This window comes from Clostridium sp. KNHs216 (genome assembly GCF_006714885.1).
Classification (GTDB): Bacteria; Bacillota; Clostridia; order Oscillospirales; family Acutalibacteraceae; genus Caproiciproducens.
In genome coordinates this window covers 516,537-977,909 of sequence record NZ_VFMF01000001.1, presented here as the reverse complement: position 1 = coordinate 977,909, position 461,373 = coordinate 516,537, and the positions used below count along the sequence as shown (strand labels likewise).

General features: G+C 50.8%; 443 protein-coding genes, 10 tRNA genes, 3 rRNA genes and 2 pseudogenes (2 of these 458 running past the window's edge). 293 read left to right on the top strand and 165 right to left on the bottom strand.

Translation table 11 applies throughout. The annotated features are described in order from the left end of the window. Positions 1-650: the 5' portion of a helix-turn-helix domain-containing protein gene (locus LY85_RS04855; protein WP_185741106.1), read on the bottom strand. It extends 799 nt beyond the left edge of the window; only the first 650 of its 1,449 coding nucleotides appear in the window; the start codon lies at positions 648-650; the stop codon falls past the left edge of the window. A gap of 259 nt (positions 651-909) precedes the next feature. Here LY85_RS04855 and LY85_RS04850 point away from each other — a divergent pair, with 259 nt between their 5' ends. From LY85_RS04850 to LY85_RS04775, 16 genes are all read left to right on the top strand, one after another. Further along, complete coding sequence (locus tag LY85_RS04850; RefSeq protein ID WP_141825693.1) at positions 910-2,844, top strand: FAD-dependent oxidoreductase; 1,935 nt, start codon at positions 910-912, stop codon at positions 2,842-2,844. 16 nt (positions 2,845-2,860) lie between these two features. Then, entirely contained in the window at positions 2,861-3,700 is an 840-nt protein-coding gene (locus tag LY85_RS04845; RefSeq protein ID WP_141825692.1) for an SDR family NAD(P)-dependent oxidoreductase, read from the top strand. A 13-nt stretch (positions 3,701-3,713) separates the two neighbouring features. After that, on the top strand, positions 3,714-4,580 hold the full coding sequence (locus tag LY85_RS04840; RefSeq protein WP_141825691.1) for an SDR family NAD(P)-dependent oxidoreductase: 867 nt from the start codon (positions 3,714-3,716) through the stop codon (positions 4,578-4,580). A gap of 14 nt (positions 4,581-4,594) precedes the next feature. Further along, positions 4,595-5,125 carry a hypothetical protein gene (locus LY85_RS04835; protein ID WP_141825690.1) on the top strand — a complete coding sequence of 177 codons (531 nt, stop codon included), beginning with the start codon at positions 4,595-4,597 and terminating at the stop codon, positions 5,123-5,125. Positions 5,126-5,520: 395 nt separating this feature from the next. Further along, positions 5,521-5,874: a hypothetical protein gene (locus LY85_RS04830; protein WP_141825689.1), complete on the top strand. Its 354-nt coding sequence runs from the start codon at positions 5,521-5,523 to the stop codon at positions 5,872-5,874. Between the two features lie 90 nt (positions 5,875-5,964). Further along, a complete protein-coding gene (locus tag LY85_RS04825; RefSeq protein WP_141825688.1) occupies positions 5,965-6,249 on the top strand; it encodes a hypothetical protein in 285 nt (94 codons plus the stop codon). Positions 6,250-6,577: 328 nt separating this feature from the next. Beyond that, on the top strand, positions 6,578-7,723 hold the full coding sequence (locus tag LY85_RS04820) for an ABC transporter substrate-binding protein (protein ID WP_141825687.1): 1,146 nt from the start codon (positions 6,578-6,580) through the stop codon (positions 7,721-7,723). Between the two features lie 44 nt (positions 7,724-7,767). Next, complete coding sequence (locus LY85_RS04815) at positions 7,768-8,595, top strand: lactate utilization protein (RefSeq protein WP_141825686.1); 828 nt, start codon at positions 7,768-7,770, stop codon at positions 8,593-8,595. A 33-nt stretch (positions 8,596-8,628) separates the two neighbouring features. Continuing rightward, complete coding sequence (locus LY85_RS04810) at positions 8,629-9,915, top strand: radical SAM protein (protein ID WP_243122486.1); 1,287 nt, start codon at positions 8,629-8,631, stop codon at positions 9,913-9,915. A 2-nt stretch (positions 9,916-9,917) separates the two neighbouring features. Next, a complete protein-coding gene (locus tag LY85_RS04805) occupies positions 9,918-10,406 on the top strand; it encodes a hypothetical protein (protein WP_141825685.1) in 489 nt (162 codons plus the stop codon). A 35-nt stretch (positions 10,407-10,441) separates the two neighbouring features. Further along, positions 10,442-11,485, top strand: a complete 1,044-nt coding sequence (locus LY85_RS04800) for an ABC transporter substrate-binding protein (protein ID WP_141825684.1) — start codon at positions 10,442-10,444, stop codon at positions 11,483-11,485. 61 nt (positions 11,486-11,546) lie between these two features. Continuing rightward, a complete protein-coding gene (locus LY85_RS04795; protein ID WP_185741105.1) occupies positions 11,547-12,428 on the top strand; it encodes an ABC transporter permease in 882 nt (293 codons plus the stop codon). A gap of 32 nt (positions 12,429-12,460) precedes the next feature. After that, positions 12,461-13,228 carry an ABC transporter permease gene (locus LY85_RS04790; protein WP_141825682.1) on the top strand — a complete coding sequence of 256 codons (768 nt, stop codon included), beginning with the start codon at positions 12,461-12,463 and terminating at the stop codon, positions 13,226-13,228. An 87-nt stretch (positions 13,229-13,315) separates the two neighbouring features. Beyond that, on the top strand, positions 13,316-14,107 hold the full coding sequence (locus tag LY85_RS04785; protein ID WP_141825681.1) for an ABC transporter ATP-binding protein: 792 nt from the start codon (positions 13,316-13,318) through the stop codon (positions 14,105-14,107). A gap of 99 nt (positions 14,108-14,206) precedes the next feature. Continuing rightward, positions 14,207-14,722, top strand: coding sequence for a hypothetical protein (locus tag LY85_RS04780; RefSeq protein ID WP_141825680.1), 516 nt, complete (start codon positions 14,207-14,209; stop codon positions 14,720-14,722). A gap of 102 nt (positions 14,723-14,824) precedes the next feature. Then, a complete protein-coding gene (locus tag LY85_RS04775) occupies positions 14,825-14,986 on the top strand; it encodes an ArsA-related P-loop ATPase (RefSeq protein ID WP_141827972.1) in 162 nt (53 codons plus the stop codon). A gap of 120 nt (positions 14,987-15,106) precedes the next feature. Here LY85_RS04775 and LY85_RS04770 read toward each other — a convergent pair whose 3' ends face one another. Continuing rightward, positions 15,107-16,771, bottom strand: coding sequence for a hypothetical protein (locus LY85_RS04770; RefSeq protein WP_279230989.1), 1,665 nt, complete (start codon positions 16,769-16,771; stop codon positions 15,107-15,109). A 718-nt stretch (positions 16,772-17,489) separates the two neighbouring features. On the opposite strand from LY85_RS04770, the pseudogene LY85_RS19485 reads away from it, so the two are divergent. Continuing rightward, positions 17,490-17,819 (top strand): annotated as a pseudogene (locus tag LY85_RS19485) (lysozyme family protein). On the opposite strand, the gene LY85_RS04755 reads toward LY85_RS19485, so the two are convergent. Next, entirely contained in the window at positions 17,707-18,285 is a 579-nt protein-coding gene (locus tag LY85_RS04755; protein WP_243122640.1) for a TetR/AcrR family transcriptional regulator, read from the bottom strand. The pseudogene LY85_RS19485 and the gene LY85_RS04755 sit on opposite strands and share 113 nt — an antisense overlap. 172 nt (positions 18,286-18,457) lie before the next feature. On the opposite strand from LY85_RS04755, the gene LY85_RS04750 reads away from it, so the two are divergent. The 27 genes from LY85_RS04750 (at position 18,458) to LY85_RS04610 (ending at position 49,759) form a co-directional block, all read left to right on the top strand. Further along, positions 18,458-20,476 (top strand): sensor histidine kinase, encoded by a 2,019-nt coding sequence (locus tag LY85_RS04750; RefSeq protein ID WP_185741102.1) that lies wholly within the window; start codon positions 18,458-18,460, stop codon positions 20,474-20,476. Then, positions 20,466-21,182, top strand: a complete 717-nt coding sequence (locus LY85_RS04745) for a response regulator transcription factor (protein WP_141825675.1) — start codon at positions 20,466-20,468, stop codon at positions 21,180-21,182. Before LY85_RS04750 ends, LY85_RS04745 begins: the two co-directional genes overlap by 11 nt. 224 nt (positions 21,183-21,406) lie before the next feature. Further along, complete coding sequence (locus LY85_RS04740; protein WP_185741101.1) at positions 21,407-26,734, top strand: S-layer homology domain-containing protein; 5,328 nt, start codon at positions 21,407-21,409, stop codon at positions 26,732-26,734. Next, positions 26,731-28,371: a MobP3 family relaxase gene (gene mobP3, locus LY85_RS04735; RefSeq protein WP_141825673.1), complete on the top strand. Its 1,641-nt coding sequence runs from the start codon at positions 26,731-26,733 to the stop codon at positions 28,369-28,371. Before LY85_RS04740 ends, mobP3 begins: the two co-directional genes overlap by 4 nt. Beyond that, complete coding sequence (locus LY85_RS04730) at positions 28,359-29,294, top strand: SEL1-like repeat protein (protein ID WP_141825672.1); 936 nt, start codon at positions 28,359-28,361, stop codon at positions 29,292-29,294. Before mobP3 ends, LY85_RS04730 begins: the two co-directional genes overlap by 13 nt. Positions 29,295-29,421: 127 nt before the next feature. Beyond that, complete coding sequence (locus LY85_RS04725; RefSeq protein WP_141825671.1) at positions 29,422-30,252, top strand: DUF3991 and toprim domain-containing protein; 831 nt, start codon at positions 29,422-29,424, stop codon at positions 30,250-30,252. Positions 30,253-30,506: 254 nt separating this feature from the next. Next, complete coding sequence (locus LY85_RS04720) at positions 30,507-31,172, top strand: hypothetical protein (RefSeq protein WP_141825670.1); 666 nt, start codon at positions 30,507-30,509, stop codon at positions 31,170-31,172. Between the two features lie 466 nt (positions 31,173-31,638). Continuing rightward, the gene (locus tag LY85_RS04715) at positions 31,639-32,166 is read left to right on the top strand and encodes an ECF transporter S component (RefSeq protein WP_141825669.1); all 528 of its coding nucleotides are present in this window, start codon (positions 31,639-31,641) and stop codon (positions 32,164-32,166) included. A 172-nt stretch (positions 32,167-32,338) separates the two neighbouring features. Then, positions 32,339-32,680: a hydrogenase maturation nickel metallochaperone HypA gene (locus LY85_RS04710; RefSeq protein ID WP_141825668.1), complete on the top strand. Its 342-nt coding sequence runs from the start codon at positions 32,339-32,341 to the stop codon at positions 32,678-32,680. Positions 32,681-32,738: 58 nt separating this feature from the next. After that, positions 32,739-33,383 (top strand): hydrogenase nickel incorporation protein HypB, encoded by a 645-nt coding sequence (hypB, locus tag LY85_RS04705; protein WP_243122485.1) that lies wholly within the window; start codon positions 32,739-32,741, stop codon positions 33,381-33,383. A 751-nt stretch (positions 33,384-34,134) separates the two neighbouring features. Beyond that, entirely contained in the window at positions 34,135-34,620 is a 486-nt protein-coding gene (locus tag LY85_RS04690; RefSeq protein ID WP_141825665.1) for a hypothetical protein, read from the top strand. Positions 34,621-34,772: 152 nt separating this feature from the next. Beyond that, positions 34,773-35,903 carry an NERD domain-containing protein gene (locus LY85_RS04685; protein ID WP_141825664.1) on the top strand — a complete coding sequence of 377 codons (1,131 nt, stop codon included), beginning with the start codon at positions 34,773-34,775 and terminating at the stop codon, positions 35,901-35,903. Positions 35,904-36,086: 183 nt separating this feature from the next. After that, on the top strand, positions 36,087-37,031 hold the full coding sequence (locus LY85_RS04680) for an RluA family pseudouridine synthase (protein WP_243122484.1): 945 nt from the start codon (positions 36,087-36,089) through the stop codon (positions 37,029-37,031). Positions 37,032-37,193: 162 nt separating this feature from the next. Continuing rightward, on the top strand, positions 37,194-37,937 hold the full coding sequence (locus LY85_RS04675; protein WP_141825663.1) for a restriction endonuclease: 744 nt from the start codon (positions 37,194-37,196) through the stop codon (positions 37,935-37,937). 170 nt (positions 37,938-38,107) lie between these two features. Further along, entirely contained in the window at positions 38,108-39,259 is a 1,152-nt protein-coding gene (locus LY85_RS04670) for a hypothetical protein (RefSeq protein WP_141825662.1), read from the top strand. 219 nt (positions 39,260-39,478) lie between these two features. Continuing rightward, the gene (locus tag LY85_RS04665; protein WP_141825661.1) at positions 39,479-41,749 is read left to right on the top strand and encodes an ATP-binding protein; all 2,271 of its coding nucleotides are present in this window, start codon (positions 39,479-39,481) and stop codon (positions 41,747-41,749) included. A 70-nt stretch (positions 41,750-41,819) separates the two neighbouring features. Then, on the top strand, positions 41,820-42,161 hold the full coding sequence (locus LY85_RS04660; protein WP_185741099.1) for a hypothetical protein: 342 nt from the start codon (positions 41,820-41,822) through the stop codon (positions 42,159-42,161). Further along, a complete protein-coding gene (locus LY85_RS04655) occupies positions 42,130-42,522 on the top strand; it encodes a hypothetical protein (protein ID WP_141825659.1) in 393 nt (130 codons plus the stop codon). Before LY85_RS04660 ends, LY85_RS04655 begins: the two co-directional genes overlap by 32 nt. Beyond that, positions 42,522-43,574, top strand: coding sequence for a radical SAM protein (locus tag LY85_RS04650; RefSeq protein WP_185741098.1), 1,053 nt, complete (start codon positions 42,522-42,524; stop codon positions 43,572-43,574). The genes LY85_RS04655 and LY85_RS04650 overlap by 1 nt, the downstream gene beginning before the upstream one ends. 112 nt (positions 43,575-43,686) lie before the next feature. Beyond that, on the top strand, positions 43,687-44,124 hold the full coding sequence (locus tag LY85_RS04645) for a GNAT family N-acetyltransferase (RefSeq protein ID WP_141825657.1): 438 nt from the start codon (positions 43,687-43,689) through the stop codon (positions 44,122-44,124). Between the two features lie 445 nt (positions 44,125-44,569). After that, a complete protein-coding gene (locus tag LY85_RS19475) occupies positions 44,570-44,773 on the top strand; it encodes a hypothetical protein (RefSeq protein WP_243122483.1) in 204 nt (67 codons plus the stop codon). A gap of 107 nt (positions 44,774-44,880) precedes the next feature. Further along, positions 44,881-45,348: a GNAT family N-acetyltransferase gene (locus LY85_RS04635; RefSeq protein WP_141825656.1), complete on the top strand. Its 468-nt coding sequence runs from the start codon at positions 44,881-44,883 to the stop codon at positions 45,346-45,348. A 219-nt stretch (positions 45,349-45,567) separates the two neighbouring features. After that, complete coding sequence (locus tag LY85_RS19470) at positions 45,568-46,212, top strand: nucleotide-binding protein (RefSeq protein ID WP_243122482.1); 645 nt, start codon at positions 45,568-45,570, stop codon at positions 46,210-46,212. A 131-nt stretch (positions 46,213-46,343) separates the two neighbouring features. After that, on the top strand, positions 46,344-47,102 hold the full coding sequence (locus LY85_RS19670) for a type IV secretory system conjugative DNA transfer family protein (protein WP_141825655.1): 759 nt from the start codon (positions 46,344-46,346) through the stop codon (positions 47,100-47,102). Then, on the top strand, positions 47,071-48,150 hold the full coding sequence (locus tag LY85_RS04620; protein ID WP_141825654.1) for a type IV secretory system conjugative DNA transfer family protein: 1,080 nt from the start codon (positions 47,071-47,073) through the stop codon (positions 48,148-48,150). Before LY85_RS19670 ends, LY85_RS04620 begins: the two co-directional genes overlap by 32 nt. 68 nt (positions 48,151-48,218) lie before the next feature. Continuing rightward, a complete protein-coding gene (locus LY85_RS04615) occupies positions 48,219-49,442 on the top strand; it encodes a helix-turn-helix domain-containing protein (protein WP_141825653.1) in 1,224 nt (407 codons plus the stop codon). Then, a complete protein-coding gene (locus tag LY85_RS04610; RefSeq protein ID WP_141825652.1) occupies positions 49,439-49,759 on the top strand; it encodes a hypothetical protein in 321 nt (106 codons plus the stop codon). Before LY85_RS04615 ends, LY85_RS04610 begins: the two co-directional genes overlap by 4 nt. Positions 49,760-50,872: 1,113 nt before the next feature. On the opposite strand, the gene LY85_RS19465 is transcribed toward LY85_RS04610, so the two are convergent. From LY85_RS19465 to LY85_RS04550, 13 genes are all read right to left on the bottom strand, one after another. After that, positions 50,873-51,538, bottom strand: a complete 666-nt coding sequence (locus LY85_RS19465) for a hypothetical protein (protein WP_243122481.1) — start codon at positions 51,536-51,538, stop codon at positions 50,873-50,875. Between the two features lie 372 nt (positions 51,539-51,910). Then, the gene (locus LY85_RS19185) at positions 51,911-52,081 is read right to left on the bottom strand and encodes a hypothetical protein (RefSeq protein ID WP_185741097.1); all 171 of its coding nucleotides are present in this window, start codon (positions 52,079-52,081) and stop codon (positions 51,911-51,913) included. Positions 52,082-52,186: 105 nt separating this feature from the next. Next, positions 52,187-52,522, bottom strand: a complete 336-nt coding sequence (locus LY85_RS19765; protein WP_347562408.1) for a hypothetical protein — start codon at positions 52,520-52,522, stop codon at positions 52,187-52,189. A 31-nt stretch (positions 52,523-52,553) separates the two neighbouring features. Continuing rightward, a complete protein-coding gene (locus tag LY85_RS04595; protein ID WP_141825651.1) occupies positions 52,554-52,835 on the bottom strand; it encodes a hypothetical protein in 282 nt (93 codons plus the stop codon). 13 nt (positions 52,836-52,848) lie between these two features. Then, positions 52,849-53,688, bottom strand: coding sequence for a GH25 family lysozyme (locus LY85_RS04590; RefSeq protein WP_141825650.1), 840 nt, complete (start codon positions 53,686-53,688; stop codon positions 52,849-52,851). After that, positions 53,685-53,825 carry an XkdX family protein gene (locus LY85_RS04585; RefSeq protein ID WP_141825649.1) on the bottom strand — a complete coding sequence of 47 codons (141 nt, stop codon included), beginning with the start codon at positions 53,823-53,825 and terminating at the stop codon, positions 53,685-53,687. The genes LY85_RS04590 and LY85_RS04585 overlap by 4 nt, the downstream gene beginning before the upstream one ends. Next, entirely contained in the window at positions 53,825-54,190 is a 366-nt protein-coding gene (locus tag LY85_RS04580; protein WP_141825648.1) for a M3 family oligoendopeptidase, read from the bottom strand. The genes LY85_RS04585 and LY85_RS04580 overlap by 1 nt, the downstream gene beginning before the upstream one ends. Before the next feature lie 8 nt (positions 54,191-54,198). Continuing rightward, positions 54,199-55,299: a DUF6273 domain-containing protein gene (locus tag LY85_RS04575; RefSeq protein WP_141825647.1), complete on the bottom strand. Its 1,101-nt coding sequence runs from the start codon at positions 55,297-55,299 to the stop codon at positions 54,199-54,201. Continuing rightward, positions 55,296-55,775, bottom strand: coding sequence for a hypothetical protein (locus LY85_RS04570; RefSeq protein ID WP_141825646.1), 480 nt, complete (start codon positions 55,773-55,775; stop codon positions 55,296-55,298). Before LY85_RS04570 ends, LY85_RS04575 begins: the two co-directional genes overlap by 4 nt. Positions 55,776-55,778: 3 nt before the next feature. After that, positions 55,779-56,177 carry a hypothetical protein gene (locus LY85_RS04565; protein ID WP_141825645.1) on the bottom strand — a complete coding sequence of 133 codons (399 nt, stop codon included), beginning with the start codon at positions 56,175-56,177 and terminating at the stop codon, positions 55,779-55,781. After that, positions 56,177-57,907, bottom strand: coding sequence for a hypothetical protein (locus LY85_RS04560; protein WP_141825644.1), 1,731 nt, complete (start codon positions 57,905-57,907; stop codon positions 56,177-56,179). The genes LY85_RS04565 and LY85_RS04560 overlap by 1 nt, the downstream gene beginning before the upstream one ends. Before the next feature lie 15 nt (positions 57,908-57,922). Then, on the bottom strand, positions 57,923-58,306 hold the full coding sequence (locus LY85_RS04555; RefSeq protein ID WP_141825643.1) for a hypothetical protein: 384 nt from the start codon (positions 58,304-58,306) through the stop codon (positions 57,923-57,925). Next, complete coding sequence (locus tag LY85_RS04550; protein WP_141825642.1) at positions 58,306-61,017, bottom strand: hypothetical protein; 2,712 nt, start codon at positions 61,015-61,017, stop codon at positions 58,306-58,308. The genes LY85_RS04555 and LY85_RS04550 overlap by 1 nt, the downstream gene beginning before the upstream one ends. A gap of 130 nt (positions 61,018-61,147) precedes the next feature. Here LY85_RS04550 and LY85_RS04545 point away from each other — a divergent pair, with 130 nt between their 5' ends. Then, on the top strand, positions 61,148-61,777 hold the full coding sequence (locus LY85_RS04545; protein WP_141825641.1) for a hypothetical protein: 630 nt from the start codon (positions 61,148-61,150) through the stop codon (positions 61,775-61,777). Positions 61,778-61,795: 18 nt separating this feature from the next. Here LY85_RS04545 and LY85_RS04540 read toward each other — a convergent pair whose 3' ends face one another. The 19 genes from LY85_RS04540 to LY85_RS04450 form a co-directional block, all read right to left on the bottom strand. Continuing rightward, positions 61,796-62,344, bottom strand: a complete 549-nt coding sequence (locus LY85_RS04540) for a Gp15 family bacteriophage protein (protein ID WP_141825640.1) — start codon at positions 62,342-62,344, stop codon at positions 61,796-61,798. Next, positions 62,337-62,765, bottom strand: a complete 429-nt coding sequence (locus LY85_RS04535; protein WP_141825639.1) for a hypothetical protein — start codon at positions 62,763-62,765, stop codon at positions 62,337-62,339. The genes LY85_RS04540 and LY85_RS04535 overlap by 8 nt, the downstream gene beginning before the upstream one ends. Before the next feature lie 19 nt (positions 62,766-62,784). Next, positions 62,785-63,276, bottom strand: a complete 492-nt coding sequence (locus tag LY85_RS04530) for a hypothetical protein (protein WP_141825638.1) — start codon at positions 63,274-63,276, stop codon at positions 62,785-62,787. 1 nt (position 63,277) lies between these two features. Continuing rightward, positions 63,278-63,589 (bottom strand): hypothetical protein, encoded by a 312-nt coding sequence (locus LY85_RS04525; protein WP_141825637.1) that lies wholly within the window; start codon positions 63,587-63,589, stop codon positions 63,278-63,280. A gap of 140 nt (positions 63,590-63,729) precedes the next feature. Continuing rightward, entirely contained in the window at positions 63,730-64,146 is a 417-nt protein-coding gene (locus LY85_RS04520; RefSeq protein ID WP_243122480.1) for a minor capsid protein, read from the bottom strand. Next, complete coding sequence (locus tag LY85_RS04515; RefSeq protein WP_141825636.1) at positions 64,125-64,511, bottom strand: DUF6751 family protein; 387 nt, start codon at positions 64,509-64,511, stop codon at positions 64,125-64,127. Before LY85_RS04515 ends, LY85_RS04520 begins: the two co-directional genes overlap by 22 nt. Positions 64,512-64,629: 118 nt before the next feature. Continuing rightward, positions 64,630-64,986 carry a hypothetical protein gene (locus tag LY85_RS04510; protein ID WP_141825635.1) on the bottom strand — a complete coding sequence of 119 codons (357 nt, stop codon included), beginning with the start codon at positions 64,984-64,986 and terminating at the stop codon, positions 64,630-64,632. 15 nt (positions 64,987-65,001) lie between these two features. Continuing rightward, positions 65,002-65,277, bottom strand: coding sequence for a hypothetical protein (locus LY85_RS04505; protein ID WP_141825634.1), 276 nt, complete (start codon positions 65,275-65,277; stop codon positions 65,002-65,004). A 10-nt stretch (positions 65,278-65,287) separates the two neighbouring features. Continuing rightward, positions 65,288-66,325 carry a coat protein gene (locus tag LY85_RS04500; RefSeq protein ID WP_141825633.1) on the bottom strand — a complete coding sequence of 346 codons (1,038 nt, stop codon included), beginning with the start codon at positions 66,323-66,325 and terminating at the stop codon, positions 65,288-65,290. 13 nt (positions 66,326-66,338) lie between these two features. After that, the gene (locus LY85_RS04495) at positions 66,339-66,959 is read right to left on the bottom strand and encodes a phage scaffolding protein (protein ID WP_141825632.1); all 621 of its coding nucleotides are present in this window, start codon (positions 66,957-66,959) and stop codon (positions 66,339-66,341) included. A 359-nt stretch (positions 66,960-67,318) separates the two neighbouring features. After that, positions 67,319-68,494 (bottom strand): phage minor capsid protein, encoded by a 1,176-nt coding sequence (locus LY85_RS04490; RefSeq protein ID WP_141825631.1) that lies wholly within the window; start codon positions 68,492-68,494, stop codon positions 67,319-67,321. Further along, a complete protein-coding gene (locus tag LY85_RS04485; protein WP_141825630.1) occupies positions 68,494-69,897 on the bottom strand; it encodes a hypothetical protein in 1,404 nt (467 codons plus the stop codon). The genes LY85_RS04490 and LY85_RS04485 overlap by 1 nt, the downstream gene beginning before the upstream one ends. Before the next feature lie 12 nt (positions 69,898-69,909). Next, positions 69,910-70,236, bottom strand: coding sequence for a hypothetical protein (locus LY85_RS04480; RefSeq protein WP_141825629.1), 327 nt, complete (start codon positions 70,234-70,236; stop codon positions 69,910-69,912). A gap of 4 nt (positions 70,237-70,240) precedes the next feature. After that, a complete protein-coding gene (locus LY85_RS04475) occupies positions 70,241-71,575 on the bottom strand; it encodes a PBSX family phage terminase large subunit (protein WP_141825628.1) in 1,335 nt (444 codons plus the stop codon). Further along, positions 71,553-72,446, bottom strand: a complete 894-nt coding sequence (locus tag LY85_RS04470) for a terminase small subunit (RefSeq protein ID WP_141825627.1) — start codon at positions 72,444-72,446, stop codon at positions 71,553-71,555. The genes LY85_RS04475 and LY85_RS04470 overlap by 23 nt, the downstream gene beginning before the upstream one ends. Before the next feature lie 742 nt (positions 72,447-73,188). Next, the gene (locus tag LY85_RS04465; protein WP_141825626.1) at positions 73,189-73,398 is read right to left on the bottom strand and encodes a helix-turn-helix transcriptional regulator; all 210 of its coding nucleotides are present in this window, start codon (positions 73,396-73,398) and stop codon (positions 73,189-73,191) included. Next, a complete protein-coding gene (locus tag LY85_RS04460) occupies positions 73,395-73,883 on the bottom strand; it encodes a class I SAM-dependent methyltransferase (RefSeq protein ID WP_185741096.1) in 489 nt (162 codons plus the stop codon). Before LY85_RS04460 ends, LY85_RS04465 begins: the two co-directional genes overlap by 4 nt. Then, positions 73,880-74,131: a hypothetical protein gene (locus LY85_RS04455; RefSeq protein WP_141825625.1), complete on the bottom strand. Its 252-nt coding sequence runs from the start codon at positions 74,129-74,131 to the stop codon at positions 73,880-73,882. The genes LY85_RS04460 and LY85_RS04455 overlap by 4 nt, the downstream gene beginning before the upstream one ends. After that, positions 74,131-74,544 (bottom strand): Lar family restriction alleviation protein, encoded by a 414-nt coding sequence (locus tag LY85_RS04450; RefSeq protein ID WP_141825624.1) that lies wholly within the window; start codon positions 74,542-74,544, stop codon positions 74,131-74,133. The genes LY85_RS04455 and LY85_RS04450 overlap by 1 nt, the downstream gene beginning before the upstream one ends. 201 nt (positions 74,545-74,745) lie before the next feature. Between LY85_RS04450 and LY85_RS04445 the strand changes: the two genes are divergently transcribed. Next, a complete protein-coding gene (locus tag LY85_RS04445; protein WP_141825623.1) occupies positions 74,746-74,958 on the top strand; it encodes a cold-shock protein in 213 nt (70 codons plus the stop codon). A 118-nt stretch (positions 74,959-75,076) separates the two neighbouring features. Then, complete coding sequence (locus tag LY85_RS19180; protein ID WP_185741095.1) at positions 75,077-75,232, top strand: hypothetical protein; 156 nt, start codon at positions 75,077-75,079, stop codon at positions 75,230-75,232. A gap of 35 nt (positions 75,233-75,267) precedes the next feature. Here the strand turns inward: LY85_RS19180 and LY85_RS04440 are convergent, their stop codons facing one another. The 18 genes from LY85_RS04440 to LY85_RS04375 form a co-directional block, all read right to left on the bottom strand. Beyond that, complete coding sequence (locus LY85_RS04440) at positions 75,268-76,659, bottom strand: DEAD/DEAH box helicase (protein ID WP_347562407.1); 1,392 nt, start codon at positions 76,657-76,659, stop codon at positions 75,268-75,270. A gap of 644 nt (positions 76,660-77,303) precedes the next feature. Beyond that, complete coding sequence (locus LY85_RS04435; protein WP_141825622.1) at positions 77,304-77,588, bottom strand: VRR-NUC domain-containing protein; 285 nt, start codon at positions 77,586-77,588, stop codon at positions 77,304-77,306. A 467-nt stretch (positions 77,589-78,055) separates the two neighbouring features. Beyond that, complete coding sequence (locus LY85_RS04430) at positions 78,056-80,461, bottom strand: virulence-associated E family protein (RefSeq protein WP_141825621.1); 2,406 nt, start codon at positions 80,459-80,461, stop codon at positions 78,056-78,058. 7 nt (positions 80,462-80,468) lie between these two features. After that, positions 80,469-81,245: a DNA adenine methylase gene (locus LY85_RS04425; protein WP_141825620.1), complete on the bottom strand. Its 777-nt coding sequence runs from the start codon at positions 81,243-81,245 to the stop codon at positions 80,469-80,471. A 491-nt stretch (positions 81,246-81,736) separates the two neighbouring features. Then, complete coding sequence (locus LY85_RS04420; protein ID WP_207705544.1) at positions 81,737-83,746, bottom strand: DNA polymerase; 2,010 nt, start codon at positions 83,744-83,746, stop codon at positions 81,737-81,739. Beyond that, on the bottom strand, positions 83,743-84,024 hold the full coding sequence (locus tag LY85_RS04415) for a hypothetical protein (RefSeq protein ID WP_141825619.1): 282 nt from the start codon (positions 84,022-84,024) through the stop codon (positions 83,743-83,745). Before LY85_RS04415 ends, LY85_RS04420 begins: the two co-directional genes overlap by 4 nt. A gap of 74 nt (positions 84,025-84,098) precedes the next feature. Then, positions 84,099-84,842, bottom strand: coding sequence for a DUF2815 family protein (locus LY85_RS04410; RefSeq protein WP_141825618.1), 744 nt, complete (start codon positions 84,840-84,842; stop codon positions 84,099-84,101). Continuing rightward, on the bottom strand, positions 84,835-85,230 hold the full coding sequence (locus LY85_RS04405; protein ID WP_141825617.1) for a hypothetical protein: 396 nt from the start codon (positions 85,228-85,230) through the stop codon (positions 84,835-84,837). Before LY85_RS04405 ends, LY85_RS04410 begins: the two co-directional genes overlap by 8 nt. Next, complete coding sequence (locus LY85_RS04400; RefSeq protein WP_141827956.1) at positions 85,227-86,429, bottom strand: DUF2800 domain-containing protein; 1,203 nt, start codon at positions 86,427-86,429, stop codon at positions 85,227-85,229. The genes LY85_RS04405 and LY85_RS04400 overlap by 4 nt, the downstream gene beginning before the upstream one ends. Next, positions 86,429-87,013 (bottom strand): hypothetical protein, encoded by a 585-nt coding sequence (locus LY85_RS04395; protein WP_141825616.1) that lies wholly within the window; start codon positions 87,011-87,013, stop codon positions 86,429-86,431. Before LY85_RS04395 ends, LY85_RS04400 begins: the two co-directional genes overlap by 1 nt. A gap of 12 nt (positions 87,014-87,025) precedes the next feature. Beyond that, on the bottom strand, positions 87,026-87,208 hold the full coding sequence (locus tag LY85_RS04390; RefSeq protein WP_141825615.1) for a hypothetical protein: 183 nt from the start codon (positions 87,206-87,208) through the stop codon (positions 87,026-87,028). 442 nt (positions 87,209-87,650) lie between these two features. Then, positions 87,651-87,806, bottom strand: coding sequence for a hypothetical protein (locus tag LY85_RS19175; RefSeq protein WP_156103906.1), 156 nt, complete (start codon positions 87,804-87,806; stop codon positions 87,651-87,653). A 169-nt stretch (positions 87,807-87,975) separates the two neighbouring features. After that, positions 87,976-88,149 carry a hypothetical protein gene (locus LY85_RS19170; protein ID WP_185741094.1) on the bottom strand — a complete coding sequence of 58 codons (174 nt, stop codon included), beginning with the start codon at positions 88,147-88,149 and terminating at the stop codon, positions 87,976-87,978. Next, positions 88,136-89,224: a phosphoadenosine phosphosulfate reductase family protein gene (locus tag LY85_RS04385; protein ID WP_141825614.1), complete on the bottom strand. Its 1,089-nt coding sequence runs from the start codon at positions 89,222-89,224 to the stop codon at positions 88,136-88,138. Before LY85_RS04385 ends, LY85_RS19170 begins: the two co-directional genes overlap by 14 nt. Then, on the bottom strand, positions 89,221-89,349 hold the full coding sequence (locus LY85_RS19665) for a hypothetical protein (RefSeq protein WP_279230988.1): 129 nt from the start codon (positions 89,347-89,349) through the stop codon (positions 89,221-89,223). The genes LY85_RS04385 and LY85_RS19665 overlap by 4 nt, the downstream gene beginning before the upstream one ends. A gap of 192 nt (positions 89,350-89,541) precedes the next feature. Further along, complete coding sequence (locus tag LY85_RS19165) at positions 89,542-89,700, bottom strand: hypothetical protein (RefSeq protein WP_185741093.1); 159 nt, start codon at positions 89,698-89,700, stop codon at positions 89,542-89,544. A gap of 144 nt (positions 89,701-89,844) precedes the next feature. Further along, positions 89,845-90,048: a helix-turn-helix domain-containing protein gene (locus tag LY85_RS04380; protein ID WP_141825613.1), complete on the bottom strand. Its 204-nt coding sequence runs from the start codon at positions 90,046-90,048 to the stop codon at positions 89,845-89,847. Positions 90,049-90,178: 130 nt separating this feature from the next. Then, positions 90,179-90,415, bottom strand: a complete 237-nt coding sequence (locus LY85_RS04375) for a helix-turn-helix transcriptional regulator (protein ID WP_185741092.1) — start codon at positions 90,413-90,415, stop codon at positions 90,179-90,181. 168 nt (positions 90,416-90,583) lie between these two features. Here LY85_RS04375 and LY85_RS04370 point away from each other — a divergent pair, with 168 nt between their 5' ends. From LY85_RS04370 to LY85_RS04355, 4 genes are all read left to right on the top strand, one after another. Continuing rightward, the gene (locus tag LY85_RS04370; protein ID WP_141825611.1) at positions 90,584-90,931 is read left to right on the top strand and encodes a helix-turn-helix transcriptional regulator; all 348 of its coding nucleotides are present in this window, start codon (positions 90,584-90,586) and stop codon (positions 90,929-90,931) included. An 18-nt stretch (positions 90,932-90,949) separates the two neighbouring features. After that, positions 90,950-91,372 (top strand): ImmA/IrrE family metallo-endopeptidase, encoded by a 423-nt coding sequence (locus LY85_RS04365; RefSeq protein ID WP_141825610.1) that lies wholly within the window; start codon positions 90,950-90,952, stop codon positions 91,370-91,372. A gap of 360 nt (positions 91,373-91,732) precedes the next feature. Then, positions 91,733-92,257 (top strand): 3'-5' exonuclease, encoded by a 525-nt coding sequence (locus LY85_RS04360; protein ID WP_207705543.1) that lies wholly within the window; start codon positions 91,733-91,735, stop codon positions 92,255-92,257. A 127-nt stretch (positions 92,258-92,384) separates the two neighbouring features. Next, complete coding sequence (locus tag LY85_RS04355) at positions 92,385-93,638, top strand: site-specific integrase (RefSeq protein WP_141825608.1); 1,254 nt, start codon at positions 92,385-92,387, stop codon at positions 93,636-93,638. Positions 93,639-93,751: 113 nt separating this feature from the next. Here the strand turns inward: LY85_RS04355 and LY85_RS04350 are convergent. Next, positions 93,752-93,828, bottom strand: a tRNA-Pro gene (locus LY85_RS04350). A gap of 27 nt (positions 93,829-93,855) precedes the next feature. Further along, positions 93,856-93,929: transfer RNA gene (locus LY85_RS04345), tRNA-Gln, on the bottom strand. Positions 93,930-94,134: 205 nt separating this feature from the next. Between LY85_RS04345 and LY85_RS04340 the strand changes: the two genes are divergently transcribed. From LY85_RS04340 to LY85_RS04330, 3 genes are all read left to right on the top strand, one after another. After that, positions 94,135-94,662, top strand: coding sequence for a nitroreductase (locus LY85_RS04340; protein ID WP_185741091.1), 528 nt, complete (start codon positions 94,135-94,137; stop codon positions 94,660-94,662). A 268-nt stretch (positions 94,663-94,930) separates the two neighbouring features. Beyond that, positions 94,931-95,326, top strand: a complete 396-nt coding sequence (locus tag LY85_RS04335; RefSeq protein ID WP_185741090.1) for a transcriptional regulator — start codon at positions 94,931-94,933, stop codon at positions 95,324-95,326. A 69-nt stretch (positions 95,327-95,395) separates the two neighbouring features. Further along, the gene (locus LY85_RS04330) at positions 95,396-96,769 is read left to right on the top strand and encodes an MATE family efflux transporter (protein WP_141825605.1); all 1,374 of its coding nucleotides are present in this window, start codon (positions 95,396-95,398) and stop codon (positions 96,767-96,769) included. Positions 96,770-96,840: 71 nt separating this feature from the next. Here LY85_RS04330 and gatB read toward each other — a convergent pair whose 3' ends face one another. From gatB to LY85_RS04300, 6 genes are all read right to left on the bottom strand, one after another. Beyond that, positions 96,841-98,271: an Asp-tRNA(Asn)/Glu-tRNA(Gln) amidotransferase subunit GatB gene (gatB, locus tag LY85_RS04325; RefSeq protein ID WP_141825604.1), complete on the bottom strand. Its 1,431-nt coding sequence runs from the start codon at positions 98,269-98,271 to the stop codon at positions 96,841-96,843. After that, complete coding sequence (gene gatA / locus LY85_RS04320; protein ID WP_141825603.1) at positions 98,268-99,731, bottom strand: Asp-tRNA(Asn)/Glu-tRNA(Gln) amidotransferase subunit GatA; 1,464 nt, start codon at positions 99,729-99,731, stop codon at positions 98,268-98,270. The genes gatB and gatA overlap by 4 nt, the downstream gene beginning before the upstream one ends. Before the next feature lie 9 nt (positions 99,732-99,740). Then, entirely contained in the window at positions 99,741-100,019 is a 279-nt protein-coding gene (gene gatC / locus LY85_RS04315; protein WP_038324946.1) for an Asp-tRNA(Asn)/Glu-tRNA(Gln) amidotransferase subunit GatC, read from the bottom strand. Between the two features lie 41 nt (positions 100,020-100,060). Then, positions 100,061-101,779: an aspartate--tRNA ligase gene (gene aspS, locus LY85_RS04310; protein ID WP_141825602.1), complete on the bottom strand. Its 1,719-nt coding sequence runs from the start codon at positions 101,777-101,779 to the stop codon at positions 100,061-100,063. Between the two features lie 154 nt (positions 101,780-101,933). Further along, on the bottom strand, positions 101,934-103,151 hold the full coding sequence (pepT, locus tag LY85_RS04305) for a peptidase T (protein WP_141825601.1): 1,218 nt from the start codon (positions 103,149-103,151) through the stop codon (positions 101,934-101,936). Positions 103,152-103,260: 109 nt separating this feature from the next. Next, the gene (locus tag LY85_RS04300) at positions 103,261-104,637 is read right to left on the bottom strand and encodes a PLP-dependent aminotransferase family protein (protein WP_141825600.1); all 1,377 of its coding nucleotides are present in this window, start codon (positions 104,635-104,637) and stop codon (positions 103,261-103,263) included. Positions 104,638-104,755: 118 nt separating this feature from the next. Here LY85_RS04300 and LY85_RS04295 point away from each other — a divergent pair, with 118 nt between their 5' ends. From LY85_RS04295 to LY85_RS04280, 4 genes are all read left to right on the top strand, one after another. Beyond that, on the top strand, positions 104,756-105,283 hold the full coding sequence (locus LY85_RS04295; RefSeq protein WP_141825599.1) for a TIGR04002 family protein: 528 nt from the start codon (positions 104,756-104,758) through the stop codon (positions 105,281-105,283). A 28-nt stretch (positions 105,284-105,311) separates the two neighbouring features. Continuing rightward, complete coding sequence (locus LY85_RS04290; RefSeq protein ID WP_141825598.1) at positions 105,312-105,887, top strand: ECF transporter S component; 576 nt, start codon at positions 105,312-105,314, stop codon at positions 105,885-105,887. A gap of 88 nt (positions 105,888-105,975) precedes the next feature. Then, positions 105,976-107,289 carry a polysaccharide biosynthesis C-terminal domain-containing protein gene (locus tag LY85_RS04285; RefSeq protein WP_141825597.1) on the top strand — a complete coding sequence of 438 codons (1,314 nt, stop codon included), beginning with the start codon at positions 105,976-105,978 and terminating at the stop codon, positions 107,287-107,289. Positions 107,290-107,439: 150 nt separating this feature from the next. Further along, a complete protein-coding gene (locus tag LY85_RS04280) occupies positions 107,440-108,168 on the top strand; it encodes a hypothetical protein (protein ID WP_141825596.1) in 729 nt (242 codons plus the stop codon). Between the two features lie 201 nt (positions 108,169-108,369). Here the strand turns inward: LY85_RS04280 and LY85_RS04275 are convergent, their stop codons facing one another. The 5 genes from LY85_RS04275 to LY85_RS04255 all read right to left on the bottom strand — a co-directional run bounded on the left by LY85_RS04275 (position 108,370) and on the right by LY85_RS04255 (position 113,659). Beyond that, positions 108,370-109,119 (bottom strand): amino acid ABC transporter ATP-binding protein, encoded by a 750-nt coding sequence (locus tag LY85_RS04275; protein WP_141825595.1) that lies wholly within the window; start codon positions 109,117-109,119, stop codon positions 108,370-108,372. Next, positions 109,107-109,919 carry an amino acid ABC transporter permease gene (locus tag LY85_RS04270; RefSeq protein WP_141825594.1) on the bottom strand — a complete coding sequence of 271 codons (813 nt, stop codon included), beginning with the start codon at positions 109,917-109,919 and terminating at the stop codon, positions 109,107-109,109. Before LY85_RS04270 ends, LY85_RS04275 begins: the two co-directional genes overlap by 13 nt. A 37-nt stretch (positions 109,920-109,956) precedes the next feature. Further along, positions 109,957-110,844, bottom strand: coding sequence for a transporter substrate-binding domain-containing protein (locus tag LY85_RS04265; protein ID WP_141825593.1), 888 nt, complete (start codon positions 110,842-110,844; stop codon positions 109,957-109,959). A gap of 453 nt (positions 110,845-111,297) precedes the next feature. After that, a complete protein-coding gene (locus LY85_RS04260) occupies positions 111,298-112,221 on the bottom strand; it encodes an AEC family transporter (RefSeq protein ID WP_141825592.1) in 924 nt (307 codons plus the stop codon). A gap of 118 nt (positions 112,222-112,339) precedes the next feature. After that, positions 112,340-113,659 carry an HAD-IIB family hydrolase gene (locus tag LY85_RS04255; RefSeq protein WP_243122478.1) on the bottom strand — a complete coding sequence of 440 codons (1,320 nt, stop codon included), beginning with the start codon at positions 113,657-113,659 and terminating at the stop codon, positions 112,340-112,342. Between the two features lie 255 nt (positions 113,660-113,914). On the opposite strand from LY85_RS04255, the gene LY85_RS04250 reads away from it, so the two are divergent. Next, positions 113,915-116,512, top strand: coding sequence for a heavy metal translocating P-type ATPase (locus LY85_RS04250; RefSeq protein ID WP_141825591.1), 2,598 nt, complete (start codon positions 113,915-113,917; stop codon positions 116,510-116,512). Between the two features lie 19 nt (positions 116,513-116,531). Continuing rightward, positions 116,532-116,795, top strand: a complete 264-nt coding sequence (locus tag LY85_RS04245) for a metal-sensing transcriptional repressor (RefSeq protein WP_141825590.1) — start codon at positions 116,532-116,534, stop codon at positions 116,793-116,795. A gap of 197 nt (positions 116,796-116,992) precedes the next feature. Here LY85_RS04245 and LY85_RS04240 read toward each other — a convergent pair whose 3' ends face one another. The 3 genes from LY85_RS04240 to LY85_RS04230 form a co-directional block, all read right to left on the bottom strand. Continuing rightward, complete coding sequence (locus LY85_RS04240) at positions 116,993-117,406, bottom strand: GNAT family N-acetyltransferase (RefSeq protein WP_141825589.1); 414 nt, start codon at positions 117,404-117,406, stop codon at positions 116,993-116,995. A gap of 67 nt (positions 117,407-117,473) precedes the next feature. After that, positions 117,474-117,863, bottom strand: coding sequence for a pyridoxamine 5'-phosphate oxidase family protein (locus LY85_RS04235; RefSeq protein WP_038324925.1), 390 nt, complete (start codon positions 117,861-117,863; stop codon positions 117,474-117,476). Between the two features lie 137 nt (positions 117,864-118,000). After that, complete coding sequence (locus tag LY85_RS04230; protein ID WP_141825588.1) at positions 118,001-118,378, bottom strand: helix-turn-helix domain-containing protein; 378 nt, start codon at positions 118,376-118,378, stop codon at positions 118,001-118,003. A 435-nt stretch (positions 118,379-118,813) separates the two neighbouring features. Between LY85_RS04230 and phnD the strand changes: the two genes are divergently transcribed. From phnD to LY85_RS04175, 11 genes are all read left to right on the top strand, one after another. Further along, the gene (phnD, locus tag LY85_RS04225; RefSeq protein WP_141825587.1) at positions 118,814-120,700 is read left to right on the top strand and encodes a phosphate/phosphite/phosphonate ABC transporter substrate-binding protein; all 1,887 of its coding nucleotides are present in this window, start codon (positions 118,814-118,816) and stop codon (positions 120,698-120,700) included. 148 nt (positions 120,701-120,848) lie between these two features. After that, positions 120,849-121,829 carry a CAP domain-containing protein gene (locus LY85_RS04220; RefSeq protein WP_243122477.1) on the top strand — a complete coding sequence of 327 codons (981 nt, stop codon included), beginning with the start codon at positions 120,849-120,851 and terminating at the stop codon, positions 121,827-121,829. A 189-nt stretch (positions 121,830-122,018) separates the two neighbouring features. Next, positions 122,019-122,309 (top strand): hypothetical protein, encoded by a 291-nt coding sequence (locus LY85_RS04215; protein WP_141825586.1) that lies wholly within the window; start codon positions 122,019-122,021, stop codon positions 122,307-122,309. A 211-nt stretch (positions 122,310-122,520) separates the two neighbouring features. Further along, a complete protein-coding gene (locus tag LY85_RS19760; protein ID WP_347562406.1) occupies positions 122,521-123,792 on the top strand; it encodes a hypothetical protein in 1,272 nt (423 codons plus the stop codon). 242 nt (positions 123,793-124,034) lie between these two features. Then, complete coding sequence (locus LY85_RS04205) at positions 124,035-125,552, top strand: ParB/RepB/Spo0J family partition protein (RefSeq protein WP_141825585.1); 1,518 nt, start codon at positions 124,035-124,037, stop codon at positions 125,550-125,552. A 302-nt stretch (positions 125,553-125,854) separates the two neighbouring features. Beyond that, the gene (locus tag LY85_RS04200; RefSeq protein WP_141825584.1) at positions 125,855-126,208 is read left to right on the top strand and encodes a hypothetical protein; all 354 of its coding nucleotides are present in this window, start codon (positions 125,855-125,857) and stop codon (positions 126,206-126,208) included. Continuing rightward, a complete protein-coding gene (locus LY85_RS04195) occupies positions 126,201-126,905 on the top strand; it encodes an antirestriction protein ArdA (protein ID WP_141825583.1) in 705 nt (234 codons plus the stop codon). The genes LY85_RS04200 and LY85_RS04195 overlap by 8 nt, the downstream gene beginning before the upstream one ends. A 48-nt stretch (positions 126,906-126,953) precedes the next feature. After that, positions 126,954-127,751: a DUF6674 family protein gene (locus tag LY85_RS04190; RefSeq protein WP_141825582.1), complete on the top strand. Its 798-nt coding sequence runs from the start codon at positions 126,954-126,956 to the stop codon at positions 127,749-127,751. A 75-nt stretch (positions 127,752-127,826) separates the two neighbouring features. Continuing rightward, complete coding sequence (locus LY85_RS04185) at positions 127,827-128,300, top strand: PcfB family protein (RefSeq protein WP_141825581.1); 474 nt, start codon at positions 127,827-127,829, stop codon at positions 128,298-128,300. After that, positions 128,290-130,122 carry a VirD4-like conjugal transfer protein, CD1115 family gene (locus tag LY85_RS04180; RefSeq protein ID WP_141825580.1) on the top strand — a complete coding sequence of 611 codons (1,833 nt, stop codon included), beginning with the start codon at positions 128,290-128,292 and terminating at the stop codon, positions 130,120-130,122. Before LY85_RS04185 ends, LY85_RS04180 begins: the two co-directional genes overlap by 11 nt. A 101-nt stretch (positions 130,123-130,223) precedes the next feature. Beyond that, positions 130,224-131,597, top strand: coding sequence for an IS1182 family transposase (locus LY85_RS04175; RefSeq protein ID WP_141825576.1), 1,374 nt, complete (start codon positions 130,224-130,226; stop codon positions 131,595-131,597). Positions 131,598-131,709: 112 nt separating this feature from the next. Here LY85_RS04175 and LY85_RS04170 read toward each other — a convergent pair whose 3' ends face one another. Together LY85_RS04170 and LY85_RS04165 are read right to left on the bottom strand one after the other, a co-directional pair. Then, positions 131,710-132,147: a hypothetical protein gene (locus LY85_RS04170; protein ID WP_141825579.1), complete on the bottom strand. Its 438-nt coding sequence runs from the start codon at positions 132,145-132,147 to the stop codon at positions 131,710-131,712. Positions 132,148-132,149: 2 nt separating this feature from the next. Beyond that, positions 132,150-132,980 carry a hypothetical protein gene (locus tag LY85_RS04165; protein WP_141825578.1) on the bottom strand — a complete coding sequence of 277 codons (831 nt, stop codon included), beginning with the start codon at positions 132,978-132,980 and terminating at the stop codon, positions 132,150-132,152. Between the two features lie 234 nt (positions 132,981-133,214). On the opposite strand from LY85_RS04165, the gene LY85_RS04160 reads away from it, so the two are divergent. From LY85_RS04160 to LY85_RS04145, 4 genes and pseudogenes are all read left to right on the top strand, one after another. After that, the gene (locus LY85_RS04160) at positions 133,215-133,427 is read left to right on the top strand and encodes a Maff2 family mobile element protein (protein ID WP_011988858.1); all 213 of its coding nucleotides are present in this window, start codon (positions 133,215-133,217) and stop codon (positions 133,425-133,427) included. An 11-nt stretch (positions 133,428-133,438) separates the two neighbouring features. Next, positions 133,439-133,852, top strand: a complete 414-nt coding sequence (locus LY85_RS04155; protein WP_279230987.1) for a VirB6/TrbL-like conjugal transfer protein, CD1112 family — start codon at positions 133,439-133,441, stop codon at positions 133,850-133,852. A 72-nt stretch (positions 133,853-133,924) separates the two neighbouring features. Beyond that, entirely contained in the window at positions 133,925-134,872 is a 948-nt protein-coding gene (locus LY85_RS04150) for an IS30 family transposase (protein WP_141825577.1), read from the top strand. Positions 134,873-134,893: 21 nt separating this feature from the next. Next, positions 134,894-135,391: pseudogene (locus tag LY85_RS04145) on the top strand (CD0415/CD1112 family protein); the annotation flags it as partial. A gap of 99 nt (positions 135,392-135,490) precedes the next feature. Here LY85_RS04145 and LY85_RS04140 read toward each other — a convergent pair. After that, positions 135,491-136,864 carry an IS1182 family transposase gene (locus LY85_RS04140; RefSeq protein WP_141825576.1) on the bottom strand — a complete coding sequence of 458 codons (1,374 nt, stop codon included), beginning with the start codon at positions 136,862-136,864 and terminating at the stop codon, positions 135,491-135,493. A 103-nt stretch (positions 136,865-136,967) separates the two neighbouring features. Between LY85_RS04140 and LY85_RS04135 the strand changes: the two genes are divergently transcribed. The 3 genes from LY85_RS04135 to mobC all read left to right on the top strand — a co-directional run bounded on the left by LY85_RS04135 (position 136,968) and on the right by mobC (position 138,031). Further along, positions 136,968-137,336 carry a cysteine-rich VLP protein gene (locus LY85_RS04135; RefSeq protein ID WP_141825575.1) on the top strand — a complete coding sequence of 123 codons (369 nt, stop codon included), beginning with the start codon at positions 136,968-136,970 and terminating at the stop codon, positions 137,334-137,336. 171 nt (positions 137,337-137,507) lie between these two features. Beyond that, on the top strand, positions 137,508-137,690 hold the full coding sequence (locus LY85_RS04130) for a DUF4316 domain-containing protein (protein WP_141825574.1): 183 nt from the start codon (positions 137,508-137,510) through the stop codon (positions 137,688-137,690). After that, positions 137,687-138,031 (top strand): plasmid mobilization relaxosome protein MobC, encoded by a 345-nt coding sequence (mobC, locus tag LY85_RS04125; RefSeq protein ID WP_141825573.1) that lies wholly within the window; start codon positions 137,687-137,689, stop codon positions 138,029-138,031. Before LY85_RS04130 ends, mobC begins: the two co-directional genes overlap by 4 nt. A 54-nt stretch (positions 138,032-138,085) precedes the next feature. On the opposite strand, the gene LY85_RS04120 is transcribed toward mobC, so the two are convergent. Genes LY85_RS04120 through LY85_RS04105 form a run of 4 tightly spaced genes read right to left on the bottom strand, consistent with a single transcriptional unit; the run spans position 138,086 to position 141,098 of the window. Then, the gene (locus LY85_RS04120; RefSeq protein WP_141825572.1) at positions 138,086-139,276 is read right to left on the bottom strand and encodes a hypothetical protein; all 1,191 of its coding nucleotides are present in this window, start codon (positions 139,274-139,276) and stop codon (positions 138,086-138,088) included. Next, positions 139,273-140,124, bottom strand: coding sequence for a serine/threonine-protein kinase (locus LY85_RS04115; protein ID WP_141825571.1), 852 nt, complete (start codon positions 140,122-140,124; stop codon positions 139,273-139,275). Before LY85_RS04115 ends, LY85_RS04120 begins: the two co-directional genes overlap by 4 nt. Then, the gene (locus tag LY85_RS04110) at positions 140,121-140,861 is read right to left on the bottom strand and encodes a hypothetical protein (RefSeq protein WP_141825570.1); all 741 of its coding nucleotides are present in this window, start codon (positions 140,859-140,861) and stop codon (positions 140,121-140,123) included. Before LY85_RS04110 ends, LY85_RS04115 begins: the two co-directional genes overlap by 4 nt. A gap of 27 nt (positions 140,862-140,888) precedes the next feature. Further along, the gene (locus LY85_RS04105) at positions 140,889-141,098 is read right to left on the bottom strand and encodes a helix-turn-helix domain-containing protein (RefSeq protein ID WP_141825569.1); all 210 of its coding nucleotides are present in this window, start codon (positions 141,096-141,098) and stop codon (positions 140,889-140,891) included. A gap of 233 nt (positions 141,099-141,331) precedes the next feature. On the opposite strand from LY85_RS04105, the gene LY85_RS04100 reads away from it, so the two are divergent. The 20 genes from LY85_RS04100 (at position 141,332) to LY85_RS04000 (ending at position 164,980) form a co-directional block, all read left to right on the top strand. Then, complete coding sequence (locus LY85_RS04100) at positions 141,332-141,631, top strand: CD1845 family protein (protein ID WP_141825568.1); 300 nt, start codon at positions 141,332-141,334, stop codon at positions 141,629-141,631. An 80-nt stretch (positions 141,632-141,711) separates the two neighbouring features. Beyond that, positions 141,712-143,112, top strand: a complete 1,401-nt coding sequence (locus LY85_RS04095; protein WP_141825567.1) for a relaxase/mobilization nuclease domain-containing protein — start codon at positions 141,712-141,714, stop codon at positions 143,110-143,112. A gap of 282 nt (positions 143,113-143,394) precedes the next feature. Then, positions 143,395-143,868 carry a MarR family winged helix-turn-helix transcriptional regulator gene (locus tag LY85_RS04090; protein ID WP_141825566.1) on the top strand — a complete coding sequence of 158 codons (474 nt, stop codon included), beginning with the start codon at positions 143,395-143,397 and terminating at the stop codon, positions 143,866-143,868. A gap of 65 nt (positions 143,869-143,933) precedes the next feature. Continuing rightward, a complete protein-coding gene (locus tag LY85_RS04085) occupies positions 143,934-144,185 on the top strand; it encodes a hypothetical protein (RefSeq protein WP_243122476.1) in 252 nt (83 codons plus the stop codon). A gap of 66 nt (positions 144,186-144,251) precedes the next feature. Beyond that, complete coding sequence (locus LY85_RS04080) at positions 144,252-144,650, top strand: metal-dependent transcriptional regulator (RefSeq protein WP_141825564.1); 399 nt, start codon at positions 144,252-144,254, stop codon at positions 144,648-144,650. 188 nt (positions 144,651-144,838) lie between these two features. Further along, the gene (locus LY85_RS04075) at positions 144,839-146,182 is read left to right on the top strand and encodes an MFS transporter (protein ID WP_141825563.1); all 1,344 of its coding nucleotides are present in this window, start codon (positions 144,839-144,841) and stop codon (positions 146,180-146,182) included. Between the two features lie 499 nt (positions 146,183-146,681). Further along, the gene (locus LY85_RS04070) at positions 146,682-147,107 is read left to right on the top strand and encodes a sigma factor-like helix-turn-helix DNA-binding protein (protein WP_141825562.1); all 426 of its coding nucleotides are present in this window, start codon (positions 146,682-146,684) and stop codon (positions 147,105-147,107) included. 585 nt (positions 147,108-147,692) lie between these two features. Next, entirely contained in the window at positions 147,693-147,956 is a 264-nt protein-coding gene (locus tag LY85_RS04065) for a DUF6870 family protein (protein ID WP_141825561.1), read from the top strand. 84 nt (positions 147,957-148,040) lie between these two features. Beyond that, positions 148,041-149,714 carry a recombinase family protein gene (locus tag LY85_RS04060; protein WP_141825560.1) on the top strand — a complete coding sequence of 558 codons (1,674 nt, stop codon included), beginning with the start codon at positions 148,041-148,043 and terminating at the stop codon, positions 149,712-149,714. An 823-nt stretch (positions 149,715-150,537) separates the two neighbouring features. Then, the gene (locus LY85_RS04050; protein ID WP_279230986.1) at positions 150,538-152,757 is read left to right on the top strand and encodes a collagen-like protein; all 2,220 of its coding nucleotides are present in this window, start codon (positions 150,538-150,540) and stop codon (positions 152,755-152,757) included. A 548-nt stretch (positions 152,758-153,305) separates the two neighbouring features. After that, positions 153,306-154,493 (top strand): exosporium glycoprotein BclB-related protein, encoded by a 1,188-nt coding sequence (locus LY85_RS04045; RefSeq protein ID WP_347562405.1) that lies wholly within the window; start codon positions 153,306-153,308, stop codon positions 154,491-154,493. A 97-nt stretch (positions 154,494-154,590) separates the two neighbouring features. Continuing rightward, a complete protein-coding gene (locus LY85_RS04040) occupies positions 154,591-155,700 on the top strand; it encodes a glycosyltransferase (protein WP_141825558.1) in 1,110 nt (369 codons plus the stop codon). 9 nt (positions 155,701-155,709) lie between these two features. Then, positions 155,710-156,798 (top strand): glycosyltransferase, encoded by a 1,089-nt coding sequence (locus tag LY85_RS04035; protein ID WP_141825557.1) that lies wholly within the window; start codon positions 155,710-155,712, stop codon positions 156,796-156,798. Positions 156,799-156,916: 118 nt separating this feature from the next. Further along, a complete protein-coding gene (rfbF, locus tag LY85_RS04030; RefSeq protein ID WP_141825556.1) occupies positions 156,917-157,690 on the top strand; it encodes a glucose-1-phosphate cytidylyltransferase in 774 nt (257 codons plus the stop codon). Further along, entirely contained in the window at positions 157,672-158,775 is a 1,104-nt protein-coding gene (rfbG, locus tag LY85_RS04025) for a CDP-glucose 4,6-dehydratase (RefSeq protein WP_207705542.1), read from the top strand. The genes rfbF and rfbG overlap by 19 nt, the downstream gene beginning before the upstream one ends. A gap of 18 nt (positions 158,776-158,793) precedes the next feature. Further along, positions 158,794-160,560 (top strand): thiamine pyrophosphate-binding protein, encoded by a 1,767-nt coding sequence (locus LY85_RS04020; protein ID WP_141825555.1) that lies wholly within the window; start codon positions 158,794-158,796, stop codon positions 160,558-160,560. Further along, positions 160,547-161,242 carry a GNAT family N-acetyltransferase gene (locus LY85_RS04015; RefSeq protein ID WP_185741089.1) on the top strand — a complete coding sequence of 232 codons (696 nt, stop codon included), beginning with the start codon at positions 160,547-160,549 and terminating at the stop codon, positions 161,240-161,242. Before LY85_RS04020 ends, LY85_RS04015 begins: the two co-directional genes overlap by 14 nt. Positions 161,243-161,255: 13 nt before the next feature. After that, positions 161,256-162,365, top strand: a complete 1,110-nt coding sequence (locus tag LY85_RS04010; RefSeq protein WP_141825553.1) for a DegT/DnrJ/EryC1/StrS family aminotransferase — start codon at positions 161,256-161,258, stop codon at positions 162,363-162,365. Position 162,366: 1 nt separating this feature from the next. Next, complete coding sequence (rfbH, locus tag LY85_RS04005) at positions 162,367-163,692, top strand: lipopolysaccharide biosynthesis protein RfbH (protein ID WP_207705541.1); 1,326 nt, start codon at positions 162,367-162,369, stop codon at positions 163,690-163,692. A gap of 31 nt (positions 163,693-163,723) precedes the next feature. Continuing rightward, on the top strand, positions 163,724-164,980 hold the full coding sequence (locus LY85_RS04000) for a glycosyltransferase (RefSeq protein ID WP_185741088.1): 1,257 nt from the start codon (positions 163,724-163,726) through the stop codon (positions 164,978-164,980). Positions 164,981-165,034: 54 nt separating this feature from the next. On the opposite strand, the gene LY85_RS03995 is transcribed toward LY85_RS04000, so the two are convergent. After that, positions 165,035-165,400 (bottom strand): phage holin family protein, encoded by a 366-nt coding sequence (locus tag LY85_RS03995; RefSeq protein ID WP_141827946.1) that lies wholly within the window; start codon positions 165,398-165,400, stop codon positions 165,035-165,037. Positions 165,401-165,605: 205 nt separating this feature from the next. On the opposite strand from LY85_RS03995, the gene ytaF reads away from it, so the two are divergent. Further along, positions 165,606-166,223: a sporulation membrane protein YtaF gene (ytaF, locus tag LY85_RS03990; protein ID WP_141825551.1), complete on the top strand. Its 618-nt coding sequence runs from the start codon at positions 165,606-165,608 to the stop codon at positions 166,221-166,223. A gap of 14 nt (positions 166,224-166,237) precedes the next feature. On the opposite strand, the gene LY85_RS03985 is transcribed toward ytaF, so the two are convergent. Continuing rightward, entirely contained in the window at positions 166,238-166,903 is a 666-nt protein-coding gene (locus LY85_RS03985; protein ID WP_141825550.1) for an undecaprenyl diphosphate synthase family protein, read from the bottom strand. A 159-nt stretch (positions 166,904-167,062) separates the two neighbouring features. Between LY85_RS03985 and LY85_RS03980 the strand changes: the two genes are divergently transcribed. The 19 genes from LY85_RS03980 to LY85_RS03890 all read left to right on the top strand — a co-directional run bounded on the left by LY85_RS03980 (position 167,063) and on the right by LY85_RS03890 (position 185,945). Beyond that, positions 167,063-168,634 (top strand): spore germination protein, encoded by a 1,572-nt coding sequence (locus tag LY85_RS03980; RefSeq protein ID WP_141825549.1) that lies wholly within the window; start codon positions 167,063-167,065, stop codon positions 168,632-168,634. Continuing rightward, entirely contained in the window at positions 168,627-169,769 is a 1,143-nt protein-coding gene (locus LY85_RS03975) for a Ger(x)C family spore germination protein (RefSeq protein WP_141825548.1), read from the top strand. The genes LY85_RS03980 and LY85_RS03975 overlap by 8 nt, the downstream gene beginning before the upstream one ends. A gap of 18 nt (positions 169,770-169,787) precedes the next feature. After that, a complete protein-coding gene (locus LY85_RS03970) occupies positions 169,788-169,997 on the top strand; it encodes a hypothetical protein (RefSeq protein ID WP_141825547.1) in 210 nt (69 codons plus the stop codon). Between the two features lie 42 nt (positions 169,998-170,039). Beyond that, positions 170,040-171,140 carry an endospore germination permease gene (locus LY85_RS03965; RefSeq protein WP_141825546.1) on the top strand — a complete coding sequence of 367 codons (1,101 nt, stop codon included), beginning with the start codon at positions 170,040-170,042 and terminating at the stop codon, positions 171,138-171,140. Positions 171,141-171,572: 432 nt separating this feature from the next. Next, positions 171,573-173,651 (top strand): NAD(P)/FAD-dependent oxidoreductase, encoded by a 2,079-nt coding sequence (locus LY85_RS03960; RefSeq protein WP_141825545.1) that lies wholly within the window; start codon positions 171,573-171,575, stop codon positions 173,649-173,651. Continuing rightward, on the top strand, positions 173,644-174,624 hold the full coding sequence (locus tag LY85_RS03955) for a polyprenyl synthetase family protein (protein WP_141825544.1): 981 nt from the start codon (positions 173,644-173,646) through the stop codon (positions 174,622-174,624). Before LY85_RS03960 ends, LY85_RS03955 begins: the two co-directional genes overlap by 8 nt. A gap of 5 nt (positions 174,625-174,629) precedes the next feature. Next, on the top strand, positions 174,630-175,532 hold the full coding sequence (locus tag LY85_RS03950) for a UbiA family prenyltransferase (RefSeq protein WP_141825543.1): 903 nt from the start codon (positions 174,630-174,632) through the stop codon (positions 175,530-175,532). Between the two features lie 14 nt (positions 175,533-175,546). Beyond that, a complete protein-coding gene (locus tag LY85_RS03945; protein WP_141825542.1) occupies positions 175,547-175,936 on the top strand; it encodes a NusG domain II-containing protein in 390 nt (129 codons plus the stop codon). A 12-nt stretch (positions 175,937-175,948) separates the two neighbouring features. Beyond that, complete coding sequence (locus LY85_RS03940; RefSeq protein WP_141825541.1) at positions 175,949-176,494, top strand: Gx transporter family protein; 546 nt, start codon at positions 175,949-175,951, stop codon at positions 176,492-176,494. 21 nt (positions 176,495-176,515) lie between these two features. After that, positions 176,516-177,583 carry a hypothetical protein gene (locus LY85_RS03935; protein ID WP_141825540.1) on the top strand — a complete coding sequence of 356 codons (1,068 nt, stop codon included), beginning with the start codon at positions 176,516-176,518 and terminating at the stop codon, positions 177,581-177,583. 78 nt (positions 177,584-177,661) lie between these two features. Next, positions 177,662-178,705, top strand: coding sequence for an FAD:protein FMN transferase (locus tag LY85_RS03930; protein ID WP_347562404.1), 1,044 nt, complete (start codon positions 177,662-177,664; stop codon positions 178,703-178,705). 44 nt (positions 178,706-178,749) lie between these two features. Continuing rightward, positions 178,750-180,450, top strand: a complete 1,701-nt coding sequence (locus LY85_RS03925; protein WP_141825539.1) for a menaquinone biosynthesis decarboxylase — start codon at positions 178,750-178,752, stop codon at positions 180,448-180,450. Then, positions 180,437-181,306 carry a UbiA-like polyprenyltransferase gene (locus LY85_RS03920; RefSeq protein WP_141825538.1) on the top strand — a complete coding sequence of 290 codons (870 nt, stop codon included), beginning with the start codon at positions 180,437-180,439 and terminating at the stop codon, positions 181,304-181,306. The genes LY85_RS03925 and LY85_RS03920 overlap by 14 nt, the downstream gene beginning before the upstream one ends. 11 nt (positions 181,307-181,317) lie before the next feature. Next, positions 181,318-181,905, top strand: coding sequence for a UbiX family flavin prenyltransferase (locus LY85_RS03915; protein WP_141825537.1), 588 nt, complete (start codon positions 181,318-181,320; stop codon positions 181,903-181,905). After that, complete coding sequence (locus tag LY85_RS03910; RefSeq protein ID WP_141825536.1) at positions 181,895-182,863, top strand: MetQ/NlpA family ABC transporter substrate-binding protein; 969 nt, start codon at positions 181,895-181,897, stop codon at positions 182,861-182,863. The genes LY85_RS03915 and LY85_RS03910 overlap by 11 nt, the downstream gene beginning before the upstream one ends. Positions 182,864-182,875: 12 nt before the next feature. Beyond that, a complete protein-coding gene (locus LY85_RS03905; RefSeq protein ID WP_141825535.1) occupies positions 182,876-183,679 on the top strand; it encodes an ATP-binding cassette domain-containing protein in 804 nt (267 codons plus the stop codon). Further along, a complete protein-coding gene (locus LY85_RS03900) occupies positions 183,660-184,415 on the top strand; it encodes an ABC transporter permease (RefSeq protein ID WP_243122475.1) in 756 nt (251 codons plus the stop codon). The genes LY85_RS03905 and LY85_RS03900 overlap by 20 nt, the downstream gene beginning before the upstream one ends. Positions 184,416-184,746: 331 nt before the next feature. Further along, positions 184,747-185,307 (top strand): GNAT family N-acetyltransferase, encoded by a 561-nt coding sequence (locus LY85_RS03895; RefSeq protein ID WP_141825533.1) that lies wholly within the window; start codon positions 184,747-184,749, stop codon positions 185,305-185,307. Positions 185,308-185,396: 89 nt separating this feature from the next. Then, complete coding sequence (locus LY85_RS03890) at positions 185,397-185,945, top strand: flavin reductase family protein (RefSeq protein WP_141825532.1); 549 nt, start codon at positions 185,397-185,399, stop codon at positions 185,943-185,945. A gap of 12 nt (positions 185,946-185,957) precedes the next feature. On the opposite strand, the gene LY85_RS03885 is transcribed toward LY85_RS03890, so the two are convergent. After that, positions 185,958-186,542 carry a nitroreductase family protein gene (locus tag LY85_RS03885; protein WP_141825531.1) on the bottom strand — a complete coding sequence of 195 codons (585 nt, stop codon included), beginning with the start codon at positions 186,540-186,542 and terminating at the stop codon, positions 185,958-185,960. Between the two features lie 39 nt (positions 186,543-186,581). Further along, positions 186,582-187,106, bottom strand: coding sequence for a nitroreductase family protein (locus tag LY85_RS03880; RefSeq protein WP_141825530.1), 525 nt, complete (start codon positions 187,104-187,106; stop codon positions 186,582-186,584). 144 nt (positions 187,107-187,250) lie between these two features. Here LY85_RS03880 and LY85_RS03875 point away from each other — a divergent pair, with 144 nt between their 5' ends. The 11 genes from LY85_RS03875 (at position 187,251) to LY85_RS03825 (ending at position 197,721) form a co-directional block, all read left to right on the top strand. Continuing rightward, the gene (locus LY85_RS03875) at positions 187,251-187,634 is read left to right on the top strand and encodes a helix-turn-helix domain-containing protein (RefSeq protein ID WP_038324888.1); all 384 of its coding nucleotides are present in this window, start codon (positions 187,251-187,253) and stop codon (positions 187,632-187,634) included. Between the two features lie 195 nt (positions 187,635-187,829). Continuing rightward, a complete protein-coding gene (locus LY85_RS03870) occupies positions 187,830-188,558 on the top strand; it encodes a LytTR family DNA-binding domain-containing protein (RefSeq protein ID WP_141825529.1) in 729 nt (242 codons plus the stop codon). A 106-nt stretch (positions 188,559-188,664) separates the two neighbouring features. Continuing rightward, a complete protein-coding gene (locus LY85_RS03865) occupies positions 188,665-189,882 on the top strand; it encodes a sensor histidine kinase (RefSeq protein WP_185741085.1) in 1,218 nt (405 codons plus the stop codon). Between the two features lie 130 nt (positions 189,883-190,012). Continuing rightward, positions 190,013-190,168, top strand: coding sequence for a cyclic lactone autoinducer peptide (locus LY85_RS03860; RefSeq protein WP_141825527.1), 156 nt, complete (start codon positions 190,013-190,015; stop codon positions 190,166-190,168). After that, a complete protein-coding gene (locus tag LY85_RS03855) occupies positions 190,168-190,761 on the top strand; it encodes an accessory gene regulator B family protein (RefSeq protein ID WP_141825526.1) in 594 nt (197 codons plus the stop codon). Before LY85_RS03860 ends, LY85_RS03855 begins: the two co-directional genes overlap by 1 nt. Positions 190,762-190,771: 10 nt before the next feature. After that, a complete protein-coding gene (locus LY85_RS03850) occupies positions 190,772-190,972 on the top strand; it encodes a hypothetical protein (protein ID WP_038324883.1) in 201 nt (66 codons plus the stop codon). A gap of 306 nt (positions 190,973-191,278) precedes the next feature. Beyond that, on the top strand, positions 191,279-192,982 hold the full coding sequence (locus LY85_RS03845) for a histidine kinase (RefSeq protein ID WP_243122474.1): 1,704 nt from the start codon (positions 191,279-191,281) through the stop codon (positions 192,980-192,982). Continuing rightward, complete coding sequence (locus tag LY85_RS03840) at positions 192,975-193,751, top strand: response regulator (protein ID WP_141825524.1); 777 nt, start codon at positions 192,975-192,977, stop codon at positions 193,749-193,751. Before LY85_RS03845 ends, LY85_RS03840 begins: the two co-directional genes overlap by 8 nt. Before the next feature lie 131 nt (positions 193,752-193,882). Then, on the top strand, positions 193,883-194,956 hold the full coding sequence (locus LY85_RS03835; protein WP_141825523.1) for an ABC transporter substrate-binding protein: 1,074 nt from the start codon (positions 193,883-193,885) through the stop codon (positions 194,954-194,956). 34 nt (positions 194,957-194,990) lie between these two features. Beyond that, complete coding sequence (locus tag LY85_RS03830) at positions 194,991-196,079, top strand: ABC transporter ATP-binding protein (protein WP_141825522.1); 1,089 nt, start codon at positions 194,991-194,993, stop codon at positions 196,077-196,079. Next, a complete protein-coding gene (locus tag LY85_RS03825) occupies positions 196,066-197,721 on the top strand; it encodes an iron ABC transporter permease (RefSeq protein WP_141825521.1) in 1,656 nt (551 codons plus the stop codon). The genes LY85_RS03830 and LY85_RS03825 overlap by 14 nt, the downstream gene beginning before the upstream one ends. Positions 197,722-197,850: 129 nt before the next feature. On the opposite strand, the gene LY85_RS03820 is transcribed toward LY85_RS03825, so the two are convergent. The 4 genes from LY85_RS03820 to LY85_RS03805 all read right to left on the bottom strand — a co-directional run bounded on the left by LY85_RS03820 (position 197,851) and on the right by LY85_RS03805 (position 202,637). After that, positions 197,851-200,274: a hypothetical protein gene (locus LY85_RS03820; RefSeq protein WP_141825520.1), complete on the bottom strand. Its 2,424-nt coding sequence runs from the start codon at positions 200,272-200,274 to the stop codon at positions 197,851-197,853. 315 nt (positions 200,275-200,589) lie between these two features. Next, positions 200,590-201,183, bottom strand: a complete 594-nt coding sequence (locus LY85_RS03815) for a lactate utilization protein (protein WP_141825519.1) — start codon at positions 201,181-201,183, stop codon at positions 200,590-200,592. A gap of 198 nt (positions 201,184-201,381) precedes the next feature. Further along, complete coding sequence (locus LY85_RS03810; protein ID WP_141825518.1) at positions 201,382-201,891, bottom strand: pyridoxamine 5'-phosphate oxidase family protein; 510 nt, start codon at positions 201,889-201,891, stop codon at positions 201,382-201,384. 179 nt (positions 201,892-202,070) lie between these two features. Further along, positions 202,071-202,637, bottom strand: coding sequence for a GrpB family protein (locus tag LY85_RS03805; protein ID WP_141825517.1), 567 nt, complete (start codon positions 202,635-202,637; stop codon positions 202,071-202,073). A 298-nt stretch (positions 202,638-202,935) separates the two neighbouring features. Between LY85_RS03805 and LY85_RS03800 the strand changes: the two genes are divergently transcribed. Together LY85_RS03800 and LY85_RS03795 are read left to right on the top strand one after the other, a co-directional pair. Then, the gene (locus LY85_RS03800; RefSeq protein ID WP_185741084.1) at positions 202,936-203,580 is read left to right on the top strand and encodes a TetR/AcrR family transcriptional regulator; all 645 of its coding nucleotides are present in this window, start codon (positions 202,936-202,938) and stop codon (positions 203,578-203,580) included. Positions 203,581-203,583: 3 nt separating this feature from the next. Then, positions 203,584-204,831, top strand: a complete 1,248-nt coding sequence (locus tag LY85_RS03795) for a glycosyltransferase (protein ID WP_141825515.1) — start codon at positions 203,584-203,586, stop codon at positions 204,829-204,831. 153 nt (positions 204,832-204,984) lie between these two features. Here the strand turns inward: LY85_RS03795 and LY85_RS03790 are convergent, their stop codons facing one another. The 6 genes from LY85_RS03790 to LY85_RS03765 form a co-directional block, all read right to left on the bottom strand. Further along, positions 204,985-206,007 (bottom strand): hypothetical protein, encoded by a 1,023-nt coding sequence (locus tag LY85_RS03790; RefSeq protein WP_141825514.1) that lies wholly within the window; start codon positions 206,005-206,007, stop codon positions 204,985-204,987. 251 nt (positions 206,008-206,258) lie between these two features. After that, on the bottom strand, positions 206,259-207,746 hold the full coding sequence (locus LY85_RS03785; protein ID WP_141825513.1) for an MBOAT family O-acyltransferase: 1,488 nt from the start codon (positions 207,744-207,746) through the stop codon (positions 206,259-206,261). Positions 207,747-207,934: 188 nt separating this feature from the next. Then, complete coding sequence (locus tag LY85_RS03780) at positions 207,935-208,699, bottom strand: GNAT family N-acetyltransferase (RefSeq protein ID WP_141825512.1); 765 nt, start codon at positions 208,697-208,699, stop codon at positions 207,935-207,937. An 86-nt stretch (positions 208,700-208,785) separates the two neighbouring features. Further along, positions 208,786-209,583 (bottom strand): glutamate 5-kinase, encoded by a 798-nt coding sequence (gene proB, locus LY85_RS03775; RefSeq protein ID WP_141825511.1) that lies wholly within the window; start codon positions 209,581-209,583, stop codon positions 208,786-208,788. A gap of 255 nt (positions 209,584-209,838) precedes the next feature. Further along, the gene (locus tag LY85_RS03770) at positions 209,839-210,060 is read right to left on the bottom strand and encodes a hypothetical protein (RefSeq protein WP_141825510.1); all 222 of its coding nucleotides are present in this window, start codon (positions 210,058-210,060) and stop codon (positions 209,839-209,841) included. A 29-nt stretch (positions 210,061-210,089) separates the two neighbouring features. Continuing rightward, on the bottom strand, positions 210,090-210,542 hold the full coding sequence (locus LY85_RS03765; RefSeq protein ID WP_141825509.1) for a GNAT family N-acetyltransferase: 453 nt from the start codon (positions 210,540-210,542) through the stop codon (positions 210,090-210,092). Between the two features lie 484 nt (positions 210,543-211,026). Here LY85_RS03765 and LY85_RS03760 point away from each other — a divergent pair, with 484 nt between their 5' ends. The 12 genes from LY85_RS03760 (at position 211,027) to LY85_RS03705 (ending at position 222,682) form a co-directional block, all read left to right on the top strand. Beyond that, positions 211,027-211,668, top strand: coding sequence for a GntR family transcriptional regulator (locus LY85_RS03760; RefSeq protein WP_141825508.1), 642 nt, complete (start codon positions 211,027-211,029; stop codon positions 211,666-211,668). Between the two features lie 128 nt (positions 211,669-211,796). Beyond that, a complete protein-coding gene (locus tag LY85_RS03755; RefSeq protein WP_141825507.1) occupies positions 211,797-212,705 on the top strand; it encodes a dihydrodipicolinate synthase family protein in 909 nt (302 codons plus the stop codon). A 53-nt stretch (positions 212,706-212,758) separates the two neighbouring features. Next, positions 212,759-213,958 (top strand): ABC transporter substrate-binding protein, encoded by a 1,200-nt coding sequence (locus tag LY85_RS03750; protein ID WP_141825506.1) that lies wholly within the window; start codon positions 212,759-212,761, stop codon positions 213,956-213,958. A gap of 89 nt (positions 213,959-214,047) precedes the next feature. Then, positions 214,048-214,911, top strand: coding sequence for a branched-chain amino acid ABC transporter permease (locus LY85_RS03745; protein ID WP_141825505.1), 864 nt, complete (start codon positions 214,048-214,050; stop codon positions 214,909-214,911). Between the two features lie 35 nt (positions 214,912-214,946). Next, positions 214,947-215,936: a branched-chain amino acid ABC transporter permease gene (locus tag LY85_RS03740; protein ID WP_243122473.1), complete on the top strand. Its 990-nt coding sequence runs from the start codon at positions 214,947-214,949 to the stop codon at positions 215,934-215,936. Continuing rightward, on the top strand, positions 215,929-216,744 hold the full coding sequence (locus tag LY85_RS03735; protein WP_141825504.1) for an ABC transporter ATP-binding protein: 816 nt from the start codon (positions 215,929-215,931) through the stop codon (positions 216,742-216,744). The genes LY85_RS03740 and LY85_RS03735 overlap by 8 nt, the downstream gene beginning before the upstream one ends. Continuing rightward, a complete protein-coding gene (locus LY85_RS03730; protein ID WP_141825503.1) occupies positions 216,737-217,447 on the top strand; it encodes an ABC transporter ATP-binding protein in 711 nt (236 codons plus the stop codon). Before LY85_RS03735 ends, LY85_RS03730 begins: the two co-directional genes overlap by 8 nt. A gap of 21 nt (positions 217,448-217,468) precedes the next feature. Next, positions 217,469-218,584 carry an iron-containing alcohol dehydrogenase family protein gene (locus LY85_RS03725; protein WP_141825502.1) on the top strand — a complete coding sequence of 372 codons (1,116 nt, stop codon included), beginning with the start codon at positions 217,469-217,471 and terminating at the stop codon, positions 218,582-218,584. Positions 218,585-218,659: 75 nt separating this feature from the next. After that, on the top strand, positions 218,660-219,607 hold the full coding sequence (locus tag LY85_RS03720) for a ribokinase (protein WP_347562403.1): 948 nt from the start codon (positions 218,660-218,662) through the stop codon (positions 219,605-219,607). 4 nt (positions 219,608-219,611) lie between these two features. Further along, positions 219,612-221,066 (top strand): NAD(P)/FAD-dependent oxidoreductase, encoded by a 1,455-nt coding sequence (locus LY85_RS03715; RefSeq protein WP_141825500.1) that lies wholly within the window; start codon positions 219,612-219,614, stop codon positions 221,064-221,066. 18 nt (positions 221,067-221,084) lie between these two features. Further along, entirely contained in the window at positions 221,085-222,326 is a 1,242-nt protein-coding gene (locus tag LY85_RS03710; protein WP_141825499.1) for an FAD-dependent oxidoreductase, read from the top strand. Next, positions 222,323-222,682, top strand: coding sequence for a DUF1667 domain-containing protein (locus LY85_RS03705; RefSeq protein ID WP_185741083.1), 360 nt, complete (start codon positions 222,323-222,325; stop codon positions 222,680-222,682). Before LY85_RS03710 ends, LY85_RS03705 begins: the two co-directional genes overlap by 4 nt. Before the next feature lie 255 nt (positions 222,683-222,937). On the opposite strand, the gene LY85_RS03700 is transcribed toward LY85_RS03705, so the two are convergent. From LY85_RS03700 to LY85_RS03690, 3 genes are all read right to left on the bottom strand, one after another. Continuing rightward, positions 222,938-223,324 carry a hypothetical protein gene (locus LY85_RS03700; RefSeq protein ID WP_141825497.1) on the bottom strand — a complete coding sequence of 129 codons (387 nt, stop codon included), beginning with the start codon at positions 223,322-223,324 and terminating at the stop codon, positions 222,938-222,940. 18 nt (positions 223,325-223,342) lie between these two features. Further along, positions 223,343-223,876, bottom strand: a complete 534-nt coding sequence (locus LY85_RS03695) for a hypothetical protein (RefSeq protein WP_141825496.1) — start codon at positions 223,874-223,876, stop codon at positions 223,343-223,345. A gap of 156 nt (positions 223,877-224,032) precedes the next feature. Beyond that, a complete protein-coding gene (locus tag LY85_RS03690; protein WP_141825495.1) occupies positions 224,033-224,386 on the bottom strand; it encodes a helix-turn-helix domain-containing protein in 354 nt (117 codons plus the stop codon). 191 nt (positions 224,387-224,577) lie between these two features. On the opposite strand from LY85_RS03690, the gene LY85_RS03685 reads away from it, so the two are divergent. Beyond that, on the top strand, positions 224,578-225,225 hold the full coding sequence (locus LY85_RS03685) for a flavodoxin family protein (protein ID WP_185741082.1): 648 nt from the start codon (positions 224,578-224,580) through the stop codon (positions 225,223-225,225). Between the two features lie 229 nt (positions 225,226-225,454). Here the strand turns inward: LY85_RS03685 and LY85_RS03680 are convergent, their stop codons facing one another. The 11 genes from LY85_RS03680 to LY85_RS03630 all read right to left on the bottom strand — a co-directional run bounded on the left by LY85_RS03680 (position 225,455) and on the right by LY85_RS03630 (position 236,308). Further along, positions 225,455-225,988 carry a hypothetical protein gene (locus tag LY85_RS03680; protein WP_141825493.1) on the bottom strand — a complete coding sequence of 178 codons (534 nt, stop codon included), beginning with the start codon at positions 225,986-225,988 and terminating at the stop codon, positions 225,455-225,457. Positions 225,989-226,287: 299 nt separating this feature from the next. Continuing rightward, a complete protein-coding gene (locus LY85_RS03675) occupies positions 226,288-226,974 on the bottom strand; it encodes a hypothetical protein (RefSeq protein WP_141825492.1) in 687 nt (228 codons plus the stop codon). A 467-nt stretch (positions 226,975-227,441) separates the two neighbouring features. Further along, positions 227,442-227,528: transfer RNA gene (locus LY85_RS03670), tRNA-Leu, on the bottom strand. A 126-nt stretch (positions 227,529-227,654) separates the two neighbouring features. Beyond that, positions 227,655-228,449 (bottom strand): RnfABCDGE type electron transport complex subunit B, encoded by a 795-nt coding sequence (locus LY85_RS03665; RefSeq protein WP_141825491.1) that lies wholly within the window; start codon positions 228,447-228,449, stop codon positions 227,655-227,657. 11 nt (positions 228,450-228,460) lie between these two features. Continuing rightward, positions 228,461-229,069 carry an RnfABCDGE type electron transport complex subunit A gene (locus LY85_RS03660; RefSeq protein WP_141825490.1) on the bottom strand — a complete coding sequence of 203 codons (609 nt, stop codon included), beginning with the start codon at positions 229,067-229,069 and terminating at the stop codon, positions 228,461-228,463. Beyond that, positions 229,066-229,755, bottom strand: a complete 690-nt coding sequence (locus tag LY85_RS03655) for an electron transport complex subunit E (RefSeq protein ID WP_141825489.1) — start codon at positions 229,753-229,755, stop codon at positions 229,066-229,068. Before LY85_RS03655 ends, LY85_RS03660 begins: the two co-directional genes overlap by 4 nt. Position 229,756: 1 nt before the next feature. After that, complete coding sequence (locus LY85_RS03650) at positions 229,757-230,311, bottom strand: FMN-binding protein (RefSeq protein ID WP_141825488.1); 555 nt, start codon at positions 230,309-230,311, stop codon at positions 229,757-229,759. Further along, positions 230,301-231,254, bottom strand: coding sequence for an RnfABCDGE type electron transport complex subunit D (locus tag LY85_RS03645; RefSeq protein ID WP_141825487.1), 954 nt, complete (start codon positions 231,252-231,254; stop codon positions 230,301-230,303). Before LY85_RS03645 ends, LY85_RS03650 begins: the two co-directional genes overlap by 11 nt. Next, the gene (rsxC, locus tag LY85_RS03640; RefSeq protein WP_141825486.1) at positions 231,254-232,594 is read right to left on the bottom strand and encodes an electron transport complex subunit RsxC; all 1,341 of its coding nucleotides are present in this window, start codon (positions 232,592-232,594) and stop codon (positions 231,254-231,256) included. Before rsxC ends, LY85_RS03645 begins: the two co-directional genes overlap by 1 nt. A gap of 175 nt (positions 232,595-232,769) precedes the next feature. After that, positions 232,770-233,819 (bottom strand): FAD:protein FMN transferase, encoded by a 1,050-nt coding sequence (locus LY85_RS03635; protein ID WP_141825485.1) that lies wholly within the window; start codon positions 233,817-233,819, stop codon positions 232,770-232,772. A gap of 230 nt (positions 233,820-234,049) precedes the next feature. Further along, the gene (locus tag LY85_RS03630; RefSeq protein WP_141825484.1) at positions 234,050-236,308 is read right to left on the bottom strand and encodes a diguanylate cyclase; all 2,259 of its coding nucleotides are present in this window, start codon (positions 236,306-236,308) and stop codon (positions 234,050-234,052) included. 486 nt (positions 236,309-236,794) lie between these two features. Here LY85_RS03630 and LY85_RS03625 point away from each other — a divergent pair, with 486 nt between their 5' ends. The 17 genes from LY85_RS03625 to LY85_RS03545 all read left to right on the top strand — a co-directional run bounded on the left by LY85_RS03625 (position 236,795) and on the right by LY85_RS03545 (position 252,993). Beyond that, positions 236,795-237,286, top strand: coding sequence for a YbaK/EbsC family protein (locus LY85_RS03625; RefSeq protein WP_347562402.1), 492 nt, complete (start codon positions 236,795-236,797; stop codon positions 237,284-237,286). 12 nt (positions 237,287-237,298) lie between these two features. After that, positions 237,299-237,961, top strand: coding sequence for a tRNA (guanosine(46)-N7)-methyltransferase TrmB (trmB, locus tag LY85_RS03620; RefSeq protein WP_141825483.1), 663 nt, complete (start codon positions 237,299-237,301; stop codon positions 237,959-237,961). A 96-nt stretch (positions 237,962-238,057) separates the two neighbouring features. Continuing rightward, entirely contained in the window at positions 238,058-239,071 is a 1,014-nt protein-coding gene (locus tag LY85_RS03615; RefSeq protein ID WP_038324781.1) for an ATP-binding cassette domain-containing protein, read from the top strand. Beyond that, positions 239,061-239,723, top strand: a complete 663-nt coding sequence (locus LY85_RS03610; protein WP_038324779.1) for a methionine ABC transporter permease — start codon at positions 239,061-239,063, stop codon at positions 239,721-239,723. The genes LY85_RS03615 and LY85_RS03610 overlap by 11 nt, the downstream gene beginning before the upstream one ends. Before the next feature lie 40 nt (positions 239,724-239,763). Next, entirely contained in the window at positions 239,764-240,630 is an 867-nt protein-coding gene (locus LY85_RS03605) for a MetQ/NlpA family ABC transporter substrate-binding protein (protein WP_038324778.1), read from the top strand. 162 nt (positions 240,631-240,792) lie between these two features. Then, the gene (locus tag LY85_RS03600) at positions 240,793-241,698 is read left to right on the top strand and encodes a CorA family divalent cation transporter (RefSeq protein WP_185741081.1); all 906 of its coding nucleotides are present in this window, start codon (positions 240,793-240,795) and stop codon (positions 241,696-241,698) included. 252 nt (positions 241,699-241,950) lie between these two features. Further along, positions 241,951-242,946 carry a LacI family DNA-binding transcriptional regulator gene (locus LY85_RS03595; RefSeq protein ID WP_243122472.1) on the top strand — a complete coding sequence of 332 codons (996 nt, stop codon included), beginning with the start codon at positions 241,951-241,953 and terminating at the stop codon, positions 242,944-242,946. A gap of 15 nt (positions 242,947-242,961) precedes the next feature. Further along, on the top strand, positions 242,962-244,131 hold the full coding sequence (locus LY85_RS03590) for a phosphopentomutase (protein ID WP_141825481.1): 1,170 nt from the start codon (positions 242,962-242,964) through the stop codon (positions 244,129-244,131). A 13-nt stretch (positions 244,132-244,144) separates the two neighbouring features. Then, on the top strand, positions 244,145-244,855 hold the full coding sequence (gene deoD / locus LY85_RS03585) for a purine-nucleoside phosphorylase (protein WP_141825480.1): 711 nt from the start codon (positions 244,145-244,147) through the stop codon (positions 244,853-244,855). Positions 244,856-244,988: 133 nt separating this feature from the next. After that, the gene (locus tag LY85_RS03580) at positions 244,989-246,071 is read left to right on the top strand and encodes a BMP family ABC transporter substrate-binding protein (RefSeq protein ID WP_141825479.1); all 1,083 of its coding nucleotides are present in this window, start codon (positions 244,989-244,991) and stop codon (positions 246,069-246,071) included. Positions 246,072-246,169: 98 nt separating this feature from the next. Further along, positions 246,170-247,720: an ABC transporter ATP-binding protein gene (locus tag LY85_RS03575; RefSeq protein ID WP_141825478.1), complete on the top strand. Its 1,551-nt coding sequence runs from the start codon at positions 246,170-246,172 to the stop codon at positions 247,718-247,720. Next, a complete protein-coding gene (locus LY85_RS03570) occupies positions 247,695-248,822 on the top strand; it encodes an ABC transporter permease (protein ID WP_141825477.1) in 1,128 nt (375 codons plus the stop codon). The genes LY85_RS03575 and LY85_RS03570 overlap by 26 nt, the downstream gene beginning before the upstream one ends. Beyond that, complete coding sequence (locus LY85_RS03565; RefSeq protein ID WP_038324769.1) at positions 248,812-249,732, top strand: ABC transporter permease; 921 nt, start codon at positions 248,812-248,814, stop codon at positions 249,730-249,732. Before LY85_RS03570 ends, LY85_RS03565 begins: the two co-directional genes overlap by 11 nt. A 39-nt stretch (positions 249,733-249,771) precedes the next feature. Then, positions 249,772-250,437, top strand: coding sequence for a deoxyribose-phosphate aldolase (gene deoC, locus LY85_RS03560; protein ID WP_141825476.1), 666 nt, complete (start codon positions 249,772-249,774; stop codon positions 250,435-250,437). A 176-nt stretch (positions 250,438-250,613) separates the two neighbouring features. Continuing rightward, positions 250,614-251,033: a cytidine deaminase gene (locus LY85_RS03555; RefSeq protein ID WP_141825475.1), complete on the top strand. Its 420-nt coding sequence runs from the start codon at positions 250,614-250,616 to the stop codon at positions 251,031-251,033. Position 251,034: 1 nt separating this feature from the next. After that, entirely contained in the window at positions 251,035-251,661 is a 627-nt protein-coding gene (locus LY85_RS03550) for an HAD family phosphatase (RefSeq protein WP_141825474.1), read from the top strand. Between the two features lie 12 nt (positions 251,662-251,673). Further along, entirely contained in the window at positions 251,674-252,993 is a 1,320-nt protein-coding gene (locus tag LY85_RS03545; protein ID WP_185741080.1) for a pyrimidine-nucleoside phosphorylase, read from the top strand. A gap of 134 nt (positions 252,994-253,127) precedes the next feature. Here the strand turns inward: LY85_RS03545 and LY85_RS03540 are convergent, their stop codons facing one another. From LY85_RS03540 to LY85_RS03525, 4 genes are all read right to left on the bottom strand, one after another. Beyond that, the gene (locus LY85_RS03540) at positions 253,128-253,697 is read right to left on the bottom strand and encodes a TlpA disulfide reductase family protein (RefSeq protein ID WP_141825473.1); all 570 of its coding nucleotides are present in this window, start codon (positions 253,695-253,697) and stop codon (positions 253,128-253,130) included. 10 nt (positions 253,698-253,707) lie between these two features. After that, the gene (locus tag LY85_RS03535) at positions 253,708-254,379 is read right to left on the bottom strand and encodes a cytochrome c biogenesis protein CcdA (RefSeq protein ID WP_141825472.1); all 672 of its coding nucleotides are present in this window, start codon (positions 254,377-254,379) and stop codon (positions 253,708-253,710) included. A 271-nt stretch (positions 254,380-254,650) separates the two neighbouring features. Then, a complete protein-coding gene (locus LY85_RS03530; RefSeq protein WP_141825471.1) occupies positions 254,651-256,390 on the bottom strand; it encodes an ABC transporter ATP-binding protein in 1,740 nt (579 codons plus the stop codon). Between the two features lie 27 nt (positions 256,391-256,417). Then, a complete protein-coding gene (locus LY85_RS03525; protein ID WP_141825470.1) occupies positions 256,418-256,933 on the bottom strand; it encodes a peptidylprolyl isomerase in 516 nt (171 codons plus the stop codon). Positions 256,934-257,189: 256 nt separating this feature from the next. Between LY85_RS03525 and LY85_RS03520 the strand changes: the two genes are divergently transcribed. Further along, entirely contained in the window at positions 257,190-257,966 is a 777-nt protein-coding gene (locus LY85_RS03520) for an exodeoxyribonuclease III (RefSeq protein ID WP_141825469.1), read from the top strand. A 3-nt stretch (positions 257,967-257,969) separates the two neighbouring features. Next, the gene (locus tag LY85_RS03515; RefSeq protein ID WP_141825468.1) at positions 257,970-259,574 is read left to right on the top strand and encodes an MBL fold metallo-hydrolase; all 1,605 of its coding nucleotides are present in this window, start codon (positions 257,970-257,972) and stop codon (positions 259,572-259,574) included. Positions 259,575-259,652: 78 nt separating this feature from the next. On the opposite strand, the gene mscL is transcribed toward LY85_RS03515, so the two are convergent. Genes mscL through LY85_RS03500 form a run of 3 tightly spaced genes read right to left on the bottom strand, consistent with a single transcriptional unit; the run spans position 259,653 to position 264,259 of the window. Continuing rightward, positions 259,653-260,060 carry a large-conductance mechanosensitive channel protein MscL gene (gene mscL, locus LY85_RS03510; protein WP_141825467.1) on the bottom strand — a complete coding sequence of 136 codons (408 nt, stop codon included), beginning with the start codon at positions 260,058-260,060 and terminating at the stop codon, positions 259,653-259,655. Next, complete coding sequence (locus LY85_RS03505) at positions 260,057-261,355, bottom strand: 2-hydroxyacyl-CoA dehydratase (RefSeq protein WP_141825466.1); 1,299 nt, start codon at positions 261,353-261,355, stop codon at positions 260,057-260,059. Before LY85_RS03505 ends, mscL begins: the two co-directional genes overlap by 4 nt. A gap of 9 nt (positions 261,356-261,364) precedes the next feature. Beyond that, complete coding sequence (locus LY85_RS03500) at positions 261,365-264,259, bottom strand: acyl-CoA dehydratase activase-related protein (RefSeq protein WP_141825465.1); 2,895 nt, start codon at positions 264,257-264,259, stop codon at positions 261,365-261,367. Positions 264,260-264,599: 340 nt separating this feature from the next. Here LY85_RS03500 and LY85_RS03495 point away from each other — a divergent pair, with 340 nt between their 5' ends. From LY85_RS03495 to LY85_RS03485, 3 genes are read left to right on the top strand one after another with little or no spacing between them, the layout of a single operon-like run. Next, a complete protein-coding gene (locus LY85_RS03495; RefSeq protein ID WP_185741079.1) occupies positions 264,600-265,208 on the top strand; it encodes a flavodoxin family protein in 609 nt (202 codons plus the stop codon). A gap of 38 nt (positions 265,209-265,246) precedes the next feature. Next, positions 265,247-265,987 (top strand): YebC/PmpR family DNA-binding transcriptional regulator, encoded by a 741-nt coding sequence (locus tag LY85_RS03490; protein ID WP_141825463.1) that lies wholly within the window; start codon positions 265,247-265,249, stop codon positions 265,985-265,987. 48 nt (positions 265,988-266,035) lie between these two features. Further along, positions 266,036-267,736, top strand: a complete 1,701-nt coding sequence (locus LY85_RS03485) for a PASTA domain-containing protein (RefSeq protein WP_042081969.1) — start codon at positions 266,036-266,038, stop codon at positions 267,734-267,736. Positions 267,737-267,788: 52 nt separating this feature from the next. Here LY85_RS03485 and LY85_RS03480 read toward each other — a convergent pair whose 3' ends face one another. Further along, complete coding sequence (locus LY85_RS03480) at positions 267,789-268,895, bottom strand: DUF3810 domain-containing protein (protein ID WP_141825462.1); 1,107 nt, start codon at positions 268,893-268,895, stop codon at positions 267,789-267,791. Between the two features lie 161 nt (positions 268,896-269,056). Between LY85_RS03480 and LY85_RS03475 the strand changes: the two genes are divergently transcribed. The 6 genes from LY85_RS03475 to LY85_RS03450 all read left to right on the top strand — a co-directional run bounded on the left by LY85_RS03475 (position 269,057) and on the right by LY85_RS03450 (position 275,340). Beyond that, a complete protein-coding gene (locus LY85_RS03475; RefSeq protein WP_141825461.1) occupies positions 269,057-269,548 on the top strand; it encodes an LURP-one-related family protein in 492 nt (163 codons plus the stop codon). A 129-nt stretch (positions 269,549-269,677) separates the two neighbouring features. Continuing rightward, positions 269,678-272,302, top strand: coding sequence for a valine--tRNA ligase (locus tag LY85_RS03470; RefSeq protein ID WP_141825460.1), 2,625 nt, complete (start codon positions 269,678-269,680; stop codon positions 272,300-272,302). Between the two features lie 168 nt (positions 272,303-272,470). Then, on the top strand, positions 272,471-273,763 hold the full coding sequence (locus LY85_RS03465; protein WP_243122471.1) for a folylpolyglutamate synthase/dihydrofolate synthase family protein: 1,293 nt from the start codon (positions 272,471-272,473) through the stop codon (positions 273,761-273,763). A 156-nt stretch (positions 273,764-273,919) separates the two neighbouring features. Then, positions 273,920-274,252, top strand: a complete 333-nt coding sequence (locus LY85_RS03460; RefSeq protein ID WP_038324753.1) for an STAS domain-containing protein — start codon at positions 273,920-273,922, stop codon at positions 274,250-274,252. Beyond that, complete coding sequence (gene spoIIAB / locus LY85_RS03455) at positions 274,239-274,688, top strand: anti-sigma F factor (RefSeq protein ID WP_038324752.1); 450 nt, start codon at positions 274,239-274,241, stop codon at positions 274,686-274,688. The genes LY85_RS03460 and spoIIAB overlap by 14 nt, the downstream gene beginning before the upstream one ends. 1 nt (position 274,689) lies before the next feature. Next, positions 274,690-275,340 (top strand): sigma-70 family RNA polymerase sigma factor, encoded by a 651-nt coding sequence (locus tag LY85_RS03450; RefSeq protein WP_038324751.1) that lies wholly within the window; start codon positions 274,690-274,692, stop codon positions 275,338-275,340. A 52-nt stretch (positions 275,341-275,392) separates the two neighbouring features. Here LY85_RS03450 and metA read toward each other — a convergent pair whose 3' ends face one another. Continuing rightward, complete coding sequence (gene metA, locus LY85_RS03445; RefSeq protein ID WP_038324749.1) at positions 275,393-276,316, bottom strand: homoserine O-succinyltransferase; 924 nt, start codon at positions 276,314-276,316, stop codon at positions 275,393-275,395. Between the two features lie 423 nt (positions 276,317-276,739). Between metA and LY85_RS03440 the strand changes: the two genes are divergently transcribed. The 10 genes from LY85_RS03440 (at position 276,740) to LY85_RS03395 (ending at position 283,712) form a co-directional block, all read left to right on the top strand. Next, a 16S ribosomal RNA gene (locus LY85_RS03440) occupies positions 276,740-278,301 on the top strand. A gap of 257 nt (positions 278,302-278,558) precedes the next feature. After that, positions 278,559-278,634: transfer RNA gene (locus LY85_RS03435), tRNA-Ala, on the top strand. Between the two features lie 128 nt (positions 278,635-278,762). Beyond that, positions 278,763-278,839 (top strand) — tRNA-Ile (locus LY85_RS03430). 332 nt (positions 278,840-279,171) lie between these two features. After that, positions 279,172-282,003 (top strand): 23S ribosomal RNA (locus LY85_RS03425). Between the two features lie 135 nt (positions 282,004-282,138). Further along, positions 282,139-282,214: transfer RNA gene (locus LY85_RS03420), tRNA-Lys, on the top strand. 61 nt (positions 282,215-282,275) lie between these two features. Beyond that, positions 282,276-282,350, top strand: a tRNA-Glu gene (locus LY85_RS03415). Between the two features lie 220 nt (positions 282,351-282,570). After that, a 5S ribosomal RNA gene (rrf, locus tag LY85_RS03410) occupies positions 282,571-282,687 on the top strand. The 16S, 23S and 5S rRNA genes sit together here with 6 tRNA genes alongside, the layout of an rRNA operon. A gap of 7 nt (positions 282,688-282,694) precedes the next feature. Beyond that, positions 282,695-282,770, top strand: a tRNA-Asn gene (locus LY85_RS03405). A 385-nt stretch (positions 282,771-283,155) separates the two neighbouring features. Further along, positions 283,156-283,232 (top strand) — tRNA-Ile (locus tag LY85_RS03400). A 210-nt stretch (positions 283,233-283,442) separates the two neighbouring features. Continuing rightward, entirely contained in the window at positions 283,443-283,712 is a 270-nt protein-coding gene (locus LY85_RS03395) for a PfkB family carbohydrate kinase (RefSeq protein WP_141825459.1), read from the top strand. A gap of 878 nt (positions 283,713-284,590) precedes the next feature. Here LY85_RS03395 and LY85_RS03390 read toward each other — a convergent pair. From LY85_RS03390 to LY85_RS03340, 11 genes are all read right to left on the bottom strand, one after another. After that, positions 284,591-284,779: a XapX domain-containing protein gene (locus LY85_RS03390; protein ID WP_279230985.1), complete on the bottom strand. Its 189-nt coding sequence runs from the start codon at positions 284,777-284,779 to the stop codon at positions 284,591-284,593. 94 nt (positions 284,780-284,873) lie between these two features. Continuing rightward, positions 284,874-286,556 carry a phosphoenolpyruvate--protein phosphotransferase gene (gene ptsP / locus LY85_RS03385; RefSeq protein WP_243122470.1) on the bottom strand — a complete coding sequence of 561 codons (1,683 nt, stop codon included), beginning with the start codon at positions 286,554-286,556 and terminating at the stop codon, positions 284,874-284,876. Positions 286,557-286,582: 26 nt separating this feature from the next. Then, a complete protein-coding gene (locus LY85_RS03380) occupies positions 286,583-287,989 on the bottom strand; it encodes an aminopeptidase P family protein (protein ID WP_141825458.1) in 1,407 nt (468 codons plus the stop codon). Positions 287,990-288,043: 54 nt separating this feature from the next. Further along, entirely contained in the window at positions 288,044-288,361 is a 318-nt protein-coding gene (locus LY85_RS03375) for a PTS sugar transporter subunit IIB (protein WP_141825457.1), read from the bottom strand. 51 nt (positions 288,362-288,412) lie between these two features. Continuing rightward, positions 288,413-289,432 (bottom strand): Gfo/Idh/MocA family oxidoreductase, encoded by a 1,020-nt coding sequence (locus LY85_RS03370; RefSeq protein ID WP_141825456.1) that lies wholly within the window; start codon positions 289,430-289,432, stop codon positions 288,413-288,415. Positions 289,433-289,492: 60 nt separating this feature from the next. Then, positions 289,493-290,200: a purine-nucleoside phosphorylase gene (gene deoD / locus LY85_RS03365; RefSeq protein ID WP_141827937.1), complete on the bottom strand. Its 708-nt coding sequence runs from the start codon at positions 290,198-290,200 to the stop codon at positions 289,493-289,495. A 68-nt stretch (positions 290,201-290,268) separates the two neighbouring features. Then, positions 290,269-292,041, bottom strand: a complete 1,773-nt coding sequence (locus LY85_RS03360; RefSeq protein WP_141825455.1) for an adenine deaminase C-terminal domain-containing protein — start codon at positions 292,039-292,041, stop codon at positions 290,269-290,271. Beyond that, positions 292,038-293,306 carry a PTS transporter subunit EIIC gene (locus LY85_RS03355; protein ID WP_141825454.1) on the bottom strand — a complete coding sequence of 423 codons (1,269 nt, stop codon included), beginning with the start codon at positions 293,304-293,306 and terminating at the stop codon, positions 292,038-292,040. Before LY85_RS03355 ends, LY85_RS03360 begins: the two co-directional genes overlap by 4 nt. Before the next feature lie 37 nt (positions 293,307-293,343). Next, positions 293,344-293,637, bottom strand: a complete 294-nt coding sequence (locus LY85_RS03350) for a PTS sugar transporter subunit IIB (protein ID WP_141825453.1) — start codon at positions 293,635-293,637, stop codon at positions 293,344-293,346. A gap of 32 nt (positions 293,638-293,669) precedes the next feature. Then, positions 293,670-293,972 (bottom strand): PTS lactose/cellobiose transporter subunit IIA, encoded by a 303-nt coding sequence (locus LY85_RS03345; RefSeq protein WP_141825452.1) that lies wholly within the window; start codon positions 293,970-293,972, stop codon positions 293,670-293,672. Between the two features lie 50 nt (positions 293,973-294,022). After that, positions 294,023-294,280: an HPr family phosphocarrier protein gene (locus LY85_RS03340; RefSeq protein WP_141825451.1), complete on the bottom strand. Its 258-nt coding sequence runs from the start codon at positions 294,278-294,280 to the stop codon at positions 294,023-294,025. Positions 294,281-294,593: 313 nt separating this feature from the next. On the opposite strand from LY85_RS03340, the gene LY85_RS03335 reads away from it, so the two are divergent. After that, a complete protein-coding gene (locus LY85_RS03335) occupies positions 294,594-296,468 on the top strand; it encodes a PTS sugar transporter subunit IIA (protein WP_185741077.1) in 1,875 nt (624 codons plus the stop codon). Positions 296,469-296,909: 441 nt separating this feature from the next. Beyond that, entirely contained in the window at positions 296,910-299,579 is a 2,670-nt protein-coding gene (locus LY85_RS03330) for a calcium-translocating P-type ATPase, PMCA-type (RefSeq protein ID WP_141825448.1), read from the top strand. A gap of 159 nt (positions 299,580-299,738) precedes the next feature. Here LY85_RS03330 and LY85_RS03325 read toward each other — a convergent pair whose 3' ends face one another. Further along, positions 299,739-300,302, bottom strand: coding sequence for a TetR-like C-terminal domain-containing protein (locus LY85_RS03325; RefSeq protein WP_141825447.1), 564 nt, complete (start codon positions 300,300-300,302; stop codon positions 299,739-299,741). Between the two features lie 255 nt (positions 300,303-300,557). On the opposite strand from LY85_RS03325, the gene LY85_RS03320 reads away from it, so the two are divergent. From LY85_RS03320 to LY85_RS03270, 11 genes are all read left to right on the top strand, one after another. Continuing rightward, positions 300,558-301,568, top strand: a complete 1,011-nt coding sequence (locus LY85_RS03320; RefSeq protein WP_141825446.1) for a zinc-binding dehydrogenase — start codon at positions 300,558-300,560, stop codon at positions 301,566-301,568. A 257-nt stretch (positions 301,569-301,825) separates the two neighbouring features. Next, positions 301,826-302,194: a metalloregulator ArsR/SmtB family transcription factor gene (locus tag LY85_RS03315; protein ID WP_141825445.1), complete on the top strand. Its 369-nt coding sequence runs from the start codon at positions 301,826-301,828 to the stop codon at positions 302,192-302,194. A gap of 174 nt (positions 302,195-302,368) precedes the next feature. After that, positions 302,369-303,901, top strand: coding sequence for an ABC transporter substrate-binding protein (locus LY85_RS03310; RefSeq protein WP_141825444.1), 1,533 nt, complete (start codon positions 302,369-302,371; stop codon positions 303,899-303,901). Between the two features lie 16 nt (positions 303,902-303,917). Beyond that, positions 303,918-304,457: a pilus assembly protein PilX gene (locus tag LY85_RS03305; RefSeq protein WP_141825443.1), complete on the top strand. Its 540-nt coding sequence runs from the start codon at positions 303,918-303,920 to the stop codon at positions 304,455-304,457. Continuing rightward, the gene (locus tag LY85_RS03300) at positions 304,454-306,148 is read left to right on the top strand and encodes an FAD-binding protein (protein WP_141825442.1); all 1,695 of its coding nucleotides are present in this window, start codon (positions 304,454-304,456) and stop codon (positions 306,146-306,148) included. The genes LY85_RS03305 and LY85_RS03300 overlap by 4 nt, the downstream gene beginning before the upstream one ends. Further along, the gene (locus LY85_RS03295; RefSeq protein ID WP_141825441.1) at positions 306,133-306,840 is read left to right on the top strand and encodes a 2Fe-2S iron-sulfur cluster-binding protein; all 708 of its coding nucleotides are present in this window, start codon (positions 306,133-306,135) and stop codon (positions 306,838-306,840) included. The genes LY85_RS03300 and LY85_RS03295 overlap by 16 nt, the downstream gene beginning before the upstream one ends. A gap of 180 nt (positions 306,841-307,020) precedes the next feature. After that, positions 307,021-307,308, top strand: coding sequence for a DUF4491 family protein (locus LY85_RS03290; protein WP_141825440.1), 288 nt, complete (start codon positions 307,021-307,023; stop codon positions 307,306-307,308). A gap of 127 nt (positions 307,309-307,435) precedes the next feature. Continuing rightward, positions 307,436-308,155 carry a sulfite exporter TauE/SafE family protein gene (locus LY85_RS03285; protein ID WP_141825439.1) on the top strand — a complete coding sequence of 240 codons (720 nt, stop codon included), beginning with the start codon at positions 307,436-307,438 and terminating at the stop codon, positions 308,153-308,155. Between the two features lie 291 nt (positions 308,156-308,446). Beyond that, positions 308,447-309,016, top strand: coding sequence for a TetR/AcrR family transcriptional regulator (locus LY85_RS03280; protein ID WP_038324729.1), 570 nt, complete (start codon positions 308,447-308,449; stop codon positions 309,014-309,016). 75 nt (positions 309,017-309,091) lie between these two features. Next, positions 309,092-311,455: an endopeptidase La gene (gene lon, locus LY85_RS03275; protein ID WP_141825438.1), complete on the top strand. Its 2,364-nt coding sequence runs from the start codon at positions 309,092-309,094 to the stop codon at positions 311,453-311,455. Between the two features lie 175 nt (positions 311,456-311,630). Further along, positions 311,631-312,443, top strand: a complete 813-nt coding sequence (locus tag LY85_RS03270; RefSeq protein WP_141825437.1) for an alpha/beta hydrolase — start codon at positions 311,631-311,633, stop codon at positions 312,441-312,443. Between the two features lie 253 nt (positions 312,444-312,696). Here the strand turns inward: LY85_RS03270 and nifU are convergent, their stop codons facing one another. The 3 genes from nifU to rnhA all read right to left on the bottom strand — a co-directional run bounded on the left by nifU (position 312,697) and on the right by rnhA (position 314,911). Next, positions 312,697-313,131, bottom strand: a complete 435-nt coding sequence (gene nifU / locus LY85_RS03265; protein ID WP_038324724.1) for a Fe-S cluster assembly scaffold protein NifU — start codon at positions 313,129-313,131, stop codon at positions 312,697-312,699. A 42-nt stretch (positions 313,132-313,173) separates the two neighbouring features. Further along, positions 313,174-314,376 (bottom strand): cysteine desulfurase NifS, encoded by a 1,203-nt coding sequence (gene nifS, locus LY85_RS03260; RefSeq protein WP_141825436.1) that lies wholly within the window; start codon positions 314,374-314,376, stop codon positions 313,174-313,176. Between the two features lie 97 nt (positions 314,377-314,473). After that, positions 314,474-314,911, bottom strand: a complete 438-nt coding sequence (gene rnhA / locus LY85_RS03255; RefSeq protein ID WP_141825435.1) for a ribonuclease HI — start codon at positions 314,909-314,911, stop codon at positions 314,474-314,476. A 386-nt stretch (positions 314,912-315,297) separates the two neighbouring features. Between rnhA and LY85_RS03250 the strand changes: the two genes are divergently transcribed. From LY85_RS03250 to LY85_RS03190, 13 genes are all read left to right on the top strand, one after another. Continuing rightward, entirely contained in the window at positions 315,298-317,346 is a 2,049-nt protein-coding gene (locus LY85_RS03250) for a ribonuclease J (protein ID WP_243122469.1), read from the top strand. Between the two features lie 26 nt (positions 317,347-317,372). Continuing rightward, positions 317,373-319,340, top strand: a complete 1,968-nt coding sequence (locus LY85_RS03245) for a DHH family phosphoesterase (RefSeq protein ID WP_141825434.1) — start codon at positions 317,373-317,375, stop codon at positions 319,338-319,340. Positions 319,341-319,370: 30 nt separating this feature from the next. After that, positions 319,371-319,820, top strand: coding sequence for a 50S ribosomal protein L9 (gene rplI / locus LY85_RS03240; protein ID WP_038324720.1), 450 nt, complete (start codon positions 319,371-319,373; stop codon positions 319,818-319,820). Positions 319,821-319,863: 43 nt separating this feature from the next. Next, a complete protein-coding gene (dnaB, locus tag LY85_RS03235) occupies positions 319,864-321,231 on the top strand; it encodes a replicative DNA helicase (protein WP_141825433.1) in 1,368 nt (455 codons plus the stop codon). After that, positions 321,221-322,603 carry a tRNA lysidine(34) synthetase TilS gene (gene tilS / locus LY85_RS03230; protein ID WP_141825432.1) on the top strand — a complete coding sequence of 461 codons (1,383 nt, stop codon included), beginning with the start codon at positions 321,221-321,223 and terminating at the stop codon, positions 322,601-322,603. Before dnaB ends, tilS begins: the two co-directional genes overlap by 11 nt. Then, the gene (gene hpt / locus LY85_RS03225) at positions 322,600-323,175 is read left to right on the top strand and encodes a hypoxanthine phosphoribosyltransferase (RefSeq protein ID WP_042081954.1); all 576 of its coding nucleotides are present in this window, start codon (positions 322,600-322,602) and stop codon (positions 323,173-323,175) included. The genes tilS and hpt overlap by 4 nt, the downstream gene beginning before the upstream one ends. 7 nt (positions 323,176-323,182) lie before the next feature. Continuing rightward, a complete protein-coding gene (ftsH, locus tag LY85_RS03220; protein WP_141825431.1) occupies positions 323,183-325,081 on the top strand; it encodes an ATP-dependent zinc metalloprotease FtsH in 1,899 nt (632 codons plus the stop codon). A gap of 156 nt (positions 325,082-325,237) precedes the next feature. After that, positions 325,238-327,217, top strand: a complete 1,980-nt coding sequence (locus LY85_RS03215) for a toprim domain-containing protein (protein WP_141825430.1) — start codon at positions 325,238-325,240, stop codon at positions 327,215-327,217. A 49-nt stretch (positions 327,218-327,266) separates the two neighbouring features. After that, positions 327,267-329,495, top strand: a complete 2,229-nt coding sequence (locus tag LY85_RS03210; RefSeq protein WP_141825429.1) for a DNA topoisomerase (ATP-hydrolyzing) subunit A — start codon at positions 327,267-327,269, stop codon at positions 329,493-329,495. A 219-nt stretch (positions 329,496-329,714) separates the two neighbouring features. Beyond that, positions 329,715-329,963: a preprotein translocase subunit SecG gene (gene secG, locus LY85_RS03205; RefSeq protein ID WP_141825428.1), complete on the top strand. Its 249-nt coding sequence runs from the start codon at positions 329,715-329,717 to the stop codon at positions 329,961-329,963. A gap of 95 nt (positions 329,964-330,058) precedes the next feature. Further along, positions 330,059-332,206, top strand: coding sequence for a ribonuclease R (rnr, locus tag LY85_RS03200; RefSeq protein WP_243122468.1), 2,148 nt, complete (start codon positions 330,059-330,061; stop codon positions 332,204-332,206). A gap of 122 nt (positions 332,207-332,328) precedes the next feature. Next, positions 332,329-332,601, top strand: coding sequence for a DUF2508 family protein (locus tag LY85_RS03195; RefSeq protein ID WP_141825426.1), 273 nt, complete (start codon positions 332,329-332,331; stop codon positions 332,599-332,601). 2 nt (positions 332,602-332,603) lie between these two features. Further along, positions 332,604-332,867 (top strand): pro-sigmaK processing inhibitor BofA family protein, encoded by a 264-nt coding sequence (locus tag LY85_RS03190; RefSeq protein ID WP_038324712.1) that lies wholly within the window; start codon positions 332,604-332,606, stop codon positions 332,865-332,867. Positions 332,868-332,943: 76 nt separating this feature from the next. Here LY85_RS03190 and LY85_RS03185 read toward each other — a convergent pair whose 3' ends face one another. Together LY85_RS03185 and LY85_RS03180 are read right to left on the bottom strand one after the other, a co-directional pair. Continuing rightward, on the bottom strand, positions 332,944-333,543 hold the full coding sequence (locus tag LY85_RS03185; protein WP_038324710.1) for a DUF4364 family protein: 600 nt from the start codon (positions 333,541-333,543) through the stop codon (positions 332,944-332,946). A gap of 157 nt (positions 333,544-333,700) precedes the next feature. Then, positions 333,701-334,060 (bottom strand): helix-turn-helix domain-containing protein, encoded by a 360-nt coding sequence (locus tag LY85_RS03180; RefSeq protein WP_279231011.1) that lies wholly within the window; start codon positions 334,058-334,060, stop codon positions 333,701-333,703. 275 nt (positions 334,061-334,335) lie between these two features. Between LY85_RS03180 and LY85_RS03175 the strand changes: the two genes are divergently transcribed. The 17 genes from LY85_RS03175 to LY85_RS03095 all read left to right on the top strand — a co-directional run bounded on the left by LY85_RS03175 (position 334,336) and on the right by LY85_RS03095 (position 349,280). Continuing rightward, a tRNA-Thr gene (locus LY85_RS03175) sits at positions 334,336-334,410 on the top strand. Positions 334,411-334,738: 328 nt separating this feature from the next. Continuing rightward, on the top strand, positions 334,739-335,989 hold the full coding sequence (locus LY85_RS03170) for a [Fe-Fe] hydrogenase large subunit C-terminal domain-containing protein (protein ID WP_038324707.1): 1,251 nt from the start codon (positions 334,739-334,741) through the stop codon (positions 335,987-335,989). A 192-nt stretch (positions 335,990-336,181) separates the two neighbouring features. Beyond that, complete coding sequence (locus tag LY85_RS03165; RefSeq protein WP_141825424.1) at positions 336,182-336,769, top strand: hydrolase; 588 nt, start codon at positions 336,182-336,184, stop codon at positions 336,767-336,769. A 164-nt stretch (positions 336,770-336,933) separates the two neighbouring features. Next, positions 336,934-337,302 carry a GntR family transcriptional regulator gene (locus tag LY85_RS03160; protein ID WP_038324705.1) on the top strand — a complete coding sequence of 123 codons (369 nt, stop codon included), beginning with the start codon at positions 336,934-336,936 and terminating at the stop codon, positions 337,300-337,302. Continuing rightward, a complete protein-coding gene (locus LY85_RS03155) occupies positions 337,302-338,000 on the top strand; it encodes an ABC transporter ATP-binding protein (RefSeq protein ID WP_141825423.1) in 699 nt (232 codons plus the stop codon). The genes LY85_RS03160 and LY85_RS03155 overlap by 1 nt, the downstream gene beginning before the upstream one ends. Continuing rightward, positions 337,994-338,794: a hypothetical protein gene (locus LY85_RS03150; protein WP_141825422.1), complete on the top strand. Its 801-nt coding sequence runs from the start codon at positions 337,994-337,996 to the stop codon at positions 338,792-338,794. The genes LY85_RS03155 and LY85_RS03150 overlap by 7 nt, the downstream gene beginning before the upstream one ends. A gap of 327 nt (positions 338,795-339,121) precedes the next feature. Next, positions 339,122-339,376 carry an NAD(P)H-dependent oxidoreductase subunit E gene (locus LY85_RS03145; RefSeq protein ID WP_347562401.1) on the top strand — a complete coding sequence of 85 codons (255 nt, stop codon included), beginning with the start codon at positions 339,122-339,124 and terminating at the stop codon, positions 339,374-339,376. Positions 339,377-339,404: 28 nt separating this feature from the next. Next, positions 339,405-341,117 carry a [Fe-Fe] hydrogenase large subunit C-terminal domain-containing protein gene (locus LY85_RS03140; RefSeq protein ID WP_141825421.1) on the top strand — a complete coding sequence of 571 codons (1,713 nt, stop codon included), beginning with the start codon at positions 339,405-339,407 and terminating at the stop codon, positions 341,115-341,117. Further along, a complete protein-coding gene (locus tag LY85_RS03135; RefSeq protein WP_141825420.1) occupies positions 341,114-342,292 on the top strand; it encodes a SpoIIE family protein phosphatase in 1,179 nt (392 codons plus the stop codon). Before LY85_RS03140 ends, LY85_RS03135 begins: the two co-directional genes overlap by 4 nt. 13 nt (positions 342,293-342,305) lie before the next feature. After that, the gene (locus LY85_RS03130) at positions 342,306-343,757 is read left to right on the top strand and encodes a 4Fe-4S dicluster domain-containing protein (protein WP_141825419.1); all 1,452 of its coding nucleotides are present in this window, start codon (positions 342,306-342,308) and stop codon (positions 343,755-343,757) included. Positions 343,758-343,779: 22 nt separating this feature from the next. Then, a complete protein-coding gene (locus tag LY85_RS03125; RefSeq protein ID WP_141825418.1) occupies positions 343,780-344,688 on the top strand; it encodes an ABC transporter ATP-binding protein in 909 nt (302 codons plus the stop codon). Continuing rightward, on the top strand, positions 344,685-345,482 hold the full coding sequence (locus LY85_RS03120; protein ID WP_141825417.1) for an ABC transporter permease subunit: 798 nt from the start codon (positions 344,685-344,687) through the stop codon (positions 345,480-345,482). The genes LY85_RS03125 and LY85_RS03120 overlap by 4 nt, the downstream gene beginning before the upstream one ends. A gap of 83 nt (positions 345,483-345,565) precedes the next feature. Continuing rightward, complete coding sequence (locus LY85_RS03115) at positions 345,566-346,405, top strand: PHP domain-containing protein (RefSeq protein ID WP_038324695.1); 840 nt, start codon at positions 345,566-345,568, stop codon at positions 346,403-346,405. 21 nt (positions 346,406-346,426) lie between these two features. After that, a complete protein-coding gene (locus tag LY85_RS03110) occupies positions 346,427-346,684 on the top strand; it encodes a TIGR03905 family TSCPD domain-containing protein (protein WP_243122633.1) in 258 nt (85 codons plus the stop codon). 352 nt (positions 346,685-347,036) lie between these two features. Beyond that, positions 347,037-347,531 (top strand): UvrB/UvrC motif-containing protein, encoded by a 495-nt coding sequence (locus tag LY85_RS03105; protein ID WP_141825416.1) that lies wholly within the window; start codon positions 347,037-347,039, stop codon positions 347,529-347,531. Further along, entirely contained in the window at positions 347,524-348,546 is a 1,023-nt protein-coding gene (locus LY85_RS03100) for an ATP--guanido phosphotransferase (protein ID WP_243122466.1), read from the top strand. Before LY85_RS03105 ends, LY85_RS03100 begins: the two co-directional genes overlap by 8 nt. A 71-nt stretch (positions 348,547-348,617) precedes the next feature. After that, positions 348,618-349,280 (top strand): hypothetical protein, encoded by a 663-nt coding sequence (locus tag LY85_RS03095; protein WP_141825414.1) that lies wholly within the window; start codon positions 348,618-348,620, stop codon positions 349,278-349,280. Between the two features lie 115 nt (positions 349,281-349,395). Here the strand turns inward: LY85_RS03095 and LY85_RS03090 are convergent, their stop codons facing one another. After that, entirely contained in the window at positions 349,396-351,153 is a 1,758-nt protein-coding gene (locus LY85_RS03090; protein ID WP_141825413.1) for a methyl-accepting chemotaxis protein, read from the bottom strand. A 441-nt stretch (positions 351,154-351,594) separates the two neighbouring features. Between LY85_RS03090 and LY85_RS03085 the strand changes: the two genes are divergently transcribed. Beyond that, positions 351,595-351,960 carry a helix-turn-helix transcriptional regulator gene (locus LY85_RS03085; protein ID WP_141825412.1) on the top strand — a complete coding sequence of 122 codons (366 nt, stop codon included), beginning with the start codon at positions 351,595-351,597 and terminating at the stop codon, positions 351,958-351,960. A 42-nt stretch (positions 351,961-352,002) separates the two neighbouring features. On the opposite strand, the gene LY85_RS03080 is transcribed toward LY85_RS03085, so the two are convergent. Beyond that, complete coding sequence (locus tag LY85_RS03080; protein WP_141825411.1) at positions 352,003-352,932, bottom strand: S1 RNA-binding domain-containing protein; 930 nt, start codon at positions 352,930-352,932, stop codon at positions 352,003-352,005. Positions 352,933-353,094: 162 nt separating this feature from the next. On the opposite strand from LY85_RS03080, the gene LY85_RS03075 reads away from it, so the two are divergent. Next, complete coding sequence (locus tag LY85_RS03075; RefSeq protein WP_038324686.1) at positions 353,095-353,970, top strand: peptidylprolyl isomerase; 876 nt, start codon at positions 353,095-353,097, stop codon at positions 353,968-353,970. 190 nt (positions 353,971-354,160) lie between these two features. Then, positions 354,161-355,774, top strand: coding sequence for a CTP synthase (locus tag LY85_RS03070; RefSeq protein WP_141825410.1), 1,614 nt, complete (start codon positions 354,161-354,163; stop codon positions 355,772-355,774). Between the two features lie 288 nt (positions 355,775-356,062). Here LY85_RS03070 and LY85_RS03065 read toward each other — a convergent pair whose 3' ends face one another. The 5 genes from LY85_RS03065 to LY85_RS03045 all read right to left on the bottom strand — a co-directional run bounded on the left by LY85_RS03065 (position 356,063) and on the right by LY85_RS03045 (position 362,654). Then, positions 356,063-358,009, bottom strand: coding sequence for a DUF2207 domain-containing protein (locus LY85_RS03065; RefSeq protein ID WP_185741076.1), 1,947 nt, complete (start codon positions 358,007-358,009; stop codon positions 356,063-356,065). Positions 358,010-358,037: 28 nt separating this feature from the next. Then, positions 358,038-358,595, bottom strand: coding sequence for a LemA family protein (locus tag LY85_RS03060; protein ID WP_038324681.1), 558 nt, complete (start codon positions 358,593-358,595; stop codon positions 358,038-358,040). A 195-nt stretch (positions 358,596-358,790) separates the two neighbouring features. Then, positions 358,791-359,432, bottom strand: a complete 642-nt coding sequence (locus LY85_RS03055; RefSeq protein WP_141825409.1) for a redox-sensing transcriptional repressor Rex — start codon at positions 359,430-359,432, stop codon at positions 358,791-358,793. A gap of 27 nt (positions 359,433-359,459) precedes the next feature. After that, a complete protein-coding gene (locus LY85_RS03050) occupies positions 359,460-360,668 on the bottom strand; it encodes an NADP-dependent isocitrate dehydrogenase (RefSeq protein ID WP_141825408.1) in 1,209 nt (402 codons plus the stop codon). A 51-nt stretch (positions 360,669-360,719) separates the two neighbouring features. Continuing rightward, the gene (locus LY85_RS03045) at positions 360,720-362,654 is read right to left on the bottom strand and encodes an aconitate hydratase (protein ID WP_141825407.1); all 1,935 of its coding nucleotides are present in this window, start codon (positions 362,652-362,654) and stop codon (positions 360,720-360,722) included. Between the two features lie 244 nt (positions 362,655-362,898). On the opposite strand from LY85_RS03045, the gene LY85_RS03040 reads away from it, so the two are divergent. The 5 genes from LY85_RS03040 to LY85_RS03020 all read left to right on the top strand — a co-directional run bounded on the left by LY85_RS03040 (position 362,899) and on the right by LY85_RS03020 (position 369,374). Further along, positions 362,899-363,735, top strand: coding sequence for an ATP-dependent Clp protease proteolytic subunit (locus tag LY85_RS03040; protein ID WP_141825406.1), 837 nt, complete (start codon positions 362,899-362,901; stop codon positions 363,733-363,735). Positions 363,736-363,859: 124 nt separating this feature from the next. After that, the gene (locus tag LY85_RS03035) at positions 363,860-366,358 is read left to right on the top strand and encodes a DNA translocase FtsK (protein ID WP_038324675.1); all 2,499 of its coding nucleotides are present in this window, start codon (positions 363,860-363,862) and stop codon (positions 366,356-366,358) included. Between the two features lie 5 nt (positions 366,359-366,363). Further along, positions 366,364-368,238: a YgiQ family radical SAM protein gene (locus tag LY85_RS03030; RefSeq protein ID WP_141825405.1), complete on the top strand. Its 1,875-nt coding sequence runs from the start codon at positions 366,364-366,366 to the stop codon at positions 368,236-368,238. After that, positions 368,205-369,128, top strand: coding sequence for a ComEC/Rec2 family competence protein (locus tag LY85_RS03025; protein WP_141825404.1), 924 nt, complete (start codon positions 368,205-368,207; stop codon positions 369,126-369,128). Before LY85_RS03030 ends, LY85_RS03025 begins: the two co-directional genes overlap by 34 nt. A gap of 24 nt (positions 369,129-369,152) precedes the next feature. After that, on the top strand, positions 369,153-369,374 hold the full coding sequence (locus LY85_RS03020) for a DUF3006 domain-containing protein (RefSeq protein WP_038324672.1): 222 nt from the start codon (positions 369,153-369,155) through the stop codon (positions 369,372-369,374). Positions 369,375-369,440: 66 nt separating this feature from the next. Here LY85_RS03020 and LY85_RS03015 read toward each other — a convergent pair whose 3' ends face one another. The 3 genes from LY85_RS03015 to LY85_RS03005 form a co-directional block, all read right to left on the bottom strand. Beyond that, positions 369,441-370,589 carry an FtsW/RodA/SpoVE family cell cycle protein gene (locus LY85_RS03015; RefSeq protein WP_141825403.1) on the bottom strand — a complete coding sequence of 383 codons (1,149 nt, stop codon included), beginning with the start codon at positions 370,587-370,589 and terminating at the stop codon, positions 369,441-369,443. Between the two features lie 128 nt (positions 370,590-370,717). Then, a complete protein-coding gene (locus tag LY85_RS03010) occupies positions 370,718-372,754 on the bottom strand; it encodes a HAMP domain-containing sensor histidine kinase (RefSeq protein ID WP_141825402.1) in 2,037 nt (678 codons plus the stop codon). After that, positions 372,729-373,430 carry a response regulator transcription factor gene (locus LY85_RS03005; RefSeq protein WP_141825401.1) on the bottom strand — a complete coding sequence of 234 codons (702 nt, stop codon included), beginning with the start codon at positions 373,428-373,430 and terminating at the stop codon, positions 372,729-372,731. The genes LY85_RS03010 and LY85_RS03005 overlap by 26 nt, the downstream gene beginning before the upstream one ends. A gap of 266 nt (positions 373,431-373,696) precedes the next feature. Here LY85_RS03005 and LY85_RS03000 point away from each other — a divergent pair, with 266 nt between their 5' ends. The 5 genes from LY85_RS03000 to upp are packed head-to-tail and all read left to right on the top strand — an operon-like array spanning position 373,697 to position 377,631. Beyond that, positions 373,697-375,364, top strand: coding sequence for a formate--tetrahydrofolate ligase (locus LY85_RS03000; RefSeq protein ID WP_141825400.1), 1,668 nt, complete (start codon positions 373,697-373,699; stop codon positions 375,362-375,364). Positions 375,365-375,383: 19 nt separating this feature from the next. Continuing rightward, positions 375,384-375,809, top strand: a complete 426-nt coding sequence (gene tsaE, locus LY85_RS02995) for a tRNA (adenosine(37)-N6)-threonylcarbamoyltransferase complex ATPase subunit type 1 TsaE (RefSeq protein ID WP_038324666.1) — start codon at positions 375,384-375,386, stop codon at positions 375,807-375,809. Then, the gene (gene tsaB / locus LY85_RS02990) at positions 375,806-376,516 is read left to right on the top strand and encodes a tRNA (adenosine(37)-N6)-threonylcarbamoyltransferase complex dimerization subunit type 1 TsaB (RefSeq protein WP_038324664.1); all 711 of its coding nucleotides are present in this window, start codon (positions 375,806-375,808) and stop codon (positions 376,514-376,516) included. Before tsaE ends, tsaB begins: the two co-directional genes overlap by 4 nt. Continuing rightward, positions 376,513-376,956, top strand: a complete 444-nt coding sequence (gene rpiB, locus LY85_RS02985; RefSeq protein WP_141825399.1) for a ribose 5-phosphate isomerase B — start codon at positions 376,513-376,515, stop codon at positions 376,954-376,956. Before tsaB ends, rpiB begins: the two co-directional genes overlap by 4 nt. A gap of 42 nt (positions 376,957-376,998) precedes the next feature. Then, positions 376,999-377,631, top strand: a complete 633-nt coding sequence (gene upp / locus LY85_RS02980) for a uracil phosphoribosyltransferase (RefSeq protein WP_038324660.1) — start codon at positions 376,999-377,001, stop codon at positions 377,629-377,631. A gap of 145 nt (positions 377,632-377,776) precedes the next feature. Here upp and LY85_RS02975 read toward each other — a convergent pair whose 3' ends face one another. The 3 genes from LY85_RS02975 to LY85_RS02965 all read right to left on the bottom strand — a co-directional run bounded on the left by LY85_RS02975 (position 377,777) and on the right by LY85_RS02965 (position 381,431). Next, a complete protein-coding gene (locus tag LY85_RS02975) occupies positions 377,777-379,069 on the bottom strand; it encodes an MFS transporter (RefSeq protein ID WP_141825398.1) in 1,293 nt (430 codons plus the stop codon). Between the two features lie 210 nt (positions 379,070-379,279). Next, the gene (locus LY85_RS02970; protein ID WP_141825397.1) at positions 379,280-380,215 is read right to left on the bottom strand and encodes a hypothetical protein; all 936 of its coding nucleotides are present in this window, start codon (positions 380,213-380,215) and stop codon (positions 379,280-379,282) included. A 16-nt stretch (positions 380,216-380,231) separates the two neighbouring features. After that, entirely contained in the window at positions 380,232-381,431 is a 1,200-nt protein-coding gene (locus tag LY85_RS02965) for a nucleotidyltransferase family protein (RefSeq protein WP_141825396.1), read from the bottom strand. Between the two features lie 129 nt (positions 381,432-381,560). On the opposite strand from LY85_RS02965, the gene LY85_RS02960 reads away from it, so the two are divergent. Further along, positions 381,561-382,814, top strand: coding sequence for an acetate kinase (locus tag LY85_RS02960; RefSeq protein ID WP_141825395.1), 1,254 nt, complete (start codon positions 381,561-381,563; stop codon positions 382,812-382,814). A gap of 52 nt (positions 382,815-382,866) precedes the next feature. Here LY85_RS02960 and LY85_RS02955 read toward each other — a convergent pair whose 3' ends face one another. The 11 genes from LY85_RS02955 to LY85_RS02905 form a co-directional block, all read right to left on the bottom strand. Beyond that, a complete protein-coding gene (locus LY85_RS02955; RefSeq protein WP_038324656.1) occupies positions 382,867-383,481 on the bottom strand; it encodes a V-type ATP synthase subunit D in 615 nt (204 codons plus the stop codon). Between the two features lie 22 nt (positions 383,482-383,503). Continuing rightward, entirely contained in the window at positions 383,504-384,919 is a 1,416-nt protein-coding gene (locus tag LY85_RS02950) for a V-type ATP synthase subunit B (protein WP_141825394.1), read from the bottom strand. A 45-nt stretch (positions 384,920-384,964) separates the two neighbouring features. Next, positions 384,965-386,725 (bottom strand): V-type ATP synthase subunit A, encoded by a 1,761-nt coding sequence (locus LY85_RS02945; protein WP_141825393.1) that lies wholly within the window; start codon positions 386,723-386,725, stop codon positions 384,965-384,967. Between the two features lie 32 nt (positions 386,726-386,757). Beyond that, positions 386,758-387,354, bottom strand: coding sequence for a V-type ATP synthase subunit E family protein (locus tag LY85_RS02940; RefSeq protein WP_141825392.1), 597 nt, complete (start codon positions 387,352-387,354; stop codon positions 386,758-386,760). Between the two features lie 33 nt (positions 387,355-387,387). Further along, complete coding sequence (locus LY85_RS02935; protein ID WP_141825391.1) at positions 387,388-387,696, bottom strand: V-type ATP synthase subunit F; 309 nt, start codon at positions 387,694-387,696, stop codon at positions 387,388-387,390. 27 nt (positions 387,697-387,723) lie between these two features. Continuing rightward, positions 387,724-388,167 carry an ATP synthase subunit C gene (locus tag LY85_RS02930; RefSeq protein ID WP_141825390.1) on the bottom strand — a complete coding sequence of 148 codons (444 nt, stop codon included), beginning with the start codon at positions 388,165-388,167 and terminating at the stop codon, positions 387,724-387,726. 50 nt (positions 388,168-388,217) lie between these two features. Continuing rightward, positions 388,218-390,161: a V-type ATPase 116kDa subunit family protein gene (locus LY85_RS02925; protein ID WP_141825389.1), complete on the bottom strand. Its 1,944-nt coding sequence runs from the start codon at positions 390,159-390,161 to the stop codon at positions 388,218-388,220. Positions 390,162-390,164: 3 nt separating this feature from the next. Further along, on the bottom strand, positions 390,165-391,235 hold the full coding sequence (locus tag LY85_RS02920) for a V-type ATPase subunit (RefSeq protein ID WP_141825388.1): 1,071 nt from the start codon (positions 391,233-391,235) through the stop codon (positions 390,165-390,167). A gap of 6 nt (positions 391,236-391,241) precedes the next feature. Next, on the bottom strand, positions 391,242-391,553 hold the full coding sequence (locus LY85_RS02915; RefSeq protein WP_141825387.1) for a hypothetical protein: 312 nt from the start codon (positions 391,551-391,553) through the stop codon (positions 391,242-391,244). 207 nt (positions 391,554-391,760) lie between these two features. Then, positions 391,761-393,119 (bottom strand): PFL family protein, encoded by a 1,359-nt coding sequence (locus LY85_RS02910; protein ID WP_038324644.1) that lies wholly within the window; start codon positions 393,117-393,119, stop codon positions 391,761-391,763. Between the two features lie 39 nt (positions 393,120-393,158). Next, positions 393,159-393,428, bottom strand: coding sequence for an ACT domain-containing protein (locus LY85_RS02905; RefSeq protein ID WP_038324643.1), 270 nt, complete (start codon positions 393,426-393,428; stop codon positions 393,159-393,161). A gap of 339 nt (positions 393,429-393,767) precedes the next feature. On the opposite strand from LY85_RS02905, the gene LY85_RS02900 reads away from it, so the two are divergent. The 29 genes from LY85_RS02900 (at position 393,768) to LY85_RS02760 (ending at position 426,779) form a co-directional block, all read left to right on the top strand. Further along, a complete protein-coding gene (locus LY85_RS02900) occupies positions 393,768-394,580 on the top strand; it encodes a histidinol-phosphatase HisJ family protein (RefSeq protein WP_141825386.1) in 813 nt (270 codons plus the stop codon). A gap of 29 nt (positions 394,581-394,609) precedes the next feature. After that, positions 394,610-395,095, top strand: coding sequence for an Lrp/AsnC family transcriptional regulator (locus tag LY85_RS02895; protein WP_038324641.1), 486 nt, complete (start codon positions 394,610-394,612; stop codon positions 395,093-395,095). Next, positions 395,088-396,257: an aminotransferase class I/II-fold pyridoxal phosphate-dependent enzyme gene (locus LY85_RS02890; protein WP_279230984.1), complete on the top strand. Its 1,170-nt coding sequence runs from the start codon at positions 395,088-395,090 to the stop codon at positions 396,255-396,257. Before LY85_RS02895 ends, LY85_RS02890 begins: the two co-directional genes overlap by 8 nt. Before the next feature lie 23 nt (positions 396,258-396,280). Further along, positions 396,281-397,147 carry a 4-(cytidine 5'-diphospho)-2-C-methyl-D-erythritol kinase gene (ispE, locus tag LY85_RS02885; RefSeq protein ID WP_141825384.1) on the top strand — a complete coding sequence of 289 codons (867 nt, stop codon included), beginning with the start codon at positions 396,281-396,283 and terminating at the stop codon, positions 397,145-397,147. Between the two features lie 56 nt (positions 397,148-397,203). Then, positions 397,204-398,088, top strand: a complete 885-nt coding sequence (locus LY85_RS02880; protein WP_141825383.1) for a fumarylacetoacetate hydrolase family protein — start codon at positions 397,204-397,206, stop codon at positions 398,086-398,088. 127 nt (positions 398,089-398,215) lie between these two features. Further along, complete coding sequence (locus LY85_RS02875; protein WP_141825382.1) at positions 398,216-398,725, top strand: GAF domain-containing protein; 510 nt, start codon at positions 398,216-398,218, stop codon at positions 398,723-398,725. 25 nt (positions 398,726-398,750) lie between these two features. Next, positions 398,751-399,092 (top strand): ArsC/Spx/MgsR family protein, encoded by a 342-nt coding sequence (locus LY85_RS02870; protein ID WP_141825381.1) that lies wholly within the window; start codon positions 398,751-398,753, stop codon positions 399,090-399,092. A 103-nt stretch (positions 399,093-399,195) separates the two neighbouring features. After that, the gene (spoIIR, locus tag LY85_RS02865; protein WP_243122465.1) at positions 399,196-399,798 is read left to right on the top strand and encodes a stage II sporulation protein R; all 603 of its coding nucleotides are present in this window, start codon (positions 399,196-399,198) and stop codon (positions 399,796-399,798) included. Positions 399,799-399,975: 177 nt separating this feature from the next. Then, positions 399,976-403,326, top strand: a complete 3,351-nt coding sequence (locus LY85_RS02860) for a PD-(D/E)XK nuclease family protein (RefSeq protein ID WP_141825379.1) — start codon at positions 399,976-399,978, stop codon at positions 403,324-403,326. After that, entirely contained in the window at positions 403,323-406,856 is a 3,534-nt protein-coding gene (gene addA, locus LY85_RS02855; protein WP_141825378.1) for a helicase-exonuclease AddAB subunit AddA, read from the top strand. The genes LY85_RS02860 and addA overlap by 4 nt, the downstream gene beginning before the upstream one ends. Before the next feature lie 185 nt (positions 406,857-407,041). Further along, positions 407,042-407,581, top strand: a complete 540-nt coding sequence (gene infC / locus LY85_RS02850; protein ID WP_038324629.1) for a translation initiation factor IF-3 — start codon at positions 407,042-407,044, stop codon at positions 407,579-407,581. A 22-nt stretch (positions 407,582-407,603) separates the two neighbouring features. Further along, a complete protein-coding gene (rpmI, locus tag LY85_RS02845) occupies positions 407,604-407,801 on the top strand; it encodes a 50S ribosomal protein L35 (protein ID WP_038324618.1) in 198 nt (65 codons plus the stop codon). A gap of 47 nt (positions 407,802-407,848) precedes the next feature. Further along, on the top strand, positions 407,849-408,202 hold the full coding sequence (gene rplT / locus LY85_RS02840) for a 50S ribosomal protein L20 (protein WP_038324616.1): 354 nt from the start codon (positions 407,849-407,851) through the stop codon (positions 408,200-408,202). A gap of 57 nt (positions 408,203-408,259) precedes the next feature. After that, positions 408,260-409,069, top strand: a complete 810-nt coding sequence (locus tag LY85_RS02835) for an RNA methyltransferase (RefSeq protein ID WP_141825377.1) — start codon at positions 408,260-408,262, stop codon at positions 409,067-409,069. A gap of 2 nt (positions 409,070-409,071) precedes the next feature. Further along, positions 409,072-410,226, top strand: coding sequence for a DNA-processing protein DprA (gene dprA, locus LY85_RS02830; RefSeq protein WP_141825376.1), 1,155 nt, complete (start codon positions 409,072-409,074; stop codon positions 410,224-410,226). A gap of 138 nt (positions 410,227-410,364) precedes the next feature. Next, positions 410,365-412,446 (top strand): type I DNA topoisomerase, encoded by a 2,082-nt coding sequence (gene topA, locus LY85_RS02825; RefSeq protein WP_038324611.1) that lies wholly within the window; start codon positions 410,365-410,367, stop codon positions 412,444-412,446. Then, positions 412,443-413,759 (top strand): methylenetetrahydrofolate--tRNA-(uracil(54)-C(5))-methyltransferase (FADH(2)-oxidizing) TrmFO, encoded by a 1,317-nt coding sequence (gene trmFO, locus LY85_RS02820; protein WP_141825375.1) that lies wholly within the window; start codon positions 412,443-412,445, stop codon positions 413,757-413,759. The genes topA and trmFO overlap by 4 nt, the downstream gene beginning before the upstream one ends. Positions 413,760-413,783: 24 nt before the next feature. After that, positions 413,784-414,818: a phosphate acyltransferase PlsX gene (plsX, locus tag LY85_RS02815; protein ID WP_141825374.1), complete on the top strand. Its 1,035-nt coding sequence runs from the start codon at positions 413,784-413,786 to the stop codon at positions 414,816-414,818. Between the two features lie 31 nt (positions 414,819-414,849). Further along, entirely contained in the window at positions 414,850-415,524 is a 675-nt protein-coding gene (gene rnc / locus LY85_RS02810) for a ribonuclease III (protein WP_141825373.1), read from the top strand. Beyond that, a complete protein-coding gene (locus tag LY85_RS02805; RefSeq protein ID WP_141825372.1) occupies positions 415,521-416,519 on the top strand; it encodes a radical SAM protein in 999 nt (332 codons plus the stop codon). The genes rnc and LY85_RS02805 overlap by 4 nt, the downstream gene beginning before the upstream one ends. A 13-nt stretch (positions 416,520-416,532) precedes the next feature. Beyond that, entirely contained in the window at positions 416,533-420,111 is a 3,579-nt protein-coding gene (smc, locus tag LY85_RS02800; RefSeq protein ID WP_141825371.1) for a chromosome segregation protein SMC, read from the top strand. 16 nt (positions 420,112-420,127) lie between these two features. Further along, complete coding sequence (gene ftsY, locus LY85_RS02795) at positions 420,128-421,048, top strand: signal recognition particle-docking protein FtsY (protein WP_141825370.1); 921 nt, start codon at positions 420,128-420,130, stop codon at positions 421,046-421,048. Continuing rightward, a complete protein-coding gene (rdgB, locus tag LY85_RS02790; RefSeq protein ID WP_141825369.1) occupies positions 421,045-421,629 on the top strand; it encodes an RdgB/HAM1 family non-canonical purine NTP pyrophosphatase in 585 nt (194 codons plus the stop codon). The genes ftsY and rdgB overlap by 4 nt, the downstream gene beginning before the upstream one ends. Next, positions 421,626-421,931 (top strand): YhbY family RNA-binding protein, encoded by a 306-nt coding sequence (locus LY85_RS02785; RefSeq protein ID WP_038324602.1) that lies wholly within the window; start codon positions 421,626-421,628, stop codon positions 421,929-421,931. The genes rdgB and LY85_RS02785 overlap by 4 nt, the downstream gene beginning before the upstream one ends. Positions 421,932-421,955: 24 nt before the next feature. Beyond that, complete coding sequence (gene nadD, locus LY85_RS02780) at positions 421,956-422,567, top strand: nicotinate (nicotinamide) nucleotide adenylyltransferase (protein WP_141825368.1); 612 nt, start codon at positions 421,956-421,958, stop codon at positions 422,565-422,567. Beyond that, positions 422,560-423,132 carry a bis(5'-nucleosyl)-tetraphosphatase (symmetrical) YqeK gene (gene yqeK / locus LY85_RS02775; RefSeq protein WP_141825367.1) on the top strand — a complete coding sequence of 191 codons (573 nt, stop codon included), beginning with the start codon at positions 422,560-422,562 and terminating at the stop codon, positions 423,130-423,132. The genes nadD and yqeK overlap by 8 nt, the downstream gene beginning before the upstream one ends. A 17-nt stretch (positions 423,133-423,149) precedes the next feature. Beyond that, positions 423,150-423,506, top strand: a complete 357-nt coding sequence (rsfS, locus tag LY85_RS02770; protein ID WP_038324597.1) for a ribosome silencing factor — start codon at positions 423,150-423,152, stop codon at positions 423,504-423,506. Between the two features lie 24 nt (positions 423,507-423,530). Beyond that, a complete protein-coding gene (leuS, locus tag LY85_RS02765; protein ID WP_141825366.1) occupies positions 423,531-425,939 on the top strand; it encodes a leucine--tRNA ligase in 2,409 nt (802 codons plus the stop codon). A gap of 375 nt (positions 425,940-426,314) precedes the next feature. After that, complete coding sequence (locus LY85_RS02760; RefSeq protein WP_141825365.1) at positions 426,315-426,779, top strand: hypothetical protein; 465 nt, start codon at positions 426,315-426,317, stop codon at positions 426,777-426,779. Between the two features lie 589 nt (positions 426,780-427,368). On the opposite strand, the gene LY85_RS02755 is transcribed toward LY85_RS02760, so the two are convergent. Beyond that, on the bottom strand, positions 427,369-427,641 hold the full coding sequence (locus tag LY85_RS02755; RefSeq protein WP_038324592.1) for a DUF1294 domain-containing protein: 273 nt from the start codon (positions 427,639-427,641) through the stop codon (positions 427,369-427,371). A 14-nt stretch (positions 427,642-427,655) separates the two neighbouring features. Beyond that, positions 427,656-428,021: a zinc ribbon domain-containing protein gene (locus LY85_RS02750; protein WP_141825364.1), complete on the bottom strand. Its 366-nt coding sequence runs from the start codon at positions 428,019-428,021 to the stop codon at positions 427,656-427,658. 135 nt (positions 428,022-428,156) lie between these two features. Here LY85_RS02750 and LY85_RS02745 point away from each other — a divergent pair, with 135 nt between their 5' ends. Further along, positions 428,157-429,440, top strand: coding sequence for a family 10 glycosylhydrolase (locus LY85_RS02745; protein ID WP_141825363.1), 1,284 nt, complete (start codon positions 428,157-428,159; stop codon positions 429,438-429,440). Between the two features lie 78 nt (positions 429,441-429,518). Here the strand turns inward: LY85_RS02745 and mtaB are convergent, their stop codons facing one another. Beyond that, positions 429,519-430,835: a tRNA (N(6)-L-threonylcarbamoyladenosine(37)-C(2))-methylthiotransferase MtaB gene (gene mtaB / locus LY85_RS02740; protein WP_141825362.1), complete on the bottom strand. Its 1,317-nt coding sequence runs from the start codon at positions 430,833-430,835 to the stop codon at positions 429,519-429,521. A 129-nt stretch (positions 430,836-430,964) separates the two neighbouring features. On the opposite strand from mtaB, the gene LY85_RS02735 reads away from it, so the two are divergent. Continuing rightward, a complete protein-coding gene (locus tag LY85_RS02735; protein WP_038324589.1) occupies positions 430,965-431,204 on the top strand; it encodes an HPr family phosphocarrier protein in 240 nt (79 codons plus the stop codon). 38 nt (positions 431,205-431,242) lie between these two features. Here the strand turns inward: LY85_RS02735 and abc-f are convergent, their stop codons facing one another. Further along, entirely contained in the window at positions 431,243-433,141 is a 1,899-nt protein-coding gene (abc-f, locus tag LY85_RS02730; protein ID WP_141825361.1) for a ribosomal protection-like ABC-F family protein, read from the bottom strand. Positions 433,142-433,229: 88 nt separating this feature from the next. Continuing rightward, a complete protein-coding gene (locus LY85_RS02725; RefSeq protein WP_141397600.1) occupies positions 433,230-433,661 on the bottom strand; it encodes a hypothetical protein in 432 nt (143 codons plus the stop codon). A 183-nt stretch (positions 433,662-433,844) separates the two neighbouring features. Here LY85_RS02725 and LY85_RS02720 point away from each other — a divergent pair, with 183 nt between their 5' ends. Together LY85_RS02720 and nrdR are read left to right on the top strand one after the other, a co-directional pair. Further along, on the top strand, positions 433,845-434,630 hold the full coding sequence (locus LY85_RS02720) for a sugar phosphate isomerase/epimerase (RefSeq protein WP_141825360.1): 786 nt from the start codon (positions 433,845-433,847) through the stop codon (positions 434,628-434,630). Positions 434,631-434,711: 81 nt separating this feature from the next. Continuing rightward, a complete protein-coding gene (gene nrdR, locus LY85_RS02715; RefSeq protein ID WP_038324582.1) occupies positions 434,712-435,170 on the top strand; it encodes a transcriptional regulator NrdR in 459 nt (152 codons plus the stop codon). A 51-nt stretch (positions 435,171-435,221) separates the two neighbouring features. Here nrdR and LY85_RS02710 read toward each other — a convergent pair whose 3' ends face one another. The 3 genes from LY85_RS02710 to LY85_RS02700 all read right to left on the bottom strand — a co-directional run bounded on the left by LY85_RS02710 (position 435,222) and on the right by LY85_RS02700 (position 437,743). Next, positions 435,222-435,602, bottom strand: coding sequence for a DUF4363 family protein (locus tag LY85_RS02710; RefSeq protein WP_038324581.1), 381 nt, complete (start codon positions 435,600-435,602; stop codon positions 435,222-435,224). Next, on the bottom strand, positions 435,599-436,276 hold the full coding sequence (locus LY85_RS02705) for a DUF421 domain-containing protein (protein ID WP_038324623.1): 678 nt from the start codon (positions 436,274-436,276) through the stop codon (positions 435,599-435,601). Before LY85_RS02705 ends, LY85_RS02710 begins: the two co-directional genes overlap by 4 nt. 213 nt (positions 436,277-436,489) lie before the next feature. Further along, positions 436,490-437,743: a glycosyltransferase gene (locus tag LY85_RS02700; RefSeq protein ID WP_141825359.1), complete on the bottom strand. Its 1,254-nt coding sequence runs from the start codon at positions 437,741-437,743 to the stop codon at positions 436,490-436,492. Between the two features lie 136 nt (positions 437,744-437,879). Here LY85_RS02700 and LY85_RS19650 point away from each other — a divergent pair, with 136 nt between their 5' ends. From LY85_RS19650 to LY85_RS02690, 3 genes are read left to right on the top strand one after another with little or no spacing between them, the layout of a single operon-like run. Beyond that, positions 437,880-438,005, top strand: coding sequence for a hypothetical protein (locus tag LY85_RS19650; RefSeq protein WP_279230983.1), 126 nt, complete (start codon positions 437,880-437,882; stop codon positions 438,003-438,005). Positions 438,006-438,007: 2 nt separating this feature from the next. Beyond that, positions 438,008-439,072, top strand: a complete 1,065-nt coding sequence (locus tag LY85_RS02695; protein WP_038324577.1) for a glycosyltransferase family 2 protein — start codon at positions 438,008-438,010, stop codon at positions 439,070-439,072. After that, complete coding sequence (locus tag LY85_RS02690; protein WP_141825358.1) at positions 439,072-440,262, top strand: glycosyltransferase; 1,191 nt, start codon at positions 439,072-439,074, stop codon at positions 440,260-440,262. Before LY85_RS02695 ends, LY85_RS02690 begins: the two co-directional genes overlap by 1 nt. Before the next feature lie 80 nt (positions 440,263-440,342). On the opposite strand, the gene LY85_RS02685 is transcribed toward LY85_RS02690, so the two are convergent. Continuing rightward, positions 440,343-441,707 (bottom strand): radical SAM protein, encoded by a 1,365-nt coding sequence (locus LY85_RS02685; protein WP_141825357.1) that lies wholly within the window; start codon positions 441,705-441,707, stop codon positions 440,343-440,345. A 335-nt stretch (positions 441,708-442,042) separates the two neighbouring features. Between LY85_RS02685 and LY85_RS02680 the strand changes: the two genes are divergently transcribed. The 10 genes from LY85_RS02680 (at position 442,043) to LY85_RS02635 (ending at position 453,804) form a co-directional block, all read left to right on the top strand. Further along, complete coding sequence (locus tag LY85_RS02680) at positions 442,043-443,497, top strand: UDP-N-acetylmuramoyl-L-alanyl-D-glutamate--2,6-diaminopimelate ligase (RefSeq protein ID WP_141825356.1); 1,455 nt, start codon at positions 442,043-442,045, stop codon at positions 443,495-443,497. A 14-nt stretch (positions 443,498-443,511) separates the two neighbouring features. After that, positions 443,512-444,864, top strand: a complete 1,353-nt coding sequence (gene murF, locus LY85_RS02675) for a UDP-N-acetylmuramoyl-tripeptide--D-alanyl-D-alanine ligase (RefSeq protein WP_243122464.1) — start codon at positions 443,512-443,514, stop codon at positions 444,862-444,864. 433 nt (positions 444,865-445,297) lie between these two features. After that, complete coding sequence (locus LY85_RS02670) at positions 445,298-446,737, top strand: peptidoglycan-binding protein (RefSeq protein ID WP_141825354.1); 1,440 nt, start codon at positions 445,298-445,300, stop codon at positions 446,735-446,737. A 370-nt stretch (positions 446,738-447,107) separates the two neighbouring features. Continuing rightward, on the top strand, positions 447,108-448,241 hold the full coding sequence (gene potA, locus LY85_RS02665; RefSeq protein ID WP_141825353.1) for a spermidine/putrescine ABC transporter ATP-binding protein: 1,134 nt from the start codon (positions 447,108-447,110) through the stop codon (positions 448,239-448,241). 2 nt (positions 448,242-448,243) lie between these two features. Continuing rightward, positions 448,244-449,062, top strand: coding sequence for an ABC transporter permease (locus LY85_RS02660; RefSeq protein ID WP_141825352.1), 819 nt, complete (start codon positions 448,244-448,246; stop codon positions 449,060-449,062). Further along, positions 449,059-449,877 (top strand): ABC transporter permease, encoded by an 819-nt coding sequence (locus tag LY85_RS02655; RefSeq protein WP_141825351.1) that lies wholly within the window; start codon positions 449,059-449,061, stop codon positions 449,875-449,877. Before LY85_RS02660 ends, LY85_RS02655 begins: the two co-directional genes overlap by 4 nt. Then, positions 449,874-451,076: a spermidine/putrescine ABC transporter substrate-binding protein gene (locus LY85_RS02650; RefSeq protein ID WP_243122463.1), complete on the top strand. Its 1,203-nt coding sequence runs from the start codon at positions 449,874-449,876 to the stop codon at positions 451,074-451,076. Before LY85_RS02655 ends, LY85_RS02650 begins: the two co-directional genes overlap by 4 nt. A gap of 219 nt (positions 451,077-451,295) precedes the next feature. Next, positions 451,296-452,528: a SpoIVB peptidase gene (spoIVB, locus tag LY85_RS02645; protein WP_243122462.1), complete on the top strand. Its 1,233-nt coding sequence runs from the start codon at positions 451,296-451,298 to the stop codon at positions 452,526-452,528. A 120-nt stretch (positions 452,529-452,648) separates the two neighbouring features. Next, entirely contained in the window at positions 452,649-453,434 is a 786-nt protein-coding gene (gene spo0A, locus LY85_RS02640) for a sporulation transcription factor Spo0A (RefSeq protein WP_038324417.1), read from the top strand. Between the two features lie 103 nt (positions 453,435-453,537). Next, entirely contained in the window at positions 453,538-453,804 is a 267-nt protein-coding gene (locus LY85_RS02635) for a hypothetical protein (protein WP_141825350.1), read from the top strand. Positions 453,805-453,814: 10 nt separating this feature from the next. Here LY85_RS02635 and LY85_RS19160 read toward each other — a convergent pair whose 3' ends face one another. After that, the gene (locus LY85_RS19160) at positions 453,815-453,985 is read right to left on the bottom strand and encodes a hypothetical protein (protein ID WP_185741075.1); all 171 of its coding nucleotides are present in this window, start codon (positions 453,983-453,985) and stop codon (positions 453,815-453,817) included. 132 nt (positions 453,986-454,117) lie between these two features. Then, positions 454,118-454,597: an acyl-CoA thioesterase gene (locus LY85_RS02630; protein ID WP_141825349.1), complete on the bottom strand. Its 480-nt coding sequence runs from the start codon at positions 454,595-454,597 to the stop codon at positions 454,118-454,120. Between the two features lie 305 nt (positions 454,598-454,902). Between LY85_RS02630 and ispD the strand changes: the two genes are divergently transcribed. From ispD to LY85_RS02590, 8 genes are all read left to right on the top strand, one after another. Beyond that, complete coding sequence (ispD, locus tag LY85_RS02625) at positions 454,903-455,610, top strand: 2-C-methyl-D-erythritol 4-phosphate cytidylyltransferase (protein ID WP_141825348.1); 708 nt, start codon at positions 454,903-454,905, stop codon at positions 455,608-455,610. Continuing rightward, positions 455,607-456,077 (top strand): 2-C-methyl-D-erythritol 2,4-cyclodiphosphate synthase, encoded by a 471-nt coding sequence (gene ispF / locus LY85_RS02620; protein ID WP_141825347.1) that lies wholly within the window; start codon positions 455,607-455,609, stop codon positions 456,075-456,077. The genes ispD and ispF overlap by 4 nt, the downstream gene beginning before the upstream one ends. Positions 456,078-456,137: 60 nt before the next feature. Further along, positions 456,138-456,365 (top strand): DUF3343 domain-containing protein, encoded by a 228-nt coding sequence (locus LY85_RS02615; protein WP_243122461.1) that lies wholly within the window; start codon positions 456,138-456,140, stop codon positions 456,363-456,365. Beyond that, entirely contained in the window at positions 456,362-457,498 is a 1,137-nt protein-coding gene (locus tag LY85_RS02610; RefSeq protein WP_141825346.1) for an aminotransferase class V-fold PLP-dependent enzyme, read from the top strand. Before LY85_RS02615 ends, LY85_RS02610 begins: the two co-directional genes overlap by 4 nt. A gap of 85 nt (positions 457,499-457,583) precedes the next feature. Next, positions 457,584-458,468, top strand: coding sequence for a diadenylate cyclase CdaA (gene cdaA / locus LY85_RS02605; RefSeq protein WP_141825345.1), 885 nt, complete (start codon positions 457,584-457,586; stop codon positions 458,466-458,468). After that, a complete protein-coding gene (locus LY85_RS02600) occupies positions 458,465-459,742 on the top strand; it encodes a CdaR family protein (protein WP_141825344.1) in 1,278 nt (425 codons plus the stop codon). Before cdaA ends, LY85_RS02600 begins: the two co-directional genes overlap by 4 nt. Before the next feature lie 219 nt (positions 459,743-459,961). After that, complete coding sequence (hprK, locus tag LY85_RS02595) at positions 459,962-460,927, top strand: HPr(Ser) kinase/phosphatase (protein WP_038324404.1); 966 nt, start codon at positions 459,962-459,964, stop codon at positions 460,925-460,927. 33 nt (positions 460,928-460,960) lie between these two features. After that, positions 460,961-461,373, top strand: the 5' portion of a protein-coding gene (locus LY85_RS02590) for a phosphatase (RefSeq protein WP_038324403.1). 328 nt of this gene lie beyond the right edge of the window; the window shows 413 of its 741 coding nt (coding positions 1-413); its start codon is at positions 460,961-460,963; the stop codon falls past the right edge of the window.

Genomic DNA, 461,373 nt, shown 5'->3' with positions numbered 1-461,373 from the left:
TCCGTCAGCGTTCTGCTGATGATGGACAGCATTTCGTAACAGTCCGCGCCGAATTCGTTGCTTGGCTGAATCATGAAGATATAACCGAAAATCATATCGTTTTTCGTGATCTTACTGCAGAGGTAAAAAAGCTGCATCTCTTCGCAGATACGGACATAGGGATCGGACCCCGGCTGTTTTCCGTTCTCGCGCCGGAGCGTACGAATATGCTCCATAAATTCAGTCGGGCAATAGCCCTGCTTTACGCTCTGTGTCCAAAGCGGGTTCTGCAGGCGGAAGGGGAACGAATGTGCCAGAATTTTCCCGCTCATGTCGATCATTACGATGGAGCTCTCCGCTCTGTCGGCAATATCACTCAGGATACCGGAAATGCCTTTCCCGTCCAGAATCATCTGCAGCGTTGATGTGTACAGGGCCTGCATCCGGTAAGCCCTGTTCAGGATATCGCAGACAAGGGTCACTGCCGCCTGATAGCTGCCGGCTTCGATCTGCGCGGAGTTGACAAAGGACCCGCATACTTCGTCGGATGCGCATTCCGTATAGATGAGATTCTGCGGAACGGGGTTCGTTAAATTGGATGCATCACGCACAAAGTACAGAATGTCATTTTTACATTTGCTCAGATCGGATTTTAAATCCAGCTCTTTCAATTCGTAAATTTGTAAGTTGTTACTAATTGTTGATTGCAGTATTCTCAAATTTCCAGATAATATCTCGACTATTTTGCTGAACAGCAAATCCATCACCTCAACTATATTTTAGTCATCAGGCACAAAAAAGGCAAGGGTTTTGTGTGAGAGGTCCATATCTTTTCCCAATTGAGTATGTTATATTATTAACAGAGAGTTTGCCAAAGCAAAAAAGTACGTGCCGGAAAAGTCAAACTTTAAGGAAGAAAGGGCTGATTTCATGAAGTACACAAAGCTTTTTGAAAAAGGAAAAATCGGAAAACTGGAACTGAAAAACAGAATCGTCATGCCTGCGATGGGGACCGGGTTTGCGTCCTCAACAGGAGAAGCATCGGACGAAATCATCCGGTATTATGCCGACCGGGCGAAGGGAGGCTGCGGGCTGATTATCACCGAAATCTGCCGGATCGACGAGGAAACGGGAATCGGCACAAGCAACCAGCTGTGCGCGACGGATTCCAAACACATCCCCCGTCTTGTCCGGCTGGCGGAGGCGGTGCATGCGTACGATACGAAAATTTTCCTTCAGCTCCACCATCCGGGAAACGAGACAATGAGCAGGCTTCTGCACGGAAAGCAGATTGTCGCTCCCTCGCCGGTGATGTGCAAAATCATAGGCGAAATGCCGCGGGAGCTTACCACAGAGGAAGTCACGGCAATGGCGCAGAAATTTGTGAAGGGCGCCGTGATCGCTAAGACTGCGGGATTGGACGGGGTGGAGGTCCACGCCGCCCACGGGTATCTGGTCAACCAGTTCTTAAGCCCGCACACCAATCGTCGTACGGATAAATACGGCGGTGATTTCTTCAACCGTATGCGTTTTATTACCGAGATCGTCGTCGGTATCCGTTTTGCCTGCGGCCCCGATTTCCCGGTCTGCGTCCGCATTGACGGCAGCGAATTCATTGAGGACGGCCTCGATGAAAAGGAATGCATCCGTATCGCGAGATATCTTGAAAGTCTGGGAATCGCTTGCCTGAATGTGAGCTGCGGAACCTATGAGTCCGGCGCAACGATCATTGAACCGTCCTGCTTTGCGGAGGGCTGGAAAAAGCACCTGGCAAAAAATATTAAGGCGAATGTCAGAATCCCGGTGATCGCCGTCAACACGATCAAGCATCCGGCCTTTGCCGAAGCGCTTCTGGAGGAGGGCGTCTCCGATTTCGTGGGCGTTGCGCGCGGACAGCTTGCCGACGCCGAGTGGGCCAATAAAGCAAAATGCGGGGAAGACGTCCTGATCCGCAAATGCATCGGCTGTATGAACTGCTTCCTTGTGGCCAATCAGGGCAGGCCGGTCGAATGCACGGTCAACCCGATTCTCGGGCGGGAGCTGACCCATGGGGACGACCGTCTTGTAAAGGACGGAAACGGGCGCACGGTGGCCGTTGTCGGCGGCGGACCGGGCGGTATGCAGGCCGCGCTGGTGCTGGCCAAGAGAGGGTTCAAAACGGTGCTGTTCGAAAAAAGCGGCAGACTGGGCGGAACCATTAAATTCGGTTCGGTTCCTCCTCATAAGGAACTGCTTGCTGAACTGATCGACACTCAGGAAGCGGAACTCAAAAAATGGGGCGTGGATGTACGCCTGAATACACAGGGCACCGTGGAAGAGTGCAGAAAAGCCGGGGCGTGCGGAGTGTTCCTTGCCCAGGGCGGGAACCCGATCGTTCCCAAAATCCCCGGCGTTGAAAAAGCGGTTCTGGCGGAACAGGTTTTATCAGGCGAGGTGAAGCTCAGCGGAAAGAATATCGCCGTCATAGGCGGCGGTGTCACGGGGCTGGAAACAGCCGAGTATCTGAGCCCGGACAATCAGGTCACCGTGGTGGAAATGATGAATGCCGTCGGCACCACTCTTTATCCGAGTGTCCTGCACTACCTGATGGAACGCCTCAATAAAAATAAGGTTGAAATTTTGACGGGCCACGCCATCAAGGCGGTCGGGGACGGAGAGATCACGCTTACTGTCACGGCCAGCGCCGTTGAAGTTGCCCGCAGGGCCGACGTCGTCGTTCTGGCGCTTGGCGTAAGGTCGAACCGCGCGCTGTACGAGGAGATGGAAGCCGCGTTTGACAGGGTGGTACTGGTCGGCGATACGGAAAAGCCGGGTACGATTGTCAGCGCCATGCATTCCGCGAACGACAAGGCATTCGTATTTTAAGGGAGGGGAACAGAAGATGAAAGAGTTTAAAGGCAAGGTTCTGGTTGTTACAGGCGGCGGAAGCGGTATCGGAGAGGCGATTGCCAAAGAAGGCGCGCTGCGCGGCATGAAAATAGTGATCAACGACATTGACGCTCCGGCGGTGGATCGTGTTGTAAACGAGCTGCACGGGATGGGAGCCGAGGCGGTGGGACAGAAGGCGGACATTTCCCTTCTTGAAAACGTTGAAGGGCTTTTAAAGCTGACTCTGGATGCCTTCGGGCAGGTGGATATGCTTGTCAACAACGCCGGGGTTTCGGTATCCGGCCCTGTTTGGGAGATTCCGGTGCAGGATATCCACTGGATTACCGAGGTCAACATGCTGAGCCATCTTTACGGGATGAAGGTCTTTATTCCTCAAATGATCCGGCAGGGGACCGAAGCGGTCATTATCAACACCGAATCCACAGCGGGACTGATGACCTCCGGAAACGCCGTGATGTACCATGCCACAAAATTCGCGGGGATCGGGGCTTCGGAGGGTACCTACCTTGCCCTGAAGAATCGCGGCCTCGGGCGCATTCAGGTCCATTGCCTGGTACCCGCCTTTGTGCAGACGGGCATTCATCTGGCGGATACTCACCGGCCGGAACGTTACGCCATCAACGACGATCCTTATTATCAGGGGCAGGAGTTTAAGTCGGGTTTTGTGCGCAGCGAGCGCCAGGTAACGACGGGCATTCCCATCGATTATGTGGGAACCTGTGTTTTTACCGCTGTCGAGGATGAGAAATTCTATATCTTTACCCACCCGGAATCCCAGGTTGTCGCCGGGATGAGGATTCAGAATCTGGTTAACGGAAAAAATCCGCAATAAGGAGGGCGCCGATATGATTGAAAACTATAAAGGGAAAGTGCTGGTAATCACGGGCGGTGCCAACGGCATCGGACGCGCGCTGGCACTGGGCTGCGCGAAACGGGGGTCCGATGTGCTGATCGCCGATATCCACGGGGAGGAAGCGGAAGCGGTCGCCGATGAAATCAGGGCGATGGGCCGCAAAGCGGTTGCCGTACAGGCTGACGTTTCCCTTTCGGAAGAATGCCAGAAAATATTTGACCGGACCATGAAAGAATTCGGCCGCTGCGATATCCTTATCAATGACGCGGGCGTATCCAACGGTGCCGATCTTTTGGACATCAGGGAGCAGGATATCAAGTGGGTGACGGAAGTCAACGTTTATGCCCACTGGTTTATGATGCAGCGGTTTATTCCGCAGATGCTCACGCAGGGCACGCACTGCCAGATTTTAAACGTCTGCTCCATCGCGGGACTGATCACCTTAGGCTCCGCTCCGGTTTACTTCAGCACGAAGCATGCGGCTGTCGCTCTGTCGGAGTGTGTGTACAAGTCCCTCAAAGCGTCGGGCGCCGACATCGATGTTTCCGTGTTCTGTCCCGGTTTTGTACAGACGGAGATGCATCTGACGGACCGGCACCGTCCGGAACGGTTTGCCGTACCAAAGGACGATCCTTATTACTCGTCGGAAAAATATCAGAAATTCATAGAATTCAATAAGAAGATTCTTGACAACGGCGCTCCTCTGGAGCCTACGGTTGAGAAAGTATTCGAATCCCTCGCGAAGAAACAGTTTTATATCCTGACCCATGAAAATTATGATGAGCTCTTAAAGCAGCAGGGAATTTATCAGGCAAACAGAACAGAGCCTGTGGATCCTTCCCTCCTGACAAAACATTAAGGAGAAAAAGAACCATGAATGAAACAGTACAGAAGCGCTTTCTGCTCTACTTCCGCCTGTCTCTGCTCCTCTGGATCCTGATTGCAAACGCAATTCTCAATGTCATGAATTTTCAATACGGCTGGCTGATCTTTATCAGCAATATTATGCTGTTTACAATGGAAGGGGATATCAGGGACAGACTGATTTCCGTTGAGGTGGGCGGTCTTGTCGGCCTGGTGCTCACTGTTGTGGCACTTTTGGCTATTTCGGCACTGACACCGGTTCTGGGCGGCCTTTTCGGTTTTCTGATTCCTCTGGCTGTCGTCCTTTTTATCCTGATCGTCCTGCATCCGTATGCTCCAAAGGCCCTCAACAACGTCGGGTTTGCGTACTTAACCTGTGCCTGTATCGATGTAAATGCGTTTTCGTCGAATATCCCGCTTTTTTTCGGCACTTTTATTGTTGGTAGCCTCATTTTTAACGGGGTTTGCGTTCTTCTTATGAGGCCGTGTAAAAAACTGGCTATGAGAAGCGAAGCACAGGGTGAAAAGAAAGCAGTGTAATTGCAGCAATGTTATCAAGTTTATAAACGTTAACCCCTAAGCATACTGTTGCTTAGGGGTCGTTTTTTTGACTGAGAGGTTTAAAATTATATAAAAGTTCTTTATGAAGCGAATGGTGAAGTAATTAAAATTAATAATTAAATTGCAGGATTACCCTGACATAGACCCAAATTCCATAGAATTTCCGACCGAAATTTGTATTGTCTATGTAGTCTGCAGAAAAGAATGTGGAAACAGAGAATTTCTGATTGATAGTCAAACAGATATATGTGAATATTGCGGACACCATATGCTTCACACGGTAGGCAGAAAATATATTTTAGCAAAAGAAGAAACTTAACCTATTTAGTTAGAGAAACTTATCATTAATTTTTAGAGCGCAGATGAGGAATCATTTGCGCTTCTTTATTAAAGGAAGCAAACCCGACGATCGGGAACGGGTCGGAACTTATTTCATACGCTGCGGAAGTGGGTTTGGATTTGCCGTTGACCTTAGAAAAGCAAAAAATCTGATTGAATATGTCGGGAAGCGTCCCGGAGTTGACCGTATTGGGGAACACGGTCTTTTTTCTTCTGAGCCGAATGTGGATATCCGGAAAGCTCAGGAGGAAGTCGCAAGCTGCAAGGGAAATATCTGGACGCATGTTATCTCCCTGCGGCGGGAAGATGCCGATGCGCTGGGGTATGACCATCAAAAGCCTTCGCGCGATCTGATCCTGCAGAAAGTTGATGTTATTGCGAAAGCGTAAAGCAATGAATGGAGATATAAAGGCCAAATATGAGCTTACAAAGAAATACTTCTATGGGAACGGCGTGAGCGGGATTATGAGCAGGCTCAAATGTGCTACGGACTCGCAACTGCGGCCGGACATTCCTTTGCAAAATACGAGCTGGGAAAAATGGACCTCTACGGCATCGGTATTGAACAGAATCAGGAATTAGGCACGGAGTACTGTTTGGATGCCTACTGGGATTTCCGGGCCTCGGTTGAGAAAAGCTATGGCTTTGATGTGGGAAGTTCCGTGTATGTGGAAGCTCTGTCCGAAGAGATTCGGGAGCAGCTGCGGCGACCTTATGATGTGAGTATTTTGAAGTCTGTCAAAAAGATTGGAATGATGATTTGAAAGAAAGGTGAGAAGCAGTATTCAATAAAATCGCATTACGATGAAGAAACGAGGTGATGTCACAGAATACAAAAAATTGTCCCTTTAAGAGCTAAAGATTTTAGCTTGTGCTTTTCAGTTGGATTCGTATAATATACTTAATAAACATATATGTTTAATTAAAGAAATCCGCCGACAAGCTTCACTGAAGAAAATGCGGAGAAAAGGCTGTGTTTTTCTGGATGCGGCGCTGACGAAGATGCTTTTGTATCGATTCGAACGTTGCCGGTGAAACATGGTCTTTATATAAATCAATTTTAAATGTGTGTGTTAAAAGGAGACAGGGAGTATGAACAGAGTAAAAAAGACAAAAAAATTCGCATCCGGGCTGCTGATTGCTTCGCTGCTGCTGTCGATAGCCTTTAGTGGCTGCAGCAATAATCTGTCGGTTTCCTCCGGCAGCGCTCCCGCAGGCAAAGCGGGTTCGGCTGTGGAATCCGCCGCGGCCTCTTCGGAGAAGCCGGACGTGATCCGGGTGGGAACGGCTTTTACCGCGGGCAACAGCAACAAGGCTTCGCTGATGACTTTCGGCGTGCTTTATGAGCACCATCTGCTGGAAGAGGAATTTGAAAAAGATGGCATCAAAATTGAATGGAATTTCTTTAAAGGGGTCAGCCCCGCAGTGAACGAGGCATTTGCCAGCAACACCATCGACTTTGCCGCCACAAGCGACCTGGGGGCTATTGTCGGTAAGTCGAACGGGCTGAATATCAAGCTGATCGCCTCGCAGTCGAGAGGCGGAGAGTCCTATCTCGGCGTGCCTGCTAAATCGACGGCCACAAAGATCGAGGATCTTGCTGGAAAGAAGCTTGCCACCACAAATGGGACCACTTTTCAGGTGACTCTGGCTAGAATTCTGGCAAAACGCAATCTGACGATCAAGGATTTTGAATTCTTCAATCTTGCGCCCGCGGACGGTGTCGCGGCCCTGGTAAGCGGAAACATTGACGCCGCCGTCTATGGGGGACCGGGGCAGCTGTTCCCGCCCAGGGACAAAGGGCAAGTCAAGATTCTGTACACAACCGCTGACGATCCGGAATTCAAGGCGGATGAAAAGCCGCAGACCAGCGTGTTCGTTTCCGACAGCTTCCTTGAAAAGTATCCCGACATCACGGAGCGTTTCCTGAAAGCTTATCTGAAGGCGGCGCAGTGGATTTCAAAAGAAGAAAATCAGGAGGATTACTACGTGATCGCTTCCCACACTGGCCAGTCCGTGGATGGTCTTCGCGAAGGCGCGAAGGGAACGGATCCGAGCTACATCTATTCGCCCTTAATTGACGATTCGGTTGTGAATTATTATTCGGGAACCATCAGCCTTATGAAAGATCTGGGTCTGATTAAAAATACCTTCGATGCGAAGGACCTCATCGTCGAAGAGCCTTTGAAAAAAGCTTTAGCGGAGACAAAGCTGCAAGACAACTGGAAGAAATATTGACATGGATGATTCTTTCCTCAAAACGAAGATTAAGGAGCTAAAATATGAGCACAAAATTACTGGATATTGACTACTCTTCCATTAAAGACGAAGACATCGTCGCCGTTCTTAAAGCGTTTAAGAACCGCCATTTCAATGTCTATTACGCTCCGGACGCGGAGGCGGCCCGGGCAATTGTAACCGAATTGATTCCCTCCGGCGAGAAGGTGGGGACCGGCGATTCAACCTCGGTAGCGCAGCTCGGCATCTACGCGGCGCTGGAAGCGCAGGGAACAACGGTCTACACAGGGCACGCAAGGGGAAAGACCTTTGCGGAAACCAGACGCCTCAGCGCCTTGTCCTACAGTTCGGAGTGCAGGTATTTTTTGACGGGAACCAACGCCGTAACGCGCGACGGGAGGCTTGTCAACGTGGACGCTCTCGGTAACCGCGTGGCCGGCATGTTTTACGGGCACGAGAATTCGGTTCTGATCGTCGGCCGCAACAAGATCACAAAGGATCTGGACGAGGCCTTCAACCGGATCCGGTATCAGATTTCCCCGCAGCACGTGAAAATACGCAGCACGGATCTTGGAGGCCGGCCCTTTAAGACCGGGTGCGTCAAGACCGGGCGCTGCGTGGACTGCAGGGGCGAGGACCGCACCTGCAACGTATTCACGGTGATTGAGCATAAGCCCAAAGGCACCAATATCAACGTCGTGTTCGTCAATCAGGACCTCGGTTTGGGATGGGATGACTCCTGGCCGAAAGAGCGCATCGAAAACATCATCGAAGAGTACAAAAAGCTGGTGTGGATCCCGCCGCAAAGGCAGGAGCTGTCCGGCCCGAAGGTTCCCGAACAGGCTGCTCCCGGGGAAAAAGCGGGCGGCTGACCGGCCAAACGAACAAGGAGACCCCATATCACAATGAATGAAGGAAGCGGAGAAATGAGCATCCAAACGACGGAATCTGCAAGATCGGCGTTTGAAAAAGCGGTTGCCGATTACCCCGACGTGCCGTTCCATATTATTTTGAAACTCGACCTGCTGCGGCGCGGCGCATATTTAACGGAAGAGGCGCTCGATGCGGTCCAAAACGATGAATATCGTTTTGGACCCATGAGGATTTTCTATTCTCACGGAAACACGAAAGGAACGGACAGGGAGATTCCTGGTTCCATCCTTTTGCGCGACGCGACCACCGCATCCGTGTCTTTTGACGAGGACTACCGGGAGCCCTATCGGATCGAAAGGGAAAATGGTGCCTTTGCTCTTTATGACGGAGATGAGTTTATCGACACGATCGACTTCACGCCTCGGCCGAAATATTACGGAAAGAAAACAAGCCGGGGGGTGCCGATGGAAAGCATCGCCAGCGCCCGCGCGCAGCGGCTGATCATCAACACCTACAAGCACTGCCATCTGTGGGACACGGGAGACCAATGCCGGTACTGCGCCTTCTTCACGGATCTGATCCGGGCGAAGCAGGCCGCCCAGGAGGATCGCGCCGCCAAAGAGGTGGACGCCGAGGATATTTACGAAACAGTCCGCGAGGTTTTGAAAGAGCCCGGACGCATATCGGAGATTTACCTCACCGGTGGGATGGACTATAGCGGGGAGGTTCTGTTTGAGAACGAAGTGAACCGTTATATCCGTATTCTGCAGGCCATCGGGCGCAATTTCAAAGGACGCTTTTCCAGCCAGATCATGGCGCCTGCCTATAGCAGGGAACAGCTCAGGCGCATCTATCAGGAAACCGGTCTCACCTCCTACTGTCCGAACGTCGAGGTGTGGGACGAGGAGATTTCAAAACACATATGTCCCGGAAAAAACCGCTGGCCCGGAAACACGGAATGGATTCGGCGGACAGTCGATGCGGTTGAAATTTTCGGGAAGGGCAATGTGTATACGCAGGTGGTGGCCGGCGTGGAGATGGTGCAGCCATATGGCTTTCCGACTGTTGAGGAAGCTCTGGAATCCAATTTTCAGGCGTGTGAATTTTTCGCAAAGCATGGTGTCGTCTTTTTGAGCACCGTCTGGCATCCGCATAAACATGCGTCCCTAGGCGAGCATCCGGTCCCGCCGCTTGACTATTATGTAAGGCTGGTGCGCGGCCTTCATGAAATCCGCAAGTCATATGGGCTGACGTCAGATAATGACGATTATAAGCACTGCGGGAATCACGCGGACAGCGATTTGGAAAGGGGGGACTGACCGTGCACACATTTTCTCAGCCGGTCGGGATTCCGGAAAAACTTTTGAAACTGCTTCAGGAGCCGGCCGCCGTAAAAACGGTCGGAACAGTAAACGCCGACGGCTCCCCGTATATCAGCGTAAATACTACGCTGATAAGTCTGGACGGAAAATCGCTGATTTTGAGCGAGGATCTGGAAAAATCCATCAGCAATGTCAATCTCGTGAACAGCGTCTGGTTCGACAGGGCCGCAGCCGTGACGGTTTCATACGGAGAAGACTCCTTTGCAATAAAAGCGCAGGTGCACCGTTGCCTGATCGTAGGAAAAATATTTGAACAGATGCTCTCGCGCAAACGAAATGCGTATGGGGATGACGCTGATATTTCAACGGTCTGGGAGCTTCTCCCTCTGGAGATAAGCGAAACGTCCCCGGCGGTCCTGCGACGGCTCCAGGAAAAAGAACATCCCTATTTCGACCGCCACCTCGACCGATCAAGCATCAAAGCCTGAGAAAGACCTGTTATACCGAGAACTGGAGGGAAACCATGACCATAAAAAGAGAAGTATTTTATACTATTTGCCCGCTGATCGTCGCGTCCCATATCGCCGTTGAGAAAGGCTGGCTTGCGGAAGAACTTGAGAAGGCAGGTGCTGCGCCCCGCTTCCTGCGCGAGCAACCCAAAAGCGAGTGGCTGGCGCATTTCACGTCGATCCATCCAAATCTTTTCCGCGATGGCGGGTGCATTCCGCCGCTTTGGGCAAGATCCCTTTCCCCGGTAAACAAGCTGATCGCCACCACTTCGTTTAGCCGGTCCGGCGGACAGCTTGTCGTGAGGGCAAGGGACGGGATACATACGATCGCGGATTTGCGGGGAAAACGGATCGGCCTTTCTCTGCGCGCGAAGCCGGACCGGGTAGACTTCGCGCGCGCAACGGCGCACCGCGCTATCCTCCTGACCCTGCGGCTCGACGGGCTGAGAGAGGACGAGGTGACGCTCGTCGACCTGCCGGAATCCGAGGGAAAAGCCGGGGACCCCTCGTGGGAAAAGCTGGAGCCTGCCAAAAATCCCGTTGCCCTTTGGGGCGGGGGCAAGCTGAGGACGCAGGTCTGGCGGGACGGGCAGTCCCTGCTGGACGGACGCGTGGACGCGATCTACGCAAGGCCGGGGCAATCGAAGCCGCTTGAGGAGAAGGGGCTGGTGACGGTCATCCATCGCATTGCCGATCATCCCGACTGGACGCTGCAGGTTGCCAACACGCCGACGGTGGTGACTGTCAGCACCGAGGTTGCCGAAAAATATCCCGAGATCCCAATAGCATGGCTTCGGGCATCCGTGAAAGCGGGAAAGTGGATCAGGGATAACGCCCGCGAAGCCGCCGAAACGTTTTTTGAAGTGACCGGCGAATCCAATCTTGAAAATATCGTGCGGAAATTAAAGGAATACGACTTCGTGCCGAACCTGTCTCCAAAAAGACTTGCCGCCCTTGAAATTCAGAAGGAATTCTTATTAAAGCATGGATATATCGAAAAGGATTTCTCCCTTGAGGAATGGGTCGACGACCGGTTCCTCAAACAGGCGCTGCAGTGAGTCCGAACCCAGGGCCGTCGGAAAATCCGCGGAAAAAAAAGGGAAAGGAAGGGAATCGAACATGAGTACCAACCAGAGAAACGGGCAGGCTTCCCCGCCTGCGCCGGCGTTCGAGCATATTACAGAAAAAATTCATAAGACGGTGCGGCAAAGGGGAACGCCGGACGTGCCCGAATCTTGGATCAAACGGATCCTGCCGGGCTTTCTTTTACCGGCGTTGGTTTTGGCGGTATGGGAGGTCACGACGATTTTTTCCCTGGTTCCTCCCCAACTGCTTGTGCCGCCCGAAAGCGTGTTACAGTGCCTTATCAGACTGGCCGTAAGCGGAGTTCTGTGGGAGAATCTGAGGGTCAGCCTTTCTCTCGTCCTTCTGGGATTCACCTGGGGGGTTCTCGGAGGAATCGCGGTCGGTGCCCTGATGGCGACTTTCCGGACCGTCGACCGCCTTGTTCATCCGCTCATTCAGGCGATACGCCAGATTCCCCTTTTCGGGTGGCTTCCCTTCTTGATTCTGCTTTTTGGCATCGGCCGAGAATTCAAGATTGTTTTTATCGGCCTGAGTACGTTTTATGTGATGGTGGTCAATGCCTATGACGGCGTAAAGAGCGTTTCGCCGGAGCATCTGGAGGTGTCCAGAATTTTTGGCGTCGGTTATTTCCGTAGGTTTACTGAGGTCATTATTCCGGAGGCGATGCCTTCGATTTTCACCGGTCTGAAAACAGGGCTAAGCCTTTCGTGGATGACCGTGGTGGGCGCGGAAATGGTGGCCGCCAGCCTGGGAGTGGGGTATCTGATGAATTATTCGCGCACCATGTTTGAATATGACGTTGTGTACACGATGGTTTTTGTCATCGGTATCATAGGTTTCCTGATGAACCTGGTCGTGAACCGGATCGAGCGGCATGTCCTTCGCTGGCGTACCACATATCGCTCCTCCGAATAAAGCATCGGAATTATGAAAGGGGGTACAATCCTTTGAAGCATAGCCAATTCATCCGCAAAACGGCAATGGGACTGGTGCTGCCGTTCCTGATCGTACTGGCGTGGTTCCACGCGTCGCCAGGCAGCAGCCTGGTGTCTTCTCCGAGAGAGGTTTATGATACGATCGTGGAATCCCTTCAGAACGGATTTTTGTTGGAAAATCTTCTGGTGAGCTTCAGCCGCGTGATGCAAGGTTTTCTCTACGGGTCGCTGGCGGGGCTCTTTCTGGGCATTCTGACCGGCGTTTCCGCGCGGGCAGACCGGATCATTTCACCGTTTTTCCATGCCGTGCGGAATGTCCCCATTGTGGGATGGATTCCGCTTTTTATCATTTGGTTTGGATTCGGCGATTTGTCGGAAATCATGCTGATCGCGGTCGGCGCGTTTTTTCCCGCAGTATTGAATACCTATCAGGGAATCCACAGCGCCGGCCGGAACTTTGTTGAGGTAGGCCGGATATTCAATTTAAAAAATTCTCAGATTTTCAGACGGATTGTCTTTCCCTCCGCGCTGCCGTCCATTGTTACGGGAATCCGCATCAGTCTTTCCAATTCGTGGATGTTCGTTGTGGTCGCCGAAATATTCGGCGTCACTTCCGGAGGCATCGGCAATATGATGAATGACGCGCGAGAAGCGTTTCGCATGAACATCGTGATCATGGGAATCATCGCAATCGGAATCGTAGGTCTCCTGTTAAACCAGGTCCTCTCGCTGCTTGAGCGGCACATTCTGGTCTGGCGCCTTACGGAGCGAAAGCAGTGAGAGTGAACAGGGCCACCGGGCCGGGGCCCGCCGCCATAACCGGCGGCGGAAAATCCCGGTTACAATTAAACGAAAGGATAAACCGTCATGCCACAGAATAACACAGATCCTCTTATACAGGTGGATCATTTGCATAAGGAGTTTACGATTGACGGGCAGCAGATGGAAGTGCTGCGGGATATCAACATCGGCTTTGAGGATGGTCAGTTCATCAGTATTGTCGGAACCAGCGGGTGCGGAAAAAGTACGCTGCTGCGCATTATAGCAGGTTTGGAAAGCACGACGCAGGGCAGCGTCCGTCTGGACGGAAAGGAAATCACCGATTCCTCCGGGGACTGCGGTTTGATCTTTCAGGAGTCCAGGCTGTTTCCCTGGCTTACCGTTGAAAAGAATGTCGGGTTTGGAATTTCGCGTAAAACGGTGAGTAAGAAGGAAAGAAAGGACCTTGTGCAGCGCCATATTGAGCTGGTCGGCCTAAAGGGGTTTGAAAAAGCCTTTCCCGCGCAGCTGTCGGGCGGCATGCAGCAGCGGGCCAGCATTGCGAGAAGCCTGGTGACCGATCCGAAGGTACTGCTTCTGGACGAACCCTTCGGCGCACTGGACGCCATTACCAGGATGGGAATGCAGAACGAAATTCTGCGCATCTGGAAGGCGGAAAAAAAGACAATGGTGCTGGTGACCCACGACATTGATGAAGCGATTTACCTCGGGGACAAGGTAGTGGTGATCTCCAGCCGGCCTGGAGAGATCAAACGGGTGTTCCACGTTGACCTTCCAAGACCGAGGAGCCGGAACAAAGAGGATTTTTTTAATATCAAGAAAGAAATTTACACCCAGTTGTTCAGCGAAAAAACCTACGAGCTGGAATATTACCTGTAACCGCCGCCCGTAATATGACAACCTGACACGCGTGGATTCTCCTGTCGATTATGTGGAGGAACTGCGCCATAAGAAGCTGGCGCTGCCGAGGTCGAATTTGTGGAAATTCCGGCCAGCGAGTCCGATATCAATATTGGTGTTCGTGCCCTGCGTCTGATGTTGTCAGGAAAATTCAAGACAATTTTTGAGTTTGGTGCGCACCCTGGTTCGATTTCTACCGTCTGCGGCGAATACCCGCATATCTTGACGGTCAGCAAACAACTGGCGGACGAAAATCCGGAAATAGTTGTAGAGTATCTCAAACAAACAATTTTGGCCGCAGAATGGGCGAAAACAAACCTTTCCGGAACTCTGGCGCTCTTTTCCAAGCAGCTTCACGCGACACCCGGTGAAATTGCAACAGCGCTGCCGCGTGATTTTCACAAGCATCTGATGCCCGGATTTTCCAAGGAAGGTATGTTGGCGTTGGAAGGCCAGAAAAGATTTCTTTATGATCACGGTTATATAGGGAAAGACTTTCCTATTGAAAAATGGGTGGACAAAAGCTTTCTTCGTGTCGCACTGTCCGATCTTGAAAAAAAGAGACCTTCCAATAATGCACGCTCTACGCAGTGAGGCCCTCAATGACTACGCCAGTATCAAAGCCGATGTGATCATTCAGGTAACGCTGAAAAGGCTTTCGGAAAGGATGTATATGGAAGATTTGTCCGACCATATATTTGCAGGTGCCTTTTTCACACCGGAAAAGACGGTGTTGGTAAAACCAGTATTGCCTGTGCCACCGCAGTATCATTCACAGACGATGGAAAGCGGGTACTGCTGATTCAGCGCCAATCCGTCCTCAAACTTACAACAGCCGGTTTCACGTTCTGCGTGTAGTTCCCTGTAAACTGACTTATTATATTAAATATAATAGCGAATTGCCAGCCCTGAAAAGGCTGGCAATTCGCTTTTTGTGATGAATACGTTTAGTGGTATTCTATATTCATAAATGGTTTATTAAGTGATAGCAATTGATACATTCATACATGAAACGAATGACGCTGAACCTGAAGTTGAACTATTACTCAGTGATACTATGACAGCAATCATATCAGACGCGCTAACAGCGACAGGTGGGTCTATCGTCTGTGTGCTTGACATAACACTATTCTCGGTGACAGAACCGGGGAGTGACATCGAAACAGCCGCCCCCGATGCTGTAAAAGTTGTACTCCCAGGTGATGCTATATAGACCTCCGCTCTCACAGCAGAGTCTTCGCCGAGGGTTTTATTTTCTGTAACAATATAATATGCTGCAACCGAACTGATTAAGCCGTCACGTGGAACTGGCAGCACTAAATAGGACTCAATTGTAATTGGCGAAAGCGTCCCGCCTGGGGAAAGATATTGAGAAGCATTTAGCCCTAACAAGCCAATTTGTGACGGCTCACCACTTGAGTTGGTTTCAAGAGTATAGCCACCAGCGCTTGTAACAGCCATAATTGCGTTTCCCGGGCCGGTGTCACCCGTAGGTCCGGTTGGGCCAGTCGGGCCGGTTGGGCCAGTATCGCCGTCTGCGCCTGCGGCCCCTGCCGCGCCGGTTGGGCCAGTATCCCCGGTTGCTCCTGCCGCACCGGTCGGACCGGTATCCCCGGTCACACCTGTGGCTCCAGTCGGGCCAGTCGGGCCGGTATCCCCGGTCGCTCCCGCGGCTCCAGTTGGGCCAGTCGGGCCGGTTGGGCCAGTATCGCCGTCTACGCCTGCGGCTCCTGCCGCGCCAGTCGGACCGGTATCCCCGGTCACACCTGCGGCTCCAGTCGGGCCAGTCGGGCCGGTATCGCCGGTTGCACCTGCGGCTCCTGCCGCACCGGTCGGACCGGTATCCCCGGTCACACCTGTGGCTCCAGTCGGGCCGGTTGGGCCAGTATCGCCGGTTGCACCTGCGGCTCCTGCCGCACCGGTCGGACCGGTATCCCCGGTCACACCTGTGGCTCCAGTCGGGCCGGTTGGGCCAGTATCGCCGTCTACGCCTGCGGCTCCTGCCGCGCCAGTCGGACCGGTATCCCCGGTCACACCTGCGGCTCCAGTCGGGCCAGTCGGGCCGGTATCGCCGGTTGCACCTGCGGCTCCTGCCGCACCGGTCGGACCGGTATCCCCGGTCACACCTGTGGCTCCAGTCGGGCCAGTCGGGCCGGTATCGCCGTCTGCGCCCGCGGCTCCCGCCGCGCCGGTCGGGCCGGTGGCACCGTCTGCACCTGCGGCTCCTGCCGCACCGGTTGGGCCGGTATCGCCGGTCGCGCCTGTGGCTCCCGTCGCGCCGGTCGGGCCGGTATCGCCGTCTGCACCTGCGGCTCCCGCCGCACCGGTTGGGCCAGTGGCGCCGTCTGCACCTGCGGCTCCCGCCGCACCGGTTGGGCCGGTATCCCCGGTCACACCTGCGGCTCCAGTCGGGCCAGTTGGGCCAGTGGCGCCGGTCGCTCCCGCGGCTCCTGCCGCACCGGTTGGGCCGGTCGGGCCGGTATCGCCGGTTGCTCCTGTCGGACCAGTCGGGCCGGTAGGCCCGCCTGAAGATAAATCATCTTCAACTATGACAAGAGTCGCCTTAATTGGAACGGGTGGGGATAAGAATATTGTGCTTGTGCTCGAATTGACTAAAGATAATGTGGCTGGCGCCGCGGTCACATCAATAATACCTACTCCAACAACTTCATCTGTCTTATTTGGCGAATTACCTACCAGGAAATCGCCCTGTGATGATGATAATGCAAAAACCATACCGTTTGTTGATTGCGACGATTGAGTGGCAACCCACCAATCGACAACATAGCGGCCTGGTTCATTAAAAGTTATTACACCCGTCGCTGGATTATAGCTTATATCTCCGGAAGAGTAAACTACTGAATCAAAAATAACATTGCCGGAAACAGCAATGGAACCATCTAAAGTACGCTCTATTTGTAAAGCAATATCGGACATTTTATATCCTCCATCTTTCGTAATTGGAATCTATGAGGCGCTGTGCTAAATCTAGGCTATGGAACTAGATAGATCAAAGAAATCCTGTTTCATCATATGTTTCATTTGTTGCTGAAGTGAAGAAGCTTAATTTCATGTTTGATCTTCATCACTATACATTTGGCAGCGACATACTGTTGTTTCCTATGATTCAGTCTATGGAGCAACTGGCTGTTTCTGCTTGCCATTCGCTTTGCCCATACAAAAAAGGGCCCGCATCTGCGGACCCTTTTTCCATGGTCGAGGTGACGGGATTCAAACCAGCGGCCTCTACGTCCCGAAGCTCCGGAAGCGGTATCTTCGGCTACCGTTCCGACCCGACAACACAGGAGACGGTTATGGCGGCTATGGAAACATAGTTGTTATTCAGAACTCCTCGTCCACGGTGTCGGAACAGGTAACAGCTTATGAAGGACTGATTGTCCAATACTGCTCTCAATACGGCATTCCTCAGTATGCTTCCCTCGTAATGGCCGTCATGCAGAACGAGAGCGGAGGGACCGGCAACGACCCCATGTAGTGCAGCGAGAGTCCTCTGAATACGGAGTACCCGCAAAGGCATAACGGAATCACTGATCCGGAATATTCCATCAACATCGGAATCAAATACTTTGAAAGCTGTCTGAGAGCCGCGAAATGCAAGTCACCTGATGATGTATGGCCCCAAACTGCGCCAAAAAGTTCTCTCTCGATTTTTTCAGGATATAATCATTGACAATGCTGTTGAGTAGAAAAGCCACTCCAACCGCCGTTTCTTCACTCAGCCCCCGTTTTTCCCGAAGTACTTCAGCAACCTGCATGATGTGCGCCGTCACCCGCTGCCCGGTTTCCTCCATCATGGCACAGTAGGTCGGGTGCGCCATCACCTGCAATAAAAAGCGGCAGATGTCAATCACACTGTCCACATAGTCCAGTATCACGCCGGGCATTTCCTCCGGCCGGTCGATAGAGCCGATAATCACGGCGGTAAGCTCCTGCTGTATCCGCTCATGGTAATGGGCGGTGCTTTGCCGGATGATGTCGTCCTTGTTCTCAAAATATTGATATAGAAGCGCCAGTGATACACCGGAGGCGGAGGCCAGCTTGCGCATAAAAGCGCCGTCCAGTCCCTGCTCACAGAACACCTTCATGAAGCAGGGAATCATCGACAGCTTTTTTACTTCTCTTGTTTTCTCATCCATTTTACTCACGCTTACACCTCCTTTATTTTCAAATTGTAGCATAAACCACATAGGAAATCTATGGATGCAAAAGGTTGACTGAAATTGGTATTTCACTGTATAATAAAATCATATAAACGATCGTTTAATGCAGCTTGGCTGCATGCGGTATCAGTGGGGAGGTGAAGTCACTGTGAGCACTGGACAGAAAAATCATGCAAAACAATATCAATGGCTGCTTTCCGTGACGGTATATCTGCTGGCGGCTGTGCTGGTATGTGTGCTCGTCACCCGACTTTGCACGGTAAACTTTGAGGTTGTAAACGCACAGCAGCCGGGGCTTACCGATCTGACAGAGTTTGATTTTGACAATACGGTTGCGCAGGTCGCTACGGAATCCACCAGTTCTATAACCATATACGCGGGAGTATTTTATACCCCGCAGGATTTCACCGCTGGGAATATTTCTGTGGACGGCGTACTCTACGACAGAACGGACGGTGCACAGGGAGACTACGGCACACTCCGGATGCTGCTGAAACTCCCGTCCGGCGAGGTATACGCCATCGCCGCAAAGAACCCTTCCTATGCCCAGCGCCTGTTCATCGACGGAAAGGAATACACCGCCGTCGGCGTTCCCGGTGACAGCGCAGAAAATGCTGTGCCCAAGACAGCGCGCTTTGTGGAAGCGTTTATGCCGCAGGGGGAAACAACCGAGATCATCTTCCACTATTCCAACTTCGTCCATGCGGACGGCGGGGGCCTGTACCCGGTGGATATCGGGCATGTGGGCAACATCGTGCGAAACGAGCAGCTGGACATCATCCGCACCACTGCGGTGGCCGCTGCGCTGACTGTGATTATGCTGTTTTTCTTCGGGCTGTTTCTGTTCTTCAAAAGCTACAGATACCTGCTTTGGTTTTCGCTGGTCTGCGCCTGTATCGCTTTTCGCATCGTAAGCCCCGGTATTTTACCAATATTGCTGCCGGAACTGAGCTGGGCTTTGGAAATCCGGCTGTCTTACATAGACACCTGCCTGATGGCCTTGTCTGCATCCCTGTATATCGCCAGCCTGTTCCCCGGTGCGGCAAGCAAATGGGCAGTGCGCGGTTTCCTTGCGTTTTGCGGCGGCTGTGTTTTGTTTATCAGCCTTGCCCCAACTACCGTATTTACCCGGTATCCCGTAGAGCTTTCGCTGGCCTATATCAGCTTCGTTGGCTATCTGCTGCTCACGGTGCTGTGGCGCTTCCTGCGGGGAACGCTGTCCTCCGCACTGTCAAGGCCGGAGCGGAGGCTTCTGCTGATTGGCCTCTTGATCTTTGCCGCGCTTTCAGCGGCGGATATTTTCGCCCACCAGCGGGCGCTGCTGCTGTTCGGGCTGCCGTATCAGGCGGTGGGCATGACGGTGTTTTTGTTCGTCAATATGCTGGCGCTGGTCATGGGTTTTTCCCGCACAGAGCAGGAACTGAGTGCTGTTCGGGAAAGCGAGCGGGAAATCCGGGAAACCAACCGAATGCTGGAGCGGCTGAACCGGGCCAAAACCGACTTTTTGGGCAATATCAGCCATGAAATGAAAACGCCCCTTGCCGTCATCAGCAACTGCGCGGGCACAACCTTGATACAGCTTCATAAAAACAGCCTGGATGAAAATACGGAGCGCAACCTCGATGACATCCAGCAGGAGGCGGTGCGGTTGGGCCGTCTGGTGGAACAGCTGATGGCGGTGGCGATCGAAAAAGAACGGCAGCTTACCCTGACGGATACCCACGCGGGGACACTGCTGGAACGGGCGGCGGCTTTCTGCGAACCCATCTGTCGGGGGCACCGCAACCAAATCACCGTGGAATGCCGCCCGGCTCACATTCCCTTGCGGGTGAACACGGACGCCATTTTTCAGGTGCTGCTGAATCTGATTACCAACGCCAACCGGCAGGCGCACAATCAGGTGATTGCTGTTTTGGCAAGGGTTGACAGGGAACATGACTGCGCCGTGTTTGAGGTCACCGACAGCGGCAAAGGGATACCGCCCGACCTGCTCCCCCATGTATTTGAGCGGGGTATTTCGGGAAACGGCGGCACCGGTCTTGGTCTTGCCATCTGCAAGGAGATTGTACAGGAGCATGGCGGCAGTATGACGATACAGAGCGGCAGCGGCGGAACCACAGTGTGTTTCACTTTGCCGGTCGGGAAGGAGAACCCAAGTGAGGAATGACGCAACGATTTTAATGATCGAGGATAACCCCGCCATTCTGCGCACCAACCGTATGGCGCTGGAGTCGGAGCGTTACCGTGTGCTGGAGGCGGATACGCTGGAGGCAGGCCGCGCGCTGGCGCAGCGGGAAATCCCCGATCTGATTCTGCTGGATATCATCCTGCCGGACGGTAGCGGACTGGACTACTGTCGGCAGATATTCGGGCAAAGCGCCCCGAGAATTCTGTTTCTCACCGCCATGAACACTCCGGAGGATATCGTTGCGGGGCTGCGGGCAGGCGGTGACGATTACATCACAAAGCCCTATCTGATTGCGGAGCTGCTGGCGCGGGTGGAGGCAATCCTGCGCCGCCCCAAAATGACACAAACGGAGCCGAAGTCTCTGCGCCTTGGCTCGCTGGAGCTGAACCCCGCCGCCGGGCGGGCATATCTTGCCGGGCAGGATTTGCTGCTGACGCCCAAAGAGCTGTCCCTTTTGGAAACCATGCTTTCAAGGCCGGGGCAGTTTACAACCAGCGCGCAGCTCTATGAGCTGGTATGGGGTATGGAGGCGGTGGACACCCGGCCGGTACGCCAGCATATCCGTAAGCTGCGGGAAAAGCTGGGTGAAAACGCACCTGTTTTCATCGAGTCGGAGCAAGGCAGCGGCTATCGTCTTGTGGAAGCGCCGCCAAAGAGTAGCCAAAATATAACCCTTGATAAATGATTCGTTTCTCCAAATCTATGTTAAAATGAATTAGCGACAGGCAAACCTGCGAAAAACCGGCTGAATCAGCGAGATTCAAGCCGGTTTCACCTTTTTTTGGAGGACTTGCGGGGACATGAGCCGCGCAGCCCCTGTGGCGGCGGGGAGCAGTTGCCGCAGAACCGGATGATATGGCAAAAACAAACGGCGCAAAGCGCCTTGAACGAAACGGAGGAAACGAACAAATGAACATAACAAAGAATAAGCCCGGCAAACGGTTGGCGGCTTTTGGGCTGGCAATGCTACTGGCGCTGGGAACGCTGCCGCAGACGGTGTTTGCGGTGGGCGAAAACGGGGGCGGCACAATCACCGCTTTTGAACCGCTGGAGGACAGCGTGGCAAACCAAACAAAGCCCATCGGCACCACTTTGAAGAACTTAAATCTTCCAGCCACCCTGATGGCGACGGTAGAGGTGGAAACCGCCGCAGAGCAGGCTGGCAGCGATTCCGGCAGCGCGCAGGATTCCGGAACACCGGCACAGGAGAATACTGCGGACACTAATTTGCAGGACGGCGATACGACCGGTGAGGATTCCGTCAGCGGCAACAATGCGCCCGGCTCCGCTGCGGACACACAGCAGAACGGGACGCCGTCTGACGCACAGCCGTCTGACCATGGGGATTTGTTGCGGGTACAATCCGCTACAGGCTCCGCCCTTGCCTTGGGCAACAGCGGTGCGGACGATACCTGCAGCACATGGAAAACGGTATCTGTACCGGTGCTGGAGTGGACTTCGGGACCATCCTATGACCCGGAGACCATGGGAACCTATGTCTTTACGCCGGTGCTGGAGAAAGCCTACACGCTTGCAGAGAGTGTAGAACTACCGGTTGTCACCGTGGAGATTACTACTCCTGACATGCCTGTTGCCCTGAACGCGGCGATACAGGGCGGAACCCCGAATTTTATATTGAACGGAAATGATGTCAGTGTTATCGGCTTTGGCGGGCACGAGTGGTTGGTCATCGGGGACAAAGAGAATGGTGTAAAAACCGATAATGCCGATATTATCACGCTGCTGCTGAAAAACGGCGATGCGGGCGGCGGTTACGGCACCACACAATTCCATGACAGCAGCAACCACTACAGTGGCTCTGACCTGCAAGACGCGATGGATGCGGCCTATGGCAATCTGTCACCCGGGGAACAGGCGCTGGTTATTGATCGGGATTTGGAGGGTGATGCATGGTACAATGATAACTCCGACAAAGTTGCCGGAGATGATGTACCCAACGCTCACTTTTGGCCTTTGTCGGTAAACGAAGCAAACCGGTTGGACGAAGGCATACGCAAATATAGCGGCTATTGGTGGCTGCGGTCGCCGGGTAGCACTGTTAACGACGCGGCGGTCATCGACCACAGCAGCTCCGTCAACGCGCACGGCTTCGGCGTATTTGGTAACCTCTGTGCCATTCGCCCCGCTTTTCATTTAGATCTGACATCTGTCCTCTTCGCATCTGCCGCAAGCGGAGCAAGCGCAAAGCCCACGACGGTGAGCGCATCTTTGTCGGCTGCGGAGCAGCCGACTGGCGCGGTGAAATTTACGATGGAGGATACGAACACAAGCAACCTGAATTTGAACGTTACCAATAAAGACTCCATCAACGCAGCACCGGGCGGAACGGTGAACATCCCCTACACCGACGCGAAAACCGGCGCCAACAAATATGTTTCCGCCGTGCTGACCGATAGCAGCGATGAAGTGCTGTACTATGGCAAGCTGGTTGATTTGGAAACGGGCGGTGGGAGCAGTACTGCCAGCTTTACCGTGCCGGGCGATATTGAGCAAGGCGACTACACCCTCAAGCTGTTCAACGAGGAATACAACGGCGATAACGAAACCGACTTTGCCAGCACGCCGGTGGAGATTCCGCTGACAGTGACAAGCGGCGGCTCCGGCGGCGAAGAAAGCGACTGGGTGGGCAAAACCGTTTACTACGGCAAGAACACACTGATAGCTACTGGTAGTAGCTACAATATCAATACAACAGATCTAGCAACCTTACAAAGTCGTCTCTCGAGCGTGGCAACAGTTCAGGAAAGTGACGGCATCATCACGGTGACACTCACAAATGATGTGAACGGCATGCTTCTTTTTGAAGGGCCGCAGGGAACAACATATATTCTGGACGCCGCTAGTCATACCATAGACGGCAGCGGTCAAAATGAAGCAGTTCAGCTTACAGATTATAATCAGGCAACTGTCCTGCTGAAAGGGAATGGTACGTATCAGCCGGGGAGTAACAATACCGTTTATGGAGGGAATGGAAAACTTATGATCGAAAGCGGCACATTTTATGCACCCGCTTCCGGAAGTTATATCATTCGAGCCACCACTTTCTTTCCAATTGCAGAAGGATATGATTATTATACCGTAACCACAAATAACGGTGATTTACTCTCTTCTCACAACAGAAAAGAGAAAAGTTGTGACTATATCTCAAAAAATGCAGGACAGCTGACCGTTTTGCAGTGTAACGGTGAAATTCCTTCCTATAGTATAGAAGCCTTAACAACTGTGAACGGCAGCTATACCGTGCAGGTTCATGGTGAGGATGTGACCTCGGCAAAGGTGGATGATCCGGTTACTGTAACATTTTATCCGAATACAAATTACAGGTATACTTCTTTAGTTGTCAGAGGAACAAATACTGGAAGCAGTTACTTAAATACTTCAGGAGGAAGCGGAAGCAGTCGTGAATTTAATATGCCGGATGGTAATATTTCCATTACTGTAAGTTTTACATGGTATAATCAGATTACGACACAGCCAACCTCGGAAAATCCCACCGTGGTCACAAATAATCCTGAGGGTGTACAGAGCTATCAGTGGTACAATGTTTCTGTTGAAGACCTCACTGTAGTAGGCGGAAATGCAGGAACGGAGGAGGTTTCAGCAGCTTATGCTTTTGGTGGCACCTATGACACAGCATCAAAAAAATGGTCCGTCGATGATAATTTATTACTATACTACTATGGTTTTGGAGCAGGGGATCAGCTGATTTTCTCTCAAATAACAGGTGATATTCAATACTGCGATGGAGTCCTGCAGGGGGATGGTTCCTATGTTTGGACCAATCCTTTGTCTCAGGTATATATTTCTTTTCGTAATTCCGGGGGAAGCTTTAAACTAACATTGAAAAAAATGGTTAAAACCGCTGTTGAGGGGCAGACAAGTGACACCTACACGGGTCCGGAGGGCAACGTGTATGCACAGGTGAAATTTACCAATGGTTACGTGCTGGTTTCAGATACCATTTCTTACACTCCGGGCACATCATACGTCATCACCTTTGACGCAAACGGCGGCAGTGTTTCCTCCACAACCATGCCGACAGGCAACGACGGAAAACTTTCTGTTTTGCCTACCCCGACACGCAGCGGAAGCTATTCCTTTGTCGGCTGGTTCACAGCCGCAAGCGGAGGAACGCAGATCAGCACAAGCACCGTGTTCCCAGGCGATGATACCGTATATGCTCACTGGACATATACAGGCGGCAGTAATTCCGGAGGCAATGATTCCGGCAGAAGCTCCACCCCAACCGTTACCATTCCCGCAACTGTACAGCCGAACCAGCCCACCGTCGGCAGCGTAACGGGCAAGGTGGCGGGAGCAAATACGCAGAAAACCTTCACCGTTACCGACAGCCTTGTGAAAGCCGCTCTCGAACAAGCGCAGACGGACGCCAAAGCGCAGAGTCGCTCCGCTTACGGCGTAGGTGTAAGGCTTTCGCTGGATACTCCCGCAGCCGCAGGGATGACCTTTACGCTGGAGCGCGCCGCTCTGAACCGGCTGGTAAGCGCGGGCGCAAAGCAATTTGAACTTACGGGCGCATCCATTTCTCTGAATTTTGATGCGCAGGCACTGGCGGGGCTGCAAAAGCAGGGCACGGGAAATGTAACCCTTACGGCGAAGCCGGTGACGGTTAAAGGCGTTCGCAATTCCTACGACATTATGCTGACCACCGTGAAGGATGGAAAAACCGTGAATATCATAAGCCTCGGCAACGGCAGCGCGGCACTTTCCATTCCCACGAAGCCGGGCAAAAACGAGGCGGAAGGCTATCTCTATGCCGTGTACGTGGATGCTAAGGGTAATCTCAACCATATCGCCGATTCCTTTTATGACGCAAACAGCGGGAGAGTGATATTCAGTACCAATCATTTCTCGGTGTACGGCGTGGGTTACACGGCTCCGTCGGCAAAATTTACGGATGCAGAGAAGCATTGGGCAAAGGAGAGCATTGACTATGTGGTCGGGCGCGGTTTATTCGGCGGCAATGCAGAGGGCAAGTTCTCGCCCGACGCCGCTATCACGCGCGGTGATTTTGTCACCGCCCTCGGCAGGCTGGCAGGCGTGGATACCAAAGCCTACGCCGTCAGCAGCTTTACTGATGTGAAAGCAGATTCTTACTGTTTGCCCTATATTGAGTGGGCATACAGCAAGGGCATTATTCAAGGCGTCATTGGCAACCAGTTTACCCCTGACGGGGCAATCACCCGGCAGGAAATCGCGGTGATTCTGCAAAATTATGCAAAAGCCACTGACTACATCCTGCCGATAACCCGCACTGCCGTCACTTTTGCGGATGCAAAAGAGATCGGCAGGGCTTATGCAAAAGCGGTCACGGTCATGCAGCAGGCGGGCATCGTAATGGGCAAACAGAACAATCAGTTCAATCCCACCGCAAACGCTACCCGTGCCGAGGCCAGTGCCATGCTCCACCGCTACATTAAGCTGACCATTGAACCTGCGACTGCGCAGGGGTGGGCTAAGAATGACGACGGACAGTACCTCTACTACAAGGACGGCAAAGCTGTCACTGGCACACAGACCATTGATAACGTAAAGTATTTCTTTAATACGGATGGAACGCTGAAAACCGGCTGGGTAAAGGACGATGCAGGAAACTGGCACTTCTATTCCGGCAACCAGATATTGGTTGGCTTTTGGGATTTAGGTGCAGACGGCAACAACAAACGATATTACTTTGATACCTACGGCAATATGATTGCAGGAAAATGGCTTCAGCTTGACGGCAAGTGGTATTACTTCTACGCGGATGGCTCACTCGCCAGAAGCACTAAGCAGCAGTTCATGGACGAAAAAGGTCTGGACCTCAGTATGGTCTTAAACTCTCGCTACTTTCACATTGCCCGAGCCGGTGAGAAAGCGGACGGAAAACATGCCATGACGAAGGATGCCGCCATGGGCCTTGTCAATTACGTTGGTACGCGGGAAAATGTGGAGCTGAATGTAAATCAGACTACCATGAACGGCGAAGAAGTTACCGCTTTAAACCTTGATCCGCTGGAGCTTAGTGCCGAGGTTGCCGCACGGCCCGCGACCGGCAAGCAGATGAAAACCATTGCGAATCTCTTGTGGGAAATACCGGAAGCAAAAAAGAGTCCGGAATATCAGGACTTCAAAGCTAACCCTACGATCGGAAATGCGTCGGAACTCATTTCATACGCTGCGGAAATAGGTTTGGGTTTGCCGTCGATCTTGTGAAAGCAAAAAATCTTATTGAATATGTCGGGAAACGTCCCGGAGTTGACCGTGTTGGAGAACACGGTCTTTTTTCTTCTGAGTCGAATGTAGATATCCGGAAAGCCCAGGAGGAAATTGCAAGCTGCAAAGGAAATATCTGGACGCATGTTATCTCCCTGCGGCGGGAGGATGCCGCCGCGCTGGGGTATGATCATCAAAAGCCCTGGCGCAATTTTGTCCTGCAGAAAATCGATGTCATTGCAAAAGCGTCCAACATCCCCGTGTCTGATCTTCACTGGTACGCGGGGATGCACAGCACAACCCATCATCCACATATCCACCTTTTTGTATTTACCAATGATCCGAAAGTCGGCCACCTGAATGTGTCCGGCATTAACGAAATGAAAGCCGCTTTTTCAGAGGTGATTTTCGCCGATGAAAGGCGGCATATTTATGAGCATAAGACGGAGATCCGGGACAGCCTGAAACAAAAGATCGACGATATTCTATCGGATATCCGTAACGGCTCCTCCGATCAGCTGAACAGGAAGCAAATAGACTCCCTTTGCGAAAAGCTTCTCCATTTGGGTGATCAGCTGAAGGACAGGCCCGGAAGGCCGCAATATGGCCGGATAAAAGACCTTGATATCCGGAAAGAAGTAAAAGACATCATGTCCAGGCTTGCGGAAACTCCGGCCATCCGGCAGCTTTATGAACTCTATTGTGAAGATCACAAGGACCTGCAAAGGATGTACCGGAACGACCCGAAAGATATCGGCCCGATCATCAAGAACCGTGAGTTTGACAGCATTAAGAATAAGATTATCCGCGCAGCGATCTCGCTCAGTAAAAACGCTCCCGAACTGGACGGATCTTTGATTACCATAACAGCCCCGAGTGACCTGCAGGTTACCGGTGAGAATCGGCAAAGCTCTATGACGAGTGCCGAAGATTCCATTTCCGACGATGCATCCTTTTTCCTGTCTGCTCCGGATGAGCGGCTCGATTGGATGCCGCCCCAGAACGAAGAAAATCCTTTTGAACCGGACTCCGCATCCGCTGCTATGGTTTCCGATGCCGGCAATGACAAAGATTGGGAAAGAAGAAAGCCATCTAAAAATAAGGTTGTGGACAGCTTTGAAGAGTGTTTCGGTAAAGCAATGAATGGGGATGTAAAGGCCAAATATGATCTGGCGAAGAAATACTTCTATGGGAACGGCGTGGAGCAGGATTATGAGCAGGCACAAATGTGGTACGGACTTGCAGCTGCGGCCGGGCATTCCTTTGCAAAATACGAGCTGGGAAAAATGTACCTCTATGGCATCGGTATTGAAAAGAATCAGGAATTAGGCAAGGAATACTGCCTGGACGCCTATTGGGATTTCCGGGCATCGGTTGAAAAGAGCTATGGCTTTGATATGGGCCGTTCCGTCGACGACGGAACGGTCGAACAGGCAGGATTCTCAGGAAGGAAAGACGCCGCTTTTCTGATGTACACTTTGGGGAGGATAGAATACGCCGGTCAAGGGGTTCCCCGGGATTACGGGAAAGCATATCAATGGCTCTGGCTTTCCGCTGACGGAGGGCATATCCAAATACCGTTTGGGAAAAATGTTTTACGCGGGAGAAGGTATCCAGCAGGATTATGCGGTTGCTGAGTCCTATTACAAGGCGGCACGCGCTGGGGAAAATGCACCGGGGTGGTATTGGCGTGGAATTGAACAGCGAAAAGGCTTATCAATACTTTTTGGCGGCGGCAAAGCTGGAGCATGAATTCGCTCAGTTTGCGGCCGCCAATGCTTTGTTATCAGGAACCGGCGTGGAAAAGAACGTACAAGGCGCTGTTGATTGGTTCCGTAAATGCGCCGAGAAAGGGAATCCCTTTGCAGCATATCAGCCGGGCGTGCTTTTTTCAGCGGGACAGGAAATTTCCATAGATGATTCACTGGCACAGAAATTCTACTCGATAGCGATTTCCGGATTTATTTCTCTCGATCTTAAGCAGCCGAATGCAGGCATAGAACGCAAAATTGCACAGATGTTTTGCTCCAGGAACGGCACGGCTCAGAATTATGCCGCCGCGGTGCAATGGTTTTCCATAAGCGCGGCGAAAGGCGATCCTTATTCTCAGTTTCAGTTCGCCCGTATGATACAGAAAGGGGAAGGAACCCCTGTTGATGAACTCAAGGCTCAGCTGATCTATGCAGCCGCCATTTCCGGATTTCTGAAAATCCTGCAGGAAAAGCCTGACGCGGATCTGCTGTATAAAGTTGGGATGATGTATGAAGCCGGTCTGGGAACAAAACGCAAGCTCTCTTCTGCCAAACAGTATTACACGGAAGCGGCGGCCGAGGGCAATGTTCACGCGCAGCTCCGTCTGAATCAGATTCAGGCTTATCAAAATCAAGCGGCCGTCAGCGCGGTTATGGGACTGTTTAACGCCTTTGCATACAGTCTGGGCGATAACATCAAGGACAGCACGACACGCAAATATCGGCACGACCGCAAGCTGATACAAAAACAAAAGGTACTGAAAGAAGTCCACGGCCATCAATACGATGACCATGAAGAAATGATGTAAGGGGGAAATTCACTTGTCAAAATTCATTCCGTTTACGGAACAAGAAATCTATCTGGCCGCGCATACGGAGATCAAAAGCATTCTGGACGCGAAGGGAGAAAAGTCCGAGCGGAGCGGTACAGAATGGATGTGGGCGGCGAACCACAGCGTCAAGTTTCGAGGACATATTTTCTATGACCACTCCACCGGCGACAAAGGGACTGCAATTGATTTTCTCTGCACCTTTTTCAATATGCGGTTCCAGGATGCTGTCTGTACGCTGAACTGCAGGGATTATAACGGGATTGAGTTTGAGAGATCCACGCTGAAAAAGGAAAGAGAACGGCGCTCGTTCGTGCTGCCGGGTAAGAGCCGCAACATGAAACGTGTTTATGCTTACTTGATGCAGGAACGCCGCATTGATTCAGAAGTCATTTCTTTCTTTGTACATAACCGCAGCCTCTATGAGAGTGCCAACACACATAATGCCGTCTTTGTCGGGTACGATTTCACAGGCAAGGCGCGGGCGGCTTTTCAAAAGGGAACGCTCACCGAAAAACCGTACCGGGGCGATGTTGATGGATCAGATAAAGAATTTTTCTTTAATTACCACGGCGGGTCAGAGCGAGTCTATGTCTTTGAAGCGCCTATAGACATGCTGTCCTTTATTAACCTTCATAAAGAAAAAGGCTGGCAAAAACATAACTACTTGGCTTTGGGCTGTACAGCTCTCCCTGCCTTGCTCCGCTTCCTGTCAGAGTATCCAGGCATCCATCAAGTAGTTTTGTGCCTGGACAATGACCACGCCGGTATCAAAGCCGACGCAATCATTCAGGAAACGCTGCAAAGGCTTTCCCAAGGGATGTATGTGGAAGATCTGTGTGAAGAAATGCGGGAGAAGCTGCTGCGGCCTTATGAAGTAAGTATTTTAAAGTCAGTCGGAAAGGATTGGAATGATGATTTGAAATATAGGAAATAGATATGATCTTAATTCATGATTTGGTTGATATAGACGAAAAATGTTAGTATAATGGAGAAAAAGATTATACTTGATCTGTATTGATATTCAGATTATAGCAATTGTAGGACTGTACTCTATTCCTTTTTGATTTTTTAGAGTCGCAGAAAGAATGAATGTTGAATAGAAACTACTTAAAACAATGAAAGAATTCTTAACTTCATGGAAATTAAAACAATTATGCAAACTGATCGTTTTAGAGGAGAATATATGAAATGTCTGAAAATAGAACAGCTAAGGGATTCCATCTTTTTTTATTTTCATTAGCCGCATTAGCCGGCCTTGCGTCAGAGGGCCTTTACGCGTATCTGCTCGAACCGGCTATTTACGGGCGATCAATGGGACAATGGGACGTAACCCAAAATATTTGCCATTGGATAATAACCAGTGTTACTTGGGGGCTAATTGGATTTTTTATCGTAAAATATGCGAATAAATATGATACTAGCTTTTTTAAAAATAAAGGAAATATAAAAGCATGGCAATGGCTTGTTACTGCAGCATGTATCATTCTTGTATTGGCATCTCAATTTATAGATTGGAACGGTTTTAAAGTTATTCAGGAATTCTATGCCAAAGGAATAATTAAATTTGTTTTCCAGTATATCTACTATTTTTTTGAAACGTTTTTGTTTATGCTGATTATTATTTTTGGGCAAAGGGCATGCGAGTTATGGTTTAAGAGGGAAACCATCCCTTATGGTGGCGTTATCGTTGCACTTACCTGGGGGATGGCACATTGGGCTACAAAAGGGCTTCTGGCAGGAATTGCTCTTGGCCGCTTCCGGCTTCTGTTATGGTGTAGTCTACCTTCTTCTAAATCGAAATATAAAAATTACATATTTGGTGCTGTGCATTATGTTCGTTTTGTAACGATCTGAAAGACATTAATCATAAGCATAAAAGTGTAATTCTCAATTATTGAAATTCCCCTAATTTACTTAAATAAGTACAGAATACTTGGAGTTTTATAGGCAGTTAATTTTGTATTCATCATTGACAGCTAAGCTGGTTGGGAAGAGCAACTAAAATAGAATATTCGCATGATTGGCCAGTAGAATGCCTATAAGGAAAAATGCAATTTGGTTAGCGGTATTAGTGCCTAAGCAACTTGGTACCTTTCCAGAGCTTCATATAGTTATCTGAAGATTGACTTTTTCTATATTTTATGTTAAAACAATAACTAATAAAGTCATGAAGGCTTTTAGAATTCTTAACTTATTTTTATCAACACACAGCCATGAAGGGATGCCGTAAGAAACGGCTCTTTTCATGGTGTTTTTATTTAGGAGGCTTGTATTGTAGAGATCCCTTTAGTACAATTAAAAACTTGTTAAGGAGACTATCATGAAAAAAACAATGACAGTAAATCTTACCGGAACTGCGCTTTGCATCGCGCTAGGAATTCTACTTCCTACCTTTTTTCATATGATTGGTGCTGGACCAACCTTCTTACCAATGCATATTCCCGTTTTACTTTGCGGATTTATATTTGGATGGCCGTATGGCGCAGTATGCGGATTCATCGTACCGCTCTTTTCTTCTGTTCTGACCGGTATGCCTCCCATCTTTCCGACGGCTGCAGCCATGATGCTCGAATTATGCGCTTATGGTGCATTAACAGGATTGTTTTATCAAAAGCTTCGTTGGAATGTCTACCCAGCACTTATTTGTGCAATGCTTGGCGGACGGACAGTATCCGGCTTGGCAAACGCTGTGTTTATGAACATGGCAAGTAAGCCTTACGGCTTTGCCGCGTTTCTTTCCGCTTCCTTTGTTGTGGCATTGCCGGGCATCGTTATCCAAATCATTCTCATTCCGATCTTTATCCTGGCTTTGGAAAAATCTAAAATGATACATAGGCAAAGAGCGTGACGCCCATGTGAATGAATATTTAAACATTGAGACGAAATAAAACAGTTTTTTGATGAAAGTGCGGAAAATTAGGACAATTCTTGCTTTGTTATTTTAATATTAATATGTTAATCTATACTCCGAAAATCTACCTCATGCGGGCACAAAAAATACAACTCAGGAGGACTAAGTTATGCACGAACTTCCGGTTGTACTCGACATTGTAAAAGTGATGGATGAAGAAGCAAAGAAAAACGCATTCCAAAAAATCACTCAAATTCATTTGGTAATCGGCGAGCTTTCCTCCATTATCGGCGAGTCGGTGCAAATGTATTTTGAAGCGATTGCAAAAGATCATCCCTGTGAAAATGCGAAATTAATATTTGAGTTTAGACCAGCCATATTGAAATGCCGGAACTGTGGGGAGGAATTTCCACACGACAAAGATTTTCAGTGCCCGAATTGCGGCGGTGACGCGGTGCTGGTCAAAGGAACCGGGCATGAGTTTTATATCCGGTCATATGAGGGTCAATAAAATATAATAATTGCATACAAACAAATAGGAAAGGTGAATTACAATGGAAGTTATTATTATGAAAGAATTACTTGAGGGAAATGAAAAATTAGCGGAAGAAAACCGCAGGTATTTTGCCGATCGGCACATCTTGGCTATTAATCTGATGGGCGCTCCCGGGGCTGGCAAAACGACACTGATTTCCGCCATTGCGAAAGAACTGGGAGATATTCCAGTGGGCGTAATCGAAGGCGATATCGCTTCGTCCATTGATGCGGAAAATCTTGAAAAGCAGGGCATCCATTCCTCACAGATCAACACCTGCGGCGAATGCCACCTGGATTCCCGTGTAATCAGGGACGGTGCGGATCAAATTGACATGAGAGATGCAATCGTATTTATTGAAAATGTCGGCAATCTGATCTGTCCTGCGGAATTCGATCTGGGAGAGAATATTCGCTTTCTTGCCGCAAGTGTTCCGGAAGGAGACGACAAACCGTTCAAGTATGTCCCTATGTTCAGCTATGCCGATGTCGTAGTATTGACCAAATGTGATCTGAAAGAAGCGGTTGGCTTCGACAATACGAATTTTCTAAAGGGTCTTCAAGCCATTTCGCAGGCGCCTGTTTTTGATGTCAGTTTGAAAAAAGGGACTCTACCGTCGGGGATTTCTGCCGTCGCTGGTTATTTAAGGAAAAAATACGAAGAATTATCTTTATCATAAAACAAGCCTAAATCGATAATTGGCTGATGGGCGAAGATTACAGCCTGTAACCATCGGCTATAAGAGATTAAATATTACAATATATCTGTTCAGCACCTCTTCGAAGGTGCTATTTTTATAACATTTTCGAGTCGCCACTGTGGATCAACTCACTTAAAAGCTTTATCGTGGTGATATTGACGGATCAGAAAAAGATTTCTTCTTCAATTACCACGGCGGGTCAGAGAGACTCTATGTCTTTGAAGCGCCTGTAGACATGCTATCCTTTATCACCTTACATAAAGAGAAAGGTTGGCAAAAACATAACTACCTTGCTTTAGGCTGCACAGCTCTCCCTGCTCTGCTCCGCTTCCTATCACAGTATCCAGATCCATCAAGTCGTTTTATGCCTGGACAATGACAACGCCGGTATCAAAGCCGACGCAATTATTCAGGAAACACTGCAGAGGCTTTCCGAAGGGATGTATGTGGAAGACCTAACCGAAGAGATGCGGGAGCAACTGCGGCGACCTTATGAAATAAGTGTTTTGAAATCGGTCAAAAAAGATTGGAATGATGATTTGAAATATGGGTAATAAATATGATCTTTAATTCATAATTTGGTAAAAATTAGTTGAATTAGACGAAAAATAAAAGTATAATAAAGAATAAAGATTATAATGGATTGACAATCTAATTTGTTTTGATATTCGGGAAATAGCAATTAGGCGCAGCTCGCAAAATTAGAAATTGTTTAGATGAGGTGAATTGAATGGGTTTGCAAGCAACAAATGCTGGAATTGATTTTCAGCAAAGAGTATCTGCATATATGATGATACTGATGGAATTTGATATGAATATTTCATTAGCTTTGCAGTTGAATAAAAGTGATAAGATAGTAGGCTTGAATTTTGAGGCGTGTAAAAGTATAGATGATTTAGTAATTACCCTAGATTCTGAAAAAAATATCTATTTTCAAATGAAAAGAACCATCTCGCTTAGTGATAGTGAGACTTCAGAGTTTTACGGCGTATGTGAACAGTTTGTAAAACAGTATCTTAAACAAAATCAAAATGACATAGCTTATATATTAGCCACAAGATCTGAATCATCAAAGGCAATTATAGTAAAATTAAAAAGAATACTAGATGGAATACGTTTAGCCAATAATTTGCAAGTAATTAAAGATTTAAACAGGGAAGAAAAGAATATTTTCGATAAGGTATGTTATAATATAAAAAAGTTTATCGGGATTTAAAAAAGGAAGATATTACAGAAGAATGCTTATTAAATATTTTATTACGTATATTTGTTGAAATATGATAAAAGGGGTTCACATGCATTTGATGTGGGAGTTTCAACAAGAGCATGCTAAAAGAGGTGAAAATATTACTAGCGGTGAAATGACAAATGACAACCCGCAACTGGTATAGAATACATTGCAGGCGTTATAAATTCAAATTTAGAATAAAAAGTGATTCCAATATATATTCTAGTTTATCTAATTTCCCATTATGTTTAAACTTCTCAGATACTTTTGATGAATGGATGGAATCAGAGATGGGACTATTTGATAAGATCAAAGAACCAGTTATCCTTAAGAAGGAAAGTAGCGCCAACGCTCAGCTCGAGCAACTACAGCAGATGCTCGGTGTAGCTACCGATGCGAAAGTTAAAGCTGCACTGGAACAAGAGATAAAGCTAATAAACGCTGGAATTTTTGGCGAAAGCACCATTCTGTTTGAGCTTCAAAATAGTCATATACCTATGTTTGTTTTGCATGACCTCTATTTGGAATACAATGGGCTTTCGGCACAGATTGACTTTTTGGTAATAACCAGAGGGCGATATTTCATCATTGAATGCAAGAACCTATACGGAGACATTACCATCAATAATTCCGGAGATTTTATTCGGACGGCATGGAACTGGAAAGAAGGTATTTATTCCCCAATCACGCAAGGCCAAAGGCATTTAGAGCTTATTAAGCAGATCCGCAGCAATGAAAAAGGGAACTTCTTAACTAAAGCTCTTTTTGAACGTAATTTTTATGAGAATTACCGTTCCGTTGTAGTATTGGCGAATCCAAAGACCGTGCTCAACGACAGGTACGCGCCAAGAGAAATCCGTGAGCACGTGATTCGCGGGGATCAGCTTATCCATTACATAAAGAAGGTCAATTCTGAATCAGGGACAGTCTTTTCCAGTGAAAGCGACACCAAAGAGATGGCATACTTCTTTCTAAACCAACACAAGGCCAAAGAAACAGATTATCTTGAAAAATACCGAAATATGGTTTCATCCGCTGAGCTTACTGTTGAAATAGCCACAGAATCTTCTGCGAAATCTTCAACAGAAATGGAAACAGTCCGAAAGGAAATTCAGCCAACGTCAACCACTGCAGAAATGCCAGAGACTCCCATATGCCCAAAATGTGGGTCGCCCATGGTTAAGCGAAAAGCTGCCAAAGGAGAAAAAGCTGGAACTGAGTTTTGGGGCTGCTCCCGATACCCTCATTGCCACGGCATAATCAATATTTAGCATTTAAAGCAGTCATAATGCGTTATCTTTTCTCTGCTTTGAACTGCTCATTATGTTTAAACTGAATGGCGGAAATAAGATCGATTATTAATTTATCTTTGCAACCGGGGCGTCAAGCGTATTGTAGGGTCGCCTAAATGAAGCGGATCGAATAAGGAAAGCATCGAACAAGAGGAGAAGTTTGTGAATAGACAAAAACGAATCTTTGGGCAGCAAGAAATTGTCTCAAAACCCGATTTGGAATTTGTGGTATCTGAGTCATGTGGGTTGTTGGATTTCTTATTGCTCAAGTTATCTAATAAATCCAGAAATCATGTAAAGTCTTTACTGACACATAGAGAAGTTTTAGTGAATGGCACTGTGATAACTCAGTACGATGCTGTGTTGCACAAAGGACAAAAGATACAAATCAAACGATCAATCATTGAAGGAAAAAAACAGAAAAGTGTATTGGATATTCTATATGAAGATAGTGATATCATTGTAATTAATAAACCGGCTGGGCTGCTATCAATCGCTTCTGATAAAGAGAAGGAACTTACAGCATATCACTTATTGACAGATTATGTGCGAATGAAAGATCCCAGAAATCGTATTTTTGCAGTACATCGACTTGACCGTGATACTTCCGGTGTATTGATGGTTGCAAAAAACGAGAAGATGAAACTGGCCCTACAGGATAGCTGGGCGGATTTAGTGTCTGAACGAGGTTATGTGGCAGTTGTCGAAGGACAACTAAAAGAAAAATGCGGCAGAATTCAATCTTGGCTTAAAGAGACAAGAACATTTCTTGTGTATTCAAGCTCGCGTGCCGGTGATGGCTTGGAGGCCATAACTGATTATCAAGTCTTAAATGAAACTACAGAATACTCTTTGCTGAATATTAACTTAGAAACGGGCCGCAAAAACCAGATTCGTGTGCATATGAAAGATATAGGACATAATGTCGTGGGGGATAAAAAGTATGGAGCAAAAACAGATCCATTGAAGCGTTTGGGTTTGCACGCATACAAATTAGAGTTTAAGCATCCTTTTTCTGATAAAGTCATGTGCTTTCAAACGCAGTCCCCCCGAAGTTTTACTTCTCTTTTTGTGAAGTCAGGTCCAAATAATATGCAGAATGGTTGACCTTTCTGGCTCTGTCGTAATCGCCCTGCGAACTTCGCATAATGTTTATGTTGGACAAGTAAATTGCAGCAATCAAGAAAAAATTATTATTCGTATGACATTTATTCAAAGACGCTGATACAATATTTTATATTTGGAGCTTATGGAAGGGGAGTAAATTGAATTTTACAGATAAAGTTCCAGAAACATGGAAGGAACTTCAAGGATGTTTGCCAATTCTTCATTCAGGCTGGATATCATGCCATAAGTCCCCATACGATAACCACGGTTCGTGGTTCTGTCGAAGTTGATGTTTTGGTTGAAGCACCCGACGAATTGGTTAAAAGTATTATTTGCGAATGCAAATTTTGGAATAAAGCGGTTCCAAAAGAGAAAGTGCATGCGTTTCGCATAGTTGTAAATGATTCTGGTGCTTCACTTGGATTGCTTATCTCAAAGGCTGGCTTTCAGTCAGGTGCAATCGAAGCAGCAAAATTGTCAAATGTAAAGCTTCTTACATGGAAATATCTTACAGAATTAATTGAAAATAAGTGGATTATCAACCAATTGAAATCAATTAAAAGGGAATCTATTCCAATTTCAGAATATACAAATCCACTTCATTTCCCGTATGAAAAGTTAAAGGAGTCTGACAAAGCAGAATACCATAAAGCGTGTAATATGTATGCACCTTTACGTTGGACATGTTGGATGATTGCCAAATCTGATTTGTTAAAAAACACAGTGTCCTCAAACTGGTATGAAATAGCTCAGTATTCAAGCATTGAAAGCTATATTACCTTTTTATCAAACCAGTTAGTTGTTGCACGGGATACATTTAAGAAAATCCTTGACAGCTCTGGAATTGTTTTGCCGCAAGAAAGGTTTGAGAAATTAGAAGGATATACATATATGTTCTTGAATTGATATCTCCGATTTCCCATTATGTTTAATTGGTCGAAGGGCTTGGGTCGAAGGGCTTGGCAAAGCAATTAGTGAGGCTTCACCGCGCCTTCCCATAAAATAAATACTGGGAAAACCCGAAAAAATATCAACCTGCATGTTGGTTATTGTAGAAGAAATGGTGGAAATGAAAAATGGTTAAGGGAATTATCAATTATCGTGATGGGCGAATTCCATTTGTGATTGAAGATTATAAGATGGAACTGTTCACGGATGATGACCTTCTTAAAGACTTTTCCGCAGAGCACAACAGAAAATCAAACTATATTCTTTTCGGGCAATGTTTTGGAATGGGCGGTTTTCAACCCCAAAAGGTTTCAATCTTGGTGGATTATTCAATGGGCAATACATGCTATTTGCTTTGCTATTTAATCAACCGCATGGGTTCAAATGATGACTTCGACACTATTGGATTCCAATCTCCATTTTTAGATGATATTTTCAGATATCGATACAACTATTTGGACGAAGTTAGAGCAGGTAGCAATCTTTCGGCAACTCCAAAAGATATATACACAATTCCATTTTGTTTTGATAAGCACGATTATGACTTGATCTTTAGAATCGGTCACGATGAACGGATGGGTCTACTTGGGGATATTGACAAAAAAGGCGAAATAATAGTTCACCTTTATTTTAAAAGCATTCAAGAATGTTATACACTTTCTCGGATTTTTCAATGTTTTGCTACATTTATGGTTTCACATACAGATGTTTCTTTCAAACGGATAACGTTATATAAAGGCAAATTGGCAACCGGATGGCTCTACAGCAAATCAGTTCTTGAAGATGCCGTGTCCTGCTGTGATGTAATTTTTTGTGAGTTTGATGTAGAAAAATATGTCCCTAAGATTCTTAACAACATATCATTGGATTCTGGAAACAGAATCACTAACAGCGTTCCTTTGGGGCATTTAGAACGTGCTGACTTTCCATATACACCACAAAGATTCATTGAACAAGTAATTGCGTTTGAGTATTTATTTGAAAAGCTGGAGCCCCAAAAAGCAAAAGACAGAGCCTTTCCGTTGAAAGAAGAACTTAAGTGTATGTTTGATATTTTTGCTGATGTAGTATCAAACGGTAAAATATCCTCCGGTGATATCAGCGAGAGAATAAAGGAAGTCCGGCGAAATATTACACATGGCTATTCGTACTATTACGACTTTAAAGATGACTCAACGCTACAATATATGATTATCCAATTAGACAGGCTGATTAAAGCAATGAGTATGAAACTCATTGTTTTTTCTCACAAAGAAATTTCAGATTTTGTTCGTTTCTAATAAAGTGCATAATTCCGAATAGTGGGAAATGATCAGATGCTATAATAAATAATTTTGCCTTTACATGAGTTTCGCAGTTTGTTTACTTGATTCCGTATCAGCCAATCGCAGTGCTACATATAAGCGGAATAATGGACAACTCAGTCCATAGTCGATCTTAGCAATAACATGTTATTAAGAAATAAATTGTTTTGGCATGATTTAGAGAGGAGCAAATGAATGAATTTGGTAACACAGTCAAGTATGATCCTTTTACCTAAAACAGTATCAGAGGCAACCGATGCTCCATCTTTTTCTTCTACCGTTGATTCGGCCAGCAAGCTGAGTGATACCATACAGAATTTATGGTGGCTTGCTGTAGTGATATTCACTGCACTCATCCTCATTGTTGCCCTTTTTTCAATTCGGAGAAAGACGATCAAGTATACAAGAACTCAGATTAATCGGTTAATTAAAAACAGAAAATATATTCCGGGCATCTTTGTTGAGTTAAATGAAAGCAAAGAGGTGTTGCGGTATTTCGTATACAGCAGAAAGTGGAAGGAACGGCTGATTAAAAGTTTCAATTTTTTATATGACAATGCTTATGGCGATATTCTAAGAAAAGCTTGCAATGATCCTTCTGCCTGTTTTCATCTAAGAAAGACTGCTACGCTTGAAGAAATTGAGAAAGCAGTGACGTCAGCTCTTGATTTACATAATAGATTTAGACATGCAAAGGAGGAGCTTAGACCAGACTATAGCCAGTCGCAGTATCTTTTTGAAATAAATTACTCCACTTATATGGAGACGTTGGAAGCTTTACAGCAATATATTGAAGCGGCGAATGGGAGATATCTTATACTTACTGGCAGTGCAGGCAATGGCAAGACAAATCTGCTGTGCAGCATCAGCGAACTCTTGATCAAACTTAAGGAAGCCGTTGTACTCCTAAATTCCAGAGACATCGAAGGAGATGTTTTAGGATTCTTATTCAATGAACTGAAGCTTCCAGAGATATATAAGAAACACACAGGGTTATATCTCTCGCTAGTAAATTTGCTGCTGACTATTCAGCGTAAGCATCTCTTTATAATTATTGATGCCATCAATGAAAATGATAACGATGGATTTGGCAATCGGATCGTTGCATTCTGTAATGAAGCCTTTAAGTATAGTCGTGTAAAAGTTATTGTCTCCTGCAGAAATGAATATTATCAGGAGCGCTTCCAGGAATACCTTGTGGAGAAGGTTGATACATCTGCATTTGAATTTGATTTGAAAGAACAACGTTATACATCTGCTGCAATTGATCGCATCATTAAGGCATATAGTAAATATTTCAATTATGATGGGACCATTTCTCCTGCAGTGCAGAATGTACTCAGTGAACAGTTGTTGCTTCTGCGAATTTTCTTCGAGGTCAATAAGGACGGTAATATTGACGTGCTTTCTGTTCGGAAACATGAGATTTTCGCACAGTATATTGAAACGGCAAAGAAGAACGGTGGAGAGAACATAGAAAATCTACTTGACACATTAGCGGATGCTATGCTGGCAAACAACAATTTCGATGAAATCAGTCTATTAGAGTTGGAAAAAGCAGGTATTAGTCCTAAAATGATTAAGGAGACAGTGGATAGCAGTATTCTAATCAGCAAGAAATTGGTTTTTCACGAGGGAACGATTGCCAGAAACGAGACAGAGGTTGTGTATTTTGTTTTCGATGAAATGCGTGATTATTATCTTGCGAGACGAATTCTGTTGAAGAATATAGCTGCAGGCAGTATGGATGGGAACGCTATTCTTACGAAATTAAAGGAATTGAAAGAAGCAGGAGTGTCTTGTACAGAAGGAATTATTCATTACACTTACGTTTTTTTCAGAACAGATGCGACAGTTGTAGGATCTAGCGAGACGGAAAAGCTATGTAATGCAATTCTTGATATCTATCGTATTCACGATGGACGAGAGACTCAGTCATATTGGAAAACTCATCATAGAGAAGAGTTCCAGAATCTTGGATTGAGAATTATTCTAACATCTGGTCTTCCTATGACCGATTTTGAGGTTTCTTACATTCAGGATTGTCTAAGAAAAGATCCGTATGAGGACGGTGGGGTGTTTTTCGACACAATGTTAGACGGAACGATTTATGAGGGAATATATGATCTTGATACCTATTTGGACATCCTGCTTGGAATGAAAGATAAGGATGCGATACTTAACGCTTTCAGTAAGATTACGGCACGCAATGGAATTGAAAATAGATTTCTTCCCGCCGATTTAGTCAAGGATCATAAGAAACTAGCAGATATAGCTCCAGCCAGTGCTTTACAGATTCAGAAAGTTGCAGAATTGTTTCTATGTTGCTTTAAATTGAATGACACAGATGTGCAGGATCAGCTTATAGGTTACTTCTATACTCTACCTGCGCATGATAAAGTGCAGCAAGAGATGATTTCCAGAATTAGAAAGGCTTGTGGCTTAGAGGTGAATGATTATGAGTGAACTTTCATGCTATAAGAAAGATGGAGTAATATACTTTCGAAAGAATAGCATACCACGGAAATCACAGTTGATGAAAAAGTTGGGAGTTAAGAAGAATACTTTTGCTGGAAATATGATTTCCAGAGTATACGATTATTATTTTGATGGGGCTTTGAACTTCAGAAGAGAATATCGGAGATATTATCTGAAAGAATTCGGCTCAGTTGAGGAGTTTATAGAAGAACATTTTAATATTAAGCACAATGAGGCAATAAGACTTTCTGCAGATAATTATTCACTGAAAGATTGTTCTTATAAATCCATCGAGAGAAACATAGAGACACTAAATTATGATGAAAGCTTTAAAAAAGCTTTTTCGGAAGTATTAGGAGGACTGGAAGATGAAGATCAGGACGGGATTTATTACGAATAGCTCTTCTACTAATTTTCTAATCATATCGAAAGAGGAGTTAACAGAGAATTATTTGTTTGAAAAACTTGGTTTTGTAACAGGCGGTGCACTAGAGAAGCAGGGGCGAGAACTGTGCGGGAACATCATGTGTGCCCTCGAGGGTGGGTTGAGATACTATGATTATGACAAACCCGACTATGAGAGAATAAAGGAAATTTTCGGAGATAAATCTGCAAAGCTGTATGATAGAAATAAAGGCTACCATGCGTATTGGGGATATACGAGCAGCGATGACCCTCCGATAACACAGTTTTTCACCACGGATAGCTTTGAAATAGAAAATAAGGATTTCTATCTGAATGGTAGAGCATGTGTGTGGTAATGATTATTTATAAAGATGAAGTTTTTGGCTTTTTTGAAATTTTTAATGAAGAGAATGGCACTTTGATCCGAAGCGATGTAAGTGGTGTTGATCCGGTAATGCGGTCATTCCCAGAATTGCTAGATGTCGGAATCATGGGACATTGCGATAGTGGAGAATATTGCAGAGATGCAGGAGTCGATTGCTACCAGGGAGGTCACAAAATATATGCTCCGAACATGACAATAGAGAATTTTTTAAAAATTGCAAAACAGGCAGCAGGTAAGACATTTCAGATTGCGTTAGGAGGAGCAGGAGATCCCAATAAGCATCCACAATTTGAGGAAATAATGAAAATATGTAGAGCGTTTCGAATTGTTCCAAATATGACTACAAGCGGTTTTCTTCTGACAGATAGCGAAGTGGAATTAATCAAGAAATACTGTGGAGCGGTTGCAGTATCCTGGTATTCACGATTGAACAACGGAAGAGAAAATAATCCACAAACAATAAAGGCCGTAGAACGAATGCTTGAGGCTGGTTGCACAACGAATATCCATTATGTTGTCTCGAATGACACAATTGATGAAGCTATCATAAGATTGGAACAGAATTTGTTTCCGGGTGGAATCAATGCAGTTGTCTTTATTCTGTATAAGCCGGTAGGTAACGGTGTTACAGAGAAAGTATTGAAGAACATGGATGTCCGGCTTGAGAAGTTCTTTTCTCTCGTGACAGAGAAGAAATATCCATATAGAATTGGATTTGATACTTGCTTCACACCAGCAATCTTGTGTTGGACAAACACCATTCCGACAGCCAGTATTGATGCCTGTGAGGCTGCAACCTTTTCAATGTATATAGATAGCCAGATGAATTGTTATCCGTGTTCATTTGGCTTATGGGATAAGCGCATGTCCGAGTCGCTGGATGATAAGACGTTACGACAGATCTGGTTGGGAGAAAAGTTTACTGACTTCAGAGCGCGGAAGAAAGCAAAATGCATCAACTGCAGGCATAGACAGCTTTGTCAGGATGGTTGTAGGCTTGGAATAGATATAGATTTGTGTTGAGGAGAGTATGATGTACATATCGAGGTAAAAGTTAAGTTTAGCAACTACCCATAAGCGGAATAATGAAGATTTTATAAGAATTCATATTTATATATTTAATGAGGTGCTTTTAATGATTATTAGAAAAATTAAGTCCAATGAGCAAGAACAGGCTTTAAAACTTGTTATGAAAACTTTTTTGCAATATGAAGCACCAGATTATTCTGCTGAAGGCGTTGAAACTTTTCGTAAATCGGTTATTGAAAATGATGCTTATCGTAATGAATTGATTTTATATGGTGCATACGATGATAGTAACCTTTTAGGTGTAATAGCAACGAGGAGTAATGGCAGTCATATTGCATTGTTTTTCGTTGATGGTATGTACCATAAACAAGGCATTGGAAGAAGACTATTTCAAACAGTTGTTAAAAATAGCAGCGCAGACGAAATAACAGTAAACTCTTCACCGTATGCCATTGAGGTATATCATCATTTGGGGTTTGCCGATACTGCAAGGGAACAAGTGACAGACGGTATGAGATATACACCTATGTTTTATAAAAAATAAGTAAAAATGATGTTTGCTTAGCTTCGCATAATGTTTACTCTACGATGATTACCAGCTCTAATTTGAGTTTTATATTGCAGGAGATGACAATTGAATGTTACCGACTAAAGAGGAAGCAGAGCGTCTGTCACAAGAAGTTTCGTAATGAATCCAGGCCCTTGGATGGAGCATAGCCGGTTCGTTGCTGATTGTGCCAAAAAGGTTGCGATGAATTGTGACGATCTCGATCCATGTAAAGCCTACATCGTTGGTTTGCTTCATGATATTGGCCGTAGGTTTGGTGTAACAAATCTAGCTCATGTAATTACGGCTATCATTTTCTAAAAAACCTGGGCTATGATGAAGCTGCTAAAATCTGCATTACACATTCATTTGCGATAAAAGATATACATACATATATCGGAATTGCGGATGTTCCTAAAGAGGAATATGATGAAATGACAGGTTGATTCAATTATATGACAGCATAGCAATGGTTAATGGAATAGCAGACTTAAAAGCACGGATGGACGATGTGGAAAAACGATATGGTTACTATCCGGAAAATAAAAGAAAAGAGCATTTCAAAATCAAAGATTATTTTGAAAACAGAATGGGAATTAGCTTGACACAAGCAATCAACAAAAATGAAAAAACGAGTGATAAGTAGGCATATAAAGATGAGTAAAATGGCTAGCGCAATTCATCCTTCGAACTTCGCATAATGTTTATGATATTAGGAGTATACAATTATTTAGATAGCAAGGATTGATAATTATGGATTTAGAAAGCATTATCATATCGGCAGAAAGCCCATTTTCCTCTGATGCCATATCATTAATGGATGAGCTTTCGAAATATCTTCAGGACATTACAGGAGATAGCGGCAAAAACTCATTTGACGCAAATGATGTTTGCAACGATAGAGCCAAATTCGTAATTGCCAAGAATCAAAGTGGTAAAGCGATTGAATGTGGAGCTTTCAGACCTTTAAATGAAGCAACTGCAGAAGTTAAAAGAATGTATGCTAAGGAAAAAGGTATAGGAATTGGCAATAAGCTTCTTTCCTATCTTGAGCATCAGGCATATGACATGGGCTATAAAACTCTCCGCCTTGAAACGCGTATTGTTAATGCTAAAGCAGTTTCGTTTTATGAACGAAATGGATACAGGAAAATACCAAACTACGGAAAATACGCAGGGAGAGCAAATTCTATTTGCTTTGAGAAGAATTTGTTCTTTTGATTATTTATGTGCAGTATCGCTTTCCTTTGAGCTTCGCATAATGTTTACTTGATTCAGTATCAACCAATCACAGTGCTACATATAAGCAGAATAATGGGAACTTTAGGGTAACAACTCTTAAGAGAAGTATTATAAACTTGTTATAGTGTTGATGGTTTAGGAAAAAGATTTATTAATAATGCTACATTTTTGACATGGGACCAAGGAGTTCAACTTGAATTGCAAGAAATCTATGACCAAACAAAGGATAAGTTTATTGGGGATACACTTGAACTAATACAAAAAGGTTTTAATGGCTGGAACGACGAAAGGTCATTTAACAAATTACGTGGGAGCCTTCTTGCAATCAAAAAGAACATAGATAAGTACTATGTTAATACTATTCCCAAAATAGAAAGGAATGAAACTCAAAAATTGAATAAGATCTTTATTGTACACGGTCACGATGATGCTGCAAAATCGGAAATGGCAAGGACACTTGAAAAGGCCGGCTTTGAAGCTATTATTCTTCATGAGCAAGCAAGTGCTGGAAAAACGGTTATTGAAAAAATTGAAGCAAACACCGATGTTGCATTTGCAGTAGTTTTATACACACCATGTGACGTTGGGCGCACCAAAGAGGAAATGGTCGATCAAGAAAGAAGTCGTGCTCGTCAAAATGTCGTATTTGAGCATGGATACTTAATTGGGAAACTAGGGCGTGAATATGTTTGTGCCCTTGTAAAGGGAAAAACTGAAACACCAGGTGACATTGATGGTGTTGTTTACATACCAATGGATGATGCCGGAGCATGGAAAATGGCACTTGCTAAAGAAATGAAAAGTGCTGGACTTTCAGTCGATTTAAATAGATTTTATTCCTAAATATTTCATGAATCAACTTCGCATAATATTTAAACAGTGCAAAATAATTGTATTGAGCAGTACATTAATTACATCAGTTTAGCACCTCTTCGGAGGTGCTTTTCTTACATCATTTTTAAGGAGGAAAATTTATGCCAAGTACAATTGCCATTATTATGTCTATAGCGGCTATCGCTTTTCTGGCTGCTCTCTTTATTTCAGAAGCAGTACACGGGAACCTGAATATCAAGGCCCGAACCGTCGGTGACGGCCAATACGGTACCGCACGATGGGCCACTAAACAGGAAATTCAGGAAACCTATGATGACATCCCCTTCGAACCGCGACTGTGGCGTAAAGGCAAGCATCTTCCGGATGAACCGGACGGCGCTTCTGTTCTGGGAATGTTGGAAGGACGCGGAGATGTACGCGCAAGGATAGACAACTCAGACAGCCATACTTTGATTCTCAGCACAACCGGCGGTCGTAAGACTACCGGTTTTCTTTATCCCAATCTGGAATTCATCTGTGCCTGCGGCTGCAGCTTTTTGGCCACCGACACCAAGGGAGACGTTTTCCGGGATTATGCAGGGATCGCTCAGAAGTATTATCACTATACCCCGTACGTCATCGACTTGCGCAATCCCACACGCAGCCATGGATTCAACCTTCTCCATTTGGTCAACAAATACACGGATCTCTTTAAGGAAACCGGCGACATTACCTGTAAGGCCCGGGCAGAGCGGTACGCAAAGATCACCGCGAAAACCATTGTCCGGATGGAAGGTTTTGACGGCGGCGGACAGAATGCTTATTTCTATGACGCAGCCGAAGGCCTGATAGCGTCCACCATTTTGCTTGTAGCGGAGTTTTGCGGATATGGGGAGCGGTCATATCGTAAGCGTGTTTAAAATCGTACAGGAGCTTCTACAGACGAAAACACAGCCCCAAACCCAAAGTGATAAGGCAAATAATGTGAAGCCGAAGAACGAATATCAGAGATTGATCGAACTGCTGCCGGCAGAGCACAAGGCGCGATGGCTTGCCGGCGCTGCACTCAACACTGCGGAGTCCAGTATGCACAGCGTTATGAGTACGGCCATGAGCCGTCTGCTTTCATTCATTGATTCCGAACTGGAACAGATACTATGTTTTGATAGTGATGTAGATGCGGAGCAGTTCTGCAATGGCCACACTGCTGTTTTTATTGTATTCCCGGAGGAAGATGCCACAAAGCATTTTCTTGTTTCTCTGTTTGTTTCTCAGCTTTACAACGAATCCCTGGTGGTAGCAAACCAGGATGGTAAAAACAAGATGGACAAGCGCGTCTATTTCTATCTGGATGAGTTTGGCACCCTCCCGAAATTCGATAATGCCGAGCAGATGTTCACAGCCGGTAAATCGAGAAACATTCTATTGTTTCCAATGATTCAATCCATGGAGCAGCTGCACAAGAATTACGGCCGGGAAGGTGGAGAAATCATCATTGACTGCTGCACCAACGCCTTATTCGGAGGGTTTACCCCTTTGTCCAAGGGAGCGGAGGATGTCTCCCGGGCGCTGGGCAACCAGACCGTAATGTCCGGAAGCACTTCCCGCAGCGGCAGCTTTGAACGTGACAGTTCCACAAAAAGCCTGCAGATGATTCAAAAGCCGCTGATGACTGCGGAGCAAATCAGGACAATGCCGGAAAATCAATGGATATTAACGAAAACCCGGACTCATCCTTTAAAAACCGTCCTAAAGCGGTTCGACGAGTGGGGGATAAAGCTGGACACTCCGTTTGCAATGCCTGAGAACGCGACGCGTACAGTCAGGTATGCAAGCCGGGAAGAATTGAAAGCGGCCGTGCTGGCAAGATTTCCGCATAAAGAGAGAATGGAACCGCTTGATATTACTTCTCTCGGCTCCGAAAAATCGGCCAGAAGAAGAATTACTTTTGAAGAAGAAGATATTTAATATAAATTTTTCAGGGCGGAAGGATAAACACTCCCGCTCTTTTATTATGAATATTTAGGGGGAGCAACATGAAGGGATACTTTGTATCGAATATGATGAAGATCGTCCGGAAATTGGAGCTGACAGCCAAAGCAATGCATGTCTATTCCTATTTAGCGGAGTGCAGCAACATCAACGGCGAATGCTGGCCGTCTAAAAGGACGATTGCACAGGCTTGTAGGGTCAGTGTAGCGACGGTAACGCGGGCTTTACGGGAACTGGAAAAGGCGGGCATGGTCATTTCCGAGCCGCGTCACCGTCTCAATAACGGGCAGACTTCTAACCGTTACACGGTATTCACTGAGCCGCAAATTGCGGGACCTTCAGCTCAGTCTGCAGGCATGGACAAAAAAGAAGACACAAAACAAGATATAAAAGACCTCCCACAGGTGGAGGGAATCTTTGAACAGCTTGAAATTTCCGAATACATACCCGATGTGCCGGCGGAAATTCCGGCCGGCGAGAATCACATGGAAAGCACGGTACCCGGCAGACAGACGAAAAGCTGTCGGCATGAAATCCCGCGCCGGCAGAAAAGCATTTCTGCAAAGCCGTTACCCAAGTCCCGTCTGCTAAAGCTGCGGCTGTTCTGCCGCCTCCTTTTAAGCCAATTTGATATGGCCCCCCGTATCAATATGACACCCCAAGGAACTAATTACACAACGAAGGTTACGTTAAAGCAGAGAAAAAAAGACTTTATCTCTAAGATAGCTAAGTGGAAGCTTCTGCATAAAGAGAATATGGCAGTGATAAATCTGGTGATGGGTAAAATGCAGCAACAAATAACTCTTAATAAGCAATGCCCGCCCTCTTTTTTCTCTGCTTTGGAAGCATGGGGAACCACACAGAAAAAACAAGAGCAGATCAGGAATAATCCTGGTCTGCTCTTGTTTTATGAATGGAGATTAGAAATGAAATATCTAAAAATTATCGGCCTGCCGGCAATCGTTTCAGCAAGGCATCGTATCGTGATCGACAAAAGCATACGCAAGCTTTATGGCATCCATGAAACGTCAGCAGTCTACATGCAATGCAATAAGAACCTGTTGATAATTACTCCTGCCCACCATCGAAATCCGAGTAGGGAGCTAAAGGAGCTTAGCATCGGCCGGTTTAATCTTCCGGTTGAATGGGCGCGGTCAAACCACATCCAGATCGGGGACTGTGTTTACCTTGTGGCCACAACCGAAGGGATTATTATCTGTCCGAAAGGGACCGAGTTTTTGTGTATAAAAGGGGAGAGAAGCTGTTGAATATTTTAGGATGCCCATTAAAAATATCAGCAACGAAGCAAATTTACTTTCCTAGGCTCTACATCCAGCATTTTGGAATATCACCTGATAAGTCGGTCACAGTCATTCGGGAAAATCACAAAGACTATTTTGTTTACCGGATTGATGTTGGCCATGATCTACATGAAAATGAAACCCGTGTGGTTATTCGTAATGGATTCACAACCATACCGACAAAATTTATAAGGAGCAATGGATTAGAGCCAGGGAAAGACAATTTATTCTTGCTGGGCATCGAGAACGGGCTAAAGGTCAGCGTGAAGAAGGATATGCTGTAAAAAGCGGAAGTACTTCCGCTTTTCGCGGGGAGAGGAACTATCCTTCTCCTTTGCGCATGTCGGTATAAATCAGATTGCAGAAGTACGATATATGAGACATTTTTGGAAATCAATGCTTAAAGACGAGGACAAAATAAAAAAGCGGAAGCACTTCCGCTTTTCGCAAAACAGCGAAAGGGGAGTCTCCCGTAAAAAGGCTGCTTAAAAATAATTAAGCACTTGCAAATTGCTAAAATTTGGTATATAATTCAGCTTGTGGAAAATAAAAAAGCATCCACAGGCGAAAAACTGTCTGCAAAACAGTTAATCGCCTTGCGCCATAAATGGGCAACGACCCCATTATGACTTGTGAATGCCGTTTATGCGGTGTTATTTTAACACGCATTTCGGATACATGTCAAGGTCTGTACCCTTATGTGGCCATTAGGGTGCAGACTTTTGTTTTTCTCATCTCTCCACAATGACAAGCATTGTGTACCTCATCGTGACCGATGCAGTCACACGCGAGGTTGGCGCTCCTTGACAATTAGTAAGCCAAGACCAACATTTGAATTCCATCTTCAAATGTTCGTGTCGGCTTGCTATTATATGCTTGCCGGAAGAGTAATACCGGAGTTTATTGGACCGAACCAAAGTTAAGCTACGCAACGATGAGCGAAAATATGAAACGAGGTGGTACAAAGCTCGGAGCGAGCCTCTGAACTCCCTGAAAACGCGATTGAACTTATCTGCACCAGAAATGTGGATATGCGGCGGTACCGGCTTCTGGATACCAAGCAATCAATTTATGATCATATCTCTCTGGCTATGTGGTCAGCGTAACTGGAGAGTTATCATAAAAATATATATTCTGGATTTTTATTTGAGAATACATATTTTTATGATAACAGGGGCAAAAGCGTTTGCTTTTACCCTCATATCATAAAGCTGGTCGAGGTGACTGGATTCGAACCAGCGGCCTCTACGTCCCGAACGCGCTTGAAAAACAGGCGCGGCGCTTAGAGCTAAGCGGGTTTTAAAAATTGACCGTGCCACACGAGTGCCACATGGGCAATTACTTAATGAAAACAATATAGCACAGGCGAAAACAGATGTCAAGCATTGAAAAGCCGATCATTGCGGGGGATTGCATACTGAGCAAGGATCGTAACCTTCGGCCTGTGCATCATCCAATGAGATTGCGATTTTGCTTTGCCTCAAATATCGGCAACCGTCGCGGTGATACTTTTTACCTGTTTTTGTAATATACACGGTCACGCTCTGTGGGGTCTGTACGGGGTGCGTCTCAGCTTGTACAACAACAGGTTTTGATGAAACTGGTGCTTTAGATGGTGTTTTAACGGCGGGAGTCTTTGAGGATACCGGCGGAGCCGACGATAATACTGGAGAAGAAGCAGTCGATTGTGTAGAAGACACCGCAGATGAAACGGCACTGGACGGCTCAGACGATACGGTGCTAATTACTTGGCTTGATTGAGCGATACTGGCCGGCGGCGTTGCGTATGAATTTTGCGCCAAACTGGGCGGATTCGCCGAAGCCGCCACTATGCCTATCAAAATGAGCGGTACTATTACAGAGCATGTTTTTACCCAACGTTTGTTAATAAATTCGAACCGTTCCCTAAGATAATCTCCGGATTTCGGATTGAAAAGTAATGCCGGGATAATCAAAAAAATTAACGACCATTCACCAGACTGTGGAACGAGTATACCGCAGAGTGCCACTAATGCAAGGAATATTGACAATAACCACATCCCAACTCGTTTATAGCTCTTCATTATTTTCCCCTCCTTCAATTTATAATTTTATCATAACACTATTTTCTTCTTTATCAATACAAAATTTTACAATTTTAGATTGTTTATTGACTATTTAGTATTAATTGTATAAAGTGGGTAGGGTAGGGGAGGGAAGTTTCATGACCCGCGAAATAATGATGCTCATAATGATTATTTCCGCCGTACTGCTCGCTATCGGTCTGTCCCGTATCGTAATATGGGTATCACATCGGGTCCGTAAGCCTGAATCGGCCTGTATGATAAGTGCGCTACTTGGAGTGGTCTTGTCTATAATCCTGGTGATTCTGGCGTGCTGGGTGCTGCCGGCGGTGAGTAGGGCGACGATGTGCCGGGAGTGGCGGTGTAAATGCTCTATCTTTTCCACTTCCACGCCATGTACTGTTCCATCAGATCATGGGTGGACAGGTTGTTTTCCTTTGCCCACTCTATCATAAGTTTGCGTAGCTTCGGGAAGCCGCTGCCGAACGGATCGACAATTAGCCGTACTCGTTTATCATAGCGTTTCCAATCTTCAGCATTCACGTTATAACCACCTTATCAATATTCTTTTGATAATATTATACTACAGAATTTGACAAGGCTGTGTGAAAAAAGCCCACCGGTTAATCCGATGCCCTTTCGTTAAGTCTATTCTGTTTTCTCGCTCCCGGACAGCGCCGCATCCGTCTTAACCTCCGCGGCCTGATCTGCTCCGGTCTGTGCGGCTTCAGCGGGTGCGGGGTCAACCGTTCCAATAATCGGCGCACTGAGCTGCGTGATCGATGCCGCCCCGGCGCTGGCAGCATCCACGAGGCCCTCACCGATGATGTAGGCTACGACGGTTGCACCGGCCATAATCAATGCAGTGATCTGCGTCGCCTGCGCCTCGGTGCCACCCAGGGCGACGACAAGCAACGCGGCAAACGATACGATTGCCGCCCACAGTTTCCGGGATGTAAGTTTCCGTTTCCAATCGATTTTCATATGTATCCTTCTTTCCTGCCGGGTTGACCGGCTATTTTAATATAAGTGCCAGTATTGCAGTTACCAACCCTCCGGCCAGTGTCGTAATAATCGCTTTTGTAAGCCAGTCCCATTTTTGCCCGGGCTGAGCGGTGATAGCTTTGACGTCTGATTTTATCTCTTTGACGTCGCTGTCCAGCCCGTCCACCTTTGTGCTGACTGTCGCTACTGCTGCCGTCAGGCTGCGGATGTCTTTGATTTCCTGCTCCATGCCATCAATACGGTGGTGAGCTGATTTCGCGCTGTCCAATGCCTCCTGTGCAATATCCGTCATGTTTTACCCTCGCTTATATAATATTCACCACAAACTGCTTGTCACCGTTAACATAGATTCCCGTGCCTGTACCCGGCTCACCCACGGCCACAATGTAGTACAGCCAATCGTCGCCCTGGGTAACACGGTGCAGAATTGTTACGACGCCCGGCGTACCGTCGGTAACACGTGGGGCTTCTTTTGTTGTGATTTTGACCTGATACGCCTTCCCGTGCTCAAGAGTAATTGGCATTGTGGTGTCGCAAGTGTAAGATTTGACCCCAAAGTCCCGATAAGACACATCCATATCAAGTCCATTGCTGGTAACACCGTCTGCCTCGCCATCACTCGCATACTGCCACATGTCGCACAGCGCGGACCGGTCGGTATTGTCCGGCGTCGCCTTGCTGTACCATGCCATCCAGATCGGGATGCCTGCAGCCTTGATACGGGCGACGTCAAGATACTTGGCAACGTACAGCCAATTGTAATTGCTGTAGATCATTGGCTGGTATCCGGCAGCCTTAATCCTCGCGCAGAAGTCAAGCACCATGTCGGTCAGCTTGTCCCGGCCCATTGAAAGCAGATCGTTGTGCTCCACGTCCACGGCGACCGGCCACGTAATCCGATATGGCTTAATTGCTGCCAGACAATCCCGTACCTGATCGGATACGCTCCCCGTGCGGAGGAAGTGATATACCCCGATCGGCAACCCTGCGGAAATCGCGGCCGCAGCGTTGGCCTTGAAACATGGGTCTATGTAGTTGACTCCCTCGGTCGCCTTGAGCATCACATACTGGATACCGGCTGCCTTGACGCGCTTGAAATCAGGACTCCCCTGATACCTGGCAATGTCAATTCCTTTTATCATCATGCGAATTCCTCCCCTGTAATCGTCTGAAACTGCTCCGGTGTAATCTGGCCGTATGGATTGCTGTCAGTCTTTACGGCCTGCCGGAGCTGATCGATCGTTACCCACTTGCGGGTAAAAGCAAGTGACCAAAATGCCATCAGGATGCACCTCCTTTCGCCGCGATATTTTCAAGTTGTAACTGCGCCACGGTCGCGCCCAGCGTGTCTACTGTGGAATTAAGCTGCATATTATCCAGCTGGAGCTGTGCGGCTGTCTGACCTAAGATATCATTCTCGGCCTGTAATTCATTGATTTTTTGCAGCAATTCCGGGTTGATAATCTCGATTGAATTGATGATGAACCAGTAATGGTACTTGCTATCCTCCTGCCACTCCCGGAATGGCGACACGTTGTACCGCTTATCGCCGTCCTCAATGACAGAGCCGTAAGATCGCTCCGTGTCGCTCTGAATCATAAGGACTTCCGTCCACACGTTGTTAAGATTAATATAATTAGTTATCATAATTCACCTCACAGTACGGTATAACAGCCGTTACCATCGACCGATAGCGAGCAGAGGACGGAAGAATCAAGGACGCAGAGCGGGCGAACGCCATATGTCCCACCGTTGTACGCATCGACATACGACTGTGCACCAGCGGTATTTACGGCCCTAACTATGCTTGTATAACTGGTCGATGTGGAACTGTGCGGAGTGCGGAGCAAATAGTTTGCTACTGGACTTGAAATCCGACTCGCATCATCTGAAAAGGCTGAAAGCTGTGTCCCTTCCGTATATCCAAATCCCGTATATCCAACCTCGGTTCCAGATGGTAGCCATATCCTTGCGGTGATCGTTTCGGTCCCGCCGCCGTCTAACGAAGGGATTCCGACCGTGACCGTTTTGGTTTTAAGGTAGTTTTTTTCTTTTGTACTGAATCCGTTGAGGAAGCCCGCCTTCGAGCTGTAGGGGTTCGCCGAAACAACGCTTGTGCTATCTGGGGCTTGATCTGCTGAGTGTTGCGCAGTGTACCATGAGCCAGCACCCGCATCAGAGTTAAGCCATTGATGGATATTGCTGTACTTATATCTATTGTTTCCTTTACTTTGACGGTTGGAATCGCTATTCAAAGGTTCCATCGCGTCAAAAGCATATGTACCCACCACTCCGTTTGAAATCAGAGTGATATCATTACCCGATTTATTGACTATCTTTTGTACAATCGGGTTTCCGGACGGATTTCCGGAAACAGAACCAAACTTAATTTTTGTTCCGACCGGAAAACTCCCCAGCGTATATCCGGCTTGCGGCGTCATGGTCGCAACACAATACTCGGTCTGGTATTCGTGCTTGCTGTTATACGAAAACGCACGATAATAATACTGTGTGCCGTTCTCCAAACCAGTGTCGGTGTACGTCTGCGCAGTTCCTTGATATATCTTCGTACCGTCACCCGGCTTCGCAGGATAACTGCCGGTCTTGCGGACAATCAGCACACCGGCGAAATTTTCATCAGCCGGGTTGCTCCATGTGAGTTTTACGGACGCGGCTCCAATAGTTGCATAAAAATTGCTTATTTGGGCGGGAAGCGTTCCGTAGCCGCCCCCGCCCTGCGCTGTATTAATAATCAAGATACATCCCCCCTGATGGTTACTGCAATCGGTATGTCAATCTCAGGCTTATCTCCGTCCGCCAGCAATGTAATGCTGTCCGTACCCTGCCCGCCACCACGTATCAGAGCAGCCCGCCACGCCGCCCACTGCGCCGCTGTTGCATCCGTTGTCGGCTGGACCTCTATGCGAGTCGGCTCCGGCTTCGCGCCCGCTACAGTGACCGTGATGCTATACGGGGATTCGGTGCCTGTCCAACCTGAGGCCGGGAGGGGTGCGGTGGCGAGGGTGGATTTATCAACAGTATCGGCGAATCCGGCTGCAATTCGCCCTTCAAGATCATTCATTTCCGTAGCATTGAATTTATTTCCCTCGGCGGTTATGGCACCTTCTGCGCGGGTCACGTTGTATGTATCTGTGATCCCCGTACTATCCAAACGGCGGCGGTTTGGGAATTCAGAAAGCCGGTCAACCCATGTTTTTATGCTGAATGCCATATCTTAAATCACTCCAATCAGCTGGCCGGAATAAGCTTCTCCGGCATACATCACATTGCTCTTGTTTGCGTCGTACAGCGCTTTCAGGTCGTTCAGAATCCGTTCTATGTCGTTTGCCTTATGGTATTCGTTCAGCGGCACAGGCGGCGTGTTGGGGGTTGTCTGATACACTATGTAGGCCGTCCGGAGTGTTTCAATGTTGCTTCTGATTCTCTCCATTTCGGAAACGGTGGGGAAGTCGGTACGAGCCCATTCCCGGGTACTGATGGTGACACCAAAGATGCCGGCCAAGTATTCACAATCCTGCTCAATGCGGTTCAGGTCGTCGGCGTTGTAGTGGCCTTTTGCCGTTTTATTCGCTGTGTCCGATTCTGTCCTATCGTAAATTGGTTGTATCCACATCACAGCACCCCCATATTCTGCCCGGCGTAAAGCTCACCGGCATAATAGGCCAACACGATATCTTTCCCGTTGCTGAGGGTGGTGATCTGCGCTGTAAATCCTCCAGTCAAATCGATTACCATCTTTTCGATTGCGTCCATCGTATATCCGGTGCCGGTAGGACGCTGCAAGGCAACCTTTTCGCCGGACTTCTCTTGATCAAGAATGATTTCAACCTCGGTCTGGAATCGGAGCTGGTAGTAGTCAAACAGCGACTTTGCGATATCCGCAGCATTACCGCCGGATATCAGCGTAGCCTGTTCGATTTTAATCGGGTTACGAATTGCGCCCGCCGGCAGCTTATCCACACCGTAGTTATAGACGTACGTCTGATCAGTATATTTTTTGCCAGTGAGCGTTACATCTCCGTCAGCCAGGACAGAAATAATCGCGTAATTCGTATGCTGCTCCGTAATCGTTGCGCCGGTCGCGGACAACTCCGCGTATGCCGCATCGAAATCAATTTCGTACTGGCCGGCCGGATACGTTCCGTTGATGATCTGACTTGATTCCGCGCTCAGAACATAATTATGAGCGGTCATTTTTACGTCTGAAACATAAGAAAGCAGTTTGGTTGACCCGCCGTCGAATTTACGGCTGCGCGGAATGATTCTGCCGAATGACTGAGTGCCCCTATAAATCCGGATTGTATCGCTGCGGCTGTCGTCCACAATGGCACCAAGTGCAAACGCGACCTGCTGCAGCGCTTCGCGGTGTGTGCAGATTTTGATCCACCCTGAGAGAGGGATGGATTTCAGCTCCTCCGCGATTCCGTATTTTGTGAATCCAGCGGAGGCCATGATTTCGTCAATGATGTTTTCTGCTGGCTCGTTGTTGTAAATCCTGCCGCCTCTGAATGTAGTTTTATCGATCTTTCCAACGGAATCGTAAGCTGTGAATTTCCCGCTATTTGAATCCGCACTGTCCCAGGTATCAAGGAAGAATGTCCCAAACTGTGTTGTTCCGGCATCGTCTACACGCCGTATATTAAGCTCCTGAGACTGCTGAAATAATTTGAACATACCTTGCGGGTTTATCAGATCAAACGCCCCTGCGGAGCTGTGGAGCGTAAAATCAGCGGTGTTGATCGATATTGTGTTTGACACCGGATCGACTTCCTCGGTGATTGTACAGTCAATTACGTCCTCATCGATAAAATCTTTAATCACACCGTATTTGATATCTGCCAGTTTGATGTAGCGGTACGGGTGCAACGTGTGGATGAACTCAATTTCGATCTTTCCGAAGTCCTCCACGCTGCTGTCACAGAAGTAATAGAGCGCATCCGGGTGGAATGTCTGAGATAAAACCATTTCTCCCGTCAGTGTAAACCACCGAACTTTTATTTCATCTGGGTAATCATCAAGGAATGTCAGAGTCAAACCGGCCGCGGTGTGCTGCTCGGTAAAGTTGATTGTGATTTTGGGGTTTTCCGTAAAGTTCCCGTTTTCATCAGACTGCGAATTGCTCCAATACCCCATGCTCTGGGATCCCGGAGCGTCCGGGAAGGGGGGGAACGATCCATCAAGCAGGAAAAAGTTATCTTCCAATGTGGCGTATTTCGGAATGGACATATCGTTATTTTTCAGCTGTGCCATGTCCACAAAGCTTTGCTTATCATCCGAGGACAATTCGCTTTCTTCTTTTGCAGTCACGTCGAGCAGTTTCAATGTAATAGCGGTATATTCCATTCCGATCACTTCCTTTTATGGTTTCCGCGCCGGTGACTTCGCGGTGAATTTGACGGTGAGATTTTGCCAATAACTGCGTTCGTTGTAAATCCGGAGCAGCTCGTCACCAAGGCTGGAAAAATACGAGATGAACTGATAATTTCCGGTTTCATCCGGGACGATTACCGTGTGAAATTCAACCGGTTCGGAGAGTTTTTCCCACAATCGCGCGTACTCTTCATGATCTGTGGTGACTCCAAATTTCACAGTGTAATTAAAATACACGCCAATTAATTTGCGCTGCAGGTCGCCGTCTTCGGTGCGCTTTGCGTATTTGTCCAGAAAATCGCCGGTCCGTTTCACGCTGATAACAGGGACATTGAACGTGATGCCGTCAAGGATAACGTATTTGCTTATCATCAGCGTCCGCCTCCTGTTACCATCGATACACCTACACGGTTTTGTTCCCTTGTTATTTCAGGATTGAGAACGCGGACCAGGGCGCCCATAGTGCCGCCAAAATTAACATTGATATTCTGGTTTGCCACGACTTCGGCAACAGCCTGCTTGATTGTTTCAAGCGGGGCCTCGATATTCGTGCCGTGTTTCTGATCTCCTACCATGGCAAGATACTGATTATTTGGCGGAATCACTGCGCCGTTGGCAAGACGAGGAATAGAAAGCCGGCCCATTTTTGGAATATCAAACCCGAAAGACTGCCCCCTCATATCCCCAAAAATATCCCAATCTGGAATGTCAATATGAATACGGTTCAATAAGCTAATGATAGCGTTAATTCCATCAATAAAACCGTTGATGAATCCTTCAACCAGCCCAATCATAAAATTAATTGAGGATTTAAACCCGTCTTCAAGGGGGGTAAGCACATTATCCTGAAACCATTTTGCAGATGAATTCCATGCATTTTGAATCCATGCCCATGCTGCGGCGCCAGCTTCTTTAACTTGATTCCAGTGTGTAATCAACAGCACCACAATGGCGATGATTGCGGCAATGGCGAGGATCACAAGACCGATAGGGGAGGTAAGGAAAGCGACAGCCGCACCGAAAGCAGTGGTTACGGTAGTGGCAATAACGCAGATTGCGTTCCATGCGGTCACTGCAGCCGTAGCCGCCCATTGTGCAACGGCATCGGCTATTTTGGCGGCGGTTGTAACTGCCCACTGGGCTGCGTTGGTAAGCAAGGCCGCGGTACTCTGCGCTACACTGACTACGAAATCTTTTGCATACATGGCGGTCAGTGCAATTGTTTCAGCCTTGTCTGTTAATTTGGCAACAGTCCCGGCAACTACGGCTCCAGTGATACCCGTCAGAGCAGCGATTACTCCGCCAGACATTTGAACAAAAGCTAATACTTCCGTGAGTTTCCAGGCTGCAAAGAACAGACCAACCGTCACTGTCATCCCTTGAACAAGTCCTTGATTTTTACTAATCCAATCAGAGATATTACTGAGCGCATTCTTAATGTCAGTTAACACCGTGGTGATGACTCCGCCTGTCCATTCAGCAAGAGGCTTTAAAAATTTATCAAAGAGCCAAAGAGCAAGGGGCTGCAGAGCTGTTATTATACCATTTAGAATGCTAATTCCACTTGCTAAAATATCGAGAAACGCAGGAACCACGTTGTTATCTTCCCAAACTCCGATAGGCATTAGAACGTTTTCATAGAACCATAGTAGACCCCCGCCAACGTTGATTGCGAAAGGTGTGAGTGCTTCCCAAACATTATGCAAAGCAGTATTAATTTTACCCCAGTCAATTTTCGACAATCCATCTTTCCAGGCGTTAATAAATCCAGGCAGACCAACGCCAAGCGTCCATTTCCCGACTGGTACTAAAAAACTGTTATAGAAATCAAGTAAACCCTGCCACGCAAACCCACCAAGTCTCTCAAACTCTGTCCACAGCCCTGCTAAAGCAGCTTTCGTAGGCTGAAATGCGGCAGCAATATTATTCAGAATTCCCATAATAGTATCAGCTGCCGTCTGCACTGCAGGGCTGACGGTAACACCTGCGCCAAGTTCTCCACCGGTTGAGATATCTCCAGTTCCTGTACCGACCCCGCTTGCCGCGTCTGCTGCGTCAGCCGCACTGGAAGCTGTGTCTTTTTGTAGTACATCCAAATCATCGAACGAGGCCGTCGCGCTATCTGCAGCTTTTGACTGCTTTTTTAGCGCATCGGCTGTTTTATCGGTTGAATTTGCAAGGCTATTCTGTGCCTTCGCAGCTGACTTAGTGGAATCCGCAATAGCGTTTGTCTGTGTAACCTGTTTGCCGAATATTGCGGTAGTAACCTGCGCAAACAGGTTAAATACTTTGGTGAGGGCATTGATTATCGCATTCAAGCTGGGTAAAACTGCTTGAGCAATCGGGATCAAAGCATTACCGAGAGCAATTTTGAGATTGTTGAAATTATAGGTAAGTTTTAAAACTTCGCCAGAATAGGTATTGGCAATTTTCGCAGCGTCGCCGGTCTGGAAACGTGTTTCCTGCATTATTCCGGTTACTTCGGCCTGAATTTTTTGCTGTTTTGTTAGGTTCTGTACGCCTACGCCAATACTGGCAGCATAATCAGCCCACATAACAGAAACATTCTTAGTTACACCGGCATTGTCGACCAGAATAGAGTTTTCGTTTTTTAAACCCTCGGTTGCAGAGGATACCGCTTGGCCAAGAGTAAGGCTCGCTTGCCTGCCAAATGCCGCGCTGTCTTTCAGGGCGGTTAAGGTAGATTGAATCTGCGGGTCAGTGTACCCGCGCATTGCGAGATTCTTATATGCGGTAACTGCATCAGTGGCGGGAATAAGACCATCAGAAATGTAATTCTGCAAGAATTTGTTTGCTTCCGCAAAGCTGCGCCCTTGACCATCTACGATGCTTTTCAGCCCGATCATGGCATTTGATAGGTCTGTGGACGCTTTTACAGAAGCCTTTCCGAAGTTGATGAGTGCTACAACACTAAAAGCTATTCCAATGGCAGAGGCAAGCCCCATCATAGAATTTTTGATCGCATCCAGTCCCGAGGTAACAGATTTTATCCCCTTAGTCATGCCGGACGAATCCAGTCTGGTATTTATTCTGATTGAGCCGTCATATCCGCCGCTTGACAATAGTACCACCACCTTATAAGTCAACTTTACCGCATATATACAGGCGGTTGTCCGCAAGATCATTTATTTGGATATTTGAAATTCAGAATAAAAGTGGTATTATATGGTAAAAGAGTAGGGAGGGGATATCTTGGATAAGACGCTAAAAGGAACTTTTAGGTCAATTACGATGTCTGATAAATCTGTAGTCATATCTAAAAACAGCGGTTCGATAATCAATGAAATTGAATTTTCTGATATGGCAAACTTTATTTTTGAAAAAGGGACCGCTTTTAAGTATGGCAGGTTGACTATCTGCACTTTGGATGGTCATGGGTACAATGTTAATCACGGAAAAGCGGCATCCGATAAAAACAGCATCGCGTTTAATTCATCCGATGCAAATGAGTTTGAATTGTTATATTTAGAATTGAGAAATAAAGTCGATTTAAAAACGTATGAAGACTTAAAGCCAAAAACGGTTGACACTCCAGAGATAAACCCGATAAATTCTGAAACTCCCAAAAAAGAAAAGAGTTTTTGGCAGCGCGCAGCAGAAGAGGGCAGAGAGCATAATGCGGCTAAGGCAGCACAGCCCAAACAGCTATCAAAAAAAGAACGCATTAAAGAAAACAAGGCCAACGGTATTGCCTGTTGCCCTAAGTGTGGCTCTACGTCGCTCAGTGCAAACCGAAGAGGATGGAAATTAACCACAGGATTATTGGGGAGTAGCAAGATCATTGTTACCTGCATGAACTGTGGTCATCACTGGAAACCATAAAACAAAAGCTCGCGCCAATCAAAGCGCGAGCTTTTCCATAAATTCTTTTTCGTCTTCGCTCTCCGGCTGTGGAAGGGCGAACCGGCGCTTCATTTTGTTGTACGCCGCTCTTGTTTTTTTGTCCATCCCGGAAGTATCCGCCGAACGGTACCCGACGACCTGTGTAAATGCGCATTCGCCTAAATCTGCCATCATAGCGACAAACCGGAACCAGTGCATACGCTCACGGTCAATGTCAATTCCGTACATACGCCGGAATCCAGAATATAACCGACCGGAATCATACTCAAATGAGTAATACGAAATTCCATCGGACTCTTCCTGGTCTTCGCTCTGCTCTGTCGAGTCAGCTCCGCAGCGCATGAACCACTGCAAAGCCTCATATGCCGTTTTATAATCCGGAAGTCCGTTGCCGAAAAGCAGATTAAACGCAATTTCGAGCCGCTCGTATGGATTCAGCTCTTCGTCGGCCAGCGCCTGAGATATCTGAATCCCGATGCGGTAATCAGTGCGGATAAGATACCCTTCGTATTCCTCTGGCAGCCGGTCAAGCAGGATGTTAAACATTCCCGCGCCGCCCCGCCGAATACTTCTTCATCTTCGCCGCACGCTCTTTTCCGTATTTTTCGAAATACGGCTTCAGCTGGTCAAAAAATTCGGCGTACAGCTCGATACCGGGAACGATATCGCCAAATACTTTTCGGCAGGTATCCGGCCCAAAAATGCGGTCGACCTCAGACCGGAAATATTGATGGATTTCAAGATTAAGCTGCGTACCGGCCTTTGCTCTGGCCGATTCCGAGTCGGTGCTGTTGTCGATTTCTTCGGCACGTTTTTTATAGTCTTCCTGCCGCGTTTCGAAATCTTCCATCATGGAAAAGAATCGTGTCGGAAAGGTTTGATCACCGAACGGCAGCGTAATGTAATCTCCGTCGTCGTTCACTTCGATTTTGATCGCACCGGTATTTACTCTGATACTGTTAGGCATGAGTTCCATCCCTCCTCAATTAGGTTGCAGTGAAAGTTTTTGTGGTCGGATTGAATGTGCCCATGGTCCGTTCCCCGGTAAAATGAAGCGTGCAGGGAGCATTTACACCCTTCGTGTCGCCGCCGAACCCGGTCAATTCCACAACCGCGGTCTGCTCCCACGCGACATAAGAATTCTCGCCGTCGGTTTTGTACATCTTGACAAAGAGAAATGTACCGACCACGTCGTCAAGGATTGCGTTGGTTTCTTCCAGATTGTCGAGGAATTCCGGGAACTTCTCGCCGCCGTGGATATAAATCGGGTCGAGGTCCATAGACTTTTCATAGCCACTCAGTGTGGTTTCCGCCGCGCCGGTAATATCGTTTACGGTATCCACGGTTGCGTTTGGATTGATGCTGGCGTCTTCAATACCTTTGCCGATCAGCTCGTAGGCCGGGGTTTCACCAGGCGTTTTGAAGAACACAGCAAAATCTTTTCTTTTTGCTTTTCCTGCAACATAAGTAACTGCCATATTATCCCTCCTGTTCATATTTCAGGACATATAAGCCCTGATAATCTTCGTTTCCCGCGTCGTCGCGGTATGCAAGTCCGGGCGTGCTCGTCCGGGATACTTCTGTTACGATCCGCCCGGCACCGATATTCGGAAACGCTGCTTGCTGCTCCATCCATTCGCCAAAATCGTTCAGAATCGATTGAGCATTCAGACGGGCGTTGTCGTCTTTCGGCAGAACACGGTAGACAATTGCAAACGGGTATTGCGCTTCGTAGCTGCCGTCTATGTATTCCGCCGTCTTAACCGCTCCGGCCAGACCGCCCATGCTCATTGCAGGGCCGGCTTTAGGCAATGACTGGAAGGATAGCTTTTTAACGCCCGCAGGAAGCTCAGGAAATGAATTAAGCCAGATAATCAACGCTCTGGATATTTGCGTCTGTTCCGCTACACTGAGCGGCGTAGGCTCTACCATCATCCACCTCCTGCGAGTTTTTTCGCACCGTTAATCCAAGTCTGTTTATGCACTGCTTTGGCCGCTTCAAACCACTGCGCTTGCGCCTGTGGATGACTGCTGCGGTCAAAATCGAAACTCAACCCGTAGTACATTTTACGAGCGTATGGAGCGATATAATCGACTTCTCCGCTGCCAATATCCGTACCCAGCTTTGCAGATAGATCCAACTCCCCGGTGCGGAACGGCACAAACGGATCACAGTCTTTTATAACCTCGTTGTCAAGCCATTTCTGCGCTGCCGAGTATTGCCCGTTAAAGCGCATTATTTGTGGATTCCATTCAATTTTGACGGTCCCGGCTTTTGTTTGTACAATGGAACCGCGGGGAGTGGTAAGAAGAGGATTGTCCGCCATCAGTTCGCACCAACTTTCCAATGTTGCAGGCCGCCGAAGTCGAAAGTATCAACCGTAGTAATCTGGTACACGTCGCTGTATTTTGTTTTCAGCGTTTCCGGGTCGATATCCTCATCAGTTACAGCGCCTTTCACCACAATGTCACCCTCACGCAGCGTCCAGTGACCGGCGCGGTTTTTATCCCAGTCAATGAGAGAGAGATAGCCGGTATGTCCGTCAAAAGGAATTGTAATCCTTACGGTGTCCGCGTCTTTCAGACCGGTTGTGTCCACGTTGGTGCCTTTGGAAGAAACGAACAGCACGTCGGTTAATACGGTGCGCTGGTACCCGGAAGTGTAATCATCGGATTCGTACTTGTTGTATAGCGTGATTGTGTGGGGAAACATTACGTGTTCCTCCTTTTGAAATAGAAATAAGCTATAAAAGCCGCAATCCCTATTAAAAGAGAAATCGATCCCGTAATTATTTTGTAGTGGATATACCACACAATTAAATCATTCATGTTCACCACACCCCCGCATAAAGCAATCCGGTTCCGTAAAAATACGGTTCAATTGCTTCCAGAATCCGCGCATTGTCAGATTGGTTCATACTCTCAGATCGGAAATAACTTTTAGACCACGAATCAACTGATTCTGATGTAACCGTCTGCCCTGAGTGCTCACGTTCGATCTGCTGAATTACCTCGGCCGCCGCGCAGGTTGCGTCTTTCACGTCGGTGTTATCGGCTGTCGCACGGTCATGGGTAGCGCCCCGGATAAACCGGGATGCCTTTAAAGCCAGACCGGGGAAGTCGGCCTCACTGACGGCGCTGCCGTGATATGTACCTGTGTAGTATGCATAATCGACATACGCCGTCATGAGCCGTTACCTCCTTTATTCTGCAGGTTCGTAGGTTTTCTCAAAAATATCAGGCTTGCAGGGATAAAGCTCACCATTTACGCCGCAGATGATGAAATCCCCGGTGCTGGCTGTCATTATCCCTTCAAGTGTTTTTATTTTGAGAGTTCCATCTTCTCCGTAAAAAAGCTTTCCGCTTTGCCTTCCATTGATTATAAAATCAGGTGCTCCGTTTAATACGTTAGGCTTATACAGCGGAACGTTGTACTTAAAAGCCTCAATCACAACTGGCCTTTTTCTGTACTTAGCCATGAGGGCCTCCTTAACCGTTTGTGATAAGAGCCGCCATCGGGATTGCTTTCGGGTCAAACTTGATCGCCCAGTTTGCCGCGGCTGTGAGCTGTGCATCTGTGGGGGAGCCGCTGAAACCGGAAGAAGGAGGAGTAAAGCTAAATCCGTTCGGGTGGAAGGTCTTCCGGGTACGGGTGTAAAGCGTATCCTGTCCGCCGTTGGTCTTAGGATCGCGGAACACTTCGGAAGGATGGTCAACACGACCGGGAGCCGTGCGGATTACACCGCCGCCCAGCAGATAGGTAGTGTACTTCACAAGGTCCTTGTTTTCGCCGCTGCCGCCAACGGGAGCTGCCGGAACGCCGTCATCGATAATAACGGTATAGCCGTTCGCGTTGGCAATCGCAAGCGAGCGCTGTACACCGTTTGCGTCGGTCTGCTTCCAGTATTCAAGCACCTGCAGGTTTTCAAGCGTCTTTGCGACGTTAGAGTGCATAATTGCGAGGCTGAACAGAGATTTGTTATCACCCATGGCCTCAGTTGCGAGGTCGTTCAGATCGGTAACACCGATCTTATACGGTGTAGCGGTTGCGGAACCAAGATCAACAACATGGTTATCGTGCCATTTCTTAGCGTTACCGGACGCACCGGTCACGGCAAACACACCGGCCAGAATCTGCAGCAGACGGATTTGATCCTGCTTCTGCCAGTAGGTGGCGATATTGCGGGTAATGTTACCCATCGGGTCAGAACCGGTCAGTTCGGCCACAAAATTGCGGGCCGTGAACCCCTTGGCGCGCCCGAACACAACGCCGGACTGCGAATCGCCGGAAGTCTCGGCGGTGTTAATATCCGTCTGGCCGTCGTAATTGTCAGGGTCACCGCTCAGCACATTGTAGAACGGGATCGTGTAGAAATTACCGTCATTCTGAATCATGGACGCAATCTGTGAATCTTCCACAAGGGCGCCACTGTTCAGCATGGCGGTTTTTACGGGATCGGGTGCTTCGCTCCAAGTTTGATTAAAGAGCTCCTCGTCAAACGGGAAGCCAAGAAAAGTACCAGGCATATGTTGTTACCTCCTATTTTTGTACCAGCCCTTTGTAGATTTCGGGCTGCTCTGTTTTGAGTTTCAGTTTTTCCATGTAGGTCATTTTTGTGAACGCTTCTTTCGTGATTTCCGGCAGCGGCTTTCCAGTGATCGGGTCCGTAAACTTCGGCGCCGGTTTATCACTTGCAAAAGCGCTGGGGTCGTCAGCCTGTGCCTGTTTCAGAACATCATCAAATCCAACCAGTTTCCCGTCATCCAGTTTCAGCTGCTTTTCTTTCAACAGAGAGAGGAAAGCGGTCTTTGCGGCCTTGGAAGTGAATTTCACATCGGCCAGGGCTGATAAAGCGGCATCGTTGTAATCACGATCGGCAAGCTTCTTCTGATAATCCGCTTCGGAGGTCTCGTATTTTGCTTTCCAATCATCTGCGGCCTTTTTGATTCCATCCACATCAAGACCCTTAAACTGCTCGATCTGCTTATTCGCATCGTCAAGCTGCGCCTTGTACGTCTCGGCGGCTGTCTTATGCTTTTGTACGTCCGCGTTGTACACTTCGGCAGGCTTGAATTGCTTCGGAAATTCTGCGGTCAGCTTGGTTTCCTGCTCTGCGGTCAGTTCGATTCCGCAGCCGATCAATAATTCTTTGATGTTCATAAATACCCTCCATACATTTTTATACAGGTCTGTGCCTGTCAGATTGGCAGTATATACCGACTGCGGCGGTTCTTATATTTACAGTGTAGCGCGGAAATACAGGCGGTTGTCCGCAACATTAACATAGGAAGGGAGCATTACTATGCCGAATCAGACAACACGAAATTTTTTATTGCTGTTCAAAAGGGGAGAAAGGATAAGCGATATTTTTTTATTAAGAAAAGGGTTTACCCACAATGAAATCAAAAAATATAAATCTTGCGGATATATCGCCCAATGTGGGATAAATTCATCCAGAAATAACTTATATGTCATTACCGACTTAGGAATATCCGCCAGAGACAGTTAAAAGCAGAGGGCTAGCCCTCTGCTTTTTTTCTTGCCGCCGCCGTCGCCCTGCTTGCCTCGCTCCGGCTGAATCCGGGTATCTGTGTCCGTTCAGCCTGTGTTTTGAGCCTGTTTTCGCGGCAGAACGTTTCATATTCGATGCGCTGCCGTTTCAGTTTTACGGCCTGATTCTGATAGTCTTCTTTCAGCTTGGCAGCCACGTCACTCGACGCCGTCTTACTGGCCACGTCGGTAGCGTTCAGCTCACGCTTTGTGTTCCTGATCCGGCGCTCCATGCCGCGCTGCTTTTGCGATAGGTCATAAGCCTTTTTGACTTCCTCGGGGTTATACTGCGTTTCATTAGGTTCAGATATTCCCAAAATGAACGGAGAAAATGAATGTCTGCAATTTGCCCCACACAATCCGGTTACTGTTCCGTATCCAGTGGCATCAGAGAGCTTACGGTATTTTGTGCTTTTGCCACTTAAACTATATATTCCGCCTTGCCATCTGGCATGATCTGGACGAGCATTTGCATGCTTTGTTGTTTCCACAAGATCACAGCCCATTTCATCCGCACGCGCTTCGGTCAGCTTTGCGGCACCCTGATTAACGCCGGTCAACACTGCACGGCGTACCCCGGCTTCAACACTGATACGGGAACCGCTGGCATAATCAATGACCTGTATACCGTCTGTTGCGGTCTCTCTGACAGAACGAGAAATAGCAGATATGTAATCACTCATACCGCTTGATATTTCCATGTATGCCTTGTCCGACGAGGCAAAGAAGGTCTTTTGAGAATCGAGGGCAATTGATCGTGTGAATTTCTGCAGTTCTCCGTTTGTCTGCCGGTATAAGGCTTCAAGCACAGAGAGCATTTGCGGCGATTGGCTGATCGGAATGGGATTGAGCCCGGCGCATTTATAGATTGAATCATCGAATTTTAAGGATTGCGTACCGGCTTCTTCAAACAGCCGTTTAACTTCTGCCTGTGACATACCGGTCAGCTTTGAAACGCGCTTTAAGATTTCCTCGTAATGTAATCCGGCTTGCTGCGCCTGCCAGATTTGGAATTGCGCGGTATCGGTAATGGTGCCCATCTTTGCGATTCGTCGCGCTATGTCGGTCACTGCGAATGTCTGAAGCTGCTCATAAATTTCAACAATGCGGTCGGTGCAGTTGAATAAGTAATCGGGGGTGAGCATTATTCCTCACCCTCTCGGTCATCTAAATTCAAGCCTCTCGCCGCGCTTTCCTCCTGAGCTTCCCGGTACAGCTTGCGGGCCTCGTCCTTACTCATGCTCTCGTAGTTCATTGCGTACCAGTAAAACGGCACTTTGCCCTGCAGGACCATCTGCCACGCTCTGGCGCGGTCTTCGGTGACATTGACGGACAGATCCCGCATAGAGTAGTTTTCTTCATATGCTCCAGCCGGCGCCAGATTGTACAATGAAGCGTATGCATCCAGTCCATAGGCAAGTCCGCTTAGTGCGGTTTTCAGTGCTTTCTGGATATCCGTTGCCGTGGAAATAGTGCGCTGCTGGTCAGCTTCTACCTGTGTCGCTGTGACCATGCCTGTTTTTTCGTCAAAGCTAAAATATCCGTTGGAAAAGCCACATTGATTGCCAGCAATGTTGAGAAATGTCTGCATACTTTGGCGGTACTGCTCGATACGGATTTCGGGATTGAATTCGTGGTAGGTGCTCTTTTCATCGATATTGTATTCGAGTCCCTCAATCAGATCAGGAATAGGATTTCGAATCACTCTCCCTTTATCGTCGCGGCGCAGAATCTTGTCTGACACGAACACCTTCCGATCCGCTGTCTTAATTTCATGTCGCAGGCCGCGGGCAGTAAAATCAATGTCCTGAATCGTATCAATTGCTTTTGAGAAGATCGAGCAGCCGAGTGGGGAAGAACTGTCAACCTGATTTGCCCAGGGCATTTTCAAGTATGCGAACAGAGGACGTTCCAGATTGTCGATGCTGACTTCCGGCTGAATGTTCGCCCATTCCCGCACAGCGGCCAACGCCACCGGGCGGCCGATAGTTTCGGGGCTGTCACTGACGAAAGCTTTGTTGCTGATTTTGTAAACGCCGTTCTCAAACCGCTGGTACTCAAAGCGTGTAAAATACTGATTTCCAAGCTGTTTTGCAGAGGGGAAGATAGCACCGGTAATATCGCCGTTGCTGTCCAGATCAACCGGGATAAATTCACCCTGCTTTATGAAGTCCACGCCGTCACCGTTCGGTTTAAGCACCATACCGCCGAGTGCGCAGGCATATTCCAATTGGGTGCGGATCTTGTCCTGGAGAATAGACATACGCTGCTGCAGATAATCGGCGCGGGCAGAGCCGGTAATTTCGAAACTGAGTTCTATGGTTGCAAGGCGGGCGGCTTCACTGGATACAATAGCCGCGAACTGGGCAGAGCGCATTTCCGGATCGTCAGCCAGCCAACAGGCACGGCCCTCATAGATATCCTTCCAGCTTTCAACGGCCCCCATCATCACAGAGGATGCCGCAGGCTGGACATTGAAAATTTGATAGACTTCTTCAGGCGTAAACATTCTTCGCAGCATCCCCTTTATCCAGTTAATCAGGCCCATGGTATCACCGCCCTACAATACATCGATTGACTTCATTGCTTTGACCATTTTGGGTAATTGAATAGCCATCCAATCCACCATTTCCTCATTCTTTGCCCAACTGCAAGTATCAAGGCCGCTTTCGTTGAGAAATGCGTGGATTAATTCATGGCGGACAACGGAATCGCGGTATAATCGGATATCTTCTTTTTGCCGCGGATCATCTGTTTTATCCATGCGGTCAATTACGCATTTGTGAGTAGAGCTATCTGAATACCCATCGCAGTCTTTCAATTTTGGCTGTTCCTTGATGGTTGAATATTCAACGCTGTACTCTTGCCCTAATACATTGACTGTCATGTGATTACCTCCACTTGTCCAGATACCATTCGTTCCTCAGAATGGTCTGAACAAAATATCTTGTGTCGTCCATTGCATGGTCAAATTCTTTGATAACCGTATCCTCCGGTTTATCTGGGTCCCACGAATAAGACTCAAACTCCCGGATACAGTCGGTGCAGTTCTCACAAATCTGAATCTTCCCGGCAGAGAGTAGGGAAGAGACGTTCGCAATGCCGGGAATCACGTCATTGTTTGCTTTGTCCACTGGAAACCGCCCGTGCCGGTAAACCGTTTCGATGAAACTGCTGGCGGACGGGTCGACCACCACGCGATCTATGTATCGGTCGCCAGCCAACTTCTCGACCTCGGCATAATGCTCCTCGTCGGTGCGCTGCTGCTTCGTTTTGCGGCCGTCATAATAATACTCAGAGATTCGTGTCGCCACGCCGTCACGGACGCACCACAGCCCAGCAGAAAAAGGGTTAAGAATACCGTAGTCGATGGATATCCAGTACCGACCAGAGCCGCAGAATTTGGAAATGACATTCTTTTCCCGGCTGAACATGGGGTAGACGAGGCCAGTTGCCAGGCACCACATCCCGAGAATAAAGCGATTATAAAATACTCCGACATACTGGCTGCGATATCGGGCTTTGATGTCCTCTGCCAGTGAAAAGTTATCGTCCATTGTGAAGTGAAGATACAAAAGCCGGCGCTTTTTGCACCTCTGAATCCAATTCGTGTAAAACCAGTGCTGCGGCCCTTCCGGGTTGCAGTTGAACCAGAACTTCGACCCCGTCACAGAGCAGCGGGCGGTAGCTTGATTGACGAAGCTCTCTGGCATAAGCGCGACTTCATCGAAAAGAACACCGGCCAGCGTAATGCCCTGAATCAAATCCTGCGACCGTTCGTCTTTGCCGCCAAATTGATAAAAGTAATTCAATCGGTCACCACGGCGGACAACCATTAGGTTTTCTGCGCGGCGGTCCTGAACGGTATAGCCGCGGGATCGGAGCATCAGCCGCAGCCAAAACATAACATTGCGGCGCAGTGAACCGATCGTCTTGCCACAGATCGCGAAGTTTTGCCCATCAAAGGCCCCCATTGCCCACATGACATACGATAGGGACATGCAGAGCGTTTTACCCGATCGGATTGAACCGTCTGCAATAATGCCCTCTGAATCTTTTACCGGACTGCTGGGGCACCACCAGGTAAGGACCATCTTTTGTTTTGGAGAAAACGGTTTGAACTTGAAAAAACCCTGCTTAACCTGGTGCCTGAGCTTTACGACGTTGTTGGACAGCGCTTTGCGATACGCCGCGATCTGTTCATCAATCTTTGTCCAGGTCGTCATTCTGCTCCTCCCAGTCAGGGTTTGCATTATCTCCATCCTGCCAGACGTCGGCAGCCTGACTATTCAGGGCCTCCGCGAAACCATCATCTGGAATGGTGCTTTCGCCTGTGTCCTTTATGGATGATTGCGCTTTAAGCAACTCGATTTCCAGACGGCGTTTATCAATCTCCTGCTTATGCTTGTCAGCGGGGTTCATTTCAAAATAATCAGACAACCATTTTAAAGCATCCATACGGCTTTCAAGCTTTATAGCCATGCCTTGCTGCGTCTGTCGAACCTCTTTAATTACGCCTCCGTCAACCATCTGCGAATCACGGAATTGTAAAAAATCTCGCTCAGTTGAACCGGCTACTTTACCCTCACCGTCAATAATCGGAATGACTTTGGTTCCATAGTCCACAAAGTCGGTCATGTCGGCAAATGCAATATGCATGAAACGCTCGACTATATCGATGGGCTGCAGATTCATAGCTTCACGCTGACATTTCCGCAGATAGTTGAGGTAGGCTTTAATCTTGGGTTTTCTGAGGTTATCATAAGCGCTTGTCATAGCCGAGTTATAAGTGCAGCCGTACACCTTCAAATAAGCCTGAGTCGCATTCTTATTTCTGCTGTAAACCTCGCAGAACAGGCGTTCATTTTCTGTCAACGGCTCTACCAATTCAGCGGGAGGCGTTTCGGGTTTAGTTTCTTTCGTTGCGTTGCAGCGTTTTTTTGCAACGTTGCGTTGTGTTGCAACATTGCTGCCCCAGCCGCCGCGGCTTTTCCAACTGCGGACAGTTCCGGGGGATATGCCTAAAATTTCGGCGATTTCGGAAAGAGACTTTCCTTGTTTCTCAAATAATTCTCGCGCCTGTTCTTTTTTATCCAAAACCACCACCTGCCTGTGTTGGAATAATGGTGCATCACCGAGGATTTGAACCCCGCCACACTCAACGGCTATTTCCGAACCTGTGCACAGGTATAGTCGTGAGTAACGTTCCCCGAGTCACGTCAAAGTGCGATGCACATTGCCCAGCGCCCTGGGCTTGGATGATTCATTCGCTGTAATAGGCACTTTAAAAAATCATTTGGCCTTTTGGTGCCAGTGTCCGGCTCTGACCCGGTAAGCCCTCGGCGGTTGCCGTGCTCACTGGCATATAGCGCCCGGAGAAAGAGAAAAGCCGGGCGCCTTAAAAAGGGAGGATAGGGAAGGAAACTCACCCTGATTTTATTATAAATCCAAGTTGCCCGCCGTTGTGCGCGACCTGCCGGAAGAATTTACCCCGTAACCGGTTAAGCTGAGACACGCTTATGTAATAGTCAATCGATACCTTTTTTGAGTTGTCGGTTATCAAATAAGCAAGCAGCGCCTTTGAATTATACTTATCCGGCCAACATACTTCCTCGCACAATGACTGTATTTTTTCTTGCGTTTCCCGCGGAAGGTTCCGGTAATTCCTGCAGGCGTAATAGATGAGTCCCTGCTTTTCTTCCGACATATACCGTCGCATTTTTCCAAGAGACATTTGATCACCCCTTGCGTATCGTGTCAATAACTACTTTTACGATGATTACGGAAACACCACAGCAACTAATTGCCGCCATGAATAAAAACGAATCGCACAGAAACGTCAACATTTCTTATCGCTCCTTCCCAGTAAATAATCCGTCGTAACGTGGAAATAGTCGGCCAGGCAGCACAGTATGAACGATCTTGGGTCCGCTTTTCCCCGCTCGTACAGTCTCAGGGTATTCTCGTGGATGCCGACTTTTATCGATAGTTGCGGGATGGTAATTTTTTGGGCTGTGCGGAGGTGGTGGAGGCGGTCGGGGAAGGTCATGGGGCGTCAATTCCTTTCATAAAGCACAACCAGTGTGTTTTGTTTCCGCGCTTACGACAGCGGTTTCCGAATAACGGTTCTTGGCTAAACAGTGGAAGTACTTCTGACAACGGAATCCGTATCTCACTCCACTTGAATACAAGCGTTCCGTTTGGTTTCAATACTCTCATACATTCATTAAATCCCTTTGACAGCATTGTTTTCCAGTCGCCTTTGAGGCACCCGTATTTCAGCGCCATAATTGAGGTATCACCTGCATCCGGTAAATGCGGCGGGTCAAATACAACCAGATAAAAAGCATTGTCCGGAAACGGAAGATGTGTAAAGTCGCATACGGTATCTGGGGCGATCTCTATGTATCTGCCGGGATAGTATTCGTGGTACGGTACAACACGGTTATCGCAGTATTCAACACTTGGATTGTGTTTGTCAAACCAGAACATTTTGCTGCCGCAGCAGGCATCAAGTATCTGTTTTTGTTTCATGTTCTTCCCTCCTGTTCCGGCTTGCGGGCGTAGCTGGCCTTTTCCAGCACGTTGAGCGATATAAAATCGTTCGGCGCAAATTGTGAATACACACCGCAATCATCCCGAAAATGAAGACCGTTATCGCCTCTTACAAACTTGCCTTTTGAGAGCCAATACCATCCATTCCCGACCGAGCCGGTAATAATGATCTCTTTACCCCACGGTATTTCGCTGAATCTATTAATTTCTCCGACTTTTTTATACATTACACTCTCCCTTCCGGCTTGCGGGCGTAGGCAAGCAAGTCGTTTCCATACCCTTCAAGGCTTTCCCACACGTCATCTGTAAAATAAGCGCCAATATCACCATCCTCGTCAGGCTCTTGATCGATTCCTTTCAGGATTTGCCATCCGTCCATTTCTGGCACATTGGGATATACAAGATACACCGGTTCCCCGGCCATCTGCCTAAGATGTTCCAGCTTCAGCGGCTTGTTTTCCGGAGCGGTGCGGCGGTTCCATGCGGTAACAGCTTCTTCTTTGGTTCTGGCAATTCTTGGAGTTTCCACCCCACACACGCCACATGCAACGAAAAACTTTGGTCTTGACTGACTTGTTAAGGCCGTTCGGCGTATTTCAGCTTTATACCCGCAAAACGGGCACGGTTTTAATTCATCCATTTTTGATTTCCCCCCTTGATTTTTCTGAATTGTAAAATTCTTCTTGACATTTTTGTAAACCCATGATATAGTAAACAGGTATTCTAAGTGTACGAATTGTCTCACATTTTTTGTAAGCCATTCACATTGTGATGATTTACAAAAGGTGTGAGTTTTTTTATACAACAATGGATGCTAATAAATTTATGGAGGTACCTGTTTATGAATAACGGTACGGTAAAATGGTTCAACGAATCAAAAGGTTTTGGATTTATTTCCAACGATAATGGAAGTGAAGATGTCTTTGTGCATTTTTCCAGTATCATTAGCGACGGCTTCAAGAGTCTGATGGAAGGTCAAAAGGTTTCCTACGACGTTGAAACCGATCCAAAGGACAGTCGCAAACTGCGTGCTGCTAACGTACGTGTAGCCTAAATTGCTAATCCTTTCCCGGCCGCCCTATCGTGGGCGGCCTTTTTTGCTGCTAGCGCGTTCACACCTAGTACACACTTTTGCTGTATTATGTAAACAAATAAGTTTAAGGGAGATCAATATGAACCAAAACACTATGACCGTTCTGAAAAGTAAGCTTGCCGTATATAGGGTCTGCTATCAGGAGGCCAAGAAATCAAAGGATTTGAAACGCATGATTCTTCTCGGCCCTATTATCAGCGATCTTCGAGATGAAATCGGAATTCTGGAAGAATAATCTGCGGCTTCTGCTTCACGGTGGGAGTCGCTTTTTTATTTCTCCTCCTTTGCTTTCTCAATTCTTACCCGCAATGCTTTCAAAAGACTCTCCTGCGTTGTGCTTTTTCCTTGCAGCGCGTCCATGACATCCTCGTCCATACTGCCTTGTACAATCAGGTTATGTATAAATACCCGTTCTTTCTGGCCTTGCCGGTGAAGCCTTTTATTCGCCTGCTGGTAAAGCTCCAATGACCAGTTCAGCCCGAACCAGATAATGTGATTCCCGCCATCCTGCAGGTTCAATCCGTAGGCGGTGCTGGCCGGATGCGCCAGAAGGATATCGATTTTATGGTTGTTCCAGTCTGCTTCATCCTGCGCATCTTGGTACACCCGGACCCGTAAACCGGATTTAGAAAGTGCCGCAATCAATCGGTCCCGGTCATGCTTGAAATTATAAAATACAAGTGCCGACTGGCCCTGTAATGCCTCAACGACTTCCAGAAAGGCTTCGATTTTGCACTGATGGATTTCTACCGCTTTATGGTCCTCGCCGTACACGGCACCATTGCCAAGCTGCAGCAGCTTATTCCCGAGTACTGCCGCGGTGGTGGCCGTGATCTCGTCCTCGTCGACTTCCAGCAGCATGTCCCGTTCCAGCTTTTTGTACGCCGTCTTTGCTTTGGAATCCAGTTCCACTGGAATATCGTCATAAATGCAATCCGGCAATTCCAAATAGTCGGACGCTTTCATGCTTATGCAGATATCACTGATTTTGTCCTGAATGGTATCCCCGGCGCCATCCTTCGGTTTGTATGAAAACACCTGCTGTGCGTTGCGCTGATCCGGATCAAAATACCGCTGACGGAACCCGCCGATTGTTTTGCCTAACCGTTCGCCGCCATCCAGTAAGTACACTTGCGCCCACATGTCAATCAGCCCATTCGGTGCCGGTGTACCAGTCAGCTCCACTATACGGGAGATCTTACTGCGGACCCAGGTAAGGGACTTAAACCGCTTTGCCTGGTGGTTCTTGAAGCTGCTGCTTTCATCGATCACCACCATATCGAAAGGCCAGTCATTCCGGTAATAATCTACCAAAAAGGAAATATTGTCCCTATTTATCACCCAAATATCCGCGGGCGTATTCAGCGCCTTTATTCTCTGCTTCGCTGTCCCAAGGACAGTGGAAACCCGTAAGAGTTTTAGATGCTCCCATTTTTGTATTTCTTTCTGCCATGTAGCTTCTGCAACCCGTTTTGGCGCAATAACCAAAACCTTAGAAACGGTAAAACGATTGTATTTTAATTCTTTGACAGCCGACAAGGTTATAACACTTTTGCCGAGACCCATCTCAAGATACAGGCCTAATCCGGGGCCGTGGATTGGCATATTTACAATACGGTCAATACAATACGCCTGATACCCATAGGGCTTAAAAATTGCCACTAACCTCGCCCCCAGTACTTATTTTCCGCGAAATGCCTTTCTTGGGTTGCAATTTCTAAACTGGAGTAAGTGCCAATGCGGTGGCTTTTCCCGTCCGCATAAATCTGTGCTATGAAATTACCATTCGGGGACTGGACAACCCCTCTGACTCCTACAGGTGAGTCCTTCCGGACACGCTTATTGTGTTCCTGAGTTTCAACTACTGCCCAGCGGCAATTACTTGGTTCATAATTGCCATTGACATCTATCCGGTCTATGCTGTGTCTATCTGTTGGGCGTTTACCCATATCGGCTAAAAAATTAAGAAAACTACTCCGCCATCGCGGGCAGACTCGGATTCCTCGGCCCCCGTATTCAGCATAAGAAACATCGTTTTTATATTCGCATCGTTTGATCATGTTGTAGTAAGTCCTGTATTCAGGTGTCCCGGACATTCCGTGTTTTGTACAAACTGCTTTGTTATAGCAGCCACAGGAGATAATCTTACCGGTGGTCAAATGCGTCCCCCGTATGGTTTTTACATTTCCGCAATCGCATTGACAAACCCAGCGGGCCTGTCCGGATTCTGTGTTTTCTGCCCGGTTTAAAACCAGAAGCCTTCCGAATCTTTGCCCAGATAAATCGCGGACTTTACTCATTCGGCATCACCTTCTTTCTCTACAATCCATGATAAAACTGTCTACCATACCCTTGCTGTCTATAACCCATACCTGAAAACCAAGGGTTTGTAGTTTTCCATGTTGGAACATCTGCATCTTCGTGGGCGTCTTTCCCGGTGCCTTAGTCTCTACGAACACCACGCGCCCACCGGGTAGACAAACCAGCCGGTCCGGCACCCCATCGTTACCCGGCGAAACGAATTTGTATGCCTTGCCGCCCAGTTCCTTCACCCGGTCGCGGAGATACGCTTCTATCGTTGATTCTCTCATCACTTAATCCTCCAAATCCCATAGCCAGTCGTTTCCGTTATGCTTAGACACAATACCTAAATTCTTTTTTGCTTTGTGCAATTGCGACTTTGTAAATCCAATCTCGAGAGCTTTCTTTTTTACGGTTTTGTAGGCAATCGGACCATGTAGGAGTAGTTGGGTCCATAGCCATTGTTTGCAGTTCAAAATTAATTCCTCCTTGATCGCTGACAAAGTTGACAGCGTTTTCTATATGTATATACACATTAGGCGCGTTAGGCGGGTGGGTATCTGCCTAATTCTCTATTTAATAATTAATATTAGGAAGATTGTCACATTGTCACAAATGGGGTTTTACTTAGGAATAATGTGGGTTCTTTTGTAGACAAACATTGTCACAGCTTTGTCACTTTGTCACCACTAAAATTTATACCCTCGTTTTTGTCACGGCATTATCACGCGTTTGTCTACAACTTTGTCAACAGAATTTAAGGGGTCTTTTCGAAACCTCTTTGCCATTTGCAGTATCCAAACCGCGCTGCGTTTTTCATTCTCCTCCAACTTTTTTGCATGGCGATTATGGCGTTGATTTCAGCGGAATCTGAGTTCTTGATTACCCGGATATCGTTTCCCAGCGCTTCGCACCAGATTTCCAAAGCGCATACTCGGTGCCGCTCTACAAGCCGCAGATCACCTTTTTCGCCGTTGTTCCAAAACATCAGCCGCCTTTGTAAATCCCATGTATCCCAGTCTGCGGGCACCTGTTGATCGAGGAAGTCACGGATAAGCCCCTCACGGGTACTGTGTTCCCGGTGGCTCTCCTGCTCTTCCTTTGCCGCGGCTTCCAGCTCGCCGGATAAATAAAGGGGTTCCCCGAGCTTCCAGCGGGTGACAGCCTCCGCCCATAGCTGGTCTATTTCATCATCAAGGTCTTTGAATACGTTTTTTGTTGGCTGCATGACCGCCAGATCAACCGGCCAGAACCGCCGGCCACCAGTTGGGTCCCTCAGGTATTCACCATTATTAGACGTACCGAAGAACACGCAGCACCGCGGGCACTCCTGCACATGCCGTCCATAGGCCGCGCGGAACCGGTCTATGCGCTGGCTGAGGAATTGCTTAATCCGTCCGACTTCTGATTTATTGAAGGCTTCCAGTTCGCCTATTTCGACGATCCAGACACCTTGGATCAGTTCGCAGGCTTCTTTCCCTTCGAAGGTTTTCAGGCCGTCCGTGAACCACTTGCGGCCCATCTTATTAAGCAGAGTGGATTTCCCGAGGCCCTGCGGGCCCGTCAGAATCGGCATTGTATCGTATTTGCATCCGGAGTCCAGAGCGCGGGCGACGGCGGCAGTGAAGGATTTACGGGCAACGGCACGGACATAAGGCGTATCAGCTGCGCCCAGGTAATCAATGAAAAGGGTATCCAGCCGTGGAACCCCGTCCCATGAAAGACTGTTCAGATAGTCCTTGACCTCGTTATATGCATGGTTATTTCCACAAAGGCCGAGTGCGTCGGTGACCTTGTCCCTGCCAGTAATGTTATAGATTTTCTCCATGTACCAGCGGGCACCCTTGTCGTCGTTGTCGTTCCAGACACGAAATCCGGGATGGGTTAGGTCCCATGGCATGGTCTCCGAGACAATACCCCTTTTGGCGAATTCATCATAGAGGATTCTGCCTTTCAGCAGCGGATCGTTTTCGAGGATGACCAGCACATTGTCGGCCGTCTTTGCGGGAACGCCCGTCTGTGGGCTGACCTGCAGCAGTTTCATCCAATCCTTGGGCGCGGGGTCCAATTCTCCTGGCGCGGTGAAATCTTTGGTTGCTTCCTCATAGCGCTCGCGGTTCAGCAACGCGGCGACTTCGGCGTCCGCTACGGCCAGCTCGCACATAGCCGTATAGGACGGCAGGCGGTTGGTCGGTGTGCCCGGCTGCGCCGCGTCGTCTTTGTCCGCGAACAGGTGGTAGCGGACCAGGTCAAAGGCGTTGCAGAGCTTCCCGCCCGCAGGATCGGTGGCGTGGTGGCTGAATATGAAGTTACCATTGTCGTAAACCACCGCGCCGCCGGTCGTGCTGCCGCCGGTGAAGGTGTAGCGGTCGGACCCGTTGTCTACCGGCTCATAGATGCCCGGCAGGAATTTGTCCATGGCGGCATAAACGTTGTATGTACGGCAGAACGCACCGACTACGCCGCTTTTCTGTGTTGGGTCGCCTTGCTTTGCGGCAAGGCGCTTGTGAGCGTCCTGGATGCCCGGCACCTGCGGCCATGCAGTGTAATCGTGCCAGTCCGGATACAGGCCCAGAACGCCGTCAGCAGATAGAAACGGCTTGTCACCGAAAGTGTATATGTACTGGCTGTCAGAGCAGCAGGACGGCCAGTACATGAGTCGCGACGGCTCGAAGGTGGACGGGTCGCACATTTCTATGCCGATCAGCTTCGCGGCCATCCGGGCAATCGGCTCATACTCGTCGGCTGTGCAAGTGCGGTCCAGTGGCAGGATGATACGGAGCCGGGGTGCGTCCGGGGAGTGCTTGCGGGTAGAGTACACGGCATACCCGCAGCCGAGCCCGTCCACCCGGCGCAGTACGTCGTCTGTCCCGCCGGCGGGGATGTGGTCGAGATCGAGAGTGAGAATGTCCCGCCCGTCGATAGCGTTTCCCTTGCGCCGGCCGCCGCCATGGACGATGCCGCCCACGAACCCGCCGACGTCCTTCAGGCTATCCTGCTGTGGTTTATTCAGCCGCAGGTAGGCCGTGAGGGTTTCGGTACTGCGCAGAGGGGTGCGGAGTTTATCGTATAGATCAGATATGTAAAGAGACTGTGCCGGCCAGCGGGTGGCGTTGCGGCTGCCGGCGGCGCTGATGGTTATTTGTCGGTCATAATTTAGCATGGAGCGGTCACTCCTTAATCCAAAGTGTTTCTGTACGATGTTTTCCTTTTTCAGCGGTGGTTATAATCTGATCCTTCTGCCAACCCTGCAGCATGTCGTTGTATAGTTCGTTATCATACCCAGAGAGAAGGACAGGCCCCTGATGCTGTTTTAGTACTGTCAGTAATTCGACGTGATCGGCATCTGTCATTTCATAGGCATATTGCTTCTTCATCTTCCTGGTGCTGAGCAGATAAGGTGGGTCAGCGTAAATTAATACGTTCGGGCGGTTAAAACGTTCGATCAGCTCGGGTGCGGGCTTACATTCAATTTGTACCTCTTTCAGCCGGGCGACGATATTCATGATCCATTCCGGCAAACGGTTCCAATAATTGACTGCATAGCTGTTTTCGCGTCCAGCAATATCATTTTTCCAGCCGGAACGGCAATATGTACGGAAACCATGGCCCATCCATGTTTTCATCAGGAAAAGGCGGGCTCGCTCATATGGTTCTTCCGGGGATTCCGTGAAGGCGGAGTAATACTCTTCGCGGGCGTATGGCGTGGTTTCAACCAGCATAGCCAGCTTTTCAGCATCCTCTCGGATGCATCGAAATAGGTTTACCACGTCCTCGTCAATGTCGTTAATTGTTTCAATTTTGGCAGGAGCCTTGCGGAAAAATACCGCTCCGCTTCCGAAATAAGGTTCAAGATAGCTTTTATGTTCTGGCATATGGCTGATAATCCAATCAGACAAGCGCCATTTTGCACCGGGGTATTTTACAACGGTTCGGAGTTGTTGCATTAAATCAGTCCTTTACAGAATGAAGAATATGGAATAAAATGGAGAAAATGATTTTGAACCCGCTAATCTTAAATCATTTTTGAATGGGAATCTCATTGATCTAAATAGGACGGGAGCCGATATCCTCAATGTACCCGATATTAGATCCCAATATCATTCCTATATAAAGAATCATAACTTGATATTATTTTCCTTTATAAATGTTGGATTAGGTACAGCGGTATCTTGTAATATTTTTCAAGGTAAACCTAAAGACTCAGAAGAAAATGCGGGGCCTCTAAATAGTTTAAGAGTTAACCAAGAGTTTAAGGTTTATCTGCTATTCCCAACTAGCGGGGCAGAATATGACATGTTTATTCGATTTAAGGATATGCAAGGGCGTAAATACGAGCAAAATTTTATTCTAGAATATCATTGCACACACGGAGACACGAAAGAAGGGGTTGTGGTGGGAGAACTAAGTACTCCGAAATTAATTTAGCCCTATAAAATCAATCCTTAGTGTAATAGTCTCCAACCCACCCATCGGCCTTTAGGGGCAGCCCGGGCGCCCATGGTATCGGTTGGCCCATGATTTGGCAGACCGCGTCAAGGTCTGCCTTTTCGTTTTCTACGTCGATCACCACTTCGTCGTGGACATGGAACACAACGGGGTATCCGGCAGCTTCCAGCCGTTCGATGTTCTCTGCTAAACAGTCGCGGGCAATGGCCTGTACGCAGTTTTCAACGAGTTTCCCGCCGTATGTATCGACGACTTCCCATTTTTTCGTTGTCTGGTTCATTCCATAATAATGCAAGGAATCGTTGCCCCACTGGTTCGGGGATAGGAAAGGTTTGGCGTAGTAGAGCTTCCGACCGGACGGCAGCGTGATTGTTAGAAAATATTGATCGGTGCCATGGTCTCCTTCCAAAGCAAACATCAGGCCGTGTACTCCTGCGGGCCGCCCTGTCTGCACGACACCGATTGCGGTGTTCTCGACCGAATACCAAAGATCAACAATGCGCCGGTTGCTGTCCCGCCAGCGGCGGACGATATCGGGAAGGTCCTCTTCGGGGATTCCCATTTTCAGAGCACCCATGTTGATCAGTGCTCCGGCCGCGCCCTGATATCCCAGTGCGAGGGTTGCAACCTTACCTTTCTGCCGCAGGGCATATTCCGGTTCGCCTTTCACGATTTTTTCAATCGGGACTCCGAACATGTTGGAAGCGGTCGCTTCATAGATTTTGCCGTGACCGCGGAATACGTTCAGTACCCAGTCCTCACCGGCCAGCCAGGCAATCACGCGGGCTTCAATGGCGCTGAAATCCGCGTCGACGAATTTATGCCCCAGTGCCGGAGTCAGTGCAGTGCGGATGAGCTGGGAAAGGGTGTCCGGCACGCTGCCGTAAATCAGCTTCAGAGTATCAATCTTCCGGCCTTTCACAAGATCGCGGGCAAGATCGAGCATACCGCCGTAAATATGGGTCTGTGGAAGGTTTTGTGGTTGGATAATTCGCCCCGCCCAGCGCCCGGTACGGTTGGCACCATAGAACTGTAATAATCCTCGTACACGTCCATCGTCGCACACAGCGTCGGTCATGGCCGTGTATTTTTTTACGCTGGTCTTGCTGAGCTCCTGCCGGATTTCCAGAGCCCGGCGAGCATCGTCACTTTCAAGGTCGCCGCCCAGCATTGTTTTTACAGTGTCTTTCCGCAGGTCGGCAATATTTTCTCCGGTTTCTTTGGCCAACCAATTGGAGAGCTGCGCGACGCTGTTCGGATTATTTAAGCCGGTAAGCTGTACGGCCTCTTCGGTCAACGCGGAGGTTACCGTATCGGAGCATTCCAGCGCTCCATGGATCAGGTCGAGGTCAACGGCCACACCTCGGGCATTAATGCGCAGATCGGTTTCCCACTGGCGCTGCACAAAATCCGGTACGGGGAACAGCGACAGGCGGCGCTGTATCTCTTGTTCAGTGACAACGTCCTGCCGATTGTATTCTTTGAACAGTTTCCACTTCTGCGGCTCGTGGTGCGGCAACGTGCGGGTTCTGCCACCATTCCGGGCCGTGGGCATTGTGGGGGTACAGAACAGTTTAATCAGGGCTTTACCGGTTGCCAGCTTGCGCTTGTCCTCCGGCAGCCCCAGTGCTTTTCCCGTTGCATCCAGACCAGCGGTATATCCACAATACAGACCGTGGAGCATTGTGCAGCGCCACTGCTTTAGATTTTCAAAAGGATCACCGGCTATGAGATGGTTATTCCCTCGCGAGAGGCAGTACCATTCGAATGCGGCATTGTATGCGTGTTTAATGCACTCAGGATCATGTAAGGCACGGAATAGCCATCCGGGAATTTTATCGCCTTGCGTCAAATCAAGCACAACTGGCGGCGCACTATCGAGCGAATAGCCAAACAGCAGGATTTGAAAATCCGGGGACTGTACATATCTGTACAGTCCCGCTTTGCCGATCGGAACGGAAGAAAAAGTTTCGAGGTCAACGTTCAGATGATGAATCATGAGCGCGCCACCTTTGCCAGCTCCTTTTCAAGTTGATCAATTTTTCTGAGAAGACGCCGGTTTTCGGTATTGACGCGGACAATTTCGTCCGTAAGACGTTTTGAAGTCGATTCTTTGTTGTATTTATAGTTTGAAACGATTTCGCAGAGATAAACCGACTTTTTGGTATCTGTAAAAGTACTGTCAGTCTTTTCAATCTGCAAAATTACATCCGAGGTGTCGCGGATATCATCAAGAGATTTGAGGCCGAATCTGCTGTCAGGATGTGTCTTAACCATTAAATTTTCCTCCCTTAAAAAGATTTTCGGGGCGGGGCCTTGTACGATGACCCCGCGAGGAACGGGCTGCGGTGTTATCTGGTGAGTGGTGCGCCGGTGATCGGGTCAACGGCGGGATACTGCGGGTAACCCTGTGGCATATCGGGGTATGGCTGCGCCGGTGCCTGTGCGTACTGGGGGTATGCAGGGGCGGCAGGCTGCTGTGTATATTGCGGATACTGGGGGGCCGCCGGAGCTTGCGGGTACGGAGGAATATACGGAACGGATACTTGCGGTTCGGCTCCGCCGAAGTCATCTTCTGCACTGGCGCGCTGGCTACCGAGGGGCTCACCGTCTGCTGTTTTCTGGACGTTGTCGAGGGCTACGCCGATTCCCTTGTTCTGCGGGGCATTGTAACCGAAGAACGTAACGCCGACATTGGCGTACATACCGGAATAAATCTGTGTGGCGTCCAAGATGTCCTGCAGATTGAGGTCTACAATCTTGACCGGGGTTTTACTGGACGCGGTAAACACCCAGCAGCCTTTGCACTCGTCGCCGAATGGCTGGCCGTCAGAAGGCCGGACGCCGTCGCCATCGTGTACGCTGACTTTCGGCATCGCGGGGAACGCCTTGCCGTATTTCTCGATTGCTTTCTGTGTGGCCGCGGCGGCTGCAGCGTCGATCAGTGCTCTGTTGTTGGCAGGATTCTTCGGTACGAGGACAGTCGCCGAATATTTGGGTTCCTGCCCCGGCTGTGAGGCGTAGGGCTTATCAAGGTGCGTGTAGGACAGACGGACATTTCTCAGGACAATGTGCGCGGTATTAGTGTTAGACATAATATTTCTCCTTTGTTTCATTAAAAATTAACTGGATTTTCATAAGTCGTTCATAGCGAGTCTTCGCGTTTTTTACGGCAGAAAGTAGGGGCCGGTTGGTGCTGAGCTTAGATATTGCCTTAATGGATTCCGCATTAGGAATTGTGTACCCGGGTAAGGACACATGCTTGTGTTCATACTCGGCACTCGCGAAGTGCCACTCGATTCCTGCTTCCCGTATTTCCTCTTGAAGCCAGTCACCGATAGTTTGAATAGTTTCACAGTTCTCCCATGAACAGCGGAACATTAGCTGAAATAACTTGCGAATGTTGGTGATTGGAAGATTCGGCAGGACATCCAGCATGACTTCCGCATGGTAGGAATCGGCGCGAATCTCAGCCGTTGTCATGACGTCCCCACCTCTGCAAAGTCTTCTTCTGCACTGGGCTTCAGGGTGATTGCTTCGCGTTTGTCGGATTCCGGCGCAAGGGCAGGCTTACCGGGAGATTTCACTACATGGGTACCAACGAGGTCATTGAATGTCTTTTTGCCAAGATCTTTTTCAATCTGAGCCAATGTGTACGGTTCACGGTGCCAGAGCATTGCTTCATCGATTCCTCCTGTTGAAAGAACATTAAATGCTTCATCCTGGTTATCCCATGACCGAGAGCTTCGTCCTTCGACGGCTTTCCAGCCGGGTATCTCTTTACCTTCAAGACAAGCGGAGAGAGCATACTCTTTTAGACCTTCTACCCATTTATCAAGAGCAATGGCTCTCTGTAAAACCTCGCCAACTTCTGCATCAGAGAGCAGGGGCGGCACCGGCAGCTTGCCTATTTCAGTCTTGCTGTTCGGGCTTCCGAAGTCTTCCAGCGCGGTATACTGCCCGGCGCGAGCTCTGCAGGTGTTTCGTGCCCGGCAGAACTGGCACCAGTCACCGCCGCAGAATTCCCCTTCACCGGCGAAAGCCATTTCCGCTACCGGCCGGACGGTGAATACACCCCAGTCAAGCAGCTTGTCCCGGTCGATCGTCCACTCTTTGATCGAATCACCGTCAGCTCTCGGCTGTACAACCGTCAAGGCAACATGCTTAATGTTGTAAAGGACGTTGTAGGCTTCCAGTGCGCCGAGACCGTAAAGCATGAGTTGTGGATTGTTCTCAACTTCGACCACCACACCCTTGCCGTGCTTGTAATCGATGACGTGCAAAGTATCACCGCCGATGATGATACAGTCACCGGTGCCGAATCCCTCGGGAACATACCGGGAAAAGTCGAGGCGGCGTTCAACCGCTATGTAAGGGCGGGTAGGATAGGACATCGCAATGCCGGTGATGTAGTCCAGGTATTCGTCGGTGGTTGTCTGCATTTCCGGGTTATAGAGTGGATCGGCTTCCAGCTTCTTCATTTTGGAGTTATAACTACGGGTGCTCATTGCCTCGACGAACTTTTTTCGGACCTTCAGCTCTGCGATACTATGCGCAAGTGTTCCCTCTGCAGCATACTCGCTGGTGCTGTCCGGCAGGGTTTCTTCTAACCGCGCCGATGGTGTGCAGTGCATCCACCGGTGTGCTCCGGAAGCTGTCAGGAGGGCGTGTTGGGTAGGCATCACAATTTCGCCCCCATTTGACGGAGCTTGGTAGCGAACGCGCCGAACTGTTCCGGTTGCAGCTGTGTAAGAGCTTGTACCTTAAACTGTGCCAGCAGATTAAGCAGGTCCTGCTGCTTTCCTGCGTCCATGAGCTGCGCCGCCGCTCTGGCGAGATCATCGGATTGGTATGCCGGGGCTGCCGCGACGGGTGCCTGGTTAATTGAGGGGGCAATAGGGGCAGGCGGTACAGGTGCAGGAGCGGCAGCGGGAACCGTGTTGACCGCACCCGTCGTCCGGTTGGTCTGGATCGGGGCGGTGGGAATAGGGTTTACCGGCGCAGTGGGTTGGTACACTTGCGGTGGCACCGCGTATTGGGGTTGCTGAGCTGTCGGAACGGCGGGCGGCGCGTAGGCAGGTGCAGGAGAAGGTGCGGGGACTACCTGCTGCCGTACTGCCTGTTCGACAGGAGTCTGCGGGAGCTGCACTGGGGCGGGGTTATTGACTTTAAATGCGCTGTTGGTTGCGTTGACTAATGCACCGGCCAAATGATTAAGGGCAACCACCAGCTCGGGAGCAGTGATTTCGATAGATAATGACGCCATGATGTTTCCTCCTTATTTATTAGGCTTGTACACATTCAAGCCGATTTTGATATCTTCAGTGCCGGGAACGGTTTTGTTCCCCTCGGTAGTTGCTACGGTGACAGACTTGCCGCTGGATGAAGGGCCGAAGCTCTGTGAAAGATCAACTTCGATCAGCAGCTTGTTATTGGTGACGGACATCTTTACGTTTTTCATGGTTTTCTCCTTTCTTAGCCGGGCTGCCACAATGCTGACAGTGGCCGGCGATAATATCGATGCTTCCGCAGATCGGGCAATAATCAGGCATATTGACAAATCCCTTCAGTGTGTTATACTGTTGGTGTTTGATACGGTTGGCCGTTTCGAGTGTTCGCAGCACTTGAGGCGGCTTTTTTCTGTTTTCTCTGCTCCGCTAATGCAGCGAGATACGTTGTACGATTACGCTGATACCATTCACGGCGAAGCCGGTTATACAGACCCCGGTGCGTCTTCTGGTAAGCTTTTTCATATTCCCGTTTGTTCTTCGCAGCCCGGGGACTGAGACGGGGTGATTTCTTAGGCAGATAAGCGGCTGTATTCTCGGGGGCCACATGATCGAGTGCCTCAATCTCCGCGTCATACCGGGCCATGTCAGCGAGTTCTTCGGGTGTCCAGTGAATCACTTTTTTCTCACCGCCTTTGCAATGGAGTCAGATCGCTGTGCATAGGCTGATTTTCTGCCGAGCTCTGCAACGGCGATTTTATGTAAGGTGCAGAACTGCTTGCAGACTTCTTGCCGCAGGATGCACGGGCAGCGCTCGCATGGGTCATACAAGGCTTGCCCCTCCTTTCTGTATGGTTAAATCCTATCGATCCAATTCCCGCAGCAACGGTGCAGATTAATGCAGCGAGCGCGCACGGGAGAAGCGGTTGGACTTCGGCAGCCCCGGCAGATATGTACAGACCGAACAGGCCGATGATGAACAGGGCAGCGTAAAAATGCTTCATGGGGTGTCCTCCTGTTCCGGTTGATTCAGCCAATTCAACAGGCACTGGCAACAATTTTTATCGTCAGAGTGATCGCATTCGATTTCCGCCATGCCCATTTCATTGGGACACATCAGCGTTACCGCAAGTTCTTCGTTGCTCATGCCGCGAATTCTATCACCGTTGCTCATGGCTTTTCGCCTCCTTACTTCGCCTAAGAGCCTTGTACTCGTTATATTGCTGGCGGTATCGATAACTGGGCCCAAAGACATTCCATGCGGCTTTTACCAGATTTGGTTCGTAGGGGCGAATCTTTTCTAAGTCCTCTACCGCTTTTGCCGATATGGAGCATCCACAACAGCCCGTACGTGTTAGGCCATACACCTCATAGGCGTCAGAATAGCGGATTCTGTAGTAGTCCTTGTACCATTGCTTGTCCGCATCCGATACATAAAACAGAGGTCGAAGCCTGTATTTTCCGTCTGCTGATTCTGAAAAGCACATTGATGTGTTATCCTTGCGCGGGACTGACCTCATGCCGCCCTCGTCTCGGCGTTCTCCGGTGATTACCATGTCAAATGATTTTTGCACGCTATGCGCAAGTTGCTTTTTGCAACAGTCGCAGCATTTATTACTGACTTTAAACGGGATCGGATTTTCTTTTATGAAGTCCAGCATATATTTTGAGGAATTTATGACCAGTTGAATATCGGGCCTAGGTTCCCCCTTTGAATTGCAGCAGCATAGAAAATTAATCGTTGTTTCGCACCCTGGATATCGTTTTTTAAGTTCCAGGCGCTTTGCCACCTTATCCTCTGCGTTTGCGTATTCTTCAGCGATTGACAACGGGATGCTCTTTTTCTGGATGCCCTCCAACCCGGCCGACATAATTTTTGAAACAAACGGCTGGCCATACCTCCGTGTGGCACTTACTATGTCATAGCCTTTCTTGGGCCGATACTCCGTAATTGTGACACCGTATTGCTTGCTCATTTCTTTGACGTGGCGCTTAATTGCCTCCATCTCCAGCCCGGTGTTAAAAAAGCAATATTGAACGGGAGGCAGGTTAAAGGCTTTGCGTACCGACTCGATCAGGTGCAGCAGTATATCGCTGTCACTTCCGCCGGAATAGGAGCATATCGCGTTCGGGTGCTCGACCAGGCGCCGCGCAATAATACTTTTAATAGCTTCAAATTTTGCCGAAGAGTCGAAATCTGCATACGCTGGCCGGTCTGTGTATACTTTGCTTTTATATGTATTTTTCATTTGGCAAACTGCCTTTCCAGTTCAAATATCGCCCAGCGGAGTACGGCGGCGGTATCCGGGTCCTTGCGCTCGATTTGGTGTAGCAGCTTGTACAACTTATCAATGCGTTTTTCTTCTAACGACATGTTTGGCTCTCCTTTACTTGAAATATTTTCCTTTCCGCTGTAGAATTATGTCGGAAGGGAGGTGATTCGATTGAGGCTTAATGAATCTCACGCTATGGAATACGCCTTAAAACTGGTAGAGAAAAACATTGAAAGCACCCCGCGCTGGATAGAAGCAGAAGAAGTAACGCAATTTCTGCAAACCGTTTATTCTTATTTATCAAGTGAAGTAAAAGCTAGCGACGAATCCATGTAGCGGACAATCTCAATCATTGCGTAAGTTAATGCTGGCAAATCCGCTCCGGGTTCCTCCGAGCGCTCTGAAAGTAGCTGTAACTGCTTTTGGAGCGTTTCTTTAATTTCTGCATCCATCCCGTTCCCCTCCTTCCACTTTAATAATCCCCGCCCTAACCAGCCTGTCCCTCACGGCACAGTGCGGGCATATGTAACCGCTCCGGGGTATGCGCTGCAAGATACTGATGATCCAGCGCTTGCCGCAGCGGGCGCATAGGGCGGTCATGAGGCTACCTTTTGGCGGTCAATGTAATCGAGCATATCAGCCTTGTTAACACGCCAGAGCTTACCGATTTTAAATGCCGGAAACTCTCCACGCTGGGCAAGCTTGCGTATCCTGTCCAGACTGACGTTAAGCAAAGTCGCGGCATAGGGGAGATCAAATACTACCGGAACACGCTCCCATGCGGTTTCATGTTTTTGCATTCCTGGCTCCTTCCACGCAGTACCATAAACGGGGCTGCGAAAATTTGATGGGTTGTAAAACAGAACATTTGTGCTATACTGTTTTTACACAGTGATCGGTCAGGCTTCATGATCTGCTCTGCAGTTTGTGCTACGATTTAATTTGTTGCTCATTTGGTGACTTACAGCGTAAAAAAATTTGAGCTATTTCTCCGACGGATTTGTTAAGCGCTTTTGCCAGAACGCTTAATTCATCTATGTCTGGTTCCTTAGTTCCGTTAGTAATTTTGTTGACTCGCTGTCTGGGCCACCCAATGGCCTTTGCAAACTCGGTTTCAGAATCAAATTGACTATAGATAAGACCACGAAGTTCTCTAACTTTTTGCACCAGTGCACTTCCTTTCTGTCAATCATTTGGTGACTAACGCAATAATATCACCTGTCATTTAATTTGTCAATACTTTGGTGATTTATTTTTGAAAATAATAATTTTTGTCTTGAAATTGGTGACAAACTATGCTTTAATATAAGCATCAAAGAAAAATAGGTGATAACAATGAACAATAAATTTGGTGACCGTTTAAAGCAAATTCGATTAGACCGTAATATGTCTCAAGAGGAATTGGCTCAATTGTTGGGCACATCAAAACAGGTAATCAGCAGGTATGAAAAGAATCAGAGGACTCCGAAAATTACTGTCGCAAATGAATATGCAAATAAACTTGATGTGCCGTTAAATACATTGCTCGGAGACGATTCTGTCCAACCTGACAAGGATATCACTTTTGACGATTTTACTTATGCACTTCACGCGGAAACACAGGATCTAACAGAAGAGAACAAGCAGAAGCTTTTGGAAATGGCTCGATTGTTTAAATTGAGCCAAGAACATAAAGATAAGTAGTAAAATGGGGGACGGGGAATGGTCGAATTGTCGGCTATGTATAAAGATATTGAAAACAAGGGCATACAGTTATTTACCCGAGATATTGGTTTTGCAGATGCTGCGACTATCGAAATAGATGGAGAATATGGAATATTTTTAGATTTATCCTGTTTTGACTCTGTTTCAAAGTACAAAGGTATATTGGCGCATGAATTGGGCCATTGTGCTACCGGTTGCACGCAAAAGGTTAGTAGTCCGCTGGACCTGATTGAGAAGCATGAATATAAGGCCAACCGATGGGCGATTGAGAGATACGTACCGTTTGAGGCTTTAAAAACTGCTATGGAGAATGGATATTCTGAACGCTGGCAACTCGCCGAATATTTTGATCTGCCGGAGCCATTTATTGAAAAAACTCTGGATTACTACACCGTTGCGAAGCAAAGAATGTTGGCGTAAGAAAATCCCGCCCACTACTGCGAATAGCGGGCGGGACAGAGATAGAAAATTCCGGCAGGAACCTTCCAAATATATTGTATCATATTGGAATAATATGTCAATTATTAGGAGGGGATTCAATTGGGAGGGTGTATAAAGCTTATTGGGTATATTATTTTCTTTCCATTTGTCGTGCTTTATTTAATTTATAAGGCGATCAAAAAAGAGCCGGTTCAAACTAAACGGAAGAAAGTCAGTTATGACAATCGTCCATCAAGGAACAGGATGATACGGCAGGATTATTGCATAGACTCAAACATCTGTTATGATAAGCAGTCAAAAATAGTAAGCCTTTTCACGCAAAAATGGCGGACGATTTGCATGAATGAATATGTAGCCCTTGACTTTGAGACCACTGGACTCGACAAAGCTTTTGACCGTATCATTGAGATCGCTGCTATTAAGTATGTAAATGGGTCGGAAACTGATAAATATGTTACGCTGGTCAACCCACAAAGACCGATACCAGCCGAAGCACAGGCTGTCAATCATATATCTAATCGAATAGTTGCGAATGCTCCGACTGAAGATATAGCAGTGCCGCAATTAATTGATTTTTTAGGCGATAGTTTAATCGTTGGCCACAATATCAATTTTGATTTGGGGTTCTTAGAAATTGCCGCGCAAAGGTGTGGGCAGAATGTGGAGTATCATTATATTGATACTATTTCAGTATCAAAGAAGATATCCCCCGGATTGGAAAATTACAAACTCGAAACAATAGCCAAATGCATGCGATTTGATACAAGTAAATTACATAGGGCAGAAGCCGACGTAAGAGTTTGTGCCGAAATCATAACGGTAGCTTTGGACAGTTTAGAAGCGCGAAGCGCTATAAATCAATAAAAAACCGCCCGCCCCGGCTGGTACCCGGAACGAGCGGCTCACCATCAGCGGGGCTGACAGTACGATATAATTCGCAACCATATTGTACCAGTTCAGCCCTCCAAAATCAATACAGGAGGGTATTTTTATGCCTAAAAAGGAAAAGAAACCGGCTAAACCGGTTAGAAAACGCGTTTACCTCGGTAAGGATGGCGGCAGACCGGTCTATAAATCGGTTACCGGAAAGACAGAAGCGGAGGCCGCCGAAAAGGCCCTACAAATTAAAATCGCCCGGAGGAAGGGGATAGATGTCACCGCAGACCGTGATACATTTAAAAAGTGGGCCGACCGCTGGCTGTTGCTAAAAAAGTCAGACGTTTCAAATGGTCGCTACAATATATATAGTTATGCAGTTAATAAACTTGAAAATCTCTGGTTTATGCCGATCATAAAGGTACAGACCGGAGATATACAGGATATTATCAATGCGCTGGCCGAGAGAAATCCCCGGACCGGGAGGCCGACTGCAAAGAAAACCCTGATTGACGTCAAGAGCGCTGCGAAACAGATATTTCAAATGACGATTGAGGCCAGGGTGATCGAATACAATCCGGCAGAAGCCGTTAAAATACCCAAAAAGGCGCCACAGAGCGAGCGCAGGGCATTGACCAAGGAAGAACAACAATGGATTATCAATACGCCTCACAGGGCACAGCGTGGGGCTATGATAATGATGTACGCTGGTCTTCGCCGCGGGGAGTTGATTCCGCTGCTTTGGTCGGATATTAATCTCAAGGCGAAAACGATCGATGTAAACAAATCAGTCGAGATCATCGACGGGAAGAGTATATTAAAGGATGGGGAGGCTAAAACAGAAGCGAGCATCCGTACAATCGATATCCCGCAGCAACTTGTTGATTTCCTGACATTTGAACGGGCGCGCGATGGAATCTCCGGGGAAACGGGGGACACTCTCGTCATACGGTCAGCAAAAGGGAATATGCTCACTGAAAGCGGGTGGAAGAGGTTATGGGATGCATACTGGAATGTCCTGAACCTAAAATATGGGGACTTTACAGTGTATAAGAAAGCACACCCGGAGATTGATTTCGAGAAGCCTGAATCCGTACATAATCCTCACGGAGTGCCCCCAATGATCCCACCGATCACTGCTCATTGGCTGCGGCACACCTTTGCGACTTTGCTGTATCTGGCCGGTGTTGACGTGTTGACTGCGCGGGATCAGCTTGGACATGCCGATATCAAAACCACATTGGAGATATACACGCACCTTGATAAGGTATATAAGCGCCGCAGCATGGACAAGCTGAGCCGGTATATTTCGGGCGAAAAGTCAGAAAAGGAATCATGCGTAGATACCATGAGTTCAAGTGCCACATAGGCGCCACATTGTTTATGTTTTTATCTGTTTTTTCGTGTTTTTTACGCGCGAATAAGAAATAAAAAATCCCGCCTGAATTACTGGAAAATCCAGTATTCATGCGGGTTTCTTCATGGTCGAGGTGACTGGATTCGAACCAGCGGCCTCTACGTCCCGAACGTAGCGCTCTACCAAGCTGAGCCACACCTCGAAAAATGCGGCCCCAAAATTGGGGCCATGGCTGCGGAAGAAGGATTCGAACCCTCACAAACAGAGTCAGAGTCTGTCGTGCTACCTTTACACAATTCCGCATCAAAATATTTCAAACAGCAAGAATTATTATACCAAAAACCAGAAATTTGTCAATCCTTTTTTAAAAATAAATCTTTAAGTTTTTTAATTTGTATTTAACACAAATGGATTGATAAATAATCGAAGGTAAGATATAATTGAAACAATTTATATTAAAATGGATTGTATGCCGAACGGCATACGAGTGATTAAGGAGGAATTCACAGTGATACTCAACCATACCATAGAGGCTTTGCTCGACAGGCGGGCGGTTCGCGCTTATCGGCCTGAGCAGATTTCAGAGGAAGAGCTGACAGATATTTTACTCGCGGCAAAATTTGCCCCGTCAACCATGGGGATGCAGGCAAGGCATTTTACCGTGATTCAGAATAAACAGCTGCTTGCGGATATTGTCTCCGTCGCTGTGGAAAACGGCGCGAAATTCGTTCCGGGCCATGTGCCGTTCTACAACGCTCCCACCGTCATTGTTTTGTCGGCCCCGGAATCGGCGAAATATAACCGCGAGGATTGTTCCTGCGCGATCATGAATATCATGCTTGCCGCTCAGGCATACGGGCTTGGAAGCTGCTATATCTGTTCGGTCAACGACGGCCTGCGCGACGATCGCATCAAAAAGCGTCTCAAGCTGCCGGATCAGTGCATTCCGTTCGGCTGCGTTACCGTGGGGTATCCGAGCGAAAATGCACCGGCTCCCAAAGAGCGCCGTGACGATGACATCAGCTACGTAAGATAATTGTATTATTATATGAAAATGTTGGCGATGCATACGGGCAAAATCCGCTTGCTTCAACGACAGCCATAACATTTTGATAGAACCCTTCCTGTTGCCGGAGAGAAGCAGCTTAGCTCCTCCTTTAAACAGGGAGGGTTTGTTATTTACGGCTTTTTAGCCTTTTCTCGATTTTCAAAACTCCTTGACAATAGGGTTTAGCAGGTATACAATTGAGAACATGGAAAAGCAATACGATGCGCAGAAAATCTCAAGGTGTCTCCTGGATGCTGTGGAACAATTCAATAAATACGATAGAAGATCCCGCACCTTTGGCACGGATCATGAGCTTTTTATTGCCGAAATACATTTGATTGATTTTATCGGAAGCAACGAAAGTTACTGTATCTCCGATATTGCCAAGTCCATTCGGGTGACAAAGGGCGCCGTTTCTCAAATGGTAAAGAAGCTTGAGGAAAAAGGGTATCTGATGAAGGCGGCGGATTCCGGTAATAAAGCGAGGGTCATTGTGCGTCTGACGCAAAAGGGCCAAAAGGCTTTTGAAGAGCATCGCCGCTATCACAAAGAGCTGGACGGGAAAGTTTTTGACGTAGTGCAAAACTATGACGGGCAGAAGCGCGCGCTAATCTGTGAGTTTTTAGAGGAGATTCAGAAAAAATGGGAATAGTGCTGCAAAGCGCTATTTTTTTTGCAAAATAGTATAGCAGCTAAACGGATTAGGAAGGGGCAATTTTCAATGAATAAAAGATTGGCTATGATGGAGAGCGGGAAAGTGAATACCGCTTTGCTGTACTTAGGAATGCCGACGATCGTCGGGCTGCTGATGACGGGGTTTTACAATTTTATCGACAGCTTCTTCGTGGCGCAGCTGGGTACCGCGGCGATGGGGGCGATTTCCATTGCCTATCCGCTCGTCACGTTCATTCCCGGAATCGGGCTGCTCTTTGGAAACGGGGCGGCGGCGTATATCTCCGAGCTTCTCGGGGCGGGTGAAAAGAAAAAAGCGGAAATCGTGCTTTCGTCGACTCTTTTTTACTGTGTTCTTGCAAGCGTAGGGTTTCAGTTCGTCCTGCTGTTTCTGCGCCCGCTGCTCAGGGCAATGGGCGCCTCCGCCGAGGTGATGCCCTATGCGATGGATTATACGGGAATCCTGATTGTCGGCTTCCTGTTTCAGATCCCGTCCATCTGCCTGATGAATCTCGTACGCGCCGAAGGTGCGGTAGCGCTCAGTACGTGGTCCCAGATCGTGGGTTCCGTGGTAAACATCATTTTGGACCCGATCTTTATCTGGCCGCTGAAGATGGGAATTGTGGGCGCCGCCGTGACCGATGTCATCGGGCAGTTCATCAGTGTTGCGATTCTGCTGCCGTATTATTTGAGAGGAAAAAGTTACTTGACCCTTTCCGTCAAAAATATCCGCTTTCAATCGTGGTTTATAAAACCAATTCTCAAAACGGGGATTCCCATCTTTACGATCAACCTTTTTCAGAGCCTGTCCATCAGCGCGGCAAACGTTGTGGCGGCTCCGTACGGCGACAACACCATTGCCGCGCTAGGAATCGCCAACCGCATGGTGGGGATGACCACGTTTGCCATTACCGGATTTTCAAGAGGGTATCAGACCTTTATTTCCTATAATTACGGCGCGCGGCATTTTGACCGTATTAAAGAGGCCACCCGGAAGGCATATCTGTGGGCGATTTCAGGCGGCGTGATTCTGGCGGTTCTGCAAATTCTGTTTGCGCAGCCGATTGTTGCCGCGTTTTCCAGGGACCCCGCCGTTATTAAGCTGGGCATACGGGCAATGATCGGGGCAAGCGTTTTGTTCTTCACCTATGGCTTTCAGGCGATGGCGATCGTATATCTGCTCTGCATCAAATACAGTAAGTCCGGATTTGTATTCAGTATTTCCAGACAGGGGATCATCTATCTTCCGATTCTGATCCTGATGGAACGTCTGTGGATGGAAAACGGGATTTACTACGCGCAGGCGGTCGCCGATCTGATTACAACTTTTGTGATGCTGGTCTTTTTTGTGTGGACCAGACAGAAACGGGCGGACGCTTTGCGGGAAATACCCGCTGCGGATGACGGGGAAGGGAAGAGCTGAGAACAAAGAAAATGCCTTGATCGGATTATCAAAGCCGATCAAGGCATTTTTTATGCATGGTTTCTTTTTGATTATTTGGCGTTGGCGCCCTGTATCAGCTGAATCAGGAGCTTTTCTGCTTCCGTCGCGTCCGCGCGGCCCCGTGTCGCTTTCATAACGGAGCCCAGAATGGCCTTGAGCGCCTTTTCCTTGCCGGAGAGGTAATCCGACACCGCGTTGGGATTGGAGGCGATAGCCTGCTCGCAGGCGGATTTAAGAGCATCCGCATCCACACCGCCCATATCGGCCTCACTGATCAGCTCGCCCGGAGCTTTCCCGGTGTCGAGCATTTTTTCAAGCGTCGCCTTCAAAAGGTTCATTTTGATTTTGCCTGCGTCCAGCAGCTTTACAAGCGCGTTTAAGTTTTCGGGCGTTACGTTCGCCTGAAAGCTTTCTTTCGCGCTGTCGCCGTCCAGACGGCTGAACATCTGTCCGATCATGCAGTTCGCGACGACCTTTGGATTCTGAACGCCGTCAATGGCGGCTTCAAAATATTCCGCAATCCGGCGGTATTTGATCAGCTGCTGTGCGTCGGCTTCGGGAATGCCGAATTCGGCCCGATAGCGCTCCAGCCTTTGATGGGGCAGCTCCGGCAGCTTTTCCCTTAATTGGGCGACCGTCTCTTCGGAAACCTGAATGGTCACGAGGTCCGGCTCGCGGAAATAGCGGTAATCGTGGGCGTCTTCCTTGCCTCGCATGCTTTCGGTGCAGTCGTCCTCCTCGTTGTAGCGGCGGGTCTCCTGTACGACCTTTTCGCCGCTCTGCAGCAGGTCGATCTGGCGGTTCACCTCGTATTCCATCGCCTTGGCCATGTGGGCAAAGGAGTTCATATTTTTGATTTCGGTCCTAGTGCCGAATGCTTCGGTCCCCTGCGGACGCACGGAAACGTTCACGTCGCACCGCATGGAGCCCTCCTGCATTTTACAGTCCGAAATACCGAGAAAGCGCATGACGAGCTGCAGCCTTTCCAGATATTCCCTCGCTTCGTCAATGCTGCGGATATCGGGCTCGGTAACGATTTCAATCAGCGGCACGCCGCCGCGGTTGTAATCCACATAGGTGCTGCCGCGCTGGTGGACCAGTTTGCCGGCGTCCTCTTCAATATGGATGCGCAGGATACGGACCTTTCTGCCGTTGCTCAGTTCCACATATCCGTTTTTGCACAGCGGCATATCGTACTGTGAAATCTGGTACGCCTTCGGAAGGTCGGGGTAGACGTAGTTTTTGCGGTCCATTTTGGAAATCGGGCTGATTTCGCAGTTTGTCGCCAGACCGGCCATGACGGCGTATTCGACCACTTTTTTGTTCAGCTTGGGCAGCGTGCCCGGCAGCCCGATGCAGACAGGGCAGCAGTGGGTGTTCGGGTCGCCGCCGAACTCCGTGGTGCAGGAACAGAAAATTTTCGTTTTGGTGGATAATTCAATATGAGTTTCCAGTCCGCAGACCAGCTCGTAATTGCTCATAGCTTCACCCCCATGTCCGCGCAACGGAAGACCGTGTTTCCCACGGCCGATTCATACTGATGCGCAATATTCAGGATGACCGCCTCGCTGAAGCTGCTGCCGATCAGCTGCATGCCGATGGGCAGGCCCGCGGCGTCAAAGCCGCAGGGGATGGAGATGGCGGGCAGGCCAGCGATGTTCACCGGCACGGTGCAGATGTCCGTCTGATACGTTTCCACCGCGTCCTGTGCGGTGAAATTCAGTGGGAAAGCCGTCATGGGGACGGTGGGGGCGAGAATCGCGTCGCATTTTCCGAAAGCGTCCTGAAACGCTTTGACCAGCGTGCCGCGCAGGTTCTGTGCCTTTTTATAATACGCGTCGTAATACCCCGCGCTCAGCACGTAGGTGCCCAGCAGGATTCTGCGCTTGACTTCCTTGCCGAAGCCCTCGCTGCGCGTTTTGCAGATCATTTCATTGCGGTCGCCGTAGTGCGGGGTGCGGTAGCCGTAGCGGATGCCGTCGTACCGCCCGAGGTTGGAGGAAGCCTCCGCGCACGCCAGAATATAGTACACCGGCAGGCTGTATTTTAAAGCGGGCATATCGAAATAGACGATCTCGGCGCCGAGCGACTCGTAGACCTTCAGCGCGTTCTGTACCGCGCCGTTCACATCGTCGCGGATGCCGTCGAAGTATTCCTTCGCAATTCCGATTTTCATACCCCGGATGCTGTTGTTCAGGCTTTCGCCGACCGGTTTTCCGGTGTTGCCGCGGCAGGTCGAATCCTTTTCGTCGTACCGGGAAATCGCGTCGTAAACCAGCGCGGCGTCCTCTACCGTTGCGGTGATCGGCCCGATCTGGTCAAAGCTGGAAGCGTAGGCGATCAGCCCGTAGCGGGAAACGGCGCCGTAGGTCGGTTTTAAGCCGACCAGACCGCAGAAGCTCGCGGGCTGACGGATAGAGCCGCCCGTGTCGGAGCCAAGCCCGTAAACGGCAAGGTTGCCGCCGACCGCGGAGGCGACGCCTCCGGAGCTGCCGCCCGCCACGCGGGAAAGGTCGTGGGGATTCAGCGCCCCGCCGAAGCACGAGGTCTCGCAGGAGGACCCCATGGCGAACTCGTCCATATTTGTTTTTCCAAGCAGCACGGCGTTCTGCCGCTGCAGAATGTCCCACACCGTCGCATCGTAAATCGGGTAGTAGCCCTTCAGTATATTGGAACAGCAGGTGGTTTCGATCCCTTTGGTGGAGATATTGTCCTTGAGGGTCATCGGAATTCCCGCAAGGGGGGAAAGCTCTTCATCGGAAGCGATTTTTTTGTCCACCGCCTTCGCCGTTTCCATTGCCAGCTCCGCCGTGGGGTTGACATAGGCGTTGATTTTTCTGTTGTCGCGTTCCATCGCGTCGATATAGTTCTGTGTAAGCTCCTGACAGCTGATTTGCCGGGACTGCATCAGCCCGTGCAGCTTTTTGATCTGACTTTCCATCCGTACCTCCTACACGCGTTTTTTGACCAGAAAATATCCGTCGTCCCGGCTCTCGGCATTTTTCAGTATCTCTTCCCGGTCGTAGGAAGGGACGACGGTGTCCTCCCGGAAGACGTTGGAGAGGTTATTGATGTTGTCAAAATCGGAAGCGTCGGCGCTGGCGGCGTTGATCGTGTCGGCAAAGCCGATAATTTCGCTCATATCCTTCGTCAGCTCGTCCAGCTCTTCGTCACTGACGGAAAGCTTCGCCAGATTGGCGATATTCAATATTTCCTCATGGGTAATCATGAAAGCCCTCCTTTGGGCCGGGCCAAAAACAGGCTCCGGGCTTATTTTCTCAGCTTAATGTGAACCTCGCGCAGCTGCTGCTCGGTGACTTCTCCGGGGGAGCCCATCAGCACGTCCTGCGCGTTGGAGTTCATCGGGAACGCGATCACTTCGCGGATGTTATCCTCGCCGGTCAGCAGCATCAGCATGCGGTCCACGCCCGGGGCCATGCCCGCGTGCGGGGGCGCGCCGTACTGGAACGCGTTGTAGAGCGAGGTGAATTTGGTTTGGATATCCTCCTCGGTGTAGCCAGCGATTTCAAACGCCTTGACCATCACGGCGATGTCGTGGTTGCGCACCGCGCCGGAGGAAAGCTCCACGCCGTTGCAGACGATATCGTACTGGTAAGCCAGAACCTCCTCTGGCTTTTTGGCCGTCAGCGCCTCCATTTCGCCCTGCGGCATGGAGAACGGGTTGTGGGTAAAGACATAGTTTCCGGTGTCCTCGTCGATCTCGTACATCGGGAAATCCACAATAAAGCACAGCTCGAACGCGTCCCTGTCGATCAGGTCAAGCCTTTCGCCGAGCTCCGTGCGGATCTGTCCCGCAAGCTTCGGGGCCGTCTCGCGGTCGTCGGCGATGAAGAAGATCACGCAGCCGGGCTTCAGCCCCGCGCGGCGGGCCAGCTCCTCGCGTTTGTCGTCCGGCAGATATTTGTTGATCGGGCCCTTGTACTCGTTTTCAGCGGTGACGCTGATATAACCGAGGCCCTTCATGCCGATTCCTTCCGCGAATTTCAGCATGTTCTCGAAGAAGCTCTTCGGCTGGGAAACACAGTCCGGAACGTTGATCGCGCGGACGGTTTTGCCTTTGAACGGGGTAAAGGCGGTATCTTCAAACAGGTCGGTAATATCGATAATGTTCAGCGGGTTGCGCAGGTCGGGCTTGTCGGTGCCGTATTTCAGCATGGTTTCCTCGTAGGGAATGCGCACAAACGGCGCTTTGGAGACCCGTTTATCGGAAAATTTCTCAAAGGTCTCGCCCAGCACTTCCTCCGCGACCGAAAAAACGTCCTCCTGTGTGGCGAACGCCATCTCAAAGTCGAGCTGATAGAACTCGCCCGGAGAACGGTCGGCCCTCGCGTCCTCATCGCGGAAACAGGGGGCAATCTGGAAATAGCGGTCGAAGCCCGACACCATCAGAAGCTGCTTGAAAATCTGCGGAGCCTGCGGCAGGGCGTAGAATTTGCCCGCGTGTCTGCGGCTGGGAATCAGATAGTCGCGCGCGCCCTCCGGAGAAGAGGCGCTGAGAATCGGCGTCTGGATTTCCAGAAAGCCCATGTCCGTCATCTTGCTGCGCAGAAAAGAAATCAGCTGGGAGCGCAGGACAATATTCTCGTGTACCTTCGGGTTGCGCAGATCGAGAAAGCGGTATTTTAAACGGACATCTTCCTTGGTTTCCTTCGACAAATCCACTTCAAACGGCAGGCTGTTCAGTGTTTTGCCCAGCACGGTGAGGGCGGAGACCTTTACCTCCACCGTGCCGGTATTAATTTTGGGATTAACAGTGTCTTCGTCGCGCAGTATAACGGTGCCGGCGGCGGTAATGGTGCATTCTTTCGTTACATTTTCCAGCAGGCTTTCGTCGTAAACAACGATCTGAACCACGCCGTAGTGGTCGCGGATGTTTTCCACCCAGCCGGCCACGCGCACTTCGCTGCCAATGTCCTTTTCGCTGACTTCCCCGCACAGATGGGTGCGGTACTGGTTCACACAAATCATAATTCCGTTAATCCCCTTTAAGCACTTTCTTAATTTAAAGCATAATTATACCATAAAATGCATTTTTCGGCAACGGGAACTCCGCCGTTTTTCCGCCGATTTGCACTTTATCACTTTACTATATCATATTTTGCAGGGAAATGCGATACAAAATTCATTCCGCCTTTACAATATTCAGGAGTACGTCCGCCATGCTGTCCATGGACTGGACCGGGATATATTCGAACCGGCCGTGAAAATTGTGGCCGCCGGTGGAAAGGTTGGGGCAGGGAAGACCCATATACGAAAGCCTTGCGCCGTCCGTGCCGCCGCGGATAGCCACGATCTCCGGCTCCACGCCCGCGTCCTTCATGGCCTTTTTTGCCTTTTCAATGATAAACATATGCGGCTCTATTTTTTCCTTCATATTATAATAGGAATCCTGAAGGGTGAGCTCAACGGTATTGTCCCCGTATTTTTCGTTGAGATAGCGGGCGGCTTTTTCAAAACGGGCTTTTTTCTCCGTAAACTGGTTCATGTAGTGGTCGCGGATAATATAGCGCAGAACGGTTTTTTCCTCGTCGCCCTCCATGTGGCTCAGGTGGTGGAAACCCTCGTAGCCCTCGGTACAGGCTGGAATTTCGTTCGGGGGAAGCATGGAGTTGAATTCAATGCCCATCAAAAGCGCGTTCTTCATTTTGTTTTTCGCGTCTCCCGGATGAATGTTCACCCCGTTTACCGTGACTGTCGCGGCCGCCGCGTTGAAGTTTTCGTATTCGATTTCTCCCAGCCTTCCGCCGTCCACCGTATAGGCGTAATCCGCTCCGAAATGTTCGACGTCGAACCTGTCGGCCCCACGCCCGATTTCCTCGTCCGGAGTGAAGCCGACCGCGATTTTTCCGTGCTTTACCACGCCGCCACTCAATTTTTCCAGGAGGGTCATGATCTCCGCCACACCGGCTTTGTCGTCGGCTCCCAGCAGGGTGGTGCCGTCGGTGACGATTAAATCCTTGCCCTTGTAATCGCGCAGGCTTTCAAATTTCGCGGGGCTCATCACGATCTGTTTTTCCTGATTGAGGACGATGTCCCCGCCGTCGTAATTTTCCACGATTTTCGGCTTGATCCCGGCGCCGCTTGCGGACGGGCTGGTGTCCATGTGGGAAATCAGCCCGATCACCGGCAGCTTTTCCTCACAGTTTGCGGGAAGCGTGCCATAGACGTAGCCGTTTTCGTCCATGTGGGCGTCGGAAAGGCCCAGACCCTTCATTTCCTCCACCAGAAACTTTGCCAGCGCCTTCTGTTTTTCGGTGCTGGGGCAGACGTTTTCCGGGGCGTTTTCGTCGGAGGTGGTGTCAAAGCCGACGTATTTCAGAAATCTTTCATATGCTCGCATGTTATGCTTCTCCTTTATCCGATGGAAATCCGCCGCATCGGCGGGATGCGGACTGATTCCATTATTTGTTAATGTACCCTATTTTACTACGATAACCCGGAAAAAACAATCAGGTACCGACGGACCACGCGCTTTTCAGGCAGTCCACCGCCGCGCCGATTTCCCCGAAGGGAATCCCGGCAAAGCCGAGCCTGATTCTGGAGGTCCCCTCCTGCGGCGGCATGGTCCGAACGCCCTTCTCCGCCGCAAGGGCACAGAGCTCCTGTGACATCAGCCCGGTTTTCACGTCCAGAATCAGATACAGAAACGTCTCCTCCAGCAAAATATCGACGCTGTCGCCGAAAGCGCTTTTCAGGGCTTTGATCAACGCGGTGCTCTTGGCGGCGTACAGCTTTCTCAGCCGGCGCAGATGGCGCTCCAGCTGTCCGCTTTTCACGTACCCGCTCAGAGCCAGCTGTTCGATTTTGGAGGCGGTCTGGTTGTAGCGGCTGGCCCGAACGCGGTAGCGCTCCAGAAGATTCTCCGGCAGCACCATATAGCCGATACGCACCGAAGGAAGAAGAAGCTTGGAAAAGGAGCCGATGTAAACGATGCTTTCTCCGCCGGCCATGCTCTGCATGGCCGGAATCGGGCGCGCGTTGTAGCGCAGCTCGCCGTTGTAGTCGTCCTCAATGATGATCGCGCCGGTTTCCCGCGCCCAGTTCAGCAGCTCGGACCGCCTGCCCATGGGCAGGCTTGTTCCCGTGCGGACCCGGTTGGAAGGACTGACAAACAGCAGCCTTGCGCCGCTTTTTTCCAGCGCGTCCATCCGAATGCCGTTTTCGTCCGCCGGCAGCTGCAGGACGGACAGTCCGCAGTCGGAGAAAATCTGCTCGGCCTGCAGAAACCCCGGCTCCTCCATGGCAACGCGCGTATCATCCCTGTTTAATAATCCGCATAATATGGTTAACAGCGGCTGCGTGCCCGCGCCGATGACGATCTGCTCCGGGGAAGCAACCACCCCCCGGACGCTGTAGCTGTAGGCGGAGAGCGCCTCGCGAAGAGCGCGTTCCCCCTGATGCTCGCCGTATCCGGCGATGACCTCCTGACGGTTCAGCACGTCGCGGATATGACGCCGCCAGGCCTTGATGTCGATATTGTCGCTGTCCACACAGTCGCTGCCGAAATTGTAGCGGATGGGAGGGGCGCTCGGCAGAGGGGTTCCGACGCGGCGGGGCTTCTGGCGCCCGTCGTCGTGCGCCACGGTCAGGACAAAATAGCCGCGCTGCGGCCGGGACTGGATATAGCCTTCCACGCAAAGCTGCTGATACGCGTTTTCCACCGTAGTGCAGCTCAGCTTTAAATCCTCCGCCAGCTTGCGGATGGAGGGAAGACGCTCTCCCTTCGCGAGATGTCCGGCCTCAATGGCGGCTTTCATAGTGAGGTAAAGCTGCTGATAAAGCGGGGTGCCCGAATCGGCGTCCAAAATCAGATAATCGTAGGTCATGGGCTTCCTCCAAAAACTGTACTGATCATTTTTTTATTAACTGTATATTTTAATACGAACAGTTATACGCTATTATTATAGCACAGCTTTAAAGCAAATCAATCATTGGAGTGTTTAGATGATGAAAACGAACCGGTCTTCTGCGACGGGAACCTATGTCATGACGGCGCTTTTTGCCGCGATGATCTTTGTGGTTACGGCCTATGTCCTTCATATCCCTACGCCCGCGACGGGCGGATATATCCATCTGGGGGATTCCATCCTCTATCTTGCGGCCAGCATTCTGCCCGCGCCGTTTGCCATTGCCGCCGGGGGAATCGGCGAAGCGATGTCCGACGCGCTGACGGGGAGCGTAGCGTACGCGCTGCCGACCTTCCTGATTAAATCGGCCATGGTCCTCTGTTTTTCCGCGGCGGGCAAAACGATCCTTCATAAGCGCAATGCCGCGGCGGCCGTCGCCGCCGGGGTGATCTGCATCGCCGGGTACTATCTGACGGAGGTCGTTTTCCTGCACAGCTTTGTTTCTCCGCTGGCAGAGATCCCGGCCAATCTGGTGCAGGCAAGTGCCAGCGCGGTGGCTTATTTCCTGCTGGGCAACGCGCTGGACCGGCTGAATATCAAAAACCGTATCGGCGTCCTTAATTAAGAATCATTTATAGTTTGGGGGTATCATCATGAAATTCAATACAAATCAGCAAAAGACGACGGTCAATGTCGCGCTGACCGGCCTGATGGGCGCGCTTGTGCTGGTGGGAACATACTTGAACGTTCCGATTCCCGTGCTTGGAGACAAAACCATGATCGGTCTCGGCAACGTGTTCTGCATCCTGTCCGGCCTGCTTTTGGGGCCGGTTTACGGCGGCGCGGCGGCGGGAATCGGTTCGTTTATCTTTGACCTGATCGGAGGCTGGGCCTCCAGCGCGCCTTTTACGCTGGTCTTTAAGTTTATAATGGCGTTTGTCTGCGGCACCATCGCCTGGGGCGGGAACAAGTCCGCGAAAAAGCTTTCCCGCCTGATTCTTGCGGCGGTCGCGGGTTCCTTGAGCTACTGCGCCCTGTACCTCGGCTATTCCTATGTGAAGGAGCTGCTCATCGGCTCCGCGGTGCAGGTCGTCAATATTAAAATCGCGACCAAAGCCGCCGCAACCCTCACGAACGCGGTGATTGCGGACGTGGTGGCCGTACCGCTGTTCCTCACCATTCGGAAGGCGCTCGACAGAAACCATGTCGGAGGAAAACTTCAGGAATAACCACTGCAATATTGTTAATTTTTTGCGATCATGCTATAATATACTCCTTGTTAAAAAGTACAGCGGCAGATATTGGAGTATAGGATAGATGAAAGAAAAAAAAGACCGTAAAATCAGAAGTTCCATCGTGCGCGACGCACTCAGCACCTTTGGAACGACCGCATTCGGTGCGGTAATGGGGTTTATTTCCTCCCTCGTGATCACGGGGGTTCTGGACCCGGCTTCCAAGGGATATATTACACAGCTGCAGTACGTGGGAACGCTTCTGGTCACCTTCCTTTCCCTGAGCGTCAGTTCCGCGGTGATTTACTATACGTCGCGCTATGGGCTGAAGAACGTGAAAAAAGCGCTGACAAAAATCTGCGCCGGAATCGTTGTCTTAATCGTCGTCATCGGCCTTGCAAGCGTGTTTGTACTGCGCGACAGCTATTTTGCGGACACTCCTCTTTTATACAGCGTGCTTGCGGTGGTTTACGGCGTGTTTTCCTTTTTATCCACCGTCTACACCTGCATTCTGCGCGGCGAAAACAAGTTCAGCGCCTATAATATCATAACCCTGATTCAGCGCGTGCTGACCACCGTGTTTGCGTTCAGCGTGTTTTTCTGGAAAACGCCGCTGGTGATTATTCTTTCCAGCATTCTGATTATGGTGGCCATGATAGGGATGTGTATTTCCGTGCTGCGCAGAGGCCCGGAACAGGCGGTAAGCGAAGAGGACGATGTGCTGGTCGGCGCCGGTACTATGGTGAAGTACAGCTTGAAATCCCATATTTCCAACATGCTGACCTATGTGAATACTTATGCTGCCAATTTCATTGTCAAAGGATATTATAAGGTTGCCGCACTCGGCGTGTACTCCTTTGCCTCCACACTGATGGAGCAGGTCTGGCTTTTGCCGAATGCCGTCAGCATGGTCATCATGTCAAGGATCGCCGGGATGAAGGTACAGGAAGATAAAGTCAAGCTGACGCTGATGTCCTGCAAAATCGTTACCTACATTACTTTTGTGTGCGCGTTCCTGCTGACCTGGATGGCGCAGATTTTCGTACCGGTTGTTTTCCCGAAATATATAGAAGCCATTCCGGCGCTGCGCATCCTGATTATCGGGTCCATCTTTATTACTTACGCGAAGGTGCTGGCAAACTCGATTGCGGCTTACGGAAAGCCGGAGCTGAATATCATTTCCACGGTAATCGGCGTGGCGTTCAACATTGTCCTCAGCTTTGTCCTGATTCCCGGCATGGGCATCAACGGCGCGGCGGTGTCGACGTCCGTTTCGCTGACGGCGCAGGGACTGACCTCGATTATCATTTTCTGCAAGTTTACCAGAACGCCTTTCTACAGGCTCCTGATTCCAAGCAAAGAGGAAATCTCCATTGTACAGAAAATTATCAAACGATAATGTGATAATAGAAAAAAGCCTGTGGGCCTCGGCCCGCAGGCTTTTTTCATTCAGCTTTAAAATAAAGAACATACAACCGTCACATTGCGCCAATATAATAACCATACGTCAGGAAGATATTTCCAATTTTTTAGAATGGAGATGCAAATCATGAAGGATCGTATGGTAAAACGGGTGGAAGCGGTGCTGCTGGCCGCCGTTTGTACTGTCGGACTTGCGGCATGTTCCTCACAGACAACGACCGCGTCCGCAACGGCGGCACAGTCGGCTTCCCAGCAGGGCGCGGACAATCAGACGACCGTGTACGGCAAGGTGACGGCGGTTGACGGCAGTAAAATCACTCTTGCTCTGGGGACCTTGAACCGCGGAGAGGGCGGCGGGCGTCAGGAAAGCGGGAAAGGCCAGGGCGGCGCTTCCGGCAGCGAACAAAAGGGCAATCCTCCGTCGAAAGACAATACTGCGTCTGGCGGCGACAGTTCCGAAGGGAAAAATCAAAGGCAGCAGGGTTCCGGCGGCGAAGGCGGATTTGAAATGCTGACGCTCACCGGCGAAACAAAAACCATTACCATCTCCGACGAAAGCATCCTTACCAGACAAAGCATGCGGGGAAACCGACAGACTCCGGACGGAAAGACGGAACAGGGGACGGGTTCCACTGCTTCTTCCGCAGGGGATACAAGTGATACATACAGTACAAAAGGAGTAAAAAATACAAATGGTAATGAAAGCGGAGAGTCTGCTTCCCTCAGCGACATCACCGTCGGCAGCGTGTTAAAGGTCACCAGCGAAACAGGAACCGATCAGCTGGTTTCCGTACAGATTCTGGGCGGGGGTACGCGCGAAAAACCGGAAGAGTCGAGCAGTTCAAGCCAGTCCTGAGGAAGGGGGCATAAAAACTGCCTGCCGGAAGCAATATTCCCAGCCGCAAAGAACCTCTGAAAACAAAAAGCACTTTGATACGGCCCTGAAAAGGACTGCTCAAAGCGCTTTTTTCATACAGTAAATTAAAGAAGGACTATTCGGCGACAGCCTCAGAACGGGGGACAAAGGCACGACTTGTTGCAGTCTGCCGCCTGAGTGTTATTGATTGCGGAAACGGGACAGAAACTCCTTAGTGCTCTCCTGCTGAGGATTGGAAAAGAGCTCTTCAGGCGTGTTTTCTTCCGCCACCACGCCGTCCGCCATAAAGACCACACGGGAGGAAACATCGCGGGCAAAAGCCATTTCATGGGTCACGATCACCATGGTCATGCCTTCCTGCGCGAGATCGCGCATAACCTGCAGCACTTCGCCGACCATCTGGGGGTCCAGCGCGCTGGTCGGTTCGTCAAACAGCAGCATTTCGGGCTCCATAGCCAGCGCGCGCGCAATGGCGACACGCTGCTGCTGTCCGCCGGAAAGCTGGTGGGGCTTTGCGTTGATGTATTCGCCCATACCGACCTTCGTCAGGTATTTCATAGCGGTTTCTTCCGCGGTTTTCTTATCTTTCTTGAGTACTTTCGTTGTACCGGCCATGCAGTTCTGGAGCACGGTCATGTTGTTGAACAGGTTAAAGGACTGGAACACCATTCCCACCTTGGAACGGTACACGTTCACGTTGCTCCCCTTGGAGGTGATGTCCCTGCCGTGAAAGAAAATCTGGCCGGAGGTCGGCGTTTCCAGCAGGTTGATGCAGCGCAGGAGCGTGGACTTGCCGGAACCGGAAGCGCCGATAATGCAGATGACGTTCCCGTGATAGGTTTCAAAGTCGATGTCCTTCAGCACCTGATGGTCTCCGAAGCTTTTGCTCAGATGGTTTACCCGCAGGATCGGGGCGTTTACTTCTTCCATGTTTGGTTGCCTCCGTGCTTCTTAACAGGATTGTGGCCGCAGGGGTCGGCCATCATGTCGATCTCTACCAGAGAGTAATAGCCGGAGCCGTCGATTTTGCGCTCTATCCAGCGCAGCAGGCGGGAGCAGGTAAAGGTCATGATGAAGTAGATCACACAAATGATAAAGAATACTTCAAAATACCGGAAGTAGGCGCCGGCGGCGGAATTTCCGGAGAAGAACAGTTCCGTGACGGAAATGATGTTCAATACGGAGGTATCCTTGATGTTGATAATCAGATTGTTGCCGATCTGCGGAAGGATGTTGCGCAGGGTCTGCGGCATAATGACGCTTACCATGGTCTGCCAGTGCGTCATGCCGATCGCCTTTGCGGCCTCCGTCTGACCCACGTCGATGGAGTCGATGCCGCCGCGCACGGTTTCCGCCATATATGCGCCGGTGTTGATGGATACGATGAAAAACCCGGCGAACATCGCGCTCATATCCACGCCGAACATCTGCTTGGAGCCATAATAGAGCACCATGGCCTGAACGATCATCGGGGTTCCGCGAAAGACTTCTATGTATACGGCTAAAATAAACTGCAGGACCTTATACAGAATTTTGACGACCGGATTGGCTTTTTTATTGTAGGGCAGGGTCCTTAATACGCCGACCAGAAGGCCAATCAAACATCCGATCAGGGTGCCGACCAGCGCCAGCATCAGCGTTACGCCCGCTCCGCGCAGAAAAATCATTCCGTATTTGTCGAGCAGATACAGTACCCAACCGAAAAAATCGGCTTCGTTGGGGAGATTCATAGATTACACTCACTTCCTGCCTGAACGCAGTCAATCATTATTGAGCCATCGGCTGTTTTGAAATCGCATCCTGCATGATTTTGTCGCGGTCGGCTTCGCTGACTTCCCCGAGAGCTTTATTAATGGCTTCTTTTAAGTCCGTGGCGGATTTTGAAACCGCAATGCCGAGATTGACGTCTTCGTCAGACGCCTTGAAATCGTCTCCGCCGGCGGAAAAGTCGAGCATGACAAGATTTTTATTCGTAGAGGAGGCGGCCAGAGCCGTCGGCTTGTCTGTGACAAAAACCTCGGTCTTGCCGGAGGTCAGGGCCACAATCAGCGCCGGAACATTCTTCATGGCCGGCTGGATTTTCGCGTCCGGGATCTGCTTGAGCATATCGTACCAGATGGTGTTCTGCTGGGAAGTGCAGGAAGCACCCTTCAGGTCGGCCACACCCTTGGCGGAAGCGTATTTGCTGTCGGACTTTACAAGAGCATAAATGGAGGCTTTGTAGTAAACATCCGTGAAATCGACGGTCTGCAGACGCTCCTTTGTAATGCTCATGCCCGCGATCGCCGCGTCCAGCTTACCGGAGGAAACACCGGGGGCAAGACCGTCCCATTCGGTCTTGACGATTTGCAGGTCGTATCCGATTGCGTCGGCAATCTTCCTGGCCATCATAACGTCGTAGCCGTTGGCATACTCGCCGCTGCTGTTGGAAATCGGGACCGCGCCGTTGGAATCATCCGCCTGCGTCCAGTTGTACGGGGCAAACGCGCACTCCATACCGACCTTGAGCACCTTTTTTGCAGCGGTGCTTTCCGCGCCGGATGCGGCGGGAGCGGGGGACTGTGCATCACTTTTGGAACAGCCCGCCAAAGAAAACAGGCTGATCGCCATCGCCGCACAGAGCACGGCGGATAAAATCCTTTTTGTCTTTTTCATAATAATACCCCTTCCGTTAAAAAAGCAATACCGGCAAACCGCCGGTGAAATCCTAAATGAAGCAGATTGATATGCAGGAAAAATGGATGAAGACTGCAAAAAAACGCCGCTTTATCTGTTAAACCTGCTGAATTATTGCAAATTATAATATGATTATAGTGAAATGTCAATGGCTGTTTTTTGAAAAATCATGCATCAGCTTGGGCTGTTTTATGCATTTTGCACCTTGTTAGAGCGTTAAAGCAACATCCTCTGAAAAAATATCTTTATGCTGACCGTTCAACCCTTTTTCCTGAAACTGCATCGTCAAAAAACAGCGCGGGAAAATACGCTTTGCCGGGGCTTTCAAAAGCCTGTTCGGGGCGCGTTTTTTCGCGTCTTAGCATTCCGATTTATTCCATTTGTGTCATAAATTCATTTTGCGGCAGCTCTTTCATTATGTAAAGCGGATTTTCAGAACAGCTGCTTTGCCAGAACGCAGAAGAAAGGCATTGTCGCCACAGAAAACAGGGTCGTCAGCGCAACGGACTTGGAGGCGAGTTTTGCGTCTCCGCCGAACTGGACCGCAAACATCGCGGTGGCGGTAGCCGACGGAGCGGCGCAGAGCAGTAAAACGGTTGAGGCCACGGTTTTGTCAATGCCGAACGGGAGCATCAGCAGAAGGGTCAGACCCGGGAGCAGGACCAGCCTCAAAGCGGAAAGCAGGTAAAGGTTACTGTCCGTAAACAGCTCCTTCAGGTTGATTCCGGAAATGTAGATTCCCACCACGATCATGGCAAGCGGCGTGTTCATCGAGGCCAGGGAGCCGATGGGGGACTCCAGAATTTCCGGCAGCCTGATGGAGAACGCAAAAAGCGGAAAGGCAACCGCCAGCCCGATGATTCCCGGGTTGGTGGCGATCTTCTTCCAGCCCGGAGCGCGTTTGCTGCTGACGCTGGTATAACCGTGCGTCCACATAAAAAAACTGAACACGGCGTTGTACATGGAAGCGTAGGCGACTCCTGCGCTGCCGAAGACGGCTTCCACAAGCGGGATTCCCATATATCCGCTGTTGGAGTAAGCGGCCGCGAAGCGCAGGATCTTTTTCTGGTAATCGGGGTTTTTCCGAAAGAAGAGCATGCTGGCGAGAATCGCCAGGCCCATGGCAAAAGCCGACCAGAACACGGCGGAAATCAGCTCTTTGATCCCGATCTGTCCGATGATGCTCTGCAGCGAGGCGATAATCAGGCACGGCGTTACCACATACAGCAGAATAGAAGTAATCTGCTGCGCGCCGCGCTTCGTAACCATCCCGGTTTTCCCGCAGAGATAGCCGATGAAAATCATGATAAACAGAATCACGACCTTCTCAAAAATGGTCAAAAAGGAAATAAGCATCAGAAATCCGCCCCGATCTTTGTCAGATAGGTCTTTGCGCGGGCCGGGGATAATTTGATGGTGTAGAAATGATTCAATTCAAGCGTCCTTTCCGCAGAGATATTATATTGAGAGGGGGTTAAGGGAGCTTTCTGGCATGGAAGAGCTTTTCTATGGTCCTGACAACCGCGTCGCTGTCCTGACTGCCGATGATCTGCGGGGCCGCTTTCTTCAGGCTGTCCGCCGCGTTGGCGACCGCATAGCCGTAGTCCGCCGCCGCGATCATGCCCGCGTCGCTTTCGTCGTCGCCGAAAGCGGCGACCTTTTCCATCCCGTAGCGCCTTTTCAGTTCCAGTACGGCGTTTTCCTTGGAGGCTTCCACGCTGTAGATTTCCAGAAAATAGTGTCCTTCGTTGTTCCGGTCGGGGTAATAGACCGCGCTGATTTGCCCGGCGCAGCTCAGGCTCAGAATTTCTTCGCGCAGCTTCCGGATGGTTTCCAGCCGGTCAACCGCCATGATATAGACCACGTCGCGGTTTTCGGGCAGCGGGTTGCAGATATAATTTTTTAAGGGCCGCAGCTTATGTTCGTGGTAAAAGCGCTCCTCCGCCGCGTTGGTAAAATCGCCGTAATAAATATGAAGGATATCGTTGATGATCGTGTGCACAAAGCAGTTCAGCCCGTATTTGTCAAATACCCCCAGCACTTCCTTCGCCGTCGCGTAAGGGATGTTTTTGCTGTAAAGATAGGTTTTTTTCCTGATATCATACAGTGCTGCGCCGTTCATGGCGATCACCGGAAGCGAAAAAGAGATTCCTTTCAGGATCGGCTCCATGGAAGAGGACGAGCGTTTGCTCGCCACCGTAATCATAGCGCCCCTTTGCAGGAGCTGATTCAGCTTGAAACGGGTGAAATTGCCGATCTGCCCGCCGGAATTGGTCAGTGTGCCGTCCAGGTCGCTTACGAACAGCAGATCGCCGTTTTTTCTGCGGGGAAGATGGAAGGCGTTCACGCCCAGCGACACGAAAATGCCGATCAGCGTGTCTAAAATTCTGTTCAGCGCGAAAAAATAAGGACTCGCATCCTGGCCGTGAGAAACGGTAATGCTCATAAAGACAACGCAGGTAATATAGGAAGCGGAGGTCTTTTTCGCGAGTACGGTAATATAGATCAGCGGGATAATTACGGCGGAAATCAGCAGATATTTCAGCACCGGCACATCCGGCGGGATAAAGCTCCTTTCCGCCATCATGACAAGCATGCCGGCGGTCCCTCCGATAAAGGTGCCGATAATGCGGTTAAAGGCTACCTTTCGGCTGTTGGAGACATACGGCTGCATACACAGAATTGCGGCGATTGCGGAATAAAACGGAATTCCGTCTCCGCGGACAAGATAGATCGCGAAGCAGAGGAAAACCGCCACAGAGGATTTGATGATTCGCATTCCGATTTTGGGCATTTGCAAGAACTCCTAAAACAATATTCGTTTTTATTAGTTTACCACAATGCCGTAAAATTGCAATTCATCTTCCGCAAATTTGCTTTCTTTCTGTTTCCCGGGAAAAACCCGTTGATTTTTCGCGTTACATCCGGCTGGCGGCCGGGGCGGCGGCAGAGGGAAGAAACAGAGCAGAATTATTTTTTACCTATTGACAAAAACTAAAAATATGTTTATAGTAATAATACACCCCCCAGGGGTGGAGTGAGGTGAAGCATGAATAAAAAATTTAATGTAACGGGCATGACCTGTTCGGCGTGCTCGGCCAATGTGGAAAAAAGCGTCCGGAAGCTGAACGGAGTCAGCTCCGTCAACGTCAATCTGCTTTCAAACAGCATGACGGTGGACTACGACGATACGGTTGCCAATGACGCTGAGGTGATCCGGGCGGTGGAAAACGCGGGGTACGGCGCTTCCGTATATTCCCGTAAGGCAAATACAAACGCGAAAAGCCAGCCGCAGGAAAATCCGGTCCAAAAAGAACTGCAGTCGATGAAAATGCGTTTGATCGTTTCTTTTACATTTTTGATTCCTCTTTTGTATCTTGCCATGCATCATATGCTGAAGGAATGGATCGGCCTGCCGGTGCCGGAATTTATCAAAGCGGCCTTCCACGGCCCGGAAAACGGCGTGGTGTTCGCGTTTGCGCAGTTCCTGCTGCTTTTGCCGATCGCCTATGTCAACCGCAAATATTTTCAGGTCGGATTCAAAACGCTGGCAAAACGCGCGCCCAACATGGACTCCCTGATCGCCATCGGTTCCACGGCGGCGATCGTTTATGGAATCTTCGCTATTTTCAAAATCGGCTACGCGCTGGGACACGGCGACATGGAGACGGCGGATCATTTTCTGATGGACCTTTATTTTGAATCGGCGGGAACCATTCTGGCACTGATTACGCTCGGGAAATACCTGGAGGCCAGATCAAAGGGCAAAACCTCGGAAGCGATTACCAAGCTGATGGATCTGGCGCCGAAAACCGCAGTGGTGATCCGCGACGGCGCTGAGGTTGAAATTCCGGTGGAAGAGGTCGTTGTCGGCGATATCCTGCCGGTCCGCCCGGGCCAGAGCATCCCGGTGGACGGAATCATCGTGGAGGGCTCTTCCTCCATCGACCAGTCCGCGCTGACCGGCGAGAGCATTCCTGTGGAAAAGCATGTCGGCGATAAGGTCATTGCCGCAACCATCAATAAAACAGGATATTTCAAGTTTGAGGCGCAGAAGGTCGGCGACGACACAACGCTGGCGCAGATCATCGATCTGGTGGAGGAAGCAAGCTCCTCCAAGGCGCCGATCGCAAAGCTTGCGGATAAAATCAGCGGCATCTTTGTTCCGGTCGTGATCTGTATTGCCATTGTGTCGGCGGCCGCGTGGCTGATCGCCGGCCAGTCGTTTGAATTCGCCCTCTCCATCGGCATCGCGGTGCTGGTTATTTCCTGCCCGTGCGCGCTGGGCCTGGCGACACCCGTCGCCATTATGGTCGGTACGGGCAAAGGCGCTTCCAACGGCATCCTGATTAAATCCGCGGAGGCTTTGGAAACGGCGCATACCGTGAATACGGTGGTTCTGGATAAGACCGGCACCATCACGGAGGGCAAGCCGAAGGTGACGGATATCCTGACCACAGGTCTGGCTGCGGAGCGGGAACTGCTCACAATTGCGGCTTCCATGGAAAAACCCTCGGAGCATCCGCTTGCGGACGCCATTGTGGAAAGGGCGTCCGAACTGGGGCTGGAAATCAAAGCGGTCGACCAGTTTGACTCCGTTTCCGGCCAGGGCGTTGCCGCGGTGCTGGACGGCAAACAGTATTTTGCCGGAAACCGTGCGATGATGGAAAACAGAAAGGTGGATATCTCCTCCCTGCAAAGCGCCTGTGACGCGCTGGCGGAGGACGGAAAAACGCCGCTGTATTTTGCGCAGGGGCAGAATCTGCTGGGCGTCATCGCGGTGGCGGACGTTGTGAAGCCGACCAGCCGTCAGGCAATCGAAGAATTTAAGGCAATGGGTATTGACGTAGTCATGCTGACGGGCGATAATAAAAGAACAGCAGAAGCGATCCGCCGCCAGCTTCACATTGACCGCGTAGTGGCGGAAGTCATGCCGCAGGACAAGGAAAGCGAGGTCCGCAGGATTCAGGACGGCGGCAAAAAGGTCGCGATGGTCGGCGACGGCATCAACGACGCACCCGCGCTCGCAAGAGCCGACGTCGGGATCGCCATCGGGGCGGGAACGGATATCGCCATTGAATCGGCCGACATTGTGCTGATGAAAAGCGATTTGCTCGACGCCGTGACTGCGGTGCAGCTGAGCAAGGCCGTCATCCGCAACATCAAGGAAAACCTGTTCTGGGCGTTCTTCTACAACAGCATCGGCATCCCGCTTGCGGCCGGCGTGTTTTTCTCCCTGCTGGGCTGGAAGCTGAACCCGATGTTCGGCGCGGCGGCTATGAGCCTGAGCTCCGTGTGCGTTGTTTCCAACGCGCTGCGGCTAAAGCTGTTTAAACCGCGCAGAATATCTGCGGGACAAAAACAGAACGAAATTGAAAACCCAATCAAAATAGAAGCGGAAGGAGATCTTTCTGAAATGAAAAAAGTCATTACCATTAACGGCATGAGCTGCGAACACTGCAAGGCCAGGGTAGAAAAGGCGCTGAATGCCATTGGCGGCGTGGAAGCAAAGGTGGACCTGAAAAAGAACAACGCCACGGTTTCACTGAAAACGGAGGTTTCCGACGAAGCGCTGAAGAACGCCGTGCAGGAAGCCGGTTATGAGGTAGTTTCCGTAGAGGAAAAGAAGGGCCTGTTCGGCAAATAATTTTACACGGAGGGCTGCCATGAAAGCAGACAAAGAAAAGGTGACCCGGCTGCTGAAAACCGCACGGGGACAGCTTGACGGACTTTTGAAAATGGTGGAAGAGGACCGCTACTGCATCGACATCTCCAACCAGCTGATGGCCACGCAGGCGATCCTGAAAAAAGCCAACATTGAAATTATCCACGCGCACCTTGGCTGCTGTGTCAAGGAGGCGTTTGAACAGGGAGACGCCGAAGAAAAGATAGACGAAATCCTGACTGTCATGGATAAGCTTTCAAAATAGCGGAATATCAGCGCTCTGAGCGGCTTTCCAAACCGTTTCGGGGCGCTGTTCTTTTATTGTAATACGAAAAACGGCAGCTTTGATTTTATTTCAAAGCCGCCGTCAGGCTGTTTTTCCTGTCTAGGCGTATCAGTATCCGCCGCCGAACAAGGTTTTTTTGTTACGGCAGCATGATGTTTCCGTAACAAAAAACGATATCAATTTTTATGGGAATAATTCGCAAGCAGCATGGCTGTTCCTTCAGGCATAACCTGAAATCCCAACTTTTTATAAAATGAAACATTTTTCTTTTCTTCCGGCATAAGCTCAATATATAAAAAGTTTTTGTATTTGTCTTTGACCCGATTCAGCAGTTCTTTGGCAATTCCGTGCCCCTGAAATTCAGGATGCACCAGAACATAGTGGACATAAGCGACCAATTCGCTGTCGTCCAATGCCCTTGCCAATCCGACAAGTCTGTCTTCATTCCAAGCGGTTATTACAGTGGATGAATTCCGGAGCGCTTTATGGAGCCGGTCCGGATATTGTCCGGACACCCAATCGACAGACAAAAATAGTTCTTGCACCTGATCCCTGGTGAAATTTTTTTCTTCCGTATATCGAATTTTCATAAATTTCCTTTTTAAAAATGAGAGGCCAGCGCATTTTGACCTCTCATTTACATTTTTGCGAGATTTGTCAGATGGATTTGCCGATGTCGGGGCCCGGCGTACAGACGATGACCTCTCGAATCTTGAGGCTGACAGCGCCCTTGGTGGTCAGCTGAAAGCCGGAGGTAATACTGTTGCCTGCGGCAACCAGAGTGGCGTCAGTAGTATAGGCTGCGTCACCTTTTATCTGGTACCCTTCCAGTGTCTCGTCATTATAGACGGAGATGGCTGCCTCGCCGCTTTTCTTGATGTTTGCGATCGTCGTGTCCATAAACACGTCGAAGAGCACCAATTCATCGTCTCCCACGACCTTCTTAAAGAGAATCGGCACTGCGTTGGGAGTTTCGCCCTGGGTAGCAATTACCCACGTTTTCGCTGATTCAAGCAGCTTTTTGACCGCGTCATTTAATTTTGGCATCTTTCATCGCTCCGTTTCTTTATTGTACCTTATTGGCTCCGAATGGGTCAACCATAACCGCAGTATAACAGAGCAGCTTGAAAGAGTACATATATTAGGAAATTTATAAGTAACTAATAAATTTATTAGTATCAAAATTACAGTTGGTTGCAGGTTCTGCAAGGGGGTAATTTTTTGCCCAAGGCTTCTAATGTATGGCTCCTCGACCACTGACAAATACTTTGAAGAATTGGGAGTACGGATTTTCCTTTTGAGGTAAGAGAATATTCTACCTTAGGCGGGATCTCATTGTATTGAGTGCGATCAATCAGTTCATCCGCAATCAGTTCCTTTAATGTCGCGGCAAGCACCGCGTCAGTAATATTACCGAGTTCCTTTTTTATTTCGTTATAACGCAAAACATCGTTTGCGGATAACACACATAGAATCCTCGATTTCCATTTGCCGCCGAAAATGTCAAGGCCATATTCAATAGGGCACATAATTTCTTTTTCGAGTTTTAATTCGTATTTCATTTTTATTCTCCCCCAATCTCGCTTTCCTGCCGCGATTAACTATATCAAATAAAAGTAACTATGTCAAAAGGAAGCGAAGCCACTCCTAATCTTTCCCGCTTTTCGCATGAATGAAATAGGTAGCTTTCATAAAACGGGAGGGGGCAGGGGGGTGAGAGGTGCCGCTGCAAGTGTGAGAAAGCTGCAAGCGCTCCGGGGCGCCGCCGATAAAATAGGGCTTTGCCCGCACAGAAAGAATCCCGGCTCTGCCGCCGTCCTGATTGCAGGCTGAAAATTTGAAAAAAGAAGATTTTTGCTGGAATATGGATAACATTGACAGATTATAAGATTTGAAATATAATAATATTGTGTATAAAAGAGACATGGAATGAAAGTAAAGAAGTAAAATTTTATCAGTTTTGAACTGAATTTTTTGATTGCTGAGGCGGTAGAAAAATGAATTTTACATCGAAACGGTCTGTCTTTATTTCTGCAATTGCGATCCTCATTCTTCAGGCGGCAGGACTTTTGTTCCAATTCCACGGAGTGGGCGGCTTTCTCTATTCCGTGATCGGGAGCATCCTGATTCTGGCTGCCGCCGACGCCCTGTTTGGAAAAACCGGCGGGGAACCCCACCCCGTAAAGCAAAAGGACCATGAGCAGGACGAGCTGGGGGAAAGGCTTTTTCAAGTCGCGGAAACCATGGGCTTTGACTCCCAGCAGCTGATCTGGCTTTCCGGGGACAACATGAAAACCTTTGAAAAGGTTGCAAAGATTTCTTATGAGATTGAAAAGCTCAGCGAACAGAATGCGGCCAGTTCGGAAGAAATCAATGCAAGCATCAATGAGCTTGCCGGAGCATGTACCAATCTGAATTCCGGGATCATAAAAATCGAGGATCATTCCAAAACCTCCATTGAAATGCTGAACAAAAATGAGCGGACCATCCGGAGCATCGGCAGTTTCATCCTCGACCTTACGTCGGTCATCAGGGTCGCTTCCGACAGCAACCTGGAGCTTCAGGAATCCTCTGCGAAAATCAATGAAATTGTGGACTATATCAGAAAGATATCCAGCCAGACCAATCTGCTGGCGCTGAACGCCGCCATAGAAGCCGCGCGGGCGGGGGAGGCCGGCAGGGGCTTCTCCGTTGTCGCCGGGGAAATCCGGCGGCTGGCGGTGCAGACGGACGACGCGATCTCCGTCATTGAGGGCGTGGTCAGGAATATTGTCGATAAAATACAGACCTCCAACACGGCCATGACCGAAATCGGCGACAAGATGAAAAATGTGGACGGCATTGTCACGGAATCCTCCCAGATCATTCAGGAAATCAACTCGATCCTGAAGGACGTCCAAAACGCGATTTCCGGCCTTACCCAGGAGTCGCTGATGCAGAAGAATACGGCGGCTGAAATTGAAAAGGCAGTGGAAAATGTCGCGGAGGCGGTACAAAAGACCCACGATGTTTCCTGCTCCGCCATTGAAATGGTTAACGTCCAGCAGAAGAAAAACGAAACCATTCTTTCCTTCTGCAACAAGATCGGCGAAACCGCGGAAATGCTGCAGCAGGACGCCATGGCTTTCAAAAAGCAGGACGAGATCATCTTCGGCGTCAATCCCTTCGTCGAGCCCGACCGTATCCGGAAAACCTACGTGCCCATCCTTGAGCGGGTATGTGCCAGCGTGGGCTTAAAATGCCGCACCCTGATCGTCAGAAGCTATGACGCGCTCAGTGAAAGCGTGGAGAAGGGCATCATCGACGTCGGCTGGTTTTCTCCGTTTGCGTATGTCAACGCGCATGAGAAATGCGGGGCGAATGTGCTGGTTACGCCGAAGGTCCAGGGACGCTGCTCCTACAACGGGTACGTTGTGGCCCGCAAGAACGGCAGGGTGCATTCCCTCAATGACTTAAAGGGAAAGACCTTTGCCTACGTCGATGAAAAAAGCGCGTCGGGGTATCTGTATGCCCGCGATATGATGAAGCAGAACCATATGGACCCCGATACCATTTTTGAAAAGGTCGTCTTTTTGGGCAACCACAATAATGTCGTCAACGCCGTTCTGGCTGGGGAGGTGGACGCGGGTGCGACCTATGACGAGGTTTACAATCAGGCGCACGCCGACGGGCTTTTCACGGACGAGCTGATTATCGTCGCCCGTACGGAGGAAATTCCGAAGGATGCCCTGGCCGCCGGGAAGGACATGCCCGCGACACTCGCGGAAAAGCTCAGCGGCGCCTTCGTGGACTTCAGTGATTACAGCGGGATCGATACGACGGTTCAGGGCTTTGTCAGGAATGAAGACAAGGCGTATGATATTATCAGAAGATTAAACAATTAATTTTAAAATTCATAATTTTTCCAGTATCTTCATTAGTTTACATAATTTTCAGTATTGTTTTCTTCATGCATCGGTGTTACGATAAGTGCAAGAAAAGTTACAAACCTGTAACAATTCAAAATCGAGAAGCATGAAAAGGAGATAATACATGAAAACGAAAATACTTGCGTTAATTGCATGTGTGCTGATGTCAGGTACGGCCGGCGCGATTGTAAACAGCGGCAATGCCGCGGCTGCACCAAGCGAAAGCACCACCACAAGTACCGTTTCTGTCGATTCTCAGGCGGAAGCCGTGGAAGTAACCAGCGAAGCACCGGCGGCGGACACACAGGAAACAGGCAACACTGTTGCCGATATCGTTAAATCCGGTACATCCAGCGTTTGTCCCAAAACTTCCGCTTCCAGCGGAACCGTGGCGGGAACCGATTCCACCAACTGCAAGGTTGGCAACAGCTGTGCCAGCAACCAGATCTGCAGCGCGGCAAACGGCTGCACCAACAATTCCAACTGCAAAGCAGGAACCACCTGCACAGTCAATTCCAACTGTCTGACCAATTCCTCCAACGGAAACAAATATCAGATCACGATTGGCGGAAAAACATACACCTGCCCCAATACGAACACAAGCTCTAAGCCGAGCTCCAGTTCAAAACCGAGCTCAAGCTCCAAACCCAGCTCCAGTTCCAAGCCGAGTTCCAGCTCTCAGGGCAGCACTTCCAGCACACCGGCCACCACGGGCGGAAGCTACGCTTCCTTCCAGAATCAGGTAGTTCAGCTTGTCAATCAGGAAAGAGCCGCAAACGGACTCAAGCCTCTTACCGTCAATTCCTCTTTGACAAATACCGCGACCTTAAAGTCGCAGGATATGGCAAAACTGAACTATTTTGACCATCAGTCTCCTACCTACGGTTCTCCGTTTGATATGATGAAGCAGTATGGAATCAGCTACAGAGCTGCCGGCGAAAACATCGCCATGGGCCAGACATCCCCGCAGCAGGTTATGCAGGGCTGGATGGATTCCCCCGGACACAGAGCAAACATCCTGAATGCTTCCTTTACCCAAATTGGCGTGGGCATTGCCCAGAACGCACAGGGCCGTTATTATTGGACCCAGCAGTTCATCGGTTAACTATTTCATTTCCTTTCAAATTATGTAAAAGAAGGCTGCCGTTTATCGGCGGCCTTCTTTTTTTGCTGCCATGGAACGTGTCAGAAAACGTTGGAACAAGATGGAGCGCACCGTCATAAAGTGTTTACTGGAGGCCTGGACAACAAACCACACAGGTTGTTGAGAAGGCCTTCGACAGGAGGAATGAGTATGAATAACTTTTTTACCTGGGAAACGCTGGCTACCTTTGCAGGATGCGCCGCCGCGACTGCGGTAATTACCCAGTTCGTGAAAAGCGCATCGTTTTTTAAAAACATTGCTACCCAGTGGGTGTCCTATTTCGTTGCGATCATTTTATTACTGGGGGCAACGTATTTTACCGGCGCGCTGACATGGTCGTCGGGCGCATTGATACCGTTTAACGCGGTCATCATTGCTCTTAGTGCCAATGGGGCGTATTCCGCTGTATTAAGGGCCACCGGGACCAAAGAAAACAAATAGACGAAGTAACGTTCCGCTGTGGAAAGGAATGTCCTTCCGGCCATCCGGCCGGAAGGATGTTCTGAAAATCCATGTGGTTCCTGGGTGTACCCGTTCCCATTACACAGGCATATACTGCACTTTTCGCGGGTCACCACATATTATATTAAAAAGCGTAAAGTGTTTGTTCATGCTAATTCGTAAACAAATTTGATACATGGGAGTTTTGATTATGTCAAATAGCAGAAGATGCCCGCCTTATGATGCGGGTGACGGGTTTAATCCAGAAATGACAATTTATCATAACGGATGCCTGGATAACTGTTGCAAAGACCCGTGCGGTTGCGGCTGCCCGGGTCCCACCGGCCCGAGAGGCCCGCGGGGCCCTGCCGGACCCATGGGCCCTATGGGCTTTAGCGGTCCCACCGGCCCAACCGGCGCCACAGGCCCTATTGGTCCGTCTGGCGGCCCAACGGGAGATACAGGTCCGACCGGCCCGACCGGACCGACCGGTCCGACGGGTGCGGCAAGCACTGTGACCGGCCCGACAGGCCCAACGGGAAATGCAGGCCCGACCGGCCCGACCGGCCCAACGGGTGCGGCAAGTACCGTGACCGGCCCCACCGGCCCAACGGGAGATCCAGGCCCGACCGGCCCGACAGGCCCAACGGGTGCGGCAAGTACCGTGACCGGTCCCACCGGCCCAACGGGAAGTACGGGTCCGACAGGCCCGACAGGTCCAACAGGTGCGGCAAGCACCGTTACCGGCCCAACTGGTGACACAGGTCCGACCGGCCCAACGGGAAGTACGGGTCCGACTGGCCCGACAGGTCCAACAGGTCCAACAGGTGCGGCAAGCACTGTGACCGGCCCAACTGGTGACACGGGTCCGACCGGCCCAACGGGAAGTACGGGTCCGACTGGCCCTACCGGCCCAACGGGTGCGGCAAGCACTGTGACCGGCCCAAGCGGCCCAACAGGTGATACAGGTCCCACTGGCCCGACAGGCCCGACGGGTGCGGCAAGCACTGTAACCGGCCCGACCGGAGATACAGGTCCTACCGGCCCGACGGGAGATACGGGTCCCACAGGCCCGACAGGTCCAACAGGTGCGGCAAGCACTGTAACCGGCCCGACCGGAGATACAGGTCCTACCGGCCCAACGGGAGATACGGGTCCCACCGGCCCCACCGGCCCAACAGGCGCGGCGAGCACTGTGACCGGCCCAACAGGCGACACAGGTCCGACCGGCCCGACCGGAGATACAGGTCCCACAGGCCCCACAGGTCCAACGGGTGCAGCAAGCACTGTGACTGGCCCAACGGGAGATACAGGTCCGACCGGCCCCACCGGCCCAACGGGTGCGGCAAGCACCGTTACAGGTCCGACTGGCCCAACAGGTCCAACAGGTCCGACGGGAGATACAGGTCCCACAGGCCCGACCGGAGACACTGGTCCGACGGGTCCCACAGGCCCCACAGGTTCTACAGACCCCGTGATTTAAGGAAAACTGCAAAAAACCTTATTCCATGCGGAATAAGGAGATACCAAAATAAAATATGAGCTATCACATTACACAGGATACCGCCTAATTGGACAAGATAGGCGGTATTTTTGTATCTGGATAGCAGAACTTCGGGACATGTTGGCCCGAAGTGGAAAGGAGGGATTGCAAATATCCCGTGGGGCTTGATTAAAAATCAGGCCCTTTTTTCATGCCATAAAACAGACAAGGAGGAAAAACGTATGGCAAAAAATGAGCCAAACAGGCTGGACGAAATAAAAACCTCTCCGGCACAGGAAGCAACAGCAGAAGAAAAAAATACGCCAGCTCCCATGCCGAAGATTGGCGGCGAAGCTCCTACCTCGGAAAAGACTGCCGAAGAAACAGCGGCACTTCCCCATGAGGACGAAGCTGTTCTGCTTGAAGCCGATAAGGACAGGCCGAAAGAACCTACGCCCATTGACATTCCCGCCCCCGGTGATGTGGTAGTTTCCTTTGACAAAATCAATGAGATTGTTTCCGGGAAACAGGCGATGGTAAAGGAAACAGAACAGACCGCCCCTGAAAAACAGGAAACGAAAAAATCAGTGCCTGCCGAAAAAAAGGCAGAACCAGAAAAAATTAGCACGGATAAGAGAACGGAGAACGAGCCGAAAATGGCTGACAGCAAGCCCAAATCCCGTTCACAAAAAGTAACTGAAAAAGCGGACAAAAAGCCTACTCGCCCTGCCAAACAGGAAAAAGCCCCAAAGGCTGTAAAATCGGAGAAGCCGCAGAAACCGAAACAAGCCGCAGAAATTGGCGGTGGGGTTTCTGCTTCCCCGCAAGTTACGGAGCAGGCACAGCAGGAAACACCGCCCCCTGTCCCGGAACAGCCGCTCGAACCGAGGGAAGCACCCCGGCCCGGCGAACAGGAACAGATTGTTTACCTTAGTCTTTCCGAGCTTTTCGCTTTTAAAGACCACCCGTTTCAAGTCCGAAATGATGAAGAAATGGCGGCTATGGTAGAAAGCGTTAAGGACAAGGGCGTTACCCAGCCGGCTATTGTGCGCCCCCGCGAAGATGGCGGCTATGAAATCGTATCAGGCCACCGCCGCCAGAAAGCCAGTGAATTAGCCGGATTTGCGGATATGCCTTGTATTATCCGAAACATGACGGACGAGCAGGCCATCACGCAGATGGTAGAGGACAACACCAATCAGCGTGAGAATATCCTGCCCAGCGAACGAGCCAAAGCTCTGCAAATGCAGTTGGAAGCCATTAAAAAGCAGGGCGCACGAACCGGCAACGGACAACGCTCCAACGAGGTCGTAGCCGAGCGCAACAAAATGACGGTCAAGCAGGTTCAGCGATATATCAAGCTCAATGAGCTGGTTCCCGACCTCATAAAAATGGTGGACGAAAAGAAAATCGCGTTTACTCCCGCCGTGGAGCTTGCGTTCATTACACCTAAAAGTCAACGGTATATTGCTATCGCTATTGAGGGTCAGCAATCAGCCCCCTCACTGTCACAGGCACAGCGTATGCGTGACCTTGACCAAAAGAAGCTGTTAAACCCCGATGTAATTGACGGAATTATGCTAGAAGAAAAAAAGGAGGCAGACAAAGTGATTATTTCAAGTCAGGAACTTTCCCAATATTTCGGCAAGGAGAAAACACCCCGCGAAATGAAGGATACCATTATGAAGCTGCTTGAGGAAAACAAGGCAAAGCTGAAAGAAGTTTCGGCTCCCCAAAAGAAAGCCGAACAGGAGAAATAGGCACTTCGGGTCAAGTTGGCCCGAGGTAGATGTTTGCGGGGTTTTGCCCCGCGCCCCAAAGCTCTAAGGATATGAATATATTCCCCGTCGCCGCTAGTTGGGTAGCATAGCCGGGAAAATCGGTCAAGAGCTTGCCGCCGTAGGCGGTGCTTCGCACTCTTGACGGATTTCTCCCGGTTATGCTTTAAAGCAGTCAAGCGACGGGGATATAGATTCCTTTGAGCCGCCCCCTTTTCATGAGTGGAAAGGGCGGGGGGATAGGTTGACACATTCAGCGCAACAAGAACGGAGGTGCTTTTATAATGAAACGACCTTTAGCTTACATTACCGCCGCATGGTGCGGCAATCACGATACAAATACCAAACAGGCGGCACAGTATTGCCGGGCAGTCTATGAAGCCGGGTTTTCCCCGATTTGCCCGACCCTGTATCTTCCGCTTTTTCTCAATGACGCAATCCCGGAGGAACATAAAAGCAGCATTGATATGAGCCGGGATCTCCTGCGCCGCTCTCATGTGCTTGTCGTATGCGGAAGCGATATTGACGAGGACGTAAAGAACGACATTGCCGTTGCCGGGCGGCTGAACATCACGGCAACCACTCTGGATGGGATTCTGACCGTGAAAACGCAGGGACAGGAAAAAGACCATGCTTGAAGCCTTTGTTACTAATCTTGGACGGTATAACGAAGGATATTTGGACGGGGAGCCCTTGAAGCTTCCCGCCACTACCGAGGAAGTGCAGGCTCTTTTGAAGCGAATCCATGTGGACGGTATACGGTATGAGGAAATTTTCATTACCAATTATGAAACCGACATTCCCGGCCTGCGTGACTGTTTGGGCGAATATGAAAGCATTGACGAGTTGAACTATTTGGCAGCCTTGCTGGACGATATGCCTGAATGGGAAGTCGAAAAGTTTGCCGCCGCCGTGGACTTCGGGGAGTACAACAGTGTACCCGCCCTAATTAACCTCACGCAAAATCTTGATTGTTTTGAGTTTTACGCCGGAATTGAGAATGAGGAAGATTTGGGGCGCTTCTATATCGAAGAAATGTGTACGCTGGAAATCCCGGAGCATTTAGCAAACTATATTGATTACGAAGCCTACGGGCGGGACATGAACTTGGACGAGGACGGGCGCTTTACCGAGGGCGGCTATGTGATACGGACAGGCGACAGCTTCACCGAGCATTACAGTGATCGGAGCGATATACCGGACGAATACAGGATTTTCGCTTATCCCGAACCGGAAAAATCCATCAAGAAAACGCTGGAAAGCTACGGGAAGATGATAGGCGAAACCGTCACCGCCGTCCATGAGCGCCCCCACCCCGCCAATGCGGAACGATAACAGACTTCGGGCCAACTTGCTCCGAAGTCAGAAAGGAGATAAAAGCCTATGGCAAAATCGAAAACCACTACCCAACCAATTATCGAAAATGACCATGTAAAGGAGCTTTTGGCGATATTGCGGGAAAACACTTCCCCGTCCACAAAGGATTTTCTTTCGGTTCTAAATCAGGTCAGTGCAATGGAAAAACAGCTTGACGCCGCCGTAAAAGAGCTTTCCGCTATGCGACAGGAATTGAAAACAGCGCAGGAACAGAACCACCCCGTCAAGACCACTTTGCAAAAGGCGGTCATTGTTATGCAAGGGCAGGTACTTGACTTGCGAGATAAACTAGCGGAGTTGAAGCAAAGCGTCATAGATGGTTGCAGGAACGCCGTTGTCGCTTTTAAGGAAACCGGAATTTCTGCTCTGGATAACGTAGCTCGATTCTTCAAGGTTCGCCCCATCTTAGAAACCATACAGGACACACTAACGAAAAATATCACATATGACGACAAGACTATCGCTAAAATCGAATCCATCAGCACCGAATATCATCAGGCTGGGCGACACTTAAAAAATATGGGCCGTACCATGCTTGGCAGAGACACGGTACAGGAGGTAAAACAGACCGGTAAACTGGCGGTGCTCATATCCGCTCCATTCCGTGCGGAGCGTTTCCATTTTTCCAATATAAAAGGCCATGTAGAAAAATCTTTGAATATGCTGGCACGGTTGGAAGAACGGGCGGCAGAGAAAAAGCCTTCTATCCGGGAAGCCCTTGCCACCCACAATGAAAAAATCGCACAGGCACAAAAGGACACTCCCACCGTAGAACGGCCCAACCCTGCCAATGCGGAAAGGTAGGCTACTTCGGGCCAACTTGGCCCGAAGTCCTCCCGCCTGTGCGATTGTCCTATCTGGCAGGAAAGGAGGAATTTCATGCAGGAAGATATTGAACGCCGGACGGTTGCCCTATCCGTCAATGCCACAAAGCTGACGGGCCGGACGCTGGCAAAGGCGTTGGCGGCAGCACTCCGGCAGATACAAAAGAGCCATCAGAAACGGCAGACACCACAGGGCAGGCAGAGCGTAAAAAAGCTGATGAACCACGGCGTTTCTACGAACAGCCTTGATTTGTCCGGGGATACGAAGCTGTTTGACCGTGTGGCCCGGAAATACAATGTAGATTATGCTTTTCACAAAACCGCGCCGGACAAATATTTGTTATTCTTCAAAGCCGGGCAGGCAGACGCAATTACCGCCTGTTTTGGCGAATACACAAAACTGGTGCTGAACCGGGGCAAGAGCCGCCGCCCCTCTATTCTGAAACAACTGAAAAACTTTGCCGACAGGGAGCGTACCAAACCGCACCAAAAGGAACGAAAACGGGAGGTGATGCGGAATGAACGATAAAATCCGTAAATATGTGATTCCCAATGTTCCCTATCTGTTCGTGCTGTGGTTCTTTCTAAAGCTCGGCACAGCCTACCGCCTTGCGGCAGGTGCAGACTTCGGAAATAAGCTGGTTGGCATGATAAAAACCATAAGCCCGGCGTTTGCTTCATTTGCGCCGGGCTTTGTGCTGTCCGATTGGCTCATTGGCCTTGCCGGGGTGGTCATACTCCGGCTGGTGGTATGGTATAAGGTAAAAAACGCAAAAAAGTTTCGGAGGGATGTGGAATATGGCTCGGCCCGGTGGGGAACGGCAAAGGACATCAAGCCCTTTATCGACCCAAAATTCAGCAACAACGTCATTCTGACCGGCACAGAGCTTCTTACCATGAACACCCGCCCGGCAAATCCCGCCAACGCCCGAAACCTTAATTGCTGTATTATCGGTTCGTCAGGTTCGGGAAAAACAAGGTTTTGGCTGACCCCACAGCTTTTACAGGCTCATTCGTCCTATGTGGTGGTTGACCCAAAGGGCGGCATTTTAGAGCAGGTCGGTTCTTTTCTGAAAAAGCAGGGCTACAAAATCAAGGTATTCAACAGCATAGATTTTTCAAAATCCATGCACTATAACCCGTTGGCCTACTTAAAGACGGAAAGCGATATTTTGAAGTTTGTAAATGCTCTGATTGAAAATACAAAAGGAGACGGCAAAGAAGGCGATCCGTTTTGGACGAAAGCGGAAACGCTTTTGTACTGCGCTTTAATCGGTTATATCGTCTTTGAGGGGCCGGAGGAAGAATGCCATATCAATACTCTTGTGGATATGCTGAACAGCATGGAAACACGGGAAGATGATGAAAATTTTAAGAACGCCGTGGACTATATGTTCCTTGGCTTGGAAAAGCGCAACCCCAACCATTTTGCGGTGCGCCAGTATAAAAAATTCAAGCTCGCCAGCGGGAAAACCTCAAAAAGTATCCTAATTTCCTGCGGAGCCAGACTTGCTCCATTTGATATTGGACAGCTCCGGGAGATTATGAGCTATGATGAAATGAGGCTTGACCGCATGGGCGATAAGAAAACCGCCACCTTTTTCATCATCAGCGACACCAATACGACCTACAACTTTATTGTTGCCCTTGCTTTTTCGCAGATGTTCAACCTTTTATGCGAACGGGCCGACAGCAAGTATGGTGGCAGGCTCCCCCATCATGTAAGGGTATTATGGGACGAAGCCGCCAATACGGGACAGGTTCCGCAACTGGAAAAATTGGTTGCCGTTATCCGCTCCCGCGAAATATCCTTATGCCTGTTTTTACAGGCGCAAAGCCAGCTCAAAGCCTTATATAAAGACCACGCTGAAACCATTATGGGGAATATGGACAGCGTGATTTTTCTTGGTGGGCGGGAACATTCCACCATCAAGGAGCTATCGGAGGTTTTGGGGAAAGAAACCATTTCCATGCAGACAGAAAGCCGGACGCGGGGCCAGTCGGAAAGCTACGGACAGAATATGCAACGGCTCGGCAAGGAGCTTATGACAATGGACGAATTGACCACTATGCCGGGCAATAAATGTATTTTACAGCTTCGCGGCCTGCGTCCATTCCTTTCCCCCAAATACGATTTAAAACAGCACCCCAATTACAGGTATATCGCCGAAGCCGACAAGCGCAACGCTTTTGACGCTTCAAAGCTGGTAAACCGCCGCATAAAAAAGCTCAATCCCAATGAGCAGTATACCGTTTATGAAGTAAGTCCCGACGAGGAAGCCGCCGCCATAGACGAGAGCGAGGACATTCTCAACTATGATGATGTGGACGACCCGGAAGCATTTGCATAAAAATAACTTCGGGCCAAATTCGAGGTGTTGACAAAGTACCAAAAGGAAAGGCAAAAATGGTATAATGTAGGCAAAGAAAAAGCAGTAGGATGTGTTTAGGGATGCTGACAGAGCGAGTGGGGGTACAAATAAAAATACACTGTGTCACCATCGAGGATCTGGTGCCACAGGAGCATTTTTTGCGCAGGCTGGAAAAGGCCGTGGATTTCAGCTTCATCTACGACGAGGTTCGGAATTTGTACTGCCCGGATAACGGCAGGCCCGGAATCGATCCGGTAGTTCTGGTAAAGTATCTGCTGGTGGGCTACCTGTACGGCATCGAATCGGAACGGCGCATTGAGCAGGAGATACAGGTGAATATGGCCTACCGGTGGTTTCTGGGGCTGGATTTGAATGATCGGGTACCCGATCACTCCACCATCTCACAAAACCGGCGCAGACGGTTTCACGGGGGAAATCTGTTTCGTCGCCTGTTCGAGCATATTCTGCATCTATGCATGGAAAAAGGACTGGTGGACGGAAGGATCATTCTGAGCGATTCCACGCATGTAAAGGCGAGTGCATCATTCAAGGCGAATACAAAAGTTCTGGTGGAGCGCGAGACAACGGACTACATGGAACGGCTGGACCGGTATGAAGCGGAGGAGCGCGCGCGGCTGGAGTCATCTGGCACCATCAAGCCGCAGCGTGCCGGACGTGAGAAAAAGGAAAGCGCAAAAGCGGAAAAGGCGGTCAGCACCACCGACCCGGACGCCGGAATGCTGCGGCGGCCGGGGAAGCCGGAGGGGATGCACTACCTGGATCATCAAAGCGTGGATGCCGCCCATGGAATCGTGGTGGATGTGGCGGTGACCCCGGGAAATGAGAACGATTCAGAACCATACCTCGGACGTATTGAATACATGCGGGAGCATCTGGGGCTGGATATTCAAACAGCCGGCGCGGACAGCGCCTACGGCACCAGCATGATTTACCGGGCGATGGAGGATATGGGCATCCGGCTGCATACGCCCGGGGAAACGGGCGGGGCGACCTACAAGGTGGAGTTCAGGCGTGAGGATTTTCGGTATGACGCGGAAAAAGACTGCTTCCTTTGTCCAGAGGGAAAGGTACTGACACTGCGTAGTCTTGAGCGGGAGCACCACAATATTTGCCGGATATACCGAGCCGACAGGAAGGATTGCCGGACCTGCCCGATGCTGAGCAGGTGTGTGAGCGACAGCCATCGAAGCCGTACTATCCGAAAGAACATTTTTGAGGAAGCCGTAAAAAGGCAACGGGAAACGGATGGCACTTCCGCCCACAAGCACATTCTCGGTCTGCGGCAGATTTGGTGTGAGGGTAGCTTTGCGGCCCAAAAATGGATGCACAATCTAAAACGCCTGTTCAGGCGAGGAATAGAGGCAGCGGAAGATCACTGCCTCCTTTCGGCAACCGCCTTAAACCTAAAGCGCATGGTTAAGTGCGCAGGATAACCCCCAAGGCGCTGTTTTTTTACCCATTTCAATGTGATTCTCATCTTTGCGGACCAAATTGACGGGCTTTGTCAACACCTCGAAATTGGCCCGAAGTTATTTACTAAAAGAGCTATGACAGCATTGCTGCTTTTGAATATAAAATCTTAATTACATCTAGCACTTCAGCAGAAGAAAGGATTTCCTTTATTGCTTTAACAAAAGACTCTTTATCATTACAAGTGTATTGTGGGGTGAACATTTCAGAGTCATCTTCAAAACTGCTGTTTACAGTAATGGCCACTGGATAATTGCTTTCAGGATTTGAATACATAATTAGAATTGTTTTTGAGTAATCATCAAGCTTAGGCACTATTACATTAAAAATTGTTGCTATTTTGTACTCTATTTCCTCTGTACGAACTGTTATGAAAGTCGGCTTTCCGTAAATAACATACTCGGTTTTTTCACCTAGTAATGCAATTTGTTCTTTGAGAATAGAGTCCGGCATATCAGCTACACTTTTTTCAAGCTCCTTGGTATCACGAAAACCCCATAAATCTGTTGTCATGATTAATTACCTCCTTCTTTTATTTCAAATTTAATAGGTAAGTGATCAGAAAAATTATCGTTGTCAATCTTATGGCTTTTAATAAATTTAAAGGAAGAGCTTTCCTCTATAATTTTAAAAGAATCCCAAACAAACTTATCTATAAAGTAAGGTCTTAATAAAACAGAATCATATGAATACCAAAAAATAGATAAGTCTGTTTCGTCGTTATTATTGTAGTAGGTGCCTTGAACCAAATTATTACTTCCCATAATATCCCAAATTGGATTGTAATAAAAATTGCACTTTACATCATCAACTATTCTATATTTTTGTTTTGCTTTTGCAATTGACATTGTTGCATTAAAGCCAAAGGCTCCAGCAATTCCTTGAGAATATGGCTGTAAATTAAAATCTCCGACAATAATACTTTTTAACTCCTGCCCAGCAAATACATCTTGTTCTATTTTTTGTAATACAACACTAGTGTTACATGCTCTTTGGCTTCTAGCATCTTCATTTTTATACATCCCACTTATTAAGTGAACTGTAAAGAGCATATGAGTAACACCTTTATCAATTAACTTGTAACAAGAGTAGTGTTTTTCTTCTTTAACAACAGATATAGATACACTTTGCTTTGCTAATAATCTTATATCTCCAATGGGACAGATTTCAATCAATTTCCAATTATGACCTGATGATTTTAATTGATTTATCAATCCTTGAATGTCTAAGTGAGAACATTCGGCAAGCATACATATATCAATTTCATCTTCAATTAATAGTTGAATTAGTGGCGCAATAAGATTTTTTCTATAAAGATTCCAAAATAAATATGTAATTATTTTCACCACCTTTAGCGCTTAAATAAAATACAATGATTTATATCATAAACAACTATATTATATATCAAAATTTCCCACAAAACAACGAGAAAAGAGGTGATTTTCATGGTTCGTGCTCCCCCTAAACCTTGCTCAACTGAATATAGAACTTCGGGCCAACTTGACCCGAAGTGACAGCTGCCAGCAATGGCGGTTTTTTTGTACCCTAAAACAAAATAAAACTATGGAGGTAATCAGATTATGGGATTTTTTACGAGTGCAGTTAGTACCTTACAGACCCTTGTTGTGGCTCTTGGCGCGGGCCTTGCCGTGTGGGGCGTTATCAATCTTTTGGAAGGTTACGGGTCGGACAATCCGGGAGCGAAATCGCAAGGGATTAAACAGCTCATGGCCGGGGGCGGCGTTATCCTGCTGGGAACAACGCTTGTACCTATGCTTTCCAGCTTGTTTTAAGGTAGGCCGGTATGGATTTTCTCACCGACTGGATTAACGAATGGATAAAAGGTCTGCTGGTAGACGGTATCATGGGCAATTTAAACGGCCTTTTCGAGAACGTGAACGACCAGATCGGAGAGATTGCAACACAGGTGGGAACCACGCCGGGGAACTGGAACCCCGGCGTGTTCTCCCTCATACGGCAGCTTTCCGAAACGGTTGTTTTGCCGATTGCCGGACTGGTGCTTACCTTTGTCATGTGCTATGAGCTGATTCAAATGCTCATTGACCGGAACAACCTCCACGACATTGACACATGGATTTTCTTCAAGTGGATATTCAAGACCTTTGTCGCGGTACTGCTTCTTTCCAACACGTTCAATATCGTGATGGCGGTATTTGATGTTTGGCGGATTAAAATAACAAGTGCAACAGGAGGATAGACAGAGTCCACAAAAAGCCAAATCCATGATACAGTAGGAGTTGAAGAGACACCACTGAAGGAGAGGCTTTTTATGGACTACCACCATCTTACACCAAAAGAGCGCGCATTGATAGCCCAATTGTGGAATAACGGAATCAGTATGCGACAGCTTGCACGCAGGCTACAAAGGAGTCCCGCGACAATCAGTCGGGAGATCAAAAGGAACCGTTCGGGGCAAAAATATCTGAGCGTTCCGGCACAGGCTAAATATTTGGAACGACGTATGAAATGCCATCGAACGAAGCTGTATCAGGACCTCGATCTGACATCTTATATAGCGGAAAAACTGGAGCTGTCATGGTCCCCCGAACAAATTTCCGGAAGAATCCGGTTAGACTATCCAGACGACGAGAACATGAAGATTTCGCACAGCAGCATTTATCGTTGGCTGCATACAAACCTTCTGCCGCGTTCCGTGCAGCTTACGATGAAACTGCGTCACTATGGCCGCAAGCATGGAGAAACCCGCGGATACAAAGCCGGCGCGAGGGAAATTCGGGAGAGAAGCAAAGACGTTCTGCGGCGAAAACGGCTCGGAGATTGGGAGGCAGATACAATCGTATTCGGGAAAACGAGACATACCTATTTGCTGAATGTGACCGATCGAAAAAGTCGGTACTCCTGCCTTGCCGTCCTGTGCAACAGTAAGAGAGAAGAGGTCATGCGGGGCTTTGAGTTCTTCTTTGAAGGAGGCAAACTTCCGCTCCGTACGGTAACATCGGATCGAGGGATCGAATTCAACTGTCATCATGAATTTGAGAGCCGCTTTGAGGCACTGTACTATTACACTCGCCCTGCATCTCCATGGCAAAAACCCACTGTGGAAAATACGAACGGATTGATCCGTCAGTTCTTTCCCAGAGGAACTAATTTTACCGAGCTTACCCCAGAAGCCGTGGCTTTTGTCATGCAACTTCTCAACAACCGACCGCGTAAATGTTTGAACTGGAAAACTCCTGCTGAGGTCATATCTTCCTAACTGTTGCACTTCACTTGACAATTCACCGTTTCCCAAAGCGTCATTAACAGCGCAGGGGGCGTGATTGCAGGAAATACGGCGGTAAGCCCCGATATGCTGGACAGCTTGGAAACCCAGCTCATGACAATGGAAATCGGCTCTCTGCTTGGCTTATGGATGCAATCTTTCCTGATAAGGATAGTTGTTGTGGTAATCAACATTGTCGTATTTGTCATTGTGTACGGCAGAATGATTGAAATTTATTTACTCACCAGTTTAGCCCCTGTGCCAATGGCGACCTTGGTCAACCGGGAAATCGGCGGCATGGGTCAGAACTATCTGAAGTCTTTGTGCGCCGTAGGCTTTCAAGGCTTGCTAATTTTGGTATGCGTGGGGATTTACGCGAAGCTGGTGCAGAGTATCGCCGTAGGCGGCGACCCCATTGGAGCTATATGGACGGTAATCGGCTATACGGTTCTATTGTGCTTCACCATGTTCAAGACGGGAAGCCTTGCAAAATCCATCTTCGGAGCGCACTGATAACTTCGGGCCAACTTCGAGGTGTTGACAAAGCCCGTCAATTTGGTCCGCAAAGATGAGAATCACATTGAAATGGGTAAAAAAACAGCGCCTTGGGGGTTATCCTGCGCACTTAACCATGCGCTTTAGGTTTAAGGCGGTTGCCGAAAGGAGGCAGTGATCTTCCGCTGCCTCTATTCCTCGCCTGAACAGGCGTTTTAGATTGTGCATCCATTTTTGGGCCGCAAAGCTACCCTCACACCAAATCTGCCGCAGACCGAGAATGTGCTTGTGGGCGGAAGTGCCATCCGTTTCCCGTTGCCTTTTTACGGCTTCCTCAAAAATGTTCTTTCGGATAGTACGGCTTCGATGGCTGTCGCTCACACACCTGCTCAGCATCGGGCAGGTCCGGCAATCCTTCCTGTCGGCTCGGTATATCCGGCAAATATTGTGGTGCTCCCGCTCAAGACTACGCAGTGTCAGTACCTTTCCCTCTGGACAAAGGAAGCAGTCTTTTTCCGCGTCATACCGAAAATCCTCACGCCTGAACTCCACCTTGTAGGTCGCCCCGCCCGTTTCCCCGGGCGTATGCAGCCGGATGCCCATATCCTCCATCGCCCGGTAAATCATGCTGGTGCCGTAGGCGCTGTCCGCGCCGGCTGTTTGAATATCCAGCCCCAGATGCTCCCGCATGTATTCAATACGTCCGAGGTATGGTTCTGAATCGTTCTCATTTCCCGGGGTCACCGCCACATCCACCACGATTCCATGGGCGGCATCCACGCTTTGATGATCCAGGTAGTGCATCCCCTCCGGCTTCCCCGGCCGCCGCAGCATTCCGGCGTCCGGGTCGGTGGTGCTGACCGCCTTTTCCGCTTTTGCGCTTTCCTTTTTCTCACGTCCGGCACGCTGCGGCTTGATGGTGCCAGATGACTCCAGCCGCGCGCGCTCCTCCGCTTCATACCGGTCCAGCCGTTCCATGTAGTCCGTTGTCTCGCGCTCCACCAGAACTTTTGTATTCGCCTTGAATGATGCACTCGCCTTTACATGCGTGGAATCGCTCAGAATGATCCTTCCGTCCACCAGTCCTTTTTCCATGCATAGATGCAGAATATGCTCGAACAGGCGACGAAACAGATTTCCCCCGTGAAACCGTCTGCGCCGGTTTTGTGAGATGGTGGAGTGATCGGGTACCCGATCATTCAAATCCAGCCCCAGAAACCACCGGTAGGCCATATTCACCTGTATCTCCTGCTCAATGCGCCGTTCCGATTCGATGCCGTACAGGTAGCCCACCAGCAGATACTTTACCAGAACTACCGGATCGATTCCGGGCCTGCCGTTATCCGGGCAGTACAAATTCCGAACCTCGTCGTAGATGAAGCTGAAATCCACGGCCTTTTCCAGCCTGCGCAAAAAATGCTCCTGTGGCACCAGATCCTCGATGGTGACACAGTGTATTTTTATTTGTACCCCCACTCGCTCTGTCAGCATCCCTAAACACATCCTACTGCTTTTTCTTTGCCTACATTATACCATTTTTGCCTTTCCTTTTGGTACTTTGTCAACACCTCGAACTTGGCCCGAAGTCAGACCTATGAGTACCGAATCCCGGGAACTGACCCGCCGGGAACGCGCCGCAATCCACAGACTGGTAACAGGGATGTGCGCCAACTATGACCCGGAATACGGCTGTCTGACCCTTGATTACGGCGGCTGCTATATGCTGGATAAATACTGGGCGGGCACATACTGCAAATATTTTCAAAAGGCCGTGCTTCCGCTTGATCTGGTGCTGGAAGCTACGCTGACAGGCCGCAAAGCTCCAGAACTGGATAACTGCGCTATTTGCGGCAAACCGTTTATCCCGGAGGGGAAACAAGCGTATTGTTCGCCAGACTGTACCGACATCGCCCGGCGCAAGCGACAGCGGGAATATATGAGAAAAAGGCGGGCTGACTGTTAGCTTTTAGAGGTCAGCAAATCCGCTTGTGATGGGGCTTCCCATAGCTGGAACCGGGGTGGGACGTACTTTTATATTGCCCACACCGGAAAAAGCTAACATTTTCTTTAATGAAGAAGAAACACACACTTCGGGCCAACTTGGCCCGAAGTCACAAAAAGGAGGTTTTTTAGAATGGAAAAGGAAAACTATTTGAAAAATGCAGAGCTTTCCACGGAACAGAATTACAACATGATTGATGGGATTCCGAATAATGCCCCTCTGCCTGTTGTGCAGGCCATGCCGGAGGAAAGACCGAAAGACCGGGTAAAGGAGCCGCCAGCAAAGCGCAGGAGCCGGGAACGTGAAGAACGGTGAGCCCCAAACGCAGGCGGGGCGTTCCCCTTTATGTTTGGGTGAGTGATGATGAATACGCCGCCATTGGGGAACGTATGGCACAGGCTGGGACACAGAATTTAAGTGCGTATATCCGCAAAATGGCACTCAACGGCTATGTGCTGAATGTTGACCTCGCTCCCGTCCGGGAGCTGGTTTCCGTGCAACGCAGATGTGCCAACAATCTGAATCAGGTTGCCATTCATGCCAATACATACGGCGTTTATCCGTCCGAAATTGCCGCCCTGCAAAAAGATTATACTGAGTTATGGGGTCGAGTTTCAGATGTACTCAAACAACTTACGGTAATAGTGGAGCTATAATAAATAGAGAGAAGCAGAAAGATAATATCTCTGCTTCTCTCATATCCTAAAAAATCATTGCCAATCAAGACGTAATTTAAGACCATAATCTTCGTCATTGGCGCACATTGCCACTCGATTCGCTTCAATGGCTGGCGCAAAATCTCTATTCTGCCCACTGATACCACGCTTTTTAAATTCCTTAATTTGATTTTCTGCATTATTCAGCATAAATTCATAAGTATCAAATGTATCTTGGTATGAATTTTTACTTAGCATATCACATTGAATTTTTAAGCAGTATAAATAATGCTTAAAAGAATTAGTTTCATTATAGTTTGTTGAGGAAGGTTGAGCACCTCTAAAAAGCATAGAGGAATAGATATTTGAAAATTCGCCTTGTGGCTCAAAACTGTCCAAAAACCCTCGTTGCATAGCTACATCAAGCAGAGCAGCTTTATATTCACTAAAGGCGGTAGGAAGATAATACCAAGTGCTTTTGTGTTTTACATCATCATCTTTTGGGGACTTGAATTTTGAAGGCACAAAAGAGCGAGTATTCATATATGTCCCTGAAGCAATCCCGTCAACATTGGTCAGGGAATATACTAAACTCTGATGATTTGAATATCCTACAACTACTTTTTTCTTGGAAAGTTTTAAGCAAGTAATCAACTTCATTAGACCAATAACCCACATAGGATCTGAAACAATGTATTCATTATTTGCAGGGTGCGGAATTATATAAAAGCCGTGAACAGGTATTGATTTGAGTTGTTCTACCAGAGTTTCGATAACAGAAGTATTTCTTATAGTTTCTGGATACAAACATAATGTACCAAGTAAAGGCTTATCTGATTTTTCTAAAAAGTATTGAGCCGATTCCCTTAACCATTTTAAGCCATATGCAAGACCATCTTCCTTCATTTCAATTCCGGGAAGAATGATTTCTGAACTTCCAATTTGATTGTTAATTCGCCAGAGTTCTCTATTTATAGTAGTGTTACCTTCATCTGATGTTACAGAAACATCATCTTGAGGCCAATAATCATATGCTTTTAATTTTGTATGTCCTTCTTTAGGATAAAACATTTGAGGGTCAAAAAGCACATTTCCTCCTGATAATCTTATTTTTTTAGAAAAGTCCTCTAACTTAGGTTGTTGAATATTCACAGGGCTAATAATAATATTTCCCGAACCCCAGGTTTTTACTAGTTCCTGTGCCATAGCTTGCATACCATGTCCCATTTGTAAATATAGCTTCATACATTCCCCTCCAATATTAATGTAGATTTTATTGCGTTTAAATATCGCATGGCATCTGCCGCGGTGTCAGGCCGTTGCGATTGATTTTTTGCCATAAGCATATTTATAAATTGAGAGAACATTCCTTTAGTATCATTCTCTAATATTAATGCGGGTGGAAGCATCGTCATCGTGCGGGACATAATCTGAAATGGCGTTTCATTAGGTACAACAAAAGGATTCTTTCCATTGCAACCTTCATAAATTGTAACACCTATTTGAAATAGATCAGTTCGCACATCTTGCTCTAATTTCATGTTAGTAAATTGTTCATGCGGCGCATAGCCTGGAGTAAATGGTCCATGAACAGCAGCTGTTCTTGTTAGTGATATTCCTTTTAAGTTCTTTGCTAACCCAAAATCTATTAAGTATATGGTTCCATTATTGCCCAAGATAATATTATTTGGATTAATATCACGATGAAGAATATGTATTTTTTCTAACTCCATCTCAATTTCCAACAAAGTGTTTATGACCTGAAAAGCGTGACTTAATGTGAACTTGTTCCCTGCATTAAGCCAGTCACGTAAAGAAATTCCTTCTATAAATTCTTCAACAATATAAAGAACATCTTCACCAACGGTTTCATCAGTAACTATGCCACTTTCTAAAATTTTAGGAACATTTCTAAGCAAAAGGGTTTTAACAATATTTATTTCTTGCAGCACACGAGGGTCCTCTACATTATTAATTAATTTTAATGCTACAACGTCTTTATTAGATGCTTCCGCTCTATATACTATTTTTTGTCCACCTTTTTTAATTTTGCTAATAGACGAATAACGATTTTTCAGCTCACATATATTCACAGGTTATCCTCCTTGCAGTGTGACGCTCTCTGTATCCATTCATTAAATTGAAGTGAAGCGTAGGATACCGGAAAAACTCTATGTTCACTTTCAAGTTCATATTGAATTCGACCATTTACGAGAATTACCCCAATACCATGTTGCTTGCATTTATCAATGATTAAGTTATTACAACTGTCTTTATTCATAAGAATATATGATTCAGTAGAAAACCAAACATTTTTAGAAGCCTGCTGAATAGCTTCAGACCATTTATCAATTTTTGCTTCAATCGATATAATCTTGTTTATTCGGCAATATGCGTTAAGCTGTATATTTCTTACATGATTTTGCGTTTTCGATAAATGTACTAAATTACAACTAGCTAACCGCGTTATAGATTTTTTAATGTCTATAATCGAAAAGCCAAGCATTTCATTCAATGATTTCAATGAAGCATTCTTTTGTCGCTGTATTTGATAGAGTATTTTCAAATCATTTGTAGTTAAATGCTTCCGGTTCTCATTCCAAAAATTTTCAGAAGAAGTATTATATTCGACAATTACTATATCTGGATACCCCGTATCAATTTGTGGCTCTATAAAGATAGCAATTTGTTTTCTTTTAAGTTTACTATATTTTTTTATAATATGTTCAATGTATCGATTAACCATATCAAACTCATTGCCTTTGGTATTAGTTCTTGCAACATAACCAATTTCTTGAATTGAATGACTAAATATCTTAATTTTATTCATTTATGTTTCCTCGCTTCACTTTTGATATCACACCCTGTCGCCTGATGATAGTTCAAAATTTCTTATAAATTTAGCTTCAACAGCATTTGCAATTATCTCAAGTTCATCGACTGTAAAGCTCCCTCTTTTCATTTTAGCATTAAATGATTGGGGGGATTTTCCAATGCGCCTAGCTAATTCTGCGACGCTAATATTCGATCTAACACATAAGACTTTTATTTGTTCTGAAATAGTCATACAAACCACCTTTTATATAGTAAACGTATACTTTTTTATTATAAAACAATTTGTTTATTATCGCAAGATGATATATGAATATTTTTACCAAAAACTTATGTATATAGAAGTTTTTGTGACCATCTACTACTTTAACATTTACAAATCCTCGACAACATTGTTGCACCCTGCCTGAAATGGTAAAATATAGGTATGATACAACAAGAAAGCCACTCGATGAAAGGAGAATTTTTATGAGGTTTATCAAGCTGCTATTTAAGATTATCGCCGCGCCGTTTGTGGTTTTGCTGACGATAGTAACACCCATGATTGAATTTGTGTTCTGCTATGCCACCGCTCTTTTACAGGTAGTTTCCGGGATAGGCATTCTAATCAGTATTGCCCTGCTGATAAGCGACGAAAAACTGGGCTTCGGCGTGTTCCTGTTCCTGTCGTTTTTGATTTCTCCCCTTGGGATTCCTGCCATTGCGGAACACCTGATTGACGGACTGCACAGCCTGAACAGCTCGCTCCGCTTTTTCATTGTAAGCTAACAGTAACATAACAGAACTGCCGGGCAACTTCGGGTCAACTTGGCCCGAAGTTGTTTTTTCGAGGAAAGGAGGAAACGCACATGGCAACTACCCGCCTTATGACCCGTCACACGGGAAGCAGCATGACCATTATGGAAACTTTAAAGGACGGTTTTGACTACGGGAAAAATCCAGATAAGACCCGCAACGGCGATTTTATTCTTGCCTATGAATGTGACCCCGCTACGGCTGACGCAGAGTTTTTACTCTCCAAAGCAAAGTACAAAGCTATCACAGGGCGGGAACAAAAACGGGAGAATGATGTGCTGTACTATCAAATCCGACAGGCGTTCCCGCCCGGTGAAATAGATCCCGAATCCGCTCTTAAAATCAGCTATGACCTTGCCTTGCGCTGGACGAAAGGCCGACACGCCTTTTTCGTGGTTTCCCATGCTGACCGTCCCCACCCTCATTGCCATATTTACTACAATTCCACCTCGCTGGACTGTACCCGGAAATTCCGGGATTTTATCGGCTCGGCCCGTGCGGTACGGCGGCTCTCCGACCGGATATGCCTTGAAAACGGACTCTCTGTTATAATCGATCCCAAACGCCATAACAAGGGAAAATTCAAGCATTACGGGGAATGGCTGGGCGGTCAAAAACCCCCCACCTTTCAAGAGAAATTAAAGGCACAGATTGATATTTGTCTTGCAACGAAGCCGCCGGATATGGACACCTTTTTACAGGCAATGGCGGCGGCTGGTTATGAAATCAAGCAAGGGCGCGGCGGCACAATCAGCTTCCGGGCAGAGGGCCAGGAACGCTTTACCCGGCTCCGTGCTTCTACGCTTGGCAAGTGCTACGGGCAGGAGAATATACAAGCGGCGATTGATGGAAAAGCCGCTCCGCAGGAACGGCGTAAGGTCAATCTGATTGTGGATATTCAATCCCGTATGAAAGCCGGAAAAGGCCCGGCCTTTGAACACTGGGCAAAGGTATTCAACCTCAAGCAGATGGCGGCGGCCCTACAGTATTTGCAGGAAAACGGTCTGATGGATTATACGAATTTAGAGCAAAAGGCCGCAGAACTTACCGAACGTTTCCATACGCTTTCATACAGCATAAAAGCCACCGAAGCCGCTATGCGTATCAATGCAGAGCTAAAGGCGGCGGTGGTAGATTATGCGAAAGCCCGGCCTGTGTTTGAGGGGTACAAAGCGGCGAAGTATAGTCAGAAATATCTTGTCGAGCATGAAGCGGATATTGCCGTCTATCGTGCAGCACAGGATACATTCCGGCGTTTACTGTCCGGGGCGAAGCTCCCCAAAATGGATACGCTCAAAACGGAGTTTCAGCGGTTGTCGGCCGACAAGAAAAAGGCTTACCGGGAGTATCGGGAAACCAAAAAAGCAATGCAGGAAATTGTAACTGTGAAAAGCAATATAGACCACCTATTCGGCCTGACGGACGCACAGAAAAATAAGGAAATAGAGCGATAGTGAACATGACGCAGCATGAGGTGCAACGCACCGACTTCGGGCCAAGTTGGCCCGAAGTCGCAGGGTTTGGGGAAGGCACTCCCCAACAAGCAATTTTTGAGTTTACCCTCAAGGGAAAATCTCAAAAATGTGCAAGTGTCAATACACTTGCCCTGCTTGCTGTTTAGCGGAAGCGGGCTTTTTAAGTCTTTCGCCTACTACATGTCATCTTGTTTTATGCTATAACAGTTATCAATTCAATATGGACTTGACAAAAGCGTATAGCAACCATATACTATTAGCATGGATAAAGTTATAAACAACAAACATAAAATTGCATACGATTCTCTGCATTTAGCGCTTGCCTTGGTTGATCTAGATAAAAAGACTCGTTACTACGGGACGGATGTACCGATTTTTTACTCTGAAATACATGTAATAATGGCTATTGCCGAACATCCCGGCATTCATGTGGGTGGTCTAGCCGATATTTTAGGAGTAACAAAAGGGGCTGTTTCCGAAATTCTCAAAAAGCTAGAGAGAAAGGCTCTGGTTATAAAGGAAATCGATGATCTTAATTTATCTAGATATTCATTGAATTTGACGGAAAAAGGTAAAAAAGCTCATAGCAACCATATGTACTATCATTCTATTTTAAACAGTATGGTTGAAGACGAGCTACAAGATGCTTCCGAACATGAATTAGAATTTTTATCAAACTTTTTGACGTCTCTGATGAAAAAGGTTAAAACTTTCAATGAAAATTTTGATGAATAAAAATTTTACACAAGTGTATGGTTGCTATACACATTTTCACTACACTTAAGTTAGGAGGTGCTAACATGAAAAAAATTAAACCATCAAAATCATATATGGCGTCTGGCAATGGTGGGGCTAGTAAGCAGAGATATAAACACAAAATATCTGAAGCTGATGAAAGGAGTTTATGGGTTATCTATAATTCTTTAGCCTCATGCATTTCCTTTTCTTTTTATCCATATGAATACCCAATGTTTCCACAAGTAAATCCTTTTGACAATAAGTTGGAAAATAATAAAACTGATGAACTCTTAAAAAGCAAGATGAATAAATAATTATATCAAAGTGTATAGCAACTATACACATTTTATCTATGATTAACGTAAGGAGGATCAACAGCGGTGTATCAAAATAAGCGTTATCATTTTGGGAAAAAACTTAGTCCCTCAAAGGAGGAATATTTAAAAGCCATATATAAGTTATCTGAAAAAACACAAGCAGTACGTTCAATTGATCTTGCTGTTTATTTAGAAGTTTCAAAGCCAAGTGTTAATAATGCTGTGACTATATTACAAGAGGAAGGATTAGTTGTTAAGCCTTTACGTGGCGAAATACACCTCACTGATGAAGGGCATAAACAAGGGCAGATTATTTCAGCTAAGTTTCAATTAATAAAACAATTATTAATTACCTGTTGCAATGTTAATGAGCGGACAGCAAGTGAAGATGCTTGTAAAATAGAGCATCTTATTAGTGATGAAACTGCTTTTGCTCTAAAAAAATATTTTAATCAAGTGTAAAGAGGTGTTCCTCGAACAATAAAAGATTGGAAAGGTAAGGTTCCATATCAAGTTGTCCGGATGGGCATTGATTTTCATAAACCTATTGCCAAAGTGTTATTTTCATTATTCTAAACGGTGCAATAGGGGGGCTGATACGACGATTAATATTAAAAAAAAATATAACATTTTAAGGAGAAATAATACGAATGAATCAAGTAAGCAACAAACACGAAAAGAACCTATATTCATATTCAAAAAAATCTACTCCAATAATGCTGATAATAGGAATTTCATTTATCGCGGCAAACCTACGAGCGCCTTTAACGTCGGTTGGCCCTTTAGTCAGCTTAATCCGAGATAGCTTGGATATTTCAAACACATTAGCAGGGATGATTACCACCCTCCCGTTATTCGCCTTTGCTCTGTTTTCACCTCTTGTACCCGGAATGGCCCGCAGATTTGGAACAGAAGTGGTGTTGTTTTGGTCGGTTATCCTCCTTACAATAGGAATTTTATTGCGTTCATGGTCTGGGAGCTTCGGTTTGTTTTTGGGAACGGCAATTCTCGGATTATCAATTTCAGCAGGCAACGTATTAATACCAAGTTTAATTAAAAAGGAATTTCCAAGGCAAGTTGGGGTTATGACAGGTGTCTACTCCGTCTCTATGAATGTCTTTGCAGCACTAGCCTCTGGTATAAGTATTCCTTTAGCAGTCGGTTTGGGATTAGAATGGGCCGGAGCATTAAAGATCTGGGCGGTACTTAGCTTTGTATCCATAATGCTTTGGATTCCTCAGTTAAGAAGAAAAAAACAAGAAATATCCATTGTCGAGGAAATAACTAATATTAATATCACAACAGATACATTTGAACTGCATGAAGAAATTGATGAAATAAATATTGTGCAGGAACCTGTTATTAAAAAGGTCAACATGTGGAAATCGCCCCTGGCATGGCAAGTCACTTTGTACATGGGATTGCAATCGATGGTGTTTTATTGCATGGTTGCATGGTTACCTGACATTTTAATTCAACAGGGCATGAATTCAAGCAAAGCTGGTTGGATGCTTTCCCTTATGCAATTAGCTCTGATTCCTATGACCTTTGTTGGCTCTGTTCTTGCGGGCCGTAAGGCCAGTCAACGGTCATTAGTGACGGTTGGTTCCGTATGCGTCATCATAGGGCTTTTAGGACTGCTTCTGTTTGGAGGGTCAGGATTTGTGTTTTTATGGATAATCATATTAGGGATTGGGGGAGGTTTTACTTTTAGCCTGTCTATGATGTTCTTTAGCCTGCGGACAGACAATGCAGATGAAGCCGCAAGGCTATCTGGCATGGCTCAATCTATCGGTTATCTTCTTGCCGCTTTTGGACCGATGTTCTTTGGATACCTGCATGATACTACCAGGAACTGGGCAATGCCACTTATTATTCTTATTGGAATTGCCGGTATATGCTTGCTCACCGGATTAGGGGCATCACGTGATTTATACGTTAGCACAGCCGTAAACAATAACGTTACACCTGAATTTTCTTCTGATTTAGATTAATAAAACAAACTATAGACGTTGATAAAGCTACGTATGTAAATACGTTCTGCCCATCTATTTTAATTAAGACATATAGACTGACGGTTTTGCAAAATAAAAAAAACCGCATTATCGGCAGTCGGATTTCTATACTCATTTTTCTATAACATACCGAAGAGCGGTTTTGGATAGGAGATTCATATGTGTCCTAAGCCGCTTTTTGTTATCCATGAGGGGCCGTCACGTTACTGTGACGGCTGGCTGTAGCAGAAGTTTTCTTCCTAAATGGTTTTAAAAAATCGCATCAATTTATGGCCGCCCATTGCGGCCATTTTTTATTCGACACCTTTCGCGCAATTATGCGTAAGGGTGTTTTTTTATACCATTTTTCCCGTAATCAAGCATGGGACAAGTCCTATCACTTCGGGTCAACTTGGCCCGAAGTCCAGCCTCGCTGTCGCTCTCCTCCCCTCCATTTCGATTCACTGTTTCCTAGAAAATCGAATTGGAGGAACGCCATATGGCAAAAATCAATCTGCGGGACTTTTATCCGTTTTATAATTCAGACTTTTTTGTTGAGATACCCAACGAAATAAAGGACGCTTTGCTAGAAGCAGAGCGGTTGGAGAAGAATTATATTCGCCGCCGATTCTATAACAAAGCCCACTATTCACTGGACGCTGACGATGGAATCGAAAAGAATATTCTTTTTGTATCCCTTTCCCCTTGTGAGATTTACGAACGTAAAATCACTGCCGAACAACTACGATCCGCAATCGCTTCCCTACCGGACACGCAGGGAAAACGGGTTTACGCCCACTACATACTAGGCGTGAGTAAATCCGAGATTGCACGGGCAGAGGGTGTAAATGAAAAAGCGGTCAGAGTTGCTATTGAGAAAGGGTTAAAAAGCATGGAGAAATTTTTAAAAAAACTTGATTTTTGATTCCGAATCTGCCTTTCAAATCGCATGACTATTAGAAGGAGTTTTTTCTCCATCTGCTGTTCTTTGACAACTGAATACCGATAACCCGGATACGTTTAATCAAAAGGGAGCCAAGCCGCAGGGTACGCCAAGATCGCCCGTTGAAAGGAGGAAAGACCAAACGGAGCGTGAGCGATTCCTACCAACTGTGATAAGGCAGATATGGCAATCTGCCCGGCGATAATCTTTTGATTGATATAATGATACTTACGGTTTGAACGCTTCACAGCATTGACCGTCGCGCCATCAGCATGGGGCGGGGTGAAATTCCCATGAGGGCGGTTGCCGCCGCCCGTCCGAGTTATCATTTTTATATATAAGGAGTGCTGCGCCGATTTTTTCTGTCTTACGACAAGCCGACTTATAACGGCGCGGTATTCTCCCCTGTGATGATGAATGGAGATTTAAACTTCGGGACAACTTGGCTCGAAGTGTGAGGAAAGATTAACAGCCATCACTTTTGCTGATAAAAGTGGTGGCTGTTTGTGTTTCCTCATAGGACAATCAGAGAAATACATATACATGGAAAGGAGGGGGCGATTGTGATTGAAGAAACGTATCCCAATTTCAGAGTTGGCAAACGTGGACATAGAATCAGTAAACAAAGAGGATTTAGTTGACGTTAGCGGTTTTACCTTTGATAATACTGTGCCGCAGGAGCAACGAGCGGCACATATTGTAGCGGCGGTTAAAAATCCTTATTGTTTTCGTGTAGGCGATATGGGCGTAAAGCTGGAGTTTTCAGAGAATGCTCCTCCTTTGCAAGATGTGTTTGCCGGCTTCCTCAAACGCAAGAAAAGTGGCCTGTAAAGCCAGTTTGCAGGCCGCGACAACATTGTTCGCATTATGCTGAAATGGTATAATATAGGTGTAATGTGATAGGAAGGAGGACACATGGCACGAACAAAAAACAGGGGTTTTGAGGAAAAAATATCAACACTTCAAATTGTCCGCTGGAAACTTGGCGAATATATCCGCTTATCCAAGGAGGACTTAAACCGTGGAAAAGACGATAGCAACAGTGTTGTCAATCAAAAGGCGTTGCTTGATGATTATTACCAACAGCACATAGACGAGTTTGAAAGTGTTCAGCCGCCCTATGTTGATGATGGGTACACCGGGACAGACACCAACCGGGATAGCTTTCAAAAACTGCTTTCCGACATATACGCAAAAAAGGTAAACTGTGTTATAGTCAAAGACCTTTCCCGCCTTTCCCGTAACTATACGGACGCAGGGAGTTTGATTGAAAATCTGTTTGTGCAGATGAATGTGCGGTTTATCAGCTTGGCAGAGGGCATTGACAGCTACTTGAACCCGGACAGCATTTCTAACCTCATTGTGCCGATTACGAATGTTATCAACGACAATTTCTGCTACCAGACTTCAAAGAAGATACGACAGGTATTTGATATGAAGCGGCGCAACGGTGAGTTTATCGGTGGCTTTGCCGCCTATGGGTACATAAAGAACCCAAAGGATAAAAACGCTTTAATCGTTGATGATGAAGCCGCCGAGGTTGTAAAAAACATTTATGAATGGTTTTTGGACGGTACGAGCAAAAACGCCATAGTGCGAAGTCTCAATGAGCGTGGCATTTTGTGTCCGTCTGAATACAAAAAAAGCAAGGGCTTAAACTACCAAAATCCGAGCGGTTCAGAAAGACCGCTATGGAGCGCAAAGACGATAAGCGACATTTTGAAAAACCGTCTTTATATCGGAGATATGGTACAGGGTCGCCAGCGTGTGAAAAGCTACAAGATACATACGCAGGAACAGGTTCCAGAAAACGAATGGTATATCGTGGAGAATACCCATGAGCCAATCATAGAACGGCTCATCTTTGAAAAAGTGCAGGAGTTGCTAAAGCGTGACACCCGTACCGCTCCGCAGAAAAAGAAGCTCTATCTGTTCAGTGGCTTTCTCCGTTGTGCCGATTGCGGTAAGGCTATGAGCCGCAGTCAAGTAAAAGGCACGGTGTACTATTTCTGCCGAACCTACAAAGACCAATCAAAAACAGCTTGCACCAAACATTCCGTGAAACATAACCGGCTGGAAGCGGCTGTCCTGTATGCCATTCAGCAACAGGTATATCTTGCGGTACACTATGCAAACACTTTGGAATATATCAGCACGGCTCCGCTTCAAAAAAGCCAGTCCATACGGATTGAAGCATTGATAGACGCAAAAGAAAAAGAACGCTCCAAAATCATGCGTTACAAGCAATCCATTTATCAGGATTGGAAAGACGGAGAGATCACTCATAGCGACTACCGTCATATGAGCGAAGATTACGAACAGCAAATAGCCGCTTTAGGCGAAATTTTGAAAAACCTCCATTCAGAGCGTGAGGAATTGCAAAATGGCATTACCGCCGAAAGTCCTTGCTTAATAGTTTTTAAGAAGTTTGAAAATATCGACAAACTGACAAGAGAAGTTTTGGTTGAGCTTGTAGACCATATCAAGGTACATGAGAACGGCAACATCAGCGTGAAGTTTAAGTTTGCTGACGAGCTACGCCGGGTAATGGAATACATAGAAATCAACACCCAAGAAGAAGCGGTTTAGTAGACCGCTAATAAAAAGGCAGTTTGTTTTCCTAATATGACCGGGTCAACAGGTCCGACCGGCCCAACGGGTGACACAGGTCCTACCGGCCCAACAGGTCCAACTGGTCCGACGGGTCCCACCGGCCCGGCTGTTGCTCTGCTGGGAATCCAGGCACAGCTTCTTGGTGATGGTGTAGGAACAGTTGCCGACGGAGACAATGTAATCTTTGATACGCTCACAACTGACGTAAGCCCCAACATCACCTATAGTGCGGTAACTGGTGAATTTACGATTACCGCCCCCGGAAATTATTATGTAACTTGGTGGGTGGCAACGGATGGTGCAGAAGCCGCTACGACTATATCCTTTGCAGTAGAGTTAAATGGTGGAGGCGGTGTCCTTGGATCGTCCCCGATCGTAACAGGGCAGCTGAATGGAAGCGTATTGGTAACCGTGGGAGCAGTCCCGGCTACTATTGCACTTACCAATGTCACTGGAGCGACCGTTGGTTTGGCGGCGACACCTGTTCAGGCCAATATTGTTATCACAGAGGTAAGTCTGTAAAGAGTGACTTGTTGTGCAAGATAGTATTGGAGGATTTTAATTGAGCAATATAGCGCTACAGATAGAACGCACAACAGGCGGTTCAGTGGCGGTTGCGGCTAATGTGGTTTTTGACAGCGTAGTTTATTCGGCAGGAAATGTAAGTTATAACCCGGCAACCGGAGTAATCACTTTTAATGAAGCGGGAAGATATGAGATAAATTGGTGGGTAGCCTCCCAATCCTCTCTGTCAGCTAACGGGATAGTATTTGCGCTTTCTTCTTCACAGGGAGATCTTTTGGAAGGCAACTCACCGCTGAAAACGGGAGAAGTTGTAGGGTTTGGAATTATCGATGTAGTCGCGGCACCAGTGACAGTGTCGTTGGTAAATGCCAGCACACAGGTGATTTTCTATGCGCCTATGGTGCCGTTGACCGCGACCCTCGTCGTAATTGAGGATGATATTGTTACTCCCACCGGTCCCACAGGCCCGACTGGTCCAACCGGAGCAACCGGACCTACGGGAGCAACCGGAGCCACAGGCTCCACAGGTGCAACTGGAGATACCGGTCCGACGGGAGCCGTTGGCGCAACCGGCCCAACAGGCCCAACGGGAGCAACCGGAGACACCGGTCCAACAGGCGATACAGGAGATACCGGTCCGACAGGAGCAGTTGGCGCAACCGGCCCGACCGGCCCGACAGGACCAACCGGGGACATCGGCCCGACAGGAGCTACAGGTGATACGGGCCCGACAGGAGCAGTTGGCGCAACCGGGGATACCGGCCCAACTGGCCCGACAGGATCGACTGGAGACACCGGTTCAACAGGCGATACAGGAGATACCGGTCCGACAGGAGCAGTTGGCGCAACTGGCCCTACAGGTCCAACCGGAGCAACCGGGGATACCGGCCCAACAGGCCCAACGGGAGCAACCGGAGACACCGGTCCAACAGGCGATACAGGAGATACCGGTCCGACAGGAGCAGTTGGTGCAACTGGCCCTACAGGCCTGATAGGTCCAACAGGAGCAACCGGGGATACCGGCTCAACAGGCCCAACGGGAGCAACCGGAGACACCGGTCCAACAGGTGATGCTGGAGATACAGGTCCGACAGGAGCGGTTGGCGCAACCGGTCCCACAGGTCCCACAGGCGCGACCGGGAATACCGGACCGACAGGCCCAACGGGAGCGACCGGAGACACCGGTCCAACGGGTGATGCTGGAGATACAGGTCCGACAGGAGCGGTTGGCGCAACCGGTCCCACAGGTCCCACAGGCGCGACCGGGGATACCGGACCGACAGGCCCAACGGGAGCGACCGGGGATACTGGCCCGACAGGTGATACTGGAGATACAGGTCCGACAGGGGCAGTTGGCGCAACCGGCCCGACAGGCCCAACAGGAGCAACTGGAGATACCGGCCCGACAGGTCCCACAGGTGCAACCGGGGACACCGGTCCAACAGGTGATACTGGAGATACAGGTCCGACGGGAGCAGTTGGCGCAACTGGCCCTACAGGCCCGACAGGTCCAACAGGAGCGACCGGGGATACTGGACCGACAGGCCCAACGGGAGCAACCGGGGATACTGGCCCGACAGGTGATACAGGAGATACAGGTCCAACAGGCGATACTGGAGATACAGGTCCGACAGGGGCAGTTGGCGCAACCGGCCCGACAGGTCCAACAGGAGCAACTGGAGATACCGGCCCGACAGGTCCCACAGGTGCAACCGGGGACACCGGTCCGACAGGCGCTACAGGTGATACGGGCCCGACAGGAGCAGTTGGCGCAACAGGCCCAACAGGCCCAACGGGAGCGACTGGGGATACCGGTCCGACAGGTGATACTGGAGATACGGGCCCGACAGGAGCAGTTGGCGCAACAGGCCCAACAGGCCCAACGGGAGCGACTGGGGATACCGGTCCGACAGGTGATACTGGAGATACAGGTCCGACAGGGGCAGTTGGCGCAACCGGCCCGACAGGTCCCACAGGTCCCACAGGTCCCACAGGACCAACCGGAGATACCGGACCCGCAGGAGCAGTCGGTGTTGCAGGGCTAAATGGCGATGCTGGCGAGACCGGACCCACCGGCCCAACCGGTACTTCTTTAACCGTAAACTCCATGAGTGCACAAAACACCACCGGTGGCACGGTTGCTGTGGTTTTGGGCGGTACTACAATACCACTTCCCAACAATCAGAACTTGGATAGTTTCACTGTCAATGGAGGAAATACAATCTTTACCGTTCCTATTACGGGCACTTATATGGTAACTTACCAGGTTAACGTCACCGCGGGACTGCTTGTGTCCACTCAGGTACTCCGAAACGGCACGGCGATTCCCAGCTCTGTTTTCTCTCCTCTCGCTTCCGTCTCAGCTTTCAGCGCTACCACCATTGTTTCGCTGACCGCCGGAGATCAGCTTCAGCTTCAGTTTTTCGGCTTTCTGGGCGCGGCGACGCTTCAGGGCGGTGCAGGCGCCACCCTTACTGTAATACGTCTTGCCTGATTCCCTTTGTACGGGAGCATGCCTTTTCCGGCATGTTCTCGCACAGTTTCCCAATGTAAACGACCCAGCGGGTCCGAAGGTCCCGCTGGTCCGCTGTCGCTTTGCTGGAAATTCAGGCACAGTTTCTTGGCGGTGCAGGTATGATTTCCGACGGAGAGAATGTGATTGTTTTAGTAACCGCGGGAGCGGTCACAGGCGTTATTGCACTTACCAATGCCACTGGAACGACCGTCGGTTTGGCGGCACCTGTTCAGGCAGTTATCACAGAGGTAAGTCTGTAAAGAATGCCTCATAGTATTGGAGGATTTTAATTGAGCAATATAGCACTTCAGATAGAACGTACAACAGATGGTTCAGTGGCGGTTGCGGCTAACGTGGTTTTTGACAGCGTAGTTTATTCGGCAGGAAATGTAAGTTATAACGCGGCAACCGGAGTAATCACTTTTAATGAAGCGGGAAGATATGAGATAAATTGGTGGGTAACATCCCAATCCTCTCTGTCAGCTAATGGGACAGTGTTTGCACTTTCCTCTTCACAGGGAGATCTTTTGGAAGGCAACTCACCGCTGAAAACGGGAGAAGTCGTAGGGCTGGGAATTATCGATGTAACTGCAGCGCCCGTGACGGTGTCACTGATCAATGCCAGCACACAGGTGGTTTTCTATTCGCCGATGGTGCCGTTAACCGCGACCCTCGTCGTAATTGAGGATGATATTGTCACTCCCACCGGCCCGACAGGCCCTACTGGTCCGACCGGTCCGACAGGAGCAACTGGCGCCACCGGCCCGACTGGTGCAGCCGGAGCCACAGGCCCGACAGGAGCGACCGGAGATACCGGCCCGACGGGCCCAACAGGTCCGACTGGTGCAATTGGTGCAACCGGCCCAACAGGAGCGACCGGAGATACCGGCCCGACGGGCCCAACAGGTCCGACAGGGGCAATCGGAGCCACAGGCCCGACAGGAGCGACCGGAGATACCGGCCCGACGGGCCCAACAGGTCCGACAGGGGCAATCGGTGCAACCGGCCCAACAGGAGCAACCGGAGATACGGGCCCGACGGGCCCAACAGGTCCGACAGGGGCAATCGGTGTAACCGGCCCGACAGGAGCGGCTGGAGATACTGGCCCGACAGGTCCTACAGGAGCAGCCGGTGCAACAGGCCCAACCGGCCCGACAGGTCCAACAGGTCCGACTGGAGATACCGGTCCGGCTGCCGGTGGGGCGATTGTCCCCTTTGCATCGGGAACGCCGGTAAGCATGACATCTATTGCAGGCGGCTTAGCCGGAACCCCCGCATTTATTGGCTTTGGGACTTCCACTGCAGGATTAACCATACTTGGAGCATCAATCGATCTGACGGGTGGTCCCGGCATCGGAGTCAACGAGGCGTTTTCGGTCCCGCGTGACGGCATAATCACTTCCGTTGCGGCCTTCTTCAGTACGACGGCAGCGCTGAGTTTGGTAGGAACAACAGTAACCATCAATGCGCAGCTGTATGAATCGACCACACCGGACAATACGTTCACACCGATTGCCGGTACGCTGGTTACTCTGGCACCTGCCTTGACTGGTGTTCTCGCCCTTGGTACCATATCCAGCGGAATCGTGACAGGGCTGAGCATCCCGGTAACCGCGGAAACGCGCTTGCTGATGGTTTACTCTATTACCGCTGTAGGGCTTACGCTTATCAATACAGTTGCCGGCTATGCAAGTGCTGGTGTGACCATCGCTTAAACGCGTCTCGCAAAAAAAATAATCAATATTGTGATCGTTTGGCCTTTCCGAAAGGGGGGACCAAACGATTTACATACTTACTGAAGAGGGTGAGAAATTGAACCGGTATAAAATCTGTGTTTATGCCATTACAAAAAACGAGGAAAAGTTCGTCGACCGCTGGATGGACGCGGTCAGCGAGGCGGACCTGGTGGTTGTAACTGACACAGGTTCCACGGACAGAACGGTGGAAAAGCTCCGCGAAAGAGGGGCCGTCGTCTATGTGGAAACCATCAGCCCCTGGCGATTCGACGCGGCGAGAAATCTGGCTATGGACCATATCCCTGAGGACGTGGATATCTGCGTTTCCAATGATCTGGATGAAGTGTTTGAACCGGGTTGGAGGGAGAAGCTGGAAAACGCCTGGCTCCCTGTCTATACACGCGCAAGGTATCTGTTTACATGGAGCCGCAACAGCGACGGAACATACGGCAAGCAGTTCACAATGGAGAAAATTCACCGGCGGCACGGCTTCCGGTGGGTGCATCCGGTCCATGAGGTTCTGGCCTACAGCGGCGAGGACCCGGACAGAACAGTGTGGGTCCCCGGCCTGGTGCTGAACCATTATCCGGATGTCAGTAAACCCAGAAGCCAGTACCTGCCCCTGCTTGAGCTGTCGGCTAAGGAGAATCCTCAGGACGACCGGGTCGCCTTCTGGCTTGGCCGGGAATATATGTATAAGGGAATGCTCGACAAAAGTATCGAAACACTGAGCAATTACCTGAAGATGCCCACCGCTCTCTGGAACGAGGAGCGGTGCGCCGCCATGCGCTTTATAGCAAGCTGTTATCAGGCAAAGGAAGATAAAAACGCGGCCCGCCTGTGGCTGTTCAGGGCGATTGCCGAATGCCCGACGATCAGGGAGCCCTATCATCAGATGGCCCAGCTCGGGTACCAGATGAATGACTGGCCCCTTGTCTTTTTTATGGTCAGCGAGGCGCTGAAAATCACGGAAAAATCGGGCAGCTATCTGTTTGAGCCTGCCGCGTGGGGATATTCGCTGTACGACCTTGGGGCGATCAGCGCTTACCGGCTGGGACTGTACCGGTTATCCTGCGATTACGCTGTCCGGGCGTGCGAACTGCAGCCGGACGACGAGCGCCTGAAAAAGAACCTGGAACTGATTAAGCTGAAGCTTCCCGAGGCTCAGCCGGACCCGAAGGTTTGAGGTGATCTTTTGAAAAAATATCGAATTTGCGTGTATGCGATCTGTAAGAATGAGGAAAAGTTTGTCGACCGCTGGATGGATTCCATGGGGGAGGCGGACGTGGTTGTTGTGACGGACACGGGCTCCACCGACGGCACCGTTGAAAAATTGAGGGAGCGCGGCGCGGTGGTGTACACGGAAGAAGTAAAGCCGTGGCGGTTCGACGTGGCACGCAACCTGTCCCTCGATCATGTTCCCGAAGACGCCGATGTCTGCGTGTGCACCGATCTTGACGAAGTATTTACCAAAGGGTGGCGCGACTGCGTGGAAAAAGCGTGGCAGCCCGACACCTCCATGGGAAAATACCTTTACAACTGGAGCCTGAAAGAGGACGGCACGCCCGACGTGCAGTTCAGCTACTTCAAAATCCATGACAGGCACAGCTACAAATGGGCTTATCCCGTTCACGAGTGCCTGAAATATGTCGGCACCGGACCGGAAAAAATCATCTACATTACCGGAATGGAGCTGAATCACTACCCGGATGCGGGCAAATCCAGGGGATCCTATCTGCCTCTGCTCGAGCTTGCGGCGAAGGAAACGCCTCAGGACGACCGCGTGGCGTATTACCTTGGACGGGAATATATGTACAAGGGCATGTGGAAAGAATGCATTGCGGAATTAAAAAGGCATCTGGCGCTGCCGTCCTCCATCTGGAAAGAGGAACGGTGCGCGTCCATGCGCTGGATCGCAAAGTCCTACTTCGGCCTTTCCGATCTGACGGAGGCTTTCGGCTGGTACTGCCGCGCCATCGCGGAAGTACCCTATATGCGCGAACCCTATGTGGAGTGCGCCCAAATGGCCTATCGGACATCAAACTGGCCCATGGCGTACTATATGGCGACGGAAGCGCTGAAAATCAAGCAGAAGTCCATGGTCTATGTCAACATGGGATACGCGTGGGATTATACGCCGGATGACCTGTGCGCAATCGCCTGCTACCGGCTCGGCATGTACGGGGAATCCCTTGCCCACGCAGAGGCGGCGCTGGCGTTCAGCCCCAAGGACGAAAGGCTGAAAAACAACCTCAGGCTGATCGAGCTGAAAGCAAATCATTAAAAGGGGCGCGGGGACAGCTTTTCAGCAGTGGTAAACGCTCCAATATTCGCATATATAAATAAAAACAGGGCATTGACGAAGGAAAACCGCAGTTTTGCACAGAAAGACGGGTGCAGGTATGAAGGTAGTCATTCTTTGCGGAGGAAAAGGCACGCGTATGCGGGAGGAGACGGAATTCCGCCCCAAGCCCCTGGTGGAGGTGGGCGAAAATCCGATTATCTGGCACATTATGAAAACCTATTCCTATTACGGGATCAACGATTTCATTCTGTGCGTGGGGTACAAAGGCGATATGATCAAGCGGTATTTCATGGAAATGCGGTGGCGGAACAATGATTTCACCGTAAAGACGGGAACTCAGGAAGCCGTGGAATATCATACCGCCGGGGAAGAGGACTGGAACGTTACGATTGTGGACACCGGGGCGGAAACGCAGACCGGCGGACGGATCAAGCAGATCGAGAAATATATTGACGACGATGAAGATTTTATGCTGACGTACGGCGACGGGCTGAGCGACGTCAATATCCGCAAGCTCTATGTCTATCATAAAAAAACCGGGAAAATCGCGACTCTGACCGGCGTGAGCCCGAACTCTCCTTTTGGGGTGATCGAAACGCAGGACGGGATCGTGACCGCGTTTAAGGAGAAGCCGGTATTGGAGGACACCATCAACGGCGGCTATATGGTCCTGAACCGCAGGGTGTTTGAATATCTGCCGGAAGAGGACTGCGCTTTTGAGCAGGAGCCTCTGCACAGGCTTGCCCTTGACCACGAGCTCGCCGTTTACAGGCACGGCGGCTTCTGGACGGCGATTGATACTTACAAGGATGTGGAAAGGGTCAATACGCTATGGAAAACGGGGGAGACGCCATGGAAAATATGGAAATAGACCTGAGCAGAATGTTCGGGGGCTTTTACCGCGGGAAAAATGTGCTGGTCACCGGTCACACGGGCTTTAAGGGCTCCTGGCTTTGCCTGTGGCTTTATTTACTGGGCGCAAGGGTGGTCGGCTATGCGCTGGACCCTCCGGCGGAAAACGGCAACTTCAGCCTGTGCGGGCTGCGGCGCAGAATGGTGGATATCCGCGGGGATATCCGTGACGGGGCAAGACTTAAACAGATTTTCGACCTATACGAGCCGGAAATCGTGTTTCACCTTGCCGCTCAGCCCATTGTCCGCCGTTCCTATGAAATCCCGGGCGAAACGTTTGAGACCAATATCATGGGAACCGTGGAGGTACTGGAAAACATCCGGCTTTCCCAGACCGTAAAAACGGGCGTGATCGTTACGTCCGACAAATGCTATGAGAACAGGGAGCAGCTCTGGGGCTACCGGGAAGGGGACGCGTTGGGCGGGTATGATCCGTACAGCGCCAGCAAGGGCTGCGCGGAGCTTGTTACAGCCGCGTACCGGAGCTCCTTTTTCAGTACCCGCCCAGGGAAATGCGTCTCTACCGCGCGGGCGGGAAACGTGTTCGGGGGAGGGGACTGGGCGGAAGACCGGCTCGTTCCCGACTGTATCCGCGCCCTGCAGTCGCACAGCCCCATTATGCTCCGGAATCCCGAGTCCGTCCGGCCGTGGCAGCATGTTCTGGAACCGCTTTACGGCTATCTTCTGCTGGCGTATCAAATGGCGGAGAAGGGGTCGCGGTACACAGGGGCGTGGAATTTCGGCCCGGATGCGGACTCCGTTGTCCCGGTCGGCCGGCTGGCCGACGAGCTGATCTCGCTGTGGGGAAGCGGGGAATGGGTGGACTGCTCGGAATATACGTCCCTGCATGAGACCGCTATGCTGAGCCTTGACTGCACCAAAGCAAAAACATTTCTTGGGTGGAAACCCCGTATGAACCTGAAGAAAGCATTGGAATATACCGTGGAGTGGTACCGGGATTACCGCAGGGAGGACGTTTACTCCCTCTGCAGAAGGCAGATCGCCTCTTACTCCGCGGCGTGCATGGAAGCGGCTCCGGACTGACGGGGAGGTGAGGCTGCTTTGAAACTGTCCGATTATATTGCGGAGTTTTTGGCGGAATACGGCTGTACTTATGTGTTCGGCTATCAGGGCGGTGCCGTGACCCATCTGGTGGATTCCCTGTACCGGCGCAGCGACCTCCGGTTTATCGCCGCCTGCAACGAGCAGGGGGCCGCTTTTGCCGCGGAGGGCTACGCGAGAGTACGCAACGACATCGGCGTGGCGGTCGCGACCAGCGGCCCCGGCGCCACCAATCTGATCACGGGGATCGGCAGCGCGTATTTCGATTCCATCCCGTGTCTTTACCTGACCGGTCAGGTCAATACCTATGAATATAAGGGGGACCTTCCCATCCGGCAGAGGGGCTTTCAGGAAACCGATATCGTCAGTGTTGTCACGCCGGTTGTCAAATACGCCGTGCGCATCACGGACCCCCAAAAAATCCGTTATGAGCTGGAAAAGGCGGTACATATCGCCAATTCCGGCAGGAAGGGCCCCGTTTTGCTGGATATCCCGATGGATGTCCAGCGGGCGGAGGTGGAAACCGGCGCTCTTGCGGGATACGAAGAAGCCGTGGAAACAGCTGACTCGTTCAGCCCCGAAAAGGTTGTGGAGTATTTCCGGCGCGCCCGCAGGCCGGTTCTGCTGGCCGGCGGCGGGGTGCGGCTTTCCGGCGCTCAGGAGCTTTTCAGCCGTTTTGCCGAGACGACGGGAATCCCGGTGGTCAGCTCGCTGATGGGTCGCGACGCATACGACGGCACCCATGACAATAATTTCGGGATGATCGGTGTGTACGGCAACCGCTGCGCCAATCTGGCCATTGCCAACAGCGACCTGATCCTCGCGCTCGGCACAAGGCTGGACACCCGCCAGACCGGCACAAACGTGAGCAGCTTTGCGCGCGAGGCCCGGCTGATCCGGGTGGATATTGACGGGAATGAGCTGAGCAGAAAAGTTAAAGAGGATGAGGTTGCCATTGCCATGGACGCGGGGCGGTTCCTTGCGGAAATGCGTGGACACATCCACCAGATACCCGCCGGGGAGTATGCTTACGGCCCGTGGATCGAGCGCGTCAAGGGCTACAGGAAGCGTTACCCGTTCGTGGAGAAGCCGGAAATGCCGGACCCCAATTATATCCTTTCCCTGATTTCCGCCATGACGGAGGAAAACGACATCCTCTGTCTGGACGTCGGGCAGAACCAGATGTGGGCGGCGCAGTCCATGACCGTTCGGAAAGGACAGCGGATGCTGATTTCCGGGGGAATGGGAGCGATGGGCTTTTCCCTGCCGGCGGCGATCGGCGCAAGCTTTGCAAAGCGGAGCGGGGGAGCCGTCCTTTCCATCAACGGGGACGGCGGACTGCAGATGAACATTCAGGAGCTGGAGACCGTCAAGCGGAACCGGATTCCCGTGAAGATCATCGTTATGAACAACCGCTGCCTTGGGATGATCCGCCATTTTCAGGAGCAGTATTTTGAAAACCGCTTCTGCGCCACCGTGAAGGATTACGAAGCCCCGGACTTTTGCAGAATTGCAAAGGCCTACGGCATCGCGGGTGTCCGGGTGGAAACGCCGGAAGAGCTTTTCGCCGTCCGGCCCCTGCTGGAATCCAACGACCCCGTCCTGATCGATATCCGGCTCGAACAGAATACGCAGGTGTGGCCGAAGCTGTCCGTCAACCGGCCCGTTGAAGATCAGGAACCGCTGCTGCCGCGCACGGAGCTTGCGGAAAATATGCTGATCAGACTCTATGACGGCGGGGGAGAGAATGACGATGCGCCATTATAAAAAGTATGTGAAAAAAACGCTGGACGCGGTCAAACGGATCAGCCCCTACGAGCCGTTTCTCTATCTTCCCATCTGCGACCGGCACGGAATCATTCAGGGGTACCTGCGTCCTATCACCAAGGAGTACCGCTATGCGATTCCGGACTGCGCCGCCCTGTTTGCCGGATGGCGCAATGAAAATTCCCATATGTCCCCGGCTCGGTTTGAAGCGACCGCTGAAAGCACCGAAAAATGGCTGAACGGGATTATTGCGCGGGAGGACCGGGTTCTGTTCCTGATTGTAGCTGCGGACGGCGCGAGGGTGGGGCATATCGGCTTTTCGTCTTTCGACTGCCGCCGCCGCTCCTGTGAAATCGACGCCGTCATCCGAGGAGTGAAAATCGGGTATCCGGGGATGATGACGTTTGCGCTGAATACGCTGATCCGCTGGGGACTCGGCAAATTAAAGCTCCGGCAGGTGCGGCTGCGCGTACTGTCCGACAATACGCGGGCAATCGCCTTTTACAGGAGGAACGGCTTTGATCCGTCGGGGGACATTCCCCTTTACCGGGCTTTCAACTCACAGGGCGAATCTTGGTCGGAATCGAAAGCCAAACGCCACCAGCGGGCGGAAAAGCATTATATGCAGATGAAACTCGATATCAAAAAATGGAAGCGGCAGAACGATACCGTTTCCATTTGAAGGAGGATTTGCCTTGGGGAAAAAAATCAGCTTTGCGGGGCCGTCCATTACGGAAAAAGAGGTGGCCTACGTCACGGACGCGGTCCGGAACGGATGGTATGAAAATTTCGACGGGTACATCAGAAAGCTGGAAAGAGCGTTTGCGGATTACGTCGGGGTCAAATACGCCATTGCGACCCACTGCTGCACCCATGCGCTGCACCTTGCCGCGGCCGCCGTAGGGCTGAAAGCGGGGGACGAAGTGATCGTCACCGATTTCAGCTGGGTGGCGACGGCGTATGCCGTTTCCTATACCGGCGCGGACTGCGTTTTTGTGGACATTGACCCCGACACCTGGACGATCGATCCGGCATGTATCCGAAAGGCCGTTACGAAAAAGACAAAGGCCATCATGCTGGTGCACACGTTCGGGCACCCTGCCGAAATGGATGAGATCATGAGTATCGCGAAGGAATACGGCCTTTTTGTCATAGAGGACGCCGCGCCCGCCGTCGGCGCGCAGTACCACGGAAAGCCGGTCGGCGGCTTCGGAGACGTCGCCTGCTTCAGCTTTCAGGGCGCAAAGATGACGGTCAGCGGGGAGGGCGGCATGCTTCTGACCGACAACGAGGATATCTACCAGCGCGCAAAGCTTCTGGCAGACATGGGCCGTACCGACCGCGAGGCCGTTTTCTGGTCGGACCTTCTGGGCTTTGAATATGTCATGAGCAATGTTTCCGCATCGCTCGCCCTTGCACAGCTGGAACGCGTGGAAGAGCTGATCGAGAAAAAAAGGCAGATTTTCAACTGGTACGATACCCGCCTGAAAGAGGTGAAAGGGCTGAAAATCGTCAGGGAAAAGCCGGGCTGCAGAAGCAATTACTGCTATCCTTCGCTTCTGCTCGAGGATTCGGTAACGGCGGACAGGGACGAAATCCTTGCCGGGCTAAGGAAGCTGAATATCCATGCGCGTCCCGGGTTTCCGCAGATGAGCCGGTTCCCCGTCTACAAACAGCGCTTTGAAAACCCGGTTGCCGCGCTTGTGGAAAAACGCGGGATTTCCCTGCCCTCTGCGGCCAATCTGGAGGAGGACGATATTGATTTCGTGTGTTCCAGCCTGACGGGGCTGATGCAGGGGGGCTGATATGGAGGAGCGTATGGAAGCGGAGCAAAAGCTCCGGCAGGAAATCCTCGACCGTGTCGCCCGTATTTATGAGCTCAGGGAACAGGACAGACCGTTTGTCCCGGGAAAAACAAGGGTGCATTATTCCGGCAGGGTATTTGATGAAAAGGAAATGCAGGCCATGGTCGACAGCGTGCTGGACTTTTGGCTGACGCTGGGGCCGAAGGGCAAAGAGTTTCTCACACAGTTCCTTTCCTATACCGGGATGCGGTACGGACTGGTGGTCAATTCCGGGTCGTCCGCCAACCTGGTCGCGGTCGGGGCGCTGTGCTCGCCCCGGCTGGAAAACCCGCTCAGGCCGGGGGACGAAGTGATTACCCCGGCGCTTGCCTTTCCCACTACGCTGAATCCCCTCCTGCAAAACGGGCTTGTCCCCGTCTTTGTCGATGTTGAAGAGGGTACCTATAATCTGGACGCCGGTCTGCTCGAAGACGCACGATCGGACCGTACCCGCGCGGTTGTGCTGGCCCACACGCTCGGCAATCCCGCGCAGATGGACGCGGTCATGGACTTTGCGCGCCGCTATGATCTCTATGTCATTGAGGACACCTGCGACGCGCTGGATTCCCGTTATGACGGGAAGCTCTGCGGCACCTTCGGCGATTTTTCGACCTACAGCTTTTACGCCGCCCACCATATCACCATGGGGGAAGGGGGCGCGGTGCTGACCAACCGGCTCGACCTGTACCGTCAGGCCCTGTCCCTGCGCGACTGGGGGCGGGACTGCTTTTGCCAGACGGGCGAGCAAAATCCCAACGGTGCCTGCGGCCACCGGTTCGACCACACCTATGAAAGCCTGCCGTACGGCTACGACCACAAATATGTATACGGCAATATCGGCTATAACCTGAAGCCGCTCGACATTCAGTGCGCCATGGGGATTGAACAGCTGAAAAAGCTGCCGTCCTTCAGCGAAAAGCGGAAGCGGAATTTCCGGCGGCTGTACGGCGCGCTGGAAAAATATCAGGACAGCTTTTTTCTGCCGCGCTCTCTGCCGAAGGCCGACCCCTCGTGGTTCGCTCTGCCGCTGACGGTCAGAAAGGAAGCCGCGTTTACCCGCAGGGACATTGTCCGGTTTCTGGAGGAAAACCAGATCGAAACGCGGATGCTGTTTGCGGGGAATATTTTACGCCACCCCGGCTACCGGAATATCCGGCACCGGATCTGCGGCAGTCTGGAACACACGGACGATGTTCTTCTCAACACCTTTTTTATCGGCGTGTATCCGGGGCTGAGCGACGAAATGATCGAGTATGTTATCCGGACGATCGACCGGTTTATGTCATAATTTCAGCCGGGACCGGCACAAGAAAGCGGTGATGAATACGGAACCTGTACCAGCAAAACCGGAAGACCGGCACACGCCGGTCGTGAGCGTTGTCCTGCTCGCTTACAACCATCTCAATTATACGAAGCTGTGTGTGGAAAGCCTGTTCCAATATACCTCCCATATCGATTTTGAGCTGATTACCGTCAATAACGGCTCCACGGACGGGACGGAAGAGTTCTTCAACAGCCTGCCCAACAGTAAAAAAATCAGTTTTCCCGAAAATGTCGGGGTGGACAAAGCAGTTAACTGCGGGTTCAGAATCGCACAGGGAAAATATACCCTGAATCTGAGCAACGACATTGTCGTTACCGCCCACTGGCTTGACAACCTGATCGCCTGTATGGAGTCCGATGAAAAAATCGGAATGGTCGTGCCCGTGTGCAGCGCGTCCTCCAACGGGCAGCAGGTGGACCTTCCTTATCAGTCGATTCCCGAAATGCAGCGGATCGCTCAGGCGTACAACGGGAGCAACCCGTGCCTCTGGGAAGAGAAGATGAAGCTTGTCACCTATACCTGCCTGTTCCGCACGAGCCTGCAGAAGGAACTGGGCGGATTCGACGAGGATTTTAACCCCGGGGCCTATGACGACGACGCCATCAGCTTCCGTATCCGCAGAAAGGGTTATAAACTCATTTTGGCGAAAGACACGTTTGTGCATCATTTCGGTTCCGTGACCTTTAATGCGGAATATGCAAAAAACAATCTGGCGCAAAGAAATCTGAACCTGTTTATCAGCAAATTCGGCGTCCATCCGTGGCAGGCCGCTTTTACCGACGGTACGCTTCTGACCGTGCTGAACTACGACGGCGGCAGCGGCAAAAACATTCTGGGAATCGGCATGTCCTGCGGCGCGACCCTGCTTCAGATCAAAAATTTATTAAAGGAAAAGGGCGCGGCCGACATCAGGCTGTATTATCTTTCCGGAAGGGAAGATAACATGGCCGACCTTTCCTCCATCTGCGAATATTGTGCGCATGCGGATATGGATGCTCTGGTGCCTCTGTTCGGTTCAAGAACCTATGACATCATCGTTCTGGAAAGCGAAATGGATCAAGTCGGCGACCTGGAGGGACTGATCGGTGACCTGAAAGGAATTCTGAAGGACGGCGGGCAGATTGTCTGTACCGCGCCGACGGAAGAGCTTCATGCGCGTATCAAAACGCTTTTCGGGAGTCTGGGGATGGCTGAGATAAAGAGTGCCCGCGGCTATTATTATTGTTTTTTAAATCAAAAGACGGAGGTCTGAAAAGCGTTTCGCTTTTCAGACCTCCTTTACAAATGTTTCAGGAATTGCTCCATGCTACATGACTCTGACTGGAAATACCGCATCGACAATGCCGATGACCAAAGCACCCAGAATGGCGCCGATAATCGAAACGCTCATACCGGGGACTAAAAATTGTGCGACGTAGATGATAATTGCGGATATAATAAATCCTTTCAATCCCTTCCCAAAGGGAGCTGCGTCCACTTTCATCATCTTTTCCACCAGATAGTCAATCACGCTGATGACTACTGCAGCAAGCAGGAATGACCATAATCCTCGGATGGAAAAGCCCGGGGTCAAAAACGATACGACTGCAAGAACGACTGCTGTAATAATCATTCGGCCAAACCAGCGGAGAAATTCCGAACCGTTTGACTGCGTTGAATGCTCGGTATCCATATGCCCTTCGTGTGTCATTTATTCATCCCTCCTGTACCGCACGCAAAATGGATTTGGTACGGACAGATATAGTTTTGACGAAATACCGCTGCGATATCCTTTACGGCGGCTGACAGTTATTGTTAAGTTGTTATTCGTTAAAAAAATTCAATCACACAAATTTACCGCCAACATTATTATGGTATAAATAATGTTTTGGCGGTGAGTGAATTTGTATCTGATATCCGTATTATTATTTGCGCTGTCGGCAAACCTTGACAATTTTACCGTGGCAATCACTTTTGGAATGCGGAAAATTAAAATGGATTTTTTTGTTAATTTTCTGATTGCCGTTATCACAGGGGTCGGCACCTTCCTTTCCATGTGGATCGGTGGGATCATCGGCCGGTTTTTCCCCGCGTCGGTATCCAATACGCTTGGCAGCGTTATCCTGATTCTCATCGGACTTTGGTTCCTCAAGGATTTCTTTAAGAAACCGCGGGAGGAGAACGAAGCCGGGCAGGAGGAAAAGGTGAATCTCAATACCATGCTCAAAGACCCTGAAAAAGCGGATCTGGACAGTTCGGGAACGATCGATGTCAAAGAGTCCGCGATCCTGGCTCTGGCGCTGACCATCAATAATTTCGGCATGGGCGTCGGCGCAAGCATCTCGGGGCTGAACATATGCGCCACAACGATTTTTACATTTCTGATCAGTATGTTTTCCATTACCCTGGGGTATCGTGTGGGAAGGGGCTGCATTCCGAAGTCGCTTTCCCGGTTTGTTCCGCTGATTTCGGGCGGGATCGTCATTGCGCTCGGAATTTTTGAGATGCTGATCTGATCCTGTGCCGAAAATCAGCCGCCGAGGGTGACATCCTGGTCCTGATACCATGCAAGGGCCCGATAAAACTGCTCGGGCTTGAAATCCGGCCAAAGCTCGTCCAGCACATAAATGTCCGCATAGATGGACTGAATGGGCAGAAAACCGCTCAGGCGGCGTCTTCCTCCCCAGCGGATGATCAAATCGATTCTTGAAATATCGGAGGACGCGATCGTATTTGCCATGTTGCCGCCGATGCCGGCCTCGCTGTTTTTCAGGGAGCAGTTTAAATCCCAGTTCCATCCGTAGTTCACAAGGAAATTGACTTTCATAAGGCCGCGGCCGAAACGCACCCTTTTGGAATAAGGCAGAAGCTCTTTCGGGAATAACGGCGATTCCGTATTGCCGACGATTAATAGGTCGGCATCCTGATTGGCAAGGTTCATAACCGCGTCCACACAGGCGCTCTGAAAGGCTTTTGTCTGAACGGACGGACGCTTCGTGTTGTCGATGGTGAAGCCGTAGAAAGTCATTTCCTGAATCCCGAGCTCAAGGCAGGTCTTATAGAGCTCAAATCCCGGTGTAATGCCGAATTTGTAGCCGTCCTGTTTTTCATATCCGTTCTTTTCAGCCCATCGTCTGTTGCCGTCCGGAATAATCCCAATGTGCCGGGGCAGTCTGCTGAAAGATAACCTGTTCATTTTTCTCTCCGATTCGTTTGATTTTCAAAGAATAGTCTGCATAAAACAGAAACAATTATACTCAAACAAGGGCAGAGCTTTGTGGAACTTCAGGCAATTTACATATTTTCTCACGATGATGCAATAATAAAAACAATTGTTTCACGCGGAGGATCGGATATGTTTCATTTTTCATCAAAGCGAAAAAACGCGGTTGTAACAGAGCAGGTTGAGCATCTCAATCAGAAGCTGGACGAAAATCAATTGGGCCGTTCTTTGGACGCCAATGTGGAAATCATGAAAAAGCTTTTTACCGATGTGGACATCCTGATTGTCAGATATTTTCAGAACAACCATGACAAAAACCTGAAATACTGCATCGTCTATTGCGACGGCGTGGTCAATTCCGAGATCATCAACGAAAATATCATCAAGCCGCTGATGCTCTCCGACGCGGCGAGCGGGCATCCGGACGGGCATCTCGTTGACGATCTGGTCGAAAATGTCGTTTTCATCAACGAAATTAAAAAGACGAAGGAAATGAAAGAAATTGTGGAGGCCGTCACCTACGGCGACACCATTTTATTTGTGGAGGGCGTGGAGGAAGCCGTTATTCTGAATTCCAAAGGATTTATGACCCGCTCGATGGACGAGCCGGAGAATGAAAAAATCCTTTCGGGACCCAGGGAAGGGTTTAACGAGTCCCTGCTCCAGAATCTTTCTCTGATCCGCCGCAAAGTGCGCACCAATGAGCTGAAAATGAAATTTACCACGATGGGAAGAGTTACAAGGACCAAAACCTGTATCTGCTATATCGATAAAATTGTCAACAAAAAAATTCTGAAAGAGCTTTACCGCCGTCTTGAATTGATCGATATCGACGGGGTCTTGGACACCAACTACATTACCGAGCTGACAAGGGATTCCATGTGGTCCCCCTTCCGCACGACGGGGTATACGGAGCGTCCAGACGTCGTCGTGGGAAAGCTTCTGGAAGGCAGGATCGCCATTTTCCTGGATGGAACGCCGGTCGTCCTGACCGTTCCTTATCTTTTCATTGAGAATTTTCAGAGCAGTGAGGACTATTACCTGAGCTTTTACTACACTTCGCTGTCGCGGTTTGTGCGCCTCGCGGGATTTCTTCTGACAATTGCCGTCCCGGCGCTTTATGTTGCGATTGTGGCGTTTCAGCAGCAGATGCTGCCTACCCAGCTTTTAATCAGTATCGCCAGTTCCAGAAAGAGCGTGCCGCTGCCCGCCGCCGCGGAAGCATATATTATGCTTGCCGTGTTTGATATTCTGCGTGAAACCGGAATCCGTATGCCTTCCAACATCGGACAGCCGCTCAGCATTGTCGGCGCTCTTGTGATCGGACAAGCCGCAGTGGATGCAAAGCTGGTGGCCGCTCCGATGATTATTGTCGTTGCGCTTACGGGGATCACCGGGCTGCTGGTCCCTAAAATGAACGCGCCGGTGATTTATATGCGCCTGTTCCTGCTGTCGATGGCTACCTGCTTTGGTCTGTTCGGATTTGTTCTGGGCCTTTCGGTCGTATTCATTCATATTCTGAATCTGCACTCGTTTGGGATTCCTCAGCTTACCTTCAGCGGATCGCTTCAGTTCCAGGAAATCAAGGATACCTTTATCAGGGCGCCGTGGTGGGAAATGCTTACAAGGACAAAGTCGATGACAAACAATCTTGTACGAATGAAAAGCAGCCACGGAGAAAGCAACGGAGGAAATCATGGGTAAGAAGATAGCCTGCGTGGTGCTGAGTTTTGCGCTGCTGTTTTCCCTGTCGGGCTGCTGGAGCTACCACGGGCTGAATGAAATCACGATCGTCGCGGCGGTGGGAATTGATCTTGATCCGGCCACTCAGGAGTATTTGCTCAGCTGCGAGGTGATTGATCTGACCGCGACGGAACAGGGAGAAGGAACCAAGGCCAAACTTGTGGAGTCACGGGGAAAAACGGTGATGGACGCGGTCAGAAATGCGAAGAAAAGGCTGCTCAATAACCTGTATTGGGGCAATAACGAGATCCTGGTCGTAGGGAGTGAGGTTGCCAAAAGCGGTAAGCTGGACAATGTGCTTGTCTGGTTTCTATCCGATGAGGAATGCCGTGAAACGGTAGGGGTTATCGTTTCGGAGGAGAAAACAGCCAAAGATATTCTCACCCTCTATGGGCTTGACAATTCGGTTATCGCCTATGAAATCAAGAAGATTCTGGATGATGACCAGAGCACCGTGGGAACCATCCAAAGCGTCCAATTGTACCGCGCGTTCAGCACATTGAAAAGCGAGGGGCATTCCCTTACCCTTCCGGTTTTCCGCAACGTCGAAAATGATGAGCAAACGGTCGTGGAAGCAGATGGCGAAGCGGTCTTCAAGGGGAATAAAATGGTGGGGCGTCTGCCTCCGGAGGAGAGCAGATATTATTTGTTTGCAGTGGACGGCCTTCACGGCGGAATCCTGACCGTATCCTCTACGGAGCAGAATAACCCGGACATATCTCTCGAAATTTCAAAAAGCACAACGAAAGCTTCCTATTCTTATTCGGGCGGGAAGCTGAAGGTGACGCTTCAGATCGAGACCGAGGCCTTTGTGGACGAGTCCGAAGCGGATACGGACCTGCTGGATGAAAAAACGATCGGCAAAATTGAGCAAAAAGCACAGGAAATGATCAAAGAGAAGACCGAGGACGTTATTCGGAAGGTTCAAAAGGAATATAACTCGGATATTTTTGGATTTGGCGAAATGATCTATAAAAAAGATCTGACGCTTTGGAAGCAGCTGAAACCGCAATGGGATAAGATTTTTCCGACTATCCAGGTTGAAGTGCAGTCCCAAGTGAAGATAGTCAATACCGCTTTTCTCAAGCACAGTTGAAAGTGGGTGTTCGCCTTGATGACCTTTATTGTAATCGGTTTATATCTGGTAATTATTCTCATCGATTTTGTTCCCGTTGTAAAAAACGGTGAAAAAAAGATAACGTGGATTTATTCGATACTGCTCACGGTCAGTTTTTGCGTACTGATCCTGTATACGTTCGACATCGTGCTCCCCGGTCCCTCCGGCCCCATCCGGCAGATTGTTGAAAGTTTTTATAAGCCGTAAAATACTAAATGCGGCGATTAACTTGGAAAGGAACAGGTTCCGATGAAGAAACAGTATCTCTCAATGCGTCAGGCCATATGCGTTATGGTTGTCTATATCTGCGGGAGCAGCGTAGTACTGGGAGGAAACTCCGAAGCGGGGCAGGATTCCTGGATTGCTCTGCTCCTGTCGCAGGTGATTGCAATTCCGATGGTTCTGATCTATGCAAAAATCATCAAACTGTTTCCGGAAAAAAATATTTTTGAAGTGGCGGAAATCCTGTTCGGAAAAATTGCCGGTAAAATCGTAACCGCTCTGATTGCCTGGTATGCCCTTCATCTGGGCGCGTTGGTTCTTCGGAATTTTTCCGAGTTTGTCGAAATAACGGCGATGCCGGAGACCCCCCAGCTTGCACTGATGATTGTTATGATTCTGGTCACCACCTATATGGCCAGGAGCGGTGCGGAAGTTTTGGGAAAATGGTCGCTGGTGAGTCTGGTGATCATTGTTTCCATTATGTTTCTTACGGTCATACTGCTGTACAATCGCTTGGACATGAATAATTTCATGCCTGTTATGGAACACAGTACAAAAGCGATTCTGACAGGTTCCTATGAGATCTTTACTTTCCCGTTTGTTGAAACGGTGCTGTTTCTGTCTCTGGCGGATTATGTGAAAAAGGAAGACAGTCCTTTTAAAATATATGTATGGGCCGAAGTGCTGGGGGCCCTGATTATGCTGATTGTCGCACTGAGAAATATTGCGGCGCTGGGCGCGGCCATGCTGAAAGTGGAGACTTTTCCCTCTTATTCGGCCGCCAGAATCATCAGTATCAGCGACTTTCTTGCAAGAGTGGAAGGCTTTATCTCAACGAACTTCATTTTGGGCGGAATCACCAAAATTACCGTTTGTCTTCTGGCGGCCTCCAAAGGGCTGGCCAGCCTGTTCAATATACGGGATTGCAAGAAGCTGGTGCTCCCGGTCAGCCTTTGTATGCTGGCCCTGTGCAGCATCGTTTACCGCAACACTATGGAAATGATTAACTTTTTGGACATTTATAAAATTTATGCCATTCCTTTCCAGATCGTTATCCCGGTCATGATCTGGATAGGCGGTGAGATAAAAGCGCGTGTAAAGGAAGGAACGGCAGAAAAACCCGCGTAAACAGCAATTGCCGGAGGAAAAAGAACCCGATCCCCCGCTGCACGTTAAACCGCGCTCAGCGAGGGATTTTTTCAGGGATGGATTATTTTGCACAGAATTTTTAGAGGTATGGAATAGAAATTTGAAAATTTTTTTGAAGAGTTAAATTTTTATCGTATGTCTCATGATATGAAAGCGATTTCAGGAAGGAAACAATTTTACCGCCGTTTTCTTAATAAAATAATATTAATTCCTATTATTTACATTCATAAATTTGTCTCATTCGATGGTATTGCTTTATTTTTCCAACATTATAGCGGCATTATTTATCAATTTACGCATATTGACTTATTGAAATTGCTTGTTATAATATTGTCGAGGTATGTTTTATATATATTAGGATTCTTGTCAGGTTTCCCTGTAAATTATTCTTTATTTTGAAAGAGGATTGCTATGGAGAAAAAAATCGTTATTATCGGTGCGGGTTATTCGGGGCTGCTGACCGCGAAAAAATTGGCCAAACGGCTGAAAAAGCAAGAGAATGTCAGCATTACCATTATTGATAAAAATCCGTTCCACACCATGCTGACCGAACTGCACGAGGTGGCTGCCGGACGCGTAGATGAAGACAGTATCAAGATCAGCCTCAACAGGGTTTTTGCCGGAAGAAAGGTAAACGTCAAGCTGGATACGATTCAGTCCATTGATTTTGAGCAGAAGTCCGTAACCGGAGCCAGCGAAAGCTACAGCTACGATTATCTTGTGCTTGCGGCCGGTTCCAAACCCTCTTTTTTCGGTATCCCGGGAGCGGAGGAATACGCCCACACGCTGTGGTCGTATGACGACGCCGTGCATCTGAAGGATCATATCCAAGAGTTCTTCAGAAAGGCCGCCCGCGAGACCAGCCTGGAAGAAAAGAAAAAGCTGCTTACGTTTTATGTCGTGGGCGCGGGTTTTACGGGAATTGAAATGGTGGGAGAGCTGGCCGAGTATGTACCGGTCCTCTGCGACAAATATGAAATAGACCGTTCCCTTGTCACGATTTACGACGTGGATGTTCTGCCGCGCATCGTGCCTATTTTACCTGACAAACTTTCCAACAAAATAGAAAGACGCCTTTCCAAAATGGGCGTTGGTCTCAAGCTGAACGCCGGCGTTGTCAGCATTGGCGAGGACTACATTGAAATCAAGAGCGGCGAGACGGTGACCCGCGAAACTGCCGGCACCGTGATCTGGACCGCGGGAATCGAAAGCGCAGAAATCGCGGGCGAGGCGGCCAAGGTGCTCCAGTCGGCCCGCCGCGGAAGAATCCAGACCGACGCTTATCTGCGTTCCGTGGATAATCCGAACGTCTATGTCGTCGGCGACGATATCCTTTATACGCCGGAAGGCGAAAAGATGCCGGTCCCGCAGCTGGTCGAAAACTGCGAGCAAAGCTCCGGCGTCGCCGCGAAAAATATCATCGTTGCCCTTACCGGCACGGGCGAAATGGAAGAGTACAAACCGAAATTTCACGGGGTCATGGTTTGTGTGGGCGGCCGTTACGGCGTTGCCCATGTCGGTCTGCCGAACCACATGTTCAACCTTCCGTCCTTCCTCGCCATGTTCGCAAAGCACTTTATCAACATCATCTATTTCATTCAGGTGCTTGGCTGGAACAAGATTTTCAGCTATATGAAGCATGAGTTCTTTACGGTGCGCCACGACAGAAGCTTTGTCGGCGGCCACTTCTCCAATAAAACCCCGAGCTTTTTGCTCGTCGCTCTCAGAATCTGGCTGGGTATGGTCTGGCTGTATGAAGGCGTCATGAAGATTGTGGAAGGCTGGTTTATTTCTCCCCAGCTGACCGGCTTCTTCGGCGGCGCGACCACATGGTACAACACCATCCTGAACGGCGCGGCTGCCGGCGGCACCACACCGGACGCGACAAGCAGCGCAACCACCACTGCGGCCACCGGTGCGGTGAATGTAGTAAATGCGGTAGCCGGAGCGGCTTCCGTTGCGGTAGACGCGATTTCCTCCGCTACGTCGGGTGCCGCCGATGCGGCCGGTCAGGCGGCGGGTGCCGCTGCTGCTGCGGTCGGGCAGGTTTTGATGAATTTCAGCTTCCTCGGCTGGTTCCAGGTAATCTTTGTAAGCGGCAAGGAGCTGGCAAAATCCACTCTGAACGATCTGGCATTCAAACTTGACGTGCCGCTGATGAACTGGTTTGTCAAAACGTTAATTCTTCCAAATCCCAAAGTACAGCTTTTTATGCAGATTTTTATTGTGGTTGCGGAAATCCTGATCGGCCTGTCGCTGATCGGCGGCCTGTTTACCACGCTTTCCTCCGGACTTTCGCTGGTTCTTCAGGTCATGTTCGTCTGCACGACGGGCCTGTATCTCAACACCTTCTGGATGATCTTCGCGGCAATCGCGGTCCTGATCGGCGGAGGCAGGGTCTTTGGATTGGACTATTACGCGATGCCGTATCTGAAAAAGCACTGGAAAAATGTGAAATTTGCAAGAAAGTTATATATTTACAATGATTAATGAACACACTGCAGAAAATGCCGCAGTTGAATTTCTTACTTTCGACGACGCGGCGGAACAGGTAAAACAGGAGGTGGGCAGATTGCTGTCCGCCTCTCCTAAACCCATCCGCAATTATACGCAGCATCTGACTCTTTCATGGGGCAAGTTCCTTCGTTCCCGTGCTTTGCTTGCCTGTGCCGAAAACAGGGAAGGCCTGCTTCATCCCAATGCGGTGAAGCTCGCTTCCGCGATAGAGGTTCTGCACTTGGCCACGCTGGTGCACGACGACGTCATTGACAACGCCGATCTTCGCAGGGGCTTTGTCACTCTCCAGAAAAAATACGGAAAGCGCACCGCCGTCATCTGCGGGGACTATCTTTTCTGTCTGGCTCTGGAACAGGCTGCTTCCATACCGAACAAGAGGGACTATCTGGACTTCAATATTCCCGATTACATGACCAGAATCTGTCTGGGTGAGCTGAGGCAGAACCAGAACAATTACAATCTGGACCTTTCCGTTGCGAGCTATCTCAGGATTATCTCCGGGAAAACCGCAGCCCTCTTTGAAGCTTCCTTTTACGCGGGGGCGATCCTCTGCGAGGAGGAGAAGGATGCGGTGGAGAAATACATGCGCCTTGGCCATCTGATCGGCATGATCTTTCAGCTTACCGACGACTGCATCGACTTTGAAGCGCCGCGGCAGCTGGCCAAAAAGCCGGTCCAGTCCGACTACGAGCAGGGCGTCATCACCCTTCCGCTGATTTATGCGTTTCAGACGCGCGCCGCTTTTAAGGAAAAGGCGAGGGCGGAAAAGATTTCCAGAGAGGAAATCAATGCCGCTGTGGAAGAAACGGGCGGCCTGAGCTACACAAAGACAGTTTCAAAAAAGTATTACGACAAGGCCTTTAAAATGATCCGGGAGCTTGGCGCTTCCGAAAATAAAAAAGAAAGGCTTCAGTCTATTTTGGATAAAGCTTACCGCGGGTTATAAAAACGATGCTGAAAAGGTTTTTGAATTTTGTGGAGCTGCGGACGAAAATCACCAGCGTCTTTGCCTTTTTGATGGCGCTTGCGTATCTTTTTTACAAAAAGCAGCCGGTAAACTGGACATTGACCCTGCTCTTTTTCGGTTCCATGCTTCTCTTTGATTTAACCGCTACGGCGATCAATAATTATGAGGGGGCCAAAACGGCCGGGGAGCTCCTGCCTTTCCGCCGCCCGACAGCGAAGGCAATCATTTTTCTGCTGCTTTTGGTCAGTACGGCTTTGGGGCTGGCTCTGGCCTTTCTGACGGACGCGGTCGTGCTGCTTTTGGGCGGGCTGTGCTTTCTGTTCGGAGTGCTCTATTCGTGGGGCCCGGTTCCCCTTTCCCGTCAGCCGCTGGGGGAGCTTTTTTCCGGCGTGTTTTACGGGCTCTTCATCCCTTTCCTGTTACTGTACATCAATATGCCCGCGGGAACCTTTCTTACCTTTGCGTTTGATTTTCAAACGGTTCATCTGGATTTGAATCTTTTTCCGCTTTTTTCGCTCGCGCTGCTTTCGGTAACGCCGGCCTGCGCGACCGCAAATATTATGCTCGCCAATAACCTGTGCGATCTGGAAAAAGACATTGGGGCAAAGCGATACACGCTCCCGTATTATCTTGGCGAAAAAGCTTTGTCCGTATTCGCGGGGCTGTATTCCGTTTCGTATGTCTCGGTTGTCGTGATGGTGTTTTTGAAAATCCTGCCTTCTGTCTGCCTGTTATCCCTGTTGACGATCGTTCCCATCAGGAACAATGTTAACCGGTTCAAAAAGAAACAGCAGAAAGAGGAGACGTTTGTCCTTTCGGTCCAAAATTACGTCATCCTTGTGGGTGCCAACAGCCTGCTGATTTTTATCGGCGGTTTTTTTAACTGAGGCGGAGTTTATCGATGAAATTTGTCAAAAAAACCGATCTTGTGATTCTTGCCGTTGCGCTTGTGGTCTGTGCGGCCGCGTGGTTTTCCTATCAGTCCATCGTTGGGAAGAAAGCGGCGAAAGCCGAGATCTACTACAAATCGGAGCTGGTGGACACGGTCGATCTGACGGCGGGAGTGGATAAGCGCTTTTCAATTGAGCAAAATAAGAATGTGATTTTTCACGTTTTTAAAGATGGCAGCATTTGCTTTGAGGAATCCAATTGCCCGGATAAAGTTTGCATCCACGCGGGAAGGCTCCACACAATCGGTGAGAGCGCGGCTTGCCTTCCGAACGGCATCGTAATGAAAATAGTGGCAAAGGATCAGCGCAGTTCGGACGATCTGGATGCTGTGATTGGATGAGGAAAACAAAGAATGGCTGAAGACAAAAATCTGACGAAACGTGAGATCAACTCCCTGAGGATCAAACGGATGGTTCTGACGGGCCTTCTTTTTGCGGTGGTTCTCGTGCTGTCCGTCGTTGAGAACCAGCTGCAGATTCCCGTGCCGGTTCCCGGCGTCAAGCTCGGGCTGTCCAATATTGTGGTGATGTATTCCCTTTTTTTCGTTGAAAAAAAGGAAGCGCTGCTTCTGGCGGTGCTGAAATCCATCTTTGTGTTTCTGACCAGAGGCGCGGTTGCGGCGCTGCTGAGCTTTTGCGGCGGCCTTCTTTCCGTATTGGGCATGATCCTGTTTCTGTTTCTCTTCAAGGAAAAAATCTCTTACCTGATGATTAGTATTCTGGGCGCAGTCTTTCACAATATCGGGCAGATTGCTGCGGTTTCCCTTTTATATACGAATCTTTTTCTGTGGGCGTATGCCCCCGTGCTGTTGCTGTCGGGCGTGATAGCGGGCGCGGCGACATCCGCCCTGCTCAAGGTTACTCTGCCGGCTTTAAAAAAGGTCGGCTTCAGTAAATAAATTGAAATTTTGGAGGAAAATATGAAAAAAGCACTAGCAGCGTTTTTAGCCGCAGCGATTACCGCAGTCAGCTTTGCGGGATGCGGCACAACCACCACGGCCAGCTCCGCCGCGGCTTCTCAGCCCGCCGTGAGCTCACAGGCCGCTGAATCGACCCCGGCGTCCGGTACATGGAAAACAGGTCTCGCCGTCATTACGTCCATCGGCAGCTCTACGGACGTCAAGGACGGTAAGGGCCTTGCAGAGGCGGATTCCACAGTAGTGGCCGTTGCGGTAGACCAGGACGGCAAAATCGCGAAATGCCTGATCGACGCGGTTCAGACGAAAGTCCAGTTCTCCGACGCAGGAAAAATTCTGACCCCGCTTGACACCGTTGTGAAGTCCAAGCAGGAACTCGGTGCAGAGTACGGCCTTGGCAAAGCTTCCGGCATCAAGAAGGAATGGAACGAGCAGGCTGACGCGTTTGCAAGCTATGTAGTCGGCAAAACAGCGGACGAGGTCAAGGGCATTGCCGTTAACAGCGAGGGCAAAGCAACCGATAAGGAGCTGACCGCATCCGTTACCATCCATGTCGGCGACTTTATCGCCGCCGTTGAAAAGGCAGTCGCCAATGCAGCCGATAACGGCGCAAAAGCGGACGACAAGCTGGGCCTCGGCATTGAGACCAGCATTTCCGGCTCCAAGGATGCCGGTACCGAAGACGGCCTTGCGCAGGCTTATTCCTATTACACCGTTACCACCACCGGCGCCGACGGCAAAATCACCAGCTGCATCATCGACGCTTCCCAGACCAACGTAAACTTCTCCAAAGCGGGCAAGATTACGTCCGACCTGAAGGCGGAGCAGAAGACGAAGAACGAGCTGGGCGACGCTTACGGCATGAAGAAGGCTTCCAAGATCGGCAAAGAGTGGAACGAAGAAGCCGCTGCCTTTGCAAAGTATGTAGTCGGCAAAACGCTGGACGAAGTCAAGGGGATTGCTGTTGACTCCGAAGGCAAAGCGACCGATAAGGAACTGACCGCATCCGTTACCGTGCATGTCGGCGATTTCATCAAGGTTATCGATAAGGCTGTTTCCGGCGCAAAATAACGGGAAAGCTCAATTCACAAAGTGATTCGCGAGAGGTAGATTCATTTCTACCTCTCCATTTTTTGAGGTGGAAAACTGGTGAAAAAACTGATTTCGGCGATTCTCGCCATGGCGCTGATCGTTCCGCTTCCGGCCTGCAATACCAGTAAGAAAACACGCTATGAAGCGCAATTTTTACAGCTTTTCGACACCATGACGGAAATTGTGGCTTATACGGAAACCAAAGAGGAGTTTACAAACCTTTCCAATTTGATTTATAATAATCTAAAGGTTTACCACGAGCTTTACGATATTTATAATGATTACCCCGGCGTCAGCAACATCAAAACGATCAATGACAACGCGGGGAAGAAGCCGGTCAAGGTGGATAAGAAGATTATCGATATGCTTCTGCTGGGCAAAAAGGAAAGCGCGGACAACAGCTCCGCCTTCAATATCGCGCTGGGTCCGGTGCTGAAAATATGGCACCAGTACCGGGAAGCGGGGATAAACGACCCGGAGAACGCGGCCCTGCCCCCCATGGCCGACCTGAAGGAAGCCATGAAGCATACGGATGTCAGCAAGGTCGTTATCGATGAAAAAGCTTCCACGGTATACCTGGAGGACCCGGAAATGAGCCTGGACGTCGGCGGGATCGCAAAGGGCTACGCTACGGAGCAGGTGGCGAAAATCGCGATGGAACACGGCTACAAGTCCGCGCTTCTCAGTGTGGGCGGCAATGTGCGGGCCATCGGCGACAAGGGCGTCAATCAGGAAGACTGGAATATCGGGATTCAGAACCCGGATAAGGAAAGCGAGAAAAAATCCCTCTGCACGATCAATATCAAGGATGAATCTGTTGTGACCAGCGGGATTTACGAGCGGTATTATACGGTGGACGGCAAGACCTACCACCATATCATAGACCCTAAAACGCTGATGCCGTCTACTTATTTTAAAGCCGTCACCATCATTACGCCGGATTCCGGTATGGCGGATATTTACTGCAAGCTGATTTTCAACGTCCCTTACGAGCAGGGGTTGGCTTATATCAGGACGCTGCCGGATACGGAGGCGCTTTGGGTGCTTCCGGACAACGAGATCAAATACAGCGACCATTTTCAGAAATATATCAAGAGCTGAATTTCACGGATTCAAAAAGTATTGAGCAAATGGGGAATGCGCGGATGGCATACAAAGGCCTTCAGAGTTTTATCAGAAAACTGGAAACGAGCGGGGAGCTGAAGAAGATCGACGCGCCCGTGTCGCCCGAGCTGGAAATTACGGAGATCACCGACCGTGTTTCCAAAGCCAACGGCCCTGCCCTGCTGTTCCAGGAGGTAAACGGGTCAAGGTATCCCGTCCTGATGAACGCGATGGGGAGCTATCAGAGAATGAGCATGGCTTTGGGCGTGGAAAAGCTGGACGACATTGCGGACGATATTCAGAAGTATCTGGACATCGTCAACCGCCTGTCCGTTCCCCGGCTGATCAAAAGTGTTCCCCGGCTCTTCCGTCTGCTGAGCGCGTTTCCGCGAAAAAGTCTGCTTCGGGGAGAATGCCAGCAGGTGGTGGAAAGGTTTGTGGATTTGTCCTCCCTGCCCGTTTTGAAGTGCTGGCCGCAGGATGCGGGGCCGTTTATTACGCTTCCCGTCGTCTTTACGCGGGACCGGAAAACGAAGCGGCAGAACGCCGGGATGTACCGCCTTCAGGTCCTTGACAGCACCACCACCGCGATGCACTGGCACAAGCATAAGGACGGCTCCGAAATCTACCGCGGCTACGCGGAGCAGAACCTGAAAATGCCGGTTTCGGTCGCGCTGGGGTGCGACCCCGCCGTTTCCTACTCGGCGACCGCGCCGCTGCCGAAAATGCTGGATGAAATGATGCTGGCCGGATGGCTGCGCAGGAAAAGGGTCAAAATGGTCAAATGCATTACGAATAACATCTATGTTCCCGCGGATGCCGAATTTGTGCTGGAAGGTTACGTTGACCCCGCGGAAGAACCGGTGCTGGAAGGGCCGTTCGGCGACCACACAGGCTATTATTCCCTTGCGGATTATTATCCGAAATTTCATGTAACCTGTATCACCCATAAAAGGGAAGCCGTCTATCCCGCCACGGTTGTGGGCAAGCCGCCGATGGAGGACTGCTATATGGCAAAGGCGACGGAGCGTATTTTCCTCCCGCTGCTGCGGATGCAGATTCCGGAGCTGGTGGACCTGAATCTGCCGCTGGAAGGAGTTTTTCACAACTGCGCCATTGTTTCGATCAAAAACAAATACCCCGGCTGCGCGCGCAAAGTGATGAACGCGGTCTGGGGCATGGGGCAGATGATGTATACGAAGCTGATTGTCGCCGTGGACGAATCCGTGGACGTTCAGAACCTGGCCGCCGTGCGGGATGCGGTGCTGAAAAATGTCAGCGGGCCGCAGAGCCTGATTTTTTCGGAAGGCCCGCTGGACGCGCTGGATCATTCCTCCAACCGAGCGCTGTACGGGTGCCGGCTGGGAATCGATGCCGCCAGCCCCGCGAGAGGCTACAACGACGAGGTTACCGATACGTTCAGGATTCTGCCCGTCCGCAAGGACCGCCCGGGAAAGGGCAGGGAGCTGGTCGAAAATTACCTTTGGAACCACCCGGACAAGTTTGTGATCGTGGTGGACGAGGATGTGGATACGAGGGACCTTTCCACCGTTATGTGGAAGGTGTTCAATAATATAGACGCCAAAAGGGACGTTGCGGTCATTGATTTCAAAATCGGTGTGGACGCTACGAAAAAATGGAAGCAGGAGGGCCTGACCCGCCCCTGGCCGGATGACATCGTCATGACGGACGCAATGAAGCGGCAGGTCGACAAAAGGTGGAACGAATATGGGATTGACTAAAATCATCGATAAGATTCAATCATACGGCAAGCTGGTCATGTTTTCGCACACGATTTTCTCTTTCAGCTTTGCGCTGGTTTCCATGGTGCTGGCCGCGAACGGCCTTCCCGGAGCTTCCACCGTCTTTTGGATCGTGGTCTGCTTCCTGGGCGCGCGCACGGGCGCGAACGCCGTCAACCGCGTGATCGACGCAAAGATCGACGCGAAAAACCCGCGCACGGCCGGACGCCAGATTCCAAAGGGAGAAATGAAAAAAGGCGAGGTTGTTGTGTTTACCGCGGTCTGTTTCCTCGTTATGCTGTACGGAGCGTACCGGCTGAACTGGGTCTGTTTTGCCCTGTCCCCGGTCGCTTTGTTTTTGCTGATTATTTACTCCTACTGCAAGCGGTTCACTTTTCTGTGCCACCTGATTCTCGGCGTCACCTGCGCCTGCGCGCCGGTCGGCGCGTGGCTTGCCGTCACGGGAAAGCCCGCGCTGGTCCCGCTCGTTATGGGCGCCGCCAATACTCTGTGGGTCGCCGGGTTCGACATTATCTACGGCTCGCAGGATTATGACTTTGACAGGCAGAACGGGCTGCATTCCATCCCCGTTGCCTTCGGCGTGAAAAACGCCCTGCGTATTGCCATGCTGTTCCACATCATCACTCTGATCTGCCTCGTCGTTATCGGCCTTCTTGTGCCGCGGTTCGGCGTGATCTATTATGTAGGTGTGGCGGTCATCGCCGCCCTGTTCACCGCGGAGTACCGGATGGTGTCTCCCGACAATCTGATCCATGTCAATATTGCGTCCTACAGCGTGAACCAGCTCGTGAGCATCGTCCTGCTGGTGTTCGGGCTTCTGGATGCGTTTATTTAGGAAGGGATAACATGAAGAGAATCATCGTGGGAATCACGGGGGCGAGCGGAAGCGCGTATTTTCTGCGCGTGATGGAAGCGCTGTCGCGGCAGGAGCTGGAAATCCATCTGATTGCTTCCGAACAGGGCCGCAAAGTGCTGACCTATGAAACCGGGGCGGTTCTGGAGGAAAAGCTGCGGCTTTGGAGCGGCGAAAGGGCAGAGATCGTTCTGGAGGACAACGAAAACATGTTCTCCCCGGTCGCGAGCGGCTCTTTCCGGTGCGACGCCATGGTGATTCTGCCGTGCTCCATGTCTACCGTGGCCGAAATCGCCTGCGGCATCACCAAAACGCTTCTGACCCGTGCCGCCGACGTCATGATCAAGGAAAAACGCAGGCTGGTGCTGGTCCCCCGGGAAACGCCGCTGTCGACGGTTCACCTCAGAAGAATGGCCGAGCTTTCGGAACTCGGCGTGACCATCCTGCCCGCCATGCCCGGGTTTTACGGGCATCCGCAGACTTTGGACGAGATCGTCGGTTTTGTCGCGGGCAAGGTGCTGGACAGCCTTGAAATTGAAAACGATTGTTATCAAAGGTGGAAAGGAAATCATGAAAAATAAAATCATAGCAGTTTTTGTTCTTTTGTTAATGGCGTTCACCGCGGGATGCGCACCGCAGCAGGCAGCAGGCAGTACATCGGGCAGCGTGTCCGGCGGTAAGGAGAAACCGCTCATCCGCATCGGGATGATGTCGTCCTCCGACGTGATTCCTTATGTGCTAATCAATGAAAACAAGCTTGCCGACAAATACGGCTTCCAGCTCGATCTGGAGGTCTTTACCTCCTCAAAAGACCGGGACGCCGCTTTGCAGGCAGGGGAACTGGACGGCGTGCTGACCGATTTTATCGGGGTCTGCATGTATCAGAACGCCGGACTGGACGTTAAAATCACCGGGATTACCGACGGGGACTACATCCTTGTCGCCGGTAAGGATACGGGCATCAAGGACATCAGCCAGATCAAAGGAAAAAGCATCGCGATCTCCGAGAAAACGCTGATCGAATACACGCTGGAAGATATTTTAAGCAATAATGACATGACCGGCGACGACGTTGTGAAGGAAGTGGTCCCGAAAATTCCGGACCGTCTGGAGCTTCTGCGCAACAAAAAAATCGACCTCGGCCTGCTGCCGGAGCCCTTTGCCACCCTGGCGCTGAACGACGGCGCCGTTTATCTGGGCAGCGCGAACCAGTTCGGGCTGTACCCGGCGGTTTCCGCGTTTTCAAAGACCGCGCTGGACAGCAAGGCCGACGCGATCCACAAGCTGTATCAGGCTTATAATGAGGCCGTGGACTATATGAACCATACGGATATCCGCAAATATGAAAAAACCGTGATCAAGGCGGTGGGGTACCCGGAGGAAATGATCGGCAAGATCACGGTGAAGCCCTTCCGTACCAGTAAGCTCCCCACCAAGGCGGAAGTGGAGAACGCCGTGCAGTGGGCGAGCAAAAAGGGCCTCTGCAAGCCGACCCTGCAGTATGATCAAATGGTGTATGACGTTTATTCCGAATCGTAACGGCGGAATTTTATGGAGAGCAAGATGCTTGTAATCGATAAGGTAACGGTCAGCTACAAAACAAAAAAAAGCAGAACGCCGGTGATTGAAGGGCTCTCCCTGCAAATAGAGGAAGGGGAGGTCCTTGCCGTACTCGGGCCTTCCGGCTGCGGAAAGTCGACGCTGATCAACGCGCTGGCGGGGATGCTCCCTCTGGACGGCGGCAGCGTGGACAGCGTGACCAGTGGCGAAAAGCGGCCTCTGAATCCCAGAACGCATAAGATCGGGGTGATTCCCCAGAACTGCGGGCTGCTTCCGTGGAAGACGGTCGGGGAAAACTGCCTGCTTCCGCTCAAGCTCCGCAGAGAGCCCGTCACCGAAGAGCGCAGGCGGGAGATCAGCGGAATCTGCGACGCGCTGGATGTTTCGCGGCTGCTGCGCCGGTATCCCGCGCAGCTCAGCGGCGGACAGGTCCAGCGCGCGGCGCTCGCGCGGGCGTTTATTTTCAACCCCGACCTGCTTCTGATGGATGAGCCCTTTTCCGCGCTGGACGCGATTACCCGACAGGACGCGCGGGAGCTGTTTTTACGGATCTGGAAGCGGAACAGGCCGACCACGATTCTGGTGACCCACAGCATTGAAGAGGCGCTGTATCTGGGAAACACCGTTGCGGTCATGGGGAACCGCCGCGGGGTGCTCCGGTATTCGATGAAAAATCCTTATTTCGGGCAATCCGACCCGGAGGCGGTGGATTACCTGACAGCGAAACGGGTTCTTCATGAAAAACTGGGGCCGGAGGGCGAAAGGCGGGGCGATATTGAACAGACTGCTGAATAAGTGCCTGCTGTTTTTGCAAGGCTTTCTGCTTTTAAATGTCCTCTGGTTTCTGGCGTATCTTTTGATGCGCACAACGGTCATTCCGGACCCGGCGGTCATTTACCGGAATTTCGGCACCGCTTTTTCCAATCATATTTTCCTCCATATCCTCGCCAGCCTGAAAAGAATCGCGGCCGGTCTGGGCCTCTCTCTTGCGGTGGGGGTGCCGGTCGGCATCCTGATGGCGTATTCCGGGAGCGCCAACAAGATTCTGTACCCGCTCATCTATTTCAGCTACCCCATTCCCAAGACGGCCTTTCTGCCGGTCGCCATGATTCTGTGGGGTATGCGGGACGGCTCCAAGGTGGCCATTATTTTTCTGATCATTGTCTTTCAGGTGATTGTTGCCGCCAGGGACAGCGTCCGCAACATCGACCCTTCCGTTTATCTGGTAACCGTCAGCGCGGGAGCGGGCCCCGCGCAGATTATCCGGCATATCACGCTGCCCGCCATTTTGCCGGAGCTGTTCACCAGCATCCGCGTTTCTCTGGGAACCGCGGTATCCGTCCTGTTTTTTGTGGAGGGCTACGGAACAAAATACGGCATGGGCTATTACATTCTGGATGCGTGGTCAAGAATTGATTATATCGATATGTATACGGGAATTATCGTGATTTCCATTGTAGGCTTTGCCCTGTTTGTCGCCATCGATCTGCTTTCGGATCTGCTGTGCAGGTGGAGCCGGCCGCTCGGGTGATGAGCCGGGTTCCCGCTTGGAGCATCCTGTGGCAGGCATCATTTTCATAATTCCCTGCCATCATTTACATTTGCAAACCCGCCCTTTTTTTAGTAAAATAGTGGGGTGCTATGAGAAATGAGTAATTTGGGCCCAGAGATAGTAATAAGTCTTCCGGATGAAAGTTTCTTGCGATATGCCGCTCCGTTATGGGGGCGGCATGTTTGCTTTTATTATAAAAATTATGATCATGCTGATTTCCAATTCCCACAAATCGTGGTAAAATAAAGAAAAAAGACGCTCAGTCATCCTTTGTTTTGATAGGATCACTCAGCGGAAGGAAGAACCTGATATGGATAAAACGATCACCATTCGCATGGCCTCGGAATCGGACGCGCAGCAGATACTGGACATTTACGCGCCGTATGTTACGGATACGGCGTTTACATTTGAATATGATGTACCGGCCATCGAAGAATTTACGCAGAGAATCCGCAATATCCTGAAAAAATATCCTTACCTGGTGGCGGTGCGGGACGGCTCCGTCGTCGGTTATGCTTATGCCTGCGCGTTCAAAGGGCGCGCCGCCTATGATTGGGCGGTGGAGACCACGGCCTATATCAAAAGGGACTGCAAGGCGAAAGGAACCGGCAAAAAGCTTTATCAGGCGCTGGAAGAAATTTTAAAGCAACAGAATATCATCAATCTCAATGCCTGCATTACCTGTTCCAATACGGAAAGCGTCGGCTTTCATGAGCATCTGGGATACAAAACCGTCGCGCATTTTACCAAGTGCGGATATAAATTTCACACCTGGTACGACATGATCTGGATGGAGAAAATGATCGGAGAACATGTTGAGAACCCGGACCCGTTCGTCCCTCTTCCGCAGCTCGCGCTGCTGAAAGGGTAAAAGAAAGCAAATAAAACTGCTCCAAAAAGCGGCGCTCTCTGAAGCAGTTTATCGTTGATATTAAGATAATAAAAGAAGGCGGTGGGAAAATGTCTCTGACGGAACTTCCGATTGAAAAGGCCTTTATGCTGATTGAGCCGGGACCGGTGCTGCTGGTCACCACGCACGACAAAGGCCGCAATAATGTGATGACCATCTCCTGGCACATGGTGATGGATTTTACCCCCCAGATTGCCCTGACGACGGGCCCGTGGAATTATTCCTTTCAGGCGCTCAGGTATACCGGGGAATGCGTGCTTGCGGTTCCCACGGTAGACCTTGCGGAAAAGGTGGTCGAAATCGGCGACTGTTCCGGCGAACAAACGGACAAGTTTGCGAAGTTCGGGCTTACGCCGCTGCCCGCCACTCAGGTAAAAGCTCCGCTGATTGCGGAATGCCTCAGCTGTCTGGAATGCCGCGTAACGGACTATCTGGAACCGCAGGGCATCTTCCTTCTGGAGGGCGTACGCGCCTGGATGGATTACGACCGGAAAGAACGACGGACCTTTCATGCCAACGGCGACGGCACCTTTGCGGTGGACGGAGGCACGATCGATCTGCGCAGTCTCATGGAGGATAAGCTGCCGCCCGGCGTATGAAAGGAAAGTCCCTTATTTGATAATGCGGATAGTCCCTTCTTTGCGCGGCGGGGCGGCTGACTCCGCGCCGATATACCCGATCGCGGCCGCGGAGCAGATGGTGTGTTCTCTGGGAATCCCGAGCTGAAACAGAAATTCGCGCACACCGGGGTCACTTCTCAGCCAGTGCAGCTGATTGATGTAGCAGGTGCCCAGTCCGATCGACTGTGCGGCTAAAAAGATGTTTTCCAGTGCAAGCGCGCAGTCCGCCATGGCGTTTTCGTAATCCGGCCGGTTCGACGCGACAACAAGGGTCGGTGCATGGTAATAAAAATTGTAGTTTTCCTTTTCCGAGCTGGATTTGGCCCTGACTTTTCCGGGATAATTGTCGTCCGGAACCCAGTTCTGGAAGCCTTCTTTCACCACTTCGTTCAATTGAAGCAGGGTTTCTCTGTTTTGAACAGCGGTAAACAGCCAGCTTTGGCTGTTGCTTCCGCTGGGCGCCCAGATTGCGGCGTCGAGCAGAGTTTCCAGCTGTTCGGGCTCGATCTGGCGCTCCTGGAACCGGCGGGTGCTTCTGCGCCTGTGGATGCAGTCCAGCACTTCATTTTGAATCATAGGAAATCCTCCTGACTTTTGTTTTGAAAAGCCTGTATATCAGGAAAACCGGTTGTAAAATACGGTTTCCTCCACAGGCTTTCTGCTTGGGTGCAGTTTGGGGTTCGGTTCGGCGTCATCCGCGGGGTATCCCAGCGGGAACAGGGCGACCGGCACCAGATTTTCCGGAATGGAAAAGGCTTTTATCACGGCGTCGGGATCAAAATGCCCGACCCAGGTGGTACCCAGCCCAAGCTCGGCGGCCTGCAGCATCATGTGGGTGCCGACGATGCTTGCGTCGACATCTCCGCTGTCTTTACTGTCGTAGCTGCGTTTCCAGCTTGCCGTATTGTCGTAGCAGACCAGCAGCGCCATCGGTGCGTCGAAATGGTACCGGGTGCAGCCCTTCAGCTTTGCAACCGCTTCCTCACTATCAATGACTAAAATTTTCTGCGGCTGATTATTACAGGCGGTCGGGGCCAGCCTGCCCGCTTGCAGCACAAGGTCGAGTTTTTCTTTCTCCACCGGTTTTTCGCTGAATTTGCGAAGGGAATACCGGTCCTGTGCAAGTTCTATGAATTTCATCTGCATCTCCACCTTTTTGTTTATTTTTGCCGCGCGGAAGTGCGACATTCATCGCTCTGCGCGGTTCTTTATCTATTAGTATATTCAGCAGGGAACATATCTACAAGTACGCACATTTTTGTGCCTTAAAACGGGAGAAATCATATGCCAGAAGAACAGGAAAAAATAAAATCGGTTCACAGCAAAAAGTGCGCGGTGGCACATGCTCTGGAAATTATCGGGGGAAAATGGAGGCTGCCGATTATCTGGGAGCTTTCCGCGAAGGAAAGCATGCGCTACAACGAGCTGAAACGGCATCTGGACGGAATCACCAATATCATGCTGACCAGAGCACTGAACGGCCTGGAGAAAAACGGTCTGGTACTGCGTACGGAAATCTGCCAGATACCGCCCCATGTGGAGTATTCCCTGACTGAAAGCTGCAAGCAGCTGCTGCCTGCGCTGGAAATCATCAATGAGTGGGGGAAGGGCAGGATGCTGGACGCCGCCTGCCGGGACTCCGCAGAAAACAAAAATACGAATTCCTGAAAATGCCCTCTCGGCCATCCGGCAGAGAGGGTAAAATTTTGCATTATTGTAAAAGGAAATGGGAAAAACGGGAACGACACGTTCTGATTATTTCCTTATAATCAATACAAAATTTTCCAGGAATCTTGACAATCCGACTGGATATGGGTTTAATAAGTAATGTAGTGGAAAAACGAATTAAAGATAGGTGATTATATGTTGGAAATTGCTATTTGCGATGACGATAAATACGAATTGGAACAGCTAAATACCATGATTGCAAAGTATTGCAATGAAAAAAATATCAAAATATTTACAAGCATATATGAAAAAGGGGAGGAATTATTACATAGTACGAAGAAATTTCACATTATTTTTTTGGATATTCAGATGGATCAAATGGATGGGATTGAAGTTGCCAAAGTAATCCGCTCGAAGGATAAGAACGTCAAAATTATTTATGTAACGAATTTTTCAAACTATCAAACAGACGCTTTTTCCGTCAGAGCTTTTGGATATGTAACGAAACCTTTTACTTATGAGACGATTTGCAAGCAGCTGGACGACGCCATCGAATATACGAAAATGGAGAAAAATAAAATTACCTTTACTTTTGATACGAACTTAGGTATCAAAACGCTTAACCTGGAAGATATTTATTATTTTGAATCCTGCGATCACAAAATTGAAATTGTGGCAAAGGACAGAACCTATAAAATTAATGATAGTATTAATAATATTTTTAACAGTTTCAAGCCATATGGATTTTCTATGCCGCACAAAAGTTTTGTGATTAATCTGCTGTATATATCAAGTATCAAAGGATATGACGTTACCCTGACTAGCGGCGATTTAATTCCAATATCTCAGAAAAGAGCGGTGGAATTCAAAGCGGAATTTCACTCTTTTCTGAAAAACAATTTTAATATGTTAATAAAGAGATGATGATATGTTAGAAACAATTATAAAATGGTTGTCTTACGTGATATCGTGTAGCGTCGGTACAGCGATTTTATTTGACTTCATGAACAAAATGTATGAGCCTCAATATTTGAAAAAAAGAACAAAGATCATTTTATATTTTTTATTTACAATTTTGTGGATCAGTGTAAACTTATTGGATGCCCCGTTCCTCAATTTTACATATTTCGTGGCTATCACCTTTATCGTAGCGTATCTTTACAATGTCAGGCGGGTTAAAGAATATCTCCACATTATCATATTTAATATTACTTTTGCGGGATGTGATGCGATCGTCTCTTCCTTACTGACGCTGATAACAGGTTCGATTCCTCTTTATAATCATAATTCTGTTGTGTTTTTGTTTAATGTGATTGTCGTTCAGACATTTATGTTTGCCGTCTGTAAGTTGTTGATTATTTGTTTTAAAAGACAGAAGATCACCTATATGTATAAAAAGCAATATGTTTTTCTGGCCCTGCTTCCTGTTTCGAATGTTGCGATTATTTATTTTATTGCGATATTAGCCGCCTACAAGGTTGATCCAACCACTACGCACTTTATTATTATGATGCTTGCGGTTATTTCAATCATACTGAATCTGGCAGTGATCTATTTTTTTGAAAATGTATCGAAATCAGATCAGCTGGAGAGTGAAATCGTTTTGATTCAGCAAAGAATGGATATGCAATATAGTTATTACCAGCAGCTGGAAATAGAATACAATAACTCCCAGAAAATCATGCATGATATCAAAAATCACGTCAGAGTGTTTGAACGGCTTTACACGGCGGGACAAAATACGGAAGGCATTGAATATGCTAAAAAAATATCGGAAATCGTAGATGAACTTGGAATGAAATTTAATTGCAACAACAGGATTTTAAACATCATTGTAAATGAAAAAATGAAAATCTGCCATTTGGATGGAATCGAATTTATTTATTCTGTGGAGAACCTGAATCTGAATTTTATTGATGATATCGACATCACGGCGATTTTTGCCAACTTACTGGATAATGCCATAGAGGCATGCAACAGGATTATCGATGGTACAAAAAGAATAGAGCTGCGTATTTATCAGTTTCACGATATGTTTATTATTAACCTCATCAATTCTATTCAGGAAATCCCCGTAAAAAGTGAAGAAAAATTTCTCTCCAATAAGAAAAATCATAAAGCGATCGGCCTTTCCAACGTGAACTCCTCTGTAAAAAAGTACGACGGAGATATTAATATAGAAGTTGAGCAGGGAAGATTTTCTGTGAGCATTATCTTTCCGGTAAGCCGAAGAAGCAGCAGTCTATAAATGTGTTTTTTTACGATAACGGCATAATCTCTGTATTTCAGTCAAAAAAACTGTAAGTTAGGTAAACCCCCTTGTGAACAGCCCAAATTCGATTATAATGGAGTCAATAAATTAACAAGGGGTGTTGAAAATGAAAAACGGTCAGAAAAATGTAAAAATGAAGGCACTGGATTTGGTTTCTAAAATCGCGATGCAGGAAGCTCGCCAGTCCGCCAATACGTCTTGCGTACTACTTGCTTATCAGGACAAGCTCCCTGAAGCGGTAAAGAGCCTCAGAAAATTCTGATGCTGACCAATTTTTCCAACTGGATCGTAAAAGCCCTGAGCGAGAGCGGCTTGATCTCGGAAAAAGATAAGGATCTCTATTCTTTTGGAGTGCAGACCGCTCTCCTCAAAATGATTCATTTTTCCACTATGTTTTTAGTCGGTTTGTTCCTCGGTATGCTGTTAGAGACTTTTGTATTTATCGTATCGTATTCATTTCTTCGGGTTTATGCAGGCGGTTACCACGCCAAAACCAAACTGGGGTGCTATGGGATGTCGTGGGTAATGATCCTTTTTGTGCTGTTGCTGACGAAATTCTGCCCGGGCTATATGGCATTTATCACGTCGATTGCAGTTCTCATTCCAGCTTCCCTGATTATTGTGATTTTAGCACCTGTAGAAAATATCAATAAACCACTTGATGATGCTGAAGTACACCACTACAGAAGGAAAACCAGAATTATTCTCTCCGTAGAATTCATCGTAACAATTATCTTCTTACTTATAAGCAGTATTCAATTTTCTTTTATCGTCAGCTTGAGTATATTTTGGGTCTCTGTTATGCTGATTCTCGGGAAGGCCCAGATGATGATGGTTGATAATGTATCAGTGTGAGGTGCCCTCTATGTATTACAGTGATTTATCCCGTGACGAAGTTACGGAAACAGAAGCGCACATGCAAATCATTGAGCTATGCGAAAGATGGTATAATCTGGCTCATCCAAACGGTGATTTTGTAAAATACTTTAAGAAGCATCCCGACTTGCTGAGTATCGAGCAATGGCCGTGCTTTATGAAAATCGGAGAAACAAAAACTGTTGATTAAAAATTCTTTGCATTTATAAAACAGCCCTTTTAACCGCATAAAAACGGTTAGAAGGGCTGTCTTGGTAATCAGTGTTTTTTCATCCTCTATAGAACTCATATGCGCTGGTCCTGACGGGGTAATGCCATCGGGATCGGCGCATTTATTTGTACGGATGTGCGGATGGGATATCGTATCTCCATATTTTAAGGATAGGGATTGACGGCGAAGCTTGTTAATTCTGACAAAATATGCTTTAATTAGAACGAATTATGGTCGGAATTGTATCTTGTATATAGAATTGCGGGTAAGGCAGGGATGATAGAATTGCGGACGGGAGAAACAACGAACAGTCCTTTTAAAAAACAACTGGAAAAGCAGGCGCTGCAAAAGATCATTTTTTTGGTCATTGTCGGCTGCCTGCTGTTCTGTATCCCTATTTTCGGGCTGAATTATCTCAATCAGAACTTCAATATGGAGGAACACCTGAACTTTCTGAACCGAACGTTTGACGAGGTATATGGAGACGTTACCGCTTATCTGGAGGATGAAGAAAACGAGGGGCTTTTTCTCCGCTGTATGACCGGTGTTTCCGACAGCCGGGAGGTGCAGTACTCCCTCAGCAAGCATAACGTGGCAAGCCCGGTGCGCGTTCGTATGATTCTGATGAACCGGGAAAAGCAGATCGTCTATACCAGCTTTGGGCAGGAAGCGATGAACCTGCACAGAACGGAATTCAATAAAATTGTGGCGGACAATGCCTTGAAGGCAAATCTGCCCATTTACACGACCGTTTATTATTTTTCGGGAGACAGCTCGGAGTGCGTTTTTGCAAAACCCGTTTACCAGCATGGGGTGCTGGCCGGATTTGTCATGGCCTATCTGAACGGAAACGACTGGGGCAGCCTTTTTTCAGGATATCAGTATGACTGCATTATCACAAACCTGAACGGAGATATCATCTACTGCTCCAAAAGCGCGTTCCTTTCCGAGCGCAACACCAACAAATACAAAGCGGATCCGTCCCAGCACTTTGTGACGGTGCAGGAAAACCGGTACCGGACCGGCGCGCGGGTTCTGACGGATAAAAAAGCGGTGCTCTATTCGTTTGTGTATTCTTCGGGAAATTCGCTCTATATCATCATCGGGGTCATGACGATCGTCCTGCTGGGCTGCATCTGGCTGGTAATGTTCCGAAAGCTGTCCCAGATGATGGCGGAAAAAACCGCTCAATCCGTAGAGGCGCTGGTGGGGGAGATCCGCGTCATCCGCCACGGGGACAACGAGCATATCATCCGGATCAACACCGGGGACGAAATCGAGGAGATCGCGGCGCAGATCAATAAAATGGTGAAAAGCATCAACGAGCTCAACACGCGCAACACCGATCTGATTAAATTGAACAGCATGATTGAGATGAGAAATCTGCAGACGCAGATCAATCCGCACTTTATTTACAATACGCTGGACAATATCAAGTACCTCATCCTTGGAGACGCGGAAAAAGCATCCTATCTGCTGGAAAAATTCACCCATATTCTTCGCTACAGCATCAACAATACCAAACAGGACGTCCTTCTTTCGGAGGATATCGGTTACATAGAGGATTATCTGTATATCCAGAAAACAAGGTTCGGGGAGCGTTTCCGGTGCCGAATGGAAATAGAGCCGGACTGCAGCCAGTGCATGATCCCCAAGCTGCTTTTACAGCCGCTGATTGAAAACAGCATCAAGTACGGTTTTCAGAAACAGATGGAGCTTTCCGTTCAGATCAGGGCCTGGTGCGAGGGCGATTATCTGTTCCTGCGTGTGGAGGACGACGGTCCGGGGGTTCCTGTGGAGATACTGGAACGCCTGCAGAGCATGATTGTTTCCGAAGGAATCAAGACCGAGCACAACGGCCTGCAGAACCTTTCCCGCCGGATTATTCTGGAATATGGGGAGGAGTGCGGCCTGTTTATCAACAGTGAGGAAGGAAAAAGCTTTACCGTTACGGCAAAGCTGCTGCGCAGGGGGAGAAAAGATGTTTAGCGTGATACTGGTGGAAGACGAGGACATTATCCGAAAGGGCATCCGTTACGCGGTGCCGTGGGAAGAGCACGGCTGTACCGTGGTGGGGGAAGCCCGCAACGGCGTGGAGGGAAAGGAGCTGATCCAAGCGCTCAACCCGGATATCGTGATTACCGATATCAATATGCCGATCATGGACGGGCTGCAGATGATTGCCGAAACGAAATGCCAGAACGATTATGTGGCAATTCTTTTAACCGGCTATTCCGACTTTGAATATGCCAAGGAGGCGATCCGGAACGGGGTTTCCGACTATATTCTGAAACCGCTGAATCAGGAAGAAATGATGGAAGCGCTTGATCGCGCCGCTCTGGAATGTGAAAACATCCGAATTTTACGCAAGCGGAATAAAGGTGTGGCGGAGCTGAAGGATATTTCCCTGTTCGGCAATCTGCGGCTGGAGGATCCGGAGGACCCTGTGGTCGCGCAGATTCTGGACTATATCGCGCAGAACTATACTCAAAAAATAACACTTGCCGAATTGTCGGAAAAGCTGTTTTATTCCGACCGGTACATTAACCAGAGGTTTCAGAAGGCGCTGGGGACCACGGTGATCGAGTACCTGAACCGGTACCGCATCCAGAAAGCGCTTTCTCTCCTGCAGGAGAGCCGGCTTCCGATTTCCGAAATCGGGGGAGCGTGCGGCATCGGGGATTACAAATATTTCAACCATGTCTTTAAAAAGTATGTGGGGTGTTCACCCAAAGAATACAAGCTGAAAATTCGCTGAGAAAAAGATACCGGATCAGAATTGTTCGGTATCTTTTCTATTTTGTTCCGTAATTCAGGTATTAATTTTATGCAATATTTTTATAAAATAAGGATACCAAAGCAAAACACCAAACTAGAGGAGGAAATGAAATGAAAAAGTTAATGGCACTGATTCTTTCCGTTGTGCTTGCCGTTTCCGCGGCAGGCTGTTCTTCCGCACCGGCCGCTTCCAAGGCGGACGCAGCCGGCAGCGCCGCTTCCGAAGCCGCGTCTTCGGAAAAACAGGGCGGCGGCAAGCTGGTCATCTATTCCCCGAACTCCGAGGGCCTGATGAACGCCACCATCCCGCTGTTTGAAGAAAAGTACGGCGTGGATGTCGAGGTCATCCAGGCGGGTACCGGCGAGCTGATCAAGCGTATCCAGTCCGAAAAAGAAGACCCGTACGCGGACGTTATGTTCGGCGGTTCCTGGTCTTTGGCGTATGACAATAAGGACTTGTGGGAGCCGTATGTTTCCAAGAACGACGCCGGTGTGCTGGATGCCTATAAAAACACCAGCGGGTTCATTACCGGGAACGTTCTGGACGGCAGCTGCCTGATCGTCAACACCGATCTGATCGGCGATATCAAGATCGAAGGGTATGCCGACCTGCTGAACCCGAAGCTCAAAGGCAAGATCGCCACGGCCGACCCGGCCAATTCCTCTTCCGCTTTTGCGCAGCTCACCAACATCCTGCTGGCGATGGGCGGCTATGAAGACGAAAACGCATGGAAATATGTAAAAGATCTGTTTAAAAATATCGACGGAAAAATCGGGGAAAGTTCCTCCTCGGTCTACAAAAGCGTTGCGGACGGCGAAAACGTGGTAGGCCTTTCCTATGAAGATCCCTGTTCGCAGCTCGTGCGCGACGGCGCTCCCGTCAAGGTGATTTATCCCAAGGAAGGCGCGGTTTACCTCCCGGCGTCCGCTACCATCATCAAAGCCGCCAAGAATATGGATAACGCGAAGCTTTTCATCGATTTTATCATCAGCGAGGAAGTGCAGAACATCTGGGGCAGCACGCTGACCAACCGCCCGGTACTGAAGGACGCGAAAACCAGCGACTTTATGACTCCGATGTCCAAAATCCATGTCATTGAGGAAGATATCCCCTATGTCAGCTCCCATAAACAGGAAATTGTAAGCAAATACACGGATATCTACACCAGTCTTCAGAGTAAATAAGAGCGACCATCGATAAGAACTGCGGGGGTATGAAATGAGTAAGATCCTGATCCAAAACGCCGTAAAGAAATACGGAAACAATACGGTTATCCCGGATTTGAATATTGAAATAAAAAACGGGGAGCTTTTTACGCTGCTGGGTCCCTCCGGGTGCGGAAAGACGACCCTGCTGCGCATGATTGCCGGCTTCAATTCCATCGAGGGCGGTGATATCTACTTTAACGATACGCGTATCAACGACATTGATCCGAGCAGGCGGAATATCGGCATGGTTTTTCAGAATTATGCCATCTTCCCGCATATGACGGTACGCGACAACGTCGCCTTCGGGCTGAAAAACCGCAAAATGGAAAAAGAAAAGACGCAGGAGCTGACGGAAAAATACCTGCAGCTGATGCAGATTGCGCAGTATGCCGAACGAATGCCGAACCAGCTTTCCGGCGGGCAGCAGCAGCGGATCGCGCTGGCGCGCGCCCTTGTGATTTCGCCGGACGTTCTGCTGATGGATGAGCCGCTTTCCAATCTGGACGCAAAGCTGCGTCTGGAAATGAGGAGCGTCATCCGCCACACGCAGAAAAACGTCGGAATTACCACCGTATATGTCACGCACGATCAGGAAGAGGCCATGGCCATCAGTGATACCATTGCGGTTATGAAGGACGGCGTGATCCAGCATGTCGGCGCGCCGAAGGAAATTTACCAGAGGCCGAAAAACGTGTTTGTCGCAACCTTTATCGGTCGGACCAATATCCTGCCGGCCAGGGCGGAGCGGGGCACCCTGATTTTCCCCAGCGGCTACCGGGTACCACTGGAATGCCTGAATGCGCTGGAGGACCAGGAGGTGCAGTGCTCCGTCCGCCCGGAGGAATTCGTTATCAGCAAGCAGGGCGACGAGGGGATTCACGGCGTCGTAAAGGAATATACATACCTTGGTCTGAATACGCATTACGCCGTGGAGACCGAGAGCGGCCTCACGGTGGAGATCGTTGAGGAGTCTTCCCTGGAAGATGAGCTGAAGCCCGGACAGAACGTGCTGCTTCAGGTGAAAAAACACAAAATCAATGTGTTTGATAAAGAGGGCGGCCGCAACCTTGTAAGGAGCGAAGCTTATGAAAGACAATAGCAAATTCCGTCTGGATATCTGGGGAACCCTTACGCTGTGCACCATCGCGGTCTATCTGCTGTTCCTGATCTATCCGATGGCCCATCTGATGCAGCAGTCCGTTTACGATTCTCAGACCGGGCAGTTCACCATGGCAAACTTTGTAAAGTTCTTTTCAAAGAGCTATTATTTCGACACCCTGCTGAACAGCTTCAAGGTCTCGCTGGCAGCGACCGTCCTTTCCATTGCCATCGGCACCCCGCTTGCCTACCTCTTTTCCGTTTTTAAGATCAGGGGAAAGTCGGTGCTGAACATCCTCATTGTGGTTGCGTCCATGTCCGCTCCGTTCATCGGCGCGTACTCCTGGATTCTGCTTCTGGGCCGCAGCGGGGTCATCACGGCTTTCTTCCGGAAGCTGGGCATTCTCCTGCCGGACATCTACGGCTTCGGGGGAATCGTGCTGGTTATGTCCCTGCAGCTCTTTCCGCTGGTGTTCCTGTATGCGAGAGGCGCCTTGAAGAATATCGACAATTCCCTGATTGAAGCGGCGAACAACCTGAGCTGTTCCGGCGTCAAATGCTTCTTCAAGGTGGTAGTCCCTCTCATCATGCCGACTTTGCTCGCGGCCGGGCTGCTGGTCTTTATGCGGTCGTTCGCGGATTTCGGTACGCCGATGCTGATTGGCGAGGGGTACCGCACGTTCCCTGTCGTCCTGTATACGGAGTTTATCAATGAAGTGGGGGGGAACGACGGCTTTGCGGCGGCAATCGCGATTATCGCCATTGTCATCACCACCGTTGTCTTCCTTGCGCAGAAGTATGTTTCCAACAGGAATTCCTTCGCCCTGAACGCCCTGCATCCCATTGAAGAGAAGGAACCGAGGGGAGGCAGGAAAGTGCTCGTGTATCTTTTTTCCTATCTGGTGGTGGCGATTGCCATTCTGCCGCAGGTATACGTCACCTATACGTCCTTTAAAAAGACCTCGGGCAAAATTTTTATCCGCGGCTATTCTCTGGGCAGCTACGAATCCGCGTTTTCCAAGCTGGGAAGAAGCATCCAGAATACCATTATCATCCCAATGATTTCCCTGGTCGCGATCATCCTGCTCGCCGTGCTGATTGCCTATCTGGTCGTGCGGCGCAGGAACGCCCTTACCAGCACGGTCGATATCCTTTCCATGATTCCGTACATCGTGCCGGGAACCGTTCTCGGTATTGCCCTGCTGACGGGCTTTAACCAGAAGCCTCTGATGCTGAGCGGGACAATGCTGATTATGGTGATTGCCCTGATTATCCGCAGGCTGCCATATACCATCCGTTCTTCGGTGGCCATCCTGCAGCAGATTCCCATCAGTATCGAAGAAGCGGCCATTTCACTGGGCGCTTCCAAAATGAAGGTTTTTTTCCGCGTGACCGTTCCGATGATGGCCGCCGGCATCGTTTCCGGTGCGATTTTAAGCTGGGTAACGATGATCAGCGAGCTGTCCACCGCGATCATTCTGTATACGGGCAGGACAAAAACGCTGACGGTCGCCATCTATACGGAGGTTGTCCGCGGTAATTACGGAGTGGCGGCGGCGCTCTCTTCGATTCTGACCCTGCTTACGGTGGTTTCCTTGCTGGCGTTTAACAAGGTAAACGGCGGAAAGGATTTCAGCCTGTAACAGCATTCCATAGTAAAGAATCCGAACTTCTTTCCGAAAGGAGAGAAGTTCGGATTCTTACTGTTCAGCCGATTGGATTGATTTCCGCCGTTGTTTTTTTGTAATTCTGTCAACGGACAGTTTTTTGATTTACGGCAGTTTGATAACACCTAAGGTTACCACGCAGATTTTCTTCGGGGCCAGACCGTCGACCGAAACATAGACGCCGCTCGATTTCCCCATAGAGGTAATGTCACATGCGGATATTGTGAAATAGAAGTCGTTTCCATCCCTTTTGCTGGAAACGACCCGGAACGTATTGCCGGTGCCCGCCGTGAGGGCTACTGTTTTTGCGCCCTGCGCGGTAATTTTAAATGTGTAATTTTTCCCCAAGGGGATAGTAAAATTGGAAGTAGTATCCGAAAGGAAGGAACCCAGCTCGGTAATAGAGACCACACAGACCTTTTGCACGGGCTGATCGGCAACACCCATATACATCCCTGCAGAGGAACCGACCGGTCCGATTGCCGTAATTTTGTAGTAAGAATCGCTACCGGACCGTTTCACCAGCTCAGTTTTAAAAATGTTCAGAGTTCCTGGGTTAAATCCGGTTGCGCCAGTGATTTTGAAAGTGTAGCTTTTACCCTGTGTTAGAGAGAAATTTTGTGTGGTGTCCGACTTCATCACAACTGGAATCAAGGCTCCTATGGTTACATTACAGACCCTTTGCGTTGTGATGCCATTAGACATTGAGAACTCGGCTGTTTGTCCCGGAAAGCCCGCAGGCAAGATCCTGTAATAGTAGTCGTTGCCCGATTTACGGATGAGTTCGGTGCGGAATCGGTCCTCGTGATCTGGCTTAAAAATCGGGGCACCGGTGATTTTAAAAGTATAGAATTTGTTTTGTGCTAAGGTAAAGCTCGATGTAGTGTCGGATTTCATCGGAATGACTGGTGCGGAAGGATCGGGTTTGATCTGAACGGTGCCGTAACTTGTGATAGAATTCGGATCGTAATAACGGGAATTGAGAAGTTGAATGTAGACGTAGGCCTCATCTCCAATTTTGTCACTAAGGGCCGTTACTTTGACATAGTAATTGGAGCCGTCTTTTTTCACGAGCTGAACGGTGATGATTGGAGTGGTCGACGCTGCGTTATACCCCCCGGTGAAAGTTGGTTCTCCGCCGCCCATAATCGTGAATTTATAGGTGTAAGATTCTCCCTTTGCAAGTCTGACCGTCTGATGCGTATCGCTTTCAACACTGGGAAAAAACGTATAGTCGATCAGCACCGGGAAAGATACAGTTTCGCTGCCCGAGGTTACTTGCACCTGAGAATATCCATCTGATTCGTACGGTTGCGCTGTCATACGGTATTCGTAACCGCCGTCTACTTTGCGGACATACTGTACGCTGACATGAGAATTGTCGCTGCCCGCTGCCGGAGGGGTGGGAGAATTGGTGTAGGCTACGAAGCGGTAGCTGTCTCCCGGGTCGCATTGATATAGTCCGGTGGTGTCCAACCGGATATTTTTGGGGGCACTGGAAATCGTTACCCTGCAGAGCTTTTCCGGCCTGTAATTGTAGCTGCCTGTGTAAAGCGTCGCTGACTGCCCCACGGCTCCAAAAGCATCGATCCGGAACAAAAATTCACTGCCGTTATGGGTAACAAGTGTGACCTGAATGTTGGGGTTGTCTGAAACCAGTAGCGGAATGCTGAGTCGGCCACCGCCGCCGATGGAGTTGCCCCGCGCGGTCGGATCGTCGGTGGGGCCTTGGTATGTATAGTTCACCTTCATGAAATAACTGCCGTTCTGTGCAATGGTGAAATCTTGATTTGTATCGGAGGTAAGAGTGTAGTCCTTATCGATCACACCCCGCACGATGACCGGCATGTTGTCGATGGTGCCGTCGGAAGCAGTAATTGTCAGTGTCGTGTAGCCTTGGCCCACTGCGTACAGAGCAACCATGTAATGCCCCGGCCGATTATCGATTTTCTGAAGTGGTGTGGCTTGAATGACGCCATCATTATTGGAAGCAATGGAAAGTGAGACTTCCGGGTCGCTTACCGCAATTTCAGAGTACATCATCTCGTTCTGCTTCAAGTCCTTAAATCTTAAATCGTAGTAATTGTCAGAGTAACTGATCTGTGTAGTCGGTGTTTTAGGCGGAGGCGTAGTTTCTTCGGGCGGACCCACGGTAATCACGCAGAATTTCCGGGCTTCCTGTCCGGGCGCTACCAAATAAAGCCCTGTGGAAGAACCGGGCTCGCCTACGGCGTCTATGCCGTAGGTATACTGATCACCTATCCAACTGGCCATGCAGGATTTAATTACGCCCGAGGTTCCTATTACAAAATAGGCGTCTCCGGTAATGGTGAACGTAATGCTTTTCCCCTGGGGAACGGTAATGTTGCCTGAAATGCTGGCATACGGCGCGGATGCCGTATCGGATGTGACAGCTTCCGCATATGCGGGCGATTCGCCGATAAGCGAAAACACAGCGCATAAAGCTAGAAAGAGACTGAGCAGGCGGGAGTGGGATCGAAAAACACCTGCTATATGCGATTTTTCCATTTTAATACCCCTTTGCTGTTGCAGATTCTTTTATCTGGAAAACTTCTTAAATAATAATCAGAAACAGGGGGATACATGGTGGTGGAAAAAGAATATTTCAGAATTGTTATTTCTTTGGAGAAATATGGAATATTAATACCCAATAACAGGAAAATATACGACAAAACCCGCACGAGTCCCGTTGTCTGTTGGTTTTCCAGCAGACAGAGGGACTCGTGCGGGTGATTGTACTTTCTTTTTTTGTTTCTCTTAACACCGCGGTTCAAGGCCTTCGCTCCATCAACGCCAAAACGGGAATACCCGAAAGGGGTATTGTTAAAACCCCAATTCCTGGTCTATAAAGATGATTTCACATTTCATGCCCATCGGGGCACGGTCTATAACGGTCGTTATACGGCAAATCCTCTCAGGACTGTTGCAATCATAGCATTTGTCCGCATTTTTGGCGCATGGGGTTTTTGCGTTCATCCGTTTGGCGTTTTTCGGGGCAGCCACGTTTTTGCAGCGGTATATTGCATCACTCAGATTCGCCGTGATTTTATTTTTCCCCACAATATAGTAGCAGGTTTCGGGACCGAAAGCCGTCATGGAAACACGATTTCCCGTCGCGTCGATATTGACGATCTCTCCGGATTCAGTCACGGCGTTTGCACTGGTTATGTAAATATTTGCGCAGTTGGCCAAGCGCCGGACGTCCCGGGAAGGCACCTTATTGTGCCATACCACGGCATTGTTTTGTTGTAAAGCCTCAAACAGTCCCATTTCCTTCAGAGTCGCGCTTCCACCGAATCCAATCGTTTGACGCTGGAGGGTGTTCACCAGATAATCGCTCGCTTCTTCTTTAGATGAAAAAAGCTGAGTTGAAAAACCATGCTTTTCAAAATTCTGCCTGATCATGGAATACTCCATTGCCGTCACTCCCGAAATTATTTTATCTCTCAAAGCTGAGAGCTTTCTTATTTATATTATACCACAGGCGTACAGCGCCGTCGTAGTATAAATTATAAATTGGGAGAATGGCTAATACTATAAAATAAAATCGTTTTCACAGGATGATTTCTCAATTTCCATAAAAACGATTTTATTAGAATGTTCACAGAGGAAAACTTAATCGGACTGAGCTTGCAGATGTTTCACTTTAGCCAGTTCAATGGCTTCCTTACCGGTCATGTGGTCAATTGTAAGTTCTATTATACACACAATGTTAAACTCTTTTTCAATTACCTGTGAAAGATGGCTTTCGTCATGGCCAGGGGCATATCTTACAGCTAAAATCTCAAGAGCGCTTCTTTTTTCCCCTTCCTCTTCGAGGATGCGGGCTTTACCAAAGACAATAACACTGCGAAAGTAAGTGGTATACTCGTCCGGCACTACCTGATCCTTATCAATCACACAAAAGGAAACTTTTTTGTTTCTGGCGATGGCGTCCAGCTTATGGCCTGTTTTGGCACAGTGAAAGAAAATCTTATTGTCGTGATAGACATAGCTGAGCGGGACGGCATAGGGATAATCGTCGTCCCCGGACACAGCCAGCACTCCCGATGTTCCACGGCTCAAAATTTGAATACATTCCTCTGAGGATAAAGCCTGTTTTTTGCGGCGCATTTCTCGAAACATATAGACACCTCTTTCATAAATAAAACAATAAAACGCCTGATCTTCATTCCTTCAAGGGCCTAATGGAATGAACAAAAGACGTTTACCCGGCGGCAATTTCATATTACAAATACAATATAGCATACTTGCACATCAAAATGCAACACCCTCATCATGCCTCTTAGCGGATAGGCCATCCTTCAAACGGGATTCGACTGTTCCGTTATGCGTCCCATAATTTCCTGTACGACACGTGTTTTTGCATCAGCATAATCTTGAATATACCGCCATACTTGCTTCGCAAGCTGCCGCTTGGCTTCCGCATATAAATCTCTGTCGCTCTCATGTGTACAAAGCCAATCACGGAACGCGGTCATTCGTTCTGCTTCCTCACAATTTTGCGAAAAGACGTGTAAATTAACCGCGGGGTCTTTTCCCTTGAACATACGATGTTCAAACCATTTCGGTTCCCGAATGCGCAATAGATAGCCAACTCTCTCAAGCTGCTTTTCATATTCGCTTTCCTTCGCAGAGTCTTCCACACACAATAAAATGTCAATGATTGGTTTTGCGCACAAACCAAGGACAGAGGTAGAACCCACGTGTTCAATTTTCAAAGCTGTTGTGCCAAGCGCGTTATAAATTTTCGCGGCTTCTTTTTGAAATAAAACCGGCCAGTTATCATCGTATTCGCATAGTTTAATTTTCTGATTATGTACGGTAATCTCTCCAACGGTTACTTCCTGTAAATATTTCTCTGAACTCATACAGTATCACCTTTCATTCATCCCAATTGACCGTTTATCTACAGCATTTTTTCCAGTTGATTCTGCAACAAGTTGCGTTTCTCCCCCGCCGAAGACGGGGGAGAAACGCGTTTTGTCTAGCAAACTGAAATGGACCTGCTGTAAGTGACCTTTGAATTTACGGATATCAGTAACATTATAGCTGTTTGGAAAGCAAAAGGGAAGACAGGGACACTTGCGACATTGACATCAGCAAAAATCTGAGATATGATAGTTTATAGAATAAATTCTATAAACTATCATGATGAGGAGCAGTCGTATGGCGAGACCTAAAAAAGACCCCAACATAAAAAGAAAAGAATTTATAGATCAAGCTGCCGTTCTTTTCTTTGAAAAGGGATATAACGACACTTCTATCCAGGACATATTGTACGCCGTTGGCAAAGACGGGGCTTTATCCCCAAGCGTTTTTTATTACTATTTTAAATCTAAGGATGAAATATTTGAAGCGGTTGTACAGGATTATATGAATCAGTATATTGGACAGATTATGGACGTGCTGGAGCAGGAGCATCTATCCTATGCTGAAAAAATGCGAAAGTCCGTAGCAATCTATCGAAACGCGATAGAGGATTTCAAAAAAATTGACGCTTACTTTGACCAGGATACGCCGAGGGTATCTTATTTCAATTATTTAATCGACAGTCAAGCAATTTCTTCGTTGATAGACCCTCTTGATCAATTGCTCCGGCAAGGGGTAAAGTCTGGCTGTATTCCAAAAACAGCATTACTTATGCAAGCAGGAACCAAAATAATGGCGCAGATTTTTCTATCATCTATCATACCGCTGACACATCAGGGCCGTGAGAATGACGGACAGCACCATTCGGAAAAATATGCTCAATTTGTTCCTCAGATCTTTGCACAGTTATTTGATGTTCATTCAGTACTTGAGGAGGAATGAGGAATGAAATTTACAATCGTGACGATTGGTTCAAGGGGGGATGTGCAGCCGTTTCTTGCGTTGGGGAAAGGACTGCAGGATAGAGGGCATAAGGTTCGTATCTGCGCCATGCATGTTTTTCAGGATGTAATAGAAAAAGAAGGATTTGAGTATGCGCCTATGGCAGGTGATGCCAGGGAGGTCATGAGGCGGCTGATTGGAGAACAGGTTTCATCGTTTGAGTATTTCAGCAACTTAAAATATTTATTGAATCCTGTCAAAGAGGAATTTTTGTCCAATATTGAAACCGCCTGTACCGGCGCAGACGCTATATTATACAGCCTTCTTGGAAGCGTTGCTTACCATGTGGGAGAAAAATTAAAGATTCCCTGTTTTCGCGTACCGTTTTGTCCCGTTGACCCTACAGGTGAATTTCCCGCAATGACAGCGCCCCTTCTGCCATTGGGAAGAGTGTATAACAGGCTGACTTTTTGGGGCGGTGATCTTCTCTGGTCAAACGCAACAAGGTCATTGCTAAACGATTGGCGCTCTGAGATGGGGTTGAGGAAAATCAGGCTTTTTGAGTTTCCGTATCGCAGAATGAATGGAGAAACGATTCCTACGCTTTATCCATTCAGCCCTGTGCTCGTGCCAAAGCCTAAAGAATGGAGCAAGGACTGCTATTTGACCGGATTCTGGATTCGGGAAAGCACAGAAAATTGGGCGCCGGATGAAAAACTGGCAAACTTTCTCAGCAATGGAACCAAACCGATATACATAGGTTTCGGCAGTACGGTTGGCGGGGATTTTGACCGGATTCTTCATATCGTTTTGGAAGGCATTGCAAATACAGGGCAGCGCGCCCTCCTATCATCAGGCTGGCGCAGCCTGAAAGGCGTTAAGCTGTCGGACAATGTCATGCAAATAGGCAATATCCCGCATGAATGGTTGTTTAAGCGTATGGCGGCTGTCTCTCATCATGGCGGTGCAGGGACAACCGCCGCCGGTGTACGCGCCGGCGTGCCAAGTGTGATCGTTCCGTTTGGCGGCGACCAGCCTTTTTGGGGAAACAGGCTGTTTGAGTTAGGCATAGGAACGAAACCGATCTGGACTAAAGACCTTACGGTAGAGAACTATTCAAATGCAATCATGGAAGCTGTCGGCAATCATAGCATGAAAGAAAAAGCCGCTCAAATCGGAGAACGGTTAAGAGCTGAAAATGGTGTTCATACTGCCGTGGAAATTATCGAAAAAATACTTGCGGATAAATGATTATTCTCACATCGGGCCAAGCTGGCCGATGTAATGCCAAGGTGCGTCCTACGGTTTAAAATAAAAACGCCCTCCCGGCCGTCATGGCCAGGAGGGCGTAATTTTTATCGATTATGCCGGGACAGACCCGGCACAGCGTAAGCGATTTCAGACTCATGTGACCGAAGCGGCCTGAGAGTATTTATAATCCTCATTCCACTGCGCGTAAGCGCTGTCCGACCGATGGTCCTCCAGATCATAATTCTCAGCGAGATAATTTCCAAAGTAAGAACTGATTTTGTACGCGCCCCAAAGATTAAGGTGCCCCGCATTGTTCATGTCGTTCGCAAAGTCCAGCCCGACCTCGTCCTTCTTATCATAGAGATCGAGGAACGGTATCCCGTTTTCCTGCGCCACATCCGCGACCGTGTTGAACAGAGCCTCGCAGTCGTTCACCCAATCGCTTTCCTTTTCGGCTTCGCTGTAGTCGCAGGGCATGTTTATAAAAATGAGGTCAAAGTTCTCCGTCTTTGACAGATCGATAATTTTATTCAGGTATTCCAGGGACTTCTCCGGAATATCGATTCGGTTGTCCGTAGCCTTCCATTCGGAATTCGGTTTGCCGTACCGGTTGGTCCCGGCTGCAAACCCTTTTGAGTAGTACAGAGACGCGACGTCGAAGCCGAAGTCCTTTTCCTGCAGAGACGACCATCTGAAATGATATTTCAGGACCGGCAGAAGATACGCAATCCGGTCCTGCGGAGAGACGCAGTTCCAGATAGTCTCCAGTTTATTTCCTGAAAATTGCATATTGTCCACCGTGTTGCTGATTAACCCGGATTCTCCATATTGGGTTGTCATGCCGAGATAAAACAGGTCCACAACGACAAGAGGACTTTTGTGCGTCTTTAAGACTTCTTTTAATAAGTAGTAGGTCACATCAAGCGACTGCCCACCCGTCGCATAATTAAAGCTGGGGATGCCCTGCTGGTTCCAGATGACGTTTGGGTCCAGCCCGCCGTTCATATGGCTGGAACCCATAAAAATAACGTCGTACTGGTCGTCGGACAGGTACAGGCCCTCTTCCAGCTTTGCCCGGTGCTCCGTTTTGTAAACGAAGATCGGGCTGAGCGCGGCGAGAAGAACAGCCAGCAAGGCGGTAAAGAGCAAACTTTTCCCAATCATTTTTTTACGCATTCGTTTCCTCCACTTGGCTCTGTTCGTAAATTGAAAATTGGCGGATTTTCAGACACAAAGTGCCTTACCCGCCTACGGCGTCCACAATGATAACCTATTCCATACGGGTTCTGTATTGCTTTGAATATACTTCAGAGCAACCGATGTGCGAGACGTGCATGCAGGTTCAGCCTGCCCGTATGCCGGGCATTTTTGATGCGGTCGGATGTGTAAATTCATCCGAAACAAGAATCCCGATTTGCGAACGGGGCCTAAAATTTGGTATAAATAAACTGCTGAGCGTTGTATTCCGACCCATAAGTGCCGAAGACGGCCAGCATCAGGGCGGCAGTCAGATACACTGACCACCGCACAGCGGCATTGCTGCCCAACACGACGCTGCGCAGATCCCATCTCCTTTTTATGAAGTCCACCGCGGCCACGACGAAAATCCCGAGGACCGCGGCCAGAAATTCCGGCTGCGTAAGGCCGAGGCTGAAAAGAGAACCGTCCCACAGGGACGCCGGATTGAAGCGGAACAGATTCCCGATCATCGCGGCTGCGTCAGGCAGCGTTTCCGCACGGAAAAAGATCCATGCAAAGCTGACCAGCAAGAAGGTGAAGGCGGTCTGCAAAGCCCGGTACCAGCCGGAACTCTCGCCGATTCCCAGACGGTCCCGGACATTTTTCCTCAGCCGCTTCGACAGCAGCCCCGCTACCTGATACAGCCCGTGCAGGGCACCCCAGATCAGAAAATTGACCGAATCCCCGTGCCAGAGGCCGCAGACCACAAACACGGTCATCAGATTCAGGCAGCGGCGGAACGCGGAGCATCGGCTTCCGCCGAGCGGGATATACAGGTAATCCTTGAACCAGGAACCCAGCGAAATATGCCAGCGCCGCCAGAACTCCTGAATCGACCTTGAAAAATACGGCCGGTCGAAATTGGTGGTCAGCCGGAAGCCCATCACTTCCGCCGCGCCGATGGCAATATTGGTATAGCCGGCAAAATCGCAGTAGATCTGGAACGCGTAAAAGATGACGGCAACGATGGAGGCGAGTCCGTAATACTGCGCCTGATCTCCGTATACCGTGTCAACCAGAACCCCGAGCCGGTCCGCTACGACCATTTTCTGAAAATAGCCCCACAGCATCAGCAGGACGCCTCTTCTGGCCCGGTCGTAATCAAAGATATGTACCTCGTCAAGCTGAGGGAGAAAGTTCTTCGATTTCTCAATCGGGCCGGAAGTGACCTGCGGGAAGAAGGAAACGAAGAGCGCGTATTTTCCCAAATGCCGCTCCGGCGGAACGTCCCCCCTGTAAACGTCCACCGTATAACTCAGTGCCTGAAAGGTATAGAAAGAGATTCCTACCGGCAGCAGCGGGTCAAAATGCGCCGCGGCTGTGGGAACACCCGTCAGGGAAAGAATGCCCGCGCCGATCTCACTGAACAGGTTCAGATATTTGAAGACGGACAAAATACCAATATTGATGCAGAAGCTCAGGGCGACCCAGATTTTCTTCTGCCACGCTGCTCTGACGGGATCCGCCAGCCGGCCGGATTTCCCGATCAGCAGCCCGCTCGCGTAGGTGACCAGCGTGGAAACACCCAGGAAGATGGCGTACCACGAATTATAACACAGGTAAAAAAAACAACTGGCAGCAAGCAGCCAAATCCATCGGAATTTGTGGGGGAGGACAAAATATACCACTGCCGAGACAGCGAAGAACAGAAAAAATTCCAGCGAGATGAACGACAAAAAAGCAACCCCCTTAACCTGCAATTGGCCCATATCCTGATCTGATTGGTTTCTTTATTATTAAATCATAAAAATGCAAACATTTTGTTAACAATTGTAATCTTTTTGTAATCTTTTTTAAAGATGTTTTGGAAATAAAAGAAATTTCCCCGTCAGCCAATAGGCCAGCGGGGGAGAATTGGTTGTCATCAGTTAATAATCTGTTGATCGAGGAATTTTTCAAATTTTGCCGGCCCCAAAATTTCGTTGGTCACAAACTCGCCGTCATAGAAAAGGCTGTAGGTGGTAAAGGGCGTGGGGGCCGACTGTGCCTGCCCGGTCGTCTCGATCTTATGGATGCTGATTTCTGTTCCGCGTTCCTTTGCGAGATTGACGATGATCGGCACATATTTGTCGGTGTGCGGACACTGGTTGGTATAGTACAGCACCATGCCCTTTTCGGCGATTTTGCCCTGCTTTGCGCAGTCCCTGAACCTCGGAGCAGGAGCGTCCCCGGTAAACGGCAGGCAGTAGAGAACAAAAAAGGGCGCGGCGGTATCGGCAGCTGAAAAGCCTTTGTATTTCAAATAATCCGGGTCGGACAGAAATGGACGCTTTTTCTCCGAGGCGACAACGGTGAGACCGCAGCAGCCCTTGGATTTGGCATCCTGAATGCACTCCTCCAACAGACGGTCGGCGTAGCCCTTTCCCTTATACTGCCCCGAAACCCAAAAGCAGTTGATATGCATATATCCCTGTGCGTCGATGGGGCACCATGCCTTCTCTGCGGGGATGTACTCAATAAACACCTTCCCCCGGACATCCAGCTTCCGGAACACCAGGCCATCCGCAAAGCGTTCGCTCATCCACGCCTTTTTGGAGGATACACAGGTTTCGCCCTTCTTGTCGGAGATGGCGCAGCAGATATGCTCGCGATCAATGTTATTCGCTGTTACGGCGATGATGTTTTCCATTACTACACCTTCTTTTTGATATTTCACATTCCGGCACGGCTGGGCGGAACAACGGCCGTAGCCATAGCTTGGCCGGGCTAATATTCTTATTTCTGCGCCACAAACAGAGTTCCCACTTTTTTCCCGGTCACGATGTCGTAGAGTACATCAGGATTTTTTCCGTTTGTGACAATGACATCGATTCCCTGTGATGTAGCAATATCTGCCGCTTGAAGTTTTGTTCTCATACCACCAGTACCTCTTCTGGAACCGGCGCCTCCCGCGAGTGCGTATGTAGATTCATCAATATATTCAATTTTGCTGATCAGTTTAGCAGTTTTCGATAGTCTGGGGTCTTTATCATAAAATCCATCTATGTCTGACAGAATTACCAGTTTATCGGCGCGACACAATACTGCAACAACCGCTGACAGCATATCATTATCCCCAAATATTTTTTCTTCGGATTCTATTTCTTTATAACTCACGGAATCATTTTCATTTACGATTGGAATGATTCCCTGTTCAAGCAAGGTTTCAAATGTATTGGCAAGGTTTTCTTTCTTTTCTTCATCGATGATGTCATCAGCATTGAGCAGAATCTGTGCCACAGTTTTATTATAATAGCCAAAAAATTTGTCGTACAAAAACATGTTCTCGCATTGTCCTACCGCAGCCGCCGCCTGTTTCATACGCAGCTCTTTAGGTTTTTCGGCAAGATGCATTTTCTGCGCTCCAATTGCAATTGCACCGGAAGAAACGAGTATCACTTCATTCCCCATGTTTTGGATATCAGCTAACGTCAAAACCAGTTCTTCGACCGTCCGCAGATTACTGTTTCCTAATTCATTTGTTAATGTCGATGTCCCGACTTTTACAACAATACGATTCCTTTTTATACCCATTGATGTGCTCTCCTTCATCTCCACGAATTTCGATTTATCGCTCAGCGATTATATCGCTCTACAAATATCTTTGCATCCCTACAAGTACATAACCTTCTGCGGGCACTTCAACGCCCGTTTTTCCAAAATGATTTCTGATCCAAAAGGCTTCGCTTCCTCAATTTGCTTTACCTGATATTTCGTAGAAAGCAACTCGATTTTCATTTTCTTACCCTCTTGCGGATTAATGTATGTGCAAAGTTCTAATCAGTGACCTCAATCAGAATAGTGTTTTTTCAGCTTCTCAATATCAATTGGATTATCAATCGATTCCTCTGTATATCCGCATGAGGTGCATAAATATCTTGTTATTTTCACTGCACTAAAAATAGTACGTCCGGCTTTAATATTATTACCTGTGCCATATGCTCCGACATTTCCAGGAATGCTAATTATTTCACTGGAATGACATTTAGGACAAGTACCTTTGCTTTTCATAATGCTTAATCTCCTTATAAAACATAAGCTCAAAGGGCAGGGGAGACGCAATCAAGAAGCATCTGAACATGAGGGATTCCATCCTCAAGAAATATTCCTGAAACCTGTTTAAATCCTTGCTTTTCATAAAATTCTTTTGCATATGTTTGCGCTTCTATTCTTATAGCAGTCGCCTTTAATTTGCTTTTCGCAACCTTTATCCCTTCTGAGAGAATTTTGCTGCCTATGCCATTCCGTCTTTTCACCGCAATCACTCGGCCAATCGATACCTCATCATAGGACACACCTTTATCAATAACTCTTAGGTATGCCTGTATTCCATCATCGTCTTTTAAATACACATGAAATGATTGTTTATCCTTGCCATCGATCTCCTGATACGGACAATTTTGTTCAACAACAAACACGGAAACTCTTATCTTAAGAATCTCGTACAATTCCTCAACTGTTAGCTCTTCAAATCTTTTTACTATAAGCTGCATTTTGATCTATCCTTCATTTCAAATTTTTGTTTAATAAATGTTTTATAAATAATTTAGCTAAACCTTCATTCAGCCAATTTCCGAGGCAAGCAATCAATCAAGTTCAACGGTCAAATAAAAAAGACCAAAATAAATTGAATCTGTCTATATTTTATCACTTCCCTTTATTTTCCTCAATGGCAACTTGCCCAAAATGATGGAATAGATGAAAGGAGCCGTGCTCATTTGCGGGGACAAGAATATAAAGAGAACATGTAAACGTTATTACATACCGAAAAATCATTCCTGTCCGGCTTTCCATCCCCGGAACCTTCAGGGGGAGAAAAGCATTTCAACTTATATGAAATAAATAATAAATTAAAAATTTTATATTATATTTGTGAAGAGTCACGAAAAATTAAAAATTTTTTTAATAAAAAAGCACATAGACTTTTCCTGTAAAAGGGTGTACTCTATATACAGTCTTGTGAATGGGTGTGACTCTGTGAAAACTTTAAAAAGAAATTTAGACGATATCGTCTATGAAACCATATGTGATGGATTTGTCGGCGGACAATATATTGCCGGAAAGCGCTTGGACCCTGCGGAGCTGGCGGAACGGTATCAAGTAAGCCAGACGCCGGTCATTCAGGCTCTGAAGCGGTTGGTGCATGAACATATCTGTGAAATATCGCAGGGCGGAAAATATATGATCCCCGTGGCGACCGAAGAAGAAATTCAGGAAGTCTGCATTGCCCGGCTGCTGTTTGAAGAAGACGCGGTTGTAAAGCTGTGCGACACGATTACCACGGAGGACTTGGATTTTTTGGCCTTACAGGAAGAAAAGTGTGAGAAGCTTTACCGGCAGGGCAAGTCTGACGAGTATTTCAAGGCGGATATGGCTTTGCATAAAATGCTGGTGAAATTGGCGGGCAATCATTACCTTTACAATTTGTATCGTATGCTGAACAATAAATATATGATTATCCGGGCGACAACCGGGACCTCTCTGCAGCACAACGAGGCCGCCGTCCGCGAGCACAAAGAGCTGCTGGAAGCGCTCAGAAAGCATTCAAAAAAGGACGCCCGCCGCCTGATTCGGAATCATATTGTAAAAATGAAAAAGCGAATAAACGGACAGGAATAAGGGGTTTCCCTTATTTTTTTACTAAATAAAAAATTTTTTATTTTAAATAAATAATAATGTATCTTAGAAAAAGATGCTTATTATAAAAAGCAGTATTTACATTACTGAACAATCAAGGAGGAAAAAGTATGAGTATCAAAAAAGGGATTATGCCGGCGGTAATGACCTTCTGGAACAAAGATGAGTCTTACAATGAGGCGGAGACACTGCGCTATGTTGACTGGGTGATCGAGCAGGGGGCTCAGAACATTTCCTGCACAGGCAGTACGGGAGAAAACATTTCCATGACCATGGAAGAGCAAAAAAAGATCATGAAGAGCATCATCGATCATGTAAACCACCGCGTTCCGGTTTATGCAGGAACCGGCAGGTATTCCACCTCTCAGACCATTGAACTGAGCAAATACGCGCAGGAAGTCGGAGCAGAGGGCGTTCTGGTAATTATGCCTTATTACCTGCAGCCGCACAAAAGAGCGGTGGTCAACCATTTCAGGGCATTGCGCAAGGCCATCGACATCGATATCATTCTGTACAATAACCCCAGATTCTGCGGCTATGAGATGACGCCGCTGGAGATCAAGGCCATGGTGGATGAAGGTTTGGTCAACGGCGTAAAATCCGCACAGGGGGATCCGAACCGGGTGCATGAGCTGAAATACTACTGCGGGGACAGGCTGACTGTTGAGTACGGCCATGATTATGCTCCGATGGAAGGCTTTTTCGCAGGCGCGGACGGATGGTTAAGCGGTATGCCGGCCATTTTCCCGAAATTTGCACGGAATTTATATGACATCTGCGTGGAAGAAAAGAATATTGACAAAGCGCGCGAGTACTGGACAAATATTCAGCCGTTTGTGGATTACTTTATTACATATAGCACAAACGATCCCCATTGGCATGAAGTATTCAAATATGTTCTGAAGTGCCTGGGATTCGATGCGGGCCTTCCGAGAATGCCGCTCGGCGATTTGGAGGAGGAAGAAAAGAAGAAAGTCGACGCGTTGCTTGCCGACCTGAAGGCCAAAGGAATCGTATAAAAATTCATAGAGAAGGCCGGTACTGAGATCATAGCGGAGGAGGAGAAAAGACTATGAAAAGAAGAATCATAGCAGCCATTATCTCGCTTATTCTTGTAGGGTCATTAATCGGGTGTTCCAAGGATCCATCAGGTACCTCAGGCAGTTCTGACGCAGGCAGCAATCGTTCCGCTTCCACGGATGGGGATACCATCCTGATCGGTGTATCCGCGTCCAAGTCCGGTTCCGCTCCCGTCAATGGGATGAGAACCGAACAGGGCGCGCAGATGGCGGCGGACGAGATCAATGCGGCCGGTGGAGTGCTGGGCAAAAAAATTAAACTCTATGTCGCGGACGACGGCGGTACGACGGATACGGCGATCAACGCCATCAATCTGATCCTCAGCCAGAACGTCATTGCGCAGCTGGGTCCCAATCTGAGTGGATTGACCCTGGCGATTGAACAGTCGATGGCGGATGCCGGCGTTCCGTTCCTTACGGGAGCGACCAGCCCGAAGCTGGTGACCACCATCGACAACAAGTATTTGTTCCGTGTCCGTGCATCTGACTCCATTCAGGGGCAGATTGCCGCCAAATACATTACGGAAGACCTGAAATGCAAAAAGATCGGCTTCCTGACGGACAGTGACGACTACGGGGCAGGCGCTTTGGAAGTCGCGTCCGCTTATTTTGACAAACAGGGAATCAAATGGGTTTCCGAAACGTTTAACTCGGGCGACACCGATTTGACAAGTCAGATTCTGAATCTTCAGAAGGCGGGCGTGGACGGAATCATTGTATGGGCGCACGACACGGAGACGGCTCTTGCCGCAAGACAGTTCAATGACCTGGGCGTCCAGGTGCCGATTGTCGGCTCTACCTCCATTTCCACAACACAGGTTCTTGACCTCTGTGAAGAAGACTGGCTGACCAACTGGTACAGCGTTACCGATTTTACGCCGACGAATCCGAATGAGAAAGTGAAAGCTTTTGTGGAGAACTTCCAGAAATCGTACGGCGGCGATAAACCGGAGCTCTATGCATCCACCTATTACAGCGCGCTTTATGTGCTGGCGGATGCCATTAAAAGGGCCGGCTCGACGGACCGGAATGCGATCCGGGATGCTCTGGCCAAGACGGACGGGTATGAGGGCGTCTTGGCGACCTATACGCCCAACAGCAAGCAGGAGATGGTACATCAGGGCATTGTCTGCAAGATCAAGGGGAAAGAAGCCGTTTATGGGAATACCGTTACGGTAGAAGTGGAAGCTTAAAAAATGTCTGTTTGTTGTCTGCAGACACATATGTGGCTGCAGACAACCTTGTTTAGAGCCTGCTATTAATATTCGGGGAGGCTGGCGGTATGACGATTGTCGTACAATTGATTATCAGCGGGATTGCCATGGGCTTTATCTATGCCCTTGTGGGAATTGAGTTTACTTTGATCTCAAACGCATGTGACGTTGTTAACTTTGCGCATGATAAAATGATTACCTTTGGAGCGTACATTTTTGGCGGAACCTTTATGGTCGGCCTGCAGTTCGGTTTTGTTCCGGCCATTTTGCTTTCATGCATTGCAATGATGCTTTTCGGCTTTGCAATATCGAGGATTATTTTCATTCCATTGAGAAATATACCTGAAATTTTTACCATTATGGCGACGATCCTGCTCGGAAAGATCGCGATTGAGCTTTGCCGGCTGATCTGGACACCGGTGCCGTTCAGTGTTCCGGGATTTTTGTCCGGGACATACCGCCTGGGTGGGTTCGTAATCTCCAAAGCCAATGTCGCGATTATTGTGGTCGCCATGATCATAGTCATAGCCTTACAGGTCTTTCTGTATAAGACAAAGGCCGGAAAATCCATGCGCTGTGTGGCGCAGAATAAAATGGCGGCGCAGATCATGGGTATTGACGTAAAACGGGTGATCTCCCTCAGCGTCGCGCTGAGCATGGTGATCTGCGGAGTTATTGGCATCCTGATTATTCCGCTTCAGAATGTCGCGACCACGATGAGCGACATGATCGGCCTGAAAGGATTTGCGGCCGCGGTCATCGGCGGGTTCGGTTTCCTGCCCGGTGCCATTGTCGGCGGCCTTTTCTGCGGTATTCTGGAAAACATCTGCACCCTTTTTATTCCGGCTGTATATAAAGATGTCATTTCCTTTGTTTTGTTGATCGGATTCCTGCTTGTCAGGCCGAAGGGGCTGACGGGGCGGACGCGTTGAGGCAAGCATACCACAGGCAGAAAGGAGAAAGAAGAGTGAAACGTTTGATTGATAGAAAGAATCTGGCTCCTGTTATGATTCTGATGCTTGCAATCCTGTTACCGGTTTTTATCAGCAATAATTATTACGTCGTTATTTTCAATCAGATTCTGATTTATTCCATCATTGTATTCGGACTGAATTTTATTACCGGTTTAACAGGACAGACAAATCTGGGAACAGCAGGAATTATGGCGTTAGGAGGGTATGTGTCCGCGATCCTCTGCACGAAATTCGGATGGAGTCCGTGGCTTTCGACGCTGCTGGCGGTTTTTGCGGGATACTTCATCGGGGTTCTTCTCGGGTACCCCAGCTTGAAATTGAAGGGTGTCTATCTGGCGCTCACCACGCTGGCTTTCAATGAGGTGGTCCGGCTTCTGTCGACCAATCTGACGGGGCTGACCGGGGGAACGCAGGGCATCAAGAACATTCCGCGGTATTCTCTCTTCGGGTTTGAACTGGATACCAACCGAAAATATTACTATTTCGTCCTGGTCATTGCCGTTCTGATGTTTCTTGTTTCCGTGCGGATCGTCCATTCCAAATGGGGACGAGAGTTCAAGGCCGTGCGGGATAATATTGACGCGCTGCCCTCTCTGGGGCTGGACGTCAAAAAAATCAAGATCCGTGCCTTTACGCTTGCAGCCGTATACGGCGCGTTCGGCGGAGCCCTATACGTCCATTTCAATATGTATATGAATTCCTCAACGTATACGGTGGACCTCTCGATCAAAATGCTAATCATGCTGCTCTTCGGCGGAATCGGCAACGTTGTGGGCAATGTTTTCGGCACGGCGGTTGTCATTTTCCTTCCGGAAGCGCTTCGCTTCCTGGGAGATTACTATCAGGTTGTGTTTTATGCCATCGCGCTGGGCTGCTCTCTGTTTTTCCCAAATGGCATTATTTCCATGTTCCAGGGAATCGGGCGGTTCTTCCGGAACAGAGTGCAGAAAAAGCAGGCGGAAGGCGGTGCCCAGCATGAGTGATATCGTATTGGAGGTAAAAGGGCTCACAAAACGTTTTGAAGGGCTGCTCGCGGTGGACAATCTGAGCTTTCAGGTAACGAAGGGCAGGCTGCATGCGCTGATCGGTCCGAACGGCGCGGGCAAGACCACGACCGTCAATATGATTACCGGCGTATATCCGCAGACGGAGGGAGCCATTGAATTTTTCGGAGAGGAAATTTCCGGAAAACAGCCTTATCAGCGCGCGGAAATGGGCATCGGGCGCACGTTCCAGAACATTAAACTGTTCCCGACCATGACGGTGCTGGAAAACCTGATGCTGGGAGCTCAGTCCCGGACGGGACAGAACATATTGAAATGGCTGCTGCTGCCCGCGCAGGCACGGAACGAAGAGAAAAAGCTGAGGGAGCAGGCGGAATCGGTACTGAATGAAATCGGGCTGTATCCCCTGAAGGAGGAAGTGGTGTCGAACCTTCCGTATGGGCGGCAGAAAATGACGGAGCTCGGGCGGACGCTGATGGGAAATCCGAAGCTGATTTTGCTGGATGAACCGGCGGCGGGGCTGAATCCCTCCGAGCGGAAGGAATTTGTCGGGATTATTGATAAAATTGCGCAGTCCGGTGTGGATATGTTCCTGATTGAGCATAACATGGACGTTGTCATGAGCATCAGCAAGGATATTACGGTGCTGGATTTCGGTAAAAAAATTGCATCCGGCAGTCCCGCCGAGATTCAGTGCAACGAAGAGGTCATCACGGCGTATCTCGGGGAAGGCTACCGGATGCAGCAGGAAAAGAAGCGCACGGAAGGGGGGATTGACAATGCTTAAAGTATCCCAGGTCAATACCTTTTACGGTAAGGTGCAGGCTCTGTTTGACGTCGATGTGGAGGTGAACGACCGGGAAATCATATCGATTATCGGATCAAACGGGGCAGGAAAATCCACCCTGATGAAAACGATCATGGGAATCGTAAAGGCGAAAAGCGGAAGCATCCGTTTCAACGAGGTCGAACTGACCAAACTGCCTGCGTCGAAAGTGATCTATAACGGGATTGTATATGTTCCGGAAGGACGTGAGATATTTTCCGAGATGACGGTTCGGGACAATCTGGAAATGGGAGCCTTTTCCAAACGTTTTTCCCCGAAAGAGATGGACTGCCATATTGAGGAAATGTATGAGCTGTTCCCAAGGCTGAGGGAACGTGAAAAGCAGATATCGGGCTCCCTGTCCGGCGGCGAGCAGCAGATGCTGGCCATTGCCAGAGGGATGATGAGCGATCCGCAGCTGCTGATGCTGGATGAACCGTCGCTTGGCCTGGCTCCGGTGATCGTGGAGGAGGTCTTCAGGGTGATTTCCACGATCAACAAAGAAAAAAACCTTCCCGTGGTTCTGGTGGAGCAGAATGCCTACATGGCGCTGAAAATCTCCGACCGGTGCTATGTTCTGGAAAACGGGAATATCTCGATCACGGGCAAAAGCTCCGAGCTGATCGAGAGCGATCAAATTATCAAATCCTATCTCGGAGGATAGAAGATCATTGCAGGAGGCATTATGATGCAAAAAGATATGAGCTTTCAAAATACAATCCGATACAATAAATCAGGCCCCGCCCGTTACTGCAACCGCATTGGTGTTTGGGATGAGATAGAATGCCTTCTGGCCCCTTTCGGAAAAAAATGTGTTGTCAGCGGAGGTGTGCGGGCAAGGGCCTCGGTTCAGAACAAACTGTTTCCGCAGCTGGAAAAAGCGGGGATTCAATATGCGGTGAATGCATTTGCCGGCGAAAGCTCGGAAAACAATGTTCATAAGCTGTTACATATCTGCGAAGAATTTTCGCCGGACTATCTCATTGGGGTAGGCGGGGGGAAATCGCTGGATACGGCGAAATATGCCGCCGCTTTGTACGGCTGCCCGATTATTACGGTCCCGACGATCGCGGCCACATGTGCGGCCAGCAGCAATCAGATCATTGTTTATTCGGATTCGGGAGAGTATCTGGAGAATGTCTATCCGAAGACGAATCCGGAGCTGGTCCTTGTGGATCCGGACGTCATCCTTCACGCGCCGATCAATTATTATATTTCCGGTATTTACGACGCACTGGCCAAATGGTACGAAGGGCGAGCTTCCCTGCCGGGTTCGGAGAACGCGGATATTTTTGACCAGATGGCGCTGGCGCTGGCGCGCATGCTCAAGGAAAGCGTCTATGCGGAAGCAGCCGTGGCGGTGGAGTCCGTCCGGAAGGGAGAGCTTACCAGAGAGTTCATCGACATCTGCAACATCAATCTCTACACGGCTTCAACGGTGCAGGCACTTGGCATCAAGGCGGTGCGAAACGGGATCGCGCATTCGGTGAACAACGGTCTGTCCCTGGTGGAAGGTGTGCACGATGTCGACCATGGCATGAAGGTGGCATACGGAATCGCGGTGCAGCTGATCGTTCTTGACAGCCCGCGAGAAGAGCTCCGGGAGCTGTTCGGCCTCTACGATTCCATGGGCTTTGACCCGTCCTTTCAGGGCATGCACCTCCGTTTTACCGAAGAGAATGTGGGGGCGGTTGCAAAGAAAGCGACGGATGATGTGCTGATGCGGGCAAAACCGTTTGATGTGATATCACGGGAGATGCTTGGCAGCGCCATGAAGGAATTGGAAGAACTGCGCAGCTAGCGGGAGATCCGGAAGGCACCGTCTGCCGGGGTACGGATCCCGGCAGACGGTGCCCTTTTCCGTCGGCGCAGATTTATGAGAGGAGGAGACTGTGATCACAGGAAGCCGATGCTTCGCGGTGATCACGGGAGGAAAATGAAGGTTTTAAACTATGGATCACTGAATATGGATTATGTATATTCCGTTCATCATATCGTAAGGGAAGGGGAGACCCTTGCCGCGGAGAAGAGGGAAATTTTCTGCGGCGGCAAGGGCCTGAACCAGTCCATCGCCCTGGCCAGAGCGGGTGTTCCGGTTTATCATGCCGGGGCGGTGGGAGAAGACGGCGGTATGCTGCTGCAAGCCTGCCGGGAAAACGGGATCGACGCGTCACTGATTCGGAAAACCCCCGGGGCCAGCGGGCACGCGGTGATTCAGGTGGACCAAAACGGGCGGAACAGCATTGTGCTCTTCGGCGGCGGAAACCGAAGCCAGACAAGAGAGTACGCCGACGAGGTCCTCAGCCGGTTCGGGGAAGGGGACATTCTGGTCCTTCAGAATGAAATCAATCTGCTTGACTATATTATTGACCGGGCCTGGAAAAGGAAGATGTTCATCGCGCTCAACCCCTCTCCTTTCAACGAGGCCGTTCAGGCATGCGATTTAAAAAAAGTATCCCTGCTGCTGCTGAATGAGATCGAGAGTGCTCAGATCACGGGGAAAACCGATCCGGATGAGGTTCTGGACGCGCTTTCCGCCCAATATCCTTCCATGCAGATTGTTCTGACTCTCGGCGAAAAAGGGTCGGTTTATGCCAATGGGGGCAGGCGGGTCAGGCAGAAGGTGTTCCAGACCCAGGCTGTGGACACCACTGCTGCGGGCGATACCTTCACCGGCTTTTATCTGGCCGGGGTGGTTTGCGGCCAGTCGGTGGAGGAAGCGCTCCGGACAGCCTCAAAGGCGGCCTCCATCGCGGTTTCCAGACCGGGAGCGTCCGCGTCCGTTCCTTTTATGGCAGAGGTTTTGAAAGGATTGGGATCGTGAGAAAATGGACGGAGAGTATGATATTGTGGTTATCGGCGGCGGCGTGGTCGGAAGCGCCGTGGCCCGCGAACTGTCCCGGTACCGCGCGAGGATTGCCGTACTGGAAAAAGAGCTGGATGTGTGCATGGCAACCAGCGGCCGCAACACCGGCCTGCTGCATTCGGGAATTCTCAATGCGCCGGGGCTTCTGCGCACGGTCTGCTGTGTGGAGGGCAACCGGGAATTTGACCAGGTGGCGGAAGAACTGGACGTGCCGTTCAAACGGACAGGAAAAATGATCGTCGGGTTCACGCGGGAAGACCGGAACAAGCTGATGCATTTTCAGAGACAGGGGAAGGAAAACGGAGTGCCGGGATTGAAATTTTTGGACAGGGCTCAGATGGATGATGTCAATCCGGCCATCGGAGGAAGCTTCGCGCTTTATGTGCCCTCGGCGGGCATCCTGGACCCGTTCCTCTATACGATTGCCCTGGCGGAGAACGCGGTCGCCAATGGAGTGCGGTATTATTTTGACAGCGAAGTGCTTTCCATCGCGCGGGAAAGCGGTTGGTATACTCTGCGCACAGGAGGCGGCCGGTTCCGGACACGCTGGGTCGTCAACTGCGCCGGACTGTCCGCCTGCCGGATCAGCGAGATGCTGGGATTCGGCCATTATGATCCCCACCGCCTCCGCGGAGAATATTTTCTGCTGGACAAGCTGACCGGAAAAAAGGTTACACTCCCGATTTATCCAACACCCGGCGAAAACGGAGAATTCGGCGTTCATGTGACGCCGACCGTAGACGGAAATGTTCTGATCGGACCGGTGAATTACTATCCTGACGGGGAAATAAGCTATGCAACCACGAGAGAGGCCGCCGGGCCTTTGATGGAAAACGGGAAAGAGCTTTATCCGCAATTGGACCGAAGGAATGTCATCCGCTCCTACGCGGGTGTCTTTCCGCGCGTGGAAGATCCGGAGACCGGGAAGGAGCTGGACTTCCGGATTGAAACAAAGGAGGAGGCGCCCTGCGCGGTCAATCTGGTCTCCATCACGTCTCCCGGGCTTACCGGCGCGCTTCCGATCGCGCGCAGAGTAGCCGAGGCGATTGTGGAAAAAGAGCCGCTGCCGCCCCGGCCCGGATTTGATCCCCGCCATAAACGGATCGTCCGTTTCGCGGAATGTACGGCGGAGGAACAGGAGCGGCTGATTGCCGCGGACGCGGATTACGGCGAACTGGTCTGCCGCTGCGAGCACGTGACGAAGGCCGAACTCCGGAAGGCAATCCGGAATCCTCTGCACGCCGTGACGGTCAACAGTGTCAAGTACCGGACGCGGGCGGGCATGGGGCGGTGCCAGGGCGGCTACTGTGAGAGCCGGATTGTGGAGCTCATGCAGGAGGAATACGGCCTCAGGCCGGAAGAAATCCGGCTTTTCAGTAAGAATTCGTATCTGTTTACCGGAAAAGTAAAGAATTAGAAGGGAAGAGGCGATCAGATGATCCGGACAGAGAAAGAGGTCGTGATTATCGGCGGCGGCGCTGCCGGCCTGTCGGCCGCGGTAGAGCTGTGCCGGAAAGGCGTCACGGACATCGTGCTGCTGGAACGGGAAGAGGAGCTGGGCGGCGTCCTTCGGCAGTGTATCCACGATGGGTTTGGGCTGTCCCGGTTTGGAGGGAACCTGAGCGGGCCGGAATACGCGGATCGGTTCATCCTGGAAGTGAAGAAACGGAAAATCGCATACAGAACGCGGGCGACGGTCGTCCGTATTACGGCGGACAGGGTAATTACCGTCGTAACGAAAGACGGGCTTTTGCAGTATGCGGCAAAAGCGGTAGTGCTGGCAATGGGGTGCCGGGAACGGACCAGGGGAAACCTTGCGGTTGCGGGGACAAGGCCGGCCGGCATCTATACGGCGGGGCTTGCGCAAAATTACATCAATCTGAAAAATATCATGGTGGGAAAAGACGCCGTAATTATGGGCTCCGGGGATATCGGCATGATTATGGCGCGCAGACTCAGCCTGGAGGGGGCCAGGGTCCGCGCCGTTTTTGAGCTGATGCCTTATCCGAGCGGCCTTCCCCGGAACATTGAGCAATGTCTGCGCGATTATGATATTCCGCTGTACCTGAACCGCTCCGTAACGGAAATCAAGGGAAGGGAGCGCGTCGAAGGGGTAACCGTGATGGAGGTGGACGGGGAGCTCCGGCCGATTCCGGGAACCGAGCAGGATTTTCTATGCGACACACTGATCCTTTCCGTGGGGCTGATACCGGAAAATGAACTGTGCCGGGAGGCGGACATCCGGCTCGACCCGCATACCGGAGGGGCGGCGGTGGATGAGAATTATCAGACGAGCGTTCGCGGGATTTTTTCAGCGGGCAATGTCCTTCACGTTCATGATTTGGTGGATTTTGTATCGATCGAGGCCGAGCGGATGGCGGACATGATCGCACGCTATCTGGAAGAGTCCTCCCGGTTCGGCGACTGCGGCGTCCGGGTTTCCTGTGGGAAGGGAATCGGCCATATTCTGCCGCAGTATATCAGCGGGACAAGGGAGGTCGTCTTTTCCCTGCGGGTCTGCCGCCCCATGGAAGACTGTGCGGTTCAGATTTGGCAGGGCGGAGAGGTCATCCTTCAAAAACAGTATAAAAAAGCGATGCCGGCCCAGATGCTGCAGCTGACACTGCCCGGAAACCGGATGAAACAAGGATACGAAATCGAGGTTCGATGCGTATGAAAAAAGAAATGACCTGTATCATCTGCCCCAATGGATGCCTGCTGACGGTGGAAACCGAAAAGGAATGCGTCCGTATCCTCGGGGCGAAATGCGAGCGCGGAAAACAGTACGCATACACGGAGGTGATGGACCCGCAGCGCACCGTAACGACTACCGTCCTTGTGGAGAACGGGACGGAGCCGTTGTGCAGCGTCCGGCTCAGCAAAGCCGTTTCGAAGGGGGTGGTTTTCACCGTCATGAGAGAGACGCGGAAACTGCGTGCGCGGGCTCCGATTGCGATCGGCGACGTTCTGGCCGCGAATCTCTGCGGCCTGGGCTGCGACCTTCTCGCAACACGTAACGTTTCCGCGAGATGAAGGAAGGGAAAAATCGGTTTTCCCCAGAACCTGCACCGCGGTTCGGGGAATGGGGCCCATCAACGCGAAAAAACAGCCCAGCCCATAAGGACCGAACTGCTTTTTGGTGTGGGTGTTCATAAGGACAAACTCGAAAACTCGCATAAAAAATGGTTTACGGCATCGGATAAATGAATATAACACACGAAAAGCACTTAACTTTGAATGGTTGGTGCTTTTTGCTTATATAGTGCAAAGGCGGCTAAAGAATAGGACCTACCTTTGTGCAAAGAATTCGTTGTTTTGGCCTCTCTTATTGAGTACTATAATCGGATACAATTTTCTATAAACAATTCTGTCACTTTTTAATTTATATCGAATTGTCTCAATCTCGATTAGATCATCATTTTCATTAATAAGTCTTTTAAGAGCTGCAATTTCTCTCGATGTGAATTTTGGAAGAGGTACACCACCACTTGGATCAGTAGGCCCAGTAGGATCCTGTGGCATCAGATCAAATTCCTTCCGAATAAAAATATTTTTACTTCGCGGTTCCAATACTTGATAAATAGGTAATCTATTTAATTGCTCTTGACATCCAATAATTACAACGAATAGTGTTGTGCGTTTATCAACTACAGTTTCCCCTAATCTAAATTTCAATTTAATACCCCCACATAATTATAATAATATTACGATGGATGTAACGAAGAAAATTAAGCACAGAAAAATTGATAAATAAAACGCAATCATGGATATTGTTATGTAAAAAACACGCTTTTCATTTGCTTTAAACCTATCAGTCTGTAATTTTTTCAATAGATTAGTCTTATAAACGATTATTTTTTCTTCCGCTAATAGTTCATTGATACTGTCTATAATATTATTCTGTATGTCACTACCTGAAAGTGTTCTTATTTTAAACCTCCATTGAGCTAACAGCGCAAGAACAAAACTTACAAGTAGAAAAAGTGTAATTATTGATACAAAAATAAAAATGAAGGTGAGGTCAAGTGTTCCTCGATTATCAATGAGTATTGGTAATAACATAAACAAAGCCGCAGTTATCACAGAAAAAGCCGTTTGCATTTGTGCTGCTTGTGTTAATAGCGATTGTTCACGTGATAATTCCTCATTGTATTTTTGTTGCAATAGATTCTCACCTAATTTTAATACTCTTATTTTAGCCAGCTCTTTGTCTTTAGTATTGTCCATAGTAAATCTCCCGTAGTAATGTTCAAAAATCAGCGGCCATTGCCCAAAGTATAGCATATAAACAATCAAATAAAAACCACAGGACGACAAATGTCAGCCTGTTTTGTCCTTATGAACACCCGATATTTTTCCCTTCGCCGCAACAGATTGAAAGGCCTAAGCTTTTGGATTTTCACCCAAACGGAACTTTAATGCTTTTATTGTGTCCAACAAAAAAAGCTGTTCTTCTTCGGATAAGCTTTTTGCAGAATCATAGAGTTCAGTCAAAATCTTTGCGCTTCGAGAAGTTTCGCTTTTATCTTCCATATTGCCAACGCCATATAGTAGCCAGTCTTTATTGATTTTTAATGTCTGACACACAGCATTCACGACAATGCCTTGAGGCTCAGTCTTATCTTTCTCAAGGTTAAAAATAACTCCCCTTGAGATCCCGATCGCTTCCGACAAGGATTCTTGGGTATAACCGCCTTTTTTGCGAGCATATTTTAATCGTTCGCCTAATGTATTCATAGAACCACCTCAAGACCATTATACAAGACCAAAAAGCATTGTCAATGATTTTATCAAGCTGAAATTGAAAAATAGCTTTAATAAATGCATTGACAATGATTTATAAAGGGCGTACAATTCATTTGCAAGGCAACAAAGCAGAAAATTAAGCGTTGCCAATGAAATTTCTCAATAGAAAGGTTTGTATCATTATGAAACTTATCGCCGTATGTGGCAGTGCAAGAAAAGAAGGCAATACCGCAAAGATGTTACATAAAGTCATTGAAGGCGCAAAATCAGTAGGCGCTGAAACGGAATTTGTAAATCTTTTCGACCTAAATTACAAAGACTGCATCAGCTGTTATGCGTGCAAGCTGAAAAACCGCAAGCCCTCCGCGCATTGTGCGTTAAACGACGATCTGAGGCCCTTGCTGCAGAGCATTGAACAAGCGGATGCCATCGTTCTTGGTTCGCCCATTTATTATGCTAATATATCAGGTCAAATGAGTTCATTCACAAATAGATTAATGTTCCAATATCTTGATTATGGTGCTAAAGGTACAGGCCCGAAACCAAAATTCTTTAAAACAGCCCTGATTGCGACAATGAATGGGGATGATGAATCTTATGTTGCAAGAGGAGTTAAGGATACTCTAGATCGTTTAAAAGAAATGCTTGGCCATACCTTGGGCAGCTGTGAGTTGCTGACGCTGACCGACACCGTTCTGTTTGATGATTATTCAAAGTATGTTTATCAGATGCCGGATCTGGAAGAAAAATCGAGCCGCGTCGAGAAAATTCCGGCTGAGGATTTGAAGAGGGCGTTTGATTTAGGTGTTAGACTTATTCGGGAGCGTTAGAGTCAGGGTGAATGCCGGTTTGTTTTCACATTATATAAATAATCGACAATTCACTGCCCGTCAAATCCCTGTTTAGCTCTACGGCATCGATACACCATTTATTAAATTATAGCACAAAATAGAAATCGTTCCTACAAAATGATTGTTAATAAACTGGATTTGTCCCATCTTTATACCTCATTATTAAATCATAAGCAAATCGGAATTTATTTTATATTTTTAGTTTGCTTTAATATGAGGCTCCTGTCCAATCAATCCCTTCCAATAATTTTATTAAAGAATTCCATTTGCCATTTTCCCAATCTATTTTCCTGTCCCCCTCATTGACTTTTCCAAGGGAGATTCTCTTATCTTTAATTTCACCAAATTCACCCGAACCTGCATATAAGCGCCATTCCAAGCCATTTGTATATAATACAACTAGTGGATTTTCGGTATCATTTTCTCTGTACCGATGCTTTTCTGCCTGTGTTTCCTCGTTGTCAAGATTTACAACAAGTCTCTTTATTTCAACTACACCTATCATTTTTGGTTCTTTTATTGTCATGACTGCGAAATCCGGAAAGCCAGCTGTAGTCAGAAATTTATTGCCAATTGTGGATTTCCGCCGGGCAGATACATCTCTCAAAGAATAATTTTTTATGTTTTCTCTGTTCCTAAGCAATGCCGCGATTACGGAATAGAGCTCGCATTCTATGGGATTCTGTATCAGTATTAAATTTAATTCTCTTTGATATAATTCAAACTCCTCTGTAATAGTCATGTTAACTCCTTATTATCAAAAAATACTTACTAATCTAAACTATAAATTCCTGTTTGGTGCTCTGTTATCTATCAAAATTATAGCACAAAATAAAAATCGTTCCTACAGAATGATTTCTCAATTCCCGTAGAAACGATTTTGCTACGAGTGTTCATAACGACAAACTCGGGAACCCGCATAAAATAAAGGTTTTCGGCATCAGGCAACCGAATAATTACACCACTAAATTCGCATAACAGACCGGCAAATTGAAATTTGTCACTTAACCGGCTTGATTTTCTCCAAATTTGTTGCCATGTTTACTGTGTATACGGATCCCAAAAAGTTGTGTTGCACTTATATGCAGATTTCGTTATATGTTCATACCACTTTTCAACCTCGCATTTAAGTATAGAGTCAAACACATTCCCGATCCTTTCTCTAAACAGAGCGTGCCAGCATTTCCATTGAACTTCATTGGCAATTTCGGGAAGCACATCTGGCACCATAGCACGCAATATATCCTGTATCCTGCGTAATTCTGCGTTCATCCGTTGATTAGATGATTCTTCATCATGAACATCACCCTGCATCAAATAGAGCGGTTCGATTATTTTCTTATCCTTTGACGACACAATCGTATAGCACCCATCGAAAACTGAGATCTCTAAAAATGCTAGAGGATGCTGAGGAATAATCATACTACTCATATAATATGGGTTTTCCAACCAAGGCAACTCGTATGAGTATATTTCTTCTTTTGTATGCTCAATAGTAATTGCAGAGAAGGCACCCCAAATAAACCAGGGATTGCGTAACATTATATCTTTCCGGAATTCTTCTTCGGTTAAAATCATTGTTTCATTTGCCCATTTTTCACAGCCGTCCCATCCGAAACAATCAAAGCAGTCCAAATTGCTTACTAACCAATTATGCGGTGGTAGAGTGCCTATTAACTTCAAAATTTCTTGAAATTGGTTGCATCCATTTATAAAAATTGCAGGCATGCTATCACCCCCTACAAATTTTTGTTTATCGCTCCGTTAAGTGGGTATATCGTCTAATTATAGCACAAAATAAAAATCGTTCCTACAGAATGATTTCTCAATTCCCGTAGAAACGATTGTGGTGCCGGTGGCCGGACTCGGGTGTTGGCACGCTGAACCCGCGTTCCGCGAGTCCCTGCATTTATCCCGGAGAATTTGATTTCCGAATGTTTCTCCCAACCTGCACCGCGGTTCGGGGAACGGAGCCATCAACGCGAAAAAGCAGCCCAGCCCATAAGGGCCGAACTGCTTTTTGGCGCCGGTGGCCGGACTCGGGTGTTGGCACGCTGAACCCGCGTTCCGCGAGTCCCTGCATTTATCCCGGAGAATTTGATTTCCGGATGTTTCTCCCAACCTGCACCGCGGTTCGGGGAATGGAGCCATCAACGCGAAAAAGCAGCCCAGCCCATAAGGGCCGAACTGCTTTTTGGTGCCGGTGGCCGGACTCGAACCGGCACGGTATCGCTACCGGTGGATTTTGAGTCCACTACGTCTGCCAATTCCATCACACCGGCATGAACAACGTGTTATATTATATAATAAACTCATAAAAAAAGCAATATAAACCTTTATGAAAGTTGAATAAATTGGGGTGCATCCCGGATCACCGGGTTACACCCCGTTTTGGGTTCTATTGCTTATTATACTTCGAACATGGTAATGCAGTGCCTTGGGCAAACGCCGGCGCACTCGCCGCAGCCGACACATTTAGAAGGATCGACGGCTGCAAGGGAATTTGCGACATGGATGGCATCGTACTGGCAGGTCTTTTCACATTTCATACATCCGATACAGCCGACCTTGCAGACTTTGCCGGTCAGGGCGCCCTTATCGCAGTTGCTGCACCGGACCACCGCCTGCTTTGTTGCGGGGACAAACGAAATCAGGTGTTTCGGGCAGGCTTTTACACACATGGAACAGCCTCTGCATTTGACCGGATCAATTTTGGCAACACCGTTGCAAACGCTGATCGCGCCATATTGGCAGGCATTCATACAGTCGCCCAGGCCCATGCAGCCGTACTGACAGCTTGCCACGCCGCCGGCGACGATCGCCGCTCCCGCGCAGGTCGCAATTCCTTCGTACTCCACCTTATCGGTCGTATTGTCATAGCTGCCAAGGCAGTGGACCAAGGCCACCTTTGCTTCCACGTCGCCCGGGTCGCAGCCAAGGTATTCGGAAATAGTTTTTGCTACCGCCGCGCCGCCCACCGGGCAGAGTCCGGGTTTCGCCTCGCTCGAGGACAGCGCCTTTGCGTAGCCGTCACAGCCGGAATATCCGCAGGCGCCGCAATTGGCTCCCGGGAGCATGTCGCGGATTGCTTCGGCTTTTTCGTCCTTGGGCACGGCCATGACGATCGACGCAATCGCAAGGATGAGGCCTGATAAAAGGCCGATCCCGGCCACAATCAGGATCGGAGTCAATATTTCATTCATATCTGCATCTCCTAACCCAGCATGCCGTCAACAAGGCCCTGAAAGCCGAGAAACGACACGGCTGTCAGCGACGCGGCAACCAGTGTGATCGGCAAACCCTGAAGGAATTTCGGAATATCGTTATTTTCAATTCTTTCCCGCACTCCCGCGAAGATAACCATGGCCACCAGAAAGCCGATGCCGGAGCCAAACGCGTTTACAAGCGACTGGATAAAGCCAAAGGTCGGATCGGACTGGCCCTTTTCAATGACCAGCATGGTTACGCCGAGTACGGCGCAGTTGGTGGTAATGAGGGGAAGGTAAATGCCGAGCGCATTGTACAGGGAGGGAATATATTTTTTCAGTACCGTCTCAATAAACTGAACGAGGGCCGCAATAATCAGAATAAACACGATCGTCTGTAAGTACGCGAGGTTCAGCGGAACCAGAACAAAGGTGTAGATCGGCCACGTCACCGCGGTGGAAATCACCATGACGACGGTAACCGCAATGCTCATGCCGGTTGCGGTGTCGAGCTTTTTGGAAACGCCCAGAAAGGGGCAGATGCCCAGAAATTTATTGAGAATGTAGTTTTCGGTCAGTATGGCTGCCAAAAAAATGGCGACTAATCCCTTGATCATTTTCCCGCACACTCCTTTTCTTTTTCACCCATCATGGAGCAGCTTCCGCAGAGAGGACAGTTCTGACAGCCCAGCTCAGCCGGTTCGGCACCCTTTTCAGCAGCCAGCTTGTTTGCCAGCGCAATCATCATGCCGAACACGAAGAAGCCTCCCGGAGGGAGCAGGAAGATGATGATGGGCGATACGAACCCGGCGGTAATCGGAAAGCCGAAAACCGTTCCGGCGCCCAGAAGCTCGCGGATGATGCCCATCACCAGCAGCGTGGCGGTAAAGCCGGCGCCCATACCCAAAGCATCCAAAACGGACGGAAGGACCTTGTTTTTGTTCGCAAACATCTCGGCCCTGCCCAGAATGATGCAGTTCACGACAATCAGGGGGAGGTAGATGCCGAGTGCCGCTTTCAGGCCGGGGGAATACGCTTCGATCAGCATCTGCACAATGGTGACAAAGCCCGCGATCAGCGTGATATAGCAGGGGATACGCACCTTATCCGGAATGACCCTGCGCAGCAGGGAAATGACTGTGTTCGATCCCACCAGTACAAAGGTCGTGGCAAGACCCATGCCGATCGCATTGCTTGCGGAGGTACTCAGCGCAAGCGTGGCGCAGGTGCCGAGCACAAGGCGAAGAACAGGATTCTCCTTGATGATGCCCTTGCTGAATTCCTGCCATGGAGTTTTCGCCATTTTATTCGCCCCCCTTTACTTTCTGATATTGTTTGATTGCGTCGTTCACGCATGTGGTGACGGCTTTGCTCGTAATGGTGGCGCCCGTCATCGCCTCGATCTGTGTATCCGAGGCGGTACCGGATTTAATCACTTCAAATCCGTTTTCAGGGGCCGCTTTCTGATACTGGCCGCGAAAACTCTCTTTTTCCGCGTTCAGGCCGAGACCCGGAGTGTCGCCGATGGTCAGCAGGACGACTCCTGTGATTTTACCATCCTTGTCAATACCGGTCATCACCTTCAGGTCGCCGCCGTAGCTTTTTGTCCTGGTGGTAAACACATATCCGGCGAGCTCGTTCCCGTTTTTGCCAATCGCGTACGTGCCGTCCTTGGAATTCTCAAAATCCTTCGCGGAGGGAAGTACAAGCTGGCGGGAAGCAGCTTCGGACTGCTTGTTGATCTCCACAATTTTATCGCGTGTCATCAGGTTTGTACCCGCCAGCAGTACCGCGGTGACCAGGCAGATCACAAACAGTGTGATGGCGGGGGTGAGCACCTCTTTTTTGTCAATCTTCAATTTTCACACGCTCCTTTCCGAATGGGACAGGACGTGTCAGGCGCTCAATATGCGGTACCAGAAGGTTCATCAGAATGATGGAGAAGGACACGCCTTCCGGGAGCTGGCCGAAAATACGGATGAGCATGGTAATGACGCCTGCGCCAATGGCAAAGACGATCTTGCCCTTCAGGTTGATCGGGGAGGTAGCGTAATCGGTCGCCATGAAGATGGCGCCGAGCAGCAGACCGCCTGCGAGCAGGTCGAACAGAACGTTCCTCCCTGAAATCAGGGAGATCACGGCAACGGAGCCGATATAGCACAGCGGGATGACGGGGCTGATGACTCCGCGCACCACCAGATAGATACCGCCGAGAATCAGCGCCACTGCACAGGTTTCCCCAAGGCATCCCGCGCGGACGCCGACCAGCATATTGAGCAGCGTCGGCATGGTGCCGCTTGCGCCCTCCTTCAAAATGCCGAGCGGGGAAGCGGTGGTCATCGCGTCGGCGCTGTGCAGATAATAAAACGGGGCGTCCCAGCTGCTCATCTGGGCGGGGAAGGAGGACATCAGGATAATGCGCGCGGTCAGCGCCGGGTTCACAAAATTCTGCCCGATTCCGCCGAACATCTGCTTTACCACCACAATGGCGGCAACTCCGCCGAAGATGACAATGAACGGACTGACGCCCACGGGTACGTTAAATGCAATCAGGATTCCGGTTACTGCGGCGCTCAGGTCGCCGATGGTGTTTTCACGCTTCATGACCTTTCTGCAGACATATTCGCTGAGGACGCAGGAAGCAACGGAGCAGAGGATGAGCACAAGGGCCTTGAATCCGAAGATAATCACGGAAGCGATTGCCGCCGGAGTCAGCGCAAAAATAACGTCCAGCATGATTTTGGGGGTCGTTACGCCGCTTCTGATATGAGGAGAAGACGATACGATCAATTTCTCTGTCATTATTTTTTACCTCCCGCTTTTACCAGCCCCTTGCCAAGCCGGATGGCTTGTACAAGAGGCCTGCCCGCCGGGCAGTTGAAGGCACAGGTTCCGCATTCCATGCAGGTCATGACGTCGTATTCCTGAAGCTTTTCAACATCCTTGGCATTGGAGTATTTTTCAAGCTGCGTGGGGATCAGATTCATAGGACAGCCGTCCACACAGCGGCCGCAGCGGATGCAGGCGGTCGGCGCGTTCATCCGGGCTTCCTTGTCCCCGAACGCGAGGATGCCGTTGTTCTGCTTCAGTACCGGAAGCTCGTCGCTGACCAAGGCGAGACCCATCATGGGGCCGCCCATCAGAAGCTTTTTCGGCTCCGACTGGTACCCGCCGCAGAATTCGATCATGTCGGCGATCTTTGTGCCGATCGGGACAATGACATTCTGTGGATTCCGGATCGCCGACCCGTCAACGGTGACCCGCTTTGTTACAAGCGGCATCCCTGTTTTCAGGTATTTGGCGATAAAGGAAACAGAGGTAATGTTCATCACAAGGCAGCCCACGTCGGCGGGCAGCTTTCCCATCGGGATTTCGCGGTCCGTACAGGCCTTGATCAGCACCTTTTCAGCGCCCTGCGGATAACGCGCGTGCAGGGGAAGAATGCGCACGCGGTCTTCCGGGTCGTTTGTTTTGCTGTCCGCGATTTTTTTCAGGATTTCAATGACGTCTGGCTTGTTGTCTTCAACGGCAATCATCACGCGTTCCAGCTTTAACAGCTCCGCCACGGCGTAAATCCCCGAAAGCACGTCCCAGGAGTTTTCAATCGCCTCGCGGTTGTCCGATGTTATGTACGGTTCGCATTCCGCGGCATTGACAATCATGGTGTCGAGCTTTTTATCCTTCGGAACGTGGAGCTTTACGTGCGCCGGGAACCCCGCGCCGCCAAGCCCTACCAGCCCCGATTCCCGGATCGCTTTCGTAAACGCTTCCGGTGTTTCCGTTACCGGCGGTTTTATGTCCGGGGAAACGGTCATCTGACCGTCGGAGTCGATGACAACCGAGTCGGTGTACTGTCCGCCGGGCAGCATGACCTTTTTGATCGCGCTGACTCTGCCTGAGACGCTCGCATGAATCGGGGCGCTGATGAACGCGCTGCTGTCCGCAATTTTCTGTCCCACCAGAACGGTTTCACCAACTTTTACAAGCGGGGTACAGGGAGCGCCTGCATGCTGCTGCATAGGCAGCACTACCTGTGCCGGAGGCGGCATCACGGCGGACTCGGCCTGCGCCGTGTTCTTATTGTGGGGAACGTCCGCACCGCCATGCGTTTTGAATGGCCTGGCCGGAAATGTCAATTCCATGTTTTTTCCTCCATATTTACTCATCTGTTATCAATTACCGGTAAACGGTTCTGATATACATGAAAAACACGCCTGCAGAGTTTGTCCACAGACGTGCTGCGGGAAAACGAAGGTTGCCGGAGTGTGTTTGAGAAGATAGGATATAAAGATCTTAATATTCTAATTTTAACTCATTTTACTTCAAGATATATTGCTTTTCGACAATTTTAAAAGAATTTGCGAGATTATCCGTGACAGATACCTCATTATCGCTGTTGATAAAGATTCCTCCGGCGTTGTATTCTTTCAGAAGGGCGGTCCCTTTCTCTTTTCCCAAAACAAAACAGGCGGTGGAAAGCGCGTCGCTCAGCGCGCCGTTGTCACAGACCACCGTGACGGAAAGCAGGCCGTTGTTTTCCGGGTAGCCGGTTTTCGGGTTTAAAAGATGGTGGTAGGTAACGCCGTTTTCCGTAAAATTCTTTTCGTATGTACCGGAAGTGGACACAAAACCGGAGGCCAGGTCGATCGTGCCCATGGAAGCGCTCTGCGTTTCGGAGCTGCGGGGATCGCGCACCGCCACTCGCCAGGGCGATTTGTTCTGTTTGGTGCCGAATACCCCCACGCTGCCGCCGACGGCGACGATTCCGCAGTCCGCGCCGGCCTGCCGGTAGGCGGCGACTGCTTCGTCACAGGCGGCGCCCTTTCCGATCGCGCCCAGCTCGACCGCGGTGTAGTGCAGCTTCAGGGACGCGGTGGAATCCTGTTCGTTTACTCTTAAATTGTGATAGTCCACGTATTTTAAATAGGTATCGATTTCCGCTTTTGAGGGAACACGCTGATTCTCTCCTCCGAAATCCCATAGAGAGGTAATCGGCAGGATGGTGGGGTCAAAGGCTCCGCCGGACTTCTGAGCGACGGTAAGGCTTTTTTGAAGCAGAGCGACGGTCCTCGCGTCGAGCTTGACCCAACTGGAGCCGGAAGCCTGATTCAGCTTGTCGATATCAGAGTCCGCGATTCTCCATGAAATCAGGTTTTCCAGCTCGCCTATTTTTTTAGCCGCGGCGGTTGCCGCCGCCTCCGCGTTTTTTCCGTAAACGGTCTGCTGGACATAAGTTCCCATTGCGAAGTTCGTACATTCGTAGCTGTCCGCGCGCTGTCCGAATCTGATCCAGAGGAAGGCCAGACAAACGATGACGGCGGCCAGCAGGACGCTGAGCGTCAGAATGATTTTTTTGTTTTTATCCATTTTTTCCTCCCTTGCATAACTGCTTACAGCATTTCCAGTTGATTCTGCAACAAGGCTGCGTTCCTCTCGCCGAAGGCGGGAACGTGTTTTGTCTCGTAAACTGAAATGGAATTGCTATAGAATTATATCACGATTTGGGGCTATTTCAAGAATTTCGGGGATTTATGAAAAGGGAAGCCGGTCGCCGGCGCAGTTGCCGGAAGCTGGCTTCCTGTAGTTTCCAATGGTTTTTACTGAGGGGGATCATATTGTTCGGGAGCGCCGTTTATGCGCCCGGATGTTTCAAGCTGGCTGTCAAAAACGACAAACCGGCTTCTGCCGCAGCGCTTCGCTTCGTAAAGGGCGGCGTCCGCTCTTTTGTATAATTCCGCGTAGGTTCTGCCGTCTTTTGGGTAAATTGCGATACCGATGCTGCCGGAGATGGAATACTGTTTCGGCCCGTTCCGGAAAGTCTGCTGCAGGCTCCGGTGAATGGCGTCCGCCTTTTCGGCCACCAGGGACAGGTCGCCGATACTTTTCAGAAGCACCATGAATTCATCCCCTCCGACGCGTCCCACCACGTCGGAGGTACGGAACAGCTTTTTCAGCTTGCCGCCGATTTCCGCCAGCACCGTGTCGCCGAACATATGGCCAAGGTGATCGTTGATATCCTTGAAATGATCGACGTCAATGATATACAGTGCGCAGAGCTCGTTGCCGGCCAGCGCCTGTTCAATATACGCTTTTGTGGCGGATTTGTTCAGCAGCCCGGTCAGCCCGTCGCGCTGCGCTTTCTGCACCAGCTTTTGGGTGGCTTCCTTCTGGCAGGTGATGTCGCTGATCCTGCCGATGGCCCGGACCGGCTCGCCGTTCTGATTAAAAATCGTAGTGATCTTCATGCTGTACCAGAGATAGGAGCCCTGCTGGTCCTTCAGCCGGTATTCGCCCTCCGCGCTGTGCGCTCCGTTTTTGACGCCGGTAAACATGGAGCGGAACAGGCCAAGGTCATCGGGGTGAATCCTTTCGCTTTCCAGCACGCTTTCGGGAAAGTTCCGGATTGCGCTGCCGCCGCCGAACACAGAAAGGCCGCTTGTGCTGTTGGATACCGTCCCGTTGACGATATCGTATTCAAAAATCATACTGTCCGACTGGTCCAGTACGATTTGATAGCGCTCATTGCTGATTTCCAGCTCCTGCATGATCTCCCGCTGGCCGGTAATGTCCGTCAGCAGGCAGTAAAGCTCGGGCTCCATGCCGATTTCGGCCATCAGCTGTCCCTTGTCGAGAATCCAGATCAGGGAGCCGTCCTTTCTTAACAGGCGGTACTGCACGTCGATGACGCTGCCGTTCTGAAGCTGGGCGTCTATGCTCCGCTGAACGACCTCGCGGTCGGGCTCATAAATCATGGGGAGGAACCGGTTGTGAAAGCACCGCCCGATTTCTTCCGTGGTATATCCGGTCAGCTGCGGAAAGCCGTCGCTGCAGTACACAATCGTAAGGGAGCTGTCGTATTTGCAGTGCTGCACGCAGCCGGGAATATTGGCGGTCAGCGCTTTCAGCTCCTGAATCCCTTTTCTGACATCAGCGTTTTTCCGGCGCAGCAGAACGACAAAGTAAGTTCCGAGCAGAAGAAAAGTCAGCGCGGTCCCCGCCACAGGAATTGCGCACAGTAGCAGAATACGCCCGAATCTGGAAAAAACCGCGTCACCCGGAACCGCGGCGGCCAGGTACCAGTCCGTCCCCGCAACGGGAGCAAAGTAAAGATAGCCGTAAGAACCGCCGGTCCTGTACTCCACGGTACCGCTTTCCGAACGGTCCATGATTCCGCGGATGCGGTCAATGCTGTCCCGGTTGCCCTGGCTTCTGTTCAGCAGACAGGAGAACAGATTTTCGTTTTTGCTGTCAAACGGCGTGTCCGACTGAAGAATGACGCTGCCGTCGCGGCCGAGCAGAAGGCGGGAGCCGGAGCCGCCGTATACGGCGGTGCTGAGGGCGTCCGTCAGCGGCCCGGTGTCGGAAATCCCTATCAGGACGCCGGTTACGGCTTCCTTTTGATAGACCGGTACGGCAAAAAGAAGCCTCTTTTTTCCGTAAAAAGCAAAGCCGCAGACTGCTTTTTGACCAGTTAAGGACTTTTTAAAGAAATCATATTCCGCCACATTGCTTTTTTCGCCGCTGTCCGAAGTGCTGTCTCCGTTCAAATCCGCAATGGCGGTCTGTACGAACGCGCCGTTTTTGGCAAAAGAGCGCATCGCTTCTGTAACAACTGCATCGCTTTGGACATCTCTGCTGCCAATAAAAGACGCCAGAGAGCCTAAAACCGCAAACTTTTCGCTGAACTGGCCGGACAATGCCTCGGAATTCTGCCGTTCGCTTTCCTCAATTTCCTGATCGACAAAATTCCGGATATCTTTTTTCAGCTGAAAGGCAAACACAGTGAAGGAAGTGGTCAGAACAGAGCAGGAAATGGCAAGAATCAAAACCGTTTTCAGCTTTGGATTTGTTTTCACATGCTCACGTCCTTTCCAATAGCACTATTGAAAAAACAGCAGATAACATTAAATAAAATATACACTATTTTATTTTCGTGTACAATGATTTATTTTCATAAAAATAATTATATATAAAGAATAAATTGTAATAATCTAACGGAAAAAGGGGATTCAGGGTACACCCTGCGCTTCGCGGGTGATAATCTTTATGCAAATGACGGCGGCATTATGCGATGTCCGGCTTGCCGCCAATGCGGGTTGGGGAGCGGAAATTCCCGGATTTCCGGCATAGGGAAACAGATACATAAAACGGGAAAAGAATCCGTTGAAATTTGTGTCTTATTACAAATTTGAATAAAAATACTTTTTACTTTCACGCAGTATGCTATACTATAAGAATTCAGTAATTTATCAGGATAGAGCAGGGGAATCCTGCGTTTTTCGACAGTCCGCATGTTCGACATGCTCAGATAGATACTATCAATTCTTGGAAAGCCGGAGGAAATGATGTCGGTTCAGAAAGTAAAGGATTATTTAAAGTTATACGGGATGGAAGAACGCCTGCACGAGTTTTCGGTTTCGAGCGCGACGGTGGAACTGGCCGCACAGGCGCTGAATGTTGACGAAGCGCGCATTGCAAAATCGATCTCTTTTCACAGCGACGGCGGCTGCGTGATTGTCGTCGCTGCGGGAGACGCCAAGGTGGACAACGCAAAATTCAAGGCAGAGTTCAACACAAAGGCGAAAATGCTTGCTCCCGACGAGGTGGAGCAGCTGACCGGGTACCGGGTCGGGGGCGTCTGCCCGTTTGGAAATCCGCCCTGCGCAAAGGTGTACTGCGACGTTTCGCTGAAACGCTTCTCCAAAATTTTTCCCGCGGGCGGCAGCGCAAGCTCCTGTGTGGAGCTGAGCTGTGACGAGCTTTTCAGTGTTTCCCAAAGTGTAAAATGGGTGGACGTCTGCAAAAACTGGCAGGATCTACAGGAAAAAGAATAGGGGTTTACCGTCATGAGAATGCGCAATAAACCGTGGGCCGCGCCGGAACTGGATGCGTGCGGCTTTTTTGTCCGCGATCCCGCACAGTATATTGGAAAATGGCACAGCTTTTTCCGTCGGCGGCAGCCCATCCATCTGGAACTCGGCTGCGGTAAGGGCCTTTTTATCGCCGGGCTTGCCCCGCAAAATCCGCAGATCAATTATATGGGCATCGATTTAAAGGATACCGTTCTCGGCCCGGCCAAACGGAATATTGAACAGGCGTTCCGGGAGCGGAACGCAGAGCCGGACAACGTCGTGCTGATGGCGCAGGATATTGAGCGGATTCTCACCGTGATGAATGCCGAAGATAGGGTGGAGAGAATCTATATTCATTTCTGCAATCCGTGGCCGAAGGCCAAGCATCACAAACGGCGGCTGACCTATCCCCGCCAGCTTGAGAATTACAAGCAGATTTTGGAAAAGGGCGGAGAAATCCACTTTAAAACGGATGACGACGTCCTTTTTGACGATTCGCTGGTGTACTTTGAAGAAAGCGGATTTACGATTCTGTCCGTGACCTACGATCTGCACGGCGGCGGTCAGCAGGAAAATGTGCTGACCGAACATGAAAAAATGTTCATGGAGAAGGGCATAAAAATCAAGGCGCTTGTCGCCCGGTGGACGGGAGAATAAGATTGTTTTATTTATTTTTGCAATATGCATTGACAAATTATGCAATATTCACTATAATTCCTATATGTTTAGTAATGTTATTGAGGGGGTGTCGGCTTGGGCGAGGCGATCATCGAAATTCAATCGTTGAGCAAAACCTTCCACACGAAGGACTCCGAGGTGCGGGCTTTGAGCAATATTGACCTGACGATTGAAAAAGGCGATATTTTTGGCATTATCGGCATGAGCGGCGCCGGTAAGAGCACGCTGGTACGATGTATCAACATGCTGGAAAAACCGTCGGAGGGCACTGTCCTGTTCGACGGGCGCGACTTGTCCGCCCTTTCCGACAAGGACCTGCGCACGGTTCGCCGGTCCATGGGAATGATTTTCCAGCAGTTCAATCTTTTGATGCAGCGCACGGCGGAGCAGAATATCTGTTTTCCTCTGGAGCTGGCCGGCGCTGACAAGGCATCCGCAAAAAAAAGGGCGAAAGAGCTTCTGGAGCTCGTCGGCCTGGCCGACAGGGCCCGGGCTTACCCCGCCCAGCTTTCCGGCGGCCAGAAACAGCGTGTGGCGATTGCCCGCGCGCTTGCGACCAATCCGAAGGTGCTTTTGTGCGACGAAGCCACCAGCGCCCTCGACCCCACCACCACCACGTCGATCCTGGCGCTGCTGAAGGATATCAACCGCCGGATGGGCATCACCATTGTCATTATCACGCACCAGATGAGCGTAATAGAGGAAATCTGCAACCGCGTCGCCATTATTGACGACAGCCGGATTGCCGAGTCCGGTTCTGTGGAGGATATTTTCCACAGGCCGCAGACGGCGGCGGCGCAGAAGCTGGTCTATCCCGAAGGGAAACATCCCGATAAAATGATCAGCAAGCGATGTATGCGCATTGTGTTTGATGGAAATTCTTCTTTTGAGCCGATCATTGCGAATATGGTCCTCGACTGTAAGGCGCCCGTCAATATCCTGTACGCAGACACCAAGGACATAGACGGCAAGGCATTTGGCCAAATGGTGGTCCAGCTGCCGCAGGACGAGGCTCTGGCGCAGAAGATGTTTGACTATGTACGCGCGAAGGGTCTGTCCGCTGAGGAGGTGAACGGTTATGTGGGATGAGTCGACGCTGAGCATGCTGCTGCAGGGCATTGGTGAAACCCTGTATATGGTTCTGACTTCCACACTCTTTGCCTATATTATCGGATTGCCTGTGGGAATCCTCCTGTTCACCAGCGCAAAGGACGGGATCCGCCCGCACGCTTCTCTGTATAAGGTGCTGGATGTGATCGTCAATCTGACCCGTTCCATCCCGTTCCTGATTCTGATGATCGCCATCTTTCCGTTTACAAGGCTGGTGACGGGCAGCGCCATCGGCGCCACGGCGACCATCGTTCCGCTGACCCTGTCGGCGGCGCCCTTTATCGCGAGGCTCGTCGAGTCCTCGCTCAAAGAGATCGACATCGGTGTTATTGAAGCCGCGCAGTCCATGGGCGCGTCCGACTTCCAGATTATCTGGAAGGTCCTGCTTCCGGAATCCAGACCGTCTCTGATTGTGGGCTGCGCCATTGCGGCGACGACCATTCTGGGATATTCCGCCATGGCCGGCGTTGTCGGCGGCGGCGGGCTGGGTACCATTGCAATCAATTACGGCCTTTACCGCTGGCAGGGCGAAATGATGCTGATCGCCACTATCCTGCTGGTTGTGATCGTTCAGGTGCTTCAGGGCATCGGGATGAAGGCGGCCGGACTGAGCGACAAAAGAAAAAATTAAACGATAAACGGTTTCTATCTGAATTTTGGAGGTTTTATTAATGAAAAAGTTATTATCAGCGATCTTAATTGCGGCGCTTTCTGCTTCCGTATTTGCCGGCTGCTCGACTTCCGCACCTGCTTCCTCTGCGGCCGCTTCCTCGGCTGCTGCCGCCAGCGAAGCGGCAAGCACGGCGGCCGCCAAGAAAATTGTCATCGGCGCGTCCCCGACACCGCACGCGATTATTTTGAAGGAAGCCGCCAAGCTGCTGAAAGACAAGGGCTATGAGCTTGAGATCAAGGAATTCTCCGATTATGTTCTTCCCAATAAGGCTCTGGACAGCAAGGATCTGGACGCCAACTACTTCCAGCATCAGCCGTACCTGGATGAATTCAACAAGGAAAATGGAACCAAGATCGTTTCCGCGGGCTCCATTCACTATGAGCCGTTCGGCATTTACGCCGGAAAAACCAAAGCCCTTGCCGATCTGAAGGAAGGCGCCACCATCGCGGTTCCGAACGATACTTCCAATGAGGCCAGAGCGCTCCTGCTGCTCCAGGATCAGGGACTGATCAAGCTGAAGGACGGCGCCGGGATCACCGCCACGCAGAAGGATATTGCGGAGAACCCGAAAAAGCTGAAGTTTACGGAAATTGAAGCCGCCCAGCTGGTCCGTACCCTGCCCGACGTGGATCTGGCCGTCATCAACGGCAACTATGCGCTTGAAGGAAATCTGAAGGTTTCCGACGCGCTCGCAGTGGAAGCGGATGACTCCCTTGCGGCGACCACATACGCCAACATTATCGCTGTCCGCGAGGGCGATGAAAACCGCGAGGACATCAAGGCGCTGGTGGAAGTGCTCAAGAGCGAGGAAATCAAAACCTTTATCACCAATACGTTCAGCGGAGCTGTTGTTCCGGTAAAATAAGCGAAAGCAATGATAAGAAACACCTGCACGGATTTCTCCGTGCAGGTGTTTTAGCGTTGAAATAAGAGCTGTATTTTGCTACAATAGGATTAATTCCATCGAAACCCGCCGCTGCGAAACAGCCGCAGAAGAGTGGGAAAAGAAAACATAGGGAGTATGGCTATGAAGTGTTATCGGATTACGAAAGAAACGCTTGAGGAAGCGGAAACTCCGTTTGCGCCGGATACCGTCTGCGTCTGTACGCCGGAGGAGCTGCGCGCCGGTCATTTCTTCGCGGCTCCGCACACGTTCGACGAGTGCGGGAACCCGGGACCCGCCAAGCTGGAAGCGTACGACGGGTATGACTTTATTCTTCTGAATGTCGTCAACGACAACGAACGATATCTGACCCACCGGATCGGGCTGTATATCATGCCGGACCGGATTGTCTTTGTCTGCAACAGGGAAAATTGCGCGGTACAGGATGTGCTGGATGCGTTTGCGGGCGGCAAAACATCCAATCTGAACATCACGCGGATTCTCTACGCATTTTTCAACAACCTGACCATTCATGATTCGGAGGAACTGGAAGCGCTGGAAGAGGAAATCTCCGCGCTGGAGGAGCGGGTCATGGAGGGCGCGAACGAGGATTTTATCAAGGACATCATCGCGATGCGGAAAAGGCTGATGTTCTATAAAAAATATTATGAGCAGCTGCTGGATGTCGCGGAGAGCATCGAGGAAAACTCCAACGGGATTCTGTCCTCCGGCGCGCTGCGCTATTTCAAGATGTTTACGGCCCGGGTGGACCGACTGAACCGGAGCGTCCTCAACCTGCGCGATTATATCACACAGGTGCGCGAGGCGTATCAGTCGCAGGTGGACATCGGGCTGAACGCGATTATGAAGCTGTTTACCGTTATTACCGCTATTTTTCTTCCGCTTACGCTTCTGGTCGGCTGGTACGGCATGAATTTCAAGTATATGCCGGAGCTTCAGTGGCCGTACGGCTATGCTTTTGCCGCGGGTCTTTCGATTGCTTTTGTGGTTCTCTGTATTCTTTTTTTCAAAAAGAAGAAAATACTGTAAAAACCTTCTTTTGAAAATAATTTCAAAAAGTACTGGAACTATTTTGCTCGCTGTAATATAATTATGAGGAATCAGACAGTTTTCGCAGGATAAAAAAGCTTGTTCGATGGTCATTATAAACAAAAAACATTGTTAGTGTGAAATAATATTGACAATCAGATCACTCTGATGTAGAATGGAAATACCTTGAAACCGGTTTCAAAATTGGAAAGGAACAAGGTCCGGTTCAACCGCATTTTTAACAGGAAAGCTATGGTGATGATTTTGGCTCAGATCAGTGATGTGGCGAGATTAGCCGGTGTTTCGTCGGCAACTGTGTCTCGTGTCATTAACGGGACGGCAAAGGTAAGTGACGAAAAAGTAAAACGCGTTTTGGAAGCAATCGATGCAACCGGTTTCAAACCGAATGAAATCGCGCGTTCGCTCTATAAAAAGTCTTCTAAAATCATTGGTTACATCGTGCCGAGCATCCTGAACGTTTTCCTGACCGAGATCGGCCGGGCGATTGAGGACGAGGCATTTCAGAACGGCTATAAGATGATTCTGTGCAATTCGGACGAAAATCCGAAAAAGGAAGTCGCCTATATCAATATGCTTACCGCCATGAATGCGGACGGCATTATTATTACCGCCAACAATGATAATCTGGACGAAGAAATCCGCAACTGCCCGCTGCCTGTTGTCGCTCTGGACAAGGACGCAGGCAGCCGTTATACTGCGGTGGTCCAGTCCGATAATTACTCGGGAGGGCGCATTGCCACCGAGCATCTGATCGAGTGCGGGTGCCGCCATATCGTCCTCATGCGCGGGCCGCAGAAATATTCCAGCGGAAGCCAGCGCTTTCTGGGCTATGTGGATGTCTGCAACGAACACGGCATTCAGCCTTTGTTCATGGAAAGCCAGTACAGCTTCGACGCGGTTGAAAGCTCGCGCGAGCTTCTGAAACGCTTTCCGCACGTGGACGGGATTCTGGCCCTGAGCGATATGACCGCGCTGTCCCTGTATAAGGTGCTGTGCGAGCAGGATAAAAAGGTTCCGGAGGACATCATGATTGTGGGATACGACGGAGTGGAGCTCAGCTCTTTGATGACGCCTGCGCTGACCACCGTCGTACAGCCGATCGAGGAAATCGGGCGGCTTGCGGCAAAACTGATTATCGATCAGGTCGCAAATGGGAAGCTTAGCTCCAGAGAGAACGTGTTGCCTGTTTCTCTCAAAATGGGGCAAACGACAAGAATGCGCAAATGAAGAAAGGCGGATACTATGAATAAACGTGTTTTTTTGATTGTACTCGACAGTGTCGGTATCGGCGAAGAGCCGGACGCCGCGGAGTACGGCGACGAAGGGAGCAATACGCTTGCCGCCGCCGCGACAAGCAGGTATTTTGATATGCCCAACATGCAGAAGCTGGGCCTTTTCAATATCGACGGCGTCACCTGCCGCCCGGGAGCGGAGCATCCCGCGGGCGCGGTTGCGCGCATGAGGGAGATTTCCAAGGGCAAGGATACCACGATCGGCCACTGGGAAATTGCAGGAATCAATTCGCCCAAACCGCTGCCGACTTATCCGGACGGCTTTCCGCCGGAGGTCATTCGCGCGTTTGAAGAAAAAACGGGCCGCAGGGTCATCTGCAACAAGCCCTATTCCGGCACCGATGTCATCCGGGACTACGGCAGGGAGCATGCCGGAACGGGCGCGCTCATCGTTTACACCTCCGCGGACAGCGTGTTCCAGATCGCGGCGAATGAAGAGCTCGTGCCGGTGGAAGAGCTTTACCGCTACTGCCAGATCGCAAGGGAACTGCTGGCGGGCGAGCACGGCGTCGGCCGGGTGATCGCAAGGCCCTTTGTCGGGACCTATCCGGATTATACCCGTACCACCAACCGCCACGACTTCTCGCTGCTTCCCCCGAAGACAACAATGCTGGACCAGCTGAAGGAAAGCGGCTATGACGTGATCGCCGTTGGCAAGATCAACGATATTTTCGCCGGCAAGGGGATTACCCGGTTTATGAGGACAAAGGGCAACGCGGAGGGCATTGACCGTACGATCGAGCTGACAAAGGAAACCTTCAACGGCCTGTGCTTTATCAATCTGGTCGATTTCGATATGCTTTACGGCCACCGCAACGACGTGGACGGTTACGCCAAAGGCTTGACCTATTTTGACGAAAAGCTGCCTGGAATTCTGGCGGGCCTTCGCGAGGACGACCTGCTGATGATTACCGCTGACCACGGCTGCGACCCGATCACGCCCTCCACCGACCATTCGCGGGAATACACGCCCTGGGTGATTTACGGCAAACAGGTAAAGGCCGGGGCCAATCTGGGGACTCTGCCGACCTTTGCCGATATCGCGGCCACGATTCTTGATTATTTCGGGGTGAAGCCGGAAATTACCGGCACGTCCCGGTTGAAAAATATTGTCGACTGAACAGGAGGAGACTATGTCTAACGTACCAACGCCTCATAACGGGGCCAGAGAAGGAGAAATCGCAAAAACCGTCTTGATGCCGGGCGATCCGCTCCGCGCCAAATTCATCGCCGAAACCTATCTGACCGACCCGGTCTGCTTTAACACCGTGCGCAATATGCTCGGCTACACCGGAACGTACCGCGGCAAACGCGTGTCCGTCATGGGCGGCGGAATGGGAATCCCCTCCGTGGGGATTTACACCTACGAGCTTTTCAATTTCTACGGGGTGGAAAACATCATCCGCATCGGTTCCGCCGGCGGGATCGCCGACAATGTGCACGTGCGCGACGTCGTGGTCGGCATGGGTGCCTGCACTAATTCCAACTATGCGGCGCAGTACAATCTGCCGGGTACGTTTGCGCCGATTGCCGGCTATGGCCTTCTCAGCAACGCGGTTGACGCCGCGGAAAAACTGGGCGTGCATACGGTCGTAGGCAATGTGCTGTCTTCGGATACCTTCTACGACGACAACGAAAACGCGCTGGCTTCGTGGAAAAAGATGGGCGTGCTGGCGGTGGAGATGGAAGCCGCGGCTCTCTATATGAACGCCGCGAGGGCCAATAAAAACGCGCTCTGCCTCCTTACGATCTCCGACTGCCCGTTTACCGGGGAATCCCTTTCGGCACAGGAGCGCCAGACAGGATTTACCCAGATGATGGAAATCGCATTGGAAATCGCCTGATTTCATAGAAAAATTGATTGCAAAATGCGATAAAATAAAGTAAGATAATTTTCGGCGCGAAAAGAGAATGGGAGTAATATCACGTTTACGTGGTATTCCATATATCCAAAAAAATAATCAGGAGGAAAAATTAATGAAGAAGATTGTAGCACTTTTTCTTGCAGTTATGATGGCAGTTTCTGCGACCGCCTGCGCTTCCAACGCCCCGGCGGCATCCAGCTCAGAAGCGGCCAGCTCAGCTGCCGAAAGCAAGGTGGAATCCGCGGCAGCGACCGATTTTAAAATCGGCATGGTAACGGATACCGGCGGTGTCAACGACCAGTCCTTCAACCAGTCCGCGTGGGAAGGCCTTCAGAAGCTTTCCAAGGATACCGGCGTCACAGTCAAGTATTCTGAATCCAAGCAGGAGTCCGACTACGCGACAAACCTGGACAAAGCTGCCGACGACGGCAACAATCTGATCTGGGGCATCGGCTTTGCAATGGCCGACGCCATCCTCAATTCCGCAAAACAGAATCCGGACATCAACTATGCGATTATCGATAATGCATATGAAACCACCCCCGCGAACGTAACCGGCGTAATGTTCCGTGCTCAGGAGCCTTCTTTCCTGGTCGGCTACATTGCGGCCAAAACAACAAAGACAAACAAAGTCGGTTTTGTCGGCGGCATGACCAGCGCCATCATCGACCAGTTTGAGTACGGCTACAAAGCCGGCGTTGCTTACGCTGCAAAGGAACTCGGCAAAACCATTACTGTTGACTCTCAGTACGCGGAGAGCTTCACGGATTCCGCAAAGGGCAAGGCAATTGCGACAAAGATGTTCTCCAACGGCTGCGACGTTGTGTTCCATGCCGCGGGCGGCGTCGGGGTCGGCGTTATCGAAGCAGCCAAGGAAGCCAAGAAATACGCGATCGGCGTTGACCGCGACCAGGCTTATCTTGCACCCGAAAACGTTCTTACCTCTGCTTTGAAGCTGGTTAACCAGGCTGTCGAGCTCGTTTCCAAGGAAGCCATGGACGGCAAGGAAATCGGCGGAAAGACTTACACCTACGGCCTGACCGAGGATGCTGTCGGGATTCCGGAAGAGCACAAGCTCATGGGCGACGACACCTATAACGCGGCAATCGCACTCGAAGGCAAGATCAAGGATAAGACAATCACTCCTCCGGCGAATAAGGATGAATTCGCAGAGTTCGAAAAAGGACTTAAATAATTATTACTCTTTATTCTTTTGGGCAACGGGGCGCATAAGTGTTATTGCGCCCCGTTGCGCTTAAAAAGAATTGATTAACGGGCAGGGGGTCTGTTGTAATGGAAGTCAACCGGGAATACGCGGTGCAGATGCACGGTATTACAAAAATGTTCGGCTCCTTTTGCGCTCTGAATGACGTCAGTCTCGATGTTAAGAGGGGTACGATTCATGCCATATTGGGCGAGAACGGCGCCGGAAAAAGTACATTGATGAATGTTCTGTACGGCCTGTACCAGGCCGAAGCGGGGGAAATCTTCCTGAATGGGGAAAAGGTCAATATCAAAAACCCGAATATTGCCATTGAACACGGAATCGGCATGGTCCACCAGCACTTTATGCTGGTAGACAATTTCACCGTGACCCAGAACATTATTCTGGGCAACGAAGTGACCAATCAGTTCGGCGTATTAAACATGAAAAAAGCACGCGAGGAAATTCTTGAAATCGTAAAGAAATACGGGCTGGAAGTGGATCCGGACGAAAAAATCGAAGATATTTCCGTTGGCATGCAGCAGCGTGTTGAAATATTAAAGGCACTCTACCGCGGAGTCGACCTGCTCATCCTGGATGAGCCCACGGCGGTCCTTACTCCGCAGGAAATCGATGACCTGATTCAGATCATGCGCAATCTGATAGCGGATGGGAAAACGATCATCATCATCACTCATAAGCTCAAGGAGATCAAAGCCTCCTCGGACGTCTGCACCATTATCCGCCGCGGCGAGTATGTCGACACGGTAAACGTCGCCGATGTGGACCAGGAGGAGCTTGCCACCAAGATGGTCGGCCATGCGGTCCAGCTTGTGGTCGAAAAATCTCCGGCCGATCCGGGCGAGGTCGTCTTTGAAATCGACAATCTGACGGTCAGGGACGAACGGAAGCTGGAGGCGGTCAAAAATCTGTCGCTGAAGGTGCGCAAAGGCGAAATCGTCGGCGTGGCGGGCATTGACGGGAACGGCCAGAAAGAGCTGGTCGAAGCCATCACCAACCTGACAAGGGCGGTGAGCGGCACCATCAAAATCAACGGCGCCGAAATCCAGAACACAACGCCGCGCAACGTTATCGACCATAAAATCTCCACGGTGCATGAGGACCGGCAGAAGCGCGGACTGGTGCTTCCGTTTACGGTGGCGGAAAATATGGTGGTCGAAAAATACCGCCGTCCGCCGTACAGCAAAAGCGGTATGCTCAACAGGAGCGAAATCCTTTCCTACACGAAGAACCTGATCAAAGAGTACGATATCCGCCCGGATAACTGCGAAAGCCAGCCGGTGCGCGGGCTTTCGGGAGGAAACCAGCAAAAGGTCATTCTTGCGCGTGAAATATCGAACGAGCCCGATCTTCTGATCGCCGTTCAGCCGACGCGCGGGCTGGACGTAGGGGCGATTGAATACGTACATAAGACGCTGATACGCGAACGGGACAGGGGCAGGGCGATCCTTCTGATTTCACTGGAGCTTGACGAGGTCATGAATGTCGCGGATACCATCGACGTGATTTACGCGGGAACGATTGTCGACAGCTTCAAGCAGGGAGAGGTCGACGAAAAAACGATAGGACTTTTGATGGCGGGAGGTAAGCTTGATGAAAACAACAGTCAAAATTCTTAAAAAACCGATTACCTCCACCTTTATTGCGATTCTGTTCGGTTTTCTGGTTGCCGCGGTCGTGCTCGTCTTTGCGGGCTACAATCCATGGGAGTCCTTCGGGGCGCTGTTCCAGGGAATCTTCGCAAAGCCGAAGTACATTTCCAACGTCATTATCAAGGCAACGCCCATCATATTGACCGGACTGAGCGTTGCGTTTGCCTTTAAAACCGGCATGTTCAATATCGGTGCCGAGGGCCAGTACATAGCGGGGACCATCGCCGCCGTCTGCGTCGGCGTCAAGTTTAACTTTGCCCCCGTGATTCAGATTCCGCTTGTGGTGCTTTCCGGCGTGCTTGCCGGGGCGATTTTCGGCGGGATCATCGGCTACCTGAAGGCGCGGTTCGGCATTCATGAGGTCATTACCAGCATCATGCTGAACTGGATCGGCCTTTACCTTTCCAACTTTATTGTCAATACGGCGTCTTATCATCAGCCGAATTCCACAAGCTCCTTCGCGGTGAACGACTCTAGCTTCACCATGCTTCTGCCGAACTGGAAAACCTCCAAAGCAGGCATGGCCGCGCTGAAGCCGCACCAGTGGTTATATGAGATGATGCTGAAAACGGATGTGAATTTCGGTATTCTGATCGCCGTGGTCATGGCCCTCGTTATCTGGGTGCTGCTTTACCGCTCCACAAAGGGCTACGAGCTGCGCGCGGTCGGCTTTAACCGCGACGCCGCGGAATTCGCAGGCATCAACGTGGGCCGCAACATCACCCAGGCGATGCTGATCGCGGGGGCTCTGGCGGGCCTTGCGGGCGCGCTGGCGATTACGGGGACCTCGCCGCACAAAATTTCCCAGATGGCGGCGTTTGAAAACAACGGCTTCAACGGCCTGTCCGTCGCGCTGATCGCCGGTTCCTCTCCGATAGGCTGTATCTTTGCCGGGCTTTTGTTCGGCGGTCTGCTTTACGGCGGGCAGAGCGTACAGCAGGATGTCGGAGCGCCGACGGAGATTATCAACATCATGATCGGCACCATCGTATTCTTTGTGGCTCTGACGAAAATTGTGCCGTCACTTGCCGACAGGCTTGAAAAGAGAGGTGCTCACCGTGTTAAGTAAAATTCTTCTGTTGCTCGGTATTACGCTGATGTACTCGACTCCCCTGGTGTTCGGCGCTTTGGGCGGCGTTATCTCGGAGCGCTCCGGCGTCGTCAACATCGGGATTGAGGGAATGATGACGGTAGGCGCGTTCACGGCGGCCGCAGTCAGTTATTTTACCGGCAATCCGTGGCTCGGCCTGCTTGCAGCCGGTGCGGCGGGCGGCCTGATCTCCCTTTTGCACGCGGTGGCTTCCGTCACCTTTAAGGCGGACCAGACCATTTCCGGTATCGCCATCAATCTGATCGGGCCGGGGCTGGCGCTGTTTTTCTGCCGCCTGATGTTCGACGACGCTACCATGACGCTTCCGGCAAAAACACTGCCGAAGCTGTTCGGGGAAAGCGGGTTTGCCGACAGCCCTCTGAAAAATCTGAATGTAGACGTCACGGTCGTGCTTGCGCTGGCGGTGTCCGCCGCCATGTGGTTCTTCCTTTACCGGACCAAATGGGGACTCCATGTGCGCTCGGTGGGCGAGCATCCCGCCGCGGCCGACACTCTGGGCATTAATGTCAGCCGCGTCCGCTACCTGTGCGTGTTCGTATCCGGCATCCTGGCCGGTTTCGGCGGCGCTTCCATGACGCTTGCCATTATCTCTCAGTTTACGCCGACCGCGATCAGCGGGCAGGGTTTCATCGCGCTGGCAGCCGTTATCTTCGGAAAATGGACTCCGTTCGGCGCTTACGGCGCATGCCTGCTCTTCGGCTTTGCACAGGCTCTGACGATTGTGCTGGGCGGCGGCGACTTTGCCGTTCCGTCCCAGATTCTTGCAATGCTTCCGTATATTCTGACCATTGTGGTCCTGATTCTGTTCGTCGGCCGCTCGGTCGCCCCGAAGGCGGACGGCGAGCCCTATGAAAAGGGCGTAAGATAACAGGACGCAGCATTGAAAATAAAAAAGGAGATCATGAAAATGGATCACCAGGAAATACTGGAGAAAGTAGATCATACCCTGCTGACACAGACCGCGACATGGGAAGAAATCAAGCAGATCTGCGACGACGCGGTCAAATACCGCACCGCGTCGGTCTGCATCCCCGCCGCGTACGTGAAGCGCGCGAAGGAATACGTCGGCGACAAAATGGCGGTCTGCACCGTGATCGGTTTTCCGAACGGCTATTCCACGACGGCGGTCAAGGTGTTTGAAACGAAGGACGCGATTCAGAACGGCGCCGATGAGATCGATATGGTCGTCAATATCGGCTGGGTGAAGGACGGGCTTTTCGATTTGCAGCTGGACGAAATCCGGCAGGTAAAAGCCGCCTGCGGCACGCGCATCCTGAAGGTCATTATTGAAACCTGCCTGCTGACGAAGGAAGAAAAGATCAAAATGTGCGGGGTAGTGACCGAATCCGGCGCGGATTTCATCAAGACCTCCACCGGCTTTTCGACGGCTGGCGCTACGTTTGAAGATGTCGCGCTCTTTGCCGCCCATATCGGGCCGAAGGTCAGAATCAAAGCCGCCGGCGGCATCAAAACCATGGACGACGCGGAGAAATTCGTATCGCTCGGGGCTTCCCGCCTCGGCACGAGCAGGATTATCAAAATCATAAAAAATGAAGAGGCGCACGGATATTGACCGGCTCCCGGCAAATATGAAAATTCTGAGGAGCGGCGGCAGCCGTTCCTCAATTCTATCTACAGCAGTTTCATTCAGCTTGTGAGACGAAACACGTTCTTCCCCGCCGAAGGCGGGGAAGAACGCAACCTTGTTGCCGAAACAACTGGAAATGCTATAGGAAGAAAGGTGAAGAGATGGAAGATTATAAAGAATTGGTTGCGGCGGCTATTTCCGCAAGGGAAATGGCTTACACCCCCTACTCGGGATTCGGAGTAGGCGCGGCGCTGCTGACGAAGAGCGGAAGGATTTACAAGGGCTGCAACATTGAAAACGCGACCTTTACCCCCACGAACTGCGCCGAGCGCACGGCTTTTTTCAAAGCGGTCAGCGAGGGGGAGACGGAGTTCGACTGCATCGCGATTGTCGGCGGCAGAGCCGGGGAACCCGTCAGCGGGCTTTGTCCGCCCTGCGGGGTCTGCCGTCAGGTCATGATGGAATTCTGCGACCCGGCGACCTTTCGGATCATTCTCGGGAAGAATCCGGAGCAGTGGGAGGTTTTCACGCTGAGGGATTTGCTTCCGCTCGGATTCAGCAAGAAAAACATGGAGGAATAGAATGATAAAAAATATTGTTTTCGATATGGGCCAGGTGCTGGTGGACTTTGATCCGGACTTTTTCGTCAGCCATTATACCAAAGATCCGGAGGATATCCGCCTGATTCGTATCGCGGTGTTTGAAACGAGCGAGTGGACGGAAATCGACCGGGGCACCATTACGGAGGAGGACCTGATCGAGCCGGCCTGTGCGCGCCTGCCGGAGCGCCTGCACGGCGCCGCGACGAAGCTGCTGCTGAACTGGATGGACCATATGCGGATCATGGATAATATTCTGCCGCTGGTGCGCGAGCTGAAGGAAAACGGTTATTCGCTGTATCTGCTGTCCAACGCGGGGAAAAAAATTCACAGCTTGACGCCCAGAATTACGGCTCTGCAGTATTTTTCCGGTATTTTCTTTTCGGCGGATCACTATTGCATCAAGCCGGATGAGGAAATCTATCGGAAGTTTTTTAAGGAGTTTTCACTCGATCCGCGCGAGTGTTACTTTATCGACGACCGCGCGGACAATGTGGAAGCGGGAAGAAGACTCGGTATGGAAGGGCACTGCTACGAAGGGGACCCGGACGTGCTCCGTGCGGCCCTTCAGGAAAACGGAATCTTCCTGCTGGATAAAATGATCGTATGAAGGTGACTGAAAATGAGAATGTATGATATCATTGCGAAAAAACGCGACGGCGGGTCGCTCTCCGATGAGGAAATCCGGTTCTTTATCAACGGCTATGTCAAAGGGGAGATCCCCGATTATCAGGTATCCGCTCTGCTGATGGCGATTTATTTTCGGGGGATGACGGACAGGGAAACGGCCTCCCTGACCATGTGCATGGCCAACTCCGGCGAAACCGTGGATTTGTCCTCCATAGACGGCATCAAGGTGGATAAACACAGCACCGGCGGAGTCGGCGATAAGACCACGCTGATTATTTCTCCGATCGTCGCATCCCTGGGGGTGCGCGTCGCAAAAATGAGCGGGCGCGGGCTGGGACACACCGGCGGCACGGTGGATAAAATGGAAGCCATTCCGGGAATGCAGACCTCCATTGATCGTGAAAAATTCTTCGATATTGTACGGAGGGTGGGCGTCAGCGTGATCGGCCAGTCCGGCAATCTGGTGCCCGCGGACAAAAAGCTTTATGCGCTGCGCGATGTGACCGCGACGATTGAAAGCATTCCTCTGATTGCTTCCAGCATCATGAGCAAAAAAATCGCGGCCGGCTCCGACTGTATCCTGCTGGACGTCAAAACAGGGAGCGGCGCTTTCATGAAGACGGTGGACGATTCCATCCGGCTGGCGCAGGCAATGGTGGCGATCGGCGAGCATGTCGGGAGAAAGACCATCGCGCTGATTACCGACATGGACCGTCCGCTCGGAAACGCCATCGGCAACTCGCTGGAAATCAGGGAGGTGTGTGAAACGCTCAAGGGTCACGGGCCCGGGGACCTCACGCAAATCTGTCTGGAGCTTGCCGCCAATATGCTGTTTCTGGCGGGCAAGGGCAGTATGGAAGAGTGCAAAAAGCTTGCCGGACGCCAGATCGATAATGGCGAGGCCTTTGCAAAGCTGAAGGAAATGGTCGCGGCGCAGGGCGGCGACACTGCCGTTCTGGACGACGGTGCAAAATTTGAGCAGGCAAAGGTAAAATATGACGTTCCGGCACTGAGCGAAGGATATCTGTACTCCATGAATACGGAGCAGTGTGGGATCGCTTCCGTCGAGCTGGGCGCGGGGCGCGAGAAGAAAGAGGATTCCATCGATTTCAGCGCGGGCATTCTGCTCCGCAAAAAGATCGGGGATTACGTCAAAAAAGGCGACGTGATCGCAGAATTTTACTCTTCCTCTGCGGACAAGTGCAGGGAGGCGGAAAAGCTGTTTGAAAGCGCGGTTTCCATCCGCCCGGAAAAACCCGCGTTTGTCCCTGTGATTCACGGCCGGGTGACCGTGGACGGCGTAGAAAAATAGGAAACAAATTAGGGCCCTTACTGAATTTTTCAGTAAGGGCCCTATAGTAATTCCATTTCAGTTTGTGAGATGCAATCCTATTACAGAATCGATTGGAAATGTTGTAATAGTAAGGCTGGGAGTGGGGATTTTCCTTATTTTTTGATCGATTCGATTCCGGCGGCCAAAGTCGCCTCGTCGATCGCTCCCTGATAGGCGTTTACAATATAGCCGTCCCGGTCGATAAAGACCGTGTCCGGGATGGCTGAAATCCCGTAAGTATTCGCGGCTTCCTGTTCCTTGTCGAAATAAACGGGAAACGCAAATCCCTGCTCTTTTACATAATTCTGCCCTTTTTCCTGTGTTTCCCGCTGACCGTCCACCAGATCGATCATCAGAAAGACCACGTTGTCTTTTTCCTTCTGGTACTGACTGTCGAAATGCGGCATTTCCCCCTTGCACGGCGGGCACCAGGAGGCCCAGAAGTTCAGCACAACGGGTTTTCCCTGGAAGTCCGACAGCTTGACCTTGTTGCCTTTTTCATCGTATACGGTAAAATCGGGAGCCTGTGTTTTCCCGCTTTCTCCCGCGGAGCCGCCTGTTTCGGACGATGCCGGCAGATTTGGCCGGAACCGGCTGGATAACGTGTTGTAAGCATAGTATACGACGGCGAAAAATGCCACGAACGCGAGAAATCCCAGCAAAATTTTTCCGTTTGTTTTCATATCGTTCTCCTCAAAAAGTAAATAAGGACAAGAAGTAACCCATGAGCCCGGTCGCCATCATCAGGCCGACGACGACGAGCAATCCGCCCGAAATCAGGCTGATGATCCGGTAGTTCCTTTTGATAAAGTCAAACGCGGACATCAGGCGGTCGATCAAAACGGCGCTGGCAAGAAAGGGAATCCCCAATCCGAGCGAAAACGAGAGAAGCATAAAAATGCCCTTCATGCTTTCCCCGCTCGATGCGGCAAGCATCAAAGCGGAGCCTAAAAACGCGCCCACACAGGGTGTCCAGCCAATGGAAAAGATTACGCCGAACAGCACGGAAGTCCCGAAATTCATATTCGGTTTTTTAAAGGTCAGCTGCCGGTTTCCATTCAGAAAAGGGATTCTGATCAGCCCCATGAAGTTTAACCCGAACAGGATGACGACCATACCGGTGACAAGATTCACCGCGGTGTGATATTCTTTCAGAAAGCTCCCGACCGTCCCCGCGAAAGCCCCCATTGCCGTGAATACGAGGGTAAAGCCAAGCACAAACCCAAGGGAATTCCGAATCACCGGGGCCTTCTGCTTCTGAGTTTCCTGTCCGGCAAAATAGGAGATATAGATCGGCAGCATGGGTAAGAGACAGGGAGAAATAAATGTGATGATCCCTTCCAGAAATGAAATCAGATAATCCATGGCCTCTCCTTTCTTTCTACAGCGATCCCATTTCAATTTGCTAGATAAAACACGTTCTTCCTCCCGCCAAAGTCGGGGGGAAGAACACAATCTTGTTGCAGAATCAACCGTAAATACCGTAAACTTGTGTTTTCCATTTGTATTCCAAAGTATGTATATTCATGATAACATATAAAACCTTCCGGTTCGGTGATCAGGTCACATTCCGGTCCAAATAAGACAAAAAAGGTATCCTCCACTGGCTGCGGGGGATACCTTTTATGCTGCAGCTTTAAGCGTCCAGCCCTTCAAACTGCATATTGTAGTATTTTGCGTAGATGCCGTTTTTCTCAATCAGCTCCTGATGGGTACCGCGTTCCTCAATGCCTTCGTCGCCGATCACAATGATTTCATCCGCGTTGCTGATGGTGCTGAGCCGGTGGGCAATCACAATGGTGGTCCTGTCCTTGGACAGTTCCTCCAGCGAATTCTGGATGTGGCGCTCGCTTTCGTTGTCCAGCGCGCTGGTCGCTTCGTCCAGAATCAGGATTTTCGGATTTTTCAGAAAGACGCGGGCAATGGCCAGACGCTGCTTCTGCCCGCCGGAAAGGCGCGTGCCGCGCTCGCCGACATAGGTGTCGTAGCCGTCGTCAAGCCCCGCGATAAAGTCGTGGATATTCGCGCTCTTTGCGGCGGCGATGATTTCCTCCTCCGTCGCGTCCGGTTTGCCGTAGGCAATGTTTTCTTTGATGCTGCCCGCAAACATGTAGACGTCCTGCTGGACGATCCCGATCGCGCTGCGCAGGGATTTCAGCTTGATGTCGCGCACATCCGTGCCGTCGATCGTTACGCTTCCGGCAGTGACGTCGTAAAAACGGGGCAAAAGGGAGCAAAGGGTGGTTTTGCCGCCGCCCGAAGGCCCGACCAGCGCCACGGTTTTTCCCGCCTCAATCGAAATATTGATATTTTCCAGCACGTCGTTCGCGGAATCGTAGCTGAACGAAACGTTTTGATAGCGGATGTCGCCTTTCACGTCCTTCAGCTCGGCCGCGCCCGGCCGGTCGATAATCTCCGGTTCCGTTTCCACCACTTCGATAAAGCGCTTGAAGCCGGAGTAGCCCTTTTGGAACTGTTCGGTAAATTCTATCAGTATGTCAATGGGGTTGATAATAATGTTGATGTACAGAGCGTAGACGGCCAGATCGGCAACGTGCAGGGAGCCCTGCGCAATAAACAGGCCGCCGCTGACCAGCACGGTCAGAAAGAGCAGTCCCTCAAAAAACGAGGTACCCGCGCGGAAGCTTCCCATCACCCGGTAGCTGCTCTCTTTTGAGTCCAGAAATTTCAGGTTGCTTTCGTTGAATTTTGCCTGCTCCAGCTCCTCGTTGCCAAAGCTTTTTACCACCCGGATACCGGCCAGGCTGTCCTGCACGCGGGAATTGACACCCGCGATTTTTTTGCGGTTGTCCATGAACACCGCACGCATTTTCCGGTTCTGGTGGATGCTGAAAACAATCATAATCAGCGTTACTCCCAGCAGAATCAGGGTCATCGGGACGTTGATGATCATCATCAGCGCAAAGCTTCCCACGATTTTCAAAAGCGAAATCAAAATGTTTTCCGGCCCGTGGTGGGCAAGCTCGCTGATGTCGAACAGGTCGGACACAAGCTTGCTCATCATTTCCCCGGTGTTGTTGCGGTCGTAATACGAAAAGGAAAGGCGCTGCAGGTGGTCAAACAGGTCCTGTCTCATGTCGCTTTCCATTCTGGCGCCCATAACGTGGCCCCAGCTGGTAATGTAGTACTGGCAGCCGAGGCGGATCAGCTCCATGACCAGAAGGCCAGCGGCAATCCACGGGAGATTCTTCAAAATGGTGTGCGCTTCCTGTGCAAACAGACCCTTGGTCAGAAAGTTCAGAATCTGCGGAAACGCGACGTCAACCGCCGACACAATCAGCGCACAGAACATATCGAAGTAAAACATTCCCCGGTACGGTTGATAGTATCTTATAAATTTTTTAAAAATCGACATTGCATGCTCCTAATATCATTTCTTCCGTTACTGTTTTTCGGGTTCGCCGTATTCCTCTCCGAACGTATCGACAGTAACGCTCTTCATCATTTCGTCTTCATACGGCTTATCCCTGTAGTCGCGGCGAACCGACACAATGCGCTCCGCTTCCTCCATTCCCTCGATCACCTTGCCGAAGGCGGCGTATTCCCCGTCAAGGTGCGGCGCGTCGGCGACCATGATAAAGAACTGGGACCCCGCGCTGTTCGGGCTCATGGACCTCGCCATGGAAATGACGCCCTTCGAGTGCTTCAGGTCGTTCTGAAAACGGTTGGAGCGGAATTCTCCTTTGATGCTGTAGCCGGGGCCGCCCATTCCGGTGCCTTCCGGGTCGCCTCCCTGAATCATGAATCCGGGGATTACGCGGTGAAAGATGGTTCCGTCATAAAATCCTTTTTTGACAAGGGAAATAAAGTTCTTTACGGTGTTCGGAGCAATTTCGGGATAAAGCTCCATTTTGATCGTGCCGCGGCCTGTTTGAATGGTAACAATTGGATTTTTCATAATCTTCCTCCATCAATTCTTTAAAAAGTCATATCCCTATTATAGCGGGAATGCAGGCTTCGTTCAAGGCATATTTTTGATAGAAGAAGTATTGCGCTTTCACCGCCTCTTATGCTTTTCGCGGAAGTCCTGAGGAAAATTATTTACTCTTTTCGATTTGAATATGGTATAATACTCAAAAAGTGTTTGCTCAACCGAAAATGAATGGTTCCTCCGGCAGGCCGGAGACGGAAATAAAAAAATGGGGGATGAAGGATTGAAGCTGATATCATGGAATGTCAACGGGCTTCGCGCCTGTTTGAACAAGGGCTTTACGGACTATTTTCAGTCGGCCGACGCCGACGCCGTGTGCATTCAGGAAACGAAAATGCAGCCGGAGCAGGCGGAAATCGTTTTGCCGGGCTACCGGCAGTACTGGAATTCCGCGGAAAAGAAGGGCTATTCCGGCACGGCTGTTTTCACCAGAATAGAACCTCTTTCCGTCGGTTATGATATCGACGACCCGGAGCATGTCGGCGAAGGGCGTTCCATCACGCTGGAATTTGAGGATTTTTACCTTGTAACGGTGTATACGCCCAATTCCCAGCGGGATCTGGTGCGCATTGAATACCGGATGCGCTGGGAGGACGCTTTCCGCGCTTATCTGAAACGGCTCGACGCGAAAAAACCGGTCGTTGTGTGCGGGGACATGAATGTGGCACACAATGAGATCGATCTGAAAAATCCGAAAACCAATGTCGGCAACGCGGGCTTTTCCTTCGAGGAACGCGAAAAGATGTCGGAGCTGCTCGCCGCCGGGTTTACGGACACCTTCCGTTACCTGCACCCGGAGGAAACAGGCGCCTATACGTGGTGGTCTTATATGTTCAAGGCAAGGGAGAAAAACGCGGGGTGGCGGATCGATTATTTTCTTGTGTCCGACTCCATCCGCGACAGAATCGAGGCCAGCAACATACACCCGGAGGTGATGGGCAGCGACCATTGCCCGGTCGAGCTTATTTTGTCCATGAAAAATACACAGACAGGAGAATAGAGGATGCAACTGATATTTTACGGTGCGGACAAAGAGGTCACCGGAAGCTGCCACTGCTTACTTATAAACGGAAGAAAAATACTGATCGACTGCGGCCTGCAGCAGGGCGCCGACGAGGACGACAACCACAGGCTGCCTTTTTATGCGTCCCAGATCGATTATGTCATCGTAACGCACGCGCATATTGACCACAGCGGACGGCTGCCGCTTCTGGTCAAAAACGGCTACGACGGGAAAATGTACGCGACCGGGGCGACCTGCAAGCTGCTTTCCATCATGCTGCGCGACAGCGCCCACATACAGGAGATGGACGCGATCAACGAGAACCGGAAGGGAAGGCGTGCCGGGCGCGAACCGGAAGAGCCGATTTACACCGTGGAGGACGCGCAGGAAACGCTGAACCGGCTGGTCCCGTTTTCCTATGGGGAAATGGTGGAGCTTTGCGAAGGGGTCCGGTTCCGCTTTACGGACGCCGGTCACCTGCTCGGCTCCGCAGCGGTGGAAATGTGGCTGACGGAGCACGGCAAAACGAAAAAAATCGTCTTTTCCGGGGACATCGGCAACAAAAACCAGCCGATCATCCGCGACCCGCAGTATATCCGGGAAGCGGATTATGTGTTGATGGAATCGACCTACGGCGACCGCGATCACGAGAAGATGGACGACTATGTCCCGAAGCTCGCCGAGGTTTTCGATAAAACCCTTTCCGACGGGGGCAACGTGGTCATCCCCAGCTTTGCGGTTGGCCGCACGCAGGAGCTGCTTTACTATATCCGTGAGATGAAGGAACGCGGCCTTGTCAGAAGCAACCCGGATTTTCCGGTTTATGTGGACAGTCCGCTTGCGGCGGAAGCAACTAAAATCTACGGCGGCAATCTGGACGGTTACGCCGACGATGCCGCCGTCAAGGTCATCAGGGCCGGATTTGAGCCGATTCGTTTTTCCAACCTGAATATCTGTGCCAGCGTGGAGGAATCCAAAGCGCTGAATATGGACAATGTACCCAAGGTCATCATTTCCTCCAGCGGCATGTGCGAAGCCGGACGAATCCGCCACCACCTCAAGCATAATCTGTGGCGGCCGGAATGCGCGGTCGTGTTTGTGGGCTATCAGGCCAACGGCACCCTGGGCAGAATGCTGGTCGACGGGATCGATCAGGTGAAGCTTTTCGGCGAAGAAATCACGGTACAGGCGCATATTTACAATTTCCGGGCGCTTTCCGCGCACGCAGACCGTGCGGGCCTGATTCAGTGGATTCAGGCGTTTGACCCCAAACCGAAACGCGTGTTCGTGGTTCACGGGGAACTGCAGGTCAGCGAGATGTTCGGCGACACCCTGCGGCAGCTGGGCTACAACGCGATTGTCCCCAATTTTGAAGCCTCCTTTGACCTGGCGGAAAACAGTATTCTGGAAGAGGGTGTCGCGCCGGAGCTGCGCAGCCCGCGCAGGGAGGACAGGGGAAAGAAATTCTCCGCTCCGTTTGCCCGCCTGACGGAGGCCGGAAAGCGGCTGGTACAGGTGATACAGCGAAACGAGGGCGGCGCGAACAAGGACCTTGCCAAATTTGCCGACCAGATCAACGCGCTGAGCGAGAAATGGAACCGGTAATCCGCGTTAACAGGACGATAAAAATCCCCAGCCGACAGCAATGCCGGCTGGGGATGTGTTTTACACGGTGTTTTTCTGTCAGTTTTCCTTTTTCAGCAGGTCGCGGATTTCCATCAGCAGCGCTTCTTCCCGGCTGATTTCCGGGGCGGCGGGCGGGGTCTCTTCCTTTTTCCGCTTCAGGCGGTTGGATGCCTTAATGACAAGGAAAATGGAAAAAGCGACAGCAATGAAATCCAGCACCGTCTGCAGGAAATTTCCGTAAGTAATGATAATCGGTTTGGGACTTCCCATCGCCGCGGGAATGGTCATCGCCAAAGCCGTCAAATTGATTCTGCCGGTAACCAGCGAAAGCACGGGCATAATGATGTCGGCTACCAGCGAGGACACGATTTTCCCGAACGCAGCGCCTATGACAACGCCGACCGCCATATCCATGACGTTTCCGCGCATGGCAAATTCTTTAAATTCACTGACTAATTTTTTCATGATTTGTTCTCCGTCTCTTCATTCGTTTGTGAAGCAAGCTTCTCCCTGGCGACGGCCAGCATCAGCTTGATCCGGTTTTCCTGATTGACACGCGTCGCGCTCGGATCGTAGTCGATGGGGACAATATTGGACCGTTCGTCCACCGCTTTAATCCGGTGAATCATGCCCTTGCCGCAGATGTGATTCGGCAGGCAGCCGAACGGCTGTGTGCACACGATATTCTCATAGCCCTGTTCGACCAGCTCCAGCATTTCCGCGGTCAGAAGCCAGCCTTCTCCCATCTTGTTGCCGTAGCCGATGACGTTTTTCACCAGGCTTTTCGTGTGGGCGTAGGGCTCCGGCGCCAGAAAGCGGGACTCGGTTTTCACCGCGCGGATCAGGATGTCCTGCATTTTCAGCAGATAGTCCATCAATGCCTTGACGACCACGTACTTTGCCTTGTTCCCGCCGTACAGCTTGATATCCTCCAGCCGGTTGTCGACCTTGAAAAGGCCGAAATTCAGGATGCCCGGCACGTTTACCTCACAATCCTGTTCCGCGAGGAAATCTTCCAGATGATTGTTGCCCAGCGCGGAATATTTCACATAGATTTCCCCGACAATGCCGACCTTGATTTTCGGCCTGCGGTCGATTTCGATCTGCGCGAAATCGTGAACGATTTGATGGAGGTTTTCTTTCAGCTGTTTCAGCGACAGACCCTGCCCCTGATTGAACTGCTCTGTCAGGGCGTCCGTCCATTTTTTGACCATCCTGCCGCTCTCGCCGGGGATCGTTTCATATGCCTTCGTCTGGTTGTCCAGCTGCATCAGCGCGTCGCCGTAGACAAGTCCCGCGATAAATTTCCGCAGCATCGGCAGGGTCAGCGTAAATCCGGGGTTGCTTTCCAGCCCGGACATATTGAGCGAAACAACCGGAACCCGTTCCAGTCCGGCCTTTTTCAGCGCCTTGCGCAGAAGATGGATATAGTTGGACGCGCGGCAGCCGCCGCCCGTCTGGGTAATAATCAGCGCGGTGCGGTCCAGGTCGTATTTCCCCGAGTGAAGCGCATCGATAAACTGGCCGATGACCAGCAAAGCGGGGTAGCAGGTGTCGTTATGGACATATTTCAGGCCCTCCTGCACAACGTTCGGGCCGTCGTTCGTCAAAAGCTCAATATGGTATCCGCAGTTGTTCAGCACGTTTACGATCAGCTGAAAATGGATGGGAGCCATCATGGGGCAGAGGATGGTATATTCCTTTTTCATTTCCTTTGTAAAAAGCAAGCGTCCGTCCTTGCTGAATTTCAGTTCCGCCAAAGAATCACCTCATTTCTCCAGAGCGGCAAAGAGGCTGCGCAGCCTGATCTTTACCGCGCCGAGATTCGTAATTTCATCGATTTTGATCTGTGTGTAAATTTTGTCGTTCGCTTCCAGAATGCTGCGCACTTCGTCGGTGGTAATGGCGTCTACGCCGCAGCCGAACGAAACGAGCTGGACAAGGTTCATGTCGGGCTTGTCGCCGATGTATTCGGCGGCCGCGTACAGCCTTGCGTGATAGGTCCACTGGTTCAGAACCGTGGTGTGGAAGCGTTTTACCTTATCGCTCAGCACGTCTTCCGAAATGACCGCCGCGCCCAGGCTGACGATCAGTTTGTCGATGCCGTGGTTGATTTCCGGGTCAAGATGGTAGGGCCTTCCGCTCAGGACGATGATCGGCTTTCGCTGCTTCTGCGCTTCGGCAATGATCTGGTCGCCCTTTTCGTGTATTTTCGCAAAATAGCCGTCGTATTCGCGGTATGCTTCTTTTGCCGCTTCTTTCACCTCGGAAAGGGAGATATCGTCAAAATATCCGGAAAGAATCCCGTGCATCTTTTTCGGGAAGTCGCGTTTTCTGTGGATTCCCACATAGTCGTGGATAAAGTGGAAGCCTTCCGACATGCTCATGTTTGCGGAAATGACCTCCGGATAATAGGCGACGACGGGGCAGTTGTAGTGGTTGTCGCCCAGACCCTCGTCGAAATTATACGACATACAGGGGTAAAAAATATTTTTGACACCCTCGTCGATCAAAGCCTGCACATGCCCGTGCATCAGCTTTGCGGGGAAACACACCGTATCGGAAGGAATGGTGCTCTGGCCCTCGATGTAAAGCTCCCTGCTGGAAAGGGGAGAGAGCGTTACCTCAAAGCCGAGCTTGGTAAAAAAGGTGTGCCAGAAGGGGAGAAGCTCATAGAGATTCAGCCCCATCGGAATGCCGATTTTGCCCCTTCTGCCCGGTATGGGCTGGTAAGATCGCAGCACCCCGAGCTTATAGGCGTACATGTTGAGCTCATCCTCTGACGTGCGCTTCGTCACCGGCTTTTCGCAGCGGTTTCCGCCGATAAAGCGCCGGTTTCCGCCGAAAATGTTGATGGTCAGCCGGCAGTGGTTGTTGCACAGCCCGCAGGAGGTGACCCTGACGTCGTGCTGGAAGTTTTCCAGTTCCTCCCTGCCGATGATCGCGCTCTGCCCGTTTGAATGGGCTCTGGCGTAGATTCCCGCTCCGTAAGCGCCCATCAGGCCGGAAATATCCGGGCGGGAAACGTTGACGCCCAGCTCGTTTTCAAACACGCGCAGCACCGCGTCGTTCAGGAAGGTGCCGCCCTGTACCACAATGTTTCGGCCCAGCTCCTCGGCTGAAGCCGCGCGGATGACCTTGTAGATCGCGTTTTTTACCACGCTGACGGAAAGGCCGGCGGAAATATCCTCGGTGGTCGCCCCGTCCTTCTGCGCCTGCTTGACCTGCGAGTTCATGAACACGGTGCAGCGGGAACCCAAATCCACCGGGTGCTTCGCAAACAGGCCCAGCTTCGCGAAATCCTCTATCTCATAGCCGAGCGTGTTGGCGAAGGTCTGTAAAAAAGAACCGCAGCCGGAGGAGCAGGCTTCGTTCAGAAAGATGTTGTCGATTGCTCCGTTGCGGATTTTAAAGCATTTCATATCCTGTCCGCCGATGTCGATGACAAAATCGACGTTGGGCAGAAAACATTTGGCAGCCGTAAAGTGCGCCACCGTTTCCACGATGCCGAAGTCAATATTGAAGGCGTTTTTCAAAAGCTCCTCGCCGTAGCCCGTCACGGCGCCTGCGGCGATCCGGATTTTCGGGAAGCGGTCGGAAACGCTGAGCAGGTATTCCCGGATGATCGGAACCGGGTTGCCCGAGTTGCTGCGGTAAATGGAATCCAGCACCTCGCCGTCCTCGCCAAGCAAAACAGCCTTTACCGTGGTGGAACCCGCGTCGATCCCGAGGTAGGCGTCGCCCGTGTAGGTTTCCGCGTTGCCGCGCGGCGCTTTGCATTCGGAGTGACGGCGGGTAAAGGCGTCGTAATCCGCCTGTGTTTCAAACAGCGGGGGAATGGAAAGAAAATTCGCCGTATTGCCGTAGGCGGCGATGCTTTCCAGAGCGGTTTTCAGGTCGATTTCGGTGTCGCTGCTCAGCGCCGCCCCCATTGCTACATAATAAAGGGAATTTTCGGGGCATACGCCCTGCGTTTTCAGCGCCTGGTCAAAGCTTGCGCGCAGCTGCGGCAAAAAGGTGAGCGGCCCGCCCAGATAAATCACTTTTCCGGCGATTTTCCGGCCCTGTGCCAGCCCCGCGATCGTCTGGTTCGCCACGGCGGCGAAGATGCTCGCCGAAATGTCGCTTTTGCGCGCGCCCTGATTCAGCAGGGGCTGCACGTCCGACTTTGCGAACACGCCGCAGCGCGAGGCAATGGTATATATTTTCTCGTACTGCTCCGCCAGCTGATCCATTTCGTCCAGCGAGATATTCAAAAGAGTCGCCATCTGGTCGATAAAAGCGCCGGTTCCACCGGCACAGGAGCCGTTCATGCGGACCTCCATGCCGCCGGATAAAAACAGCATTTTCGCGTCCTCTCCGCCGAGCTCAATGATGACGTCCGCGTCGGGAATCAGCTTCCCGATCGCCACGCGGGTCGCGTAAACCTCCTGAATAAACGGCAGCTTGCAGGACTGTGAAATTCCCATTCCGGCGGAACCGGAAACCGTAAGCCGGGCCTTCGCGCCTTTGAGGAGTTCCTGATTGATTCTTGTGAGAAGCTCCGACATTTTTTGCGTAATCTGGGAAAAATGCCTCTCATAAGATTGATATATGATTTGATTGCTGTCGTCCAGCACCACGCATTTGATCGTGGTGGAGCCGACATCTAAGCCGATTTTCATAAAATGCCACCGTTTCTGATTATATTATTCCATGAACGATAATAATACATTTTAGCCTAAAATAGTCCACATTGTCAAGCGACAGACTTTATAAATCTTTGGGTGTTTCGCGCCTTTCCGTCGGTGAAAATTTTCATCACTCCCGCGGCGGCGCACGGATTTCGACAGGTTTGCTCTTCCCACCGGCGGGGCTGTATGGTACAATTATTATAATAGAATGCTAAATATTGTTATTCCTGAAATTAGATGATAAACGATATTTTACAAACTTTTAAAGCAGGCTTAACATTGTCCGGGTGTCCGGACCTTTGTGATTGTTCCTGCGAAAGGGGTGGTCGGTTTGCATGCGGAGGCTGTGCGGGAAGAAAATGCGGAGGAGCGGAAGCTGGTGCTTGTCTTTTTCGGTTCCCCCAACAGGGACGGAACCACTGCGAAGCTTCTGAACGAATTTCTGAAACCGCTGGAAGGAAGTACGCGGATCGAGACCGTCAGCGCCTACGAGCGGAACATTGCGCCCTGTATTGCCTGCAACGTCTGCGTCGGGGAAGAAAGATGCTCGCAGCCGGACTTTGACGATATCGACGCGCTGATCCGCGCCGCGGACGTGATCGTCGTCGCCACGCCGGTTTACAACCTCAGCCTACCCGCGCCGCTCAAGGCGATTATCGACCGGACGCAGCGGTATTTCGCGGCCCGGTTTTCCCTCGGCATCAGGAACCCGGTCGAAAAGCATAAGCTGGCCGCCGTGCTGGTTACCTGCGGTTCAAAGGACTGCGAGGGCGCACAAATTATTGCCCGCCAGCTGAAGCTGGCGTTTTCCGTCATCAATACCTCAATCGCGGGCATGGCTGTCTGGCCGGGAACGGATTTTGACGAAGGCCGCGAAACGTTCGAAAAAGCGCGGAATACCGCCCGGGAGCTGGCGCTTGCCATAGAATGTGAATTGTGATATTATAAAATGTAACCTATTATTTGGGAGGAAAAAATATGTCTGGCCATTCAAAATGGAATAATATCAAACGTAAAAAAGAAAAGACAGACGGCGCAAAAGCGAAGGTATTTACAAAAATCGGCCGTGAGCTTGCCGTAGCGGTAAAAGAGGGCGGCGGCCCGGACCCCAACACCAACTCGAAATTAAAGGACTGCGTTGCCAAGGCGAAGGCCAACAATGTGCCTAATGACAATATTGAACGCATTATCAAAAAAGCTGCCGGAGACGGGGACGATACCAAGTATGAAAACATTACATACGAAGGATACGGCCCGAACGGCATCGCGGTCATTGTGGAAACGCTGACCGACAACCGCAACCGTACCGCCGGCGACGTCCGCCATTATTTTGACAAATTCGGCGGCAACCTCGGCACCACCGGCTGTGTTTCGTTTATGTTCGCCCAAAAGGGTCTGATCGTCGTCGAAAGGGAAGGCCTTGAGGAAGACAAGGTCATGGAGGACAGCCTGGAAGCGGGCGCGTCCGATTTTCAGGCCGACGAGGACGTCTTTGAAATTGTTACCGAGCCGGAGGATTTCAGCGGCGTGCGCGACGACCTTGAAAAGAAAGGCTATGAGTTTGTTTCCGCGGAAGTGGAGATGGTGCCGAACACCTATACCACGCTGACCGACGAAGAATCCATTACAAAAATGCAGCGTCTGCTCGATGCCCTTGAGGACAACGACGACGTGCAAAATGTTTGGCACAACTGGGATAATCCGGATATGGACGACTAAGAATATATAGAAAGTTTTTCCATATTTGTGAAACATGGAGGAAGCAAGATGACTGGCTTTGACAATCTATGCATGAACTGCATGTCCGATACAAACGGCAAAACCGAATGTTCCAACTGCGGCTTCAGTTCTTCCGAGCCACAAATGCGCCATGCGCTTCCGTACAGGACCAGACTGCAGAACCGGTATATCGTCGGCCGCGCGAAAAAGAGCAACGGCGAGGGAATCACCTATATCGGCTACGATACGGTCCTGAACATACCGATTGAACTGCGCGAGTTTTTTCCGCAGACCCTGTGCGAAAGACCCGCCAACGGGACGGATATCCGTGTGATCGGCGGCAGCGAGATCATCTTTGACGAATGTCTCGCCGCTTTTCTGAATTATTCCAGAGAGATCGCGCACATGCGCGAGCTTTCCGCCATTGTACAGATTTACGATATCTTTGAGGAAAATCATACGGCCTATACCGTTTCCGAGTGGAGCGAAAGCATTACGCTCCGCTATTTTGTCGAGCGCAGCGGCGGCAACCTCAGCTGGAACGCCGCAAGGCAGCTCTTTATGCCCGTTCTGTCCGCGCTCAGCTCGATGCAGGCGGCGGGAATCCGGCATCTTGGCATTTCTCCCGATACCCTGAATATCATGCAGGACGGCAGGATGAAGCTCGGCAGCTTCTGCATCAGCGCCGTCCGCCGGATGGACACGGATTTGCCGCCGGACCTCGTTCCCGGCTGCGCCGCCATAGAGCAGTATGTGATGGACTATGTCCCCAATGAGTCGACGGATGTCTATGGCTTTGCCGCGTCCCTGTTTTTTGCCCTGACGGGCACCATGCCGCAGGAGGCCTTAAAAAGGCGCAATGATATGCGGCTTTTGATTCCGACCAGCATTATGCGCAGCCTGCCGCCCCATGTGGTAACGGCGATGGCCAACGCGCTGCAGGTTTCTCCGGACAAACGCACCCCCACCTTTGAGCGGCTCCGCGCCGAGCTTTCCGCCGCGCCGACCGTCACGGCGACCATTGAGGATACCCAGAGGATTCACCGGTCCGCCCCTGAGCCGGAGGAGGACGACGGCAAAAAGGGCGTTCCCAATTTCGTATGGGTCATTCTGACCTGTGTGGCCGCCCTGATCGTGTTCACCATCGTCGGGATTATCTGGATTTCCAACACCGGACGGGGTGATACGGAAACGCTCGCTTCGGAAACCTCTCAGGTTGAGTCCGCAACCGCGGGCTCGCTGGAAATGACATTGGATTCCGTGGATTCTGCCGATTCCGCCGACCCGAATCTCATCGAAGCGCCCAATCTGGTCGGCCAGGTTTTTCAGGAGCAGACCAATTCGGGCGAATCCTCCTCCAGTCAGGATTATCAGGTGCTTCTGTCCAGTAAGCAGTTCAGCGATACCATTCCCGAGGGCAGCATCATTTCCCAGTCGCCCGCCGCGGGCACGAAAATGGCAAGGGGGACGGCGATCGTAGTCGTTGTCAGCGAAGGGGCTGCCGTGCGCACTCTTCCGCCGATCGCGGGGAAAACGCTTGCGGAAGCTTCGGAAGCGGTCACCTCGGCCGGCTTTACGCCCACCAAAACGGAGGAATACAGCTCCGGCGTGGAAAAAGGGATGGTCATCGGCTACAAGGATGTGCAGGAGGGCAGTCAGATGGCCTACGGGTCCCAGGTCTCCATTGTCGTCAGCAAAGGGCCTGCGCCGGACGGCGCTTCAGAAACTGCTTCCGATTCGGCTCCCTGAGCGCGGCGCTGCCTGAACAGCCGTTTTAAGTATCGATTAAAAAAGGAGCCTTTCAGCCGGCTCCTTTTTTTGTGCGGTATTCGGCGAGCAGCAGGTCGACCATCCGGCCGTAGCTTTTTATGCCGTCCGTCTGTTTGTTCGCCTTCAGATAAGAATCGTTGACATGGTCGGCAGCGGTGGCGACCGGTCCCTCAAACTGCTTCCAGTACGCGGAATTGTTTTCCAGATCGCGTCTGACGCCGTCGCTCAGGGTTCCGTAAATCTGATTTGCCGCCGACGGGTCGGTGCCGTAAAGCGCGTTGGAAGCATAGATATAGGCAAGCATCGTCCCCGAATACCGGAAATCCGCGTCCCCGCTTTTTTCACAGGCAAGGTAGCCGATGAAATTCGCCTCGTCCTCGCGCATATATCCGCGCAGATGGGAAAGCTCGTGGCACATTGTCAGCGGGATGGAATAATCCGGGATATCCACGTTGACATTCGCTTCAAAGGTAAACGGAAAAAAAATGCCCGTAGTGTCGCAGTAGGACATCAGCCGGGAGAAAAACACCGGCTTCGGCGGACCGTACCCCGCGCGCAGAAGCGGATAGTCCCCGCTGACCGCGTCAAACGCCGTTCTCGCCTTTTTTGCCGTTGCCTCAATATCCTCCGTGTTCAGCCGCATAACGGAGTTCCGGTCGGTTTGGACTCCTTTGCGCAGCTCGTTTGCCCGATCAGCAAGGTCGGTACAGAGCGCCGTCAGCTCGGTCTTGGACGAAGGCCGGATTTCCAGCCCGCAGGTCTGCGCGAAGGGATAGCGGTAATAATTGATTCCGCAGGAAACCACAAACATAAAATACAGCACACTGGCAATGCATATCAGGTTAATTGCGAAAAGAGAAAATATTTTTCTTCGTTTTCCGCGGTTATGTATGATTTTGGCAATAAAGAAAATCATATAAAAAACGGCGCCCGCGCAAAGAAGGACAATCAGGGCCTCCATAACGGAAAACGGGACAAGGGAAGTGACGCGGTTTATCCCGCGTGACAAGACGGGATAAATGGTGTTTGCGTACCATTCCGCAAAATCGGGACGGTTTTGCGCGGCAAGGGTAAGCAGCAAGGCAGCCGGCGCAAACGCAAGGAGCCGGATTCGCCTGAGAGGAAGGAATTTTTTCAAAACAGCACCTCCGATCCCGTTTATTGTAGTATATCCGCACAGGTACGTCAATGGAAATCCGCTCTGCCTTTTCCATATTTATACGGAAAGGCGGTTGCCTATACGGTACAAAAATGATATGATAAGCATTAATAATCGATTTCAAACAGGGAGGCCGGCGCATGAAATTTTACATTAAACAGAGCACCGGTACGGAAGCTCTTTTTACCGTAATAGATGCTCTTGGTCAGTCTGTCTACAGTGTTACCGGTGATTCGTTGTCCATCGGCAGCAAGGTCTACCTGATTGACAACAACCAAAACGAGGCGGCCCGCATCTTCAGTCTGGGGATTTCGGCCATGTCGAGGTACTCCGTTTTTATCGGGGACAAGGAGCGCGCGCGCGTGACGCTGAACCTTGCCTCGTCGAAGCAGCCCATTAAAATCAAAGGCGTCGGCTGGAGCTTTCGCGGCGATCTTCTGACGCGTTCCTATGACCTGATCGATGTGGACTCTACTGTCGTGATGACGCACGGCCGGTGCTGGAACGAAAACGGCGACTGTTTCGCCGTCGATATCGCCAATCAGTCCAATGTCCTGCTGTGCCTTTGCATTGCCGTCATCCTTGACAGCACCGTGATCGGCAGCTCCGTCAAACCGGTTCCGGCAAGCTGAAAAAATTGACAAACGACCCATGGAATGCCATAATAAACAAGTTGCTTTCCGTGGCGGCGCACCAGGCGCGCCGCGGGGAATGAAGGGGTATGCCATCATTTTAAGGGATAAAATTCAGGAGGAAAATATATGAGCAGGGAACTTGCAAAAACCTATGACCCACAGGAAGTGGAGGACAGAATTTATGACTTCTGGCTCTCCGGCGGCTATTTTCACGCCGAGCCGGACCCCGAGAAGCAGCCATATACCATTGTGATTCCGCCCCCGAACATTACCGGCCAGCTCCATATGGGACATGCTCTGGACGAAACCCTGCAGGATATCCTGATCCGCTGGAGAAGGATGCAGGGCTATTCGGCGCTCTGGCTGCCGGGAACCGACCACGCTTCCATTGCCACAGAGGCGAAAATCGTCGAGGCAATGCGCAAAGAGGGCATTACCAAAGACGAAATCGGCCGCGAGGCTTTTTTGGAACGCGCGTGGAAATGGAAGGAAAAATACGGCGGAAGAATCATTGAACAGCTGAAAAAGCTGGGTTCCTCCTGCGACTGGGAACGCGAGCGTTTTACCCTGGACGAGGGCTGCTCCAAAGCCGTCCGGGAGGTTTTTGTAAGACTGTACGAAAAGGACCTGATCTACCGCGGGGAACGCATCATCAACTGGTGTCCGCACTGCCGCACCTCTATTTCCGACGCGGAAGTGGAGTTCAGCGAGCACGACGGTTTCTTCTGGCACCTGCGCTATCCTTTCAAGGACGGCAGCGGCTACATTCAGCTGGCTACCACCCGTCCGGAGACAATGCTGGGCGATACCGCGGTCGCGGTACATCCCGAAGACGAACGTTATGCGGGTCTGGTGGGGAAGACGCTGGTTCTCCCTCTTGTGAACCGCGAAATCCCGCTGATTGCGGATACTTATGTTGAGCGCGATTTCGGAACCGGCGTGGTGAAAATCACCCCGGCCCACGACCCGAACGACTTTGAAGTCGGTCTGCGCCACGATCTGCCGATCATCAATGTCATGGATGACGGCGGCAATATGAATGAAAACGCCGGGAAATACGCCGGTATGCCCGCCATGGAGGCCCGCAAACAGATCGTGGAGGACCTCAAGGCACAGGGCTTCCTTGTCGAGGTCGAACCGATCAAGCACAATGTCGGCTCCTGCTACCGCTGCGGCACCGTTGTGGAGCCGCGCGTTTCCAAGCAGTGGTTTGTAAAGATGAAGCCGCTGGCTCAGCCCGCTCTTCAGGAAGTAAAGGACGGGAAAGTGAAGTTTGTTCCCGACCGTTTTGAAAAGATTTACGACCACTGGATGGAAAACATCAAGGACTGGTGTATTTCCCGCCAGCTTTGGTGGGGCCACCGCATTCCCGCGTGGTACTGCCAGGACTGCGGGGAAACGGTCGTTTCCCGCGAAGAGCCCCGCACCTGCCCAAAATGCGGTTCTAAAAATCTGAAACAGGACGAGGACACTCTTGACACCTGGTTCAGCTCCGCACTCTGGCCGTTTTCCACCCTCGGCTGGCCGGACAAAACCGAGGACCTGAAATACTTCTATCCGACCGATACCCTTGTCACCGGCTACGATATCATTTTCTTCTGGGTAGCCCGCATGATTTTCTCCGGCATTGAGCAGATGGGGGAAGTCCCGTTCCATACCGTCCTGATTCACGGACTTGTCCGCGACGCAAAGGGTAGAAAAATGAGCAAGTCGCTGGGCAACGGGATAGACCCGCTTGAAATTATTGAAAAATTCGGCGCGGATGCGCTCCGCTTTACGCTCGCAACGGGCAACAGCCCCGGAAACGATATGCGTTTTTCCGACGAGAAGGTGGAGTCCAGCCGCAATTTTGCCAATAAAATCTGGAACGCCTCGCGCTTTATCCTCATGAATATCGACGGTCATGACGTAAAGAATGAGCTTCCCGCGAACCTTGCGATGGAAGATCGGTGGATCATCGATTCTTTCAACCGCGTGACGAAGGAGATCACGGAAAACCTGGAGCACTTCGAGCTCGGGATCGCCGTACAGAAGCTTTACGATTTCCTCTGGGACGAATTCTGCGACTGGTATATTGAAATTGCGAAAATCCGCCTGAATTCCGATGATCGGGAAACCGCGCAGGGCGTGCGTCAGGTGCTTGTCTGGGTTATGAGCGGCACCCTGAAGCTGCTGCATCCGTTTATGCCGTATATTACCGAGGAAATCTGGCAGACGCTTCCGCACGAGGGCGAGTCCATCATGGTGTCCCGCTGGCCGCAGTACGAGGAAAGCCATTGCTTCCCGCAGGCCGCGGAGAACATGCGCAGCATTATGGAAGCAGTGCGCGCCGTCCGCAACCGCCGTTCCGAAATGAACGTGCCGCCTTCACGCAAAACCCATCTCTATATTGCCGCCGGCGACGCCGCCATGTTTGAAGACGGCAGGGAAATCATCAAAAAGCTCGCCTATGCCACGGAGGTGGAAATCGGGGCCGATTATCAACTCGACGGCGCGGCGACCATTGTCACGGCCAATGCGAAGCTGTACATCCCCATGTCCGAGCTGGTGGACAAAAAGGCGGAGCTTGAGCGCCTGACCAAAGAGCTGGAATCCGCACAGAAGCAGTATCAGAACGCACAGGAGAAGCTTGCTAACGAGAAATTCATGTCGAAGGCTCCTGCGAACGTAGTGGAAGGCGTCAGACAGAACGCCGACAAGCTGCGCGACCATATTGCGCTGATCCAGTCCGGTATCGAAGCTTTAAAATAATCGTAAGGCGGACGTTTGTCCGCCTTTTCCGTCTTTCTTACAACATTTCCAGTTGATTCTGCAACAAGTTTGCGTTTTTTCCGCCAAAGGCGGGAAAAAAACGTGTTTTGTCCCGCAAACTGAAATGGAATTGCTGTAATATATATTTTCAGAAAAGTAGGCGTAAAAATGATAACGTATGAGGAAGCGCTTCAAAAGATAGAAAGCCTGCTCCGCTTCGGCTCCAGACCGGGGCTCGAAAGGGTGGAGAAGCTTCTTGCCCTGCTCGGAAATCCGCAGGACAGACTGAAATTCGTTCACGTGGCCGGCACCAACGGGAAAGGCTCCACCTGTGCGCTGATTGCCTCGGTGCTGAAAAAATCCCAGTATAAAACAGGGCTGTTTATTTCTCCTTTTGTCACGGATTTCTGCGAAAGAATGCAGATCAACGGTGAAATGATCGGCCGTGAGGAGCTGAGCGCCCTTGTGGAAAAAATCTTTCCCCTTGTGGACCAGATGGCGGAGAACGGCGAGATCATTACGGAATTTGAACTGATTACTGCGCTGGCGATGGAATGGTTCGCAGAGAACCAGTGCGATATCGTCGTACTGGAGGTAGGGCTCGGCGGCCGTCTGGACGCGACGAACGTCATTTCTACCCCGCTTGTGTCCGTGATTACGTCAATTTCTCTTGACCACACCGCGATTTTGGGCGATACCCTCGCAAAAATCGCCTATGAAAAATGCGGCATTATCAAGGAAAACGGCGTGACCGTGTGCTCGCCCGGACAGGATCCGGAAGCGCTTGCGGTCATCAGGAGTACGGCGGAAGAGCGCAAAAACCGCTTTGTCCCGGCCGATACGGACAGTGTGGAAGTGCTGTCTATGAATATCAGCGGAACCGGGCTCGAGTACCGCGGACTTCTGGTCAGTCTGCCGTTCCTCGGGGAACACCAGGTAAAAAACGCGGTGACCGCGCTGGCCGTGATCGAGGAACTGAAAAAACAGGGGTACCAGATTGCCGACCACAGCATTGAGGCGGGATTTTCCTCGGCAAGCTTCCCCGCCCGGATGGAGGTGCTTTCCGCCGACCCGCTGATCGTGCTGGACGGCGCGCACAATCCCGGCGGTACCGCCGCGCTGGCGAAAGCGGTCGGAAAATATTTCGATGATCGGAAAATCATAGCCATTGTGGGCATGCTTGCCGACAAGGACGTTACCGGCGCCGTACGGAATTTTACAGGGCTGTTTTCCAAGGTGTTTACGCTGGCGCCGTCCAGTCCCCGCGCGCTGGACGCACAATCGCTTGCGGAGCATTTTCAAAAAATCGGTACGGACGCAGAGCCCGCGCAAACCGCCGACGCGGCCCTCGCAAAGGCATTTTCCCTGCTGGATGGGAACAGCGCGCTGTTGATCTGCGGCTCGCTCTACCTTGCGGGCGATATCCGGCCGCGCATTGTTAATCTGCTTCATGCAAAATAAAAACAGCCTGTCCGCAAATTTCGAGTAAAATTTTACACAAAAGCCCTTATCTTTATAGTTAAGGGCTTTTTTTATTGCCGATTTTCTAAATTCATGAATAACAGGTCTTAAATCTGCCGATACTAATAAGATTACATATATCATGGAGGGATCCGCATGGGTGTCAGACTAATACTGAAGGATGGCGAGATGACCGCTGTGCTGAGCGGCGAGATCGACCATCATTCCGCACGGGAAATCCGCGGCGCCATTGACGAGGCGGCGTCGAAAGTAAAGCCGAAACTGCTTACGCTTGATTTTTCAGGGGTGCAGTTTATGGACAGTTCCGGTGTGGGGCTGATTATGGGGCGCTGCAAGCTGATGCAGATTTGGGGCGGCAGTGTCAGAATCGCAAATCTACAGCCGAAAATAGAAAAAATCGTTTCGCTTGCAGGTTTAAACCAGCTATGCAGTATTGTAAAGGATGTGAAGATTCATGAAGCCAATTAATGAAATGACGGTCTCCTTCCCAAGCTGTTCGGCGAACGAATCCTTCGGAAGGGCGGCGGTCGCGGCATTTGCCGCACAGCTTGACCCTACGATCGATGAACTGAGCGATATTAAAACAGCAGTTTCAGAAGCGGTTACCAACTGTATTGTTCACGCCTACCGCAACACCTTAGGAACCATATACATAACCTGTAAATTATACGAGAACGGCAGAATCAGCATCCGCATCCGGGACAAGGGCTGCGGCATCGAAGATATCGAACAGGCCATGCAGCCGCTTTTCAGCACTTCCGAGGACGAAGAACGCGCGGGGCTGGGTTTTGCCGTCATGGAGAGTTTCATGGATGTTCTGAGAGTGACCTCCAAGCCGGGGCGCGGAACGTCGGTCACCATGAGTAAAACCATCCAGCGCCGCCGGACGGAAAAGAACCATTAATATGGACAGAGAGCAGACAATAAACGATAATATCGGTCTTGTACACGCCTGCGTCAAGCATTTCAAAGGACGCGGGGTGGAATACGACGACCTTTTTCAGGCCGGTTGTCTGGGCCTTGTCAAGGCTGTGGACAATTTCGACAGTGAGCGTGGGGTCAGGTTTTCCACTTATGCCGTCCCGGTCATTCTGGGGGAAATCAGACGCCTTTTCCGTGACGGGGGCGCAATCAAGGTCGGCAGGGGGCTGAAAGAACTGGCCATGCGCGCCGCGCGAGAATCGTCTGCCTTCAGCGAACGGGAAGGACGCACACCGACTGTCAGCGAGCTTGCGGAGCTTCTGGATGTGGAACCCGCCGAGGCCGCCCAGGCGCTCGGGGCTTCCCAGCTTCCGCTTTCGCTCACCGCCTCTCCGGAAGAGGGGGGAGGCCAGATCGATGTGAGCGTGGAAAGCGGTGACGACAAAATCGCGGAGCTGCTATCCCTGAAACAGGTCGTTACGGAGCTTCCGCCCAAAGATCGAAGCATCATCGTTTTCCGCTATTTCAAAAGTCGGACGCAGACGCAGACCGCAGAGGCGCTCGGCATGACGCAGGTACAGGTGTCCCGGCGTGAAAAAGTGATTTTGAATCAATTGCGCGAAAAATTGTCGTGAGTTTCAGCATAAACTAAAAAAAGGGCTCTCCGCCAGCAGCGGAGAGCTCTTTTCAGTTATCGGTAAGATCTTTCAGATCGTACGGCGTCTGCTGGTATACGTAGTAGTTCAGCCAGTTGATAAACAGAAGGTTTGCATGGCTGCGCCAGACAAAGGGAGGTTCCTGTGTGACGTCGTCATTCGGGAAATAATGTTTTGGAATATGGGGATGGATCCCTTTTCTCAGATCCCGGAAATATTCATTGGACAGCGTGTTGCAGTCGTACTCCAGGTGGCCGGTGACAAAGAACTGCCTGCCGTTCTTTCTGGCGATAATATGGACTCCGGCTTCCTCCGAAGCGGTCAGGACAATCAAATTCTCTATTTTTTCAATATCCTCCATCCTGACTTCGGTATTTCTGGAATGCGGCGAAAAGAAATCGTCGTCAAAGCCGCGGACCAGCGGATGCCGGCAGTCGAGCAGATGGTGAAGAAATACGCCGGAAAGCTTTTCGGGCAGCTGATATTTCGGCACTCCGAAGTGATAATAAAGGCCGGCCTGAGCTCCCCAGCAGATGTGCAGAGTAGAATAAACGTTGCGCCTGCTCCAGTCCATGATTTTGCAGAGCTCGTCCCAATAATCGACTTCTTCAAACGTCAGGTTTTCGACAGGGGCACCCGTAATAATCATACCGTCGAATTTTTCGTCCTTCAATTCGTCAAATGTTTTATAGAAGGTGTTGAGATGCGACGCCGAAGTATTCTTGGAAATATGCGTCGCCATCTGCATCAGTTCGACATCCACCTGTAAAGGGGAATTTCCCAAAAGCCGCAGAAGCTGTGTTTCCGTATCGATCTTTGTGGGCATCAGATTGAGGATTACGATTTTCAGCGGGCGGATATCCTGTGTGATTGCGCGCTGATGCGTCATAACAAATATATTTTCCGACTCCAGCACTTCCACTGCCGGAAGATTTTCCTGTATTTTGATTGGCATAGTCTGCCCTCCTGTTAATAGAGACAATAGGTTTATTATACCAAACATCTATAAATCCTGCAATATACAGCAAAATCTTGAAAGTTTCATAAAATACTGAAAAAAGCGTTGACAATGTATAATGGAAGTGGTATTATAGTGAAGCCGTCGAAAAACGGGAACAAAATGCTTGACAAGTCCACTGAAATATGATAGACTTCAAAGCGTTCTCCTTGTACAGTTTGACGGAGACAGGACCTTGAAAATTAAACAACGATAGAATTAAGGAACCCGTAATGAACTTGAGAGTATAGAATGTACTTTCGGACGAAGTTGGTTGTCACTTTAAAAGACAACGAAAATACACGTTAGTGTATCGTATTTAGAGCTCTTCAAAAACTCTGAGTATTACGATATAAACGCCTTCGGGCGATTATATACAATATTTTAGAGAGTTTGATCCTGGCTCAGGACGAACGCTGGCGGCGTGCCTAACACATGCAAGTCGAACGGAATTAAGTTTAACACCGAACACTTTGTTTGGTGGGGACGCCTTACCGAGTGGTGGGTGTTGAGCTTAATTTAGTGGCGGACGGGTGAGTAACGCGTGAGTAACCTGCCTTTCAGAGGGGGATAACGTCTGGAAACGGACGCTAATACCGCATGACATATTTGGGCTGCATGGTCTGAATATCAAAGGAGCAATCCGCTGAAAGATGGACTCGCGTCCGATTAGCTAGTTGGTGAGATAAAGGCCCACCAAGGCGACGATCGGTAGCCGGACTGAGAGGTTGAACGGCCACATTGGGACTGAGACACGGCCCAGACTCCTACGGGAGGCAGCAGTGGGGGATATTGCACAATGGAGGAAACTCTGATGCAGCAACGCCGCGTGAGGGAAGACGGTTTTCGGATTGTAAACCTCTGTCCTTGGTGACGAAACAAATGACGGTAGCCAAGGAGGAAGCTCCGGCTAACTACGTGCCAGCAGCCGCGGTAATACGTAGGGAGCAAGCGTTGTCCGGATTTACTGGGTGTAAAGGGTGCGTAGGCGGCTCTGCAAGTCAGGCGTGAAATATATGGGCTTAACCCATAGACTGCGTTTGAAACTGTGGAGCTTGAGTGAAGTAGAGGTAGGCGGAATTCCCGGTGTAGCGGTGAAATGCGTAGAGATCGGGAGGAACACCAGTGGCGAAGGCGGCTTACTGGGCTTTAACTGACGCTGAGGCACGAAAGCATGGGTAGCAAACAGGATTAGATACCCTGGTAGTCCATGCCGTAAACGATGATTACTAGGTGTGGGGGGTCTGACCCCTTCCGTGCCGGAGTTAACACAATAAGTAATCCACCTGGGGAGTACGGCCGCAAGGTTGAAACTCAAAGGAATTGACGGGGGCCCGCACAAGCAGTGGAGTATGTGGTTTAATTCGAAGCAACGCGAAGAACCTTACCAGGTCTTGACATCCAACTAACGAAGCAGAGATGCATCAGGTGCCCTTCGGGGAAAGTTGAGACAGGTGGTGCATGGTTGTCGTCAGCTCGTGTCGTGAGATGTTGGGTTAAGTCCCGCAACGAGCGCAACCCCTGTGATTAGTTGCTACGCAAGAGCACTCTAATCAGACTGCCGTTGACAAAACGGAGGAAGGTGGGGACGACGTCAAATCATCATGCCCTTTATGACCTGGGCTACACACGTACTACAATGGCTGTTAACAAAGGGAAGCAAGACCGCGAGGTGGAGCAAAACCTAAAAAACAGTCTCAGTTCGGATCGCAGGCTGCAACCCGCCTGCGTGAAGTTGGAATTGCTAGTAATCGCGGATCATCATGCCGCGGTGAATACGTTCCCGGGCCTTGTACACACCGCCCGTCACACCATGGGAGCCGGTAATACCCGAAGTCAGTAGCCTAACCGCAAGGGAGGCGCTGCCGAAGGTAGGATTGGCGACTGGGGTGAAGTCGTAACAAGGTAGCCGTATCGGAAGGTGCGGCTGGATCACCTCCTTTCTATGGAGACATGAGCAGCTGAAACACGCTGGTCTAACATCCTAGGTCGGTTACGGAAGACGAAATTCGAATCGTTGTTTAATTTTGAAGGCCCTGAGCTGAGCTCAGAGGCACGGCCCGCGGACAGCAGTCCGAGGAAAGTGTCTTGGCGCCGCGGGACGGTAACAACCGGCTTCCGGGGCGAGGAGCGAAGCGCAAAGCTTTCAGAAAAAAAGTGGAAACAAGGGTAGAACACCTGAGTGAAGCTACCTTTATATGGGGGTTTAGCTCAGCTGGGAGAGCGCCTGCTTTGCAAGCAGGAGGTCAACGGTTCGATCCCGTTAATCTCCACCAGCGGCGAGTCGCCGCAGACAATTCGCGGGTAAGATTTGATGGAAACGTGAAATGAGTGCACGCGGAAAGAAGCGAAGACGAGCCAAAACAAAATGTGGCTAAGGGTGACAACCTGAACGCCGGAATATGGGCTTATAGCTCAGCCGGTTAGAGCGCACGCCTGATAAGCGTGAGGTCGGTGGTTCGAGTCCACTTAAGCCCACCACGGACACAGTCCGTTTTTGCCGCGCACAAAGCAAACTTGAAAGAGGAAGCAGAGTGCCCGCGTAACGGAGGAAGTCCTCAAAAATACATACGGTAGTTTGAATTCACTTCGGTGGAGGAAAGGGTATCGTGTGGAAAAGGTCGGCAGAAGGTAGAATCCGCGACAGAACGGGTCTTTTGATCTGGGAACTGTCCCGTGACGAAACGGCCTGCGGCCGTGTACATTGAAAACTGAATAAAGAAGAAGCAGATATTAAGCGAGAAATAACTTGTTATTTTTAGATTTAAATCTACAATTTCAAATTTTTAAAGAAGAACCAAGAAAAAACACATGGTCAAGCTACAAAGAGCGCAAGGGGAATGCCTTGGCACTGGGAGCCGATGAAGGACGCGACTAACTGCGAAAAGCTATGGGGAGCCGTAAGTGGGCATTGATCCATAGATATCCGAATGGAGCAATCCAACTGGAGTCATGTCCAGTTATCATACACTGAATTCATAGGTGTATGAGGGGAACCGCCTGAACTGAAACATCTAAGTAGGGCGAGGAAAAGACATCAAATGAGATTCCGCTAGTAGTGGCGAGCGAACGCGGAAGAGGCCAAACCGGGGGTAGCAATACTCCCGGGGTTCGGACAGCAATGTGGATGCTGGAATTTAGCAGAATGGCATGGGAAGGCCAACGAAACAGTGTGAGAGTCACGTATGCGAAAAAGGAAAGCGCCTAGCTGTATCCAGAGTACCGCCGGACACGTGAAACCCGGTGGGAATATGGGGGGACCACCCTCCAAGCCTAAATACTACCCAGTGACCGATAGTGAACAGTACTGTGAAGGAAAGGTGAAAAGGACCCCGGAAGGGGAGTGAAAAAGAACCTGAAACCTTGTGCTTACAAGCACCGAGAGCCCGTCAAAGGGTGATCGGGTACCTTTTGTAGAATGGTCCGGCGAGTGAATGTAACTGGCAAGGTTAAGTCCTTAAGGGATGGAGCCGCAGGGAAACCGAGTCTGAACAGGGCGTATGAAGTCAGTTGTATTCGACCCGAAACCGGGTGACCTACCCATGTCCAGGTTGAAGTGGGGGTAAAACCCCATGGAGGACCGAACCGACTCCTGTTGAAATAGTAGCGGATGAGGTGTGGGTAGCGGAGAAATTCCAATCGAACCCGGAGATAGCTGGTTCTCTCCGAAATAGCTTTAGGGCTAGCCTCGTATTAGATTACCGGAGGTAAAGCACTGAATGGTCTAGGGGCCGAAAGGCTACTGAAACCTATCAAACTCAGAATGCCGGATAATTGATGTACGGGAGTCAGACAGCGTGAGATAAGTTTCGTTGTCAAAAGGGAAACAGCCCAGACCCACAGCTAAGGTCCCAAAATATGGTTAAGTGGAAAAGGATGTGGGGTTGCACAGACAACCAGGATGTTGGCTTAGAAGCAGCCACTCATTAAAAGAGTGCGTAATAGCTCACTGGTCGAGTGACCCTGCGCCGAAAATTTAACGGGGCTAAATCATATACCGAAGCTTGGGATTCCGCAAGGAATGGTAGGAGAGCGTTGAATAAGGGGTGAAGTCAGAGCGGAAGCGCTGGTGGACTTTATTCAAGTGAGAATGCCGGAATGAGTAGCGAGAAATGTGTGAGAATCATATTGGCCGAAAGTCTAAGGTTTTTGGAGGAAGGTTCGTCCGCTCCAAGTAAGCCGGGAGCTAAGGTGAGGCCGAGAGGCGTAGCCGATGCACATACGGTGGAAATTCCGTAGCCGCCAAAAGATTTAAGTAAGAGGACACCTGCAAAGGGCATAACCCGGGCGATGGTTGACCCGGGCGTAAGGGACCGAAATTAGAGTAGGGAAGTATGCTTAGCGCAGGGCGAGAAAAGTCTTATGTATATCTTCGGCGCCCGTACCGCAAACCGACACAGGTAGATAGGAAGAGAATTCCAAGGCCAACGGGAGAAGGGTAGTTAAGGAACTCGGCAAATTGACCCCGTAACTTAGGGAAAAGGGGTGCCACAGCAATGTGGCCGCAGAGAATAGGCCCAGGCGACTGTTTAGCAAAAACACAGGTCTCTGCCAAATCGCAAGATGAAGTATAGGGGCTGACACCTGCCCGGTGCTGGAAGGTTAAGAGGAGATGTGCAAGCATTGAATTGAAGCCCCAGTAAACGGCGGCCGTAACTATAACGGTCCTAAGGTAGCGAAATTCCTTGTCGGGTAAGTTCCGACCCGCACGAATGGTGTAACGATCTGGGCACTGTCTCAATTACCCGCCCGGCGAAATTGTAGTACCGGTGAAGATGCCGGTTACCCGCGACAAGACGGAAAGACCCCATGGAGCTTTACTGCAGTTTAATATTGGGTTTCGGTAATTTATGTACAGGATAGGTGGGAGACTGCGAAGCAAGGGCGCCAGCCTTTGTGGAGTCGCTGTTGGGATACCACTCTTAAGTTGCTGAAATTCTAACCTGCGGCCGTGAATCCGGCCGGGGGACATTGTTAGACGGGCAGTTTGACTGGGGCGGTCGCCTCCAAAAGAGTAACGGAGGCGCTCAAAGGTCAGCTCAGCACGGACGGAAACCGTGCCTTTGAGTGTAAACGCGTAAGCTGGCCTAACTGCGAGGGTGACGGCCCGAGCAGTAACGAAAGTTGGAGTTAGTGATCCGGCGGTATGAGAGTGGAATTGCCGTCGCTCAACGGATAAAAGCTACCCTGGGGATAACAGGCTGATCTCCCCCAAGAGTCCACATCGACGGGGAGGTTTGGCACCTCGATGTCGGCTCATCACATCCTGGGGCTGTATTCGGTCCCAAGGGTTCGGCTGTTCGCCGATTAAAGTGGTACGCGAGCTGGGTTCAGAACGTCGTGAGACAGTTCGGTCCCTATCTGTCGTGGGCGCAGGATATTTGAGGAGAGCTGTCCTTAGTACGAGAGGACCGGGATGGACGCACCGCTGGCGCACCAGTTGTCATGCCAATGGCACAGCTGGGCAACTATGTGCGGATCGGATAAACGCTGAAAGCATCTAAGCGTGAAGCCGACTCCAAGATTAGATATCCCATAGCGTAAGCTAGTAAGGCCCCTTGAAGACTACAAGGTTGATAGGCTGCGTGTGTAAGTACGGTAACGTATTCAGCTTGGCAGTACTAATAGGCCGAGGGCTTGACCATATTTTTCTTGGCAACCCTCTATTTCTCACTTCTGCTTCCCTCCCTTTATTCAGTTTTCAGTGTACAATTTGTACCTGTAGAAATGCAAAGAGCAGCGGATGAAAATCCGGAGCGTGCAGGCTCAACCTGCCATATGCACCATTAGCTCAGTTGGTAGAGCACCTGACTCTTAATCAGGGTGTCCCGGGTTCGAGTCCCTGATGGTGCACCATTAAGAAGTCGGAACGGGGGCTGGAGCCTCTGGCCTCTGCATCTGACTGTATGAAAGATATGGCCCGTTGGTCAAGCGGTTAAGACACCGGCCTCTCACGCCGATAACGGGAGTTCGATTCTCCCACGGGTCACCATTTTCTGTTCCGCAGCAATCAGTTTTTGTTTCCGCCGAGTCGGAGAATCGAACTCCGGTCTTCCACAGGAAAGTAAGGGTTGAGATTCGAAGTGGCTGTCTGAGGTAATCGCCGTAGGTGTGTGCCGACTGCAAAGTCCTCCCACGGGTCACCATTTTCTGTTCTATGGCAATCAGTTTTTGTTTCCGCCGAGTCGGAGAATTACAATTCAATAAGTTTAGTTGGTACTGATGACGGTGAGGGTCCACCCGTTCCCATCCCGAACACGGAAGTTAAGCTCACTGGTGCCGAAGATACTTGGCTGGTAACGGCCCGGGACAATAGGAAGGTGCCAACACAAATATTCCTCAATAGCTCAGCCGGTAGAGCATGCGGCTGTTAACCGCAGGGTCGTTGGTTCGAGTCCAACTTGGGGAGCCAGAGAAGATCACCAGTCGTAGGATTGGTGGTCTTTGTGTTTTACCTGCATGTCCTGAAAGATTCAATCAGGGCGTCGGAAAATTACAGGCCGGATTGTTTTGGACCATGACCCTAGGGGCGAGCATGACCTGGAGAGACGAAGAACCTCTTTAATATCTTATAAAGAGCTTCTTTATATTTTCACGTATCTGAGAGAAATCCTATCAACTTGGCTTGTATTCATCTACGCCTTTTATTCAGGCTCTGCAACAGGGGAATTGCTTATTTGATGACAGCATTTGGGTTGTAAAAATTACAACTTGAGATTGCATTTTATACAAATTTGTGGTATTATATTCAAGCGCTTTGTTAGACAGAATTTTTTTCTGTCCTTCGTTTTTAATACGGGCCATTAGCTCAGTTGGTTAGAGCAACCGGCTCATAACCGGTCGGTCCAAGGTTCGAGTCCTTGATGGCCCACCAAACAAAAACCGTATCAGACAGCCATTTGTTGACTGTTTGGTGCGGTTTTTTATTGCACGCTCTGCCCACTCTGCTAATAAAAAGGCTAAATGACATACTGAAAAAATCCTGCTGATACAATCATCTAACTTTGGCCCGGAGGAAAAGGTGTTGTAAAAAGAATATCAAAGTGATTCTCAAATCTGCACAGCAGATGGTTTTAATCAGGATATGTTGGAAGGACTGTATTTGCTGGCAGCTAACGAAACGGAACTGCATCAGTGGGTACCTGACGGCCAGAATTTGAGAGCAAAGGCAAAAATTCTCTTAAGCCATGGGCTGCGAAATATTATTGTTACTTTGGGGCCTAACGGATGTTTTTATATGAATCACCAAAAAGGAATGAACTTTGGAGCAGGGAAAATTTCACCAGTGGATGTTGCTGGCGCAGGTGATGGCTTTATCAGCGTTCTGGTTGCATTTCTTGCAGAAGGATGCTAATGGCTAAATCAATAGAAATAGCTACTGTGGCGGCCGGGAAACAGCGTTACCAGAGAAGGCGTGCAGACAGCCTTAGCCGATAGAAACCTACTAAATCTATAATTGCAAAGAAATATTGAAATTCCATTCATGAGTAATTGTCAGCTCTTTGATATTCTCCAAAAAGAAACTGTCTTTCTATAGTAGTCTCTGTTGAAAAATACTTATGAGCTGCTTTTTTATTGGCACAGAAGGTATCATGCTGATGTACATGCTTGCGGTGTGCTGGAGGCTATTTTACCGCCGGTTGGGGTGTAACACTGCCATGGAGATTGGTGCCGTGTGCGCCTGCCTATACGTATTTATCATGTTAAGGCTGCGGAGCAAGGCAGTTTCTATTTATTCAATTCTCATCAAGAAAAAAAGCACAAATCGATAGGAGCCCAGAAGAAGGAGGAAAGAGTGTCCGAAAGATAGACGTCCGGCGGTAAGCAGATTATTCAGAAGGCAGTTTTTTGCCTCACAAAAGCCTTCAGGAGCTTTTATCTATTTGGCTTAGGTCGCCGCTTCAAGCCGACGGGCTTGCCGATGATTAAGCAGGAACAGCATTTTATGCAAAGACATTATATAAGAGCGTTAAAATGAAAGTACATGAGATGACCATCAGCTATTAAAGAAACACCCTTCCTGATGTACAGATTGGAAGAAACCAGTTGGGCAAGCGAAAAAACAAATTGATCGCGGTTTGAATTTGAGGTTTGTTTTCCTGCATTCAGGAGACTTTCGGTCTCAAATTCAGTCCATGGACTTTAGCTCAATGATAAAAGAAAAGTAGGCACTATGGAAATCTCCATAGTGTCTACTTTTTGTTGGTTTCATTACGAATTCAATTTCAGATATCATTGCTTGAAAAAGATGCCAATGGCCAATTCGGCCAATTTTGCTCCATAATAGATGCCAACAATTCCTACGACACCCGCCAGGACCGAAGGAGCGGGAATGGGAAGTTTTACGAGTTTAAAAATAAACCCTACGATCAGACCCGTAATCAGGGCTAAAATGATTTCTTTTATAATAAATTCCTCCAAGATGTTATACTAACGACTGAAATCCATCCTCTGTTTACCATACCAGGTATCCGTCAGATTGCTGTTCTGATATGGAAAATCGGTTTCGCTAACTTTACTGAATTTCACAAACAGCTTTACGAACCGGCAAAATCATAGAGGGAGCGACCGATAATTCGTCCACACCCATTTTTATGAAAGTTTCTGTCAGCGTCAGGTCGGCACCAAGTTCCCCGCAAATTCCAATCCAAATGCCTTCTTTATGGCCGCAGTCGATGACTCTTTGGATTAACCTCATTACCGCGGGATGGTGCGAGTCATAAAACTTGTCCAGTTTTGAATTTTGACGGTCAATAGCCAATGTATATTGTATCAGATCGTTTGTTCCGATGCTGAAGAAGTCGACTTCTTTTGCCAGCTCGTCGGCAATCAGCGCTGCGGCGGGGGTTTCCACCATAATTCCAAATTCCACATTCCCGACCTTAACACCGCTCTCTTTCAATTCTTTTTTGATCTCTTTTAGAATTTCTTTTGTTCTTCTGACTTCCCATAGAGAAATAACCATTGGAATCATAATAGAAACGGTTCCGAAAGCACTCGCCCGTAGAATCGCTCTTAATTGCGCACGGAAAATGCTCTCTTCCTGAAGGCAGATACGGATCGCCCTGTAACCCAGCGCGGGATTTTCCTCCTTATCCAAGCCGAAATATCCGACTTGTTTATCCGCTCCTATATCCAACGTCCTGATGATCACTTTTTTTGAACCCATCGACTGTGCCACTTGTTTATATATGTGGAACTGTTCTTCCTCAGAAGGGAAGTCCTCCTTCTGAAGATAGAGGAACTCGCTCCGAAACAGGCCGATGCCCTCCGCACTGCTCTCCAAAACCGATTTTAAATCTTCAACGCCCCCAATATTTGCATATAAATCGATTTTCTTTCCGGTTTTCGTCTGTGTCTTTCGGCTTATATATGCATGAAGCGACTCTTTTTCGTCTCTTTCCTTTTGCCGGATTGCTTCAGCGAGCTCCATAACAGAAGGCTCGGGTTCCAAACAAACAGTGCCGGGATTCCATATTTCTGAAGTCCCTGTGTCAGGAAACTCACCTTTCGTTTTTCGCCCGTCAAGAGCGTTTATAATGGCTGTGTATCCGTTTACGCCCTGCGGCAGTCCTGAGCAGATCAGGGCCGGGATATTCAGCATACGCGCCAAAATAGCAGTGTGTGAATTTTTAGAACCCTCTCTCGTCACAAAAGCCAAGATATTCGATTTATCCATTTGCATAACTGCACTGGGTGATAGGTCATTCCCTACGACAATAACGGGTTGTTCCAATTTTACCGCTTGTTCTCTTTTTCCGTCTAAAATGGCACTTAATCGGGTGGAAATATCTTTAAAATCAACGGCCCGCGCCTGCATATACTCATCATTCATGGAAGCAAACTGATCCGAAAAGCGCTTACCGACCTGCACAACAGCATAATTTGCGTTCACATGCTCATTCCGTATGATATCTAAAACCGCATCCGTGAAATCTTCATCTTCCAATATCATCTGTTGCACTTGAAAAATTTCTGCGTCTGCTTCTCCTATTTCTTCAAAAGCCTTTTGATAGAGCATTTCCAATTGAATATTTGCGTCTTCTCTTGCTTTTTCGAACCTTTCTTCCTCTGCTTCTGCATCCCCGACATGCTGTTTGACGACAGGCTTGTTCTCTTGCTCCATCTCCAGAATCGTTCCAATTGCCATCCCTTTTGAAAATATTTCTCCTTGAAAGTATTGCATGCCCTTGTGCATAGTTTTTTCTCCTAATTAGGTGTATTCTATCTTCGACTTTTCTTAAAAGCCAGCGCTTTGTTCATGAAAAAGGGACGATAGTATGCGACGGTATCATTCATTGGAAGAACATCTTCCGAAAGCTCTATCTGCAGGACTTCCTCGATATACCGTCTCCTTTTTAAAAAGCGATCATAAAGTGCGGGATATTCCCTGCTGATTTGTTCTTTTAACGCTTCGTCCGCTAATGCTATTCCGCTTTCGCATCCTGCCCCGCCATATCCCGGCATACTGGGGATGATATCTGTCTGTAAAAGCATACCGCTTTTTAGAATTTCTCTGGAATCCGGGTAAATAGGAGATGACATCCATTCCTCGTCCCCGATTAGATGTCCGGGGTTAAGCTCCCAATGATAGACGTCCTGCGGCAAAACTTCCTGTATTAAGCGACACATTTCGTCCCCGCTCATCCCGATGCGAATATTCTCCAGCCATGCGGTTATCGCAGCAAAATAAGGCGCCGCGATCTTCTTGATATAGTCCCTTTCCTGCTCGGGCAGCTGATCTTCCTGCTCCACCGCGTAGCCCGCTCTGCTGGTCAGTCCGCCTTTATAGCCCACGGTTAAAGACATCCTGTCCCCAAGCTGAACTTTTTTATCGGTCGGATAATAATTGGCATTTATAAAGCGCTCTCCGGTAGCGGCAATTGTCACGACACTGCTGCGCTGACCTTCCGAGTTTAAATAAGTGCCGAGTTCCAGTTCCGTGATTCCTTCTTCCACATGATCCAAAGCCGCTGCGACACCGTCGCTGGCCAAAGAAGAACCGTACTCGTAATGGGCGATTTCATTCGCGTTATTGGTAATTCTTACTCCGGCGTCCCCGCCGATAAACAAATCGCAGCAATTAACGACATTTTCCTGTCCCGCAAGCTGCTGCACCGCTTCTATAATGTAATGGGGGATGTCAAAGATTTTTCTGTTCTTTTCTATACCGCTGGTAAACATTTTCCAACCTACCGCACCCACCTGTTGTCCGGGGCGGATTTGTGCCTCTTGAAAATACGCTGTAATAGAGCGATCATCTTTCATCGGCTGATTTGGCAAGGAAAAAAACGGCACGTGGATAAGCGCCGCGGGGATACGGCTGTATTTCTGCATCTTGATATTTTCATTTCCCAAGAGCAAAAACGCTTCTCCGGTCCGATGCAATACCAGGACGCCCTCTTCAAAACGCGTCAAAAATCCGGTCAGATATTCAAAATTGGAGCCGTGCTCCAGGTCATTATATATGATAAGAACGTCCAACTGTCTTTCCTTCATCGCGTCAAGAACTTTTTTAAGCCGTTCTTCCATTGTTTTATCATTTAAACTGACCGGATATACCGGTTTATGCTCTTGTATCCGTACGATATCTTCCAATACGAATAAGCTGCTTTCATAATGTCTATTCATAAATAAAATCCTTTACATATCATTCTTTCCCTTTTGTTCTTATCCTGGGCGGATTCAGTACAAACCCAATAAGTTCATCATTTTTTGCAGCACGTTTTCGCCGCGCATCATTCCAAAGTCTGCCGCGTCTATACTCATCAGCTTGGTTTTGGGGGAACACCGATCGATTACTTCTCGGATTTCTTCCATTTGATATCGTATTTGAGGGCCGAGCAGCACCACATCGCATCCTTGCAAATGGCTTTGAATCTCTTCCAGTCCGACTGCTTTTACAGAAATGTCAATCTGTTTCGCTTTTGCAGATTCTTCCATCTTTTTTTTCATGATATTTGTGCTTAATCCGGCTGAGCACGCCAGCAGAACATGAATCATAAAAATTTTCCCCTCCCCAAAGTGGTGCGTGAAACAGTTTCTGTTTTCCTTCTATAAAACGGACGTTAACCGATCTGCCGGGAAAGAAATTCCGGCCTGCCGGCGCAATTGAAACAAAAGTTCGTGAGCCATTTTTGTTCGAAGTGTGGCGTATTGATACTCCGAACACACCTGCGGACTTGGAAACTCAGAAATCCATTGTGCGAATACGGCGGCTTCTTCCGCCAGCGGGTTGCCAAGAGCGGAGGAAAGAACCGTTTCTGTTGTTTTTGCGTCCCGTTTCCATATTTTAATATCGGAAACACTCTGAATACCGTCCAAAAGGACCGTGCCTTTTTTTGTATAAATCTCGCATGGTAAAAAAGAGTCTCCGATTTTTCCCACCTGACAGCAAACGCGGAAGGCTGGGTAATTCAATATGATGATTCCCGTTCCATCCACACCCGTTACTATCTTATCACATATATATGTTCCATCCAATGGTTTCCCAAACAATTCAAGAGCCGCATATACGAGATAAATCCCCAAATCCGTCAGGGCTCCTCCGGAGTATTGCAGAGAGAAGACGCTGGGTTCTTGTCCTTCTAAAACCAGATGGTACCGGGAAGAATATTTCATATATGTAAAATTGGCACCCGTTACTTCTTCCGGCGCGACAACCAATTCTTTGATTTTCTGAAAATTTTTCTCGTAGACATTGCGAATCGCTTCGATGTAATACAAATTTTTTTCAGCCGCCAAGGAAATGAGGTGCGCTAATTCCATCGGATTGGAAACAGCCGGTTTTTCAACCAGAACATGTTTACCGCATTCCAGAGCCAGTTTTGATTGAGCAAAATGCAGGCTGTTTGGAGAGGCAATGTAGACCACGTCAAATCCGGGTTCCCGCATAAATTCCTGAAGATCAGAAAACAGCTTTGTTTGGGAGCTTCCAAATTCCTTGGCAAAGGAAACAGCCGTTTCCCGCTTTCGTGAGAGGACAGCCGTAATTTCATATTTTCCGGATTGAATGGCGGCGTCCGCAAATTCCCTGTTTATCCAGCCTGTCCCCACAATTCCTAACCTTAGCATAATGAAGTTCTCCTTTCATTTCCAATCAGGTATCTCTCAAAATTTTAGCTCCTAACGAAGCTATTCGCTAATTATCGCTTCAAAGCCTACAGACATCATTTCAAGGAAGCTGGTTTGGCGTTCTTCCGCAGACGTCGTTTCCTGCGACACAAGGGAGTCTGAGACGGTTAGAATCGAAAGAGTTTCGACACCTAATTTCGCTCCCAAATAATAGAGCGCGGCGGTTTCCATTTCCACGGCCAGAACTCCGTATTGTCCCAACTTTAAATTTTCCTGTATAAAATCCGAGTGAAGTAGATCCACGGACAAAACATTCCCAACATGGACCTGAGACTTCCGTTCGCTGGCGATCTGATATGCCTTATAGAGCAGATTAAAATCGGCGATTGGTGGGAAGTCCAAATTTGGCCAGTCCTTTTGGATAATCCGGGAGGTTGTTGCGGCGCCCTGTGCCAGAATAAGATCCCTGATGTGGACTTTTTCATTCAGGGCTCCTGCCGTTCCTATACGAATCAATTTTTTTACATCATAGTACCGGATCAATTCATAGGCATACAAAGAGATAGAAGGCATTCCCATTCCGGTACCCATAACGGAGACCCTGGCCCCACGGTATAATCCCGTATATCCCAGCATTCCGCGGATATTATTAAATTGCCGGGGACTTTCCAGAAAATTTTCAGCAATGAATTTCGCCCTTAGAGGATCGCCGGGCAATAAAATTCTGTCGGCGATTTCTCCTTTTTCCGCCCCGATATGTGTGCTCATATTTTCAGTTCCTCCTGATTTCATCATTTTCAATCATCCATGGGCTGGAGTGGTTGTTTTATGGTTGCTTAGTCAGCAAATAAGGGAATCAATCTTTGGTTTTCCACATCGATCAAGCCCATATCCGACAGTTTTACCGCTGGGCATGCCAGCAAGGAAAGAATCGTAATTCTCGATGTCGGATTCGCCAGATAGATATTTCCCAGCCTGCGGTTTGCTTCATCCATCGCTTCGATTTGCACTGCTACTTCCGGCGCGGGCCTGTCCGACATGAGGCCCCCGATGGGCAGAGGCAGTGAAGCGATTACTTTCCCGTCTTCGACCGCCGCCATGCCGCCTTTTTGTTTTTCGAGCTGACGTAAAGCAAGGTACGCATTGTCCGCACAGTCATATACGATTACAATATTATGGGAATCGTGAGATACACTGGAAGCGACAGCACCGTGGGTAATGCCGAACTTTTTAACGACTGCAATGGACTTCAGCGGCAATCCGTACCGGTTGATCACGATTGCGTACATGGCGTCTTTTTCTTCACTCAGATCAATATAACCGGATTTCACGGGGAGCCATTGAGGAACGATGCTGGTAAAGGAGGATGTATACGATTCATACTCCATGACGTTAACATGCGCCCTGTCGGGAAATGAATCGGAGCTTTTTAGCAGAAAGTCTTCTTTTGCGATTTCAGGGATCCGAAGCATGTTTACTTTTTCAAGATCACAGCTCCGCGCTTGTCCGGACCATGTAAGCCTGCCGTTTTCAGCTACTGTTTCTCCGCAGTGAATGACACCGGAAACGGACATTTCCTCAAGGGAATCCACGAAAACAATGTCGGCCAGATACCCCGGAGCCAACGCGCCTAAGCGGTCCAGCTTTAGCTCCCTTGCCGGATTCAGTGTCCCCATGCGGATTGCGTCTATGGGATCCACGCCCGCTTTTATTACCTTTCTGATAATCGCATTGATATGGCCTTCTTTTAATGTGATGCTGCATCTTCTATCATCGCTGCACAGGGTAAACCGGTCCTTATTGGGCCAGCTTTTGATTTTTTCAGCGAACATGCTAAGCCGCTTGTTGGTATTGCTGTCACGCAGATCAATATAAAAGCCCTGGCGGTATTTTTCGGTCAATTCCTCATAAGATGAGGATTCGTGATCCGATTCCGGTCCGCACAAACAATACGCGGCTAATTTCTGTCCGGATAATTTTGGACAATGGCCCTGAATATATTTCCCGGCCTTTTGTGCGGCCTGAATCAGGTCCATGGTTTTTTTTGCGCCTTTCAGAATGCCTTCATAGTCCATGACCTCACCCAGCCCAATTGCGTTGGGGTTGGAAAGGAAGGGGCCAATGTCTTTCGCATAAATTGAAGCGCCGCTGTGCTCTAATCCTTCCACTGAAGGGACGCTGGAAGAAAGCGTGACAAGTATTCTCATAGGAAGGTCGTCGCTGACATTGATAAAATAGTCAAAAGCTTCCACCCCAAAAACATTTGCCAGCTCGTGCGGATCACAGGCAACGGTGGTTGTCCCGAAGGGGACAACCACCTGAGAAAAATGTTCTGGGTTCAGCATGGAACTTTCGATATGTACATGGCTGTCAATAAAGCCCGGAACCGCATAACGCCCTTTTCCGTCAATAACCTGTAACCGGTCCGGCAGACTGCCGTTTTGATAATCCACATAGGAAATATATCCGTTTTTTACATAGATTTTCCCGGGCAGAATTTCTCCGGTAAAAACATTTACAATTTTTATATTCTGAATGACATAGTCATTCAGCGAAAGGTCCAGCGCCGCCGCTTTGATCACTTCCGCATCAAATGAGAGAGCTTTCATGCGGGATTTGCCTCGCTCTCCTTCTTTAACTGCCGCTCATTCATTTTTACAAACGGCAAATAAATCAGGATATCGAGAACCAGGCATATAACAATCACAACCAACGCCTTGAAATCTCCAGTGGATAACCAGGCTCCGAAGATACTCGGCATGTTCCAGGAAAGCATTGCGTACGTCTTGTGAATGAGCCCGGTCGACATTGCCAGATAAGCAAGGGTAGCGTTTACAAGTCCTGTGCCGATTCCTGGAATCAGGTAAATCGGGTTTAACATCATTGGCAGGCCAAACACAATCGGTTCCGATATGCCAAAGAAGGCCGGTGCAATTCCAAGACGGCCCACCGTCTTTAATTCCTTATGTTTTGAGAGGCACAGAAGAATTGCAAGGGACAATACTTGTCCGGTTCCTCCGATGCAAATGAAATATGCCCAGAAGGATTCTGTCAGAATGGAAGGAAGGGCCTGATTTGCCATCTGTGCTCCTGCGTTTGCAGACAAACTCATATACATAATCGGTCCCATAAGACCCCAAAAGGTTGCGTTATGAATGCCGAAAAGCCACGCAAGATTAATGATGAATACCATAAACAAAATAAACCACAGGCTGTCCGTTCCTTTTACCGCCGGAGCGATCACTTGTGTAAGCCAAATAGCCAAGGTAGTACCGCATTTGTTGAAAATTGTAAAAATAATAATATAGAGTATCATGATGACCATACTTGTGGCTAAAGACGCGAAGGTCTGTGAAAGAGACCCGGGCACGTTATCCGGCAAACGGATGACGCCGAATTCTTTCTCTTTTAAAAAGCGGAACAATTCCACTGTTACGATACCCACAAAAATTCCTACCAGAATTCCCTTGCCGTCAATATAAGATATTTCCACTACCTTTCCGTCAAAAGCAAGTTTCTGTGGATTGATAGTAAGCATCATCACTCCTGTAATTGACAGCAGTACAGGGATGATAGGGTCTATTTTGTAATGTCTGCATAAATTATAGGAAATTGCAATTGCCAAGTAAATAGCGATCGCGCCCAATGTTAAAGTATTAATCCAGGAAAAAATCATACTGTTTGCAGAAACAAAATTACCCCATGCCAATAAAAAACTGTTTGTTGTTTTGTCTGTAACCGGCGCGGAACTGAGAACCGCACACAGCCCACCCATCATTGTGATGGGGAGGATATACATAAATGCGTTCCTGATTGCTCTTAAATGCTTCTGATTTCCCAAACGATTTGCGATCGTCATAATCTTTTCTTCCATCTTTTTGCCTCCTCTAAACGTTTGAACGACTTTTTTGTCAGTTTTCCCCCAGCTCAGCCTTTGCAGCTTTGATTACCTCCACGACATTCATTGTCCCATAATGGACCGGATTAATCGAAATAACAGGTGCTATGCCATTCGTTTCCTTTTTGATTGTGGGCACCATATGCCGTATTTGCGGCCCGACCATAATTAAGTCACATCCGTCAATATAATCCAGATATTCTGCTTCGCCCTTAGCGATTACGTCAAACTCTCCCGTTTCGTTTATTTTTTTCGCCATGATTGCCGTGGAATAGCCTCCGTTACAGACCAACAATATTTTCTTCAAGTCGATTCACCCCCATCTTTATTTTATTTGTTTTAACAGCTTTTTTCGAATAGATAGCAAAAGGTATTCATAAGGTCGCGGATGACCTGTGTTGCGTTAATGTGATCCTCTGCATGGACCATTAAAAGACTGACCTTTAAATTTTCATCGGTAACCGCTTTGGAAATGATTTCAGCGTGGTTCTTTTTGGCTTCCAGCAGTTGTCCGTTTGCTTTATTTATCAACTCCTTTCCTTCTTCAAACTTTCCGAGGCGGAATTGCTCAAGCGCCTCCAAATACATGGAGCGGGCATCTCCGCTGAAAGCGATGCTTTGCATTAATTCTTCATCGTACATATTTTTTCCCTTTCTGCAATTTTAAAATTAAGAGAGCGTATATTGCCATTTTAAATATTCTGGCAACAAAATTCTCTCAGTGCCGATAATGTCTCGGTTTCATCTTCTCCTTCCACGATAAAAGAAACGGTTTCCCCGTATTTAATGGCCAGGCCCATAATCGCTATTCCTTTTTTTGCACTGACTCTTTCCCCGTTTCTTTCAATCAGGACGGTACTTTTGTATGGAGCCAAAGCTCTTGCCAGCTGTGCAGCAGGGCGAGCGTGAATACCGACTTTATCTTTTACGGTATGGGTAAATTGTTTCACCGTTTTCACCTCCTCATGACGACTACGTCAAATTGATTGTAATTATCTGAAATTGTTTACTATTATAGGGCATGATTACTTTATACTCAAACTGCCTTTTTCTCTAGAAACAGCGGGGTTGAAAATTTTCAGATTCCCGCGCAGATGTCATTTTTTCTACTCGGCTGGAAAATCTCTGTATTTACAAGTTTTATGGAATAACTTACAATAACAATAATTATATCTATGGTTTTCGCATAAAAGATTGTTTTTATCTTGATGAAAGCTTTTTAGGTTTTTATAGTTTAGTAACAAAAAGGAAATTTGATTGCTGATGAAAGAATTTAACGAACGGCAGCGAACAATTATTGTCCATCTGGTTTCCAGAGGGAAAACAAAAGGTGAGGTCCTAGCGAGGCTGTTACAAGTATCCGATAAGACGGTCCGTAACGAAATAAGAAAGATTAATATGAATCTAAAGGCAAACCTGATTGATGCTGATCAAGAAGGTTTTTATATCCAAAATCAGGATTTAGGCCTTCTGCCCGATTCTTTTGCTACGGATTCCAGCAGCTTTAATAATAACTACACAATCCTTCAACATATATTACTGGCCTCGGAACCTGCTAATTTTGACTTAATTGCGGATCGCTTTAATTATTCTTCCTCTGCATTACAAAACAAGGTTAAAGATTTGAATGCTTTTGCGTCTTCTTACCATGTCGTCATTAAAAGAAAAAATAATGCCCTCGTAGTCGAGGGCAGTGAATATAACAAAAGACGGCTCTTTCTGAGTATCATTTATCAAGAGACAGATTTTTTATTCCATGATATCCATGATTATCAGCGCTTCTTTCCTCAGATCAAGGATATTGATAGGGAAGCGGCCCTGATCATGGAGGCAATTAATTATTTCGACTGCCACTTGCCGTCTTACTATGAAACAAACCTGTTTATTAATATTTTTGCAAGCTTGTCCATAGGGACCCCTCTGGAAGATGAGAAAGGGGAGAGGGGTACTGAAGGGACACCGGAAGAAAAAATTGCCCAATATATCATAGAACATACGGGGATTGAGTGTAATGATTTTTATATTAAGATTGTTGCATCCACCCTGCAGGGCATTGTTGTTCCAAACCACCCGCAAGCAGGCACTCACGGACAGCCCAAAATGGATTACGACCGAAAAAAAATTGAGGAACTCATCCTTAGCGCTTTCCAATACTATTCCATTAGTATCGATTTTTCCAGATTTTTGCCTATATTTACTAATCATATTTTGGTTTTGCTCAGGAGGTTGAAAACCGGCAACAGTTGTTTCTTTTCAACCCCATTTTCCATAAAAGATTCTTCTGTTTTTATTTATGACGTGGCGGTTTATTTCTGCATGAAATTATCCGATGCTTTTCAGGTGCTGATTCCGGAATCCGAAATCTCTCTTATAAGCATCCATATCGGTTTTGCGGTTGAAGCCGCATCCTATAAGGATCAAAAGATTTTTGTATCGTTATATGCGTCGAACTATTCTCCGGTTGAAAAATATATCGTCAATAAAATCAATATGGAATATGAAAATCAGATTCAGGTTACGACGGTAAATAATGCCGCCACCTTAAATGCCGCAAAAACGGATCTCCTGATTACCACGCAGCCCATGATACCGAATGGCTCCTATGAATACTGTCAGATTACGCCTTTACTCACGGAAAAAGATAAGGTCAATATCCAGATGGCGATCTCTAATATTGTAGAAAAACGGAATCTCAAGGAGTTTTTTGCTCTTGCCCGACGTTGTTTTGATAGGAAATTATTTTTTTATGAAATAGATCTTGACACACGGGATATTGTATTGAAATTTCTCGACTTGCATCTGCAGTTGCAGGGTGCGGTTGATACCGATTTCCTTCCTTCTGTTCTCAAAAGGGAGGAAATGGATGATACCTGTTTTATGAACACTTTTGCTCTTCCCCACGCCTTTGATTCCAACGCGCTGCAAAGTAAAATCGCCATATTAATAAATCCAAATGGAATTCAGTGGGGACGGCAAAAAGTGAATTTTGTGTTTTTTGTCGCTCTGAACAAAGAAGACAAATCGGCTTTTCGGCCTTTATTTGATGGCCTTGCAAGCGTCTTGTCTAATCAAAAGAAATTATTAAAATTAAATTCTGTCACTAATTTTGAAGAGTTTATGAAATTATTGGAGTACTAAATTACGCCTATGGATGGATAAGGACGTTTGTTCCTTCCGCGATGTTTTCCCGCCTGATAGCCATAGCAAACCAGCCGGCAGCAAGCTGATTTCCACCGCGATGATCGAACCGTTATACCTTAGACCCATTGACTCTTGTTACTGAGAAATTGACCGTTGCTTTGTAACAGTTTTTCTATCTTGACGGCATCTTATTGAAATGTTATAATAGGCTAACAATTCAAAATGCTCGTGAGGGAGTAGTTTGCGCAGGTTTTGCGCGTCAAGTCAACATACTGACCGGTAAAGGTCTGGCTTGTCTTAATAAACGAGACTCACGTATGGCTTTCAGCTGTACGTGGTCTTTTTTTAGGCCCGTGTATGGTTTATTGCCATACGCGGGCCTCTTTTGTTTTGTATAAAACGTTGCGGGACTTAGAAAATTGTCAAGGAGGAAATCAAATGAAGGAATTTGTGGAAAGCAGGGAAGGTCTGCTGGCCCAGTTCTGCACCGATTCATCGGTGGGATTGACCGTCGCACAGGCGGAGCAAAATCAGGAGAAATACGGTGGGAATACGCTTACCAGAGAGAAGCCGAAATCACTGGTACGGCGAATTTTTGAAGCTGCAACCGAGCCAATGATTCTCATGCTGATTATGGCGGGAATCGTAGACATTGTGGTAAATGTCATACGCGTCGCTACCGGCGGTGAGGCGGACTTTTTGGAGTGCGTCGGAATATTCGTCGCAATTTCCCTTTCAGTCGTTATTACCGTTGTGATGGAAGGAAAAAGCGCGAAGGCGTTTGAAGCCCTTTCCCAAATCGGCGAGGACACCTCCGTTAAGGTGCTTCGCAGAGGGGAAACCATCCTGCTAAGCCAAAAAGAGCTTGTCGTGGGGGACATCGTGCTGCTCTCTACCGGGGATAAGGTTCCCGCTGATGGAAGACTTCTGGAGGGCGTCGGTCTGGAATCCGATGAATCTGCACTTACCGGGGAAAGCATCCCGGTGAAGAAAGATGCGGAAATGATCCTTACGGATGAAAAAACGCCCCTTGCAGAACGAAGCAATATGCTTTACTCCGGTAATTACATTACAAACGGATATGGCAAAATGGTTATCACCGCGGTCGGCGACAGCACCGAGTTTGGAAAAATTGCGGGGGAACTGACTAAAACGGGGAAATCATCCACACCGCTTCAGGAAAAACTTGCAAGGCTCGGCAAAACAATTACCGTCTTGGGTGTTATCGCGGCGGCAGTTGTTTTTATTACAGAACTAATTTCGTTTGCCCTGTCGGACGGGCTTGTTTTTGAAGAGGTGCTGGAGGCTTTCATCACCAGCATCGTTCTGATTGTCGCCGCCGTGCCGGAGGGCCTCCCGACGATTGTCGCGGTATCGCTTTCCATCAACATCATCAAGCTTTCTCGTCAGAACGCGCTGGTCAAAAAGATGATCGCATCCGAAACCGTGGGCTGTATCAATGTAATTTGCTCAGACAAAACCGGCACACTGACGGAGAATAAAATGACGGTTTCCTCTTTCTATGACGGCAGGTGGCATGAAAACGCGCAGGGGCTGTCATCCGACTGGATGGTTCACAATATTTGTCTGAACACGACGGCGGATGTTTCCCCGGATGGTACTTTCATCGGGAACCCCTCGGAATGCGCTATGCTGAATTTCTATGAACGCTCGGAAGCCCAAGAAAAAAGCGGAAAATCTTATCGGGACGAACGTTCCGAACATGATGTGCTGATGGCCTTTCCCTTTTCCTCGGAGTTGAAGCATATGACCACCATTAGTAAGGTGGACGGGAAGATCATTTCCTATGTCAAGGGAAGCCCGGAGTCTGTTTTTTCCATGTGCGATATTCCGAATTCTCAGCGGAAAGAGTTGGAAAACTACATTGTAGGCGCTCAGGAAAAGGCCATGCGCGTGATTGCTTTTGCACACAAGGAACTCGACACGATGCGTGATTACGAAGACGAACGCCTTCACGCCACCATGGAGACCGGCATGACATTTGACGGTTTCGTCGCCATTTCCGATCCGCTTCGAGCGGATGTGTACGATGCCGTCGGGAACTGCCGCCGCGCCGGAGTCGATCTGAAAATGCTGACGGGAGACAACATTATCACCGCGACTGCGATTGCCAATGAGCTTCACATCTTAAATGACGGCCGAATCGCAGTGGAAGCAAAAAATATTGTAGATTTAAGCGACGATGAGCTGTCAGAACTTTTACCCAAAATCAGCGTGATTGCCCGGAGCACGCCTACCGTCAAGATGAGAGTCGTCAAACTGCTCAAGGCACAGGGAAACGTGGTTGCCGTTACCGGGGACGGGATCAACGATGCTCCCGCGCTTAAAAATGCAGATGTCGGAATTGCAATGGGGATATCCGGTACGGATGTGTCCAAGGAAGCAAGTGACATCGTACTGCTGGACGATTCTTTTTCCACTATCGTAAAGGCTATTGCGTGGGGACGCGGCATCTACGAAAATTTCAAACGCTTTATCCAGTTCCAGTTAACCGTCAATGTGGCTTCTGTTATTGTCGTATTTACATCGATTATTCTTGGATTCAAGGCACCCTTCACAGCCCTTCAGCTGCTATGGATCAACATCATCATGGATGGGCCTCCCGCACTCACCCTTGGTTTGGAGCCGATTTATGACGATCTGATGGGCCGTCAGCCCACAAGAAGAAACGAGAGTATTGTTTCCAAACCGATGTTTTTAAGAATCGGATTTACAGGCGCGTACGTGTCGGTGATCTTCCTATGCCAGTACGTTTACAATTTCTTGGGGGCGGCACCGGAGCAAATGACTACGGTCCTTTTCACTCTATTCACTCTGTTCCAGTTGTTTAATGCCTTCAACTGCCGGGAACTCCACACGGTCAGCATTTTCAAACACCTGCTGAAAAACAAAATCATGCTGCTGGTTATTTCAGTCACCTTCCTGTTGCAAATACTGATAATACAGTTTGCGGGGGCATTTTTCGGAACGGTTCCTCTGGATTTAACGATGTGGCTGAAAATATTTGGGGTTTCGATTACGGTTGTCCTTCTGTCCGAAATTGTAAAATTAGTATGGCGAAAACGAAACACTTCGTCTAACAAGTAAATTTATGAGAAGGAGCTGTGGAGGGTGTTGAATGTCTCCTTCTTCCATAGTGACCACTCAAGTACTCTCTCGATGCCTGTAAAGGTTTGTATGGGTATTTATGGTTCCTCTTTTTTAGACGTAGACAGCGCCGCCATATTTCTATGACGGCGCTGTCTATTATTGCTTTTCTATATTTGCGAGGCAGTGCAGGAAATAGCCGCAGATTTGTTCCACCGGTACCTGGCAGCCTTGATCGACCCATCGTTTCAGACACATTGTTACGCCGGCCTGATAAAAAACAAAATAGTACATCATTTCTTCTTCCTCTGTGATTCCGTTGTGGAGTGAATACGGCTTGACAATAGTATTCCACAATGGCTCAAATCCGGTTTCAATGGGGAAACTCTTTCGCTTATTCAGAGTGGCACGGTAAAAACTTTGATTACACTTTATGAAATTCAAAAACGGCACAAAGAACTCGGCCGTCATAAAAAAGGATCCGTTCCGTTCGACGGTATCATATTGGCCTATAAGACGGGCGTTCATCTTTTTTTCCAGTTTATCCAGCAAATCGTAAATGTCCTGATAATGGGAATAAAAGGTGCTGCGATTGATATTTGCCGCCTGGCAAATAGACCGGACGGTGATTAGACCGATATCCTGCGTTTTTAGCATGGAAACAAGGCATTCTTCGATTTTCTTTTCATTATCCTGAAACCGCTGATTGTTTTTTGTGTTCATAAAATCCTCCTGCTTTGATTATCCCAACACATGATACAAAAATGATGGTTGTACCTTTCTCATGCAGATATTATACTGAATTTATATTAACAATACAAACGTTGGGTTAAACGTTTGACATATTTCAATATGCAAATCAGATCCAAGGTTTGAGCATCTGTCCTCTGTGCAATAAGCAACTTGTAAAAAAGCTAGTAGAGTGAAGGGGGATTGGCCGGAAGGTCAATCTCCTTTTTGACAAAAGGAGAAAACGTAATGAGAGCAGCAATTTATAACGGACGGAAAAATATCGCAATGACTGAACTGGATACTCCGATCGCTGGCGACAACGACATCGTAGTGAAAAATCTTTATGCAAGTATCTGCGGCACCGATGTCGCGGTATATAACCATGGACCTGGGATGGGTCATAAGATCACCGTCGGAGGCGAATTTGGCCATGAGGTGGTGTGCGAGGCCGTTCAGGTCGGTAAAAATGTGAAAGACATCAAGGTCGGCGACCGTCTGTATCCATATCCGGTTCTTGCCAAGGGCGACCCCGGCAGAGCCGGAACGCTGGGCGGATTCTCGGAATACATGCTGCTCCCCAACCCGGAACTGAATAAACAGGTCTATAAAGTGAGCGATAAGATCTCTTCCAGGACGGCCAGCCTGATCGAGCCCTTTACGATAGCATGCCGGGCGGCGCGCAGATCTTCCCCCAGGACGGGTGAAAAGGCGATCGTATTCGGTGCGGGGACCATCGGTATCGCGGCGTCGATCGCATTGAAATATTTCGGATGCAGCCAGGTCATGATATGCGATCGCTCGGACTTTCGGTTGGAAAAGGCCAAGTCACTCGGTTTTGAAGTCTGCAATAACAGTAAGGAAGATTTGAAAGGCAAAGCGGCCGAAATGTTTGGAAACGCACGTTCTCTCAATGGACCGACCGCCGACGTGGATATTTATATAGATGCCGCAGGGGCCCAGTCTGTTTTGGAGCTTTATCAGGGAATGGGCAAGATCGAGAGCCGCATGGTAACGGTAGCGGTCCTCGCGGGCAAAAGGCCGGTGGATATTCTTTCTCTGACTTTTTCCCAGCACGCCCTCATCGGCAGCGGCGGATATATGCCCGAGGATGTGCGGGATGTGATGAAGATCATGGAAAGCGGGAAATGGGATATCGATTCCATCATCACGCACGAGTTTCCATGGGAAAAGCTCCCGGAAGCAATCGAAACAGCGACCGATGTCGATCGCTCGCTCAATGTGGTCATCCATTATTAAGAAGGTCAGTATGAGCAGTTTGGGTTCGGTACGGCCGAGCCCAGAGTTGGGATCACGTGAGTATCTGCTTTTCAATGCCGATATTCAGCAAATGATTCAGAAAGGACCGGTCTTGCTGAAAATCGGGTGCAGCGGAGTTCGCTTCTGCAGGTAGATAAATTCGGATAGAATAAGCTCTCTTTTGTTGACAGGGGACTGAAAGTCCCATATAATATAAACATATAAACAAACGATTAATTGTAAAAGAGGAGAGCAAAATGGTATCGGAACGGGACGAAGACGCACTGTGCAGTTGTACCGTCATTCATGAGGACATCGTGCGGAAGGTAAAGGGCGAGCTGGCGGAAGACACCCAGCTTGTCAAAATCGCAGAGCTTTTTAAGGCTATGAGCGACCCGACACGCCTCAAAATCATCAATGCCTTGATTCTTTCCGAGATGTGCGTGTGCGATCTCGCCTGTCTGCTGAAAATGACCCAGCCCGCTATTTCGCATCATCTGAAAACGCTCCGGCAGACTCAGCTGATCAAATACCGGAGGGACGGGAAGATTGTCTATTATTCGCTGGACGACGCTCACATTGCTCCCCTGTTTCAACAGGGGTATGAACACATCTCCGAAAAGTAAAGAAAGACGACCATGCGGAAGAAACCCTGCCCGGCTCCTCCAACATCGTGAAATTCGGGAAGGAAGATGCATTCCGGGTTGCTGCCCGACCATAAGGTCGCCGTGCTCAACGCCATGCGTATGCTGCTGGTCAAAAGAGAGAATTGACAGAACCAACAAAAAGGAGGCGGTGATGTGAAAAGAAGGCTGCTCCTGATCTTTTTCACCATTTTGCTTCTGCTTGCCACGGGGGCGACACTGCGAAGCACTTCCTCGGTGGACGCGGTGTCCGGTGCGACCAAGCTCAAAAAGCTTCGGGACGCGACCATGACCAATACAGCGTTCCCCGGACTGGAATCCGGGCTGAAAGGGCAGGTACTAAAAATCGCGGACCCCTCCTTCCCATCGGACCTGGACCCCGCCCACGGGAACGGACGATATACCCTTGCCTATGGCGTGGGGGAAACGCTTTTTTCTTTTGACGGCGAGTCTGTCCAGCCGTGGTTGGCGCGGTCATGGAAAAACCTCGACACACTTACCTGGGAAATCGTTCTGGAACCCGGCGTGAAGTTCCAGAACGGCAAAAGCATGACTGCCCGGAGCGTCAAGGAATCGCTGGAACGCGCGGTCCGCCTGGACGCGGAGACGGCGGAGTTGCTGCCCCTTGCTTCTATTCAGGCAGAGGGTCTGACATTGACGATCCATACCTCGGCGCCCTGTCCGAGTCTCATACATAATCTTGCGGACCCGGCCTTCACGATCGTCGATGCCGCGTCGGATCAGAAGAAAGATTTTTCTTACTTTCCCGTTTGCACCGGACCGTTCATCCCCACCACCTTCGTCGGACAGGTGGAGGTCATCCTGCGCCGGTTCGACGACTACCACGGCGGACAGCCGAAGCTCGGCGGCGCGGACATCCGCTTTGTTTCCGACACGGATAAACTTGCGCAGAACCTGAAGAATCAGACGACCGACGCGGCGGCAGAGGTGCCGCGCGGGGATCTCGCCGCCCTCGCAAAAAGCGGCGTCAGAGTCGAAATTACAGACACAGCTTCGGCCTGGTTTCTGATGCTGAACATGGAAAATCAGCTCTTGTCGGACCCGAACGTGCGTCGGGCCATCGCGCAGGGCATTGACAGGCAGGCGGATGGCGGCGCCTTTTCTCCGGGGCTGCCATTCAAAGATCATACCGATCCTTATCCCTACAACCCTGCTGCCGCTAAGAAGCTGCTTGCTGACAGCGGATATGACACGCTTTCTCTCCGGCTCGCTCTGCCCACCGGAGACGCGGTGCTTTTACAGCGGGCGGAGGCGATTCGGAAGCAACTGAAACAGATTGGTATTGACGTTGCCGTCAAGACGTACAACGATGTGTTTTTCACTTCCAGGGCGCGCTACGGAAAATTTGACCTTATGCTGATGACGGCGCAGACCGCAGGAAACGGTGATGCGCAGAACTTCTTTAAAACTTATATTGCGTCCGGCGGAGGCTTTAATTACGGGCATTACTTGAATGAGCAGTTCGATGCGGGCCTGCATGAGCTGGAAAAGGAATTCGACCCGGCCCGACGGGTGCAGCTGACCGACCGGATGCAGTTGCTTATGATGGAGGATGCCGCCTTTGTATTCCTCGGCTGCCCGCAGAACAGTCTTGCGGCCGTAGAGGGTGTATCCGGGCTGTCCGTCGACCCTTACGGATACCGGCTGACAGCCGATACGGCCAAATAAGAAAGGAGGAAGGTTTTTGCGCAGAATCAACACGATCCTGTCGGCAGTGATCCTCGCGATCTTTCTCATCCATGGAGTAATGGGGAGCTTTCTGCTGCTCGGTATCGGTTCCAATGCCGCGACGACGCTGGCCTGGACCGGGTTTGGGCTGATCCTCGTTCATGCGGGGCTGGGCGTGGCGCTTACGGTGCAGGCCGCGCGGGTCGGCAATGAATCCGGCCGCTGGTATCTAAAACAGAATAAGGAATTCTGGACGAGGCGCTTCAGCGGCGTCGCCACCCTGATCCTCCTGCTATTTCACTTTGGCGCTTATGGCGAGACGGTAAACGGGACATTCGGCCTCAAAGAGTTCACAAGCATCCGGCTCATCACACAGCTTCTGCTGATTGCCGCGCTGTTTATCCATATCTTTGTCAACCTTCGTCCCTTATTGATCTCTCTGGGAGTAATCAAGCAGCGGGAGCGCCGGGTGGACCTCTTTCTGATTGCCTCGGTCTTTCTTCTGTTCTTTACCGGCGCGGTCCTATTTTATTATATCGGGTGGCAATATCTATGAAGCAGACGATTCTGATCATTGGCGCCGGGCTCGCCGGCTTGTCTGCCGCGCTCAAGGCGGCTGAAAAACAGTACCGGGTTCTTCTGATTTCCTCCATGCCGTCGGAACGCGCGCAATCCGTCATGGCCGAGGGCGGCATCAACGCCGCGCTTGACACAAAAGGCGAAAATGACAGCGTGGAAGAGCACTTCAAGGACACCATGCAGGCCGGGGTGTACCTTGCGGACCCCAATGCGGTGCGCGCGCTTACCAAGGCCGCGCCCGACATCGTCCGGCGCCTCGTGTCTTTGGGTGTCGTTTTCAACCGGGATGAACACGGCGGTATTGACCTGCGTAATTTTGGAGGACAGAAAAAGAAGCGGACCGCTTTCGCCATGAGCAGTACGGGGAAGCAGATCATGACCGCGCTCATTCAGGAGGTCCGCAGGCAGGAGGCCGAAGAAAATATCATCCGCTACAGCGATCACTCGTTTGTGAGCCTGATTCAGGACGATTCGAACCGCTGCCTTGGATGCGTGGTGTTGGACAATCGAACGCAGGAGCTGCTTCCCCTGCAGGGGGACGCCGTCATTATCGCCTCGGGCGGCATGAACGGCCTTTTTGGAAAGACCACCGGCTCTCAGCAGAACACCGGGGAGGCGGCGGCCGAGCTGTTCCGTCTTGGCGTACCCATCGCCAACGGCGAGTTCATCCAATACCATCCCACTACGGCGGCCTGTTCCGGCAAGCGCCTGCTGATCAGCGAGGCTGCGCGCGGCGAGGGCGGTCGGCTTTTTGCCCTTCGGAACGGAAAACCGTGGTGTTTTATGGAGGAGAAATATCCGGAATGGGGGAATCTGATGCCCCGCGACGTTATTTCTCGCGAGATCTGGCGGATTCGCAGCGCACCGGACGGTCCCGCTTCCGTCTTTCTGGATATGACGCACCTTCCATCCGACGTAATGGAGCAGCGGCTGGGCGATCTGGTGGAGGACTGTATCACTTACCTGCATGTGGATCCCCGCAGGGAGCCGGTCCCCGTTTCTCCCGGCATCCATTATTTCATGGGCGGCCTTCAGGTGGACGAACATCACCGGACCGCATTCCCGCGTCTTTACGCTGCTGGGGAATGCTGCTGCCAGTATCACGGGGCGAACCGCCTGGGCGGAAATTCCGTGCTCGGTGCCATTTATGGTGGCAGCATAGCGGCAGAGTCGGCTATGCTGGACGTTGAAGATGGAACCGCCGGTGCCGGGTTTGAAGAGTACAGTGAACGGACTGTTGAAGAGATCCGGCAGAGAAGGGCATTCCTGCAGGGGAGAGGCCGGAATTTTCCCATTCCCGGCATTCGGGCGGAGCTGAGCCGCATCCTGCTTGACAGCCTCGGCATTGTACGGAACGGGCCGCAGATGGAAGCGGGGATATCGGCCATTGATCGGCTGATGATGGAAAAAGTCGAGGGCAATTACGACCCCACCTGCGGGACGTATGAGAATCTATCCATGAAAAATCTCTGTTTGTTGGGTAAGGCGCTGTTGTTGAGCGCCTATAACCGCAGGGAAAGCAGGGGCGCGCACAATCGCGGCGACTTTCCCGACCGGAATGACACGGCGTATCAAAAGGACAGCGTCGCCCGGTACGAGAGCGGCGGGATCATCGTCCGTTTTAAAGACATTCCGCAAGAGAGGGGAACCGTATGCGCTTTGACCTGAAAATAAGGCGACAGAAGGACTCCGGCAGCCCCTCCTTCCTTCAGACCTTCTCCTGTGAAGGCGACCCGGAGGGCTCCGTTGCTTTTGCGCTGAACGAGCTCAATAACCGCGACGAGCTAAAAGACAAGGAAGGAAATCTTGCGGACCGGATCGTCTGGGAATGCAGTTGCCTGCAGAAAAAATGCGGAGCCTGCGCCATGCGGATCAACGGCCTGCCGTGCCTCGCCTGTTCCTCTTTCCTGGGTGAGCTCTCCGGGAAGGAAAAGACGATCGTGCTTGAGCCTTTGAGCAAGTTTTCCGTCGTCGCCGATCTGAAGGTGGACCGAAGTATTCTGTTTGAAGACATGAAACGCGCAAAGCTATGGCTAGAAGAAAGCGCCTCTATGAATCATTGGGAGCATGAAAACCAGTACCAGTCCTCCCGCTGCCTGATGTGTGGGTGCTGTCTGGAGGTCTGTCCAAACTTCCGTCCGGACGGGAAGTTTGCCGGCGCCGTCTCCATGGTGGCCGCTTCCAAGCTCATGGACCAGGCTGAATACGGGGAGCACCGCAGCGAGCTTTTAAAAAAATACCGGCAGTTCTATTTCGAGGGCTGCGGCAAATCCCTCTCCTGCCAGAAGATATGCCCCCTCGGGCTCCCTTTGGAGGACCTGCTTGTCCGGTCGAACGCGGCGGCGGTCTGGCACAAATAGTAGGCCGGTTTGGAAAAAACAGCCGCCGTATTTTAATTGCAGGTGAATCTGGAAAGCCTTGACTCGGATAATCAGGTCGTGTGTACGCCAAACCTGAAAAGGCGCTTTGAGTCGGGGAAAGCCTGGGTTATCGCTGTCCGCAGAGACAGCTTCATATAGAAAAAAACACGGAGTGAAAATATGTATTTTGATGGATTATGGATCGGCATCGGTGCATTGCTGATTATTGGATTATTGCATCCGGTTGTCATAAAGGTGGAATATTATTTTGGCACAAAGGCTTGGCCGGCTTTTTTTGTTTTTGGTCTGGCCTGTGTCGGATTTTCATTATTCTTGGGTTCGACGCTTTTATCCGCTCTTTTGTCAATATTGGGATTTGCGCTGTTTTGGAGTATTCATGAGCTGTTCCTACAGGAAAAGAGAGTGGAAAAAGGATGGTTTCCGAAGAGGCCAAAAGGGAAAAGATAGGATTTCGAAGTTCAAAGGATAGTATAAGAGCAGCGATATTGATTCGTACGATTTATAATCTTTGCTTAGATAAAGATGCAATACCAGCGAAAATTAACTTCACCAGATAACGGATGGGGGATATGTTATGTGGAGCTATTTGATTCTGATTCTCTCCAGTTTTATCGCTGCATTCGTTTCAGGCGCAGCCGGTTTCGGCGGTGCCCTTTTACTGCTGCCAGTGGTAACCGCCTGTGTTGGCGCGGAAGTCGCCGTACCGGTGCTGACGATTGCCCAGCTTATTGGAAATCTTGCACGCATGGTATTCGGAATAAAACAGATAGACTGGAAATCGGTTGGATTGTTTTGCGCTACGGCGCTTCCGCTGACCGCACTGGGTGCGTTTGGCTTTTCTGTATTGCCAAAAGATATCGTTACTCGCTGTATTGGCGGAGCTTTGATTATCCTTGTGTTGATTAAGATGATTAAAAAATTGGAGTTCAAAAATGGGAAAAGGGCCATGATCATCGGCGGTGCAGCCACTGGACTTCTATCCGGTCTTGCCGGAAGCGGCGGGCCTGTCGGAGCCGCGGCATTTCTGACTCTGGGATTACCGCCCGTCGCCTACATAGCCAGCGAGGCCACGACCGCCACAGCGATGCACATCCTAAAAACCGTCGTATACAGCAAACTGGTTGGACTTGACTTGTTGGCATTGCTCACAGGGCTTGCGATGGGAGCGGCAATGATAGCCGGAACCTTTGCGGCAAACCGTATCATTAAGAAAATAGAAAAAGGAAAATTTCAAATATATGTTGCAGTTTTACTATGTGTAGTCGGCATATATATGCTGATTTTCGGAGGATAATACTTCACCTGAAGAAATAAACCGAAGCTCAAAAAAGATGTCAAAAATATCTCCAAAAGAGGAACAGTACTGGCAGCGTCAATTTGCTCGGGTGCGGCCTAAATGGAATGCGGTCTTTTCTGATGCAATCTTATGCCTTTTTTGGGCCCGCTCAGGCCACCCGTTTTACGGGTAGCCATGATTCTTCACAAATATTTAACAGTTTAAAGACTGCCGGCACTTGACAATAAATGAATGATCGTTTATTATAATAGTAATCCTTCCGCTTTATCAAAAATTTTGGTGGTGCGTATGAGAAAAAAAGATGATGAAAAACAGAGATGTATTAAGACCGCAGTTGTTGAATTAATTTTAAAAGAAGGATTTCAGGGTGCGTCCATCTCTAAAATTGCCCATGCCGCGGGAGTCTCCCCGGCAACAGTGTATATTTATTATGAAAACAAGGACGCAATGCTGCGCGATATTTATCAGGAATATGCCGAAGATACCTTTCAATATTTGCTGGAATGCTTAAACCCGAATATGGAGGGCGAACAGATCATTGAAGAACTGATCCGCAGCTATTATTCCTATATTGTTGAGAATCAGGAGATTTTTCACTTCATCGAGCAGTTCAGCACCTGTCCCGCTCTTCAATCCGGATGTGGGTTTATAAAGGGACCGGGAAACCTGAACCAACTGCTGACGGATTTGAAGAGGAGACAAATTCTCAATAATTACAGCAACGATAACCTGTATGCTATCCTGTTCTCTCCGGTGAAAACCATCGCCGTGAAGCGCTGTGACTCCGAGGAGGCCGCAAAAGACCGCTTGAACGAGCTGATCGCGATTATTCAGAAAGCATTAATCAGAGGCTATTAAAATTCAAAATCCACACTATTTTGTTTACAGAAATTATAAACGAACATTCATTTATAAAAAGAAAGGATACTGTTTATGTTGATAATACCAATTGAAGATCTCGTTTTACTGCCCGGTATGGTTTATCCGCTGGCATTCAGCCGGTTAAGCGAAGAGGAACTGTCCGTTCTGCAAAATAAAGATCAGGAAATCGCAGCGTTGCCGTTAAAGCGTCGGGTGGACAGAAAGGAACTGGAGACGGAGGATTTCTATAAAATAGGGATTGCGCTGCAGGTACTGGATATCGTGTCCGGCGAAAAGGGCCATCTTGTTAAGGTAAAGGCAATGAGCCGTGTGGAAGTCTCCGATCTTGTGATTCGGGAAGACGTCATCACAGGCAATACCATTGATATTCCGGAGGTCATTGACCTTAATGAAAACAGCCAGAAAGAAATGGCGAGTTATATTCAGAACATCGCTCACCAGATCGGAGCGAATTTCAAGAATTCCGGCGGCGTTATGAAGGCCATCGATGAAATCAGGGACTTGAATGTGCTGATTGGATACATATGCCAGTTCCTGCCGTTTTCCAGACAGGAAAAGTATACCCTGATGGAAACTTCTTCCCTGAAAGACCGCGGCTTGACGTTTATCGATTATTTCCTCCATTACAAAGAGGAAATTAAGCTTCAGATTGAGATGACGGAGCGCTTCTCCGAAAAGGCAAACAAAAATTACCGCGAGGCGGTCCTGAGGGAGCAGCTTCAGGCCATTCAGGAGGAGCTGAACGAAGGAAAGCCGGAATCCGCTAAAAAGGGGAAGGACTACAGAACCCGCATTGAAGACGCGCATATGCCGGAAGAAATACGGCTGGCCGCGCTGGAAGAGCTGAGCAAGCTGGAAAGCCAGAACCCCGCGAGCGCAGATTACAACGTCCTTCAGAACTATCTTGATCTGCTGGTAGAGCTGCCGTGGGAGACGAAGGAAGAAAAGCCCGTGGATATCCGGGAAGCCCGCCGCATTCTGGACGAACAGCACTACGGCCTTGAAAAGGTGAAGGACCGCATCATTCAGCAGTTAGCGGTGCTGCATCTGAAAAAGGATAAGCAGGGTTCCATCCTGCTTCTGGTCGGGCCTCCCGGCACCGGGAAAACCAGTCTGGGACGGAGCATTGCTGAAGCGCTGGGCAGAAAATATGTCCGGTTGAGCCTCGGCGGAATCCGCGACGAAGCTGAAATCCGCGGACATCGCAGAACCTATATCGGCGCAATGCCGGGACGGATTATCCAGAGCATGAAGAAAGCCGGCACAATGAACCCGGTTATGGTGCTGGATGAAGTCGACAAGCTGATGACAGGCTATAACGGAGACCCGGCAAGCGCATTGCTGGAGGTTCTCGACCCGGAGCAGAACAATACCTTTACGGATCATTACCTTGACCTTCCCTACAACCTGTCCAACGTCTTCTTCATCGCGACGGCAAACTCGCTGGAGACCATCCCCGGACCCCTGCTGGACCGTATGGAGGTTATTCAGCTTTCCAGCTACACCTCAAGTGAGAAATTCCATATCGGTAAGAACCATCTCGTTCGTGAAGCGCTGGAAGAGCACGGCCTGACCGAAGAAGACGTGCAGATCAGCGACGAAGCCCTTCGGAAGATCATAGCCGATTACACCATGGAGGCCGGCGTCAGAGGGCTGAAGAAAAGGCTGGATTCCATTGCGAGAAAAGCGGCGGAGAAAATCGTTCTTGGGGATGTCGAAAAGCCCTATGCCGTTTCCGCGGACGATCTGGAGGAGATTCTGGGCAGCAAAATGTCGAGACACGACGTTGCGCAGGAAATGAATCCTCCCGGAGTGGTCACCGGTCTGGCATGGACGCCGGTGGGCGGGGAAATCCTGTTCATTGAAGCGACCGAAATGCCCGGCAACGACCAGATCATTCTGACCGGCCAGCTGGGGGACGTTATGAAGGAGTCCGCGAGAATCTCGCTCAGCCTGCTGAAATCCCGTCTGCCGGTCAATGCGATTAAGTTCAAGGAAAAGGATATCCATATCCATGTGCCGTCCGGCGCCGTGCCGAAGGATGGACCTTCGGCGGGTATTACGCTCTTCACGGCTCTTGCCTCCCTGATTACCGGCATAAAAGTCGATTCCAGACTGGCTATGACGGGTGAAATCACTTTGAGGGGCACGGTGCTTCCGATTGGCGGGCTGAAAGAAAAGCTTCTGGCCGCGGAACGCGCCGGAATCAGAAAAGCGTTGATTCCCAAGGACAATGTGGCGGATTTGAAGGATATTCCCGACGAAGTCAAGGAAAAAATTCAGATCGTCGCGGTAGAAACCATAGAGGACGTCCTGCGGGAAGCGCTGGACATTGCTCTGCCAAAGCCGGAATACGTGATGCCGGACCCCCGGTTCTTCACCAGGCTCAAGGAGCAGCGCAGCGAAATCCACTGATACAGCATACGACATTACATGATATAGACTGACCGGTTAATCGACAGATGCGCTTTTAACCGCGCAGGCAATAGGAGCCCCCGGCTTTTTACAGGCCGGGGGTTCTTTTGGGTTGACTGCAAACATAAATATTCCTGTAGGCAATCGGGATCAGTATGGGATTGAAGGTGATTGTGTGGGGTATTACGTATCGGTAGAACAGAACGTCAATATTTACGTTGAAGATTTAAACCCGACCGGGAATAAAACCATTCTGTTTGTTCACGGCTGGCCCGGAAATCATAATCTGTTCGAATACCAGTTGAACCAGCTTCCCAAGCTGGGGTATCGCTGCGTGGCTATTGACTGCCGGGGCTTCGGGATGTCCGACAAGCCCTGGAGTGGGTACGACTATAACCGGCTGGCCGACGACGTGCGCGCCGTGATCGATGCTTTCCAGCTGAAAGATATTACGCTGGGAGGGCATTCCACGGGCGGAGCGATCTGTATCCGCTATATGGCAAGGCACAGCGGGCACGGCGTGTCGAAGCTGGCTCTTTTTGCCGCGGCCGCGCCCAGCCTCATTCAGCGGCCGTATTTTCCGAATGGGCTGAAGGAGCAGGCCGTGCTGGATATCATTCAGGGTACTTACACGGACCGTCCTAAGATGCTGCGGGATTTCGGGAATATGATTTTCTTCCACCGCGTCAGCATTCCGCTGTCCGACTGGATTTTCCAGCTGGGGCTGCAGGCCGCGAGCTGGTCGACCGCTGCCGTCGCAAACACGTGGATCAAAGAGGTTTTGTTCGACGATATGTCGAAAATCAATGTTCCGACCCTGATTTTACACGGCCTGAACGACCGGGTCTGCCTGTACCCGCTGGCCGTCGCGCAGAACCAGGGGATCCGGAATTCAAAGCTGGTTCCTTTTAACCAGTGCGGTCATTTCCTTTTCTACGACCAGATGGAGCAGTTTAATAAAGAATTGATCGCCTTTACAAAGGATTAATCGAGCATTTACGGTATTCAATACACGATAGCAATTCCATTTCAGTTTGCGAGACAAAACACGTTCCTCCCCGCCGAAGGCGGGGAGGAACGCAACCTTGTCGCAGAATTAACTGGAAATGCTGTAAGGATTGATCTTTTCCGAAATTGATGAGCAAAGAGCCGGAAAGAACGCTGGTTAGACGTTCTTTCCGGCTCTTTGTGTAATTTTATTTTCGGCATTCTGTAATAAACTCTTTTTGCAGGGCAGCTTCCTAGTGCAGGTCGCAGGCGCAGGACTCACATTCCGGAATCTCACCGACCAGCGGGCCGGGGTCGATCCCTTTCTTTTTGTAATAGTCCGAAACAGCGGCTTTAATTGCCTGCTCGGCCAGCACGGAACAGTGCACCTTGACCGGCGGAAGGCCGTCCAGCGCTTCCATGACCGCTTTGTTTGTCAGCTTTAAGGCATCCTCGATCTTTTTTCCCTTAATCAGCTCGGTCGCCATCGAGCTGGTCGCAATCGCGGCGCCGCATCCGAAGGTCTTGAACTTTACGTCCGAAATGACGTCGCCGTCAACCTTGATATACATCCTCATAATATCCCCGCATTTGGGGTTACCGACCTCGCCGACGCCGCTTGCGTCCGGAATTTCACCGACGTTGCGCGGATTCGCAAAATGGTCCATCACTTTTTCGCTGTATGCCATATTCATTACCTCTCTTAGTAATTATAAATAGGAACCTGTTCCTTAAAAAATGTTCTGAGAATAGGACTTCTGTCCGGAGACGATTTCTTCCCAAAGCGGGGACATGGAACGGAGATACTCAATGATTTTCGGAAGCACCTCCAGAATATAATCGGCGTCTTCCTCCGTGTTCTGTTCGCTGAAGGTGATTCTCAGGGAACCGTGGGCAATCTCATGGGGAAGGCCGATCGCCAGCAGCACGTGGCTTGGGTCGAGGGAGCCGGAGGTGCAGGCCGAACCGGAGGAGGCACAGATTCCGTTCAGGTCAAGCCTTAACAGAAGCGATTCGCCTTCAATGCCCTCAAAGCACATGTTGATATTGCCCGGCAGACGTTTTACCCGGTCGCCGTTGATGTGGGAGCGGTCGATTTTCAGCAGCTCGTCGATCAGCCTGTCCCGCATCTTTGTGAGGCGTTCGGCACGCTCGTCGATGTTTGCGCAGGCTTCTTTCAGCGCAACGCTCAAGCCCACGATTCCGGCGACGTTTTCCGTCCCGGCTCTGCGGCCGCGTTCCTGTGCGCCGCCGTCGATCAGGTTCGGCATTTTGATGCCGTTGCGGATATACAGCGCGCCGACGCCCTTCGGCGCGTGGAATTTATGGCCGGAAAGAGACAACAGGTCGATATTCTGCTTCTTAACGTCGATGTGGAGGTTGCCCACGGCCTGTACCGCGTCGGTGTGAAAAATCACGCCGTGCTTTTTGCAGATGGCCCCGATCTCGGTGATCGGCTGGATGGTGCCGATTTCGTTGTTCGCGTACATAATGGAAACAATCGCGGTATCGTCACGGATGGCCGCTTCCAGCTCTTCCGGCCTGACAAGGCCGTCGCTGTGAACGTCCAGATAGGTGACCTCAAAACCCTCTTTCTCAAGCGCTTCGCAGGAGTGGAGGATCGCGTGATGCTCAAACTTGGAAGTGATAATATGTTTTTTCCCTTTTTTCGCCTGCTCGTGGGCAACGCCCTTCAGCGCCCAGTTGTCGCCTTCGCTGCCGCCGGACGTGAAAAAGATTTCATTCGGCAATGCGCCCAGGCACTGGGCAACGGTTTCCCGCGCCTGCTCAAGCGGCTTTTTGGCCGTCCGTCCCACAGAATATAAACTGGAGGGATTTCCATAATATTGGGTATAGAAAGGCTCCATTGCTTCCAGGACGGATTTGGAAACGGGAGTCGTCGCGGCGTTGTCCGCGTAAACAAAACGTGCCATCTTATCACCTTTACTTAATATATTATTGAATTGATAGGAATATGTCCTGCACATAATATACACCAAATTGGTATATGTTTCAATAGTCTAACGATGATTATTTGAATTTTTCTGCCCCGGCTACGGCAAGCCGGTCGCAGCGTTCGTTTTCCGGATGGCCGGCATGTCCCTTAATCCACTGGACGGTGACCCGGTGCTTTTCAAGAAGCGCCAGCAGCGTTTCCCACAGGTCCGAATTGAGAGCGGGCTTTTTGTCGGCCTTGCGCCAGCCGTTTTTCTTCCAGCTTTTTGCCCAGCCTTTGCTGATCGCGTCGCAGACGTACTTGGAATCGCTGCACAGGATCACTTCGCAGGGTTCCTTTAACAGGCGAAGCGCCTCAATCACCCCGGTCAGCTCCATCCGGTTGTTGGTCGTGTAGGCCGCGCCGCCGCTGATTTCCTTTTCGACACCGTTGTACCGGAGCACGGCTCCCCAGCCGCCCGGGCCCGGATTTCCGCTGCAGGCGCCGTCGGTATAGATTTCAACCTGTTTCATTTGAACCATCCTTTAGTATAACCGAATATTTTTTCCATTATATCATATCGACTTTATACAAACAATGTCAACTTTGGTTTAGGATGTTCTTTTTTGGCCATAATATAAATTATCTGCACGAAGACGCAATCGCTTGACAGTCATAACGAATCAAGGTACAATAATAACGATATTTGTGTCCGGATTTATTTTTTAATATTGCATTATATTTAGACATTAAATATATTTGAAACCGCATTTTCTGCGGTTGACTCTGCTGTCTTTTGCAGCTGCCCGCGCAGTGCGAAGGAAGCAAAAAATCGAACAGGGAAAAACCATGCCCGCTCAGGCACCGTTTGCCGGCGGACTTATTTGGTTGCACCCTAATTAACAATGGAGGTTATTTCGTGTCAGAAAAAAATCAAACAAATTCCGCGGAGCAAAAGGAGAGCGCAGAGCAGCGCACCGGCGCTTCGGGCGAGGGCCGCTCTTCTCTTTATCAAAAGGTGGTACCGCCGCAAAAACCGGCACGCAGGCCGGAACCGGCGGCGAAGAAGAGACCGCAGAAGCCTGCCGATCAGGTCATCGGCGGGGAGGCCGTTTCGTTAAAAGAACCTGCCGCCCAGTCTGCCGCTCAGCCCGCAAAGCCCAGGCGGAGACGCCAGCCGCAGAAGCAGGCCCAGCAGAGCCCGTCAAAGGCCCCGCAGGTACTGGCGCAGCTTACCAAGCAGAAATCGGCGCAGCAAAAAAAGACAAGCCAGCGCCAGCAGGGGAAACGCGGCAGGCAGGGCCCGCAAAAGCCGTCGATCAAAGCATATTTTCTCGGCGGATTAAACGAGATCGGAAAGAATTTTACACTGTTTGAATGTGAAGACGATATGATGATCGTAGACTGCGGCATGGCTTTCCCGGACGGGGATATGCTCGGTGTCGACCTGGTTTTGCCTGATTTCACTTTTGTGGAACGCAATGCCGATAAAATCCGCGGGATCGTGCTGACCCACGGCCACGAAGACCATATCGGCGCGATGCCCTATCTGCTGAAAAAGGTAAATCTGCCCGTTTACGGCACTCCGCTGACCCTCGGCCTTGTCGAAGGCAAGCTCAAGGAGCACGGGCTGTCCAATAAGGCAAAGCTGAACGTCGTCCATCCGGGCGGCCAGATCAAGCTCGGCTGCATGACCGTCGAACTGATCCATGTCAACCACTCCATACCGGATTCGGTCGCGCTGGCGATCCATTCTCCGGCGGGCACGATCGTCCACACCGGAGACTTTAAAATCGACTGTACGCCCGCACAGGGGGACATGATCGACCTTGGCCGTTTGGCCCAGCTTGGACAGGAGGGCGTTCTGGCTCTGTTCGCGGATTCCACAAACGCCGAAAGACCCGGCTATACCATGTCGGAGAGCAAGGTGAACGATTCCTTTGAGCGTCTGTTCAAACAGGCGGAAAACAATCGGATCATCATTGCCACCTTCGCTTCCAATATCAGCCGCGTACAGCAGATCATCAACTGCGCGGTCAAGTACGGGCGCAAGGTTGCCCTTTCCGGCCGCAGCATGCTCAACGTGATGGGCATCGGCGTGGAGATGGGGTATCTGGAGGTTCCGGATGGGGTGCTGATCGACCTTGACCTGATCAACCGATATCCGAAGGATAAAATCGTTCTGGTTACCACGGGCAGCCAGGGCGAGCCGATGAGCGCGCTGACCCGCATGGCTTTTGCCGACCACCGCAAGGTGGAGGTGGGCCCCGGGGACTTTATCATCATTTCCGCGCGGCCGATTCCCGGCAACGAGAAGACGGTCGGCACGGTGATCGACGAACTGATGAAGCGCGGCTGCCAGGTGGTCTATGAATCCATGTACGAGGTGCATGTTTCCGGCCACGCCTGCCAGGAAGAGCTGAAACTGATGCAGGCGATCACCAAACCGAAATTTTTCATTCCCGTTCACGGCGAGCAGAAGCACCTGCGTAAGCACGCGGGTCTGGCCTACGCCATGGGCAAGAGTGCCGCAGATGTGTTTATCGGCGATATCGGCGACGTTCTGGAACTGAATCAGAATTATATGAAAAAGCTTTCCTCCGTTCCGGCCGGCAGGGTGCTGGTGGACGGCCTTGGCGTCGGGGACGTGGGCAGTATCGTGCTGCGCGACCGCAAGCATCTGGCCGAAGACGGCCTGATCGTGGTGGTCTGCACCATTTCTCAGGGCGACGGGCATATTGTTTCCGGGCCGGACGTTGTTTCCCGCGGATTTGTCTATGTGCGCGAATCCGAACCGCTGATTGACGAGGCGAGGGTACTGGTCAATTCCGTACTCGAGAACTGCCTTGAAAATAAGATTCACGACTGGGGTACGCTCAAGACCAAAATCAAGGATGAGCTTTCCCGCATGCTTTATGACCGTACGAAACGCAGTCCGATGATCCTTCCGATTATTATGGAAGTTTAGGCTGAAACGCCAAAGGGGTAATCATTTTGAAGAGAAAAGTATGGGTGTCTTCGCCGGTATTCTTTGTCATCACAGCGGTTATGCTCATTATGGCCAGCGTCAGCTATTTTTACAGCCATATTCTGTTTGCCGTCGAAATGACATTTGCCATCGGCTCCGTCATTGCCGTCATCCTTTCCACGGAACGTTTCAAGGCGCACGTAGCCACCGCGGTGAAAAGCGCTCAGAAAATTCTGTCCGGGGAGGAATACCGCGCGCTGCAGGAATTCACGATGCCGGTTGCGGTGATTGGCGAAGAAGGGGACATCATCTGGGTCAATAACGCCTTTGCGGAAAAAGTCAGCGTCAAGCGCGAAAGCCGCGGGGAAAATATTTTAAAATTCATTTACCCGAAAACGATTCGCCAGATCATCGCCGAAAGCGGAACGGATATTACCGTAGAGAACAGACATTACACCGTCTTTGCCACAAAAACGGAATACGGCAGTGTGGCCTATTTTGTGGACGACACTTATTATAAGGAAATCAACCGTGAATATATCGAACGGCGCCCGGTTGTCGCGCTGGCAAGCTTCGACAACCGGGAGGAGCTCGCCCGCGATTCCAGCGGCAGCGAGGATTCCCGCATCGCGTCGGAGGTGGAGGGCGCGCTGATTACCTGGGCGCAGAGCATGGGCGGCTTTCTCAAGCGGCTGAGCGGCGGGCGCTATCTGATTCTGACCGACGAAGCCCACACCCGGGACGCCATGGAAAAACGGTTTCAGATTCTTGACACCATCCGCGGAATCAAAGCGGGGGAAAGGCGCAGCGCTACGGTTTCCATCGGTGTGGGGCGCGGCGCGGAATCCCTGTCGGAGTGTGAGGAGTGGGCGCGCAAGGCGCTCGACATGGCGCTTGGCCGCGGCGGAGATCAGGTGGCCGTCAAACAAAAGGACGATACATACGAGTTCTTCGGCGGCCTTTCCAAAGGGGTGGAAAAACGCGACAAGGTGCGTACCCGTGTCATTGCCGCAACTCTTTCCGATCATATTAAAAACAGCGACAATGTTCTGGTTATGGGGCATAAGTTTTCCGATCTGGACAGCGTAGGCGCGGCTGTGGGCATGTGGAGCGCGGTGACGAAGGCGCTGAAAAAGCCCGCTTTTGTGGTGATCAACCGTTCGCAGAGCCTTGCGTCCCCGCTCATTACGTCCATGGAAGCCTCGGGCGCGGGCAACGGAAAAGTCTTTATTTCTCCCATGGAAGCATTGTCCATGGCGACGCCGAAATCGCTGCTGATCGTTGTGGATACTCACTCCCCGGAATTCGTGGAAAGCGCGGAGCTTTTAAACGCGGTTTCCCGTGTGGTCATTATCGACCACCACCGCATGATGGTCAAGCATATAGAAAACGCACTCGTTTTCTATCACGAGCCTTACGCAAGCTCCGCTTCCGAAATGGTGGCCGAGCTTGTCCAGTATATCGGTGAAACCGCTCTTACGCAGACCGAGGCCGAGGCGTTGCTTTCGGGCATTATGCTCGACACCAAGAATTTCGTGCTAAAAACCGGTGTCCGCACCTTTGAGGCGGCGGCCTATCTTCGCCGGCGCGGCGCGGATACGGTGGAAGTAAAACGCATGTTTTCCGACACGATCGACACCTATAAGGCAAAGTATCAGATCGTTTCCGGCGCGGAGATTTTCGGCGACTGCGCAATCGCTTCCGCCGACCACGAATTTCCGGATATCCGCATCACCTCGGCGCAGGCGGCGGACGAGCTTCTGTCCATTCAGGGCGTGAACGCCTCATTCGTGCTGTTCCCGACCGGAAATAATGTGGTGAATGTTTCCGCCCGCTCGCTGGGCGAAATCAACGTACAGCTGATTATGGAGGCTCTGGGCGGCGGCGGCCACCTGACGATGGCGGGCGCGCAGCTCACCGGCGTTACGGTCCGGCAGGCACGCGAAAAGCTGATTGCCGTTTTACAGGACACCATGGCAAAGGCAATGCAATAAATCAATTTCAGATAATGGAGGTAATCATCAATGAAGGTAGTTCTGCTTGAAGACCTGAAAGGCACCGGAAAAAAAGGGGATCTGGTCAATGTCAGCGACGGCTACGCCCGCAACTTTCTGTTTCCCCGCAAGCTGGCGAAAGAGGCGAATGCCCAGGCGATGAACGAACTGAAAAACGCCGCGGAAGCGAAGGCCTTTAAAATTCAGTCCGAAATAGACGCCGCGAAACAGACCGCGGAGAAAATCAATGAAAAGAGCGTAAAGCTTTACGCAAAAGCGGGGCAGGGCGGTAAAATTTTCGGTTCCGTCACCGCGAAGGAAATTGCGGAAGAGCTTAAAAAGGCCTATAAAGTCGATATTGACAAGCGTAAGATTGCTCTGGACGCCGACATTAAAGCGTTCGGTACCTATGAATGTGAAATTAAGCTTTACAACGGGATTACCGCAAAGGTTTTTGCTGTCGTCGGCGAAAAGGAGTAATGATCCGTTAAGAATGAGATAGAGCCGGAGAGGGGGAAAGAAGATGGATGAGATGGTAACGGGCGGCTACAGCGCGCTGAATCTGCCGTTCAGTCCCGAAGCGGAGCAGTCCGTTCTGGGCGCCATCCTTCTGGATTCCTCCTGCCTGGACCGTGTCGCGGAGATCCTTCCGCGCCCGGAATATTTTTATCAGACAAACAACGGCCTGATTTATTCCACCATGCTGGAGATGTTTACCGTCGCCCAGCCGGTGGATTTCGTCACTCTTCTGGAACGGCTGAAGGGCGCGCCGGGCTTTGACGAGGCAAGCGGAAAGACCTATCTGCTTCAGCTTGCGCAGCTCGTTCCCTCCATTTCCAATGTGGAATCCTATGCCCGCATCGTGCGGGACAAATACGATGTGCGCACCCTTATCACCACGTCTCGCGATATCATCGAGGAAGCTTCCTCCGGCGCGGCCGACGCGGCCACTCTGCTCGATTCCGCGGAGCAGCGCATCTTTGACATCCGGCGCGGCAAAAATATGCAGGGGCTGCAGCGTCTGGACGAAATCATCGTGCAGACCTTCGACCGGCTCGACCTGCTGAATTCCCCGGACGCCGATCTGTATAAAGGCGTGCCGACCGGCATTAAGGAGCTGGACGAAACCATCACCGGCCTGAACCGCACCGACTTCATTCTGCTTGGCGCGCGTCCCGGCATGGGAAAGACCAGCTTCGCGCTGAATATCGCGCGGCACGCGGCGGTAAAGGCGAACAAGCGGGTTGCGTTCTTCTCGCTGGAAATGAGTAAGGAACAGCTGGCGTCGCGCCTGCTGTCCACCGAGGCTCTGGTCGGGGGCACCAAGCTGCGCACCGGGAAATTAAGCGAGGATGAATGGATCCGCATTATTGAAGCGGGCGACGTCCTTTCCAAGACCCAGTTTTATATCGACGACAATCCGTCCATTACGGTGGGCGAAATGAAGGCCAAAATCAGACGGCTCAGAGAGGTTGATCTGGTGGTGGTCGACTACCTGCAGCTGATGACCGCCTCCGGTAAAACCGACAACCGTGTTCAGGAAATTTCGGCGATTACCCGGAATATGAAGATCATGGCGAAGGAGCTGAACGTGCCGGTGCTGATGCTTTCACAGCTGGCCCGTGACAGCGAAAAGCGCACCAATCACCGCCCGGTTCTGTCCGACCTGCGTGATTCCGGTTCCATTGAGCAGGACGCGGATATCGTTCTGTTCCTGTACCGCGAGGACTACTATCAGGATGCGGAAACGCCGAATGAAAACGCCGACCGGAACAGCGGGGAATGCATTGTCGCCAAAAACCGTCACGGTGAAACAAAGACGGTCCCTCTGCACTGGCAGGGTGAGTTCATGCGCTTTACGGCGCAGGAGGTTGTCCGCAGTGAACAGTGACATTTTAAATATTGAAAATAAGATTCAAGGAGTAATCGTCAGGTGGAACATGCTGCCCCCGGGCTGCACCGTTGTGGTCGGCCTTTCCGGCGGCGCGGATTCCCTGACGCTTGCTCATTTTCTTTTAAAATATGGGAAACCCCGTCATATTCGTCTGATCGCGGCGCATATTAACCATGGGCTGCGCGGAGAGGAAGCCGACGGCGACGAACGCTTTGTTTCCCGGTGGTGCGGGGAAAATGGGGTCGAGCTGAAGCTTCTGCACGCCGATGTGCGCGCTCTGGCCGCGGAGAAATCCGAAGGCCTTGAGGAGTGCGGGCGCAACGTGCGCTACGGATTTTTCAAAGAGCTTGCCGGGGAAAACGGGAAAATCGCCACGGCCCACACGTTGTCCGACAGCACTGAAACCGTTTTGATGAACCTGACAAAGGGCGCGGGGACGCGCGGCCTGCGCGGGATCCCGCCGGTGCGGGGGAATATCGTCCGCCCGCTGATCGGCATTACGCGCGCCGAGGTGGAAGCCTACTGTGCGCATTACGGCCTGCATTATGTGACGGACAGCACGAATTTTGAAGCGGAGTATGAGCGCAACAAAATCAGGCTCGGCGTCATCCCCGTTCTGCGCGAAATCAATCCCGCCTTTGAGTCGGCGGTTTTCGGAATGACCGGCCGCCTGAGCGAGGACGACGAATATCTGAACAAGCTTGCGCACGAACGGCTGGAAGCGGCCGCCTGCCCCGGCGGATACCGTCTGGAAACGCTGCGTGAGCTGCCCGGTCCACTGCTTTCGCGGGCAATCGCCATGGGTGTGGAAAGGGTGCGCAGGGTAAGGCTGGAAAGCCGCCATATTGAGGCCGTCGCCGGAATTGTGCGTGAAGGAACCGGCTCCGCGACCGTTGCCGGAAGAATACAATGTATCGCACAGGGCAATACTCTTTCTATTGCCGCCGGAAGCGACTCGGCTTCTTTTGGGGAGTGGAGCGTACCTTTTATCGCCCCAAAAACCCTTTTGCCGGACGGAAGAACGCTTACGGTCGTAAAACTGACCGAAAAAGAATTAGAAAAATGCCACAAATTTAATAAATTGTTATTTAATAATCTAATTAACTATGATACAATATCTAGTACTACCTCCGTTAGGAACAGACGGAACGGCGATACTTTCCGTCCTGCCGGACGCGGTGTCACAAAGAGCCTCAAAAAGCTTTTCAACGAAGGGGCAGTCGCGCCGTCTCAGCGCGGTAAAATTGCAATACTTGAAAGCGGCGGGGAAATTATCTGGATAGAGGGTTTTGGTGTTTCACAGCGAGCCTGTGTCACCGGGGACACTCACAATATAGCGGAAATAATAATTAAGGAGTTCGAAACATGAGAAATGATATTCAGTCCGTACTGTTCAGCGAGGAGAGGCTTGCTGACATCGTACAGACAATGGGCAAACGGATCAGCGAGGACTACAGGGATAAAAATCTTTTGATGGTCAGTGTACTGAAAGGCTCCGTGGTTTTTATGGCCGATCTGATGCGTGCAATCACCATTCCCTGCAGCATTGATTTTATGTCCGTTTCCAGCTATGGCTCCGGAACAAAGACTTCCGGTGTGGTGAAAATCGTTAAGGACCTGGACATTAACTTGGAAGGTTACGATCTTTTGGTCGTTGAAGATATTCTTGACAGCGGGCTGACCTTAAGCTACATACTCGAGTTGCTTCAATCCCGCTCCCCGAAGAGCATTAAGGTTTGCACTCTGTTTGATAAACCGGACAGACGGACCGCCCACATAAAAGCTGATTACGCCGGAACGGTTGTTCCGGATGAATTCATAGTCGGCTACGGCCTTGACTTTGATGAAAAATACAGGAACCTTCCGTTTGTGGGAATTCTAAAACCGGAGGTTTACGAGGAAGCTGACCGAAAGGCGTCAGGCGACTCAAGTAAGGAGTGAACTTCATTTGGATAACAAAAAAACACTTAAAAATATCGGCCTGTTTATTGGTGTGCCTATTTTGCTGTTTATCCTGATTGCCATGATTTACGGCAACAGGCCGCAAAAGACCTACAATTATTCCGATATCCTGCATTACTTCCAGAACCAGCAGGTTCCGGAGTTTTCCATGGACATGGGCAGCGGCGAAATGATCATCAAGCTGAAGGATAAGACGCAGATATCCTACGTGGCCCCGAATGCTCAGCTGCTGTACGACGATATCCGCGATGATATCAAACAGTACGACGAGGATCATCCGAACGCCCTGATGGTCTATAACCTGAAGCATCCGGCGGAAACCTCGTGGATCGCCAGCATGCTTCCCATGCTCGTCACCCTCGGCATCATGGTCCTGTTCTGGTGGTTTATGATGAAGCGCCTGAACACCAGCATGGGCGACGCGGGCAAGCAGATGAATTTCGGCAAGGCCAAGATCAAGCAGATGGCGGACGAAAAGCGCAAGACGACCTTTGCCGACGTGGCGGGTGCCGACGAGGAAAAGGAAGAGCTGCGCGAGATTGTCGAATTCCTGAAGAATCCGAAAAAATACAACGAGCTTGGCGCCCGTATCCCGAAAGGCGTGCTGCTCGTGGGTCCTCCGGGTACCGGTAAAACCTTGCTGGCGCGCGCTGTGGCCGGAGAAGCCGGCGTGCCGTTCTTCTCCATTTCCGGCTCCGACTTCGTTGAAATGTTCGTCGGTGTAGGCGCCTCCCGTGTGCGCGACCTGTTTGAACAGGCGAAAAAGAATTCTCCCTGCATCATCTTCATCGATGAAATCGATGCGGTCGGCCGTCAGCGCGGCGCCGGTCTCGGCGGCGGGCACGACGAGCGGGAGCAGACCCTGAACCAGTTGCTGGTGGAAATGGACGGCTTCGGCGCGAACGAGGGCGTTATCATGATTGCCGCCACCAACCGTCCCGACATCCTAGACCCCGCTCTGATGCGTCCGGGCCGTTTTGACCGTCAGGTCATGGTCGGCTATCCGGATATCAAGGGCCGCGAGGAAATTCTGAAGGTCCACGCGCGCGGCAAGCCGATTGCGCCGGACGTCAATCTGAAAACAATTGCGAAATCCACCGCCGGTTTCACCGGTGCGGATCTCGAAAACCTTTTGAACGAAGCGGCGCTTCTGGCCGCAAGGAAGAGCCTGAAAGCCATTACCATGGAGGAAATCGAGGAGGCCACCATCAAGGTGGTGGTCGGTACCGAGAAAAAGAGCCATGTGATGACGGAAAAGGAAAAGACCCTCACCGCGTATCACGAAGGCGGCCATGCGGTTTCCACCTATTTCTGCCCCACACAGGACCCCGTTCACCAGATTTCCATCATCCCGCGCGGTATGGCGGGCGGCTATACCATGCATCTTCCGACCGAGGACCGTTCCTACAAATCCCGCAAGGAGATGCAGGAGGATCTGGTGGTGCTGCTGGGCGGGCGCGTTGCGGAAGCGCTTACGCTTGACGACATTTCCACGGGCGCTTCCAATGACATTGAGCGCGCCACAAAGCTTGCGCGCAGCATGGTCACAAAATATGGCATGACAGATGCTCTTGGCCCGATCACCTACGGGCAGGATCAGGGCGAGCCGTTCCTTGGCCGCGACATGGGCCACATCCGGAACTATTCCGAAGAGACGGCGTCCATGATCGACAAGGAAGTCAAAACCCTGATGACGACCGCTTACAACCGAACGGAAAGCATTTTGAGAGAACACATGGATAAGCTGCACGAAGTAGCAAAATTCCTTTACCAGAACGAAAAAATGTCCGGCGAACAGTTCAAAGAAATGATGGAAGAGAAGGGACCCGAACCTCCGGAGGAGTTTTCCGACGGGGGCCAGCTATCCGGCGCTACAGCAGAATAAAAAATTCAGGGGGGAATGTTGCCACATTTCCCCTTTTGCTGTCTGGAATATTTGTGTATAATAAGAATTGGTACGATTGTGCGGAAAGCGCAAATTGCCGTGTTCTGCGGAAGGAACTTCAAAAACAGTGAATAGATTTAGGAGCGATATGTTGGTATGACTAAGAAAACGGAATATGGAAACGAGAGTATTTCCTCGCTGAAAGGCGCGGACCGTGTGCGCCGGCGCCCTGCTGTCATCTTTGGATCGGACGGCATAGAGGGCTGCGAGCATTCCATCTTTGAAATACTGTCCAATTCCATCGATGAGGCGCGCGAAGGCTACGGAAAGCAGATCACCATCACGCGTTTCAGCGACAACTCGGTCCAGGTAGAGGACCACGGCCGCGGCTGCCCGGTCGATTATAATCAGAAGGAGCAGCGCTTTAACTGGGAGCTTGCGTTCTGCGAGCTTTACGCCGGCGGAAAATACAACAATGATTCGGACGAGAGCTACGAGTATTCCCTCGGCCTGAACGGCCTTGGGCTTTGTTCCACGCAGTACGCTTCGGAATATATGGATGTGGAGGTCCGCCGCGACGGGTTCCGTTATACCCTGCATTTTGAGCACGGGGAAAATATCGGCGGACTGAAAAAAGAAGCGTACAATAAAAAGGATACCGGTTCCATCATCCGGTGGAAGCCGGACCTTCAGGTATTCACCGACATCAGCGTGCCGGTGGAGTATTATCTGGACGTGCTTCGCCGTCAGGCGATCGTTAACGACGGCATCAGCTTTTTGTTCCGCAACCAGACCGGTTCCGGTTTTGAAGAGACCCAAATGCTGTATCAGCAGGGAATCGTGGACCACGTCAAGGAAATAGCGGGGGAGGACGCGCTTACTCCTGTCCAATTCTGGCAGGCGGAGCGCAAGGTGCGCGACCGCGCGGACAAGCCCATGTACAAGACGAAAATCAATGTGGCGGTGGCGTTTTCCAACCGTAATAAGCTGATTGAATATTACCACAATTCCAGCTGGCTGGAGCATGGCGGCGCGCCGGACAAGGCGGTGCGCAACGCGTTTGTCTATCAGATCGACGCTTATTTGAAGCAGACGGGAAAGTACAACAAAAACGAAAGCAAAATCACTTTTGCCGACGTCGAGGATTGCCTTGTACTGATTATTTCTTCGTTCTCCAACCGGACTTCCTATGAAAATCAGACCAAAAAGGCCATTACCAATAAAGGCATCCAGGAAGCGATGACGGAGATGCTCCGCCATCAGCTCGAGGTGTATTTTATCGAAAATCCCGTCGATGCGGATAAAATCTCCGCTCAGGTGCTCATCAACAAGCGCAGCCGCGAGGACGCGGAGAAAACCCGCCTGAATATCAAGAAAAAGCTCACCAGCAATATGGACATTACGAACCGCGTCGCCAAGTTCGTGGATTGCCGCACCCGCGACGTGAACGAGCGGGAAATCTTTATTGTGGAAGGAGATTCCGCCCTCGGCGCGTGCAAACAGGCGCGCGACCCGAACTTTCAGGCCATTATGCCGATCCGCGGCAAAATCCTGAACTGCCTGAAAGCCGACTATGACAAGATTTTCAAGAACGATATTATCACCGACCTGATCAAGGTGCTGGGCTGCGGCGTCGAGGTAAAGTCGAAGGCAAACAAGGATTTGTCCTCTTTCGACCTGTCCCTTCTTCGCTGGAATAAAATTATCCTCTGCACCGATGCCGACGTGGACGGCTTTCAGATCCGGACCCTGCTTCTGACCATGCTGTACCGCCTGACCCCTACGCTGATCGAAGAGGGGAAAGTCTTTATCGCCGAATCCCCGCTTTTTGAGATCGCGGCGAAGGACAATACTTATTTTGCCTATACCGAACGGGAAAAGGATGAAGTGCTGAAAAAGCTGAGCGGAAAAAAGTTTACGATTCAGCGGTCCAAGGGATTGGGCGAAAATGAGCCGGACATGATGAACCTGACCACGATGAACCCGGCGACACGCCGCCTGATCAAGGTGATGCCCACGGACGCGGCCGGGACCAGCGCGATGTTTGATCTTCTGCTCGGCGACAATCTGAGCGGCCGGAAGGATTATATTGCGGAAAACGGATACAGCTATATTGATTCAGCGGATGTCAGCTAGCTGAAAAATGAATACGGATAAATTTTAATGAATGTGGGTGTAAACCAGAATGCCAAAAAAGAGAACGGAGCAGTCGGCGCCGCCGCGCGGGCACGGCGTTATTGAGGGCGCGGGCGCGGTTGTGGAACAGCAGATCACCGATACGCTTGAAAAAAATTATATGCCTTACGCCATGAGCGTGATTATGTCCCGGGCGATCCCCGAAATCGACGGCTTCAAGCCGTCCCACCGCAAGCTTTTATATACCATGTACAAAATGGGGCTTCTCGGCTCCTCGCGCACCAAAAGCGCAAACATCGTGGGCCAGACCATGAAGCTGAATCCCCACGGCGACGCCGCCATTTACGACACCATGGTGCGTCTGAGCCGCGGCTACGAGGCGCTTCTGCATCCCTATGTGGATTCCAAGGGCAACTTCGGAAAGTTCTATTCCCGCGACATGGCCTGGGCGGCTTCCCGTTATACGGAAGCGCGTCTGGACGACATCTGTCAGGAGCTTTTCCGGGATATCGATAAGGATACCGTCGATTTTGTAGACAATTACGATAATACTTTAAAGGAGCCGACCCTGCTGCCGGCTACGTTCCCATCCGTGCTGGTCAACGCGAACACGGGCATCGCGGTCGGAATGGCAAGCTCCATCTGCCCCTTCAACCTGGGCGAGGTGTGCCAGACCGCCGCCGCTCTGATGCGTGACCCGGAGCACGACGTTGCCACCACCTTGCTGGCGCCTGATTTCCCGGGCGGCGGCCAGCTGGTTTACGACCGGGCCGCAATGGAAGAAATCTACCGCACCGGGCGCGGCGGCGTGCGCATCCGCTCGCGCTATGCCTACGATAAGAGCGCGAACTGCGTTGACGTTACCCAGATACCTCCCACCACCACGGTGGAGGCCATTGTCGAGAAGGTCGTCGATCTGGTCAAGCAGGGAAAGCTCAAGGATATTTCCGATATCCGCGATGAGACGGGACTGGACGGCTTAAAGATCACCATCGACCTGAAGCGCGGCGTGGAGCCGGACAAGCTCATGCAGCGCCTATTTAAGATGACTCCGCTGGAAGACAGCTTTTCCTGTAATTTCAACGTTTTGGTCGGGGGCATTCCGCGTGTGCTGGGCGTCCGGGAGCTGCTGGAAGAATGGACCGCGTTCCGCGTCGAATGCGTCCGCCGCCGCACCTTCTACGATCTTGCGAAAAAGAAGGACAAGTTGCATCTGCTCAAGGGCCTTCAGGCCATTTTGCTCGATATCGACAAGGCGGTCGCCATTGTCCGCCGCACGGAGGAAGAGAGCGAGGTCGTGCCGAACCTGATGATCGGCTTCGGCATCGACGAGACGCAGGCGGAATTCGTCGCGGAAATCAAGCTGCGCCACCTGAACCGCGAGTATATTCTGAAGCGCACCGAGGAAATCGGCCAGCTGGAAAAAGAGATTGCCGAGCTGCAGTCCGTGCTGGACAGCAAATCCAAGGTAAAAAGCATCATTATTTCGGAGCTGGACGCCGTGGCGAAAAAATACGGCCAGCCCCGCAAAACCATGATGATTTATCAGAACGAGATCGAAGAGTATTCGGCGGAGGAGGAAGTGGCGGATTACCCGGTGAACCTGTTTTTTACGCGGGACGGCTACTTTAAGAAAATCACCCCGCTTTCCCTGCGTATGAGCGGGGAGCAGAAGCTCAAGGAGGACGACGAGGTCGTACAGCACATCGAGGACAGCAACACCGCCGACCTGCTGTTTTTCACCGACCGTTGTCAGGTCTATAAAGCAAAGGCCAACGATTTTGGCGACACCAAGGCGAGCGTTCTTGGAGAGTACATCCCGGCGAAGCTGGGGATGGACGAGGGCGAGAACGTGCTCTATATGGCGGTTACCCACGATTATGACGGCTATATGCTTTTCTTTTTTGAAAACGGTAAAGCCGCAAAGGTCGACATGTCCGCCTATGCCACAAAAACAAACCGCCGCAAGCTTTTAAATGCCTACTGCGACAAATCCCCGGCCGTGCGGATTGCGTATGTAAAAGAGGACTGTGACTTTATGCTGACGTCGCTTCAGGGCCGGATCCTTCTGGTCCATACCGGCGCGGTTCCCAGCAAGTCCACGCGCAGCACGCAGGGCGTCGCCGCCATGACACTCCGTAAGGGCAGCAGGCTGCTTCGCGCGGAGCCGTACAGCGAGGGAATGCTGGTCAACCCGAACCGATACCGCAAAAACATTCCGGCTTCCGGGTCTCTTCCCACTGCGGAGGAAACTGCAGGGGAGCAGCTAAAGCTATGAAACAATAAAAAACGCCGCTGAAAAGCCAATAGCAGTCCAGCGGCGGGTCAGGTCAAAGCGGCAAACGCAGACGCTTTGATGAGTCCGTAGTTAGATTGCCCTTTTGCCTTTTCCATATGCATAAAACTTGAGAATGCACATAAAATATGCTTGCAAAAACGCACTTTTTATGTTAGTATAATTTAAGTTGTTTTATGCGAGAATATTCGGAGGTGCGCTATGTCAGTTGTCGAGGTTGTTTTCGGGATTATATTATTAATATTTTCAGTTGCTATAACGATTGTCGTTCTTCTTCAGGAAGGCCATCAGCAGGAACTCGGGGCGATTACAGGCGGTGCCGATACTTTTCTTTCAAAGAATAAGGCCCGTTCGGTAGATGCGTTTCTTGCCCGGTGGACAAAAGTGATTGCAATTGGATTCTTTGTACTGGTGATCGGTATCAACGCGTACATGTACTTTTTGAAGTAACTTGAATGCTAAAGCCCCGCTTGTGTAAAGCGGGGCTTTTCTTATCGGCACATCTCCCCGTTTTACGCAGGCTGTATAAAAATGGGAATTATAAAATGAATGATAAATTCGGAGGAACCATGTTAGAGGAAATCAAGAAGAAAATTATAAAATACCTGCAGGCTTATCCGCAGAGCATCACTTCCCGCGGACTGATCAAAAAGCTTGGGGTGAAGGATAACAAAAACTTTTACCGCGCTTTAAACCAGCTGAGGGACGAGGGCGCCGTGGAAGTCAATAAAAAACACCGCGTCCGTCTGCCGGAAGAAAGGAAAACCGTCAAGGCGACCATTGTGTCCCTTTCCAAAGGCTTTGCTTTCGCGCGCCCGTCGGACGGCGGAGAGGATCTGTTTATTCATGCCGACAACCTGAAAAAGGCCTTTATCGGCGACACGGTTCTCCTGAAGCATGTGAAGCAGAGCGCCAAGGGGCTGAGCGCCCATGTGGACGAAATTTCGGAAAAAAGCAGCCGGATCATTACCGGTACGCTCAGCCGGGGCCAGGGACTGTGCGAAATTGTCCCGGACGGCGCGATCCGCTACCATATCCCGGTGGAAAAAAGCTCCGCAAAGAACGTGAGGGACGGGGACAAAATCCAGGCGGAAATATTCCGTGCGCCCCGCACCTCCCTGCTTTCCGCGCGGATCGTGAAGGTCTATGGGAAGTCGAGCAGCGCGAAAATCTGCGCGGACGCCATTATTGACCAAAATGGAATCCGGACCGTATTCCCGGACGAAGTCCTGACCGAAGCGAGAAAGATCGCCGCGGGTACGGTTACGGAACAGGATCTGAAAGGCAGGCTTGACCTGCGCGACACCAGCATCTGTACCATTGACGGTGCGGATGCGAAGGATCTGGACGACGCTATTTCCGTCAGCCGGACAAAAACGGGCTACAAGCTCGGCGTCCATATCGCGGATGTCAGCCATTATGTAAAAGAGGGCAGTGCCATTGATGCGGAAGCGCTGGAGAGGGGGACCTCCGTCTATTTCGCCGACCGCGTCATCCCTATGCTCCCCAAGGAGCTTTCCAATGGGGTCTGCTCGCTGAACGCCGGGGAGGACAAGCTGACCTTTTCCGCCATCATCCAGCTGGACGGACAGGGAGAAATCCTTTCCTATCAGTTCCGGAAAAGTGTCATCTGTTCCAAGGTTCGCGGCGTTTATTCGGAAGTGAACCAGCTGTTTGACAAAACATCCGACGCCGATCTGCGGAAAAAATACGCTCCGGTCATCCGTTCTCTCAACGCGGCAAAGGAGCTTGCCGATCTTTTAAAGGCGCGTTCCATTCAGAACGGAACAGTGGATCTGGACAGCACGGAATCCAAATTCACGCTGAACGGGGAAGGGGTCTGCGTCAATGTGGAGCCCCGGCAGACGGGCGTTTCCGAGCAGATGATCGAGCAGCTGATGATTACGGCCAATCAGGCCGCCGCCAAGCTGGCCAAAGCGAATGCCATCCCGTTTGTCTACCGCGTGCACGAACAGCCCAGCCCGGAGCGTGTGGAGAATCTGGCGCAGCTTGTGGGAGCGCTCGGACTGAACGCGCGCAGCCTGAAGCACGAGGGGGACGTTACCACCGCCGACTTTGCCGATATCATGCATCAGGCGGAGGGCACGCCCGCGCAGAAGGTCATTTCCCATCAGCTTCTGCGGACGATGGCAAAGGCGCGCTACGATACGAATCCGATCGGGCATTTCGGCCTTGCGCTTGCGGACTACTGCCACTTTACCTCTCCCATCCGCCGCTATCCGGATACGGCAATTCACCGCATCCTTTCCGTTATGCTGGAAACGAAGGACAAGGGAGAGCTGAACAGAAGGTTCCTGACGTTTGCGAACGCCGCCGCCTCCGCTTCCTCTTCCGCGGAAGTCCGCGCCATGCAGGCCGAGCGCAGTGCGGAGGACTGTTATATGGCGGAATATATGACGCAGCATATCGGCGAATGCTATACCGGGATCATCAGCGGGGTGACCCAGCGCGGCGTTTTTGTGGAGCTGCCGAATTCCGTCGAGGGCTTTGTGCCGGTCGACAGCTTTGAAGGGGCGCGTTTCCGCTTCGACGGTGTCATCACGCAGGTTGACGAGAATACCGGCCGCAAGCTGACCATTGGGCAAGAGCTTGCCGTCCGGGCGGTCGCCGCGGATGTGACCAGCGGTAGAATCGACTTTATTCCGGATACTTCCGTAAACGTGGAACCTTAATTGCGTTTATTTCCATAAAAAGTCCCTCTTCATTGGCAAAATATTGAAGCATTGGTATAAATTTTGGCATATTTGACCATCATACTAACATAAATATAAAACCGAAAGGCGGAGCTGTTAGTATGGAATCTGTTTTAAAACTGGTGCAGCGCACGGATTGCGCAGCTGTTCAGGAAAATGATGATAAAAAACAAATTCTGGAAGAAATCAAGGAAGTCTGTCGTCTGATCGCCTGCAACGACTGCTGGTTTGAACTGGAATGTGACGAAAATTTGATAGACGCCTGTATTTATCAGCGCGAAGAGCTCCATTCCCGTTACAAATATCTGCTGAACCTGGCAAAACAGCGGGGAATCAGCTGTACTCCTTTCAAATGCAAGGAAATGGGGGTGTGATTTTGCCCAATCTGATTCTTACGCTTTCCCTGTGCGGGGTATTTGCGCTTCTCGTGGTGATTCAGGTGATCGTCAAGGCAAAAAAGCCCGTGCAGCGTGCGGCGGGCGGTGTCATCATGGGCCTTTGCGCGCTTGCCGCGGTGAATCTGACCGGATTTTTTACCGGGGTCAGTCTGCCGCTCAGTCCGCTCACCATAGGGATTTCCGGCGCCGCCGGTATTCCGGGGGTGACCCTGCTGCTGCTTTTGAATCTGATTATAAAATGAGACAGAGAAAGGGAGTTCTCACTTGCGTGAAAGCTCCCTTTCTCTGTCAGGCGGGTTTTGCCCGTCTTTTTTTGTTTTATTTGAGCGCCGCCGTGTGGTCCTTCAAAATATCGGCGGCCATTTCGCTGTTTCCGGTCACCAGCGCCAGCAGCATCCGGTAGACGTTTTCCGGCGACTGGTGAAAGTTGTGCTTCACCATGTTGGCCTGATACAGATCCGGTACATGCAGGGTAAAATTCATTAAATCCATATCGCCGCCGGAAATATGGCAGACGACGTTGTAGCCGCGTTCGGTTTTTGTAATCTCCACCTTGTTTTCCCGTTCACGCTTTGTTCTGGCCAGCAGGTTGATCGCGGCCGCGACCGCCTTGTCCCGTACAACGTGGGGGAGCGCCCTGTCCAGCTGTTTGGCGATCATCCGGGCGGTGCTGCTTGCCGAGCAGAGCTCGTCCTTTTCTCCGCTGACAATGATATTCCCTTTTTCGATCAGCTCCGCCAGCGCGTCGGTGACTTCAAAATAGTTTGCCAGTCCGTTATCCTGAATAATATTTACAATATCGCTCTTTGAAAGCGGTGCATCCAGGCTTGACAGCAGATAGCAGATTAATATGCGTATTTGGTTTTTGCTTCGGAGTCCACCCGGTTCGATCCCTCCGGTAAAAGCGTCAAAATCCATAAACAGCACCTCCGGTAAATATTTTATTCTACGCAAAAAAGCCAAAGCAAACGTACTCCTCAATCGCCGGAGCAGGCTTGGCTTTGACTCGGAACGTGTACTGCTGTTATTTTAACATACAACCGGATTTCTTTCAATCCGGATTGCGGGGCTTCCGTTACTTTTTTATATTTTCCTTCAGGTATCTCAATATTTTTTCCTGTTCCTGCACAGTACAGGAACGGAACACACCGACCAGGATTTTTTCATTGCTGGAAAGTTCGTAAATATGGCTTGTATTTTTTTTACTGTAAATAAAGTTGGATTTGGCCCCACTGTCCGCTACTGTTTCCGGTGTTCCTTCATCGGCCAGCAAATCATTTATGGCTATATTGAAGACCTTGGCAAGGGTCATCAGTACGGTTATATCGGGTGTTGTTTTGCCAATTTCATAGTACGAATAGGTTGAGCGGTCAATGTTTAATATTTTTGCGATCTGCACCTGTGTGTAGCCGCTTTTTATACGCAGTTCGCGCAGCCTTTCGTTTATATGGATTTTTTCAATAATAGGTCACACCACCTTTATAAGAAGTGCCAAAGGGCTTGCATTAATCAAGATTATATAATATATAATGCCGTCACGATAATAACGTGATGTTTATTCACCTAAAAATAATCCTTAAACAATAAATTTATTTGATTAGCTCTTGACGTGTGCATTCTGATTTTGTATAATATCTTAGTTGGCTGTTCAGACAGGCACTTTTAGTGCAAGAGCAGTCCCGGGTTTGGACTTACGCTTTTTTCCATTACGCTACTGTGGCTCAATGGTAGAGCAGCTCATTCGTAATGAGCAGGTTGTCAGTTCGATTCTGACCAGTAGCTCCACCAGCCTGAAGCTGGACACAAATTGCGCACTTCACTTTGTGAGGTGCGTTTTTGTTTTTGTCCGAGCCAAGGGGCGCGTCCGCCTTTTTTGATTTTCTATCCTTTTCTTTTATTTTATATCATCTCTCCGGCCTATTATTTCATTTATTTCATTACATCGAAAATATTTGCAGTTCTGTATCGGAAAGAGGACGGAACTGCATAAATCTTCCGTATCTCTTTAAAAAAAATCCGCTATGTGTTATGATTTTGCCATAAGAAAATACAGAATCTACCAGATGATTGAAAATGTATCTTACGGATACAATAACAGGACAGGAGGGAAAGCATGACTACATTCAATGAATTATACGAAAGACTTGTAAAAGCTTCGGTGGAAAACAGGGAACCGCAGGAGCTTGAAAAAATTCGGGAGCAGGAATTCGACCCGCATCATCTTGACTGTCTGCTGAATCCGGAAAAGTACGCGCCGGTGCTCCGCATCGGCGAATGCGAATGCTCAAGCAGCGAGCAGGCGCCCTGCGAAGGGAAATGCCTTTTTGACGCCCTTTACAGGGATGAAAAGGGAAATGTCCAAATCAATAAAGACCTGTGCGTCGGCTGCTCCGAGTGCGTTGAGAGCTGCCAGACTAAAAAGCTGACGGCCAGCCGTGACATTCTGCCCGCGCTTGCCGCCGTACATGAAGCGAAGGCCCCTGTTTACGCAATGATTGCCCCTGCCTTTATCAGTCAGTTCAGCAAAGACGTGACTCCCGGAAAGCTGCGGACCGCCTTTAAAATGCTCGGGTTTGCCGGTATGGTCGAGGTTGCCCTTTTTGCGGACATCCTTACCCTGAAAGAGGCACTGGAATTTAATAAAAATATCGTTAAGGAAACCGACTTCCAGCTTACCAGCTGCTGCTGCCCCATGTGGATCGCCATGATCCGCAAGGTGTACCACGAGCTGATGCCCCATGTGCCCGGCGCGGTTTCGCCCATGGTCGCCTGCGGGCGTGCTATTAAAGCCATTCATCCGGATGCGCTTACCGTCTTTATCGGGCCCTGCATCGCCAAGAAGGCCGAAGCGCGCGAACCGGATATTTCGGATTCCACGGACTTTGTCCTGACCTTTCAGGAAATACAGGATGTTTTTGAATTCGCAAAGCTGGACCTTGCCGCGCTGCCGGAGGACGAACGCGACCACTCGTCGCGCGCGGGAAGAATTTACGCCAGAAGCGGCGGTGTCAGCGAGGCGGTCCAGAGGACGTCCAAACGCTTGAGCCCCGACCGGAAAATCACCGTCCGCGCCCATCAGGCCGACGGTGTCCCCGCCTGCAAGGCGATGATCAACGACCTGCTGGCGGGAAAAATCGACGCGAACTTTCTGGAGGGCATGGGCTGTGTCGGCGGCTGTGTCGGCGGGCCGAAGGCTTTGATCCCCCGCGAGGAGGGCCGCGAAAACGTGAACCAGTACGGTCAGGAAGCCGTCTATCAGACCCCGATAGACAACCCTTATGTAATCGAACTGCTGCACCGGCTTGGCTTTGACACGGTGGAGAGTCTGATTGAACACAGCGATATCTTTACCCGTAAATTCTGAGAAGTTTGATTTTTAATTTGCTACAGCAATTCCATTTCAGTTTGCGAGACAAAACACGTTTCTCCCCCGCCTTTGGCGGGGGAGAAACGCAAAATTGTTGCAGAATCAACTGGAAATGCTGTAAGAAGGTCTAGGAATGCCCCTGTATCTATGATATAATAAAGTAATATCATAGGGATGGGGGCATTTGTTATGGGATACAAAGAGGACTTTGAAAAAATATACATATCCAAAATCACGAGGGCGGGGAGCGCGGAGCTGCTGGAATGGCTGAAAACCACCGACTTTTTTACCGCGCCCGCAAGCACAAAATTTCACTGCGCCTGTCTGGGCGGACTTGTTCAGCACAGTGTCAGCGTATACCATGTGATGATGGACAGACACTTCGACGCGGAGACGGACAGTGAAGAAAGCTTTGCCATCTGTGGGCTTCTGCACGACGTCTGCAAAGCCCAGTTTTATAAAGAGAGCACCCGCAATGTGAAAAACGAAGAGACCGGCGCGTGGGAAAAGCGCCCGTACTATACGATCGAGGACAGCTATCCGTACGGCCACGGTGAAAAATCGGTCTTCCTGATCGAGCGGTTTATGCGCCTGAAAACCAGCGAAGCGATCGCTATCCGGTGGCACATGGGCGGCTTCGACGAATCCGTCCGGGGCGGAAGCTTTTCCATCGGTCTGGCGTGGCAGAAATATCCCATCGCCGTAAAGCTGCACCTCTCGGATCTGGAAAGTACCTATCTTTGCGAAAAGGGGACGTCTTCCATACACGGGAAATAAATTCAGATTCTATATTAGTTGCAAGTCTGTTGACTGCTTGTGCGCCGGAAGGAAGCTTCCGGCGTTTTTCTTTTGTTTTTTTTGAAAAGCTATTGACAAATTGAAAATATGATGTATTATTGTATTAAGCCATTAGTACAATAATACAGAACGGAGGTGGATCCATGGCCTGGAATTTGAAATCCGATAGACCGATTTATGCACAGCTGATCGAACAAATAGAGCTTTTGATCGTATCGGGCGTTTATCCTGCCGGTTCAAAGCTGCCGTCGGTCCGCGACATGGCCGGAGAGGCTTCTGTCAACCCGAATACCATGCAGCGCGCGCTGGCGCAGCTTGAGAATGACGGCTTATTATATTCACAGCGCACCAGCGGCAGATTTGTAACAGAGGATGTGGAGCGCATTATGCAGACGAAAAACAGTCTGGCTCAGGGACTGATTGAAGAATTTATAGAAAACATGGGCAATCTGGGCTATGACAGGCAGCAGACAATCTCTCTGCTTGAGAGGATATCGAAGGAGGAAAAATAATGGAGAACATTTTGGAATGCCAAAATCTGGTGAAATTCTTTCCCGGGTGTCTGGCACTGAACTCGATCAATCTGGCCGTGCCCAAAGGCAGGATTGTCGGCCTGCTCGGTCCGAACGGCAGCGGCAAAAGCACTATGATCAAGCTGGCCAACGGCCTGATTACACCGACCAGCGGCAAAATTCTGATCGACGGGATGGAACCGGGCATAGAAACAAAGAAGATCGTTTCTTATCTTCCGGAGCGGACCTACCTGAACGACTGGATGAATGTCAACAACATGATCAATTTTTTTGCTGATTTTTATGAGGATTTCAATAAGCAGAAGGCATATGACATGCTTCGCCGGCTCGCCGTGGACCCCGCTCAAAGGCTGAAAACCATGAGCAAAGGTACTAAGGAGAAGGTACAGCTGATTCTGGTCATGAGCCGCGAGGCAAAGCTTTATCTGCTGGATGAACCGATCGGCGGTGTGGACCCTGCGGCAAGGGATTACATTCTCGACACGATCATCAGCAATTACAGCGACGAAGCCACCATCGTGATCTCTACCCACCTGATTGCGGATGTTGAAAAGGTACTGGATGAGGTCATCTTTATCAATCAGGGCAACATCGTGCTGACTTCCACGGTCGACGACATCCGTGAAAAAGAGAATAAGAGCGTGGATGCGCTGTTCAGGGAGGTATTTAAATGCTGAGGAAACTTTTGAAATATGAAATACAGGCGACGGCCAAAATCTTTCTGCCGATGTATGCGCTTCTGATTGTTTTCGCGCTGCTGAATAAGTTCTTCATTGCGGTGAACGCCGACTATCTGAGAGTCCCCCAGGTCATTTCCGCAACGGTTTTCGGCGTCATCATTATCGGCATCTGCGTCATGACGCTGGTGGTCACCATTCAGCGCTACAACAAGAATCTGTTGTCCGACGAGGGCTACCTGTCCTTTACGCTGCCGGTGAAGATTCACAGCCATATCGACTGCAAGATGCTCGTCTCTCTGATGTGGGCGGTTCTGAGCGTCCTCGTATCGCTGGCTTCCGTTTTTGTGCTGGCGGTAAATGATAAGACCATTCTGTCCCTCCAGCAGTTTTTTGCAGCCTGTATGGATATCTTAAACAAAGTGGGACCCGGGGCTTATATGATCCTTCTGGAAAGCCTGTTGCTGGTGGTTGCCGGCGTCCTTTGCCAGGTCCTTACGATCTATGCCTCCATCACGGTGGGGAACATGAGCTCCAAACATAGAATTCTGCTTGGCATCGGCGCTTATCTGGGCTTCGGTGTGATCGAGCAGATTGTGACTTCTATTCTGCTGACGTCCTTCGGCGGAAACTTTACCCGCTATTTCAGCTGGCTCAATACGGCGGCCAATTCCGACCAGGTTCTGGCGGTCCAGTATTTGCTGCTGGTATTGCTCGTGTATATGCTTGTGTTCGGAGTGGCGTATTATTTTCTGACCAACTGGATGCTCAAAAAGAAACTGAATCTGGAGTAAGCTGAACGCAAATACAGCTTTTGGGCGCGCCGTGCGGCGCGCCCGCTTTTTTATGGGAAGGACTGTAAATGCGCCAACCGTATTGAAATTAGCCTTGAAAAACTTTATAATAAAAATAGCCTGCAATACCTTTCCTTGTAAGACCCTTTGTCCGAAATTGGCTGTGAAAGCAGCCGAAGCGAACTACAGCAATTCCATTTCAGCTTGTGAGACAAAACCGGTTTCTCCCCCGCCTTCGGCGGGGGAGAAACCGAAACTTGTTGCAGAATCAACTGGAAATGCCGTAAATTACATGTTAAAAAATTAACAAAATGGTGAGTGAGAGGGATGGCGACTTTGGAAATCACGATCTGTATAGGAAGTTCCTGTCATCTGAAGGGTTCGCGCGACGTCATCAAAATTTTTGAAAGGCTGATATCGTTTCACCGTCTGGAGGACAAAGTTACGCTCAAGGGTTCGTTCTGTATGGGGGAATGCTCCAAGAACGGCGTGTGCATCTGTGTGGACGGGGAGCGCTTCAATGTTACTCCCTCCGAAGCAGAAACATTTTTTAACTACGAAATTGTGCCGAGAATCAAGTAACTGAGTAAAGCGGAAGTGGGGACATAAAATGGGCATTATCGGTTTAAAGGCGGCAAACTGTAAAAACTGTTATAAGTGCGTAAAGGTTTGCCCGGTTAAATCCATTAAAGTGGAACATGCACAGGCGCAGATTATTGAGCGCAACTGTGTTTTATGCGGAACCTGCCTGGAGCAGTGCCCGCAGAATGCAAAGACGCTGAACAGCGATGCTGCGGCTGTCAGGGAAATGATCGGGAAGGGCGTCCGGACCATTCTTTCCGTGGCCCCGTCCTACGTGGGCTCCTTTGATTTCGATGATGTGCAAAAGTTTGCGGGGGCCGTGAAAGCTCTGGGCTTTTACGGCGTAGCCGAAACAAGCATGGGAGCTGCCTATGTGACGGCGGAATACCACCGGCTGATGCAGGAAAACCGCATGGAAAATATGATTACCACCTGCTGCCCTTCGGCAAACAGGCTGATCGAGCATTATTATCCGTCTCTGGTCGACCAGATGGCGCCCGTGGTTTCTCCGATGATCGCGCACGCCAGGCTGCTGAAAAAGACCTTTGGATACGGTACCCGCGTCGTATTCGTAGGCCCGTGCATCGCAAAGATCGGTGAGGCCGCCGATATCCGCCACAACAATGACGTGGACGCCGTGATTACCTTTGACGATCTGGCCAGATGGATGGAGGAAGAACATATTTCTATTCAGGAAGCGCAGCCGGCATCCTTTCTCAACCCAAGCTCGCGAATCCTGCGGATGTATCCGGTAACGGACGGAATCATCGCTTCCCTTCGCTCTATGGGCGATACGGGCGACTGGAAGATGCTCAGCGTAAGCGGCTCTGCGGAATGCATTGACCTCTGCAAAGCGCTGGAACGCGGCGATCTGCGGCATTGCTTTATAGAGATCAACATGTGCAGGGACGGCTGCATCAACGGTCCTATTTCCAACAGGGATGCGGCTTCTCGTTTCTCCTCCTCCATGAAGGTCAGAAAATACGCGGATGAGGACGCCGGTGAATATCCCAGTCTGCCGGAGCAGATTCCCATGGGAATGCAGTTTGTGGACTGCTCCGTGCGGGAAGATATTCCCGATGAAGCGACGATCCGCATGATTCTGGCGAAAATCGGCAAGGAGTCGCCGGAGGATGAGCTCAACTGCGGTTCCTGCGGCTATCCTACCTGCCGGGACAAGGCGGTTGCCGTCTACCAGAACAAGGCCGAGCTGACCATGTGTATGCCGTACATGAAGGAACGCGCCGAATCGCTTTCCAACTGTGTGCTGACCGAAACGCCCAACATCACCATCATTGTTGACAAGGACCTGAATATCATTGAATTCAACACCGCGGCGGAGAAGGCGTTTCAGATTTCCCGCCACGAGGCATTGCAGAAATGCATTTACGAGATTATGGATTCCTCCGATTTTCAATATGTTTTTGACGCAAGACAGTCCATCCCGGACAAAAAGGTGCATTTCCGGGATTATGGAATTACCACGATGCAGACCATCGTGTATATCGCGAAGCAAAACATCGCCATGGGGATTTACAAGGATATCACCCGTGAGGAAGCGGAGCTGGAAAGCAAGTATAAGCTTCGCAGTGAGACCATGGAGATGGCCCAGAAGGTCATTGACAAACAAATGATTGCCGCGCAGCAGATTGCGAGCCTGCTCGGGGAAACGACGGCGGAGACAAAGGTCACGCTGACCAAACTGAAAAATATGATTGTGTTTGACGGTGATGAACAATGAAAATGCATGTTGACACCGCATATCGAAGTCTGAACAAATACGGCGAAGAGCTGTGCGGGGATAAGGTGATCGTCTCGCGTACAAAGGACGCCACCATCGCGGTTCTGGCCGACGGGCTGGGCAGCGGGGTAAAAGCCAATATCCTTTCCACTCTGACCAGCAGTATTATTTCCACCATGCTGGAGGAGGGAGCGACCCTGGTGGAGGCGGTCGAGACGATCGCCAAAACGCTGCCGGTCTGCAATATCCGCAAGCTGGCCTACTCTACCTTCAGCGTCATCCGGGTATCCGACGACGGCGATGTCTCTTTGGTGGAGTTTGACAATCCCCCCTGCATCTTTGTACGAAACGGCAGGATCATCGATCTGGAGGACTGCTCGGAAATCAAAGAGTGCGCCGGAAAAACCGTAACGGAAAGCCATTTTTCCGTCTGTCCCGGGGATGTGATCGCGCTTGTCAGCGACGGCATTGTCTACGCCGGTGTGGGCCAGGCGCTCAATTTCGGCTGGAACTGGGAAAATGTCTCCGCGTGGCTTGCCAAGACGACCCTGAAGGAAACGTCCGCGCCGCGGCTTGCGGTTTCGCTGTCGCAGGCCGTCAACGAGCTTTACTTGGGAAAGCCGGGGGACGATTCCACCGATCTGATTTTAAAAGTCACCCCGCGCTGTATGGTCAGCCTTCTTTCCGGGCCGCCGGTCCGCAAGGAGGACGACGCCAGAATCGTCCATGATTTTATGACCTCTACGGGAAAGAGGGTGGTCTGCGGGGGAACCAGCGCCAATATCGTATCCAGAGTGTTGAACCGGAAGATCGAGACCACGATTCATTACACGGATCCGGATATTCCGCCCACCGGAAAAATAGAGGGGATCGACCTTGTGACCGAGGGCGTCCTGACTCTCAGCCGGACGGTGGAAATCCTGAAGGATTACCTTTCCCACCAGACCGACTCCTACTATTTTCATGTTCTGGACCAGCCGAACGGCGCAGCAATGCTCGCCAGGCTTCTTCTGGAGGACTGTACCGACCTGAAGGTTTATATCGGCAGGGCGATCAATCCCGCCCACCAGAACCCCGGCCTCCCGGCCGACCTGAGCATTAAGATCAAGCTGATCGAGGAGCTCTGCACTCTTGTGCAGCAGCTCGGCAAAAAAGTCGAAAAATATTACTATTAGATGAGGATTATTCATGCAATATAATAATGACGCCAAGCAATTAAAATACGAAGTACTGACCAAGGCCGCCAAATACGCATACGAAGGCACGCTGAAGGAACACCTTGACACCATCCCTTATGAAATCATTCCGGGGCCTCTGCCCGAATTCCGCTGCTGCGTTTACCGTGAGCGCGAAATTATCCGGGAACGCCTGATTTCCGCGCGCGGGGAAAACCTGCCCGGACAGGATGACGGTAATATTGTCGCGGTGCTTACGGCGGCCTGCGAGGGCTGTCCGATCAACCGTTTTAACGTCACGGACAACTGTCAGCACTGCCTTGCGAAAAAATGCCACGCGGCCTGCCCGTTCGGCGCCATTTCCATTACTCCCAAGGGCGCATACATCGATCCCGCCAAATGTAAGGAATGCGGGCGCTGCGCTGCGGCCTGCCCGTACAATGCGATTTCCGACACCATGCGCCCCTGTATCCGTGCCTGTCCCGTAAAAGCGATTACAAAAGACGAATACAAGCGGGCTGCCATCGACTATTCCCGCTGCATCAACTGCGGGGCTTGCACGAAAAACTGCCCGTTCGGCGCAATCACGGACCGTTCCGCCATTGTCAACGTGATCGAGGACATCAAATCCGGCAAACCGGTCTACGCGGTTTTCGCGCCGGCCATTGAAGGGCATTTCGGCACCGCCAACGTCGGCATGTTGAAATCCGCGATCAAAAAGCTGGGTTTTACGGGCGTCGCAGAGGTTTCCCTCGGTGCGGACGCGACGACCTTCCACGAGGCGCAGGAGCTCCGGGAAGCGCTGGAAAGCAAACAGAAAATGACTACCTCCTGCTGCCCGGCCTTTGTGGAGATGATTGAAAAGCATTTCCCGAAGCTGGTTCCGCTTATTTCGCACACCGCTTCTCCTATGACGCTGACCGTCCGATACATAAAGGCGGAGCATCCCGACAGCAGGGTCGTCTTTATCGGTCCCTGTATTGCCAAGAAAATTGAAATCCGGAAGGTTCAGGATACCGCCGACTATGTCATGACCTTTGAAGAGCTCCAGGCCATGTTCAGCGCAAGGGAGATCAATGTCCTTGACGAAGCGGAAAACGAGCAGGACGGAAGCCGCGCGGGCAAGGGCTTTGCGCAGAGCGGCGGCGTTTCCGGCGCGGTGAAGCAGGCGCTGGAGGAACAGAATTTTGATCTTCCGTTTACCTGTGTGAAATGCAACGGCGCGTCCGAGTGCAAAAAGACTCTGACGCTCCTGAACGCCGGTCGCCTGGAAGAAGATTTTGTGGAAGGCATGGCGTGCGAGGGCGGCTGTATCGCCGGTCCCGGCGGTGTGGAGGAGCTGCAGAAGCTTCTGAAAAACCGCAGCAGGCTGATGGCGTCCGCAGATCACCGCGGCATCCTCGAAAACATTCAGAACATACACGATTTTTCAAAGATTAAAATGACTACGGATCCCCAAGAATAAAGGGGAAAAGGAGGGATTGCTTTTGTACGCAGTCAGCGCAAAAGGTCTTACGAAATCCTATGATGGAAAAACCAATGCCCTGAACGACCTGAATCTGGACATTCCGCAGGGCAGCGTCTACGGCTTTCTGGGCCCGAACGGGGCCGGAAAGACGACGTCCGTCAAACTGTTTACGGGGCTCTTGAAACCGACGCAGGGAGAGTGTACGGTGCTTGACCTGAATCCCGTGAAGGCCCCCAGCGACGTCCACCGGCTTTGCGGGGTCATGACGGAATCCGCCAGAATGTACGGCCAGCTGACGGGCACGCAGAACCTCCTCTTTTTTGCCCAGACGGCGGGCCTGAGCCGCGACGAGGGCAATGAGCGGGCGGCTCAGCTTTTAAAAGAGCTTGACCTGTGGGACGCGCGCGAAAAAAAGCTGAGCGAATATTCCACCGGCATGGCGCAACGCCTCTCTCTGGCCCGCGCGCTGATCAACCATCCCCAGGTGCTTTTTTTGGACGAGCCCACCAGCGGGCTTGATCCGGAATCCGCCCAGGCGGTCAATTCCATGATAACGGACCTGGCGGGCAGTGCCGGCACGACGGTGTTCCTGTGCACCCATCAGCTGCGTTACGCGCAGGATATCTGCGACAGCTATGGAATCGTCGATAAAGGCAGGCTGATCGCCGGGGGAAGCCTCGAAGCCCTTTGCAGCGAGATCGGCTGCCGCATCAAGGCCGCTTTCCGTCTTCCAGAGGGGGATTCCCTGGACGGCTTTGACGCCGCCGACGGATGGTGGCAGACGGAGCTTGAGCGGGAAGATCAGATGCCGAAGCTGCTGAAAACCGTCGTTGAATCCGGGCACGATGTTTTTGAAGCGCGTTTGGTCAAGCCGACGCTGGAAGACATCTATTTTGAATATCTGAAGCATCAGGAGGAAGCACAATGAAATTGCTGTCGTCGGCCGAACAGGCGGTTGTGAATAAGGATTTCGGGGAAATCTGGAACACCAGAATGGCGCGCAACACCATTGTTTTGGTGCCGCTGGTGATGGTTCTGTTCCTGCCCGTTATGTACCTTCTTATGATTCTTTTCGTCCCGGCCGGGGAGATGAACGGCGTTGACCAGATGCTGCAGCTCCTTCCGCGGGAAGCGTCGTATTTTTCCGTCAAGCAGGGTATGTTCTACATTATGACGAATGTGGTCTGTCCCATGTTCTTTCTGATGATCCCCCTGATGGTTTCCAGCGTTTCGGCGGCAAGCAGCTTTGTCGGTGAGAAAGAACGCGGTACGATCCAGACGCTGCTTCTGACCCCTTTGAGCGTAAAATCCATTTTCAAAGCCAAGGTGCTCAGCTGCGTTTTTTTATCCGCGATCGCCACGGGCATCTCCTTTGTGGTGTTTGCCTGCGTTATCACGGCAGGGGACCTTCTTCTCGGCATGCCGTTTTTCCTGAACTGGAACTGGCTCGTACTCGTGCTTTTTCTGGCACCCGGGGTCACGGTTTTCGGAGTGGTCTTTATGGTGCTGGTTTCCGGCAGGAGCAAAAGCTACATGGAGTCCTTCCAGACGTCGGGATACATCGTTCTGCCGCTTGTCCTTCTTTTTGTGGGGCAGTTCACCGGCCTGTTTCAGCTGAACGCGCTGATCCTGCTGGTCATTGCGGTGGTTTTACTGGTGGTTGACTGTCTGCTCTGGTTTGTCGCTGCGCGCTCTTTCACACCGGAAAAGCTTTTAAAATGAGCCTCCTATTTGCCTTCGCCGTCGGAAAGTATTATAATAGGATTGTAATAGTATGGAAATGACGAAGACTGGAAGGTGATTAAGTGGCTGCAGATTTACATTGTCATACGAAAATGTCCGACGGTTCGGTCAGTATTGACGAGGTTGTTCTACTTGCCAAGACGCATGGGATCCCCACGATTGCCGTCACTGATCATGACACATTTGCGGGATCGACCAGAGCAAGAATTTTTGGGGACAGACATGGGATTAAAGTGATTTCGGGGGTCGAGTTTTCAACGACGGACCCTGCTACCGGAAGAAAGGCGCATATACTGTGCTACCTTTGCGACAATACCGACCGGCTGGAGGGCCTGTGCAAGCGCACCGGGGACAGCCGCCGCCGCGCTTCCTGCATCATGCTTCAGAAGGTAATGAAGCTTTATCCGATTACTGCGGAAATGGTTCTGCGCCGGGCGCAGGGGAGTACCAATATCTTTAAGCAGCATATTATGCACGCGCTGATAGACGCGGGTTATTCCAATCATTTTTTCGGTGAAACCTATCACAAGCTGTTTAATTCCAAGACGGGGCTTGCTTATTTTCCCGTCCATTATCCCGATGTCCACGACGTGATCGGGCAGATTCATGACGCCGGGGGTGTCGCGGTTCTGGCGCATCCCGGTGAGTACGACAGCTATGACCTGCTGGAACAGCTTGCAAAAGATCATGAAATTGAAGGCGTGGAGGTCTGGCATCCGCGCAACAGGCCGGGTGACGAGGAACGCTTTACCGCCATTGCGCAGGAGCATGGCCTGGTGATGACGGGCGGCACTGATTTTCACGGCATGTATACTACCGTCGCAATGCCGATCGGGACCTGTGTAACGCCGGACAATCAGCTGGAAGCGCTGAAAAAGGCCAAAATACATTTGAAAAAATAGAGCAGCGGAGGAAACGACTTGGTGTATCAGTACAAAACGAAGGGGACATGTTCCTCTGAAATCGACTTGGAGCTGGAGGATGACACCGTCAAATCGGTTAAGATCATCGGGGGCTGCAACGGGAACGGCAAGGGAATCTGCGCGCTTGTAGAGGGAATGAAGGCCGATGAAGCCATCCGGCGCCTGAAGGGAATTAAGTGCGGATTCAGGTCCACCTCCTGCCCGGATCAGCTGGCGATTGCATTGTCACAGGCAAAAGAGCAGCAGAAGCATAAATAAAGAATGAAGGGCTGCGATTTTACTCGCAGCCCTTTTTGTGCGTTTAGCAGCCGCCACATCCATTGTTGCAATTGCCGCAACCACCGCAATCGTTATCACCGCCGCAGCATACTAAAAGGATAATGACAAGGATGATAATCCAACAGCAGCTGCCACCACCACCAAAGAAATTGTTGTTACACATAATTGTTTGCCTCCTTTCGGTTTACAGTATATAATATTGCATAGGAACAAAACGTGTTACAAATTTTTCTTTTGGGGCCTCACCCCAAAATTAGGCTTTTCTATCTTCTATTCATGATGAATTAATAGTAATATTATATTATGTTTAATAATCTTACGGGGTGATTCTATGCTGTGCGATTCCTGCGGAAAAAATCCTGTTACCACTCATATTAAAACCATCATCAACGGGGAACTGACGGAATATTCCCTCTGCGCCGAATGTGCGCAGAGATTGGGGTATGGAAATCTTCTGACCGGGCTGGGCTGCGATTACGGCAGCCTGCTGGGCGGCTTCTTCGGCGGGGCCGAATTGGACGACCCGGTCCGCTGCAAGTGCTGTGGGGCGACCTTTGACGATATCATGCGCAGCGGGCAGGTCGGCTGTGCACAATGCTATCATACCTTTTACGACCGGCTGATCCCTCTGATTCAGCGTATCCACGGCAATACCAAGCACCGCGGAAAGGTTCCGGGCGGCGGCGCTCTTCAGAGCAGGCCGCAGGAGCAGCTCAGCCTGATGCGCCGGGAGCTGCGGGAGGCAATCGACGCCGAAAACTTTGAACATGCCGCCAGCCTGCGCGACCGGATCAAAGAACTGGAAGGAGGGAAGGCCCGTGAATAGCCCGAATCCCGGCTGCGAAGAGGACGTTGTGATCCGCACGCAAATTCATCTTATCCGCAATCTGACGGACGTCCCCTTCTGCGCGAAAATGAGCCGCGCCGACCGGCAGAAGCTTTCCGAAAGAGTGGCGGAGGCTTTCAGCGGTAATGAGGCCCTGTCCCACCTTTTTCAATTCACGGACATGGAGAGCCTGTCCAGGGTGGAGGCGGTTTCTCTGGTGGAACGCCATCTTGTCAGCGCGGATTTCATATCGGACCGCCGCGGAAGAGGTTTCTTTGTAAACGCGGATGAAACGGTCAGCATCATGGTCAATGAAGAGGACCACATTCATCTTCAGTCCTCGGAAGCGGGGCTGAATCCGCAAAAAGCGTTCGCCGCGGCGGATAGCCTGGACGACATTCTGGATAAATGCCTCGGTTTCGCTTTTGATGAAAATCTGGGATATCTGACACAGAATCCCGTCAACCTCGGGACGGGGATGCGCGCGTCTCTGACGCTGCATCTTCCCGCGCTGCGGGAAGGCGGGGGGATTTCCCGGATTTCCTCAAATCTCAGTAAGCTTGGTCTTGCGCTGCGCGGTACTTTTGGGTCCGGGGTGGAGCCGAAGGGCGCTGTGTACCAGCTGTCCAACCACGTTACCTTTGGGCTGTCGGAGCAGGAAGCGATCGCGAATCTTCAAAGCATCGCCATGCAGCTGATCGAACAGGAACGTGCCGCCAGAAAAGAACTGGCGGAAAGCCTCGAAATTCAGGATACCGTCAGCCGTTCCCTTGCCATTTTGCAAAGTGCGAAGATGATGGCGAACGAGGAATTCATGCAGCTGATCTCCAACGTCCGGTTCGGTGTGGCCGCGGGCTTGATTGACCCGATCGATTACGGCGAAATCAACCGTCTGATGGTTCTGGTCCAGCCCGCTACGCTGACGTTTTACAGCGGAAAAAAGCTCACTCCTGCGGAGCGGCGCAGCCTGCGGGCTGAAAAGATCAGGGATTTCCTGCAAAAGCCGAGTCCCTGAGGGTCGTGATAAATTCAGGCAATCGGAAATTTTACTGCTGAAAAAGATTTTCTAAAAAGGTGGGAATATCTATGGCCGAATTAAAAAATGACAATACGGATCTGGCGGCGGCGCTCTTTTTTGTACTGGGGGAAACCGTGCCGCACCGCCGGGCGCTGGAAGAAGAGGCCTCTGCTCTGAAGGAGAAGATTCAGGATCGGGAAAAAATACTGCTGAAGGTGATTGAACTGTGCGGCGAGCCGCATACCCCGGAGCAGCTCTATCTGGTCGAGAAGGCCTACAGCTGGCTGGGCAAAAAATATTATGAGGAAACGATCCGCTGTGCCGGCGAGTACCTGCACACCTCCGGCTGGGGGAGCCTTCCGAACCATATTCGGGAGGAAGACGGCATCACCATCAACTACGCCGCCGCGCAGCGCGCCTCCGTGCTGAGGGACCTTGCGAAGGCTCAGGAGGGCCTGGGGCGCCTTGAAGCCGCACTCTTTAATTTTACCGAGGCGTACCGTTTAGAGCCGTACAGCGCAATGAACGCGATTAAAACGGCTGATCTGGTGGCAAAGCTGCACGGCAGGGAAGAAGCGCTGGAATTCTTAAAGCAGCAGAGGCAGAGCCAGTATTACGATCCGGTGAAATATACGGATTCTCTCGGCCGCGCCCATAAAAACGATCTCTTCAAGCAGCTGCTGGATGCCCATATCTTAAAACTACAGGAAAATAAGCCGTCCGTACAATAGCGGGCGGCTGTCATTCAAGGCGGAGCATGCGATGCGCAGCTCCGCTTTCCATAAAAAAAGTCAAAGAATACGTACGTATTCTTTGACTTAAATAATCGTGATTTGATTTTTCCTGTTAATACTTGTCGCCTGCCGCCATCGGCAGCTCGATGGCTTCCCTTGGGTATGCTGCCGTTTCCAACGGTGCGGAAGGCTGGCCGCTCAGTCTGAATTTTTCGACCAGATCTCTCAGAAGCTGTGCCTGGCTGGAAAGCTCCTCGCTTGCGGCGGCGCTTTCTTCGGCGGTTGCGGAATTTGTCTGAACAACGCTGGAGATTTGCTCCACGCCCAGCGTGACCTGGGAAATGGCGTCGGACTGCCGGTTGGTCGCCACCGAAATTTTTTCAACCGTTTTGGTGACCTCCTCCGCTCTGGCGACGACGCGGTGGAGCGACTGAGCGGTCGCGTCCGCAATTTTCGTCCCGTTTTCTACCTGCCTTACGGAGTTTTCAATCAAAGCGGTCGTATTTTTCGCGGCTTCGGCGCTTTTGCTTGCAAGATTCCTTACTTCGTCCGCAACTACGGCGAACCCTTTTCCGGCCGCTCCGGCTCTGGCGGCTTCCACGGCTGCGTTCAGCGCGAGGATATTTGTCTGAAATGCGATATCCTCAATGGTCTTAATGATCTTTCCGATTTCTCCGGAAGATTCGTTAATCAGGGTCATGGCTTTGACCATGTCGTCCATGTGCTGATTGCTTGTCTCGATTTCCCTGCTGACTTCGGCCACGGATCTGCTCGCGCTGGCGGTATGCTCCGCGTTGTCTTTCACGTGGGTGGATATTTCGGAAATGCTGGCGGAAAGCTCTTCCACGGAGCTTGCCTGCTCCGTAGCGCCCTGCGCCAGTTCCTGCGCGCCGCTGGAAACCTGAGAGGAACCGCTGGCAACCTGCTCCGCCGCCTGATCGATCTGGCCGAAGGTGTGGTTCAAAGTGGCGATAATTCCTAAAATAGAGCTCTTGAGCTGGGCATAGTCGCCGATGTATTCCAGATCGGTGCCCACGGTAAGGTTGCCGCGTTCGATTTCACTGACTATATTTCCGATATCCGATATGTAAGCCCGGATGGAAGCTGTGGATTGTGCGAAGGCTTCTCCCAGCCGGCCGATTTCATTTTGGGAGTTTCCATCAATTTGTACGCTTAAATCGCCCTGCGCGATCTTCTGCGCGGCTTCCGACATCTCAGCCACAGGCTTGCTGATGCTGCGGGAAATCCGAATGGCGATGATAATGGAAATCAGGAAGCTGAGGAAAATGACCCCGACAATGGCAAAGTCCGCAAGCTGGGCCTGTCTGGACAGGTCAACAGCCAGTTTGTTCCCGGTTGTCGTCTTTTCCGTAAGCAGCGCCTCGGTGGAGGCTCGGATGCTGTCGGAAAGAGGGCTGCCCTCGCGGTCCAGCAGCTCGGAGGCTTCTGTGTCCCGGTTTTGTTTGGCCAGTTCAACCACCTGACCGCTGACCTGTTCAAATTTTGTCAGATTTTCCTGAATATGATTATAATAGTCCAGTTCCTTTTCCGTGACCATGCCCTTTTTCATATTTTTCAGGTAAGTATCCAGTTTTTTGCCTGACTGGTCAAGCTCATTCTCGCTTTCCTGTATTTTCTGCGATTCCGTGCTGTAAATGATGTCGCTGAGGATGGCACGGCTTTCATTGAATTGCGTATTGAAAAGCCCGATCTCTCCCTGAGAGAAGCCGTAATCCGTCAGCGCATTGCCGTAAGTGGTGTTTAGAAGCGCCGTTACGGTTACGCCTACGATTCCGCTGATGCTGGAAATGATGGCTACGGCAATAAATGTAATCATCAGTTTTTTAGCGATTTTCATATTCCTGAACATTTTCTCATCCCTTTAACTTTTTGGGTCATTTTCGCTGATCGGGGTATTCTAATATTTGTCATGTGCCCTGGATCAGGACAATGCCGGTGCCGCATCTGTCCGCTCCATGCCCAATACTCTGTGCAGATACTGAACGATTTTGTTTACACCTCTTCTTTTACAGGATTTCTTACAGCAGTTCCCTTTCAGTTTGCGAGACAAAACACGTTCTTTCCCCGCCGAAGGGAGGGAAAGAACGCAGCCTTGTTGCAGAGAATCAACCGGAATGCCGTAAGTTAATATTTCATAAAAGTCAATATAATCAAATAATTGCCTTTTTCAGTATACGCGAAAAAAAACGATTTTTCAATACTTATAGTCACTTTTTGTAGAATATCTTTAGACATCAATTGGGCGCTTGTGAAAAATGTGACCAGTAAGGATGAGGGGACAGAGGTAAACATGGATAAGGCAAAAATGGAAATCATGCAGAAAACTGCAGAGCAAATCAAACATCTGCGCAAGGTAGCGGGCTTCAGCCAGAAATCGCTCGCAAATTCCGCCGGACTGGACCCGGCTTTTTTAGGTCATATCGAACGGTGCCTGAAGTGTCCGACGATCGACACGCTCAATAAAATCGCAATGGCTCTGAATATTTCCCTGTCCGAGCTGTTTGATTTCGGCTATCCGAAGAAATGTGAAAAGAAAGAGGCGGCCGTCAAAAGAATCACGGCGGTTGCAGAAAGGCTCACCCCGGAAGAAGCCGAACAGCTGGCGGACCTGGTGGCCGGAATCGTCGCGTTCAAAAGGGAAGGACCCCGCTCATAAAAATCAGGCCGTGGGCCCTTACCGGACCCGCGGCCTGACATCTTATTCCGGTGTAAAATTGGTTGCAATTTCTTTTTCGCTGTCGGGGGGCGAATAGACAAACCGGTCGATCCTGTTTCCAGTGAAGAAATATTTTGGCGCGGAAGGACGGTAGGAGTAGTCGAACGTATCGATAATCACAAGCTTTACCTTCATCCGTGAAGGAATGATGCTTTTTATGTAAACGCTCGCCTGCTGACCGGGTACCACATCCTCCTTGGCTTCCGCCAGCCCGGCAAGGTTGGGGGAAAGCTCGACGAAAATGCCGTAGGACTCGACGGAACGCACAATCCCGGCCACTGTTTCCCCGGCTTTGAACATGGCTACGTTTTCCGCCCAGGTTCCCAGAAGCTCTTTGTGGCTCAGGGTAATGCGTCCGTTTTCCACGGACTTTATTACAACACGGATATCCATGCCGACCGTAAACCGTTCGCGTGGGTGGTCAATTCTGGAAACGGAGATGGCGTCGATCGGCAGCAGCGCGATAATCCCGCAGCCGATGTCGGCAAAGGCCCCGAAGCTTTCCAGGTGGGTCACGCGCGCGTTGATGACGTCGCCCGGAGTAAGCTTTTTCACATACTCGGCCATGCACTTTTCCTGTGCGGCCCGCCGCGACAGCAGGGCGGTCATATGTCCGTCCGTATCCTTCTGGAAACCCGTCACGGTAAAACATACCGGCCGGTTGACTCTGGAAATGATGGCAATGTCACGTACCGTACCTTCGCGAATACCTAAAGCACCCTCGTCGTGCGGAATCACACCCTTCATGCATCCTAAATCGACCAGTAAATTATGCGAGCTGTCACAAATCAGCGCGCGTCCTTCCAAAATTTTTCCATCCCGGCAGGCGTCGTTCAGCGCGGAGATGTTCAGGGTCGCCGCGCGGTTTTCGGGTGTATCGATGATCCAACCCTCAGGATAGTAATCAAACATTTTCCTACCTCCTTTATGTCTTCGCTTATCTATATGCTTAAAATGAATAGGTAATACTAAGCTGATTAATTATTAAATTGTTAATTTATCCCTCTCCGGCTTGAATATTATTGCTTTCTATAATAAAATATAATTTATGTATTACGAAAAGGAGTTATTTTTATGATACAATACACCAGAAAAATGCTTGGATTTGTTTCTGTTTTCGCTTTGCTTCTGAGCCTGACCGCCTGTTCCGGCGGCAGCGCCGCAAGCTCCGCGGCATCGTCCTCTCCGGCCTCCTCCGCACCGGCGAGCTCGGCCGCTTCCAGCCGGGTAAAGCCGGACGACGGCAAAAAAATAGGCTATCAGCTTGAAAAGCCCGCCGCCGGTGAAGACATTGCCGTACTGACCACCAGTATGGGCGTGATCAAGCTCCGCCTGTTTGCGCAGGCCGCTCCGAAAGCCGTTGAGAATTTTAAAGGCCTGATTCAGAAGGGCTATTACAATGGCTTGACCTTCCACCGCGTGATTAACGATTTCATGATTCAGTCCGGCGACCCCAAGGGTGACGGCACCGGCGGGGAAAGCATCTGGGATAAGGACTTTGAAGATGAGTTCAACGCGAACCTGGTCAACGTCCGCGGCTCCGTTTCCATGGCGAACGCGGGTGAGAACACCAACGGAAGCCAGTTCTTCATCAACCAGAGGGGAACCTCCGAAAAGGTGAACTGGGAGGACTATCAGCAGGCGTACAATGTCTATAAGCAGTATCCGGACGCCTTTATCCAGCAGTACGGTACCTATTTCCTCAACATGGACAAGGTCACCGACGCCTATAAAAAGCTGTATGACGACAACGGCGGCAATCCCAATCTGGACGGCGCGTACAATATTGTGGAACGGGGACACACCGTTTTTGCGCAGGTAATCGAGGGAATGGATGTCGTCGACAAAATTGCCGCGGTTCCCGTTTCCGAAAACGACCAGGGGGAGAAGAGCAAGCCCGCTACCCCGGTCACCATCCAAAAAGCGGAGATAGAAAAATACCAGCCGTAATACAGGCCGTTAGGCAGGGTGCACAGGTCGGTGGGGCACTCGGGCCGATTATTGGCGGATTGTTTCAAATCTTGTAAGAACAGCATTTATTATCGCCTATTGCATTGACAAGCCAATACAACAGGCGATATAATTAATCTAATTTGGTTTTTGCAGCGGCAGTAAATTCAAGTGCTTATGGAGGGTAACTATGTCAGCAAAATATATTTTTGTAACAGGCGGGGTTGTATCCGGACTGGGAAAAGGAATCACGGCGGCTTCTTTGGGGCGTTTACTGAAGGCAAGGGGACTGAGAATTACCATACAGAAATTTGACCCCTATCTGAATGTTGATCCGGGCACCATGAACCCGTTTCAGCACGGAGAGGTTTTCGTAACCAATGACGGGGCGGAAACGGATCTGGATCTTGGCCATTACGAACGCTTTATCGACGAGAGCCTGACTCAGAACAGCAATATTACTTCGGGCAGAATTTACTGGAATGTCCTGCAGAACGAGCGCAACGGCGATTACGACGGGGGTACGGTCCAGGTGATCCCCCACATTACCAACGAAATCAAATCCCGTATCTACGACGGGAAGGACAATATTGACGTAGCGATCATTGAAGTGGGCGGCACGGTCGGCGATATTGAGAGCCAGCCTTTTCTGGAGGCCATCCGTCAGTTTGCGACGGAGGTCGGCAGAAACAACTGCCTGTTTATCCATGTTACCCTGGTTCCTTATCTGATCTGTTCCCATGAACATAAGTCTAAGCCTACCCAGCACAGCGTCAAGGAACTCCTCTCCATCGGCATTCAGCCGGACATTATTGTTCTCCGTTCCGAAAGGCCGGTCGGCGACGATATTAAAAAGAAGATCGCGCTTTTCTGCAACGTCAATGAAAACTGCGTGATCCAGAACCTGGACCTTCCGCTTCTGTATCAGGTCCCTCTTGCGTTGAAGGACGAGCGTTTGGACGATATCGTCTGCAAACGCTTTGGGCTGGACACGCCCGGCGCCGACCTGAGCGACTGGATCGCCATGGTTAACACGGCCATGTCCATGACGGAAAGCGTCACCATCGGGCTTGTAGGAAAATATGTGGAGCTGCACGATGCGTATCTGAGCGTTGCCGAAGCCCTGACCCACGGCGGAATCGGAAATAACGTCAAAGTGAATATCAAGTGGATTGATTCCGAGACGATCACCCCGGACAACGTCGCGGAAATCCTCACCAGTATGGACGGCGTGATCGTGCCCGGCGGATTCGGCGAAAGGGGCATCGAGGGTATGATTACGGCGATTCACTATGCCAGAGTCAACGGGATTCCGTGCCTCGGCATCTGCCTCGGCATGCAGCTTGCGATTGTGGAGTACGCCCGCGATGTGCTGGGCCTTGCGGACGCGAACTCGGCGGAATTCGATCCGCAGAGCAGCAACCATGTCATCGACCTGATGCCGGAGCAGAAGGACGTTGTCCAGCTGGGCGGCACCATGCGCCTTGGACAGTATCCGTGCAAGCTGACCGCGGGTACAAAGGCAGCTGCACTTTACGGCAACGAGCCGCTCATTTCCGAGCGCCACCGTCACCGCTTTGAGGTGAACAATGATTACCGCGAGCGGTTTGAACAGGCGGGCGTGGTCTTCTGCGGAAAATCGCCTGACGACCATATCGTGGAAATGATGGAAGTTCCGGAACATCCGTGGTTTCTGGGCTCCCAGTTCCATCCGGAATTCAAATCCCGTCCGAACCGCCCGCACCCGCTTTTCAAGGGCTTGGTCGGCGCGGCAAAGGAGTACAAGGCAGGCCAAAAGAAATAAGCCGCCGTATCCGAAATCCGAATTTTCAATGCTGTCTTCCATTTTCAATGGGAGGCGGCATTTTTTGCAGCCGTAATCCCATTTGGGATTTGTTTTACAGCATTTCCAGTCGATTCTGCCACAAGGTTGTGTTTCTCCCCTGCCGAAGGCGGGGGAGAAACGTGTTTTGTCTCGCAAACCGGAATGAAATTGCTGTAGGGATTGCTTTGCCGGCCGTTTGACTAGGAATAAAAAGAGAACCGCCGGAAACCAAACGGTTTCCAACGGTTCTTTTGTGCTGTTATTCGGTTATCTGGCGCCGCCGCCACCGCCGCCGCCAAAGCCGCCGCCTCCTCCTCCGAAGCCGCCGCCTCCAAAACCACCGCCGCCAAAGCCGCCCGAGCCTCCGGATTGGGGCGGGTGCGCAAGGCGCGTGGCGGAAGTGCTGATGTTGCTGATCGTGTTTCCCAGCGAGGCGCCGAAATCGCTGCCGATGTGGCTGAATCCGCCCATGCCGATGGAACGGCCGAACATGTAGTACATATAGCTGCCTCCGTAATTCGTGTAGAGGTAGCCGTCGTCATTCAGCTGAGGATAGACCATTCTGAGCTGATCGCAGACCTTTTTGGAAATACCCATCATGGTTGCGTAAACAAGGTATTCCTCCCAAAGCGTAAGCTCCGGGACGCCGTATTCCTTCATGCGCGAAAATTCGAGCATGTATTTTTTCAGCCCCTGCCATACGGCGTAATCGTATTCTCCCTTTTTGCTCAGCCTTGTTTTGCCGCTCGAAGCAATAATGAGCAGGACTCCAAAAATGATGAATCCCACGGGAATGTAGACCAGCCAGCCGCCTGAAAGCAAAAGGATCGCGATGGCTCCCACAATACCGAGAATTCCCAGAACGGAGCTGACCGTCAGAAAGGAGGGCCGGCGCTCATAATACCCGCGCGAGGCGATTTCCCTCTTTGTCTGCGACAGAAAGAGTTCCATTTTGCTGTCGATCGATTTGTTGTGATCCTTGGCGTAATTTTCAAATTGCTTCATGGTAAACCGGCCGTCAAATGACGACGCAACGGCGGAAATCATATCGTAAAATGTCTGCTCGCTTTGCGTAAGCGGCATCTGTTTTGTATTTTCCGCTATGCTTACCACAAAATCTTTTTTCTCGTTGGAGTCAAACTGAACGTACCCCTTGCGCGCCAGACTCATCAGCGTAGCGCTGAAAACACGCCCTTCTTCTTTGCTGGTGACCCCGCCGCTGTAATAATAGAACAGGTTTGCCGCGCCGCCGGGGGAACTGTCCTCCGGTATCTCACGGGTGTATTCGGGAGCCTCCACCTGATACGGTCTGGCTTTCTTTTTCAGCCATATCAGAATGAAAATTCCCGCTATCACCAGAACAACTCCGGCCACGGCATCCACTACGCCGACCGTGTAGTTCAGCTTCTGCTGCTTCTCCCAGTCCTGCGCCCATTTGGTTTCTTCCTTTTCAATATCGCTCAGTACGTTGACCGTACTGATTTTTGTTGAATCCGGAAACAGGGAAACGGGCATGCAAACGCGTGTTTCCACCAGCGTTTCCGGCGGAACCTCGTTTGCGGTAAAGGAAATCCGGGAAGGGGAATCGATGGTCAGCTGACTCTGTGCCGTACAGTGCAGCCATCCCTTTACTTCCTTATCCTTCGCGCCGGAAGGAATCAGAATCGTACCGTGCAGCTGAGTGATCGGGATACTGAATTTGTTTCCGACAAAGGCGTTGTACAATACGGAAGTATCTCCGTATACGCTGACAAGGTTCTTGATAGTGTATGACACCTTGAAGTTGCGTACGCCGCTGTCGATTGACGGCAAAAACCAGCCGATCTCAATATCCTCCGCCGTGTTGTAAATGTAACAGACGTTATCTTCGGAAAAATAGCCGCTTGTCGGATCGATATCGTCACGGAAGCTGTACTGAACGTTTTCATCCATGTCGTACACGGATAAATTCTCGATTCCTGCGCTCTGGCTTCCGTTTACCGGGAAGGTTTTATACAGGTTGCTGTAGGGCTTGCCGCGGTCTTCCAGATTGATGCGCCAGGTTTCCGTCACCTGCATATCGCCGTTACTGTTCAGCTGAGAAACGATATCCAGATTTTCCAAAGTCTGCTTTGCGCCGTGCTTGTAGCCGCCGGCGCCGATGCCGATGATAAAAAGAATCAATAGTACAGCGGCGACGGCCGCAGCCATCCCGCCAAAAAGCTTTTTGGCCAATCTGTATGCTCCCTTCGTTCGCTGAAAATCAGAATTTTACCTGTGGTACGGCTTTATCCGCTTCCTCGATCTCAAAGTATTTTTTCTGTCCGAAATGGAAGAGGGAAGCAATGATGTTGGACGGGAAATGCATGACGTATTCGTTGTATTTCATTGCGGTGTCGTTATAAAACTGGCGGGCGAAAGCAATTTTGCTTTCAATGTCCTTCAGCTGACCCTGCAGGTCCAGAAAATTCTGGTTTGCCTTCAGGTCCGGGTATTGCTCCGCCGTGGCAAACAGGTTCACCATCGCGCGGGACAGCTTGGCGTTGTTCTCCATCGCCTCTTCGGGGGTTTTGGAGCTCATGGCCGCGCTGCGCCATTTTGTGACCTCTTCCAGGGTCGATTTTTCATGGGAAGCGTATCCCTTGACGGTTTCCACCAGATTGGGGATGAGGTCAAAGCGCTTTTTCAGCTGAACGTCCACCTGTGCCCATCCGTTGTCCACTCTTACGGAAAAAGAGACAAGCTTGTTGTACATGCCTGTGACCCAGAAAACAAGAATCAGAATAACTGCGGCAATAATGCCAAAGGTGATCCAATCCATGATGTGTACCTCCTAATCATCTCTGCGATTTTTGAAAACATCTCAAAACATCGGTTAAATTGCTTCAAAGTGATCATAACATATTTTACATAAAAAGAAAAGCGGGGGAAAACAATCCTTATTGTACCCCGAAAACAGATTTTATTTGCCGTGCAAAAAGGGGAAAGGACTTTCGGTTCCTTTCCCCTGAACGGCTTATTTCTGGCTCGGGTTTGAAATTCGGTAGCAAAGCGTCATCAGGCTGTCATTCAGATGAACGTTTTCCACAATCGTATCTTCGTACTTCATTGCAATATCATAATGGCTGAAGTTCCAGTAATTGCGCACACCCAGAGTATACAGGCGTTCAATCACGGCATGAACGCCGTCGCGGGGGATGCAGAGCACAGCCATGGTCGGCTGTTCCTTCCGGCAAAAATCTTCCAGCTCTACCGTGTCGAGTACGATCTGACCGTTGATTCTTGTCCCGGTTTTACTGGGGGAACTGTCAAAAATACCGACCAGTCTGAACCCTTCATCATCAAACGACATGTGAGAGGCAATTGCTCTTCCCAAATTTCCGGCTCCGACCAGAATCGCTTTATACTCATTGGAAAGGCCCAGAATATTCCCGATTTCATCACAGAGCTGGTCGACAATATAGCCGTAACCCTGCTGGCCGAACCCGCCGAAGCAGTTCAGGTCCTGACGGATCTGCGAGGCGGTCAGCCCCAGCTTCACGGACAGCTCGGTGGAAGAGATTCTGGTGACCCCTTTTTGTTTCAGATGGGTTAAAAAACGATAGTAGCGGGGCAATCTTCTGATTACCGACATTGAAATATTTTCGCGTCTTGGCATACGCTTTCCCTCCGTAAATAGTCCGGTTTATAAAAGCCGAACCAGACTTTTATTGACTTCCCTCAAAAAGGTTTCGGTGTCAACTGTAGTTTTGTTTGGCAGCGTGGAAAGAGCGGCAAGGTCGCCGGTCATAATGCCGCTTTCAACGGTCTGAATAGACGCCTCTTCCAGTTTTGACGCAAAATCCATCAAGGCAGGAAGATGATCGAGCTCTCCGCGTTTTTTCAGCGCGCCGGTCCAGGCAAACAGGGTAGCCATGGAATTGGTGGACGTCTTTTCGCCCTTCAGATGTTTGTAGTAATGGCGCTGCACGGTTCCGTGGGCCGCCTCGTATTCATAGATTCCCTCGGGCGAAACGAGGACGCTCGTCATCATGGCAAGGCTGCCGAAGGCAGTTGCGACCATATCGCTCATGACGTCGCCGTCGTAATTTTTGCAGGCCCAGATATATCCGCCTTCTGAACGGATCACACGGGCTACCGCGTCGTCAATTAAGGTGTAAAAATAGGTGATACCGGCTTTTTCAAATTCTTCTTTGTAATCGGATTCGTAAATTTCCTGAAAAATATCCTTGAAACGATGATCGTATTTTTTTGAAATCGTGTCCTTGGTTGAGAACCACACATCCTGCCCGACGTCGAGCGCATAGCTGAAGCAGGACCGGGCAAAGCTTTCAATGCTTTTGTCAATGTTGTGCTGGCCCTGAATAATGCCGGATGTTTCGAAATCATGAATCAGCGCGCGCTCTTCGGTGCCGTCCGCTTTTGTAACGACAAGCTCGGCCTTCGCGCCGGTGGGAACGGTCATTTCCGTATTGCGGTAGATGTCGCCGTAGGCGTGGCGCGCAATGGTGATCGGCTTTTTCCAGGTGGTGATAAAGGGCGTAATGCCCTTCACAAGGATAGGGGAACGAAAAACGGTGCCGTCCAGAATTGCACGGATGGTGCCGTTCGGGGATTTCCACATTTCTTTTAATCCATACTCGCGCACTCTGTCCGCGTTCGCGGTGATCGTCGCGCATTTTACGGCAACGCCGTATTTCTTTGTGGCGTAAGCGGAATCAAACGTGACCTTGTCGTCGGTTGCGTCGCGGTTCTCCAGCCCAAGATCGTAATATTCCGTTTTCAGGTCGATATAGGGGTTCAGCAGGATCTCTTTAATCATTTTCCAAATGATTCTGGTCATTTCGTCGCCGTCCATTTCCACCAGCGGCGTCGTCATTTGAATCTTATTCATTCGTAGCCCTCCGTTTTCTGTAAGCGTTCTGCAAGTACGTTGTATTTTGTATCAGCTGTTCTGTTCTTTGATGTAGCTCAGCAGGCCGCCCGCAAGAACGATCTTTCTCTGACGGTCGCTCAAAATGGCGTCTGCTTCAAAGGAGGTGCCCTTTGTCAGGTTTTTTACAAAAACGGTTCCGCCGTTTTCAATGGTGGTGCGGATATCCGGCAGCTCCAGTTCGTCCATCTGGTCGATTCCGTCGTAATCCTTCTCGTTTTTGAATACGAGCGGAAGGATGCCACCGTTCGCCAGATTGGCGCAGTGGATACGTGCAAAGCTCTTTGCAATCACCGCTTTGATTCCAAGATACAGCGGGACCAGAACGGCGTGTTCACGGGACGAACCCTGCCCGTAGTTGGAACCGCCTACAATGATGCCTTTGCCGTATTGGCGGCAGCGCTCCGGGAATTCCTTGTCGCAGACGGTGAAACAGAAGTTGGAAAGGTGGGGAATGTTGGAACGGTACGGAAGAATTTTTGCCCCCGCCGGCATAATGTGGTCGGTCGTGATATTGTCGCCGACCTTCAGCAGGGCTTTTGCGGCAATGTCCCGGGGAAGGGCGGTGGTGGTGGGGACTTCCTTGATATTCGGCCCGCGCAGGACTTCCACGTTTTCCGCTTCCTCCTCACTGGCGGGGGGGGTGATCATATTGTCGTTGATCAGGAATTTTTCTGGCTGTTCGATGGGAGCCTCCTCGCCCAGCGTCCGGGGATCGGTCAGAACGCCGTTGATGGCGGAAGCCGCGGCGGTTTCCGGGCTGACAAGGTAGATTTGGGCGTCGGCCGTGCCGGAACGTCCCTCAAAGTTGCGGTTGAAGGTCCTCAGCGAAATGCCGCCGGAATTCGGGGATTGTCCCATCCCGATGCAGGGGCCGCAGGCGCATTCCAGAATCCGCGCTCCGGCGGAAATCAGATCGGCAAGCGCACCGTTCTGCGCAAGCATATTGTAAACCTGTTTGGAGCCGGGGGCAATCGAAAGGCTCACATCGGGGTGGACCGTCTTTCCTTTCAGTATGGAAGCGATCCGCATCATGTCGCGGTAAGAGGAATTGGTACAGGACCCGATACAGACCTGATCCACTTTGATGGGGCCGATCTCGTCCACGGTTTTTACCGCGTCCGGGCTGTGGGGACAGGCCGCCATCGGTTTCAGTTCGGACAGGTTGATCCCGATGGTTTCATCGTATTTCGCGTCAGCGTCCGGCTTCAGCTCCACCCAGTCCTTTTCACGGCCCTGTGCTTTCAGAAACGCAAGGGTTACTTCGTCGGAAGGGAAGATGGAGGTGGTTGCGCCCAGCTCAGCACCCATGTTGGTGATGGTCGCGCGCTCCGGCACGCTCAGCGCCGCGATCCCTTCGCCGCCGTATTCCACGATCTTGCCCACGCCGCCCTTTACGGACAGAATGCGCAGGACCTCTAAGATAATATCTTTGGCGGAAACCCATGGAGAAAGCTTTCCGGTCAGATTGATACGCAGCATTTTCGGCATGGGGATGTAATATTCGCCGCTGCCCATGGCAACCGCAACGTCAAGCCCGCCGGCGCCCATGGCGAGCATGCCTATTCCGCCGCCGGTGGGGGTGTGGCTGTCCGAGCCGATCAGCGTTTTGCCGGGAACGCCGAAGCGCTCCAGATGCACCTGATGGCAGATCCCGTTGCCGGGTCTTGAAAAATAAATTCCGTGTTTCCTGGTGACCGTCTGAATGTACCGGTGGTCGTCCGCATTTTCAAAACCGGTCTGCAGGGTATTGTGGTCGATATAAGCGACGGAGCGCTCTGTTTTTACGCGCGGGACGCCCATAGCCTCGAATTCCAGATAGGCCATGGTTCCGGTGGCATCCTGCGTCAGCGTCTGGTCTATTTTCAAACCGATATCGCTGCCTGGCGTCATTTCGCCGCTTAGAAGATGGGTTTTTATGATTTTTTGTGCCAAAGTCAAACTCATTAGCAAGCTTCCTTCCAATTCGAATTCCCAACATAGTTAAATATATAACCATTATCCAATAAAAAAGCAAAATTGTCAATCTATCCAATCACTTTCTGCCAAAGCATTCTATTTTGACGCTTTATTTTCTTGATGAATATCACAACAGATGATATAATCATAATATTGATATTTCAAACTTGTACATTTCCGTGTATGAGAACACCCTTCTTACGGCACAATAAAGCGGTAGGAGGGATTATCAATGAGCCGTAAAGACCAAAAAGCAAAAGGCCAGAAAGAAGACCAGGATTATATAAAGCGGGCCAATGATGACGATAAAGCCGAGAAAAACGAAAAGCAGACCGACCAGATTATCGACACCGGTTCGGTGATCACCGGCAACGGCAAGCATCTGATTCACTGCCTGACGATCATTGGTCAGATCGAAGGACATTATATTCTGCCTTCGCAGAACAAGACGACCAAGTACGAGCATGTGATTCCGCAGCTTGTCGCGATTGAGGAAGAGCCCACCATAGACGGGCTTCTGATCATCTTGAACACCGTCGGCGGCGACGTGGAAGCCGGACTTGCCCTTGCGGAGCTGGTTGCGGGTATGAAAAAGCCGACCGTGTCGCTCGTGCTGGGCGGCGGCCATTCCATCGGCGTACCGCTGGCGGTTGCCGCCAAGCATTCTTTCATCGCCCCGAGCGCGACGATGACCATTCATCCGGTGCGTATGAACGGCATGCTGCTCGGCGTTCCGCAGACCCTTGAGTATTTCCAGCGGATGCAGGAGCGCATTACGCGGTTCGTCACGCAGAATTCTCACATTTCCCCCGAACGGTTCCACGAGCTTTCCATGAACACGCAGGAGCTGGTTATGGACGTGGGGTCGGTCCTGGACGGAAACGACGCCGTCAGTGAGGGCCTGATCGATTCGCTCGGAAGCCTTTCCGACGCCATCGACTGCCTTTACGATATGATAGACAAAAAGAAAGCGCAGCAAAAAAAGTCCGGCGCAAGAACCGCCAGGGCGGGGGCAAAAAAGCCGGAGCCCAAAACGGCAAAGACCGCTGCCAAAAGCCGCAGCGTATAAAACATCTGATGGAGAATGAAAAGGGAAGCCTTCAGGAATGCGTTTCCCGAATCATTCTTCATCGTAAGTTACATATAACGAATGACCGGAACAAATTAAAATAAAAATATAAGGTGATTATAAGGTGGCAACTCAAAGAACAAATACGAATAAGAAAGCGGCGCCCCGCACACGGAGCAAGCCGAAGGCACAGCACCTTGCCGGCGGAAGAAAAACAAGGGCGGAAAAGGATGCCGAGTATATCAGGCAGCGCAATCAGATCAACGCGATTGTGGTGTTTGCCATGTCCATTCTGATGGTCTGCCTTGTGCTGATCGGGGGCGACCACATCTGGCTGTGGTGCCACAACGCGCTTCTGGGCCTTTTTGGAAGCTGCGCGATCATCTGGCCGATCCTTCTCTGCTACATATCGCTCGTAACGGCTTTTGAGCGCCAGAAAAACCGTCTGGGCAGCAAAGTCATTTTTATGATCGTCATTATTGCGCTGTTTTGCGCGGCTGTCTATATTTTTACCGATCAGAACAATACGCCCATTACCTCGTACTGGGACAGGCTCAAGGATCTTTATACCCTGGGTATCCAAAGGTCCGGCGCCGGGCTGTTCAGCGGCCTGATCGGGATCCCGTTCGTCGCGGCTCTCGGTTCGACCGGGGCAAAGATCGTTATTATTCTGTCTCTTTTCGTAGCGGTTATGATTTTGACTGGGACCAGCCTTGTCCAATTGTTCCGGGCGGTGACAAAACCGGCCGACATGATGGCTGCCAGTTTCAGCAGCGCACAGGAACAGCGGGCGGTGGAACGCGCCCGTCAGGCCAACTCCAACATCGATATTGCGCTTGACCGCGAGGATATGGCGAAGCGTGCTGTTCAGGCCAAGGATAAACAGCAGAAAAACAAGAAGCTCGAACAGCTGGAAAAGGTGTTCGGGGTCAAAGAGCCCGTAGTGGAAAAGATAGAGCAGCCCGCGGCTCCGGTTCCGCCGTCCGCGGATAAAACCGGTTCCGCGGCGGCCGCCGCCGCTTACGCCGCCCGCCAGGCCGTTTCGCCGCAGCCGGAAACGCAAAAAACACCCGAACCCGCCGGCGTGCAGATGACCATGTTCACCGACGAGCCGCCGCAGGACGGCACCTACCATTTCCCGCCGGTCACTATGCTGGAAACCACAAAGGAACTGAGCGAACAGGATGTGACCGAGGAACTGAAGCTGAACGGGCAGATGCTGGTGCAGACGCTGAAGAGCTTCGGGGTCCAGACAAAAATCGTGGATATCAGCCGCGGCCCCGCCGTCACCCGTTACGAGCTGCAGCCCGCCGCGGGTGTGAAAATCAGTAAAATCACGAATCTGTCCGACGATATCGCCATGAACCTCGCCGCGTCCGGCGTGCGTATCGAAGCGCCGATTCCGGGCAAGGCCGCCGTCGGGATAGAGGTCCCGAACAAGAAGGTCAGCGTCGTCAGAATGCGCGAGCTGATCGAGTCCAACAGCTTTGGCGCGGCGAAAAGCCGCCTGACCGTCGTGCTCGGGCGCGACATCGCTGGCGCGGTTGCAACGGCGGATCTGAGCAAGATGCCCCATCTTCTGATTGCGGGCGCCACGGGTTCCGGAAAATCCGTGTGCATCAACTCGTTTATTGTCAGCCTTCTGTATAAATCCACTCCCGAAGAAGTCAAATTTCTGATGATTGACCCGAAGGTGGTGGAACTGGGCATTTACAACGGGATTCCGCAGCTTTTGGTTCCGGTCGTCACCGATCCCCGCAAAGCCGCGGGCGCTTTGGGATGGGCCGTCACGGAAATGCTCAAGCGGTACAAGACCTTCGCCGCGAACAATGTGCGTGACCTGGGCGGATACAACGCGCTGGCGGAAAGCAACGGCTTTCAGGATGAAAACGGGCAGCCCATGCCGCACCTGCCGCAGATCGTCATCATTATCGACGAGCTTGCCGACCTGATGATGGCCGCCCCCAACGAGGTGGAGGATTCCATCTGCCGTCTGGCGCAGATGGCGCGTGCCGCGGGCATGCATCTGCTGATTGCCACACAGCGGCCCTCCGTCGACGTCATCACCGGAATTATCAAGGCGAATATCCCCAGCCGTATCGCGTTCTCCGTTTCCTCCCAGGTGGATTCCAGAACCATTCTGGACATGGGCGGCGCGGAAAAGCTTCTGGGGCGCGGGGATATGCTGTTTTCGCCCGTCGGCTCGCAGAAGCCCACCAGAATCCAGGGCTGCTTTGTCAGCGACAGCGAAATTGAATCCGTCGTGAATTTCGTAAAGAAGTCGCAGGAAGCGGGATATGATAAAAATATTGCCGAAGAGATTGAGAAAAACGCCGTAGCCGAAAAGGACAGCGGAGGCGACAGCGGCGTGAACGGCGATACCGACCCCATGATGCCGGAAGCGGTCAAATGCGTTGTGGAAGCGGGACAGGCTTCGACCTCTCTGCTCCAGCGCCGTCTGCGCCTCGGGTATGCCCGCGCCGGCCGTCTGGTCGACGAGATGGAGCAGATGGGCATTGTAGGCCCGCACGAAGGCTCCAAGCCGCGTCAGGTGCTCATTACATACCAGCAGTGGCTGGAAATGACCATGCAGCAGGCAGATCAAAAAGAAAGTGAAGAATAAGCGGAATGCCTTTTTTACCCATTACAAAAGAAGAAACGAATGCTCTTGGCTGGGACGCGCCGGATTTCGTCGTTGTAACCGGCGACGCCTACGTTGACCATCCCACCTTCGGCACCGCGATTATCTCGCGCGTGCTGGAGCAGTTTGGCTACCGGGTGGCCATTCTGGCGCAGCCGGACTGGCGCACCGACCGGGACTTTACCCGCTTCGGCAAGCCGAAATACGGCTTTCTGGTCAACTCGGGAAACATTGATTCCATGGTCGCCCATTACACCGTGGCGCGCCGCAGGCGCAAAGAAGACGCCTATTCGCCGGGGAACAGAACCGGTCTCCGGCCCGACCGCGCCGTTATTGTCTACACGAAGAAAATCAGGGAGATTTATCCGGATTCGCCGGTCGTTATCGGCGGGCTGGAAGCCTCCCTCCGCCGCTTCGCGCATTACGATTACTGGGAAGATAAAATCCGCCCGTCTATTCTTTTGGACTCCGGGGCGGATTTGCTGACCTACGGCATGGGCGAAAGCCAGACGGTCGAAATTGCCCGCCGCCTGTTTTCCGGCGAGCCGATCAGTACGATCACCGATATCCTCGGCACCTGCTATGCGGTTCCCACAAAGGAATACCGGCCCGTTCCGGCAGTCGACTGTCCCAGCTTTGAGCAGGTCTGTCAGAATAAAAGGGAGTACGCCGTTTCCTGCCGCAAACAGCAGGATGAACAGGACGCCGTGCGGGGACGCAGAGTCATTCAGCGCCACGGCGGCAAAATACTGGTTCAAAACCCGCCGATGCCGCCTTTAAAGCAAAAGGAGCTCGACGCCGTTTATGAGCTGCCGTTTATGCGCACCTATCACCCGTGCTACGAGAGTATGGGCGGGGTCCCGGCCATTCAGGAGGTGGAGTTCTCCATTACGCACAACCGCGGCTGTTTCGGCGCCTGCAATTTCTGTTCGATCGCGTTTCATCAGGGCCGTTCCATCACCACCCGCAGCGAGGAGTCCATCCTGCGCGAAGCGAAAAAACTGACGGAAAGCCCGAATTTTAAAGGATATATCCACGATGTGGGCGGCCCGACCGCCAATTTCCGCCACCCGTCCTGCGACAAACAGGAAAAGCTGGGGCTCTGCGCGGGCGGCAAAAAATGCCTTTCGCCGAAGCCGTGCCCTCTGCTCAAGGTGGACCACAGCGAATACCTCGATATTCTGCGCAGGCTGCGCGCCCTGCCGAAGGTCAAACGCGTGTTTATCCGTTCCGGCATCCGCTTTGATTATTTGATTGAAGACAAGGACGACGCCTTTTTTAAGGAACTGGTCAAGTATCATGTCAGCGGACAGCTGAAGGTTGCGCCAGAGCACTGTACGCCGGAGGTCCTTGACTGTATGGGCAAGCCGCATATTGAATCTTTTTTGAAATTTGAAAAAAAGTATTATTATTTCTGTAAGGAGGAGGGCAAGGAGCAGTATCTTGTTCCATACCTGATGTCCTCCCACCCGGGCAGCACCCTGAAAGACGCGGTTTCGCTCGCCCTGTTTCTAAAGCGCGAGCACCTTCGTCCGGAGCAAGTGCAGGATTTTTATCCCACGCCCGGCACCATTTCCACCTGTATGTTTTACACCGGGCTCGATCCTTATACGATGAAAGAAGTCTATATTCCCCGCACCGACCGGGAAAAGGCGATGCAGCGGGCGCTTCTGCAGTATTTTAATCCAAAGAACAGGGATCTGGTAATTTCGGCGCTGAAAGCCGCGGGCCGCAGCGACCTGATCGGTACGGGCGGCTCGTGTCTTGTTCCTCCCAGCCCTGCCATGCAGCGTGCAGCCCAAGTTCAAAAAAGAGAGAAGCAGGGCAGATGGAGCAGCAAAAAAGCAGTAAAAAGGCGCTGAAAATCACCATCTCACTGTTTCTGGCGATAGGGCTCGTTGTTTCATTGCTGCCGTTTGGGGCGGCAGCCTCCTGGTACCGGATTTTTTCCTATTTCGGACTGCGCGATTTTTCCGCGGCGGCGGATTCCAGTCCGATGTCCCTCCATGTGCTGGAGGTCGGAAAAGCCGACAGCATCTTGATTGAGTGTGAGGGGAAAGCGATGCTCGTGGACGGCGGGACTGTCGATTGCGGGGAGCCGGTGGCGGAATACCTTGATCGCCGGGGCGTGAAGGAACTGGAATATATGGTCAACACGCATCCCGACGAGGACCATATCGGCGGTCTTGCGTACCTGATTGGGCGTTATCCCGTCAAAAAATATTTTGCGCCCGATATCCCGAAGGACCTGATTCCCTCCAGCGAGGAATATCTTGCCGCGCAGAAAGCGCTGAACGACAAACAAATTGCCACGGTTGTTCCCCGGCCCGGAGAAACTTTCTCCCTTGGCAGTATGAATATAGAGGTTCTTGCCCCTGTTCGGCAGGGCGGCAGCACCAACAACAATTCCATCGTCCTGAAGCTGACCTATGGGAAGACGCGGTTTCTGCTGATGGGCGACGCGGAAAAAGAGGAGGAATCCGATTTGATCGCAGGCGGGGAAGACCTTTCCGCCGATGTTCTGAAGGTCGGCCACCACGGCAGCAGTACCTCCACAACGGACGCTCTGCTGAACGCCGTGAAGCCGAAATGGGCGGCGATTTCCGTTGCCGACGATTCCAACGGGCTTCCGAAACGGGAAGTACTGAAAAGACTGTTGTCCGCCGGCGCGGCGGTTTACCGGACCGATGTCAGCGGAACGCTTATTTTTTTGAGCGACGGGCAAAATATAAAGCTTGCAGCCGAGCGCTGATGATAATAAAGAGGGGATAGAAAAATGAAAATGCTGGTCATAGACCGTTTTGAGGGAACCTACGCAATCTGTGAGGACAAGGATCAGAAATTCTTCGCCATTGAAACCTCCGAGCTCCCGCAGGGCGCGCGGGAAGGCGACGTGCTGAACGTGGACGACGCCGAGGGGACGCTCAGCGTCAATGCGGAAGCGACGGCGCAGAGGCGATCCAAAACAAAAAAACTGCAGGATAAACTTTTTCAGTAAAAATGCGGGATATCATAAAAAACACCGTCTGGCTGTTGTCCAGACGGTGTTTTTTATCATGACGCTCTATCGCCGGAGCGTAACTTTGTCCGTGTTCATTCTGTGCATATGCACGTTCTGCGCTAACCCGAACCCCAGATACAGACAGGCTGCGGACGAACCGCCCGCGCTGAAAAATGGGAGCGTGACACCCATGACCGGCAAAAGGTTCAGGCACATGCCTAAATTGAACAGTGCCTGCGCCGCGATCATGCCGAAGAAGCCGAAGCAGATGCTGCTGCCCAGACAGTCGGGGGATTTTCTCGCGATCCGGAGCGTCCGCAGCAGGAGCAGCAGAAGAAGAACCATAATCAGCATACAGCCGAAAAAGCCGAGCTGCTCGCCCGCGACCGAGAAAATAAAATCGCTCTGCTGTACAGGTACCAAGCCCTTGCTGACACGGGAATTGCCGTTGAACAGCCCGCGTCCCCACAGCTGTCCGCTGCCGATGGACAGCCTGCCCTGAATCTGCTGCAGGCCCTTGTCCAGCGGGTCCGTTTCCGGATGGCGGAAAATGGTAAAGCGGTCTTTCTGGTAATCCTGTAAAAGATATTCCCACGCGATCGGAAACGCGACCGCGATTGCCGCAAGAACCGCTCCAAAGTATCTGAGCTGAACCCCGGCTCCAAACGCCATGGCAAGAAACATGCAGAAGAAAATGACCGCGGTGCCGTCGTCTCCCTGAAAATGGACCAGTACGATCGGAATCATCGCGTGGAGAGCCAGCAGGATGACCTGCGGAAAGGATTTCAGCAGATCGCGTTCTTTCAGTTCCGATACATGTTTGGAAAATGTAATGATAAAACCGATTTTGACCAATTCACTGGGCTGAAAGGTGGTACCCGGCAGTTGAATCCATGCTTTTGCGTTAATGCCGCCGCTGCTTTTTACCGCGATACCGAAAATCTGCGTATAAATAATTAAAAAAAGGCAAAATCCCGCCACAATATACCAATAGCTCGCGATTTCCCGGTAATCGATCAGCGTGAACAGGATCGCGCCCACATAGCCGATCACAATGGCGACCAGCTGTACAGTAAAATAGGACTTGCCCGAATCGCTGTTGGGCACGGTTTTGAGCAGCAGGAGGCTGTACGCTGATATCAGAATCATGACGGTCCAATACAGCTTGTCCGCCCGTTTTAAATAGTTGACAAAAGATTTCAAACCTCGCATGACTTCACCTCTAATTTACTTATTATATGATGGAAACGCGAAAACTGCAAGCGAATAATAAAGGAAAACCGGCGCGGGCGGGAAGCTCGCATCGGTTTTCCTTTTTATGTTCACAGCAATCGCACTCTTCACTGCTCTTCCGGCCGCTGGACGAGCGGAAAGTCGGCTCTGGCCGAAAAGAGGTCGGCGTCGACGCTGATTCCGAACCTGCCCCCGCAGGCCTCCGTAAAGCTGCGTGCAATGGAAAGCCCCAGTCCGCTGCCGCTTGTCGTGCGCGAACTGTCTCCCCTTACAAAGCGTTCGGTCATATCCCGGTCGCCGTCCAGCTCGAAGCGGGAGGTGTTCTTTACCGAGGCGGAGGCTTCTTCCCCGGTTTGTTCCAGCGTGATAAATAAACGGGAGCCGTCCAGCGAATACTGCAGCGCGTTGCCGATGAGATTCTGGAACACCCGGTATAAGAGCTTTCCGTCCGCCCGGATCATGACGGGGGTATCCGGAACGTCGATTTTCAATACCAGGCCGGAGGCTTCCACCTGTTCGTTCATATCCGCCAGCGTCTGCAGGATCAGCTTGCCGTAATCCAGAATTTCCGGATTCATCTCAATGTTTCCGCTGGTCGCCTTGCTCACCTGAAAGATGTCCTGCACCATGTTTTTCAGCCGGTCGGATTTCTGTGCAAGAATTTCGATATAGTCCTTTACATGGTCGGGAAGACTCTCTTCCTGCTTTAACAGATCGATATAGCTGATGATGGAGGTGAGCGGCGTTTTCAGGTCGTGGCTCACATTGGTGATCAGCTCTATTTTCATCCGTTCGCTTTTAAGGCGTTCCTCCACCGCTTCACCGATGCCGGACTGGATCTCATTCAATTCCAGCGAAGCGTTTTTCAGGTCCGCTTCCGCGGGCAGCTCGACCACCGCCGAAGGATCGCCGGTTTTTACAAGGGAAATATGGCGTATCAGAAGCCCGATGTCGTAGACGGTGTTCTGAAATCTGCGCACATACCGGTAAATCAGATAAATCATCCCGGCAAGCACCAGCAGCAGAAAGACCATGACGAAGAATGAACTGGGATGAATGACGGCCGTTACGGTCAATCCAAACAGCAGCAGCAGGATTTCAGCCGCCAGCAGCGCCCAGAACCGTTGGACCATCTGCCGCTGGAACGGCCTTGAAAATTCGAACCTTCTGTAATTGTTTAAAGCGGAGTTGAAAATATTGTGCCGGAAGAAGGGACGGTTATAGCGCATATCGTTCACCACCAGATAATAACAGAACAGCGAAACCACCGCGCAGATTCCCCATAGAATCCAGTTGCTGCGCCAGGTGTTGGTAATAAAAACAACGTCCAGGTAGATCAGCACGGCGACGCACAGCGCCTTGAATTCCCACCAGAACCAGCCGGTAAAGCGGGCCAGCGCCAGATCGGCCTGCCTTTTGTCTTTCCTCAGCAGAATATATACGGCGAAGGCAATCAGGCCGAGCAGCAGAAAGACCCCGGCGGCATACAAAGCGGTTTTCATATTTGTCTGCTCCTCCGGAATGTAGGACAGCACGCTGCTGCCGCTGATCGGTTCGACAAGCTCATTGCGGACAAACATGGTTACGCGGTAGTCCTCCAGCGCGGAATCGTTCAGGTCCGTGTTGCTGGTGTAACCCGGAACATACCACATGGATTTGTTCGGCCGGTAAACGCCGTCTCCGTAAATATCCAGATTTTTTCCGTCCTTGGTAATCGTCACTTTTTCGCCGTCGAAGTGCAGCTTGAAGTTATACCCGTCCGGCAGCGGGGCGGTGTCCAGATCCAGATTTGGGTATCCGTTGGAATATTTGGCGGGCTTTTCCTTTGTTCCCGCCGAATAGAGGATGTTTTTGCTCGCGTCCCGGTCCAAAACGTCCCAAGTACCGGTGTCGTCAGCTCCTTTTCCTGCGGCCAGCGAATCCAGAATATCCTGCAGCCGGTACCCCATCCCCTGACTGAACAGGGAAGTTTTTTGATAGTCCTGTTCAAACGCATCTTTCACTTCTCTGAGGAAGTAGTCGCCGCGGTTGATGAATTCCCCGGAAAAAAGGGCCAAGGTCAGGATGCCCGTAATCGTCACCATACTGAAGAAAAAACAGAGCCAGCCGAATACCGGCTTAAACTTTTTCGATTTTGTAGCCAATGCCCCACACCACCTTTAAATATTCGGGTTCCTTTGGGTTGAGTTCAATTTTTTCCCGGATGCGGCGGATATGTACCATCACGGTATTTTCCACACAGTAGGCGGGCTCGTTCCATACACGGCGGTAGATTTCCTCCGCGGGAAAGGTCCTGCCCAGATTGCGCATCAGCAGATCGACGATTTTGCTTTCCGTCGCTGTCAGGCGGACAGGCTCGCCGTCCGCCTTCAGGATGCGCTCGTCCGTGCTGAAGCTCAGTCTGCCGTTGACGATTTCGTTTGCGTTCGCATTCGCGTTGATGTCGCCCAGGCTGATGTAGCGCCTGAGCTGGGAACGGACGCGCGCGACAAGCTCCATGGGGTTGAACGGCTTTGTCACGTAATCGTCCGCACCCATGCTGAGCCCGAGAATTTTGTCGGTGTCCTCGCTTTTTGCCGAAAGCACGATGATCGGGATATTGCGCTTTTCACGGATTTTCATGACCGCGGAAAGCCCGTTCAGCCTCGGCATCATCACATCGATCAAAATCAAATGAATTTCGTTGTTCATCGCGGCGTCGACGGCCTCCAGCCCGTCATAGGCACACAGGGCCGAATAGCCCTCTTTTTCCAGCAAAATAGCGATTGCGCGGACGATCTCGCGGTCGTCGTCGACAATCAGAATCTGTTTTTTATCCATTTGATTTCCTCCCCCAAAAACCTTAACAACAGCTTACCGCATATTTCTTAAAAAAAACTGAACGGATTTCTTACAAAAAACTGAAGATTTTAATTCCCCCGGGTGCACCCGGTTCTTGATCTGTGGAGCTGCTTTTTATTATAACATATCCTGGCAACGATGCTTCCGCCGCCTGTTTTTATCAGGAAATATTATTCTTTCCTGTTCATTTTTACAAAAGAATATGATATAATTTTGTCATAATTATGTGTTAGGAGAATGCATGAATGCTCACGGACATCGAAATTGCGCAGCAGGCAAAGCTTGTACCGATTGCGAGAATTGCCGCTGACCTCGGGATTTACGAGGAAGAACTTGAGCCATACGGCCGGTTTAAAGCAAAGCTGAACGACTCTCTCTACAACAGACTTGCCTCCCGCAAGGACGGCAAACTCATTCTGGTTACGGCAATCAACCCCACTCCCGCGGGGGAAGGGAAGACCACCACGACGGCGGGCCTTGGCGAGGCAATGAAGCAGATCGGGAAAAATGCCGTCATTGCCCTTCGCGAACCGAGCCTTGGCCCGGTATTCGGCATCAAAGGCGGCGCCGCGGGCGGCGGATACGCACAGGTGGTGCCGATGGAGGACATCAACCTGCATTTTACGGGCGATTTTCACGCTATTACTTCCGCAAACAATTTGCTCTGCGCCATGCTGGACAACCATATCCATCAGGGGAACGCGCTGGGGATTGACCAGCGAAGGATTCTAATCAAACGCTGTCTCGACATGAACGACCGCGCCCTGCGCAGCATCGTGGTCGGCCTGGGCGGAAAAATCAACGGGATTCCCCGCGAAGACAGCTTCTGCATTACCGTTGCGTCGGAAATCATGGCCATTTTCTGCCTGGCGTCCGACATTACGGATTTGAAGGAACGGCTGGGAAGGATTCTGGTTGCGTACACCTTTGCGGGCGCGCCCGTCTACGCTTCCGACCTCAAGGCGCAGGGCGCCATGGCTGCGCTTCTGAAAGACGCGATCAACCCGAATCTGGTGCAGACGCTGGAGGGCACGCCCGTCATCATGCACGGCGGGCCGTTTGCCAACATCGCCCACGGCTGCAACTCCGTCAGGGCCACTCGCCTTGCTTTGAAGCTTGCCGATTACTGCATTACCGAGGCTGGCTTCGGCTCCGACCTTGGCGCGGAAAAGTTTCTGGACATCAAGTGCCGTCTTGCGGGGCTGAAGCCCAGCGCCGTTGTCCTTGTGGCGACCGCTCGTGCGCTGAAATATAACGGCGGCGTGCCGAAGGACCGTACTGCGGCGGAGAATCTGGAAGCGCTGGAAAAGGGGATCGTCAATCTGGGCGCGCATATCGCCAATATGAAGAAGTACGGGGTGCCGGTGGTCGTCGCCATCAACCGCTTCGGAAGCGATTCCGACGCTGAGCTGGCGTATATTGAAAAATACTGCCGCGACAACGGCGCGGATTTCGCGCTTTCGGAGGTCTTTGCCAAAGGCGGCGCGGGCGGCGTGGAGCTGGCGCAAAAGGTCTGTGAGGCGGCGGAAAAGCCGTCGGATTTCCATCCGATTTATTCCGTGGATTCCACGGTCAAACAGAAGATTGAATGCATTGCCAAAGAAATTTACGGGGCGGACGGCGTGGACTACACCGCTCAGGCGGAAAAGGCCATTGTCGATATCTCCGCGCTCGGCGGGGACAGGCTGCCCGTCTGTGTTGCGAAAACCCAATATTCCCTTTCCGACAACGCCGCGCTTCTGGGACGGCCGAAGGGCTTCCGTATTACCATCCGCGACCTGCGGCTTTCCAACGGCGCGGGGTTTGTGGTTGCGTACGCTGGGGATATTATGACCATGCCCGGGCTGCCGAGGGTACCGTCCGCGGAAAAGATCGACGTGGACGCGAACGGGAAAATTTCAGGATTATTTTAGAGATGTAAGGGGACCGGATATGCAGGAAATCATCACTTCTTCGCCTGCCGAGACGGAAGCGCTCGGGGTGAAAATTGCGGAAAAGCTGACCGGCGGCGAGGTGCTGGCGCTTTTCGGCGGGATGGGGATGGGGAAGACCGCCTTCACGCGCGGCCTTGCCCGCGGGCTTGGAATCCAGGACGGCGTTTCCAGCCCGACCTTTGCGCTCGTTCACGAATATCACGGCAGGCTGGATGTCTACCATTTTGATATGTTCCGCGTAACCGGGTGGGACGACCTTTACTCCACCGGATTTTTTGATTATCTCGACAGCGGCGGCGTGCTCGTCATCGAGTGGAGCGAAAACATCGAGGCCGCTCTTCCGCAGGATGCGATACGGATTGAAATCTGCCGGGGCGCGCGGGAAAACGAACGAATTTTTCAGATGGAAGGGATAAAACCATGAGGATACTGGCAATCGATTCTTCCGCGACCGCGGCTTCGGCGGCTCTGCTTGACGACGACAGACTGCTGGGGGAATTTTACATCAATACCCGCCTGACCCACAGCCAGACGCTGATGCCCATGATCGACCATCTTCTGCAGTGTACGCGGACAGAACTGGGAAACGTCGACCTGTTTGCGGTTTCCGCGGGTCCCGGTTCTTTTACGGGCGTCCGCATCGGTGTGGCGAGTATCAAAGGCTTGGCCATGGCGCAGAATAAACCCTGTGCGGGAGTTTCCGCCCTGGAGGCCATGGCGCAGAACCTGGCGCACCTGGACTGCACGGTCTGCGCGGTAATGGACGCGCGCTGCGGGCAGGTCTATAACGCGATTTTTTCCGCGCATGAAAATTCCGTGGAGAGAATCACCCCCGACCGGGCACTTTCCATTGAGGATTTGGCACAGGAATGTGAAAATTACACGAAACCGATATTCCTTGTTGGAGACGGCGCGAAATTGTGTTATAATAATGAGCGGTTTAAAAGTCTGAACGCGGTTCTGCCGCCCGAGCACCTGCTTTATCAGCGTGCGTGGGGCGTGGCAAAGTCCGCGCAAAAAGTATATGAGCAGGGCGGGGCGGTGTCCCCGGCGGCTCTGATGCCGATCTATCTTCGCCCGCCGCAGGCGGAGCGGGAATTAAAAAAACGAATAAAAGGAGAAATCAAATGATAGCTTTAGGAGCGGATCACGGCGGATTTTTATTGAAAGAAGCCATTAAGAACTATCTTGCTGCCGAAAATATTGCCTATAAGGATTTCGGCACATTTGACGAAGCCTCTATCGACTATGCGCCGGTTGCGGCAAAGGTCGCGCACTGCGTAGCGGACGGCGAAGCGGAGCGCGGAATTCTGTGCTGCGGAACGGGAATCGGCATGAGCATCGCGGCCAACAAGGTACAGGGCATCCGTGCGTCTGTGTGCGCCGACGCTTACTGCACGGAAATGACCCGCCGGCACAACAACTCCAACATTCTCTGCCTCGGAGGCCGGGTGATCGATGAAAAAAAGGCGGTGGAGCTCGCAAAGATCTACCTGGAAACCGAATTTGAAGGCGGCCGCCACCAGCAGCGCATTGACGAAATCTCTGCGATTGAGCGCGGCGAACTGTAATTTTTGGGTTACAAACAATACTAGACTATGGAGGCTGTCAACATGGATAAACAGGTATTTGTTATGGATCATCCGCTGATTCAGCACAAACTGACTTTTTTACGCGATAAAAATACGGGTTCCAAGGAATTCCGTGAGCTGGTCGGCGAAATCGGGATGCTGATGTGCTACGAGGCGACCCGCGATCTCCCTTTGGAGGACACGACGATCGAGACCCCCATGGGGAAAGCGAAAACAAAGGTGATCGCAGGAAGAAAGCTTGCGTTTGTTCCTATTTTAAGGGCGGGCCTGGGCATGGTGGACGGCGTACTGAAAATGGTTCCCGCCGCGAAGGTCGGCCATATCGGCCTTTACCGCGACCACGAAACGCTGCAGCCGGTAGAATACTACAGCAAGCTGCCGCAGGATATTGAAGAGCGCGACGTCATCGTGCTGGACCCGATGCTTGCCACCGGCGGCTCCGCGATCGACGCGGTCACCATCATCAAGCGCAGCAAGCCGAAGAGCATCCGTTTTATGTGCATTATTGCCGCTCCGGAAGGGGTAAAGGCGTTTACCGAAGCGCATCCCGACGTACAGCTTTTCTGTGCCGCCGTCGACGATCACCTGAACGACATCGGCTACATTGTACCGGGGCTTGGCGACGCGGGCGACCGTATTTTCGGAACACTGTAAAATAACTGCAAGAAGAGGGGGCGGCCATTGGCCGCCCCCTCTTCAGGTTGTCGATAAAGCCCCACAACCTAAAATTATAAAACAGTTTTGTCAACCCTTTTGCCCCTTGTTGCAGAATCAACTGGAAATGCTGTAAGTCATATGCTCATAAATTGGCATACTTAAATCTCTTTAGTTTCTGGTAAGACCAAATACAGAATACAGAGCCAAGTGTACCTGTGCAAAGAAACATAACCGCCATACCGCTGCCATCGCCGGCACCTACCATAAATTGCAGGATATGCACCAAAGGTGTATTCGATTGCATAAGCGGTTCAAACACATGGTCTGCCAGAAATCCGCCAAGAAGAATGCCTATTGGAATTGTACTGAACTGAACCGCATTGCGCACCGAAAAAATATGGCCCTGTACTTTTGTGGGAACATCGCGGTACAGCAATAAACGCTGCACTGCCATTATAAATGGAATGGGGACGCTGGCAGCCATACCGGCAATACACCAAACAAAGACATTTCGGCCAATACCCATCAATAAGTCGCCGCAAAGGAACGAGATCACGGCGCTCCAATATACCATTCTGATTGGGTCGCGTGTTCTTTTATCAAAAGATACTGCCAACCCGCCTACAATACCGCCAAGCCCTAATACCGCGCTGACGATGCTGAGAACCATGGTGTTGTCACCGCTTCTTGCCAATAACATGGGGGAAAGGATATTTTCATAAGTCAGACGCGAGAAAAAGTTCATCACGGCCATTGTCGTAATAAGATATAAAAGGATTGTATGTTGTCGCAGAAAAAGAAAACCGTCCTCTATGCCGGATAGGGGTAAAACCGCTGCGCTTTGTCCCTGTTCGGATTCCGGGACCGGTATGCTGATATACAGCAGCAATACCGATGACGCGAACAGAAAGGATACAAAGTCCACTAAAAATACGGCGCCCAGACCAACGGTTCCATAAACCGCTGCTGCAAAGACAGGGGAAACAACGGTAACCAGATTTTCCGCAAATGAGTCCATTCCGCTGGCTCTCGCCTGCTTGTCCGCAGAAACTAACAGACCGATTGTTACTGATTCGGCAGGAGCCTGAAGGGCATTCATCATACCTATAACAGAATTGATAACATAAAGATGCCACAGATGCAGTTCACTGGATTGCCACAGGAAAAAGGCAATCAGGGTACAGATTGCTGCAATAGAATCCGACAGGAGCATAATTTCCTTTTTCCCGTGTCTATCGATCACGGAACCGCAAAAAAGGCTTACCAACACATAAGAAATATAATAGCAAAACGTAAGCAGGGAAACCGACATTGCAGTACGCGTCTTAGAATACGCCCATATTGTAAGAGCATAGCCGGACATGGCACTGCCCATCTGCGAAACGGACTGCGTTGCCCAGAATAAAATAAACGTACGGAAATGATTGTTTTTCATTGGAATTCTCCTTATAGAACGGACATTTATGAAGGTATCTATAAGTACAAAATCCAATGCGGGCGATATTTAGTTCGTCCTCTGTACAATTCGCCCCGGCATCAGATCTTGTACAGAGGGGAAACATTCATGAGAGTAAGCACATGGCAAAGCAAAAAATCAACTCCTATAAACCACTTCGCGCATAGCGCTGCTATTTGTAAACAGAATTTATTTGAAATGCGCACAGAATTTTTCGATTGCGTCTTCGTCGGTCGGGTCCTCGGGGAACGGCTGTTTGATCAGCGAAAGATTTTCCACGTGACGGATTCCTTCGCCCGGCTCCAGGCCGTACAGAGGACTCAGCGATTCCATTTCGATAAAATCGCCGCACGCGTACGTCTCATAGGAGCAGCCGTAATCCGGATACGCCGCCTGAGCAGTGTGAAGGTAACGCTTTACCAGCGTATATTCTCCGCAGGTGTACGACGCCCAGCCCGGCGTATTGTTAACGCCCAGCTTCAGCGCGTTGGGAATATCCGCGTCGTGCCGGATCGTAATAAACCGGTTGCCCGCCGACAAACGTTTGTCCCGGATATCGGAATACGGCCAAAGAGTGAGAAGCCGGTTGGGAAGCAGGGAGCTGCCGGTGTCCTTGTTCATCGGGATCACCTCTACGCCGCCGCCCTTCACCATGGTCAGCGCCCACAGCGCGCAGTTCCGTTTTTCCTTCGAGCAGTTTTTCGCGCTGTGCACCACCATGATATCCGTAGTGCCCTCGGTCATGATCACTTCAAAGCTCAGCTGAACGTCGTTGCGCTTCTGGCGCGGAGGCGTAAAGCTGACGCCTTCCGGCAGAATGCCGTATACGACCGGCTCGTTATCCGGATAATACGTTTCGGGCATTTTTTCGGGACTGAGCCATACGCGGTGTCCGCCGTAATGGTAAAAAGCCGCGTCCTTGCCGTAACGTTCCGACATGCTTTCGCTGCTGATATAATTGCGGCGTTCCAGATCGTTGTAAAGAATATTTTCTTCGCCGATAAAGCCGAAGCGTACGATGCGCGGCCCGAACTCAATGGTTACAACAACGTCGATCAGGCCGTTATCCAGCCTCAGGCATTTTCCGTAGTTCTCATATTCCGTTTCCTTAATTTCAATAGACAAGAGAAGACACATCCTTTCAGTCAAAAGACGAAATAGAAATAATACCCGTTGTCCTGTCGAGCCCGCAGGGCGCGATTTTCGGCATACACAGCGCATAAAGGTCCGTTGCTCTGTTTTCTAATTCAAGCATATTTTTCCCATTTTTGTCAAGAGAAAATATATCCGACGAATTGGTGATGACCGGCAGAGCTGCCCGTCCTTTCATGGAATGCAGAATTTCCGTGCCGCGCTGATTAAAGCCGAGGATGCGCAGATAGGGAGGAATCCCCGCGCTCATGGAAGCGTCCAGACCCAGAAAAGCGGAAAGAATGATCCGGCGGATTCTGGCGTGCGTATATCTTTTGGACTTAATCAGGCTGTATGCTTCCTCCAGGCCGCCGGCTCTGCGCACCGCGGCATAAACCCGGTTTTCCAGCCCTTCGCTGATATCGGGAAGGGCGGCGAACCGGTCGGGACCCATCGTTCTCAGCTTTGCCAGAACGGCCCGCTCAATCAAGGCAAGATCGGCGGGTGCGTTTCCGGCTCTGATTTCCCGCCTTGCCGTTTCCGCACAGGAAAGAGGCATCAGCGGGGAAAAATCTTCCCCGGAGCGCATCATCCTCCGTATCTGTGAGGCGGAGGCCACGAATCCCTCCGAGGCCTGCGCGTCGTGCGCGGCACCCACGCGCCTGACTGTAAACGGTTCGATGCCGGAATTCAGCCTGCGCAGCGCCTTCAGGTATTCTATGCCTAAAATATTGTTTGGCTCGCTTAAAAGTTCCGCGGTTTCCTCGTCGAACAGACCTGCGACCGCGTTTTGCCGTGCTTTTGCAAAGGTTGCACCGCTTTTCAGCTCGGAACGGATTTTTTCCCGCAGTTCTCCGGAACCGAGCGCCCGCTCCGCTTTGTATAAATCCTCCGTGCGGCCGCATTCGCTGCCGAAGCTCAGCAGGTCGATTCCCATCGCGTCCAGCAGCGCCACACCGCCGTAAGCGAACTTTTCCGCTCCCGCAAGCGCCCAGGGAAGCGGCAGCTCCACGACCAGATCGACGCCGTTTTCCAGCGCCTGCCTTGTCCTTGCCCACTTGGAAAGGATCGCCGGTTCGCCGCGCTGCACAAAGTTGCCGCTCATGACCGCCGCAACGTGGGTTGCCCCCGCTTTGCGGGTTTCCGAAACCAGCGCGGCATGTCCGTTATGGAACGGGTTGTATTCAGAAACGATTCCGGCCACAAGCATTTTATGACAAACTCCTTGATTTTCCTTGAATTTAGCAGTTTGATGTACTATTATTATAATATACAGTATTCTCTCGGCGGATTCAATAGCCGCTCAGGTATCTGAAAAGCATTTTTAGGAGGAAAAAGCATGAAGATTTTGGTAATAAATGCAGGAAGCTCTTCACTCAAATATCAGCTGATTGATATGGAAAGCGAAGAGATGCTTGCAAAGGGGAACTGCGAACGTATCGGAATAGAGGGCGGAACGTTCACCCATAAGACTGCGGACGGCCGCAAGAAGGACTTGCAGGTCACCATGTCCGATCATAAAGAGGCATTCAAGCTTGTTACGGCAGCTTTAACGGATAAAGAAGTCGGTGTCGTCAAAAACCTGTCGGAGGTTACGGCAATCGGCCACCGCGTTGCTCAGGGCGGCGCGATTTTCAGTAAATCCCTGTTCATCAACGAAGATGTGATCGAAGGAATCAAGAGTTTGATTCCGCTGGCTCCGCTGCACAACGGGCCTGAGCTTCAGGGAATCCTTGCCTGCCGCGAGGTTTTCGGAAAAGACATACCGGAATGCGTCGTCTTTGATACTTCCTTCCATTCCACCATGCCCCCGAAAGCTTACATGTTTGCCATTCCTTACGAATATTATGAGAAATATAAAATCCGCCGTTACGGCTTCCACGGCACGTCCCACCGCTATGTCAGCAATCACTGCGCGCACCTGATGCACCAGCCGATTGAGGACATCAACATGGTTACCTGCCATATCGGCAACGGTTCCTCCATTGCGGCCATCAAGGGCGGCAATGTTGTCGATACCAGCATGGGCCTTACTCCGCTGGACGGCTTTATGATGGGTACCCGCTCCGGCTCGCTTGATCCGTCGGTCGTAACCTTCATTATGGAGAAAGAAAACCTTACCCCCGAACAGATGGACGAAATTCTGAACAAGAAATCCGGCCTGCTCGGCATCAGCGGACACAGCGATGACCGCGACGTCACCAAAGCGGAAATCGAGGGCGATCCCAGAGCTATTCTTGCCCACGAAATGCTTTCCTATCAGATTATCAAATATATCGGTTCCTATGCGGCGGCAATGAACGGCCTTGACTGCATCGTTTTCACAGCCGGTCTCGGCGAAAATCAGGCTCATCTGCGTTACGCGGTCTGCCGCGGTCTGAAGTTCTTCGGCGTGAAGATCGATCCGGTTCTGAACGACAAAATGGTTTCCGGCCGCGAAGGCAAAATTTCCACCTATGATTCCAAGGTCGCCGTTTATGTGATTCCTACCAATGAAGAGCTCGTCATTGCGCGCGACACCAAGGAGATCGTCGAGAAGCTGACCTACGCTTCCACAGAGGACAAGACGGTCGTCGACCCCGAGGATATCTGATAAAATTAAGGAATAAAATGAAAAGGATACATCCCGCGGGATGCATCCTTTTTTATTTATTGGCTTTCTGCCTTTTAATCACTTTCAGACGGGAGAATTCTTCTCTGTCCTTTTCTTCCAGCGCGTCGGAAATAAACTTTACGGTTTCCTCAAAGCGGGGAATCATAATATTCTTCAGCGCGTTGGCACGCTTCTGCGTCTTTTTGATTGCGTCCGCCAGCCGGTAAACGCTGTTTTCCACCTCTGCCAGCTCTGCGGTCAGCCGTTTTACTTCGTTGAATTTCATATAGGCGTTGTCAAGCATAATATTGGTGGAATTCAGCCCGAATGGGATCGGCGCACACACCGTATCAATCGAAACCATGGGAATTTCCACCCCCATGACGCTTCTGTAGGCCACGTTCAGGTTGTTGTCGAGCGGTACCGTGCGGGACAGCTCGTTGCAGATGCCCAGCGTGATGTTTGCTCTCTGCAGCGCGGCGTAAGCTTCGTCGTAGGTATCGTCAATGACGCTCTGGATTTTTGCGGCGCGCTCAATCAGAGCCATCATTTCACGGATTAAGATGTTGCGTTTACGGTCCAGAAGATCAAAGCCGGTGCGCGAAAGCGCAAGGGTCTTTTTGGTAGCGAGCAGATTCCCTTTTGTGGGGACGATCTGGTTGCTCAATGCGGCTCACCTCCTTTTGGGATTACTCCTCCGGGGTTTCCTGTTCGGTTTTCTCAGGTTCCTGGGCTTTGCTGTAGTATTTATCGAGAATCGCGTCATCCACACGGTCCAGTTCCCCGCGCGGCAGCGTGGAAAGCAGCTTCCAGCCCAGGTCAAGGCTCTGATCGATCGTGCGGTTTTCATTGAAGCCCTGGTTGACAAACTGGGATTCGAACAGCTTGCCGAATTCAATATATTTCTTATCCACGGGCGAAAGCTCTTCTTCGCCGATAACCGACGCCAGGGAACGGGCGTCCATCACCTTCGCGTAGGACGCGAAAAGCTGGTTGGAAAGCGCGGAATGATCCTCGCGCGTGTAGCCCGCGCCAATGCCGTCCTTCATCAGACGGGAAAGGGAGGGGAGTACGGAAACCGGGGGATAGAAGCCGGAACTGTCGAGCGAACGGTCCAGAACGATCTGCCCCTCGGTAATATAGCCGGTCAGGTCGGGGACAGGGTGGGTCACGTCGTCGTTCGGCATGGTCAGAATCGGAATCTGTGTGACGGAGCCTTTCTTGCCGCGAATCATTCCGGCCCGTTCGTAAAGGGAAGCGAGGTCGGAGTACAGGTAGCCCGGGAATCCTTTTCTGCCCGGGATTTCGCCCTTGGAGGAGCTGAATTCACGCAGCGCCTCGGCATAGGAGGTCATATCCGTCATAATGACGAGGATGTGCATCCCCAGCTCAAAGGCGAGGTATTCGGCGACCGTCAGCGCACAGCGCGGAGTCAGGATTCTTTCAATGATCGGGTCGTTCGCAAGGTTCAGGAACATAACGACCTTCTGCAGTACGCCGGACTCGTCAAACGAACGGCGGAAGTATTCGGCAACGTCGTTTTTTACGCCCATGGCGGCGAAAACAATCGCGAAGTTGCTGCCGCTGTCGTCGCTGATCTTCGACTGTCTCGCGATCTGGACGGCGAGCTCGTTGTGCTTCATGCCGGAGCCGGAAAAGATCGGGAGCTTCTGGCCGCGGATCAGCGTCATCAGGGTGTCTATGGTAGAAATTCCGGTGTTAATATAGTTTTTCGGATATTCTCTGGAGACAGGGTTGATCGGCGTCCCGTTGATATTGGCCTTTTTCAAGGGGAATATTTCGCCGAGCCCGTCGATCGGGCGGCCGGAACCGTTGAACACGCGGCCCAGAATTTCCGGGGAAAGCGGCATCTCCATCGGATGCCCCATCAGCCGCGTGCTGGTATTGTCAAGGGAAATGCCGCGGGTGCCTTCAAACACCTGAATTACAACGCGGCTGCCTTCCATCTGAACAATTCGTCCCCGACGCAGCGTACCGTCGTTCAGTCGGATATCGACGACTTCTTCAAACGAGGCGTTTGCGACATCGTCCAGAACGATCAGAGAGCCGTTAATTTCTTGTAAGCCGATATAATCAAGAATCATGGCGTAACCACCTTCTTAGGTAAAATTAGTAGTTTCATCCGGGCGTCAGGAAGCGAGAAGCGAGGAGAGAGTCCGGTCTATTTCGTTTATATAGTCGTCGAACATTTCCAGTTTGTTGTTGGGAATGTCATATTTCATCTTTACCAGCTTGTCAAACAGCCCGGACTGTACAATGCCGGAAATTGGCACGGATGCGGACACAAGCTGCTTTGCCTTTTTGTAGAGATACAGAATTACTTTCATCATCAGCTTCTGCTTTTCAAGGGGAACAAAGGTGTCTTCCGCGTGGAAAGCGTTTTGCTGCAGGAAACCGACCCGGATAATCCTGGCGATTTCAATAATCAGCTTCTGGTCGTCGGGCAGAACGTCCGAACCGATCAGCTTGACAATTTCCATCAGCTGGTTTTCTTCCTGCAGGATTTTATTGATCTCTTTGCGGTATCTGATAAAGTCTTCGCCCACATGCTCCGCGTACCACGGATCCAGATCGGTGAAATATTCACTGTAGCTTTGGGTCCAGTTGATGGCCGGGTAATGCCTTGCGTAAGCAAGGGCTTTGTCCAGCGCCCAGAAGCAGCGGGTAAAACGTTTTGTGTTCTGTGTGACGGGCTCGGAAAAGTCGGAGCCCTGCGGGGAAACGGCGCCGATAATGGTAATGGAGCCGTCCGTGCTGTTCAAATTTTTAACCATGCCCGCGCGCTCGTAGAATTCGGAAAGGCGGCTGGGCAGGTAGGCCGGGAAGCCTTCCTCGGCGGGCATTTCCTCCAACCGGCCGGATATCTCGCGGAGAGCCTCCGCCCAGCGGGAAGTGGAGTCCGCCATGATGGCAACATGATAGCCCATGTCGCGGTAGTATTCGGCAAGCGTGATTCCCGTGTAAATGGAAGCCTCGCGCGCCGCGACGGGCATGTTACTGGTGTTCGCGATCAGTACGGTCCGGTCGGTCATCGGCCTGCCGGATTTCGGGTCGATCAGTTCCGAAAACTCATCCAGAACCTGGCTCATTTCATTGCCGCGCTCGCCGCAGCCGACGTAGATAATGATATCGGCGTCGCACCATTTGGCAAGCTGATGCTGCGTCATGGTCTTTCCGGTTCCGAAACCGCCCGGAATCGCCGCTGTGCCTCCCTTTGAAATGGGGAAGAGGGTGTCTATGACACGCTGACCGGTAATCAGCGGCACTTTTGTCTGTAAGCGCTCGGTTACCGGGCGCGGCACACGGATCGGCCAGCGCTGGCATAGGGAAAGCCGGTGTGTTTCCCCGTGTTCATCCTGCAGCTCCACAACGGGATCGGCTACTTTGTATTTGCCGTCTGCGTTTACCTTTGTGACCACGCCGGAAAGAAGCGGAGGCACCATACACTTATGCTTGATGATGGTTGTTTCCGGGCACTCGGCGTAAACGTCGCCGCCCTTTAACCGGTCGCCCTCTTTTACGGTGACCGTAACGTCCCAAAGCCGGTCCTCATCCAGAGCGGACACATTGCTTCCGCGGGCGATAAAGGCGCCGGACTGTTCCGCAATACTTTTCAGCGGACGTTCGATTCCATCAAAAATATTGTCGATAATTCCAGGGCCGAGCGTAACGTTCATGGGGCTGCCGGTACCGGAAACAGGCTCTCCGGGCTTCAGTCCCGTAGTTTCTTCATAGACCTGAATGGTAATAAATTTATTTGTAATGCCGATCACTTCGCCGACTAGGCGTTCGTTCCCGACATATACCATTTCCATCATGGAAAAGCTGCGCGAGTCCTTTACGGTTACGACGGAACCGTTTATTCCGAATATTACATCATGATTCTCCATCTCATTCATCTCCGTTATAACAATTGGGAGGCTCAGACGATCGCCATCCCCGAGTTTTCTGCAAACCACTCGCGCTGGTCCTCCAACATGGAATCGAGCGTTATGTCCGCGGCAATGCCCATCCGGGAATTGTAGGCGCGGATTCCGCCGATATGAATGTCGGGGCTGATCTGAAAAGTACAGTCTTTTCCAAAAGCCTCTTTTATCAGCTCCTGGTAGGTCTCATCTTCTTTTTTAATGCAAAGGACAGTGCCGGGTGTTGTGAAGGTCCCCGAAAGCTCGGCCGCGAATTTTTTCAGCAGAGAGGCATAATCGCTTTTCTGAGTAAATTCCGTCAGCGCGTTTTTGGCACGCTCAAAAACCTTCGCGGTGATTTTCTGGCGTTGAGCCAGAAGCTCCTTCCGGCCTTCCATTTCACGCTGGGCCAATTCACGGGAAATCCCGTTGCGCATTTCCGCCATTTCCTTCTGGATCAGCCGGTATGCTTCGGTCAGCACCTCCACTTCGGCTTCATCCAGCTCTTTTTGCTTGAATTCCGCCACTTCCCGCTCAATCTTTTTACGCTGTTCTTCCGCGTAGTGATTGATGGCAAGGTAGAATTTATTCATTTTATCATCGTTGACAGCCATGATTGAATCCCCCCGTTTCGCCGTAATTGCGGCTTAAATTTTCAGCCCGATGGCCTCGCGGACATAACGGGTAATCGAATCCTTCGTACGGCCGTTGCCGTGTCTGTCCGGAATTTCCAGAATAAGCGGGCGCTTTTGATTGAGCTTTAAATTATAAATCAGATCGGGGCAAAGGGAAAGAAGGTTTTCCGTTATCAGAATAACGGCGACATCTTCCATCGCCATGGCCTTCTTCAGTGCTTTCTGCACCTCGGCGGTCTCATGAACCACCACGCCGTCGATCCCGGCCAGACGCAGCCCAACCTGCGTATCCACATTGTCGCTTATCAGGTAAAAGCGCATAGGCAATGCACCTCAGCTTTCGATCAGTTAAACCTTGTTCAGGATCAGAATGGAAATCAGCAGGCCGTACAGAGCGATACCTTCGCCCAAAGCCACGAAGATCAGCGCCTTACCGAACGCCTTCGGATCTTCGCTGGTCGCACCGATAGCGGCGGGAGCCGCCGCGGCAACGGCAATACCGCCGCCGATGCCCGCAAGGCCGGTAACGAGGGCGGCCGCAATCAGGCCCATTCCCGTAGAATTGTCAACAGCTCCGGTTTCAGAGGAGGACGGTTTGGCGGGAGTATCGGAAGGAGTGGTGGCGGAAGCCACGACAGGAATCGCAAAGGTAAGAACGCAAACCGCCATGAAGGCCAAAAGCTGCGTCGCTACGGTACTGCGTACTTTTTTTCCGTTCTTAACGGAACGGACGGAAAGGATTACCGAAGCAATCAAAAACAATACAGGTAAGCAAATTAATACGAATTTCATGATAGTACCTCCATCAAATATCTGATTGATATGGTTATCGTCAAAAAGCATTACTGCTCTCTGCGAACAACAACAGGATTGAACGGACGTCCTCCGCCGTCGAAGAAACGGCTGAACATCTCGTAGAATTCAAGCCTCAATACCTGGATTCCCACAAGCAGGCCTTCCAGGGCCATAACGAACACGTTTCCGATTATTACGACCAGAACATATCCGATGCCGCCGGACATTTCGGCAAGCGTAAACACAACCAGCATCATACCGGCGTGGACAAGCACAAAAGCGCCTACACGCAGGAAGCTCATCGTATTTGTCGCAAAGCTCAGCAGGAATTCAAACACCTCAAAAAAGTTCTGCATGATGAAATCGCCCCATTTTTCGGGCTTCCAGTCCGGCCTGCGCTCCACGAAACCGCCGAGCACTTCGCGGAAGAACATCACGGCGATCGGCAGGATGATGAAGCAGACGACATAGGAAGGGGTGACGATCTGCCAGCCAAACAGCATCTGTCCGCCGAAACCGAATATCAGCGACGTATAGAAAATGAAACCGGCGACCCCGTTGGGGCCGAACAGAGCGTTTTCATAGTGCTTTCTCTTCAGGGAAGAGTAAATGTTGATTAAGATTGCCAGCATGACCAGCACCACGCCGATTCCCACCGCAGAATAGATAATCGTGTTGGTGGTGGCGGGCTTCATCACTTCCACCGGCTTTTCGGCAAAGCCGAGCGCACGATAAATCGGGTCGAGCGCGTTCTCAAAGCCGAATACCGAACCGAAGACCAGTCCGAAAACAGCGGAAGAAAAGCCGCAGGGAATCAGGATTCTGCCCAGCTTCATCTGCTTCTTTTTCCACATATACCAGCCGATCAGGGAAACGCAGAGCCCCTGGCCAAGGTCGCCGAACATGATGCCGAACAGCAGAAAATAGGTAATGGCGACAAACGGGGTCGGGTCGACCTCATCGTAACACGGAAGCCCGTACATATCGACAAAGAATTCAAAGGGTCGGAATATCTTCTTGTTTTTCAGCTCTACGGGCGGGGAGTGTAACAGTTCCTCCTCGGCTCCTTCAAAGGTGTAATTCAGAGACTCCACCTTGTCGAGTTCTTTTTTGAAGCGGTTTTCCTGATCCGCCGGAATCCAGCCGGTCAGGATAAAATTATCGTTGTAGCGGGCCGCGTAGCGCCGGATCCCAAAATAGACGGACTGTTCGGTCAGCCAGGAATAAACCTTCCGGCACATTGTCTTTTCCTTTTTCCAAAGCTCTTCAAACTGTTCGTCGATACGCTTGAGGCGCTCTATCTCCGCATCGCGTTTTTTGCGGAGCGTCTCCACACCCGATTCCGGGCTGCCGGTCAGTTCCGTCAGGCGCGTCCTTTCAAAATAGAGGCTGGAAAAGATCCGGTCGACCTCGCTGACCATATCAATGGGCGAAAAATAAACCCCCCAGTAATGAGTAGCATCACTCGTGGACGGAAAAAAGATAATGTATGGATTTTGTTTGTAAGAATTCAGCTTTTCATAGCTTTCTTTTGGAAGAGAGCCAAACCGAACCTTAATGTACTTGCAGGCGTGAATCTGGTCCAGGTCCAGTTCAAGGCCCACAAAATGACTGATGTTTTCTATTTCGCCGGTATAATTCTGAATTTTGAGCTGGGCGTCCGAACGTTCCTTCTGCAGACGGCTGAAAGAAGACGATATATAGTCAACGTAATCGTTCATCTCTTCGCGGCTCATCTTGATTCTGGAAACTTCGGCGGCGCTCAAAAGGGTAAGCTTCTTTTTGGAACCCGCCATAGCGTCGGTAAGCTGCTGCAGGGGCTCGGAGTATGGGTTTTCTTCATTCAACGGGGAAAAATCGGAAGTATCGGAGTAAAATGACAGCGCGTTGTCCGGGTGAAATGCGCACGATTTTCCGCACAGCGCGGTGGCTTGATCCAAATCATCCATTCTTCCTATAATACTGATCACTTTCACTTTTAAAACGGCCAAATATCAATCACTCCTTTCAATAAATTGATAGACTACAAGCAATTTTGCAATCTCATCAGGAGGTAATTTGTATCTGATACCCTCAACGATGGTAATAATGTCCGTCACTTCCGCCTGCATGGCAAAGGTATACGCGATCATCACGACCGACGGATGGGTGGAAAAATGAATATCGTGCCGGGACGTCTTATATTTGATAAGATTTACAAGATTCAAAGATTTATCAACATCTTCAAAATCTATCTTGAGGACGCGTTTGCCGATTTTGGTTTTGCCCATCGTTTTTTTGACCTCGGCTTCATCGGCGGCTTCAATCATTTCGTTCAGCCAGCGTTTGTTCATATTGCCGAACGGCAGGAGGGAGCTGCGGATAAAATCCGGGCCTACCTGGTAAAAACGCTTTAAACGGATAATGCGGGCATAGTTGTCCAAACCGATGTAGGTGTTGAAAATCCACCGAAGCTGTTTGGCGGTTTGTCCCCGGGTGTACTTGTCGATTACTTCAAACACGTTCTGGTAAAGATAGGTGTAAAGGGCGTTTTCAATTCCGGCGTAATTGATCGGAATTCCTTCGACGGGCTTGAAGCCCTCCAGAATCTTTCGGTACGGCGTGTGGCTGAGCGCATCGAGCAGGTCGTCGTAGCTTTTGATCTGGCTGAGCGACGTCAGGTTAATGTGCGTGTGCCGGGTCAGATACATCGGTAAAGAAAACAGGTAATCCTCCGGCGTGCCGGCTTCCAGTAAAAGAATGCTGTGCAGAATCTGCTCGATTTCGCTGCGCATGATCGGATACCGGGAAAAGTGGTCGCCGACGGATATTTCGTATCTGCACAAGGAAGCATAATCCTCAAAAAGCTTTTGCTTCAGCTTGGCCTCGAGCTGGCCGCGGTGGACGCTGTTCTGGTCAATCCCCGCGAGCGCCCTGCCATATACCGTCCGTGTTTTCAGGTAATTGGCGACTTCCCCCACGTTCTGACAGGCCATCAATTCTCTGTAATTCTGTTTTGTAAGGCGTCTTCCGTACATGGCGCGCGCCTTTGACAGAACCACATTGGAAGAAAAGGTGGAAAGCATTTTTTATCACTCTCCTAATGCGCGCTCGACGATTTCATTTACCCAGGCATCGCCGTTTTTGGCGTAAAGGTCGTCAAGCTTTGAAGAAAGCGCGGCGATTTTCTTTTTTTTCTCATTCCATTCGGCCTCGGCAGCCGCGCGTTCACTTGGTTCGTTCAGCGCAATCCGTTTTCTGGCCCTTTCCAGATAATCGTTTCGGATCTGTTCCCGTTTTCCCGCGACTTCTTTTTCGGAACTGACTTTTTCCCGCTGGGCCGCGTCCGTGATCTCCCTGGCCTGACGGTCCATTTCGACAATCTGTTTAATCAAATCCTGCATTTGACCGCGCCTCCTCGTGGCGAAATAAACAATTTATTTCAAAATATTTGTCGACTTAACACATACTGGTGTTTACCCATTATAGTCCTGTTAAAATGTTTTTACAATATGCAATAATGCGCAAGGAAAAACAATGTTTTTTATAAAATTATACATTGTGTTGAAATGCACAAAAAATATGGTTTTTGCGAACGGCCGGTTTTGCCGTCAGTTTTTGAGACTCTGCATCGGTGCGGGAATCCTTCCGCCGCGCTCTATAAATTTCAAAGGGGAGTACCGGTTGACTTCCATCACGGGGCCGCCGCCCAGAAGGCCGCCGAAATTCAGCTCTTCTCCGGCCTTTTTCCCGATAGCCGGAATGATGCGCACGGCGGTGGTCTTAGAGTTGACCATGCCGATCGCGGCTTCGTCCGCAATAATGGCGGAGAGAATTTCCGCGGGCGTGTCGCCCGGGACCGCGATCATGTCCAGACCTACGGAGCACACGGCGGTCATCGCTTCCAGCTTGACGATGCTCAGCGCGCCGCACCGCGCGGCGTGGATCATGCCCGCGTCTTCCGTCACCGGGATAAACGCGCCGGATAGCCCGCCGACATGGGAGGACGCCATCACGCCGCCTTTTTTGACGGCGTCGTTCAGAAGGGCGAGAGCGGCGGTCGTGCCGTGTGCGCCGCAGCACTCAAGGCCCATTTCCTCCAGAATATACGCCACGGAATCGCCCACGGCCGGAGTCGGCGCAAGGGAAAGGTCGACGATGCCGAACGGAACGTACAGCCTGCGGGAAGCTTCCTGCGCCACCAGCTGGCCCATGCGTGTGATTTTAAACGCCGTTTTCTTAATGATATCCGCTACCGCCGTAATGTCGCAGTCGCCGGCCTTTGCCAGCGCCGCGCGGACGACGCCGGGGCCGGAAACGCCCACGTTGATCACGCAGTCCGGTTCGCCCGCCCCGTGGAAAGCGCCCGCCATAAACGGGTTGTCCTCCGGCGCGTTGCAGAAAACGACCAGCTTGGCCGCGCCGATGCAGTCCCGGTCGGCGGTGGCCTCCGCCAGCTCGCGGATGATTTTGCCCATTTTGGCTACGGCGTCCATGTTGATGCCCGCCTTGGTCGTTCCGATATTGACGGAGGAGCAGACGAATTCCGTCTCGCTCAGCGCTTCCGGAATGCTCTTGATCAGGGCGTAGTCGCCGGGCGCGAATCCCTTGTGAACCAGCGCGGAATAACCGCCGATGAAGTTGACGCCGGTCGATTTGGCGGCGCGGTCAAGGGCTTTGGCAAAATGCACCGGGTTGTTGCCGGGGCACGCGGCCGCGACCATCGCGATGGGGGTAACGGCGATTCTCTTGTGAATGATCGGGATGCCGTATTCTTTGCTGATATCTTCGCCGGTTTTTACCAGATTACCCGCGTAACGGCAAATTTTATCGTAGATTTTATCGCAGGATTTATCAATGTCCGAATCGACGCAGTCCAAAAGGGAAATCCCCATTGTAATGGTGCGCACGTCCAGATTTTCATTGTCAATCATGTTGATGGTTTCCAGTATGTCGTGGGAGTTGACCATTGCTTGTCCTCAGACCCTTCTTTTATATAATGTAGGCTTTTATATCCGGTGCATGGAGTTGAAGATATCCTCGTGCATGACGTGGATGGTCAGGTTCATATCGCTGCCGATTGCCGTGAGCTTGTCCGAAAGCTCGTTGAAAGGGATGGTGGACTTTGAAATATCGACCATCATGATCATGGCGAACAGGTCCTGTAAAATGGATTGTGTCACTTCTACTACGTTGACGCCGTTGTCGGCACAGATCGTAGAAACCCGGGCAAGGATGCCTACCATATCTTTGCCTATGACCGTAATTACCGCACGCATAGTTACTACCTCCAGATGAATATTGTTTACAGCATTTCCAGTCGATTCTGGAACAAGTTTGCGTTTCTCCCCCGCCTCTGGCGGGGGAGAAACGTGTTTTGTCTCGCAAACTGAAATGGAATTGCTACAGGAAAAACTTACACTTCATTATGAACGACATTTGAATTCTTGTCAATAGAAGCCGTGGGGCGCACGGAGTAGTCAATCTGTTCAAATATAAGCCCTTTTATTGGGTGCAAAAATATTGATGATTGACCTATAAATATACAGCGTTTTATGATACTATGTTATATTAATAAGGCAAATTGAGGCAATTCGTTTTTTACCGGGAGGAAATTTATGAAATATCATTATATATCGGACAGCCATGTCCATTCCGACTGTTCCCGCGACGCCAACGACCCGACCATGATGATGTGCGAAAGCGCGGTGCGGCTCGGGCTTTATTCCATCACCATGACGGACCATTGCGAATGCAACGTCTATCGGGAGGAAGAGTACGACAGAAGCATCCGGCAGTCCTACTTTGAAGCGCGAAAGGCGGGTGCCGTTTTTCACAGCCGCCTGCATGTCTATGCCGGAGTGGAGCTTGGACAGCCTGTACAGGACACTGCCGCCGCGGACGATGTTCTCGGCTCCTGCGATTTCGATTTTGTGCTTGCTTCCGTGCACAGCATTAAAAACAGTGTGGATTTTTACGATTTGGATTACAGTTACGCGGATGTCGACGATGCCTTGGAAAGATACTTCGACGAGATTCTGGAAGTAATCGAATGGGGAAAATTCGATTCGCTTGCCCACTTGACCTATCCCTGGCGGTATATTGTCGGCGAACACAACATCAAAATCGACAATCAAAAATTTGAAGGAAGAATAGACGAGGTGCTGAGAGCGCTGATCCTGAAGCACAGGGCGCTGGAGATCAACACTTCGGGCCTGCGCCAGAAAATCGGCACGACCCTGCCGGATCTGCCGGTGCTGGCCCGTTACCGCGAGCTGGGCGGTAAGCTGATCACCGTCGGCTCGGACGCACACCGCTGGGCCGACGTGGGGGGCGGGGTGGAAAAGGGGCTCAGCCTTTTGCTTGCCGCGGGCTTCCATCATTTTACCGTCTATCAACATCATATACCTAAATTTTTACCGATATCTTAAATTCATGAAAAATTTTGGGAGGAATTATTATGGACCGTTTACTGAATCTTTTGGATGAAAATGCACGCCTGAGCACCGAACAGCTGGCCGTTATGCTGAACAAGACCCCGGACGAGGTCGCCGACGCGATCGCCGATTACGAAAAGCAAGGGGTTATCAGGGGTTATAAAGCGCTTATCAACTGGGAAAAAATCGATGAGAATAAAGCAAGCGCGCTGATCGAGCTGCGCGTATCGCCGAAACGTGACCGCGGCTTTGATGAAATTGCCAACCGCATTATGCAGTTTGACGAGGTGGAAAGCGTTTACCTGATGTCCGGCGGCTATGACCTGGCGGTCAAGGTGCACGGCAAAAGCATGCAGGAAATCGCCATGTTCGTTATGCGCCGCCTGTCCACGCTCGACTCCGTCCTTTCCACAGCCACCCACTTTATCCTGACCCGCTACAAAGACGGCGGCGTCATCCTCAACTCCGAGGATGAGAAGGACGAGAGAAGGAGTGTTCTGTGTGATTGATTACCAGTCCGTGCTCAATAAGGAAATCAGACAGCTAAAGCCGTCCGGAATCCGCCGCTTTTTCGATATTGCAAACGAAATGGAGAACGTGATCTCCCTGTCCATCGGCGAACCCGACTTTTCCACGCCCTGGCATGTCCGCCAGGAGGGAATCAAATCGCTGGAGGACGGCAAGACTTGGTATTCGCCGAACCGCGGGTTTATAGAGCTGAGGGAAGAAATCTGCCGGTGGCTGAAGCGCCGCTACCATATTGAATATGAGGCAAAGACGGATGTCGTCGTGACGGTGGGCGGCAGCGAGGCGATCGATCTGTGTATCCGCTGCCTGATTAACCCCGGCGAGGAAGTGCTGATCCCCGAACCGAGCTTTGTGTGCTACCGTCCGCTGACGGAAATGGCGGGCGGCGTGCCGGTCACGATCGAAACGAAGCAGGAGGATCAATTCCGTCTGACCGCGAAAGCGCTGCGGGAGAAGATCACGCCGAAAACGAAGCTGCTGATTCTTCCGTTCCCCAACAACCCGACCGGCGCGGTCATGCGCCGCAAGAATCTGGAGGAGATCGCCGAGGTCGTCCGGGAAAATGACCTGCTGGTGCTTTCGGACGAAATCTACAGCGAGCTCACCTACGGCGATACCCGCCACGTCTCTTTCGCCGCGATCGAGGGAATGAAGGAACGCACCGTTGTCGTGAACGGTTTTTCCAAAGCGTTCGCCATGACCGGCTGGCGCCTCGGCTATGCCGTAGGGCCGAAGGAAATCGTCGGGCAGATGACGAAGCTTCATCAGTACGGCATCATGAGCGCCCCCACCATGGCGCAGTACGCCGCGATCGAAGCCCTGAAAAACGGCGACGGCGACATTGACGAAATGCGGGAACAGTACGATATGCGCCGCCGGCTGATTGTGGACGGTTTCAATTCCATGGGGCTGACCTGCTTTGAACCGGAAGGGGCTTTCTATGTGTTCCCCTGCATTAAGAAAACGGGAATGACCTCTCAGGCTTTCTGCGAAAAGCTGATTTACGCGGAGCATGTCGCGGTCGTTCCGGGCGACGCTTTCGGCAGCTGCGGGGAAGGGTATGTCCGTGTGTCCTATTCGTACTCCATTAAGCATATTACGGAAGCAATGTCGCGGATCGGCCATTTCCTGAAGAGCTTATAAGGTCGGAAGAGGAGAACACAAGGATGCCTTTCACAGTCAAAGCAAACGCGAAAATCAACCTTACGCTGGATATTACCGGGAAACGGGAGGACGGCTATCATTTTCTGCGCATGGTGATGCAGTCCGTCACCCTTTGCGATACCCTTACGCTCCGTACGGAAGGAAAGGGCATCCGCCTTTTCTGTGACCGGAGCGAAATTCCCTGTAATGAACTTAATACCGTTTATAAAGCCGCGTCGGCCTTTTTCGCTCATACCGGCATTCACCCGAATCTGACGGTACATATCGATAAGGCGATCCCGTCCCAGGCCGGACTGGGCGGCGGCAGCGCCGACGCCGCCGCCGTACTGCTTGCGCTGAACCAAATATACGGCGCCGGTTTACCGGAGCAAGCGCTCTGTGAAATCGGGCTGAAAATCGGCGCGGACGTGCCGTTCTGCGTTGTCGGCGGGACCGCGCTTGCCGAAGGGATCGGGGAAAAGCTGACGGCTTTGCCCGCCCTGCCCCCGTGCCGTATTGTGATCTGTAAGCCGCCGGTGGGGGTCGACACCAAAAGGGCCTATGCACTGGCGGACGCCGCCTCGAAAAAAGAAAGCGGTTTTTCCGCCGCCATGCTCGACGCGGTCCGAAAGAGAGACCTCGGCGAGATCGCACGGAATCTTGGCAACGAGTTTGAACAGGTGATGCACCTTGCCGAAGCGGCGCATATCAAAAACGCGATGCTTCGGCACGGCGCGCTCGGCGCGTGCATGACCGGAAGCGGCTCGGCCGTCTTCGGTATTTTTGAAGAGGATGAAAGGGCCGTGTCCTGCCAATCGGCGCTGAAGGGCGTTTATCCCGAAGCCTTTGTCTGTGAGCCGGCTTCGTCCGGCTGTCTGCTTCAGGGGTAAATGTCCCGGCCATTCGATTTTTTGCCTTACAAAATCATCTACAAAAAGGGGTACTTATGAAATTACTGACTTATTTATACGGCGGCAAAGGAAACGCGGGTGTGCTGTCAAAGGACGGGACAGGCGTTTTTCCGTTCGCCGGCTTCGGTTTGCCGTATGAAGATATGAATTCGTTTATCCGGGACGCGGGGATGGACAGGCTGAGTGAAATCCAACGCGCGCTGGATTCGAAAGAGGACGGAGCCGTCCCTTTTCAGGATATTCAGGTGCTGGCTCCCATTCCGGTTCCGGCACAGGATATTATCTGTCTGGGCGTCAATTTCCTCGCCCACGCGGAGGAATCCGCCCGCTATAAAAAGGAGACGTTCGAGCGGGATCAGGCCGCCGCCGTCTATTTTTCCAAAAGGGTGGACAGGGCCGTCCCGAACGGCGGCTTGATCGACGGCCATTTCGACATTGTGGATTCTCTGGACTATGAGGCCGAGCTTGCCGTTGTCATCGGCAGGGACGCCAGGAATGTTCCGGAAAAAGACGTTTTTTCCTATGTCCTCGGCTACACGGTCATGAATGATGTCAGCGCCAGAAATATTCAGACCCGTCACAAACAGTGGTATTTTGGAAAGAGTCTGGACGGCTTTACGCCGATGGGACCCTGGATCGTCACGGAAGGGGAGTTTACCCGGCCCCCGGTTCTGTCCATCCAGTCGCGGGTGAACGGGGAAATCAGGCAGGACAGCACCACCGGGCTGTTTATTACCTCGATTGAGTCCGCCGTCAGCGAGCTGTCCCGCGGGATGACGCTGAAAGCGGGGACCATTCTCTCCATGGGGACCCCCGCCGGGGTCGGCATGGGCTTTTGCCCGCCGAGATTTTTAAAATCGGGCGATGTGGTCGAATGTGAAGTCGAGAAAATCGGTACGCTGAGAAATACCGTTCAATAAACAGAAAGCCGTGTTCCCGATCAATGGAATGCGGCTTTCTATCGTATTTTCAGTCTGAACGGCGAAGCCGTTTTGTTCCGGCATTGCAAATTTGAAAGGAATCACTGTAAAAAACGGGAGGCTTACTATGGAGCAGACAGCGTCTCTTTATCCAAAAGATCAAAAAGAAATGTACGCGCTTTTAAAGGCGCAGATGAAGGCGGTTCTGGAGGGGGAGCGTCACGTCATCCCCAATCTGGCGAACGTTTCCGCCCTGCTGGGCGGCGCGCTGCAGAATATCAACTGGGTGGGCTTTTACCTGAAGCATCGGGAGGAGCTGCTGCTCGGTCCGTTTCAGGGAAAGCTTGCCTGTGTGCATATCGCGTTTGGGAAGGGTGTCTGCGGCACCGCGTACAGCCGCGGGGAAACCGTGCTGGTGAAGGATGTCCATCAGTTCTCGGGGCACATTGCCTGTGACTGCGATTCCAATTCTGAAATCGTTGTTCCTCTGTTCCGTCAGCGGCAGGTCGTCGGCGTGCTGGACATCGACAGTCCGCTGCTTGCCCGCTTCGACGAAACGGACGCCCGCGAACTCGAAGCTCTCGCCCGAATCATCGAAAATTCGTGCGACTGGTCCGAACTGCCCGGTTTGCAGTGAACACAGGGGCGGAAAGGAGGAAAAATTGAATATTCAGATATTCGGAAAACCGAAATGCTTTGATACCAAAAAGGCGGAACGCTATTTTAAGGAACGCAAAATAAAATACCAGAGCATCGACGTCGCGAAATACGGCATGAGCAGGGGAGAGTTCAGCAGCGTCAAGTCGGCTGTCGGCGGCCTTGAAAAGCTGATTGACGGGGATTCAAAGGAGGACGATGCTGTGCTCCTCCGCTATCTCGCGGGGGAACAGGCCAAAGAGGAAAAGCTTCTCGCAAATCCGCGGCTGCTGAAAACGCCCATCGTCCGCAACGGAAAACAGGCGACCGTCGGGTATCAGCCCGAGGTATGGAAAACGTGGGAGTGATTTTGTCCCATCATGTATACAATTTGAGGCCACAACGAATAAAAACGGTTTTTTGTGTCAATAATTCCCTTGCAACATAAATACAGAAAGGGACTTACTTAACATGAAACTGTTTGAAAAATCGCTTTTACTGGCACTGATATTAACCGTGCTGTTTTCCTTCACCGGCTTTGCCGCCGGCTGTGAAGATATACCGAACCACGTGCTTCGCCTGCACGTCCTCGCAAATTCCGACTCCGAATCGGATCAGGCGCTGAAACTGAAGGTGCGCGACCGGATTCTTACCGAGAGCCGCGGCCTGATGGACAACGTCAAAAATAAAGCCGAGGCACAGGAAGCCGTTCGCTCCGCCATTCCGCAGCTGAAAGCGGCGGCGGCGGACGAAGTCAGAAAGCAGGGCTTTGATTATCCCGTCAATGTCGAAATGGTCCACATGTATTTTACTACCAGAGAGTACCAGACAGTGACTCTCCCGGCGGGGGACTATGATTCCCTGCGCGTGACCATCGGGAAGGCCGCGGGCCGCAACTGGTGGTGTGTCATTTTCCCGCCGATGTGCCTGCCCGCCGCCGAGGAACCCAAGGAGCTGGGCGACGTGCTCAACGCGAACCAGCTTGGGATCGTAGAGGGCAAAGGCGAATTTGAAATAAAATTCAAATCGGTGGAGCTTTATGAACAGCTGAAAAACTACCTCGAAAAGAAATAGAATATTTTCCTGCAGCATTTCCGGTTGCTTGTGCAAATGTGTTTGGATTCCTCCCCCGCCACAGTTGGGGGAGGAATCCGTCTTGTTTCGCAAATGAAAATGGAATTGCTGTAAGCGCAGCATCCATGCTATAATGTTCAGTATGAAATCAGGATACTGAATGTTTGGGGGCATACGATGCTGCGTTTTATTTTGGGCCGCGCGGGCAGCGGGAAAACGGAACTGCTGCGGACAGAACTGAAAAATATGGCTCAGGCCGCACAGAAAAAAATCATGCTGATCGTACCGGAGCAGTCGTCGTTTGAAAACGAGCGCGCGATGCTCCGGCTGCTCGGCGCGAAGGATGTGCAGCGCGTTTCGGTCACGAGCTTTTCCCGCCTGGCGGATCTGGTGTTCCGCCGGTACGGCGGCGGCGCGGGGCGCCGGCTGGACGACGGGGGCCGCAGCATCTTTATGAGCCTTGCGCTGGAGCAGGTGAAGGACCAGCTCAGCTTTTACCGCAAGAACGCGGAAAGCACCGAGCTTGTCGGCCTGATGATCTCCGCTTCCACGGAATTTAAAATGTGCGACGTGACCCCGCTCGATATCGAACACGCGGCGGGGGAAATGCCCGGGGGGACCCTGCGGCAGAAAATGACGGAGCTGTCCCTGATCCTTTCCGCCTATGACGCACTGGTCGCGCAAAGCTTTGTCGATCCGCTGGACGACCTGACAAGACTGAAAAATACCCTGCAGGAGCATCGTTTCTTTTCGGAATATACCGTGGCGCTCGATTCGTTCCAGAGCTTTACGGTGCAGGAATACAATATCATCAATCTGATCCTTTCTCAGGCGGACGACCTGTACGTTACGCTCTGTACCGATCAGCTGGACGACCCGGAGCACGGCATGGGCCTGTTTTCCCTTGTCCGCCGCACCGGGAAAAACCTGATGCGGCTTGCGCGCCGGAACGACGTGAAAATCGCGCCGCCGGTCGTTTTGCCGGGCGGGGCGCGTTTTCAAAGCGGGCCGCTGGCCGCGGTGGAGGCTGGGGCCTTCCGCTGCGGGCGCACGGCGCAGGGCTGCGAAAATAACGGGGATGTCGTGCTGTATGAAGCAAACAACGCGTACGGCGAGTCCGCCTTTGTCGCCGCCGCCATCCGCCGTCTGGTGATGGAAAAGGGCTTTCGCTACCGCGATTTTGCAATTATCACCCGTTCGACCGACCGTTACCGCGGGGTCCTCGATCTGGCTCTTGAGCGGTGGGAAATCCCGTATTTTATGGACAAGCCGCAGGCGATCGACGCCGAACCGCTGATGCGCCTAGTGCTTTCCGCGTTCAAAACCGTACAGTCCGGCTTTTCCTCGGACTCTGTTTTTTTGTACCTGAAAACCGGCCTGACGGCGCTCGGCACCGAGGAAATCTCCCAGCTGGAAAACTATGTTTTTGTGTGGGGCAAGGAAGGGAAGCAGTGGAAGGAGGACTGGACGGAGCATCCCAAAGGGTTTGCGGAAGAAATGACGGACGGCGACCTGAAAAAGCTCTCAGAGATCAATGAAAGCCGGAAAGCGGTGATGACGCCGCTGCTTCGGTTCGCTTCCAGACTCCGCGATACCGACGGGGAGGGGATGGCCACGGCGGTGTACAAGCTGCTTCAGGACATCGGCGCCGCCGGGCATCTGAAAAACCTCGCGCGGCATCTCTCCGACTGTGGGGAGCCGGAGCTTGCCGACCGCCAGCTGCGGCTATGGGACCTTCTGATGGAGATTCTGGACCAGACGGCGCTGGTGCTGCAAAAGAATCCCGTCACCTCAGCGCGCTACGCGGAGCTTCTGCGTCTGGTCATTCTGGCAAACCGTATGGCAAGCATCCCGCAGGGACTGGACGAAGTGACCGTCGGAGCCGCCGACCGAACCAGGACCGGGGCGCCGAGGGTGGTTTTCCTGATGGGGACCGTGCAGGGCGAATTTCCCTTATCGCCCGGCGGCGACTGCGTTTTCAGCGACAGCGAGCGGCGGGAGCTCATCCGTTTGGGGCTTCCTTTGAACGACACTCTTGAGGGCACCGCGGTGCAGGAGCGTTTTCTTGCCTACGCGGCAATGAGCGCCGCCTCCGAAAGACTGTACATAACGTATCCGCTTACCGGTCCGGCGGGGGAAGCGAACACGCCTTCCTCCATCCCGGGCGAAGTATGCTTCATTTTAAAAAATACGGCGGTCATCAACGAGCTTCTTCTGCCGCAGACCTATTTCGCGAACGCGAAGGAGCCCGCCTTTGAGCTGATGGCCCAGCAGTGGAACCACAATACCGTGCTGTCCGCCACGCTGAAAGACCTGTTCGGAAAGCGCGGCTGTGAACATCGCCTGTCCGCAATCGACCGCGCCGCGCAGAACCGGCCAGCCGTTTTCGCTTCCCCTGAAAAAGCGAAGGCGCTGTTCGGAGAAAATCTGCATGTTTCCGCAACGCAGATTGAAAAATTTTATCTGTGCCGCTTCCAGTACTTCTGCCGTTTCGGCCTGAATGCAAAGGAGCGCCGGGCGGCGGAGCTGGACGCGCTGGAGTACGGCAGTCTGATGCATTTTTTACTGGAGAAGCTGTTCCGCGACACCGGCAGCGAAGCCATTCTCCGCATGAGCCCGGAGGAACTCAAACGGGAAATCCTCCGTCTCTTAAATGTGTACGTCGATACCAAAATGAGCGGCGTTCAGAATAAGTCGCCGCGTTTTGTATACCTGTTTCTGCGTCTGGCCGATTCGGCGCAGGTGATCGCGTCCCATATTGCGCAGGAGCTTGCCCAGAGCGAATTTAAGCCCGTCGACTTCGAGCTTTCCATCGGAAAAGATGGGATTCCCCCCCTGCGTATCCCGCTGCCGGACGGGGGACAGGTGGAAATCGACGGCAAAATCGACCGGGTCGATCTTTTCGACCGGGACGGGGTCGGCTATGTACGCGTGATCGACTATAAGACCGGTCATAAGGAATTCAAATTATCGGATATCCTCTACGGCGTCAACATGCAGATGCTGATCTATCTTGCGGCGCTGATGGAGAACGGCGGGGACCGCTACGGGGACGTCCGGCCTGCCGGCGTGCTGTATATGCCCGCGAACCGCCCCGCCGTTTCCGCTTCCCGCAATACGGAAGCCGAAAAGATCGGGCAGGAGGCGGCGAAAAAGCTGCGGATGGACGGGCTCGTGCTGGACGACGCCGAAATCATCGCGGCCATGGAGCACGGCGGGCAGGGAAATTATATCCCGGTCGCGCTCAAAGACGGCGTGCCGGGCAAACGCGACCACGTGGTTTCTCCGGGAGAACTGACCGGTGTGATGAAACATATTAAGGAGCTGGTCGGTGCAATGGCCCGGGAGCTTCACGGCGGCGACGTTTCGGCGGTGCCGCTTTCCGGTACCTACGACGCCTGCGCTTGGTGTCCCTATTCGTCCGTCTGCGGCCATGAAAGGGACGACCCCACACGCGAAATGCAGCAGTGGGACAGGGACGAAGTCATCAAAGAGCTTACGCAGGCAAAAGGAGGGAACGAGCAATGAGCGCACGCACATGGACGCAAAGCCAGCAGGACGCGATTGAGGCGCGGGGTGGCACGCTGCTGGTATCCGCCGCGGCGGGCTCCGGGAAAACGGCGGTTCTGGTGCAGCGCGTGATTGAGCGCATGACCGACCCGCAAAATCCCACCGACGCCGACCGGCTGCTCGTCGTTACCTTCACCAAGGCCGCGGCGGCGGAAATGAGCGGCCGTATCGCGGCGGAAATCGCAAAACTGCTGGAAGCCGACCCTATGAACGTGCGGCTTCAGCGCCAGCAGATTCTGCTGACCCGTGCGCACATCAGCACCATCCACAGCTTTTGCAGCGAACTGATCCGGGAAAATTTTTATAAGCTGGGGATTTCCCCGGATTTCCGCATCCTGGACGACAGTGAGATGAAGCTGCTGCGAGGCGACGCGGTTTCCGCCGTTCTGGAAGCGTTTTATGCACAGAACGACCCGGATTTTTACGCTCTTGTCGATGCGTTTTCCTCCGGCCGGGACGACGCGCGCATGATCCAGACCGTCAATACCCTTTACGATTTTGTCCGGTCTCATCCATTTCCGAGCCGCTGGCTGCGGGAAAAGGCCGTCATGTATGAGGGGGAGGTTCCCGCTTCCCGGACCGTGTGGGGACGGACTGTTTTAAAGTACGCCGCGGACGCGGTGGACTACTGTATTTCCCTGACGCGCAATTCCCTCGTGCTGATGCGGGAGGACGAAAAAATTGCCGGCGCGTATGGCGACGGCTTTGACTCCGATCTGGCGGGGCTTCTGGCGCTGAAAGACGCGGCGGACGCGGGCGGCTGGGACGCCGTTTCTTTCCAGTGCGCTAATTTTGGTTTTCAAAGGCTGAAGCCTTTGCGGGGCTACGGCGACGACCCGCTGAAAAACAAGCTTTCGGCAAGCCGAAAGGAAGTGCAGGAAACCGTCAAAAAGCTGGCGGAGCTGTTCGGCGCCGACGAACGGGAATGCGGGGAAGAGATCGCCCGCATCGCCCCGCTGGTAAAGAAGCTGTTCGAGGTCACGGAAAAGTTCGGCGAAGAGCTGGACCGGCTGAAACGGGAACGCCGCGCGGCGGATTTCAGCGACCTGGAGCATTACGCCTTAAAGCTGCTTGTCCGGGAAACGGACGGCGGCTTTGCGCCGACGGAGGAGGCTTTGGAGATATCCGCTCGGTTCGACGAGGTGATGGTCGACGAATATCAGGACACCAACGAAGCGCAGGATATGATTTTCCGCGCGGTTTCGCAGAAGGAAAGCAACCTGTTTATGGTCGGCGACGTCAAACAGAGCATTTACCGTTTCCGTCAGGCGATGCCGCAGATTTTTCTGCGCCGCCGCGCGCAGTACCCCGATTACGACAGAATTAAGGACGCATATCCTGCCTGTGTGGTGCTGGACAAAAACTTCCGCAGCCGCCACGGGGTGACCGAAACGGTGAATTTCGTGTTCCGCCAGCTGATGAGCGAACAGACGGGCGAGCTGGATTATACGAAAGCGGAGGAGCTTGCCGCCGGGGCGGATTACCCGCCCTGCGGCGAACCCGCGGCACAGCTCGACATCATCGACCTTTCGGCGTCCGAGGACGACGAGGAAATGATCGCGGCGGAAAGCCGCCATATCGCGGAGCTGATCTATCGGATGACCGGGGACGGCACCGCCGTGACGGACCATGGCCGACAGCGGCCCGTCGTCTACCGGGATATCTGCATTTTGCTGCGCAGCGCAAACCGGTACGCGCACGAATACGCGCGGGAGCTGTCCGCGCTCGGGATTCCGGCATGGGCCGACACGGCGGGCGGCTTCTTCGCGGCGGCGGAAGTGGGGGTGGCGGTTTCGCTTCTGCGCGTGATCGACAATCCGATGCAGGATATTCCGCTGCTTTCGGTACTGATGAGTCCCATTTACGGCTTTACGGCGGACGATATGGCCGATATCCGCATCCCGTCGCGCAGCGCTCCGCTGTATCCTGCGCTCGTTTCCGCCGCTCAGGACGGCAATCCGCGCGCGGCGGATTTTCTGCGCGATATGGACGCCTACCGCACGCTGGCGGCTACCATGCCGTCGGACCGGCTGATTCAGGCGGTCTACGACAAAACGGGCTATCTGAATCTGGTTCAGGCAATGCCCAACGGGGAGCTGCGGCTTGCGAACCTCCGCCTGCTGCTTGAATACGCGAAAAAATATGAAGCCTCCGGCTATAACGGGCTTTCCGGTTTTATCCGGTTTATCGACAGGCTTCAAAAAAGCAGCGCCGACCTCGCGCCCGCCTCCACTATCAGCGAGGCGGCCAATGTTGTGAAAATCATGAGTATCCACCGCAGCAAGGGGCTGGAGTTCCCGGTCTGCATTCTTGCCGGGTGCTCCCGGCGCTTCAATAAGGAGCGGGGGGACGTGCTTTTGCACCCGTCGCTCGGCCTTGGGGTAAAGCTCAGGGATGACGCCGGTCTCTGCCGCTACACGACCATGCCGCGCGAAGCGGTCGCGCTGGAGCTGGACCGAAATGAAATGAGCGAGGAGCTGCGCGTGCTGTACGTAGCCATGACGAGGGCGAAGGAAAAGCTCATCATGGTGACGACGGTCAAGGACGCGGGGAAGACGCTCGGAAAGCTCGCCGCCCGGCTGACGGAGGAAAACAGGATTCAGCCCTATGTGGTGCGCAGCGTTTCCAGCATTTCCGACTGGCTGCTGCTCTGTGCCCTGCGCCACCCGGACGGTACGCGCCTGCGCGACCTTGCCTGCGCCTTGCCGGGGATCACCGTCGGCTCGGAAGAGCCGTGGGCCGTGAATCTGATCTATCCGCCGAAAGAAGATGCTGCCGTACGGCAGCCGGAGGAGGTTTTGCCGGCGCAGCCGGACCGGGTGCTGGAGGAAGAAATCTCCGCGGCAATGGACTATGTCTATCCGTACGCCGCCTTAAAAGGGATACAGGCCAAGGTGGCGGCCTCCGACCTTGCCGCGCGTGAATTTTCCGCGCAGTACGCCGCCGTGTCCCGCCCCGCGTTTTTAGGCAAAACGGGGCTGACTCCCGCCGAGCGCGGGACGGCGCTGCATACCTATATGCAGTTCGCGGATTACGAAAAAGCACGCGAAGCCCCCAAAAGCGAGCTGGAGCGCCTTGTCGCCCAGGGCTTTCTGACGGCCGAGCAGGGGAACGCGGTCGATCTAGCCCACGTGCGGACTTTCTTTCAAAGCGCGCTTGCTAAAAGGATTTTCGCCTCGGAAAACGTCCTTAGGGAATATCGCTTTACCGTGGAAATTACCGCGGGCGACGTTCGTCCGGGGCTGCCGGACGAACTGAAGGGCCAGCCTGTGGTGCTGCAGGGCGTGGTCGACTGTGCGTTTGAGGAAAACGGCAAGCTGGTGATCGTGGACTATAAAACCGATCGGACGAATCATCCCACGGAGCTGTGGGAACGCTATCGTGCGCAGCTTGCGCTTTACCGTCTGGCAATGGAACAGTGTACGGGGAAAAAGGTTGCCGGGTGCCTGCTTTATTCCTTCAGCCTGAATTGTGAAATCTCCAATTAACGCTTGACAAATGAAAAAATCACTGGTAAAATAATTCAGTAAAACAAAGCGGGGCATCTTGTGCCCACACCTGTGGGGTTTCGTCCGCCATGGGTCAATACGGAAAACGGCTTTTGAAAGCTGTTGTTTTGTGTATTGTTGTGCGGGCGGATATTCTGCCCGCGCTTTTTATTGAAACTGATAACGTGTTTTGGAGGTGCTTAACAATTAGCAACAAGGAACTGCAGATTAATGAGGAAATTCGTGACAGGGAAGTGCGTGTCGTCGGTTCGGACGGTTCTCAGCTTGGCATTATGAGTTCGGCCCAGGCTTTGGAAAAAGCGTTTGAACAGAATCTTGATCTTGTCAAAATCGCGCCGCAGGCAACGCCCCCGGTGTGTAAGATCATTGATTACGGCAAATTCAGATTTGAGCAGGCAAAGCGCGACAAGGAAGCAAAGAAAAATCAGCGCATTGTCGACATCAAGGAAATCCGTTTGTCTTTAAACATTGACACTCACGACTTTAACACAAAAGTCGGTCACGCAACCCGCTTCTTAAAGGATGGCGACAAGGTCAAGGCTTCCATCCGCTTCCGCGGACGGGAAATGGGACATCCGGAGCAGGGTTACAGCATTATGCGGAATTTTGCTGAGGCACTCAGCGAAATCGCCAATGTGGAAAAACCGGCAAAGTTAGAGGGACGTAATATGCTCATGTTCCTTGCATCCAAACCCGCTAAGTAATCATCATAAGGAGGACAATACCATGCCTAAAATTAAGACACATACCGGCGCAAAAAAGCGCTTCAAGCTTTCCAAGAACGGAAAAGTAATCCGCGGTCATGCCAATAAATCCCATATCCTGAACAAAAAGACCACCAAGCGCAAGAGAGGCCTCAGAAAGACCACGATTGCCGACAAGACAAATGTGGCCCAGGTAAAGAGATTAATTCCTTACAAATAAGAGTTAGTCCTGTTGATTAAAATAACCATTTCAATGGAGGTAATAGAATGGCACGTGTAAAAGGTGCGTTGATGACACGCAAGAGAAGAAAAAAGACTTTGAAACTTGCGAAGGGCTACTGGGGTTCCAAGAGCAGACATTTTAAAATGGCCAAACAGGCCGTCATGAAATCCGGTAACTACGCATTTATCGGACGTAAAGCAAGAAAGAGAGATTTCCGCCGCCTGTGGATTACCCGTATTTCCGCCGCATGCCGCGCGAACGACGTCAGCTATTCCGTGTTTATGAACGGGCTGAAAAAAGCGGGGATTACGCTGAACCGTAAAATGCTTGCAGAAATCGCTGTTGCCGACGAAGCCGCATTTAAGAGCTTGATTGAAAAAGCAAAGGCAGCGCTTTAAAAAGCTGTAATTGCGCCCGGAAAAAAACCGGGCGCAAATTTTATATGGAGAGAAAACATGCCGGATCTGATTACAAGCCGTCAAAATGAAATCATCAAACACGCCGCACGCCTTTCCTCTGCCGCCGGGTTCCGCAGGGAACAGGGTCTCTTTCTGGTCGAGGGCGCGCGGCTCTGCCGCGACGCGGCGCAAAGCGGGGTCGGCATCAGAACCCTGTTTTACACGGCACAGGCGGGCGAAAAATACGCGGACTATCTCGGTGAAATTCAACCGGCGGCGGAAGAAACCTATCTGGTGGAGCCGCATGTCGCGGCGCTTTTGTCGGACACAAAGTCCCCGCAGGGCGTTTTTTGCGTCTGCAGAATGCGCGCCGGGGCGGAGGAACTGGAGGCAATGGAGCCGGGGCTGCATTACCTGGGGCTTGAGAATATTCAGGACCCGGCCAATCTGGGCGCGGTGCTCCGTACGGCGGAGGCGCTGGGAGTCGGCGGCGTCCTTTTGGGCGGCAGCTGCTGCGACGTCTATTCGCCGAAGGTGCTTCGCGCCAGTATGGGCGCGGTTTTCCGCCTTCCGTTCTATGTGCGGGCCGAGCTTGCTTCCGCCATCGGTTTTCTGAACAGCCGCGGGTTCGTTACCCTCGCCGCGGTTCCGGACTCCTCCGCTCAGAAGGTGACGGAGGTCGGTTTCCGAAAGCCGACGGTGCTTTTCGTGGGCAATGAAGGAAACGGGCTTACTGCCGCGGCGATCGCCGCCTGTTCGGGATCGGTGACCATCCCCATGCTGGGCAGAGCGGAATCTCTCAACGCGTCGGCTTCCGCCGCGATTCTGATGTGGGAAATGATGCGCGAAAAATCGGGAGGCGTTTAAGAATGTCTGTTGACCAAAGGGCATACTGGGTGTGGCTGCAGCACGCGCTCGGCGCGGGCAGCTCCAAGCAGAACCGCATTCTTTCGGGTTACCGTTCTCTGAACGACTTTTATGATGCGGGTATGGAAAGCTGGCTGCTCGAGGGTTACTTTACACAGAGCGAGCTGGAAAAGCTTTCCTCGTACTCCGTTCAGGACGCCGAAGCCCTGCTGGAATACTGTGAGAAAATCGGGCAGCAGGTTCTTACGCCCGGATGCGCCGGTTACCCCGAACCGCTCGGCGAGATTCATAACGCGCCCTGTACGCTGTATGTCAAGGGGACCCTGCCGGATTTCTCCGCGGTTCCCAGCATCGCCATTGTGGGCACCCGCAAAGCGACCGCGACCGGCGTCGCGACCGCCCGCAGCTTCGCTTTTGAGCTTGCCAAACAGGGAGCGGTCGTTGTCAGCGGCGGCGCGCTGGGGATTGATACGGCGGCCCACAAGGGCGCTTTACAGGCCGGTGGGAAAACCGTCTGCGTCCTTGGCTGCGGCATCGACTATAATTACCTGATGGGAAACGCGTCTCTGCGCGAGGCCATCGCGCTTTCCGGCGCGGTCATTTCGGAGTATCCCCCGAACACGCAGGCCGTCAATTCCAATTTTCCGATCCGCAACCGTATTATTTCCGGACTGACGCTGGGAACCCTTGTGGTGGAGGCCGCCGGAAAAAGCGGCTCGCTGATTACCGCGCAGTACGCGCTAGAACAGGGAAGGGACGTTTTCGCCGTGCCCGCCGGGATTTACAGCCCTGTTTCCCAGGGGGTGAACGGGCTGATTAAAAGCGGGGCGAAGCCCGTGTCCAACGCGGGCGAGATTCTGGAAGAGTACCTTTACCGTTTCCCCGGCCAGATCGATTTCAGGGATGAGGAAACGAATGTGATTTTTTCTCCGGAACCGGAGCCGGTACGCCCGGCGGCGGGGCCGTTGGATGAAAAAGAATTTTCAGAGGACGCCGTGCTTTTGTATTCCAGTCTGACGGACTCGCCAAAGCATCTTTCCGAACTGGAGCGCCTGACGGGCATTTCCGCCCCGCGGCTTCTGACCGCAGTGACGGAACTGGAGCTTGCCGAAAAGATTCGTTCCCATTCCGGGCGCCGCTACAGCCTGCCGGTCTAAATGTTGTTAAAAATTGCCGAATACTCGGCAAATTTTAAAAATGTTTAATATTTTATGGTAAAACGTTATAATATTGAATAAATTCCAAATTCCAGCAAACAAAAAGAAAATAAAAACAGGACAGATGAGGTGGTTTTCATGTCAAAGCTAGTGATCGTTGAATCACCGGCCAAGGCCAAGACAATTAAGAAATTTTTAGGCTCGGGTTACGACGTGATCGCGTCCATGGGACATGTACGCGATTTATCGGAAAACCGTTTGAGCGTTGACGTAAAAAACGATTTTAAACCGAAGTATGAAATTATCAAGGGAAAGGAGAAGCTGGTTCAGGAGCTGAAGGACAAAGCAGAAAAAAGCGAAGGCGTCCTGCTCGCGACCGACCCCGACCGCGAAGGAGAGGCGATATCCTGGCATCTGGCGTACATCCTCGGTCTTGATACCGAAAAGGACAACCGTATTACCTTTAATGAAATTACGAAAACGGGCGTTACCAAAGGAATGGAGAACCCCCGCAGTATCGATATCGACCTAGTCAACGCACAGCAGGCCCGCCGTATCCTGGACCGCCTTGTGGGTTATAAGCTGAGCCCGTTCCTGTCGCAGAAAATCCGCAGGGGCCTTTCCGCCGGGCGCGTTCAGTCCGTTGCGGTGCGCATTATCGTGGACCGCGAGGAGGAAATCCGCGCTTTCGTACCTGAAGAGTACTGGACGATCGACGCAAAATTCGTCCCGCACGGTGCCCGCCGGGTCTTTGGCGCAACCTTTTACGGCGATATCAATGGAAAGATCAAAATTTCAGATAAGGAACAGACCGACAAGATTCTTGCGGAGCTGGAGAACGCGGAATACCGCATTGTCAAGTTGAAAAAGGGCACGCGCAAAAAATCGCCCGCGCCGCCGTTTATTACCTCCACCCTTCAGCAGGAGGCTTCCCGCAGGCTGGGCTTTCAGGCCCGCCGTACCATGAAGGCCGCGCAGGAGCTGTATGAAGGTATTGAAATCAACGAAATGGGCGCCGTCGGTCTGATTACTTACATGAGAACGGATTCGCTCCGTATTTCCGAAGACGCGATCAAGGATGCGGGCGACTATATTCTGGAGCGCTGGGGCAAAAAATATCTGCCCGACACGCCGCGCCATTTCAAGACAAAAGCCGGCGCGCAGGACGGCCACGAGGCCATCCGTCCGTCCATGCCGGGGCTTTCTCCGGACAAGGTGAAGGACAGCCTGACGAGCGACCAGTATAAGCTGTATAAGCTGATCTGGGAACGTTTCATCGCCTGCCAGATGGCCAACTGCCTGCAGAGCACCACGCAGGCCGATATTCAGGCAAAGGACTATATTTTCAAGGCCTCCGGCTACACCGTCACCTTTGACGGCTTTACCGTGCTCTACGAAGAGGGCAGGGATGAGGAAGCGGAACGGGAGGGCTCTCTGCCGGTGCTGGAAAAGGATATGCTGCTCAAGCTGAAAGAAATCGCGGGCAACCAGCATTTTACACAGCCGCCCCCGCGCTATACGGAGGCTTCCCTCATCAAGGCGCTTGAGGAAAACGGAATCGGACGTCCGTCCACCTATGCCGCGACCATATCGACGATTACGGGCCGCGAATATGTGGCGCGCGAGGCCAAAGCCCTGAAACCGACGGAGCTGGGAGAGGTCGCGACCAAGCTGATGCGGGAGAAGTTCCCGAAAATCGTCAATATCAAATTTACCGCGCAGGTGGAAAACGATCTGGACAGCGTCCAGAGCGGAAAGACCGACTGGATTCAGACGCTCCATGATTTTTACGGGGATTTCGACAAGACGCTCAAGCAGGCCAAAGAGGATATGCAGGGCGTGAAGATACAGCTCAAAGAGGACGAAACCGATATTATCTGCGAAAAATGCGGCCGCAGAATGGTTATTAAGACCGGCCGCTACGGTAAATTTATCGCCTGCCCGGGATATCCGGAGTGCAAAAATATCAAGAAGCTGGTACAGGAAACCGGAGCGGAATGTCCCAAGTGCGGCGGCAAGGTCATTGTGAAAAAATCCAAAAAGGGCCGGATTTTTTACGGATGCTCCGAGTACCCCAAGTGCGACTTCATCTCCTGGGACGAACCGAGTACGGAAAAATGCCCGCGCTGCGGCAAGACCCTGCTGAAAAAGAAGGGGAAGCATCCGAAATACTACTGCATTACGCCTGACTGCGGCTACGAGAAAACGGAGGAAGAATGAGTATCAGGGTCATCGGCGCGGGTCTGGCCGGCTGTGAGGCCGCGTGGCAGATCGCCCGGACGGGAACCGAGGTCGAGCTTTACGAAATGAAGCCGTCCCGGTATTCCCCGGCGCACCACAATCCGGATTTTGCCGAGCTGATCTGTTCCAACTCCCTGAAAGCGGAGCGCGTGGAAAGCGCCGCCGGACTTTTGAAAGAGGAAATGAGGCGGCTTCATTCCCTGCTGATGCAGTGCGCGGACGGCTGCCGGGTACCGGCGGGCGGCGCGCTCGCGGTTGACCGGGACCGGTTCTCACGGGCCGTCACGCAAAAAATATCCGCTCACCCGTTGATTCATATCCACCGTGAGGAAATCACGGAAATACCGCGGGACGGAATCACCGTGATCGCGACAGGCCCCCTTACGGCGGATGCGCTCGCCGCGGAAATCGCCGCCCTCTGCGGCGGAAGTCTCAGCTTCTTTGACGCCGCTGCGCCGATCGTGTCAGCGGAAAGCCTGAACAGGGACAGAATTTTTGCCGCGTCCCGGTACGACAAGGGCGGGGACGACGCATACCTGAACTGTCCGATGGACAAAGAGGAATACGAGCGCTTTTACGCCGCTCTGGTTTCCGCCGAGCGCGCGCCCGTGCACGATTTTGACGTCGCGGACCCGAAGGTGTACGAGGGCTGTATGCCGGTGGAGGTAATGGCGCAGCGCGGGGCGGAAACCCTGCGCTTCGGTCCGCTCAAGCCGGTCGGCCTGCGCGACCCGCACACGGGCCACCGCCCGTGGGCGGTCGTTCAGCTGAGACGGGAGGACAGTCAGGGAACGCTGTACAATCTGGTGGGCTTTCAGACCAATCTGAAGTTCGGGGAACAGAAGCGCGTGTTCGGGATGATCCCGGGCCTTGAAAACGCTGAATATTTCCGTTACGGCGTCATGCACCGCAATACCTTCCTGAATTCGCCCAGGGTGCTTTCCGCCGACTACAGCCTGCGCGAACGGCCCGGCCTCTTTTTCGCCGGTCAGATTACCGGCGTGGAGGGATACATGGAATCCGCTTCCTCCGGCATCATGGCGGGAATCAACGCTGTGCGCCGCATGAACGGGCAGGATACGCTGGTTCTGCCGGACACGACCATGATCGGCGCGCTGAGCCGCTATGTGGCATACGGCAGTGAAGCCGATTTTCAGCCCATGGGGGCCAACTTCGGCGTGATCCCGCCGCTCGAGCCGCATATCCGCGACAAAAGAGAGCGATACGCCGCCTTTTCAGCCCGTTCCCTGCAGGAATTGGAAAAAATCATGGCGGAAAATCAACTGGAATGAATGTCAAAAACAGAGGTGTTTCAAATGAAAATAATCGTTGATGCATTTGGAGGCGACAACGCCCCCCTCGAAATTCTGAAAGGCTGCGCACAGGCCGTCGCGGAGCTGGACGTCGATATTTTGCTGACCGGGCGGGAGGAGGAAATCCGCCGGGTGGCGAAGGAGAATGAGATTTCCCTGAACCGCATGCAGATTATCGATGTGCCGGACGTGATTACCATGGAAGAGCACGCCGGGGAAATTATGAAATCGAAATCCAATTCCTCGATGGCGGAGGCCCTGCGCCGTCTGGCCGCGGGGGAAGGCGACGCCTGTATTTCCGCGGGCAACAGCGGAGCATTGGTAGTCGGCGCGACCCTGATCGTCAAAAGGATCAAGGGAATCAAGCGCGTCGCCTTTGCGCCGGTCATGCCGAAAAGGGAAGGCTGCTTTATGCTGATCGACTCCGGCGCGAACGTGGACTGCAAGGCGGACATGCTCCGCCAGTTCGGCGTGATGGGCTCCGTTTACATGCAGAAGGTCATGAATATCGATCACCCGCGGGTCGCTCTCGCCAACATCGGCACGGAGGACCATAAGGGCGGCGATCTTCAGCACGAAGCGTTTGCCATGCTGAAAAGTTCCGGTCTGAACTTTGTCGGCAATGTTGAAGCACGCGATATCCCGCTGGATGCCGGCGACGTGATTGTTGCGGACGGCTTTACCGGAAATTCGATTTTAAAAACATACGAGGGTGTAGCCATCCTGCTGATGGGTAAGCTAAAGGAGATCTTCACAAAAAATTCTCTGAACAAGCTTGCGGCGGCGATTGTTTTAAAGGATATCAAAACGCTCCGAAAGACAATGGATTACAACGAGTACGGCGGCGCTCCGCTGATGGGCTGCGCCAAGCCGGTGTTCAAGGCGCACGGCAGCGCAAAGGCAAAAACCTTCTATAACGCGCTCCGCCTGCTAAAATCCTATGTTTCCGGCGGCGTTGTCGACGAAATCGCAAACTCGATCGAGAACTATAAAAAGAATACCGCAAAAGAATCCGGCGATGAAGACGCAGCGGAATAAGGTAAGATTCGTTTTAACGGAGCGTGAGTTTATGAAAGAACTGGAAGACAAACTGGAGTATCATTTTAAAAATAAGCAGTATCTGAAAACGGCGCTGACCCATTCGTCCTATGCCAATGAAACCCGGGTGCCGGGCGGCAGCAACGAGCGGCTGGAGTTCCTCGGGGACTCGATCCTGGGGCTGGTGGTGGCGGATTATCTGTTTAAGCAATTCCCCGACCTGCCGGAAGGTGATCTGACGAAAAAGCGGGCCGCGCTTGTCTGTGAAAAGGCCTGCTGCGGATTTTCCACCCAGCTGGAGGTCGGGAAGTTCCTGCTGTTAAGCCATGGGGAACAGAATTCAGGAGGCCGCACGCGTTCCTCCATCCTGGCCGACGCGTTCGAGTCCATTATTGCCGCGATCTATCTGGACGGCGGCATGGATGAGGCCCGCAAATTTATCCTTCGCTTTGTCCTGCCCCTGCTGCAGACGGCAAGGCCGAAAGCCTTCAAGGATTATAAGACCGCCCTGCAGGAGATCATCCAGCAGAATCCGGAGGAACATCTGGAATATGTGCTGACGGGCGAAAGCGGACCCGATCACGACAAGCATTTTACCGTGGAGGTCCACCTGAACAGCAACGTGATCGGCAAGGGCGGCGGGCGCAGCAAAAAAGAGGCCGAGCAGCAGGCTGCCCGTGAAGCAATGGAGCTGATGGGTTATTGAAACACGCCAACGTAGCGATTTTTGTGCCCCACAACGGCTGCCCGCACCAGTGCAGTTTCTGCAACCAGCGCGCCATTACCGGCCGGCTGGCGCAGCCTTCTCCGCGGGAGGTGCAGAATGCGGCCGAAATCGCGAAAAACAGCCTGAGAGGGAATACGAAAAATGCCGAGATTGCCTTTTTCGGCGGCAGCTTTACCGCGATTGAGCCGGGCTATATGGTTTCCCTTCTGGAAGCGGCGGAGCCTTTTGTAAAAGACGGCACCTTTGCGGGAATCCGCATTTCCACAAGGCCGGACTGTATTGACGAAGAGATTTTGAAGCTGCTGAAAAAATACGGCGTTACCTCGATTGAGCTTGGGGCGCAGAGCATGGACGACCGCGTCCTTCGGCTGAACCGGCGGGGACATACTGCTCAACAGGTCGCGGCGGCGGCGGAACTGATAAAATCCCACGGCTTTACGCTTGGGCTGCAGATGATGACCGGGCTTTACGGCGATACCGCCGAAGGCAGCGTGCTGACCGCGAAAAAGCTGGCCGCACTCCACCCGGAAAATATGCGGATTTATCCGACCGTCATTATGCGGGGGACGGAACTGGGCGACCGATATCTCAGCGGAGAGTACCAAACGCTGAATCTGGAAGAAACCGTGCAGCTCTGCGCCGGACTGCTGGATTTCTTCGAGGATCAGGGCATCAGGGTCATCCGTCTGGGACTGCACAGCTCGCCGGAGCTGGAGCGGGACATGCTTGCCGGCCCGTGGCATCCGGCTTTCCGGGAGCTTTGCGAAAGCGCGCGCCTGCTTCGCCGAATTTCCGCGTACTTACGGCAAAATCCGCAGTTAAAAGACAGTATTATGATTAAGGTGAACCCGAAAACGGCATCAAAGGCTGCGGGGCAGAAAAAGTGCAATTTGGCCGCTCTTGCGCAGCTGGGTTACTGTGCAAAAATCGTACAGGACTCGGGCGTGGAGGAAAATTGCTTTACGATAGAATAATTGAGGTGAGAATATGCTGTTGAAGTCACTGGAAATTCAGGGGTTCAAGACATTTCCTGATAAGACAACTCTCAGCTTTGACCATGGCATCACGGCGGTCGTGGGCCCTAACGGAAGCGGAAAAAGCAATATCAGCGACGCTGTCCGCTGGGTTCTGGGCGAACAGTCCACCCGGGTGCTCCGCTGCACGAAAATGGAGGATGTTATTTTCAGCGGCACTCCCGTGCGCAAGGCACAGGGGTTTGCCGAGGTGACCCTGAACATTGACAATGCCCTTCGCCAGCTTCCGTTTGACGCCGACAACGTGGCGGTCACCCGCCGGTATTACCGCTCCGGGGACAGCGAATATTTGATCAATAAGGCCGCGGTGCGGCTGAAGGATATCAACGAGCTTTTTATGGACACCGGCCTTGGCCGCGACGGATACTCCATCATCGGACAGGGCAAGATCGACAGTATCGTGGCCGCCCGTTCGGAGGACCGCCGCGAAATTTTTGAAGAGGCCGCGGGAATTTCCCGCTTCCGTTACCGCAAGGAGGAATCTGAGCGCAGGCTGAATCAGGCCGAGGACAACCTCCTCCGCCTGAGGGATATTCTGACAGAGCTGCAGGACAGGGTCGGCCCGTTAAAGGAGCAATCCGAAAAGGCGCAGCAGTACCTTGCCTATGCCGCTGAAAAGCGTACGCTGGAAATCGGGCTCTGGCTCAATACGCTGGAAAAATCGGGCAGGGTCCTGCGCGAGCACGACGATAAAATTCTGATTGCCCGTGACCAGCATGAAACGGTGGAGCGGGAGCTTCAGGAAATAGACGAAAAGATCGAGCAGAATTTCAGGGAAGCCGGCGCCTGCACCGCAAAGGTGGATGAAATCCGCCAGGAAGCGGCCAGGCAGGAGGAGAACGCCGTCAAAAAAGACGGCGAAGCGTCGGTCCTGCAAAACGATATTCAGCACAACGAGGAAAATATCGGGCGTATCCGAAAGGAAATCGAGCAGAGCGCCGTTTCCAGTCAGGATATGGAAAAGGAAATCGACCAGAAAAAGGCTCAGATTCAGCAGAAAACAGAGTACATAAACGAGAAGAATCAACTGACTCAAACCTATACCGGACAATTGGAAGAACTCCGCCGGAGCATGAGCGAAACCACCGGGAAAATCGATGGATACACGCGGGAAATTGCGGAATGCGCCAATCAGGCGACGGAAGCAAAGGTCGCGGAGATGACGGCGGTTTCCTCCATCACCGAAATACAGCTTCGGCTTACCGATATTGCCCAGACCGTCCGCTCCAAAAACGCGCAGATGGAGCAGCTCCGGAAAGAGTCCGGCGATTATGCGAAAATGCTTTCCGATACCGACGAACGGATCGGCGCGCTGACCAACACGGCAAAGGGCTACGAGCTACGGCTGAACACACGCCGCCAGCGGATGGAAGCAGTCAAGCAGCAGAGCGAAACGCTCCGTCTGGACGCGCAGGAGCACGCGCGCAAGGCACACCTTCTGGAGGAGCTGGAGCGCAATCTGGAAGGCTTCTCCCACAGTGTCAAAATTGTGATGAAGGAAGCCGGGCGTGGGACTGTCAGCGGAATCCACGGGCCCGTTTCCCGACTGATCAAAGTGCCTTCCCAATACGCCGTCGCCATTGAAACGGCGCTGGGCGCGGCCATGCAGAACATTGTCGTCGGCAATGAACAGGACGCGAAAAACGCGATCCGTTTGCTTAAACAGCGCGATTCCGGCCGGGCGACCTTTCTTCCCCTTACCACGATCCGGGGAAATGTTCTGCAGGAAAACGGCCTTGAAGACTGCCCCGGCTTCGTCGGCGTCGCGGGCCGCCTGTGCAGCTGTGATGAAAAATACAACGGGATACTGAATTCCCTTTTGGGGCGCATTGCCGTGGCGGAGGACCTGGACAGCGCCGTCGCGATCGCCAAACGCTACAACTACCGGTTCCGTATTGTTACGCTGGACGGGCAGGTCGTCAACGCGGGCGGTTCGCTCACGGGCGGTTCGCTCGCCAGAAACTCCGGACTGCTCAGCCGCGCGTCGGAAATTGAGCGCATCCGGGCACAAGCCGCCGAGCTCCAGAAGAAAGCGGAAGCCGCCGCCGCGGCGCTGAAAACCGCTTCGGAAGAGGTTTCTTCCTGTGAAGCGGAGCTTGCCGCAGCCAAGGCGGAGCTTTCCTCCGCGCAGGAAGAGCGCGTGAAAATCGATTCTGAGCACAGGCGCGCACTTGCCGACCTGGCCACCGCCTCCCGCGACTGTGACGCTTTGAACGAGGAAAACAAAACGGCCGGCGCAAGGCTCAGCCTTCAAAGAGAAGCACAGCAGGCCGCGCAGGCCAGCTCAAAGGAAATTGCGGAAAAGCAGGCCTCTTTACAGGCGGAGCTCAGTCAGATCAGCGGCAGCCGAACCGAGCTGAACCAGGCCAGCGACGAACTGGCCGCGCAGCTGCAGGAAATCCGCATGGCCTGTCTCTCGGCGCAGAAGGACATCGAGTCTCTGCGGGCGGGGATCGAGGACATTGAACGCAGAAAGCAGGACCACGAGGGCCGTACGGAAGCGCTGAACGAAGAGATCAATGCTGTTCAAACCGCCAGCGCCGCGCTGACCGTCCGTGTGGAGGAACTGAAAGAGCAGGCCGCCGCCCTTCGGGAAGCCGCGAAAAAATGCGGCGGGCAAATCGAAGAGCTGAACGCCAAACGGATGGAATATGAACGCCTCTCCGCGGAAATGCGCGCGAAGGAGCATGAAAAATCGGCGGAAAAAGAAAAAATAGGCCATGAGCTTGCCCGTCTGGAGGAACGCAAGGTCAACCTTCAGAAAGAGTATGATGAAATAATCAGCCGCTTATGGGAAGAATACGAACTGACACGCCGGGAAGCGGAAGAAACGGGCGCGAAAATAGAAAATCCGGCGCAGGCGCAGAAACGCCTGAACGAGCTGAAAAATAAGATCAAGGCGCTCGGCTCCGTCAATGTGGCCGCGGTCGAGGAATACAAGGAAGTTTCCGAACGCTACGAGTTTATGAAGGCCCAGATCGAAGACGTCGAAAAAAGCCGCGACGAGCTCAAAAAGCTGATCGGCGAGCTGACGCATCAGATGCGCGGCCTGTTTGTGGAACGCTTCGGGCAGATCAACGAAAATTTCAAGCAGACGTTCCGGGAGCTGTTCGCGGGCGGTACCGCCGAGCTGGCGCTGAGCGCGCCGGACGATATTTTACATTCGGGCATCGATATCTCCGTACAGCCGCCGGGAAAAATCATCACGCATCTGGAGTCGCTCTCCGGCGGGGAAAAGGCGCTGGTGGCGATCGCCCTGTATTTTGCGATTATGAAGGTCAACCCGCCGCCGTTCTGCGTGCTCGACGAAATCGAAGCCGCGCTGGACGACGTGAACGTCGACCGGTTTGCCGCGTATCTGCGCCGCATGAATAAAAACACTCAGTTTATTGTGATCACGCACCGCCGCGGCAGCATGGAGGAATCGGATGTGCTTTACGGCGTCACCATGCAGGACGAGGGCATTTCCAAGCTGCTGGAGCTGCATGTGTCCGAAATTGAGGCCAAGCTTGGCATGAAGGAACAACATTGATGAAGGAGACAATCAAATGGGCTTATTCTCAAAGATAAAAGAGGGATTAAAAAAGACAAGGGATAAAATGAGCTCCTCCGTGGAGTCCATGCTCCGCTCCTTTACCTCCATCGACGAGGAGCTTTTTGAGGAGCTGGAAGAACTGCTCGTCATGGGCGACGTCGGCGTGCCTACCGCGGAGCATATTTGCGATACGCTTCGCAAAAAGGTAAAGGAAAAGGGCGTTACCGATCCTGAAGCGATTTACGGGATGCTGCGCGAAACCGTTGCGGAAATGCTCCGCGGCGGCGAAGAGCTGCAGATTTCCACCAAACCGTCCGTGATTCTGGTCATCGGCGTCAACGGCGTCGGCAAAACGACTACCATCGGGAAAATTGCGTCCCGGCTGAAGGCCGAGGGAAAAAAGGTCGTTCTCGGCGCGGCGGATACCTTCCGCGCCGCCGCCGTGGAGCAGCTGGAGGTCTGGGCGCAGCGCTCCGGCGCCGAGCTGGTGAAGCAGCCGGAGGGCAGCGACCCCGCCTCCGTGGTATACGACGCGGTTGCCGCCGCCAAGGCCAGAGGAGCGGACGTGGTGATCTGCGACACGGCCGGCCGGCTTCACAATAAAAAGAATCTGATGGACGAGCTTTCCAAAATCGGCCGCGTCATTGACCGGGAGCTGCCGGACGCGGACAAAGAGGTGCTGCTGGTGCTTGACGCCACTACCGGCCAGAACGCCGTGAACCAGGCGCGCGAATTCCAGAGCGCGGCCGGAATCACCGGCATCGTGCTGACCAAGCTGGACGGCACCGCGCGCGGCGGCGTAGTGCTCGCTATCCGCGAAAATCTGGGAATCCCGGTCAAATTCATCGGGGTGGGGGAGAAGGTCGACGACCTTCAGCCGTTCGACGCCGACGAATTTGCCGAGGCTTTATTTGCAAGGGAGAATCAGGAATGAAATTTGTCATGGCTACCCATAATCAAAAGAAGCTTCAGGAGCTTGAGCGCATTTTGATGCCGCTCCATATCTCCGTTTCGGCCCCCGATCTGCCGGAGGTGGAGGAAACGGGCACCACCTTTGCGGAAAACGCGTTTCTCAAAGCGGATTCTGCCTGCCGGGAAACGGGGCTGCCCGCCGTTGCGGACGACTCCGGCCTGATGGTGGACGCTCTGGGCGGAGCGCCGGGCGTGTATTCGGCCCGGTACGCAGGGGAAGACGCAACCGATCTTGACCGGATCCATAAGCTGCTGGACGCGGTTAAGGAGGTTCCTCAGGAAAAGCGTACGGCGAAATTCGTCAGCGCCATCTGCTGTGTTTTCCCGGACGGAACCCGGATCACCGCACAGGGCGAATGCGCGGGAACCATTGCGTTCGCTCCCGAAGGGGAGGGCGGCTTCGGTTACGACCCGGTTTTTCTTGTCAACGGAAAATCCTTCGCCCAGCTGACCGCAGAGGAAAAGGATGAAATCAGCCACCGCGGCCGGGCTCTCAGGGCGTTCGCAGAAAAATTACGGAACAGGAAGGAAAAGAACGGATGATAACCAGTAAACAGCGCGCATTTCTCCGCTCCCTCGCGAACGATATCGATACGATTTTAATGGTGGGAAAATCCGGCGTCGGCCCGGATGTCGTCAAACAGGCGGACGACGCTCTGACCGCGCGGGAAATCCTGAAAGGGAAAGTACTGGAGACCTCTCCCGTCCCCGTCAGGGACACCGCCGAACGGATTGCCGCCGAGACGGGTTCGGAAGTCGTACAGGTCATCGGTTCCAAGTTTGTACTGTACCGCAGAAACGAAAAAGAACCGAAAATCACTCTTCCCAAAGCGGCAAAAAAGTAATATGATATGACATAAGGTGGAAATATGCAGAAAATTGCCGTATTCGGCGGCACCTTCAACCCCATTCACAACGGGCATATGCATCTGGCAAAGCGGTTTGCAGAGATGATCGGGGCGCAAAGGGTACTGCTGATTCCGACTTATCAGCCTCCGCACAAGCACGCGCCCAACCTTGCCCCCGGCAGGGACAGGCTTGCAATGTGCCGCCTTGCGTGCGAAGGGAATATTTTTGAAGTCAGCGACATAGAGCTGAAACGGAGGGGCCGCAGCTACACTGCGGACACTCTGCGGGAACTGAAAAAAAGAAATCCGGATTCCGAGCTTTACCTGATTACCGGCGAGGATATGTTCCTTACCCTGAAGCAATGGTACGAGGCGGAAACGATTTTCAGGCTGGCTGTTCTGTGCGCGGCCCCGCGCGGCGGCGACGGACTGCGTTCCCTTTTGGACTACGCTGAAATTCTGGAGAGGGAAGGGGCGAAGACCTTCATCCGGAATATTGAATATCTTCCTATTTCGTCAACAATGGTCCGCAATGCGGTTCGGGATGGAAAAAGCATCTCGGAGCTTGTCCCGCCAAAGGTTGTGGATTATATAGCGGAAAATAAGTTGTATTTGGAGCAGGAAAATGAATAAAATCGATTATGAGGCGATTATTAAGCCTTTTCTCAGCCAAAAACGGTATGATCATTCCCTTTGTGTCCGCGACGCTGCGGTGCGTCTTGCAAAAAAGTATGAGGCCAATGTGGAAAAAGCGGAAGTTGCCGGAATCCTTCACGATATTATGAAGGACGTTCCGCCTGAGGAACAGCTGAAAATGATGATGCGCTACGATATCATCCTGACCGATGTGGAGCGCAGCGCGCAGAAGCTTTGGCACGCAATGCTTGGGGAAGCTTATCTGGAAAAGGAACTGAAAATCGCCGACGCGGAGATTTTAAATGCCGTAAGATATCACACGACCGGGCGGGCTCACATGACCCTGCTCGACAAAATCATCTTTATCGCCGATTTTATTTCCGCGGACCGCGACTACGACGGCGTAGAGGCTTTGCGCAGGGCCGCCGACGTCAGCCTGGAACAGGCGATGATCGAAGGAATGGTTTACACCATTCAGGACCTGACAAAGGGCTGCCGCGCCATTCATCCCGATACGATCGCCGCTTATAATGAGGCGGTTCTGAAAAATAAATACAGTTAAAGGAAAGGTTGTTGTGTATGACGTCACTGGAACTGGCAAAGGAAACAGTTAAGATTTTGGATGAAAAGAAAGCCATGGACCTGAAGGCCATCGGCATTAAGGATATTTCCGTACTTGCGGATTATTTTGTTTTTTCGACCGGTACCAGCAGCACTCACGTCAAGTCGCTTGCGGAAGAGGTCGAGTTCAAGTTAAAGCAGCTCGGCGTCAGCCCGGAGCATGTTGACGGCTACCGTTCCAACTCCTGGGTGCTTCTGGACTACGGTAATGTCATGGTCCATATTTTTACGGCGGACGCGCGCGAATTTTACAATCTTGACCGTCTGTGGCAGGACGCGGAAAAAATCGATATTTCCGATATTGTAAAAGATTAATCAAAATATAGGAGCGAAGGAAAGATGAAATACGATCACAGGTCAATTGAGAAAAAATGGCAGGATGAATGGGAGAAAGCAGGCGTTTTCCATGCCTCCAACGCCAGCAGCAAGCCGAAATATTACGCGCTGATAGAATTCCCTTATCCGTCCGGACAGGGGCTTCACGTCGGTCACCCGCGCTCCTACACGGCAATCGATATCGTTGCGCGCAAGCGCCGCCTGCAGGGCTACAATGTCCTGTATCCCATCGGCTGGGACGCGTTCGGTCTGCCGACTGAAAATTTCGCCATCAAGAACCATGTGCATCCGGCGGAAGTGACAAAGAAAAATATCGCCCGCTTTAAGCAGCAGCTTCAGTCCCTCGGCATCTCCTTTGACTGGTCGCGGGAAATCAATACGACCGACCCCGATTATTATAAATGGACACAGTGGATTTTCCTTCAGCTGTTCAAGCACGGCCTTGCCTACAAGAAGGAAATGGCCGTCAACTGGTGCACTTCCTGCAAATGCGTGCTGGCCAACGAAGAAGTGGTCAACGGTGTCTGCGAGCGGTGCGGCAGCGAGGTCGTACGCAAAGTCAAATCCCAGTGGATGCTCAAGATAACCGAGTATGCCCAGCGCCTGATCGACGACCTTGACCTTGTCGACTACCCCGACCGCGTCAAGTCGCAGCAGAAAAACTGGATCGGCCGCTCCACCGGCGCGGAGGTGGATTTCACCGCGACGACGGGGGACAAGCTCACCGTTTATACCACCCGGCCGGACACGCTTTACGGCGCGACTTACATGGTCGTTTCCCCGGAGCATCCCATGATTGAAAAATGGGCCGACAGGCTGAAAAATATCAACGAGGTGCGCGCCTACCAGAGCGAAGCCGCCAGAAAATCCGACTTTGAGCGCACGGAGGTCGCCAAGGATAAAACCGGCGTCCGCCTTGACGGCGTAGCGGCTGTCAATCCCGTTACCGGAAAAGAGATTCCGATTTTCATTTCCGATTACGTGCTCGTTTCCTACGGTACGGGGGCCATCATGGCCGTTCCGGCGCACGATACCCGCGACTGGGAGTTTGCGAAGAAATTCGATCTGCCGATTATTGAAGTGGTCAAGGGCGGCGATGTGGAAAACGAAGCCTTTACCGACTGCGCGACCGGCATTATGGTGAATTCCGGGATTCTAGACGGCCTGACCGTGGACGAGGCCAAGAAAAAGATCACCGATTACTTAACGGAGAAGGGACTGGGGCACTCCAAAGTGAACTTTAAGCTGCGCGACTGGGTCTTTTCCCGTCAGCGCTACTGGGGTGAACCCATCCCGGTCGTTTACTGCGAGAAATGCGGCTATGTTCCGCTGCCGGAAAGCGAGCTTCCGCTGCGGCTGCCGGATGTCAAATCCTACGAGCCGACCGACACCGGCGAATCCCCGCTGGCGCACATGACGGACTGGGTAACGACTACCTGCCCGCACTGCGGCGGCGAAGCAAAGCGCGAGACGGACACCATGCCGCAGTGGGCCGGTTCCTCCTGGTACTTCCTGCGTTACATCGATCCCCACAACGACAACGCGCTTGCCAGCGAGGAAGCCCTGAAATACTGGACGCCGGTCGACTGGTACAACGGCGGGATGGAGCATACGACGCTCCATCTGCTCTACAGCCGCTTCTGGCATAAATTCCTTTACGACATCCATGTGGTGCCTACGCCGGAGCCGTACGCGAAGCGCACCAGCCATGGCATGATCCTGGGCGAAAACGGCGAAAAGATGAGCAAATCCCGCGGCAACGTCGTCAACCCCGATGAAATTGTCAGCGAGTACGGCGCGGATACCATGCGCCTTTACGAGATGTTTATCGGCGATTTTGAGAAAGCCGCCCCGTGGAGCTCCGCGGGCATCAAGGGCTGCCGCCGCTTTGTGGAGCGCTACTGGAACCTTCAGAATCTTTTCTGTGAAGAGAAGGGCGTCAGAAAGAGCCTTGAAATTTCCTTTAATAAGGCAATCAAAAAGGTCGGCGAGGATATTGAGGCGCTCAAATTCAATACCGCCATTGCCACGCTGATGGCGCTGATGAACGATATTGCCGACGCGGGCTCCATTACCAGGGATGAGCTCAAAGTTTTCACTGTTCTTCTCAATCCGTTTGCACCCCATGTAACGGAAGAGATGTGGGCGCTGATGAAGTTCGACGGCGCGATGGCCTGCCAGCAGGCGTGGCCGGAATACGACGAGGCGAAATGCACCGAGGACACCATCGAAATTGTTGTCCAGGTCAACGGCAAAGTGCGCGCGCACCTGAGCGTCGCGGCGGATATTGCCAAGGATGCGGCGGTTGCGGCAGCCAAGTCCGACGAAAAGATTGCCGCCGAACTCGGCGGGAAAACCGTTGTCAAGGAGATTTATGTCCCCGGCAAGCTGGTCAATATCGTCGTAAAATAATGAAATTAAAATCAGCAAACGGCACCGGTTTTACCGGTGCCGTTTATTTGTTTGTCTTACTATTGTTCTGGAACAGAAATGGCATACTATATAAAAAACCATGAATCGATTTATACAACATCACGAATTTTAAAAAGCTTGGGAAAAACTGTAACAAAACGCGGTTTGAATCGTTATATCTATAGGAAAGAAAATGGATTTTCACAGGGATAGCCGATCGGCATGAAACGTGCAGGCAAATCATACATTATGTTGGCAATACCGGATTAAGCAAAAGAAAGGTCGATAGAGTTGCAGAAGCTTTTAAAACAAAGGAATGCATCCGGTGAAAATAGTCCATCCGCTCTGGTACCGTTTGTATTGTTTGGGGTCGTGATGTTCAGTGTCAATATCATCCAGTTCAGCTATCGGGTCTATTCCCGTCAGGTATATTTGGCGCTGCTGTCGCTCCAAAAGCAAAGCGTCAAGTCGCCGGAGCTGGACAGTCTTTGGAAAACAATCGGCTATACGGCGACGGCCGTCGAGATCGGTTATTACCTCATTGGAATCGCCTTTTTTATCTGGATAGGATATCAGATGGTCTATTCCAGAATTCAGATTCATCAGGTGTTTCTGTATACCTTTCTGATGTATGCTTTTTCCATTTTGATTTTTCTGCCGCTGCAGATCAATTATCTGGAAGGGAATCTTCTGTCGCCTGTTTTTATTTCCTTTCTTCTTTCTTTTGTACAGATATTTCTTGCATGGACAAAATGCAGAAGAGAGAATTCCGTATTGGAGGAAACCAAAGATCAGCCCGTTTCCCGTCCTGCGGACGACCGAAAAACAGTGGGGTGGTAATCGCATGAACAAAAAGTGCCACATCCTGCTTTTCGTAAAGCATATTTGCGAACCTGCTGTTTTTATACTGCTTACTATCGTCAACCTTTTCGTACTGAAAGCGATGGACCAAGACCGTGTGTTTTATTTCCATCCCTATAGAGTGATCATTGTACATATAATCATTCTGTTTCTATTTGGAATGTTTCTAAATTCAATTAACAAAAAACTGGTGTTTCGCTTTGCTCTTTTCTATTTAGCAGTTTCTTTGCTGTGTATTGTGGCGATCATACTTCTGTATGTATTCTATGCGTCTCTGCCACAGTTTTTCGTTCAGAATTTGAATACCATTCAATTGTTTCTGTCCGTCTATTCCGGGGCAAATTTCCTTTCTGCTTTTTATGGAGAAAAATCCGAATTGGGAACGTAATCTGCTTTCCCGCTGCAAATCGGTTGTCAGGAAGCAATACCGGGCATTGTCCGGAAACAAAAAACCAAGCAAGGGGCTGTTGCAAATTCTTTTGCAACAGCCCCTTGAAATTTTTATAAGGATGGATGCCTGCTTTTCTTTCTTACCCAAGCACGAATCTGAGCCCTCTTTCCTACGGTATCATCTGAAAAACAGGTAATAGACAAAACAGACCTGCATCGTAATAATCATCGGAATGCCGAACATAAATTTCTTATGCTGGGTTTTATGCCGGATCGCATACATAGTGAGCAGCATGGCGGGGGACCCGCCGAGCGCTGCAATCAGGAACAGGGTGTTTTCCGGAACACGCCAAAGATGTTTTTTCGCGTTGTGCTTGTCTGCTGCCGTTATGATGACCGCGATAAAATTAATAATAATTAAGTAGCAAACCCAATATATATAACTAGGCATGTCTTACGCCTCCGTCAAAGCAGTCTGGCGCCGCAGTTGGGGCAGTACCGGCTGCTGGGGTCCACCGCGTACCTGCAGCTCGGACAGGTTTTCCGGCTGGCGCCCTGCACAACATACATTCTCTCCGGATTGATTTCAGCCGCAGGGTCTTTTTCAATGCGCCTGCCCTCGTCTTTTGCCAGCTCATATACGGTACCGCAGTTGGGGCAGGTGACGAAGTATCTTTTCCCGAAACGGAATAGCGGGATAAAGAAAAGCGTGAATTGCTGAAACGTACAGGTAACCGCCGCCATCGCGCCGCCGGAACAGCAGGAGAAATAGCCGCATCTCCGCAGGCCAAGGTCGTGCGCGCCGCTGGTTACTCCGATAATGAAGAACATCACACCGCCCCCAATCAATGCATTTATTAAATTGTATCGTACACTATCCGGACAGTTCTGTCAAATAGATGGTTGTTGAAATTGAAAAAACGTCACAAATCGGGGGAAAGCCGCAATTGGAAAGGATGGGTTTCTATGGTAATCAAGCTTTTTAACCGGCACAGTATTTTTATCTGCGCCTGCATTCTGGCAGGAGTCATCGCACTTACTATGCTGGTCAATATCGGGCATAACCGGTTCAGCGAACAGTCCTCCTCGGCGCCCGGGGGGAATTCGGATTCCACGTCCGCTTCCGCGCCGGCCGCGACCGCCGCCGCCGTTCCGGCCTCCTCCGACGAAATGCGGGCGGTATGGGTGCCGTATATGAATCTGAATATGAGCAAGGAAGAGGATAAAAGCGAAAAGGGCTTTCAGAAAAAGTTCGACGCCATTGTTGCCGGGGCAAAAAACTGCGGGATGAATACGCTGATCGTCCACGTACGGCCGTTTGGGGACGCGCTGTATAAATCGGCCTATTTTCCGTGGAGCCATGTCGTCGGCGGAACACAGGGGGTGGACCCCGGCTACGATCCGCTCGCTTACATGGTTACGGCTTCCCACAAGGCGGGGCTGAAAATTCAGGCGTGGATCAATCCGCTGCGCATTCAGGTGTCCGGAACGCCGTCCATTCTGGCGCAGGGCAATGTTTACAATACATGGAAAAGCGACACTTCCAAGGCGGGCTGGGTCGTGGACAGCAACGGCGGTAAATACTACAATCCTGCCTATCCTCAGGTGCGCAAGCTGATTGCGGACGGCGCGAAGGAAATCGCGCAGAATTACGACGTCGACGGAATTCAGTTTGACGATTATTTCTATCCGACGCAGGACGGCTCGTTCGATAAGAGCGCCTACGACGCATACTGCGCCTCCGCTTCCAAAAGCGGCACGCCGCTCGGTCTGCTGGAGTGGCGGCGCGGCAACATCAATGCGATGGTTTCGCAGGTCTACAGCGAAATCAAGTCGGTAAAGCCGAACCTGCCGTTTGGAATCGCCCCGCAGGGAAATGTGCAGAACGACATGAATATGGGCGCGGACGTCGCCTCCTGGTGCAGTGCGCAGGGGTATGTCGATTATATCTGCCCGCAGCTGTACGTCAACTTTGAAAATCCCGTTCTTCCGTTTGACACCGCTGCCCAAAGCTGGCGCAAAATGGTGGTGAACACAAACGTGAAACTATACCTGGGTCTTGCCGTTTACAAAAGCGGCTCCGATGCCGACAGCGGCACCTGGAAAAAATCGAACAATATCCTGGCGCAGCAGGTGGAGGTCGGCCGGAAAACCTCCTGCGACGGGTTTATGTTTTATTCCTGGGATTATCTAAACAGCGACCAGACGAAGCAAGAGGTGCAGAACGTCATGAAGATGCTGAATTCGTGACGCCCGGCTTTGGATGATTTACATCAAAGAAAAGCACTTTGAAACGGCTGTAAAAGCCAGTCAAAGTGCTTTTTGCTGTCATGTGAAAGCAATCGGCTGCCCGCTATTTTTTATTTCGGCAAGGCAGCAGTCGCTCAGGGCATCCGTAATGAGGGCGGGAACAATTTCCCCGCTCAGGCTTTTGCCGCTGTGCGCTTTGACCGGCGTGTAGTTTTCGGTGTAGCCCTCATAGACATTCCTGTCGCATTCCCGCTCGAACAGCACCGGCTCGGTCAGTCCGATCTGTCTTTGGAAAAACGCTTCCTTGGTCTGCTGCGTCGCTTCGATCATCAGGCGGCTGCGCTGTTCCTTGACCGCCTGCGGAACCTGGTCGGGCGCGTCGTTGGCTTTTGTGCCGGGGCGGCGGGAATAGGCGAAAACATGAACCTTCGCAAAGGCGATTTCCCTGGCAAAGGCCAGCGATTCCTGAAACTCCTCTTCGGTTTCACCGGGGAACCCCACCATAATGTCGGTGGTGATCGCCGCGTTTTCAAAGGCCGCGCGCAGGTTTTTTACAATCGTCCGGTACTCCTCCGTGCTGTAATGCCTGTTCATGCGCCTCAGCGTGGCGTCAGAGCCGCTTTGCAGGGACAGGTGGAATTGGGCGCAGAGCTTTTTCTGTCGGCTCAGACGGGCAATGACGTCCTCGCTCAGCTGCTCTGGCTCCAGGGAACCCAGCCGTACGCGCGCGACGGCATCCGGTTCGCAGGCGGCTTCGACCGCGTCGCAGAGATGCAGGCCGATCTCCTGCCCGTAAGCGGACAGGTTGATTCCGGTCAGAACGATTTCCCGGTATCCGTTCGCGGCGATTTCCGCGATTTCTTTTTTCAGCTCGTCCATCGGTTTGGAGCGTACCCGACCGCGCGCATAGGGAATGATGCAGTAGGAGCAGAAGCGGTTGCAGCCGTCCTCAATTTTAACAAAGGCGCGGGTGCGCTCAAAAAAGCTGCTCACGTTCATCGACTCAAAGCCCGGGGCCTTTTCATGGGGAACAATGTCCACAACGCGCTGACGCGAGGAAAGGTATTTCATGATGTCGGGCAGAAGCGCCGCACGGTTGGAATTGCCCAGCACAATGTCCGCGTCGTGCAGCCCTGCCGCCGCTTCGGGGAAGGCCTGGGGCATGCAGCCGGTCAGGACAAGGACTGCCCCGGGGTTCTTCCGCCTTGCCCGGTGGAGCGTCTGGCGCACCTTGTGGTCGCTCATGGCGGTGACGGTGCAGGAATTGATTAACACCACGTCGCTTTCCTCTGCGGCGTCGCATACGGTAAATCCCGCAGAGACAAGCTGAGCCAGCATTGCCTGTGATTCGTACTGGTTTACCTTGCATCCAAGGGTAATAACAGAGACTTTCATTTTTTCACCTTTTACAAATTTAGATATTTAAAATTACTTATTGACATAATGTATGGCTATATTAAATATTGAAAAAATTCCTTCCGTGCTATATCATGAGTAGTGAATTTTGTAATACGGAGGTATCTTATGTATACAACTTCTATTTTACTTTCCAGCATTGAGGCTGTCAAAAAGTTTGTAACGCTGACGAACAGCTATACCTTTCCGATTAACCTGACTACAGATAGATACAAAATTGACGCGAAATCAATTATGGGAGTATTTAGCCTGGATCTGTCCAAGCCGATCACGATCGAAGTTCCGGGTGAGGAAGGGAAAGAGTTTATCTCCCAGCTTGAACAGTTTAGACCGCAGACACAAAACTAAATTGATGGTAAGCAGTCCGGTGATCCGGACTGCTTTTTTTATTCCTGATATTTCAGCGCCAGATCGCTCCAGCGCTGAAACAGCTCTTCGTTCTCTTTGGTCAGGCAGTCTATTTTTTCGGTGATTTTCATCGCCGCCTCGTAGTCGCTGGCCACTTCCGGTTTGGAGAGCTCTTCCTTTAAAGCGGTGATTTCCGCTTCCAGCTCGTCGATCCTTGCTTCGCTGCGTTTCAGCTCCGCCTTTTCCTTCCGGATAGACGCGTCGCGTTCCTTCTGCAGCCGGTACTCGTTCGGCTTCACGGCGGAGGGCTCCGCCGTTTCCGCGGCCTTTGTGCGGCTTTTTTCAAGATAACTGTCGTAGCCGCCGATAAATTCCTGCGCGCCGTCCCTGTCAAGATAATAGACCCGGTCGGCGATTTTGTTGATCAGGTAGCGGTCGTGGGATACGATCAGCAGGGTGCCTTCGTAGCTCTGCAGCGCCGCCTCCAGCGCTTCGAGGGAGTCGATATCCAGATGGTTGGTAGGCTCGTCCAGCAAAAGGAAGTTGTCCATGGAAAGCATCAGGCGGAGCAAAAGAACGCGCGCCCGCTCTCCGCCGCTTAAAGACTCCACGGCTTTGAACACGTCGTCACCCTTGAATAGAAAGACGGCCAGCGCGTTTCGGATATCGGTCTGGGTCATTTTCGGGTAGGAATCCCAGATTTCGTCGATCACGGTTTTTTCCGGATGCAGGCCCGCCTGAATCTGGTCGTAATAGCCGACGTCGATTCCCGCGCCAAAGCGGAATTCACCGCCGGAGGGGGTGTTGATCCCCAAAAGCGTCTTTAAAAGGGATGTCTTTCCGCAGCCGTTCGGCCCGATCAGAAAAATTCTTTCGCCCCGGTGGATTTCAAGATTCACATTCTGAAACAGCAGTTTGCCGTCGAATTGCAGGGCAAGGTTTTCGGTGCTCAGGACGTCGTTTCCGCCCCGCTGGCGGATACCGAAATCAAAATGGATGCCGTCCGGTTTTTCATCCGGCTTTTCCAGCGTTTTTTCCAGCCGTTCGATCACCTTCATTTTGCTTTCCGCGGTCCGGATGCTCCGTTCCTTGTTCCATTGCCGCTGCTGCGCCACGATTCCCTCAATGCGCTTGATTTCCTTCTGGGTAATGTCGTACTTGCGCTGCGCCGCCAGATTGTTTTCGTCTTTCTGGGCAAGGTAGGTGCTGTAATTGCCCTTGTACGGCATCAGGCGGCCGTTTTCCATTTCAAAGGTACGGTTGGTCACTTTGTCCAGAAAATACCGGTCATGGGAGATGACCACGAAGGAGCCGCCGTAGGAACGCAGGAAATCCTCCAGCCATTCCACGGAGGAGATATCCAGATGGTTGGTCGGTTCGTCCAGCAGCAGCAGGTTGGCGCCGCACAGCAGCATTTTCGCCAGCTGCAGCTTCGCCTTCTGCCCGCCGCTCAGCACGGCGATCGGCAGCCCCATCTGCTCGTCGTCGAAACCGAGCCCCAGCAGCGCGGAGCGCGCCCTGCTTTTACAGGTCAGCCCGCCCTGTGCGACAAAGCGGTCGTTCATCGAGGCCTGCTTTTCTATCAGCCGGTCAATGTCCTTCGGTTTTGTCTGCAGCTGCAGATTGATGCTTTCCAGTTCCTTTTCCATTTCCAAAAGTGCGGAAAATACGGTCAGCACCTCGCTGTAGGCGCTTCTTTCCAGATCGCGGCAGACATGCTGTTCCATATAGCCCAGAACGGTCGAATTCGCCTTGAAAATATCGCCGCCGTCCGGCTGCGTTTCGCCGGTCAGCAGCTTGAGCAGAGTGGTCTTGCCCGAGCCGTTGATCCCCACAAGCCCTATGCGGTCGTTTTCCTGTATCTCAAAAGAGACGCCGCTGAAAATCACATCGGCGCCGAAGGATTTATTCAAATTGCTTGCGCTCAGCAAACCCATAGCAGTAAAAACCCCTTATATGTAAAGTGCGGAGCGTTCGGGCCCCGCTCCCATATTATAATGAAATAGCGCGGTTAAATCAAGTTCTTCAAAGATGCTTCTTCAATTCGTCAATGTTTTTCTGCTCATTGATGATATAATCTTCCGCCAGCTTCTTGACTTCGGTGTCGGCTCCGTCAAGCCGGTTCAGGTTTTTGGTGATGTCTTTGATTCCCATGGCGGTGCCGTTAATCATTAGTTTGGCTATGTGCGACGGGGTCTGGTTCATCATCGTGTTGATCTGGATGGACCCGCGCAGCATCGCCTTCTGCATCGTCTTTTCCGGCTTCGGCATCCTTCCGTCGGTGTGAAGCATCTGCTTTGCTTTCGCGCCCATATCCTGATAGCGCAGAGCATGATCCTCTATTTCGGTGCGCAGCTGTGGATTTTGGACCTTGGGAATGATCAGCTGAGTCGCTTCCAGCCCCATTTTTGTTGCCTGATAGATTTCTTCCAGCAAAGATGCGTTTTCGTTTATCATGATTTCTTCTCCCGCTTTCTTTTAGGCCAGGCTGCCGATCAGGCCGTGCAGCCGATTTCCAATGGTCCGGGCCTTGTTAAGAAATTTGTTTTTCCCGGCAATATATAGAATATCCAGCCGTGCATTGATTAATCTGGACATTTTTCTTCCGTCGGGATATAATCTTAAAAAAGGGGTGATACTATGCGTTCCGGCATCTCAACGGCCTGCCTTTATCCCATGGAACTGGAACAGGCTCTTCCGGCATTAATCGCGCTTGACTTCCACCTTTTTGAGGTGTTTATCAATACAATCAGCGAATTAAGACCGAAATATATCAAAGAATTAAAAAGAATGGCGGATGACAGCGGAAGTATCGTGAAGTCCGTTCATCCGTTCACCTCCGGCTTTGAAAGCTTCCTTCTTTTTTCGGATTACCAGCGCCGTTCCGACGACGGTTTGGAGTTCTATAAACGGTACTTTCACGCCGCGAACCTTCTGGGCGCGGAAATTCTGGTGCTTCACGGCCAGCGCAACGACAAACGCAGCAGAATCACCGAGCAGGAATATTTTGAACATTACGCGCGGCTCTATGCGCTGGGGAAAACGTTCGGCGTCACGGTGGCGCAGGAGAATGTCAATCTGTTCCGCAGCAACGAGCCCGGGTTTATCTCGAGAATGCGGGAATATCTGCACGAGGACTGTGCGTTTGTGCTGGATGTCAAGCAGGCGGTGCGCGGAGGGGAGGATCCCTTTCAGATGTGCGCGGCGATGGGGGAAAGGCTGGTTCACGTCCATATTAACGACAATAAACCGGGGGAGGACTGCCTTTTGCCCGGCAGCGGAACCATGAATTTCGGCGCGCTGAAACAGCTGATGCAGAAATCCGGCTACAACGGGGACCTGGTTATCGAGGTCTACCGGCGCAATTTTGGCGAACTGAACGAATTGACAGGCGCAAAAAAAGTCGTAGATGGTCTAATTTACTAATATTTTGTTTCATAAACGCTTGCTAATGGCTGAAAAAATATGCTATAATTATACAAATAGTTTTATAGAGGTGATTTTACAATGCGGTGCCCGTATTGCGGCCATGAAGAGTCAAAAGTCATTGATTCCCGCCCGACCGACGAAGGCGAAAGAATCCGGCGGCGCAGGGAATGCTTGAAATGTACCAAGCGCTTCACAACCTATGAGGTAATCGAAACGGTGCCCATTGTTGTGATAAAAAAAGATAAATCGCGTGAAACCTTCGACCGCAATAAGCTGTTGAACGGCCTTTTGCGCGCGTGTGAAAAGCGGCCCGTGTCCATCGACACGCTGGAACGCATTGTGGACGAAATCGAAAACATGCTCCAGAATTCGCTTGACCGCGAAGTACCCTCCAGCCTGATCGGCAAGTACGCTATGGAAAAGCTGAAGGACGTGGACGAGGTGGCGTACGTTCGTTTTGCCTCGGTTTACCGTCAGTTCAAGGATATCAATACCTTTATGGATGAATTGAACAGGATGATTAAAAGCAGGTCCTGAAAAGTTTTATAAAAACGGGGAAAGCGGCAGGTATAACCTGCCGCTTTTTTTTTAAAAGATATTTTCAATGGAGGGAAGCTGGGATTCGTTCAGATACATGATCTGTGTGATACCACGGTCGCAGTCCGCCCCGAATTGGTCAGTTCCCTCAAAATAACAGAGCATGGGAAGCCCTGAGAGCGTCTGGTCAACGGCTTCCAGCGGCGCGTGCGGCATGAAGGTGCACAGCACTTCGTGATAGCCGTGCCAGTCGTCCGCGGCCTTTTGGCTCAGCTTCTGTGCTGTTTCAAGATCGCCCTCCAGCGCCGCCTGTCGGGCGCTTTCGAGGGTTTTGGTCATCTGTTCGCTGACCTTTTGGGTTTTGACCGTTCCGTAGGTGCAAACCGTTATGAGCAGAACGAGGATCACTGCGCAGGCCCATAAACGTTTCATTGTTTTTCATCCTTCTTGATAATATTGAAATCTCCCTTTCTGTTGGCCGTCATAATAAAAATCTGGTCGGTGCTGATGTTTTTGCCGCGCAGAACGCCTTCCAGCCATTCCCGGCTTTTGTTGCACAGCTGAAGGGAAAAGTCGGAGATGACTCCGTCGCTGATGACGACGGTTTCGAGCCCGGTATCCGGCAGCGCCACGCCCAGCATACCGGCGGTCGGCTGCTCCTTGTCCGTCTTTTTGATGATGCTCATCTTTCCGTTTGTCTCCACAATCGCGTAGGCAACGTCCTCAAGACTGAACACGTTTTTCTGCCGCAGCTGCTCGGAGAGGTCCTCCGTGCTCATGCGCAGGCGGCGCATTTCCTTCTGGTCTACCTTCCCGTCATTGATTACAATGATCGGTCTGCCGCAGATCAGCTTTCGGAATTTCGTACTTTTCAGCATCAGGCCGGATACGAGGATTTCACACATTACGAGCACCGCGATGGGAATGAACCCGCTTACCAGGGGCTGCCCGGTGTCCTGCATCGGGATTGCCGCAATATCGGAAATCAGGAGGGTCACGACGAGCTCGCTTGTCTGCAGCTCGCTGATCTGCCGTTTACCCATCAGCCTTACCGCTACAATAATGACTATGTAGAGCAGTAAGGTCCTTATAAATGAAATGGTCATGTTTTTATCACCGCTGATAGTATGTTCCTCCTGCGGCGGCTTATTCATTTTGTCCGAAATCGAAGAACCGCACAGAACCCAAAAAGGCGGAAAATCTGTGTTTATAAAGCGGTCCAAAAATGAAAAAACATGCCCTCTGCAAAGGCTTTTCAGCCTGTCAAAGCGCATGTTCGGCACATGGTATTTTCGATGATGTTTTTGCCGTGGTTCTTTTTAAAGCGGTTTAATCTGCTGGGCGAAAGCGGCAAAATTGTCCTGCGCACAAAAGGTGCTCAGAAAAACCGACCGGCAGTTTTCACGCAGCTTTTTTCTTTCTTCCGCCGGTAACTCCGCCACGGAACGAATGGCCGAAGCCAGCTTGTCCGGGGTAAAATCCGCCTCGATTAAAAAGCCGGTTTCGCCGTCGCGGACGATTTCTCCGGTTCCTCCCACATCCGTTGCAATCGCGGGAATTCCGAACGAGCAGGCTTCCATAATGCTGACAGGAAGCCCCTCCGTGCTGCTGGTGTTGACGAACAGGTCTACCGGGGTGTTTTGGTAATAGGCCATCAGGTCGGAATTTTTCACTTCTCCCCGGAAATCATACTCCATAAACCGCAGATTTTCCTCCGCGTATTTTTTCAGCTCTTCCAATGCGTCGCCGCCGCCGAAATGCGTCCATTTCAGCGCAAGACCGCTGCTATTCAGCAGACTCAGGGATTTGGCAAGCAGATCCACGCGTTTGAGCGGGACGATGTGGCAGCAGCTGACAATCTGGAAAGGTCCCGTTCCGTCTGATTCCGTCGTCCCGTAATCCCGCGTACCCAGATAGGCGGTCTGGATTTTTCCCGCGTATTGGGGATACAGGCCGGTCAAGTAATCGTTTCCGTCTTGGGAGCAGGTGTAGACCTTGTCTATGTTTTTCAGAAGGTAATGCCGCAGCGGCAGATAATTCATGGAGTTGCGGTAAGCGTAAAGGTCGTAGCCGTGCGCCCGGCAGACCGCCAGCTTGGCTTTTGCCTGACAGTACCGTTTGAGCCTTACCGCCGCCATGGCGATATCGTAGAACCAATAGCTGTAAAACGTTACGCCGTCGTATTGCTGCAGGGAATACGGGGCGAGAATTTTAACCGTTTCATCGTACACGATTTCGGATTTCGCGATAAAATAACTCAGATAAAGGTTTTTTTTCAGCGATCCCTTTACGGCGTTCCGCTCATCTTTTCCGGAATAGCCCTTGTAATCCTTAAAAGGAAACTGTCTTGCCACCGCTCCGGCAAGGCTGCGTTTGACCTTGGATGCACGAATGTTGTGGACGCAGACGTTTTCAGGCACGCTTCTTGTCTGTACCGGGTTGTCGGCAGTGCTTGTGGCCACGATAATGACCTGATCGAATGCTTTCACCAGAAGAGGAAGTTCGTCTTCTATGAATTCTTCCCCTTTGTCGAAAGGGAACGTTTTCGTTAACAATACCAGGCAGTCCTTCATCGGAAAACAGCCTCCTGATCGATTTAAAATAGAAATATATAAAAGAATAGCATACAAAATGCTGCATTTCAACACGCTGCTGCAAAATAATCTTGTATTGGTTCACAGAAAATGGTATCATAAGATGTATTTTTATATGCGAATACGTTGGCTGGCGCCTGTTTCCCGGTTCTTAACCGGTTTGATGCGGGGGCTGGAAGGATGCCCGGTGCTGTCCGGAAAAGGACGCTGCCGCCGGGGCGACGAAGAGAAGGAGGTCTGATCTTGCCAAAAGTAAGTGTGATTGTACCGGTATATAACGTAGAAAAGTATTTGGCGCAGTGTGTCGAAAGCATTTTGGCGCAGACGCTGACGGATATAGAGATTCTTTTAGTAAACGACGCATCGACCGACCGTTCGCTGGAGCTTGCGCGGACATATGAGAAGGACTCCCGTGTCCGGGTGCTGGACAAGCCCCATGGAGGCCTGGGAAATACCCGCAATTACGGCGCCGCCCGCGCCGCCGGAAAATACCTCTCTTTTGTGGATTCCGACGACTGGCTTGACCCGGAGGCATTGCAGAACCTGTATTCCTCTGCGGAAAAATGTGCCGCGGATATGGTCGTCTTTAACTTTGTACGCGAAAACAGTAAAGCGGAGGAGCACCGTGTCTGCAAGCTGCCGGTGAGTTTCCCTGCTTTCGATCGGGAAACGCGGGAAATCCTGCTCCGGGAGCTGATCGGCCCCGATCCGACGGACAGCCCCTGGCGGCAGGTAGAGATGCTCGGCTGCGCGTGGCGCAGGTTTTTCCGCCGGGAGTGGTTTCTGGGAAATCACCTTTCGTATTTCAATGAGCAGGAAATCATGCTGGAAGATCTTCCGGTATCGATCATGGCGCACTGCCTGACGGACAAAGTGCTTGTTCTTGGAGGGGCCTATTATCATTACCGTTATAATCCCGAATCGTTAAGCACCCGGTACCGTCCCAGAAAAATGGAAATGATGACCGCCTGCTATCATGTGGTGCGTGACTTTTTGCAGAAAAAAGGTCTTTACGCCCAGTATGGGGAACGTCACCTTGCGTGGCTTCTCCGCAGCGCGGCGCATTCTTCTCTGGTCAACTGCTTTAGCCCTAATAATGATAAGAGCTTTGCGAAAAGATACAAAGAGGTGCGCGGCATTCTCCGGAATCCGGTGCTCCGGGTTGCGGCCCGTTCCGACTACCTGAAAAACGGCACCCGTGCGGACAGGATCGTCCTGCGGGTTATCCGGTCCAGAATAACGCCGGCCGTCTATTTGTTCTACCGGATTTATTCCAATATGCTGTTGAAAAACGCGGGGAAAAGATAATGGCGAAAAAACGTGTTCTTTTTATCAATTACAGCCTGCACAGCGGCGGCATTGAAAAAAGCCTGGTCACGGTGCTGTCTTTGTTCGATTATGAAAATTACGAGGTCGACCTTCAGCTTTTCGCAAATGACGGCCTGTTTCTGAGCCGCGTTTCACCGAAGGTAAACCTTCTGCCTCCGCTCTTTCCGGCGGAATATAAATTAAATATCCGCCAGGCCTTTTTTGCCCTCATCAGAAAGGGGCATCCGCGGATCGCGCTCTGCCGCCTGCTGGTTTCCTTTGCCGGTCTGCGCGGGACCATGGGCGAGCGGCTGGTGCGCATGTGGAATGTGGAAAGGTGTTTTATCCGGACTTCCCAGAAGGAATACGACGCGGTGGTGGCCTTTATGGAAGGCCAGCCGATTTATTACGCCGTCACCAAGGTCAAAAGCCCCGTCAAAATCGGGTTTATCCACGGCGATTATACGGCAATGGGCTTGAACAGCGAGTTTGACCGTGCGTTTGTCGGAAAACTGAACGCGCTGTGCACGGTTTCCGAATCCTGTAAGACTGCGCTTGAGAACACTTTTCCGGAGTATGCCGACCGGTTCCATGTGATCTACAATATTATTTCCTCCACCTTCATGCGCCAGATGGCTGGAGAACCGGCCGACTTTGAAGATGATTTTTCCGGCCTGCGCGTACTGTCCATTGCCCGTCTTTCCCACCAGAAGGGACTTGACATTGCGCTGCCCGCCATTGCCGCGTTAAAGAAGAAGGGGCTTCGCTTTAAGTGGTATATCATCGGAATCGGCCCGGAAAAGGAAAACCTGGAGGCGATGATCCGGGAACTCGACATCGGCGATTACGTCCGGTTCATGGGGGAGCGCCCCAATCCGTACCCGTATCTGAAGGAGTGCGACGTCTACCTGCAGCCGTCCCGGTTTGAGGGCAAATCCATCGCCGTCGACGAGGCGATGGTCATGTGCCGCCCGATTCTTCTCACCGATTTTTCCACGGCCCGCGATCAGATCGATTCCGGCAGAAACGGACTGATCGTTCCCATGGACAGCGAGGGGGTTGAAGCGGGCCTGGAAGATTTGCTGCTGCATGAGGAAAAACGCGCGGAGTTTTCACAGTCTCTGGCACAGTGTGATTATACCAATGAAGAGGAAATCAAAAAGCTGTATGCGCTGATTGGCGGCAAATAACATAAAAAGCTCCTGCTTTGGTACCAAAGCAGGAGCTTTTTCCGACTGACGGCAAAGTCTGCCGTTTTTTTACAGGGCGGTCAGCCCGCATTTTCCTGTTCTTCGGGGTGGGATTCGTCCCAGAGCCTTTCCGCGACGGGAGCCCAGTTCTTCGCGGCGTTAACGCATTTTGCGCTCAGCTCCTCAACATCCTCGGGATGAGTCATGTCCGTCGATTGTGCGCCGGACTTGTGCACTATGTCGGACAGTCTGCCCGGATTGTCGAGCAGAGGGCAGGGGCGCAGGTGATTTCCGTTGAACGGCTGGTTCCTGCGGTACTGCATGAACAGCGGGGACTGGTAAGCTTCCAGAAGCGTTTTGTCCTTGATGTTGGAATCTGCATAATGGATAAACGCGCACGGCTCGATATCCCCGTTCGCGTTGATGTGCAGGTAGCAGCGTCCGCCCGCAATGCATCCCTGTACATACTCGCCGTCGTTCCAGAAGTCCATGGTGAACAGCGGCTTGGTTTCCCTGAATTTCCGGATCTGGTGATACATGAACTCCCTTTGCTCCGCGGAAGCCATCAGCTCGGGGACCGCGTCGGCCCCGACCGGCATATAGGTGAAGAACCACGCGAATTTTGCGCCTTTCGAAATCATGTCGTCAAAGTATTCCTCGCTGCCGATCACGTCGGTGTTCTTGCTGGTATAGCAGCAGGAAATGCCGAACGGAAGCTTTTTCTCTTTTAAAATCTCCATCGCTTTGATGACCGCCTGATAGGTGCCTTCTCCGCGGCGGAAATCGGTGGCTTCTTCAAAGCCCTCCACGCTGATTGCGGGCACGAAATTCTTTACCCGCAGCATTTCGTCAGCGAACGCTTCATCGATGAGCGTTGCGTTCGTAAAGGCCAGGAATTCGCAGTCGCTGTGTTTTTCGCACAGCCTGATAATATCGTCCTTCCGTACGAGCGGCTCGCCGCCGGAATAGATATACATATAGGTGCCGAGCTTTTTCCCCTGCTCGATGATGCTGTCGAGCGTCTCAAAGCTCATGTTCATCTTGTTGCCGTAATCCGCCGCCCAGCAGCCCTTGCAGTGCAGGTTGCACGCGGAGGTGGGGTCCATCAGGATTGCCCACGGAATGTTGCAGTCGTACTTTTCTTCGTTTTTATTTTTGCGCTGACAGCCTACAATGGAGGAATTGATCAGGAAATTTTCGAACATTTTTTTCCTGACACCGGAATCAATGTCGTCATAAAGGCTCATAATCAGTTTGTACCAGTTGTTTTCCGGATTTTTCAGCGCTTCCCCAACCAGATCGTAAGCGTTGTGATAATAATCCTCCCTGTCGAATCTGCGTACCCAGCTTAAGACCTTCGGTACGTTTTCCTCAGGATTGTTGTCCAGGTAGCTCAATACTTTTTTCAGTCCGTAGGATTCCAGTTTTTCATTCACAGTTCCCATCACGTATGCTCCCTTTCTATCGTTTTAAGCGCCGTGTACGCTGTTTGACTGTATGTTAGCATTATCCGGAACGGTTGTATCTATACAAAACAGTTCCACAGTCCAAATATCATACATAAAGTGGAAAGTGTCATGTAACCGCAAAGAAGGGTTACCGGGCTAATACAATTGACTTTGACATATCTTTATTGTATCATCAGAAGAGTTTCTATAGTAATTCCAGTTACGTTTGCGGGACAAAACATGTTCCTCCCTCGCCGAAGGCGGGGGAGGAACGCAACCTTGTTGCAGAATCAACTGGAAATGCTCTAAATTATGGATACGGAGGCTGGATTATGCAGTTAAAAAACATACTCGAAGGATTAAAATATACCTGCTCCGGCAACACGGACGTTGAAATAACCGATATCGTTTACGATTCGCGCAGGGTGATTAAAAACTGTGTGTTCGTGTGCCTGTGCGGCTCTTCCGTCGACAGCCACGACTTTGCGCAGCAGGCGGCGGACGCCGGCGCGGCCGCGATTGTCGCGCAGCGCCCGGTAACGGTGCACGGCGCGGCGGTGATCCTGGTGGAAAATACGCGCTATGCCATGGCGGTGATGTCGGCGGCCTATTTCGGGCACCCCGCCGATCAGCTACGCGTGGTGGGCATTACCGGCACGAAGGGCAAAACGACGGTTTCCTATATGATCCGTTCCATTCTTGAGGCGGGCGGAATCAGGACCGGCATCATCGGGACCATCGGGACGGTTGTCGGCGACGAAGTGATTCAGACGAACAACACCACGCCGGAATCGTACGATGTGCAGCGTTTCCTGCGCAAAATGGCGGACAGCGGCTGCAAAGCCGCCGTGATCGAGGCCTCTTCCATCGGGCTCAAGGACCACCGTGTGTCGGGCTTTCCCTTTGACATCGGGCTGTTCACCAATTTTTCGCCCGACCATATCGGCGGCAACGAGCATAAAACACTGGAAGAGTACCTGCAGTGCAAAAGCATGCTGTTCCGGCAGTGCCGGACCGGTATTATCAATATAGACGATGAAAATTACACGGGAATTATAGAAGGCCATACCTGTACGATCGAGACCTACGGCTTTTCACAGGAGGCCGGGCTGCGCGCGGGTAATGAAAAGCTCATTTCGCGCCCGGGTTATCTCGGCGTTCATTTTGATCTTGAAGGTCAGCTTGCCTTCGGCGTGGACGTGGATATCCCAGGACGGTTCAGCGTTTACAACGCACTTGCGGCCGCGGCGGTCTGCCGCCATTTTGATGTGACCCCGCAGGCGATTGCCGAAGGGCTGAACACGGTCAAGGTCAAGGGAAGGGTGGAACCGGTCAGTGTTCCCGGAAATTATACTCTGCTGATCGATTACGCGCACAATGCGCTGAGCATGGAAAATATTCTGGAGACTCTGCGCGAGTACCATCCGCACCGCCTGGTCTGCATGTTCGGCGCGGGGGGAAACCGCGCGCGTTCCCGCCGCTATGAAATGGGCGAGGTCAGCGGAAAGCTCGCCGACCTTTCCGTTATTACGGCGGATAATTCACGCTACGAGGATGTCATGGACATTATTGAGGACATCAAGGTCGGAATCGCCAAAACGGACGGAAAATATGTGGTCATTCCCGACCGTAAGGAAGCGATCAAATACTGCATGGAGAACGCCGAAGACGGCGATATCGTCGTCCTTGCGGGCAAAGGCCACGAGGATTATCAAGAAATTCAGGGCGTCAAATATCATTTGGATGAACGCGAGGTTATCGCGGATATTATCAACGGAAAAATATAGGTGATAGTATGAGAATGACAGTTGGAGAAATTATCGCCGCCTGCGGCGGGAAGCTGCTCTGCGGCGATCCCAATGCTTTGATCACGTCGGTCAGTACGGACAGCCGCAAAATCCAGTTCGGCACCCTCTTTGTCCCCATCGTGGGGGAAAGGACGGACGCCCATTCGTTTATCAATGCGACTTTTGCGGCGGGGGCCGCCGCAACGCTCACACAGGAGCACGACGGGATGATCGACTCCCACGCGTGGATCCGCGTGCAGAACACGGAACAGGCCCTGCAGAGGATCGCCGCCGTTTACCGGCAGCGGTTCCGTATCCCGTTTGTCGGAATTACGGGAAGCGTAGGCAAAACGACCACGAAGGAAATGGTCGCCCTCGCGCTTTCCGGCTCGTTCAACGTGATGAAGACCGAGGGGAACTATAACAGCCAGATCGGGCTTCCGCTGACCATGTTCCGGATTTCCGACAGGCATCAGGCCGCCGTGGTGGAGATGGGGATGAGCAATTTCGGGGAAATGAGCCGTCTGGCGCAGATCGCCGCGCCGGACTATGCCGTTATGACCAATATTGGCATTTCCCATATTGAGCAGCTCAAAACGCAGCAGAATATTCTGAACGAAAAGCTGCATATTACCGATTGCTTCCATAAGGATTCCATCCTGTTTCTGAACGGGGACGACGCGCTCCTTGCGGGTCTGCGCGGAAAACCGGGAATCAAAATCGTTTGGTTCGGCACCGCCTCCTGGTGCGATTTCCGTGCGGAAAATATCCGTACGGCGGCCTCGTCCACCCGGTTCACTCTGGTAATTCCGGGCGGGTCCTGCGAGGTGGAGCTTCCGGCGCTGGGCCTTCATAACGTGACCAACGCGCTGGCCGCCCTGGCGGTTGCCAGAACGCTCGGTGTCCCGATGGAAAAGGCCGCTGCAAAGCTTGCGGAGTACCGTCCCCTTGCCATGCGCCAGCAGATCCATCACGTCAGCGATGTCACGATCATCGACGATTCCTATAATGCCAGCCCCGACGCGATCAGAAGCAGCGTCGACGTCCTGTGCGGCTTTCATACGGGCAAGCGCATCGCGGTGCTGGCCGATATGCTGGAGCTTGGCGATTTCTCCCAGCAGGCGCATTTTGATGTGGGCGCGTATACCGCCCGGGCGGGGGTGGACATCGTGCTGACGGTCGGCGAACGGGCCAGAGAAATCGCCGAAGGGGCGCGCAGCGTCAATCCGGACTTCGTCTGCTATTCCTTTGGAGACAACGCGGAAGCGATTGCAATGCTCAAATCCCTTCTGACCGGGGGAGACGTGGTGCTTGTCAAAGGTTCTCGCGGAATGAAAACCGATCAGATCGTCAAAGCCCTGCTTTAAAAGAACGGTCTCCTGTTTTGGCTCCCTCTCTGAAGGAGTTTTTACTCCCTCCGGTGCATTGCGCACGTCACTTCTCTTTTTCGGCATTCTCCCGCGGCGGACTTCTTTAGTCCGCCGCTTTGCTTTCCAGAATACAGCATTTCCAGCTGATTCTGTAACAAGCTTGCGTCACTCCCCCGCCGAAGGCGGGGGAGTGACGTCCATTGTCTCGCAAACTGAAATGGAATTGCTGTAAGATAATTATTTAACAATTTTAGTATGCGAAAGTTGCCGCGAATTGTGAATTTTTTCATAATTCTGGTCTTTGCCTGTTGCGTTCCGGAAAAACATATGTTAAAATGTTACTAATTTGTAATATGTGTAACGAATATGTATCATTTTTTACAGACAGAAAGTAGAAAAAAGAGTAACGGAAGTGCAGCAGGAGGTTAAAATGAAAAAGGGGTTCGGGTTTCTATCAGCGTTCGTCGCGGCAGTCCTTATCGCGATCCTTTCGATGAATGTTTCTTCAGCCGTCAGCGCGGCAAGCGCCAAAACAGGAGTCGGACTTTCCGAACATGTCCTCAAGGCTTATAAAGAGGAATGGAAATACCGTGCCGGCGGGTACGGCCAGTTTTCCGGCGGAGTACGCGGGACCGACTGCTCCGGCCTGATCAAGTCGTATCTTTGGTGGACAGGCGATTCCAGCGACCCCAGACCCAGTTTGGTTTCCGTAGCCGGAAGCTCCGGCGCGATGCTCGATTCCGCCAGCTCAAAGGGTAAAATCAATTACTCCGATTCCTCCTCTCTGCCGCGAATCCACGGCTTGATTCTGTACCAGCCGGGTCATGTCGGCGTTTACGTCGGCAATAACATGGCGGTGGACAACCGTGCGACGGGGGTCAATATAAAATACGAGAAGGTTTTCGGCCGCGATACGCCGAAATGGACCATGTGGTTCAAACTGCCCCAGATTACATATCCGACCACAGGCTTTGCAAGCTTCAACGGCCAGAAATATTACTATGAAAACGGCCAGTATGTTGTCAATACGACCAGAACCATTTCTGGCGTTACCTATACGTTCGGCGCTTCCGGCGCACTGACCGCTTCCTCCGGGGAGGCGATCCAGGCTGCTGCGGAATCCTCGGGTACGACCCCTTACCTCACGCTTCAGACGGATTCCAAAGGTGCGGATGTGGAAAAGCTGCAGCAGCGTCTCAAGGACCTTGGGTACTATTATGAATCGGTAAACAATTATTACGATTACTGCGTGTCCGATGCCGTCAGCGCGTTTCAGAGCGCTGCGGGGATCAATTCCACCGGCATTGCCGATCCGGCCACACAGACAAAGCTGTTTGCGTCCAGCGCGGTGAAAAACCCGAAACCGGGAACCGTTACGCCCGGCATGCATTCCTCGCTTGTTCTTTCTATGCAGAAAAGGCTGATCGCTTTGGGCTATATGACCGGCGACCCGACCATTTACTACGGGGACCTTACCAAACAGGCCGTTCTGGCCTACCAGAAGGCTTCCGGTCTTGCGCAGACCGGAATTCTGGATCAGGCCGCCCTGAGCGTCCTCTATTCGGATGCCGCGGTGAAAGCTCCGGCGCAGCCGGTTTCCTCCGTAGCGGAGAAGAGCCTTTCCGCTGAAGCTGCTGTGGAAAGCAAATCGAGTGCGGAAAGCAAATCCGGGACCATCGTCTTCAGCAACATGATTCCCGCCGTCAACGCCGCGGCGGCTGACAGAAGCGCACAGGAAGCTTCCGGTTCCGACGGCGGTATGGTTTTCAGCGTCGTGCTGTTGTCGGCATTTTTGTCCGGCGTCTTTATGACGGTGAAAAGGATTCTGTCTTTACGGAAAAGAACGGCAGCGGTTATTATTAAAAAATAAAACAGCTTGATTTCTCACAAATCCCGCAGGAAACTGCGGGATTTTTTCATCCATTTAACAATTATTTTGTCTGGAGAAAAACAGAGCATTTCAGCGGAAAACAGAGGAAAATTAATAAAATTCGTGTGTAATTTAAAAAATCGATAGAAATTTGATGAAATATTCAAAAAATCTTGACAAATCGTATTTATGACACTATATTTGATATGTTGCGTTTGCATCTGAATTCTATATCGGCGACGCTTCACTGCCGCAGTCAGCAATGACCGCGAAAAATCCTTTGCGGAGGGCAGTGGCAACGGCGTGGCTGGGATTGCGTTTAACCGCTTGGCTTAACGTAACTAATTTTACCGCAAAGGGGATGCACTATTTGGAAAATCCATCCATCATTTCATTAAAAAACATCGCGGTATCGTTTGACGGAGAAATTGTGCTGAAGGATTTTAACCTCAGCATCAGGGACGGTGAATTTGTCACCCTGCTGGGACCTTCCGGTTGTGGAAAAACGACAACCCTCAGGATCATCGGCGGCTTTGTCAAACCGGACACGGGCGATGTTTTTTTCAATGGCAAAAAAATCAACGATCTTCCGCCGCATAAAAGGGAAGTCAACACCATCTTTCAGAAATATGCCCTGTTTCCGCATCTGAACGTATACGACAACGTCGCGTTCGGCATGAGGGTACACGGCAAGAGCGAAAGCCAGGTCAAAGCGACAGTAAAAGAAATGCTCAACCTTGTCAACCTGAACGGTTTTGCGCACAGAAATGTCAATCTGCTTTCCGGCGGTCAGCAGCAGCGCGTTGCCATTGCGAGGGCGCTTGCGAATGAACCGAAAGTTTTGCTCCTTGACGAACCATTGGGTGCGCTCGATTTAAAGCTGCGTAAGGATATGCAGGTTGAGCTTAAAAAGATACAGCAGCAGACCGGAATTACCTTTGTTTTTGTTACCCACGATCAGGAGGAAGCGCTTTCCATGTCCGACACCGTCGTGGTGATGGACAAGGGCGCCATTCAGCAGATCGGCTCTCCGCGCGACATCTACAATGAGCCGGAAAATGCTTTTGTTGCTGATTTTATCGGAGAAAGCAATATCCTTGACGGCGTGATGCATGAGGATTATCTTGTGGAATTTGCGGGATACCCCTTCAAATGCGTCGACAGGGGATTTGAGCCGGACGAGTCGGTGGACGTCGTGATCCGCCCGGAGGACATCGACGTGGTAGAGCCGGATACCGGCCATCTGTCGGGGATTGTTACCAGCGTGACCTTTAAGGGCGTTCATTACGAAATCATCGTGGACGTCCGCGGCTTTAAATGGATGATTCAGTCGACCGATTTTCAGGAGGTCGGCAAAAAAATTGGAATGATGCTTCAGCCGGACGACATCCACATTATGCATAAATCGGAATACTCCGGTATGTTCGGCGATTACAGCACCTTCAGCGACGAAATGGACGAGGACAGTCAGCCTCTGCCTGAAGAAGGGGAGGTCGAGAATTAAGAATGAAAGCAAAATCAGCCGCGGCTCCTTATGCTGCATGGATGTCCATTTTTATTATTGTTCCGATGATTCTGATCGTTATTTTTGCGTTCACCGATAAGAGCGGGGCGTTTACCTTCAAAAATATCGCCGAAGTCGGACAGTATTCCAACGTTTTTCTGCGCTCCATCTGGCTGGGCGCTCTGGCCACCGTGATCTCCCTGCTGCTGGGGTATCCGCTTGCCTATATTATTTCCCACATCAGCGCGCGCAGGCAGAGCATGATGATTATGCTCGTCATGCTGCCGATGTGGATGAACTTTCTGCTCCGTACCTACGCTTGGATGACCCTGCTGGAGGACAACGGGATCATCAACAGCCTGCTTGCGTCCTTCGGCCTGGGCAAGCTGCATTTGATCAATACGCAGGGCGCGGTCGTGCTCGGAATGGTCTACAACTATATTCCGTATATGATCCTGCCGCTTTACTCCGTACTTACCAAAATCGATTCCAGTGTGATCGAAGCAGCCCAGGACCTCGGCGCGAATCAGATGCAGGTATTTTCAAAGGTCACTTTTCCCATGAGCATGCCCGGGGTGATTTCCGGAATCACCATGGTTTTTGTACCGGCGGTCAGCACCTTTATCATTTCCAAAATGCTCGGCGGCGGCGCAAACCTGATGATCGGCGACCTGATCGACATGCAGTTTCTGGGAAGCGCCTACAACCCGAATCTGGGTTCCGCCATTTCGCTGGTCCTTATGGTGCTGATTCTTATCTGCATGGGGATTATGAACCAGTTTGACGACGGGGAGAGCAACGGGGGAGGAATCATGATATGAAAACAATCTCAAGGATTTATTCCGCCGTCCTGTTCCTGTTCCTCTACGCGCCGATTTTCGTACTGATCGTTTTTTCCTTTAATAATTCCACCACGATGAGCCGTTCCGTCTGGTCGGGCTTCTCTTTCAAGTGGTACGCGCAGCTGATGCAGGACGGTATGCTCCTGAACGCTCTGAGAAACACGCTGGTCATCGCGGTGATCGCGGCGATCGTTTCCACCGTTCTGGGGACGGCCGCGGCCATCGGCATCAACGGCATGAATAAATGGATGAAGCGCATGGTTATGAATGTGACCAACCTGCCCATGGTCAATCCCGAGATTGTCACCGGCGTTTCCCTGATGCTGCTGTTCGTGTTTTTCGCAAAGGGCATGGGGAACGTATCGCTCGGCATGTTTTCCCTGATCCTGGCTCACATTACCTTCTGTCTGCCTTATGTGATCTTGTCCGTCATGCCGAAGCTCCGCCAGATGGATTCCCATCTGTATGAAGCGGCACAGGACCTTGGGTGCAGCCCGGTTCTTGCCTTTTTTAAGGTGGTTCTGCCGGAAATCATGCCGGGAATTGTGACGGGCATGATTATGGCCTTCACCCTTTCCATAGACGATTTTGTCATCAGCTATTTTACAAGCGGTACTACGCAGACGCTTCCGATCTTTATCTATTCCATGACAAGAAAGAGAATCAGCCCTGAGATCAACGCGCTGTCGACATTGCTGTTCGGCACGATCATGGCGCTGCTCATCATTGTCAATCTTCGCCAGTCAAAAGACAAGAAAGCGGAAGAAAACCTGATTGAGGAGGGTGAGATTTGAAAAAAACGATTGCAGCTCTGGCAGCTGCCGTACTGCTTGCCGTCACTGTCAGTCCGTCGGCGTTTGCGTCTTCGGAAGAGCCCGAACAGCCCGCCGCGCCGAAAACAGGGGTGACCATCAATGTATACAACTGGGGCGAGTATATTTCGAACGGCGTCGACGATACGCTTGACGTCAACAAGGAGTTTACCAGGCGGACCGGCATCGACGTGAACTATACCACGTTCGACACCAACGAATCCCTTTACTCCAAGCTTGCCAACGGCGGGGCGAACTACGACATTATCATTCCTTCGGATTATATGATCTCGAAGCTGATTGACGAAAAAATGATTGAAAAGCTGGATTTCAGCAACATCCCGAATTTCCAGTATATCGACGAGCAGTTCCGCAAGCCGAAATACGACCCGAAAAATGAATATTCCGTCCCCTACACCTGGGGTGTAGTCGGTATTTTTTACAATAAAAAATACGTCAAAGAGCCGGTCGACAGCTGGAAAATCCTGTGGGATAAGAAGTACACGGGAAAAATCCTGATGTTTGACAACCCGCGCGATTCCTTCGGCATCGCGCAGAAAATTCTCGGCTATTCCTACAACAGCACGAATGTGGAGGAGTGGGAGAACGCCGCGAAGCTTTTAAAGGAGCAGAAGCCGCTTGTTCAGGCCTATGTCATGGACCAGATTTTTGATAAAATGTCCAGCGGCGACGCCTGGCTTGCCCCGTATTACGCGGGGGACGCCGCCACTCTGGTGGAAGATAACCCGGATATCGGTTTTGCCATCCCGACAAAGGAAGGGACAAACTTCTTTGTCGATGCGGTGTGCATTCCGACCGGCGCCCAGCACAAAAAAGAGGCCGAGGCGTACATCAACTTTCTGTGTGACCCCGAAATAGCCGCGGCGAACGTGGACTATATCGGTTATTCCACGCCGGAGTCGGCCGCCAAGGAGCTTTTGCCGGAAGAAACCGTCAACAATCCCATTTTTTATCCCAGCAAGGAAATTTTGAATAAATCGGAAACCTTTGTCAACCTTCCCGAAGATACGAATCTGCTGCTGGATACGCTTTGGGCGGAAGTGAAAATGGGCGGTCCCGGTCAGACGGCGACATTGGTCGCGGTTCTCTTGGGATTTTTGCTGCTCTATATCGGAATTGTTGTTTATAAAAAAATGAAAGCGAAACGCGAACTGCAATAAAATTGCATTTTTTAAAATGAAAAGAATTCAAAGCCCGCGGCGTTTATGCGCCGCGGGCTTTGCGATTTTATCCCATCTCATGTAAATCAAGGCATTTTCGGCCTAAGACAGCGCAATTGGAGTAAATAATCCCAGTTAATTCCAATAATCAAGAGAATTGTCATAATAATTTCACCGTCCCGTGGCAGATTAATAGAGCGGCGCAAGGGAGGTGAAATTTTGAAAAAATTTCTAAAAGGATTCACCGCATTCGCGGCTGTGCTGGCTCTTTTGTATACTGTCAGTGTCGGCATGGCCGATTATTTCACACCTGATTCCTATAAAATTACTGCCGGAAGCAGTCTGCAATGGGGTTCGGACGCAATTACGGCGGTGGCCGAAAACGGCGCCGATATTTCCACCGGCATAGATGCGTCACCGAATAAAAGTTATAAGGCAAAGCTAATGCTCTATCATGTGATACCCATCAAGACGGTCAACGTGGATGTCGTCAAGGAAACGCTTCTGGTACCGTGCGGCACGCCGTTTGGGATCAAAATGTTTACAAACGGTGTGGTTGTCGTAGGCGTAGCCGATATTAAAACTTCATCCGGAACCATTAACCCCGCAGCCGTAGCGGGCCTCAAGGTCGGCGATATCATTACGGAGGTTGACGGCAAAAAAGTCAATACCAACGCGGAGATCATCGACATGGTCACAGACAGCGAAGGCCGCAGCCTTACTTTTACCGTTTCCAGAGACGGACAGGTCTTTACGGCCGCCGTTCAGCCGGTTAAATCCGAAATTGATTCCCAATACAAAGCCGGCGTATGGGTGCGGGACAGCACTGCGGGAATCGGGACGCTCACCTTTTACAATCCTGTTACGAAATCTTTTGCCGGTTTGGGCCACGGTGTCTGTGATACGGACACCAATGAGCTGATGCCGCTGCTGAACGGAGACATCGTTCCCGTTACAATCAGTGGAATTACCAAAGGCGAAAAGGGAAGTCCGGGAGAGCTTCGGGGATATTTCAGCACTGATACCGCGATGGGAACGCTGGAAGCCAATGTTCCGGCCGGTGTCTACGGAACCCTGAATAACGCTCCGAAAGGAGAAGCCATGGAAGTGGCGATGAAACAGGACATCAAAGCCGGCCCCGTCAAAATCCTTTCGACCATAGACGGCGGCAGGCCGCAATACTTTACCGCTGAAATCGAAAAAATAGACTATCGCGAAAATGTACAGAGTAAAAACATGGTTTTGCACATTACCGACGAAAAGCTGCTGAACGCCACCGGCGGAATCGTTCAGGGAATGAGCGGCAGCCCAATTATTCAAAACGACAAAATCATCGGCGCTGTGACTCATGTTTTTGTGAATGATCCGACACGAGGATATGGCATTTTCGCTGAAAATATGCTGTCGGTTTCACAGAGCGTTAGCTCTAATGACAAAGAAAAAGCTTCTTAATCCGGTGTCCCGCTTTTATATTTCCCCTTTTTAGCAAAAAATATTTTTACAACCTATTGCCATTTTTTCCAATATATGGTAATATAACGGTAAATTAAATCTATTAGGGGGACACTCAAAATGGAAAAGCGTATTAAACTTCTCATAGCAAATGACAGTGCAGAGTTTAACCGTGATTACGGTCGAATTTTCGAACAATCCGGCATGGAAATAATCTATACGCAAAAGGATGGCATGAAACTCCTTGAAAAAATAGAAGCCATCCATCCCGATGTTGTCCTTGCCGATTTGTTTATGCCTCGTTTGGATGGAATAGGCGTGATGAAAGCGACTCAGGCAAAGGTCCCGGGCATGGGACCGATGTTTGTAATTATTTCCAATTTTACCAGCCCTGCTTTGGAGCGTGAAGTGATGATGTCGGGAGCGGCTTATTTTGCGATTTATCCATTTAACGCTGCGGACCTTTCCGACAGAATCATTCAGCTCTGTTCCATTTCCGGTTTGACGCAGAAAGTACCTTCCAGACAGCAGGCACCGGCCGCGGCGGAACCATCGCTTGAAATTCAGGTAACTGAAATACTCCATCAAATAGGAGTCCCTGCTCATATTAAAGGCTACCACTATTTACGAGACTCAATTATTATGGCAATAGAAACACCGGATATTATCAATGCGGTTACCAAACAGCTTTACCCCAGCGTTGCAAAACAGTATGATACAACGGCTTCGCGCGTGGAACGCGCCATTCGCCATGCAATAGAGGTCGCGTGGGACCGCGGCGACGTGGATATCCTCAATTCCTATTTCGGTTATACCATCCACAATACGCGCGGAAAACCGACCAACAGCGAGTTTATTGCAATGATCAGCGACAGGCTCAGGCTTCACATGAAAAGCGCAAGCTGATTTTGATTTTTAAATTCTGATGCACTCCTTTACTTTATTGGATGTGAATTTTTATTCTGCCTTTAAAGTAAAGGAGTTTTATTTAACATGGGTGGTGATTGCTATGAGACGAAGCATCTTGATTATCCTTCTGCTTGTGATGACGCTGAATTTCACCGGCTGTAAAAATACCGCCAAAACGGAGGCTGCGGGCAAAACCGCCGACGCCAGCGCCCAGAGCAAGGTGCCGGATAATCTGAAGCTGGTCAGCCTCACGAAGATCAGCGCGGACGATATCCTGTATGTTTATGTCGACCAGGTTTATCATACGGAGGTTTATGTCTGTAAAAATTTAAAATCAAACACGGTCAGTATTTCCACCAACAAATAAAAGAGGCGGATCAGTTCGATCCACCTCCGCGATAATCAATCACATTTGTAAAATCAATGGCCAAATCATCCGGCTCTCCCGCCAAAAGGTCGGCCTGTACTTCCTTGGGCGATTTTCCCTGCTGGGTGATTTCTTTTTTGCTGTCCCGGGTGGTTTCCCGGTGATCGGGTCGATCAGACATACCATTCACTCCCTTCGATTCACAGGCTTAGTATTACACCGTACACGGCATTTCATTCAGGGCCCGGGAATCAGGAAGAAGATGCAAAAAAAATTTTTTATTCGGATGCCGATACCGGATCGGCCGGCGTTTTCAGTATGCTTCCAGGCGGCGCTGTTTGCGCAGGTTGCGCCGCTTTTCCCCGGCGTCCCATTCCATTTTTTCCTGAAAGCTTTCACAGATCAGCCCGGGAACAGGAGTCGGCTTTTCGTTTTCGTCAAGTGCTACAAGGACCAGATATGCCGTGTTTACAAGCCTTCTCTGTCCCAACAGGTCCTCGGAAAAGCTGTCGACGCGCACTTCCATCGAAGTCGTTCCGACGTAAGTAATCTTGCCGTGTAAAACCACCAGGTCGGTCATGTAGACCGGGCTTTTGAACCGGAGCGTGTCGATTTCCGCCGTGGTGACATTGCGGTTGGAATGCCTGCGCGCAACGGTCCCCGCGACAATGTCGATCCAGGAGGCGAGCCGCCCGCCGAAAACACGTCCCTGGCCGTTCAGATCGTTTTCGAAGATAACCTGTATCTGTTCCGTTTCAGAATCCGACACCCTTTTTGCCGGTAACTCGTTCATAATATCACCAGTCCTTATCAATGAATTCATACACATAATCATATACGATCCTTGGAAAAAACTCAATACAGCATTTCCGGTTCATTCTGCAACAAGGTTGCGTTCCTCCCCCGCCAAAGGCGGGGGAGGAACGTGTTTTGTCCTGCAAACTGAAATGGAATTGCTGCAGGCGGGGTCGCCTCTATAATTGTTAACACAGTTTTAATTTTCAATTAGTGACAGGATTGTAATTGCGCCGCGGCGGATAAAATATTATAATAATAACCATTCGATCAAAATCCGATCAAAAAGGAAGGGACGAATGGATGGGAAAAAAGCCTCACTGCTGTGCCGTTATCGTTGCCGCCGGAAGCTCTACCCGCATGGCGCTCGGTTTTTCAAAGCAGTTTGTTCCCCTTTGCGGGATGCCCGCCATTGTGCGTACGCTTTCCGCCTTTAGCAGCGCGGAATTAATCCAGAGTATCGTTGCGGTCTGCCGGGAAGAAGATATTGCCCAAGTCAGAAACGAGATTCAGAAATATAGAATCAAAAAAGTAACCGCGATCGTCGAAGGGGGCGCTACCCGGCAGCAGTCCGTTGCTGCGGGGATTTCCGCGGTGCCGGAAAATGCCGCCTATTTTGCCGTTCACGACGGGGCAAGAGCGCTGATTACTCCCGAAGAAATCAACGCGTCGGTGGAAGACGCCTATGAGTGCGGCGCGTCCGCGCTTGCGGTTCCCGTCAAGGATACAATTAAAATAATCGGGAAAAATAATTACGTGGTTTCCACTCCGGAGCGTTCCACCATGTGGGCGGTCCAGACCCCGCAGGTGTTTGAACGGGGACTTTACCAGCGGGCGATGCAACAGGCCCGGGCGGACGGGGCAGATTACACGGACGACTGCCAGCTGGTTGAACATATAGGGGTTAAGGTGCATCTGTGCATGGGAACATATACGAATATCAAGCTGACCACGATGGAAGATGTGGAAATTGCGCAGGCCATTTTAAAAGGCAGGGAGGTACCGCTATGAGGATCGGCCACGGCTACGACGTACACCGGCTGACGGAGGGCAGAAAGCTGATTTTAGGCGGTGTCGAAATCCCTTATGACAAGGGCCTTCTGGGCCACTCCGACGCGGACGTGCTTGCCCACGCCGTCGCCGATTCGCTTTTGGGGGCCGCCGCTCTCGGCGATATCGGGACGCATTTTCCGGACACGGACCCCGCTTTCAAAAACGCGGACAGCCTTGTGCTGCTTACGAGGGTTTGTACGCTTCTCGCTCAAAAAAATTATCGTATTGCAAATATTGACGCCACGGTCATTGCACAGGCGCCGAAATTAAAACCCTATATCGCGGCCATGAGGGAAAGGCTGGCGGCGGCCTGCGGGGTTGGCTTGGATCAAATCAGCGTGAAGGCCACCACCGAGGAGCATCTTGGTTTTACGGGTGCGGGCGAGGGAATCGCCGCTCACGCGGTATGTCTTATTGAATCATAACCGATAGTCAAAAGGCATGTTTTCGGCATACTCTGTAGTAAAAACAGAGAGGTGATTATCATGAGCAAACCGATGATTCTGATTAGTTCAATCACGTATGCCATGAAGAGCCGCGACATCCTGTTCAGCTATGGTATTAAAGCTTATGTTGAAAGAACACCGAGCGGCAACCGTGCCGGCTGCGGTTACAGTATATATGTTCCCGACAGGACGGATGAGGCGGAAAGTATTTTAGTCGGTGCCGGCATTAAAATACTTGGACGAGCGGAAAGAGACGGATCCTTATGATTTATCTTGACAATGCCGCGACTACGTATCCAAAGCCGAATTCCGTTCTAAGTGCGGTAAATGTTGCTTTGAGAAATTATGGGGCCAACCCAGGACGCGCCGGCCACAGTATGTCGCTTGCAGCGGCAGAGGAGGTTTACCGCTGCCGTAAGGCAGCGGCCGATTTTTTTCATGCACCGGGGCCGGAATGCGTTGTATTTACTCTGAATTGTACGCATGCGCTGAATTATGTGATAAAAGGACTGCTCAGGCCAGGCGACCACGCGGTGGTTTCCTGCCTTGAGCACAACGCCGTCATGCGGCCCCTGCAAAAACTGATGGAGTCCGGAGTGACTGTTACCAGAGCGCGGGTTTTTCCGGGCGATAACGACGCCACGGTAGACGCTTTCCGCAGTGCGCTCAAGGAAAACACAAAGTTGATTGTCTGTACACACGCCTCCAATGTCTGGGGAATCCGGCTGCCCGTCGAGCGCATTGCCGCCCTGGGCCATATTTACGGCATCCCGATCGCGGTCGACTGCGCACAGTCGGCGGGCGTTCTGCCGATCGATATGGCGGACGGCGGTTTCGACTATCTCTGTATTGCAGGCCATAAGGGCCTTTACGGTCCGATGGGGACCGGTATGCTGATTACGCCGGACGGCGCGGCGCTTCCCACGATTATTGAAGGCGGAACCGGGACCAACTCCCTTTTGCTTGAACAGCCTTCCAGCATGCCGGACCACATGGAAAGCGGCACTCAGAACATGCCGGGCATCTCCGGGCTGCGGGCGGGAATCGAGTTCGTGCAAAGCCGCGGGGTCCACACGATCTATCAGCATGAGATGTCGCTGATCCGGCATCTGTATAAAAAACTGTCGGAAATAAAAAATGTGAAGCTTTACACGGCGGAGCCGGATGCGCCGTATTTCGCCCCGGTACTTTCGTTCAATGTGGGCGACGTTCCCAGCGAGACTGTCGCACAGAAACTGAACGCCCGCGGCTTTGCGGTGCGTGCGGGACTGCACTGTGCGCCTGCGGCGCATGATTTTATGGGGACCCTGACACAGGGTACCGTGCGGGTCTGTCCGTCCGCTTTCAGCAATTTGGGCGAAATTAACAATTTTGTTGCGACTCTGATGAAAATAATCTGAAAATAAAGATAAAAGGATTGCATATCAAATTATATATGTTAAAATTATAAGGGATGTGTTTTATTCTGACGGAAGGAAGTAAGTTATGGATGTCGTTGTAACCATATGGAATTCGTTTATCGGTATTGTGAAACTGTTTCGTGTTTCCGATGCGTTGGACGTCATTCTGGTTTCCTTTATCATTTACAGTGGAATAAAACTGGTTCGTGAAACAAGAGCGGAACAGCTGATTAAAGGAATTATTGTGCTTCTGGCGGTGTGGGGTGTGTCCTATGCCCTGAAGCTTTATATGATGAAAAACCTGCTGACCTATTTTTTTCAATTCAGCGTTGTGGCCATTATGGTGGTCTTTCAGCCGGAAATCCGGCGTGCGCTGGAACAGATCGGCCGCAGCGGAATAGGGAATAAGCACTGGCTGTTCGGGGTTTCAAACGATGACCTTGAAACGCTGAGGCAGCAAAACCGCAGGGGCGTAAATGCCGTTGTGGATGCCGCGGCGGTTCTGCAGAAACAGAAAACGGGCGCTCTGATTGTTTTTGAAATGCAGACAAAGCTGGGCGATATTATTGATACGGGCACGGTGGTGAATGCGATTCCGTCCTCGCCCATTATCTGCAATATCTTCTTCAACAAGGCTCCGCTTCACGACGGCGCCATGATTATGCGCAGTGGTATGGTCTATGCCGCGGGCTGTATTCTGCCGCTGACAAAGAACGACAGCGTCAGCATTGAACTCGGTACCCGCCACCGCGCCGCGATCGGCATGAGTGAGAACTCCGATGCCGTTGTGGTTGTGGTGTCCGAAGAGACGGGGCAGATTTCCGTTGCCGTAAACGGCGTCCTTACGCGCAATTATACCAGGGAAACGCTGAAAAGCGAGCTGGAAAGCCTGATTCTGACCAGTGAGGCCGAACCCGGCGAAAAGCGCCAGAGCATCATCCCTTCGATCAGGAGGGCAAAAAAGAAATGAAGAATAGAAAATTTAACATAGGACGTTTATTTTATGACGATAAATTTGTAATGCTGTTTTCCGTCCTTTTCTCCATCGTCCTGTGGATTTTTATGGCTACCGGAAATACCGAGGAGTTTCCAAGGCAGATCACCGAGGTGCCGGTTGTTATCAATCTGTCGGACGCAGCGCAGGAGGACGGGTTAAAGGTTTTCAGTCCGGTCGATCAGACCGCGACCGTATCCATTAAAGGCAACAGCCTGATTGTCAATCAGATCAAGGCTTCCGATATGCAGGTTGTGGCTCCGCTGGCTTCCACCATTACCAGTCCCGGAAGCTACACGTTTAATTTGTCGGTCCAGAAAAAAGGGACCCTTTCCGATTACGATTGGGTTTCCATTTCCCCCAGCCAGGCGATCATCACGGTGGACCGGTATGCGGAAAAGACCTTTACCATCCAGAATGACATCAAATACAAGTCGGGTTATCAGTCCGATCCCGCTTTCTTTGTCAGCTCACCTACCTTCAGCAGTGACACGGTCACAGTTTCTGGCCCTGAAAAGGAAGTCTCACAGATCAACAGGGTGTCCGTACAGTACGAGATCAGCGACACGCTGAGAGAATCCAAGAGCTTTACGACCGATTTGGTCATGTACGATGCAAACGGCAATAAAATTACGAGCAACAAGCTGAAAATGAGCGAGCAGAAGGTGGATGTCACCATCCCCGTCCTTGCAAGGCAGGTCCTGCCTCTCAACGTGAGCTTTACCAACAAGCCTCTGGGCCTGTCGTTTGCCTCCGGCCAGATCAAAATTGACCCTCAGACCATCGAGGTGGCGGGTCCGCAGGATGTGCTGGCCAACCTGACGGAGATCAGTCTTGCTCCGCTGGATTTTTCGGGCATCAGCCCGACGAGAAATTCCTTTGACGTGAACGTCACCCTTCCGGCTACCTGCAAGAATCTGAGTAATGTTCCGGTTGCCAAGGTTACGCTGGATTTGAGTTCCATGTCCACGCGGCAAATGGTGGTCAATAATTTCACCGTTAAAAATCTCGCGGCCGACAAGTCCGCCACCGTTTATACCAAGACCCTGACGGTTACGGTGGTCGGGCCGGAGTCTGAGATTTCCAAACTGACGGAAAACAGTCTTTCCGCTCAGATCGATATGTCCGGCAAGGAAAATTTTACCGGACACACGGAAATGCCGGTCACCATCAGCGTGGGGAATTCCGTAAGCACTTGGGTGTACGGAAGCTATATGGCAAATATCAGCGTCACCTCCAAAAGCGGATAGCCCGTGAAAAACTGCTTTATTTACCCCTGGCAATGAAATGAATGACGCCGTGAAAACGGACAGCAAACACCTCCGGCTGCAGGCAACTGCGGGTGGGGGTGTCTTTCTGAAAGTGTGCGATATTATTTAATTATTGGCTTTAAACTTTTCGCCGGTTGAGATATAATAAATATATCATAATATTCTATATATTATAAAAAGAGGGAAGCAGGTGTTTTTTTGACTAGCAATTTTACGGTGCCTCTGTCCAAGGTGATCGGCGAGCTGTCGCTGGATACGATTTATATGCCCGGAGACCCTGAAGATATTCTGATTTCTTCCACGGATGTCAACCGTCCGGGACTGGAACTGAACGGGTTCTATGATTATTACGATACAAGACGCATTATTATTTTCGGCAACGCGGAGGCCTCCTTTCTGAGGTCGATTTCCTCCGATAAACGCAGCACGGTTCTGAATGAGATTTTTTCCCAAAAACCTCCCGCCGCGATCATTGCGCGCAGCATAGAGCCGATGTCCGAACTGCTGGAAGCAGTCAAAGCCCATGAAATACCGCTTTTAACAACGCCGGAGACAACCTCCAGCCTGGTGGCTTCCCTTGTTTCCTTCATGAACGTGGAGCTTGCCCCGCGGATTACGCGCCATGGGGTGCTGATCGAGGTTTACGGCGAAGGAATCCTTCTGGTCGGCGACAGCGGCGTCGGCAAAAGCGAAACAGCCATTGAGCTGGTTAAGCGCGGTCACCGCCTGATAGCGGACGACGCGGTGGAAATACGCAAGGTGTCCGCCAAATCTTTGGTTGGACAGGCCCCGGATAACATTCGGCATTTTATTGAGCTTCGCGGCATAGGCATTATTAACGCCCGCCGCATTTTCGGCATGGGCGCCGTCAAGCTGACGGAAAAGATCGACATGGTAATCAACATGGAAATCTGGGACAATAACAAGGTTTACGACCGCATGGGCATCGATAGCGAATACACGGAAATTCTCGGCATCAAGGTGCCTGTGCTGACCATTCCGGTAAAGCCGGGCAGAAACCTTGCGATCATCATCGAGGTGGCCGCCATGAACAACCGTCAGAAAAAGATGGGCTACAACGCGGCGCAGGAGCTGATGCAGAACCTCGGCATGGATATTTCCGTGCTGCAGGAATCAGAAAAAAAACTGGATCTGGATTTCTAATATGGAATAAGGGTATAGAAGCTGGGAGTAAACATGAATATCATCGCAGATACGCATACGCATACAATCGCGTCCACACACGCCTACAGCACCTTACAGGAAATGGTACACGCAGCGTTTTTAAAGAAGCTCTATGCCATCGCCATTACCGACCACGGCATCACCATGCCGGGCGCGCCGGGCCGCTGGTACTTCCACAATTTACGGATCGTTCCTCATCTTCTGGAAGGGGTGCTTGTCCTGCGCGGGCAGGAGACCAATATCATTGATTTTGACGGCAATATCGACCTTGAAAAGGACAGCATCTCTACGATGGACTGGGTGGTTGCCTCCATCCACGCGGAAGCGATTCCGAAGGAAAGGCCGACTGTCGAGGAAGTTACAAACGCATGGATGAATATTGCGAAAAATCCGCATATTCATGTAATCGGGCACAGCGGTACGCA

Excerpts from the sequence above, each read along its gene's own strand:
- LY85_RS04850 (WP_141825693.1), top strand. The coding sequence starts at position 910 with ATGAAGTACACAAAGCTTTTTGAAAAAGGAAAAATCGGAAAACTGGAA.
- LY85_RS04845 (WP_141825692.1), top strand. The coding sequence starts at position 2,861 with ATGAAAGAGTTTAAAGGCAAGGTTCTGGTTGTTACAGGCGGCGGAAGC.
- LY85_RS04840 (WP_141825691.1), top strand. The coding sequence starts at position 3,714 with ATGATTGAAAACTATAAAGGGAAAGTGCTGGTAATCACGGGCGGTGCC.
- LY85_RS04835 (WP_141825690.1), top strand. The coding sequence starts at position 4,595 with ATGAATGAAACAGTACAGAAGCGCTTTCTGCTCTACTTCCGCCTGTCT.
- LY85_RS04825 (WP_141825688.1), top strand. The coding sequence starts at position 5,965 with ATGTGCTACGGACTCGCAACTGCGGCCGGACATTCCTTTGCAAAATAC.
- LY85_RS04820 (WP_141825687.1), top strand. The coding sequence starts at position 6,578 with ATGAACAGAGTAAAAAAGACAAAAAAATTCGCATCCGGGCTGCTGATT.
- LY85_RS04815 (WP_141825686.1), top strand. The coding sequence starts at position 7,768 with ATGAGCACAAAATTACTGGATATTGACTACTCTTCCATTAAAGACGAA.
- LY85_RS04810 (WP_243122486.1), top strand. The coding sequence starts at position 8,629 with ATGAATGAAGGAAGCGGAGAAATGAGCATCCAAACGACGGAATCTGCA.
- LY85_RS04800 (WP_141825684.1), top strand. The coding sequence starts at position 10,442 with ATGACCATAAAAAGAGAAGTATTTTATACTATTTGCCCGCTGATCGTC.
- LY85_RS04795 (WP_185741105.1), top strand. The coding sequence starts at position 11,547 with ATGAGTACCAACCAGAGAAACGGGCAGGCTTCCCCGCCTGCGCCGGCG.
- LY85_RS04785 (WP_141825681.1), top strand. The coding sequence starts at position 13,316 with ATGCCACAGAATAACACAGATCCTCTTATACAGGTGGATCATTTGCAT.
- LY85_RS04755 (WP_243122640.1), bottom strand. The coding sequence starts at position 18,285 with ATGGATGAGAAAACAAGAGAAGTAAAAAAGCTGTCGATGATTCCCTGC.
- LY85_RS04740 (WP_185741101.1), top strand. The coding sequence starts at position 21,407 with ATGAACATAACAAAGAATAAGCCCGGCAAACGGTTGGCGGCTTTTGGG.
- LY85_RS04730 (WP_141825672.1), top strand. The coding sequence starts at position 28,359 with ATGCGGTTGCTGAGTCCTATTACAAGGCGGCACGCGCTGGGGAAAATG.
- LY85_RS04725 (WP_141825671.1), top strand. The coding sequence starts at position 29,422 with ATGTGGGCGGCGAACCACAGCGTCAAGTTTCGAGGACATATTTTCTAT.
- LY85_RS04720 (WP_141825670.1), top strand. The coding sequence starts at position 30,507 with ATGTCTGAAAATAGAACAGCTAAGGGATTCCATCTTTTTTTATTTTCA.
- LY85_RS04715 (WP_141825669.1), top strand. The coding sequence starts at position 31,639 with ATGAAAAAAACAATGACAGTAAATCTTACCGGAACTGCGCTTTGCATC.
- LY85_RS04710 (WP_141825668.1), top strand. The coding sequence starts at position 32,339 with ATGCACGAACTTCCGGTTGTACTCGACATTGTAAAAGTGATGGATGAA.
- hypB (WP_243122485.1), top strand. The coding sequence starts at position 32,739 with ATGAAAGAATTACTTGAGGGAAATGAAAAATTAGCGGAAGAAAACCGC.
- LY85_RS04690 (WP_141825665.1), top strand. The coding sequence starts at position 34,135 with ATGGGTTTGCAAGCAACAAATGCTGGAATTGATTTTCAGCAAAGAGTA.
- LY85_RS04685 (WP_141825664.1), top strand. The coding sequence starts at position 34,773 with ATGACAACCCGCAACTGGTATAGAATACATTGCAGGCGTTATAAATTC.
- LY85_RS04670 (WP_141825662.1), top strand. The coding sequence starts at position 38,108 with ATGGTTAAGGGAATTATCAATTATCGTGATGGGCGAATTCCATTTGTG.
- LY85_RS04665 (WP_141825661.1), top strand. The coding sequence starts at position 39,479 with ATGAATTTGGTAACACAGTCAAGTATGATCCTTTTACCTAAAACAGTA.
- LY85_RS04660 (WP_185741099.1), top strand. The coding sequence starts at position 41,820 with ATGAAAAAGTTGGGAGTTAAGAAGAATACTTTTGCTGGAAATATGATT.
- LY85_RS04655 (WP_141825659.1), top strand. The coding sequence starts at position 42,130 with ATGAAGATCAGGACGGGATTTATTACGAATAGCTCTTCTACTAATTTT.
- LY85_RS04650 (WP_185741098.1), top strand. The coding sequence starts at position 42,522 with ATGATTATTTATAAAGATGAAGTTTTTGGCTTTTTTGAAATTTTTAAT.
- LY85_RS04645 (WP_141825657.1), top strand. The coding sequence starts at position 43,687 with ATGATTATTAGAAAAATTAAGTCCAATGAGCAAGAACAGGCTTTAAAA.
- LY85_RS04635 (WP_141825656.1), top strand. The coding sequence starts at position 44,881 with ATGGATTTAGAAAGCATTATCATATCGGCAGAAAGCCCATTTTCCTCT.
- LY85_RS19670 (WP_141825655.1), top strand. The coding sequence starts at position 46,344 with ATGCCAAGTACAATTGCCATTATTATGTCTATAGCGGCTATCGCTTTT.
- LY85_RS04620 (WP_141825654.1), top strand. The coding sequence starts at position 47,071 with ATGGGGAGCGGTCATATCGTAAGCGTGTTTAAAATCGTACAGGAGCTT.
- LY85_RS04615 (WP_141825653.1), top strand. The coding sequence starts at position 48,219 with ATGAAGGGATACTTTGTATCGAATATGATGAAGATCGTCCGGAAATTG.
- LY85_RS19465 (WP_243122481.1), bottom strand. The coding sequence starts at position 51,538 with ATGAAGAGCTATAAACGAGTTGGGATGTGGTTATTGTCAATATTCCTT.
- LY85_RS19765 (WP_347562408.1), bottom strand. The coding sequence starts at position 52,522 with ATGAAAATCGATTGGAAACGGAAACTTACATCCCGGAAACTGTGGGCG.
- LY85_RS04595 (WP_141825651.1), bottom strand. The coding sequence starts at position 52,835 with ATGACGGATATTGCACAGGAGGCATTGGACAGCGCGAAATCAGCTCAC.
- LY85_RS04590 (WP_141825650.1), bottom strand. The coding sequence starts at position 53,688 with ATGATGATAAAAGGAATTGACATTGCCAGGTATCAGGGGAGTCCTGAT.
- LY85_RS04585 (WP_141825649.1), bottom strand. The coding sequence starts at position 53,825 with ATGGCATTTTGGTCACTTGCTTTTACCCGCAAGTGGGTAACGATCGAT.
- LY85_RS04580 (WP_141825648.1), bottom strand. The coding sequence starts at position 54,190 with ATGATAACTAATTATATTAATCTTAACAACGTGTGGACGGAAGTCCTT.
- LY85_RS04570 (WP_141825646.1), bottom strand. The coding sequence starts at position 55,775 with ATGGCATTCAGCATAAAAACATGGGTTGACCGGCTTTCTGAATTCCCA.
- LY85_RS04565 (WP_141825645.1), bottom strand. The coding sequence starts at position 56,177 with ATGTGGATACAACCAATTTACGATAGGACAGAATCGGACACAGCGAAT.
- LY85_RS04560 (WP_141825644.1), bottom strand. The coding sequence starts at position 57,907 with ATGGAATATACCGCTATTACATTGAAACTGCTCGACGTGACTGCAAAA.
- LY85_RS04555 (WP_141825643.1), bottom strand. The coding sequence starts at position 58,306 with ATGATAAGCAAATACGTTATCCTTGACGGCATCACGTTCAATGTCCCT.
- LY85_RS04540 (WP_141825640.1), bottom strand. The coding sequence starts at position 62,344 with ATGTTTAACATCCTGCTTGACCGGCTGCCAGAGGAATACGAAGGGTAT.
- LY85_RS04535 (WP_141825639.1), bottom strand. The coding sequence starts at position 62,765 with ATGCCTAACAGTATCAGAGTAAATACCGGTGCGATCAAAATCGAAGTG.
- LY85_RS04530 (WP_141825638.1), bottom strand. The coding sequence starts at position 63,276 with ATGGCAGTTACTTATGTTGCAGGAAAAGCAAAAAGAAAAGATTTTGCT.
- LY85_RS04525 (WP_141825637.1), bottom strand. The coding sequence starts at position 63,589 with ATGAGCATGGGCGGTCTGGCCGGAGCGGTTAAGACGGCGGAATACATA.
- LY85_RS04515 (WP_141825636.1), bottom strand. The coding sequence starts at position 64,511 with ATGTTTCCCCACACAATCACGCTATACAACAAGTACGAATCCGATGAT.
- LY85_RS04510 (WP_141825635.1), bottom strand. The coding sequence starts at position 64,986 with ATGACGGCGTATGTCGATTATGCATACTACACAGGTACATATCACGGC.
- LY85_RS04505 (WP_141825634.1), bottom strand. The coding sequence starts at position 65,277 with ATGGCTAAGTACAGAAAAAGGCCAGTTGTGATTGAGGCTTTTAAGTAC.
- LY85_RS04500 (WP_141825633.1), bottom strand. The coding sequence starts at position 66,325 with ATGCCTGGTACTTTTCTTGGCTTCCCGTTTGACGAGGAGCTCTTTAAT.
- LY85_RS04495 (WP_141825632.1), bottom strand. The coding sequence starts at position 66,959 with ATGAACATCAAAGAATTATTGATCGGCTGCGGAATCGAACTGACCGCA.
- LY85_RS04490 (WP_141825631.1), bottom strand. The coding sequence starts at position 68,494 with ATGCTCACCCCCGATTACTTATTCAACTGCACCGACCGCATTGTTGAA.
- LY85_RS04485 (WP_141825630.1), bottom strand. The coding sequence starts at position 69,897 with ATGGGCCTGATTAACTGGATAAAGGGGATGCTGCGAAGAATGTTTACG.
- LY85_RS04480 (WP_141825629.1), bottom strand. The coding sequence starts at position 70,236 with ATGACAGTCAATGTATTAGGGCAAGAGTACAGCGTTGAATATTCAACC.
- LY85_RS04475 (WP_141825628.1), bottom strand. The coding sequence starts at position 71,575 with ATGACGACCTGGACAAAGATTGATGAACAGATCGCGGCGTATCGCAAA.
- LY85_RS04465 (WP_141825626.1), bottom strand. The coding sequence starts at position 73,398 with ATGACCTTCCCCGACCGCCTCCACCACCTCCGCACAGCCCAAAAAATT.
- LY85_RS04460 (WP_185741096.1), bottom strand. The coding sequence starts at position 73,883 with ATGAAACAAAAACAGATACTTGATGCCTGCTGCGGCAGCAAAATGTTC.
- LY85_RS04455 (WP_141825625.1), bottom strand. The coding sequence starts at position 74,131 with ATGTATAAAAAAGTCGGAGAAATTAATAGATTCAGCGAAATACCGTGG.
- LY85_RS04450 (WP_141825624.1), bottom strand. The coding sequence starts at position 74,544 with ATGGATGAATTAAAACCGTGCCCGTTTTGCGGGTATAAAGCTGAAATA.
- LY85_RS04445 (WP_141825623.1), top strand. The coding sequence starts at position 74,746 with ATGAATAACGGTACGGTAAAATGGTTCAACGAATCAAAAGGTTTTGGA.
- LY85_RS19180 (WP_185741095.1), top strand. The coding sequence starts at position 75,077 with ATGAACCAAAACACTATGACCGTTCTGAAAAGTAAGCTTGCCGTATAT.
- LY85_RS04435 (WP_141825622.1), bottom strand. The coding sequence starts at position 77,588 with ATGAGAGAATCAACGATAGAAGCGTATCTCCGCGACCGGGTGAAGGAA.
- LY85_RS04430 (WP_141825621.1), bottom strand. The coding sequence starts at position 80,461 with ATGCTAAATTATGACCGACAAATAACCATCAGCGCCGCCGGCAGCCGC.
- LY85_RS04425 (WP_141825620.1), bottom strand. The coding sequence starts at position 81,245 with ATGCAACAACTCCGAACCGTTGTAAAATACCCCGGTGCAAAATGGCGC.
- LY85_RS04420 (WP_207705544.1), bottom strand. The coding sequence starts at position 83,746 with ATGATTCATCATCTGAACGTTGACCTCGAAACTTTTTCTTCCGTTCCG.
- LY85_RS04415 (WP_141825619.1), bottom strand. The coding sequence starts at position 84,024 with ATGGTTAAGACACATCCTGACAGCAGATTCGGCCTCAAATCTCTTGAT.
- LY85_RS04410 (WP_141825618.1), bottom strand. The coding sequence starts at position 84,842 with ATGTCTAACACTAATACCGCGCACATTGTCCTGAGAAATGTCCGTCTG.
- LY85_RS04405 (WP_141825617.1), bottom strand. The coding sequence starts at position 85,230 with ATGACAACGGCTGAGATTCGCGCCGATTCCTACCATGCGGAAGTCATG.
- LY85_RS04400 (WP_141827956.1), bottom strand. The coding sequence starts at position 86,429 with ATGCCTACCCAACACGCCCTCCTGACAGCTTCCGGAGCACACCGGTGG.
- LY85_RS04395 (WP_141825616.1), bottom strand. The coding sequence starts at position 87,013 with ATGGCGTCATTATCTATCGAAATCACTGCTCCCGAGCTGGTGGTTGCC.
- LY85_RS04390 (WP_141825615.1), bottom strand. The coding sequence starts at position 87,208 with ATGAAAAACGTAAAGATGTCCGTCACCAATAACAAGCTGCTGATCGAA.
- LY85_RS19170 (WP_185741094.1), bottom strand. The coding sequence starts at position 88,149 with ATGAGCAACGGTGATAGAATTCGCGGCATGAGCAACGAAGAACTTGCG.
- LY85_RS04385 (WP_141825614.1), bottom strand. The coding sequence starts at position 89,224 with ATGAAAAATACATATAAAAGCAAAGTATACACAGACCGGCCAGCGTAT.
- LY85_RS19665 (WP_279230988.1), bottom strand. The coding sequence starts at position 89,349 with ATGTCGTTAGAAGAAAAACGCATTGATAAGTTGTACAAGCTGCTACAC.
- LY85_RS19165 (WP_185741093.1), bottom strand. The coding sequence starts at position 89,700 with ATGGATGCAGAAATTAAAGAAACGCTCCAAAAGCAGTTACAGCTACTT.
- LY85_RS04380 (WP_141825613.1), bottom strand. The coding sequence starts at position 90,048 with ATGCAAAAACATGAAACCGCATGGGAGCGTGTTCCGGTAGTATTTGAT.
- LY85_RS04370 (WP_141825611.1), top strand. The coding sequence starts at position 90,584 with ATGAACAATAAATTTGGTGACCGTTTAAAGCAAATTCGATTAGACCGT.
- LY85_RS04365 (WP_141825610.1), top strand. The coding sequence starts at position 90,950 with ATGGTCGAATTGTCGGCTATGTATAAAGATATTGAAAACAAGGGCATA.
- LY85_RS04360 (WP_207705543.1), top strand. The coding sequence starts at position 91,733 with ATGAATGAATATGTAGCCCTTGACTTTGAGACCACTGGACTCGACAAA.
- LY85_RS04355 (WP_141825608.1), top strand. The coding sequence starts at position 92,385 with ATGCCTAAAAAGGAAAAGAAACCGGCTAAACCGGTTAGAAAACGCGTT.
- LY85_RS04330 (WP_141825605.1), top strand. The coding sequence starts at position 95,396 with ATGAATAAAAGATTGGCTATGATGGAGAGCGGGAAAGTGAATACCGCT.
- gatB (WP_141825604.1), bottom strand. The coding sequence starts at position 98,271 with ATGAGCAATTACGAGCTGGTCTGCGGACTGGAAACTCATATTGAATTA.
- gatA (WP_141825603.1), bottom strand. The coding sequence starts at position 99,731 with ATGGAAAGTCAGATCAAAAAGCTGCACGGGCTGATGCAGTCCCGGCAA.
- gatC (WP_038324946.1), bottom strand. The coding sequence starts at position 100,019 with ATGATTACCCATGAGGAAATATTGAATATCGCCAATCTGGCGAAGCTT.
- aspS (WP_141825602.1), bottom strand. The coding sequence starts at position 101,779 with ATGATTTGTGTGAACCAGTACCGCACCCATCTGTGCGGGGAAGTCAGC.
- pepT (WP_141825601.1), bottom strand. The coding sequence starts at position 103,151 with ATGCGAGCATATGAAAGATTTCTGAAATACGTCGGCTTTGACACCACC.
- LY85_RS04300 (WP_141825600.1), bottom strand. The coding sequence starts at position 104,637 with ATGACCTACGATTATCTGATTTTGGACGCCGATTCGGGCACCCCGCTT.
- LY85_RS04295 (WP_141825599.1), top strand. The coding sequence starts at position 104,756 with ATGATGAAAACGAACCGGTCTTCTGCGACGGGAACCTATGTCATGACG.
- LY85_RS04290 (WP_141825598.1), top strand. The coding sequence starts at position 105,312 with ATGAAATTCAATACAAATCAGCAAAAGACGACGGTCAATGTCGCGCTG.
- LY85_RS04285 (WP_141825597.1), top strand. The coding sequence starts at position 105,976 with ATGAAAGAAAAAAAAGACCGTAAAATCAGAAGTTCCATCGTGCGCGAC.
- LY85_RS04280 (WP_141825596.1), top strand. The coding sequence starts at position 107,440 with ATGAAGGATCGTATGGTAAAACGGGTGGAAGCGGTGCTGCTGGCCGCC.
- LY85_RS04275 (WP_141825595.1), bottom strand. The coding sequence starts at position 109,119 with ATGGAAGAAGTAAACGCCCCGATCCTGCGGGTAAACCATCTGAGCAAA.
- LY85_RS04270 (WP_141825594.1), bottom strand. The coding sequence starts at position 109,919 with ATGAATCTCCCCAACGAAGCCGATTTTTTCGGTTGGGTACTGTATCTG.
- LY85_RS04265 (WP_141825593.1), bottom strand. The coding sequence starts at position 110,844 with ATGAAAAAGACAAAAAGGATTTTATCCGCCGTGCTCTGTGCGGCGATG.
- LY85_RS04260 (WP_141825592.1), bottom strand. The coding sequence starts at position 112,221 with ATGCTTATTTCCTTTTTGACCATTTTTGAGAAGGTCGTGATTCTGTTT.
- LY85_RS04255 (WP_243122478.1), bottom strand. The coding sequence starts at position 113,659 with ATGCCCAAAATCGGAATGCGAATCATCAAATCCTCTGTGGCGGTTTTC.
- LY85_RS04250 (WP_141825591.1), top strand. The coding sequence starts at position 113,915 with ATGAATAAAAAATTTAATGTAACGGGCATGACCTGTTCGGCGTGCTCG.
- LY85_RS04245 (WP_141825590.1), top strand. The coding sequence starts at position 116,532 with ATGAAAGCAGACAAAGAAAAGGTGACCCGGCTGCTGAAAACCGCACGG.
- LY85_RS04240 (WP_141825589.1), bottom strand. The coding sequence starts at position 117,406 with ATGAAAATTCGATATACGGAAGAAAAAAATTTCACCAGGGATCAGGTG.
- LY85_RS04235 (WP_038324925.1), bottom strand. The coding sequence starts at position 117,863 with ATGCCAAAATTAAATGACGCGGTCAAAAAGCTGCTTGAATCAGCGAAA.
- LY85_RS04230 (WP_141825588.1), bottom strand. The coding sequence starts at position 118,378 with ATGAAATACGAATTAAAACTCGAAAAAGAAATTATGTGCCCTATTGAA.
- phnD (WP_141825587.1), top strand. The coding sequence starts at position 118,814 with ATGAATTTTACATCGAAACGGTCTGTCTTTATTTCTGCAATTGCGATC.
- LY85_RS04220 (WP_243122477.1), top strand. The coding sequence starts at position 120,849 with ATGAAAACGAAAATACTTGCGTTAATTGCATGTGTGCTGATGTCAGGT.
- LY85_RS04215 (WP_141825586.1), top strand. The coding sequence starts at position 122,019 with ATGAATAACTTTTTTACCTGGGAAACGCTGGCTACCTTTGCAGGATGC.
- LY85_RS19760 (WP_347562406.1), top strand. The coding sequence starts at position 122,521 with ATGTCAAATAGCAGAAGATGCCCGCCTTATGATGCGGGTGACGGGTTT.
- LY85_RS04205 (WP_141825585.1), top strand. The coding sequence starts at position 124,035 with ATGGCAAAAAATGAGCCAAACAGGCTGGACGAAATAAAAACCTCTCCG.
- LY85_RS04200 (WP_141825584.1), top strand. The coding sequence starts at position 125,855 with ATGAAACGACCTTTAGCTTACATTACCGCCGCATGGTGCGGCAATCAC.
- LY85_RS04195 (WP_141825583.1), top strand. The coding sequence starts at position 126,201 with ATGCTTGAAGCCTTTGTTACTAATCTTGGACGGTATAACGAAGGATAT.
- LY85_RS04190 (WP_141825582.1), top strand. The coding sequence starts at position 126,954 with ATGGCAAAATCGAAAACCACTACCCAACCAATTATCGAAAATGACCAT.
- LY85_RS04185 (WP_141825581.1), top strand. The coding sequence starts at position 127,827 with ATGCAGGAAGATATTGAACGCCGGACGGTTGCCCTATCCGTCAATGCC.
- LY85_RS04180 (WP_141825580.1), top strand. The coding sequence starts at position 128,290 with ATGAACGATAAAATCCGTAAATATGTGATTCCCAATGTTCCCTATCTG.
- LY85_RS04175 (WP_141825576.1), top strand. The coding sequence starts at position 130,224 with ATGCTGACAGAGCGAGTGGGGGTACAAATAAAAATACACTGTGTCACC.
- LY85_RS04170 (WP_141825579.1), bottom strand. The coding sequence starts at position 132,147 with ATGACAACAGATTTATGGGGTTTTCGTGATACCAAGGAGCTTGAAAAA.
- LY85_RS04160 (WP_011988858.1), top strand. The coding sequence starts at position 133,215 with ATGGGATTTTTTACGAGTGCAGTTAGTACCTTACAGACCCTTGTTGTG.
- LY85_RS04155 (WP_279230987.1), top strand. The coding sequence starts at position 133,439 with ATGGATTTTCTCACCGACTGGATTAACGAATGGATAAAAGGTCTGCTG.
- LY85_RS04150 (WP_141825577.1), top strand. The coding sequence starts at position 133,925 with ATGGACTACCACCATCTTACACCAAAAGAGCGCGCATTGATAGCCCAA.
- LY85_RS04140 (WP_141825576.1), bottom strand. The coding sequence starts at position 136,864 with ATGCTGACAGAGCGAGTGGGGGTACAAATAAAAATACACTGTGTCACC.
- LY85_RS04135 (WP_141825575.1), top strand. The coding sequence starts at position 136,968 with ATGAGTACCGAATCCCGGGAACTGACCCGCCGGGAACGCGCCGCAATC.
- LY85_RS04130 (WP_141825574.1), top strand. The coding sequence starts at position 137,508 with ATGGAAAAGGAAAACTATTTGAAAAATGCAGAGCTTTCCACGGAACAG.
- LY85_RS04120 (WP_141825572.1), bottom strand. The coding sequence starts at position 139,276 with ATGAAGCTATATTTACAAATGGGACATGGTATGCAAGCTATGGCACAG.
- LY85_RS04110 (WP_141825570.1), bottom strand. The coding sequence starts at position 140,861 with ATGAATAAAATTAAGATATTTAGTCATTCAATTCAAGAAATTGGTTAT.
- LY85_RS04105 (WP_141825569.1), bottom strand. The coding sequence starts at position 141,098 with ATGACTATTTCAGAACAAATAAAAGTCTTATGTGTTAGATCGAATATT.
- LY85_RS04100 (WP_141825568.1), top strand. The coding sequence starts at position 141,332 with ATGAGGTTTATCAAGCTGCTATTTAAGATTATCGCCGCGCCGTTTGTG.
- LY85_RS04095 (WP_141825567.1), top strand. The coding sequence starts at position 141,712 with ATGGCAACTACCCGCCTTATGACCCGTCACACGGGAAGCAGCATGACC.
- LY85_RS04090 (WP_141825566.1), top strand. The coding sequence starts at position 143,395 with ATGGATAAAGTTATAAACAACAAACATAAAATTGCATACGATTCTCTG.
- LY85_RS04085 (WP_243122476.1), top strand. The coding sequence starts at position 143,934 with ATGAAAAAAATTAAACCATCAAAATCATATATGGCGTCTGGCAATGGT.
- LY85_RS04075 (WP_141825563.1), top strand. The coding sequence starts at position 144,839 with ATGAATCAAGTAAGCAACAAACACGAAAAGAACCTATATTCATATTCA.
- LY85_RS04070 (WP_141825562.1), top strand. The coding sequence starts at position 146,682 with ATGGCAAAAATCAATCTGCGGGACTTTTATCCGTTTTATAATTCAGAC.
- LY85_RS04060 (WP_141825560.1), top strand. The coding sequence starts at position 148,041 with ATGGCACGAACAAAAAACAGGGGTTTTGAGGAAAAAATATCAACACTT.
- rfbF (WP_141825556.1), top strand. The coding sequence starts at position 156,917 with ATGAAGGTAGTCATTCTTTGCGGAGGAAAAGGCACGCGTATGCGGGAG.
- rfbG (WP_207705542.1), top strand. The coding sequence starts at position 157,672 with ATGGAAAATATGGAAATAGACCTGAGCAGAATGTTCGGGGGCTTTTAC.
- LY85_RS04015 (WP_185741089.1), top strand. The coding sequence starts at position 160,547 with ATGCGCCATTATAAAAAGTATGTGAAAAAAACGCTGGACGCGGTCAAA.
- rfbH (WP_207705541.1), top strand. The coding sequence starts at position 162,367 with ATGGAGGAGCGTATGGAAGCGGAGCAAAAGCTCCGGCAGGAAATCCTC.
- LY85_RS04000 (WP_185741088.1), top strand. The coding sequence starts at position 163,724 with ATGAATACGGAACCTGTACCAGCAAAACCGGAAGACCGGCACACGCCG.
- LY85_RS03995 (WP_141827946.1), bottom strand. The coding sequence starts at position 165,400 with ATGGATACCGAGCATTCAACGCAGTCAAACGGTTCGGAATTTCTCCGC.
- LY85_RS03985 (WP_141825550.1), bottom strand. The coding sequence starts at position 166,903 with ATGAACAGGTTATCTTTCAGCAGACTGCCCCGGCACATTGGGATTATT.
- LY85_RS03980 (WP_141825549.1), top strand. The coding sequence starts at position 167,063 with ATGTTTCATTTTTCATCAAAGCGAAAAAACGCGGTTGTAACAGAGCAG.
- LY85_RS03975 (WP_141825548.1), top strand. The coding sequence starts at position 168,627 with ATGGGTAAGAAGATAGCCTGCGTGGTGCTGAGTTTTGCGCTGCTGTTT.
- LY85_RS03970 (WP_141825547.1), top strand. The coding sequence starts at position 169,788 with ATGACCTTTATTGTAATCGGTTTATATCTGGTAATTATTCTCATCGAT.
- LY85_RS03965 (WP_141825546.1), top strand. The coding sequence starts at position 170,040 with ATGAAGAAACAGTATCTCTCAATGCGTCAGGCCATATGCGTTATGGTT.
- LY85_RS03960 (WP_141825545.1), top strand. The coding sequence starts at position 171,573 with ATGGAGAAAAAAATCGTTATTATCGGTGCGGGTTATTCGGGGCTGCTG.
- LY85_RS03955 (WP_141825544.1), top strand. The coding sequence starts at position 173,644 with ATGATTAATGAACACACTGCAGAAAATGCCGCAGTTGAATTTCTTACT.
- LY85_RS03950 (WP_141825543.1), top strand. The coding sequence starts at position 174,630 with ATGCTGAAAAGGTTTTTGAATTTTGTGGAGCTGCGGACGAAAATCACC.
- LY85_RS03945 (WP_141825542.1), top strand. The coding sequence starts at position 175,547 with ATGAAATTTGTCAAAAAAACCGATCTTGTGATTCTTGCCGTTGCGCTT.
- LY85_RS03940 (WP_141825541.1), top strand. The coding sequence starts at position 175,949 with ATGGCTGAAGACAAAAATCTGACGAAACGTGAGATCAACTCCCTGAGG.
- LY85_RS03935 (WP_141825540.1), top strand. The coding sequence starts at position 176,516 with ATGAAAAAAGCACTAGCAGCGTTTTTAGCCGCAGCGATTACCGCAGTC.
- LY85_RS03925 (WP_141825539.1), top strand. The coding sequence starts at position 178,750 with ATGGCATACAAAGGCCTTCAGAGTTTTATCAGAAAACTGGAAACGAGC.
- LY85_RS03920 (WP_141825538.1), top strand. The coding sequence starts at position 180,437 with ATGGGATTGACTAAAATCATCGATAAGATTCAATCATACGGCAAGCTG.
- LY85_RS03915 (WP_141825537.1), top strand. The coding sequence starts at position 181,318 with ATGAAGAGAATCATCGTGGGAATCACGGGGGCGAGCGGAAGCGCGTAT.
- LY85_RS03910 (WP_141825536.1), top strand. The coding sequence starts at position 181,895 with ATGAAAAATAAAATCATAGCAGTTTTTGTTCTTTTGTTAATGGCGTTC.
- LY85_RS03905 (WP_141825535.1), top strand. The coding sequence starts at position 182,876 with ATGGAGAGCAAGATGCTTGTAATCGATAAGGTAACGGTCAGCTACAAA.
- LY85_RS03895 (WP_141825533.1), top strand. The coding sequence starts at position 184,747 with ATGGATAAAACGATCACCATTCGCATGGCCTCGGAATCGGACGCGCAG.
- LY85_RS03890 (WP_141825532.1), top strand. The coding sequence starts at position 185,397 with ATGTCTCTGACGGAACTTCCGATTGAAAAGGCCTTTATGCTGATTGAG.
- LY85_RS03885 (WP_141825531.1), bottom strand. The coding sequence starts at position 186,542 with ATGATTCAAAATGAAGTGCTGGACTGCATCCACAGGCGCAGAAGCACC.
- LY85_RS03880 (WP_141825530.1), bottom strand. The coding sequence starts at position 187,106 with ATGAAATTCATAGAACTTGCACAGGACCGGTATTCCCTTCGCAAATTC.
- LY85_RS03875 (WP_038324888.1), top strand. The coding sequence starts at position 187,251 with ATGCCAGAAGAACAGGAAAAAATAAAATCGGTTCACAGCAAAAAGTGC.
- LY85_RS03870 (WP_141825529.1), top strand. The coding sequence starts at position 187,830 with ATGTTGGAAATTGCTATTTGCGATGACGATAAATACGAATTGGAACAG.
- LY85_RS03860 (WP_141825527.1), top strand. The coding sequence starts at position 190,013 with ATGAAAAACGGTCAGAAAAATGTAAAAATGAAGGCACTGGATTTGGTT.
- LY85_RS03855 (WP_141825526.1), top strand. The coding sequence starts at position 190,168 with ATGCTGACCAATTTTTCCAACTGGATCGTAAAAGCCCTGAGCGAGAGC.
- LY85_RS03850 (WP_038324883.1), top strand. The coding sequence starts at position 190,772 with ATGTATTACAGTGATTTATCCCGTGACGAAGTTACGGAAACAGAAGCG.
- LY85_RS03840 (WP_141825524.1), top strand. The coding sequence starts at position 192,975 with ATGTTTAGCGTGATACTGGTGGAAGACGAGGACATTATCCGAAAGGGC.
- LY85_RS03835 (WP_141825523.1), top strand. The coding sequence starts at position 193,883 with ATGAAAAAGTTAATGGCACTGATTCTTTCCGTTGTGCTTGCCGTTTCC.
- LY85_RS03830 (WP_141825522.1), top strand. The coding sequence starts at position 194,991 with ATGAGTAAGATCCTGATCCAAAACGCCGTAAAGAAATACGGAAACAAT.
- LY85_RS03825 (WP_141825521.1), top strand. The coding sequence starts at position 196,066 with ATGAAAGACAATAGCAAATTCCGTCTGGATATCTGGGGAACCCTTACG.
- LY85_RS03820 (WP_141825520.1), bottom strand. The coding sequence starts at position 200,274 with ATGGAAAAATCGCATATAGCAGGTGTTTTTCGATCCCACTCCCGCCTG.
- LY85_RS03815 (WP_141825519.1), bottom strand. The coding sequence starts at position 201,183 with ATGGAGTATTCCATGATCAGGCAGAATTTTGAAAAGCATGGTTTTTCA.
- LY85_RS03810 (WP_141825518.1), bottom strand. The coding sequence starts at position 201,891 with ATGTTTCGAGAAATGCGCCGCAAAAAACAGGCTTTATCCTCAGAGGAA.
- LY85_RS03805 (WP_141825517.1), bottom strand. The coding sequence starts at position 202,637 with ATGAGTTCAGAGAAATATTTACAGGAAGTAACCGTTGGAGAGATTACC.
- LY85_RS03800 (WP_185741084.1), top strand. The coding sequence starts at position 202,936 with ATGGCGAGACCTAAAAAAGACCCCAACATAAAAAGAAAAGAATTTATA.
- LY85_RS03795 (WP_141825515.1), top strand. The coding sequence starts at position 203,584 with ATGAAATTTACAATCGTGACGATTGGTTCAAGGGGGGATGTGCAGCCG.
- LY85_RS03790 (WP_141825514.1), bottom strand. The coding sequence starts at position 206,007 with ATGCGTAAAAAAATGATTGGGAAAAGTTTGCTCTTTACCGCCTTGCTG.
- LY85_RS03780 (WP_141825512.1), bottom strand. The coding sequence starts at position 208,699 with ATGGAAAACATCATCGCCGTAACAGCGAATAACATTGATCGCGAGCAT.
- proB (WP_141825511.1), bottom strand. The coding sequence starts at position 209,583 with ATGGGTATAAAAAGGAATCGTATTGTTGTAAAAGTCGGGACATCGACA.
- LY85_RS03770 (WP_141825510.1), bottom strand. The coding sequence starts at position 210,060 with ATGAAAAGCAAAGGTACTTGTCCTAAATGTCATTCCAGTGAAATAATT.
- LY85_RS03765 (WP_141825509.1), bottom strand. The coding sequence starts at position 210,542 with ATGCAGCTTATAGTAAAAAGATTTGAAGAGCTAACAGTTGAGGAATTG.
- LY85_RS03755 (WP_141825507.1), top strand. The coding sequence starts at position 211,797 with ATGAGTATCAAAAAAGGGATTATGCCGGCGGTAATGACCTTCTGGAAC.
- LY85_RS03750 (WP_141825506.1), top strand. The coding sequence starts at position 212,759 with ATGAAAAGAAGAATCATAGCAGCCATTATCTCGCTTATTCTTGTAGGG.
- LY85_RS03745 (WP_141825505.1), top strand. The coding sequence starts at position 214,048 with ATGACGATTGTCGTACAATTGATTATCAGCGGGATTGCCATGGGCTTT.
- LY85_RS03735 (WP_141825504.1), top strand. The coding sequence starts at position 215,929 with ATGAGTGATATCGTATTGGAGGTAAAAGGGCTCACAAAACGTTTTGAA.
- LY85_RS03730 (WP_141825503.1), top strand. The coding sequence starts at position 216,737 with ATGCTTAAAGTATCCCAGGTCAATACCTTTTACGGTAAGGTGCAGGCT.
- LY85_RS03725 (WP_141825502.1), top strand. The coding sequence starts at position 217,469 with ATGATGCAAAAAGATATGAGCTTTCAAAATACAATCCGATACAATAAA.
- LY85_RS03720 (WP_347562403.1), top strand. The coding sequence starts at position 218,660 with ATGAGAGGAGGAGACTGTGATCACAGGAAGCCGATGCTTCGCGGTGAT.
- LY85_RS03715 (WP_141825500.1), top strand. The coding sequence starts at position 219,612 with ATGGACGGAGAGTATGATATTGTGGTTATCGGCGGCGGCGTGGTCGGA.
- LY85_RS03710 (WP_141825499.1), top strand. The coding sequence starts at position 221,085 with ATGATCCGGACAGAGAAAGAGGTCGTGATTATCGGCGGCGGCGCTGCC.
- LY85_RS03705 (WP_185741083.1), top strand. The coding sequence starts at position 222,323 with ATGAAAAAAGAAATGACCTGTATCATCTGCCCCAATGGATGCCTGCTG.
- LY85_RS03695 (WP_141825496.1), bottom strand. The coding sequence starts at position 223,876 with ATGGACAATACTAAAGACAAAGAGCTGGCTAAAATAAGAGTATTAAAA.
- LY85_RS03690 (WP_141825495.1), bottom strand. The coding sequence starts at position 224,386 with ATGAATACATTAGGCGAACGATTAAAATATGCTCGCAAAAAAGGCGGT.
- LY85_RS03685 (WP_185741082.1), top strand. The coding sequence starts at position 224,578 with ATGAAACTTATCGCCGTATGTGGCAGTGCAAGAAAAGAAGGCAATACC.
- LY85_RS03680 (WP_141825493.1), bottom strand. The coding sequence starts at position 225,988 with ATGACTATTACAGAGGAGTTTGAATTATATCAAAGAGAATTAAATTTA.
- LY85_RS03675 (WP_141825492.1), bottom strand. The coding sequence starts at position 226,974 with ATGCCTGCAATTTTTATAAATGGATGCAACCAATTTCAAGAAATTTTG.
- LY85_RS03665 (WP_141825491.1), bottom strand. The coding sequence starts at position 228,449 with ATGAATGAAATATTGACTCCGATCCTGATTGTGGCCGGGATCGGCCTT.
- LY85_RS03660 (WP_141825490.1), bottom strand. The coding sequence starts at position 229,069 with ATGATCAAGGGATTAGTCGCCATTTTTTTGGCAGCCATACTGACCGAA.
- LY85_RS03655 (WP_141825489.1), bottom strand. The coding sequence starts at position 229,755 with ATGGCGAAAACTCCATGGCAGGAATTCAGCAAGGGCATCATCAAGGAG.
- LY85_RS03645 (WP_141825487.1), bottom strand. The coding sequence starts at position 231,254 with ATGACAGAGAAATTGATCGTATCGTCTTCTCCTCATATCAGAAGCGGC.
- rsxC (WP_141825486.1), bottom strand. The coding sequence starts at position 232,594 with ATGGAATTGACATTTCCGGCCAGGCCATTCAAAACGCATGGCGGTGCG.
- LY85_RS03635 (WP_141825485.1), bottom strand. The coding sequence starts at position 233,819 with ATGGATAAAAACAAAAAAATCATTCTGACGCTCAGCGTCCTGCTGGCC.
- LY85_RS03625 (WP_347562402.1), top strand. The coding sequence starts at position 236,795 with ATGATGTCGGTTCAGAAAGTAAAGGATTATTTAAAGTTATACGGGATG.
- trmB (WP_141825483.1), top strand. The coding sequence starts at position 237,299 with ATGAGAATGCGCAATAAACCGTGGGCCGCGCCGGAACTGGATGCGTGC.
- LY85_RS03610 (WP_038324779.1), top strand. The coding sequence starts at position 239,061 with ATGTGGGATGAGTCGACGCTGAGCATGCTGCTGCAGGGCATTGGTGAA.
- LY85_RS03605 (WP_038324778.1), top strand. The coding sequence starts at position 239,764 with ATGAAAAAGTTATTATCAGCGATCTTAATTGCGGCGCTTTCTGCTTCC.
- LY85_RS03600 (WP_185741081.1), top strand. The coding sequence starts at position 240,793 with ATGAAGTGTTATCGGATTACGAAAGAAACGCTTGAGGAAGCGGAAACT.
- LY85_RS03595 (WP_243122472.1), top strand. The coding sequence starts at position 241,951 with ATGGTGATGATTTTGGCTCAGATCAGTGATGTGGCGAGATTAGCCGGT.
- LY85_RS03590 (WP_141825481.1), top strand. The coding sequence starts at position 242,962 with ATGAATAAACGTGTTTTTTTGATTGTACTCGACAGTGTCGGTATCGGC.
- deoD (WP_141825480.1), top strand. The coding sequence starts at position 244,145 with ATGTCTAACGTACCAACGCCTCATAACGGGGCCAGAGAAGGAGAAATC.
- LY85_RS03580 (WP_141825479.1), top strand. The coding sequence starts at position 244,989 with ATGAAGAAGATTGTAGCACTTTTTCTTGCAGTTATGATGGCAGTTTCT.
- LY85_RS03575 (WP_141825478.1), top strand. The coding sequence starts at position 246,170 with ATGGAAGTCAACCGGGAATACGCGGTGCAGATGCACGGTATTACAAAA.
- LY85_RS03570 (WP_141825477.1), top strand. The coding sequence starts at position 247,695 with ATGAAAACAACAGTCAAAATTCTTAAAAAACCGATTACCTCCACCTTT.
- deoC (WP_141825476.1), top strand. The coding sequence starts at position 249,772 with ATGGATCACCAGGAAATACTGGAGAAAGTAGATCATACCCTGCTGACA.
- LY85_RS03555 (WP_141825475.1), top strand. The coding sequence starts at position 250,614 with ATGGAAGATTATAAAGAATTGGTTGCGGCGGCTATTTCCGCAAGGGAA.
- LY85_RS03550 (WP_141825474.1), top strand. The coding sequence starts at position 251,035 with ATGATAAAAAATATTGTTTTCGATATGGGCCAGGTGCTGGTGGACTTT.
- LY85_RS03545 (WP_185741080.1), top strand. The coding sequence starts at position 251,674 with ATGAGAATGTATGATATCATTGCGAAAAAACGCGACGGCGGGTCGCTC.
- LY85_RS03540 (WP_141825473.1), bottom strand. The coding sequence starts at position 253,697 with ATGAAAACAAACGGAAAAATTTTGCTGGGATTTCTCGCGTTCGTGGCA.
- LY85_RS03535 (WP_141825472.1), bottom strand. The coding sequence starts at position 254,379 with ATGGATTATCTGATTTCATTTCTGGAAGGGATCATCACATTTATTTCT.
- LY85_RS03530 (WP_141825471.1), bottom strand. The coding sequence starts at position 256,390 with ATGTCGATTTTTAAAAAATTTATAAGATACTATCAACCGTACCGGGGA.
- LY85_RS03525 (WP_141825470.1), bottom strand. The coding sequence starts at position 256,933 with ATGAAAAATCCAATTGTTACCATTCAAACAGGCCGCGGCACGATCAAA.
- LY85_RS03515 (WP_141825468.1), top strand. The coding sequence starts at position 257,970 with ATGCAACTGATATTTTACGGTGCGGACAAAGAGGTCACCGGAAGCTGC.
- mscL (WP_141825467.1), bottom strand. The coding sequence starts at position 260,060 with ATGAAAAAATTAGTCAGTGAATTTAAAGAATTTGCCATGCGCGGAAAC.
- LY85_RS03500 (WP_141825465.1), bottom strand. The coding sequence starts at position 264,259 with ATGAAAATCGGCTTAGATGTCGGCTCCACCACGATCAAATGCGTGGTG.
- LY85_RS03490 (WP_141825463.1), top strand. The coding sequence starts at position 265,247 with ATGTCTGGCCATTCAAAATGGAATAATATCAAACGTAAAAAAGAAAAG.
- LY85_RS03485 (WP_042081969.1), top strand. The coding sequence starts at position 266,036 with ATGACTGGCTTTGACAATCTATGCATGAACTGCATGTCCGATACAAAC.
- LY85_RS03475 (WP_141825461.1), top strand. The coding sequence starts at position 269,057 with ATGAAATTTTACATTAAACAGAGCACCGGTACGGAAGCTCTTTTTACC.
- LY85_RS03470 (WP_141825460.1), top strand. The coding sequence starts at position 269,678 with ATGAGCAGGGAACTTGCAAAAACCTATGACCCACAGGAAGTGGAGGAC.
- LY85_RS03465 (WP_243122471.1), top strand. The coding sequence starts at position 272,471 with ATGATAACGTATGAGGAAGCGCTTCAAAAGATAGAAAGCCTGCTCCGC.
- LY85_RS03460 (WP_038324753.1), top strand. The coding sequence starts at position 273,920 with ATGGGTGTCAGACTAATACTGAAGGATGGCGAGATGACCGCTGTGCTG.
- spoIIAB (WP_038324752.1), top strand. The coding sequence starts at position 274,239 with ATGAAGCCAATTAATGAAATGACGGTCTCCTTCCCAAGCTGTTCGGCG.
- LY85_RS03450 (WP_038324751.1), top strand. The coding sequence starts at position 274,690 with ATGGACAGAGAGCAGACAATAAACGATAATATCGGTCTTGTACACGCC.
- metA (WP_038324749.1), bottom strand. The coding sequence starts at position 276,316 with ATGCCAATCAAAATACAGGAAAATCTTCCGGCAGTGGAAGTGCTGGAG.
- LY85_RS03395 (WP_141825459.1), top strand. The coding sequence starts at position 283,443 with ATGTTGGAAGGACTGTATTTGCTGGCAGCTAACGAAACGGAACTGCAT.
- ptsP (WP_243122470.1), bottom strand. The coding sequence starts at position 286,556 with ATGCACAAGGGCATGCAATACTTTCAAGGAGAAATATTTTCAAAAGGG.
- LY85_RS03380 (WP_141825458.1), bottom strand. The coding sequence starts at position 287,989 with ATGAATAGACATTATGAAAGCAGCTTATTCGTATTGGAAGATATCGTA.
- LY85_RS03375 (WP_141825457.1), bottom strand. The coding sequence starts at position 288,361 with ATGATTCATGTTCTGCTGGCGTGCTCAGCCGGATTAAGCACAAATATC.
- LY85_RS03370 (WP_141825456.1), bottom strand. The coding sequence starts at position 289,432 with ATGCTAAGGTTAGGAATTGTGGGGACAGGCTGGATAAACAGGGAATTT.
- deoD (WP_141827937.1), bottom strand. The coding sequence starts at position 290,200 with ATGAGCACACATATCGGGGCGGAAAAAGGAGAAATCGCCGACAGAATT.
- LY85_RS03360 (WP_141825455.1), bottom strand. The coding sequence starts at position 292,041 with ATGAAAGCTCTCTCATTTGATGCGGAAGTGATCAAAGCGGCGGCGCTG.
- LY85_RS03355 (WP_141825454.1), bottom strand. The coding sequence starts at position 293,306 with ATGGAAGAAAAGATTATGACGATCGCAAATCGTTTGGGAAATCAGAAG.
- LY85_RS03345 (WP_141825452.1), bottom strand. The coding sequence starts at position 293,972 with ATGTACGATGAAGAATTAATGCAAAGCATCGCTTTCAGCGGAGATGCC.
- LY85_RS03335 (WP_185741077.1), top strand. The coding sequence starts at position 294,594 with ATGAAAGAATTTAACGAACGGCAGCGAACAATTATTGTCCATCTGGTT.
- LY85_RS03330 (WP_141825448.1), top strand. The coding sequence starts at position 296,910 with ATGAAGGAATTTGTGGAAAGCAGGGAAGGTCTGCTGGCCCAGTTCTGC.
- LY85_RS03325 (WP_141825447.1), bottom strand. The coding sequence starts at position 300,302 with ATGAACACAAAAAACAATCAGCGGTTTCAGGATAATGAAAAGAAAATC.
- LY85_RS03320 (WP_141825446.1), top strand. The coding sequence starts at position 300,558 with ATGAGAGCAGCAATTTATAACGGACGGAAAAATATCGCAATGACTGAA.
- LY85_RS03315 (WP_141825445.1), top strand. The coding sequence starts at position 301,826 with ATGGTATCGGAACGGGACGAAGACGCACTGTGCAGTTGTACCGTCATT.
- LY85_RS03300 (WP_141825442.1), top strand. The coding sequence starts at position 304,454 with ATGAAGCAGACGATTCTGATCATTGGCGCCGGGCTCGCCGGCTTGTCT.
- LY85_RS03295 (WP_141825441.1), top strand. The coding sequence starts at position 306,133 with ATGCGCTTTGACCTGAAAATAAGGCGACAGAAGGACTCCGGCAGCCCC.
- LY85_RS03290 (WP_141825440.1), top strand. The coding sequence starts at position 307,021 with ATGTATTTTGATGGATTATGGATCGGCATCGGTGCATTGCTGATTATT.
- LY85_RS03285 (WP_141825439.1), top strand. The coding sequence starts at position 307,436 with ATGTGGAGCTATTTGATTCTGATTCTCTCCAGTTTTATCGCTGCATTC.
- LY85_RS03280 (WP_038324729.1), top strand. The coding sequence starts at position 308,447 with ATGAGAAAAAAAGATGATGAAAAACAGAGATGTATTAAGACCGCAGTT.
- lon (WP_141825438.1), top strand. The coding sequence starts at position 309,092 with ATGTTGATAATACCAATTGAAGATCTCGTTTTACTGCCCGGTATGGTT.
- nifU (WP_038324724.1), bottom strand. The coding sequence starts at position 313,131 with ATGGCATACAGCGAAAAAGTGATGGACCATTTTGCGAATCCGCGCAAC.
- nifS (WP_141825436.1), bottom strand. The coding sequence starts at position 314,376 with ATGGCACGTTTTGTTTACGCGGACAACGCCGCGACGACTCCCGTTTCC.
- rnhA (WP_141825435.1), bottom strand. The coding sequence starts at position 314,911 with ATGAAACAGGTTGAAATCTATACCGACGGCGCCTGCAGCGGAAATCCG.
- rplI (WP_038324720.1), top strand. The coding sequence starts at position 319,371 with ATGAAGGTAGTTCTGCTTGAAGACCTGAAAGGCACCGGAAAAAAAGGG.
- dnaB (WP_141825433.1), top strand. The coding sequence starts at position 319,864 with ATGGATGAGATGGTAACGGGCGGCTACAGCGCGCTGAATCTGCCGTTC.
- hpt (WP_042081954.1), top strand. The coding sequence starts at position 322,600 with ATGAGAAATGATATTCAGTCCGTACTGTTCAGCGAGGAGAGGCTTGCT.
- LY85_RS03215 (WP_141825430.1), top strand. The coding sequence starts at position 325,238 with ATGACTAAGAAAACGGAATATGGAAACGAGAGTATTTCCTCGCTGAAA.
- LY85_RS03210 (WP_141825429.1), top strand. The coding sequence starts at position 327,267 with ATGCCAAAAAAGAGAACGGAGCAGTCGGCGCCGCCGCGCGGGCACGGC.
- secG (WP_141825428.1), top strand. The coding sequence starts at position 329,715 with ATGTCAGTTGTCGAGGTTGTTTTCGGGATTATATTATTAATATTTTCA.
- rnr (WP_243122468.1), top strand. The coding sequence starts at position 330,059 with ATGAATGATAAATTCGGAGGAACCATGTTAGAGGAAATCAAGAAGAAA.
- LY85_RS03195 (WP_141825426.1), top strand. The coding sequence starts at position 332,329 with ATGGAATCTGTTTTAAAACTGGTGCAGCGCACGGATTGCGCAGCTGTT.
- LY85_RS03185 (WP_038324710.1), bottom strand. The coding sequence starts at position 333,543 with ATGGATTTTGACGCTTTTACCGGAGGGATCGAACCGGGTGGACTCCGA.
- LY85_RS03170 (WP_038324707.1), top strand. The coding sequence starts at position 334,739 with ATGACTACATTCAATGAATTATACGAAAGACTTGTAAAAGCTTCGGTG.
- LY85_RS03165 (WP_141825424.1), top strand. The coding sequence starts at position 336,182 with ATGGGATACAAAGAGGACTTTGAAAAAATATACATATCCAAAATCACG.
- LY85_RS03160 (WP_038324705.1), top strand. The coding sequence starts at position 336,934 with ATGGCCTGGAATTTGAAATCCGATAGACCGATTTATGCACAGCTGATC.
- LY85_RS03155 (WP_141825423.1), top strand. The coding sequence starts at position 337,302 with ATGGAGAACATTTTGGAATGCCAAAATCTGGTGAAATTCTTTCCCGGG.
- LY85_RS03150 (WP_141825422.1), top strand. The coding sequence starts at position 337,994 with ATGCTGAGGAAACTTTTGAAATATGAAATACAGGCGACGGCCAAAATC.
- LY85_RS03145 (WP_347562401.1), top strand. The coding sequence starts at position 339,122 with ATGGCGACTTTGGAAATCACGATCTGTATAGGAAGTTCCTGTCATCTG.
- LY85_RS03140 (WP_141825421.1), top strand. The coding sequence starts at position 339,405 with ATGGGCATTATCGGTTTAAAGGCGGCAAACTGTAAAAACTGTTATAAG.
- LY85_RS03135 (WP_141825420.1), top strand. The coding sequence starts at position 341,114 with ATGAAAATGCATGTTGACACCGCATATCGAAGTCTGAACAAATACGGC.
- LY85_RS03130 (WP_141825419.1), top strand. The coding sequence starts at position 342,306 with ATGCAATATAATAATGACGCCAAGCAATTAAAATACGAAGTACTGACC.
- LY85_RS03120 (WP_141825417.1), top strand. The coding sequence starts at position 344,685 with ATGAAATTGCTGTCGTCGGCCGAACAGGCGGTTGTGAATAAGGATTTC.
- LY85_RS03105 (WP_141825416.1), top strand. The coding sequence starts at position 347,037 with ATGCTGTGCGATTCCTGCGGAAAAAATCCTGTTACCACTCATATTAAA.
- LY85_RS03095 (WP_141825414.1), top strand. The coding sequence starts at position 348,618 with ATGGCCGAATTAAAAAATGACAATACGGATCTGGCGGCGGCGCTCTTT.
- LY85_RS03090 (WP_141825413.1), bottom strand. The coding sequence starts at position 351,153 with ATGTTCAGGAATATGAAAATCGCTAAAAAACTGATGATTACATTTATT.
- LY85_RS03085 (WP_141825412.1), top strand. The coding sequence starts at position 351,595 with ATGGATAAGGCAAAAATGGAAATCATGCAGAAAACTGCAGAGCAAATC.
- LY85_RS03080 (WP_141825411.1), bottom strand. The coding sequence starts at position 352,932 with ATGTTTGATTACTATCCTGAGGGTTGGATCATCGATACACCCGAAAAC.
- LY85_RS03075 (WP_038324686.1), top strand. The coding sequence starts at position 353,095 with ATGATACAATACACCAGAAAAATGCTTGGATTTGTTTCTGTTTTCGCT.
- LY85_RS03070 (WP_141825410.1), top strand. The coding sequence starts at position 354,161 with ATGTCAGCAAAATATATTTTTGTAACAGGCGGGGTTGTATCCGGACTG.
- LY85_RS03060 (WP_038324681.1), bottom strand. The coding sequence starts at position 358,595 with ATGGATTGGATCACCTTTGGCATTATTGCCGCAGTTATTCTGATTCTT.
- LY85_RS03055 (WP_141825409.1), bottom strand. The coding sequence starts at position 359,432 with ATGCCAAGACGCGAAAATATTTCAATGTCGGTAATCAGAAGATTGCCC.
- LY85_RS03050 (WP_141825408.1), bottom strand. The coding sequence starts at position 360,668 with ATGAATAAGATTCAAATGACGACGCCGCTGGTGGAAATGGACGGCGAC.
- LY85_RS03045 (WP_141825407.1), bottom strand. The coding sequence starts at position 362,654 with ATGAGTTTGACTTTGGCACAAAAAATCATAAAAACCCATCTTCTAAGC.
- LY85_RS03040 (WP_141825406.1), top strand. The coding sequence starts at position 362,899 with ATGAGCCGTAAAGACCAAAAAGCAAAAGGCCAGAAAGAAGACCAGGAT.
- LY85_RS03030 (WP_141825405.1), top strand. The coding sequence starts at position 366,364 with ATGCCTTTTTTACCCATTACAAAAGAAGAAACGAATGCTCTTGGCTGG.
- LY85_RS03025 (WP_141825404.1), top strand. The coding sequence starts at position 368,205 with ATGGAGCAGCAAAAAAGCAGTAAAAAGGCGCTGAAAATCACCATCTCA.
- LY85_RS03020 (WP_038324672.1), top strand. The coding sequence starts at position 369,153 with ATGAAAATGCTGGTCATAGACCGTTTTGAGGGAACCTACGCAATCTGT.
- LY85_RS03015 (WP_141825403.1), bottom strand. The coding sequence starts at position 370,589 with ATGCGAGGTTTGAAATCTTTTGTCAACTATTTAAAACGGGCGGACAAG.
- LY85_RS03005 (WP_141825401.1), bottom strand. The coding sequence starts at position 373,430 with ATGGATAAAAAACAGATTCTGATTGTCGACGACGACCGCGAGATCGTC.
- LY85_RS03000 (WP_141825400.1), top strand. The coding sequence starts at position 373,697 with ATGCTCACGGACATCGAAATTGCGCAGCAGGCAAAGCTTGTACCGATT.
- tsaE (WP_038324666.1), top strand. The coding sequence starts at position 375,384 with ATGCAGGAAATCATCACTTCTTCGCCTGCCGAGACGGAAGCGCTCGGG.
- tsaB (WP_038324664.1), top strand. The coding sequence starts at position 375,806 with ATGAGGATACTGGCAATCGATTCTTCCGCGACCGCGGCTTCGGCGGCT.
- rpiB (WP_141825399.1), top strand. The coding sequence starts at position 376,513 with ATGATAGCTTTAGGAGCGGATCACGGCGGATTTTTATTGAAAGAAGCC.
- upp (WP_038324660.1), top strand. The coding sequence starts at position 376,999 with ATGGATAAACAGGTATTTGTTATGGATCATCCGCTGATTCAGCACAAA.
- LY85_RS02975 (WP_141825398.1), bottom strand. The coding sequence starts at position 379,069 with ATGAAAAACAATCATTTCCGTACGTTTATTTTATTCTGGGCAACGCAG.
- LY85_RS02965 (WP_141825396.1), bottom strand. The coding sequence starts at position 381,431 with ATGCTTGTGGCCGGAATCGTTTCTGAATACAACCCGTTCCATAACGGA.
- LY85_RS02960 (WP_141825395.1), top strand. The coding sequence starts at position 381,561 with ATGAAGATTTTGGTAATAAATGCAGGAAGCTCTTCACTCAAATATCAG.
- LY85_RS02950 (WP_141825394.1), bottom strand. The coding sequence starts at position 384,919 with ATGATTCTTGATTATATCGGCTTACAAGAAATTAACGGCTCTCTGATC.
- LY85_RS02945 (WP_141825393.1), bottom strand. The coding sequence starts at position 386,725 with ATGGAGAATCATGATGTAATATTCGGAATAAACGGTTCCGTCGTAACC.
- LY85_RS02940 (WP_141825392.1), bottom strand. The coding sequence starts at position 387,354 with ATGGCTGTCAACGATGATAAAATGAATAAATTCTACCTTGCCATCAAT.
- LY85_RS02935 (WP_141825391.1), bottom strand. The coding sequence starts at position 387,696 with ATGCGCTTTTACCTGATAAGCGACAATGTGGATACGCAGGTTGGGCTG.
- LY85_RS02930 (WP_141825390.1), bottom strand. The coding sequence starts at position 388,167 with ATGAAATTCGTATTAATTTGCTTACCTGTATTGTTTTTGATTGCTTCG.
- LY85_RS02920 (WP_141825388.1), bottom strand. The coding sequence starts at position 391,235 with ATGCTTTCCACCTTTTCTTCCAATGTGGTTCTGTCAAAGGCGCGCGCC.
- LY85_RS02915 (WP_141825387.1), bottom strand. The coding sequence starts at position 391,553 with ATGCAGGATTTGATTAAACAGATTGTCGAAATGGACCGTCAGGCCAGG.
- LY85_RS02910 (WP_038324644.1), bottom strand. The coding sequence starts at position 393,119 with ATGGTCAACTCCCACGACATACTGGAAACCATCAACATGATTGACAAT.
- LY85_RS02905 (WP_038324643.1), bottom strand. The coding sequence starts at position 393,428 with ATGCGTGCGGTAATTACGGTCATAGGCAAAGATATGGTAGGCATCCTT.
- LY85_RS02900 (WP_141825386.1), top strand. The coding sequence starts at position 393,768 with ATGAAATATCATTATATATCGGACAGCCATGTCCATTCCGACTGTTCC.
- LY85_RS02895 (WP_038324641.1), top strand. The coding sequence starts at position 394,610 with ATGGACCGTTTACTGAATCTTTTGGATGAAAATGCACGCCTGAGCACC.
- ispE (WP_141825384.1), top strand. The coding sequence starts at position 396,281 with ATGCCTTTCACAGTCAAAGCAAACGCGAAAATCAACCTTACGCTGGAT.
- LY85_RS02880 (WP_141825383.1), top strand. The coding sequence starts at position 397,204 with ATGAAATTACTGACTTATTTATACGGCGGCAAAGGAAACGCGGGTGTG.
- LY85_RS02875 (WP_141825382.1), top strand. The coding sequence starts at position 398,216 with ATGGAGCAGACAGCGTCTCTTTATCCAAAAGATCAAAAAGAAATGTAC.
- spoIIR (WP_243122465.1), top strand. The coding sequence starts at position 399,196 with ATGAAACTGTTTGAAAAATCGCTTTTACTGGCACTGATATTAACCGTG.
- LY85_RS02860 (WP_141825379.1), top strand. The coding sequence starts at position 399,976 with ATGCTGCGTTTTATTTTGGGCCGCGCGGGCAGCGGGAAAACGGAACTG.
- addA (WP_141825378.1), top strand. The coding sequence starts at position 403,323 with ATGAGCGCACGCACATGGACGCAAAGCCAGCAGGACGCGATTGAGGCG.
- rpmI (WP_038324618.1), top strand. The coding sequence starts at position 407,604 with ATGCCTAAAATTAAGACACATACCGGCGCAAAAAAGCGCTTCAAGCTT.
- rplT (WP_038324616.1), top strand. The coding sequence starts at position 407,849 with ATGGCACGTGTAAAAGGTGCGTTGATGACACGCAAGAGAAGAAAAAAG.
- LY85_RS02835 (WP_141825377.1), top strand. The coding sequence starts at position 408,260 with ATGCCGGATCTGATTACAAGCCGTCAAAATGAAATCATCAAACACGCC.
- dprA (WP_141825376.1), top strand. The coding sequence starts at position 409,072 with ATGTCTGTTGACCAAAGGGCATACTGGGTGTGGCTGCAGCACGCGCTC.
- topA (WP_038324611.1), top strand. The coding sequence starts at position 410,365 with ATGTCAAAGCTAGTGATCGTTGAATCACCGGCCAAGGCCAAGACAATT.
- trmFO (WP_141825375.1), top strand. The coding sequence starts at position 412,443 with ATGAGTATCAGGGTCATCGGCGCGGGTCTGGCCGGCTGTGAGGCCGCG.
- plsX (WP_141825374.1), top strand. The coding sequence starts at position 413,784 with ATGAAAATAATCGTTGATGCATTTGGAGGCGACAACGCCCCCCTCGAA.
- rnc (WP_141825373.1), top strand. The coding sequence starts at position 414,850 with ATGAAAGAACTGGAAGACAAACTGGAGTATCATTTTAAAAATAAGCAG.
- smc (WP_141825371.1), top strand. The coding sequence starts at position 416,533 with ATGCTGTTGAAGTCACTGGAAATTCAGGGGTTCAAGACATTTCCTGAT.
- ftsY (WP_141825370.1), top strand. The coding sequence starts at position 420,128 with ATGGGCTTATTCTCAAAGATAAAAGAGGGATTAAAAAAGACAAGGGAT.
- rdgB (WP_141825369.1), top strand. The coding sequence starts at position 421,045 with ATGAAATTTGTCATGGCTACCCATAATCAAAAGAAGCTTCAGGAGCTT.
- LY85_RS02785 (WP_038324602.1), top strand. The coding sequence starts at position 421,626 with ATGATAACCAGTAAACAGCGCGCATTTCTCCGCTCCCTCGCGAACGAT.
- nadD (WP_141825368.1), top strand. The coding sequence starts at position 421,956 with ATGCAGAAAATTGCCGTATTCGGCGGCACCTTCAACCCCATTCACAAC.
- yqeK (WP_141825367.1), top strand. The coding sequence starts at position 422,560 with ATGAATAAAATCGATTATGAGGCGATTATTAAGCCTTTTCTCAGCCAA.
- rsfS (WP_038324597.1), top strand. The coding sequence starts at position 423,150 with ATGACGTCACTGGAACTGGCAAAGGAAACAGTTAAGATTTTGGATGAA.
- leuS (WP_141825366.1), top strand. The coding sequence starts at position 423,531 with ATGAAATACGATCACAGGTCAATTGAGAAAAAATGGCAGGATGAATGG.
- LY85_RS02760 (WP_141825365.1), top strand. The coding sequence starts at position 426,315 with ATGTTCAGTGTCAATATCATCCAGTTCAGCTATCGGGTCTATTCCCGT.
- LY85_RS02755 (WP_038324592.1), bottom strand. The coding sequence starts at position 427,641 with ATGCCTAGTTATATATATTGGGTTTGCTACTTAATTATTATTAATTTT.
- LY85_RS02750 (WP_141825364.1), bottom strand. The coding sequence starts at position 428,021 with ATGTTCTTCATTATCGGAGTAACCAGCGGCGCGCACGACCTTGGCCTG.
- LY85_RS02745 (WP_141825363.1), top strand. The coding sequence starts at position 428,157 with ATGGTAATCAAGCTTTTTAACCGGCACAGTATTTTTATCTGCGCCTGC.
- mtaB (WP_141825362.1), bottom strand. The coding sequence starts at position 430,835 with ATGAAAGTCTCTGTTATTACCCTTGGATGCAAGGTAAACCAGTACGAA.
- LY85_RS02735 (WP_038324589.1), top strand. The coding sequence starts at position 430,965 with ATGTATACAACTTCTATTTTACTTTCCAGCATTGAGGCTGTCAAAAAG.
- abc-f (WP_141825361.1), bottom strand. The coding sequence starts at position 433,141 with ATGGGTTTGCTGAGCGCAAGCAATTTGAATAAATCCTTCGGCGCCGAT.
- LY85_RS02725 (WP_141397600.1), bottom strand. The coding sequence starts at position 433,661 with ATGATAAACGAAAACGCATCTTTGCTGGAAGAAATCTATCAGGCAACA.
- LY85_RS02720 (WP_141825360.1), top strand. The coding sequence starts at position 433,845 with ATGCGTTCCGGCATCTCAACGGCCTGCCTTTATCCCATGGAACTGGAA.
- nrdR (WP_038324582.1), top strand. The coding sequence starts at position 434,712 with ATGCGGTGCCCGTATTGCGGCCATGAAGAGTCAAAAGTCATTGATTCC.
- LY85_RS02710 (WP_038324581.1), bottom strand. The coding sequence starts at position 435,602 with ATGAAACGTTTATGGGCCTGCGCAGTGATCCTCGTTCTGCTCATAACG.
- LY85_RS02705 (WP_038324623.1), bottom strand. The coding sequence starts at position 436,276 with ATGACCATTTCATTTATAAGGACCTTACTGCTCTACATAGTCATTATT.
- LY85_RS02700 (WP_141825359.1), bottom strand. The coding sequence starts at position 437,743 with ATGAAGGACTGCCTGGTATTGTTAACGAAAACGTTCCCTTTCGACAAA.
- LY85_RS19650 (WP_279230983.1), top strand. The coding sequence starts at position 437,880 with ATGCGAATACGTTGGCTGGCGCCTGTTTCCCGGTTCTTAACCGGTTTG.
- LY85_RS02690 (WP_141825358.1), top strand. The coding sequence starts at position 439,072 with ATGGCGAAAAAACGTGTTCTTTTTATCAATTACAGCCTGCACAGCGGC.
- LY85_RS02685 (WP_141825357.1), bottom strand. The coding sequence starts at position 441,707 with ATGGGAACTGTGAATGAAAAACTGGAATCCTACGGACTGAAAAAAGTA.
- LY85_RS02680 (WP_141825356.1), top strand. The coding sequence starts at position 442,043 with ATGCAGTTAAAAAACATACTCGAAGGATTAAAATATACCTGCTCCGGC.
- murF (WP_243122464.1), top strand. The coding sequence starts at position 443,512 with ATGACAGTTGGAGAAATTATCGCCGCCTGCGGCGGGAAGCTGCTCTGC.
- LY85_RS02670 (WP_141825354.1), top strand. The coding sequence starts at position 445,298 with ATGAAAAAGGGGTTCGGGTTTCTATCAGCGTTCGTCGCGGCAGTCCTT.
- LY85_RS02660 (WP_141825352.1), top strand. The coding sequence starts at position 448,244 with ATGAAAGCAAAATCAGCCGCGGCTCCTTATGCTGCATGGATGTCCATT.
- LY85_RS02655 (WP_141825351.1), top strand. The coding sequence starts at position 449,059 with ATGAAAACAATCTCAAGGATTTATTCCGCCGTCCTGTTCCTGTTCCTC.
- spo0A (WP_038324417.1), top strand. The coding sequence starts at position 452,649 with ATGGAAAAGCGTATTAAACTTCTCATAGCAAATGACAGTGCAGAGTTT.
- LY85_RS02635 (WP_141825350.1), top strand. The coding sequence starts at position 453,538 with ATGAGACGAAGCATCTTGATTATCCTTCTGCTTGTGATGACGCTGAAT.
- LY85_RS19160 (WP_185741075.1), bottom strand. The coding sequence starts at position 453,985 with ATGTCTGATCGACCCGATCACCGGGAAACCACCCGGGACAGCAAAAAA.
- LY85_RS02630 (WP_141825349.1), bottom strand. The coding sequence starts at position 454,597 with ATGAACGAGTTACCGGCAAAAAGGGTGTCGGATTCTGAAACGGAACAG.
- ispD (WP_141825348.1), top strand. The coding sequence starts at position 454,903 with ATGGGAAAAAAGCCTCACTGCTGTGCCGTTATCGTTGCCGCCGGAAGC.
- ispF (WP_141825347.1), top strand. The coding sequence starts at position 455,607 with ATGAGGATCGGCCACGGCTACGACGTACACCGGCTGACGGAGGGCAGA.
- LY85_RS02615 (WP_243122461.1), top strand. The coding sequence starts at position 456,138 with ATGAGCAAACCGATGATTCTGATTAGTTCAATCACGTATGCCATGAAG.
- LY85_RS02610 (WP_141825346.1), top strand. The coding sequence starts at position 456,362 with ATGATTTATCTTGACAATGCCGCGACTACGTATCCAAAGCCGAATTCC.
- cdaA (WP_141825345.1), top strand. The coding sequence starts at position 457,584 with ATGGATGTCGTTGTAACCATATGGAATTCGTTTATCGGTATTGTGAAA.
- LY85_RS02600 (WP_141825344.1), top strand. The coding sequence starts at position 458,465 with ATGAAGAATAGAAAATTTAACATAGGACGTTTATTTTATGACGATAAA.